424 protein-coding genes, 6 tRNA genes, 3 rRNA genes, 1 other RNA gene, 2 pseudogenes and 1 riboswitch (2 of these 437 running past the window's edge) are annotated in these 456,669 nt (G+C 66.6%); of the genes and pseudogenes, 140 read left to right on the top strand and 296 right to left on the bottom strand.

Features of this window, described 5'->3' with window-relative positions; translation table 11 throughout:
• A protein-coding gene (locus B841_RS03795; protein WP_020934162.1) for a DNA repair helicase XPB crosses the window boundary here: on the top strand, positions 1-1,110 show its 3' portion. Its footprint begins 552 nt before the window's first position; the window shows 1,110 of its 1,662 coding nt (coding positions 553-1,662); its start codon lies off the left edge, out of view; its stop codon occupies positions 1,108-1,110.
• 21 nt (positions 1,111-1,131) lie between these two features.
• A complete protein-coding gene (locus B841_RS03790; protein ID WP_020934161.1) occupies positions 1,132-1,782 on the top strand; it encodes a DUF3239 domain-containing protein in 651 nt (216 codons plus the stop codon).
• On the opposite strand, the gene B841_RS03785 is transcribed toward B841_RS03790, so the two are convergent.
• The 17 genes from B841_RS03785 to prfB form a co-directional block, all read right to left on the bottom strand.
• On the bottom strand, positions 1,779-2,123 hold the full coding sequence (locus B841_RS03785; RefSeq protein ID WP_020934160.1) for a hypothetical protein: 345 nt from the start codon (positions 2,121-2,123) through the stop codon (positions 1,779-1,781). The two genes, B841_RS03790 and B841_RS03785, sit on opposite strands and share 4 nt — an antisense overlap.
• 204 nt (positions 2,124-2,327) lie before the next feature.
• Positions 2,328-2,445 (bottom strand): 5S ribosomal RNA (rrf, locus tag B841_RS03780).
• 169 nt (positions 2,446-2,614) lie between these two features.
• Positions 2,615-5,693 (bottom strand): 23S ribosomal RNA (locus B841_RS03775).
• A gap of 408 nt (positions 5,694-6,101) precedes the next feature.
• A 16S ribosomal RNA gene (locus B841_RS03770) occupies positions 6,102-7,625 on the bottom strand.
• The 16S, 23S and 5S rRNA genes sit together here, the layout of an rRNA operon.
• Before the next feature lie 642 nt (positions 7,626-8,267).
• On the bottom strand, positions 8,268-9,218 hold the full coding sequence (locus B841_RS03765; RefSeq protein ID WP_020934159.1) for a hypothetical protein: 951 nt from the start codon (positions 9,216-9,218) through the stop codon (positions 8,268-8,270).
• Positions 9,218-9,973, bottom strand: a complete 756-nt coding sequence (locus B841_RS03760; protein ID WP_020934158.1) for an iron ABC transporter ATP-binding protein — start codon at positions 9,971-9,973, stop codon at positions 9,218-9,220. Before B841_RS03760 ends, B841_RS03765 begins: the two co-directional genes overlap by 1 nt.
• On the bottom strand, positions 9,970-11,016 hold the full coding sequence (locus B841_RS03755; protein WP_020934157.1) for an iron chelate uptake ABC transporter family permease subunit: 1,047 nt from the start codon (positions 11,014-11,016) through the stop codon (positions 9,970-9,972). Before B841_RS03755 ends, B841_RS03760 begins: the two co-directional genes overlap by 4 nt.
• 9 nt (positions 11,017-11,025) lie before the next feature.
• Positions 11,026-12,024, bottom strand: a complete 999-nt coding sequence (locus B841_RS03750) for an ABC transporter permease (protein ID WP_020934156.1) — start codon at positions 12,022-12,024, stop codon at positions 11,026-11,028.
• A 205-nt stretch (positions 12,025-12,229) separates the two neighbouring features.
• Entirely contained in the window at positions 12,230-13,225 is a 996-nt protein-coding gene (locus B841_RS03745; RefSeq protein WP_020934155.1) for a siderophore ABC transporter substrate-binding protein, read from the bottom strand.
• A 257-nt stretch (positions 13,226-13,482) separates the two neighbouring features.
• Complete coding sequence (locus tag B841_RS03740) at positions 13,483-13,911, bottom strand: hypothetical protein (RefSeq protein ID WP_020934154.1); 429 nt, start codon at positions 13,909-13,911, stop codon at positions 13,483-13,485.
• Positions 13,912-14,515: 604 nt separating this feature from the next.
• Positions 14,516-14,897: a transfer-messenger RNA gene (ssrA, locus tag B841_RS13560) on the bottom strand.
• A gap of 79 nt (positions 14,898-14,976) precedes the next feature.
• The gene (locus tag B841_RS03735; RefSeq protein ID WP_020934153.1) at positions 14,977-15,675 is read right to left on the bottom strand and encodes an SDR family oxidoreductase; all 699 of its coding nucleotides are present in this window, start codon (positions 15,673-15,675) and stop codon (positions 14,977-14,979) included.
• Positions 15,672-16,031 (bottom strand): DUF488 domain-containing protein, encoded by a 360-nt coding sequence (locus B841_RS03730; RefSeq protein WP_020934152.1) that lies wholly within the window; start codon positions 16,029-16,031, stop codon positions 15,672-15,674. Before B841_RS03730 ends, B841_RS03735 begins: the two co-directional genes overlap by 4 nt.
• A gap of 1 nt (position 16,032) precedes the next feature.
• Complete coding sequence (smpB, locus tag B841_RS03725) at positions 16,033-16,521, bottom strand: SsrA-binding protein SmpB (RefSeq protein WP_020934151.1); 489 nt, start codon at positions 16,519-16,521, stop codon at positions 16,033-16,035.
• 57 nt (positions 16,522-16,578) lie between these two features.
• Complete coding sequence (gene ftsX / locus B841_RS03720; protein ID WP_020934150.1) at positions 16,579-17,484, bottom strand: permease-like cell division protein FtsX; 906 nt, start codon at positions 17,482-17,484, stop codon at positions 16,579-16,581.
• A 14-nt stretch (positions 17,485-17,498) separates the two neighbouring features.
• Complete coding sequence (ftsE, locus tag B841_RS03715) at positions 17,499-18,191, bottom strand: cell division ATP-binding protein FtsE (RefSeq protein WP_020934149.1); 693 nt, start codon at positions 18,189-18,191, stop codon at positions 17,499-17,501.
• Positions 18,192-18,241: 50 nt separating this feature from the next.
• A complete protein-coding gene (gene prfB, locus B841_RS03710) occupies positions 18,242-19,351 on the bottom strand; it encodes a peptide chain release factor 2 (protein ID WP_020934148.1) in 1,110 nt (369 codons plus the stop codon).
• A gap of 70 nt (positions 19,352-19,421) precedes the next feature.
• Here prfB and B841_RS03705 point away from each other — a divergent pair, with 70 nt between their 5' ends.
• Both B841_RS03705 and hisN read left to right on the top strand, forming a co-directional pair.
• Positions 19,422-20,279 carry an inositol monophosphatase family protein gene (locus B841_RS03705; protein ID WP_020934147.1) on the top strand — a complete coding sequence of 286 codons (858 nt, stop codon included), beginning with the start codon at positions 19,422-19,424 and terminating at the stop codon, positions 20,277-20,279.
• 10 nt (positions 20,280-20,289) lie between these two features.
• Entirely contained in the window at positions 20,290-21,072 is a 783-nt protein-coding gene (gene hisN / locus B841_RS03700) for a histidinol-phosphatase (RefSeq protein WP_020934146.1), read from the top strand.
• Between the two features lie 8 nt (positions 21,073-21,080).
• On the opposite strand, the gene B841_RS03695 is transcribed toward hisN, so the two are convergent.
• The 3 genes from B841_RS03695 to B841_RS03685 form a co-directional block, all read right to left on the bottom strand.
• Positions 21,081-22,292: a chymotrypsin family serine protease gene (locus B841_RS03695; RefSeq protein ID WP_041632047.1), complete on the bottom strand. Its 1,212-nt coding sequence runs from the start codon at positions 22,290-22,292 to the stop codon at positions 21,081-21,083.
• Positions 22,293-22,489: 197 nt separating this feature from the next.
• A tRNA-Met gene (locus tag B841_RS03690) sits at positions 22,490-22,566 on the bottom strand.
• 143 nt (positions 22,567-22,709) lie between these two features.
• Entirely contained in the window at positions 22,710-25,727 is a 3,018-nt protein-coding gene (locus tag B841_RS03685; RefSeq protein WP_084481961.1) for a UPF0182 family protein, read from the bottom strand.
• A gap of 102 nt (positions 25,728-25,829) precedes the next feature.
• On the opposite strand from B841_RS03685, the gene B841_RS03680 reads away from it, so the two are divergent.
• Both B841_RS03680 and B841_RS03675 read left to right on the top strand, forming a co-directional pair.
• Positions 25,830-26,372, top strand: coding sequence for a PPA1309 family protein (locus B841_RS03680; RefSeq protein ID WP_041631731.1), 543 nt, complete (start codon positions 25,830-25,832; stop codon positions 26,370-26,372).
• A 47-nt stretch (positions 26,373-26,419) separates the two neighbouring features.
• Positions 26,420-27,145: a hypothetical protein gene (locus B841_RS03675; protein ID WP_020934142.1), complete on the top strand. Its 726-nt coding sequence runs from the start codon at positions 26,420-26,422 to the stop codon at positions 27,143-27,145.
• A 3-nt stretch (positions 27,146-27,148) separates the two neighbouring features.
• Here the strand turns inward: B841_RS03675 and B841_RS03670 are convergent, their stop codons facing one another.
• The gene (locus B841_RS03670) at positions 27,149-28,231 is read right to left on the bottom strand and encodes a YlbL family protein (RefSeq protein WP_020934141.1); all 1,083 of its coding nucleotides are present in this window, start codon (positions 28,229-28,231) and stop codon (positions 27,149-27,151) included.
• 81 nt (positions 28,232-28,312) lie between these two features.
• On the opposite strand from B841_RS03670, the gene B841_RS03665 reads away from it, so the two are divergent.
• Positions 28,313-29,761: a zinc-dependent metalloprotease gene (locus B841_RS03665; RefSeq protein ID WP_020934140.1), complete on the top strand. Its 1,449-nt coding sequence runs from the start codon at positions 28,313-28,315 to the stop codon at positions 29,759-29,761.
• A gap of 12 nt (positions 29,762-29,773) precedes the next feature.
• Here the strand turns inward: B841_RS03665 and B841_RS03660 are convergent, their stop codons facing one another.
• The gene (locus B841_RS03660; RefSeq protein ID WP_020934139.1) at positions 29,774-30,286 is read right to left on the bottom strand and encodes a M48 metallopeptidase family protein; all 513 of its coding nucleotides are present in this window, start codon (positions 30,284-30,286) and stop codon (positions 29,774-29,776) included.
• Between the two features lie 50 nt (positions 30,287-30,336).
• Between B841_RS03660 and B841_RS03655 the strand changes: the two genes are divergently transcribed.
• Entirely contained in the window at positions 30,337-31,215 is an 879-nt protein-coding gene (locus B841_RS03655; protein ID WP_020934138.1) for a hypothetical protein, read from the top strand.
• A gap of 1 nt (position 31,216) precedes the next feature.
• On the opposite strand, the gene B841_RS03650 is transcribed toward B841_RS03655, so the two are convergent.
• The 8 genes from B841_RS03650 to B841_RS03615 form a co-directional block, all read right to left on the bottom strand.
• A complete protein-coding gene (locus B841_RS03650) occupies positions 31,217-33,262 on the bottom strand; it encodes an ATP-dependent DNA helicase UvrD2 (protein WP_020934137.1) in 2,046 nt (681 codons plus the stop codon).
• Positions 33,263-33,264: 2 nt separating this feature from the next.
• Positions 33,265-34,011 (bottom strand): NAD(+) diphosphatase, encoded by a 747-nt coding sequence (locus B841_RS03645; protein WP_020934136.1) that lies wholly within the window; start codon positions 34,009-34,011, stop codon positions 33,265-33,267.
• Entirely contained in the window at positions 34,008-35,090 is a 1,083-nt protein-coding gene (locus tag B841_RS03640; RefSeq protein WP_020934135.1) for a potassium channel family protein, read from the bottom strand. The genes B841_RS03645 and B841_RS03640 overlap by 4 nt, the downstream gene beginning before the upstream one ends.
• Positions 35,091-35,146: 56 nt before the next feature.
• Positions 35,147-38,401, bottom strand: coding sequence for an ATP-dependent helicase (locus B841_RS03635; RefSeq protein WP_020934134.1), 3,255 nt, complete (start codon positions 38,399-38,401; stop codon positions 35,147-35,149).
• Entirely contained in the window at positions 38,394-41,474 is a 3,081-nt protein-coding gene (locus B841_RS03630) for an ATP-dependent DNA helicase (protein WP_020934133.1), read from the bottom strand. Before B841_RS03630 ends, B841_RS03635 begins: the two co-directional genes overlap by 8 nt.
• Positions 41,475-41,476: 2 nt before the next feature.
• Positions 41,477-42,250 carry a hypothetical protein gene (locus B841_RS03625; RefSeq protein ID WP_020934132.1) on the bottom strand — a complete coding sequence of 258 codons (774 nt, stop codon included), beginning with the start codon at positions 42,248-42,250 and terminating at the stop codon, positions 41,477-41,479.
• Complete coding sequence (locus B841_RS03620) at positions 42,247-43,209, bottom strand: DUF3152 domain-containing protein (RefSeq protein ID WP_020934131.1); 963 nt, start codon at positions 43,207-43,209, stop codon at positions 42,247-42,249. Before B841_RS03620 ends, B841_RS03625 begins: the two co-directional genes overlap by 4 nt.
• 126 nt (positions 43,210-43,335) lie before the next feature.
• On the bottom strand, positions 43,336-43,566 hold the full coding sequence (locus tag B841_RS03615; protein ID WP_020934130.1) for a DUF3107 domain-containing protein: 231 nt from the start codon (positions 43,564-43,566) through the stop codon (positions 43,336-43,338).
• Between the two features lie 68 nt (positions 43,567-43,634).
• Here B841_RS03615 and B841_RS03610 point away from each other — a divergent pair, with 68 nt between their 5' ends.
• Complete coding sequence (locus tag B841_RS03610; RefSeq protein WP_052337723.1) at positions 43,635-44,939, top strand: DEAD/DEAH box helicase; 1,305 nt, start codon at positions 43,635-43,637, stop codon at positions 44,937-44,939.
• Positions 44,936-46,177 (top strand): Rv3212 family protein, encoded by a 1,242-nt coding sequence (locus B841_RS03605; protein ID WP_020934128.1) that lies wholly within the window; start codon positions 44,936-44,938, stop codon positions 46,175-46,177. The genes B841_RS03610 and B841_RS03605 overlap by 4 nt, the downstream gene beginning before the upstream one ends.
• Here B841_RS03605 and B841_RS03600 read toward each other — a convergent pair.
• A complete protein-coding gene (locus B841_RS03600) occupies positions 46,174-46,647 on the bottom strand; it encodes a hypothetical protein (RefSeq protein ID WP_156844690.1) in 474 nt (157 codons plus the stop codon). The genes B841_RS03605 and B841_RS03600 overlap by 4 nt on opposite strands.
• A gap of 506 nt (positions 46,648-47,153) precedes the next feature.
• On the opposite strand from B841_RS03600, the gene B841_RS03595 reads away from it, so the two are divergent.
• Together B841_RS03595 and B841_RS14215 are read left to right on the top strand one after the other, a co-directional pair.
• Positions 47,154-47,414, top strand: coding sequence for a WhiB family transcriptional regulator (locus B841_RS03595; protein WP_020934126.1), 261 nt, complete (start codon positions 47,154-47,156; stop codon positions 47,412-47,414).
• Between the two features lie 117 nt (positions 47,415-47,531).
• Complete coding sequence (locus B841_RS14215; RefSeq protein ID WP_394284425.1) at positions 47,532-47,606, top strand: 50S ribosomal protein bL37; 75 nt, start codon at positions 47,532-47,534, stop codon at positions 47,604-47,606.
• Positions 47,607-47,706: 100 nt separating this feature from the next.
• Here the strand turns inward: B841_RS14215 and B841_RS03590 are convergent, their stop codons facing one another.
• Genes B841_RS03590 through B841_RS03580 form a run of 3 tightly spaced genes read right to left on the bottom strand, consistent with a single transcriptional unit; the run spans position 47,707 to position 49,407 of the window.
• A complete protein-coding gene (locus B841_RS03590; RefSeq protein WP_020934125.1) occupies positions 47,707-47,988 on the bottom strand; it encodes an anti-sigma factor, TIGR02949 family protein in 282 nt (93 codons plus the stop codon).
• Between the two features lie 24 nt (positions 47,989-48,012).
• Positions 48,013-48,651, bottom strand: coding sequence for a sigma-70 family RNA polymerase sigma factor (locus B841_RS03585; protein WP_020934124.1), 639 nt, complete (start codon positions 48,649-48,651; stop codon positions 48,013-48,015).
• Between the two features lie 60 nt (positions 48,652-48,711).
• Positions 48,712-49,407 (bottom strand): SOS response-associated peptidase, encoded by a 696-nt coding sequence (locus B841_RS03580; RefSeq protein WP_041631730.1) that lies wholly within the window; start codon positions 49,405-49,407, stop codon positions 48,712-48,714.
• A 10-nt stretch (positions 49,408-49,417) separates the two neighbouring features.
• On the opposite strand from B841_RS03580, the gene aroA reads away from it, so the two are divergent.
• Complete coding sequence (gene aroA, locus B841_RS03575) at positions 49,418-50,701, top strand: 3-phosphoshikimate 1-carboxyvinyltransferase (protein ID WP_020934122.1); 1,284 nt, start codon at positions 49,418-49,420, stop codon at positions 50,699-50,701.
• Complete coding sequence (gene rsgA, locus B841_RS03570) at positions 50,694-51,698, top strand: ribosome small subunit-dependent GTPase A (protein WP_020934121.1); 1,005 nt, start codon at positions 50,694-50,696, stop codon at positions 51,696-51,698. The genes aroA and rsgA overlap by 8 nt, the downstream gene beginning before the upstream one ends.
• A 74-nt stretch (positions 51,699-51,772) precedes the next feature.
• Here the strand turns inward: rsgA and B841_RS03565 are convergent, their stop codons facing one another.
• Both B841_RS03565 and B841_RS03560 read right to left on the bottom strand, forming a co-directional pair.
• A complete protein-coding gene (locus tag B841_RS03565) occupies positions 51,773-52,279 on the bottom strand; it encodes a DUF6912 family protein (protein ID WP_020934120.1) in 507 nt (168 codons plus the stop codon).
• A gap of 1 nt (position 52,280) precedes the next feature.
• On the bottom strand, positions 52,281-52,682 hold the full coding sequence (locus B841_RS03560) for a hypothetical protein (RefSeq protein ID WP_020934119.1): 402 nt from the start codon (positions 52,680-52,682) through the stop codon (positions 52,281-52,283).
• A 142-nt stretch (positions 52,683-52,824) separates the two neighbouring features.
• Between B841_RS03560 and B841_RS03555 the strand changes: the two genes are divergently transcribed.
• Positions 52,825-53,190, top strand: a complete 366-nt coding sequence (locus B841_RS03555) for a hypothetical protein (protein ID WP_020934118.1) — start codon at positions 52,825-52,827, stop codon at positions 53,188-53,190.
• Here B841_RS03555 and secA read toward each other — a convergent pair.
• Positions 53,187-55,748: a preprotein translocase subunit SecA gene (gene secA / locus B841_RS03550; protein WP_020934117.1), complete on the bottom strand. Its 2,562-nt coding sequence runs from the start codon at positions 55,746-55,748 to the stop codon at positions 53,187-53,189. The two genes, B841_RS03555 and secA, sit on opposite strands and share 4 nt — an antisense overlap.
• Positions 55,749-55,916: 168 nt before the next feature.
• Here secA and B841_RS03545 point away from each other — a divergent pair, with 168 nt between their 5' ends.
• Positions 55,917-57,584: a phosphoenolpyruvate--protein phosphotransferase gene (locus B841_RS03545; protein WP_020934116.1), complete on the top strand. Its 1,668-nt coding sequence runs from the start codon at positions 55,917-55,919 to the stop codon at positions 57,582-57,584.
• A 62-nt stretch (positions 57,585-57,646) separates the two neighbouring features.
• Here B841_RS03545 and hpf read toward each other — a convergent pair whose 3' ends face one another.
• From hpf to B841_RS03505, 8 genes are all read right to left on the bottom strand, one after another.
• Positions 57,647-58,324 (bottom strand): ribosome hibernation-promoting factor, HPF/YfiA family, encoded by a 678-nt coding sequence (gene hpf / locus B841_RS03540; protein WP_020934115.1) that lies wholly within the window; start codon positions 58,322-58,324, stop codon positions 57,647-57,649.
• Positions 58,325-58,486: 162 nt separating this feature from the next.
• A complete protein-coding gene (locus B841_RS03535; RefSeq protein WP_020934114.1) occupies positions 58,487-59,089 on the bottom strand; it encodes a ComF family protein in 603 nt (200 codons plus the stop codon).
• A gap of 11 nt (positions 59,090-59,100) precedes the next feature.
• Positions 59,101-60,804 (bottom strand): MtrAB system accessory lipoprotein LpqB, encoded by a 1,704-nt coding sequence (gene lpqB / locus B841_RS03530; protein ID WP_041631729.1) that lies wholly within the window; start codon positions 60,802-60,804, stop codon positions 59,101-59,103.
• Positions 60,801-62,336, bottom strand: a complete 1,536-nt coding sequence (gene mtrB / locus B841_RS03525) for an MtrAB system histidine kinase MtrB (protein WP_084482070.1) — start codon at positions 62,334-62,336, stop codon at positions 60,801-60,803. Before mtrB ends, lpqB begins: the two co-directional genes overlap by 4 nt.
• 115 nt (positions 62,337-62,451) lie before the next feature.
• Positions 62,452-63,144, bottom strand: a complete 693-nt coding sequence (mtrA, locus tag B841_RS03520; RefSeq protein WP_020934111.1) for an MtrAB system response regulator MtrA — start codon at positions 63,142-63,144, stop codon at positions 62,452-62,454.
• Between the two features lie 29 nt (positions 63,145-63,173).
• Positions 63,174-63,770 (bottom strand): dTMP kinase, encoded by a 597-nt coding sequence (locus B841_RS03515; protein ID WP_020934110.1) that lies wholly within the window; start codon positions 63,768-63,770, stop codon positions 63,174-63,176.
• Complete coding sequence (gene ahcY / locus B841_RS03510) at positions 63,770-65,209, bottom strand: adenosylhomocysteinase (protein WP_020934109.1); 1,440 nt, start codon at positions 65,207-65,209, stop codon at positions 63,770-63,772. Before ahcY ends, B841_RS03515 begins: the two co-directional genes overlap by 1 nt.
• Before the next feature lie 106 nt (positions 65,210-65,315).
• A complete protein-coding gene (locus tag B841_RS03505) occupies positions 65,316-65,672 on the bottom strand; it encodes a DUF4259 domain-containing protein (protein ID WP_020934108.1) in 357 nt (118 codons plus the stop codon).
• A gap of 119 nt (positions 65,673-65,791) precedes the next feature.
• Between B841_RS03505 and B841_RS03500 the strand changes: the two genes are divergently transcribed.
• Complete coding sequence (locus tag B841_RS03500) at positions 65,792-66,601, top strand: DNA-directed RNA polymerase II subunit (protein ID WP_020934107.1); 810 nt, start codon at positions 65,792-65,794, stop codon at positions 66,599-66,601.
• A gap of 9 nt (positions 66,602-66,610) precedes the next feature.
• Here B841_RS03500 and manA read toward each other — a convergent pair whose 3' ends face one another.
• The 4 genes from manA to B841_RS03480 form a co-directional block, all read right to left on the bottom strand.
• On the bottom strand, positions 66,611-67,774 hold the full coding sequence (gene manA, locus B841_RS03495) for a mannose-6-phosphate isomerase, class I (RefSeq protein WP_020934106.1): 1,164 nt from the start codon (positions 67,772-67,774) through the stop codon (positions 66,611-66,613).
• Positions 67,775-67,823: 49 nt separating this feature from the next.
• Positions 67,824-68,804 carry a MurR/RpiR family transcriptional regulator gene (locus tag B841_RS03490; protein ID WP_020934105.1) on the bottom strand — a complete coding sequence of 327 codons (981 nt, stop codon included), beginning with the start codon at positions 68,802-68,804 and terminating at the stop codon, positions 67,824-67,826.
• 18 nt (positions 68,805-68,822) lie between these two features.
• Positions 68,823-70,193, bottom strand: a complete 1,371-nt coding sequence (locus B841_RS03485) for a phosphomannomutase/phosphoglucomutase (protein ID WP_020934104.1) — start codon at positions 70,191-70,193, stop codon at positions 68,823-68,825.
• A gap of 68 nt (positions 70,194-70,261) precedes the next feature.
• Positions 70,262-70,690: a DUF3499 domain-containing protein gene (locus B841_RS03480; protein WP_156844687.1), complete on the bottom strand. Its 429-nt coding sequence runs from the start codon at positions 70,688-70,690 to the stop codon at positions 70,262-70,264.
• 100 nt (positions 70,691-70,790) lie between these two features.
• Between B841_RS03480 and B841_RS03475 the strand changes: the two genes are divergently transcribed.
• The gene (locus tag B841_RS03475; RefSeq protein WP_020934102.1) at positions 70,791-71,246 is read left to right on the top strand and encodes a metallopeptidase family protein; all 456 of its coding nucleotides are present in this window, start codon (positions 70,791-70,793) and stop codon (positions 71,244-71,246) included.
• Positions 71,247-71,331: 85 nt separating this feature from the next.
• Here the strand turns inward: B841_RS03475 and B841_RS03470 are convergent, their stop codons facing one another.
• From B841_RS03470 to B841_RS03460, 3 genes are all read right to left on the bottom strand, one after another.
• Complete coding sequence (locus tag B841_RS03470; RefSeq protein WP_020934101.1) at positions 71,332-71,625, bottom strand: WhiB family transcriptional regulator; 294 nt, start codon at positions 71,623-71,625, stop codon at positions 71,332-71,334.
• 257 nt (positions 71,626-71,882) lie between these two features.
• Positions 71,883-72,962 carry a mannose-1-phosphate guanylyltransferase gene (locus B841_RS03465; protein WP_020934100.1) on the bottom strand — a complete coding sequence of 360 codons (1,080 nt, stop codon included), beginning with the start codon at positions 72,960-72,962 and terminating at the stop codon, positions 71,883-71,885.
• A 51-nt stretch (positions 72,963-73,013) separates the two neighbouring features.
• Entirely contained in the window at positions 73,014-73,934 is a 921-nt protein-coding gene (locus B841_RS03460) for a glycosyltransferase family 2 protein (protein WP_041631728.1), read from the bottom strand.
• 168 nt (positions 73,935-74,102) lie between these two features.
• On the opposite strand from B841_RS03460, the gene B841_RS03455 reads away from it, so the two are divergent.
• From B841_RS03455 to B841_RS03445, 3 genes are all read left to right on the top strand, one after another.
• The gene (locus tag B841_RS03455) at positions 74,103-75,746 is read left to right on the top strand and encodes an LCP family protein (protein ID WP_020934098.1); all 1,644 of its coding nucleotides are present in this window, start codon (positions 74,103-74,105) and stop codon (positions 75,744-75,746) included.
• A gap of 104 nt (positions 75,747-75,850) precedes the next feature.
• On the top strand, positions 75,851-76,534 hold the full coding sequence (locus B841_RS13285) for a DUF4282 domain-containing protein (protein ID WP_020934097.1): 684 nt from the start codon (positions 75,851-75,853) through the stop codon (positions 76,532-76,534).
• A gap of 52 nt (positions 76,535-76,586) precedes the next feature.
• A complete protein-coding gene (locus tag B841_RS03445; RefSeq protein ID WP_020934096.1) occupies positions 76,587-77,240 on the top strand; it encodes a TIGR03089 family protein in 654 nt (217 codons plus the stop codon).
• A 15-nt stretch (positions 77,241-77,255) separates the two neighbouring features.
• On the opposite strand, the gene B841_RS03440 is transcribed toward B841_RS03445, so the two are convergent.
• From B841_RS03440 to B841_RS03430, 3 genes are read right to left on the bottom strand one after another with little or no spacing between them, the layout of a single operon-like run.
• Positions 77,256-77,726 (bottom strand): YdcF family protein, encoded by a 471-nt coding sequence (locus B841_RS03440; protein WP_020934095.1) that lies wholly within the window; start codon positions 77,724-77,726, stop codon positions 77,256-77,258.
• 19 nt (positions 77,727-77,745) lie between these two features.
• Positions 77,746-78,201, bottom strand: a complete 456-nt coding sequence (locus B841_RS03435; protein ID WP_156844685.1) for a hypothetical protein — start codon at positions 78,199-78,201, stop codon at positions 77,746-77,748.
• The gene (locus B841_RS03430; RefSeq protein WP_156844683.1) at positions 78,194-78,475 is read right to left on the bottom strand and encodes a hypothetical protein; all 282 of its coding nucleotides are present in this window, start codon (positions 78,473-78,475) and stop codon (positions 78,194-78,196) included. The genes B841_RS03435 and B841_RS03430 overlap by 8 nt, the downstream gene beginning before the upstream one ends.
• Positions 78,476-78,721: 246 nt before the next feature.
• Here B841_RS03430 and B841_RS03425 point away from each other — a divergent pair, with 246 nt between their 5' ends.
• The gene (locus B841_RS03425) at positions 78,722-79,018 is read left to right on the top strand and encodes a hypothetical protein (RefSeq protein ID WP_020934092.1); all 297 of its coding nucleotides are present in this window, start codon (positions 78,722-78,724) and stop codon (positions 79,016-79,018) included.
• A gap of 103 nt (positions 79,019-79,121) precedes the next feature.
• On the opposite strand, the gene purE is transcribed toward B841_RS03425, so the two are convergent.
• The 5 genes from purE to B841_RS03400 form a co-directional block, all read right to left on the bottom strand.
• Positions 79,122-79,622, bottom strand: coding sequence for a 5-(carboxyamino)imidazole ribonucleotide mutase (purE, locus tag B841_RS03420; protein WP_020934091.1), 501 nt, complete (start codon positions 79,620-79,622; stop codon positions 79,122-79,124).
• Between the two features lie 9 nt (positions 79,623-79,631).
• Positions 79,632-80,897: a 5-(carboxyamino)imidazole ribonucleotide synthase gene (locus B841_RS03415; RefSeq protein WP_156844846.1), complete on the bottom strand. Its 1,266-nt coding sequence runs from the start codon at positions 80,895-80,897 to the stop codon at positions 79,632-79,634.
• Positions 80,897-82,252 carry an MFS transporter gene (locus B841_RS03410; RefSeq protein WP_020934089.1) on the bottom strand — a complete coding sequence of 452 codons (1,356 nt, stop codon included), beginning with the start codon at positions 82,250-82,252 and terminating at the stop codon, positions 80,897-80,899. Before B841_RS03410 ends, B841_RS03415 begins: the two co-directional genes overlap by 1 nt.
• Positions 82,253-82,367: 115 nt before the next feature.
• On the bottom strand, positions 82,368-82,838 hold the full coding sequence (locus tag B841_RS03405; RefSeq protein WP_041631726.1) for a hypothetical protein: 471 nt from the start codon (positions 82,836-82,838) through the stop codon (positions 82,368-82,370).
• A gap of 24 nt (positions 82,839-82,862) precedes the next feature.
• The gene (locus B841_RS03400; protein ID WP_020934087.1) at positions 82,863-83,591 is read right to left on the bottom strand and encodes a biotin--[acetyl-CoA-carboxylase] ligase; all 729 of its coding nucleotides are present in this window, start codon (positions 83,589-83,591) and stop codon (positions 82,863-82,865) included.
• A gap of 142 nt (positions 83,592-83,733) precedes the next feature.
• On the opposite strand from B841_RS03400, the gene B841_RS03395 reads away from it, so the two are divergent.
• From B841_RS03395 to B841_RS03380, 4 genes are all read left to right on the top strand, one after another.
• Positions 83,734-85,365 (top strand): acyl-CoA carboxylase subunit beta, encoded by a 1,632-nt coding sequence (locus tag B841_RS03395; RefSeq protein ID WP_020934086.1) that lies wholly within the window; start codon positions 83,734-83,736, stop codon positions 85,363-85,365.
• A gap of 140 nt (positions 85,366-85,505) precedes the next feature.
• The gene (locus tag B841_RS03390; protein WP_020934085.1) at positions 85,506-86,927 is read left to right on the top strand and encodes an acyl-CoA carboxylase subunit beta; all 1,422 of its coding nucleotides are present in this window, start codon (positions 85,506-85,508) and stop codon (positions 86,925-86,927) included.
• A 25-nt stretch (positions 86,928-86,952) separates the two neighbouring features.
• The gene (locus B841_RS03385; RefSeq protein ID WP_020934084.1) at positions 86,953-87,162 is read left to right on the top strand and encodes an acyl-CoA carboxylase subunit epsilon; all 210 of its coding nucleotides are present in this window, start codon (positions 86,953-86,955) and stop codon (positions 87,160-87,162) included.
• Complete coding sequence (locus tag B841_RS03380) at positions 87,163-87,756, top strand: Maf family protein (RefSeq protein ID WP_020934083.1); 594 nt, start codon at positions 87,163-87,165, stop codon at positions 87,754-87,756. It abuts the gene before it with no gap.
• Here B841_RS03380 and B841_RS03375 read toward each other — a convergent pair.
• The gene (locus B841_RS03375; protein ID WP_041631724.1) at positions 87,753-89,846 is read right to left on the bottom strand and encodes an acyltransferase family protein; all 2,094 of its coding nucleotides are present in this window, start codon (positions 89,844-89,846) and stop codon (positions 87,753-87,755) included. The genes B841_RS03380 and B841_RS03375 overlap by 4 nt on opposite strands.
• Positions 89,847-89,934: 88 nt before the next feature.
• On the opposite strand from B841_RS03375, the gene B841_RS03370 reads away from it, so the two are divergent.
• A complete protein-coding gene (locus tag B841_RS03370) occupies positions 89,935-90,348 on the top strand; it encodes a DUF3151 domain-containing protein (RefSeq protein WP_020934081.1) in 414 nt (137 codons plus the stop codon).
• Positions 90,349-90,652: 304 nt separating this feature from the next.
• A complete protein-coding gene (locus B841_RS03365) occupies positions 90,653-91,378 on the top strand; it encodes a slipin family protein (RefSeq protein WP_041631723.1) in 726 nt (241 codons plus the stop codon).
• Between the two features lie 312 nt (positions 91,379-91,690).
• Here B841_RS03365 and B841_RS03360 read toward each other — a convergent pair whose 3' ends face one another.
• Together B841_RS03360 and B841_RS03355 are read right to left on the bottom strand one after the other, a co-directional pair.
• Entirely contained in the window at positions 91,691-91,960 is a 270-nt protein-coding gene (locus tag B841_RS03360) for a hypothetical protein (protein ID WP_020934079.1), read from the bottom strand.
• A gap of 6 nt (positions 91,961-91,966) precedes the next feature.
• Complete coding sequence (locus tag B841_RS03355; protein ID WP_020934078.1) at positions 91,967-93,490, bottom strand: molybdopterin-dependent oxidoreductase; 1,524 nt, start codon at positions 93,488-93,490, stop codon at positions 91,967-91,969.
• 313 nt (positions 93,491-93,803) lie between these two features.
• On the opposite strand from B841_RS03355, the gene B841_RS03350 reads away from it, so the two are divergent.
• The gene (locus B841_RS03350; RefSeq protein WP_052337794.1) at positions 93,804-94,400 is read left to right on the top strand and encodes a class I SAM-dependent DNA methyltransferase; all 597 of its coding nucleotides are present in this window, start codon (positions 93,804-93,806) and stop codon (positions 94,398-94,400) included.
• 63 nt (positions 94,401-94,463) lie between these two features.
• On the opposite strand, the gene B841_RS03345 is transcribed toward B841_RS03350, so the two are convergent.
• The 4 genes from B841_RS03345 to B841_RS03335 form a co-directional block, all read right to left on the bottom strand.
• Positions 94,464-96,704, bottom strand: a complete 2,241-nt coding sequence (locus tag B841_RS03345) for a copper-translocating P-type ATPase (RefSeq protein ID WP_084481958.1) — start codon at positions 96,702-96,704, stop codon at positions 94,464-94,466.
• Between the two features lie 49 nt (positions 96,705-96,753).
• Entirely contained in the window at positions 96,754-97,086 is a 333-nt protein-coding gene (locus B841_RS13555; protein ID WP_020934075.1) for a heavy-metal-associated domain-containing protein, read from the bottom strand.
• Positions 97,087-97,247: 161 nt separating this feature from the next.
• Positions 97,248-98,363: a sensor histidine kinase gene (locus B841_RS03340; RefSeq protein ID WP_041631722.1), complete on the bottom strand. Its 1,116-nt coding sequence runs from the start codon at positions 98,361-98,363 to the stop codon at positions 97,248-97,250.
• Positions 98,360-99,079 (bottom strand): response regulator transcription factor, encoded by a 720-nt coding sequence (locus B841_RS03335; RefSeq protein WP_020934073.1) that lies wholly within the window; start codon positions 99,077-99,079, stop codon positions 98,360-98,362. Before B841_RS03335 ends, B841_RS03340 begins: the two co-directional genes overlap by 4 nt.
• Before the next feature lie 407 nt (positions 99,080-99,486).
• Between B841_RS03335 and B841_RS03330 the strand changes: the two genes are divergently transcribed.
• The 3 genes from B841_RS03330 (at position 99,487) to B841_RS03320 (ending at position 101,328) form a co-directional block, all read left to right on the top strand.
• Positions 99,487-100,062, top strand: coding sequence for a CueP family metal-binding protein (locus B841_RS03330; RefSeq protein ID WP_041631721.1), 576 nt, complete (start codon positions 99,487-99,489; stop codon positions 100,060-100,062).
• Between the two features lie 45 nt (positions 100,063-100,107).
• Positions 100,108-100,713: a YdhK family protein gene (locus B841_RS03325; protein ID WP_041632035.1), complete on the top strand. Its 606-nt coding sequence runs from the start codon at positions 100,108-100,110 to the stop codon at positions 100,711-100,713.
• Between the two features lie 210 nt (positions 100,714-100,923).
• Entirely contained in the window at positions 100,924-101,328 is a 405-nt protein-coding gene (locus tag B841_RS03320; RefSeq protein WP_020934070.1) for a four-helix bundle copper-binding protein, read from the top strand.
• A gap of 570 nt (positions 101,329-101,898) precedes the next feature.
• Here B841_RS03320 and B841_RS03315 read toward each other — a convergent pair.
• The gene (locus tag B841_RS03315) at positions 101,899-103,812 is read right to left on the bottom strand and encodes a heavy metal translocating P-type ATPase (protein ID WP_020934069.1); all 1,914 of its coding nucleotides are present in this window, start codon (positions 103,810-103,812) and stop codon (positions 101,899-101,901) included.
• A gap of 330 nt (positions 103,813-104,142) precedes the next feature.
• On the opposite strand from B841_RS03315, the gene B841_RS03310 reads away from it, so the two are divergent.
• Complete coding sequence (locus B841_RS03310; RefSeq protein ID WP_020934068.1) at positions 104,143-104,997, top strand: cation diffusion facilitator family transporter; 855 nt, start codon at positions 104,143-104,145, stop codon at positions 104,995-104,997.
• 151 nt (positions 104,998-105,148) lie between these two features.
• Here B841_RS03310 and B841_RS03305 read toward each other — a convergent pair whose 3' ends face one another.
• Positions 105,149-105,385, bottom strand: coding sequence for a heavy-metal-associated domain-containing protein (locus B841_RS03305; protein WP_020934067.1), 237 nt, complete (start codon positions 105,383-105,385; stop codon positions 105,149-105,151).
• A 269-nt stretch (positions 105,386-105,654) separates the two neighbouring features.
• Here B841_RS03305 and B841_RS03300 point away from each other — a divergent pair, with 269 nt between their 5' ends.
• Both B841_RS03300 and B841_RS03295 read left to right on the top strand, forming a co-directional pair.
• Positions 105,655-106,575 carry an NADP-dependent oxidoreductase gene (locus B841_RS03300; RefSeq protein WP_020934066.1) on the top strand — a complete coding sequence of 307 codons (921 nt, stop codon included), beginning with the start codon at positions 105,655-105,657 and terminating at the stop codon, positions 106,573-106,575.
• A 38-nt stretch (positions 106,576-106,613) separates the two neighbouring features.
• Positions 106,614-106,949, top strand: coding sequence for a hypothetical protein (locus B841_RS03295; protein ID WP_020934065.1), 336 nt, complete (start codon positions 106,614-106,616; stop codon positions 106,947-106,949).
• Between the two features lie 279 nt (positions 106,950-107,228).
• Here the strand turns inward: B841_RS03295 and B841_RS03290 are convergent, their stop codons facing one another.
• Genes B841_RS03290 through B841_RS03270 form a run of 5 tightly spaced genes read right to left on the bottom strand, consistent with a single transcriptional unit; the run spans position 107,229 to position 111,982 of the window.
• On the bottom strand, positions 107,229-107,813 hold the full coding sequence (locus tag B841_RS03290) for an ABC transporter ATP-binding protein (protein ID WP_020934064.1): 585 nt from the start codon (positions 107,811-107,813) through the stop codon (positions 107,229-107,231).
• A gap of 1 nt (position 107,814) precedes the next feature.
• Complete coding sequence (locus tag B841_RS03285; RefSeq protein WP_020934063.1) at positions 107,815-108,522, bottom strand: ATP-binding cassette domain-containing protein; 708 nt, start codon at positions 108,520-108,522, stop codon at positions 107,815-107,817.
• 10 nt (positions 108,523-108,532) lie between these two features.
• Positions 108,533-109,360: an ABC transporter permease gene (locus tag B841_RS03280; protein ID WP_020934062.1), complete on the bottom strand. Its 828-nt coding sequence runs from the start codon at positions 109,358-109,360 to the stop codon at positions 108,533-108,535.
• Positions 109,341-110,366, bottom strand: coding sequence for an ABC transporter permease (locus B841_RS03275; RefSeq protein WP_245561057.1), 1,026 nt, complete (start codon positions 110,364-110,366; stop codon positions 109,341-109,343). The genes B841_RS03280 and B841_RS03275 overlap by 20 nt, the downstream gene beginning before the upstream one ends.
• 5 nt (positions 110,367-110,371) lie before the next feature.
• Positions 110,372-111,982 (bottom strand): ABC transporter substrate-binding protein, encoded by a 1,611-nt coding sequence (locus B841_RS03270; protein WP_020934060.1) that lies wholly within the window; start codon positions 111,980-111,982, stop codon positions 110,372-110,374.
• A gap of 226 nt (positions 111,983-112,208) precedes the next feature.
• On the opposite strand from B841_RS03270, the gene B841_RS03265 reads away from it, so the two are divergent.
• Complete coding sequence (locus B841_RS03265) at positions 112,209-113,087, top strand: sulfurtransferase (RefSeq protein WP_020934059.1); 879 nt, start codon at positions 112,209-112,211, stop codon at positions 113,085-113,087.
• Between the two features lie 110 nt (positions 113,088-113,197).
• Positions 113,198-114,970 (top strand): acetyl/propionyl/methylcrotonyl-CoA carboxylase subunit alpha, encoded by a 1,773-nt coding sequence (locus B841_RS03260; protein WP_020934058.1) that lies wholly within the window; start codon positions 113,198-113,200, stop codon positions 114,968-114,970.
• A gap of 358 nt (positions 114,971-115,328) precedes the next feature.
• On the opposite strand, the gene B841_RS03255 is transcribed toward B841_RS03260, so the two are convergent.
• The 4 genes from B841_RS03255 to prpD form a co-directional block, all read right to left on the bottom strand.
• On the bottom strand, positions 115,329-118,760 hold the full coding sequence (locus tag B841_RS03255) for a pyruvate carboxylase (RefSeq protein ID WP_020934057.1): 3,432 nt from the start codon (positions 118,758-118,760) through the stop codon (positions 115,329-115,331).
• Positions 118,761-118,917: 157 nt separating this feature from the next.
• Positions 118,918-120,066 (bottom strand): bifunctional 2-methylcitrate synthase/citrate synthase, encoded by a 1,149-nt coding sequence (locus tag B841_RS03250; RefSeq protein WP_020934056.1) that lies wholly within the window; start codon positions 120,064-120,066, stop codon positions 118,918-118,920.
• A gap of 32 nt (positions 120,067-120,098) precedes the next feature.
• On the bottom strand, positions 120,099-121,031 hold the full coding sequence (gene prpB / locus B841_RS03245) for a methylisocitrate lyase (protein WP_020934055.1): 933 nt from the start codon (positions 121,029-121,031) through the stop codon (positions 120,099-120,101).
• Positions 121,031-122,539 (bottom strand): 2-methylcitrate dehydratase PrpD, encoded by a 1,509-nt coding sequence (prpD, locus tag B841_RS03240; RefSeq protein WP_020934054.1) that lies wholly within the window; start codon positions 122,537-122,539, stop codon positions 121,031-121,033. The genes prpB and prpD overlap by 1 nt, the downstream gene beginning before the upstream one ends.
• Positions 122,540-122,767: 228 nt before the next feature.
• Positions 122,768-122,859, top strand: a riboswitch (TPP riboswitch).
• A gap of 84 nt (positions 122,860-122,943) precedes the next feature.
• On the opposite strand from prpD, the pseudogene B841_RS14260 reads away from it, so the two are divergent.
• A pseudogene (locus B841_RS14260) lies at positions 122,944-123,042 on the top strand (3-oxoacyl-ACP reductase); the annotation flags it as partial.
• A gap of 193 nt (positions 123,043-123,235) precedes the next feature.
• Entirely contained in the window at positions 123,236-124,543 is a 1,308-nt protein-coding gene (locus B841_RS03230; RefSeq protein WP_041631719.1) for a short-chain fatty acyl-CoA regulator family protein, read from the top strand.
• A gap of 210 nt (positions 124,544-124,753) precedes the next feature.
• Here B841_RS03230 and rraA read toward each other — a convergent pair whose 3' ends face one another.
• A complete protein-coding gene (gene rraA, locus B841_RS03225) occupies positions 124,754-125,242 on the bottom strand; it encodes a ribonuclease E activity regulator RraA (RefSeq protein WP_020934051.1) in 489 nt (162 codons plus the stop codon).
• Positions 125,243-125,278: 36 nt separating this feature from the next.
• Positions 125,279-126,574: an isocitrate lyase gene (gene aceA, locus B841_RS03220; protein WP_020934050.1), complete on the bottom strand. Its 1,296-nt coding sequence runs from the start codon at positions 126,572-126,574 to the stop codon at positions 125,279-125,281.
• 414 nt (positions 126,575-126,988) lie between these two features.
• Here aceA and B841_RS03215 point away from each other — a divergent pair, with 414 nt between their 5' ends.
• On the top strand, positions 126,989-129,172 hold the full coding sequence (locus B841_RS03215) for a malate synthase G (protein WP_020934049.1): 2,184 nt from the start codon (positions 126,989-126,991) through the stop codon (positions 129,170-129,172).
• 122 nt (positions 129,173-129,294) lie between these two features.
• On the opposite strand, the gene B841_RS03210 is transcribed toward B841_RS03215, so the two are convergent.
• The 4 genes from B841_RS03210 to upp form a co-directional block, all read right to left on the bottom strand.
• Entirely contained in the window at positions 129,295-130,701 is a 1,407-nt protein-coding gene (locus B841_RS03210; protein ID WP_020934048.1) for an NAD(P)H-quinone dehydrogenase, read from the bottom strand.
• A gap of 103 nt (positions 130,702-130,804) precedes the next feature.
• The gene (locus tag B841_RS03205; RefSeq protein WP_020934047.1) at positions 130,805-131,989 is read right to left on the bottom strand and encodes an amidohydrolase; all 1,185 of its coding nucleotides are present in this window, start codon (positions 131,987-131,989) and stop codon (positions 130,805-130,807) included.
• Between the two features lie 98 nt (positions 131,990-132,087).
• Entirely contained in the window at positions 132,088-132,498 is a 411-nt protein-coding gene (locus B841_RS03200; RefSeq protein WP_041631718.1) for a helix-turn-helix domain-containing protein, read from the bottom strand.
• Positions 132,499-132,618: 120 nt separating this feature from the next.
• On the bottom strand, positions 132,619-133,254 hold the full coding sequence (gene upp, locus B841_RS03195; RefSeq protein ID WP_020934045.1) for a uracil phosphoribosyltransferase: 636 nt from the start codon (positions 133,252-133,254) through the stop codon (positions 132,619-132,621).
• Positions 133,255-133,309: 55 nt separating this feature from the next.
• Here upp and B841_RS03190 point away from each other — a divergent pair, with 55 nt between their 5' ends.
• From B841_RS03190 to B841_RS03180, 3 genes are read left to right on the top strand one after another with little or no spacing between them, the layout of a single operon-like run.
• A complete protein-coding gene (locus tag B841_RS03190; RefSeq protein ID WP_020934044.1) occupies positions 133,310-133,582 on the top strand; it encodes a hypothetical protein in 273 nt (90 codons plus the stop codon).
• Positions 133,579-134,415: a C40 family peptidase gene (locus tag B841_RS03185; protein WP_020934043.1), complete on the top strand. Its 837-nt coding sequence runs from the start codon at positions 133,579-133,581 to the stop codon at positions 134,413-134,415. Before B841_RS03190 ends, B841_RS03185 begins: the two co-directional genes overlap by 4 nt.
• Positions 134,416-134,430: 15 nt before the next feature.
• Positions 134,431-135,675, top strand: coding sequence for a hypothetical protein (locus B841_RS03180; RefSeq protein ID WP_020934042.1), 1,245 nt, complete (start codon positions 134,431-134,433; stop codon positions 135,673-135,675).
• A gap of 6 nt (positions 135,676-135,681) precedes the next feature.
• Here B841_RS03180 and B841_RS03175 read toward each other — a convergent pair whose 3' ends face one another.
• Positions 135,682-136,626, bottom strand: a complete 945-nt coding sequence (locus tag B841_RS03175; RefSeq protein WP_020934041.1) for an adenosine deaminase family protein — start codon at positions 136,624-136,626, stop codon at positions 135,682-135,684.
• 35 nt (positions 136,627-136,661) lie between these two features.
• Here B841_RS03175 and B841_RS03170 point away from each other — a divergent pair, with 35 nt between their 5' ends.
• The gene (locus tag B841_RS03170; RefSeq protein ID WP_020934040.1) at positions 136,662-137,834 is read left to right on the top strand and encodes a D-alanyl-D-alanine carboxypeptidase family protein; all 1,173 of its coding nucleotides are present in this window, start codon (positions 136,662-136,664) and stop codon (positions 137,832-137,834) included.
• A 1-nt stretch (position 137,835) separates the two neighbouring features.
• Here B841_RS03170 and B841_RS03165 read toward each other — a convergent pair whose 3' ends face one another.
• A complete protein-coding gene (locus tag B841_RS03165; RefSeq protein ID WP_020934039.1) occupies positions 137,836-138,915 on the bottom strand; it encodes a YhjD/YihY/BrkB family envelope integrity protein in 1,080 nt (359 codons plus the stop codon).
• A 78-nt stretch (positions 138,916-138,993) separates the two neighbouring features.
• Complete coding sequence (trpS, locus tag B841_RS03160) at positions 138,994-140,013, bottom strand: tryptophan--tRNA ligase (RefSeq protein WP_020934038.1); 1,020 nt, start codon at positions 140,011-140,013, stop codon at positions 138,994-138,996.
• Positions 140,014-140,112: 99 nt separating this feature from the next.
• Here trpS and B841_RS14095 point away from each other — a divergent pair.
• Positions 140,113-140,361: pseudogene (locus tag B841_RS14095) on the top strand (GntR family transcriptional regulator); the annotation flags it as partial.
• Between the two features lie 81 nt (positions 140,362-140,442).
• Here the strand turns inward: B841_RS14095 and B841_RS14090 are convergent.
• The 4 genes from B841_RS14090 to B841_RS03135 all read right to left on the bottom strand — a co-directional run bounded on the left by B841_RS14090 (position 140,443) and on the right by B841_RS03135 (position 143,732).
• Positions 140,443-140,631 (bottom strand): hypothetical protein, encoded by a 189-nt coding sequence (locus B841_RS14090; protein WP_052337720.1) that lies wholly within the window; start codon positions 140,629-140,631, stop codon positions 140,443-140,445.
• A gap of 64 nt (positions 140,632-140,695) precedes the next feature.
• Entirely contained in the window at positions 140,696-141,523 is an 828-nt protein-coding gene (locus tag B841_RS03145) for a trimeric intracellular cation channel family protein (protein WP_020934036.1), read from the bottom strand.
• Between the two features lie 18 nt (positions 141,524-141,541).
• A complete protein-coding gene (locus B841_RS03140) occupies positions 141,542-142,441 on the bottom strand; it encodes an exodeoxyribonuclease III (RefSeq protein ID WP_020934035.1) in 900 nt (299 codons plus the stop codon).
• Between the two features lie 46 nt (positions 142,442-142,487).
• Positions 142,488-143,732 carry an MFS transporter gene (locus B841_RS03135; protein ID WP_020934034.1) on the bottom strand — a complete coding sequence of 415 codons (1,245 nt, stop codon included), beginning with the start codon at positions 143,730-143,732 and terminating at the stop codon, positions 142,488-142,490.
• A 180-nt stretch (positions 143,733-143,912) separates the two neighbouring features.
• On the opposite strand from B841_RS03135, the gene B841_RS03130 reads away from it, so the two are divergent.
• The 3 genes from B841_RS03130 to metX all read left to right on the top strand — a co-directional run bounded on the left by B841_RS03130 (position 143,913) and on the right by metX (position 148,851).
• Entirely contained in the window at positions 143,913-146,078 is a 2,166-nt protein-coding gene (locus B841_RS03130) for an NADP-dependent isocitrate dehydrogenase (RefSeq protein ID WP_020934033.1), read from the top strand.
• A gap of 194 nt (positions 146,079-146,272) precedes the next feature.
• Complete coding sequence (locus tag B841_RS03125; protein WP_020934032.1) at positions 146,273-147,595, top strand: O-acetylhomoserine/O-acetylserine sulfhydrylase; 1,323 nt, start codon at positions 146,273-146,275, stop codon at positions 147,593-147,595.
• Positions 147,596-147,699: 104 nt separating this feature from the next.
• Positions 147,700-148,851 (top strand): homoserine O-acetyltransferase MetX, encoded by a 1,152-nt coding sequence (gene metX / locus B841_RS03120; protein WP_020934031.1) that lies wholly within the window; start codon positions 147,700-147,702, stop codon positions 148,849-148,851.
• On the opposite strand, the gene B841_RS03115 is transcribed toward metX, so the two are convergent.
• Together B841_RS03115 and B841_RS03110 are read right to left on the bottom strand one after the other, a co-directional pair.
• A complete protein-coding gene (locus B841_RS03115) occupies positions 148,848-149,195 on the bottom strand; it encodes a DUF3017 domain-containing protein (protein WP_041631716.1) in 348 nt (115 codons plus the stop codon). The genes metX and B841_RS03115 overlap by 4 nt on opposite strands.
• Positions 149,164-150,003, bottom strand: a complete 840-nt coding sequence (locus tag B841_RS03110) for a bifunctional methylenetetrahydrofolate dehydrogenase/methenyltetrahydrofolate cyclohydrolase (RefSeq protein WP_020934029.1) — start codon at positions 150,001-150,003, stop codon at positions 149,164-149,166. Before B841_RS03110 ends, B841_RS03115 begins: the two co-directional genes overlap by 32 nt.
• Before the next feature lie 24 nt (positions 150,004-150,027).
• On the opposite strand from B841_RS03110, the gene B841_RS03105 reads away from it, so the two are divergent.
• Complete coding sequence (locus B841_RS03105; RefSeq protein ID WP_020934028.1) at positions 150,028-150,495, top strand: tRNA (cytidine(34)-2'-O)-methyltransferase; 468 nt, start codon at positions 150,028-150,030, stop codon at positions 150,493-150,495.
• Positions 150,496-150,500: 5 nt separating this feature from the next.
• Here the strand turns inward: B841_RS03105 and B841_RS03100 are convergent, their stop codons facing one another.
• The 4 genes from B841_RS03100 to B841_RS03085 are packed head-to-tail and all read right to left on the bottom strand — an operon-like array spanning position 150,501 to position 153,560.
• On the bottom strand, positions 150,501-151,148 hold the full coding sequence (locus B841_RS03100) for an MOSC domain-containing protein (protein WP_020934027.1): 648 nt from the start codon (positions 151,146-151,148) through the stop codon (positions 150,501-150,503).
• Entirely contained in the window at positions 151,145-152,458 is a 1,314-nt protein-coding gene (locus tag B841_RS03095) for a PH domain-containing protein (RefSeq protein ID WP_020934026.1), read from the bottom strand. Before B841_RS03095 ends, B841_RS03100 begins: the two co-directional genes overlap by 4 nt.
• The gene (locus tag B841_RS03090; RefSeq protein ID WP_020934025.1) at positions 152,455-152,904 is read right to left on the bottom strand and encodes a PH domain-containing protein; all 450 of its coding nucleotides are present in this window, start codon (positions 152,902-152,904) and stop codon (positions 152,455-152,457) included. Before B841_RS03090 ends, B841_RS03095 begins: the two co-directional genes overlap by 4 nt.
• Positions 152,901-153,560 (bottom strand): metal-dependent transcriptional regulator, encoded by a 660-nt coding sequence (locus B841_RS03085; protein WP_020934024.1) that lies wholly within the window; start codon positions 153,558-153,560, stop codon positions 152,901-152,903. The genes B841_RS03090 and B841_RS03085 overlap by 4 nt, the downstream gene beginning before the upstream one ends.
• A 97-nt stretch (positions 153,561-153,657) precedes the next feature.
• Between B841_RS03085 and B841_RS03080 the strand changes: the two genes are divergently transcribed.
• From B841_RS03080 to B841_RS03040, 9 genes are all read left to right on the top strand, one after another.
• Entirely contained in the window at positions 153,658-154,572 is a 915-nt protein-coding gene (locus B841_RS03080; protein WP_020934023.1) for a metal ABC transporter substrate-binding protein, read from the top strand.
• On the top strand, positions 154,569-155,297 hold the full coding sequence (locus B841_RS03075) for a metal ABC transporter ATP-binding protein (RefSeq protein ID WP_020934022.1): 729 nt from the start codon (positions 154,569-154,571) through the stop codon (positions 155,295-155,297). The genes B841_RS03080 and B841_RS03075 overlap by 4 nt, the downstream gene beginning before the upstream one ends.
• Positions 155,297-156,160 carry a metal ABC transporter permease gene (locus B841_RS03070; protein ID WP_020934021.1) on the top strand — a complete coding sequence of 288 codons (864 nt, stop codon included), beginning with the start codon at positions 155,297-155,299 and terminating at the stop codon, positions 156,158-156,160. The genes B841_RS03075 and B841_RS03070 overlap by 1 nt, the downstream gene beginning before the upstream one ends.
• Positions 156,161-157,027 carry a metal ABC transporter permease gene (locus tag B841_RS03065; RefSeq protein ID WP_020934020.1) on the top strand — a complete coding sequence of 289 codons (867 nt, stop codon included), beginning with the start codon at positions 156,161-156,163 and terminating at the stop codon, positions 157,025-157,027.
• Between the two features lie 18 nt (positions 157,028-157,045).
• Positions 157,046-157,252, top strand: coding sequence for a hypothetical protein (locus tag B841_RS03060; RefSeq protein ID WP_020934019.1), 207 nt, complete (start codon positions 157,046-157,048; stop codon positions 157,250-157,252).
• A 59-nt stretch (positions 157,253-157,311) separates the two neighbouring features.
• Positions 157,312-158,124 (top strand): glycine betaine ABC transporter substrate-binding protein, encoded by an 813-nt coding sequence (locus B841_RS03055; RefSeq protein ID WP_169466559.1) that lies wholly within the window; start codon positions 157,312-157,314, stop codon positions 158,122-158,124.
• A gap of 71 nt (positions 158,125-158,195) precedes the next feature.
• Positions 158,196-159,092 (top strand): MetQ/NlpA family ABC transporter substrate-binding protein, encoded by an 897-nt coding sequence (locus B841_RS03050; RefSeq protein ID WP_020934017.1) that lies wholly within the window; start codon positions 158,196-158,198, stop codon positions 159,090-159,092.
• On the top strand, positions 159,092-160,096 hold the full coding sequence (locus tag B841_RS03045) for a methionine ABC transporter ATP-binding protein (protein WP_020934016.1): 1,005 nt from the start codon (positions 159,092-159,094) through the stop codon (positions 160,094-160,096). The genes B841_RS03050 and B841_RS03045 overlap by 1 nt, the downstream gene beginning before the upstream one ends.
• Positions 160,093-160,761, top strand: coding sequence for a methionine ABC transporter permease (locus B841_RS03040; RefSeq protein WP_020934015.1), 669 nt, complete (start codon positions 160,093-160,095; stop codon positions 160,759-160,761). The genes B841_RS03045 and B841_RS03040 overlap by 4 nt, the downstream gene beginning before the upstream one ends.
• A 74-nt stretch (positions 160,762-160,835) precedes the next feature.
• Here B841_RS03040 and B841_RS03035 read toward each other — a convergent pair whose 3' ends face one another.
• The gene (locus B841_RS03035; protein ID WP_156844682.1) at positions 160,836-162,080 is read right to left on the bottom strand and encodes an HNH endonuclease signature motif containing protein; all 1,245 of its coding nucleotides are present in this window, start codon (positions 162,078-162,080) and stop codon (positions 160,836-160,838) included.
• Between the two features lie 208 nt (positions 162,081-162,288).
• Here B841_RS03035 and B841_RS03030 point away from each other — a divergent pair, with 208 nt between their 5' ends.
• Both B841_RS03030 and B841_RS03025 read left to right on the top strand, forming a co-directional pair.
• The gene (locus B841_RS03030) at positions 162,289-162,873 is read left to right on the top strand and encodes an AMIN-like domain-containing (lipo)protein (protein WP_041631714.1); all 585 of its coding nucleotides are present in this window, start codon (positions 162,289-162,291) and stop codon (positions 162,871-162,873) included.
• Between the two features lie 40 nt (positions 162,874-162,913).
• Entirely contained in the window at positions 162,914-163,324 is a 411-nt protein-coding gene (locus B841_RS03025) for a hypothetical protein (protein ID WP_020934012.1), read from the top strand.
• Here the strand turns inward: B841_RS03025 and B841_RS03020 are convergent.
• Positions 163,310-163,948 (bottom strand): LuxR C-terminal-related transcriptional regulator, encoded by a 639-nt coding sequence (locus B841_RS03020; protein WP_041631713.1) that lies wholly within the window; start codon positions 163,946-163,948, stop codon positions 163,310-163,312. The genes B841_RS03025 and B841_RS03020 overlap by 15 nt on opposite strands.
• Positions 163,942-165,072, bottom strand: coding sequence for an ATP-binding protein (locus B841_RS03015; protein ID WP_020934010.1), 1,131 nt, complete (start codon positions 165,070-165,072; stop codon positions 163,942-163,944). The genes B841_RS03020 and B841_RS03015 overlap by 7 nt, the downstream gene beginning before the upstream one ends.
• A gap of 112 nt (positions 165,073-165,184) precedes the next feature.
• Between B841_RS03015 and B841_RS03010 the strand changes: the two genes are divergently transcribed.
• Positions 165,185-166,231, top strand: coding sequence for a PspC domain-containing protein (locus B841_RS03010; RefSeq protein ID WP_020934009.1), 1,047 nt, complete (start codon positions 165,185-165,187; stop codon positions 166,229-166,231).
• Here B841_RS03010 and guaA read toward each other — a convergent pair.
• The 4 genes from guaA to guaB form a co-directional block, all read right to left on the bottom strand.
• A complete protein-coding gene (guaA, locus tag B841_RS03005) occupies positions 166,215-167,762 on the bottom strand; it encodes a glutamine-hydrolyzing GMP synthase (RefSeq protein WP_020934008.1) in 1,548 nt (515 codons plus the stop codon). The two genes, B841_RS03010 and guaA, sit on opposite strands and share 17 nt — an antisense overlap.
• A 33-nt stretch (positions 167,763-167,795) precedes the next feature.
• Positions 167,796-168,773: a hypothetical protein gene (locus tag B841_RS03000; RefSeq protein WP_020934007.1), complete on the bottom strand. Its 978-nt coding sequence runs from the start codon at positions 168,771-168,773 to the stop codon at positions 167,796-167,798.
• Between the two features lie 61 nt (positions 168,774-168,834).
• Positions 168,835-169,944, bottom strand: coding sequence for a GuaB3 family IMP dehydrogenase-related protein (locus tag B841_RS02995; RefSeq protein WP_020934006.1), 1,110 nt, complete (start codon positions 169,942-169,944; stop codon positions 168,835-168,837).
• A 106-nt stretch (positions 169,945-170,050) separates the two neighbouring features.
• Positions 170,051-171,571: an IMP dehydrogenase gene (guaB, locus tag B841_RS02990; RefSeq protein ID WP_020934005.1), complete on the bottom strand. Its 1,521-nt coding sequence runs from the start codon at positions 171,569-171,571 to the stop codon at positions 170,051-170,053.
• Between the two features lie 123 nt (positions 171,572-171,694).
• Between guaB and B841_RS02985 the strand changes: the two genes are divergently transcribed.
• Positions 171,695-172,066: a DUF5319 domain-containing protein gene (locus B841_RS02985; protein ID WP_020934004.1), complete on the top strand. Its 372-nt coding sequence runs from the start codon at positions 171,695-171,697 to the stop codon at positions 172,064-172,066.
• A 7-nt stretch (positions 172,067-172,073) separates the two neighbouring features.
• Here the strand turns inward: B841_RS02985 and B841_RS02980 are convergent, their stop codons facing one another.
• Together B841_RS02980 and B841_RS02975 are read right to left on the bottom strand one after the other, a co-directional pair.
• On the bottom strand, positions 172,074-172,877 hold the full coding sequence (locus B841_RS02980) for a hypothetical protein (protein ID WP_020934003.1): 804 nt from the start codon (positions 172,875-172,877) through the stop codon (positions 172,074-172,076).
• Positions 172,877-173,452, bottom strand: coding sequence for a sigma-70 family RNA polymerase sigma factor (locus B841_RS02975; protein WP_020934002.1), 576 nt, complete (start codon positions 173,450-173,452; stop codon positions 172,877-172,879). The genes B841_RS02980 and B841_RS02975 overlap by 1 nt, the downstream gene beginning before the upstream one ends.
• Before the next feature lie 324 nt (positions 173,453-173,776).
• Between B841_RS02975 and B841_RS02970 the strand changes: the two genes are divergently transcribed.
• Positions 173,777-174,076 carry a WhiB family transcriptional regulator gene (locus B841_RS02970; protein ID WP_020934001.1) on the top strand — a complete coding sequence of 100 codons (300 nt, stop codon included), beginning with the start codon at positions 173,777-173,779 and terminating at the stop codon, positions 174,074-174,076.
• A 69-nt stretch (positions 174,077-174,145) separates the two neighbouring features.
• Here the strand turns inward: B841_RS02970 and groL are convergent, their stop codons facing one another.
• From groL to B841_RS02910, 12 genes are all read right to left on the bottom strand, one after another.
• Positions 174,146-175,765 carry a chaperonin GroEL gene (gene groL, locus B841_RS02965; protein ID WP_020934000.1) on the bottom strand — a complete coding sequence of 540 codons (1,620 nt, stop codon included), beginning with the start codon at positions 175,763-175,765 and terminating at the stop codon, positions 174,146-174,148.
• Between the two features lie 14 nt (positions 175,766-175,779).
• Positions 175,780-176,079: a co-chaperone GroES gene (groES, locus tag B841_RS02960; protein ID WP_020933999.1), complete on the bottom strand. Its 300-nt coding sequence runs from the start codon at positions 176,077-176,079 to the stop codon at positions 175,780-175,782.
• A gap of 153 nt (positions 176,080-176,232) precedes the next feature.
• A complete protein-coding gene (locus B841_RS02955; RefSeq protein WP_245561056.1) occupies positions 176,233-176,583 on the bottom strand; it encodes a hypothetical protein in 351 nt (116 codons plus the stop codon).
• Positions 176,584-176,824: 241 nt separating this feature from the next.
• The gene (gene tsaD / locus B841_RS02950) at positions 176,825-177,868 is read right to left on the bottom strand and encodes a tRNA (adenosine(37)-N6)-threonylcarbamoyltransferase complex transferase subunit TsaD (protein ID WP_020933997.1); all 1,044 of its coding nucleotides are present in this window, start codon (positions 177,866-177,868) and stop codon (positions 176,825-176,827) included.
• A complete protein-coding gene (gene rimI, locus B841_RS02945; protein WP_020933996.1) occupies positions 177,865-178,326 on the bottom strand; it encodes a ribosomal protein S18-alanine N-acetyltransferase in 462 nt (153 codons plus the stop codon). Before rimI ends, tsaD begins: the two co-directional genes overlap by 4 nt.
• Complete coding sequence (gene tsaB / locus B841_RS02940) at positions 178,323-178,970, bottom strand: tRNA (adenosine(37)-N6)-threonylcarbamoyltransferase complex dimerization subunit type 1 TsaB (RefSeq protein WP_020933995.1); 648 nt, start codon at positions 178,968-178,970, stop codon at positions 178,323-178,325. Before tsaB ends, rimI begins: the two co-directional genes overlap by 4 nt.
• A gap of 10 nt (positions 178,971-178,980) precedes the next feature.
• Positions 178,981-179,451: a hypothetical protein gene (locus B841_RS02935; RefSeq protein ID WP_020933994.1), complete on the bottom strand. Its 471-nt coding sequence runs from the start codon at positions 179,449-179,451 to the stop codon at positions 178,981-178,983.
• 14 nt (positions 179,452-179,465) lie between these two features.
• A complete protein-coding gene (locus B841_RS02930) occupies positions 179,466-181,070 on the bottom strand; it encodes an aspartate:alanine exchanger family transporter (RefSeq protein WP_020933993.1) in 1,605 nt (534 codons plus the stop codon).
• A gap of 11 nt (positions 181,071-181,081) precedes the next feature.
• The gene (gene tsaE, locus B841_RS02925; RefSeq protein ID WP_020933992.1) at positions 181,082-181,561 is read right to left on the bottom strand and encodes a tRNA (adenosine(37)-N6)-threonylcarbamoyltransferase complex ATPase subunit type 1 TsaE; all 480 of its coding nucleotides are present in this window, start codon (positions 181,559-181,561) and stop codon (positions 181,082-181,084) included.
• Positions 181,562-182,647, bottom strand: a complete 1,086-nt coding sequence (gene alr, locus B841_RS02920) for an alanine racemase (RefSeq protein WP_020933991.1) — start codon at positions 182,645-182,647, stop codon at positions 181,562-181,564.
• Positions 182,648-182,816: 169 nt separating this feature from the next.
• Complete coding sequence (locus B841_RS02915) at positions 182,817-184,673, bottom strand: FAD-dependent oxidoreductase (protein ID WP_020933990.1); 1,857 nt, start codon at positions 184,671-184,673, stop codon at positions 182,817-182,819.
• Positions 184,674-184,835: 162 nt separating this feature from the next.
• Entirely contained in the window at positions 184,836-185,804 is a 969-nt protein-coding gene (locus B841_RS02910; RefSeq protein WP_052337793.1) for a helix-turn-helix domain-containing protein, read from the bottom strand.
• A 133-nt stretch (positions 185,805-185,937) separates the two neighbouring features.
• On the opposite strand from B841_RS02910, the gene B841_RS02905 reads away from it, so the two are divergent.
• A complete protein-coding gene (locus tag B841_RS02905) occupies positions 185,938-186,939 on the top strand; it encodes a cation transporter (protein ID WP_020933988.1) in 1,002 nt (333 codons plus the stop codon).
• Between the two features lie 7 nt (positions 186,940-186,946).
• Here the strand turns inward: B841_RS02905 and B841_RS02900 are convergent, their stop codons facing one another.
• Positions 186,947-188,143 carry a cytochrome P450 gene (locus B841_RS02900; RefSeq protein ID WP_020933987.1) on the bottom strand — a complete coding sequence of 399 codons (1,197 nt, stop codon included), beginning with the start codon at positions 188,141-188,143 and terminating at the stop codon, positions 186,947-186,949.
• Positions 188,144-188,239: 96 nt separating this feature from the next.
• The gene (locus B841_RS02895) at positions 188,240-189,145 is read right to left on the bottom strand and encodes a LysR family transcriptional regulator (protein WP_041632026.1); all 906 of its coding nucleotides are present in this window, start codon (positions 189,143-189,145) and stop codon (positions 188,240-188,242) included.
• A 106-nt stretch (positions 189,146-189,251) separates the two neighbouring features.
• Here B841_RS02895 and B841_RS02890 point away from each other — a divergent pair, with 106 nt between their 5' ends.
• Together B841_RS02890 and B841_RS02885 are read left to right on the top strand one after the other, a co-directional pair.
• Positions 189,252-189,443, top strand: a complete 192-nt coding sequence (locus B841_RS02890) for a ferredoxin (protein WP_020933985.1) — start codon at positions 189,252-189,254, stop codon at positions 189,441-189,443.
• A gap of 2 nt (positions 189,444-189,445) precedes the next feature.
• Positions 189,446-190,582, top strand: coding sequence for an NAD(P)/FAD-dependent oxidoreductase (locus B841_RS02885; RefSeq protein ID WP_020933984.1), 1,137 nt, complete (start codon positions 189,446-189,448; stop codon positions 190,580-190,582).
• Between the two features lie 27 nt (positions 190,583-190,609).
• Here B841_RS02885 and glmS read toward each other — a convergent pair whose 3' ends face one another.
• Complete coding sequence (gene glmS, locus B841_RS02880) at positions 190,610-192,472, bottom strand: glutamine--fructose-6-phosphate transaminase (isomerizing) (protein ID WP_020933983.1); 1,863 nt, start codon at positions 192,470-192,472, stop codon at positions 190,610-190,612.
• Positions 192,473-192,569: 97 nt separating this feature from the next.
• Here glmS and B841_RS02875 point away from each other — a divergent pair, with 97 nt between their 5' ends.
• Positions 192,570-193,457, top strand: a complete 888-nt coding sequence (locus B841_RS02875) for a poly(ethylene terephthalate) hydrolase family protein (protein ID WP_020933982.1) — start codon at positions 192,570-192,572, stop codon at positions 193,455-193,457.
• Between the two features lie 156 nt (positions 193,458-193,613).
• Here the strand turns inward: B841_RS02875 and B841_RS02870 are convergent, their stop codons facing one another.
• From B841_RS02870 to B841_RS13280, 18 genes are all read right to left on the bottom strand, one after another.
• Positions 193,614-195,086, bottom strand: coding sequence for a hypothetical protein (locus tag B841_RS02870; protein WP_020933981.1), 1,473 nt, complete (start codon positions 195,084-195,086; stop codon positions 193,614-193,616).
• On the bottom strand, positions 195,086-195,394 hold the full coding sequence (locus B841_RS02865) for a hypothetical protein (RefSeq protein WP_020933980.1): 309 nt from the start codon (positions 195,392-195,394) through the stop codon (positions 195,086-195,088). The genes B841_RS02870 and B841_RS02865 overlap by 1 nt, the downstream gene beginning before the upstream one ends.
• Positions 195,395-195,505: 111 nt before the next feature.
• Positions 195,506-196,849, bottom strand: a complete 1,344-nt coding sequence (gene glmM / locus B841_RS02860; RefSeq protein WP_020933979.1) for a phosphoglucosamine mutase — start codon at positions 196,847-196,849, stop codon at positions 195,506-195,508.
• 62 nt (positions 196,850-196,911) lie between these two features.
• Positions 196,912-199,053, bottom strand: coding sequence for a beta-glucosidase family protein (locus tag B841_RS02855; protein WP_020933978.1), 2,142 nt, complete (start codon positions 199,051-199,053; stop codon positions 196,912-196,914).
• A gap of 162 nt (positions 199,054-199,215) precedes the next feature.
• Positions 199,216-199,785, bottom strand: coding sequence for a 30S ribosomal protein S9 (rpsI, locus tag B841_RS02850; RefSeq protein WP_020933977.1), 570 nt, complete (start codon positions 199,783-199,785; stop codon positions 199,216-199,218).
• Positions 199,785-200,228: a 50S ribosomal protein L13 gene (gene rplM / locus B841_RS02845; protein WP_020933976.1), complete on the bottom strand. Its 444-nt coding sequence runs from the start codon at positions 200,226-200,228 to the stop codon at positions 199,785-199,787. The genes rpsI and rplM overlap by 1 nt, the downstream gene beginning before the upstream one ends.
• Positions 200,229-200,546: 318 nt before the next feature.
• Positions 200,547-200,834, bottom strand: a complete 288-nt coding sequence (locus B841_RS02840; protein WP_020933975.1) for a WXG100 family type VII secretion target — start codon at positions 200,832-200,834, stop codon at positions 200,547-200,549.
• A 52-nt stretch (positions 200,835-200,886) separates the two neighbouring features.
• Positions 200,887-201,204 carry a WXG100 family type VII secretion target gene (locus B841_RS02835; RefSeq protein ID WP_020933974.1) on the bottom strand — a complete coding sequence of 106 codons (318 nt, stop codon included), beginning with the start codon at positions 201,202-201,204 and terminating at the stop codon, positions 200,887-200,889.
• A 110-nt stretch (positions 201,205-201,314) separates the two neighbouring features.
• Complete coding sequence (locus tag B841_RS02830; RefSeq protein ID WP_084481956.1) at positions 201,315-202,319, bottom strand: type VII secretion-associated protein; 1,005 nt, start codon at positions 202,317-202,319, stop codon at positions 201,315-201,317.
• Positions 202,316-205,708, bottom strand: a complete 3,393-nt coding sequence (locus B841_RS02825; protein ID WP_020933972.1) for a type VII secretion protein EccC — start codon at positions 205,706-205,708, stop codon at positions 202,316-202,318. The genes B841_RS02830 and B841_RS02825 overlap by 4 nt, the downstream gene beginning before the upstream one ends.
• Before the next feature lie 137 nt (positions 205,709-205,845).
• Complete coding sequence (locus B841_RS02820; RefSeq protein ID WP_020933971.1) at positions 205,846-206,373, bottom strand: hypothetical protein; 528 nt, start codon at positions 206,371-206,373, stop codon at positions 205,846-205,848.
• An 85-nt stretch (positions 206,374-206,458) separates the two neighbouring features.
• Positions 206,459-206,590: a hypothetical protein gene (locus tag B841_RS14170; RefSeq protein ID WP_281168162.1), complete on the bottom strand. Its 132-nt coding sequence runs from the start codon at positions 206,588-206,590 to the stop codon at positions 206,459-206,461.
• A gap of 122 nt (positions 206,591-206,712) precedes the next feature.
• Positions 206,713-207,543 carry a hypothetical protein gene (locus tag B841_RS02810; RefSeq protein ID WP_020933969.1) on the bottom strand — a complete coding sequence of 277 codons (831 nt, stop codon included), beginning with the start codon at positions 207,541-207,543 and terminating at the stop codon, positions 206,713-206,715.
• A gap of 2 nt (positions 207,544-207,545) precedes the next feature.
• The gene (locus tag B841_RS02805; RefSeq protein WP_020933968.1) at positions 207,546-208,637 is read right to left on the bottom strand and encodes a hypothetical protein; all 1,092 of its coding nucleotides are present in this window, start codon (positions 208,635-208,637) and stop codon (positions 207,546-207,548) included.
• Positions 208,638-210,168: 1,531 nt separating this feature from the next.
• On the bottom strand, positions 210,169-212,580 hold the full coding sequence (locus B841_RS02800; RefSeq protein ID WP_020933967.1) for an AAA family ATPase: 2,412 nt from the start codon (positions 212,578-212,580) through the stop codon (positions 210,169-210,171).
• A gap of 312 nt (positions 212,581-212,892) precedes the next feature.
• Positions 212,893-213,063: a hypothetical protein gene (locus B841_RS13825; protein ID WP_156844678.1), complete on the bottom strand. Its 171-nt coding sequence runs from the start codon at positions 213,061-213,063 to the stop codon at positions 212,893-212,895.
• Positions 213,060-213,284, bottom strand: a complete 225-nt coding sequence (locus B841_RS02795) for a hypothetical protein (RefSeq protein ID WP_020933966.1) — start codon at positions 213,282-213,284, stop codon at positions 213,060-213,062. The genes B841_RS13825 and B841_RS02795 overlap by 4 nt, the downstream gene beginning before the upstream one ends.
• A gap of 285 nt (positions 213,285-213,569) precedes the next feature.
• A complete protein-coding gene (locus tag B841_RS13280; RefSeq protein WP_020933965.1) occupies positions 213,570-215,033 on the bottom strand; it encodes a recombinase family protein in 1,464 nt (487 codons plus the stop codon).
• 22 nt (positions 215,034-215,055) lie between these two features.
• On the opposite strand from B841_RS13280, the gene B841_RS13975 reads away from it, so the two are divergent.
• From B841_RS13975 to B841_RS02775, 3 genes are all read left to right on the top strand, one after another.
• Positions 215,056-215,271, top strand: a complete 216-nt coding sequence (locus tag B841_RS13975) for a hypothetical protein (protein ID WP_169466557.1) — start codon at positions 215,056-215,058, stop codon at positions 215,269-215,271.
• A 179-nt stretch (positions 215,272-215,450) separates the two neighbouring features.
• Positions 215,451-216,770: a type VII secretion integral membrane protein EccD gene (eccD, locus tag B841_RS02780; protein ID WP_169466554.1), complete on the top strand. Its 1,320-nt coding sequence runs from the start codon at positions 215,451-215,453 to the stop codon at positions 216,768-216,770.
• Positions 216,767-217,942 (top strand): S8 family serine peptidase, encoded by a 1,176-nt coding sequence (locus B841_RS02775; RefSeq protein ID WP_020933962.1) that lies wholly within the window; start codon positions 216,767-216,769, stop codon positions 217,940-217,942. The genes eccD and B841_RS02775 overlap by 4 nt, the downstream gene beginning before the upstream one ends.
• Here the strand turns inward: B841_RS02775 and B841_RS02770 are convergent.
• The 24 genes from B841_RS02770 to rpsH all read right to left on the bottom strand — a co-directional run bounded on the left by B841_RS02770 (position 217,939) and on the right by rpsH (position 237,396).
• Positions 217,939-218,382, bottom strand: a complete 444-nt coding sequence (locus tag B841_RS02770; protein ID WP_020933961.1) for a TIGR02611 family protein — start codon at positions 218,380-218,382, stop codon at positions 217,939-217,941. The two genes, B841_RS02775 and B841_RS02770, sit on opposite strands and share 4 nt — an antisense overlap.
• A gap of 66 nt (positions 218,383-218,448) precedes the next feature.
• Entirely contained in the window at positions 218,449-219,765 is a 1,317-nt protein-coding gene (locus B841_RS02765; protein WP_020933960.1) for a class I SAM-dependent methyltransferase, read from the bottom strand.
• A gap of 88 nt (positions 219,766-219,853) precedes the next feature.
• Complete coding sequence (locus B841_RS02760) at positions 219,854-221,380, bottom strand: FAD-binding oxidoreductase (RefSeq protein ID WP_041631710.1); 1,527 nt, start codon at positions 221,378-221,380, stop codon at positions 219,854-219,856.
• A gap of 78 nt (positions 221,381-221,458) precedes the next feature.
• Positions 221,459-222,706: a type VII secretion protein EccB gene (gene eccB, locus B841_RS02755; protein WP_020933958.1), complete on the bottom strand. Its 1,248-nt coding sequence runs from the start codon at positions 222,704-222,706 to the stop codon at positions 221,459-221,461.
• A gap of 78 nt (positions 222,707-222,784) precedes the next feature.
• Complete coding sequence (locus B841_RS02750) at positions 222,785-225,007, bottom strand: DUF6541 family protein (RefSeq protein WP_020933957.1); 2,223 nt, start codon at positions 225,005-225,007, stop codon at positions 222,785-222,787.
• 50 nt (positions 225,008-225,057) lie between these two features.
• Positions 225,058-225,912 (bottom strand): tRNA pseudouridine(38-40) synthase TruA, encoded by an 855-nt coding sequence (gene truA, locus B841_RS02745; protein WP_020933956.1) that lies wholly within the window; start codon positions 225,910-225,912, stop codon positions 225,058-225,060.
• Positions 225,913-225,936: 24 nt separating this feature from the next.
• On the bottom strand, positions 225,937-226,620 hold the full coding sequence (locus B841_RS02740; RefSeq protein ID WP_020933955.1) for a DUF998 domain-containing protein: 684 nt from the start codon (positions 226,618-226,620) through the stop codon (positions 225,937-225,939).
• An 88-nt stretch (positions 226,621-226,708) separates the two neighbouring features.
• Complete coding sequence (rplQ, locus tag B841_RS02735) at positions 226,709-227,332, bottom strand: 50S ribosomal protein L17 (protein WP_020933954.1); 624 nt, start codon at positions 227,330-227,332, stop codon at positions 226,709-226,711.
• A 43-nt stretch (positions 227,333-227,375) separates the two neighbouring features.
• Positions 227,376-228,392, bottom strand: a complete 1,017-nt coding sequence (locus B841_RS02730) for a DNA-directed RNA polymerase subunit alpha (RefSeq protein ID WP_020933953.1) — start codon at positions 228,390-228,392, stop codon at positions 227,376-227,378.
• 96 nt (positions 228,393-228,488) lie between these two features.
• The gene (gene rpsD / locus B841_RS02725; protein WP_020933952.1) at positions 228,489-229,094 is read right to left on the bottom strand and encodes a 30S ribosomal protein S4; all 606 of its coding nucleotides are present in this window, start codon (positions 229,092-229,094) and stop codon (positions 228,489-228,491) included.
• A 25-nt stretch (positions 229,095-229,119) separates the two neighbouring features.
• Complete coding sequence (gene rpsK, locus B841_RS02720; protein ID WP_020933951.1) at positions 229,120-229,515, bottom strand: 30S ribosomal protein S11; 396 nt, start codon at positions 229,513-229,515, stop codon at positions 229,120-229,122.
• 3 nt (positions 229,516-229,518) lie between these two features.
• Positions 229,519-229,887 carry a 30S ribosomal protein S13 gene (gene rpsM / locus B841_RS02715; protein ID WP_020933950.1) on the bottom strand — a complete coding sequence of 123 codons (369 nt, stop codon included), beginning with the start codon at positions 229,885-229,887 and terminating at the stop codon, positions 229,519-229,521.
• A 193-nt stretch (positions 229,888-230,080) separates the two neighbouring features.
• Positions 230,081-230,299, bottom strand: coding sequence for a translation initiation factor IF-1 (gene infA, locus B841_RS02710; protein WP_003854422.1), 219 nt, complete (start codon positions 230,297-230,299; stop codon positions 230,081-230,083).
• 195 nt (positions 230,300-230,494) lie between these two features.
• A complete protein-coding gene (locus B841_RS02705; protein WP_020933949.1) occupies positions 230,495-231,220 on the bottom strand; it encodes a L,D-transpeptidase in 726 nt (241 codons plus the stop codon).
• Positions 231,221-231,283: 63 nt separating this feature from the next.
• Positions 231,284-232,081 (bottom strand): type I methionyl aminopeptidase, encoded by a 798-nt coding sequence (map, locus tag B841_RS02700; protein WP_020933948.1) that lies wholly within the window; start codon positions 232,079-232,081, stop codon positions 231,284-231,286.
• Positions 232,082-232,085: 4 nt separating this feature from the next.
• Complete coding sequence (locus B841_RS02695; protein ID WP_041631709.1) at positions 232,086-232,547, bottom strand: hypothetical protein; 462 nt, start codon at positions 232,545-232,547, stop codon at positions 232,086-232,088.
• Between the two features lie 103 nt (positions 232,548-232,650).
• Positions 232,651-233,196, bottom strand: a complete 546-nt coding sequence (locus tag B841_RS02690; protein ID WP_020933946.1) for an adenylate kinase — start codon at positions 233,194-233,196, stop codon at positions 232,651-232,653.
• On the bottom strand, positions 233,196-234,518 hold the full coding sequence (secY, locus tag B841_RS02685; protein ID WP_020933945.1) for a preprotein translocase subunit SecY: 1,323 nt from the start codon (positions 234,516-234,518) through the stop codon (positions 233,196-233,198). The genes B841_RS02690 and secY overlap by 1 nt, the downstream gene beginning before the upstream one ends.
• A 199-nt stretch (positions 234,519-234,717) precedes the next feature.
• Entirely contained in the window at positions 234,718-235,167 is a 450-nt protein-coding gene (rplO, locus tag B841_RS02680) for a 50S ribosomal protein L15 (protein ID WP_020933944.1), read from the bottom strand.
• A gap of 5 nt (positions 235,168-235,172) precedes the next feature.
• Positions 235,173-235,358, bottom strand: a complete 186-nt coding sequence (gene rpmD, locus B841_RS02675) for a 50S ribosomal protein L30 (protein ID WP_020933943.1) — start codon at positions 235,356-235,358, stop codon at positions 235,173-235,175.
• Between the two features lie 3 nt (positions 235,359-235,361).
• Complete coding sequence (rpsE, locus tag B841_RS02670; RefSeq protein WP_020933942.1) at positions 235,362-235,997, bottom strand: 30S ribosomal protein S5; 636 nt, start codon at positions 235,995-235,997, stop codon at positions 235,362-235,364.
• 40 nt (positions 235,998-236,037) lie between these two features.
• Positions 236,038-236,442, bottom strand: a complete 405-nt coding sequence (gene rplR / locus B841_RS02665; RefSeq protein ID WP_020933941.1) for a 50S ribosomal protein L18 — start codon at positions 236,440-236,442, stop codon at positions 236,038-236,040.
• A 3-nt stretch (positions 236,443-236,445) separates the two neighbouring features.
• A complete protein-coding gene (gene rplF / locus B841_RS02660) occupies positions 236,446-236,982 on the bottom strand; it encodes a 50S ribosomal protein L6 (RefSeq protein WP_020933940.1) in 537 nt (178 codons plus the stop codon).
• A 15-nt stretch (positions 236,983-236,997) separates the two neighbouring features.
• Positions 236,998-237,396 (bottom strand): 30S ribosomal protein S8, encoded by a 399-nt coding sequence (rpsH, locus tag B841_RS02655; protein ID WP_020933939.1) that lies wholly within the window; start codon positions 237,394-237,396, stop codon positions 236,998-237,000.
• Positions 237,397-237,807: 411 nt separating this feature from the next.
• Between rpsH and B841_RS02650 the strand changes: the two genes are divergently transcribed.
• Genes B841_RS02650 through B841_RS02640 form a run of 3 tightly spaced genes read left to right on the top strand, consistent with a single transcriptional unit; the run spans position 237,808 to position 240,295 of the window.
• Positions 237,808-238,140, top strand: a complete 333-nt coding sequence (locus tag B841_RS02650) for a DUF6457 domain-containing protein (protein WP_020933938.1) — start codon at positions 237,808-237,810, stop codon at positions 238,138-238,140.
• The gene (gene fdhD, locus B841_RS02645) at positions 238,141-239,019 is read left to right on the top strand and encodes a formate dehydrogenase accessory sulfurtransferase FdhD (RefSeq protein WP_020933937.1); all 879 of its coding nucleotides are present in this window, start codon (positions 238,141-238,143) and stop codon (positions 239,017-239,019) included. It begins immediately after the preceding gene.
• A 43-nt stretch (positions 239,020-239,062) separates the two neighbouring features.
• Positions 239,063-240,295, top strand: a complete 1,233-nt coding sequence (locus B841_RS02640) for an amidohydrolase (protein WP_020933936.1) — start codon at positions 239,063-239,065, stop codon at positions 240,293-240,295.
• A gap of 91 nt (positions 240,296-240,386) precedes the next feature.
• Here the strand turns inward: B841_RS02640 and B841_RS02635 are convergent, their stop codons facing one another.
• From B841_RS02635 to rplN, 4 genes are all read right to left on the bottom strand, one after another.
• The gene (locus tag B841_RS02635; RefSeq protein ID WP_020933935.1) at positions 240,387-241,190 is read right to left on the bottom strand and encodes a formate/nitrite transporter family protein; all 804 of its coding nucleotides are present in this window, start codon (positions 241,188-241,190) and stop codon (positions 240,387-240,389) included.
• A 280-nt stretch (positions 241,191-241,470) separates the two neighbouring features.
• Positions 241,471-242,025, bottom strand: a complete 555-nt coding sequence (gene rplE / locus B841_RS02630) for a 50S ribosomal protein L5 (protein ID WP_020933934.1) — start codon at positions 242,023-242,025, stop codon at positions 241,471-241,473.
• Positions 242,026-242,027: 2 nt separating this feature from the next.
• Complete coding sequence (rplX, locus tag B841_RS02625; RefSeq protein ID WP_020933933.1) at positions 242,028-242,342, bottom strand: 50S ribosomal protein L24; 315 nt, start codon at positions 242,340-242,342, stop codon at positions 242,028-242,030.
• A 4-nt stretch (positions 242,343-242,346) separates the two neighbouring features.
• Positions 242,347-242,715 (bottom strand): 50S ribosomal protein L14, encoded by a 369-nt coding sequence (gene rplN, locus B841_RS02620; protein ID WP_020933932.1) that lies wholly within the window; start codon positions 242,713-242,715, stop codon positions 242,347-242,349.
• 243 nt (positions 242,716-242,958) lie between these two features.
• On the opposite strand from rplN, the gene B841_RS02615 reads away from it, so the two are divergent.
• On the top strand, positions 242,959-243,630 hold the full coding sequence (locus B841_RS02615; protein ID WP_156844674.1) for a hypothetical protein: 672 nt from the start codon (positions 242,959-242,961) through the stop codon (positions 243,628-243,630).
• Between the two features lie 101 nt (positions 243,631-243,731).
• Here the strand turns inward: B841_RS02615 and rpsQ are convergent, their stop codons facing one another.
• Genes rpsQ through rpsJ form a run of 11 tightly spaced genes read right to left on the bottom strand, consistent with a single transcriptional unit; the run spans position 243,732 to position 248,894 of the window.
• The gene (gene rpsQ, locus B841_RS02610; RefSeq protein ID WP_041631708.1) at positions 243,732-244,022 is read right to left on the bottom strand and encodes a 30S ribosomal protein S17; all 291 of its coding nucleotides are present in this window, start codon (positions 244,020-244,022) and stop codon (positions 243,732-243,734) included.
• Positions 244,022-244,252, bottom strand: coding sequence for a 50S ribosomal protein L29 (gene rpmC / locus B841_RS02605; RefSeq protein ID WP_020933929.1), 231 nt, complete (start codon positions 244,250-244,252; stop codon positions 244,022-244,024). Before rpmC ends, rpsQ begins: the two co-directional genes overlap by 1 nt.
• Complete coding sequence (gene rplP / locus B841_RS02600) at positions 244,252-244,668, bottom strand: 50S ribosomal protein L16 (protein ID WP_020933928.1); 417 nt, start codon at positions 244,666-244,668, stop codon at positions 244,252-244,254. Before rplP ends, rpmC begins: the two co-directional genes overlap by 1 nt.
• A 6-nt stretch (positions 244,669-244,674) precedes the next feature.
• On the bottom strand, positions 244,675-245,424 hold the full coding sequence (gene rpsC / locus B841_RS02595; RefSeq protein ID WP_020933927.1) for a 30S ribosomal protein S3: 750 nt from the start codon (positions 245,422-245,424) through the stop codon (positions 244,675-244,677).
• Entirely contained in the window at positions 245,424-245,786 is a 363-nt protein-coding gene (rplV, locus tag B841_RS02590; protein ID WP_020933926.1) for a 50S ribosomal protein L22, read from the bottom strand. The genes rpsC and rplV overlap by 1 nt, the downstream gene beginning before the upstream one ends.
• Positions 245,787-245,789: 3 nt before the next feature.
• Positions 245,790-246,065 carry a 30S ribosomal protein S19 gene (gene rpsS / locus B841_RS02585; RefSeq protein ID WP_020933925.1) on the bottom strand — a complete coding sequence of 92 codons (276 nt, stop codon included), beginning with the start codon at positions 246,063-246,065 and terminating at the stop codon, positions 245,790-245,792.
• 16 nt (positions 246,066-246,081) lie between these two features.
• Positions 246,082-246,918: a 50S ribosomal protein L2 gene (gene rplB / locus B841_RS02580; RefSeq protein WP_020933924.1), complete on the bottom strand. Its 837-nt coding sequence runs from the start codon at positions 246,916-246,918 to the stop codon at positions 246,082-246,084.
• A 23-nt stretch (positions 246,919-246,941) separates the two neighbouring features.
• On the bottom strand, positions 246,942-247,247 hold the full coding sequence (rplW, locus tag B841_RS02575) for a 50S ribosomal protein L23 (RefSeq protein ID WP_020933923.1): 306 nt from the start codon (positions 247,245-247,247) through the stop codon (positions 246,942-246,944).
• A complete protein-coding gene (rplD, locus tag B841_RS02570) occupies positions 247,247-247,897 on the bottom strand; it encodes a 50S ribosomal protein L4 (RefSeq protein ID WP_020933922.1) in 651 nt (216 codons plus the stop codon). Before rplD ends, rplW begins: the two co-directional genes overlap by 1 nt.
• Positions 247,894-248,550: a 50S ribosomal protein L3 gene (gene rplC, locus B841_RS02565; protein ID WP_020933921.1), complete on the bottom strand. Its 657-nt coding sequence runs from the start codon at positions 248,548-248,550 to the stop codon at positions 247,894-247,896. The genes rplD and rplC overlap by 4 nt, the downstream gene beginning before the upstream one ends.
• Positions 248,551-248,588: 38 nt before the next feature.
• Positions 248,589-248,894 carry a 30S ribosomal protein S10 gene (gene rpsJ, locus B841_RS02560; RefSeq protein WP_003848085.1) on the bottom strand — a complete coding sequence of 102 codons (306 nt, stop codon included), beginning with the start codon at positions 248,892-248,894 and terminating at the stop codon, positions 248,589-248,591.
• 596 nt (positions 248,895-249,490) lie between these two features.
• On the opposite strand from rpsJ, the gene B841_RS02555 reads away from it, so the two are divergent.
• The 6 genes from B841_RS02555 to B841_RS02530 are packed head-to-tail and all read left to right on the top strand — an operon-like array spanning position 249,491 to position 252,214.
• Positions 249,491-249,979 carry an Asp23/Gls24 family envelope stress response protein gene (locus B841_RS02555; protein ID WP_020933920.1) on the top strand — a complete coding sequence of 163 codons (489 nt, stop codon included), beginning with the start codon at positions 249,491-249,493 and terminating at the stop codon, positions 249,977-249,979.
• Entirely contained in the window at positions 249,979-250,329 is a 351-nt protein-coding gene (locus B841_RS02550) for a hypothetical protein (protein ID WP_020933919.1), read from the top strand. The genes B841_RS02555 and B841_RS02550 overlap by 1 nt, the downstream gene beginning before the upstream one ends.
• The gene (locus B841_RS02545) at positions 250,326-250,523 is read left to right on the top strand and encodes a hypothetical protein (protein ID WP_020933918.1); all 198 of its coding nucleotides are present in this window, start codon (positions 250,326-250,328) and stop codon (positions 250,521-250,523) included. The genes B841_RS02550 and B841_RS02545 overlap by 4 nt, the downstream gene beginning before the upstream one ends.
• Positions 250,520-251,101: an Asp23/Gls24 family envelope stress response protein gene (locus B841_RS13275; RefSeq protein WP_020933917.1), complete on the top strand. Its 582-nt coding sequence runs from the start codon at positions 250,520-250,522 to the stop codon at positions 251,099-251,101. The genes B841_RS02545 and B841_RS13275 overlap by 4 nt, the downstream gene beginning before the upstream one ends.
• The gene (locus B841_RS02535; RefSeq protein ID WP_020933916.1) at positions 251,091-251,654 is read left to right on the top strand and encodes a DUF6286 domain-containing protein; all 564 of its coding nucleotides are present in this window, start codon (positions 251,091-251,093) and stop codon (positions 251,652-251,654) included. Before B841_RS13275 ends, B841_RS02535 begins: the two co-directional genes overlap by 11 nt.
• On the top strand, positions 251,654-252,214 hold the full coding sequence (locus B841_RS02530; RefSeq protein WP_020933915.1) for a hypothetical protein: 561 nt from the start codon (positions 251,654-251,656) through the stop codon (positions 252,212-252,214). Before B841_RS02535 ends, B841_RS02530 begins: the two co-directional genes overlap by 1 nt.
• 6 nt (positions 252,215-252,220) lie before the next feature.
• Here the strand turns inward: B841_RS02530 and B841_RS02525 are convergent, their stop codons facing one another.
• From B841_RS02525 to rpsL, 5 genes are all read right to left on the bottom strand, one after another.
• Positions 252,221-252,904, bottom strand: coding sequence for a hypothetical protein (locus B841_RS02525; RefSeq protein ID WP_020933914.1), 684 nt, complete (start codon positions 252,902-252,904; stop codon positions 252,221-252,223).
• A 121-nt stretch (positions 252,905-253,025) separates the two neighbouring features.
• Positions 253,026-254,216: an elongation factor Tu gene (tuf, locus tag B841_RS02520; RefSeq protein ID WP_020933913.1), complete on the bottom strand. Its 1,191-nt coding sequence runs from the start codon at positions 254,214-254,216 to the stop codon at positions 253,026-253,028.
• Positions 254,217-254,572: 356 nt separating this feature from the next.
• Positions 254,573-256,699: an elongation factor G gene (gene fusA / locus B841_RS02515; protein WP_020933912.1), complete on the bottom strand. Its 2,127-nt coding sequence runs from the start codon at positions 256,697-256,699 to the stop codon at positions 254,573-254,575.
• Between the two features lie 276 nt (positions 256,700-256,975).
• Positions 256,976-257,443, bottom strand: coding sequence for a 30S ribosomal protein S7 (gene rpsG, locus B841_RS02510; RefSeq protein ID WP_020933911.1), 468 nt, complete (start codon positions 257,441-257,443; stop codon positions 256,976-256,978).
• Positions 257,444-257,446: 3 nt separating this feature from the next.
• Complete coding sequence (gene rpsL / locus B841_RS02505) at positions 257,447-257,821, bottom strand: 30S ribosomal protein S12 (RefSeq protein ID WP_020933910.1); 375 nt, start codon at positions 257,819-257,821, stop codon at positions 257,447-257,449.
• 323 nt (positions 257,822-258,144) lie between these two features.
• Between rpsL and B841_RS02495 the strand changes: the two genes are divergently transcribed.
• Together B841_RS02495 and B841_RS02490 are read left to right on the top strand one after the other, a co-directional pair.
• Positions 258,145-259,371: a hypothetical protein gene (locus B841_RS02495; protein ID WP_020933909.1), complete on the top strand. Its 1,227-nt coding sequence runs from the start codon at positions 258,145-258,147 to the stop codon at positions 259,369-259,371.
• Positions 259,372-259,416: 45 nt separating this feature from the next.
• A complete protein-coding gene (locus tag B841_RS02490) occupies positions 259,417-260,757 on the top strand; it encodes a hypothetical protein (RefSeq protein WP_020933908.1) in 1,341 nt (446 codons plus the stop codon).
• A gap of 38 nt (positions 260,758-260,795) precedes the next feature.
• On the opposite strand, the gene B841_RS02485 is transcribed toward B841_RS02490, so the two are convergent.
• The 10 genes from B841_RS02485 to B841_RS02440 all read right to left on the bottom strand — a co-directional run bounded on the left by B841_RS02485 (position 260,796) and on the right by B841_RS02440 (position 278,397).
• Entirely contained in the window at positions 260,796-261,275 is a 480-nt protein-coding gene (locus B841_RS02485; RefSeq protein WP_156844670.1) for a hypothetical protein, read from the bottom strand.
• Positions 261,272-262,294: a hypothetical protein gene (locus tag B841_RS02480; RefSeq protein ID WP_020933906.1), complete on the bottom strand. Its 1,023-nt coding sequence runs from the start codon at positions 262,292-262,294 to the stop codon at positions 261,272-261,274. The genes B841_RS02485 and B841_RS02480 overlap by 4 nt, the downstream gene beginning before the upstream one ends.
• A 2-nt stretch (positions 262,295-262,296) precedes the next feature.
• On the bottom strand, positions 262,297-263,292 hold the full coding sequence (locus B841_RS02475; RefSeq protein WP_020933905.1) for a hypothetical protein: 996 nt from the start codon (positions 263,290-263,292) through the stop codon (positions 262,297-262,299).
• 30 nt (positions 263,293-263,322) lie between these two features.
• Complete coding sequence (locus tag B841_RS02470) at positions 263,323-265,218, bottom strand: GAP1-N2 domain-containing protein (protein ID WP_020933904.1); 1,896 nt, start codon at positions 265,216-265,218, stop codon at positions 263,323-263,325.
• A gap of 14 nt (positions 265,219-265,232) precedes the next feature.
• The gene (locus tag B841_RS02465; RefSeq protein ID WP_020933903.1) at positions 265,233-267,446 is read right to left on the bottom strand and encodes a hypothetical protein; all 2,214 of its coding nucleotides are present in this window, start codon (positions 267,444-267,446) and stop codon (positions 265,233-265,235) included.
• Between the two features lie 66 nt (positions 267,447-267,512).
• On the bottom strand, positions 267,513-270,218 hold the full coding sequence (locus tag B841_RS02460; RefSeq protein ID WP_020933902.1) for a hypothetical protein: 2,706 nt from the start codon (positions 270,216-270,218) through the stop codon (positions 267,513-267,515).
• Positions 270,219-273,938 carry a tubulin-like doman-containing protein gene (locus B841_RS02455; protein WP_169466551.1) on the bottom strand — a complete coding sequence of 1,240 codons (3,720 nt, stop codon included), beginning with the start codon at positions 273,936-273,938 and terminating at the stop codon, positions 270,219-270,221.
• A gap of 81 nt (positions 273,939-274,019) precedes the next feature.
• Positions 274,020-276,668 carry a vWA domain-containing protein gene (locus tag B841_RS02450; RefSeq protein WP_020933900.1) on the bottom strand — a complete coding sequence of 883 codons (2,649 nt, stop codon included), beginning with the start codon at positions 276,666-276,668 and terminating at the stop codon, positions 274,020-274,022.
• Positions 276,669-276,686: 18 nt separating this feature from the next.
• Positions 276,687-277,226 carry a hypothetical protein gene (locus tag B841_RS13820; RefSeq protein WP_156844668.1) on the bottom strand — a complete coding sequence of 180 codons (540 nt, stop codon included), beginning with the start codon at positions 277,224-277,226 and terminating at the stop codon, positions 276,687-276,689.
• Positions 277,227-277,332: 106 nt separating this feature from the next.
• Positions 277,333-278,397 (bottom strand): trypsin-like serine protease, encoded by a 1,065-nt coding sequence (locus B841_RS02440; RefSeq protein WP_020933898.1) that lies wholly within the window; start codon positions 278,395-278,397, stop codon positions 277,333-277,335.
• A 214-nt stretch (positions 278,398-278,611) separates the two neighbouring features.
• On the opposite strand from B841_RS02440, the gene B841_RS02435 reads away from it, so the two are divergent.
• Entirely contained in the window at positions 278,612-279,562 is a 951-nt protein-coding gene (locus tag B841_RS02435; RefSeq protein ID WP_020933897.1) for an acetamidase/formamidase family protein, read from the top strand.
• Positions 279,563-279,583: 21 nt separating this feature from the next.
• The gene (locus tag B841_RS02430) at positions 279,584-280,192 is read left to right on the top strand and encodes a DUF1707 SHOCT-like domain-containing protein (protein WP_020933896.1); all 609 of its coding nucleotides are present in this window, start codon (positions 279,584-279,586) and stop codon (positions 280,190-280,192) included.
• A gap of 103 nt (positions 280,193-280,295) precedes the next feature.
• On the opposite strand, the gene B841_RS02425 is transcribed toward B841_RS02430, so the two are convergent.
• From B841_RS02425 to B841_RS02335, 19 genes are all read right to left on the bottom strand, one after another.
• Entirely contained in the window at positions 280,296-284,303 is a 4,008-nt protein-coding gene (locus B841_RS02425; RefSeq protein WP_020933895.1) for a DNA-directed RNA polymerase subunit beta', read from the bottom strand.
• 138 nt (positions 284,304-284,441) lie between these two features.
• The gene (gene rpoB, locus B841_RS02420) at positions 284,442-287,933 is read right to left on the bottom strand and encodes a DNA-directed RNA polymerase subunit beta (protein ID WP_020933894.1); all 3,492 of its coding nucleotides are present in this window, start codon (positions 287,931-287,933) and stop codon (positions 284,442-284,444) included.
• Positions 287,934-288,217: 284 nt separating this feature from the next.
• The gene (locus B841_RS02415; RefSeq protein WP_020933893.1) at positions 288,218-289,168 is read right to left on the bottom strand and encodes a DUF3068 domain-containing protein; all 951 of its coding nucleotides are present in this window, start codon (positions 289,166-289,168) and stop codon (positions 288,218-288,220) included.
• A gap of 113 nt (positions 289,169-289,281) precedes the next feature.
• The gene (rplL, locus tag B841_RS02410; RefSeq protein ID WP_020933892.1) at positions 289,282-289,674 is read right to left on the bottom strand and encodes a 50S ribosomal protein L7/L12; all 393 of its coding nucleotides are present in this window, start codon (positions 289,672-289,674) and stop codon (positions 289,282-289,284) included.
• Between the two features lie 88 nt (positions 289,675-289,762).
• On the bottom strand, positions 289,763-290,278 hold the full coding sequence (rplJ, locus tag B841_RS02405) for a 50S ribosomal protein L10 (RefSeq protein WP_020933890.1): 516 nt from the start codon (positions 290,276-290,278) through the stop codon (positions 289,763-289,765).
• 258 nt (positions 290,279-290,536) lie between these two features.
• Positions 290,537-291,130: a TetR/AcrR family transcriptional regulator gene (locus B841_RS02400; RefSeq protein ID WP_020933889.1), complete on the bottom strand. Its 594-nt coding sequence runs from the start codon at positions 291,128-291,130 to the stop codon at positions 290,537-290,539.
• Positions 291,131-291,141: 11 nt separating this feature from the next.
• Positions 291,142-291,819 (bottom strand): ABC transporter ATP-binding protein, encoded by a 678-nt coding sequence (locus tag B841_RS02395; protein ID WP_020933888.1) that lies wholly within the window; start codon positions 291,817-291,819, stop codon positions 291,142-291,144.
• Positions 291,816-292,961, bottom strand: coding sequence for an ABC transporter permease (locus B841_RS02390; protein WP_020933887.1), 1,146 nt, complete (start codon positions 292,959-292,961; stop codon positions 291,816-291,818). The genes B841_RS02395 and B841_RS02390 overlap by 4 nt, the downstream gene beginning before the upstream one ends.
• Positions 292,962-293,065: 104 nt before the next feature.
• A complete protein-coding gene (locus B841_RS02385; RefSeq protein ID WP_020933886.1) occupies positions 293,066-294,967 on the bottom strand; it encodes a heavy metal translocating P-type ATPase in 1,902 nt (633 codons plus the stop codon).
• Positions 294,968-295,038: 71 nt separating this feature from the next.
• Positions 295,039-296,502, bottom strand: a complete 1,464-nt coding sequence (locus tag B841_RS02380) for a phytoene desaturase family protein (RefSeq protein WP_020933885.1) — start codon at positions 296,500-296,502, stop codon at positions 295,039-295,041.
• Positions 296,503-296,640: 138 nt separating this feature from the next.
• Positions 296,641-297,354 carry a 50S ribosomal protein L1 gene (rplA, locus tag B841_RS02375; RefSeq protein ID WP_020933884.1) on the bottom strand — a complete coding sequence of 238 codons (714 nt, stop codon included), beginning with the start codon at positions 297,352-297,354 and terminating at the stop codon, positions 296,641-296,643.
• Positions 297,355-297,422: 68 nt separating this feature from the next.
• Complete coding sequence (gene rplK / locus B841_RS02370; RefSeq protein ID WP_020933883.1) at positions 297,423-297,854, bottom strand: 50S ribosomal protein L11; 432 nt, start codon at positions 297,852-297,854, stop codon at positions 297,423-297,425.
• A 219-nt stretch (positions 297,855-298,073) separates the two neighbouring features.
• On the bottom strand, positions 298,074-299,045 hold the full coding sequence (gene nusG / locus B841_RS02365) for a transcription termination/antitermination protein NusG (RefSeq protein WP_020933882.1): 972 nt from the start codon (positions 299,043-299,045) through the stop codon (positions 298,074-298,076).
• Positions 299,046-299,164: 119 nt separating this feature from the next.
• Positions 299,165-299,464: a preprotein translocase subunit SecE gene (gene secE / locus B841_RS02360; RefSeq protein WP_020933881.1), complete on the bottom strand. Its 300-nt coding sequence runs from the start codon at positions 299,462-299,464 to the stop codon at positions 299,165-299,167.
• Positions 299,465-299,487: 23 nt separating this feature from the next.
• Positions 299,488-299,563, bottom strand: a tRNA-Trp gene (locus B841_RS02355).
• 98 nt (positions 299,564-299,661) lie between these two features.
• A tRNA-Met gene (locus tag B841_RS02350) sits at positions 299,662-299,735 on the bottom strand.
• Positions 299,736-299,772: 37 nt separating this feature from the next.
• Positions 299,773-299,845: transfer RNA gene (locus B841_RS02345), tRNA-Thr, on the bottom strand.
• Between the two features lie 356 nt (positions 299,846-300,201).
• Positions 300,202-300,285, bottom strand: a tRNA-Tyr gene (locus tag B841_RS02340).
• An 89-nt stretch (positions 300,286-300,374) separates the two neighbouring features.
• On the bottom strand, positions 300,375-301,394 hold the full coding sequence (locus tag B841_RS02335) for a polyprenyl synthetase family protein (protein WP_020933880.1): 1,020 nt from the start codon (positions 301,392-301,394) through the stop codon (positions 300,375-300,377).
• A gap of 128 nt (positions 301,395-301,522) precedes the next feature.
• Here B841_RS02335 and B841_RS02330 point away from each other — a divergent pair, with 128 nt between their 5' ends.
• Entirely contained in the window at positions 301,523-302,782 is a 1,260-nt protein-coding gene (locus B841_RS02330) for a geranylgeranyl reductase family protein (protein WP_041631704.1), read from the top strand.
• Here the strand turns inward: B841_RS02330 and B841_RS02325 are convergent.
• From B841_RS02325 to B841_RS02300, 6 genes are read right to left on the bottom strand one after another with little or no spacing between them, the layout of a single operon-like run.
• Complete coding sequence (locus B841_RS02325) at positions 302,779-303,468, bottom strand: demethylmenaquinone methyltransferase (RefSeq protein ID WP_020933878.1); 690 nt, start codon at positions 303,466-303,468, stop codon at positions 302,779-302,781. The genes B841_RS02330 and B841_RS02325 overlap by 4 nt on opposite strands.
• Positions 303,469-303,481: 13 nt before the next feature.
• On the bottom strand, positions 303,482-304,681 hold the full coding sequence (locus B841_RS02320; protein WP_041632015.1) for a glycosyltransferase family 4 protein: 1,200 nt from the start codon (positions 304,679-304,681) through the stop codon (positions 303,482-303,484).
• A 24-nt stretch (positions 304,682-304,705) separates the two neighbouring features.
• Positions 304,706-305,098 carry a DUF3592 domain-containing protein gene (locus B841_RS02315; RefSeq protein WP_245561071.1) on the bottom strand — a complete coding sequence of 131 codons (393 nt, stop codon included), beginning with the start codon at positions 305,096-305,098 and terminating at the stop codon, positions 304,706-304,708.
• A gap of 44 nt (positions 305,099-305,142) precedes the next feature.
• Positions 305,143-306,864 carry a thiamine pyrophosphate-binding protein gene (locus tag B841_RS02310; RefSeq protein WP_020933875.1) on the bottom strand — a complete coding sequence of 574 codons (1,722 nt, stop codon included), beginning with the start codon at positions 306,862-306,864 and terminating at the stop codon, positions 305,143-305,145.
• Between the two features lie 18 nt (positions 306,865-306,882).
• The gene (locus tag B841_RS13270) at positions 306,883-307,305 is read right to left on the bottom strand and encodes a hypothetical protein (protein WP_020933874.1); all 423 of its coding nucleotides are present in this window, start codon (positions 307,303-307,305) and stop codon (positions 306,883-306,885) included.
• An 11-nt stretch (positions 307,306-307,316) separates the two neighbouring features.
• Entirely contained in the window at positions 307,317-309,713 is a 2,397-nt protein-coding gene (locus B841_RS02300; RefSeq protein ID WP_020933873.1) for an excinuclease ABC subunit UvrA, read from the bottom strand.
• A gap of 253 nt (positions 309,714-309,966) precedes the next feature.
• Between B841_RS02300 and B841_RS02295 the strand changes: the two genes are divergently transcribed.
• Complete coding sequence (locus tag B841_RS02295; RefSeq protein WP_020933872.1) at positions 309,967-311,478, top strand: acetyl-CoA hydrolase/transferase family protein; 1,512 nt, start codon at positions 309,967-309,969, stop codon at positions 311,476-311,478.
• Here B841_RS02295 and B841_RS02290 read toward each other — a convergent pair.
• On the bottom strand, positions 311,475-312,479 hold the full coding sequence (locus B841_RS02290; protein ID WP_041631703.1) for an o-succinylbenzoate synthase: 1,005 nt from the start codon (positions 312,477-312,479) through the stop codon (positions 311,475-311,477). The genes B841_RS02295 and B841_RS02290 overlap by 4 nt on opposite strands.
• Positions 312,480-312,556: 77 nt before the next feature.
• Between B841_RS02290 and B841_RS02285 the strand changes: the two genes are divergently transcribed.
• Genes B841_RS02285 through B841_RS02275 form a run of 3 tightly spaced genes read left to right on the top strand, consistent with a single transcriptional unit; the run spans position 312,557 to position 314,087 of the window.
• Positions 312,557-312,778, top strand: a complete 222-nt coding sequence (locus tag B841_RS02285) for a hypothetical protein (RefSeq protein ID WP_020933870.1) — start codon at positions 312,557-312,559, stop codon at positions 312,776-312,778.
• A gap of 35 nt (positions 312,779-312,813) precedes the next feature.
• A complete protein-coding gene (locus B841_RS02280) occupies positions 312,814-313,119 on the top strand; it encodes a 4a-hydroxytetrahydrobiopterin dehydratase (RefSeq protein ID WP_020933869.1) in 306 nt (101 codons plus the stop codon).
• Between the two features lie 11 nt (positions 313,120-313,130).
• A complete protein-coding gene (locus tag B841_RS02275) occupies positions 313,131-314,087 on the top strand; it encodes a 1,4-dihydroxy-2-naphthoyl-CoA synthase (RefSeq protein ID WP_020933868.1) in 957 nt (318 codons plus the stop codon).
• A gap of 36 nt (positions 314,088-314,123) precedes the next feature.
• Here the strand turns inward: B841_RS02275 and B841_RS02270 are convergent, their stop codons facing one another.
• On the bottom strand, positions 314,124-315,482 hold the full coding sequence (locus B841_RS02270) for an HNH endonuclease (protein ID WP_020933867.1): 1,359 nt from the start codon (positions 315,480-315,482) through the stop codon (positions 314,124-314,126).
• 164 nt (positions 315,483-315,646) lie between these two features.
• Between B841_RS02270 and B841_RS02265 the strand changes: the two genes are divergently transcribed.
• Positions 315,647-316,006, top strand: coding sequence for an alkylphosphonate utilization protein (locus B841_RS02265; protein ID WP_020933866.1), 360 nt, complete (start codon positions 315,647-315,649; stop codon positions 316,004-316,006).
• On the opposite strand, the gene B841_RS02260 is transcribed toward B841_RS02265, so the two are convergent.
• Positions 316,003-317,190 (bottom strand): YkvI family membrane protein, encoded by a 1,188-nt coding sequence (locus B841_RS02260; protein WP_020933865.1) that lies wholly within the window; start codon positions 317,188-317,190, stop codon positions 316,003-316,005. The genes B841_RS02265 and B841_RS02260 overlap by 4 nt on opposite strands.
• Before the next feature lie 111 nt (positions 317,191-317,301).
• Between B841_RS02260 and B841_RS13815 the strand changes: the two genes are divergently transcribed.
• On the top strand, positions 317,302-317,754 hold the full coding sequence (locus B841_RS13815) for a DoxX family protein (protein WP_020933864.1): 453 nt from the start codon (positions 317,302-317,304) through the stop codon (positions 317,752-317,754).
• A gap of 15 nt (positions 317,755-317,769) precedes the next feature.
• Entirely contained in the window at positions 317,770-318,906 is a 1,137-nt protein-coding gene (gene menE, locus B841_RS02250) for an o-succinylbenzoate--CoA ligase (protein ID WP_020933863.1), read from the top strand.
• An 18-nt stretch (positions 318,907-318,924) separates the two neighbouring features.
• On the opposite strand, the gene B841_RS02245 is transcribed toward menE, so the two are convergent.
• The gene (locus B841_RS02245; RefSeq protein ID WP_041632012.1) at positions 318,925-319,782 is read right to left on the bottom strand and encodes a hypothetical protein; all 858 of its coding nucleotides are present in this window, start codon (positions 319,780-319,782) and stop codon (positions 318,925-318,927) included.
• Between the two features lie 74 nt (positions 319,783-319,856).
• On the opposite strand from B841_RS02245, the gene B841_RS02240 reads away from it, so the two are divergent.
• Together B841_RS02240 and B841_RS02235 are read left to right on the top strand one after the other, a co-directional pair.
• Entirely contained in the window at positions 319,857-320,756 is a 900-nt protein-coding gene (locus B841_RS02240; RefSeq protein WP_020933861.1) for a 1,4-dihydroxy-2-naphthoate polyprenyltransferase, read from the top strand.
• A complete protein-coding gene (locus tag B841_RS02235; RefSeq protein ID WP_020933860.1) occupies positions 320,756-321,688 on the top strand; it encodes an AEC family transporter in 933 nt (310 codons plus the stop codon). Before B841_RS02240 ends, B841_RS02235 begins: the two co-directional genes overlap by 1 nt.
• Here B841_RS02235 and B841_RS02230 read toward each other — a convergent pair.
• Positions 321,685-322,008: a DUF4229 domain-containing protein gene (locus tag B841_RS02230; protein ID WP_041631702.1), complete on the bottom strand. Its 324-nt coding sequence runs from the start codon at positions 322,006-322,008 to the stop codon at positions 321,685-321,687. The two genes, B841_RS02235 and B841_RS02230, sit on opposite strands and share 4 nt — an antisense overlap.
• Before the next feature lie 81 nt (positions 322,009-322,089).
• Here B841_RS02230 and B841_RS02225 point away from each other — a divergent pair, with 81 nt between their 5' ends.
• Positions 322,090-322,365: a hypothetical protein gene (locus B841_RS02225; RefSeq protein ID WP_020933858.1), complete on the top strand. Its 276-nt coding sequence runs from the start codon at positions 322,090-322,092 to the stop codon at positions 322,363-322,365.
• Here B841_RS02225 and B841_RS02220 read toward each other — a convergent pair.
• Positions 322,362-322,619 carry a helix-turn-helix domain-containing protein gene (locus B841_RS02220; RefSeq protein WP_020933857.1) on the bottom strand — a complete coding sequence of 86 codons (258 nt, stop codon included), beginning with the start codon at positions 322,617-322,619 and terminating at the stop codon, positions 322,362-322,364. The genes B841_RS02225 and B841_RS02220 overlap by 4 nt on opposite strands.
• Before the next feature lie 106 nt (positions 322,620-322,725).
• On the opposite strand from B841_RS02220, the gene B841_RS02215 reads away from it, so the two are divergent.
• Entirely contained in the window at positions 322,726-325,893 is a 3,168-nt protein-coding gene (locus B841_RS02215; protein ID WP_041631701.1) for a beta-phosphoglucomutase family hydrolase, read from the top strand.
• Between the two features lie 7 nt (positions 325,894-325,900).
• On the opposite strand, the gene ccsB is transcribed toward B841_RS02215, so the two are convergent.
• From ccsB to hemL, 6 genes are all read right to left on the bottom strand, one after another.
• Positions 325,901-326,908: a c-type cytochrome biogenesis protein CcsB gene (ccsB, locus tag B841_RS02210; protein WP_020933855.1), complete on the bottom strand. Its 1,008-nt coding sequence runs from the start codon at positions 326,906-326,908 to the stop codon at positions 325,901-325,903.
• A gap of 79 nt (positions 326,909-326,987) precedes the next feature.
• Entirely contained in the window at positions 326,988-328,598 is a 1,611-nt protein-coding gene (locus tag B841_RS02205) for a cytochrome c biogenesis protein ResB (protein WP_052337790.1), read from the bottom strand.
• Between the two features lie 67 nt (positions 328,599-328,665).
• On the bottom strand, positions 328,666-329,469 hold the full coding sequence (locus tag B841_RS02200) for a cytochrome c biogenesis CcdA family protein (RefSeq protein WP_020933853.1): 804 nt from the start codon (positions 329,467-329,469) through the stop codon (positions 328,666-328,668).
• Positions 329,466-330,065: a TlpA disulfide reductase family protein gene (locus B841_RS02195; RefSeq protein ID WP_020933852.1), complete on the bottom strand. Its 600-nt coding sequence runs from the start codon at positions 330,063-330,065 to the stop codon at positions 329,466-329,468. The genes B841_RS02200 and B841_RS02195 overlap by 4 nt, the downstream gene beginning before the upstream one ends.
• Before the next feature lie 2 nt (positions 330,066-330,067).
• Positions 330,068-330,676, bottom strand: a complete 609-nt coding sequence (locus tag B841_RS02190; protein WP_020933851.1) for a histidine phosphatase family protein — start codon at positions 330,674-330,676, stop codon at positions 330,068-330,070.
• Between the two features lie 25 nt (positions 330,677-330,701).
• A complete protein-coding gene (gene hemL, locus B841_RS02185; RefSeq protein ID WP_020933850.1) occupies positions 330,702-332,024 on the bottom strand; it encodes a glutamate-1-semialdehyde 2,1-aminomutase in 1,323 nt (440 codons plus the stop codon).
• A gap of 412 nt (positions 332,025-332,436) precedes the next feature.
• Between hemL and B841_RS02180 the strand changes: the two genes are divergently transcribed.
• Entirely contained in the window at positions 332,437-333,576 is a 1,140-nt protein-coding gene (locus tag B841_RS02180) for an HNH endonuclease signature motif containing protein (RefSeq protein ID WP_020933849.1), read from the top strand.
• Here B841_RS02180 and B841_RS02175 read toward each other — a convergent pair.
• From B841_RS02175 to B841_RS02130, 10 genes are all read right to left on the bottom strand, one after another.
• On the bottom strand, positions 333,573-334,970 hold the full coding sequence (locus tag B841_RS02175; protein ID WP_020933848.1) for a protoporphyrinogen oxidase: 1,398 nt from the start codon (positions 334,968-334,970) through the stop codon (positions 333,573-333,575). The genes B841_RS02180 and B841_RS02175 overlap by 4 nt on opposite strands.
• A 6-nt stretch (positions 334,971-334,976) precedes the next feature.
• Positions 334,977-336,038, bottom strand: a complete 1,062-nt coding sequence (hemE, locus tag B841_RS02170) for a uroporphyrinogen decarboxylase (protein WP_020933847.1) — start codon at positions 336,036-336,038, stop codon at positions 334,977-334,979.
• 54 nt (positions 336,039-336,092) lie between these two features.
• Positions 336,093-336,587, bottom strand: coding sequence for a hypothetical protein (locus B841_RS02165; protein ID WP_020933846.1), 495 nt, complete (start codon positions 336,585-336,587; stop codon positions 336,093-336,095).
• Between the two features lie 9 nt (positions 336,588-336,596).
• Positions 336,597-337,169 (bottom strand): hypothetical protein, encoded by a 573-nt coding sequence (locus tag B841_RS02160; protein ID WP_156844666.1) that lies wholly within the window; start codon positions 337,167-337,169, stop codon positions 336,597-336,599.
• Positions 337,166-338,152, bottom strand: coding sequence for a porphobilinogen synthase (hemB, locus tag B841_RS02155; protein WP_020933844.1), 987 nt, complete (start codon positions 338,150-338,152; stop codon positions 337,166-337,168). The genes B841_RS02160 and hemB overlap by 4 nt, the downstream gene beginning before the upstream one ends.
• Positions 338,153-338,216: 64 nt before the next feature.
• Entirely contained in the window at positions 338,217-339,956 is a 1,740-nt protein-coding gene (locus tag B841_RS02150; RefSeq protein ID WP_020933843.1) for a bifunctional uroporphyrinogen-III C-methyltransferase/uroporphyrinogen-III synthase, read from the bottom strand.
• 216 nt (positions 339,957-340,172) lie between these two features.
• Positions 340,173-340,544, bottom strand: a complete 372-nt coding sequence (locus B841_RS02145) for a hypothetical protein (protein ID WP_020933842.1) — start codon at positions 340,542-340,544, stop codon at positions 340,173-340,175.
• A gap of 9 nt (positions 340,545-340,553) precedes the next feature.
• Positions 340,554-341,453, bottom strand: coding sequence for a hydroxymethylbilane synthase (hemC, locus tag B841_RS02140; protein WP_020933841.1), 900 nt, complete (start codon positions 341,451-341,453; stop codon positions 340,554-340,556).
• Complete coding sequence (locus B841_RS02135) at positions 341,454-342,830, bottom strand: glutamyl-tRNA reductase (protein WP_020933840.1); 1,377 nt, start codon at positions 342,828-342,830, stop codon at positions 341,454-341,456. It lies immediately after the preceding gene.
• A 76-nt stretch (positions 342,831-342,906) separates the two neighbouring features.
• Complete coding sequence (locus B841_RS02130) at positions 342,907-343,152, bottom strand: glutaredoxin family protein (RefSeq protein WP_041631700.1); 246 nt, start codon at positions 343,150-343,152, stop codon at positions 342,907-342,909.
• Positions 343,153-343,282: 130 nt separating this feature from the next.
• Between B841_RS02130 and B841_RS02125 the strand changes: the two genes are divergently transcribed.
• On the top strand, positions 343,283-344,368 hold the full coding sequence (locus tag B841_RS02125; protein WP_020933838.1) for an HAD-IB family hydrolase: 1,086 nt from the start codon (positions 343,283-343,285) through the stop codon (positions 344,366-344,368).
• Between the two features lie 55 nt (positions 344,369-344,423).
• Here B841_RS02125 and B841_RS13545 read toward each other — a convergent pair whose 3' ends face one another.
• The 5 genes from B841_RS13545 to B841_RS02105 all read right to left on the bottom strand — a co-directional run bounded on the left by B841_RS13545 (position 344,424) and on the right by B841_RS02105 (position 348,202).
• Positions 344,424-344,525 carry a 30S ribosomal protein bS22 gene (locus B841_RS13545; RefSeq protein WP_084481952.1) on the bottom strand — a complete coding sequence of 34 codons (102 nt, stop codon included), beginning with the start codon at positions 344,523-344,525 and terminating at the stop codon, positions 344,424-344,426.
• A gap of 163 nt (positions 344,526-344,688) precedes the next feature.
• On the bottom strand, positions 344,689-344,880 hold the full coding sequence (locus B841_RS02120; protein WP_020933837.1) for a helix-turn-helix domain-containing protein: 192 nt from the start codon (positions 344,878-344,880) through the stop codon (positions 344,689-344,691).
• 134 nt (positions 344,881-345,014) lie between these two features.
• Entirely contained in the window at positions 345,015-345,830 is an 816-nt protein-coding gene (gene proC / locus B841_RS02115) for a pyrroline-5-carboxylate reductase (protein WP_084481951.1), read from the bottom strand.
• A 48-nt stretch (positions 345,831-345,878) separates the two neighbouring features.
• Positions 345,879-347,252 carry a hypothetical protein gene (locus B841_RS13810; protein WP_020933835.1) on the bottom strand — a complete coding sequence of 458 codons (1,374 nt, stop codon included), beginning with the start codon at positions 347,250-347,252 and terminating at the stop codon, positions 345,879-345,881.
• 17 nt (positions 347,253-347,269) lie between these two features.
• Positions 347,270-348,202: a Ppx/GppA phosphatase family protein gene (locus B841_RS02105; RefSeq protein WP_041631699.1), complete on the bottom strand. Its 933-nt coding sequence runs from the start codon at positions 348,200-348,202 to the stop codon at positions 347,270-347,272.
• Between the two features lie 34 nt (positions 348,203-348,236).
• On the opposite strand from B841_RS02105, the gene B841_RS02100 reads away from it, so the two are divergent.
• Entirely contained in the window at positions 348,237-349,166 is a 930-nt protein-coding gene (locus B841_RS02100) for a hypothetical protein (protein WP_020933833.1), read from the top strand.
• On the opposite strand, the gene B841_RS02095 is transcribed toward B841_RS02100, so the two are convergent.
• Genes B841_RS02095 through mshA form a run of 5 tightly spaced genes read right to left on the bottom strand, consistent with a single transcriptional unit; the run spans position 349,129 to position 354,107 of the window.
• Complete coding sequence (locus B841_RS02095) at positions 349,129-350,091, bottom strand: alpha/beta fold hydrolase (RefSeq protein WP_020933832.1); 963 nt, start codon at positions 350,089-350,091, stop codon at positions 349,129-349,131. The two genes, B841_RS02100 and B841_RS02095, sit on opposite strands and share 38 nt — an antisense overlap.
• 12 nt (positions 350,092-350,103) lie before the next feature.
• A complete protein-coding gene (locus tag B841_RS02090; RefSeq protein WP_041631698.1) occupies positions 350,104-350,790 on the bottom strand; it encodes a response regulator transcription factor in 687 nt (228 codons plus the stop codon).
• Positions 350,768-352,033 (bottom strand): sensor histidine kinase, encoded by a 1,266-nt coding sequence (locus tag B841_RS02085; RefSeq protein ID WP_020933830.1) that lies wholly within the window; start codon positions 352,031-352,033, stop codon positions 350,768-350,770. Before B841_RS02085 ends, B841_RS02090 begins: the two co-directional genes overlap by 23 nt.
• A 3-nt stretch (positions 352,034-352,036) precedes the next feature.
• Entirely contained in the window at positions 352,037-352,786 is a 750-nt protein-coding gene (locus tag B841_RS02080) for a phosphoglyceromutase (RefSeq protein ID WP_020933829.1), read from the bottom strand.
• Between the two features lie 52 nt (positions 352,787-352,838).
• Complete coding sequence (gene mshA, locus B841_RS02075) at positions 352,839-354,107, bottom strand: D-inositol-3-phosphate glycosyltransferase (RefSeq protein ID WP_041632009.1); 1,269 nt, start codon at positions 354,105-354,107, stop codon at positions 352,839-352,841.
• A 119-nt stretch (positions 354,108-354,226) separates the two neighbouring features.
• Here mshA and B841_RS02070 point away from each other — a divergent pair, with 119 nt between their 5' ends.
• The 5 genes from B841_RS02070 to B841_RS13260 all read left to right on the top strand — a co-directional run bounded on the left by B841_RS02070 (position 354,227) and on the right by B841_RS13260 (position 359,031).
• Positions 354,227-355,945: a long-chain-fatty-acid--CoA ligase gene (locus B841_RS02070; RefSeq protein WP_020933827.1), complete on the top strand. Its 1,719-nt coding sequence runs from the start codon at positions 354,227-354,229 to the stop codon at positions 355,943-355,945.
• Positions 355,946-356,094: 149 nt separating this feature from the next.
• Positions 356,095-356,268, top strand: a complete 174-nt coding sequence (locus tag B841_RS13970) for a hypothetical protein (RefSeq protein WP_020933826.1) — start codon at positions 356,095-356,097, stop codon at positions 356,266-356,268.
• 23 nt (positions 356,269-356,291) lie between these two features.
• Positions 356,292-357,911 carry an FAD-dependent oxidoreductase gene (locus B841_RS02065; RefSeq protein ID WP_020933825.1) on the top strand — a complete coding sequence of 540 codons (1,620 nt, stop codon included), beginning with the start codon at positions 356,292-356,294 and terminating at the stop codon, positions 357,909-357,911.
• A 28-nt stretch (positions 357,912-357,939) separates the two neighbouring features.
• Positions 357,940-358,200, top strand: a complete 261-nt coding sequence (locus B841_RS02060) for a metal-sensitive transcriptional regulator (protein WP_020933824.1) — start codon at positions 357,940-357,942, stop codon at positions 358,198-358,200.
• Between the two features lie 105 nt (positions 358,201-358,305).
• Positions 358,306-359,031, top strand: a complete 726-nt coding sequence (locus tag B841_RS13260; protein ID WP_020933823.1) for an RDD family protein — start codon at positions 358,306-358,308, stop codon at positions 359,029-359,031.
• A 381-nt stretch (positions 359,032-359,412) separates the two neighbouring features.
• On the opposite strand, the gene B841_RS02050 is transcribed toward B841_RS13260, so the two are convergent.
• The gene (locus B841_RS02050) at positions 359,413-360,051 is read right to left on the bottom strand and encodes an HD domain-containing protein (RefSeq protein ID WP_020933822.1); all 639 of its coding nucleotides are present in this window, start codon (positions 360,049-360,051) and stop codon (positions 359,413-359,415) included.
• 258 nt (positions 360,052-360,309) lie between these two features.
• On the bottom strand, positions 360,310-360,825 hold the full coding sequence (locus B841_RS02045; RefSeq protein ID WP_052337788.1) for a DUF421 domain-containing protein: 516 nt from the start codon (positions 360,823-360,825) through the stop codon (positions 360,310-360,312).
• Between the two features lie 238 nt (positions 360,826-361,063).
• On the opposite strand from B841_RS02045, the gene B841_RS02040 reads away from it, so the two are divergent.
• The 3 genes from B841_RS02040 (at position 361,064) to B841_RS14205 (ending at position 371,223) form a co-directional block, all read left to right on the top strand.
• A complete protein-coding gene (locus B841_RS02040) occupies positions 361,064-370,105 on the top strand; it encodes a type I polyketide synthase (protein ID WP_020933820.1) in 9,042 nt (3,013 codons plus the stop codon).
• 356 nt (positions 370,106-370,461) lie between these two features.
• Entirely contained in the window at positions 370,462-370,983 is a 522-nt protein-coding gene (locus B841_RS13805) for a hypothetical protein (protein WP_156844664.1), read from the top strand.
• Positions 370,984-371,058: 75 nt separating this feature from the next.
• Positions 371,059-371,223, top strand: coding sequence for a transposase (locus tag B841_RS14205; RefSeq protein WP_084481948.1), 165 nt, complete (start codon positions 371,059-371,061; stop codon positions 371,221-371,223).
• 57 nt (positions 371,224-371,280) lie between these two features.
• On the opposite strand, the gene B841_RS02035 is transcribed toward B841_RS14205, so the two are convergent.
• Positions 371,281-372,545, bottom strand: a protein-coding gene (locus tag B841_RS02035) for an IS3 family transposase (protein ID WP_404825473.1) whose coding sequence is annotated in 2 segments (ribosomal slippage) — positions 371,281-372,191 and positions 372,191-372,545 — 1,266 coding nt in all. Because the reading frame shifts where the segments join, the coding sequence is not laid out codon by codon here.
• Positions 372,546-372,781: 236 nt separating this feature from the next.
• On the opposite strand from B841_RS02035, the gene B841_RS02025 reads away from it, so the two are divergent.
• Positions 372,782-373,318 (top strand): hypothetical protein, encoded by a 537-nt coding sequence (locus tag B841_RS02025; RefSeq protein WP_041631696.1) that lies wholly within the window; start codon positions 372,782-372,784, stop codon positions 373,316-373,318.
• Positions 373,319-373,352: 34 nt separating this feature from the next.
• Here B841_RS02025 and B841_RS13800 read toward each other — a convergent pair whose 3' ends face one another.
• From B841_RS13800 to B841_RS14085, 5 genes are all read right to left on the bottom strand, one after another.
• Positions 373,353-373,520 carry a hypothetical protein gene (locus B841_RS13800; RefSeq protein ID WP_020933816.1) on the bottom strand — a complete coding sequence of 56 codons (168 nt, stop codon included), beginning with the start codon at positions 373,518-373,520 and terminating at the stop codon, positions 373,353-373,355.
• 43 nt (positions 373,521-373,563) lie between these two features.
• The gene (locus B841_RS02020) at positions 373,564-376,416 is read right to left on the bottom strand and encodes a DNA methyltransferase (protein WP_020933815.1); all 2,853 of its coding nucleotides are present in this window, start codon (positions 376,414-376,416) and stop codon (positions 373,564-373,566) included.
• Complete coding sequence (locus B841_RS02015) at positions 376,416-379,727, bottom strand: helicase-related protein (protein ID WP_211215543.1); 3,312 nt, start codon at positions 379,725-379,727, stop codon at positions 376,416-376,418. The genes B841_RS02020 and B841_RS02015 overlap by 1 nt, the downstream gene beginning before the upstream one ends.
• Positions 379,728-379,863: 136 nt before the next feature.
• On the bottom strand, positions 379,864-380,928 hold the full coding sequence (locus B841_RS13525) for a 5-methylcytosine restriction system specificity protein McrC (protein ID WP_084481947.1): 1,065 nt from the start codon (positions 380,926-380,928) through the stop codon (positions 379,864-379,866).
• The gene (locus B841_RS14085) at positions 380,925-383,087 is read right to left on the bottom strand and encodes an AAA family ATPase (protein ID WP_245561055.1); all 2,163 of its coding nucleotides are present in this window, start codon (positions 383,085-383,087) and stop codon (positions 380,925-380,927) included. Before B841_RS14085 ends, B841_RS13525 begins: the two co-directional genes overlap by 4 nt.
• Positions 383,088-383,168: 81 nt before the next feature.
• Between B841_RS14085 and B841_RS13795 the strand changes: the two genes are divergently transcribed.
• On the top strand, positions 383,169-384,242 hold the full coding sequence (locus B841_RS13795) for a PDDEXK family nuclease (RefSeq protein WP_156844663.1): 1,074 nt from the start codon (positions 383,169-383,171) through the stop codon (positions 384,240-384,242).
• A gap of 26 nt (positions 384,243-384,268) precedes the next feature.
• Here the strand turns inward: B841_RS13795 and B841_RS02000 are convergent, their stop codons facing one another.
• Positions 384,269-385,375, bottom strand: a complete 1,107-nt coding sequence (locus B841_RS02000; RefSeq protein WP_020933811.1) for a hypothetical protein — start codon at positions 385,373-385,375, stop codon at positions 384,269-384,271.
• Positions 385,376-385,650: 275 nt separating this feature from the next.
• Here B841_RS02000 and B841_RS01995 point away from each other — a divergent pair, with 275 nt between their 5' ends.
• The 3 genes from B841_RS01995 (at position 385,651) to B841_RS01985 (ending at position 389,621) form a co-directional block, all read left to right on the top strand.
• The gene (locus B841_RS01995) at positions 385,651-386,865 is read left to right on the top strand and encodes an acetyl-CoA C-acyltransferase (protein ID WP_020933810.1); all 1,215 of its coding nucleotides are present in this window, start codon (positions 385,651-385,653) and stop codon (positions 386,863-386,865) included.
• 322 nt (positions 386,866-387,187) lie between these two features.
• Positions 387,188-389,059: an MFS transporter gene (locus B841_RS01990; RefSeq protein ID WP_020933809.1), complete on the top strand. Its 1,872-nt coding sequence runs from the start codon at positions 387,188-387,190 to the stop codon at positions 389,057-389,059.
• A gap of 142 nt (positions 389,060-389,201) precedes the next feature.
• The gene (locus B841_RS01985; RefSeq protein WP_245561054.1) at positions 389,202-389,621 is read left to right on the top strand and encodes a four-helix bundle copper-binding protein; all 420 of its coding nucleotides are present in this window, start codon (positions 389,202-389,204) and stop codon (positions 389,619-389,621) included.
• Positions 389,622-389,722: 101 nt separating this feature from the next.
• Here the strand turns inward: B841_RS01985 and B841_RS01980 are convergent, their stop codons facing one another.
• Positions 389,723-390,913: an MFS transporter gene (locus B841_RS01980; protein WP_020933807.1), complete on the bottom strand. Its 1,191-nt coding sequence runs from the start codon at positions 390,911-390,913 to the stop codon at positions 389,723-389,725.
• Between the two features lie 217 nt (positions 390,914-391,130).
• On the opposite strand from B841_RS01980, the gene B841_RS01975 reads away from it, so the two are divergent.
• On the top strand, positions 391,131-392,066 hold the full coding sequence (locus B841_RS01975) for a LysR family transcriptional regulator (RefSeq protein WP_041631695.1): 936 nt from the start codon (positions 391,131-391,133) through the stop codon (positions 392,064-392,066).
• A 34-nt stretch (positions 392,067-392,100) separates the two neighbouring features.
• Here B841_RS01975 and B841_RS01970 read toward each other — a convergent pair whose 3' ends face one another.
• Positions 392,101-393,213, bottom strand: coding sequence for a 2-keto-3-deoxygluconate permease (locus tag B841_RS01970; protein WP_084482064.1), 1,113 nt, complete (start codon positions 393,211-393,213; stop codon positions 392,101-392,103).
• 516 nt (positions 393,214-393,729) lie between these two features.
• On the opposite strand from B841_RS01970, the gene B841_RS01965 reads away from it, so the two are divergent.
• Both B841_RS01965 and B841_RS01960 read left to right on the top strand, forming a co-directional pair.
• The gene (locus B841_RS01965; protein ID WP_020933804.1) at positions 393,730-394,521 is read left to right on the top strand and encodes a ribonuclease E inhibitor RraB; all 792 of its coding nucleotides are present in this window, start codon (positions 393,730-393,732) and stop codon (positions 394,519-394,521) included.
• A gap of 140 nt (positions 394,522-394,661) precedes the next feature.
• Positions 394,662-396,497 (top strand): GmrSD restriction endonuclease domain-containing protein, encoded by a 1,836-nt coding sequence (locus tag B841_RS01960; RefSeq protein WP_020933803.1) that lies wholly within the window; start codon positions 394,662-394,664, stop codon positions 396,495-396,497.
• Positions 396,498-396,527: 30 nt separating this feature from the next.
• Here B841_RS01960 and rbsD read toward each other — a convergent pair whose 3' ends face one another.
• From rbsD to B841_RS01925, 7 genes are all read right to left on the bottom strand, one after another.
• Positions 396,528-396,908 carry a D-ribose pyranase gene (gene rbsD / locus B841_RS01955; RefSeq protein ID WP_020933802.1) on the bottom strand — a complete coding sequence of 127 codons (381 nt, stop codon included), beginning with the start codon at positions 396,906-396,908 and terminating at the stop codon, positions 396,528-396,530.
• Positions 396,908-397,822, bottom strand: coding sequence for a ribokinase (locus tag B841_RS01950; protein ID WP_020933801.1), 915 nt, complete (start codon positions 397,820-397,822; stop codon positions 396,908-396,910). The genes rbsD and B841_RS01950 overlap by 1 nt, the downstream gene beginning before the upstream one ends.
• Positions 397,819-398,730, bottom strand: a complete 912-nt coding sequence (locus tag B841_RS01945; RefSeq protein ID WP_020933800.1) for a substrate-binding domain-containing protein — start codon at positions 398,728-398,730, stop codon at positions 397,819-397,821. The genes B841_RS01950 and B841_RS01945 overlap by 4 nt, the downstream gene beginning before the upstream one ends.
• A gap of 11 nt (positions 398,731-398,741) precedes the next feature.
• Positions 398,742-399,728, bottom strand: a complete 987-nt coding sequence (locus B841_RS01940; RefSeq protein ID WP_020933799.1) for an ABC transporter permease — start codon at positions 399,726-399,728, stop codon at positions 398,742-398,744.
• 14 nt (positions 399,729-399,742) lie between these two features.
• A complete protein-coding gene (locus tag B841_RS01935; protein WP_020933798.1) occupies positions 399,743-401,281 on the bottom strand; it encodes a sugar ABC transporter ATP-binding protein in 1,539 nt (512 codons plus the stop codon).
• A complete protein-coding gene (locus tag B841_RS01930; protein ID WP_020933797.1) occupies positions 401,278-402,291 on the bottom strand; it encodes a LacI family DNA-binding transcriptional regulator in 1,014 nt (337 codons plus the stop codon). Before B841_RS01930 ends, B841_RS01935 begins: the two co-directional genes overlap by 4 nt.
• A 156-nt stretch (positions 402,292-402,447) precedes the next feature.
• Positions 402,448-403,542, bottom strand: coding sequence for a UDP-N-acetylmuramate dehydrogenase (locus B841_RS01925; protein WP_041631694.1), 1,095 nt, complete (start codon positions 403,540-403,542; stop codon positions 402,448-402,450).
• 24 nt (positions 403,543-403,566) lie between these two features.
• Between B841_RS01925 and B841_RS01920 the strand changes: the two genes are divergently transcribed.
• The 3 genes from B841_RS01920 (at position 403,567) to B841_RS01910 (ending at position 405,774) form a co-directional block, all read left to right on the top strand.
• Positions 403,567-404,058 (top strand): DUF2505 domain-containing protein, encoded by a 492-nt coding sequence (locus tag B841_RS01920; RefSeq protein ID WP_020933795.1) that lies wholly within the window; start codon positions 403,567-403,569, stop codon positions 404,056-404,058.
• Positions 404,059-404,071: 13 nt separating this feature from the next.
• Entirely contained in the window at positions 404,072-404,884 is an 813-nt protein-coding gene (locus B841_RS01915; RefSeq protein WP_020933794.1) for a methyltransferase domain-containing protein, read from the top strand.
• A gap of 62 nt (positions 404,885-404,946) precedes the next feature.
• Positions 404,947-405,774, top strand: coding sequence for an LmeA family phospholipid-binding protein (locus B841_RS01910; RefSeq protein WP_020933793.1), 828 nt, complete (start codon positions 404,947-404,949; stop codon positions 405,772-405,774).
• A 6-nt stretch (positions 405,775-405,780) separates the two neighbouring features.
• Here B841_RS01910 and B841_RS13250 read toward each other — a convergent pair whose 3' ends face one another.
• From B841_RS13250 to lpdA, 10 genes are all read right to left on the bottom strand, one after another.
• The gene (locus B841_RS13250) at positions 405,781-406,338 is read right to left on the bottom strand and encodes a deoxyribose-phosphate aldolase deoc (RefSeq protein ID WP_020933792.1); all 558 of its coding nucleotides are present in this window, start codon (positions 406,336-406,338) and stop codon (positions 405,781-405,783) included.
• Positions 406,339-406,638, bottom strand: a complete 300-nt coding sequence (locus tag B841_RS01900; protein ID WP_020933791.1) for a DUF2516 family protein — start codon at positions 406,636-406,638, stop codon at positions 406,339-406,341. It lies immediately after the preceding gene.
• Positions 406,639-406,647: 9 nt separating this feature from the next.
• Positions 406,648-407,223 (bottom strand): CGLAU_01105 family protein, encoded by a 576-nt coding sequence (locus tag B841_RS01895; RefSeq protein ID WP_020933790.1) that lies wholly within the window; start codon positions 407,221-407,223, stop codon positions 406,648-406,650.
• A gap of 37 nt (positions 407,224-407,260) precedes the next feature.
• The gene (locus B841_RS01890; RefSeq protein ID WP_052337714.1) at positions 407,261-408,556 is read right to left on the bottom strand and encodes a DUF445 domain-containing protein; all 1,296 of its coding nucleotides are present in this window, start codon (positions 408,554-408,556) and stop codon (positions 407,261-407,263) included.
• A 107-nt stretch (positions 408,557-408,663) separates the two neighbouring features.
• On the bottom strand, positions 408,664-409,038 hold the full coding sequence (locus B841_RS01885; RefSeq protein WP_020933788.1) for a hypothetical protein: 375 nt from the start codon (positions 409,036-409,038) through the stop codon (positions 408,664-408,666).
• A 99-nt stretch (positions 409,039-409,137) separates the two neighbouring features.
• A complete protein-coding gene (locus B841_RS01880) occupies positions 409,138-409,887 on the bottom strand; it encodes a succinate dehydrogenase/fumarate reductase iron-sulfur subunit (RefSeq protein WP_020933787.1) in 750 nt (249 codons plus the stop codon).
• Complete coding sequence (locus B841_RS01875; protein ID WP_020933786.1) at positions 409,887-411,902, bottom strand: fumarate reductase/succinate dehydrogenase flavoprotein subunit; 2,016 nt, start codon at positions 411,900-411,902, stop codon at positions 409,887-409,889. The genes B841_RS01880 and B841_RS01875 overlap by 1 nt, the downstream gene beginning before the upstream one ends.
• Positions 411,903-411,922: 20 nt before the next feature.
• Entirely contained in the window at positions 411,923-412,678 is a 756-nt protein-coding gene (locus B841_RS01870; RefSeq protein ID WP_020933785.1) for a succinate dehydrogenase cytochrome b subunit, read from the bottom strand.
• 336 nt (positions 412,679-413,014) lie between these two features.
• The gene (locus B841_RS01865; protein WP_020933784.1) at positions 413,015-414,124 is read right to left on the bottom strand and encodes a hypothetical protein; all 1,110 of its coding nucleotides are present in this window, start codon (positions 414,122-414,124) and stop codon (positions 413,015-413,017) included.
• Between the two features lie 115 nt (positions 414,125-414,239).
• Positions 414,240-415,652, bottom strand: coding sequence for a dihydrolipoyl dehydrogenase (gene lpdA / locus B841_RS01860; protein WP_211215542.1), 1,413 nt, complete (start codon positions 415,650-415,652; stop codon positions 414,240-414,242).
• A gap of 583 nt (positions 415,653-416,235) precedes the next feature.
• Here lpdA and B841_RS01855 point away from each other — a divergent pair.
• The 13 genes from B841_RS01855 (at position 416,236) to B841_RS01795 (ending at position 430,359) form a co-directional block, all read left to right on the top strand.
• On the top strand, positions 416,236-417,363 hold the full coding sequence (locus B841_RS01855; RefSeq protein WP_020933782.1) for an alpha/beta hydrolase: 1,128 nt from the start codon (positions 416,236-416,238) through the stop codon (positions 417,361-417,363).
• 51 nt (positions 417,364-417,414) lie between these two features.
• Positions 417,415-418,593 (top strand): alpha/beta hydrolase, encoded by a 1,179-nt coding sequence (locus B841_RS01850; protein WP_020933781.1) that lies wholly within the window; start codon positions 417,415-417,417, stop codon positions 418,591-418,593.
• A 75-nt stretch (positions 418,594-418,668) separates the two neighbouring features.
• Positions 418,669-420,642 carry a prolyl oligopeptidase family serine peptidase gene (locus B841_RS01845; RefSeq protein ID WP_020933780.1) on the top strand — a complete coding sequence of 658 codons (1,974 nt, stop codon included), beginning with the start codon at positions 418,669-418,671 and terminating at the stop codon, positions 420,640-420,642.
• A 33-nt stretch (positions 420,643-420,675) separates the two neighbouring features.
• A complete protein-coding gene (locus tag B841_RS01840) occupies positions 420,676-421,962 on the top strand; it encodes a M1 family metallopeptidase (protein ID WP_020933779.1) in 1,287 nt (428 codons plus the stop codon).
• Entirely contained in the window at positions 421,959-423,182 is a 1,224-nt protein-coding gene (locus B841_RS01835; protein ID WP_020933778.1) for a hypothetical protein, read from the top strand. Before B841_RS01840 ends, B841_RS01835 begins: the two co-directional genes overlap by 4 nt.
• A gap of 80 nt (positions 423,183-423,262) precedes the next feature.
• Positions 423,263-424,642: an HNH endonuclease signature motif containing protein gene (locus B841_RS01830; protein ID WP_020933777.1), complete on the top strand. Its 1,380-nt coding sequence runs from the start codon at positions 423,263-423,265 to the stop codon at positions 424,640-424,642.
• Positions 424,643-424,650: 8 nt separating this feature from the next.
• Positions 424,651-425,646, top strand: coding sequence for a dTDP-glucose 4,6-dehydratase (rfbB, locus tag B841_RS01825; protein WP_020933776.1), 996 nt, complete (start codon positions 424,651-424,653; stop codon positions 425,644-425,646).
• Positions 425,646-426,947 (top strand): dTDP-4-dehydrorhamnose reductase, encoded by a 1,302-nt coding sequence (gene rfbD, locus B841_RS01820; RefSeq protein WP_020933775.1) that lies wholly within the window; start codon positions 425,646-425,648, stop codon positions 426,945-426,947. The genes rfbB and rfbD overlap by 1 nt, the downstream gene beginning before the upstream one ends.
• The gene (gene rfbA / locus B841_RS01815; protein ID WP_020933774.1) at positions 426,944-427,792 is read left to right on the top strand and encodes a glucose-1-phosphate thymidylyltransferase RfbA; all 849 of its coding nucleotides are present in this window, start codon (positions 426,944-426,946) and stop codon (positions 427,790-427,792) included. The genes rfbD and rfbA overlap by 4 nt, the downstream gene beginning before the upstream one ends.
• A 19-nt stretch (positions 427,793-427,811) precedes the next feature.
• Entirely contained in the window at positions 427,812-428,624 is an 813-nt protein-coding gene (locus tag B841_RS01810) for a glycosyltransferase (RefSeq protein ID WP_020933773.1), read from the top strand.
• A 19-nt stretch (positions 428,625-428,643) separates the two neighbouring features.
• A complete protein-coding gene (locus tag B841_RS01805) occupies positions 428,644-429,333 on the top strand; it encodes a glycosyltransferase family 2 protein (RefSeq protein ID WP_020933772.1) in 690 nt (229 codons plus the stop codon).
• The gene (locus B841_RS01800) at positions 429,330-429,680 is read left to right on the top strand and encodes a DUF2304 domain-containing protein (protein ID WP_020933771.1); all 351 of its coding nucleotides are present in this window, start codon (positions 429,330-429,332) and stop codon (positions 429,678-429,680) included. Before B841_RS01805 ends, B841_RS01800 begins: the two co-directional genes overlap by 4 nt.
• Positions 429,673-430,359: a DsbA family protein gene (locus B841_RS01795; RefSeq protein WP_020933770.1), complete on the top strand. Its 687-nt coding sequence runs from the start codon at positions 429,673-429,675 to the stop codon at positions 430,357-430,359. Before B841_RS01800 ends, B841_RS01795 begins: the two co-directional genes overlap by 8 nt.
• Here B841_RS01795 and B841_RS01790 read toward each other — a convergent pair.
• Entirely contained in the window at positions 430,356-431,273 is a 918-nt protein-coding gene (locus tag B841_RS01790; RefSeq protein WP_020933769.1) for an NAD-dependent epimerase/dehydratase family protein, read from the bottom strand. The two genes, B841_RS01795 and B841_RS01790, sit on opposite strands and share 4 nt — an antisense overlap.
• A gap of 33 nt (positions 431,274-431,306) precedes the next feature.
• Between B841_RS01790 and purU the strand changes: the two genes are divergently transcribed.
• The gene (purU, locus tag B841_RS01785; protein ID WP_020933768.1) at positions 431,307-432,161 is read left to right on the top strand and encodes a formyltetrahydrofolate deformylase; all 855 of its coding nucleotides are present in this window, start codon (positions 431,307-431,309) and stop codon (positions 432,159-432,161) included.
• Here purU and B841_RS01780 read toward each other — a convergent pair.
• The 6 genes from B841_RS01780 to B841_RS01755 all read right to left on the bottom strand — a co-directional run bounded on the left by B841_RS01780 (position 432,158) and on the right by B841_RS01755 (position 437,095).
• Positions 432,158-432,760: an Ltp family lipoprotein gene (locus B841_RS01780; protein ID WP_020933767.1), complete on the bottom strand. Its 603-nt coding sequence runs from the start codon at positions 432,758-432,760 to the stop codon at positions 432,158-432,160. The two genes, purU and B841_RS01780, sit on opposite strands and share 4 nt — an antisense overlap.
• Positions 432,761-432,891: 131 nt before the next feature.
• Entirely contained in the window at positions 432,892-433,650 is a 759-nt protein-coding gene (gene phnE / locus B841_RS01775; RefSeq protein ID WP_020933766.1) for a phosphonate ABC transporter, permease protein PhnE, read from the bottom strand.
• Positions 433,643-434,362, bottom strand: coding sequence for a phosphonate ABC transporter ATP-binding protein (locus B841_RS01770; RefSeq protein ID WP_020933765.1), 720 nt, complete (start codon positions 434,360-434,362; stop codon positions 433,643-433,645). The genes phnE and B841_RS01770 overlap by 8 nt, the downstream gene beginning before the upstream one ends.
• 6 nt (positions 434,363-434,368) lie before the next feature.
• A complete protein-coding gene (gene phnD, locus B841_RS01765) occupies positions 434,369-435,253 on the bottom strand; it encodes a phosphate/phosphite/phosphonate ABC transporter substrate-binding protein (protein ID WP_020933764.1) in 885 nt (294 codons plus the stop codon).
• Between the two features lie 116 nt (positions 435,254-435,369).
• The gene (locus B841_RS01760) at positions 435,370-436,002 is read right to left on the bottom strand and encodes an MBL fold metallo-hydrolase (RefSeq protein WP_020933763.1); all 633 of its coding nucleotides are present in this window, start codon (positions 436,000-436,002) and stop codon (positions 435,370-435,372) included.
• Entirely contained in the window at positions 435,995-437,095 is a 1,101-nt protein-coding gene (locus B841_RS01755) for an S-(hydroxymethyl)mycothiol dehydrogenase (RefSeq protein ID WP_020933762.1), read from the bottom strand. Before B841_RS01755 ends, B841_RS01760 begins: the two co-directional genes overlap by 8 nt.
• A gap of 106 nt (positions 437,096-437,201) precedes the next feature.
• Here B841_RS01755 and B841_RS01750 point away from each other — a divergent pair, with 106 nt between their 5' ends.
• A complete protein-coding gene (locus B841_RS01750; protein WP_156844658.1) occupies positions 437,202-437,840 on the top strand; it encodes an 8-oxoguanine DNA glycosylase OGG fold protein in 639 nt (212 codons plus the stop codon).
• An 8-nt stretch (positions 437,841-437,848) separates the two neighbouring features.
• On the opposite strand, the gene B841_RS01745 is transcribed toward B841_RS01750, so the two are convergent.
• The 5 genes from B841_RS01745 to B841_RS01725 all read right to left on the bottom strand — a co-directional run bounded on the left by B841_RS01745 (position 437,849) and on the right by B841_RS01725 (position 443,765).
• On the bottom strand, positions 437,849-439,615 hold the full coding sequence (locus tag B841_RS01745) for a DUF2075 domain-containing protein (protein ID WP_041631692.1): 1,767 nt from the start codon (positions 439,613-439,615) through the stop codon (positions 437,849-437,851).
• The gene (locus B841_RS01740) at positions 439,602-439,922 is read right to left on the bottom strand and encodes a nucleotide pyrophosphohydrolase (protein WP_020933759.1); all 321 of its coding nucleotides are present in this window, start codon (positions 439,920-439,922) and stop codon (positions 439,602-439,604) included. Before B841_RS01740 ends, B841_RS01745 begins: the two co-directional genes overlap by 14 nt.
• 112 nt (positions 439,923-440,034) lie before the next feature.
• Positions 440,035-440,805 (bottom strand): SGNH/GDSL hydrolase family protein, encoded by a 771-nt coding sequence (locus B841_RS01735; RefSeq protein ID WP_020933758.1) that lies wholly within the window; start codon positions 440,803-440,805, stop codon positions 440,035-440,037.
• A 49-nt stretch (positions 440,806-440,854) separates the two neighbouring features.
• Positions 440,855-442,855 carry a glycoside hydrolase family 3 protein gene (locus tag B841_RS01730; RefSeq protein ID WP_020933757.1) on the bottom strand — a complete coding sequence of 667 codons (2,001 nt, stop codon included), beginning with the start codon at positions 442,853-442,855 and terminating at the stop codon, positions 440,855-440,857.
• Between the two features lie 52 nt (positions 442,856-442,907).
• The gene (locus tag B841_RS01725; RefSeq protein WP_020933756.1) at positions 442,908-443,765 is read right to left on the bottom strand and encodes a GDSL-type esterase/lipase family protein; all 858 of its coding nucleotides are present in this window, start codon (positions 443,763-443,765) and stop codon (positions 442,908-442,910) included.
• 193 nt (positions 443,766-443,958) lie between these two features.
• On the opposite strand from B841_RS01725, the gene B841_RS01720 reads away from it, so the two are divergent.
• Entirely contained in the window at positions 443,959-445,593 is a 1,635-nt protein-coding gene (locus tag B841_RS01720; protein ID WP_020933755.1) for an AMP-binding protein, read from the top strand.
• 6 nt (positions 445,594-445,599) lie between these two features.
• Here B841_RS01720 and B841_RS01715 read toward each other — a convergent pair whose 3' ends face one another.
• Positions 445,600-447,192, bottom strand: coding sequence for a hypothetical protein (locus B841_RS01715; protein ID WP_156844656.1), 1,593 nt, complete (start codon positions 447,190-447,192; stop codon positions 445,600-445,602).
• A gap of 77 nt (positions 447,193-447,269) precedes the next feature.
• Between B841_RS01715 and B841_RS01710 the strand changes: the two genes are divergently transcribed.
• On the top strand, positions 447,270-448,259 hold the full coding sequence (locus tag B841_RS01710; RefSeq protein WP_020933753.1) for an ATP-grasp domain-containing protein: 990 nt from the start codon (positions 447,270-447,272) through the stop codon (positions 448,257-448,259).
• Here B841_RS01710 and B841_RS01705 read toward each other — a convergent pair.
• Complete coding sequence (locus B841_RS01705; RefSeq protein WP_020933752.1) at positions 448,256-448,756, bottom strand: DUF421 domain-containing protein; 501 nt, start codon at positions 448,754-448,756, stop codon at positions 448,256-448,258. The genes B841_RS01710 and B841_RS01705 overlap by 4 nt on opposite strands.
• 1 nt (position 448,757) lies before the next feature.
• Complete coding sequence (locus B841_RS01700) at positions 448,758-450,296, bottom strand: SulP family inorganic anion transporter (protein ID WP_020933751.1); 1,539 nt, start codon at positions 450,294-450,296, stop codon at positions 448,758-448,760.
• A gap of 157 nt (positions 450,297-450,453) precedes the next feature.
• On the opposite strand from B841_RS01700, the gene B841_RS01695 reads away from it, so the two are divergent.
• A complete protein-coding gene (locus B841_RS01695; protein ID WP_020933750.1) occupies positions 450,454-450,831 on the top strand; it encodes a MerR family transcriptional regulator in 378 nt (125 codons plus the stop codon).
• A gap of 189 nt (positions 450,832-451,020) precedes the next feature.
• Here the strand turns inward: B841_RS01695 and B841_RS01690 are convergent.
• Positions 451,021-451,096 (bottom strand) — tRNA-Thr (locus tag B841_RS01690).
• Positions 451,097-451,149: 53 nt separating this feature from the next.
• Positions 451,150-452,346 carry a DNA polymerase III subunit delta' gene (locus B841_RS01685; protein WP_041631691.1) on the bottom strand — a complete coding sequence of 399 codons (1,197 nt, stop codon included), beginning with the start codon at positions 452,344-452,346 and terminating at the stop codon, positions 451,150-451,152.
• Positions 452,347-452,399: 53 nt separating this feature from the next.
• On the opposite strand from B841_RS01685, the gene B841_RS01680 reads away from it, so the two are divergent.
• The 3 genes from B841_RS01680 to B841_RS01670 all read left to right on the top strand — a co-directional run bounded on the left by B841_RS01680 (position 452,400) and on the right by B841_RS01670 (position 455,889).
• Complete coding sequence (locus B841_RS01680; protein ID WP_020933748.1) at positions 452,400-453,926, top strand: adenylate/guanylate cyclase domain-containing protein; 1,527 nt, start codon at positions 452,400-452,402, stop codon at positions 453,924-453,926.
• Between the two features lie 71 nt (positions 453,927-453,997).
• Positions 453,998-454,708, top strand: a complete 711-nt coding sequence (locus B841_RS01675; RefSeq protein WP_020933747.1) for a YczE/YyaS/YitT family protein — start codon at positions 453,998-454,000, stop codon at positions 454,706-454,708.
• Between the two features lie 101 nt (positions 454,709-454,809).
• Positions 454,810-455,889 carry a calcium:proton antiporter gene (locus B841_RS01670; protein WP_020933746.1) on the top strand — a complete coding sequence of 360 codons (1,080 nt, stop codon included), beginning with the start codon at positions 454,810-454,812 and terminating at the stop codon, positions 455,887-455,889.
• Here B841_RS01670 and B841_RS01665 read toward each other — a convergent pair.
• Positions 455,886-456,494: a flavodoxin family protein gene (locus B841_RS01665; RefSeq protein WP_020933745.1), complete on the bottom strand. Its 609-nt coding sequence runs from the start codon at positions 456,492-456,494 to the stop codon at positions 455,886-455,888. The genes B841_RS01670 and B841_RS01665 overlap by 4 nt on opposite strands.
• A 73-nt stretch (positions 456,495-456,567) precedes the next feature.
• On the opposite strand from B841_RS01665, the gene B841_RS01660 reads away from it, so the two are divergent.
• On the top strand, positions 456,568-456,669 hold the beginning of the coding sequence (locus B841_RS01660; RefSeq protein WP_041631690.1) for a rhodanese-like domain-containing protein. Its footprint extends 300 nt past the window's final position; only the first 102 of its 402 coding nucleotides appear in the window; its start codon is at positions 456,568-456,570; its stop codon lies off the right edge, out of view.

Here is a 456,669-nt window from a genome sequence, read left to right as displayed (position 1 = left end):
GAGCTGCGCGACTACCAGCGCTACGCCACCGAATCTTTCTGGGAGGGAGGATCAGGCGTGGTGGTCCTGCCCTGCGGGGCAGGCAAAACCATCGTCGGCGCCGCCTCCATGGCGCAGGCACGCGCCACCACCCTGATCCTGGTGACCAACACCGTCGCCGGTCGACAGTGGCGGGATGAACTGCTCAAACGCACCACCCTGACCGCAGACGAGATCGGCGAGTACTCCGGGGAGCGCAAGGAGATACGGCCGGTGACCATCGCCACCTATCAGGTGGTCACCCGCAAGACGAAGGGCGAATACCGCGCGTTGGAGCTCTTCGACTCCCGCGACTGGGGCCTGATCATCTACGACGAGGTGCACCTGCTGCCCGCCCCGGTCTTCCGCATGACCTCGGATCTGCAGTCGCGGCGCCGCCTCGGGCTGACGGCCACGCTGGTGCGCGAAGACGGCCGGGAGGGCGACGTGTTCTCGCTGATCGGGCCGAAACGCTACGACGCCCCGTGGAAGGAGCTCGAGGCCGCCGGCTACATCGCCACGGCCGAGTGCGTGGAGGTGCGTACCACCATGAGCGATGCCGAGCGCATGGTCTATGCCACCGCCGAAACCCGCGATCGATACCGGGTAGCCGCGGGATCAGACGGCAAACTGCGGGTCGTCGACGAGCTCCTGGCCAAGCACGACGGCCAACCGACCCTGATCATCGGCGCCTACATCGAACAACTCGAGGAAATCGCGCAGCGTACCGGGGCGCCGCTCATCGACGGGAAGACCTCCAATAAGCGGCGCGGGGAACTTTTCGACGCTTTCCGCTCCGGCGAACTCTCCGTCTTGGTGGTCAGTAAGGTGGCGAACTTCTCCATCGATCTGCCGGAAGCAGCCGTCGCCGTGCAGGTCTCCGGCACCTTCGGCTCCAGACAAGAGGAGGCCCAACGGCTGGGCCGGCTGCTGCGCCCCAAAGCCGACGGCGGGGAAGCCTATTTCTACACCGTCGTCGCCCGCGACTCCCTCGACGCGGAATATGCGGCGCACCGCCAACGTTTTCTTGCAGAGCAAGGTTACGCCTACCGCATCATCGATGCCGAGGACATCGACACCCTACAGATCTAGACCAGTACCCTGGGAGGCATCATGAAGGTCTTCACATTCGACGTCGACGAAGAGTTCGCACGCGCCAACAACGAATTCATCCGCAACACCCGGCAATTCCGCGTTAGCGGCATACTCCTCGGCATCCTCGCCGTACTCGGCGTCATCTACGTCTACTTCGGCCCCGGCGAACAATCCGCCTGGGCGCTGATGGTGCTCATTGTGGGCGTGCTCTTGGGCGGGGCGTTCGCGGCAGCCGGCATCGCCGCCGGAAAAAGCTCCGGCAAGGCGCAAGAGATGTACGATCGCTCCCCGCTCGTACCCGCCGTCGTCGCGGAGGTCCAAGAGAAGAACTTCCTCCTGCTCGCGCTGGTCAACACCAACGTCGACCCGGAGCTGCCGCCGCGCTGGGGTCTGGCCGCCGTCAAGGTCTCCGCCATCCCCGGCCTGCCCACCCCGCCGAAGCCGGGGACCAAGATCCCCTGCGCCGCCCTCCACGGACAGCGCACCTCCCGCGACAAAGACCACTGGCAGTCAATCACGCCCATGCCGATCGCCTGGGGGACCCCCGACGAAGACGTGGTCACCTTCGCCCGAAAGTCCATCCCCAACGACCAGTGGAACAAGCTCGACAATAACCGCAACAAGCTTGACGACGTCAAGGCCAGCGCCGACAACCTCATCGTGCTCTAGCCACTCCCCCAGCTTGTTCCAGCGCCGCCCTCACTCTGAGGGGCGGCGCTTTTCTTGTCAGGGAGGCGAGAGGACGATGCGTCAGCTAATGCCGTCATGGAGCTGAAGATGCAGCCGGACAACAGGAAACCGGCGATCTGCATGTGAGTGGCCCAGTTCCCGCCGCCGGCCATGACGATAAAGAAAGTGAATGCGACAGCGACGAGGCAATAGATGACTAGGCGACTGTGTGCCCGCAGCCGCCGCTGCCTTGACCAGATCCTCTCCACCGCCGCGTTCACCCCGACGAGCAGGAGATAGAAGGCAGTCCCGGCCAGCGCCCCAGGCACCACGTAGATCATGAGAATGCTTCCTTCATCAGTCCGGCGATCGGGGTGTTCACTCGGAGAGTAGCAGGCCTCAGGTTCTTCCTGTGCTCACCAGTATTTTCCGGATTCCAGAAGGAATGACTGAAGAAAGCACAAAAAGAGCCAGGCCCCGAACTCACTTTATGTGAGTTCGGGGCCTGGCTCTAGTACATACTGTATGTAGTTGTGTTTGTTGTTGGTCGGCGGTGTCTTACTCTCCCACACCCTCCCGAGTGCAGTACCATCAGCGCAGGTAGGCTTAGCTTCCGGGTTCGAAATGGGACCGGGCGTTTCCCTACCGCTATCAACCACCGACACACCCAATCAGAACAACACCACCGCAACCCTCCCCCACAAGGGAAGGCCGGTGTGTGTGTCCTGGGCAACCATCCCCACTGGGGGTGGTGTCGTGTCAGACACTGCATAGTAGACGCGAGTTATGTTTCTCATATCGTTGTTGTTTGTGCGGCAAAACGATCACACACGGTGTGTGTTAGTCGGTAAATTAGTACCAGTCACCTCCGCACATTACTGTGCTTCCAGATCTGGCCTATCAACCCCATCATCTTTAGGGAACCTCAACAGAAACCTCATCTCAAAATAGGCTTCCCGCTTAGATGCTTTCAGCGGTTATCCCGTCCGTACGTAGCCAACCAGCCCTGCTCCTGGCGGAACAACTGGCACACCAGAGGTACGTCCGTCCCGGTCCTCTCGTACTAGGGACAGCCTTCTTCAAGTTTCCACGCGCGCGGCGGATAGAGACCGAACTGTCTCACGACGTTCTGAACCCAGCTCGCGTGCCGCTTTAATGGGCGAACAGCCCAACCCTTGGGACCTACTCCAGCCCCAGGATGCGACGAGCCGACATCGAGGTGCCAAACCATCCCGTCGATATGAACTCTTGGGGAAGATCAGCCTGTTATCCCCGGGGTACCTTTTATCCGTTGAGCGACACCACATCCACACGTTGGTGCCGGATCACTAGTCCCGACTTTCGTCCCTGCTCGAGCTGTCACTCTCACAGTCAAGCTTCCTTGTGCACTTACACTCACCACCTGATTACCAACCAGGCTGAGGAAACCTTTGGGCGCCTCCGTTACCATTTAGGAGGCAACCGCCCCAGTTAAACTACCCACCAGGCACTGTCCCCGACCCAGATCATGGGCCAAGGTTGAGACATTCAATCCGACCAGAGTGGTATTTCAACAACGACTCCACAACCACTGGCGTGGCTGTCTCATAGTCTCCCACCTATCCTACACAAGCCGAACCGAACACCAATACCAAGCTATAGTGAAGGTCCCGGGGTCTTTTCGTCCTGCCGCGCGAAACGAGCATCTTTACTCGTACTGCAATTTCACCGGGTCTGTGGTTGAGACAGCAGGGAAGTCGTTACGCCATTCGTGCAGGTCGGAACTTACCCGACAAGGAATTTCGCTACCTTAGGATGGTTATAGTTACCACCGCCGTTTACTGGGGCTTAAATTCTCAGCTTCGAGGACTTACGTCCCCTAACTGGTCCTCTTAACCTTCCAGCACCGGGCAGGCGTCAGTCCGTATACCTCAACTTAATCGTTTTCGCACGGACCTGTGTTTTTGATAAACAGTCGCTTCCCTCTATTCTCTGCGACCCACCACAGCTCCCACCGTAAAGGTGTTCACCGTGTTGGGCCCCCCTTCTCCCGAAGTTACGGGGGCATTTTGCCGAGTTCCTTAACCACAGTTCACCCGACCGCCTTAGTATTTTCTACCTGACTACCTGTGTTGGTTTCGGGTACGGGCCATGTGCATACATCGCTAGAGGCTTTTCTCGACAGCACGGGATCACCGACATCACCCTAATAAGGGCTGCGCATCACGTCTCAGACATATGAGGTACGGATTTGCCTATACCTCGTCCTACACGCTTACACCACAATCCAATAAGTGGCACGGCTACCCCACTGCGTCACCCCATCACTTGGCTACTACCAGTTCAGGCCCCACGCACGCACCATCACCAGACCCGAAGGCCCAGACAATGGGTTGTGGGTGGTTAGTATCACTGATTCACCACTGGGCGCATACACACGGGTACGGGAATATCAACCCGTTATCCATCGACTACGCCTGTCGGCCTCGCCTTAGGCCCCGACTCACCCTGGGAAGACGAACTTGACCCAGGAACCCTTAGTCATCCGGCGGTAAGGATTCTCACCTTACTCTCGTTACTCATGCCTGCATTCTCACTCGCACACAGTCCACCACCCCTTACGGTATGGCTTCACCCCATGCACGACGCTCCCCTACCCAATATCCCCAAGGGATATTGCCGCGGCTTCGGCGGTGTACTTGAGCCCCACTACATTGTCGGCGCACAACCACTCGACCAGTGAGCTATTACGCACTCTTTCAAGGGTGGCTGCTTCTAAGCCAACCTCCTGGCTGTCTTCGCGATCACACATCCTTTTCCACTTAGTACACCCTTAGGGGCCTTAGCCGGCGATCTGGGCTGTTTCCCTCTCGACTATGAAGCTTATCCCCCACAGTCTCACTGCCGTGCTTATACCTTCACCGGCATTCGGAGTTTGGCTGACATTGCTAAGATTGTAGTCCCGCTCAACCAACCAGTAGCTCTACCTCCGGGAAGAAACACACGACGCTGCACCTAAATGCATTTCGGGGAGAACCAGCTATCACGGAGTTTGATTGGCCTTTCACCCCTACCCACAACTCATCCCCTCAGTTTTCAACCTAAGTGGGTTCGCGCCTCCACGACGTCTTACCATCGCTTCACACTGGCCATGGGTAGATCACCCCGCTTCGGGTCCAGGACATGCCACTAAACACACTCGTTAGTATTCGCTTTCGCTACGACTACCCCACACGGGTTAACCTCGCGACATGCCGCTGACTCGCAGGCTCATTCTTCCAAAGGCACGCCATCACACATAAGAAGTGCTCTGACGGCTTGTAAGCGCACGGTTTCAGGAACTATTTCACTCCCCTCCCGGGGTACTTTTCACCATTCCCTCACGGTACTATCCGCTATCGGTCATACTGAGTATTCAGGCTTACCGGGTGGTCCCGGCAGATTCACAACAGATTTCACGAGCCCGTTGCTACTCGGGCACCACAACAACACAGCACACATGGCCTTCATGTACGGGACTCTCACCCACTTCGGTAGCCCATTCCAAGGCACTTCCACTAACCACACGCGTCTATGCTCCCAGCCGGCAGACCAGGATATGTTGCGAGCCCACAACACCGCATGCACAACCCCTGCCGGGTATCACGCACACACGGTTTAGCCATCCTCCACGTTCGCTCGCCGCTACTAGCAGAATCATTGTTATTTTCTCTTCCTGCGGGTACTGAGATGTTTCACTTCCCCGCGTCACCCCCGCACACCCTATGAATTCAGATGACGGTCACCACCCATAACGGTGATGGGGTTTCCCCATTCGGACATCCTCGGATCAACGCTTTGTTGGCAACTCCCCGAGGCATAACGCAGCCTCACACGTCCTTCATCGGCTCAGTATGCCAAGGCATCCACCGTACGCCCTTAAAAAACACACACAACAACACCCAAAGGTGTTGCCTGTGGTCTTACACGTACAAAATCACAAACAATAAAGAAATCACACACACCACCTTTGATGGTGTGTACGATGCTCGCGTCCACTATACAGTTCTCACACAACACAACCCCCACCCACCACAACCCAGCCCGAACGAGCACAGATCATGACGATGTGAACGGTTTACCCAGGACCATGTTGTCCCAGACACCCAACAGTGTGCCAACCACCACCCACCATAGGGGCAGCGCTTTTGCTTCGTGACGACCATGACCCCGACGCACATTCTTGTGCGACAGGCGGTGTTCCACTCCATACTACGGTGGCAGACACACATACGGCGTCTCAACCACCAGGCGCACACCACGGCTACTGCCGCGGGTGACTGACAATAAAATCTCCTTAGAAAGGAGGTGATCCAGCCGCACCTTCCGGTACGGCTACCTTGTTACGACTTCGTCCCAATTGCCGATCCCACCTTCGACGGCTCCCCCCACAAGGGTTGGGCCACCGGCTTCGGGTGTTACCAACTTTCATGACGTGACGGGCGGTGTGTACAAGGCCCGGGAACGTATTCACCGCAGCGTTGCTGATCTACGATTACTAGCGACTCCGACTTCATGGGGTCGAGTTGCAGACCCCAATCCGAACTAAGGCCGGCTTTAAGGATTAGCTCCACCTTGCGGTATCGCGACCTGTTGTACCGACCATTGTAGCATGTGTGAAGCCCTGGACATAAGGGGCATGATGATTTGACGTCATCCCCACCTTCCTCCGAGTTAACCCCGGCAGTCTCTCATGAGTCCCCACCACAACGTGCTGGCAACATAAGACAAGGGTTGCGCTCGTTACGGGACTTAACCCAACATCTCACGACACGAGCTGACGACAACCATGCACCACCTGTACACCAGCCACAAGGGAAGGACTATCTCTAGCCCGGTCCGGTGTATGTCAAGCCCAGGTAAGGTTCTTCGCGTTGCATCGAATTAATCCACATGCTCCGCCGCTTGTGCGGGCCCCCGTCAATTCCTTTGAGTTTTAGCCTTGCGGCCGTACTCCCCAGGCGGGGCGCTTAATGCGTTAGCTACGGCGCAGGAACCGTGGAAGGTCCCCACACCTAGCGCCCACCGTTTACGGCATGGACTACCAGGGTATCTAATCCTGTTGGCTACCCATGCTTTCGCTCCTCAGTGTCAGTGACTGCCCAGAGACCTGCCTTCGCCATTGGTGTTCCTCCTGATATCTGCGCATTTCACCGCTACACCAGGAATTCCAGTCTCCCCTACAGCACTCAAGTAAGCCCGTATCGCCTGCAATCCCAGCGTTAAGCGCTGGACTTTCACAGACGACGCGACAAACCACCTACGAGCTCTTTACGCCCAGTAATTCCGGACAACGCTCGCACCCTACGTATTACCGCGGCTGCTGGCACGTAGTTAGCCGGTGCTTCTTATCCCACTACCGTCACCCCGAAGGGCTTCGTCGTGGGCGAAAGGAGTTTACAACCCGAAGGCCGTCATCCCCCACGCGGCGTCGCTGCATCAGGCTTGCGCCCATTGTGCAATATTCCCCACTGCTGCCTCCCGTAGGAGTCTGGGCCGTATCTCAGTCCCAATGTGGCCGTACACCCTCTCAGGCCGGCTACCCGTCGACGCCTTGGTAGGCCATTACCCCACCAACAAGCTGATAGGCCGCAAGCTCATCCCACACCGATAAATCTTTCCACACCCCACACAAAAGGGGCGTGAATATCCGGTATTAGACCCAGTTTCCCGGGCTTATCCCGAAGTGCGGGGTAGATCACCCACGTGTTACTCACCCGTTCGCCACTCGAGTACCCCTGCAAGCAGGGGCCTTTCCGTTCGACTTGCATGTGTTAAGCACGCCGCCAGCGTTCATCCTGAGCCAGGATCAAACTCTCCACAAAAAATCTGTCAAAGATTTCAAGCTCGTGAAAAGCCTGTACTCCCAACAAACAACATAAACAACCAGCACACCACCACACGTGGTGGCGTCACTCGTTATCCAAAACTTTTACCGACAAAATGTCAGCACAAAACTCACGCCACTTCCTTAACCCTTGACGGGGCACATCAAGGAAGTAGCTCATATGTGAGATTGTCTCTGCCGGCACCAGCAACACCCACACGATCAACGCGCAGGCCAGCTTTTAAGGATGAGGACTCCGTCACTGGGAGGAGCCCATCACCCGGCACCACCACCACACCCCAACCATCAAGGCCAGGACGTGAGGGCAGACACAATCGTCACGACCACCCACCACACCAAAAAGGCACGGCACGTGGCACTAAACAAAAGTACATTGGCACACTATTGAGTTCTCACACAACACACGCACACACGTCCTGCGGAACCGATCGTGCTGATCGTGTTCGTTAGTCTGTGTGGCTGGAAAACTTACTTTACAAGAGCCACTCTCGGAGTGTCAACTCGGTGTTTGTTTTCCGTATTTGTTTTGTTTTCACACTGTCTCCGTGTTCGTAACCTCTCGGTCACTGTGTCGCGGCGACTTGATCTACATTAGTCAGAGCATGCCCGCAGACGCAAATCACGCCCACAACCGTGTTCGTTTCCGCAGATCAGGGTACGTTTTCACCATCACCACCATCACACACAACTCCACCAATGTCTGCGCCACCACGACTACTGGGGCAATCTCGTAGCCCGCACCCAGCGCCAAGATGAACGGCAGGATAATAAGCGAGTTACGCGTAGTGACGGCGAAGGCGACGGCCACACCATCGCGGTAGGTGGAGCCCGTGAGCTTGGAGGCCCCCACTCCGACGAGGTTCATGATCACGGCGAAAAGCACGTAGATCCCCAGCACCACCGCCAACTCGGAAAGGTGTTCTGCGACCTGGCCGGCGTAAGCCGTCACAACGGTAAAGAGGGTCAACATCATCAGCGGAACCATGATTTCGTCCGCCAGCCGCACCACTCTCTGAGCCGGCGCCGAACGCCCGGCAAACAGTTGCACCACAAAGGCTCCGGTGACAGGGGCAAGCAACATCCACACCAGCGCGTGGAGGAAAGGCCCCGGAGCCAAGACCTGCGGCGCCCCCTCCCCCAGAAACATCCGGAGATAGACCGGTAAGAGAAGCATCTGTCCGAGCAGCAGAATCGGCGTCAGGCTGAGCAGCTTGTTCCGCGCTCCCCCGGCGAGCCCGGTGAAAGAAACGACGTAGTCCACGCACGGGCTGAGTAAAACGATGAGCACGGGAACGAAGAACGTCAGGTCTCCGCGCAACGGCAGGGTCAGTGCCGCGACGATCAGAGGGACCGCCAAGAAGTTCAGCCCCAGAACAAGGGCGGTGAAGCGGACGTCGATACGCAGCGTGGTCAGCGGCAACGTCAAAAATGTCGCGAACAGCAACGCCACGAGGATGGGAGTGACGAGGACGGACAGACCGTCCGCCCCCGGTATCTGTGCGGCGGCCAGGCCGAGCGCGATCGCCCCGAGATACGCGCCGACCTGGTGCTCATCCAGCCATGCGAGCATTAGTGGTAACAGGCCAACAATCCGTCTGGGCCGTCAATGACCTGAATCTTCGTGTTGAAGATGTCGGTCAAGAGGTCGTCCTTCATGATGTCTTCGACAGATCCGAAAGAGACCATCTGCCCGTCTTTGACGGCGCAGATGTAGTCCGCGTAGCGGGCCGCGAAGTTGATGTCGTGCAAAACCACGATGATCGTGCGGCCGAATTCACGGGCGGCGTCCCGCAGGTGACGCATCATCTGCACGGAGTGTTCAATGTCGAGGTTGTTCAACGGTTCATCGAGCAGGACGTAATCCGTCTCCTGACAGAGCACCATGGCCACGTAGGCGCGCTGGCGCTGACCACCGGAAAGCTGGTCCAGGTAACGGTCTTCAAGGGCGGCGAGATTGAAAAAATCGATGTACCGGGAGACGATTTCCTCGTCTTGCCTGGTCAATCGGCCACCGGAATACGGGAATCGGCCGAAGCCCACCAGCTGACGGACGGTCAGCTTGGTGATGAAGTGGTTCTCCTGCCGCAGCACCGAGATGATCTTGGCCAGGTCTTTGGACTTGGTCTTGGTGATGTCATGCTCGGCGATGGTGATGTCACCGGAGTCCATGGTCAGCAGTCGCCCGATCATGGTCAGCAGCGTGGACTTGCCGGCGCCGTTCGGCCCGATGAGCGCGGTGATGCCGCCGGCCGGGATCTCCAGGTTGACTGGGCCGATCGCGACGTCGCTGTTGTATTCCTTGCGGACGTTGGTCAGTGTGATCACAGTCGTCCCCTCCTGAGGATGACGATAAGAAAGACGGTGCCGCCCACGACCTCGATGAGGATGGACACCACGCCTTGGGCATAGAAAATGTGGTTCATCACGAAGTATGCGGTGGTCAACACCGCGAAGCCGATGACAGCCGCCATCGGGAAGATGTACCGGTGATCGTAAGTGTCGGCGAACAGGTAAGCCAGGGTGGCCACCAAGAAACCGAGGAAGGTCATCGGACCGACGAGCGCCGTCGACACCGCCATCAACAAGGAGATGAGGACCAAGGTGTACACGGCGTTGATCTTGTGGTTCACGCCGAGGCCCATGGCCGCGTCCCGTCCCAGGCTGAGGACATTGAGCTTGCGGGAGTTGAGGTAAAGCAGTGTCGCGGCGATCAGGCACAGCGGGATCGCCACCGGGTAATAGTCACTGTCCGCGTTGTTGACGGAGCCGAAGAGCCTCGCCGTGAGAACGTCGAACTCGCTCGGCGTCAGCAGTCGCTGCATGAACGTCGAGATGGAGCCCAAGCCGCCGCCGATGACGATGCCGATGAGCAGCATCGCGTGAATATTGGCGTACCTGCTGGTTAGCAGCCAGGAATAGAGCACCAGGCTCAGACTGACCATGATGATGAGCTGGAAAACGAACATGCTCAGGTTATGGGCGGCGGCCAGGCCCACGGCGCCGAACAGGAAGACCGTGGCGGTGTGGATCACCGTGTACAGGGACTCAAAGCCCATGATCGACGGCGTGATCACCCGGTTATTCGTCACGGTGTGGAACGCCACCGTCGCCGCGCCTTGGCAGAGTGCGACCACCGCGATGGCGATGACCGAGTTGGCGCGGCGCTCAGCGATGAGCCAGAACTGGTCCGTGCCGAAAGGCATCGGGTTGTTGTAGGCCAGCAACCCGAAGGCGCTCAGGCCGCCGAGAACCAGCATCGAGATCATCAGGATCCAGTACTTACGACGGCTGGTGCGGGATTTGAAAGCGCCGGTGTGGCGCGAAGTGTCCACCGTCGCGGCGGTGGACGTGGTGTCAGCGGTAGTCATTGGCTCCGGCTACCCCTTCCGCGCTTGCTTGAGGATGAGGAAAATAAAGACGACCGCGCCGACGATGCCGAGGATCACGGAGACCGGCATTTCGAAGGGGGAAATGACGGTGCGCCCGATCAAGTCACACACGGTCACCACCGCGACGCCCAGCAACGCCACCCACGGCAGGTTGGTGCGCAGGTCGTCGCCGCGGAACATGGAGACGATGTTGGGCACGATCAGCCCGAGGAACGGCAGGGAGCCGACCACCACGGTGACGACGCCCGTCGCCACGGCGACCAGTGACGTGCCGATCAGCAGCATGCGGTTGTAGTTGATGCCCACGTTGGTGGCGATGTCCTCGCCGAGGCCGGCCACGGTGAGGCGGTCGGCGTAAAAAACCACGGCGACCAACACCAGCAGCACGATCCAGAGAACCTCGTACTGGCCCGAGTACACCGAGGTGAACGAACCTGCGAACCAGATGCCGAGCTGCTGGAGCATGTCCACCTGGAGGGCGAAGAACGTGGATACCGCCCCGACGACGGCGCCCAGCATGATGCCGATGATCGGCACGATCAACGACGAACGCAGCGAGACGCGCCGGATCACCGCGAAGAAGACCATGGTTCCGACGAACGCGAATGCGACGGCGCCGACCATGCGCTCCAGCACCGTGGCCGCCGGTACGAAGTACATGACGAAGAGCAGGCCCAGGCCCGCCCATTCGGTGGTGCCGGTGGTGGTGGGTTCCACGAAGCGGTTTTGGGTGAGAAGCTGCATCACCAGTCCGCTCATGGCCATCGCCGCACCGGCGAGAACCAGGGCGATGGTGCGGGGGACGCGGGTGGTCAGGAACATTTCCCGACCGTCTTCCTGGGAAAACAGGCTGTACTCACCGACGAAGAGCGACACCATCAGCAACGCTGCGACGGCGAGGGTGGCCACCAGGAGTTGCCAGCCCTCTTTTTTCTTTCGGGCGCGGGCACGCAGCTCACGCTGCTGTGCGGTTTCGGCCATGACCATGTTCTTCTTAATACCTAAGGGAATCCGACGACAGAAATAAGATCGAACTTAGGAACACCTTAGTCCTGTCCCCGGAAAACAGACAATAGGGTTCCCCGTCGAAAAGTTTAACGGCGGAAACCGGGTTTCCCGCACAAAAACCATGGCCGCGCCGAAATTTCCGGCACGGCCATGGTCACAGATCACCTGACGTGACGAAAAGGCCCTACTGCTGGGACTCGAACAGGTCGGCCATGCCGTTGAGGATCTCGGTGTAGGTGATGATCGATTCGTTGGTGTAGGTGTCACCCGGGGCGATGTAGACGGCGTCTTCATTCAGCGCGGTCACGTTCTGCAGGGCCGGGTTCTCGTTGATGAGCGCGGCAGCGCCGGCGTACGACTCCTGATCCACGCTCTGGACGGCGGCGTCGCGGTCCATCACCAGCAGGATGTCCGGGTTCGACTGCGCGATGGCCTCGACGGAGATGTCGTCGCCCTCGTGGTTGGAGGACGAGCCTTCGACCTCGAGGGACGGGGTCATGCCGACCAGATCGAACAGCGGTCCGTACATGCGGCCGACGCCCGGGGCGATGTAGCCGATCTCGCCGCCGGAGACGTTGACGGCCATGACGGTCTTGGAGGAGTCGTAGGCTTCCTGGGCACGCTCGAGGGCGGCGTCGAAGTCGGCGATGAGCTGCTCGGCCTCATCCTCGGTCTCGAAGACCTTGCCCAGCTCGGTGACCTGGCGCTTGAGCTCCTGGTCGATCGGCTCTCCGTCACGGACGTTGAGGTCGACGTAGGCGGCGTCCGGGTTCAGCTCGGCGATGTCGTCGTAGTAGTTGGTGAAGCGCTGCCCCTGCAGGATGAAGTCCGGCTCGGCGGCGGTGATCAGCTCGAGGTCCGGCTCACGGTGGTTGCCGATGTTGAGGATGTCCTCGTTGCCGGCATAGGCCTCGATGGTGTCCGGGATGAGCGCGACCGGTGCGGCCTCCAGCTCAACGCCCCAGTCCGCCAGGACCTCGAAGGTGCGGTTATCCAGGGACACGACCGTTTCCGGGTCAACCGGAACTTCCTGGGTACCGTGGTTGTCTTCGATGGTGACGGTCTCGACGTCAGCAGCTGCGGTGCTTGCGGCGTCGTCACCTTCAGTGTTGGTGCAGGCGGTCAGGGCAAGGCCTGCGGCGGCGAAACCGGCGATGACGGAGAGACGAACTTTAGCCATGAAATCCTTCTTAGGGGTAGATGTCCAAATCCCTTACTTAGGTAAGGTTTACCTTGTCGAGAAGAGTACAACGCTCTTTTTCGCGACCGCAACTTCTACCCCTGGAAAAAGTCATAAGCAAAGGCAGGGTCACTCTTCCCCTCCCCCGTCGAGGGTTACCCACGAACCACTATAGACGCACCTGAGATGTCAGTCACAAGAATTTTAGGAAAGAAAAATCCGACCCCACAAGGGGGCCGGACCACCGAAGCGTCGAGCTAGTTCTTGCCACCCTTGCGCTTCTTATTCTTGCCGCCGAACATCAGCCCCAGGCCGATGGCCACGAGCCAGGAGTCCTTGGCCAGCGAAATCCCCTCGTCGGACGGGCGGATGCCGTCCTCCTCGGTGTAGTTGTCGTTGTTGAAGTACATGGTGAGCAGGCCAGCGCCGAAAGTGGCCAGGCCGGCGCCCGCGACGCGGTTCGGAACGGCGGGCAGCAACAATGCGGCGCCGACGGCGGTTTCCGCCCAGCCAAGCATGGAGCCAAACTTGTCCGCTGGGAGCTTCGCCAGCGCCGGAACGCCAGAAGCCGCCGCCTGCTGGATGCCGGCGGAAGCCTCGGCCGGCATGCCGATTTTCCCGATGCCGGAGTTAAGGACGAACAGTCCCGGAATGGCACGAAGTGCCGCGTTTGCAATGAAAGACATGTGAGCTCCCCTGATAGACGGTTAATTTGTTGTCGTGTCTACAACCTAGCACAGATCACCCGTCCCGCAAGGGGTTAAGCCGCAATCGCTCCTGCCAGCCCCTCACCCACCATCCTTTTGGGACGGAAAACGACCGCCAGACACGTCAGACAGCACCCCACACTGGGCGGCGCCAGATCGATTCCGCCTTCGAGGCTATAACAAATCCACTGCTCATGAGGGTTTAAAGCAACGATCCATAAGAAAACCGCCAAACGTTGGATGCCGAAGCAATAAGTTTTTCTCTAAAATTGAAGCCAGGCAACTGATCAATGAACAACTAAGGAGAACATCATGCGTGGAAGCTCACTCATCTGGACCATCGTCGGTATTCTGGTGATCATTGCTCTGGTGATTTGGATCCTGTCGGCCCTTTAACGCCTCTCGTCGAGGTCTTCGGCCCCCATTAGCCAGACACACGACCATGTTCCCCGACCCTCAAGGGTCGGGGATTTTTCATGGCCGTTCGCGGGGTGGATTCTAGGGTTTGTTGCAACGGCCCCGGAACTCACGCCCTCCCATCAAGAGAAATAGCCCCTCACCTGGTTTAACAGGTGAGGGGCTTCGGTGGAGCTGCCGGGATTTGAACCCGGGTCCTTCGGCACCGCGCCAGGGCTTCTCCGTGCGCAGTTCGCTCATGATCTCTGCTCGGCTCTCCGGCTCGGGCGAACTCGTCCCGGATGATGAGCCCAGTCAGCGGTGTGAGTCCCGTCAGGCCCCGCTGACGCGGCCTGACGGCAAGTCACCTGAGTCGACGCCAGGATCCCGGCCGGCGACGAACCGGGGCTGACGGACACGCGGTCGCTACTTAGGCAGCGAGGGCGTAGTCACGCTGAGAGTTCTTCTCGGCGCTTATCAAGTTGCTGCGACGCTTACGGTGGTCTCCAGCCTTCACCGGCACGCTTCCCCTGGCTTAGTGTCCGAAGTCGAAACCAAAAGTCAGCCCCAGACACCTGTGGCGGGATCGTGCGTGATCTCCACAGGAGAATTAACTATAACGTCCTTGGGTTTATTGCGCAAGCCCCCTCAGCCACTCAATCCGGAAGGTCGCACGCTCACTTCGTTGACGGTGGCGTCCTCCCCCAAGTCCACCACCATGCGCACCGCGGCGGCGACGGATTCAGGACGCACCCAACGCCATCCCTCGTACTCGTCGTCGGCATGGCCTTCGAGCCGCCGCAGCTGTTTTTGCATGTCCGTGTCCACCCGTCCCGGATGCACCGAGGTGACGCGAATTTTTCCCAGCTCCTCTTCCCGCAGCGCGTCGGTGAACGCGCGCAACGCGAACTTGGAGCCCGAGTAGAGCGCGTTCTGCGCCCCAGAGTGATAGCCGGATCCGGAGTTCACCGTGATGACGGTGCCCCGGGCAGCGCGTAGGGCCGGCAGCAACAACCGGGTCAGCTCCGCGACGGCGAAGAGGTTGATCTCGAAGACATCGCGCCATTCCTGCCGGCTCGTGTCGGCGACGGACTGCCTGCTCACCACGCCGGCGCTATGAAAAACGCAGTCCAGGGAATCCAGGCCCGCGGCCTCGACGGCGCGGGCGACGTCATCCGGATCTGTCAGGTCGGCGACGAAAGGACGCGCATTCGGGAGCTTGTCGACGACCCGCTGTGCGCCCTCCTGCGTCGTCGACCCCACGTAGACGAGGTGGTCGCGGCCGAGCTCCTCGGCCACGGCCAGTCCGATGCCCCGGGAGGCGCCGGTGATCAGTGCGGTCTTCATGGAGTCTCCTTCAGCCATTCTGCGAGAACGCGGGCGTGATTGTGGTCGCGGTCGGCGGCGGCGTACAGCAGGGTGACATCGCCCTCGTCGACCATGGCGACCAGTCTATCCACGTCCTCGCTCCCGCCATCGAGCTCACCGTGGTAGCGACGGGAGAATTCCTCGAACCTCTCGGGATCGTGGCCGAACCATGTCCGCAGCTCTGATGACGGGGCCGCGTCCTTGAGCCAGACGTCGTGGCCCAGGTCCTCTTTTTTGATGCCCCTGGGCCAGACGCGGTCAATCAGGACGACGGGGCCTGCGGCCTGCACGCGGTCGTCGACAAGATCGTGGACTTTGATGCAGTAGACGGTCATGTCAGGCGTTGATTCCCTTGATCTTGCGGCCCATCTCGCGCACGATCTCACGCTCTTCGGTCCGCCTCTTGATCGATTGGCGTTTGTCCCAGTCCTGCTTGCCCTGCGCCAGGCCGAGTTCGACCTTGACACGCCCATCCTTGAGATACAGGCTCAGCGGCACCAGGGTCTTGTTGCCGTCGCGGACCTTGCCCTCCAACGAGTCGATTTCGCCGCGGTGCAACAGCAGTTTGCGGTGCCGCCGCGGGGAGTGGTTGGTCCACGACCCCATGGAGTACTCGGGGATGTGCAGGTTACGCAGCCACACCTCGCCGTTGTCAATGGTGGCGAAGGCCTCCACCAGGGAGGCTTTTCCTTCGCGCAGAGACTTGATTTCGGTGCCCACGAGAACGATGCCCGCCTCGTAGGTGTCCAGGATGGTGTAATCGTGGCGGGCCTTACGATTGCTGGCAATGAGATTGCTGCCGTGCTTCTTCTTTTTCTTGCCCATAATGAGGACCTATCCTACCAACATCAGCGGGACCGGCCCCAATACATGCGATGCCGGTTATTTCCGCACATAAGCGCGCAGCGTCAGATAGGCCACCAGCCCGGCGAAGACGACCCCGCCGAGCCCCACCCACGGCAGCACCGCCCACACGTCCGCCGAGGTGATTTGAGCGATCAGCCGGGACTCGTACAGCTGTGCCAGCGCCGGATCGACGACGTAGTTTTTGCCCAGGAACACCCCGCCCACAGCGAGCACCGCACCAAGCGCCGTGGCCAGCACGACCTCGATGACGAACGGCGCCTGCGTGAACCAGCGGGAGGCGCCGACCAGGCGCATGATGGACGTTTCTTCGCGGCGGTTGAACGCGGAGATCTGGACCATGTTGACGATCAGCAACAGCGCCGCCACCGCCTGAATCACGGCGAGGATGAACGCGGCGTCGCGGATCGAGTCCAGGTTCTCGGCCGCGCCGCTGATGTCGTCGGTTTGATCGATGACGGTGTCCACCTGCGGCAGGTCGGCGACCGCGGCGAGCGGGCTCGGGTCGGTCGGGTCTTCCAGCCGCACATGCAGCGCGGCGGGCAACGCGTCCGGCGAGGTCTCCTGCACCAGCAGCGGGTCGGACTCGGAGAACAGCTCCACGAAGCGCTCATAGGACTGCTCACGGGAGCGGTAGGTCACGGAATCGACGCCGTCCTGCTCTTCCAGCGTGGTGCGCACCTCCAGGCATGCCTCGGTGGAACAGTCCTCGTCGGCGGCGGAGGTCTCCTCGTTGAGCTGGACCATCACCTCCACCCGGTCGAGGTAGATCTCCTTGGTGTCCTCGGTCATCTGACTGACCAGCGCACCGGTGCCCAACAGCGCGAGCGACACTCCGGCGGTGATGATCAGGGCCACGCTCATGGTGAGGTTGCGCCACAGGCCCGCCACGCCTTCGCGCAGCACATATGAGAAATTGTCCATCGTGATGTCTTCCTTTAGTTCGATCCGACGGTGTAGCTGCCGTGGGCGTCGTCACGCACGAGCTCGCCGTCGCGGAGCTCGAGGACGCGTTGGCGCATGGCGTTGACGGCGCGGGCGTTGTGGGTGGACATGATCACGGTCGTGCCGTCACGGTTGATGCGCGTCAACAGAGCCATGATCTCCTCGGCGGTCTCCGGGTCGAGGTTGCCGGTCGGCTCGTCCGCCAACAGGAGCAGGGGCCGGTTGACCACGGCCCGGGCCACCGCCACGCGCTGCTGCTCGCCGCCGGACAGTTCGTGGGGCAGGCGCCGGGCTTGCGCCGCCAAGCCGACCATTTCGAGGGCCTCGGGCACGAGCTTGCCCACCTGCCGTTTGTTTTTGCCGATGACCCGCAGCGCGAACGCCACGTTGTCGTACACGGTGAGTTTGGGCAGCAGCCGGAAATCCTGGAACACGTAGCCGATGCGACGGCGCATCCTCGCCACTTCTGCCCCGCGGAGCCGATTGACGTGGAAGTCGGCGAAGCGAATGTCACCGGAACTCGGCGACTCTTCGCGGATGAGCAGGTTCAAAAAAGTGGATTTGCCGGATCCGGACGGCCCGATCAGAAAGACGAACTCCCCTTTCCCGATGCTCAGCGAAAGGTCGTGGAGGGCAGGGTCGGCGGGGTCTTCGTAGATCTTGGTCACGGATTCAAAGGTGATCACCCGCTACATGCTATCTCTCGCCCCGGCGTCGGAAACAGCCCCCGCGCCGATTAATCTTCGCCGCGCTCCTCCGCCATCCGCCACCGGATGCCGGCTTCGAGGAAACCGTCGATGTCTCCGTCGAGCACCTTCGACGGGTCGCCGACCTCGTAGTTGGTACGCAGGTCCTTGACCATCTGGTACGGATGCAGGACATACGAGCGCATCTGGTTGCCCCAGGAGGCGTTGCCGCCCGCGCCGAGGGCGTCCATCTCGGCCTTTTCCTCCTGGCGCTGTCGCTCCAGCAGCTTCGCCTGCAGCACGCGCATCGCGGAGGCCTTGTTCTGGATCTGGGATTTTTCGTTCTGGCAGGTCACCACGATCCCGGTGGGCACGTGCGTGATGCGCACGGCGGAGTCGGTGGTGTTGACCGACTGCCCGCCCGGGCCGGAGGAGCGGTAGACGTCGACGCGGATATCGGCGTCGGGCACGTCGATGTGGTCGGTCGTCTCCACCACCGGCAACACCTCCACCTCGGCGAAGGAGGTCTGCCGGCGACCCTGGTTGTCGAAGGGGCTCAGGCGCACGAGGCGGTGCGCGCCCTGTTCGACGGAGAGCTGGCCGTACATGTATTCGCCGTGGACGACGAAGGTGGCGGACTTGATGCCGGCCTCCTCCGCATAGGAGGTGTCGTAGACGTCGACCTTGTGGCCGTTCTTCTCCGCCCAGCGGGTGTACATGCGCATGAGCATTTCCGCGAAGTCCGCGGCGTCGACTCCGCCGGCGCCGGCGCGGATGTTGATCACGGCCTCGCGCTCGTCGTATTCGCCCGAGAGCATGGTGGTGACCTCGAGGGAATCGACGGCCTCGGCCAAGTCGGCGATCTCCTCGTCGACGATCGAGGTGTCGCCGTCCTCCTCCTCTTCCGCCAGCTCGTACATGACGGGCACGTCGTCGAGTCGGGAGCGCAGTTCAGTGACTTTCCGCAGCTTGGCCTGCACGCTGGACAGCTCGCTGGTAACCCCCTGCGCGAGGGCGGGGTCGTCCCACAGGGACGGATCGGACGCCTGCTGCTCGAGCTCGCGGACCCGCTCCGCCATCTCGTCGAGGTTCATGACCTTCTCGATGGTCGTGAGGGTCGCGTCGATCTCTTCGAGGTGCTGGGTAATCTCCGGTCTCATGCGTCAAATGGTACTCGCCCAGGCGGCTGCGCCAGGCCTTGCCCGTCCGGAGCAGGCGCGGTGGGGCACAATGGTGGCCATGACCGACGACAAGGACACCGCTTCCCTCATCGATGATTTTGTGGCCGCCCACGCCGCCGCCGGCGACGAGGAGCTGGCCCGCGGGTTGGTGAACGAGGCCGGTCAGCTCGCCGCCCGGATGCGTTCGGCCGGGGTCGCCACCGACTTCAAGACCTCGGTCTCCGACGTCGTCACCGACGCCGACCGCGCCGCCGAGGCCTTTGTGGCGGGGGTGCTCGACGCCCTGCGCCCCGACGACGGCGTGCTCGGCGAAGAAGGCGCCGCCCGCCCCTCCCGGACGGGGCGCACGTGGGTGATCGACCCCGTCGACGGCACCTACAACTTCACGTCCGGCTCCGACTACTGGTGCTCCGCCCTCGCCCTGGTCGAAGGCTCACCCTCCGCCCCGGACCGACTGCTCTTCGGGGCCGTGCACCGCCCGGTGCCGGGCTACACCTGGTTCGGCGGGCCGGAGATCCCGACGACCGTCAACGGCCAGGCGCTGCCGCGGCTTGCCGACGCCCCCGCGGGCCAGCTGTCCATCGGTACATATCTGCACCCTTCCTGGATGAATGATCCGGCGGTGCGCAGCAGCTGGCGCAACACGGCCCGCAGCTTCGCCACCGTGCGCATGTTCGGCGCCGGTTCCGTGGACCTCGCCGGAGTGGCCGCCGGGCAACTCGGCGCCTGGACGCAGCACACCGTCGCCGACTGGGACTGGTTGCCGGGCAAGGCACTCGTCGAGGGCGTGGGCGGCGTCGCCCGCAAGGTCAAGGCCGGCGGGGTCGTCTGGTCCGTGGCCGGAAATCCGGAGGTGGTGGCGCAGACGGCAGAGCTGCTGACCGCCGGGGCCCTCGACGCGTCCTAGAATGGCGGTCATGAGCACCTACGCTGATGACCTCGCCCTCGCCCTCGAGCTGGCGGACGCCGCTGATTCCCTGACCTTCGAGCGCTTCGAGGCCGCCGACCTCAACGTCGAATCCAAGCCCGACATGACCCCGGTCTCCGACGCTGACCTCGCCACCGAGAAGGCGCTGCGGGAAAAGATCGAGTCCGCCCGCCCCTCCGACGCCATCCTCGGTGAGGAGTTCGGCGGCGAAGCCGTCCACGAGGGCCGCCAGTGGGTCATCGACCCCATCGACGGCACCAAAAACTTCGTCCGCGGCGTGCCTGTGTGGGCGACCCTGATTTCTCTGCTCGTCGACGGCCGCCCGGTCGTCGGCGTGGTCTCCGCCCCCGCCCTGGGGCGGCGCTGGTACGCCGCCGAGGACGCCGGCGCGTGGCGCACCTTCAAGTCGGGGTCGCCCAGCCGCATGAACGTCTCCGGCGTCGCCGAGCTGGCCGACGCTTCCGTGTCCTTCAGCTCCCTGTCCGGCTGGGCCGACCGCGGCATCCGCGACAATTTCATCGCGTTGACCGACGCCACCTGGCGTCTGCGCGGCTACGGCGACTTCTACTCCTACTGCCTCGTGGCGGAGGGCGCCGTCGACGTCGGCGCCGAGCCGGAGGTCTCGCTGTGGGACCTGGCGGCCCTCGACGTCATCGTGCGTGAGGCCGGCGGCGTGTTCACCTCGGTGGAAGGCGAGGCCGGCCCGCACGGCGGCAGCGCCGTGGCCACCAACGGGTTGCTCCACGACGCCGTGCTCAAGATCCTGAACTGACTTCCCGCCTAGTTCTCCGGCAGGGCCAGGCCCGCCCCGACCCCGCCGCGGGCGTTGATGTCGCCCAAGACCGGGTTGACCGCCACCGAGGCGGTCGGGGCGTGCAGCGCGCCCTGCAGCGGCGTGCGACACGAGAACAGGTGCCCGTTCGGGATCGGCAGCGCGCTGCGCGAGATGTGCCCCACGAGCCGGTCCCCTGCCAGCACCGGCGCCCCGGAGTCCCCCGCCATCGCGCACAGCTGCGTCACGTGCGCCTCCTGTCCGGTGAGCCAGGTGGTGGCGCAGTCGTGGCCCGTGGCCACGCCTTGCTTGCACAGCACGTCGCCCCGGTTCACCCCGTCACTGTCGAGGGAGTTGACCGTTACCCCGTTGTAGCTGCGGGTGACCGCGGCGTTGGAGCCGAACTCGATGACCGCGTAATCCAGGTATTCGTTGGTGGAGACCACCGTGCCCGACGGTCCCAGCTGCCAGGAATCCGCCGACGACACCTGGTCGCCGACCTCGCCGCAGTGGCTGGCGGTGACGCCGACTTGGCGGCCGTCGCCGTCGACGCCCGCCACCGTCAGCGTGCACATGGTGTCCTGGCCGACGTAAATCGGGGTGCTCGGCCCGTACAGCGATGTGCCCTGCGCGTGGGCGACGTGTGATTCCTCCGGTGCGCGTGGCGCATCGAAGCGGGAGCCGGGCGCCCGGTTGAGCACCCACTCCTCCTGCGGCTTGCCCGCCAGCACCCGGGAGGACAGGTCGTTGCGCCAGACGTAGTTGGGGTCCTGCGCCACGGCGTCCGTGTTCACCGGGTCGACCTCCGCCGGGATCGCGTCTCCTCCGCTCGACTGAGGCAACCATTGCGACGGCGAGGTCGAGGAGCCGGCAGACGGGCGCAGCGGCGCTTCTGCGGGCGTGTCCGGGGCGTCCGCAGCCTCTGGCTCGCCCGGCTCATCCTGTGCGGCGGGACGTGTGCCCGGCAGCACCGAGGAAACCGCCCGGTCTACGGCGCCGGTGAGTTCCGGGTCGACCCCGGGGACGGCCACGCCCACCGCGGCGAGGTCACCCCGCACCCGGTCGACGATCTTCGCCGAGTCAATCACGGCCATCTCGTCCTGCACCGGCGCCGCCGACGACGCCTCCTCCGCGTTCGCAGCCGACGAGGAACCCAACGCCACCGCCGTCGCCAGCACAGACGCGGACACTATTCTTCTGACATGACGGGCGAGCTGCATGATGTGCGGGAACATCCTTCTGGATAGACGGCGGGCAACGCATCGATCTTGCCACTGATCCGGTGGACCGGGCGCACGCGCCGGACAAAAGTATCCGAATCGTCACCGATCAGGGGTGGCTCACTGGCCCACGCCTCCCCGCCCCCAGAAATGCAACAACCCCCTCCACCGAAGTGGAGGGGGTTGTCGGAAGAAGTTGGTAGCGGGGGCAGGATTCGAACCTACGACCTCTGGGTTATGAGCCCAGCGAGCTACCGAGCTGCTCCACCCCGCGTCGGGTGATCTTCTTCAATTTTCACCTTGTCGCTCTGACCTGATCTTCATCATGTCCTTGCAACAATGAGTAACTATACCCAGCATGAGCATTTACGACAAATCGCCTGCTCATGCCGGGAAAGTCACCTCTTCTCACTGCCCTTATTCGTCCTCTGCGGCGACCGCGTCAGCGGAGCCCAGGTTCTGGTAGGACTCGACGGCGGAGTCCAGCTCGTCGAGGGCACGTCCGTACTCCTCGAAGGAACCGTTCTGCGCCCGCTCCAGGTCGGTCAGCGCTTCGTTGATGCGCTCGATGGCCTCACCCTCGGAACCTGCCGCGGTGGCCGGCTGGCCCGGAGACGTACTCTCCTCCGCCGGCTGCTCATCCTCAGCGAGCTCTTCGTCGTCGATCAGCGAGGGATCCGTCGGCTCGCCGGCGATCTCCTGCGCCTCACGCGGGTCGATGCCGACCTGCGCCAGCGCCTCAGAGACCGTCGGCGCGTAACCGACGCGGCCCTTGTAGGAGACCAGCACGCGCAGCAGCTTCGGGAACGCCGAATCCTGGTTGGAACGCTGCGAGTAGATCGGCTCGACGTAGAGGATCTCGCCGCCGCCGACCGGCAGGGTCAACAGGTTGCCGTTGAACAGGTCGTTGGTGCCCTCCCACAGGGTGCGGTCACGGGCGACCTGGTCGGAGGACATCATCGCGTCCTGCGCCTGGCGCGGGCCCTGCGTTTGGGTGTTCGTCGGCAGGACGCGGACCGTGATGTCGCCGTAGTTCTCCTGATCGGAGCTGACCGTCATGTGCGCGGCCAGGAACTCGCGGTTCAGGCCACGGTACGGGGTGATCAGCTGGAAGGAAGACTCCTCCGGGTCCTCCGGGTCGGTGGCCATGACGTAGTACGGCGGCTGGGCCAGGCCCCCGCCGTTCTGGTCGGCCGCGGTCGGGTCGCCCGGGACGGACCAAAACGCGTCATTGTTGAAGAAGACGTTCGGGTCGTCGACGTGGTAGCGGGCCAGCAGTTCACGCTGCACCTTAAACAGGTCCTGCGGGTAGCGCAGGTGCTCACGCAGCTCCTCCGGGATCTCGGACTCCGGGTTGACGGTCTCCGGGAAGATCTTCATCCAGGTGTCCAGAACCGGGTCCTCGGTGTCGAACTCGTAGAGCTCGACGGAGCCGTCGTAGGCGTCCACGGTGGCCTTGACCGAGTTACGGATGTACCCGACCTGATCGGAGATCAGACGCTGGGTGGTGCCGTCCGGGTTCAGGGCGTCCTGGGTCGTCTCCGACAGAGAGGTCTGCTCCGTGTAGGGCAGCTGGCGCAGCGTGGTGTAGCCGTCCACGACCCACTTGATGCGGCCGTCGACGACGGTCGGGTAGGTCGCGGAGTCGGTGGTCAGCCACGGGGCGACGGCCTCGACGCGCTCACGCGGGTCGCGGTCGTAAAGGATCTTCGACTCGGAGTTGACGCGATCCGAGAGAATCAGGTTGATCTCCTGGTACTTCAGCGCGTACGCCGCACGGTTGAACACGTTGCCGATGTCGACGCCGCCCTCACCGTCGTAGGTGAAGGTCGTGTTGTCGGTGTCGTATTCGACGTCGTTGCCGTTGTCGCTGCCGACGACCGCGTAATCGGCACCGTCGGTGGCGGAGGCGATGACCGGGCCGTAGTAGATGCGCGGCTGGTCGACCATGATGCCCAGTTCCTCGGCCTCGTCGCTCTCCGCCGCGATGGCGCTGGTCTGCAGGTCCGAGACCGTGTACACCGGGAAGCCGCCGCGCGTGGAGCCCGCCTCCTGCGGGGCCTCGTCGACGGTGTTGGCCTGGGCGGCGATGAAGCCGTTGCCGTGGGTGTAGACGGTGTGGCGGTTGATCCAGTCGCGCTGGTTGTCCTGCAGGGCGTTCGGGTCCAGTTCACGGGCGGCGACGACGAAGTCGCGGACTTCACCGTCGACCTCGTAGCGGTCCATGTTCAGGGTCTCCGGGAACCCGTAGAAGTTACGCAGCTGCTGCATCTGCGTGAACGTCGGGGACAGGATGTCCGGATCCAGCAGACGGATGTTGGAGATGGTGTTGACGTCGTCGGCGACGGTGTCGTCGTCGACCGTCTCCGCGCCCCAATTGTCGAGGTAGTTGACGTCCTCGTCCGTCAACCCATAGGCGTAGCGCGTGGACTCGATGTTGCGGCCGATGTATTCATTCTCCTTGGCCTGCCGGTTCGGCTGGACGGAGAACTGCTCGACGATCAACGGCCAGACCGTGCCGATGACCACGGCGGAGACCAACATGAGAATCGCGGCCAACGCCGGGACCCGCAGGTCCTTGTACACGATGGAGGCGAAGAACGCGGCGGCGACGACGACCGCGATCACCGTCAGGATGATCTTGGCCGGCAGGCGGGCGGTCATGTCGGTGGAGCCGCCGCCAGTGAAGATGTCGTGTTCCGTGAACAGCAGGCCGTAGCGGTCCAGCCAGTAGTTCAGCGCCATGACCAGCACCCACAGGCCGGCGGTGACCGCCAGCTGAATGCGTGCCGGAGAAGAGATCGACCCCTTGATCCCGGCCGCCTGGTTGCCCAGCCGGATGCTGCCGAGCATGTAGTGGCCCACCAGGGCCACCAGGAAAGCCACGATCAGCAACGTCGAGAGCGCATCGACGATGATCTGAATCATGGGCAGGTTGAACGCGTAGAAAGCGTAGTCGCGACCGAACTGCTGATCAGCCACACCGAAATCGGTGGAGTTGATCATCATCAACGCGTCCCGCCAGACCCCCTGGCCCAGGAAACCGGCGATCAGGCCCACGATGATCGGAAAGATGATCAACAAGCCGCGCACGGACCGCTCGATGTTCTGCCGGTACTGATACACCGGCGAATTCAGATCCATCGCGCCGAGAGCGTCACCCTCGTCCGGCCTACCCTTCCACGTGAAATAGGCGGCCGCCCAGGTCACCAGCCCGGCAACGAGGCCGAAGACCACGAAAAGGACGATGCGGGCGACGTAGGTGGTGGTGAAGACCCCGCGGAAGTCGAGTTCACCGAACCACAACCAATCGGTGTAAATGCCGATGAAAAGGGGAATCGCGAGCAACAGCACCACGACAATGCCGATTATCCAGCTCAGCAGTCGTGGCCGTCCCCGCGCGGGCGGGGCTGATGGGGAGAGACCGGTCGTCAAGACCTACTCCTTAATATTATCGATTTGGACGTAGCACTATAGTGTTCCACTTTAAAGACTTTTCGGATAGAGACCCAAGTTCGGCCACAAAGAGGATTCACCATGTCTAACGCCCATCCAACCGAATTTACTCCCCAGGCGCTAAATAAGGCGATGCTCGAAGCAGTCGACTTCGTTCACGCGGAAGGATGGGACGCCGCACCCACCCTCTTCGCCCTGGTCCCCACCCACCTGCTGATCGACCAGCTCGACGACCCGGACGACGCCGCCCCGCTGACCCTGGTCCTGCAGGACAACCTGCCGGACAACCTCGAACCCGGGTCCGAAGCCCTGGTCGACTACGTCTCCCGCGTCGCCTGGCCGCAGCAGATCGCCGGCTGCGTCCTCGCCCAGGAAATCCGTTTCCGCGACACCGCGGACGGCAAGCACGCCGCTCCCCGACCAGCGCGACTCTTCTCCGGCGTCCTGCGCCCGGAAGGCGTCGACCTGACGTTGCTGCAGCTCCGGCCGACGGAAGAAGAACTGGCGGAGGCCGGGCCCTTTGCCGAAGATGAGGTGCAGCTGCGCGGCGGCCCCGAGGTCGCGCCGGGAGTCATCGCGGCGCTGCGCTACGGCCTCGAGCAGGATCCTGATGAGCTGTTCTAAGCTGAAATGGAAATAAATTGTCCCGCCGTCGACCTCAGGGAGCCCTCGTGCCGCATAACCGTCTGACCCGCACCGCCGTCTTCGCGGCCGCCGTCGCGCTCACGGCCGGGTTGAGCGCCTGCACCGACGGCGGCGAGGTGGAGGAGACCACCGCCCCGGAAACCACGGCCGCGCAGACGTCGACGAGCCCGGACGCCGCGCCGACGACGTCGGCCACCCCCTCCACCACCCCCACGACCGAAACAGAGACCGAGACCGAGTCGGAGAGCCCGACGTCCAGCCCCCGCGGGACGCATAGCACGGGCGGGGAAGACGGGTTGTCTGAAAATGTCGCCGAAGCCGCCGAGCGCTTCGGCTCCCTGGCGCCGGCGTCGCTGTTCGAGCAATTCGACGACTGCACCCCGACCGGGTTGGAGGGCTCCTATGAGTGCTCCGGCCCGGAGGTCGGGCAAGTCCAATTCTTTGATTCGCAATCCAAGGCCGCGTCGACGACGCAGCTGCTCACGGAGCTGCGCAGCTCACGCGTCGTGGAGGACACCGGCCGTCACGTGGTCGGATGGTCGACGCTGGGCACCACTGCCGTGATCACGGTCGTCGACAACGAGTTGGGGCTGGTCATGCAGCAGCTGGTCTCCTCCGACATCGTGGAACCGGAAGAACGCATCAAGGAGCTCGGCCTGATCGAGGAGACCGAGGAAACCACCACCTCGCCGTCCCGGGACGACGCCTCCGACGCAGAGTTCAGCAACGCCGACGAGCGCCGCGAGGCCTGAAGCCTAAGGTTCACAGACGTCCACGTCGCCGCCGGCGTCGAAGGCCTCCATCTGTTCGATGGCGTGGTCGAGGGTGTCCACGGCCGCCACGACCAGGTCGCCGTGATCCCGACTGACGGCCTCGGCGCAGTTGTCCCGCGGGGCGAGGAACAGCTCCGCCCCTTCCTCCTCGGCCGCGTCGACTTTGTGGGCGATGCCGCCGATCGGGCCGACCGCGCCGTCCGGGGAGATGGTGCCGGTGCCCGCGACGTAGCGGCCGCCGTTGAGCTCTCCCGGGGACAGCTTGTCGATGACCGCCAGCGAGAACATCATTCCGGCGCTCGGTCCGCCGACGTCGTTGAGGTTGTATTCGACCTCGATGTCCTCGACCGGCTGCGACCCCATGAGAATGCCCAGCATTGCGGTCTCCGGGTCATCGGGGTTCTCTCCCAGCACCACGTCCACTTCCTCGGCGCCGCCGGCACGCTCGAGCGTGAGCGTCACCGTGTCGCCGGGGCTCTTCGCCTGCACCGCCTCCGCCACCTGGTTCGGCTGCTCCATGGACTCGCCGTCGACGGCGCGGATGACGTCATCCGCCTGCACCCGCCCTTCCGCGGCGGAGCCCTCCACCACGTCGACCACGTAGATTTCGACGTCGACGTCGAGGTAACCCATCGCCGCGACGGTGGCGGCCGCCTCCGAGGACGTGAACGCCGCCTCATTGGAGCGCTCGACCTCTTCCGGGGAGACGTCCGGCGGGAAAATCATCTCGATGGGAATGAGGTCGTCGTCGGTGAACAACCACCTGCCGAGCGCCTGCGCCAGGGTCATGTTGGTGCGCACGGACACCGTCGTCATGTCCATGTTCCCCTCGGTCTCGTCGACCTCCGGCCCGCTGACGGCCACGACGTCCTGCCCGTCCACTTCGCCGAGCGTGTTGAAGGTCGGGCCGGGACCTTGCGCCGCGTAAGGCACGGTCAAGGACACGTCAGTGCCGGGCACGCTGTCCAGGTTGATCAGTGCGCCGAGGGCAACGACGGGGATCGCCCCCCACAGCAACGTGGAGAGGCGGCGACGGGTGCGGGGGCGGGGATCGGGACTGGTCACGGAGTGTCAGCGTACCTTGTTCGCTGTCAGCGTTGCACCACACCTGGCTAGCCCGGGAGGCAGGCGGGTAGGTTAAAGAGCATGAGCAACGGATTCGGTTTCTCCTTCCCTAACGACGGCAACGACCGCGACGACCGCGACGGCGATGACAACGGCGCCGACAACCAGGGTGGCCAGAACCCGTTCGACGCCTTTGGCTTCGGCGGCATGGGCGGCGGACCCGGCGGCGCGGGGGGCCTCGGCGACATGCTGAACCAGTTCGGGCAGATGCTGTCCGGCATGGGCAGCTCCATGAACTCTCAGGAGGGGGCCGGGCCGGTCAACTTCGAGGTCGCCGAGCGCATCGCCCGCCAGCAGATCGGCCGCACGGAGGCCGTCCGCCCCTCCGACGCCACCGCCGTGGAGGAGTCCGTCCGTCTGGCGGAGCTGTGGCTCGGCGACGCCACCAGCCTGCCCGTCAGCGACGGCAAGGTGGAGGCCTGGAACCCTGAGGACTGGGTCACCGGCACCATGCCGATGTGGAAGCGACTGGTCACCCCCGTGGCCAAGCAGATGAGCCAGGCGCAGCTCGACGCCATGCCCGAGGAGATCCGGGAGGCCGTCGGCCCGATGCTGCAGATGATGGACCAGTTCTCCGGCATGAATTACGGCATGCAGCTCGGCCACGCCCTCGGCGAGCTGGCCAAGCAGTCCCTGACGGGCACCGACTTCGGCCTGCCGGTCGCCCCGGAAGGCCACACCGCCGTGCTGCCGGCCAACGCCACCGGCGCCGCCAAGGAGCTGGACATGCCGGGCCAGGAGGTGCTGGTCTACATCTCCGCGCGCGAGGCGGCCCGCCAGCGCCTGTTCCGCCACGTCCCCTGGCTCGTCGAGCGCCTGGTGTCCTCCGTCGAGGAGTACGCTGCGGGCCTGCAGATCGACACCTCCCACATCGAGGAGCACCTGCGCGGCATGAACCTGGAGTCGGGCGACCCGATGGCCATGCAGGAGGCGATGCAGAACATGCAGAACATGGATCTGAGCCCCCGCATCTCCTCGCGCAACGCCGGTGCGGTCTCCCGCCTCGAGACGCTGCTGGCTCTGGTGGAGGGCTGGACCGAGCAGGTCGTCACCGAGGCCCTCGGCGAGCGCATCCCGTCCACGGCCGCCCTGACCGAGGCGTGGCGCCGCCGCCGCGCGACCGGCGGCTCCGCGGAGCAGGCCTTCGCCAAGGTCGTCGGCATCGAGTTCAACGCCCCCAAGGTCGGCGAGGCCGCAGAGCTGTGGCGCCGCGCCACCGTCGCCGTGGGCGTCGATCGCCGCGACCAGGTGTGGGATCACCCGGATTTCCTGCCGACGGCGGAGCACCTGGACAACCCGGCGGACTTCATCGACAGCCTCCTCGACGACGCCCCGGACGACAAGTTCAACGAAGAGATGGCCAAGCTCGAGGAGATGATGCGCCGCGAGGGCGAAAACCGCGGCGACGACTCCGATGAAAAGAAGAACCGCGGCGACGACGACGGCTCCGAGGACGGCACCGAACTCTAGCCCGGGGCGGGGTCATCTCCCGCCCCACCGGCCGTAGGCCTCCAGGTATCCCCTGGCGCGCTCGGCCTGCGGGGCCTTGCCCGCCCACTCATGGAATTCTTCGGTGTGGCCGGTGACGAAGGTGTGCACCAGTTCGTGCACGATCACCGCATCCACCACATATCCCGGCACGTGCCGCAGTCGGTCGCTGAGCCGGATGTCTCCGGTGTCGGTGGTGCACGAGCCCCAACGGGTGTTCTGGTTGCTCACCCACCTGATCGACCCGATCGTCGCCCGCCCTCCCAGCACCCGCTGGTTGAGCCACCGCGCGCGACGAAGCAGATCCTCCTCCGACACGTCCTGTGAGCTGGTCTTTTTCTCCAGCTTCGTCAGGATGCCGGCCACCGCCTCCTCCTCTTCCGCCGCGGTCATCGACGCGGGGATGCGCACCACCACGTCATCGCCCTCGAAGCGGGCCTGAACTGTGCGTTTACGACGTGCCGAACGAATGACTTTGACGTGCTGGGGAACCGTGGAGCCTGTCATGGCAGTCCATAGTAGTGACCGTCCCGACCCGACAGGAGCGCTACCCAGCCATGACCGTGGCCATTTCCCCACCCGTCCACCCGACCACCCCGACTGCCCCCGCCACCGTGCAGCTCGCCCCCGGAGTGCAAGTGATCCGCCGCGGCGAGGCCGCAGTGCAATTCGGCCTCGACGCCACCCGGGCCGGCGTGCTCGAACTGCCCTCCGCCCGTGCCGTGGCCGGCGCGCTGATGCGGCTGCGCGCCCCGACTCCCCTGCCCGCCGCACACAAAACGCTCGTCGCCGCCGGTCTGCGCCCGCTGGCTGCGCAGGGGCTGCTCGATGATCTGCTCCACTACGGGGTGCTGCGCTCCTCGACCCCGGTGAGCGTCGTGCTCGTGGGGCGCACCGCCTTAGCGCGCGCCACCATGACCGTGCTGACGGATTCAGGGGTGACGGTGCGTACCCCGTTGGCCGGCGAATCCGAGCGCAATTACCTTGCGGCCGCCGACCCGCAGACGCCCGTCCTGCTCGTGGACCGCCTGCCCTACGCCAAGACCCTCTCGCCCGTCCTCGCCCGCTCCACGGCGACCTGGATCTCCGGGGCGGTGCTCGATTCCCGCGGGATGGTCGGCCCGCTGCGGTTGAACGGGGCGGGGCCGTGCCCGTTGTGCGTGGACCTGCACCGCTGCGAAGTGGACCGGCAGTGGGCGAAGATCGTCACCCGGCAGACCGCCCAGCCCACGTCCCCGGATCGTGCGGCCGTCGCCGCCACGGCCGCGGTGCTGGCCACCGTGACGCTCAAAGTCGTCGGCGCGTCGGATCCGCCCGGTGCGTTTCGCCCGGCCCCGCAGGCGGGCGCGGTGGTCGAGGTGGACCCGTACGGCGCGAGCCGTCGTTACCGGATGCGGCGGCACCGACGTTGCCCGGTGTGTTTCACCTACGGGTGAGTCACCGGAATTGGGCCACGACCTCCAAGAGTCCCTCGCCGTAGCGTTCGACCTTGCGGGGGCCGATGCCGGAGATCGACAGCAGGTCGCGTTCGTCGCCGGGCAGCGCTTCGGCCACGGCCATGAGGGTGGCGTCGTTGAAGACGATGTAGGCGGGGACCTCCTCTTCGCGTGAGACCGCGGAGCGCCAGGCGCGCAGGGCCTCGAAGACCTCCTCGTCGGCGTCGGTCGGACAGGTTTCATGGCGGCCGAGGGCTTTTTCGGTGGGCGTGGTCAGCGGGTGCCGGCAGATGTGGCAGCGGGTGGTGCGGCGGGCGCGTTCGGCGGCCGCCTCGGACTCGAGCTCGGGGACGATGCCGTCGAGAAAGCGGGTGCGTTTGCGTTTCTTCTGCCCGCCTTCCTGCCGGGCCAGCGCCCAGGAGCAGTAGAGGTGTTCGCGGGCGCGGGTGACGCCGACGTAAAACAGACGGCGTTCCTCTTCGATCTGATGCTCGCCGGCCTTGACGGCGTGAGAGATCGGCAGCATGTTCTCGAAGAGTCCGACGAGGAACACGACGTCCCACTCCAGGCCCTTGGCCGCGTGCAGGGAAGCCAAGGTGACGCCGTCCATGACGGGCGGTTGTTTGGCTTGGGCGCGGCGCTGCAGGGAGCCCAGCACGCCCGCCAAGTCGGTGCCGGGGGCGGCGCGGACGATTTCCTCGATGAGTTCGACCAGCGCATTCAGTGACTGCCAGCGCTCGCGGGCTTGTGCGCCTTCGGGTTCCTTGTCGGTCAGGCCGAGGGGCCCGAAGGCTGCTTTGGCGATGACGACGGGGTCGTCCGGCAGGTCGGTGCGGCGGGTGGCGCGCTTGAGCTGGTCGATGGCCTGGCGGATTTCCGGGCGGTCGAAGAAAGTGTCGCCGCCACGGACCTGGTAGACGACGCCAGCGTCGGCGAGCGCCTGCTCGAAGGCCTGCGACTGGGCGTTGATGCGGTAGAGCACCGCGATTTCGCGGGCGGGCACGCCCTCGTTGAGCAGCGTGAGGATTTTTCCGGCGACCTCGCGTGCCTCGGAGGGCTCGTCGTCGTAGGCGTGGAATTCCGGCTCGGGGCCGGGATCGCGCATGCCCTGCAGCTCGAGGCGGGTGCCGGCGACCCGGCCGGTGGCTTTGCCGATGACGGTGTTGGCCAGGTCGGTGACCTGCGGGGTGGAACGGTAGTCGCGCTGCAGCTTGACGACGGTGGCGTTGTCGTAGGTGCGCGAGAAGTTCAGCAGGTATTCCGGGGTGGCGCCGGTGAAGGAGTAGATCGTCTGGTTGGCGTCGCCCACGACCGTCAGGTCGTCGCGGTCGCCGAGCCAGGCCTCAAGCACGCGCTGTTGCAGCGGGGTGACGTCCTGGTACTCGTCGACGACGAAGCTGCGGTACTGGTCGCGGAATTGTTCGGCGACGGCCGGGGAGTTCTCCAGGGCGCCGGCGACGTGCAGCAGCAGGTCGTCGAAGTCCAGCAGCATGCCCTGGTCGCTGGCCTTGGAGTGTTCGTAGCGGCGGTAGACCTCGGCGACTTTGGCGGGTTCGAAGGGCGGGGTGCGTCCGAGGCCCGCGATCTTGTCGGCGTAGGCGTCCGGGGTGACCAGCGAGGCCTTCGCCCATTCGATCTCGCCGAGCAGGTCGCGGACGTTTTCGCGGGAGGATTCGACGCCGACGCCGCGGGCGGCCCGGCCGACCAGCGGGAATTTATTGTCCAGCAGCCGCCAGGGCAGGTCGCCCGCGACCTGAGGCCAGAAGTAGGCCAGCTGGCGCATGGCGGCGGAGTGGAAGGTGCGCGCCTGCACTCCCCCGACCCCCATGGAGGTCAACCGGTCGCGCATCTCCCCGGCGGCCCGGGAGGTGAACGTCACGGCGAGCACGCGTTGCGGGGCGACGAAACCGGATTCAATCAGGTGCGCGATGCGGTAGGTGATGGTGCGGGTTTTGCCGGTGCCGGCGCCGGCGAGGATGCAGACGGGCCCGCGGGGCGCGGTGGCGGCCACGAGCTGGTCGGGGTCAAGGTCAGTCAGGTCGAGCACGGTTAGTGTCTGTCTCTCCACTCGTTGATCAGTCGGTTGGCGATGGAGCCGGGCCGGGCGATCGGCAACCGGTCCAGGTCGTGGCGGTCCGCCCAGCGGATCTCGGCGAGTTCCCCGTCGGTGGCGGCCACGGCGTCGTAGTCGTCGGTGACGGCGGTGAACGCCATCATCAGCGACCCGGTGACCGGCCAGGGCTGGCTGCCCCAGTAGGCGAGGTCGCGGATTCTGCGGCCGGTTTCTTCCAGGACTTCCCGGGCGAAGGCCTCTTCGAGGTTCTCCCCGGAGTCTACGTAGCCGGCGACGAGGGAGAAATACCGGCGGCGCCGGTTGCGTCCCAGCAGGATCTTCTCCTCGCCCGCCAGAGTGACCAGGCCGATGACGGCCGGGTCGATGCGCGGGAAGAGTTTGTGGGTGGCGCCGCCGCGGGCGACGACGCCGTCCGCGTCGTAGGCCAGTTCCGCGCCGTCGGCGGGGTCGAAGCGCACCCGGTCGCGGTTGCGCAGCAGCGCCACCGCCTTGGCCACGACCCGGTCCCCGGCGAATAGGTGCCAGTCGACGACGTCGCCTCCCGCCTGCTCGGCCACGTACGCCAGCTCCCCGGCGCTGACCCGGACGGCGGTGAGGTCAACGTCGATGCGCACCGAGGTTCGCCCGGCGCCGGGGAGCCAATCAGCCGGAACGGCGGCGGGGCGCCCGTCCGGGGCGGCGATGACGTGGCCGTCGGCCGCGACGGGAAGGACCGTGGTCATGTGCGCTTGACCTCCGGCAGGTCGCCGGGTCCGCGGCCGATGTAGAGCAACCGGTCGCCCTGCTTCACGGTGCCCGCCTCCTCCGAATCGATGCGGTGCAGGCGCCCGGCGCGCACCACGCCGAGCACCAGGTCCGCCAGGTGCCGGGGCTTGGCCCCCACTTCGTCCTCCCGGACGGCGCGTTCCGCGATGGAGAAGCCTTCGTCGGGGCTGAGCAGATCTTCCATCATCTCCACGACGGTGGGGGTGACGGTGGCCAGGCCGAGCAGCCGGCCGGCGGTTTCCGAGGAGATCACCACCGAGTCCGCGCCGGATTGTTCGAGCAGGTGCTGGTTTTCGGATTCTCGCACGCTGGCGACGATCAGCGCGTCGGGCGCCAGCTCGCGGGCGGACAGGGTCACCAGCACCGCGGTGTCGTCGGTGTCGGGGGCCACCACGATGGAACGGGCGCGGCTGGCGCCGGCGATCTTGAGGACGTCGGCTTTGGTGCCGGAGCCGTGCACCGTGACCAGCCCCTGTTGCTCCGCTTTGTTCAGCGAGGTGGCGTTGTGGTCGATGACGACGATCTGGGAGGCGGGGACGTCGTCGGCCAGCAGCGCGGCCACCGCGGAGCGGCCTTTGGTGCCGTAGCCGATGATGATGGTGTGGTTGCGCACGGTTTTCCTCCATCGCTGGATCTGCAGGGTTTTACGGGAATTTTCGGTCAGGATGCTCAGGGTGGTGCCGACCAGCAGGATCAGGAACGCCAGCCGCGCGGGGGTGATCACGAGGGTGTTGACCAGCCGAGCCGTTTGCGTGACGGGGGCGATGTCGCCGTAGCCGGTGGTGGAGACCGACACCGTCGCGTAGTACAGCGCGTCGATGAAGGTCAGTTCCTCGGTGTAGCCGTCTTTGTCCACGTAGGCCAGCAGCGCCACGCCCAGCACGATCAGCAGCGCGTAGAAGAAGCGCCGCGTGATCAGCGTCCAGGGGCTGGTGGCGGCCGAGGTGGGGATGGTGATCACGCCGACGAGCGCGTGGTTGGGCAGTTCGCTCAATTCCACGTCGCTTGTGAAGCGTTCGCGGATGCGCTTGCGCATGCGGTCTCCTCGGGTCACGTGCGGCGGGGTGTCCGTCGCCTGGCGGAGCTTTGAGTTTAGTCGTGTTCGGCCTCGATCTCCGCCTCAGACGCGGTGGTGGAGGACTCGAGCAGTTCGCGCAGTTGTTCGCCGTCGGGCAGGCGCGTGGGGGCGAGGGTGAACCCGGTGGAGATGTAGTGGAAGGCGGCGTCGACGGTGGCGTCCGCGTCGTCGAGAAGCGCGCTCCAGGCTTCCCGGTAGACGGCGAGCTGGATTTCTGCGGTGCGCAGTGCCGCGCCCTGGGGCGGGCGGCCGGTTTTCCAGTCGACGATGATCCAGGTGCCGTCGGGGCGGCGGAAGACGGCGTCCATGCGCCCGCGCACGATGGCGTCGCCGATGCGCACCTCGAAGGGCTGCTCGACGTAGGTGGGGGTGCGGTCGGCCCATTCGCTGCCGAGGAACGCGTCCTTGAGTTCCTCCAGTTGTTGCGCGTCGACGGGTTCTTCGTCGAGGCCGGGCAGCTGTTCCTCGTCCAGCAGCGCCGTGGCCCCGAAGCGGTCTTCGAGCCACTGGTGGAAGGCGGTGCCGCGCTTGGCGTAGGTGTTCGGTTTGAAGGGGACGGGACGGCGTTGGCGGCGGGCGAATTGCACCGGGTCGGCTTTGAGGGAGACCAGGTCGGTGGCGGTGAGTTCACCGGGCAGCTCGACTTCGACCTCCGGGGCGGACAGGGCGCGGTGTTCCTCGATGAGCGCGTCGACTTCGCGTTCCCAGAAGTCGTGGGTCTCGCCCGAGCGCGCCGGCGGCAGCTCCCCCAGCGCCTGGTGGACCAGCTCGGCGCCGGCGGCGGTGTCCGCGTCGACGGTGAAGTCGGGGAACAGCGCGGTCGGTTGGTCGTCTTCCGGGGCGTCGGCGGCGTCTTCCGCCTCGTCGTCTTCCGGGTCGGCCTTTCCGTCGTCCCAGGCGACGACGGCGTCGGGTGCTTCGGCGGCCAGCAGGGCGAAGTGTTCGTAGGGCTCGTCGGTGGCGGTGACGATGAGCACCCGTTCGGTGCGGGTGATCGCCACGTAGAACAGGCGGGCGTTTTCCTCGGCGACGCTGCCGCGCTCGCGGAGGATGTAGGCGTCGGCGGCGGTTTCGAAGTCCCGGCGGGTCTCGACCGCTTCCTCCGCCCCTTCCAGGAGGTCCTCGTCGGGCAGGCGGTGGACGTTGGTGAGGAAGGTGTTGGCCCGCGCCCGGTAGGTTTTGTCGTCGGCGTGCAGCACGGCGACGACGTCCCACTCCAGTCCCTTGGCCTTGTGGGCGGTGAGGATCTGCACCCGGTCGGAGCGCACCGTCACTTCCCCGGGGCTGAGCCCGTCCTCGTGTTCGCGGGCCAGGGCGAAGTAGTCGAGCAGTCCGCCGAGGGTGTCGCCGTGGTAGGCGGCCACCGTGTCGGCGAGCTGATCCAGGTGCACCGTGCCCGTGGCCCCCGGACGGGCGAGCGCTTCGGTGCGCACCCCGAAGGTGTGCTCGATGTCGGCGAATAAGTCGCTGAGCGACTTGCCCAGGCTGTACTGGCGCACGTAGCGCAGGCCGGAGGACAGCCGCTCCAGACGTGCCAGGCCCTCGGCCGAGTAGCGGGAACGCTCGCCTAAGTCGGCGACGGCGTCGGCCAGGCCCACGACCTGGTCCGGCGGGTCGGCGGTGACTTCCGCCAATTGGGTTTTGAGCCGCTCGGTGGGGTCGTCGGGCAGTTCGACGCGCTCGACGCCGCCACCTAAGTTGCGGGCGCGGCGGTGCAGCGCCACCAGATCCGCCAGGCCGAGGCCGACCAGCGGGCTGGACAGGACCCGCAGGGCGGCGCGGTTGTCGCCGGGCCGGATGAGCATGGTCGCCAGGGCCACGAGATCCGCGACCTCCGGGACCTCCAGCAGCCCGCCCAGGCCGACGATCTCATGCGGGATCCCACGTTCCGCGAGCGCCTCCGCCATGGGCGCGGAGTGCTTGTTCTTGCGCACCAACACCGCCCCGCTGAACGCCTCGCCCGCTTCCTGGGCGGCGCGGAACTGTTCGGCCAGGCGGTCGGCGACGAACGCGATCTCCTCGTCCTGCTCCGCGAACAACCCGAGGGCGATCTCCCCGTCGCCGGCCCCGGCGCGCGGCTGGAGTTTCTCCACCGGCCGCTCTCCGTCGCCGAAGACTTCGTCGGAGACCGCGTTGGCCAGGGACAGGACCCCGCCCGGGTTGCGCCAGGAGGTGGTCAGCTGTTTCTTCGGCGCAGGTCCCTGGGTGACGGGGAAGTCGTTGACGAATTCCTCGAGGTTTTCCACCGTCGCCCCGCGCCACCCGTAGATGGCCTGCATGGGATCGCCGACGGCGGTGACGGTCAAGGACTCGTCGACGTCCCAGTCCGTTCCTTCGGGGCGGCCGAACAGGTGCGAGAGCAGGACGCGCTGGGCGTGCGAGGTGTCCTGGTATTCGTCGAGCATGACCACCCGGAAGCGGCTGCGCTGCGAGGCGCGCACCGCCGGTTGGTCGCGGGCGAGTTTCGCGGCGACGGACATCTGTTCGTTGAAGGTGACCACGCCGAGCCGGTTGAGTTCTTTTTTCAACGCGGTCACCAGCGGCAGGTACTCCACCCGTAGGCGTTGGGCGTCCACCCACTTCTGCACTTTCTGGCTCAGCGCGTCGCTTTGCCGCGGCGCCTTGGGCAGCGTCTCGATCAGGTCGGCGTGTCCGCGGGATTCTTCGGCGACCTGTTCGACGGTGAACAGTTCGTTGTCCATCTCCGTGACCAGTTGCAACAGGGTGTCGGTCACCGTGGACACGCCCTGTTCCGCGCTAAGCCGGCCGGGGTAGTCGACGACGACGCGGTGCGCGATGGAAAACAGCTCCGCCTGGGTGATCAGGCGGGCGTCGGGTTCGACGGGCACCAGCAGGCCGTATTCCCGGATCAGCTGGCCCGCGTAGGAGTCGTAGGTGGACACGCTCGGCGGGACGGTGGTCAGCGTCGTCGCCAACTCCCCCGACGGGTCCAGGTCGCGGATCTTCGGGCTGCCGGCCAGGGTGGCGAATTGGCTGCGGATGCGTTGGCCGAGTTGTTGGGCGGCCTTGCGGGTGAACGTCAGGCCCAGGACCTGGTCCGGGGAGACCAGGCCGTTGGCCACCATCCACACCACGCGCGAGGCCATGGTCTCGGTCTTGCCGGCGCCGGCGCCGGCGACGACCAGCAGCGGCCCGGTCTGCGCCTGGGTGATGTCCTCCTGCTGGGTCGTGGGCAGCCGGTCGGCGCCGTGCAGGACCTGGGACAGCAGCCGGGCGGAGATGTTCGGTGTCTGGGCGGGGTTAGCCACGGGTCAGGTCCTTTCCTTCGGGCTGCAGAGGGCAGATGGTGCGCACGGGGCAGGTGTCGCAATGCTGGTTGAGGCGAGCGGTCAATTGAGCGCCGCGCAGCTCGGCGGCCAACGGGCCCAGCCGGTCGGCGAAGGCGTCGTTGTCCTCGGGCGTGCGCGCGGCTTGCTCGCGCGTGGCCGCCCCCGCCTTATGGATGCTGGCCGGGTACACCAGCGCCGCGCCGCCGACCGACAGCGGCTCCTCCCCCGGTGCAGGGTCGGTGACCGCGCCGTCGCGCAGCACACCGCGCGACAAGGCCAGCTGGTAGGCCGCCAACTGGGGGTTGTCCTCCGCCTGCTGGGCGGTGACCACGCTCTTGCCGGTCTTTAAGTCGATGACGTAGACCGCGCCGTCGGAGTCCTGCTCCAGCCGGTCGATGCGCCCGCGGATGCCGACGTCCTCGGTGACGCGCACCCGCACGTCGACCTCGACGCCGACTTGTTCGAAGCGGTCGCGGCTGGAGATCAACCACTGGTGAGTGCGCTCCAGCAGCCGGGCGAAGGCGTCCTTTTCCATGCGTTCGCGCCACTCCGGCTCATCGAGGATCTCGGCGAAGGCGCCTTGGGTCAACAGCCGCGCGTACTCCGGGTCGACGCCGTTGCCCAACGCCTCCAGGTACGCGTGCGCCAGCGTGCCGCGGGTCAGGTGGATCGGGGTGTCGGCGTCTTCGTCGAATTTGCCCAACACTTCCCGCAGCGGACAGGTCATCAGGCCTTCGATGCGCGACGGGGAGAGCGTCTCCGCGCCGGGCAGCGGCTCGTCGGTGGAGACGGTGGTCGTCGTCCACCACTGCGAGGGGTGCGCGCCGGGCACGCCTTCCTCGGCGAGGCGGGCGAGCTGGCGGGCCGCCTGTCGGCGGGTGTCCTCCCGCACCTGCGGGTCTGTCACGGCGCGGCGGAGTTCGGCGATCAGCGAGGCGGGCGACAGGATGCGCACCCGCGGGGCCTCGGCGCCTTCCCCGGCGCTGGTGACGTGGGCGCCGCTTTCGACCTCGAGTCCGTGGGCGGTCGCGAATTCGCTCACGAAGCGCGACGCCTCGAGCGGTTCGCCCGCGTCCATGTCCTCGACGGCGGTGACCAGCAGCAAGCGGGTGGCGCGGGTGACGGCGACGTGGAAGAGGCGTCGTTCCTCCGCCAGGCGGTCGGCGGCGTGCGAGACGGGCACGTCGGGGTCGATGCCTTCGTCCAGCAGGTCCAGCAGGTCTTCCTGCTCGAACAGGGAGCCGGTCTCCCCGAGGCTCGGCCAGGTGTCTTCCTGTACGCCGGCGACGACGACGGTGGCAAATTGCGTGCCGACGGCGCCGTGGGCGGTCAGCAGACTCACCGCGTCCGGGGCCGCCGAGCGTCGGTCACGCACGCCCGTGGGCAGTTCCTGCTCCTCGATGTGCAGCACGAAGGAGTCGACGGAGGCGCTCGGGCGGCGTTCCGCGAAGTCGCCTGCGGCGTCGAACAGCGCCATCATCGCGTCCAGGTCGCGGTCGGCCTGGGAGCCGGTGGCGCCGCCGCGCAGCGCCGCGGCCATGAGCCGGTCGGACAGCCCGGTCGCGGCCCAGACCTCCCACAGGACCTCTTCCACCGTGGCACGGGCCTGCAGGGCGGCGCGGCCGGCGTCCAGCACGGTGCGCAGCCGCTGCAGGATCTGCGTCTCGCGTTCTGTGAGCGCGTCCCCGAAGTCGGGCAGCTCGGCGTCCGGCGCCAGCAGTTCGCCTAAGGTTTCGATGCCGCGGGTCGCCGGGTCGTGGCGGCGGAGCCCGCGCAGCAGGCGGCGCAAGGTGACCGGGTCGGCGCCGCCGACGGGTCCTAAGACCAGCTGTTCCAGCTCCGTGTTGCTGAGGCGCTCGGTCAGGGCGCGCACGCCCTGCAGGAGAGCCGCGACGATGTGTTGCTCCGCCAGCACCACGTCCGTCGGGTTCAGGTGCACCGGCACTCCGGCGGCGAGCAGCGCGCGGCGCACCGGGCCCAGTTGGCCGGTGGAACGCACAATGACCGCGATGTCGCGCCAGTCATCCCCGTCCTCCAGGTGGGCGCGGCGCACGGCGTCGGCCACCAGGTCGCGGTGGGTGGTGCTGTCGTCCACGACGGCGACGCGGCGGGCCGGGGCGCGGCGGCTGGCGCCTAAGTCCACGTCGTGTCCGGGCGCCGGGCGCAGCGACTGGAAGAACTTCGGGCTGGCGCCGCGGAAGCGGAAGACGGACTGCGCCGGGTCGCCGGCGATCACGGCCAGCCCGTCAGAGCCGGCCGGCAGAATCCGACGGATCAGTTCCCCGGACTCCGGGTCCAGGTGTTGGGCGTCGTCGACGATGACGGTGTGCCAGCGCGGCGTGACGTCGGTTGTCAGCACGGTGGCCACCAACTCGGAGGCTGAATAGCTGTGGGTGCCGGCCAGCGCGGTGGTCTGTTCGTATTCGCGCATGAACGCCCCTGCCGCCGACCACATGGGGCGGTTGTGCTGCGCTCCCAGCCGTTCCAGGTCCTCCGGCGCCAGCCCGCGTTCTGCGGCGCGCAGCAGCAGGTCGCGCAGCTGGCGGGCAAAGCCCACGAAGGTCAGCGCGGGGCGCACTTCTTCGGGCCAGCCGCCGCGCCGGTCGGCGGCCTGGCCGGCGAGCAGTTCGCGGATGACGTTGTCCTGCTCGGCGCCGGTGATCAGGCGGATGTTTTCTTCCCGCGCCTCCCGCAGCAGCGCAAACGCCAGGGAGTGCACGGAGCGCACCAGCGGGGCGTTGGCGGCGTAACCGTCGCCGTCAGAGACCAGGCCGTCGACGATCTCGCCGCGCAGGCGGCTGCCCGCCTCCTTCGAGGCGGCGATGACCAGGATGCCGTCCGGGTCCGCGCCCGAGCGGATCTTCTGCAGGACGGTGTCCACCAGGAAACTGGTCGTCCCCGCCCCGGCGTCACCGGTGATCCGCCACCGGCCGTGGGTCGGCAGATCGTCCGGCCAGGTCCGCTCGGCCGTGTGTCGGGTGCGCGGAACCAGGCGGACGCCGGGATTCGGCGGGAGCAGCGGGGCAGTCGGTTCAGAACTGGAGTGGGCCATTCCTAGATTGTCGCAGACGCCCGCGACAACAGCAGCTCCTCCACCTCCGCCACGCTCGAACGGGTGATCGACGTCGCGGCCGGGTGCAGCTCCGTGACATGGCGACGGTACATCGCAGCCCGCACCGCCAATTCCAGCAGCTGCGGCACATGCGCGAACCGGTCGAAGACGCCGACGTCCACGGCGGAGTAGACCAGCCCGTCGACAAGCACCAGCGCCGCGGAATACCCCCGCGGGCGCTGCTCCGCGAAAGGCACCAGATCCGTGATCGTCGGCACCGCCGCACCCTCGTACACGGTGCCGGCCAACAGGTCCGCATGCCCGGTCTGCGGCCGCAGCCCGTCCACGGGGCCGAACCGCTCGTCGGCCTCCGCCCACGCCGCCCGCTCCGCCCGCGCAAACACGTCGTCGCGGTCGTCGCTGACCGGCGGGACGGCCTCGTCTGCCAGCGCCTCCTCGAGCCGCAGCGCCGTCACCGCGGTCTCGTCCACCCGGCGCGACAGCACCCCCGGCGCCCACACGGTGGCCTTCCAACCCGCCACGAGGAAGCGGCCGTCGCTGGAGCGCACCGGCCGGGCCACCCGGGCCCCGTCGACGTGGAGCCGCTCGCGCACGGTCGCGGACCAGTGGGCGTGGTCGCCGGCGCGGGCGTAGACCAGTTGCCCGACTTTGATGCCGTTGTCCCAGGCGGGGCCGAGCCGTTGCGTTTCCACGACCTCTTCGTCGGAGCCGGTGCCGAACGCCGTCCTGACGTGTGCGGGGACCTCATTGCTCATCGAGCCTCCTCTGCCCCGCCGACGAGCGCGTCCACCGGCGGTGCGGCCGGCCCGCCCGCGGCGCCCGGCAGGTCGCCGAGTTCCGGGTAGGGCCAGGCGTTGTACCGGCAGGTCGCATCGTCGTCCGGGTAAATCTCTTCCGGGTTGAAGTCGTTGAGCTGACTGTTGTTCAGGCTCAACGTCTGCTGCATCATGATCGGGGCCAACGCCCCTTCTCCGCCACAGGCCACGTGGCGCTGGTAGCCGAGGGCGTGACCGACCTCGTGGTTGATCAGGTATTGGCGGTAGGAACCGAGGTCGCCCTCGAAGGTGTCGGCCCCGCGCGTCCAGCGGGAGTCGTTGAGCATCACCAGGTTTTCGCCGGTGACGGTGGTGCGGCAACTGGTTTCCATCTCCAGGTCGTTGCCGCAGAATTCGTGCGTGGTGTCCACGCTGGCCAGCCGGATCCGCAGGTTGGGGTCCGCGCCGGGGGCGACGTGCTCGAAGCGGAAGCGGGGATCGTGGATCCAGCCGCGCGGATCCGCCAGGGTGGCGTCAACCAGCGAGGCGAAGGCGTCGTCGCCGCCGTAGCTGGCGGTGTCGACGCCGTTTTCCACCTCCAACACATAGCGGATCACGACTTCCTCGCCGGCGCCGACCGCCAGGCCGGGCGCGCCGACGGTGCGGAAGCTGCCCTCCCCCGCCTGTGTGAAGGCGCCGCCGGGCGGCAACTCGGTGGGGGCGACCGCCACGCCCCCCGAACGGGACGGGTCCGGCCCCGGGCCGAACGGAGGTTCCTCCACCTCGCGGGCGGGCGCGTCCACCGCCGTGTCGGTGGCGGCGTCCCCGGCCTCGACGTCGTCCGCCGGGGACATGAGCACGTCGATCAACACCCAGACGGTGATCACCGCGAGCACCGGGATGGCGTAGGCCCGCCAGCCGTGCTCGCGGGTGAAGACGGCGACGGCGGATTCAGGCACCGACGCCTCGTTCTTCCTCTCCCCTCGCTGGGGCCCGCGATTACCCGGAACTGTGCTCGACATAGTTCCTCAGGTTACCCGGCGCCGCGCCGCACGCCGGGAGGCCGTGGGCGAGTGCCCGGACGCTTAGGCGCCCATGAAGCCGACCGGGTGCGCGGCGTCGGAGCCGACCTCCACGTAAGCGACCTCTTCGGCGTTGATCAAGTAGGTGCGCCCCTTGGCGTCGTCCAGTTCCAGGATGCCCTCGTCGGCCTTCAGCGCGTCCTTGATGCGGGTGACCGCGTCCCCGCGGGCCGCCTCCTCCAGTTTGATGATGAGCTCGCGCGGGCTTTCCGTGAAACCGATCTTGATGTCCATGTGTCTGAAATCCTTTTCTCGTGGGTATATGGAAGGTATGTGCCCCATCATAGGGATGTGGGGATAGGATGAAGAACGTGTCAGCTCCTCGTTCTCTACCGGCGAACACTGTGCCGGCGCAGCCCACCCCGTCCCCGACTTTCGCAGAACTCGGCGTCGCCGTGGAAATCTGCGAGGCGCTCGCCGAGATCGGCATCGTCCACACCTTCGCCATCCAGGAGCTCACCCTGCCGCTCGCCCTCGACGGCAAAGACCTCATCGGCCAGGCGCGCACCGGCATGGGCAAAACCTACGGCTACGGCGTACCGCTGCTGGACCGGGTCTTCGACTCCGCCGACGTGGCAGAGCTCGACGGCACCCCGCGCGGATTGGTCATCGCGCCCACCCGCGAGTTGGCGGTGCAGGTCGGCGACGACCTCGCGGCCGCGGCGACGCGGCTGCCGATCCGGGTGACCACCATTTACGGCGGACGCCCCTACGAGGAACAGATCGCGGCGCTGGAAGCAGGCGTCGACGTGGTCGTCGGCACCCCGGGTCGCCTGCTGGACCTGCACCGACAGGGTCACCTGCAGCTCGACCGGGTCGCCGTGCTCGTCCTCGACGAGGCCGACGAAATGCTGGACCTGGGCTTTTTACCGGACATCGAAGCCCTCGTCGAAGCCCTCACCCATGAGCACCAGACCCTGCTGTTCTCCGCGACGATGCCGGGGCCGATCCTCACGCTGGCCCGATCGTTCATGGACCGCCCGATCCACATCCGCGCCGAGGACCCGGGCGAATCCGCGACGCACGACAGCACCGAACAAGTCGTCTTCCAGTCCCACCGGATGGACAAGGCCGCGGTCGTGTCCAAAATCCTGCAGGCCCGCGGCCGGGGGCGCACCATCGTGTTCACCCGCACCAAACGCAGCGCCGCAGAACTCGCGGACGACCTCGCGGAACTGGGCTTTTCCGTCGGCGCCGTGCACGGCGACATGGGCCAACCCGCCCGCGAAAAATCCCTGTCCGCCTTCCGGGAGGGCACCGTGGAGATCCTCGTGGCCACGGACGTGGCCGCCCGCGGCATCGACGTCGACGACGTCACCCACGTGATCAACTACCAGACGCCCGACGACCCGATGACCTACGTCCACCGCATCGGACGCACCGGCCGCGCCGGGCACCAGGGCATCGCCGTGACCCTCGTCGGCTACGACGAGCTGCTCAAGTGGAAGGTCATCAACGACGAACTCGGGCTAGATGTGCCGGAGCCGCCGCAGTGGTTCTCCTCGTCCCCCGAACTGCATCAGGCACTCGACATCCCCGAGTCTGCGGGCAAGCGCGTCGGCCGCGCGCGGAAGGCGGTCGGCGGCGCCCGGAGCCGCCGCCGATGAGCGACGCCGCACGAGGCCCGCTGCGGCGCACCCGGGCGGATGTGATCGGGGTCGGCGCAGTCACCGCCGTCGCCGCACTCGCCTTGGGCGGGGCGTGGTTCACCGCGCCCATCCGCGACGTGGAGCACTCCCCCGCCGCCGAGGCCCAGCCCGCGGTCGAGGCCCCCACCCAGGTCCCGGACACGCTCTCACCGGTCTTCGAGCTCGCCGACGCCCCCGTCCCCGGCCACCCCGGCCCGGTGGTCGCCGACGGGGCACTGATCACCAACGACGGGCACACCGTCACTGCGCGGACGCCGGACGGCGAGGAGATCTGGTCCTACGGCCGCCCGGAGGAACTCTGTTCGCTCGGCGCCGCCTGGGATGACGTCGTCGTGGTCTACCGCACCGGCGTGGGCTGCGGCGACGCCGTCTCCCTCGACGCGACCACCGGCGAGTACGACGGCACCCGCAGCGCAATCGCCTCGGAGTCACCCCTGGCCGTCAGTTCCAACGACCGGGTCGGCGTCGTCGGCGCGGACCGGGTGGAGCTGTGGCGCTCCGACATGGTGCGCACCGTGGAATACGGGGAGGTGGAAGCGAAACAGGAGCCGGACCTGCAGCCGAACGAGGACTGCACGATCACCTCCGCGCTGACGCGCACGGACGCCCTCGCGGTCACGGAAGTGTGCCCGGACGACCCGTCCGTGAGCTGGCTGCGTTTCCAGGAGACGACGCCGGAGGACGCCCGCGCCCCGGAGATCACCCACGAACAGCGTCTTGCGGACCCGGGGGCCCGGCTGGTGGCCGTGGGCCAAGACGGGGCCGCGGTATATCTTCCCGACGCGGAAAACGGGTCCGCCCGCCTGCTCAGCGTGGCCGGGGGCGGCTCCGAGCACGGCAGCCGTGCTGTGGCCCAGGCGCCGACGCTCACCGATCCGCCGACGCCGTTCATGCCCGCCACCGCCGACCTGCCGCACCACATGAGCTGGTTCGACGGGCAGCGGCTCTACCTGCTGACGCCGGAGACGTTGCTCATCGACCACGTCTTCGAGGACGCCGTGGGCACCGGCGTGGCGGTCGCGGACCTGCTGCTCTACCCCACGGCGGAGGGGATCGCCGTCGCGGACGGGTCCACCGGGGCCGTGCAGCGGGTCATCCCCGTGGACCGCGGCGAGTACGCCGGCCCGGTCTTCCTGGGGCTGGCGGGCGACACGATCGTGGAAAAACGCGACGACACGGTCACCGGGTTACGTTAAGCACCCGGAGCTGTGCGACGCTGCCCGTAACTGGTGGCGAACCATTCCACCGACGAGCGGTGGAACATGCCGACCAGCACCAGCACCACGGAAATCGCGGTGATGACGCCGGCGAGGATCGCGCCGCCGCTGAACATGTAGAAGGCGACGAACACGAGCAGGAACTCGAGCAGGACGATCGGTCCGCGCCCCCAGTGGCGACCGCGCAACAGGCTGAGGCCGCCGACCAGGGTGGTGCCGAAGACGAAGAAGATGAACACGGCGGTGCCGGTGCCGATCCAGTCGGCGGCCGGGGCGCTCGACTCCAGGGAGGGGGAGTCCTCGCCGAGGGTTTGGAGGTCCCGGTAAATCAGCCAGAAAGCGGCGGCGAAGGCCACCAGCGACTGCAGGACGGTGGTGAAGGCGCCGATGCGGAGGATGGTGGGGGCGGGCACTCGGGCGGTAGATGAACTTGCAGATGCGTCAGACACAGGAGATGAGTCTATCGTGCCCCGGTCCCCGCAAAATCCGCCCATAGTGATTTGACCCACGAACATTCTTCACACTCACGCCCGTAGAACCATGTTTACGGTGGTAAACGCGGTTAAATGTCCCCCACAAAACACCCTTCGGGGGCTATGGAGACCTCGTTTGAATTCTCGATATTTTGTGAATCCCGCCACATTTTCGCGCTTACCTATAGCCAACCCCCGATTAACATGTCATTATTCACGGGTAGCAAAAACAAAGCGCCGACAAACTCGGCGCCAACCCTGAGACACCGCGGGGTAAACATAGCGTGAACTGAGGATGGGGCCGACGGCGCCCGCCACCGGAGCACCGGAGAGCGGGCATCCCCGATCTGCTTGTCCCACCCGTTTCGCATGTTCTTATCTTTTGCGCGGAAGATCCTCGGATCCTCCGTTCACCGGTGCGCACTTTGCCCGTACACGATCGAGACACATTCACGTCCAGAAATTAAAGGAGAACATCAATCATGGATTGGCGCAACGAAGCAGTCTGCCGCGACGAAGACCCGGAGCTGTTCTTCCCCGTCGGTAACTCCGGCCCGGCCCTGAGCCAGATCGCCAAGGCGAAGCTCGTCTGCAACCGCTGCCCCGTCACCTCCACCTGCCTGAAGTGGGCGCTGGAGACCGGCCAGGACGCCGGCGTCTGGGGCGGCATGAGCGAGGAAGAGCGCCGCGCCCTCAAGCGCGCGAACAAGCGCGGCCGCGGCCGCGCCCGCATCACCGCTTAAAGACACCGCCTAGGGCAACGGCGTCGCACCTGAAAGCGGCGATGATTTCCACGCCCACGAGCCCGCCCGCTAGGGTTGAAACGACAACCCTATCCCTCTATCCGCAAGGAGATCCACATGAGCAAGCGTGGCCGTAAGCGCAAGGACCGTCGTAAGAAGAGCGCAAACCGCGGAAAGCGTCCCTGCGCTTAACTCAACCGCCTTCACAAAGACTTCACCGCCTCCCAACGTCTGTTGGGAGGCGGTGAAGTCTTTTCCGTGGCCACGCCCGCACGCGCGCACCCAGGGGGCGTCAACCCCGGGCGGTGAAACGGATCTGCGCGGTGATGCGCTGGTACAAAGCCTGCGGGGCCGGGTCCTCGCAGCGGCACCGCTGCAACAGCTCCCGGATCAGCGCCTCCGACTGCATCCGGCCGCTGCAGGAGGGACATTCCGCGAATTCCTGCCGGATCTGTTCCGCCCGCTCCGGCGTCAGCTGCCCGTCGTCGAACAGCGCGCACAGCGCCTCATGGACGTGCCGACCGTCGCAGCCGCACCGCTCCTGCGGTTTCCCGGCCTCTCCTGCAGCGTTCATCTGACCGCTCACCCTTTCCGCGCTCTACTTCTTGTTCTTCTTCGTTGCCCCAGCCGACCCGTCGTCAGCCATGTCTGGATGATCCAGGCCGATGCCTTGTTCCCGGGCCACTTCCTTCAACAACCCGCGCAGCTGTTTTCTTCCCCGGTGCAGCCTGCTCATCACCGTGCCCAGCGGAGTTCCCATGGCTTCGGCGATTTCCCTGTAGGCCAGCCCCTCCACGTCGGCGAGATACACCACCAGGCGGTAGTCCTCCGACAACTGGTTGAGCGCGTCGACGATGTCGCTGTCGGGGAGGTTTTCCAAGGCGAGGACCTCCGCGGACTCCAGCCCCGTCGAATCGTGCGACGAGGTGGTGTAGAGCTGGTAGTCCGTGATCTCCTCCGTCAGCTGCTGCGCCGGTTGGCGCTGTTTCTTGCGGTAGGAGTTGATGTAGGTGTTCGTCATGATCCGGTACAGCCAGGCCTTGAGGTTCGTCCCCTGCTTAAAGGAGTGGAAGGCCTTGTACGCCTTGAGGTACGTCTCTTGGACGAGGTCCTCCGCGTCCGGTGGGTTGCGCGTCATCCGCAGCGCACCGCCGTACAGCTGGTTCAGCAACGGCAACGCCTCGTCTTCGAAGCGTTCCGCCAGCTCCTGGGATGCAGCGGAATCAGTGTCAGCCATGACGCCTTTCTGGTGGAGATCAGTCTGTTTCATTGTAGGTCACCGCGTTCCGGGGCCCGGTCAGAAGAGGCCGTCGGCGGCGGCGTCGAGCAACCCGGGGTGATCGTTGCGCACGTTGCCCACCGCCGTGTCCGCCGGCCGCCACCGCAGCTCCTGCAGCAACCGCTCCGGGGCGGGGTACAGCAGCTCCCCCGCCTGTTCCGGGGTGCCGGTGAGCCACTGCTCGACCTCGTCGTGGCCCAAAAATCGCGGCAACCGGTGATGCAGCCACGCGATGGGGCCCGCCGAATCCGTGGTCACCATCGTCGTCGACAACTGATTCAACCCCGTGTCCCACAGGCCCGCCGCCCAGAGCATCCGCCCCTGACCCAGGCTGACGTAATAGGGCGTCTTCTTTTTCTGCCCCTGCTCCTGATGCCACTCGTAGTAGCCGTCCACGGGGATCAGGCAGCGACGCTGGGCGAACGCCGCCCGGAAGCTGGGCTTCTGCGCCACGGTCTCGCCACGGGCGTTGAACAGCGGCGGCCCGGAATCGTCGCGCTTCCACCCGGGCAACAATCCCCACCGGGCCGGGTCCAACCGGGCCTGCGCCATGGACTCCGCCACCCGGATCACCGGGACCATCTGCGTCGGCGCCAGGTTGTAACGGGAGCCGGGGGTGCCGTCGGGGGCGTGCACCTCGCGCACCCCGGGCAGCCGCCCGACCTCCTCCAATAAATCCTCGCCGGTGGTGAACAATACGAATCGTCCGCACATAGCACCTATTATGGACCTCATGACCGATCTGTGGCCCGCTCCCTCCGTCTCCCGCCCCGTCGACTTCGATCACCGCATCCCGGGTTCGAAGTCGATCACCAACCGCGCCTACATTCTGGCCGCGCTCGCCGACGGCCCCTCGCGGCTGGAGGGCGCCCTGCGCTCCCGCGACACGGACCTGATGGCCAAGGCGCTCGAGTCCCTGGGCACGGGCGTGACCTTTATCGACGACACCACCGTCGAGATCGAGCCGAACACCTTGCGCGGCGGGCGGGTCGAGTGCGGCCTGGCCGGCACCGTCATGCGCTTTGTCCCCGCGGTCGCGGCGCTGGCCGACGGAGAAGCGGTCTTCGACGGCGACCCGCAGGCACGGGTGCGCCCCATGTCCACGATCCTGGACGCCCTGCGCAGCCTGGGCGCGGAGATCGAAGGCGAGCGCCTCCCGTTCACCGTGCGCGGCGACGGTGAGATCGCCGGCGGCGTCGTCGACGTCGACGCCTCCGGGTCATCCCAGTTCGTCTCCGGTCTGCTGCTGGCCGGCGCCCGCTTCCGCGACGGCTTGACTGTGCGCCACGCCGGCGACAAGGTGCCCAGCACCCCGCACATCGACATGACCGTCGCCATGCTCCGCGAGGCCGGGGTGACGGTCGCCGCCGGGGAGAAAAGCTGGACCGTGGCGCCCGGTCCGATCGCGGGACGCACCTGGCGCATCGAGCCGGACCTGTCCAACGCCACCCCTTTCCTCGCCGCCGCGGCCGTCACTGGCGGCCGAGTACGCATCGCCGACTGGCCGGCGGAGACCACCCAGCCGGGCGACGCCATCCGCGCGATCCTGCAGCGGATGGGCTGCACCGTCGAGCTGCTGCCCACCGATGAGGGCCACGACCTGCAGGTGACCGGCCCGGCCGGCGGCACGCTGCGTGGAATTGAGCTGGACATGTCGGACGTCGGCGAACTGACCCCCACCGTCGCCGCGTTGGCGGCGCTGGCGGACTCCGAATCCCGGCTGACGGGCGTCGCCCACCTGCGCGGGCATGAAACCGACCGGTTGGCGGCGCTCACCGCCGAAATCAACGGCCTCGGCGGCGACTGCACCGAACTCGACGACGGCCTGCTCATCCGCCCCGCCACCCTGCACGGCGGCGTCTGGCGCTCCTACGCCGACCACCGCATGGCCACCGCCGGCGCCATCGTCGGCCTACGCGCCGAGGGCGTCAAGGTCGAGGACGTGGGCACCACCGCCAAGACGCTGCCCGGATTCGAGGACATGTGGAAAGAGATGATTGATGGTTAGGCGACAGTACGACGAGTCCGACGTCCGGGTCCGGCCCGGCCGGGGTTCGCGCCCGCGGACGAAAACCCGGCCCCGCCACGACGACGCCGAATTCGGCATGGTCGTGACCAAAGACCGCGGCCGCTGGGGCGTGGTCTTGGACGGGCGCGAGGACGCGGTGGTGTGCATGCGTGCCCGGGAGCTGGGCCGCACCGCCATCGAGGTCGGCGACCGGGTGGGCGTCGTCGGCGACACCTCCGGCACGGAAGGCACGCTGGCGCGGATCGTGAAGCTCGCCGAGCGCACCAGCGTCCTGCGCCGCACGGCCGACGACACCGACCCCTATGAACGCATCGTGGTGGCCAACGCCGACCAGTTGCTCATCGTCTCCGCCGTGGCCGATCCCCCGCCGCGTTCCGGTTTCGTCGAACGCGCCCTGATCGCCGCCTTCGTCGGCGGCATCCACCCCATCCTGTGTCTGACCAAGTCGGATCTGACTGACCCCGCCCCCTTCGCCGAGGAATTCGCGGCCCTGGGCATCACCGTGGTGATCGCCGGCGTCGACGATCCCGTAGACGAGGTCCGCGACCTGATCGCCGGCAAGGTCACCGCCCTGATCGGGCATTCTGGGGTGGGCAAGTCCACCCTGGTCAACCGGCTGGTCCCCGACGCCAACCGGGAGACCGGCATCGTCTCCGGGGTGGGCAAGGGCCGCCACACCTCTACCCAGTCGGTGGCGCTGCGGCTGCCCGGCGAGGACGGCGGCTGGATCGTCGACACCCCGGGCATCCGCTCCTTCGGGCTGGCACATGTCGACGCCGACACCGTCGTGGGCGTGTTCGACGACCTCGCCGAGGCCGCCGAGGACTGCCCCCGCGGTTGTTCCCACGCCGGTCCCCCGGCGGACCCGGAGTGCGCCTGGGACCAGCTCGACCCGGACTCCGCCACCGGCCGCCGGGCCGCCGCGGTGCGTAAGCTGCTGGCCGCGTTGCGCAGCAACAACGAGTGGGAGATGTGACCGGCCGCCAGACATGACGAAGACGCGGATTCTGCAGGTGCAGAATCCGCGTCTTTTTCGCCGCCGGCGACGACCTACAGCAGGTCGATCAGAAAAGGCAGCTCGTCCGGGTGGTAGAAGGCCAGGTAATGGTCTTGAGCGTCACCGACGATCAGCTCCGCGTCCTCGTCACCGAGGTCGGAGGCGTCGATCGCCTCGATCGCCTTCGCCGTGGCCTCCTCCGACTCTTCGACGTCGACGTGCACGGCCGCGACCCGGCGCAGCTCAATCTGCGCCGGGTCCAGCTTGACCACGGATTCGCCCATGTCCGGGGTGAGCGTCGCGGCGGAGTCCTCGACGTCCGCGGAGATCACCACGCGGCGGTGCGGGAAACGTTCCTGGTCACCGACGGCGAGCAGCCGGATCGACGCCTCGGCGGCGTCGTCGAAGGCGATGGCCTCCAACTCCTCTTCCTCGCCAGAGGTGTAGAACTCGCGCAGGGACGGCGTCACGGCGAACGCCCACCCCCTGCGGGCGGTGACCACGGACTGCCCGTTCAGGTCCATGAGCATGCTGAAGGTGGCCGGGAGGTAGACGCGCAAGCTAGAACTCCCCCTCGAGATCGAAGACGCTGGCGATCTCCACGGAGGTGCGGTCGAAGACGGTGTGCAGCATGGCGACCATGCCCGCATCGACGCCCGTGCGGATGTTGTTGATGTTGTCGTCGATGAGCACGCACTCGTTCAACGGCAGCTCCATCGCCGCGGCCACGTCCTCGAAGGCCGCGGCCTCGGTGCGCTCGGGGCCGACGTCCTCGCTCATGATGACGGCGTCGACGATGCCACGATACTCCCACTCGCGGGCGGATTCGCCGCCTTCCTCACCGGACAGGACGGCGGTGGACACTCCCGTGGCCTTGACGGCGGCGAAGATGCTCCGCCAGCGCGCCTGGTCCTCCTCGGGGACGTCCAGCACCCCTGCGTAATCGACGATCAGTCCTCGCATAACCCTGCCTCTTCCCTGTTGCTTCTGTGTCGCAGACTACGCGGGGACGTTCACCCCGCGACTGCGCTTCAAACGTGACACAATACTACCTACCCGATACGCGTCTGCCCCTTTAAGAGAGCATCATCCACAAGGAGCAGCCATGTTGTCACCCGTACCAGGCCTGACGTACCTCAAGATTCTCACGCCCGCCTCTCCGCCGCCTCCCCGGCGGCAAGAACTTCCCGACGACGCCCGCGCCGAAGTGGCCCCACTGGTCACCGTGGCGCTGCAGGCGGCTTTCGGTATGCGGCCGGTCGAGCGGTTGCCGCGGCGGACTTTCTCGGACGCGGTGCGCTCCCGCATCAACGCCCGTCTGCGCTCCTCCCCGGCGCGCGGGCCGGTCGCGCTGCGTTCGTTGCGGGCGGTGGGCGGCGAGGTGTTCGGCACCTGCGAGGCGCAGGGGCGGGTCTTCGGTTTCACCGCCGTGGTGGAGGACGGGCGGGTGGAGTCCTTCCGCGTGTTCTAGGCCTGCACGTCGGCGCCGCCGGTTTCCGTGGGCTTGGTGTCCTGCGCGGCGAACTGTTTGCGCAGGGAGAACAGCTGGCGGATGGTTTCTTCCCGGACGCTGTCGTTCATGGCGTTGAACATGTCGCCGCCCTCCTTCTGGTATTCCACCAGCGGGTCGCGCTGCGCCATGGCGCGCAGGCCGATGCCTTCCTTGAGGTAGTCCATCTCGTAGAGGTGCTCGCGCCACTTCGTGTCGATGACCGGGAGGATGATCTGGCGTTCGACGTTGCGCATCTGCTTGTCGCCGCCGACTGCGGAGACCGCGGATTCGAGCTCGTCGTAGGCCCGGTGGGCGTCGGTGAGCAGGGCGTCCTTGAGCTGGGCTGCGCTGAGCTCGCCCGGGGCGCCGTAGTCGGAGCCGTCGACGAGCTCCTTCCAGCTGATCGTCGGCCCGTAGAGGGTGTCCAGGGCGTTCCACAGCTTATCCAGGTCCCAGTCCTCGACGTAGCCCTCGAAGGTGGCGCCGTCGACGTAGGCGGAGATCGTCTGGTCGATCATGGCGCGGATGTTGTGCTTGATGTCCGCCGACTTGAGGATTTCCAGGCGTTCGCCGTAGACGACCTTGCGCTGTTCGTTGAGCACCTCGTCGTACTTGAGCACGTTCTTGCGCATCTCGAAGTTCTGGTTCTCCACCTGCGCCTGCGCGCCCTTGATGGAGTTGGAGACCATCTTCGACTCGATCGGGACGTCGTCGGGGATGTCGAGGCGGTTCATCATGTTTTCCATGGACTGGCCGACGAAGCGCACCATGAGGTCGTCGCGCATGGACAGGTAGAAGCGGGTCTCGCCCGGGTCGCCCTGGCGACCGGAGCGGCCGCGGAGCTGGTTGTCGATGCGGCGGGATTCGTGGCGCTCGGTGCCCAGGACGTACAGGCCGCCGGCTTCGCGGACCTGGTCGCCGAGTCGCTGGGAACGCTCCTTGGCCTTGGGCAGCTGCTCGTCCCATGCCTCCTGGTAGCGTTCCTCGTCCTCGAAGGGGTCCAGTCCCTGCTCCTTGAGGCGGTGGTCCAGGAGGACTTCGGGGTTGCCGCCGAGCACGATGTCCGTGCCTCGGCCGGCCATGTTGGTGGCCACGGTGACGGCGCCCGGCAGGCCGGCGGAAGCGATGACGCGGCCCTCCTCCTCGTGCTGCTTGGCGTTGAGCACCTTGTGGTCGACGCCGCGGCGCTTCAGCAGCTGGGCGAGGTACTCGGAGCGCTCCACGGAGGTGGTGCCCACCAGCACCGGCTGGCCGTTGGCGACGTGCTCGGCGATGTCGTCGACCACGGCGGCGAACTTGGCCTCCTGCGTCTTGTAGATCACGTCCGAGTGGTCTTCGCGCTGGTTTGGCCGGTTCGTCGGGATCTGCACGACGTCGAGGCCGTAGATGGAGTTCAGCTCGGCCGCCTCGGTTTCGGCGGTGCCGGTCATGCCGGCGAGTTTGTCGTAGAGGCGGAAGTAGTTCTGCAGCGTGACATTCGCCAGCGTCTGGTTCTCGTTTTTGATCTCCACGCCCTCCTTCGCCTCGATCGCCTGGTGCATGCCCTCGTTGTAGCGGCGGCCGGCCAGGATGCGGCCGGTGAAGCCGTCGACGATCTGCACCTCGCCGCTGCGGACGATGTAGTCCTTGTCGCGAGTGAACAGCTCCTTGGCCTTGATGGCGTTGTTGAGGTAGCTGACCAGCTGGGAGTTTTCCGGGGCGTAGAGGTTGTCGATGCCGAGCTGGTCCTCGACGAAGGCGACGCCGGTCTCGGACACGCCGACGGTGCGCTTGCGGTGGTCCACCTCGTAGTGGATGTCTTCCTTCAGGCGCGGGGCCAGCTGGGCGAAGACGTTGTAGAATTGGGAGGATCCGTCCACCGGGCCGGAGATGATCAGCGGGGTGCGGGCCTCGTCGATGAGGATGGAGTCGACCTCGTCCACGATGGCGAAGTGGTGGCCGCGCTGCACGATGTCGTTTAACGAGCGGGTCATGTTGTCGCGCAGGTAGTCGAAGCCGAATTCGTTGTTGGTGCCGTAGGTGATGTCCGCGGCGTAGGCCTTCTTGCGTTCGGCGGGGCGCAGTTCGGAGAGGATGACGCCGACCTCCAGGCCCAGGAAGCGGTGCACGCGACCCATCATTTCGGCGTCGCGCTTGGCCAGGTAGTCGTTGACCGTGACGATGTGCACGCTCTTGCCGCCCAGGGCGTTGAGGTAGGCCGGCAGCACGGACGTCAGGGTCTTGCCTTCACCGGTCTTCATCTCGGCGACGTTGCCGAAGTGCAGGGCGGCGCCGCCCATGAGCTGCACCTTATAGTGTTTCTGCCCCAACACGCGCCAGGACGCTTCGCGGCCGACGGCGAAGGCCTCCAGGAAGATGTCGTTGAGCTCTTCCCCACCCGCCAGCCGGTCGCGGAACTCACCGGTCTTCGCCTTGAGTTCTTCGTCGCTCAGTGCGGCGTAGTCCTCCTCGAGAGCGATGACCTGGTCAGCGTATTTATCCAGGCGCTTGACGGTGCGGCCTTCGCCGACGCGGAGAAGCTTGGAGAGTCCGAACACGTGCGATCGTCCTTTGGCATGTCGGTGAATGGATGGTCGTCTGGCTATTGTACGCCCCCGCCCCATTTTTCCGGGGTCTGACCCGGGTCTACGCGGTGGCGCCGGCGGGGCGTCTGACTACGATCGAATCATGTCCATATCCCACCTTCCCGACGACGGGGGACGACGATGAACGCCCGAGACGTCCTGTCCGGCGTCGGCGTCTCCGCGGGCGTGGCGTCGGGGCCCGTCGTGAAGGTTCTGCCGGCCCCGGGAATCGACCCCGACGAACCCGCCTGCACCGATCCGGAGGGCGACGCCGCGCGGGTGCGCGCCGTGCTGGGCGAGGTGGCGGATGAGTTGCGGGCGCGGGCCGACGAGGCGGGCGATGACGCGGGCGCCATCCTGCGGGCCACCGCCCGGTTGGCGGAGGACAAGGCGTTGCTCGCCGCCGCCACGCAGCGGCTGCGGGCCGGGGCGGGCGTCACCGGCGCCGTCCATGGCGCCGCCGCGCACTACGCCGAGAAGTTGGCCCGGGCCGGGGGCTACCTCGCGGAACGGGTGACCGACCTGCACGACGTGCGCGACCGCGCCATCTGCCGGCTGCGGGGGCTGCCCGCCCCGGGTGTGCCGCGGCTGGAGCGCCCGGCCATTGTGGTCGCGGAAGACCTCGCCGCCGCGGAGCTATCCCGACTCGATCCGGCGCTGGTGGCGGGCGTCGTCACCGCCGCCGGCGGACCGACGTCCCATTCGGCGGTGTTGGCCGCGCAACGCGGGATCCCGACGGTGGTGCAGGCTCGCGGCGTCCTCGAGCTCGCCGACGGCACGGCCGCGCTCGTCGACGGCGCCGCCGGCCAGGTCATCGTCTCCCCGACCGCGGCGGACATGACGTCACTGCGGGCGCGGGCAGTCCGGCGCGCCGAGCTGACCTCTGCCCGCGGCCGCGGTGAAACCGCCGACGGGCACGAGGTGCCGCTGCTGGTCAACATCAGTTCCGTGGCCGAGGCCCGGCAGGCCGTCGATGCGGAGGGGGTCGGGCTGTTGCGCACCGAGTTCCTCTTCTTGGGCGCCCCTGTCACCCCCACGGCGGCGGAACAGTCGGCCGTCTACGCCAACGTGTTGGCGGCCTTCGGGTCGAAGCCGGTGGTGATCCGCACCCTGGACGCGGGCGCCGACACGCCGTTGGGGTTCATCGACGCGGACCCGGAGCCCAACCCCGCGCTGGGGGTGCGGGGCCTGCGGCTGAGCATGGCCCGACGCGATCTGTTGGACACCCAGCTTAAGGCGCTGGCGGCGGCGTTTGACGCGACGGGGCGGCGGGCCGACCTGCAGGTCATGGCGCCGATGGTCACCACCGTGGAAGAGGCCCGTTGGTTCGCCGCCCGGGTGCGGGCCCACGGGTTGCCGAAGGTCGGGGTGATGGTGGAGGTGCCGGCGGCCGCGGTGCGGGCAGAACGGTTGCTCGCCGAGGTCGATTTCGCCTCGGTGGGCACCAACGACCTGGCGCAGTACACGATGGCCGCCGACCGGTTGGGTGGGGAGGTCTCTGCGCTGCTCAATCCCTGGCAACCGGCGCTGCTCGATCTGGTCGCCTCCAGTTGCCGGGCTGACACGCCGGTCGGGGCGTGCGGGGAAGTCAGCGGTGACCCGTTGTTCGCGCTCGTGCTCGTCGGATTGGGGGCCGCGTCCTTGTCGATGCCCGTCGGCCGGGTGCCGCTGGTGCGTGCGGCCTTGCGGCTGCACGACCTGGCCGCGTGTCGTCGTATCGCCGCGTCCGCCCGCGCGGCCGACACCGCCGAGCAGGCCAGGGCGGCCGCCGTGGCCGCGGCGGATCCGCGGCTGAGAGAATTGCTGTAGATAGCATGACACCGCCCCCGGAAAATTTTCCGGGGGCGGCCTTCGTCACAAAAGGTGAAGAACTACTTCTCTTCGTCTCCCAGAGCGATCAGACCGTAGTCGAACGCGTGGCGGCGGTACACCACGGACGGGCGGTTGGTCTCCTCGTCGATGAAGAGGTAGAAGTCGTGGCCGACCAGCTCCATCTCGGAGAGGGCGTCATCGACGCTCATCGGGGTGGCCGGGTGCTCCTTGGTGCGCACGACTCGGCCCGGGATCACGTCGTCGACTTCGTTCTCGTACGGGTCGACGTCGAATTCCCCCTGGGCGGCTTCGGCTGCGGCCTGCTCCGCCTTGGCGTTGGCCTCCATCTCGGCGGCGATCACGCCGGCGCCCTTGGGGGCACGGTGGCCGGACTTGGCCTTCTCGCGGCGCACCTTGACCTTGCGCAGCGAGCGCTCCATCTTGCCCAGAGCGACTTCGAGGGCGGCGTAGAAGCTGTCTTCCTTGGCTTCGGCGCGGGCGAGGTGTCCCTTGCCGGTGGCGGTGATCTGGACCCGCTCGGAGCGGTCGCCGCGGGACGGGTTGTTCTCGTGCTGGAGCTCCACGTGGAAGAAGGTCAGGGTGGGGTCGAGCTTCTCAATCTTGGCGAGCTTGCTGTTGACGCGTTCCGCGAAGTGCTCCGGGACCTCGACGTTGCGGCCGGTGATGGTCACCTGGCTGTCGGGGCGAAGGACGTCGGTGTTCTGTGCAGTGGTCATCTGCTTCCTCCCTGGGTCGGTGGGACCTTGTAATTCCAGTGTACACCTGGTTATAACCAAGGTCTTTTGTGGCCCCGCCTAAATCAGGGCCGCGATAGTAATTCATACGACTAATGGCGAGCCTTATGGCGTGTGCCACCAGCCAGTGTCCATACTTACAGATCACGCCGCGGCGATGGCCACCGCCCCCGCCACCACGCATCCGGCGGCCAACAACCGTTCCACCGACGCCGCCATCGTGGAACCGGTCGTGACCACGTCGTCGACCAGCACCACCGGCGCCGTCGGCCGGCGCCCCATCTCCACTCGCCCCACCAGGTTCCGTCGCCTCCCTGCGGCGTCCAACATGCCTTGATCAGGTGTGCCCGCCCGCAACTGCAGCGTCGCGCACACCGGCAACCCGGTGGCGCGGCACACGTCCGTCACCGGATCACCGCCGCGCAGCCTCGCCGACCGGGCCCTGGTCGGGGCAGGCACCAACACCAGCCGCTCCGGCACCTCGCCCCGGGCCTGCAGGTGCCGCACGCCGGCGGCCACGACCGCCCCGACGTGTCCGCGCACCGTCTGATCGCCCCGCTCCTTCATCGCCAACACCACGCCCCGGTGCGCGCCCGCGTAGGGGCCGAGGGCGAACACCGGAACATGCGGGTCCACCCGGGTGAACACCCGCTCCGGCGGCGTGCGCAGCTCCCCCGCGCAAGCCGGGCACAACACCCGGCCGCGCTCACCGCAGCCGGCGCACCGACGCGGCAACAGCAGCTCCACGTGACCTCCCCCTAATTGGCGACGATCGCCACCGACCGCACGCCCTGCAGCCCCGGCACCTCGCGCCAGATGACGTTTTCACTGCCGCCCGTGGGCAACTGCAGCGCCGCCCGGGCGTCCGTGGCGTACATCGTGTTCGGGCTGGCCGACACCGACACCACCGGCGCCGTGATGTTCGCCGACGACAGCGCTGAGACCGACGAGCCGTCCTGCTCCACCCGCCAGACCGGGGTCTCCAGCGCGGAGGTCCCCACCAGCAGCGAACCGTCCGGCTGCCAGTCCACCGCCAACGCCGTGCCCGACAGCTCGGCGGCGATCTCCTGGACGTTGACGATCGCCCTGCTCCCGGCGGAGGGACGCGAGACGACGCCGACGTACACGCGACCGTCGATGAGCATCGCCGCATACGAGCCCGAACGTGACAGCCGCAGCATGGAGACCTCCCCCTCCAGGTCCTCCAACGACGAGGTGTCCACCGGAAGTTGGGCGACCTCATCGGTCGACTCGGAGCGCACGACACGGACCACGTCCTCGCCGTTGAGCACCACCCAGGCCGCATTCGGGTCGAACTCGAAGGAGGGGCGGCTGATCGTGTTCGCCGTGAGCACCTCCTCCACGCTGCCCTCCCCGGCGGTGATCACCAGCGTGGACGTCTCCCCGTCCTCACGCACCGCGGCCGCCGTGCCCTCCGCGGTGAGGTCCGCCGACTCCAGGTTTCCGGCCGTCCCCAGCGGGCCGTCGACCGGGGTGGCCTGGTTCGACGAGATTTCGTAGATGCGCCCGTCCGTCAACGCGTACAGCGGCGTCGCGGCGGTCATGCCCACCCGGGGATTGAGCTCGGCGAAGTCGTCGGGCACCACCTGCGGGCGGCTCTCGATCAGCGGCATGCCGCCCGCCTCGTAGGTGTAGGGAGTCGGGACATTCGCCATTGCCAGGGTCCAGGTCAACTGCGCGGCGAATTGCCCGCGACTCTGGGCGTCGGCCTCCTCCAGGCCGCTGAAGCGGTAGACGCCCTCGGATGCGCCGATGAATTCCGCCTGCGAAGGCGGCACCGTGGACACCGCCGGAGCGACGCGTTCCGACGGCCCCTGCATCAGCATGGAGATCAGCACGGTGTCCAGGCGTTTTTCCCCGGCGAAGATCCACCTGCGGTCCCCGACCAGCACCCGTTCCGTGGTGTCGAAGAAATAGAGGTTGTGCGGCTCGTAGTTGTTGCGCAGATCCGTGCGTTCCATCACCACGCCCGACGGGAGGGAGGAGACCCGCCACTCCCCGTCGACGAGCTCCATCTCGACGGTGGCCTCGTAGGCGCCGTTTTCCGGGATATAGGAGCCGCCGTCGCGCAACGTGCCGATCACGTTGCCGCGGATGTCGAAGGTGCGCTCCTGGGAGGTCGCGCCCGCCTGGGTGGTGATGTCGAGCCGGTCGACGATCAGCGTCGAGGTGCCCGAGTCCCAGCGCTCCGCCGCCGGCGGGGTCAGATACGCCCGCGCCTGGGAGTGGTTCGCGGTGGGCGACGCCGAGGCCCGGTAGAAGTCACGCAGCAACAGGTCCGGCTGCTGCCCTTCCTCCGGCCCGAGGTCTTCCTCCGCCTGGCTGCTCGCCTCAAAAGAGCGCAACGACTGCGGGTCAGTGTCCGTGGGCAGCCCGACGCAACCGCTGAGCACCATCGCGCACACCACGGTCACCGCCGTGAGCGCCCTACGCCAACTCATTGCCGTGCCTCCGGTTCATCCGGCTGCGCCCGCCCCGGCGCCGCCTCGAGAATAAGGTCATCGTCTTCGTCGCCGTCCTCCGCGCCCGGGGCCGCCAGGGGCAGGGGCGACTGAGCCACGTCGAAGGGGCCGGCGTCCTGTTCCCGCGGGAACACGAAACGGAACTGGGAACCTACCCCGAAGTTACCCGCCGCGTCGAGGCGTCCGCCGTGCAACACAGCGTCTTCCCGGGCGATCGCCAGGCCCAGGCCAGTGCCGCCGGAATGGCGTTTCCGGGAGGCGTCGGCACGCCAGAAGCGGTTGAAGATCAGCTCTTCTTGCCCCGGCTTCAGTCCGACGCCCCCGTCGGTGACCGTGATCGCCACCGCGTGCTCGTTGGCCGCCAACGTCACCTCCACCGGGTTGCCTTCACTGTGGTCGATGGCGTTGGCGATCAGGTTGCGCATGATGCGTTCGATGCGGCGCGAATCCCCGGTCGCCCACACCTGTTCGTCCGGCTGGGTGAAAATGACCTCGACGTCGAGTTCGGCGGCCAGGTGCTTCGTCGCGTCCCAGGCCGACGCCACGCACGCTTGGACGTCCAGGCGCGTGGCCGACAGATCCGCGACGCCGGCGTCGTGCCGGGAAATCTCCAGCAGCTCCGTCAACAGGGCCTCGAAGCGGTCCAGTTCACGCATCATCAACTGGGTGGCGCGCTGGGTGTGCACCTCGAAGTCGTCGGCGTCCGCGGCGATCATGTCGGCCGCCATCCGCACGGTGGTCAACGGGGTGCGCAACTCGTGCGAGACGTCCGAGGTGAACTGACGTTGCAGGTCGCCGTACTCTTCGAGCTGGGTGATCTGGTTCGACAGTTTCTCTGCCATGTCGTTGAAACTGATCGCCAACCGCGCCATCTCGTCTTCGCCCTCCACGGCCATGCGCTCACGCAGGTGGCCGGCGGCGAGGCGTTGGGCGATGCGGGAGGCCGAGCGTACCGGCGCGGTGACCTGCTGGGTGGCCAGCCAGGCGATGGCCACCAGCAGGACGACGACCACCACGCTTGCGGTGACGAGCATGCCGCGCATCATCGCCAGGGTGGTTTCCTCGGACTCCATGGAAAACACCAGGTACAGCTGCAGGCCCGGGATGTCGGTCTCGGTGGGCGTGCCGATGATCAGCGCGTTGTACGACGTACCGTCGGCACGTTCCGTCTCCGTGAACTGGTAGGCGATCTGGCCTTCCGCCGTGAAGCGGCGCAAGCTCTCCGGCACGCGGTACCCCTCGGGCGAGGTCGTGACGGAGCCGTCCGCGTTGCCCGTCACCAGCACGGGTTCGTAGACGCTCGCCTCCGCGGGGGATTGATACGACAGCTGCGTCAGCGCCGCGTGGGCGGAATTCATGCGCGACTGCAGGGAGCTCGACGAGCCGGTGGCGTCGATCTGCTGCTCCACCGCGCCACGGGCCCGGTCGATCTCTGTGTTGGCCAGGTCGATCTTGGCGTCGGTCAGACGCGACGTGACCACGGTCGCCAACGCGAAGCCCAGAATGAGCATGACCACCGCGGAAGCGATGAAGATCGAGCCGATGACGCGGACCTGGAGCGACGTGCGCCAGGCCTCCGCCACGGAATCTCGTATCCGGCGAATCTTGTCGATGGCGGAAACCTAACTAATCTCGGAAATCTTCCGGTTTGACGGTCTTATATCCCACGCCGCGCACGGTCAGCACGATCTGCGGCTCTTCCGGGTCCTGCTCGATCTTGGCGCGCAGGCGCTGGACGTGGACGTTGACCAACCGGGTGTCGGAGGCGTGCCGGTAGCCCCACACGTTTTCCAACAGCTCTTCGCGGCTGAACACCTGGCCGGGTTTGCGCGCCATCTGCACCAGCAGGTCGAACTCGAGCGGGGTGAGGCTGATTTCCTCGTCGCCGCGCTTGACGGTGTGCTCGGCCACGTCGATGCTCAGGTCGCCGACCTCGATCATCTCGCTCGGGGCGGTTTCCGTGCGGCGCAGGCGCGCCCGGATGCGGGCGACCAGCTCCTTCGGCTTGAAGGGCTTGGTCATGTAGTCGTCGGCGCCGGACTCCAGCCCCAGGACCACGTCGACGGTGTCCGTTTTCGCGGTCAGCATGACGATCGGCACCGAGGACTCCTGGCGGATGGTGCGGCAGATGTCGACGCCGTTCATCCCCGGCAGCATGAGGTCCAGCAAAATCAGGTCCGGCTGGTGCTGTTGGAACGCCGGGACGGCCTCGGTGCCCTCATTGACGGCGATCGATTCGAAGCCTTCGGCCTCCAACACGATGGTGAGCATCTCGGAGATCGCGTGGTCGTCGTCCACGACGAGAATCTTCGCTGTCATAAAAGCCGGGCCTCCCAGGTAAGAGCCAGTTAAGAAGTGATGAAACGGATAATATCCTCAGCCTCTGAGGTTATCACCCATTCACTGCCCCACCGCCGGTTTGCGAGCTGGAGATACGCCTCCCAGGTGCGCCGTTGCAGCCCGCCGTCGCGCTCGTAGGCGTCGCGTTCCCGGTCGGCGTGCTCCGCCGCGCGGTTGATCGCGCGTTCGGAGGCGATCGCCGGGGGCGTGTCCAGCAGCACCTGCAGGTCCGGGCGGGGCAGGCCGAGACGCCCGAACTCGAGCTCGGCGACCCAGTCCACCACCGCCTCGTCCCCGGTGCGCGCCAGGGAATAGGCGGCGTTGGAGGCGACGTAGCGGTCGAGCAGTATCACCCGGTCGGAGTCGACGTACTCCGCGAGCGTGTCCAGGCTGCCGTGCCTGTCCAGCGCGAACAGCGTGGCCATGGCGTAGGCGGACTCCGTTAGGTCCCCCATCTGCCCGTGCAGCGCCTGTCGGGCGAGCTGGGCGTGGATGGAGACCTCGTAGCGCGGGAAGGCCAACACGTCGACGTCGATCCGCTCACGTAAAGCGGTGACCAGCGTGTTCTTTCCGGCGCCGTCGATTCCTTCGACCGCGATGATCATCAGTAGCGGTAGTGCTCCGGCTTGTAGGGCCCGGCGACGTCGACGCCGATGTACTCCGCCTGCTCCTTGGTCAGCTCGGTGAGCGTGCCGCCGAGGGCTTCGACGTGGACGCGGGCGACCTTCTCGTCGAGGACCTTCGGCAGCCGGTAGACCTCGTTGTCGTACTGGTCGTTCTTGGTGAACAGCTCGATCTGGGCGATGGTCTGGTCCGCGAATGAGTTGGACATGACGAACGACGGGTGGCCGGTGGCGTTGCCCAGGTTCAGCAGGCGGCCCTCGGACAGCACGATGATGGAGCGGCCGTTCGGCAGGGTGAACTCGTCGACCTGCGGCTTGATGTTCACGCGGGTGACGTCGTCGCGGCGCAGCAGCGAGGCCATGTCGATCTCGTTGTCGAAGTGGCCGATGTTGCCCAACACGGCGTGGTCCTTCATCATCTGCATGTGCTCGAAGGAGATGATGTCCTTGTTGCCGGTCGCGGTGATGACCAGGTCGGCGGTGGGGATGCCGTCCTCGACGGTGACGACGTCGTAGCCGTCCATCAGCGCCTGCAGGGCGTTGATGGGGTCGACCTCGGTGACGGTGACGATGGCGCCCTGGCCGTCGAGGGCCTCTGCGACGCCCTTGCCCACGTCGCCGTAGCCGCAGACCAGGGCCTTCTTGCCGCCGATGAGCATGTCGGTGCCGCGGTTGATGCCGTCGATGACGGAGTGGCGGGTGCCGTATTTGTTGTCGAACTTGCTCTTGGTCACGGCGTCGTTGACGTTCATCGCCGGGAAGGGCAGGACGCCTTCGTTGGCGAAGTGGTAGAGGCGGTGGACGCCGGTGGTGGTCTCCTCGGTGACGCCCTGGACGGCCTCGGCGGTCTTGGTCCACTTGCCCGGCTCGGTCTCCAGGACGCTGCGCAGCATGTTGTAGAACGCGATCTCCTCGTCGGAGTCGCTGTCCTGGGACTGCGGGACGGCGCCGGCCTTTTCGAATTCGGCGCCCTTGATCACGGCCATGGTGGCGTCGCCGCCGTCGTCGAGGATCATGTTCGGCAGCTGGTCGCCCCAGGAGAAGATCTGGTTCAGGCACCACCAGTACTCGTCGAGGGTCTCGCCCTTCCAGGCGAAGACCGGGACGCCCTGCGGGTTGTCCGGGGTGCCCTCCTTGCCGACGACGACGGCCGCCGCGGCCGGGTCCTCGGTGGAGAAAATGTTGCAGGAAGCCCAACGGACCTCTGCGCCCAGCGCCGTCAGCGTCTCGATGAGCACGGCGGTCTGGGTGGTCATGTGGATGGAGCCGGCGATGCGCGCGCCCTTCAGCGGCTGCTCGTCGGCGTACTCCGTGCGCAACGCCATCAGGCCGGGCATCTCATGCTCGGCGAGACGGATCTGGTGGCGGCCGGACTCAGCCAGGGTGAGGTCTGCGACCTTGTAATCGGTTACCTGCGGCATTACGGGAAAACTCCTAAGTACGCGTCAAACAGTTGTTGATGGTTCGATCAACCACTGTAGCGCCAACCCCCGGTCGGGGGCCTCCCGGCCTGCCGCGAAACGGCGGTTAGGCGAGCGCCTCGATGAACTGGTCGAGATCCGCGTCGGTCTCCTCGGATTCGAGCAATTCGGCGGCCGCTTCGCTCAATTCCTCGCTGCCGGAGCCGATCAGTTCGCGGATGTAGGGGTAGTCCGACGCGACCTGCCCCGCGGTGAACGGCGCCCCCGCCCAAATGGCGGCGATGGTGGCCGCGGCGAGCCCGTTGCGGCGCTCGTCCTCGGAAATGCTCCCCGCCTGCCGCAGGGCCAGCAGGCAGGCGTCCTGGATCGCTTCGATGATCTCCTCGTCATCGAGTTCCACCAGCTCATCGAGGAATTCCTCGTTGACCTCCTCAGTGAAAATCTCCTGATCCCAAGCACTCATCATGTTCTCCTTACCTGAACAGGTTGTGACGCCCGGTGCATTAAGCAACGGACTATGGTTAAATTCTGATAACTTTGTTACCGAGATGTGACCGCATCGTGTTCGCCAGGAAGCAGTGGATGGGTAAGTCAGAAAAACGCAACGTGACGGTCTTCGTCGTCACCGGAGTCCTGCTCGCGGGTGGCGTCGGGCTCGGTGTGTGGCAAGTGAGCAGCCCTACTGCTCCCGCCACCACCGATATTGCCACGACTTCCACGCTCTCCACCACACGGGCCGCAGACGAGTCTTCTACCGGGGAGAATGTGGACGACGCCCCGGAAATCGGCCCCGCCGACGACGTCATCGAGGAAGCCTCACCGAGCGTGCGCGATGATCCGTTCCTCGCCCCCAACGCCGTGCTGTCGTCCGCCCCCGAGCATTCGGCGCCGACGACGACCTACCGGCCCGACAACGTCGTGCCGCTCTCGCCCAGATACGACGACGAACCCGCCGGCGGTTCCGACGCCGGAACCTTCCGCAGTGAACCGAGCGCAGAACCGGCGCCCGTGGAACCGATCCCCACCGACGTCCCCCTCGAGCCGGAAACCGCCCCTTCCCTCCCGGAGCAGCCCACCGTGCCCGACTCCGAGGCCACCCCAGAGGCGGAGACGACGCCGGAGACCGAAAGCCCGACGTCGGAGGCGACCCCGCAGCCGAGTGCCCCGGAACAGCCCGAAGACGAGGCCACGCCGTCCCTGCCCCCGCAGGAGGAGCCGGAGCCCACTGCGACCGTTCCGGAAGAAGAACCCGCCGCCCCTGCCCAGCAGCCCGCCGTGACAGCAGAGGACGCCGCACAGACGGAAGAACCCGCCCCGGCCCCAGTCGACGAGCAAGGCTCCGGGGCACGGCCGACCCCCTGGGAGCGGGCGCTGTCCTGGCTCCGCGGCTAAGCGGCGCGGTCAGGCGCGGGCGATGAACAGCTCTGCGCCGTCGGAGGAGACAAACTCCGCGGCCGGATCATTCGCCGGCACCCAAGCCGCCTGCCCCGGGGCCAACTCCACGTCCCCGCACTGCACGACGCCGGCGGTGCACAGCACGATCGCCGGCCCGTCGTGCTCGAAGATCAGGCCGTCGGCGCCCACCTCGTGGCGGGCTAGAGTGAACTCCTCGATCGGCAACGGAAACTCCCCGTCGGATTCCGGCGCCCGGGGATCCGCCAAAGATTCGAAGTCCAGCACCCGCACCAGCTCCGGCACATCGACGTACTTGGAGGTCAGGCCGCCGCGGAGCACGTTGTCCGAGTTCGCCATGACCTCCACGCCCATGCCGTAGAGGTAGGCGTGCAGTTGTCCCGCATCCAGGTGCACGGCCTCCCCGGGGGCGAGCTTGATGCAGTTGAGCAGCAGCGCGCTGAGCACGCCGATGTCGCCGGGGTGCTGCTCCTCGAGCAGGACGACGCAGCTCAACGCCTCGCCGATCCAGTCCTCCCGGTCCAGGTGCGCCCGGGCGCAGGCGACGACGGCGTCCGTCAGTTCGCGGCGTGCCTTCGACGGGATGGAGATCCAGGTGGTGAACAGCGCACGCAGATCCCCCGCCTCTTCCGCCGGGTCGTCGGAGAGCATGTCCGTGTACCGGCGCAATTCCTGGCACGCCAGGACGTCGAAAAGCTCGCGGGTGCGCGCCAACGGGCGAAACCCCGCCAGCGCCGCGAAATCCGTCAACGCGACGATGATCTCCGGCTTGTGGAAGGGGTCCTTGTAGTTGCGGTGCCCGGCGTGCAGGTCGATGCCGTCGGCGTTCTCCCGCTCGTACCCCTCCCGGGCCTGCTCCGCGGAGGGGTGCGCCTGCAGGCTCAGCGGTTCGTCGGCGGCGAGCAATTTCACCAAAAACGGCAGCTCGCCGTTGAATTTCTCGGCCACCCGCTCACCGAGCGCCGCGACGGGGTCGTCGGCGATGACCTCGATCAGGCTGCGCTCGCCCAGGTGCGACGGCGCGGCCGGGTGCGCGCCGAACCAAATTTCCGCCTCGGGCCGCCGAGAGGGCGACTCCGTGCCACGGAGGTCGGCGAGCAGGGTGCGCGAACCCCACGGGTAGTGACGGGTGGTCCCGGTCAGCTGCTCCATCTATCTCTTTCTAGTCCTGGGCCGGCAGACGCCTGACACGCACGCGCGTCTAGAGGGCGTCATCTTCGGACCCGTTGTAGGTGGTGACGGCGAATCCCCGGGTGATCAGGCGGTGCACCTGTCCCAGGCGCCCGAGGCCGGAGGCCGGGGCCGCGACGGCGGTGGCGTTCGCCAGATCAGTGGTCTCAGCTCCCCACACGATGACCTTCAACGGTAACACTGCAAAGGGCCCGTCCAGGAATGGATCGTGGAAAATGTCGGACTGCGCGGGCACGTCCCGCAGGGCGACCGGCAGCTCCTCCGGCGTGGTCCAGCCGGAAGCCAGCCCGCGGCTGGACCACAGGGCGGAGACGAGTTCCGCCACGGCCGTCCAGCCGCGGTCGACGCCGGTGTGCACCACGCGCGCCCCGTCCGCCCAGGCGTGCAGCTGACGGCCGAGGTTGACCACTTCCCCGCGCTCGGGAGACAGCTGGGCGGCTTCGTCGTCGATGTCTTCGGCGAGCTTGGTCAACCGCTCGGCGATCAGGCGGGGGTCCTCCTCCAACGCGTCGAGCAACGTGCACACCGCGGTGATGCTGCGCGCCGGGGAGGCGCCGGCGGCGGTGGGCAGGGCGGGGACGACCAGGCAGTCATCGGGCAAGTCCTCGAGGATCGGCCCACTGGGCGGGCCGACGAAGATGGTGGTGGCGCCGCGGTTGGCGGCGGTGATCAGCGCCTGCGCGGTGATCGGGTCATCGGCCCTGTCCCCCACCGCCAGCACGACGTCGAGCGGGCCGATGTAGCCGGGCATGCGGTCACAGACCACCAGCGGCATCCGCAGCGGCGCCCGGGTGGCGGCGGCGAAGCGCGCCGAGGCCAACGCGATGTGGTCCGTGGCGACGACGACGATGCTGCGGGGTTGGCGGCCCCGCAGCTCGGCCAGCCGGTCCACCACGCCGCTGACGGCCCGCACTTGGGCGCCTTCGTGCGCGACGTCGAAGAAACGGACGGTTTCGGGGTCGTAGCGGGAGCCGTCGTAGTAGTCGTTCATGGCACCAGAATAGCGTCGTCAGGCCCGGATGACGCCTAAGATCTCCGCCACCAGCCCGTCGACCTCTTCCGTCGTGGGTGCTTCGACGTTGAGACGCAGCAGCGGTTCGGTGTTGGAGGCGCGCACGTTGAACCACGCCTTCGTGCCGGTGAGCTCGACGGTGACGCCGTCGAGGCGGTCGACCGAGGCGATGCGGTCGGCGAAGGCGTCCAGCACGGCTTGGGTGGCGGCGTCCTGGTCGGCGACGGTGGAGTTGATCTCGCCCGAGGCCTCGTAGCGGTCGTATTCGCCCATGAGCGCGCTCAGCGGGCCTTCCTGGGCGCCGAGGGCCGCCAGCACGTGCAGGGCGGCGAGGATGCCGGAGTCCGCGTTGAAGAACTCGCGGAAGTAGTAGTGCGCGGAGTGTTCCCCGCCGAACACCGCCCCGGTCTCCGCCATGGTGGCCTTGATGAAGGAGTGCCCCACGCGGGTGCGCACGGCCGTGCCGCCGTGGGCCTCGACCAGCTCGGGCACGGCCTTGGAGGTGATGAGGTTGTGGATGATCGTCGCGCCCGGGTACTCGGCCAGGTGGCGCTCCGCGACCAGGGCGGTGATCGCCGACGGGGAGACCGGCTGGCCCTTCTCGTCGATGACGAAGCACCGGTCGGCGTCGCCGTCGAAGGCCAGGCCGACGTCGGCGCCCTCGTCGAGGACGAAGCGCTGCAGGTCGACGAGGTTCTTCGGGTCGAGCGGGTTGGCCTCGTGGTTGGGGAAAGTGCCGTCGAGTTCGAAGTAGAGGGGGCGCACGTCCAGCGGCAGGCCGGCGAAGACCTCGGGGACGGTGTGTCCGCCCATGCCGTTGGCGGCGTCGACGGCCACCACCAGGGGGCGGATCTGCGTCAGGTCGACCAGGCCACGCAAGTGGGCGCCGTAGTCGGCGAGCACGTCGCGGGCGGTGACGGCGCCGGGTTCGCCGTCGTAGGTGGACGCGACGCCCTCGACGAGGTCGTCGACGACGCGCGCCAGGCCGGTGTCCTGGCTGACGGGCCGGGCCCCGGAGCGGCACAGCTTGATGCCGTTGTACTGGGCCGGGTTGTGGGAGGCGGTGAACATCGCGCCGGCGCAGTCCAGCACACCGGAGGCGTAGTAGAGCTCGTCGGTGGAGGTCAGCCCGAGCAGGGTCACGTCGAGGCCTTCGGCGGTGACTCCGGCGGCGAAGGCGTCGGCCAGCTCCGGGGAGGAGGGGCGCATGTCGTAGCCGACGGCCACGGTCGTCTCCCCTTCCTGACGCAGCAGCCGCGCGAAAGAGCCGCCGACCTCGCGCACGAAGTCGGCGTCGATGTTCTCGCCCACGACGCCGCGGACGTCATAGGCCTTGATCACAGCGGATACGGATTCACGGGAACGCATGCGGGCGCCGCCTTTACTTCAATCAAAAGGAGTAACAAGTGTCCGCATGATTCTAGCGAGAGCCCCGGTCAGTCCTCGCTGTCGGCCTCCGGGTCCGGGACGACCCGCAGGTGCGCGCGGCGGCGCTGGTTGTCGGCCGCGATGCGCTTGGTGCGCAGGACCGGGTGGGCGGAGGTGCCCGGGTCGGTGGGGTCGTCGCTGTAGTCGGACTTCTCGTCGACCAGGCCGGTGGTCACGCGGCCGGCTTCGCGGACGGCCTCAGCCAAGGCCGTCAGATCCTCGTCGTCTTCGATCTCGATCTCATGGACGCGCAGCATCTCCCAGCCCAGCGGGGCGGTGATGTTGTCGGCGTGGCGGGAGCACAGGTCCCAGCTGTGGGGTTCGGCGTCGACCGCGAGCGGACCGACGACGGCGGTCGACTCTGCGTAGGCATAGGTCAACGTGGCTACTGCGGGCTTGCCGCAACCGGGGCGCGAACAACGACGAAACTTACTCACAGCGGCTAAGTCTAAACCCTTGGTTGAGATTTGCCTACCCCTGTCCCGAACCGGAGTGTCCCGACCCATCTTCTGGCCGCGCCCGCCTAGGGTGAGAGACGTGCACACCCAATCTTTCCGCAACCGCCACGGACGTGGACTGCGTGGCCCGTTGCTGCCAGTGGACACGCCGCGGCACCGCACGCGCAGCGAGTCCTTCGACATGGCGGTCCTGGAGGCCTACGCCCCGCTGCAGAACACCTACCCCGATGAGTTGGCGGGGCTCGACGTCGCGGTCGACACGATCCCGCGCATGCGCCTGCGCGCGGACATGACGGTGCTGCCGGACGACATCGTGGCGGACGGTCCGGTGCCACTGGGTCGTGTGATCAACGCGGGCGTGGATTCCGCCGGGAGGCCGACGCGGGCGCGGATCGTGTTGTTCCGCATGCCCATCGAGGCGCGGTCCGAGGATGCGCACACACGCCAGGACCTACTGGTGGCGGTGCTCACGGCACTGGTGGCGAATTACCTGAACCTGGATCCGCGGGAGATTGATCCGCGTTTCGACATGTAGGGCAAGGCCGGGATCCGAAAGGCGTAAAGACCCGTTCTCCCGCTATGGGTGAACAGGCCTGACGGGTGGGCGTCCAGCTCGGACCTCAGCCGATCTGTCGCTTGAGGCGGCGGCGCTCCCGGTCGGAGAGCCCTCCCCAAATGCCGAACCTTTCGTCGTGTTCCAGCGCATATTCCAGGCAGTCATCGCGGACGGGACACGCCTGACAGATGCGTTTCGCCTCCCGGGTGGAACCGCCCTTTTCAGGGAAGAACGCCTCTGGGTCCGTCTGGGCGCACAGCGCCTGATCCTGCCACTCTTGCTCGACGGCGCCGAACAGGTCGTCCAGCGCCGCCGCAGCCCCGCCACGGGAAGTAACGCCGTCTATCCTACCGTCCACGCCGTCCCCTTCCCCGTATTCCGCGGTTGTTTGTCACTAACTGATACCAATGTGATTAAACCGGGAAACACTAAATACCGTCAACCGAAAAAGCGGTAACACTGACAGAATTCAGGCATTTCCCAGCGCTGCTTTCACATCAGTCACATCAGTAACACCAGTAACGCGCCCACAGGTTTGGGGGTGGCCAATGGGGGTACTACATGTGGGGTTGGGAATAGCTTTTCCTACCTCCGGACAGACTGTCCGGCGTGTCATCACGCATCCGAGGAAAACCGCACTCCGTTGTCCGGGATCATCACGCCCGGCCAGATGCGCATGCCGCCCTGCAGTTCGCAGCGCGCCCCGATCTGGGCGCCCTCACCGATGACGCAGTCCACGATCCTGGCGTTCGCCCCGATGCGGCTGCCCGCCGCAATGATGGAGTCCTTGATCGTCGCCCCCGGCTCGATGGTCGCCCCGTCGAAAATGACGGAGCCGTCGATCCGGCAGCCCGGCCCGATCTCCGCTCCGCGGCCCACCGCGGTGCCGCCCAGCAGGATGACCCCGCCCGCGACGCCCGCGCTGTCATCGACGAGCGCCTCCCCCGTGCGCCCCTCCAGCAGCGGCGAATGCGCCACGCCGCGCACCAGATCCGAGGAGCCGTGGACGAAATCGTCCGGACGGCCCATGTCGCGCCAGTAGGAGACGTCCACGTGCCCGTAGACCTTCCGGCCGTCGGAGAGGAACTTCGGGAAGGATTCCCGCTCCACAGACACCACCCGGTCGGCGGGGATTTCCTCGATCAGCTCACGGCGGAAGACGTAGCAGCCGGCGTTGACCTGATCGGTCGGCGGATCCTCGGTCTTTTCCAGAAACTCCAGCACCCGCCCGTCCTTGTCCGTCGGCACGCAACCGAACGCCCGCGGATCAGACACGCGCACCAGGTGCATCGTCAGGTCCGCGTCCTTCTCCTCGTGCGTGTGCAGGATCGCGTTCAAGTCGGTGTCGCCCAGCACGTCACCGTTGAACACCATGACGTTGTCGTGGCGCAGCTTGTCGTAGACGTTGCGGATCGCCCCGCCCGTGCCCAACGCCTCCTCCTCGACCACGTACTCGATCTCCAGGCCCAGGTCCGAGCCGTCGCCGAAGTACTCCTCGAACACCTCCGCCTTGAAGGAGGTCCCCAGGACCACGTGGGTGATGCCTGCGGCCTTGATACGCGCCAGCAAATGCTGCAGGAACGGGTAATTGGCCGTCGGCAGCATCGGCTTGGGGGTATTGACGGTCAGGGGGCGCAGCCGGGTGCCGCGCCCACCGACCAGAATGACGGCGTCCGTCTCCTGGGGGTTAGCCATGGTGGTCCTCTCATGATTCTTTACGTTGTTCACGCGCACGCGCGTCCGCGGTCACACCGACCGGCGGGTCAGCGCGATGGCCGCCGCCGCACGGGCCTTCAGCCCCGCCCGCAGCGCCCAGCGCACCGGGGCCTGCCACCAGGCGGACAACCGGTCGGCCTGGAAACTGTAGGCGCTGGCGTGATGCGCCGGCAGCATCGCCTGCGAATGATTCTCCGTGGCGTGCCCCTGCGCGTGGGTGATCTCCGCCGCGGGGCAGTACACGTTGTCGTAGCCCGCCCGGGTGAAGCGGTCACCCAAGTCGACGTCCTCGAGGTACATGAAGTAGCGCTCGTCGAAACCGCCGACGGCGTCGAAAGCCTCCCACCGCACCAGCAGGCAGGAGCCGGACAACCACCCGGCGGTGCGTTCGGCGTCCATGTCCTCAGCCTGCCGATACGCGCGCGACCACGGATTACCCGGCCACACCCGGGAGAAGAGGGCGTGTCCCACCCCGTTGCCCACCGTGGGCACGGCGCGTGCCGACGGGTAGATCGACCCGTCCGGCTCCCGGATGCGTGGGCCGACGGCCGCAGCCGAGGGCAGGCGCCGCGCGCACGCGAGGAGCTCGTCGATGGCGCCGGGGCCGAATTCGACGTCCGGGTTGGAGACGAGGAAGAACTCGGGGTCGATCTCCCCGGCCTCGCGGCGGGCCCGCAGGTGGCGGGCGCCGGCGTTCATGCCGCTGCCGTAGCCCAGGTTCCCGCCAGTGGCGAGGAACTCGACGCCGCTGCGCCGCTGCGCCGCGGCTTCCGGAGCGCCGTCGGTGGACCCGTTGTCCGCCAGCACGGTGAGGGTGCCTCGGGTGGTGGCCGCGGCCAGCGAATCCAAGAATCGCGTCAGGAAGTCACCCGGCGAATATGTCACGGTGACCACGGCAAGCGGCGGTGTTTTCTTCTCAGTCACAATGCGGGTCAGCCTACCGGGCGTCATCCGGTATTCGGCTCCGGACGCGCGGGGCGGGCCGCGGTTGTCAGCCCGCTCACAGGGGATCGGGGGCGATCGGAGAATGATTCCTGCGCTGATGCGTAATACAATCTCTTTACCCCTTCATCCCCGCCTCATCTGTGCGCCCCACCTGCTCCGGAGAATTGACACCCAGTGACGACCGACCCCTCCCGCCCCACGCGCGACATCCAGGCCCCGCCCGGACCCGCCCCGTACCAGGTGACCCGCCAGCTCGGGCCGAACTGGCTCAAGGCCGCCCTGGTGTTCGTCTCCGTGCTGGTGCTGCTGGTCTCCGGGCTGGGTTATGTGTTGGTGGGCAGGCTGGGCAACGAAGTCGCCTCCGCGTCGAACCTGTCGCTCAACGACCGGGACGGCGGCTCGGAAGTCCTCGACGGCGCCACCGACATCCTGCTGGTGGGCACCGACTCGCGTACCGACGCCCAGGGCAACCCCCTGAGCGACGAGGAGCTCGCCCGCCTCAACGCCGGCGTCGACGACGGGGAGGAAAACACCGACACCATGATGGTCGTGCGCGTGCCCGAAGACGGCTCCCGCGCCACCGCCGTGTCCATCCCCCGCGACACCTACGTCAACGACGACGACTTCGGCAACATGAAGATCAACGGCGTGTTCGCCAGCCACAAGATGGAACGCCGCGACGAGCTGCTCGCCGAGGCGCAGGACGATAGCGGGGAGCTCAGCGAATCGGAGGAGCGCCGCATCGAGCAGGCCGCCACTGAAGCAGGGCGGCAGGGGCTGCTGGAGTCCGTCGGGGATCTGACCGGCGTGGACATCGACCACTACGCCGAGGTCGGCCTGCACGGCTTCGTGCTGCTGACCAACGCGATCGGCGGCGTCGAAGTGTGCCTGAACAACCCGGTGGACGACCCCCTCTCCGGCGCGCAATTCCCCGCCGGGAGGCAAACGCTCGACGGCCTCGAGTCCCTTTCCTTCGTCCGCCAGCGCTACGGTCTGCCGCGCGGCGACCTCGACCGCATCGTGCGGCAGCAGGCCTACATGGCCTCCCTGGTGCACAAGGTCCTGTCCGCGGACGTGCTGACCAACCCGTCGAAGCTCTCCAGCATGGCCAACGCGGTGGAGCGCTCGGTGGTCATCGACGAGGACTGGGACGTCATGTCGTTTGCCACCCAGCTGGCCAACCTGGCCGGCGGCAACGTCATCTTCACCACCATCCCGGTGACCTCCGTCGACGGCGTGGGCGACTACGGCGAATCCATCATCACCGTCGACGTCGCCGAAGTCCACGGATTCATGGAGTCGTTGTCCGTGTCAGAGGAAGAAGAGGCGCCGGAAGGCGAGGACGGCGCAGACGACGCAGACCAGGAGACGGGTGAGGCTCCCGCGGGTCTGGATCCGGCGCTGGCGGACGTCCAAGTCCATGTGCTCAACTCCGGCGGCGTCGCGGGCCTGGCCGGCGAGGTCGGCGCCTGGATCGACGAGCAGGGCGTCAACGTCTCCGAGACCGCCAACGCCCAGCCGGGCGTCTACTACACCAGCCAGGTCGTCGCCGCCGACCCCGACTCCCCCGCGGCGGCCGCCCTGGCGGAGAAGCTGGGCGGCCTGCCCGTCACCGCGAACGCGAGCCTGGACGACGACGTCCTCATCGTGGTCGCCGCCGACGACTATCTCGGCCCCTCCGCCGAGGTCGCGGAGGAATCAGCGGCCGTGGACACGAGCACCGAGGCCCCGGTGGGCACCCCGGGCGCCGACTTCGGCCACACGGAGGAGGCCCCGGAGCTGGACGCCGGCGGCGACGGCCCGCGCTGCGTGAACTAGCACGCCGCGCGGACCGGCCCGGCCACGTCCTTCACCGCCCATACCCGCCATCCTGACGGTAACCTGAGTCACGTGCAGTTGTTTCCCCTCCCGAAAGGTTCATCATGACTCAGCCCCCGTACGACAACGACCCAGAGAACACCGGCGACGACTCCCCCACCCCGCCGAAGCAGAATCCCCTCCGCCCGGAACCCACCGACACAGGCGGCAGTACCCCCGCCGGGGAGAACTCCGCACAGGAGGACACCTCCCCGTACGGCACGGGCTGGCAGTCCCCGGACTCCTCGGCGAAACAGCACCCCGGTTACAACAGCTACGGTTCGGGCCAGCAGGATTATCCTGGTGCCCAGCAGCCCTACGGCACCGCGCACCAGGGCTACGGCACCGGCCAGACGGGCTACGGCTCCGCCTCCGGCTACCCCTCCTACGGCGCTCCCGCCTCCGGCCCGGCGGGCAGCACCAGTGAGCAGGGCAAGGGCTTCTTCAGCGCGCTTTTTGACTTCAGCTTCGATCACTTCGTGGCCGTGAAGTTCGCCCGCGTCATCTACATCATCGCGGTGATCCTCGCCGCCGCCACCCTGATCTTCGGCTGGTTGCTGCCGGCGCTGGCCATGTTCGGCGAAAGCTTCTTCGGCGGCATCGCGCTGCTGCTCTTCGCCTGGATCCCCGTCGGCTTGATAGCCCTGGTGCAGCTGGTGTTCATCCGCGTGTTCCTGGAGTTCGTGATTTCCTCGGTCAAGACCGCGGAGAACACCTCAAAGCTGGTGGAGCAGGGCACGTCCCGCTAGTTTCCCGACCCGCCCCCGTTCCCCGCCCGCTTCGTGCCTACAGTGGGGAGCCATGAAGTTATTTGCTCATCTCCTGTCCGCCGATCCGGCGGCCCCACGGCTGACGGCGTACAACGAATCGACCGGCGCACGCATGGATTTCTCGGCCCAAACCCTGGACAACTGGGCCGCCAAGATCGCGAACATGCTCGAAGAGGAACTCGACCTGGAGGAAGGCTCCACCATCGCGATCGACCTGCCGGTGGGCTGGCAGGCGGCGGTCACGGTCTTCGGCGCCCTGGCCGCGCGCGTGAACGTGCGCATGACCTCCGAGCCCAGCGACGAGGACGCGGTGTTCACCACCCTGGAACGCCACGAGGCGTGGGCCGGCAGCGGCGCCGACGTGCTGCTGGTCTCTGAGGATCCTTTCGGCCGGGGCATTGAGGAGTCCGGCGGGGAAATGCCGCTGGGCGCCCTCGACTTCGGCCCGACGGTGCGCTTCTACGGCGACCAGTACTTCGGTGACGCCCCGGCGCTGCCGGAAATTATCGACGCCCCCACCACCGAGCGGCTGCTGTCGACCGGGTGGACGGACTTCGACGGTTTCACCGACGTCGTGCTGCGCCCGCTGGCCGGAGGCGGTTCCGCGGTGGTCGTCGCCGGCGTCGCCGACACCGACCGGCTCGACGAGATCGCGGCGAGCGAAAAGACCACCGCCCGGGCGTAGTGCGCCGGGGCCTGCCTATCCCCGAATCTTCCGCCACAGCACCCGCAGCGCCGAATGCGGGGTGGCGAAGATTTCCCGCAAATAGTTCCCGCCCCGTTGCTGCCGCGGGGTGCGCGCGGTGACCATCTTCACCGGCACCCCCAGGTGCCAGGCCCACAACCGCGTGCGCCAGGCGTGAAACTCGTTGGTCACCGTCCACCACCGCCGGGTCTCCGGCAGCAGGGCGTGGGCGTTTTCTAGGTTCTCGTTCGTGCTGGTCGCATGCGGCTCCACCAGGATGCGATCGGTGGCCAGGCCCTGGTCCTTCAACCATTCGGCCATGACCTCCGCCTCTCCCCTTCCGGAAACCACCACGCTGGGGTGTTTGCCTGCGTGGTCCAGCTCGTCGACGAGCCGCAGCGCCCGCCGCAGCCGGGAGAGCAGTACCGGCTGGGCGGCTCCGTTTTTCACGCGGGCGCCGAGCACCAGCACGTTGTCTTTGCTCACGTGACCTACTTCTCCGGGATCAAGACAGCAGGCGGTGGGAGCGCAGGCGGACGTCCTCCGCCTGGTGCAGCGCTTCGCGCAGGTTCTGCGGGGTCGGGGCGGCGTTCAGCAATTCCTTGGCAGATGACGCCTTGAGCTTCAACCGTGCGAGCTCCGCCTGGTCGGTCTGGTTCAGGTCGGTGCCGATGCCCTGGGTCATGCTCAGGAAGTCCAGCTCCAGGTGGATGTCGTTGAGGTCCCGGCGCGCGTCGTCAGCCATGTCCTGCAGGGCGTCGATGCGCTGCTGGTTTTTCTTGCGCTGCCAGACCCCGCGCCAGCCGTAGACGGCGATAAGCAGTCCGACGACGGGCCCGCCGATCAGGAGGACGACGCCGAGCACCTGCAGGGCGATGGCGATGCCCCACATGACGAGTCCGATGATGAACAGTCCTACGAGCAGCACTGCGCAGCCGGAGGATTTTGAGTTGTTATTCACTGAGCCACTCCCACATCGCAGATCCCATTTCCATCAGTCCCCAGCCGCCCAGCATCACCAGGATGGCGACGAGGACGCCGATGGCGGTCCAGGCTAAGGCGGCCGGTACTGTCCGGCCGGGTTTGTCGCTCAAGTCGTCGACCAGTCGGCCGAGTTCCTCGTCGAATTCCTGCAGGTCTGCTTCTGTATGGATCGCGCCTCGCTTGGCGCGCAGCCACTCGGGGTCGGGGATCGGGGCGGCCTCGACGTCCTGCCCCGGGGATGGGGTACTCATGTGTATGACCATAGAACATGGCGGTGACAAACCTTGTTTTCTGCTGTGAAAGACCGCACGACTAGGCGAATGAGGCAGGGGCTCGCGCTCGATGTCGTCATCGGGGACGAGCAACGTCACTGACTTATTCTGCACGTGCAGAATCCCCATCCCGAGCCAAACGCCTTCGAAACTCTCGCTGAGCGCGTAAACTGCAGGTCAACGAATACGCTATCCGCACGCTACCCAGGGAAGGACGGAATCGGCATGAAGACGCAGAAATGGTTGTGGCTCTCCGTCTGGATCGCCCTGACGGTGGGCATGATTTTCGCGGTGGTGGCGCTGAATGGCTTTTACACCACGATGCGCATGATGCAGATCGGCGAGTCAGCGGTGACTACCCCGCTGGAGCACATCGAAGCGTCCTGGGCGAACATGTGGTGGGGCCTCGGGTTCTTGGGCTACGGGGCGGTCATGGGGATTGGACTGCGAGTGATGCGCAACATGGGGATGATCTCCGCCCCGGAGGCTGATGAGGCCGGCAGGGAATTGGCTCCCCACTAGCCCGCCCCCGCACGACAAAACTGCCCCCGGTTCTGCACGTGCAGAACCGGGGGCAGTTCTTATTCGCACTAGGCGCGCCTAGTGCGCGGGCGCCAGTAGCCCCCTACTCCCCCATGAGCCGCTTGCGCAGGTTCTCGTCCTTCTGCTCGACTTCGGCGGCCATGGTGGCCTGGTAGTCGGCCATCTTCTGCAGCAGCGCCTCATCGCCGGCACCGAGGATGCGCGCGGCCAGCAGGCCCGCGTTCTTCGCCCCGCCGATGGAGACGGTGGCCACCGGCACGCCGGCGGGCATCTGCACGATCGACAGCAGCGAGTCCAAACCGTCGAGATCCTTCAGTGCGCGCGGGATGCCGATCACCGGCAGCGGGGTCGCGGCGGCGACCATGCCGGGCAGGTGTGCGGCGCCGCCGGCGCACGCGATGATCGCCTTCAGACCGCGTTCCCGGGCGGTCTTGGCGTAATCGAGCATGCGCTCCGGGGTGCGGTGCGCGCTCATCACGCCGACCTCGAAGGGGATCTGGAAATCGGCGAGCACCTGGGCGGCGGGCTCCACGGTGTCCCAGTCGGAATCGGAGCCCATGATCAGGCCAACGAGCGGTTGCATATGTCTCTCCTACTTGGTCTCGTGTGCGAGGTAACCGTCGGCCCACACGGCGTCGGTGAGAAAGTGCGCGGCCAACTGCGCTTCGCGGCGGGTGGCCGCCACGTCCCGGCCGGTGACGTTCACATGCCCCAGCTTGCGGCCCGCGCGGTAGGACTTGCCGTAGAGGTGGATCTTGACGTGCGGGAAGCGGCGCATGACGTGCTGCACGCGCTCGGCCACCGGCATCTCCGCCTCGGTGTCCGCCCCGAGAGTGTTGGCCATGACGGTGACCGGCTGCATCGCCTCCGTGGAGCCGAGCGGGTAGTCCAGCACCGCGCGCAGGTGCTGCTCGAACTGGCTGGTCACACACCCGTCCTGGGTCCAGTGGCCGGTGTTGTGCGGGCGCATGGCCAGCTCGTTGACGAAGACCCGGCCGTCGACCTCGAACAGCTCCACGGCGAGCACGCCGGTGACGCCGAGTTCAGCGGCGATGGTTCCGGCCAGCTCCTGCGCCTGGCCGGCCAGCTGCGGGGTCAGCCCCGGCGCCGGGGAGATCGCCTCGACGCAGATGCCGCCGCGTTGCACGGATTCGACGACCGGCCAGGCCTTGACCTCGCCGGAGGGGGTGCGGGCGACCATGGCGGAGAGTTCGCGGTCGAAGGCCAGCTTGCGCTCGGCCATCAGCGGGACGCCCTTGTCCAGCAGCTCGGTGACGGTCTCCCGGAGTTCTTCGATCGTGTCGGGGAACCACACGCCGTGGCCGTCGTAGCCGCCGCGGCGGGCCTTGAGGCAGACCTTGCCGTCGACGCGCTCGAAGAAGGTCTCGGCGTCGGCGACGGACTCGATGGCCGCGAAGTCCGGGACCGGGGCGCCGATCTCGGCGAGCTTGGTGCGCATGGTCAGTTTGTCCTGCGCGTGCACCAGCGCGGCGGGCTGCGGCTGGACGTTGACGCCGGCGTCGATGAGCGTCTGGAGGTGCTCGTTGGGCACGTGCTCGTGGTCGAAGGTGACGGCGTCCGCCCCGTCGACGGCGCGCCGCAGATCGGCCAGATCGGTGTAGTCGCCGATCAGGACGTCCGCGCAGACTTGGGCGGCGGAGGAGTCCTGTGCGCCGGCCAGCAGCCGAATCGATTGGCCCAGCTCGATGGCGGAAGTCTGCATCATGCGGGCCAGCTGGCCGTCGCCGATGACGGCGACGGTGGCCATGCCGGGTGCGTGGGCGGGATGGGTGCTCGGGTTACCTGCGGTGTCACTCACGGGCCTTACTATAGCCAGCCTCGCGCCCGGGCCGGGCATCATGCCCGTGCCGGTTCCTCGTCTTCTTCCGCCTGGGTCAGCGGTGCGCCGCGGGTTTCGCCGATGGACAGCACCGCGATGATCGAGATCACGGCCATCACCATGAGGTAGACGCCGACGGAGCCCAGCCAGCCGGTCTCCCCGACGAGCAGCTGCGCGATCATCGGCGAAAACGCGCCGCCGACGATGGCGCCGACGGCGTAGGCGATGGACACGCCGGACAGGCGGATATGCGCCGGGAACATCTCGGCGAACATCGCCGACTGCAGCCCGTAGGTCAGGCCGAGGGAGACGGTGTAGACCAGCACCGCACACAGGATCAGCCAGGGGTTGGCGGTGTCGATGGCCAGAAACATCGGGATCACCCACACGAACTGCAGCACGTAGCCGATCAGGTAGGTGGGTTTGCGCCCGATCCGGTCGGACAGGGAGCCGCTGAGCAGCGTCGTGAAGATCCAGGAGACGGAGGCGACGGTGATGATCAGCAGCATCATCTCCCGGTTCATGTCGAGTGTCGTGGTGGTGTAGCCGAGGATGAACCCGCCGACGATCATGTAGCCGGCGGCGTTGTTGCCGGCGAACGCCAGCGCGGCCTTGAGCACGGTGCCGAATTCTTGGCCGAAGAGCTGCCGCAGCGGGGCCTGGGCCTTGCCTTTCTTCTTCAGTTCCTCGAAGGCGGGGCTTTCGGCGACCTTGCGGCGGATGTAGAAGCCCACGAAGATCAGCACGAAGGAGACTAAGAAGGGCACGCGCCAGCCCCAGGCGGCGAATTGCTCGTCGTCGAGCAGGAGGGAGACCGTGCCGAGCACGCCCGTGGCCAGCAGCATGCCCACCGGCACGCCGATCTGCGGGTAGGCGCCGAAGACGCCGCGCTTGTGCCGCGGGGCGTGTTCGACGGCCATCATGGCCGCCCCGCCCCATTCCCCGCCCGCGGAGATGCCCTGCAGGATGCGCAGGACGACGAGGATGATCGGGGCCCAGACCCCGATGGAGGCGTAGTTGGGCAGCAGGCCGATCAGCGTGGTGACCACGCCCATCAGCCCGAGGGTGAGCATCAGCACCATCCGGCGGCCGAAGCGGTCGCCGACCCAGCCGGCCAGCACCGCGCCGAAGGGGCGGAACAGGAAGGAGATGCCGATGGAGGCGTACGACAGGATCTGGGCGAGCTGCGGGTTCTCCTCCCCCAGCGGGCCGAAGTACTGGGCGGCGAAGATGATCGCCGCCGCGTTGGCGTAGATCAGGAAGTCGTACCACTCGACGGTGGTCCCGACGAGGGTGGCGCCCAGGACGCGGCGCTGTTCCTTCCTCGACGCCGCGGTGTCCGCCGCCGGCGCGACGGTCGCGGGAGTCGCCATAGTTCACTCCTTGGTTGAGGTCTGGGGGCAACGGCACACAACCTGCGCGCGAGCGCGTCCGGTCACATGACTCACCACAGTATGGGGCAGCGGCCCCGAAGATACGTCATCAACCTCACCAGCGGGGTGGGACGGCGGGCGGCGCGGGATCGATCAGCTGCACGATCTTCTTGGCTTTGGGCACGTCCGGGAACAGCAGGGCCCGCCGGTAGCCGTGGATGGCGATGGAGATCCCGCGGCGGTGCCGGCGCACGGAGTAGACGTCGCGCAGCAGGATGGAGTCGGTGCGGGCGCGCCACCGGCCGGAACGGACGATGACGCGGTGGTTGGTGACCATGAAGCGGTGGCGGCGGGCCCGGATCAAGGGCAGAACGAAGCGCCAGACGCTCAGCGCCGTCCACAGCACGAGCACGGCGTTGCGCAGGATGGGGTCCCAGTCGACGCCGGGACGGTCCATGTAGCCGACGGCGATGGCGCAGACGCCCGTGATGAGGATGAGCTCCAGGAACGGGAAGAAGAGGGTGCGTGCGGGCGCCGTCATGTCGGCGCGCACGATCTCCCCTCTCCCCAGCCTGAATGCTTCCATGTGTGATCAGGGTAGTGCCCCGGGCTACTGACCCCGCAAACGCAGGTGGGTGACGTCGCCGGCGGCGAAGGCTTCACCGTCGATGATGATGCGGCCGTCGTCGGCGACGGCGATGACCGTGCCCTCGACGTTTCCGGTGGGCGCCTCCAGTCGGACGTCTTGGCCGATGGAGGAGCAGGTGGCGCGGTAATCGGCCATGAGCTGCGGGTCATTCGCCTGCCACTGCTCCAGGCGGGCGGCGAGCGCGGTGAGCACGTCGACTGTGAGCTGTTCGCGGGTGACGTCGACGCCTTCCAGGGCCAGGGAGGTGGCGTGCGGGACGGGCAACTGCTCGCGGGTGAGCAGGTGGTTTAAGCCGACGCCGACAACGACCGTGAACTCCCCGTCCGGCCCGGAGGCCGCTTCGGCGAGGATGCCGCAGAGCTTGCGGCCGTCGATGAGCACGTCGTTGGGCCACTTGAGGGTGGCCGGGGCGATGACGTCGGTGACGGCCAGACCCGCGGCCAGCGTCAGGGTCCCGAGCCTTTCGACGTCCGTAACGCGCAGGAGGACGGAGAAGATTAACTGGGTGTCGGCGGGTGCGCTCCACTGCCTGCCCCGGCGGCCGCGGCCGGCGCTCTGGTGGCGGGCGATGAGCACCGCGCCGTGCGGGGCGTCGCCGGCGAGCAGGTCGGCGTTGGTGGACCCGGTGGACTCGACGAGGTCGATGTGCGGGTATAAATCAGCGAGCTGGGTGGGTATCACGCGCTCCACGATAGCCTCCCGCAGGTCACGGTAGGCCCCTCAATTAACTTTCATAACCTACGGTGGCGTAACCTGCGGAAAGGTAAGTTCGTTCGCCGACACGCGAGTTTCGTAGTGGAAACTATCCCACGCGAGGTCTATGCTCCCAAACATGACCGTTTCCTCACATTTGACCGGCATCGAGGGTCTCTCCGACGTCTCGACCACCGCAGGCAAGATCGCAGAGCTGAAAAAGCGTCGCGCGGAGGCCACCCTGCCCATGGGTGACAAGGCCGTCGAGAAGGTCCACGCCCAGGACCGGCTCACCGCCCGCGAGCGCTTGGACCACATCCTCGACGAAGGCTCCTTCGTCGAGACCGACATGCTGGCCAAGCACCGCACGCACGACTACAACATGCAGGCCAAGCGCCCCACCACCGACGGCATCATCACCGGCTGGGGCACCATCGACGGCCGTGAGGTCTGCATCTTCTCCCAGGACGGCACCATCATGGGCGGCGCCCTGGGTGAGGTCTACGGCGAGAAGATGATCAAGATCATGGAGCTCGCCGTGACCACCGGCCGCCCCCTGATCGGCCTGTACGAGGGCGCCGGCGCCCGCATCCAGGACGGCGCGGTCTCCCTGGACATGATCGCGCGGACCTTCTGGCACAACATCAACGCCTCCGGCGTCGTCCCTCAGATCTCCGTGATCATGGGCGCCTCCGCCGGCGGCAACGCCTACTCCCCCGCCCTGACCGACTTCGTGGTCATGGTGGACAAGACCTCCAAGATGTTCGTCACCGGCCCCGACGTGATCAAGACCGTCACCGGCGAGGAAATCACCCAGGAAGAGCTCGGCGGCGCCATGACCCACATGGTCACCGCAGGAAACGCCCACTACGTCGCCCAGTCGGATGAGGAAGCCCTGGACTGGGTCTGCGACCTGGTGGCCTACCTGCCGTCGAACAACCGCTCCCTGGCCCCGCTCGAGGACTACGAGCCGGAGGACGGCAGCGTGGGCGACAACATCACCGCCGACGACCTCAAGCTCGACGGCATCATCCCGGACTCCCCGACCCAGCCGTACGACGTGCGCGAGGTCATCGAGTCCATCACCGACGACGGCGAGTACCTGGAGATCCAGGCCCAGCGCGCGGAGAACGTGGTCATCGCCTACGGCCACGTCGAAGGTCAGCCGGTCGGCTTCGTCGCCAACCAGCCGATGGTCTACGCCGGTTGCCTGGACATCGACTCCTCCGAGAAGGCCGCCCGCTTCATCCGCACCTGCGACGCCTTCAACATCCCCATCGTCATGCTCGTCGACGTCCCGGGCTTTTTGCCGGGCGCCAACCAGGAGTACGGCGGCATCCTGCGCCGCGGCGCGAAGCTGCTCTACGCCTACGGCGAGGCCACCGTCCCGAAGATCACCGTCACCATGCGCAAGGCCTACGGCGGCGCGTACTGCGTGATGGGCTCCAAGGGCCTGGGCTCCGACGTCAACCTGGCGTGGCCGACCGCCCAGATCGCCGTCATGGGCGCCACCGGCGCCGTCGGCTTCATCTACCGCAAGGAACTGGCCCAGGCCAAGGAGAAGGGCCTCGACGTCGATGAGCTGGCCAAGTCCTTCGAGCGCGAGTACGAGGACCACATGCTCAACCCGTACAGCGCGGCTGAGCGCGGGCTCATCGACTCGGTCATCCTGCCGAGCGAGACCCGCGGCATGATCGCCCGCAACCTGCGCCTGTACCGCGACAAGAACGTCTCGCGCCCGGCCCGCAAGCACGGCAACATCCCGCTGTAGGGCCTCGAGCCCCGTGCGCCGCCCGAGAGCAGATCCGCTCTGCCCTCCGGCGGCGTCTGCTTGTGAAACGTTTGCGCCGGCGGCGACGATATACGCCGCAGATTCCCCTTCACTTCAGCAAAGGCCTAAACTAAGCATCCATGACACAGGCGAAACCCGATCTCACCACCACGAGTGGCAAGCTCACTGACCTGCGCAACCGCCTTGCGGAAGCGCAGTCCCCGGTGGGCGACGAGGCCATCGAGGCGACGCACGCGGCCGGCGACCTGACCGCGCGCGAACGCCTGTTGGCCCTGTTGGACGAGGATTCCTTCGTCGAAACCGATGCGCTGGCGCGCCACCGCGCCACCGAGTTCAAGATGGACCGCACCCGGCCCGCCACCGACGGCGTGGTCACCGGCTACGGCCTGGTCGGCGGCCGCCGCGTCTGCGTGTTCTCCCAGGACGACACCGTCTTCGACGGCGCCCTCGGCGAGGTCTACGCGGAGAAGATCCTGAAGGTCTACGACCTCGCGACCAAGACCGGCGTGCCGGTCGTCGGGATCTACGCCGGCGTCGGCCCACGTCTGGCCGAGGGCGTGGTCACCCTGGGCATGTACGCGAAGCTGTTCAAGGCCGCCGCCGACGCCTCCGGGCTGGTCCCCCAGATCGCGGTGGTCAGCGGTTCCGTCCAGGGACTGCAGTCCGTGGGCCCGTGGTTGGCGGACCTGGTCATCGGCCTCGACCACGACACGGCGCACCTGACGGCGACCGACGACGCCGAGGCCATCGCCCGCGCCCGCACCGTGTTGTCCTACCTGCCGGTCAACAACCGCGCGGAGGCCCCGCGCCGCGACGCCCCGGAGCGGCCCGCCACGGAGTCTGCGGCGCTGGACACGGCCATCCCGGACGCCGAGGGCGAGGCCTTCGACGTGCGCGCCGTGCTGACGCAGATCGTCGACGACGCCACGCTATTGGAGGTCAAGGCCGGGGTCGCCGGCAACGTCCTCACCGCCTTCGCCCACGTCGACGGGCGCCCCGTCGGCGTGATCGCCAACCAGCCGACGGTCCAGGACGCTGTCTTGGACGCCGCCGCCGCGAACAAGGCCGCCCGGTTCATCCGCACCTGCGACGCCTTCAACCTGCCGATCGTCCAGTTCGTCGACTCCGCCGGCATCGACCCCGCAGAGGCTGACTCGCCCACCGTGCAGCAGGCCGCCGCCCAGTTGGCGTACGCCAACGCGGAGGCCAGCGTCGGCAAGATCACCGTCGTGCTGCGCCGCGCACTCGGCTCCGCCTACGTGCTCATGGGCGCGAAGGACACCGGCGCAGACCTGGTGTATGCCTGGCCGACCGCCCAGATCGCCGTCACCGGCGCCCAGGCCGCCGCCGCGGCGCTGGACGCCGACGTCGAGAAGTACGCGGCCGAACACCTCAACCCCTACCGCGCCACCGAGCTCGGTCTGGTCGACGCCGTCATCGAACCATCCACCACCCGCGCCAAGGTGGCCGACGGCCTGCTGCTTCTGGAGCGCAAGGTCGTCGTCACCCGGCCCAAGAAGCACGGCAACATCCCGCTGTAACCTACCCGCCGCGACAAGGAGACACATGTCTGACGCCACCCCCCTGTTCAAGGTGCTCAAAGGCAACCCTTCCGATACGGAGGTCGCTGCCCTGACCGCCGTTTTCACCCAACTCGCCGCCGCCGCGAAACCGGCCGACGCCAACGAGCGCAACCTCTGGGGCCGCCCGGACAACCGCCTGCAGACGCAGACGGTGTTCAACCCGCGTGCCTTCCACTCGGTGACGTTCTACTAAATGCGGATCGTCCTCGCCTCCCAGTCACCTTCCCGACTCGGCATCCTGCGCTCCGCGGGCGTGGAGCCGGTGATCCGCCCCGCCGACGTCGACGAGGACGCCCTGCTGGCGGAGCTTATCGACGCCCCGCCGGCCGAACGCGTCGCCGCCCTGGCCTCCGCGAAAGCGGCGGCCGTGGCCGACGACTTCCCCGACGACGTGGTCATCGGCTGCGACTCCATGCTGCTGCTCGACGGCGAACTGCAGGGCAAACCGCACACCGTGGACGCCACCACTGAACGGTGGCGGCGGCAGGCCGGCAAGACCGCCGAGCTGCTGACCGGGCACTGCATCATCCGCGGCTCCGAACGCGTGGTGGACACGGCCACCACGCGCGTCTTCTTCGCCGACGCCACCGACGCCGACATCCAGGCCTACGCCCGCTCCGGCGAGCCGCTGGAATGCGCCGGCGCCTTCACCCTGGAAGCCCTCGGCGGCTGGTTCATCGACCGCATCGAAGGCGACCCCTCCTCCGTCATCGGACTGTCCCTGCCGCTGCTGCGCCGGGCGCTGTACTCCTTCAGCTTGGACGTCAGCGACTTCTGGGCCCGCTAGAGGAACTCGGCGATCTCTTCCCACAGCAACGGCGCCAGCGAATGGACATACGGCACGGAGAGGTGGTTGCCGTCGCGGTAGACGAAGATATTTCCGATCACCGCCGGGCACTGCCCGTCCGCGCAGTACCAGCCTGAAGTGTCCACGGCCTTCGCGTTCGGCAGCGGGTCAAGGATCTCCGCGGCCGGATCGCTCGCCTGATAAAATTCGTCCTCCCCGACGCCGCACCCGTACAGGTCCCCGGTGTCGAGGACACACAACGGCACGGACAACTCCGAGCCGTCCTCGAAGGTCTTCCACGGGTTGTCGCGCAACCCGACGAACGGAATGTCCCGCTCCGCGAGGAACTCCCAGAACGTCAGGTAGGACTCCGGCAGCTCCTCCACACGGCCGCCGTCTTCGACGGCGGGGCGTGTGGCCGTGGACAACACCAGGTCCGGATCCGCCTCCGCGAGCCGGTCCACGACCCGCTCATTGAACTCCGCGCAATCCGGTTCGAAGACCCCGGCGCGGTCCTCCACGAACGTGGGGCAGGACTGCCGCACCAACGGGATCACCTTGAAGCCGTGCTCCTGGCCCAGCGCGTTGAGCGGGACCACCCACTGCTCCGCGTGGGAGCCACCGACCACGTAGACTTCCCGGTCGCCGTCGGCGTCGCCGAAAATGCAGTCCGCGCCTTGTTCATCGACCGGTAAGACGCGCGGGTCGTCGCCGAAGCGGGAGATGCATCCTTCGGTCCAGACCCGCGAAAAGATCGAGCCCACCAAGTCCGGTTCGGGTTTGGGGTCCACGTCCGGCGCCTCCGCGCCGAGCAGGACGCGGGCGCCGGGATACTGGGCGGGATCCAGCGCCGCCCCGTCCGCGCTACTGAGGCGCGCCTGCCACACCCCCTGCACCGTGAGCAGGCCGACGAGCACCACGGCCAGCGCCGCACCCCCGACGGCCCGGGCGCGCGCGGCGCTGGAGATGCGCAGCTGTGCCCTGGCCGCCCGGGCCCGCGCTTCACCTGCGGTCGGCCTTTTGGCGTGTTGGCGCAACGGTTTCTCCACCAGCCGGTGCGTGAGGTCCGCCAGGACCACCGACGCGGCCACCACCGCCACACCGTGCGGAATCGAGACGGCGTCCCGCTCGAGCAGGGCCAGGCTGAGGATGAGCAGCGGCCAATGCCACAGGTACAGCGGGTAGGCGATGTCACCCAGCCAGCGCATGACGGGACGGGCCAGCCACCCGGCGGTGGCCCCCTGGCCGCCGCCGAGGATCACCAGCACCGCGCCGCCGACCGGGTAGAGGGCGGCGGGGCCGGGGAATAAGGCGGCGCCGTCGAAAAGCACTCCCGTGCTCAGCACCATAGCCAGGCCCACGAAGGTGAGCAGCCCCTGCAGCCGCGGGTGCAGCGTCACCCGGTGCCCGTAGAGCGCCAGCAGCCCACCCAGCGTGAGTTGCCACATGCGGGCCCACGTGGAGTAGTAGTTCAGTGACTGATCCTGGCCGTGCAAGTACCAGGCGTACAGAAAAGAGACAACCGTGACGGCGGCCAGCAGCGGACCCACCCAGCGGCTGAGGTTGATCCCGGCCCGGCGCAGCCAGATGACGATCATGGCCAAGGCGATCGCCAACAGGTAGAACTGCCCCTGCACGGCCATCGACCACAGGTGTTGCAGGGGGCTGACGGTGTCGGAGGCGACGTTGTAATCGGCGTCTTGGGCGGCGAGCTCCCAGTTCTGCACATAAAAGAGGCTGGCCGTGAACTGGTCGATGATCTCCACTCGCCGCATCTGCGGAAGCCACGTCAGGGCGACCGCGGCGGTCGCGCCCAACACCAGCAGCAGCCCCGGCAACAACCGCCGCACGGTGCGCCAGATCGGCCACCACGGGTTCGCCGACGCGTGGTCGCGGGAAGCGTAGCGCAGCTGAGAGCCGAGGAAGAAGTACCCGGAGAGCAGCAGGAAGACGTCCACCCCACCGGAGACCCGCCCCACGAACACGTGGAAGAGCACCACGAAGGCGATCGCGATTCCCCGGAGGCCGTCCAGGTCATAGCGGTACGGAACCGTCCGCAACGCCTTCTGCTCCTGCGTGATCATCGACATGATCCGTGCTGCACCCCTCAATCTTAGGTTTGCTTAAGAGTACAACCCCGGCCGCCGTGGTCTGGCGTAGCCGCTAGGGTGGGACGGTATGAAGATCAACGACATGCTCGCCCCGCCGCCGGTGGAACTGCCCGCCGATCCCGCTGCCGGCAAAGACCAGCTCGACGCCGCCACCGCTTTCGCCCACCCGGACAGCCCGGACGTGTGGGCCACCAAGGCGGAGCGGGCGCTCGACGCCGCGGACTCCGACGAAGACAAGCTCACCGCCTACGCTTTCGCCCGCACCGGCTACCACCGCTCCCTGGACCGCCTGCGCGCCAACGGCTGGAAGGGATGGGGGCCGGTCCCCTACTCGCACGAGGCGAACCGCCCGGTGCTGCGCGCCATCGCCGTGCTCGCCCTCGCGGCGCAGGCCATCGGCGAGGACGCCGAGTACGACCGCTGCCGCCAGATGCTCTCCGACGCCGACCCGGACTCCGTGGCCACTCTCCTGGACAAGTAGCGCTCCCCCGGCGGAGAATTCCGCTAATCTGTGCCCAGCACCGCATCGTGGTTGCTGGGCGCTTCCGGTCTTCCGAGGGTGTTCCCGATTGAACTGATGCGGCCCGCTGTGGCACGGCCTGTGAGGCCAACGGGGTTCGAGTCCCCTCTCCTGTAACGGGTTGTCGTCGCCCGGGATCTTCCCTCGGCGTCGGCCAGCGGTCCGGCCCGAACCTGCGCCTCGTCGGCGTAGGGGACGCACCGGTGTCCCCGCCGTCGTCGGTTTCTCGGCCGGCGGCAACCCCCTAAACTCTGTGGGTGATCGCATGGGTGTCTTTCGTTCCCGCTCCACCGACCATGGTTGGGCAATGTATGCGCCGTTGTCGAACGGTGGAACGTGGCAGCAGTCGTCGCTGCGTTCCCCCGTGCAGCAGGCCGGGCACGCCATGTTGCGCCAGCGCGATGGGGAGATCACCCGGTTGAGCGCCCGCCAGTTCTCTCGCCCGGGCGACCGGTTCCGGCAGGTGGATCTGCGCCGCCGGCTGATCCAGCTGCACCCGCAGTCGATCCCCACCGCCGACGCCCTGACGGTGACCGTCACGCTGGCGCTGTCGGCGCGCACGGTCGACCCGGTGTCCTTCGTCTCTGCTGCGCAGGGACCGGACGAGGAAATCTACCTCGCCGCCCAGATCGCCCTGCGCGAGCTCGTGGCCGAACTGCCGTTGGAGGCGTTCGTGGGCGCCCGCATCGACCTTGCCCCGGTGTTGGCGGCCGCGCAGAAAACCGCGGCGGGCGTCGGCGTGGAGGTGGCCACGGTGCTGCTCAAAGACATCAGTCTGCCCTCTGATTACGCCAGGGCGCTGCAGGAGTCGCTGGTGAGCAAGGTCAAGGCAGAGACCGACCTGGAGCGCGCCCGCACCGAGGTGAAGACCACTCGCGCCCGCCTGGCCAGCGCCAAAGTGCTGGAGCAAAACCCCGTGTTGGCGAAGATCCGGATGCTCGAGGCCCTGCCGCCGGGATCCACCGTCGAGGTGCGCGGCGAACAGGTGTAAGGCGAGAGATTTTAGTGCCCTACGCCGTTACTTCGTTTCAAGTAGGGCCGACGGAGGCCAGAATCTTCTCGGCCGTTTTCGCCCAGATCAACGGACGGGCCCTCGTTCCACGCATTCAGCCAGTTGCGCAGGTCGCTATGTCACGTAGGCGCCGAACTCGATGACTGCTTCCCATCGGAATCGATACTCCCATGCTGGGGTGCCACTGCCCGAGGATCGCCGACCATGTTCCTTACCTGCGCGATCTCTTATGCGAGCTACAGCCGGGTGCTGCCCCGGTCGGCACCTCACCGGCCGAGTGATAAGAATGGGTTAGCCGGAGTGGTCGGAATGCAGGTGCGTGGAAATCACCCGGTAATTCCCCGCGCGGGCCAGCGCCTGGTCGATGATGGCCGGATCCGGTGTAACGGAGGCTAAGTGTTTGACGATCAGCTCGGCGTGTTCATCACCGGTGATCTCGAAGGCCGCCTGCCCGAGACCGTGATCGGCGAAGATGTCGTAGAGGGACTGCAGGGCCTTTTTGACGTCCCTGTCGGAACGCACGCCGCTGACGGTGAAGCGACAGGACACAATGTCTGACATTGCCGGTCAGATCCTTCCGTTGAATGCCTGGAGGGCGGAATCCTCACGGGTTCCACCACGACCATCACCGTAGTCGGCGTAGTCTTTGATCCAGCGTATCGAATGAATCCATTTGACCATCTTGTAACCGTGGTTGGATTCCACCCGTAGGCGGGCGGGCGCCCCGAGGTGGGTCTCCAGCGGGTGGCCGTTGCGCTCATAGGCGACGATCGTGTCATCTTCATAGGCGGTCTCCAGATCAATCACCGCGTAGAACGGCTCCCGGGGCCGGTTGTCGTACATCTTCTGCGCCAGACCGTAGGAGTCGACCAGTAGATATTGCGCATCCGCAGGCTTCGGGCCGAGCAGCTCCAGCAGGTCACGCAGCCGCACCCCGGTCCACCGCGAGGTCGCCGACCAGCCCTGCATACATGTGTGTACGGCGACATACGAGACTTGCGGCAATGCTTTGAGATCCTCGAGGGTGACGGTCTTCTCGGCGCCGGTGAGGTCATCGCCGAGGACGATGGTGTAGCCCTGCCAGTCATTGTCGCGGGCCTCCACCCAGCCGGGGGATTCGTCATCGGTGGGAGGCAGGCCGTTGGTCCAGTGAAACTCGGAGATGTCTTTGTCTGTGTAGGCTTTTTGCTTACTCATCCGCGGGCGCATCCAGTTGAGAAACAGCTTGCGCCCGATCTCACTGACGCCTGCGGTGATGCGCTGGGCCCGGGCCCGATCCGCCAGGGACCAGTAGCTGAGCACGATCCAGAACAAGACAACCACGACGATGGTGGCGATGACAATGGTGTAGGCCTGCGCGGCGCGGGTGGTGTCCATGTCGCCGAAGACCATGTGGACCATGTTGTAGTCGCCGTGCACCAAAAAGACCAAGCCCACATGCATGATCACGAAACCGGTCATTAACACCATGGCGATAAAGTGCAGGGAGCGTGCCCCCTGGTGTCCGCCGAAGAGTTTGACGTACCACGGGTAACGCGACCGGATGGCCGGGGCCATCGCGACGCCGGTGAGGATCAAAAACGGCGCCAGGATGAAAATGACGAAGGTGTAGCCGAGCATCTGTAGGGAGTCGTAGGGCGTGAAGTGCTCGATGCCCGGGGCCCGGAAGCCGAGATAGACCTTCAACGTCTCCCACGCCTCGGGGAACACGTCCCAGGAGGTGGGGATGATGCGCTGCCACAACCCGGTGGCAAACAACAGGACGACGTAGACGATGCCGTTGAGCACCCACAGCATCACCGACATCCCGTGCCAGTGCCTGCCCAGGCCGATGTTTTCTCGACCGGGTAGCCCGATCAGCGGCGACAGTGATTTCTCATCCATCAAGGAGGTGTAGACGCCTTCCTCTTTGGGCAGTTTTCGGCGGGTAAAACGCAGCCACTCGGTGCCCGGGGCGCAGTCGTTGCGCCACCACAACCGCGGCATCGACGCTAAAATTTCCCACCCGGAGCGCAACAGCATGCCGATGAGAACGAAATTGATCAGGTGCGTGGCACGCAGCCACAACGGAAAATCTGGGTTGACCTCCACAACGACCTCCTGAAGTCGTAAGCTTTCATCAATGGACAAGGAACCATCCAGGTATGATGCACCTCACACTAATGAGGGGGTCGGGGAAAAATAAGGGCAATCCCCCGTGGCGGGGGTACTTCCCGCAGGACACGGGCAGCGTGTGTCCCCGGCCACCAGTCCGATGACCGAGAGATCTTCCCTGCGCACCGTCCCCTTTCGCTCTTGGAACCCGAAGAGCCACCTCGCTATCGGCCTCGGGGGTCACCTGCGGGGTTTCTCCGCCCCGCTCTGCCCACCCCGCAGGGTGGGGAGCACGCTTAGGGTGGCGCTCATGGCAACCGATGACGTGAGCAAGGCCTACAGTTCCCCGAGTTTTGATGCAGATCGCATGCTCGGAACGACTGTCTCGCCCGATGATCCCGACCGCAGGCTCATCGAGCCCTGGGCCCGCGGTATCGACGGAGTCATCTTAGATGTCGGCGCTGGCACGGGGCGGTGGGCCGGACACTTAGCTGGTCTCGGGTACGAGGTGGAAGGCGTGGAACCGGCGACACGACTGGTGGAACTGGCTCGCCGCACCCATCCTTCGGTGACCTTCCACCACGGCGCCATCGCCGATCTCTCCGATTGCCCGAAGCGCTGGGCGGGCCTGTTGGCCTGGTACTCCCTGATCCACATGGGCCCGGACGAGCTGCCCGACGCCCTGATCGCACTGCGCACAGCGGTGAAGGACGGCGGTAGCCTGCTGATGTCTTTTTTCTCCGGGACTTCTCTGGAACCGATGTATCATCCCGTGGCCACCGCCTACCGCTGGCCGCTGGATGAACTCACCCAGGCACTGGAGACCGCGGGCTTCCAGGTGATCGACAGCCACTGGGATCCTCAGGTTCCCCATGCCTATCTCACCGCTAAGGCGAGCAGGAGATAGGCAGGGTGGTCGTACACAGGTGACCGCCACGGCGATAGTCCCAGACAGGTGCTCATGTGCTGGTCAGTGGTTGGTGGTCACCGGCTCCGTTGACCGGGCAGGATCTCGCGTGTGATCGATGCGGGCCAGGTGGGCCGGATCCAAATCGATACGGCGTAGTAGCTGGGCGTTGAGCGCGACGATGATCGTCGACAGCGACATCAAGATCGCACCCACGGCCGGAGAGAGCACGAATCCGATGGGGGCGAGCACGCCGGCGGCCAAGGGCACGGCGATGATGTTGTAGCCAGAGGCCCAGATCAGGTTCTGGATCATCTTGCGGTAGCTGGCCTGCGATAATTCGATCATCGACAGCACCGCCCGCGGGTCATCGCTGGCCAATACCACCCCGGCGGATTCCATGGCTACATCGGTGCCGGCGCCGATCGCGATGCCGACCTCGGCGCGAGCCAGGGCGGGGGCGTCGTTGACGCCGTCGCCGACCATCGCCACGCTCAAGCCCCGGGACTGCAACTCGGTGACCTGAGTGTCCTTGTCCTGGGGCAGGACTTCGGCGAAGACCTCGTCGATGCCCAGATCCTTACCCACGGCGTGGGCGACCTGGCGGGCATCCCCGGTGATCATCGCGACCTTGACGCCGCGCTCTTGCAGGGCGCGTACAGCCGCACGCGATTCGGGGCGCACTTGATCTTCCACGGCCAGGGCGCCGATGATCTGCCCGTCACGGACCACATGCAGCACACCGGCCCCGCGCTGTTGCCAGGCCTTGGTCTGCTCCTCGATCACCCCGGGGTTGGTCAGGTGGAATTCCCGCAGCATATTGGGCCCGCCGACGACGATCTCGGAGCCGTCGACGACAGCGCGCACACCCCGACCGGAGGCCGCGGTAAAGTCCGTGCCCCGCAGCCGCAGGCCTGCGGCCTCAGGGTGTGCACCCGCGGCGGTGACAATCGCGCGGGCCACGGGATGTTCACTGTCGGCTTCGGCCGCCGCGGCCAGGGCCAGTAACTGACCCTCGGTGACCTCGGGTGTCGGCGCCACGCCGGTGACCGCGTGTGCGCCTTCGGTCAGGGTGCCGGTCTTATCAAATAACACCACGTCGATGCTGCGCATGCGCTCGAGTGCCATGCGGTCTTTGATCAGTACGCCGGAACGGGCGGCGCGTTCGGTGGAGATCGCGATCACCAGCGGAATCGCCAGGCCCAGGGCGTGCGGGCAGGCGATGACTAACACCGTGACGGTACGTACCACCGCATCGGCGGGGCCGCCGACGATAGACCACACGATCGCGGTGATGATGCCGGCGATAAGGGCGAACCAGAACAACCAGGCGGCCGCCCGGTCGGCCAGTGCCTGGGCACGCGAGGAGGAGGCCTGGGCATCGGCGACCATGCGTTGGATGCCGGCTAAGGCGGTGTCTTCGCCGGTTTTTTCGATGCGCACACGCACGGTGTTGTCGGTGGCCACGGTGCCGGCGACCACGTGTTCGCCGGTCTCGCGGACAACGGGGCGAGATTCCCCGGTGATCATGGCCTCGTCGAACTCGGCCGCTCCGTCAATGATGGTGCCATCAGCCGGTACCCGGGCGCCGGCCCGGACCAGGACGACGTCGTCAATGGTCAGCTCGGAGATGGCCACGGTGCGGGTGGTCTCACCTTCCACTTTCTCTGCGTCCTCGGGCAGAAGTTCCGCCAGTGCGTCCAGGGCGGACGACGCCGAGCCTAATGCGCGCATCTCCATCCAGTGCCCCAGCAGCATGATGGTCACCAGCAGGGCCAGTTCCCACCAGAAGTCCAGGTCAAAGCCGCCGATGCCTAAGGTGGTGACCCAGGAGGCCACGAATGCCACGGTGATCGCCATCGTGATCAGTAGCATCATGCCGGGTTGGCGTGATGTCAGTTCCGTCCAGCCGCCCTTGAGGAAAGGCATCCCGCCGTAGAAGAAGATGATGGTGCCCAGGATGGGGGCGATCCAGGTGGAGCCGGGGAATTCCGGGATCTGGTAGCCGAGCATGTCGGCGAACATCGGGCTGAAGATGACGACCGGCACGGACAGGATCAGTGATAACCAGAAACGGTTTTTGAACATGGCCGTGCTGTGGCCGGCGTGCTCGCCGTGGCCGTGGACATGATGATCGTCGTGGTGGTCATGGTCACCACCGGCATGTTCTTGCCCCGTGTGGCCGGGGTGTTTCTCGGCCAGGGCTGAGTGGGGATGGTCGTGGGGCATCGCCTGACCATGGGTATCGGCATCGGCGTGGTGGTTGTGACCATGGGTATTGCCGTTAGGACGCGGGGTGGTCATGCTACTCCTTTCGCTCGCTTTTTCAGCAGAGGTGAGGTGGGGGGGCTGGTCAGGAGACCAGGACGGTGTAACCGGCGTCCTCGATGGCGTGTCGGACTACCGGTGGGGATGCAGTGCCGGTAACGGTGACGGTGGAAACACCGCCGGCGGCAAGCTCAATGTGGACGTCGTCGACCAGGGGTAGGGCACGCACGGCTGCGATGACACTGGCCGCGCAATGTCCGCAGGTCATGCCCGTGACCCGGTAGGTGGCCGCCGCCTCAGATGGTGCGACACTACGAGCCGCGGCCGGGTCGGGGGTGGGTGCAGACGGGGCAGAGGGCGCGCAGCATGCACAGCCGGGGGAGGCCAGTGGTAGCAGGCGGGGAGTCGGCGTGGTCATCGAACGTGCTCCTGTGGGTCGGTGAGATCGGGTGGGATACTCCCCTTCATGATATACCCCTAGTGGGTATATGTCATGGGGTGATTGGGATCAGTGCCCCGGTGGTCAAGCTTGTGGTGGCCCCCGGGAGAAGAAGGTGAGGTGTAGGGATCGTGGGTGCATCAGGTGGGCTCCGTGGGGACTACAGGCAGGCGGAGGGTGAACACGGAACCCGCTGTAGGCCCGGCTGAGGTGGCGGTCAAGGCTCCGCCGTGGGCTTCGACCAGGGCTCGGGAGATGGTCAATCCGATGCCGGCGCCACCGTGGTCGCGGTCGCGGGCGCTGTCTGCGCGGTAGAAGCGTTCGAAGATGTGCGCCAGGTGCTCCTTAGTCATGCCGTCGCCGGTGTCGGCGACGTCGATCATCACCGCGTCTTTCCCCTGGACTCTCGCGCGGATAGTGACGCGGCCACCGGCCGGGGTGTGGCGCAGCGCGTTGGTCAGGAGGTTGTCCATGACTTGGCCGAAGCGGTGTCGGTCAACGAGGACGCAGGCGGTGCCGGGCACGGCCTCGACCTGCAGTTCGACGCCCTTGTCGGCGTAGGTGTGCCTCGCCGCAGCGGCCGCCGCGTGAACAAGTTCAGCGAGGTCCTCTGTGGCCAGGTCGAGGTTGATCCGATTTTCCTGCGCCCGGGAAACCTCATCAATGTCTTCGACCAGACGGGTTAAGCGGGTGAGCTGCTCAGCCATGACCGTGTGCGTGGCGAGGTTCCAGTCGACCACCTCGTCTTCGAGACCGTCGAGGTAAACCGCCAGCACGGAGACCGGAGTGCGCAGCTCATGGGCCAAATCGGAGAGCATCTGCCGGCGGAGATCCTCGGTGTGCTCCAGGCGATCGGCCATGGTGTTGAAGGCGTTCGCCAGGGACGTGACTTCCGGGCCGGTGCCCCCGGCAGGGACGCGCACCCGGTAGTTGCCGTCGGCGACGGTGCTCGCCGCGCGCGTCAGGTTCTGCAGCGGGGTGCGCAACCGACGAGACAGCCAGATACTGGCGGCCACCGCGCAGAGCACGGCGGTGGGTAAAGCCACCGCCAGGGTGATCAGGTTGGCGTCTCGGTAGGCCTGCTCGGCGTGAAGCTGTTCCAGGGACGGGCCCTGCACCCCGGCCATCAGGAGATGGTCATGAAATAGCGGTGGGCCCACCAGGGAGGCGACGACCACGGCCACGGCAAGGCTGCTGGTCACCACTACCACCTGGGCGGCGAGGAAGCGGAAGGCCAAACCGGGTCCCTGACTCATGGTTGTCCCATCCGGTAGCCGACCCCGCGCACGGTCTCGATGACACCTGGTCGCTGGGCATCGGCGTCGAGTTTGCGCCGCAGGTTACCGATGTGGACGTCGACGACGCGTTCATCGCCGACCCAGGTGGTGTCCCACACCTCGGTGACCAGCTCTTGGCGGGTCAACACCTGCCCGGGTCGAAGCGCCAGGAGGCGCAGCAGCTCAAATTCGGTCCGGGTCACGGCCACGGACCTGTCGTTGATCCGGACCTCGTGGGCAGACGGGTCGATGACCAGCTCGCCGACTCTTAGCGGGGCGGCGACAGGAGTGCCGTCGCTGAGGCGGGGCCGACGTAGGACCGCCCTGACCCGGGTAACCAGCTCGCGGATGCCAAAAGGTTTGGTGATGTAGTCATCGGCCCCGGCGGTCAGCCCGGTGATGGCGTCGTCTTCGCTGCTGCGGGCGGTGAGCATGAGGATGTAGCAGTCGGAAAACGCGCGGATACGTCGGCACACCTCGAGTCCGTCGAGGCCGGGAAGCCCCAGATCCAGCACGATGACATCAGGATCCCACCGGCGGGCATGATCTATGGCCGCGGGCCCGGTATGGGCCTGGGCGGTGTCGAACCCGGCCCGGGTGAGGTAGGTATCCACCATCTGTGCCAGGGGTTGTTCATCGTCGACGACCAACACCCGTCCCCGCGGCGGGTCAGTGATCGGTATGTGCTCAGTCATAGGTCCCAGTATCGCCCCACCCTGGGATGCTGCCGCCTTAGACAGGGGTCGGGGAGGACATCTTCGTCGAATCTTTAAAAACCATCCTGCCCACCTGCGCCCTCCTTCCCCCGCCGAGACTCCCGTGCGCCCCTTCTTGCGGGGCAGACAAAGCGGTTTGAGCAGGGGTGTTATGTCCTGGCCCCGCCGTTTCGGGGCGGCAAGTAGGCCGTCGCCGCACCCGGGCAGGACCGGCCGTGGGTGTGACCTGCCCCACTGTTTTAGTGTCTTGTTCGTCCCTGTGCGGGTCGTGAGCAGGGGTTTTTATTTCCCGGACACGATGCGGGCGTGCTAGAGAAAAGGAGGGAGATATTACGTCCCCGGCCGGTGTTCTTACCCCGGTCTGATCACGGCCTAAGGAGATTGATGTGACCCGAGCAGCGATCGCCATCGCCGCCCTTGCCCTTGCCCTCACCGGGTGTGCGGCACCGGGTGCTGAGCCGGCTACCACCACGGCGGCGAGCCAGGAGCAGTTGCTGAGTGCCCATGGCTTGGCGGCGATGGATGCCCGACACATGATCGATCACCTCGACCAGCAGCAGGTCACCGACCGTCCCACCGACCTGATGGCCTCGGTGTATACCGATAAGTTGGTGTTCTCGGATGCGGAGCAGGACGTGGTCCTCGACCTGCCCCAGGATCTGACCTATGTCTCGATCGCGCCGTATGTGACCCGGACCCATGACTGCTTCTATCACAGTCTGACGACGTGTCTGGGCGAGCTCGACAACGAGGACGTTAAAGTCACGATCACTGATGAGGACACCGGCCAGGTGCTGGTGGAGGAGGAAACGGCCACCTTCGACAATGGGTTTATCGGCTTCTGGCTTCCCCGGGAGACCACCGGCACCATCGAGATCACCCACCAGGGGCGCACCGGTGCCACCGAGTTCTCCACCACCGCCGACGGGGCCACCTGCGTCACCGACCTGCAGATGACCTAGCCACCCGTAGCCCTACTGATGACTACCACCTGGAAAGGTATGAACATGAAACGCAGTCTCACGCTTGTCACCTTGACCTTGGCCTCCGCGCTGGCTTTAAGCGCCTGCGCAGACGCCGGCGAGACCACCACCGCAACGACGCAGAACACCACAGACACCGTCACGGACACCGCCACCGATACGACCACGACCGCCGCCGAGGAAGACCATGGCGGCCACGATCACCCCGCCGACGGTGGACCGCCGCCGGCCGGCATCGACGAGGCCGAGGATCCGACCTACCCCGTGGGGGCCGAGGTCATCCTCACCGCTGATCACATGCCCGGCATGGACGGCGCCGAAGCGACGATCTCCGGGGCCTTTGACACCACCGCCTATTCGGTCAGCTACACCCCCACCGACGGTGGGGAGCCGATCACCGATCACCGCTGGGTGGTCCACGAAGAACTCGTCGACCCGGGCCAGGCGCCCTTGCCCGACGGGACGGAGGTCGTCTTAGACGCCGAGCACATGACCGGCATGCAGGGCGCGGAAGCCACCATCGACTACTCCACGCAGGAGACGGTCTACATGGTCGATCTCACCGTCGACGGGATGGACATGACCAATCACAAGTGGGTTACCGAAAGCGAAATCCTGCCCGCACAATAGCTTCGTCTGCCACGGGAAGTGCCCTTCCTACCAGGTTAAACACCTGGTCTAGAAAGGGCTGGGGTGACGGCTCCGCCAGGGTGGCTCCGTCTTCGCTCATCGAGCAGGTATGAAGATCCGATGAAGATCACTGATCCCGGCGGCCGCCCTGATCGGTGATAGCTAGCCTCGGGGCCACATGCTCGATCGATGTGATCTTGAGGAGGATCCATGACCACCAAAGCGATGATCACCACCCACCCCAACCCCACCGACAATCTCGACGCCGACAAGCTCACCGCAGCCATTGACTCCGCCCTGGCCTGCGCCCAGAGCTGCACCGCGTGTGCTGATGCCTGCCTGGCTGAGGACATGGTCGCCGAGCTGCGCGACTGCATCCGTCGCAACCTGGACTGTGCCGATATCTGCGCGAGCACCGCCGCGGTGCTCAGCCGACGTACCGGCAGCAACCTCACCACTGTCAAAGCCCAGCTCGAGGCGTGTCGTATCGCGTGCGCGGCCTGCGCTGAAGAGTGCGAAAGCCACGCTGAGATGCATGAGCACTGCCGGGTCTGCGCCGAGGCGTGTCGCCGCTGCGAGCAGGCCTGTGCTGACCTACTGACAGTCATCGCCTAACCGACCAAGACCTCTCATTGTTAGCGGGCTCACCGAGACATGCGGTGCACCCGCCACAATTCGTGGCGGCCTCCCGGGACGCCGCCCCATGAGACGGTGGGGAGGCCAGGGGACAGACGACCCACCCGGAGACCATCGCCTCGCACACATGAGAGGGCGCCCGCACAGGCCACGTGCGAGCGTGACATGCGGAAATCTTGACAGGAACGGCTGTTGCAGGAGACTGTGCCGGGCGTGGGCCGCCCCAGGCCCGTCACTGAGTGCGGTAGAGGACTTTACGGTGGCTTAGGTACCAGACCAGGATGAATGCTTAATGGTTGTCCTTGGCTAAGACCTCGTTCAGCCGGAGGCGGGCGCCGTCGTTCTCACCGCGGGCCTGCCGCAGGGCCTTTAGGGATACTTCCTCGGGAGAATGTGAACACGGTGTAAGGGTGGTGACCTTTCCGGTAGCGGCGCATACAGGGGAAGGCGGCGCACCCACAGATGCACCAGATATGCCACGGCATAAGAAACCCTGTCGGGGATCAGCGTTGAAGCTGATCCCCGACAGGGGCTACACGTGACAGTTGGTTAAGGGGTGAGCGCTTCCTGGGCGGCGTCCTTGGTCGACAACTTTCCGGTCGCGTCCTTGTCTTCTTTCAGCGTCGGGCGCAGCAGCAGCATCGCAATCGCGATGACCAGCAGCACCGAGGCCTGATGCACCAGCATGCCAATGGCCATGGTCACCCCGCCGAATAACACGCCGGCCAGCAGGGCGGCGACCGTGGCCAAGGCAATGACGATGTTGACCCGCATGGTGCGCACCGTGCGCTGGGCCAGCCCCAACGCGTATGGCAGGCGCGGCAACCGGTCCGCCATCAGCGCGATGTCGGCGGTCTCGATCGCGGCCGGGGAGCCGGCCGCACCCATGGCTACGCCGATATCGGCGGTGGCCAGGGCCGGGGTGTCGTTGACGCCGTCGCCGACCATCGCCACGGTGCGGCCCTCGGCTTGTAGTTCCTTGACGATGTCGAGCTTGTCCTCCGGCATCAGCTCCGCGCGGACCTCGTCGACGCCGAGTTCGGCGGCGACGTTGACGGCCACGCGCTCGGCGTCGCCGGTGGCCATGACCACCCGGATGCCCTTGTCATGTAAGTCCTTGATCGCGGCCGGGGCGTCGTCGCGGATCGTATCGGCCACGGCGACGATGCCGATGGCGCGTCCGTCGACGCCGACGAACATCGCGGTGCGCCCCAGTTCATTCAGTTCCAGGATGCGGGCCGGGTCGACCTCGACGTCCAGCAAATCGGCGGAACCGACGGCGACGGTGTGACCGCCGACCTGTGCGCGGATGCCCTTGCCGGTGACCGGCTCGGCTTTGTCGACCATGTCGACGGCCAGGCCGCGGTGGTGTGCGCCTTGGATGATGGCCTCGGCCAGGGGGTGTTCGGAGGCGGTCTCGGCACGCGCGGCCAAGGTCAGCACCTCATCGTCGGTGTAGTCGGGGTCGAGGACCTCGACGTCGGTCAGTTCCGGGCGACCGTTGGTCAAGGTGCCGGTCTTGTCGACGACCACGGTGTCGACCTTGGCGGCGGTCTCTAAGTACTCGCCGCCCTTGATGAGCACGCCGTCCTTGGCGCTGCGGCCGATGCCGGCGACAATCGAGACCGGAATCGAGATGACCAGTGCACCGGGGCAGCCGATGACCAGCAGTGTCAGGGCCAGTTCGACGTTCATGGTGATCAGACCAGCGATGAGGGCCGCGACCATCACGCCCGGGGTGTAGTACTTGGAAAATTTCTCCATGAAGGTCTGCGTCTTGGCCTTGTCGTCCTGGGCGTCTTCGACGCGGTGGATGATCTTGGCCAGGGTGGAATCAGCGCCGATGCCCAGGGCCTCGATCCGCAGCACACCAGAGCGCAGCCAGGTGCCGGCGAAGACCTCAGAGCCTTCGGCCTTTTCGGCCGGGACGGACTCACCGGTGATCTGTGCTTCATCCACGCCGCCGTGGCCGGAGATCACGCGGCCGTCGACGGGGACCTGCTGGCCGTTTTTGACCAGCACGGTATCGCCGGGGATGAGCTCCCAGAGCTCGACGGTTTCGGTAGAGCCGTCGTCATTGAGTCTGGTGGCGGTTTCTGGGGCGGAGTCGACCAGGTCGCTGAGCGCCTTACGGGTGCGGTTGAGCGTGGCCTTTTCTAATGCTCCGCCGATGGCGAACAGGAAGGTCACCGCGGCGGCTTCCCACCAGTTGCCCAAAAACATCGCACCGATCGCGGCGACAGAGACCAGCAGGTCAATCGAGATCATCTTGATGCGCAGTGCCTGGATCGCGCTCCAGACGATCTGATAGCCCGCCACCACGGCAGCCGCGATCATCAGGACATCAGGCAGGCCGAAGGGCGCGGTGGCCGAGCCGGTGATGTCGGCGCCGGTCAATAGCGCGGCGATGATGAGGACGCCGGAGACGATGACGACGCCCCAGGTCTTCCAGAAACTTTTCATGGTCTTAAATCCTTGTGTGAGTGTGTGTGCGGGTATTTCCCTGACATCTCTCAAGCTACGGCTGTCATCAGATCAATTCCTTGACGTGGATCAAGGAGCCGGATAAGGCTGGTGTATGTCTGTATGTTTGTATGCCGCCACCTGGGCCAGCGCACAGTCGGGCGATAGCTACACTGGATAATTCCCAAGTAGGAGCTCATTTTCGCCCCCGCCGCCGTCGCCGACCGATCCCTATGGGTGACCTACTTGTCGGCGCAGAAAAAGTAAGGTGATCTCGTGTCTTCCACCCCCACATCTGCCTCTCGTCACCAGCGTCTGCTGGAACGGTTCATGTGGCTGGCGATCGCCGCGGCGGTCGTGACCATCGTCTTGAAGGTGCTCGCCGCCGCATTGACCGGGTCCGTCGGCTTTCTCTCCGACGCCCTGGAATCCGGGGTCAACCTTGTTGCCGCCGTCGTGGGGCTGGTGGCGCTGCGCGTGGCGGCCCGCCCGGCGGACGCCACCCACCACTTCGGGCACGGCAAGGCGGAATACGTCTCCGCCCTGGTCGAGGGGGCGATGATCTTTGTGGCCGCCGCGCTGATCATCTGGAGTGCTACCCAGCGCCTCTTTGATCCGCAGCCGTTGGAACAAGTCGGGCTGGGACTGGTGTTGACCACTGCGGCTGCGCTGCTCAACCTGGTGGTCGGGCTCGTGCTGATCCGGGCAGGGAAGCGGCACCGTTCGGTGACACTGCAGGCCGACGGGCAACACCTGCTGACTGATGTGTGGACCTCGATCGGCGTGTTGGTCGGCATCGCCGCCGTCGCCGTAACCGGATGGTACTGGTTGGACCCGGTCATCGCGCTGCTGGTGGGCGCGAACATCCTGTGGACCGGGTACCGGCTGCTGAAAAAATCGCTGTCGGGTCTGCTCAGCGCGGCCCTACCGGACGACGAACTGAAGACGATCGACGCGGTGCTTAGTGATTTTCAGGCGGAGCACGACGTGATCTTTGCTGCTCCCCGGACCGTGGAATCCGGCCGGGACCGCTATATCTACCTGGTCATGGGTGTGCCCGAAGCCTGGAGCGTGGCGCAGGCGCACGCTCTGGCCGACCAGCTCGAAGTCCGCGTCGCCGAGGCACTGCCCGGAGCCGGAACCTTCATCCACGTCGAACCGGACCATACGGTCGCCCGTCGATAGGCCGACAGGAGCTCAACCACACACTTTCGGCAGCGCCACGGCCCGCCGGCACCGGTAAGGTGCGGGCGGGCCGTTCGATCAGGGCGGGTATGTCTGCGCGGGGGTGCTCACACGGTTGTTCGTGCAGGTCGTGCAGACACCAGCGCGGCGGTTAGATGGCGGAGGGCTTGGCGGTGTAGCCGACCTCTGCGATCGCGTCGACCAGGTCACGGACGGGAACCTTCTGCGGGTCATGCTCGACGAGGATACGTCCGGAGGAGAATTTCACTTCCGCCGTCTCCACGCCGTCGAGACTGTGGAGTTTGTTCTCGATCTTGGCCACACAGCTCGGGCAGCTGAACTCATCGGAGCGCAGGGTGGTCTTCTTCAGCTTGGTCGGGGCGGTCATAATAATCAGATCCTTTCGTTGTCATCTCTTTGTCTGACACTTCTTACGATAGGGGCCTTGACGGGGGAACTCCTTGACCTGGATCAAACAAAGAAAACTCGTCTGAACTGCGGTTATCGACACCACCGGGCGACATCGTTGTTTGAGCAAGGTCAAGGTGTCGGCTGCACAGACCGCTTAGCGTGACACCACGAGCACGATGCTGGCTCTCGACTTGTACGAGACAACGACCCGCGCGTTTTAGCGGGTGGAAATGAGGACACGAAATCATGTCGAAGGTATACGTATTCACCGACTACGGCGGAGCAGACAATCAGCAGCTGATCGAGCGTGAACCTCCGCAGCCCGGCCCGGGTGAGATCGGGGTGAAAGTGCATGCAGCCGGGGTTAACCCCGTGGACTGGAAGCTTCGTCAAGGCCTGCTCGGCACTTCTCGACCCTTGCCGGTGGCTCTCGGTGGGGAAGTCGCCGGCGTGGTTACCGCTCTGGGCGAGGGCGTCGAGGGTTTCGCCGTCGGTGACGAGGTCTTAGGTCTGGTTGCCGACGGGGCTGGAGGCTACGCCGAGGACACGGTCCTGCCGGCAGAAAGTGCGGTGATAAAACCGAAGGAAATCTCGTTTATTGATGCCGCGGCCATTCCCATCGCCGGATCCACCGCTTATGCCGGCACCCACCAGGTCGGTTTGGAGGCCGGCCAATCCGTTCTGTTCAACGGTGCTGGGGGCGGGGTGGGACTTATGGCAGCCCAGATCGGCCGGGTCCATCAGTTCCAGGTGCTCGGGGTCGGCAGTGAGGATAAGCGTGCGCTGATCGAATCCACGGGTGCGACTTTCGTCGCCTCCGGAGAAGGGCTTGCCGAGCGGGTGCGCGAGATGGCACCTGACGGGGTGGATCTGGTATTCGACCTGGTCGGGGGCAAGGCGCTGCGTCAGGTGGTGTCCGTGGCGAAGGATCCGGCGCACGTGATCTCGGCGGCGGATGCGCAGACCGTCACCGAACTCGGTGGTCAGGTGCTGCGCCGTAACCCGGAGATGATCGCCAAGATCACCGGTGTCATCCAGTACGGCCTGGTCGATCCCACCGTGCTGGCGACCTATCCGCTCGAGCAGGCAGATCAGGCCCTGGCACACGTAGAATCCGGCCGCACGCGCGGCAAAGTCGTCCTCGAGATCATCCCCGCCGACAACTAATCACCGGCTCACACCACCACGAAGATAAGGAATACGCCATGACCAACATAACTTTTGCCAGCCTGCACGAGAAGTTGAACTTCCTGCTCGCCGACCACCAGATCCATGATTTCGACGAATCCGGACTCAACCTCGAGTCGGTGGCCTCCCTTCATGCCAAGGCCGATGCCCTGTGCGCCGCGCACGGCGGCAACCCGCAGGTCATGCCAGATGACACGCTGGCCCAGCTGCACCCCAAACTCGATCTTCTGCTCAAGGGCCACGGGGTCGATGCCGATGTTGATGCCGATACTCTCGACTCGCTGGTGTCGGTGGATGAAAAATTAGACGCGATCATCGGCGCCCATGACGACACCGAGGAGTCCCGAGACTAATACCAGGATTCTCCTGGAGTATCAGACCGGGCTTCCGGTTCACCGGACACAGACACCGTATATAAGCGCGCTGCTGCACAGTCGGAGGCAACAGCGCAACCCTGCGAAACTGATTTCTCTCCCGGCGAACGCCAAACAACGCTTACCGCGGCAACCGTTGAAACATCCTGCGACGACCTGCCCCAGGCGATTGCCAGTTTAAGCAGATGCCCGACATTTTCACATGGGCTGATGACCGCGCCGCCCAACCTGCATGGGGCAGGGAACAGCCCCTCACGCTCAGTCCCACTGCACGATGCGCCCGCAGATTCGGCGCAGCAGGTCCATGTCGTGGGAGATCACGAGCATGCCCAGGCCGCGTCGGTGTGCTTCGTCGAGCAGCGAGCGCCAGATGTCGGCCTGCAGCAGCCCGTCCATCATGGTGGTGATCTCGTCGGCGACCAGATATCTCGTGCGCGTGTCCATCGCCCGGGCGATGTTGATGCGCTGCAGCTGCCCGCCGGAGACCTCCTGGGCGCGGCGCGTCAGCCACTCCCGCTCGACGCCCAGACGCTCGAGGATCGCGGGATCGACGCCCTCGACCACCTTCGACAGGCGCCAGCGCGGGTCGATCGCGCGGTCGGGGTGTTGCTGGATCAGCTGCGCCGGGCAGTAGGCGCCGGGGCGGACAGATTCGCCGTCGATGAGCACCCGGCCAGAATCCGGGCGCAGTTGGCCGGTCAGGATGCGGGCGAGCGTCGTTTTGCCCGCCCCGCTGTAACCTTGCAGTCCGACGATCTCACCGGCCTCGATCGTGAGGTTCACGTCCGTCATCAGCTGTCGGCCGTGGAAACCGAAGGAAACGTTCTCCGCGTTCAAACTCATGTCACTCTCCCCAGAAGTCGTTGGCCGGTTGGGAACGCCACAGCGCGGCGGTGTAGTCGCTGAGCTCGCCGCTGAGATCCCCGGCGACGACGTCGACGACCGTCCCGGCGCGCATCACGGCGATGCGGTCGGCGATCTGCACGGCCGAGACCATGTCGTGGGTGATGAACAGCACCGCGGCGCCGCGTGCGCGCAGTTCGCGGAAGTAATCCAGGACTTGCGCGGTCGCCGCCGGGTCCAGGCCCGGGGTCGGTTCGTCGGCGATGAGCAGGCTGGTGTTCTCCGAGACGCTGGTGGCCAGGCTGACCCGGCGCAGCATGCCGCCGGAGAGCTCGTGGGGGAACTTCTCGAGGACGTCTTCGCCGAGGCCGAAGCGGGCGATCTTCTCTGCCGCCCCTCCCCCGTCGAGGCCGACGAAGGCCCCGATCTTCATGGTCGGGTCGAAGTGGGTGACTCCCTGCGGGATGAAGCGCGTCCCGGTCAGGTCGCCGCGCACCTCCCCGTGGACGTGGGCGTTGACGGGCATGAGTCCCAAGATGGCGTCGGCGAGCAGGGATTTTCCGGCGCCGGATTCACCCACGACGGCCAGGATTTCTCCGGCCGCCAGGTCTAAGTTCACGTCTCGCAGCGGGGTGACGTGGACACGCGAGAATGGGCCGTCGTACTGGTGGAACGACACCCCGACGTCGCGTATGGAGAGCACTGTCATGGTCTTTCTCCTATTCGTGCCGGCTCGCCGGGGAGAGCAGCTGGCGCAGGCGGTCGCCGCAGGCGTCGAGAAGCGTCGCCAGCGCGACCAGCAGGACGATCGGCCCGAGCACCAGCCACCATTGCCCGGTGGACAAAAAGCGCAGTCCTTCGCTGAGGATGATGCCCAGCGACGGGGTCGTCGGCTCGAGGCCGAAGCCGATGAAGGTCAGCGCCGACTCGTGCAGGATCGAGTGCGGGAACATCAGGACGAAGCCGACGATCAAGTGCGGGGCGATCGCCGGGCAGATGTGGTGCCACGCCACCCACCAGGCGCCACGGCCGCGGGCCCGGGACACGGCCACGTAGGGCTCTTCGCGGACTTTGAGGATCTCGGCGCGCAGCAGCCGGGCCAGGGGTGGCCACTGGGTCAGGCTGACCGCCAGGATCACCCCTGGTACTCCGCCACCGACGGCGAAGGCGATGAGCAGGGAGGCGATGATCTGGGGCAGCCCGATGGTCACGTCCACCAGCCAGCCGACCGCCCGGTCCATCCATTTCGGCCCCATGGCCGCGGCCAGGGCGAACAGCGCCGACAGCACCGTGGAGACCAGCGCCATGGCCAGGCCGAGCAGCAGGCTCAGCGCCATGCCTTTCATGGTGCGGGCGAACATGTCGCGGCCCAGCCAGTCGGTGCCCAACGGCAGTTGCCAGTTGGGCTCGACGTTGCGTTGGCCGGAGGTCGGGCGCACGGCGGAGTCGGGGTAGGCGGCGGCGCTGATCAGGATCACTGCGATGAGTGCGGCGGCGAGCGTGGCCAGGATCAGCAGCCGGACCCGGTTATTGCGGACCCGGAGCATAGGCCACCTCCCCGCGGGGCGCCGGGTGCGCGGCGTCGTCCTCTTGCGCCGCGACGCTGCGGCGCACCCGGGGTTCCAGGGCGACGGCGATGACGTCGGCGCAGAAGTTGCCCACGAACACCAGCACGGCCGCGATCAGGACGCCGCCGAGCAGCAGCGGGACGTCGCTGTCCAGGCCGGCTTGCGTGATGACGGAGCCGAGCCCGTGGTAGGAGAAGACCACCTCGGCCAGGGCGGAGCCGCTGATCAGGGTCGCCAGCGACGTGAACTGCAGCATGACCGCCGGCAGCAGCGTGTTGCGGACGCCGTGGCGGCGGACCACCGTCCAGGTGCCCATCCCGCGGGCGCGGGCGAAACGCGCCACGTCCGATTCCATGAATTCGCCCACGGCTTGCCGGGTGTGCACGGTGACGTTGGCGATGCCCACGATGGCCACCGTGATCGCCGGCAGCAGCGCGTGTTGCAGGCGGTCGCCGAAGGTGACGTCCTCGCTGAGCATGCCCAGCGGCTGCGACAGCCCAATGGGCGCCCAGCCGAGTTGGACGGCGAAGATCAGCATGAGCACCAGTCCGACGACGAAGGTCGGGGTGGAGGTCAGCACGTAGCAGACCAGCACGACCACGCGGTCGAGGACGCTGCCGCGGGTGGCGCCGGCGAGCACGCCCAGGCCGTAGCCGAGGACGGCGGAGAGCACCCACGCCATCGCCATCAGCAGCAGCGAGTTGCCCACGGCGGTGGCCAGGATGTCGGTGACCTCCGCGCGGTGGATGTGGCTGACGCCGAAGTCGCCGGTGAGCACCCCGCCCAGCCAGCCGAGGTAGCGCTCCCACCAGGGCAGGTTCTGCCCCCATAGTTCGGCGATGCGGGCGACTTGTTCGTCGCTGACCCCGCGCAGGGAGGAGACGTACTTCCCCACCGGGTCGAGCGGGGAGAACTCGACCAGGAGGAAGGCGATGAAGGTGATGCTCAGCAGCAGTCCGGCCATGCGGGCCAGCGTGAGGGTCAATCGTTTCAGGACCACTCCTCCACGTTCATGAAGATCTGCAGGCCGTGGCCGTGGCCGTGCATGATCTGGTCGCCGATGTCGACGTGGTCGGCGACGTAGTACAGGTGGTCGCGGCGCAGCAGCCACAGCATGGAGACGTCGCCGTTGTCCGGGTGCGCGGAGGCCCCGGCTTCTTGGGCGGCCTGCCAGTGCGGCAGGGAGTCCTCGAAGGAGTCGGCGCCGCGGGCGGCGTCGATGTGCTCGTCGACCTCGGGGTTGGAGTAGTTGGGCAGGTTGTTGTAGCTCACGCCGATGGAGTCGGAGGAGTAGCTGTCGTAGAGCTCCTTCGGGCTGAGTGAGCCGAGGGCGAAGACGACCGCCTTGGTCTTGCCTTCTTCGTAGACGTCGTCCCAGGTCACGCCTTCGGGCTCGAAGCGGACGCCCAGTTCCTCGGCCTGGACGGTGACGGATTCGGCCAGGTCGGCGCGGACCTGGTCGTTGGTGGTGTACATCAGCGGGATGACGGCCTCGACGCCGTCCTTGTCCACGGTGCCGTCGCCGTTGGAGTCGGTCCAGCCGGCTTCTTCCAGGATGCGCTGGGCGTCGTCGACGCGGGCGTCCTCGAAGATGACTTCCTCGGTGAACCAGGGCAGGCCGTCGGCCACCGAGTAGGCGGGTTCGCCGTATTCGGAGACCACCAGGTCGGACAGGCCCGTGCGGTCCAGGCCGACGGTGAGCGCTTCGCGGATGGCCGGGTCGGAGGTGACGTCGTTGCCGACCTCGACCTCCTGGCCCATGGTTTCGCCGGTGTCCCCGGCCGGGTCGGTGGGCAGGGTCAACGCGAGGGTGTCCACGGACTCCAGGTCGTGCAGCGTCATGCCCTCAATCTGGCGGTCGGCGTTGTTGTGGGAGACGGTGGCGATGTCGACGCGCCCCGCGCCGGCGGCGGCCAGGCCCGCCTCTTCGTCGGAGAGGACGAAGGTCAGTTCCTGATACGCCAGGTCGTGCGGGTAGTGGGGGTTGGCCTCCATGAGGACCTGCTCGCCCTGCTGGTGTTCGACGATGCGGTACGGGCCGGAGGCGACCGGGTCGGCGGAGTAGTTCTCGTCGTAGCGGTGGGCGGGCACGATGCCGATCTGCGCGGTCATCGGCCCGAAGAGCGTGTCCGGCTGGGCCAGTTCGGCGACGACGGTGTGCTCGCCTTCGGCGCGGATCTCCTCGAGGTTGCTCAGGTCGAAGTTGGTGCCGTCTTCCTTGAGCATCTCGTAGGTGAACACGACGTCCTCGGCGGTGACCGGTTCGCCGTCGGAGAAGGCGTAGTCCGGGTTCAACTCGAAGGTCCAGGTGGCGCCCTCCTGGGTGAAGGAGTCCGCGAGCTCACCGACCATCTCCATGTCCTCGTCCCAGCTCAGCAGGGAGGAATGCAAAACGGCGTGTTCGTTGTGCTGCCCCCAGCCTTTGGCGGGGTCAAACTCGCTGTCGGTGATGTCGCCGACGGCCAGGACCAGGCTGTCCTCGGGCCGGTCGGCGGCGACGGTGTCGGCGGCGCCGTTCGAGTCCGTGGCGCCGGCACAGGCGGTCAACGTCAGGGCGCAGGCGGCGGTGAGGCCGGCGAGCGTGCGGGCAGATCGGCTCATGCTGAAAATCCTTAAAGAAATGTTGTTATTAATCACCCGCCACAGTAACACTCAAACAACCGATTGACTATCGAAACGGCGGGAGCCCCTCACCCGCCCCAGCCCGCGCGCAGCCCCGCCGAGCGTAGACGCACCACACCCCTCGCGCTGGGTCCCCGTCCTTCGGAAGGACTAGAGTGATAAAGAACATCTGTCACTGTTTCCGCGTTAGAAAGCTGTGTGCGCCGTGGCCATCGACTACGACCCCAACCCCCAATACCAGGAGTACGCCCACCCGGAGCACGTTGTCTCCGCCGCCTGGCTCTCCGCCCACCTCGGCGCGCCCGGCTTAAAGGTCGTCGAATCCAACGAGGATTCCCTCCTCTACAACATCGGCCACATCCCGGGCGCCGTGCGCATCGACTGGCAAAAAGACCTCAACGACCAGGTCAGCCGCGACTTCATCGACGGCGAAGCCTTCGCCGCGCTGATGACCGACAAGGGCATCGCCCGCGACGACACCGTCGTCATCTACGGCGACAAGGCCAACTGGTGGGCCTGCTACACCCTCTGGGTCTTCGAACTCTTCGGCCACCCCGACGTCCGCCTGCTCGACGGCGGCCGCGACGCCTGGATGGGCGAGGAACGCGAAACCTCCTTCTCCGTCCCCGACTACCGGGCGAAGCCCTACCCCGTCGTCGAGCGCAACGACGTCGACTTCCGCATCTTCGTCGACGAACTGCGTGAGCTGGTCGGCGGCCCGGCCACCATCCTCGACGCCCGCGGCGAACTCGAGTACACCGGCGAATCCCTCGGCATCGAGGGCGAAGGCGCCGCCGGCGTGCTGCGCGGCGGCCACATCCCGGGCGCGCTGAGCTACCCCTGGGGACGCAGCGTCTACCCGAACGCGCGCTTCCGCCCGCGCCGGGACATCGAGAACGCTTACTCCGCCCTGGACAAGAACAACCACACCATCGCCTACTGCCAGTTGGGCGATCGTTCCGCGCACACGTGGTTCGTGCTCAAGTACCTGCTGGGCTTCGACAACATCCGCAATTATGACGGTTCCTGGGCGGAATGGGGCAACATGGTGCGCGCGCCCATCACCCAGGGTGACCGCCCGTGAGCTGGTTTTTGTAACAAAACTAGCGGGACACGCGAGACCTGATGAAAGGCTCACGTTTTTGTGTGCAAGAATAGTTTTGATTGAAACACGATCCCAGGAGGGGTACCCAAGTGGCAGTTGAGACCAAGCAGATCACCAAGGTCTTGGTGGCGAACCGCGGTGAAATCGCGATCCGCATTTTCCGCGCGGCCAAAGACGCGGGCATCGCGTCCGTGGCCGTGTACGCAGAGCCCGACGCGGACGCCCCGTTCGTCGGCATGGCCGACGAGGCGTTCGCCCTCGGCGGGCAGACCTCTGCGGAGTCGTACCTGGCGATCGACAAGATCATCGACGCCGCCGCCAAGTCCGGCGCCGACGCGGTCCACCCCGGCTACGGCTTCCTCGCCGAAAACGCCGACTTTGCGCAGGCCGTCATCGACGCCGGCCTGACCTGGATCGGACCCCCTCCGCAGGCCATCCGCGACCTCGGCGACAAGGTCACTGCCCGGCACATCGCCGAGCGTGCCGACGCCCCGATGGCCCCCGGCACCAAGGACCCCGTCTCCGACGCGGACGAGGTCGTCGCCTTTGCCGAGGAGCACGGCCTGCCCGTCGCCATTAAGGCCGCCCACGGCGGCGGCGGACGCGGCATGAAGGTCGCCTACACCAAGGAAGAGATCCCGGAGCTCTACGAGTCCGCCACCCGTGAGGCGCTGGCCGCCTTCGGCCGCGGCGAGTGCTTCGTCGAGCGCTACCTGGACAAGGCCCGCCACGTCGAGGCGCAGGTGCTGGCCGACCAGCACGGCAACGTCGTCGTCATGGGCACCCGCGACTGCTCACTGCAGCGCCGCTTCCAGAAGCTCGTGGAGGAGGCCCCCGCGCCGTTCCTCACCGACGCCCAGCGCGAGCGCATCCACTCCTCCGCCAAGGACATCTGCCGCGAGGCGGGCTACTACGGCGCCGGCACCGTCGAGTACCTCGTCGCCGCCGACGGCCTGGTCTCCTTCCTCGAGGTCAACACCCGCCTCCAGGTCGAGCACCCGATCACCGAGGAAACCACCGGCTACGACCTGGTCCGCCAGCAGTTCCTCATCGCCGAGGGCCACGAGCTGGAGATCACGGAAGACCCGACCCCACGCGGACACTCCTTCGAGTTCCGCATCAACGGCGAGGACCCGGCCACCGGCTTCATCCCGGCCCCGGGCACCGTCACCACATACGTCGAGCCGACCGGCCCCGGCGTGCGCGTCGACTCCGGCGTGCGCGAGGGTTCCGTCATCGGCGGCCAGTTCGACTCCATGCTGGCCAAGTTGATCGTCACCGGCGAGACCCGCCAGCAGGCGCTGGAGCGTTCCCGTCGTGCGCTCGACGAGTTCGTGGTCGAGGGCATGCCGACCGTGTTGCCCTTCGACCGCGCGATCGTCCGCGACCCGGCGTTCATCGGCGACGGCGAGAGCTTCGACGTGTACACCCGCTGGATCGAAGAAGAATGGAAGAACGAGCTCGAGCCTTTCGTCGACCCGGACGACGTCGCCGAGGACGACTCCGAGCCGAAGCAGAAGTTCGTGGTGGAGGTCGCCGGCCGCCGCATCGAGGTCGCGCTGCCGTCCAACCTCTCCTTCGGCGGGCTGTCGCCGAAGAAGAAGGCCAAGAAGCGCCGCTCCAAGGGCGGGTCCGGCGCAGGCGTCTCCGGTGACGCGGTGGCCGCGCCGATGCAGGGCACCGTCATCAAGGTCTCCGTCGAAGAAGGCCAGGAAGTCGCCGAGGGCGACGTCGTGGTCATCCTCGAGGCCATGAAGATGGAAAACCCTGTCAAGGCCCACAAGTCCGGCGTCGTCACCGGCCTGGCCGTCGACGAGGGCAAGCAGGTCAACAAGAACGACGTGCTCTTCGAGATCAAGTAGTTCGTTTCTCCTGCTCCCCAGCGGTCATCCGCTGGGGAGTCGTCATTTCCGGAAGCCGCGCGGCAAGGTCCGCACGGGGTGGCCCTCGATGAGGTCCACCTGTCCCCGCCCCGGGAGCCTCGTGCCTGTGGTCGTGGCATTGACACAGGACCACCGGGTTCCGCTTCCAGGCCGTGCGCCGGCATAACGTCGTCGAGAAACTCCGCCCGGTGATCGTGGTGCCGTCGCAGGATCCTGGCAGTTTCGCCGCCGGGGCGGATCCGGTGGATAAAACCGGCCGATGGCGGACGTCGCCCCCTACTCTGCGGAAAACACGCGTGCCCCTCCGGGAGATCCGGAGGGGCACGACCCGGTGCCGTTACTCGGAAGGCTTGATGACGACGATCAGGTCGCCGCCCTCGACCTTGGTCGGCTGGGACAGCGCGACCCGCTCGACGACGCCGTCGCTGGTGGCGGAGATGTTCGCCTCCATCTTCATGGCCTCGATCGTGGCGATCGGCTGACCGGCCTCGACCTTGTCGCCCGCCGCGACGATCGGGTTGACGACGCCGGCGAATGGAGCCGGGACGTGACCCTGGTTCGAGGAGTCGGCCTTCTCGACCTCGGCGACGGTGGACTCGGCGCTGTTGTCGCGGACCAGCAACGGACGAATCTGGCCGTTGACGTTGAGCACAACGCGACGCATGCCCTTCTCATCCGGCTCGCCGACGGCGTCCAGACGCACGACCATCGGCGGGTTGGTGTTGTCGTCGGTGCCGCCGGAGCGCAGAACGACTTCCTGCCCCTCGGGCAGTCCGTAGAAGAAGACGTGGTCCTCGAGCTTGGAGGTCTCACCGTAGTTGCGGTGGTGCTCAGCCAGCTCGGCGGCCTGCTTCGGGAAGAGCAGCCGGTCCAAGGCGCTACGACGGGTGGCGTGGTCGGTGGCGGCGAGGTTGTCCGCCTCCTCCGCCGGGACCTCGACCAGGCTCTGCTGGCCTTGGCCCCGGCCCTTGAGGATCTGCTCGGTGATCGGCGGCCAGCCGCCCGGAGGGGTGCCCAGCTCACCGCGCAGGAAGGAAATGACGGAGTCCGGGATGTCGTACTTGGTGGGCTCCTTCGCGAACTCCTCCGGAGTCACGTCGGCGCCGACCAGCGACAGTGCGAGGTCACCGACGACCTTGGAGGACGGGGTCACCTTGGTGGGTCGACCGAGCAGCTCGTTGACGCCGGCGTAGGCGTCCTCAATGAGTTCGAAGCGGTCGCCCAGGCCCAGGGCCACGGCCTGGGTACGCAAGTTCGACAGCTGACCGCCCGGAATCTCGTGCCGGTAGACGCGGCCGGTCGGGCCCGGGATCCCGGCCTCGAACGGGGCATAGACTTGACGCACGCCCTCCCAGTACGGCTCCAGCTCGGAGACGGCCGCCAGCGAGATGCCGGTGTCGCGCTCGGTGTTGGCGAACGCCGCGATGATCGCGGACAGGGACGGCTGGGAAGTGGTGCCGCCCAGCGGTGCGGAGGCGCCGTCGACGATGTCGGCCCCGGCCTCGGCCGCGGCGAGGTAGGTCGCCAGCTGACCGCCCGCGGAGTCATGGGTGTGGATGTGAATCGGCAAGTCGAAGTTCTTGCGCAGAGCGGTGACCAGCGTGCGGGCGGCCTCCGGCCGCAGCAGACCGGCCATGTCCTTGATGGCCAGGATATGGGCGCCGGTGCCCGCGATCTCCTCGGCCAGCTTCAGGTAGTAGTCCAGCGTGTAGAGGTCTTCCTTCGGATCCGCGAGGTTTCCGGAGTAGGCCATCGCGACCTCGGCGACCGTGGTGTTGGTCTCGAGGACGGCCTCGATGGCCGGGCGCATCTGGGAAACGTCGTTGAGGGCGTCGAAAATGCGGAAGACGTCGATGCCGGAATCCGCGGCCTCCTGGACGAAGGCGCGGGTCACGGACTCCGGGTAGGGCGTGTAGCCGACGGTGTTGCGGCCACGCAGCAGCATCTGGATGTTGACGTTCGGCAGTGCCTTGCGCAGCTGATCCAGGCGGTCCCACGGGTCCTCGAAGAGGAAGCGCATGGCGACGTCGTAAGTCGCGCCACCCCAGGCTTCGACGGAGAAGAGTTCCGGGGTCATCTGGCCGGTGGCGACGGCGGCGTGGACGAGCGTATCGGTGCGCACACGGGTGGCGAGCAGGGACTGGTGCGCGTCACGGAAGGTGGTGTCGGTGACGCCCAGGGCCTTCTGCTTCCGGATCTTCTGCGCGAAACCGGCGGGGCCGAGTTCGAGGAGATCGTTGCGGGAACCGCGCGGCGGGGTCTCGTCGAGCTGGATGTGCGTCAGTTTGCGCCACGGCTGCTGGCGGGTCGGCGCCGGGCCGTTGGGCTGGTTGACGGTCACGTTGGCGACGAAGTCCAGCAGCCGATCGTTCTGGTCCTCCGCCGGCGGCGCCTCGAGCAGGTGGATGTGGTCGGCGATGAAGCTGGTGGAAATGCGCTTGGTCTGGAAATCGGATTCGCGCAGCACCGCACGCAGGAAGCCGATGTTGGTGGAGACGCCGCCGACCTGGAACTCGTTGAGGGCGCGCATCGCGCGGGCGATGGCCTGCTCGAAGTCGGCGCCACGGCAGGTCATCTTGACCAGCAGGGAGTCGAAATTCGGGGTGATCTCGGTGCCCACCGCCACGGAGCCGTCGAGGCGGACGCCCGCTCCGCCCGGGGAGCGGTAGGAGGTGATGGTGCCGGAGTCCGGACGGAAGCCGTTGTGCGGGTCTTCGGTGGTGATGCGCGTCTGCAGCGCGGCGCCGGTGATCTTGATGTCCTCCTGGCGCAGGTCCAGCTCCTCCAGGGTGGCGCCGGCCGCGAGGTGCAGCTGCGCCTTGACGATGTCGACGCCGGTGATTTCCTCGGTGACGGTGTGCTCTACCTGGACGCGCGGGTTCATCTCGATGAAGTAGTGGTTGCCGCGTTCATCGACGAGGAATTCCACGGTGCCGGCGCCCTGATAGGCGATCTCTTCACAGAACTTCACGGCGTCCGCGCAGATTTTGTCGCGCAGCTCGGTTGAGATGTGCTGCGCCGGGGCGATCTCCACGACCTTCTGGTGGCGACGCTGCAGGGAGCAGTCGCGCTCGTAGAGGTGGATGATGTTGTTCTCGGAGTCGGCCAGGATCTGGACCTCGATGTGCTGCGGGTTGATGACCGCGGTCTCGAGGTAGACGTGGGCGTCGCCGAAGGCCGCCTCCGCCTCGCGGGAGGCCTCGGTGGCCAGCTGGGCGAGGTCCTCTGGCTTCTCGACGAAGCGCATGCCACGTCCGCCGCCGCCGGCGACGGCCTTGACGAAGATCGGGAACTGGAAGTCCTTGGCGTAGTCGACCAGGTCGTCGATGTCGGTCGACGGCTGGGAGTCGTCGAGGATCGGCAGCCCGGCGCGCTGGGCGGCCTCGACCGCGGCGGCCTTGTCGCCGGTCAGGTCCAGGGTTTCCGGGGTCGGGCCGACGAAGGTGATGCCGTTGTCCGCGCACGCCCGGGCGAATTCCGCGCGCTCAGCGAGGAAGCCGTAGCCCGGGTAGATGGCGTCGGCGCCGGTCTTCTTGGCGGCGGCGATGATGTCGTCGATGTCGAGATACGCCTTGACCGGCGCCCCCTCCTTACCGATGCGGACCGCTTCGTCCGCGAACGGGCGGTGAAAGGAATTGCGATCTTCCCTCGGATAGACGGCGACGGTCTTGGCGCCGGTCTCGAATGCTGCGCGGAAAGCGCGCACGGCGATCTCGCCACGGTTGGCGACGAGCACCTTATTGAAGGACGGCAGTGTGGAGGTGGCCACGCGAGGTTCCCCTTCCCGAGAAATAAGAAATGTGAATCAGGTAACGGAGATAGCCTAACGTATGTCCATTCGACATATCTCCATGAGTGAGAGTAGTCTCACCCCGTCGCCCCGGAGGTCAGGAACAGCGGGATGAGACTGACTGTGTGAAGCTAACCTACTTCTGGAGGTGGCGCTCCTCCGGGCCGTCGTAGGCCGACAGCGGACGAATCAGCGAGTTGCTCTCGTACTGCTCGAGAATGTGTGCGGACCAGCCGGTGATGCGAGACATCACGAACAGCGGCGTGAAGAACGGGATGTCGAAGCCCATGATGTGATATGCCGGGCCGGCCGGGAAGTCCAGGTTCGGGCGGATCTTGATCGAGGTGTTCTCGTACATGGTCTCAGCCAGGATGTCGTACATCTCGACCCACTTCTCGGAGCCTTCGTGCTCGGTGGCGAGCTTCTTGAAGGCCGCCTCCATGGTCGGCACGCGCGAGTCGCCCTTCTTGTACACGCGGTGACCGAAGCCCATGACCAGATCCTTGTTGGCCAGCTTGTCCTTGGCCCACTGCTCGGCGTTGGCCGGGTCGCCGATCTCGATCATGTTGTGCATGACCGCCTCGTTGGCGCCGCCGTGCAGCGGGCCCTTGAGCGCACCGATCGCGCCGACGATGGCGGACCACGGGTCACTCATGGTGGAGGTGATCACACGGCCGGTGAACGTGGAGGCGTTGAAGGAGTGCTCGGCGTAGAGGATCATCGACTTCTCGAAGCACTCGACGTCGCCCGGCTTGTTCAGCGGGGAATCCGGGCCGTCGCCGAAGACCATCCACAAGAAGTTCTCGGTGAAGCCGAGGTCCTTGCGCGGCTCGACGTAGCCGTCGCCGCGGCGGCGGCGGATGTCGAGTGCCACGATGGTCGGCAGCTTGGACAGCAGCTGGCGGCCGACCCAGCGGATGTGGTTGGAGCTGACAGTGAAATGGTCGGCGTCGTAGCTGCCGAGGAAGGCGACGGCGCTGCGCAGAACGTCCATCGGGTGACAGTCGGTCGGCATCGACATGATCATGTCGATCGTCTTCTGGTCCAAGGCGCGGCCGTTCCAGCACTCGCGTTTGAAGTCGTCCAGCTCTTCGGCGTTGGGCAGCTCGCCACGGAGCAGCAGGAAGGCGACCTCTTCGAAGGTGCAGTGCTCCGCCAGTTCCTGAACGGGGTAGCCACGGTAGAGCAGGGAGTTGGTCTCCGGGTTGACCTTGGAGACGGCGGTGTAGTCGGCGTAGACGCCGGCGAGGCCCTTGCGGATGTCGGGTGCGTTGTTGTCAGACATGATGGTGCTCCTTAATCAAGTGAAAGAGGGCGTTACTTCTCGAAGGTGGGCTTGTAGCTGTCGGCGGAGTAGGTGAACACCTGCTGGTCGAAGGCGTTGTAGTCCTCGTAGCGGACCAGTTCGTAGAGTCGCGATCGGTGCTGCATTTTGTCGAGCCAACCGGTCTGGGTGCCGGTGGACCCGATCTCGCGCAGGGCGTCCTCCACGGCGCCCATCGCGATACGCAGGGTGGTGACGGGGTAGATCACCGCGTTGTAGCCGATGTCCTGCAGCGTGTCGGCGCTGAGGAGTTCGGTTTTGCCGAACTCGGTCATGTTCGCCAACAGGGGCGTGTCGACGGCGGCGCGGAACTTCTCGAAGTCGGCCGGCTCGTAGAGCGCCTCGGTGAAGATGAGGTCGGCTCCGGCGTCGGCGTAGGCTTTCGCCCGCTCGATGGCCGCGTCGACGCCCTCGACGCCGGCGGCGTCGGTGCGGGCGCAGACGATGAAGTTCTCGTCGCGGCGCTCGTTGACGGCCGCGGTGATGCGTCGGACCATCAGCTCGGTGGGCACGACCTCCTTGCCGTCGAGGTGCCCGCAACGCTTGGGGTTGACCTGGTCTTCGAAGTGGCAACCGGCCAAGCCGGCGTCCTCGAATTCCGCGATGGTGCGGGCGGCGGACATCGGTTCGCCGAAGCCGGTGTCGGCGTCGACGAGCACCGGCAACGAGGTGGCCCGTGCGATCTGGCGCGAGCGGTCGGTGACCTCCGTCAGAGTGGTCAGGCCAATGTCCGGCAGAGCCAAATCGTTGGCCAGCACCGCGCCGGAGACGTACACGCCCTCAAACAGGCCGAGGTCCTCGATGAGGCGGGCGACCAGCGGGGAGAAGGCGCCGGGGATTTTCTGGATGGTGCCGGAGTTCAGCCCGTCGCGCAGTGTCTTACGGCGCTCGGCTGGGGTCACGGTCGGTGAGTACAGGCCGGCCATTACAGCAGTCCTTCCGGGGTGTCGGGGGCCTCGGCCAGGACCTCGTCGAGCACGGTGATGTTCAGCTCGGTGAGGTCGGTCAAGTTTTCCAGTCCTTCGACGGCCGCGAGGAAGCGGTCCTGCTCCTCCGGGGAGACCACGCCGTCGGCCAGCTCGCGGAACTTCTGGATGTACTGCTCGCGAGCGAAGGGGCGGGCGCCGAGCGGGTGTGCGTCGGCCAGCGCCAGCTCGTCGACGAGCTCGGTGCCGTCCTTGAGGGTGATCACCGCGCGGGCACCGAAAGCCTTCTCTGCCGGGTCGGTCGACAGGTAGCGGCGCGTCCACTCCTCGTCCTCGACCGTGGAGACCTTGTGCCACAGCTCGACGGTCTCCGGGCGGCCGGCGCGCTCCGGGGCGTAGGAGTCGACGTGGTGCCACTTCCCGTCCTCCAGGGCGACGGCGAAGATGTACATGATGGAGTGATCCAGCGTCTCGCGCGAGGAGGTCGGGTCCATCTTCTGCGGGTCGTTGGCGCCGGTGCCGATGACGTAGTGGGTGTGGTGCGAGGTGTGCAGCACGATGGAGTCGATGTCCGCGGTGGACACGTCCTTGTCTGCCAGGGTGGCCTTCATGCGGCGAGCCAGGTCGATCAGCGCCTGCGCCTGGTACTCGGCGGAGTGCTCCTTGGTGAAGGTGTCCAGGATCCCGCGCTTTTCCTCGCCCTCGGCGGGCAACGGGATGGTGTATTCGTGCTCCGGGCCGGCCAGCAGCCAGGCGATGACGCCGTCCTCGCCCTCCCAGATCGGGGCCGGGGCGCCCTCACCGCGCATGGTGCGGTCGACGGCCTCGACGGCCATCTTGCCGGCGAAGGCCGGCGCGAAAGCCTTCCAGGAAGAGATCTGTCCCTTGCGCGACTGCCGCGTGGCGGTGGTGGTGTGCAGCGCTTGGCCCACGGCCTGGTAGATCGTGTCCACGTCGAGCCCCAGCAAGGTGCCGATGCCCGCGGCCGCCGACGGGCCCAGGTGCGCCACGTGGTCGATCTTGTGGCGGTGCAGGCTCATGCCGCGCACGAGGTTGACCTGGATCTCGTAGCCGGTGGCCAGACCGCGGATGAGGTCGCGGCCGTTCTTGCCGGTGGTCTGTGCGGCGGCCAGGATCGCGGGGATGTTGTCGCCCGGGTGCGAGTACTCCTCGGCGAGGAAGGTGTCGTGGAAGTCCAGCTCACGCACGGCGGTGCCGTTGGCCCAGGTCGCCCACTCCGCAGAGTAGGTGCCGGGGATGCCGAAGATGGCGGCGCCGCGCTCAGAGGGGTGCGCCTGCGCCTGTCGGCGCGCCACCGTCACCGGACGGCGCGTCACCGACGCCGCGGAGACGGCGGCGTTGTCGATGATGCGGTTGATGATCATCTCGGTGGTTTCTTCCGGAACCTCCACCGGGTCAGCCGCGACGCGGGCGACCTTGTAGGCGAGGTGCTCCTCGTACGGGAAGTCTTCGGCCGAGCGACGGGTGTGGACGACGTGGTCGATCATGGTGGTTTCCTCCAGCAGGTGAAACGGGTTCTGGTGTGCTGCCCATCAACCTAGGGGAGATTTCGTGTCGCAGGTCACGGTGAAGGGAGTGAATTTCCGTTGAACCTTTCCCGGATTTCTGCGAATCTGGTGGAACCAGCTGGTCACGGGCGGTTCGAGGAACACCATCCGCCGTCCCGCACCCCGCGCGGGGGGATGTGCACGTACGTCCCGTTAGTCTCACCCCCCCCCAGTGACACGGGGCGCCGTAGCGGCTGAGAACACACCCGTCGAACCTGATCCAGTCAGCACTGGCGTAGGGAATGTCCGCTTGCCTTACGCCGTACCCGCGTAAGGAACGCGTGAACCAGTAGAGCACCTCCGAAGCCTTCTTGCGCGAGGGCGCCCGCGTGGCCGCCGAGGAGCTCGCCGATGCGGCGGAGACGTTCGGGGCCCCGGTGGCCACCGTCGTCAACAACGCTCTCATCGATTTCTCCTTCGACGGCGACGCCTCCAAGGCCGCACTGCTGTCGCTGACCCGCAGCCTGACCAAGAACCTCGTCGTCGACGGCGGGCCCGTGATGGACCAGCACCCCACCCCCCAGCCGGTGGCGTAGACCACTGCGGAGTGAGTAAGTTTAGGCAGATATAAACAGCGCATTCTGCAAACTTGGTGAAACCCGCTGGCACCACATGGTTCTGGGAGGCTGAACACTCGTGACGAAACACTTCGCGGGGGCACGCATTCACACGCTCCGTCGCACGGCCGGGCTGACGCAGGTAGAGATGGCGAAGCGACTCGGTATTTCCACCAGCTATCTCAATCAGCTGGAGAATGATCAGCGACCACTGACCGTCACTGTCCTGATGAGTCTGTCCCAGGCGTTCGACACCCCGGCGGGATTCTTCTCGACCGATCAGGACGCGCGCGCCATCGCCCAGCTCAAGGAGGTCTTCCCCGGCACGCCGGAGGACCAGTTGGCCGACCTCGTCGCCCGTTACCCGAAGCTGATTCCGCGGATGGTCGAGGACCAGTCCCCTTCCACCAGCCCCTTCGAAGAAGTCCGCGACTTCTACTACGCGACCAACAACTACTTCCACAAACTCGATTCCACGGGCGAGGAGCTCTCACTGGCGCTGGGGCCGATGCGCCTGCGTGTCCCCCGCCTCGTGGCGCGTCTGGAGTCCGACGCCGGAGTCACCGTCGATTTCCGGGGTCAGATCGACGGCCCTCGCCGTCACTACCTGCCCCCCGAGCGCCGGCTGGTGCTGCGCACCGGGCTTTCCGACGCCCAGCTCGCCTTCGAACTCTCCATGCAATACGCCCTGCTCGTCCACGGCGAATCCATCGAGACCATGGCCGCTCCGCTGTCCACGGAACAGGCCCGCGCGATCGCCCGCCGCGGCCTGGCGCAGTCCTTCGCCGCCGCGGTGACCATGCCCTACACCGAGTTCCTCGAACACGCCGAGGCCACCCGCTACGACATCGATCTGCTGGCCAGCCGCTTCAACACCAGTTTCGAGTCCACCGCGCACCGCATGTCGACGCTTCAGCGCCCAGGGGCCCGCGGCGTCCCTTTCTTCTTCGTCCGCACGGATCGCGCCGGCAATATCTCGAAGCGCGCGTCGGCGACGGCCTTCCACTTCGCGCGCACCGGCGGCTCCTGCCCGCTGTGGGTCATCCACCGCGCGTTCGAGACCCCGAACCGCGTGACCCGCCAGATCGCGACCATGCCGGACGGGCGCACCTACCTTTGGGTCGCCCGCCAGATCGCCGGCGCGAACAAGGGCTTCAGCACGACACGCAAGGAGTTCGCCGTCGGCGTCGGCTGCGATCTCGACCAGGCCCACAGGTTGGTCTACTCCGACGGCCTGGACCTCACCGCCGGCACCGGCACCCCGATCGGCCCGGGCTGCATCACCTGTCCCCGAGACAAGTGCCCGCAGCGCGCCTTCCCCTTCGAGGGCGGTACCGTCACCGTCGACGTCAACATCGGCGACGAAGAGCCCTACCGCACGAAATAAAAAGCCCCTCAGCAGTCGGTGTCTGATTTCTCAGTCCGGCTGCCGGGGAGCTTTCATCTGCCCGGGCCGCTGCTACGGCGAGGGCAAGAGGGCATGACCCCGATGGAGTATCGGAATCATGCCCTCTCGCCTTCCCCGCCCACCCAGGACTTGACCGGCCCAACTCCCGGGGACCAGTTCAGCGAACCAGGTGGGGTCATCCGGGGCGGATCAGTTCATCAGCGGTTCCGGCATCAGGATGATGCCGTCGCTGTCCGCGTAGAGCGTGTGTCCGGGAATGAAGGTGACGCCGCCGAAGGTGAGCGAGGCATCCACCACGCCGAGGCCGTCCTTGGCCGACTTGCGGGGGTTGGTGCCGATGGCCTTGACCGCGATGGGCAGTTCGGCGATTCCCGCCGAGTCGCGGATTGCCCCGTTGACCACGATGCCCCTCCACCCGTTGTCCGCTGCGGACTTGGCGATCTTGTCGCCGACCATGGCAGTCTGGGTGTTTCCACCGGCGTCGACGACCAGGACCTTGCCCTCACCGGGACTGTTCAGCATCTCTTTGACCAGCTGGTTGTCCTGAAAACAACGGATGGTCACGATGCGGCCCGCGAAGTCGGTCTTTCCTCCGAAGTCACGCATCTGCGTGTCACAGCTGAGGACGTCGTTGCCGTAGATGTCGGCGATGTCGGCGGTGGGGATGAAGGTGCACATGGGTTTATTCCTTACATGGTGGCGAGGCGCCTGTTCCTAGTGGAACTGGCCTTCCTCGGTGGAGCCCTTGAGGGAGGTGGTGGAGGAGTTCGGGTCGACGGTGGTGGCGATCTGGTCGAAGTAGCCGGCGCCGACCTCACGCTGGTGCTTGACGGCGGTGAAGCCACGCTCCTCCGCAGCCTTGAATTCACGGTTCTGCAGGTCGACGAAGGCGGTCATGCCCTCACGTGCGTAGCCGTGGGCCAGGTCAAACATGCCGTAGTTGAGGGAGTGGAAGCCGGCCAGGGTGATGAACTGGAAGGTGAAGCCCATGGCGCCCAGCTCCTTCTGGAACTTGGCGATCTCGTCCGCCTCCAGGTGGGCGGACCAGTTGAAGGACGGGGAGCAGTTGTAGGCCAAGAGCTGGTCCGGGAACTCCTCCTTGACGCCCTCGGCGAACTGCTTGGCGAGCTCGAGGTCCGGGGTGCCGGTCTCCATCCAGATCATGTCGGCGTACGGAGCGTAGGACTTCGCACGCGCGATGCACGGCTCGAGACCGTTCTTCACGTGGTAGTAGCCTTCGGCGGTGCGCTCTCCGGTGATGAACTGCTTATCGCGCTCATCCACGTCGGAGGTGATCAGGGTGGCGGCCTCGGCGTCGGTGCGGGCGATGATGACGCTCGGGGTGTCCATGACGTCAGAGGCGAGACGTGCGGAGGACAGGGTGCGGATGTGCTGCTGGGTCGGGATGAGGACCTTGCCACCGAGGTGGCCACACTTCTTCTCGGAAGCGAGCTGATCCTCCCAGTGGGTGCCGGCGGCGCCGGCGGTGATCATGGCCTTCTGCAGCTCATAGACGTTGAGGGCGCCGCCGAAGCCGGCCTCGCCGTCGGCGACGATCGGGACGAGCCAGTTGTCGACGGAATCGTCGCCCTCGACGCGGGAGATCTCGTCGGCGCGCAGCAGTGCGTTGTTGATGCGGCGGACGACGTTCGGGACCGAGTTCGCCGGGTACAGGGACTGGTCCGGGTAGGTGTGGCCGGAAAGGTTGGCGTCGCCGGCGACCTGCCAGCCGGAGAGGTAGACGGCATTGAGGCCGGCGCGGACCTGCTGGACCGCCTGGTTACCGGTCAGTGCGCCGAGGGAGTTGATGTAGTGGCCGTCGCCGCGGGTGATCTCCTCGAAGAGGATCTCGGAGCCGCGACGGGCGAGGGTGTTGGCCTCGAGGACGTTGCCCTGGAGCTCGGCGACCTGGTCTGCGGTGTAGTCGCGGCGGATGCCTTCCCAGCGTGGGTTGGTGTCCCAGTCCTGCTGGATGTCGGCGGCGGTACGGGGGTTTCCAGTGGTGGTCATGGCGTGGCCTCTCAATTCTGTGCGGCGGGTGGGAGTGTGAGACGCATTCGGTGGAGCGGTTGGCTCCTCGTGGCGTTGTTCACATGGTGGGCCTCGATGAGAGTCCCGTCAACGGCGATCTTTGTGAACTTTGGTGTGGGGGGTTTCCCGCAAATTTGTGAAACTTGTGTAAAAAGGCCACACCCTTTTGTGAGTACCATTTGCCCATTTCCGCATGTAGGGACACTTCCCGCCCCGGGGGCTTTGTGCAGGCCAGGCGGTTTATCCCCCGGTCCCTCCCAAAAAAACACAGATGGGAACACCTTTGCCGGGGGTGGCGAAACCTGCAAAACCACCGGGGGCGTTTCCCGAGCCACTTCGCTGCCCTAGTGTTGCGCTCACCACACCATCCACCTTTGACACCAGGAGGACCCCTTGACCGCCTCGACCACCACTTACGTCAACGTCGCCGGCCTCGACGTCGCCGACGCCCTGCATGACTACGCCACCGACGTTCTCTGCCGGCGCGCCGGGATTGCGCCGGAGCGCCTGTGGCAGGGATTGGCCGACATCGTCGCTGAGTTCACCCCGCGCAACCGTGAGCTCCTCGCCCGCCGCGACGAGCTGCAGGACCAGCTCGACGACTACCACCGCGCCAACCCGGGCCAACCGGATCCGGCCGAGCTCGAGGAGTTCCTGCGCTCCATCGGCTACCTCGTCGAGCGTCCCGCCGACGAGCCGATCCGCACCGCCAACGTCGACGAAGAGGTCGCCCGCATCGCCGGCCCGCAGCTCGTGGTCCCCGTCCTCAACAGCCGCTACGCGCTCAATGCCGCCAACGCCCGCTGGGGTTCGCTGTACGACGCCCTCTACGGATCCGACGTCATCTCCGACGCCGACGGCGGCGAGGCCGGCAAGGGATACAACCCGGTCCGCGGTGGTCGAGTCATCGCCTGGGCCCGCGCGCTTCTCGACGAGATCGCCCCACTCTCCCAGGGTTCCCACTCAGACGTCACCGACTACGTCATCACCAACGGCGGACTGTCCGCGATCATCGACGGCGACATGATCTCCCTGGCCTACCCGGAGCGGTTCCGTGGCTGGCAGGGCGAGCGCGACAACCCCTCCGCGCTCCTGCTGCGCAACAACGACCTGCACGCGATCATCGACGTCGACCGCGCGGGCCCGATCGGCCAGGACGACCCCGCCGGCGTCAACGACGTCCGTCTCGAGTCCGCGACCTCGACCATCATCGATTTCGAGGACTCCGTCGCCGCCGTCGACGCCACCGACAAGACCCTGGGCTACGCCAACTGGCACGGCCTGTGCACCGGCGATCTGACCGCCGAGATGAGCAAAGGCGGCAAGACTTTCACCCGCCGCCTCAACGAGGATCTCGAGTTCACCGGCGCCGACGGCTCCCCCGTCCGCCTGCATGGCCGCTCCCTGCTGCTGTGCCGCAACGTCGGCCACCTCATGACCAACCCCGCCATCATGGTCGACGGCGAGGAGATCTACGAGGGCATCATGGACGCCGTCTTCACCGCCCTCGGCGCGCTGCCGTCCATGGAGGCCGACAACCCGCTGCGCAACTCCCGCGCCGGTTCGATCTACATCGTCAAGCCGAAGCAGCATGGCCCGGAGGAGGTCGCCTTCACCAATGACCTCTTCGCCGCCGTCGAGGACCTGCTCGGCCTGGAGCGCTTCACCCTCAAGGTCGGGGTCATGGACGAGGAGCGCCGCACCTCCGTCAACCTCGACGCCTGCATCATGGCGGTCGCCGACCGCCTGGCGTTCATCAACACCGGATTCCTGGACCGCACCGGCGACGAGATCCACTCCTCCATGGAGGCCGGCCCGATGGAGCGCAAGGCCGCCATGCAGACCGCGGCCTGGAAACAGGCCTACGAGGACAACAACGTCGACGCCGGCATCGCGCACTCACTGCCGGGCAAGGCGCAGATCGGCAAGGGCATGTGGGCGATGACCGACCTGATGCGCGGGATGGTCGACACCAAGATCGGCCAGCTTCGGGAGGGAGCGAACACCGCCTGGGTCCCCTCCCCGACCGCCGCCACCCTGCACGCCTCCCACTACCACCTGGTTGACGTCGGCGCCGTCCAGGACGAGCTGCACAGCCGCGGCCGCCGAGACCGCGTCCACGACCTGCTGACCGTCCCGGTCAAGGCGGACGACTACTCCGCCGAAGAGAAGCGCGAGGAGATGGACAACAACTGCCAGTCCATCCTCGGCTACGTCGTCCGCTGGATCGAGCATGGCGTCGGCTGCTCCCGCGTCCCGGACATCCACGACACCCAGCTGATGGAGGACCGTGCGACCCTGCGCATCTCCTCCCAGATCCTGGCGAACTGGATCCGCCACAACCTCGTCACCGCCGAGGAGGTCGTCGATTCGCTGGAGCGCATGGCGGTTCTCGTCGACAAGCAGAACGCGGATGACCCGAACTACCTGCCGATGGCCGCCGACTTCGAGAATTCCATCGGGTTCCAAGCGGCCAAGGACCTCATCCTGCAGGGCACGACCCAGCCGTCCGGCTACACCGAACCGATCCTGCACGCTCGCCGACGCGAGTTCAAGGACCGTCACGGCCTGGCCTAAGAAGCACTGAAACCGCTCCCCGACCCACCCGGGGAGCGGTTTTCTGCTGGCCGCAACCACTGCCACTGACGCTTTTCGACGCCCGTCGCAGGCCTCAGTGGCACTGGTTGCGCCCGGATCGCCTATTCCAGGTCATCGTGCGCGACCAGGCGACGCGCGGCCTCGGTGATCGAACCGGACAGCGACGGATAGACCGCGAAGGAGTCCGCCAGGTTGTCGACGGTGAGGTTGTTGGTCACGGCCACGGCGATCGGGAGGATCAGCTCGGACGCCGTCGGCGCGACCACGACGCCGCCGATGATGATGCCGGAGTGCTGGCGGCAGAAGAGCTTGACGAAGCCGTGCTTCAGCGAACGCATCTTGGCGCGCGGGTTCGATGACAGCGGCAGGGTGATCATGCGGGCGGAGGCCTCTCCGTCGCGAATCTGCTTCTCGGTGATTCCCACCGCGGCGATCTCTGGACGGGTGAACACGGCCGTCGCGACGGTCTTCAGCCGCAGCGGGGAGACGCCCTCGCCGAGGTAGTGGTACATCGCGATGCGGCCCTGCATCGCGGCGACCGACGCCAGCGGCATGAGCGCGGAGCAGTCGCCGGCGGCGTAGATGCCCGGAACGTTGGTGCGTGAGACACGGTCCACGTTGATGTGGCCGGAAGGCTCGGTCTCCACGCTGACGCAGTCCAGGCCCAGGTCCTCGGTGTTCGGGATGGACCCGATGGACATCAGCGCATGCGAGCCCTCGATCTCTCGGCCGTCCTGGGTCCGGATGATGACCCCGGTGCCGGTGTTGATGACCTCCTCGACACGCGCGTGCTTGACCAGGTCCACCCCGCGCTCGGCAAGCACGGTCTCCAGGGTGTCGGCGGCGTCGGAGTCGTCGTGCGGAAGGATACGGTCGCGGGAGGCGACCATGGTCACCTGCACACCGAGTTCTGCGAAGGCGGAGACGAACTCGGCGCCGGTCACGCCGGAACCGACGACGACGAGGTGGTCGGGAAGCTCCTTGAGGCCGTAGATCTGGCGCCAGTCGAGGATGCGGTCCCCGTCCGGCACCGCCTTCGGCAGCACCCGCGGGGTGGCGCCGGTGCAGATGAGCACCATGTCGCATTCGATGGTCTCGGTGGCGCCGTCGACCTTGTCCACCTGCACCTTGTGCACGGTGGTCTGTGCCTGCTCCTCCGCGAAGTAACCGCGCCCCTGGATGAGCCGGACGCCGGCTTGCCGCAGCTGGTCGCGGATATCGGTGGACTGGCGGGAGGCCAGATCCAGGACACGCTCGTTGAGCGCGGTCAGCGACAGGTGGGTCTTGCCGATGCCCTCGTTGAGGCCCATGTCATCGGCGCGGCGCAGGTCAGTCTTGATGTTCGCGCCGGCGATGAAGGACTTCGAGGGAACACAGTCAAGCAGGACGGAGGAACCGCCGGGACCGTTGTCCTCGATGAGGGTGATTTCGGCGCCAAACTTGAATCCCGACAGGGCGGCTTCGTAGCCGGCGGGGCCGCCGCCGATGATGACGATTCTTGCTGTCAAGGTTTCTCCTCAAATAAACGATGCTGGCTGTACCACTCGCCTATCCTAGCGGTCTCCCAGGCTCCAGCACCTTTCATCCGGAGCGACGCGCTCGAAGTCCGGGCTAAAGTCCCTCAGCGTCCGGCGCGGCCCCGTATTCGTCGACCACGCCGGCGAACATGCGTGCGCCCACCCCGATGGCCCGCTCGTCGACGAGCAGGTCACCTTGGTGCAGGTCCTGGCGGTCGCCCTCCCCCGACCAGCACCCCAGCCGCGCCATGGAACCGGGCACTTTCTCCAGGTACCAGGAGAAGTCCTCCCCGCCGGAGGACTGCGGGGCGTCGACGACCGACTGCGGGTCAAAGGAGCGCGCGGCCTGGGCAAGCAGCGCCGTGGCGACGTCGTCGTTGAGCACCGGCGGGACTCCCCGTCGGTACAAGATGGTGTGGCTGCAGCCGGTCGGCGCGAGCACCTGGGACACCAGTTCCTCCAGCAGCGGCTGCATGCTCCGCCAGGTGGTGATGTCCGCGGTGCGCGCGGTGCCGGTCACGGAACCGGTCTCCGGGATCGCGTTCGGAGCGTAACCTGAGTTGACCTGGCCGAACACCAGCACCGTGCCGGTGCGCGGATCGACCCGACGCGACAGCAGGCCGGGCAACTGGGTGATCAGTGACCCGAGGCCGTAGATGACGTCGCTGCTCAAATGTGGGCGGGAGGTGTGGCCGCCGGGGCCAGTGACCTGGATTTCCAGGACGTCGGTGGCCGAGGTGATGGCCCCGGTGCGCACGCCGACGCGCCCGACCCGCAGTTTGGGTTCGACGTGGACGGCGAAGATGGCGGCGACGTCGGCGAGCGCGCCCCAGGAGATGACGTCGACGGCGCCGCCGTCCATGACTTCCTCGGCGGGCTGGAAGATCAGGCGCACGCCGTGGGTCAGCTGGTCCTGGATTTCGCTGAGCGCGCACCCCAGGGCCAGGACGACGGTGGTGTGGACGTCGTGGCCGCAGGCGTGGGCGACGCCGGGGACGGTGGAGCTGAATTCCAGGCCGGTGACTTCGGTGAGCGGGAGGGCGTCGATGTCGGCGCGGAAGGCAATGCGGCCGCCGTCGGGGCCGATGTCGACCATCAGGCCGGTGCCGGGAAACAGCGTCGGCTCCAGTCCGTGCTCACGCAGGATCATGGCGAGGAAGGCCGTGGTCTTGTGTTCGGCGTTGGACAGCTCGGGGTGGGCGTGGATGTGACGCCGCCACCCGATCACTTCGTCGCGGTGGGCTTTCAGCCACGCGTCGACATGGGCGGCAACCGACATGAGCGTCCTTTCACGGAGGGAAATGATGAATGGTTCCCCCGAGTGTACAACTAGACCAAGCGGTTCGGAAATGGCCCTGGACGCAGGGACGGCTCGGGCTAGCGCTCGTAGTCGGGCGTCTGCCCGCGGCGCCCGGAGATGCGGTAGTCGGCGGTGAAGGGGCGGGTGTCTTCCGGGCGGGCCGGCCATAAGAGGTCGACGCCTTCCCCCACCGCCTCCCCCGCGCAGATGCCGTTGACGGGGCGGTGCGCCGCCGGCAGCAGCACGACCGGCGGCACCCGCAGCGCCCGCGCCAGCTTGTAGACGGTCGACAGCACCGGGTCCGAGCACCTGTGCGCGCTGTTTTCGTTGCGCTCCAGGTTGGACACCACGTTGCGGGACAGCCCCGCCAGGACCGCCAGCCGCCCCTGGCTGAGACCCCGCATGATGCGCAGCGCCCGCAGGTTTTCCCCCAACTTATGCCCGTAACTGGGCCAGTGCCCCACAGGTTCGTGTGCGTTCGCGCTCACGCTGCCAGCCCCTTCAAAGTATCCCCGTGTACTTCGCCGCCGTGGGCGAGAACCACCACAAAATTTTACAGTGCGAGGCTCAATATATAGGAGAAGTCGGCGCTCGTCTCGGCGAGCGTCTTATAGATCGATGTTGCGCGGCCCGTAGAGGCGGTCGCCCGCGTCCCCGAGCCCCGGGACGATGTAAGCGTCCTCGTTGAGTTCGGGGTCGATCGCCGCGGTCACCAGCCGCACCGGCAACCCAGAATCCGCCAGGGCGTCGACGCCCGGCTGCGCGGACACCACGCAGATCGCGGTGACGTCGGTCGCTCCGCGGGCGGCCAACAACCGGATGGCGTGCAGCAGCGAACCACCGGTGGCCAGCATCGGGTCCACGACGAACACCGGCTGGTGGGTCAGATCCTCCGGCAGCGCCTCCAGGTACGGCACCGGCTCGTGGGTCTCTTCGTCACGCGCCAGCCCAATGAAACCGACCTGCGCATCCGGGATCATGGACAACGCCGGATCCACCATGCCCAGCCCGGCGCGGATGACCGGGACAATGATCGGGGGACGCTGCAGACGGGCGCCGACGGTGCGCGCCACCGGGGTGTCGACGTCGAAATGCTCGACGGGGAGGTCCCGGGACGCCTCATAGGCCAGCATCGCGCCCAGATCGGACAGGGCGGAGCGGAAGGCTGCGTTGTCGCTGCGCGCGTCACGCAGCAGGGTCATTCGCGAGGCGGCCAACGGGTGTTCTACGACATGGATCTGCATGCGTTCCAGAATACCGCGCGGGAACCTTTTCCCACGAAGCGCAGTCCAAAGAAGTGTGAACCTCGACGCTGACCACGCCCTCGTCCTCGCCCGCGACGTCCGCTCGGCCGCCGCCCAGTACCCGTCCACCCCGCCTGAGCCGCCGCCGCGGCACACCGCCACCGACCGGCTCACCGACGCCTTGGGCCGTGCCCGGGGCCGACTGCGCGACCGCGGCCGGCACCTCGCCGACCGGCTCGACCGCATCGCCCACGGCGCCGAAACCTACGTGGCCGACGCCCGCGACGCCGACGACCACACCGCCCGCGGGCTGGAGAACCTGGCATGAACGACCTGCTCAGCGCCCTGCGCCGCATTGAGGCACTGCTCCCGCCGCCTCTGCCCGCCACCCCGGCGCACGTCTTCCCCGACCTGGCGGCGCTGCCGGCGCTAGGCGACTACATGGGCGCGCCCGGCGCCGCCGCGGACCTGGCTACACTGGCCCACCGGCTCGACGACGACCAGACGCTCACCGACGAGCTCCACCACACCGCCGGCGCCCTCATAGACGCCGCCCGCGCCGACCTCCTGCACATCGCCCTGGACCTGCTGCGTACCGCCCTACCGCTGGCCCTGCAGGCGCTGCTGCCCCACCACCGCCCCGCCGCCGACGCTCAACTGGCCACCGTCACCCACGCCGGCCTCGCCCAGGCGGAGACCCGCGCCGGGGCCTTGACCGCGGAGCTCGAACCCGTGGCGGCGCAGCTCGACCACATCGAGGAAGAGACGACGGCGGAACCGGCGGCGCTGAATGCCCCCGCCCCGGCCGCGGACGCCGCCGGCCAGGCCGCCGTGGACGCGGCGTTGGGCCAGCTCGGCACCCCGTATGTCTGGGGCGGCACCCAACCCGGCGGCTTCGACTGCTCCGGGCTCGTGCAATGGGCCTACCGCCAAGCCGGGGTCGAGCTGCCACGCACCGCCGAAGAAATGACCGTCGGCGCCCAAGTCACCGCCGACCAGCTGCAACCCGGGGACCTGGCCGTGTGGGACGGGCACGTGGCCATGTACATCGGCGACGGGCAGATGATCGAAGCCGGCGACCCCGTACAGACCAACCCGGTGCGCACCTCCAACATGTCCATGGGCTTCCAGGGCTTCTGGCGCCCGACCGCGCACGGTTAGGTAAACTTTTCGCGCATGAGCACCCGCGCGATCGTCCCTGTCCAGCTTTCCCTCACCGAGGGTGATTTCTACACCCTCTGGGCCCCGACCTGGAAGGAGCACGGCTCCGAGTGGCAGGCGTTCCTCGGCGACGACGCCCACGTCCTGTTGTTCCGCTCCCCCGCCGAGCTGTTGACCTTCCTCGACTCCGGCGCCGCGCACGATTTGACCGGACACCCCGAGTGGGAGGCCTTCGCCGCCCGCCCCGCCGACCGCGTGGTCCCCGCCGACGACGACGCATACGACATCGTCGGCGCTCCCGCCCTGCTCGCCGAACGCGCCTCCTACCTCAACGTCTCCGAACTGGCCGGCGTCTTCGAGGTCACCAGCTCCCTGGCCACCGTCGCCGACGCCGAAGACGCCGTCATCTTCTTCGCCTCCCACTCCGTCCTGCGCAACGTCGAACGCGGCTCCGACCACTTCGCCGGCGACGAGGGCGCCAGCGAGTGGAACGGCGTCGGGCGGGTGGTGCTGAGCAACTGGAACAAGGTCGTCGCCTCCCTCGATAGCGCCGTGCGTGTCCTCGACGCCGCCGACTTCGACGCCGACGACGCGCAGATCACCGACGCCCAGACCCGCATCGACGCCGCCGTCGCCGCGGCACAGGAAGCCGCCGAGGAGACGCGCCGGGCCCGGGAGGCCGCGCAGCAGGCCGCCGACCCCTACGACAGCTCCCCGTGGGCGGCCGCCGGCATCGACCCGGTCAAGATCTCCATCCAGGGCAAGAGCCTCTACACGTTGCGCACCTACCTCGGTTCCCGGCCGGTGTTTCTGGGCCGCTACGGGGAGATCTTCACTTTCCCGTCGACCAAGCAGCTGCTGCGCTGGATGCTGGACAACGACGAGCACGAGCTCGCGGAGCTGGCCACCTGGCAGGACCTGGTCACCTCCGCCACCGCCGGCGAGCTGATCGTGTCCGTGCACCGCGACAACTCGTACTCGTTCACGGGCCTGACCGAGGACATCGAGAAGGGCCCGGAGTCCGTCGACACGGAGCAGATGAACCGCGCCTACGAGCTCATGGCGGACGCCGCCGACTGGGCCGCCGACGACTCCTTGAACTCCTACTTGCTGGCCAACCCGCGCTTCCAGGACTACCTGTCCTACATGCTGGGCTCGACCGAGTCCTCCGGGTATGTGCCGTCACGCCCCTACACCGACAAGGCGGAGGGATGGAAGGCGCTGGAGGACATGCTCATCAAGCGTTTCTCCAAGTTCTAGCGGCGGTTACAACCCGAATTCGACGTCCTCGTTGAAGTCGCCCGCCAGTTCCTCGTAGGCGGGCAGGATGCGCGTCGCCAGGATTTCCTCGCGGCGTTCCTTGCCGCAGAAGGCGCCGTTGACGGCCTTGACGGTGACGTCGAAAAGTTCGTCGAATCCGTAGTCGAAGGTCTCGACCAGCCGCATGAGCTCATCGGTCAGGCTGGTCACCGACCTCTCGCCCACGTTGACGGTGCAGGTAAATCCCATCTGCTGCAGCAGGGTCAGCGGGTGATCGGCGAGGTCGTCGACCACGCCCGCCCGCACCTCCTGGGTGGGGCACAGTTCCAGGACCAGGCCGCGGTCGCGCACCCACGTGGAGACCGCGCCAGTGCCGATGCCCTCGAGGGAGACCTCGAAGTCGTCGAAGATCCGCGCGCCGTGGCCCAGGCGCACCGCGCCATGATCCACGGCCTCCTTAATGCGGTCCATGCCTTCCGTCGCGCCCGCGTGCACGGTGACGGGCACGTAATTCTCACGCAGCAGCCGCAGCGCCTCGGCGTGCGGGGCGAGGGATTCTTCTTCCGGTCCGGCGAGGTCGAAACCGACGACCCGGCCGCCGAGTTTATCCACGCACACCTGCGCCCACTGCGCCACCGGGTCGGCGTCACGGTGCGCGGTGACGATGATGCGGGCGTCGACGACGATCTGCTCGTCGAAGCCCGCGGCCACCGCGTCGAGCACCTCCGCCGCGCCCATCTCGCCGGCGACGGGGCGGACCCGCAGCTCCGCGTAGACCACGTTGTCGGCGGCGAGCTCACCCGCCGCCCGGGCCGCGGCGGCGGTGACGTCCGCGGCCGTCACCGCCCCGCTCACGTCGAGGTGGTCGTGCAGCAGGGCCTTGGGCAGCTGGGCCACGGTCTCGCGGTCGACGTGCTTGTGTTCGGGACTGATCTGAGGTGCGTCATGCATGGCCCCATCGTAACGGGAATTAAGATGATCTGATCATGCACACCCTCGCCGCCCTCGGCGCCACGTTCCTGCTGGCCGTCGCACCGCTTCCCACGCCGGAACTGACCCCCACCGCCCGAGAGAGCGCCCCGGTCACCGACCACTGCCCGCATGCCCTGGCGCCCGCGGAACCGGTCAGCACCTCCGAGACGCTCGCCCCGGGGCAGCACGCTCCTGCGCCCCTGCCCATCGCGGTGGAAGGCGGATGCGGCGTCAGCGCCGCCGACGGTTACGCCGTTCCCGAAGAGCTGGCCGCCAGCGCCTGGATCGTGGCCGACGTCGACAGCGGCGAGATCATCGCGCAGAAGGACCCGCACGGCCGGTACCGCCCGGCGTCGATCATCAAGGTGCTGCTGGCCATGGTCGCCGTCCAGGAACTGCCGCTGGACAAGGTCCACGTCGTCAGTGAAGAAACCGCGGCCCAGGAGGGATCCTCCGTCGGGCTCGGCGCCGGCGGCCACTACACCGTCGAAGAACTGCTGCACGGGGTACTGCTCGGCAGCGGCAACGACGCCGCCCACGCCCTGGCCCAAGAACTGGGCGGGGACGAGGCCACGCTGAGAAAAATCAACGACTACGCCCACTCCCTGGGCACCGTCGACACCGTCGCCGCCAGCTACTCCGGCCTGGACAAGGCGGGCATGTCCACCTCCGCCCACGACCTCGGGCTGATGTACCGCGCCGCCTTCTCCGACCCGGTCTTCGCGCGGATCGCGGGCACCGACTTCATCGACTTCCCCGGCTACGGCGAGGTCGAAGGATACGAACTCTGGAACGACAACGGGCTGCTGCTCAACGACCCGGACGGCGTCGGCGGTAAAACCGGCTTCACCGACGACGCGAACCATACCTTCGTCGGCGCCATGGACAGAGACGGCCGTCGGTTGCTGGCCGTGGTGCTGGACACCACCCTCGACGCCGGACGTCCGTGGGAACAGGCGCAACGGCTGCTGCACGCCGCCTACGACCTCGCGCCGGGCGGCGGCGTCGGGCAGCTCGTCCCCGTGGCAACGCCCTCCGCCACGCCCACCCCGGACACGGGACTGGCCGCGCCCGCGGACCCGACGTCCACGGAGCGCGGCCAGGGAGTGAGCGCCGCCGCGATCGCGTTACTTGCCGCGGCGGTTCTCGCGGCGGCCGGGGCGTTGTTGCTCCTGCGGCGGCGCTGACTTATTTGCGGCGCAGCCAGGCGAACAGCCCGGCGCCCAGAGCGCCCAAGGCCGCGCCGGCGCCCAGCGCCGAGCTGCCCTTGGGGCCTTCGCGGACTTCGTGGCGCACGCGGATGATGGCCGGGTCCGGGGCCTTCGACGGGGTGACCTCGAGGGATTCTTCGGTGGTGGCGGACCAGGCGACGACGTACATCACCACGCGCCAGATCAAGTACAGGGCGATCATCAGGCCGATGACCGGCCCGAAGATCGCGCCGGCCGGGTTGTTCAGCGCCGAGGAAAAGATGACGGTGGACAGCTGCTTGATCGCCTCGAAGACGACCGCGCCTATGACCGCGGCCTGGATACCCGAGCGGCGCGGCACCTTCGTGCGCGGCAACATGAACACGATCCACAGCATGACCAGGAAGTTGGCCAGCACGCCGATGATCAAACCGGCCAGGAAGATCACGAAGCCCATGCCGGGGAAGCCGTCGACGCCCAGCCATTCCAGGACGTCGCGGGTCAGGCCCGAGCTGCCGATGGCGGTCACGCCGAAGGCGAGGATCAACGCGAGGAGCAGGCCGATGAGGGCGACGAGGTCGCGCAGCTTCTTGACCACAAAGTTGCCGCCCTCATTGGGGTCCATCTTCCACATCGCGGACACGCCCGCGCGCAGGTTGGTCATCCACCCCAGCCCCGACCACAGCGCGGTGAGGGCGCCGACGCCGAAGACGGCGCCGCGCTGGGCGATGGCCTGGTCGATGATGGTGTTGACCAAATTGCCGATCTCGCCGGGCATCCCGCCGGAGATCTGGTCCTGCACCTGGGTCAGCAGGTCCGGCCGATTGGCCAGGATCGTCGCCAGCGTGGCGAAGACCAGCATGGCGAGAGGAAACAGCGCCAGCACGGAGAAATACGTGATGCCCGCCGAGAACTGGTTGCCGCCCTCGGAGGCGAAGCGGTTCTGCATGCGCATGGCGTGGTCGACGACCGGGGCCTTGTCCCGGACTTTGTCGACGACGCCGGGGTCGTCCTCACGCGCACGTTCGATGCCGTGGTCGTCGGTCTTTTTGTCATCCGGCTGGGTTTTTGTAGCCATCAGGTCCTCTCTCCCATCGGGAACACAGCTACGCCCAAGTTAGACAATTTCGGCCCCGGGCGCAGGAAACCCCCGTGTTCAGCGCGCGCGGCGGGGCAGCAGGAAGCCCACCTTCTCGTAGACGTCCTGAAGCACGGGCTCGGCAATCTCAGCGGCCCGCTCCGCGCCCGTGGCCAGGATGTTCTCCAGCTGGGCGCGGTCGTCCATGAGCTCGTCGTAACGTGCCTTCAGCGGGGTGGTGAAGGCCTCTAGGGCGTCGGCGGTGTCGGTCTTTAAGGCGCCGTAGCCCTGGCCCTCATAGCCGGCGACGAGGTCGTCGATGTTCTTGTTCGTCAGCGCGGACTGGATGGCCAGCAGGTTGGACACGCCGGGCTTGTTCTCCCGGTCGTAGGCGATGACGCCGTCGTTGTCGGTGACGGCGGATTTGATGCGCTTGGCGGAGGTCTTCGGCGCGTCCAGCAGGTTGATCAGGCCCTTGGGGTTCTCGCCGGACTTGCTCATCTTGGCGGTCGGGTTCTGCAGGTCCTGGATCTTGGCGGCGCCCTGCGGGATGAAGCCTTCCGGGACGACGAAGGTCTCGCCGTAGCGGGAATTGAAGCGCTCGGCCAAGGTGCGGGTCAGCTCCAGGTGCTGGCGCTGATCCTCGCCGACGGGCACCAGTTGCGGGCGGTAGAGCAGGATGTCGGCGGCCATGAGGACGGGGTAGGTGAACAGGCCGACGCTGGTGCGGTCTTGACCGTGCCGGGCGGACTTGTCTTTGAACTGGGTCATGCGCCCGGCCTCGCCGAAGCCGGTCAGGCAATTCAACACCCAGGTCAACTCCGCGTGCTGTGGGACGTGCGACTGGACGAACAGGGTCGACTTCTCGGAGTCGATGCCCAGGGCGATCAGCTGCGCCACACCGGCGATGGTGCGCTCACGCAGCTCTTTCGGGTCCTGGTCCACGGTGATCGCATGCAGGTCGGGGATGAAGTAGAACGCCTCGTAGTCGTTCTGCAGGTCGATCCACTGCTTGATGGCGCCGAGATAGTTGCCCAGGTGGTAGGAATCTGCCGTCGGCTGGATGCCGGAGAGTACTCGTTGTTTCTGCTCGCTCATGAGAAGTCAGTCTAGTCAGGCGCACCGTTGACGACGCGACGACGAGGCTATGTGGTTACCCACATAGGTGGTTAACCCATAAACCTGAAGGAGCCGCCGATGCCTGACCCCAGACCCCTCTACCAACAGCTCGCCGCGGGAATCCGTGACCAGATCGGCGACGGCTCACTCGCCGAAGGCGACCGCGCCCCCTCGACCAACGAACTGTCCGCCTTCCACTCCGTCAACCCCACCACCAGCGCGAAGGCCCTCACCATGCTGTTCGACGAGGGCCTGCTGGAAAAACGCCGCGGCCTGGGCATGTTCGTCCTGCCCGGCGCTCGCGAACAAGTGCGGAGCACCCGACGCCGAACTGACCCGCCTGATCGACCCAGAAAGCACTGCCGGGCCGGGAGAAACCTCCCGGCCCGGCAGTGTGGCGTCGATAAGCTAGATCTTGGTGCTCGTCGGGCTCGTGATGTCGGTGAAGACAGCGAACGCCGTCACCAGCAGGGAGGCGCCGAGAGCGGTGACCAGGCCAGCCACGATCGCCGCGGGCGTGTGCCCGGCCGTGATGATCCAGAAGATGCCGCCGGCGGTGACGAGGGCGCCGAGGATGAAGTAGATGAGTGCACGCATGATGCTTGGTCCACCTTTTGTTGATGCTGTCCGGTAATTGAGCACAGGTTAACAGGAAGCTGAGTCAGTCGGCATCTTGCGGGGGCCATTTCTGCTCCCGATCTTCCCCGCCGTCGTCGCCCTTGTCGTCGCCTTTGTCCTTTTTCTTCTCGCTCCGGTTCAGCAGCGAGTACCGCGTCGCATCCTTCCGGAAACGGCGGGCGCGACGGCGGGCGGCCTTCATCGACCTGCGGAGGAACTGGGACGACAGCTGGATGCGCGGGTCCGGCCCGCTGTCGTCGTAGTCGAAGACCGGCAGGCCGCGCTTGGAATCCATCGTGGCCGCCCGGGTGATGAATCCCGTCAGCAGGGCGATGATGATGACCCAGTTCTCGGGTACCCCCGCCCACGACAGGACGATGTACACCGCCGCCGTGAGCACCGCGATAGAGGCGTAGAGATCCTGGGTGAACACCAGCGGGACGCGGTCGCTCATGATGTCGCGCATGACGCCGCCGGCCACGCCGGTGACCACCGCCGCCATGGCCGCGATGACCACGCCATGGCCGAGCTCCAGGGCGATCTGGGTGCCCAGCACGGAAAACGCGGCCAGGCCGATGGCGTCGCCATAGAGGAAGACCCGGTTGAAGTAACGGGCCAGCACCGACAACTGGGTGGTCACCAACGCCACGCCGATGACGATGAGCAGGTACTGCGGATTCGCCACCCAGATCAGCGGGTAGTTGTCGATCAGAATGTCGCGGATGGTGCCGCCGCCGAGCGAGGTCAGCGCGGCCATGGCGGAGACGCCGAACCAGTCGAACTTCTGCCGACCCGCCGACATGGCGGCGGTGACGGCTTCAGCGCTGATACCGACGATCCAGAGCGTCAGAAGCAGAGTTTGAGTGTCCACGACGGCTCTCCTTGGCAGTTAGATGTCGTATTCGACCAGCATCGGAGAGTGATCTGACCAGCGCTCTTCGACGGTGGCGGCACGGTCGACCCAGGTGCGGGTCGCTGCATCGAGCATAGACCTGGTGGCCGCCTGGTAATCGATGCGCCAGCCCGCGTTGTTGTTGAACGCCTGCCCGCGGTAGGTCCACCAGGTGTAGGCGGCGTCCTCCGGGTGCAGGCGACGTGCGACGTCGAACCACTTCGGGTCTTGGGCCGCGCCGCGGATCGGGCGGGGCTCGTAGTCGACGACGCCGAAGAACTCGCCGAGCCCCGGTTTCTCCTGGACTTCGGCGTCCGGGAAGGAGCCGAAGACGGAGTCCATCCAGGCACGCTCGTCGGGCAGGTGGCCGGACTTTTTACGGTTCGGCTTGGAGTTCTTCAGGTCCTGTTCGCGGTGGCAGATGTTCCAGTCGCCGCCGACGACCATCTTGTCGTGGGTGTCGGCCAGCTCGTCGAGCACGCCCGAGAACTCATCCAGGAAGACGTACTTTTCGTCGAGCTTTTCGGAGTCCACCGCCCCGGAGGGCAGGTACAGGGAGGCCACGCGGACGCCTTGGTAGGTGCCCTCGAGCCAGCGGCCGGAGTCCAGGAAGGAGCCGAAGCCGACGGTGACGTCGTCCAGCGGTGCGCGGGAGAGGATCCCCACCCCCGCGCGCCCCTTCGCCGCCGCCGGGGCGCCGACGTAGTGCCAGCCGGCGTCGAGGGCGGGCTGCAGCGCCTTGATCGACTCATCGACCGTGGCGCGGACCTCCTGCAGCAGAACCACTTCGGCGGGGGTCTGCCGCAGCCAGGCGTGCATGCCCGGGTTGTCCTCGTGGCGGATCTTGGTGGCGGCGCGGATTCCGTTGACGTTGACGCTGGCAATGGTGATACTCATGGCTGTCTATGGTAGCCGGAACGCCCGCCCACAAATACTCGCCGGATCAGGACGGGGTGCGGGCGGAACGCGCCCGCAGATACACCGTCGGAAACCAGACGAGGATCGCGGCCACCGCCAGCCCCGCGCCCGCCAACGCCGGCGCGGCGTAGCCGAAGCCCGCCGCGATGACCGCCCCGCCCAGGGCGGCGCCGCCCGCGTTCGCCAGGTTCAGCGCCGAATGGTTCAGCGACGCCGCCAAGGTCTGCGCGTCGCCGGCCACGTCCATCAGCCGGACCTGCAGGGTGGGGGTGAGCGAGGACCCGAAAAACCCGATCAGCCCGAAGTTGATCGTGCCGATCACCACATTGGTGCTGGTGAAGTAGAAACCCACCAACACCACCCCGATCATCACCAGGGAGAACAGGATGCCGATCTCCAAGTTGCGGTCGGCGATGACCCCGCCCAGCCACTGCCCGCCGACGGAGCCGACGCCATAGGCCAGCAGCACCAGCCACATCCAGGAGACGTCGAGCCCGGCGCGCTCGGTCATCGTCCAGGTGATGTAGGTGTAGACGGCGAACATCCCGCCGAAGCCGACGGCGCCCAACGCCAGGGTCAGCCACACCTGCGAGCGGCCCAGCGCGCCGAGCTCGGTGCGCACGGACGTCGGCGGCATCTCGCTCATGTGCGGCATGAGGAACCAGAGGGCCACCACCGTGGCCACCGCGATCGCGGCGACGAGCAGGTAGGCCGCCGGCCAGCCGAAGGCCTGGCCCAGGGCCTGGGCCGCGGGGACGCCGGCGACCGTGGCCACCGACAGGCCCATGCCGATGAAGGCGACGGCCTGGCCGCGTTTGCCGGGCGGGGACATCGAGGCCGCGGACAGGCCGGCCACGGAGAAGTACGCGCCATGCGGCAGGCCGGCGATGATGCGGGCGACGATCAGGGTCGGGTAACTGTCGGCGAAGACCGCCAGCAGGTGGCCAAGGAAGAAGGCGCCCATCAACAGCAGCAGCAGGCGGCGCCGGGGCATGCGTCCGGACAGGGCGGTGATGGTGGGTGCGCCCACCACCACGCCAAGGGCGTAGGCGGAGATGATCAGGCCCGCCCGGTCTTCCGTGACGCCGAAGTCCTGGGCGATCAGCGGCAGCAGCCCCATGGAGACGAATTCCGTGGTGCCGATGGCGAAGCCGCCGGCGGCCAGGGCGATCATGACGATCCAGCGGCGGCGCGGGGAGATGTCGGTCTGCCGGGGCACCGGCCGGCGGCGCGGGCGGGCGGGGCGGACAGAGGTGAGTCGTTCAAGCACGCACTGCACCCTACTCCCCGCCGGGTGCGCCGGCCGGGCGTCCCGACTCTGAGAGGTGGGCACAAAAGAGTGAGGGCGCCCTCCCCCACATAGGAACTAACCGTACGCACGTTCTGCTGGATCGGATATAACGGGTATAATGGGTGGGAGAAATTTTTACCGACTCAATTCAGGAGCATTGTGAGCAAGATCATCTGGACCCGCACCGACGAGGCACCACTGCTGGCGACGTACTCGTTCAAGCCGATCGTCGAGGCTTTCGCCTCCACCGCCGACATCGACGTCGAAACCCGCGACATCTCGCTGGCCGCCCGCATCCTGGCTCAGTTCGGCCACCACGAGGACGCCCTGACCGAGCTCGGCAAGCTCGCCAAGACCCCGGACGCCAACATCATCAAGCTGCCGAACATCTCCGCGTCCGTCGTGCAGCTGAAGGCCGCCATCAAGGAACTGCAGGCCGCCGGCTACGACCTGCCGGAGTACGAGGACGCCACCGACAAGTACGGCGTCGCCCAGGGCTCCGCCGTCAACCCGGTCCTGCGTGAGGGCAACTCCGACCGTCGTGCACCGAAGGCCGTCAAGAACTTCGCCAAGAAGAACCCGCACTCGATGGGCGAGTGGTCCGCCGACTCCAAGACCGACGTCGCCACCATGGACTCCGGCGACTTCCGCCACAACGAGAAGTCCGTCGTCATCCCGTCCGAGGACTCCCTGTCCATCGTCCTGGTCAAGTCCGACGGCTCCGAGGACGCGCTCAAGGAGGGCCTGAAGGTCCAGGCCGGCGAGGTCATCGACGGCACCTACATGTCCGCCAAGGCGCTGGACGAGTTCCTGCTCGAGCAGGTCAAGCGCGCCAAGGACGAAGGCGTGCTCTTCTCCGCGCACATGAAGGCCACCATGATGAAGGTCTCCGACCCCATCATCTTCGGCCACATCGTCCGCGCCTTCTTCGCCGACGTCTACGAGCAGTACGGCTCCGAGCTCGAGGCCGCCGGCCTCAACGGCGAAAACGGCCTGGGCGCCATCTACGAAGGCCTGAAGGACCTGCCGAACGGCGACGAGATCAAGGCCGCCTTCGACAAGGCCATGGCCGAGGGCCCGGCCCTGGCGCAGGTCAACTCCCACAAGGGCATCACCAACCTGCACGTCCCGTCCGACGTCATCATCGACGCCTCTATGCCGGCCATGATCCGTGCCGGCGGCAAGATGTGGAACAAGGACGACCAGACCCAGGACACCCTGGCCGTCATCCCGGACTCCTCCTACGCCGGCGTCTTCCAGGCCACCATCGAAGACTGCAAGGCCAACGGCGCCTTCGACCCGACCACCATGGGCACCGTCCCGAACGTCGGCCTAATGGCCCAGAAGGCCGAGGAGTACGGCTCCCACGACAAGACCTTCAAGATCGCCGCCGACGGCAAGGTCGAGGTCCGTAACTCCGCCGGCGACGTGCTCATCGAGCACGACGTCGAGGCCGGCGACATCTGGCGCGCTTGCCAGACCAAGGACGCCCCGATCCAGGACTGGGTCAAGCTGGCCGTCAACCGCGCCCGTCTCTCCGGCATGAAGACCATCTTCTGGCTGGACCCGGAGCGCGGCCACGACGCCAACCTCATCGAGCTGGTCGAGAAGTACCTCAAGGACCACGACACCGAGGGCCTGGACCTCTCCATCATGTCCCCGGTCGAGGCCACCAAGGTCACCGTCGAGCGCATGCGCGCCGGCGAGGACACCATCTCCGTGACCGGCAACGTCCTGCGTGACTACAACACCGACCTGTTCCCGATCCTGGAACTGGGCACCTCCGCCAAGATGCTCTCCGTCGTCCCGCTGATGGCCGGCGGCGGCCTCTTCGAGACGGGCGCCGGCGGCTCCGCCCCGAAGCACGTCCAGCAGGTCGAGGAAGAAAACCACCTGCGCTGGGACTCCCTGGGCGAGTTCCTGGCCCTGGCCGAGTCCTTCCGCCACGAAGCCAACAACAACGGCAACGCCAAGGCCGGCGTGCTGGCCGACGCCCTGGAGACCGCCACTGAGAAGCTGCTCGACGAGGGCAAGTCCCCGTCCCGCAAGGTCGGCGAGATCGACAACCGCGGCTCGCACTTCTTCCTGGCCGCCTACTGGGCCGAGGCACTGGCCGAGCAGACCGAAAACGCCGAGCTGGCCGAAGCCTTCAAGTCGGTCGCCGCTGACTTCGCCGAGAACGCCGAGGAGATCAACCAGGCGCTGCTCGACGTCCAGGGCTCCGCCGTGGACCTGGGCGGCTACTACTACCCGAACGACGAGAAGACCTCCGCAGCCATGCGCCCGGTCGAGAAGCTCAACGAGCTCATCGCGTCCATCAAGTAGGCCGCGCACTCGCTGCCGCCGCTCAAAACAAGGCCCCGCTTCGGCGGGGCCTTGCCCTTTTCCAGACTTCATTCCAAACCGCTCGGTCTATTTACTTTCAACCGTCTTGCAGGGCTTACTCCACCAAAAACATTTTTCCTTGGCGCAGCTCACACGGGGCTTCTACGCTGGAGGAAAACGAAAGGAACCCCTTCATGCCTCAGTACGACAACAGCAACGCCGCGGACTGGTCCTTCGAGACCCGCTCCATCCACGCTGGCCAGACCGTGGACTCGGACACCGGCTCCCGCAACCAGCCGATCCACATGACCACCTCGTACGTCTTCAACGACGCCGAGCACGCCCAGAACCGCTTTAACCTGTCGGACGCAGGTCCGATCTACACCCGCCTGACCAACCCCACCACCGAGGCGCTGGAAAACCGCATCGCCAACCTCGAGGGCGGCGTCGCGGCCGTGGCGTTCGCCTCCGGTCAGGCCGCCGAGACCGCCGCCATCGCCACCCTGGCCTCGGCCGGCGACCACATCGTCACCTCCCCGCGCCTCTACGGCGGCACGGAAACCCTCTTCCAGATCACCCTCAAGCGCCTGGGCATCGACGTCAGCTTCGTGGAGGACCCCGACGACCCGGCCTCCTGGCAGGCCGCCGTCCAGCCCAACACCCGCGCCTTCTTCGGCGAAACCTTCGGCAACCCGCAGGCCGACGTGTTGGACGTCCCGGCCATCGCCGAGGTCGCCCACGCCAACCAGGTGCCGTTGATCGTGGACAACACCATCGCCACCGCCGCCCTGGTCCGCCCGCTGGAGCTCGGCGCCGACATCGTCGTCAACTCCCTGACCAAGTTCTACACCGGCAACGGCTCCGCCATCGGCGGCATCCTCGTCGACGGCGGCACGTTCGACTGGACCGTCGAGCGCGACGGCGAGCCGGTCTTCCCTTACTTCGTCACCCCGGACCCCGCCTACCACGGCCTGAAGTACGCCGACCTGGGCGCCCCCGCCTTCGCGCTGAAGGCCCGCGCCGGCTGGCTGCGCGACACCGGCGCCGCCCTGTCGCCCTTCCACGCCTGGATCACCCTGCAGGGACTGGACACGCTGTCCCTGCGTCTGGAGCGCCACAACGAGAACGCCCAGAAGGTCGCCGAGTTCCTCGCCGGCCACGACAAGGTCGCCTCCGTCAACTACGCCGGCCTCGAGGCCTCCCCGTGGTACGCCGTGAAGGAAAAGCTCGGCCTGAAGCACACCGGCTCCGTCCTGACCTTCGACGTCCAGGGCGACCCGAAGGACAAGACCACCGCCTGGAAGTTCATCGACGCCTTGAAGCTGCACTCCAACGTGGCCAACATCGGTGACGTGCGTTCCCTGGTCGTCCACCCGGCCACCACCACGCACTCGCAGTCCGACGAGGCCGGGCACGAGCGCGCCGGCGTCACCCAGGCGACGGTGCGCCTGTCGGTGGGCATCGAAAACGTCGAGGACATCATCGCCGACCTGCAGGCCGGTTTCGACGCCATCTAAAATCATGCGGGAACGACGGCGCTCGGTGAATGGAATTGTCATTAGACCGAGCTGTCCAATTAGACTGGCCTCCTGATCCAACCGCACCCCAGGAGGACACACCAGTGGCGATTTTATCCGCCGAGGGAGCACTCGGCAGCGTTCCCATCGGCGACTTCCACACAGAGGCCGGCGGCGTCATCGACGACGTCACCATCGCCTACCGACGGTGGGGAGAGCTACAGGTCGCCGCTGACGGCGCCACCAACATCATCCTCGTCGAACACGCGCTCACCGGCGACCCCGACGCAGCCGACTGGTGGGGAGCCCTCATCGGCCCGGGCAAAGCCCTGGACACGGAACGGTGGTGCGTGATCTGCACCAACGTCATCGGCGGATGCAACGGCTCCACCGGGCCGGCCAGCCCCCACCCGGACGACGGCAAAGCCTGGGGGTCGCGCTTCCCGGCCGTCTCCATCCGCGACCAGGTGCACGCCGAACACCGCTTTCTGCGGGAACTGGGCGTCGGGCACGTCCACGCCGTCATCGGCGGCTCCATGGGCGGCGCCCGCACCCTGGAGTGGACGTTGTTGTATCCGGGTTCCCTGGACGCCGCGTGCGTCATCGCGGTCTCCGCGCGGGCCAGCGCCTGGCAGATCGGAATCCAGTCCGCCCAGATCTCCGCGATCACCCGGGACCCCGACTGGCACGGGGGCGACTACTACGACGTCTGCGAGGGACCGGTCACCGGACTGGCGGCGGCCCGCCGCATCGCGCACCTGACCTACCGCGGCGAGATGGAGCTTGACGAACGTTTCGGCACCACCCCGCAGCAGGGCGAGGACCCGCTGGGCACGCACCGTCGCCCCGACCAGCGCTTCGCCGTCGACAGCTACCTGGATTACCAGGGCCTTAAACTGGTGCAGCGTTTCGACGCCGGGGCATATGTCGCGCTCACTGAAGCGCTGAACCGGCACGACATCGGCCGCTGCCGCGGCGGGTTGAACAAGGCGTTGTATTCCTCGAAGGTGCCGACGATGGTCATCGGCGTGGACACGGACATCCTGTACCCGTACCACCAGCAGGAGCACCTGTCGCGCAACCTGGGCAACCTGCTCGGCATGCACAAGCTGGTCTCCCCCGTCGGCCACGACGCCTTCCTCACCGAGGACCGGCAGATGGACCGGTTGTTGCGGCGCTTCATCTCCCTGGCCAACGACGGCGCGGAACCGACCGACGGCTTCGGCCACGACCCTGAGGGGGAATGGATCATCTAGCTGCCGAGCGCGTCCACGGACGCCGCCAGCCAGGTCATCGCCCCGCCCGTCGCCAGGCAGAAGATCACGTCGAAACGCCGCGAGCGGACCGAAAACACGCCGAGCACCTGCGAGTCGCAGGTCTGGCGCACCAGCGCGAGCCAGAGCAGTGACGTCCCGAGGGCGAACGTCGCGCGACGCCAGTGCTCCGTCAGCGCCCATCCCCCAGAGAGCACGACCAGGGCGAGAAACACCAGCACTCCCGCCCACTGCACCCACCGGGGCAGCGGGGACGGCGGGAGATCCAGGTCATGAGGGTTGTCCAGGGACAGGTCACCGCTGTTTTTCTGCACGCTCCACCACATTGTGCACGAGGAAAGCACGGGTCAGCGGGCCGACGCCGCCCGGATTCGGGGAAACGTGCCCGGCCACGTCCCACACGTCCGGGTGCACGTCGCCGGCGAGCTTGCCGTCGACGCGCGAGACACCCACATCCAGGACCGCGGCGCCCGGCTTGACCATGTCGGCGGTGAGCATGTGCGGCTTGCCGGCGGCGGCGACGATGACGTCGGCCACGCGGGTCTCAGCGGCCAGATCCTTGGTGCCGGTGTGGCACAGCGTCACGGTGGCGTTCTCGCTGCGGCGGGTGAGGATCAAGCCGATGGGACGACCGACGGTCACGCCGCGGCCGATGACGACGACCTTCGCGCCGTTGAGTTCCACGCCGAAGCGGCGCAGCAGGTGGATCGCGCCGTTCGGGGTGCACGGCAGCGGAGCCGGCTCGTTGAGCACCAGCTTGCCCAGGTTCACCGGGTGCAGGCCATCGGCGTCCTTGTCCGGGTCGATGGCGGCCAGCACGGCGTTCTCGTCGAGGTGCTTCGGCAGCGGCAGCTGCACGATGTAGCCGGTGCAGTCCGGATCTTCGTTGAGTTCCTCGATCACGGCGATCAGTTCTTCCTGCGAGACATCCGCGGGCAGATCCTTGCGGATCGACGTGATGCCCAGCTGCTCGCAGTCGCGGTGCTTCATCTTCACGTACGACTGGGAGCCCGGGTCGTCGCCGACCAGCACGGTGGCCAGTCCCGGCTTCTTGTCCAGTTTCGCGACCCGCTCCTTCAGGTCCGCGAAAATCTCGTCTCGGTAGAGCTGTCCGTCTAGTTTCATCGCAGTCACATGACTCATCCTAGACTTGTCCCCGTGTCAGAACTTCATGTCGTCTTCGATAACCCGGTCATCCCCGCAAACACGGGCAACGCCATCCGCATGTGCGCGGGCGTCGGCGCGCATCTCCACCTGGTGGAGCCGTTGGGGTTCAACTTCGACGACAAACACGTGCGTCGCGCGGGGCTGGACTACCACGACCTGGCGGAGGTGAGCCTCCATGCGGACCTGGACGTCTGCTTCGACGCTCTACCGGGCCGGATTTTCGCCTTCACCACCCGCTCGACGACCTGGCACACCGAGATCGACTACCGCCCGGGCGACGCCTTGTTGTTCGGCACCGAGCCCACCGGCCTACCGGAAAATCACCTGGCGCACCCGCGCATCACCACGGAGGTGCGCATCCCGATGTTGCCTGCCCGCCGGTCGATGAACCTGTCGAATTCCGCGGCCGTCGCCGCCTACGAGGCCTGGCGACAGCTGGGTTTCGGCGGCGCCAGGTAAACCGTTTACTCTCCCGGCGCGAACCTCGCGACGAGGCGTCGTTGATACAGCTCGGGCAGAATGTCCGCCTCCATGATGCGGCGGGCGAGGGCGGTATCGCCCATTTTGGCGGCGAACGCCATGCCCATGGTGACGCCGTGCGGCGGGGCGTCGATAAGCTCCAGCTCGTCGCCGGCACGGATCTCCCCGGGTTCGACGACCCGGAAGTACGCGCCGCAGTCGCCGCGGGCGGTGAACTTCTTGACCCAGCCCGGCTCCCCCACCCAGTCGGCGAACGTGCGACACGGCGAGCGCGGCACCGAGACCTCGAGCAGCGTCGTGCCCAAACGCACGCGCTGGTTGATCAGCAGCTCCGCCAGGTCGACGCCACGGGTGGTGAGATTCTCCCCGAAGGCGCCGTCGGACAGCGTCCGCCCCAGCCGCTGTTGCCAGTAGTCGAGTTCCTCGCGGGCGAAGGCGTAGACGGCCTTCTGCGCGCCGCCGTGGTGCTTGTCGTCGCCGATGACGTCGCCGGCCACCCCGGAGCCATCACCGTAGTCCGGGCCCGGCGCGGCGACCGCCAGCTTCTCGGCGGGCCGTTTGTCGATCCCCGTCGTCCGGTTCCGCCACTGGCGTGGGACGGCGATGTTGGTGCTCAAGACATGTGCGTTCACACCCGTTGATGATAGCCGGGCAGGCGCCGGCCGCGGAGGAGATCGAGCAGCCTCGCACCGTCTTCGACGTCGAGGTCGTGTCCGCCCATGCGCACGGGCCCGTTGACCAGGTCGAAACGCACGGTGCACAGGTGCAGCAGCTGCTGCAGCGGCCCGTGGCGCAGGGTCAGTTCTTGGATGTGGGAGGTCGCGATCATCGCCACGGAGCGTCCGAAGCGGCCGGTGTGGCAGATGACGGTGTCCCCGTGGAGGGTGACGGATTGGCGGTTCAGGTCCACCGGGGAGACGACCCAGGCCCGGCGCGGGGAGGTGAAGTCCGGGTCGCGGTGGCCTTCGGGGGCGGCGTGTTCTTCGATCTCTGCCGGGCTCAGCTCGCTGACCAGGGCCAGCACCGCGACCGCTTGTTCGCGTGTGCCCACCGGCAGGATGCGCGAGGTGCCGGAGTCGCCGGAGTCGGCGGGTCCGTAGCCTGCGACGGTGACGGTGACCTGCCACCAGCCCAGCGGACGCCAGAGCGGCGGCTGGACGGCCTGGGCGCCGTGGATGCGGGTCAGCGGGATGGTTTGCCGGCGGCGGTCGGCCAGTCCGTAGGACAGGTTGAGCACGTGGCGCGATTGGTCGAAGGTGGCGGTGAAGCGCCAGCTGGAGTCGATCTGGCGCCACAGGCCCGGCAGGATGCCCACGACGGCGGCCAGCGCGGTGGCGGTCGGTAACGGGGAGATCGCCAGGATGACGATGGCGGCCACGCCGATGATCGACCCCAGCCGCAGTCCGGCGCCCGCCAAGGCCCGGTGGAGGGGGACCGTGAGGTCGGCGTCCTCCTGCTCCGGTTCTGGGGCGGCGCCGCCGGCGCGGTGGATCAGTTCGGCGCGCAACCGTTCCGCCTGTCTTTTGTTCAGGTAGGCGATTTCGATGACGGAGTCTTTGCCGCCGGCGGTTTCCACGCGGACGGCGGCGACGCGGAAGAGCCGGGCGATGATCGACTCGACGACGTCGACGGCCTGGATGCGGTCGTAGCGGGCGCTGCGCAGCTGTTTCTGGAGCACGCCGCGCTGCAGGGAGAGTTCCTCCTCCCCGAGTTCGAAGCCGGTGGCCCGCCACCAGAAGTAGGAGCCCAGCCACACCGCCACGCAGGCGGCGAGGAAGGCGCCGACGCCGTAGAGGATGGGCAGGAAGGAGCCGTCGCCGCGCAGGAAGGAGGCGATGGTTCCGGCCGCGGAGGCGTTCAGGTTGACCACGACGACCGCGAGCAGCGCGAGGATGCCCGTCCAGAAACGCAGCAGCGGGGTCAGGCGGTGGACGGGCCTCATAATCCGCTCATCCTCTCTCGGGCCTGGACGGTCAGTCGTTCCCGCAGGGCGTCGGCGTCGTCGGCGAGCAGCCCCGGGACGGTCGCATCCGAAGTCGCCGAGGCGGTGTGCAGTTTGAGGCGTTTGAGCCCGAAGACGCGCTCGATGGGGCCGGCGGTGACATCGACGAATTGGATGCGTCCGTAGGGCACCACGGTCAGCGTGTGCCAGAGCCGCCCCTTGGTGATCAGCAGCTCGTCGTCGGTTTCGCGCCACCCGATGCGGCGCACACGGGCCGGGATCAGCCAAAGCGCCCAGGCCAGGACGACGGCGAAGAACGCGACGCTGAGCCACCACCACGCCGACCACCACCACGCCAGCGCCGCGCACACTGCCGCGCCGATGACGTACCAGGGCAGCTCCGCGAGGTAGGTCGCCGGGGTCAGCTTCGGCGAGACCCGGCTCATCGCGAGACCTTGATGTCGCACAGGCAGGACTCCGCGAGCGCGACGATGCCCCCGCCGACTTCCACGGTGAGGATGCCGGCGGCCGCCGGGGCGGTGACAGACAATCGCGTTCCTGGCCCGACGCCGCGCTCGGCGAGGTAGCGCAGTAATTCCGGGTCGTCGTCGTTGACGCGCTCGACGGTGACGGCGCCGGAAGAGACGTCGGCGAGCGCCAGGCTGGACACCTCCTCGACGCTGCCGTCGGGGCGGGGAATGGGATCGCCGTGCGGGTCGCGGGCGGGGCGTCCCAGCCGGGCGTCGATGCGGGCGATGAAGCGGTCGCTGACGGCGTGCTCGAGCAACTCCGCCTCCTCGTGCACTTCGTCCCAGGTGTAGTCGAGTTCGGTGACCAGGAAAGTCTCCACGAGCCGGTGGCGCCGCACCATCTGGCCCGCCAACCTGCGTCCCTGGCCGGTCAACCGGACGCCCGCGTAGGGCTCGTGGCTGACCAGCCCGTCGGCGGCCAGCCGTTTGATCGCCTCGGAGGCGGTGGAGCTTTTCTGGCCGGTGCGCCGCGCGATCTCCCCGAGCGGAGCCGGCTCATCGGAGTGTTCCGCCCACCCCCAGAGAGCCTTGAGGTAATCCTGCGTCCGGTCGGAAAGGTCATCGACATGCATGCCCCCACTTTAGCTCACCGAGATTGTGAAAAATTATGTTCAATGCTTTGATTCTTTCAAGTTCAACTCATTGAAAATTACGGACAGGAAGCACGCCATGGCCAGAATCCCCCGCCCCGTCGCACTTCTCGCGCTCGCCGCCACGCTCCCGCTCGCCGGTTGCGCCGCAGCCGGGGAGACGGAAGATTCGGACACGACGACCGTGTACGCCACCACCGGCTACCTCGCCGACGCCGTCGCCAACATCGCCCCCGACGTGGACGTCACCGCCATGGTCGGCCCGGGCGGGGACCCGCACACCCATCAGCCCTCCACCCAGGACGTCCAGCGCCTGCGCTCCGCCGACCTGGTCTTCTGGAACGGCCTCGGCCTGGAAGCCCAGATGGAAGACCAGCTCGAATCGCTGGGCGACGCCCAGCTGGCCGTCGGCGACGCCCTGCCCGCCGAACTTCTGCTGCCCTGGGAAGACGGCATGCACGACCCACACGTGTGGAACTCCCCGGAGGCGTGGCGGCTGGTGATCGACGCCATCGCCGACCGGCTCGCCGCGCACGACCCCGACCACGCGGAGACCTACCGGGCCAACGCCGAGGACTACCGCGCCCAGATCGACGAAACCGCCGCGGCCGCCGCCGACGCGCTCGCCGCCATCCCCGAACCGCGCATCCTGATCACCGGCCACGACGCCTTCAACTACTTCGGCGACACCTACGACCTGGAGGTCCGCGCCACCGACTTCATCTCCACCCAGGCCGCGCTCTCGCCCACCGAAATGAGCGAACTGGCGGACTACATCGTCGACAACGAGGTCTCCGTCATCTTCCAAGACAATCAAGCCAACCCGCAGGCGATCACCGCGTTACAGGAGGCCGTGGAATCGCGCGGCTGGAGCGTGACCGTGTCCACCGAGGAACTCTTCGCCGACACGCTCGGCCCCACGCCGCCCCTCGACACCTACCTGGGCGTGCTCGAGCACAACGCCGGCGTCGTCGCCGCAGAACTGGGGGCATGACCGTGAATCCCACTTCGCCCGCCGCCGAGGTCGCCGGCCTGACCGTCGACTACCGGTCCCACCGCGCGCTTAACAACGTCTCGGCCACCGTCCCCGCCGGCCGGGTCACCGGCGTCATCGGGCCCAACGGCTCCGGGAAATCCACTTTGCTGAAGGCAATGCTCGGCCTCATCCCGGCCACCGGGGAGACCACGTTCTTCGGCCTCCCCCTGTCGCGCGCCCGCAACCGCGTCGGCTACATGCCCCAGTCCGCGTCGGTGGACTGGGACTTTCCCGCCACCGTCCGCGACGTGGTCACCATGGGCACCTACGGCTCCCTGGGCTGGTTCCGCCGCCCCGGACGCACCCAGCGCGCCACCGCCGACGCGGCCATGGCCCAGACCGGGGTCACCGACCTGGCCGACCGCCAAATCGGCGCCCTCTCCGGCGGCCAGCGACAGCGCGTCTTCCTCGCCCGCACCCTCGCCCAGCAGCCGGACCTGCTGATGATGGACGAGCCCTTCGCCGGCATCGACGCCGCGAGCGAATCCGCCATCCTCGAGGCATTGGAGCAGTTACCGGACGTCTCCATCATGATCGTGCACCACAACCTCGCCACCGTACGAGAGCTGTGCGACGACGTGATCATCCTCAAAGAAGGCCGCCTCGTCGCCGCCGGGCCCGTCGCTGACGCCCTGACCGAAGAGAACCTCCAGGCCGCCTACGACATCCGGGTGCGTGCCTGATGGAACTGCTGACCGACCACACCTACGCGATGACCCTGTACGGCGCGACGGCCATCGGCGTCGTCGCCGGCGCCCTGGGCACCTTCGCCTACCTGCGCAAGCAGTCGATGATTTCAGACGTGATCTCGCACTCCGCCCTTCCCGGGGTGCTCGTCGTTTTCCTCCTGCTCACCGCCTTGGGCCACAGCGGCCGCAATCTGCTGGGGCTGATGATCGGCGCCGTGGCGGTGGGCACGTTGGCCGTGTATGTGACCAACCTGATCCCGCGAATCTCCCGGGTCCGCCTCGACGCCGCCATGGCCGTGACGCTGTCCAGCTTTTTCGGCCTCGGCATGTTGCTGATGCAGTACATCTCCCACAACCCGATCCCCGACAAAGGCGGCGTCCAGGACTACCTCTTCGGCAACGCCTCCTCCATCACGCGGGCGGACCTGCTCGTCTCCGTCGTCGTGGGGGCGATCACGCTGGCGGTGGTGGCGCTGTTCTTCAAGGAATTCACGCTGCAGTCCTTCGACCGTCGACAGGCCCATGTCATGGGGTTCAACAACACGCTCATCGACGCGCTGATGTTCGGCTCCATCGCCGTCGCCACGGTCATCGGCCTCAAGTCCGTGGGCCTCGTGCTCATGGTCGCCTTCATCGTCACCCCGCCGGCCATCGCGCGCCAGTGGACCGCCACCGCGGCGTCGATGACGGTGCTGTCCGGCCTGGCCGGCGGGGTCGCCTCGGCGATCGGCACCTGGCTCTCGATCGCCTACGGCCCCATGCCGACGGGGCCGGTCATCGTCGTCACGCTCTTTGTGATGCTGCTGGGCTCCCTCGCCCTGTCCCCCCGACGTCGACACGCAATGGCGGAGGCATAGATGTTTATCCTGGGAACCCTGCTCCTGGCCGTGGTCACCGCCCTCGCCTGCGCCCTGCCCGGCGTCTTCGTGGTACTGCGCAAGAAGTCCATGGTCGTCGACGGCATCGGCCACGCCGTCTTTCCCGGCATCGTCGTCGGCTATTTACTCACCCGCGATCTGAACTCCCCGCTGCTGGTCCTCGGCGCCGCGCTGGCCGGCCTGCTCGTCGTCCTCGGCGCCGATTGGTTGTCCAAGACCCGCATGATCGCGGGCGACGCTCCGCTGGGGTTGATTTTCCCGGCGCTGTTCGCCGTCGGCGTCATCCTCGTCTCCAGTCGGCTGACCGACCTCCACCTGGACACCCACGTGGTCCTGGTCGGGGACCTGAACCTCGCGTCCTTCGACCGGCTGGTCGTCGGCGGCGTCGATCTCGGCCCTTCCTACCTCTACGTGATGCTCTCGGTGCTGGCCCTCAACGCAGTTTTCCTCGTCGCGTTCTACCCGCAGCTGCAGGCCTCCACTTTCGACCCGGGGTTCGCCCGCCTGCTCGGGGTGCGCACCGGCGCGCTGGACACGGCCTTCATGTTCCTCGTCTCAGTCACCGTCACCGCCGCGTTCCACGCGGCCGGGGCCTTATTGATCATCGCCCTGGTGGTCACCCCGGCAGCCACCGCGCAGATCTTCGCGGGCCGCATGGGCCAGCTGATCGCCTGGACGCTGGCGTTCGCCGGGCTCGGCGCCGTGCTCGGCTTCGGACTCGCCTACGCCCTCGACGCCTCCACCTCCGCGGGCATGGCCGTGTTCTACGGCCTGCAGTTCGCGACGGTACTCACCGTCGACCGGATGGCGGGCAGCCGCAGGCGGACTGCGGTTCCGGTGGGATGACGGCCTAGGCTGAACCCCATGACCGGCCTCGAGTACTTCCGCGAAAAACTGCCCACCGCCGCCACCGTGGCGGTGATCATCGCGTTCCTGTCCACCCTGCTCACCCGCGAGTCCCCCTTCGGGTTGGGCGACATCATATTCTTCGCCGGCGTGTGGCTCGCCGGCACGGTCTTCGCGGCCGTGATCCTCATCGTCATCGAGGTCGTCCGGGACCGGTGGCTGTAGAAACTGCTATGTTCGGCCGTGACACACCACACACCGCCGACCCCAGGGAGAACGTCGTCATGTCCGAGTCCACCGAGCCCATCATCCTCGGCCGCATCAACGAGTCCTTCCACCAGGTGGCCGCCGCCGTCGTGGAGGAGGTGCTGCTGCGGCTGGGGCACCAGGTGCAGGTGCACGAGGGACCGCATCCGGAGATGTACCCGAAGATCGCCTCCGGGGAACACCACCTCTTCGCGGACGCCTGGCTGCCGGGCGGGCACGCCGTGTACTGGGAGCAGATCAAGGACAGCGTCGTCGAAATCGCCGAGCTATACGACGGCGGCCGGTTCTTCTGGGCGGTGCCCGGTTACGTTCCCGAGGACGTCGCCACCAGTCTGGAGGATCTGGCCCGGCCCGAGGTCGCCGAGCGGTTCACCACCCGCACCGTGCAGGGCACCGGCTCCTACGCCGGCCTGACCATGATGGGCAATGACCTGCTGCAGACCTACGGTCTGGATGCCCTCGGCTGGGAGCAGCCGTCCGGGGACATCCACCAAGTCATCGACACGGTCAACCGTCGCTACGCCGCGGGCGACTGGTTCGTCACCCCGCTGTGGCAGCCGATGTTTCTCAACGAGGTCCACGACCTGCGTCCATTGGCGGATCCGCGCGGCGCTTTCCCCGCCCCGGACCGCGCGTCCCTGCTGGCGCACGGCGCGGCCTGGGAGCGGCTGCCGGAACGCACCCGAGAGGTGCTCGGCCGCATCAACTACTCGGTGGACGACGTCAACCAGATGGACCTGTTCATGAACGTCGACGGGATGGACGTGCTGCCGGCGGTGCGGGCGTGGGCGGATCGCCACCCGGAAAAGATCGACGCCTGGCTGAAGTAACGGCCGTAACTAGACTAAGCGGTATGGTGGGTGCTACTTTTCCTTTACCGCAATTCCGAAAGGACCCCGCCATGAAGCTCACCCGTATTCTCGCCGGCTCCGCCGCCGCCCTGATCGCCGCCACCGGCCTGGTCGCCTGCAACGATTCCGCAGAAGAGGACGCCGCCACCGGCGCAGACACCTCCTTCGACGGCCCCATCCGCATCGGCACCACCGACGCCAACCTGCGCGAATGGGACGTCTTCCAGGATCTGGCCGAAGAAGAGGGCATCGACGTCGAGATCGTCACCTTCGCCGACTACAACACCCCGAACGACGCCCTGGCCCAGGACCAGCTGGACGTGAACAAGTTCCAGCACCTGCAGTTCCTCTCCAACTACAACGTCGGCGCCGGCCAGGACCTGGAGGCCTTCTCGGCCACCGAGATCTACCCGCTGGCCCTGTTCTGGCAGGACCATGACTCGCTCGACGGCATCGAGGGCGAGCGCGTGGCCATCCCGAACGACGCCACCAACCAGGGCCGCGCCATCAACGTGCTGGTTCAGGCCGGCCTGGTGACCCTGCGCGAGGAGGGCCTGCTGGACCCGTCCCCCGCCGACATCGACACCGAAGCCTCCGAGGTCGAGGTCACCCCGGTCGACGCCGCCCAGGCCACGCTGGCCTACAACGAGGGCACCCCGGCCGTGATCAACAACTCCTTCCTGGAGCGCGCCGGCATCGACCCGAACAGCGCCATCTTCCAGGATGACCCGTCGACCGAGCAGGCCGAGCAGTACATCAACGTCTGGGTCACCACCCCGGAGCTGGCCGACAACGAGGAACTCCAGCAGCTCGCCGAGCTGTGGAAGGACCCAGCCGTCGAGGAAGCCGTCCTGGAGTCCTCCGGCGGCACCGCCGTGCCCGTCGACCTCACCGATGAAGAGCTCGCCGACATTCAGCAGCGTCTGGAAGAACGGGCCGCAGAGTAGTGTCCGGCACACGCATTGAGTTTCAAGGCGTGTCCAAGGTCTTTGGCACCGGGACCACCGCCGTCGACGACGTCTCCCTGACCGTCGAACCCGGCGAGGTCCTCGGTGTCATCGGCTATTCCGGCGCGGGTAAATCCACGCTGGTGCGCCTCATCAACGGCTTGGACACCGTCTCTTCCGGACGTTTGCTTCTCGACGGCACCGACGTCGTCGGTCTCTCCGAAGCGAAATGGCGCCCGTTGCGCCGCGACATCGGCATGATTTTTCAGCAGTTCAATCTGTTCTCGTCGCGCACCGCGGCCGGCAACATCGAATACCCGCTGAAGCTGGCGGGCGCCAAGGACCGGAAGAACCGGGTCGCGGAGCTGCTCGACTTCGTTGGCTTGGCGGACAAAGGCAAGAACTATCCGGAGCAGCTTTCCGGCGGGCAGAAACAGCGCGTGGGCATCGCCCGCGCGCTGGCGACCAACCCGAGGTTGCTGCTCGCCGACGAGGCCACCTCCGCGCTCGACCCCGAGACCACTCGCGAAGTCCTCGACGTGCTGCGCAAGGTGAACAAAGAACTCGGCATCACCATCGTCGTGATCACCCACGAGATGGACGTCGTGCGTTCCATCGCCGACAAAGTGGCCGTGATGGAGGCTGGCCGGGTCGTCGAGCACGGCAGCGTCTACGACGTCTTTTCCAATCCGCGCACCGCCGTCGCTCAACGCTTCGTGGCCACGTCGCTGCGCAACACCCCCGACCAGCTCGAAGCCGAAGACCTCAAAGCCCACCCGGGCCGGTTGTTCACCATCAACCTGACCGAGAATTCCGGCTTCTTCGACGCTATCTCGGACGTCAAGGACGTCGTCTCCGTCAATATCGTGCACGGCGGGGTGACGACGCTGCAGCAGCAGTCCTTCGGAAAGGTCACGGTGCGCCTGCACGGCGACGACGTCGCCATCGACGCTTTCCGCGACCGCCTGTCCAAGACCACCGACATTGAGGAGCTGACCCGATGATTCTCGCCGCAGACTGGGAACGCCTGGGGCCGACGCTGGGTGAGGCGGTCGTCGACACGCTGGTCATGGTCATCGTCACGATGCTGCTGGCCGGCATCCTCGGCCTGATCGTCGGCGTGCTGCTGTACACCACCCGCGAAGGCGGCATCCTGCGCAACCGGCCGATCTACTGGATCATGAACATCCTGGTGAACTTCATCAGGCCGATCCCGTTCATCATCATGATCGCCATGTTCGCGCCCGTGACGCTGATGGTGGTGGGCACCACCATCGGCCGCAACGCCGCCATTTTCGTGATGATCATCGCCGCGACCTTCGCGGTGGCCCGCATCGTGGAGCAAAACCTGGTGGCCATCGATCCCGGCAAGATTGAGGCCGCCCGCTCGATGGGCGCGACGCCGTGGCAGATCATCACCACGGTGATCATCCCCGAAGCGCTCGGCCCCCTGGTGCTGGGCTACACGTTCATCTTCATCGCCGTGGTCGACATGTCCGCCATGGCCGGTTACGTCGGCGCCGGCGGTCTGGGCGATTTCGCGATCGTCTACGGCTACCGCTCCTACGACTGGGAAGTCATGTACGCCGCGGTGCTCATCATCATCATCATCGTCCAGATCGCCCAGTTCCTGGGCAACTGGCTGTCGAAGAAGATCATGCGTCGTTAAGACTTCGGCACCGAGCCGTTCCCGAGACCCGCCGAGATCCCTGATCTCGGCGGGTTTTTCGTGCCCACACCCCGTCACCGCCTTCTGTCCTGTCGACCCCGGCGCTTCTGCCACAGCGTTCGCAACCACCGCCGCTGGCGCGGGGCCAGCGGCCCTTCAGCCTCGTCGACGACCCAGGTGCGGTCCTCGAAGAGCCAGTAGACGTCGCCGGTGTGCGGATCCAGCAGGTAATGGACGACGCCGTCTGTCTTGCGGTTGTGGTGGTGCTGGCACAGGCTCGCCATGTTCGCTGCCGTGGTGGGCCCGCCCGCCTCGTAGTCGACGCAGTGGTCTTTCTGGGAGCGCTCCGCCGGGCGGTTGCAGCCCGGCCAGCGGCACACCCAGTCCCGCCCCTCCAGGAAGGCGCGCAGCCCGACGCTGGGCCGGTACGCCTCCTCCACCTTTGCCCCGGCCTGATCCATGTCTCGGACCGCGGTGATCCTGCCCTCCAGGTTCGCGAGGGCCTCCGCGGAGAGCACCCCCAACGAGGAAAGGAACGTCGGCGCGCCGGCTAAATCGGTGGCGCGGTAGAGGTTCAGCGTCACCTGCACCGTGACGTTGCTCAGGATGAGTTCGGCGTGGGCCTGGGCAAGACTGATGCTATTTGCCGCTGCATGCGTGCGGACGGCCTTGTCGATGGCGGCGGCCGTCACCGCGTCGTGGCTGACCTCGGTGACCGCGTTGCCGTCGGTTTGGGGCCACTGCCGGTAATCGCCGTCGCCACGCGGCTTCTCGGGCTCCTCGTCTGGGGCGTCGCCAGCGCCGGGCATATCCGCTTCCCACACCGCGATGATGGCGCGGATCTTCCGGGCGATCGCGTCAGGCGTGGGCACGAGCTGGTTATGCTTCTTCGGCGTCAGGTAGCCCGCCAACTCCGTGTCCAGCGTGCCCCAGAATTCCGCTGAGTCGTAGAGATCCGGGTGCACGCCGATCACGGTGGCGTCTATGCGGCAGAGATGCGCCATCGACAGGTGCATCATCTCCTCGACCAGTTCGCGGAGAACCGGCAGCCGGTCAAGGGTTTCCAGCGCCTCGAGGTGCTTGGCGATGTGTCGTTCCGAACCTCCGATCGAACAGGCCAGGTCGGTGGCGTGCTCACTCCAGTCGCGGACGTTCGTCTCGATGGGGCCTGCGGATTCCTGGCAGGCCCGCCATTTGCGGTATTCACTGCGGCGGGCAATGAGGCCGGCCTGCGCCAATGGGTCGTGCCCTGCGCAGACGGAGTAATAGGGTTCTGTGGTGGGTGGTCGGTCGTGGTGTTCCAGCGGTGGTGCAGTCATGTGCACAACTCCCCCGAGATGATCGCCTGTACGTTCGATTTCCACGCTAAAACATCGACGTGACATCCACCCCATTCCGGGGGTGAATCGCCGGATCGTGGCCGCTGCAGCAGACAGCCCGACATACTTTACAACGATTCGCTTACGATCCCTCACAGACCGCCGTTTCTATTTCGCCCACATCCATGGGCCGTTATACGGTGAGCCCATGCCTGTAGACCACCAGAGAGCGCTCCGCGCCGCCGCCTTGGTGATGGTCGCCGCCGCCGGGCTCACAGCGTGCAGTCCCTCGGGCGCCTCCGTCGACCACAACGACCGGACCGTCGCCGCAAACTCGGCCGGAGCCGGCGTCACCCCCCTGGGAGACGCCGACACCACACGCAAGACTCTCCGCCCCGAAGCCCCGGCCCAACTGGTGGTCTCGAACGTCCGCGTGGGCAGCCACGCCGGCTTCGACCGGGTCATCTTCGACCTCTCCGGCTCCGGCGACCCCGGTTGGTTCATGGACTACACCGACAACCCCGTGCAGCAGGGATCCGGCAAATCGATCTCCCACCACGGCGCCGTCGCCCTGAACGTCAACATCGACGGCACCACCTACCCCTTCGAGCTGGGGATGGACGACCCCCAGATCGGCACCGTCCAGGGGTCCGGCTCCGTCACGGAGGTCATCAGCGCAGGCACCTTCGAAGGCCGCTCCCAGTTCATCATCGGCCTCGACAGCCAGCTGCCTTACTCCGTGGAAGTCCTGGAAGATCCCAGCCGAGTCGTCATCGACATTCTGCAGGCCTAGACACCGGGCAGTCGATGAGCGACTGCTAGCGTTGACCAGCATGGACGCTTATAGCAACATGCGCAGCCATCACACCCCGATCCCCACGCCGCCGCTCGTGCGCGTCGGGGCGTCGGTGCTGGTGGGCTTTTCCGTGGCCATCTTGGCCTCGCAGACCGCCATGGGGGCGGCCGTCGCGTTCGCCGTGGCCGCCGCGGCGCTGGCCATCCTGTTGACGCTGCGGCACCCCTACCGTGCCAGGATGAAGGCCTACGCAGAAATGCACGGCACGGACATGTTCCCCACGGTGCAGCAGATCATCCCGGTGTTCATCTGGTGGCTGCTGGCCATGCTCGCCCCGATCGCCAGTTTCCCCTGGTGGGGAGCACTCGCTGTCTGGTTGATCGGCTTCGGGTTCGCCTACCAACTTTTCCCGCACGTGGACGGCAGCCGTCGATTAGCCTTCGTCTAACCCGTGCGAGTGCGCCCAACGGGTCAACTGGTGGCGGTTGGACTGCTGGGTCTTCCGCAAGATGTTGGAGGCGTGCGTCTCCACCGTCTTCACGGAAATGAACAATTCCTTGCCGATTTCCCGGTACGTGTACCCGCGCGCCAGCAGGCGCAACACGTCAAGTTCTCGACGGGTGAGCGTATCGACGGCCGGGTCAGGCGCCTGTTCCTCTTCCTCCGCCACCGACCCGGCGAACGCGTCCAACACGAAACCCGCCAGCCGCGGCGAGAAATACGCGTCCCCGGAGTGCACCTGGCCGATGGCCTCCGCCAGCTCATCGCCCTCGATGTTCTTGGTGACATAGCCTCGGGCGCCTGCCCGGATGATCGCGATGACGTCTTCCGCCGCGTCCGACACGCTCAACGCCAGGTACGTTGCCTCCGGGGCGCCCTTGATCACGGCCAGGCCGCCACCGTCGGGCATGTGGACGTCGAGGAGCACCACGTCCGGATCCGTCTCCCCGATGCCGGCCACGGCCTCGGTGACGGTGCCCGCCTCGCCGACGACGTCGACTTTCGTGGACAACTCCGCCCGCACACCGGAGCGGAACACGGAATGATCATCGACGAGGAAGACTTTCACCATGTCTTCAGAATAACCTCTGTCCCCTCCCCCGGCGCACTCTTGATCTCCACGGAGCCGCCGACCTTGGTCACGCGCCCGCGGATCGAATCCCGGATCCCGTGCCGATCCTCCGGAATGCCCTCCGGATCGAAGCCGCTGCCCCGGTCGCGGACGAACACCTCGAGCCCGTCGAAAGCCTCCGCATACACGTCCACCTTGTCCACGCCCGCGTGTTTCGCCGCGTTGACCATCGCCTCCCTCGCCGCCAACACCACCGCCTGCGTCGCCTCGCCCAGCGACTGATCCGAGCCCACGGTCACGGGCGCGATCCGCACCCCGAACAGATCCTCCACCTCGCCGGCGGCCTTGTCCACGGCCCCGAAGACGGTCAATTCGACGGAATCCTGCGGCTCAAAGAGCCAGGTGCGCAACTCACGCTCCTGCCCCCGGGCCAGACGCGCCACCTCGGTGGGGTCATCGGCGCGTTTCTGGATCAGCGCCAGCGTCTGCAGCACCGAGTCGTGCAGGCGGGAGGCGATTTCCTCGCGCTCCTCCGCGGCGGCCTTCTCCGCCAACGAGTCCCGCACCTTCACCAACGCCGGCACCGCGAAGACGGCCACCCCGGCGAGCGTGAACAACACGGCGAACATCGCCCCCACAAAAGCAGTGCCCGTGTTCCACACCGCCAACCCGGACACCAGGCCGGCGAGCATCAGGGCGGCGCCGCCGAGCAACGACCCCACCACACCGGTGCCGCGGTCGTAGCCCCGCCACACCAGGAACACGCCCGCGCCCACGACCACCAGCGGGAGCAGCGCCCACCCGGGGAGGTTGGTCACCGTCGTCGCCGCCAGCGCGGCCACCGCCATGCCCACGGCCGCCAACACCCAATACGCGCCGCGGGAGAGCGAGCGCCTCTCCGGCGGGGCGGCGTCGAGCTCCGCCTGCCGGGTAAACACCCACAACCCCGCGTAGGCCAGGGCCCCCAGGCCGGACAGACCCGTGAGCACCACGAAGGCGAGGCGCACCCAGAGCACGTCGACGCGCAGATGCAGCGCGAGCCCGGCGGCCACCCCAGCGATCACGCGGTGCCGGGTGGGGCGCGTGTACGTGGGATAGGCCTCTGCCGGCGGGGAAATCGTCATAAGATTCATCTTCCCACGGCCCGGTTTTCCCCACATCAGGGCAAACCCTGAGCCCCAAAAATCAGGGCAGACCCCGATACCTTTTCCCCGCCGGCCGGGACAGACTTAAACCATGAGCCTCCAAGAGACCATCACCCGCATGTGGGAGACCCGCCCACCCAGAATCCCCTCCGACCAAGGCGGAAACGCCAAGGTCGCCGGCGTGGCCGAAGGCATCGGCGTGCGCTATCAAATCGATCCGGCCATCGTCCGCATCGCCTTCGTCGTCGCCACGCTGTCCGTCGGCGGCGGCGTCGCGGCCTACCTGCTGGCCTGGCTGTGCATGCCGCGCTACGGCATGTCCGTCGCCCCGATCCAGGCCATCGCCCGCCCGAGCGACCGGCTTGACGACGTCGAAAAGAAAGAGCGCCCCGCCGGCTGGTGGCTGTTGATTTTCTTCGTCCTCTTCTCAGGGGTGCTCACACTGGGCACCGGGGGGCTCGGCGCCACCGCCCTGCTGGGCATCGTCGCCCTGCTGGTCGCCTGGTGGGGGCTGCATCTGAAAGAGCCGCTCCCGCCCGCGGGCCTGATCACGCAGGCCCCCGACCCCATGCCGCAGCCTGTGGACCTCAGCGGCTTCACTTATCCCGAGGGCTACGACACGCCGCGCCAGACGCCGCCGGCGTGGGACCCGCTGGGCACCGCCCCCTTCGCCTGGGACCTGCCGGAGCCCCCGCCGCGGGAAACCCCGAAGAAGAAGCGTCCGAAAATATGGCTGTGGGTGTTCGGCGGCTTCGCCGTCACCCTACTGCTGGTCTCGTTGGCCGCCAGCTGGTTCCTTCCGCGAAATTACGACGTCGGCGAACAAAATCACGCCCCCACCACGACGGAGCAACTGGCCGACAACTACAACAGCGACGTCGGCGAATTGACCCTGGACCTGCGGGGGCTGGAAAGCCTCGACTCCGCCCGCACCGTCGCCGTGCACCCGGGCATCGGGGAAACCACCGTCTACCTCCCCCAAGACGTCCCCACCACCCTGGTCTGCAGCGAGAACGAAGGCCTCGGCGACCGCTCCTGCGCCTCCGGGCAGTACAACGACGACGCCGCCGGCGCAGAGCTCACGCTCCACATCGGCGGCGGTCAGGTCGGGGAACTCGAGGTTATTCCCACTCGATAGTTCCCGGCGGCTTGGAGGTCACGTCGAGCACGACGCGGTTGACCCCCTCCACCTCGTTGGTGATGCGGGTGGAGATCTTCTCCAGCACCTCATACGGGATGCGGGCCCAGTCCGCGGTCATGGCGTCCTCGCTGGTGACCGGACGCAGGACGATCGGGTGGCCGTAGGTGCGGAAATCACCCTGGACGCCGACGGAACGGACGTCGGCGAGCAGAACCACCGGGCACTGCCAGACCTGGTCGTCGAGGCCGGCGGCGGTCATCTCCTCACGCGCGATGAAATCAGCGTCACGCAGCAGGTCAAGACGTTCCTTGGTGACCTCACCGATGATGCGAATGCCCAGGCCCGGGCCCGGGAACGGCTGGCGACCGACGATGGCCTCCGGCAGCCCCAACTCGCGGCCGACCGCACGGACCTCGTCCTTGAACAGCAGACGCAGCGGCTCGACCAGCTTGAACTCCACGTCATCCGGCAAACCGCCGACGTTGTGGTGGCTCTTGATCATGGAGGTGCCGTTGCCGCCGCCAGACTCGACGACGTCCGGGTACAGGGTGCCCTGCACCAGGAACTCGACCTCCTTGCCGTCCATCGCCTGGGCGACGGCGCGTTCGAAGGCGCGGATGAACTCGTTGCCGATGGCCTTGCGCTTCGCCTCCGGTTCGGAGACGCCGGCCAGCTTGGCCAGGAAAGCCTCCGACTCGTCCATCGTGATGAGTCGGACGTCGGTGGCGGCGACGAAATCGGTCTCCACCTGCTGACGCTCATACTTGCGCAGCAATCCATGGTCCACGAACACACAGGTCAGACGGTCACCGATGGCGCGTTGCACGATGGCGGCGGCCACCGCCGAATCCACGCCGCCCGACAGTCCGCAGATGGCGTGACCGTCGCCCACCTGCTCGCGGACGTCGTCGATGAGCTGCTCGGCGATGTTCTCCGCAGTCCAGGTCGGCTCCAGGCCGGCGACCTCAGTGAGGAAGCGGGTGAGCACCTCCTGGCCGTGCGGGGAGTGCTTGACCTCCGGGTGGTACTGCACGCCGGCCATCTTCTTCTCGAGGTTCTCGAAGGCCGCGACCGGGGCGCCGTTCGTCGAGGCGGTGACGGTGAAGCCCGCAGGGGCCTCCGTCACGGCGTCGCCGTGGCTCATCCACACCATGTTGGTCTCGCCCTCGTGCAGCGCGCCGCCGTCAATCATCAGCTGGGTGCGGCCGTACTCGCGCTTGCCGGTCTCGGCGACGGTGCCGCCCAGAGCCTGAGCCATGGTCTGGAAGCCGTAGCAGATGCCGAAGACCGGGATCCCCAGCTCAAAGACCTCCGGGTCCAGCGACGGGGCGTCCTCCGAGTAGACGGACGACGGGCCACCGGAGAGCACCAGGGCGGCCGGGTTCTTCGCCTGAATATCTTCGGCGGTGGCGGTGTGCGGGATGACCTCGGAGTAGAGATTGGCCTCGCGCACACGGCGGGCAATGAGCTGAGCGTACTGCGCACCGAAATCGACGACGAGAACGGGCTGAGGGGTCTGCTGAATCACAAACCTGATCCTACTACGCTGTCCCTGGATTTCTTAGCCGAGGTGAGCGGCCACCGCCTCCACCCGATCCCGCACACCCTTTGGATTGGGGCCGGGCTCCCCTGCCACACGTTCCGCCAGCGCATCCAACTCGCTTATCGACGCCGCCGTGTTCTCCGAGGCAGAGCGGACTTCTTCGACCAGCCGGTGGACCCCCGGAGGGAAGGAAGCAAAGTCGGTGTCCTCCAGCCAGCCGGCGATGACGTCGCCCGGCACCCCCATCAGGGAAATCAGCGACCGCACCTTGGCTCCCACCCGCGCGGCCAACCGTTCCCGCTCCACTGCCCGGGCCGCGAGATCGTCGGCGTCGACGCGGAGGGCGGCGATGAGCTGCGGACTCGGCTCGACGTCGGCGGCGAGGGCGTGCAACCGCGCGAGCGCGACATGGAAACCGGCGCGGGAACCGGCCCGGCGCAGGGAGTCCACGAGTTCCGACAGTTCCGCGACATGTTCGTCGACGATGCCGTGCATCGTTACCCACGACTGCAATGGTGCGAGCAACAGGGTGCGTTCCGGCCCGGAGACCTCGAGGGCTGCCATCTCCGCGCCCACCCGAGCGGCCGCGGCGGCCTCCTCGGCAAGGCGCTCCCCCGGGTCTTCGGTGGCCGGGGCGGTGTCCCGCCACGCCGCCATGAACTTCTCCAGCTCCTCGTGGAACTCCCGGAGCAGCTCGTCTTCGAGGTGCGGCGGGCCGTGCGTGGCCACCTCGGCGGGCAGGGCCTCCCACTGCCACCGCTCATAGGAATTACGGGTATCCGGGGCGTCCCCGACGGCGTCAGCCCGGGGCGGGATCTCGACGGCGAGCCGGCCGTCGTCGGTGAGCGGGGTGACGGCCACCAGCGCGCGGTCATTGAGGTAGCCGACGGCGGGGCGACCGGCCTCGAGGATTTCCCGTGCCACCTCCGGCAGGTCCGGCTCCCCTTGCGGGAGGGACACGACGGCGGGACGGGACTGCGGCGACGGTGCGGGCACTGGGCGTCGACCCCTTTTCTGCGTTGCTGCGACGGAAATACCGCCCCAGACTACTCCTGCATCAGAAGCTCGCGGAGATGCCCACCTTTTGGAAGGACTTCAGGTCGGTGTAACCGCACTTCGCCATGGAGCGGGTCAGGCCACCTACCAGGTTCTGCAGGCCGTGCGGGTCCGCAGAGGGGCCGTGCAGGATTGTCTCCAGGGTGGCGCGCTGGTCCGTGACCTGCTCGATCACGCCGCGCGGGAACCGTGGGTGGGCTGCCGAGGACTGCCAGAAGTGTCCGGGCGCGGCGGACTCTTCCGCGGCCGCGAGCGGGGTGCCCAGCATGACGGCGTCCGCGCCGCAGGCGATCGCCTTGGCCATGTCGCCGGAGGTGCGCAGCTCGCCGTCCGCGATGATGTGGACGTAGCGGCCGCCGGTCTCGTCGAGGTACTCGCGGCGGGCCGCCGCGGCGTCGGCGATGGCCGTGGCCAGTGGGGTCTCGATGCCCAGGGCCGCGGCCGAGGTGTTGGTGCCGCCGCCGACGATGACCCCGGCCGCGCCGGTGCGCATCAGGTGCATCGCGGTCGAGTAGTCCGACACCGCGCCGGCGATGACCGGGATCTCCAAGGAGCCGATGAACTCCTTGAGGTTGATCGGGTCCCCGCCCTTGGCCACGTGCTCCGCGGAGATGATGGTGCCCTGGATGAACAGCAGCTCGGTGCCGGCGGCGATGACCTCCGGGGCGATTTCGCGGGCGTTCTGCGGGCTCACGCGCACCGCGACGGTGGCGCCGCTATCGCGGACGTCGCGGATGCGCTCGGCGAGCAGTTCATAATCGAGCGGGGCCGCGTGCAGCTCCTGCAGCACGCCAGTGGCCTCCCGCGGGCCGGACGCCGCCAGCACCCGGCCGATCGCGCCGTCCAGGTCGCGGTGGCGGCCCCACAGCCCCTCGGCGTTGATGACCGCCAGGCCGCCCTGCACGCCCATTTCCTTGGCGAACTCCGGCGACGCCAGCGCGTCGGTCGGGTGCGACACCACGGGGGTGTCGAAGGAGTAGGCGTCGATGCTCCAGGTCGTGTCCACGTCCTTGGAGGAACGGGTGCGCCGGGACGGCACCAGGGTCAAGTCATCCAGATGCCAGGTGCGGCGGGCTTCCCGGCCGATACCGATTTCGACGTATTCGCGCATGTGCTGCTCCCAATCCTCACAGATGATGTCGGAGGCTCACTTTACCGCACCGGCGCAGGAAAACACCGCCCGGCCTTGACGGCACGGGCGGTGTCAACGAGAGCGCTTAGCGGTAGTTCGGCGCCTCGACGGTCTGGGTGATGTCATGCGGGTGCGACTCACGCAGGCCGGCCTGGGTGATCTGGACGAACTGCTTGGTCTGCAGCTCCGCGATGGAGGAGGAACCGGTGTAGCCCATGGCCGCGCGCAGGCCGCCGACGATCTGGTGCGTGATGTTGCCGATCTCGCCGCGGTACGGGACCTGGCCCTCGATGCCTTCCGGGACCAGCTTGTCTTCGCTCTTGACGTCCGCCTGGAAGTAGCGGTCCTTGGAGTAGGAGCGCTTCTCCCCGGACAGGCCGCGGCCCTGCATGGCGCCCATGGACCCCATGCCGCGGTAGCGCTTGTACTGCTTGCCGTTGACCACCACGACGTCGCCCGGGGACTCGGCGGTGCCGGCCAGCATGGAGCCGAGCATGACGGTGTCGGCGCCGGCGGCGAAGGCCTTGGCCACGTCACCGGAGTACTGCATGCCGCCGTCGGCGATGATCGGCACGCCCGCGGCCTTGGCCGGGACGGAGGATTCGAGGATGGAGGTGATCTGCGGGGCGCCGACGCCGGCGACGACACGCGTGGTGCAGATGGAGCCCGGGCCGATGCCGACCTTGATGCCGTCGGCGCCGGCGTCGATCATGGCCTGCGCGGCCTCGCGGGTGGCGAGGTTGCCGCCGATGACGTCGACGTGGGCGCCGAAGTCCTTCTGCACGCGGGAGACCATCTCGAGCACCCGGTTGTTGTGGGCGTGGGCGGAATCCACGACGAGTACGTCCACGCCGGCGTCGACCAGCTGGCCGGCGCGCTCGTAGGAGTCGGCGCCGGTGCCGATGCCCGCCGCCACCAGCAGACGTCCCGTGGAGTCCTTCGACGAGTTCGGGAACTGCTCCGTCTTCACGAAGTCCTTGACGGTGATCAGGCCCGTGAGCTTGCCGGCGGAGTCGATGATCGGGAGCTTCTCGATCTTGTGCTCGCTCAGCAGCGCCAGAGCCTCATCCTTGGAGACGCCCTCCTGTGCCACGACCAGCGGCATGGGGGTCATGACCTCGGAAGTCGGGCGGTTAGTGTCACGCTCGAAGCGCATGTCGCGGTTGGTGATGATGCCCACGAGCGTGCCCTCGGAATCGACGACCGGCAGACCCGAGATCCGGAAGCGGGCGCACAGCTCATCGACCTCGCCGATGGTCATCTCCGGAGTCGCGGTGACCGGGTCGTTGACCATGCCGGACTCGGAACGCTTGACGATCTCGACCTGCCCGGCCTGCTCCTCCGAGGACAGGTTGCGGTGCAGGACGCCGATGCCGCCCTGACGGGCCATGGCCACGGCCATGCGGGCCTCGGTGACCGTGTCCATCGCCGCGGAGGCGATCGGCAGACCGAGACGGATGTTGCGGGTGAACTGGGAGGAGGTGTCCACTTCGCTCGGGACGATGTGGGACTCTGCGGGCAGCAGCAAGACATCGTCGAAAGTCAGTCCGCGGAGGGCAACCTTGTTCGGGTCGTCTCCACCGGTGTGGATGCGCTGGTCGGTCATGAGGGCACTCCTTTTAAAGGCTATGAGGACTCGTCGAGTTGCTTACACCTTAAACCCGAATCGCCCCATGAGAGAATCTACGGGGAATTGCCCCGGAACGTCCTCCACAATAGGGTGACCAGTGTGAACTACGACTCGATGATGCCACGCGACCCGTTCGCTGACGACCCCAACGATCCGGCGTCCTTCCTCGAGCCGGAAGAACCGGCCGTGCCGCTGACCCCCGAAGAGCGCGAGGCCACGTTGCACGATCTGGCGATCGTCCGTGAATGCCAAGAAATTCTGCTCCCCCGGGGGATCCTCGGCGTCTGCTTCCTCTGCGAGGACTGCGACGTGATGCACTACTACGACTGGGAGATCATGGCCGCGAACATGCAGGCCAGCCTGACCGGAGAGCTCGCCCCCGTGCATGAGCCGGGCGCCGACCCCGCCATCGACGCCTACGTCCCCTGGGACTACGCCCTGGGCTACCTCGACGGCCGCGAGGGCCGCTAGCCCCTCACTACTGCCCCGGCGGCGACTGCGGCGTTTCCGCCGGCGCCTGCGTCGGGGCCGGCGACGTCGGCTCCGCACTCTGCGTCGGCTGCGGGTTCGGCTGCACCGGCACCTGCTGAGTGACCGTGACCGTGGCAGTGGCCGTGGCAGTCTGGGTCTGCGTTTGAACCTGGGTGACCGTGGTGGGCTCCGCCGTGACGGTGGTCGTGCCCGGGGCGGGCGCCGCCGCGGTGGGCTCCGGGGCCGACTCAGCCTCGTCGGCCGGCGCGGGGCTTTCCGTGAGCGTGACGGTGCTCCTGGCGACGGAACGCTCGGTGACGGTGCCCGGGGCAGGAGCGCCGGCGGGGCGCGCGCGCTCCAGGTCGGAGACCAACCGGCGAGCCTCGTCCACCAAGACGCGGGTGGACTCCATGTCGCCGTCCGCCGCGTGGGTCTCGATTTCATCCAACTTGCCGGCCAACTCGACGACGGTCGGGTCCGAATCATCCGCGCTGACGCCTAAGTAGGTGACGCCCACACCGGCGATGAGGACGGTCGCCGCCGCCGCGCCGATCAGGCCGTGCACCCACGGGCGGGAACGACGGCGACGGCCGGCCATCGGGATGACGGCGGCCTCGTCGTCGGCGCCCTCGACCTTCGGGGCCGGCGGCATCTGCGCCTCGACGTCGTCCCGCAACGCAAGCAAAACCTGCGCCAGCTCATCGTCCTCTGCGGCCTCGCCCCGGGACAGGCCAGTGATATAAGCGTCATCCTCCACCAACGGCGCAAGCTGGCGGGTGACGTCGGTGGGTTCGTTGTCCTTGCGCTCCATCAGTCTGTGGCTCCTTGTCTCTCCAGGGTTTTCCGCAGGGACGCCAAGGCACGGTGTTGGGCGACCCGGACAGCGCCCGGTGTGCTTGAGACGATGGCTGCAGTTTCCTCTGCGGTCAGGCCGACATAGATCCGGAGGATCAGTATTTCGCGGGCCTTCTCACTCAATGAATCGAGAAGCACGCGCGCTCTGTTACTTCCGTCTTGGTCCAGAGCGTGCTGTTCGGGGGTGTCGACGTCGTTGACGGAGTCCGGCACGTCGGCGGTCGGGTTGGAGTGATCCCGGGACATGGACCGGTGGGCGTCCGCGACCTTGTTGAAGGCGATGCCGTAGACGAAAGCCATGAACGGCTTACCTTTGTCCACGTATTTTCCGATGCCCGTCGAGATCGCCAGACAGACCTCCTGCGCGACGTCCTCCGCGGTGGGTGACTTGCCCCCGCCGATCCGGGCGCGGGCATAGCGCAGTACGCGGGGATGGACCACCTGGATGATCCGCTGCAGGGCCCGACGATCCCCATCCTTCGCCAGCGGAACAAGCTCCGCCAGTTCCCGGTCGGTGTCAGTGTCGCTCACGAGGCCTCCAGAGCCGCCAGTTCTTCTTCATGCTTCTTTATGGGTCGATCCATACTACCGCGAGGCGCCCGCCCCCTCACCTGACAGGCATTTCCTAAAGTTCACCGACCTTTAACCTTCAGCAAAACCCCAGCTCAAGGCCAGCCCAGGAAGGCGAGTCACAAGGAATGAACGATAAGGCAACTATTTGGTCACATTTTGTTAACCATGATCTACCACACTCCCTGACGTGGCGCTCGCCGGCAAATGGCCGCATCACCGCGTGTCCGACCAGCCCCGACCGCTCGATTCCAGAAATCTGTAGTGGCACTAAGGAGAATAACCATGGCTCAACCGCACCTGCTTCCCGGACCAAACGCTGACTTCTGGGACTGGCAGCTGCACGGCTCTTGCCGGGGCAAAGATTCCGACGTCTTTTACCACCCCGACGGAGAGCGGGGCCGCGCACGCGCCCAGCGCGAAAACCGCGCCAAGACCATCTGCAACGACTGTCCGGTGCTCACCATGTGCCGCGAGCACGCCCTGAAGGTCGCCGAGCCCTACGGCATCTGGGGCGGGTTGTCCGAGTCCGAGCGCTCTAATCTGCTGCGCAGCCGCACCAAGCGCACCCGCGTCGCGGTCTAACCGAGGCCACCACAACGAAAAACACCCTGGGATTCCACGAGGAACGCCCAGGGTGTTTTTAAACCGCTGTTAGTGGTGGTGGTGTCCGTGGACGCCGTGGCCGGCGCCCTCCTCCTGCGGCTTGTCGACGACCGATGCTTCCGTGGTCAGAACCATGCGGGCGATCGACGCTGCGTTGACCACAGCGGTGTGGGTGACCTTGACCGGGTCCAGGACGCCCTGCTCGATGAGGTTGCCGTATTCGCCGGTAGCGGCGTTGTAGCCCTCGTCATTGGCCATCTCACCGACGCGGTTGACCACGACGGAGCCGTCGAGTCCGGCGTTTTCGGCGATCCAGTAGGCCGGCTTGGTCAGTGCGCGGGCCAGCGTCAGCACGCCGGTGCGGGCCTCGCCGGAGAACTCCTCGGCGTAGGTCTCCAGCCGCTTGGCGATCTGCACCAGCACCGAACCGCCGCCAGCGATGACGCCCTCCTGCACGGCTGCGCGAGCCGCGTTGATGGCGTCTTCGACGCGGAGCTTACGCTCGTTGACCTCGGTCTCGGTGGCTGCGCCGACCTTGATCACGGCCACGCCGCCGGACAGCTTGGCCAGTCGCTCCTCGGCCTTTTCCTTGTCCCAGGTGGAGTCGGTGGTCTCGATCTCGCGTCGGATGCTCTCGCGGCGGGACTCGAGGTCCTCCGCGGTGCCTGCGCCGTCGACGATGACGGTGTCGTCCTTGGTCACGGTGACGCGACGGGCGGAGCCGAGCACCTCGACGTCGACCTCGCTGAGGTTGACGCCGACCTCGGGGTCCACGACGGTCGCGCCGGTGACCACGGCCAGGTCATCCATGAACGCCTTGCGACGTTCCCCGAAGTACGGGGACTTCACGGCGACGGCCTTGATGGTCTGGCGGATGTTGTTGACCACGAGGGTCTGCAGCGGCTCGCCCTCGATGTCTTCGGCGATGATCAGCAGCGGGTTACCGGTGCCGACGATCTTCTCCAGCGCGGGCAGGAAGTCCGGCAGGGAGGAGATCTTGTTGCGCACGAGCAAGATCACCGGGCCGTCCAAGACGGCCTGCTGGGAATCCTGGTCGGTGACGAAGTACGGCGAGAGGTAGCCCTTGTCGAAGGAGACGCCCTCGGTGACGTCGACGGAGGAGTCGATCGTCTGGGACTCTTCGACGGAGAGCACGCCGTCCTTGCCGACCTTTTCCATGGCGTCGGCGATGACGCGGCCGACCTCGGCGTCGCGGGAAGAGACGGTCGCGATGCTCGCGATGTCCTCGGAGGAGGACACCGGAGTGGCGCGGGCCTTCAGCTCCTCGACGGTCTTCTCTGCCGCGGCCTGGATGCCGCGGTTGAGTTCGACCGGGTTGGCGCCGGCCGCGACGTTGCGCAGGCCCTCGTGGACGAGTGCCTGGGCCAGCAGCGTGGCGGTGGTGGTGCCGTCGCCGGCGATGTCGTTGGTCTTGACGGCGACGGACTTCACCAGCTGGGCGCCGAGGTTCTCGAAGGGGTCCTCGACGTCGATTTCACGGGCGATGGTCACACCGTCGTTGGTGACGGTGGGGCCGCCGAAAGCCTTGTCCAGGACCACGTTGCGGCCCTTGGGTCCGAGGGTGACCTTGACGGTGTCGGCGAGCGTGTCCACGCCCCGCTGGAGGCCTTCGCGGGCCTCCTGATCAAATGCAATGAGCTTTGCCATAAGGGGCGCCTACCTTACTTTTCGACGACTGCGAGCAGGTCGCGGGCGGACAGGAGCAGGAACTCCTCGCCGTCGTACTTCAGCTCGGTGCCGCCGTACTTGGAGAACACGACGACGTCGCCTTCCTTGACGTCGACCGGGATGCGGTTGCCGGCGTCGTCAAGCTTGCCCGGGCCCACGGCCACGACGGTGGCCTCCTGCGGCTTCTCCTGGGCGGAGTCCGGAATGACCAGTCCGGAAGCAGTGGTGGTCTCTGCTTCGACGATCTGAACCAGGACCTTGTCCTCGAGCGGGCGAATGTTGACGTTAGCCACGATATTTCCTCCGTGCAGTTGAATGAGTTGTATGTGCCGGTTGCGCTGCCAGCACAGCCGTCGTCGCGGGTGAACAACTGTGGGTAAGACAACCTGACTGGCACTCTACCCCCGCAAGTGCCAGCACTCAACCCCAACGCCTGCCAGCCGGTTTTAGACGTCCATGCGCCCCAAGTTGCGCACCGCATTGCGCCACAGCACGTACTCGTCCGGATAGTCCTCGCAGTAGTTTTCGGCGGCCCGCACGCCGTCCTTGACCTCCTCCACCTCCTCATCCGTGAGATCCCCGCCATCCCGCGCCACGATGACCGCCGGCCCACAGACCCCGGTCGTCGGGTCAGTGAAAAAGGCCGAATTTCCCGTCCGCGCCCGGTTCACCCCTAATGACACCACCGGGTTCGGATCCATCTCGTGGGCCCGGGCCTCAGGACTAAAAAGCGCGGAAAGTCTCGTGCCGCCTTCCGTGAAGATCACCTCGACCGACTCCGGACTGGTGCCGTGCAAAAACTGGGCGACGTTATCCTTCCCGAAAGAAACCCTCCGGTGGGACATGTCAGGGCCGACAAAAAATCCGTTAATCACAAGTGTCTCCGTTACTCAATCAAAGCTACGTGGAAGCTCACCTCAGATTACGCGAGGCACCCCCTTAGCGCTCATACACAGATAGCCGGGAAGTTATCAGGCAACCGTTATAGAAGTAATTGCTTGATCGTCCAAACAGGAAGCGCTGAAAGTCAGCAAGCGATTAGCTCACCAGCGGGATCTCCACCTCCAGGGAGGGGTCGGTGCCGGCGGTCAGGGAGGAGGCGTGGGCGCCTTCGTGGACCAGCTGGGCCGCCAGCGCCGCGATCATCACGCCGTTGTCGGTGCACAGATTGAAACGTGGGACGCGCAGTTCGATGCCGGCGTCATCGCACCGCTCCTGGGCCAGTCCACGTAGCCGTGAGTTGGCGGCCACTCCCCCGCCCAGCAGCAGCGTGTGTGCTCCGACGTCCTGGCAGGCGCGGATGGCCTTGGCCGTCAGCACGTCGGCGACGGCCTCTTGGAAGGAGGCGCACACGTCTTCGACGGAGATGACCTCGCCGTTGCGTTCCGCCGCTTCGACGTAGCGGGCGACGGCGGTCTTGAGCCCGGAGAAGGAAAAGTTGTGGCGGTGCTCGCCGCGGGCGTCCTCCGCACGCATCAGGGCGCGGGGGAACTTGATCGATGCCTCCCCGCGCTGGGCGAGCTTGTCGATCACCGGCCCGCCCGGATATCCCAACCCGAGCAGGCGGGCGACTTTGTCGTAGGCCTCGCCGGCGGCGTCGTCAAGCGTGGAGCCCAGCTCGCGCATGGGCTTGCCCACGGCCTCGACCTCCAGCAGCTGGGTGTGCCCGCCGGAGACCAGCAGCGCCACCGAGTGCGGCAGGGATGAGCCGTCGAGGTTGGCCACGGCGACGTGCCCGCCGAGGTGGTTGACGCCGTAGAAGGGCACGCCCCAGGCCGCGGCGTAGCCCTTCGCGGCGGACGCGCCGACCAGCAGGGCACCGGCCAACCCGGGGCCCACGGCGGCGGCGACGGCGTCGGGCTTGGCCACGCCCGCCTCTTCCAGAGCGGCCGTCATGACCTGCGGCAGCGCCTCCAGATGGGCGCGGGAGGCGATCTCCGGGACGACGCCACCGAAGCGGGCGTGCTGCGACATAGAGGAGGCGACCTTATCGGCCAGCACGGTCATCGTGCCGTCCTCGGCCAGTTCCACCACGCCCACGCCGGTCTCGTCGCACGAGGACTCGATTCCGCAGATGATCATCTCTCACTCCTGGATTTCCGGATCATGGTGTAGGCGTCCGCGCGGGACGCCGGGTAGTAGTTTTTGCGCGTGGCCAGGATGGTGAACCCGTAGGCCTCGTACATCGCGATGGCCGCGTCGTTGTCGGTGCGCACCTCGAGGAACATCTGGCCGTCGTGTTCGTCGGCGACGTGGACGAGCTGGTCCATCATCATCCGCGCCACGCCACGGCGCTGGTGGTCGGGGTCGACGCCGATGGTGTGGACCTCAAACTCGGGGTCGTCCTTCGGCCCGAGGATCGCTATCCCTCCGTAACCGATCAATTCCCCGTTTTCTTCCACCCCAACGTAAAAGTTATGCGGGGCGGAAAACTCCACGAGGAACACGTCGCGGGGCCAGGGGCCGTCGCCGGCGAAAAGCTTTTCCTCGAGCTCGGCGCAGCGGGTGGCGTCGGCGCGGGTCAGCCGTCGCAGAATCACACCTCCACCTCCGGGATCGCCGGAGATTTGGGCGTCGGCTTCGGCGGCACCGCATCCGGGCGGCGCAGGTACGCCGGCTGCAGCGGGGCCGGCTCAGCGTCCAGGCCCACGCAGGCGACCAGGCCGGCGGCCCGGGGCGTGAGGTCAACGTAATCGGCCTCGACGTCGAGCTGCTCCGCCAGCCGCTCCGGGACGGAGACCGTCTCTACCCCGTGCGGCAGGACGAGTTCAGCGGGTTTGACCACGTCGGGGCCGGCGGTACGTACGCCGTCGTCATAGGTGGCCCAGTAGATTTCCTTGCGGCGCGCGTCGGTGGCCACCAACGCCCGGCCCTTAAGCTGCCGGGCGATCGCGTCGTGGGTGCCCACCCCGTGCACGGGGATCCCGACGGCGTGGGCGATGGCGGAGGCGGTGGACATGCCCACGCGCAGGCCGGTGAACGGACCCGGACCGTGGCCCACGACCACGGCGCCCAGGTCGGCGAAGGTCACGTCGGCCTCGGCGAGCAGCCGCTGGATGGCGGGCACGAGGTTCTCGTTGTGGTTGCGCGTGGAGCTCACCAGGTCGCGGGACTGACCGGCGTCGGTGTCCACGAGCCCGGTGACGAGGTCGGAGGTGGCGGTGTCGATGGCGAGAACTAGCACGCCTTCAACTCTAAACCAGCAGCTGCCAACCGCCCTGCTCGGTCTGCGCCAACGGCACCAGCGCGTTGGCCGGGACCGGGTAGGTCTGGGCCGTGCACAGGTCGATGGAGTCGCGGGCGATGGCGTCGTACTCGGTGGTGCCGTCTTGGCGCACCAGCATGAGGTAGTTCATGTCCTGCGGGACCGCACCGTCCAGTTCCAGGGCGGAGGCGTCCACGCCGTAGAACTCGGAGATGTCCTGTTCGGTCATGCCCGGGCAGATGAAAGCGGCGAAGGCGAACTCCTCGCCGTAGACGTCGGCCGGGGCGACGGCGGTGGCGGTCAGGTTCAGGTCCTCGACCTCGGCGACGGTCCCCTCGATACCGCCGTCGGCGAAATGGCTTTCCGAAGGGTTGCCCTGCGCCAGGATGACCATGCCCGCGAGCAGTACGATCCAGATGGCGGCGATGGCCCCGACGAGGGTTTTGAGAGTGGCGTTCATGGGACACACCCTAATCACAACAACAGGACGACGAGCACCTGGGAGGCCACGATCTTGCCGATCATGGCCGTCGGATACACCGTCGCGTAGCCGCGGCCAGGCAATTCAGTGCCTGTCTGGCCGTTGAGATAGGAGATGACGGCGGGGTTAGTGGTGAAGCCGGCGGCCACACCCATCGACTCATCCCAGGTCAACGAAAGCACGCGCCGGCCGAGGACGCCGGTGATCAGGGCGGCCGCCAGCGTCAGCACCAGCCCGGCGCCGATGTAGGACAGCGAGGACGGGTCGGTCAACGCGCTGCGGAAACCCGCCCCGGCGGACGTGCCCACCCCGGCGAGGAAGAGCGCCAGCCCGAGGGTCTGCATCGTGCGGTTGGCGTGGAACGGCATCTGCCAGGTGACCGGGCCGGTGCGGTTCGCCGCCCCCAGGATCAGCCCCGCGACGATGGGCCCGCCGCCGAAGCCGAGTGTGAGCACGGTATCGCCGGGCAGCGGGATGGGGATCAGGCCGATCGCCAAACCGATGGCCAGGCCCAGGGCGAACGGCAGCAGGTCGACGTCGCCGAGTTTGCGTTCCGAGTCGCCGAGGAAAGTGCGGATCTCCTGCATCCGCCCCGGCGCGGCGATGACGCGGACGCGGTCGGAGTAGTTGAGCACGGTGCTGGGGCTCGGCACGGATTCGGAGTCGCCGGTGCGTACCCGGGCGATGAGGAAGCCGTGGTTGACGGTGTCCAGTTCGCCGACCGTGCGGCTGGCGACCTCCGGGGAGGAGACGGTGAAGCGGGAGTAGACGAGTTCGGTGTCTTCGATTTTGGCGTCGTAACCGGTGCCGAGGGCCTCGATGGCGGCGTCGACGGCTGACTCCGTGCCGTTGATCACCAGCCGCATGCCTTCGCGCAGCGGCATGGTGGGGTCGGCGAGTTCGTGGTGGTCTTCGTCGTCGGCGATGCGGGTGGCGATGATCTTTTCGTCGACGATGTTGCAGAGGTCGCCGATGCGTCCCCGGACGCCGGGGCCGATCTCCACGCCGCGCCAGACGAGTGGTTCGGTGAGCATGCCTTCGGAGGCGGCCGCGGCGCGGTGGTCGACTTTGAGGACGGCGGCGCCGACCGCGGCGACGACGATGGTGCCGATCACCGCGCCCGGATAGGCCAGCGAATAACCGACGACGGGGGCCTGCCCGTCCGCCGGGTCGACCATGGAGACGATCGCCGCCATGCCGGGCGTGGAGGACAGGGATCCGGCGAACATGCCCGCGCCCGTGAGCGGGTCCAGGCCCAGCCACCGGATGAGCAGGGCGCCCAGGCCGACCAGCGCCACGATCAGCGCCAGCGCGTAGACGGTGACTTTCCAGCCGCGGGTGGCAAATTCCCGGAAGAACGCGGGCCCGGCCTGCAGCCCGATGGCGTAGACGAAGACGGCCAGGCCCAGCTGGTACAGCAGCGGCGGGATCTGGATCTCGGGGTTGGCGGTCGCCAGGCCGAGGGCCACGAACAGCACGGCGGCGGCGCCGAGGGAGATCCCGAAGACGCGGACCTTGCCCAGCGCCAGGCCCACCGCGAGGATGAGGACGAGGGTGAAGAGGATGTTGTCTGCGAGGAAGTCGAGTACGCCGGTCACACCCGCCGACTCTAGTGGAGCTCCCAGCTGGCGAGGCGGGCCTCGGATTCCGGGTCTTCTAAGGTGGCGGTGGTGCGGTCGAGGGTGATCAGCAGGTAGGACGAGGAGATCTGTTCGACCAGGCCGCCGCCCCATTCGGCCACGACGACGGCGTCGGTCAGCGCGCTGTCCAGGTCGAGGGCGTCGAGTTCGCCGAGCGGGTCGCCGCCGCCTTCCCCGAGCAGGCGGTAGGCGTCGACGTGGATGAGGGCGGGGCCGCCGTCCAGCGAACGGTGCTCGCGCGCGATGACGAAGGTCGGGGACGTCACCCGCCCCTTGACGCCGAGGCCACGGGCGAGTCCCTGGGTGAAGGTGGTCTTGCCTGCGCCGAGCGGCCCGTCGAGGATGACCACGTCGCCGGCCTCCAGGGCGTGGCCGACTTCTTCCCCGAAGGCCTGGGTGTCGGCGGCGGTCTCCAGGCGGCGGGCGCCGGAGGCGTCGAAGTCTTTCACTTACAGGCCTCCCTCGTAGGTGCGGACGGTGCGGCCCTTCGGCAGGCAGGCCACTTCGTAGTTGATGGTGCCCAGCATATCGGCCAGTTCCGCAGCGGACATGCCGCCGGGCCCGAAGAGCACGGCCTCGTCGCCCTGCGCCACGCCGTAGGGGTTTTCGCCCAGGTCGACGATGATCTGGTCCATGCACACCCGCCCGACTTGCGGGTACAGTTTGCCGCCGATGCCGACTTCCAGCGCGCCCTGCACCCGGCGCGGCAGCCCGTCGGCGTACCCGCACGGGATGACCGCCAGATACCCGTCTTGTTCCGCGCGCCAGGTCAGGGAATAGCTGGTGCCTTCCCCCGCCTTGATCGGCTTGACGACGACCACGTCGCCCGCCCACGTCATCGCCGGTGTGAGTCCGTGGTCGCCGGGCAGCGGGTCCAGGCCGTAGAGGATCAGGCCCGGGCGGACTTGGTCGAAGTACAGGTCGGGGCGGGTCAGGGTCGCCGGGGAGTTGGTCAGGTGGTTGATCGGCAGATCCAGGCCGAGCCCCCTGCCCAGGGCGACGGCGCGGCGGAAGACTTCCGCCTGGGCGTCGGTGAAGGGGTCCTGCGGTTCGTCGGCGCAGGCCAGGTGGGAGAACACGCCGGTGACGGTGAGGTGCTCCGCGTCGCGCAGCAGGGTGAAAGCCTCTTCCCAGTGCGCTTCGTCGATGCCGGAACGGTGCATGCCGGTGTCCGCCATCACGGCCACGCGGGCGGGGATGGCGGCGTCGACGAGGGCGCGGGCGTGCGTCAGGGAGGGCACGCCCAGTTCCACGCCGCGGCTGAGCGGTTCGGCGAGGTCCTCGTCGGCGCTCCAGATCCAGGCGAGGACGGGCAGTTCCGTGTGTTCGGTCAGCGCGACGGCCTCCGCGATCGTGGCGACGCCGAAGCGGTCGGCCCCGTTGTCCGCCATCACTTTCGCGACGCGGTCTGCGCCATGGCCGTAGGCGTCGGCCTTGACCACGGCCATCAGCTCCGCCGGGGCCACGAGGTCCTTGACCAGGCGGGTGTTGTGGGCGATGGCGTCGAGATCGATGCGCGTGCGAAGCAGGTTCATGGCAGCTGATTGTGCCACTTGTGCGGGGCGTTGGGCGAGTCCGTGGGGCCGGGGAGACGCGTGTGGCCGCGAGTGTGCCTTAGGCCAGACGCAGCACCCCGAAACTGTCCGGGGTGCGTCTATATGTCTGGCCTGCGGGACGCGCGGAGCGGAAGGGTCCGTAGGGAGGTCACACGCCGGCCGGCATGGTCTGCAGCAGTCGTCGGTCCTTGTCCGTCAGCTGCGGGACGCCCCGGCTGGACAACAGCGTGCCCAGCACCGCCTTGAGCGCGAAGTACGGGTCGTCGACCATGCTGTGCGCCCGCCAGCCGATGTGCTTGTCCGGGCGGACCAGGATCACGCCGTCTTCCTCGACTTCGCGCTGGCGCAGCCAGTCGCCGTAGAGGTCCTGGTGCTGTTCTCCTTCGCCGATGACCACGGCCTTGATCTCCATGCCGGTCTCCGCGGCGAGCTTCTCCGCGGCTTCCGCCCAGGCGCGGCCGTTGATGCCGGTGAAGAGGGTGAAGCCGGTGCCGGTGGAGACGTCGTGGGTGGAGTACTTGTTCCTGGCGTCGCCGAGCCAGGCGTGCGGCAGGCGCAGTCCCGGGTAGGTGGACTTCTGGTGGTGCAGCATCGGGTCCTCGGTCACCTCGGGGCGGCCGTTGCCGTCGCAGAGTGTAGCCGTGGAGTCGTAGAACTGGCCGATCTCGGTGCCCTGGGCGTTGAACTCGTAGTCCTTGTTGTTCAGGGCGGCGCGCAGGGCCTTGCACCGGGCCGCGCCCTCGGGCGTCGGCGCCTTGCGCAGTTTGAGCTTCTCGATGAACTCTTCGTCGTTTTTCGCGTCCCGGACGCCGAGGGCGTCGAAGATCGGCGCGTACTCGCGGCCGGAGTCGTTGGCGCGGGTCACGATCTGCTTGGCGACGGGCGCGCGCTCCGCCGAGTAGGTCTCCAACAGCTCGTCGCCGGCGTGCCCCTTGAGCACCATGGCGATCTTCCAGGCGAGGTTGTAAGAGTCCTGGATCGAGGTGTTCGAGCCCAGTCCGTGGCTCGGCGGGTGGCGATGGGCGGCGTCGCCGGCGATGAACACGCGGTCTTTCTGCATGTGGGTGGCGTACTGCTCGTTGTTGCCCCACAGGGAGTAGCCGGTGATCTCCATCTCCAGATCGGGGACGCCCACGAGCTTGCGGACGATGCGTTTGGCCTCTGCCTCGTCGAGCTCCGGCTCCTCGCCGTTGATGTCGTAGCCCCAGACGACGAGCCACTCGTTCCAGGGGCGCACGCACCGGATCAGGCCGGCGCCGAGGCCGCCGATGTTGGAGCCCGGCGAGAAGACCCAGTACAGGATCGAGGGGCGGTGGGCGACCAGGTGGGACAGGTCCGCCTTGAACTGGATGTTCATGGAGCCGCCGATGTCCATCGCGCCCTCGAAGGGGGTGTCGATGTCCGCGGCGACCTTGGAGCGCGCCCCGTCGGCGCCGATGAGGTACTTCGCCCGGATGGTGTATTCGTGGCCGCTGAGGCGGTTGCGCACCACGACGCTGACGCCGTCGGCGTCCTGCTCGTGGGAGACGTACTCGGTGGAGAACTGCGTCTGGGTGCCGCGCTTGGTGGCGTTTTCCAGCAGGATCGGCTCCATCAGCGTCTGCGGCAGGTCGCACGGCATCGACGGCGAGGCCAGTTCGTAGTCGGCGCGCCGGTCGGGGGCATAGCCGAAGATCGGGCGGCGGCCGATTTCCTCGCCGGCGAGCGACTCGCAGTACACGGTGTCGCCCATCTGGTCGTGCGGGACGGCCTCGGCGAGCACCTCGTCCTCGACGCCGGCGTCGCGGAGGACTTCCATGGTGCGCTGGTTGGTGATGTGGGCGCGCGGGGTGTTCGCGGTCCAGCGGTACTTGGTGATCATGATGTTGGCGATCCCGTGGGTGGACAGGAAGAGTGCCGCCGAGGCCCCGGCGGGGCCGGACCCGACGATCAGCACGTCGGTGGTGACGACGTCGTTGCGCTCAGGGGCCATGGTCTCAGCAATACCGTCGTGGAAAGCAGGCATCGTTCGCTCCTTGGTCTCGTGTGCGGGTGAGCGCCAATCAACGCTCCGTGAACCCGTTGAGAATAAGCTAGCTCTCACTCTTCGCTAAAAGTGATCCTCGACACAAGGTTGTCCGGTGGCGACAAAACGACGTCCGCTGCCGTGAAAATCACCCTGCAGTCATCACCGGGCCCTGCGCCACTGCAGCGGCGTGGAACCCGACTCCTCCTTGAAGGCGCGGCTGAAGGCCGCCTGGGAGGAAAATCCGCAGCGGGCGCCGATCTCCGCCATGGACATGCCCTGGTAGAGGGGGTTGGCGAGGATCGACTGCGCCAAGGCCACCCGGCGCGAACGCAGATACCCGGACACGCTGCTGCCCTGCTCCGCGAACGCCCGGGCCAGCTGACGCTGGCTGATGCCGACGGCCGCCGCCACCGCGGAGACCGTCAGACCCGCGTCCGCATAAGAGCGCTCGATGACGTCTTTGGCCGTGGCCACCAACCCCACGGCGGAGGAATTCGACGAGGTCAGGGCGCGGTGCAGCAACGCCCGCAGCTGTTCTTCCGCCACGGCGACCGCCGGGCCGTCGGCCACCCCGGAGCGTAGGGTCTGCGACAACACACGGGGCAACGCCTGCTCCGTGGCGCCCGTGGCGGGCCCGAAGTCGAAGACGAAAGGCAGCCGGTCCAGCGAGACACCGAAAGCCTCGGCGAACTCCGGCTCCGGGATCGTCAGCACCATCTCACGCAGCCCGCGGGGAAATCCGCGGGTAAACGGCCGGTCCCCGTGGTAGACCACCGCCTGGCCGGGATTCAGCTGCAGCATGCCTTCGCCGTGCAGGAAAAAACCTTCGCCTTCGAGGGCAAAGAACACCGCCACCACGCCGGTCGGATTTTCCCGGATGAAGGACTCGTTGCGCTCGACGATCTGTGCGCTGCCGGTGACGTTGGCCATCCGGACGGACGGCAGGACCAGGTTGGCCTGGGTGGCGTGCATCGGGGCGTCGTCGAGCGTGCGGATGTCCAGCGGGATCAGGGCCCGGGAGTTGTGCCCTTCCCAGAGCTCCACGCGTCCGTTGACGGGCAGGGACGCCGTCGAAAAGTTCAGTACCCGCGGATCCACGCGGGCCCCTCCTGGCTCAGTGCTCATCATGGTGAGCCCGATCGTAGGACACGGGTTGCCCAGGGGGAAGGGCATTCGCGCGCCCCGGTCCCCGAGTTTGAGATTAAGCTCGATCTCACCCATGCGTGGGAGTGTATGCATCACAAGACCAAGAGGAGCACCGATGGCCTCGGAAGCCGCCCACCACGAGATCCCCAAAAACGTGCCCGACGACGTCCGGGAGACCATGCGCAAAGCGATCCGGGTCGAATGGATGTCCATCGGCTATCTCATCGTCGCCGTCGCCCTCATTTACCTGACCGCCGGGCAGTCCCAGGCCATGCGGGTGGCGTGGATCGAGGATTCCCTCGCCCTGCTGCCGCCGATCGCCTTCCTCATCGCCGTGCGCATGATCCGCATGCCTCGCACGATGAAATACCCCTACGGCTACCACCGGTCGGTGGACATCGGGCAGCTCGTGGCGGCCGTGGCGCTGCTGGCCATGGGATCCTTCCTGCTCATCGAGTCGGCCCTGGGTCTCATTGAGGGGGAACGCACCCCCATCGGGCTGACCGTGCTCTTCGGTCAGGAAATCTGGGCCGGGTGGCCGATGATCATCGTGGTCAGTGTTTTCGGCGTCCCGCCGGCGGTGCTGGCCCGCTACAAGTTGCGCTACGCGAAGATCCTGCACAACAAGGCCCTGTACGCCGACGCGGACATGAGCAAAGCGGACTGGATGACGTCCGTGGCCACCGCCGTGGGCGTCCTCGGCGTCGGCGTGGGCCTGTGGTGGGCCGACCCCGCGGCCGCCATCCTCGTGGCCCTGTCCATCGTCTCCGACGGGGTGGCCAACCTGCGCTCGACGATCAGCGGGCTGGCCGACACCCGGACCCGCACCTACGACGACAAAGAGCCGCACCCGCTCAACGAACGGACCATCCACCGCGCCCTCGAGTTTTCGTGGGTCGCGGAGGCTGCCGTGCGGATGCGCGACGAAGGACAAGTGTTCCACATCGAGCTCTTCGTGGTCCCCGAGCCCGGGGACGACCCCACCGCCGAGCAGCTGGCGGAGCTCACCGCCGCGATCAGCGACCTGGACTGGAAGGCCTACGACGTCGTCGTGGCGCTGGTGCCCGAGATCCCCACCCGCCAGGTGCCTGCCAAGGTGGGCACGCTGGGCGAATGACGACGAGTCAGCCCTGGGCCAGGACGATGTCCGTGACCTCGATGGAGGCGTAGGGGCGGGTGAAGTTGTTCAGCCGGGCGGCGACCTCGCCGATGGCGAAGGACTCGACGTGCTGGGTCATCGCCAGCAGCAACGCCTGGATTTCCAGCTTGGCCAGGCCCTGGCCGGCGCAGCCGTGGACGCCGTAGCCGAAGCCCAGGTGGTCGACGGGGTTGCGGGTGACGTCGAAGGTCTCCGGGTCGTCGAACTTGCGCGGGTCCATGTTGGCGGAGCCGTAGCACAGGGCGACCTGTGATCCGGCCGGGATGAGCGTGCCGGCGACCTCGACATCGGCCAGCGCCTTGCGGCCGAAGACCGGGGCGGGGGTGCGCAGACGGATCACCTCGGCCATGGCGGAGGACGCCAAGGTGGGGTCTTCGCGCAGCTTCGCGTACTGCTCCGGGTTCTCGCCCAACAGCACCAGGCAGTTGCCGATGGTGGTGATGGTGGTGTCCATGCCGGCGGCGAGGATCTGATGGACGATGTAGCCGAAGGACTCGTGCGAGATCTCGCCGCGCTCGGCGGCTTCCCAGATGGCTCGGCCGATGGAGCCTTCGGCCAAGTCGACGCCGCGCATCTCCTCGTGGGTCCAGGTGAACAACTCCCCGGCAGTGGGAAAGGAGTCCTGGGCACGTTGATTCATGGGGCCGAGCAGGTTGAAGGCGGCCTCGCCCCAGGGCAGGATCTTCTCGCGCAGATCGCCCTGCACGCCGATCAGGTCCAAGACGATGGAGACCGGGAAAGCCACGGCCAGGTCGGCCATCCCGTCGAAGGTCTCACGTGAGAAGAGGTCACGGACCATTTCGTCGGCCTTGTCGTTGATGACCGTCCTGAGCGGGCGTAGGGCGCGCGGCGAGAGGTTGTCGGTGAGCACGGCGCGCAGCTTGCCGTGCTCCGGCGGGTCGGCGGCCAGCGAGGTGCCTTTGAGGACCTCATTCATCTGCGGGTTGAAGGCGACGCCGGAGGAAGAGAAGACGTCGGTGTTGGCCAGAGCGTCGCGGACGTCGTCATAGCGGGTGATCGCGTAGGCGTCGTTCTTGGGCAGATAGACGACGGGGGCGAGTTCACGGAGCTGGGCGAAGACGGCGTCGTCGTTGACGCCGAGGGTCTCGTCGGAGAACAGGTCGATCTCGGAGGTGGCGGGGGCTGTCGGGGTGATCGTCATCGCGGGCCTTTCGGGTCACATGATGCGGAGTGGATGATGTGGGTCACAGTTAAGCGCGTCACGGTACATCTGGCAAATGAATATCAATGATCACCCTCATCGATCAGATGAATGCACCGCCTGGACGAGCAGATCACGCAGCCAGCCCCGGAAGTCCACGTCGTCGATCCACGGGTTCCACACCATGTCCACGCCGAGACCGAGCAACGGAAACGGAAAATCGACGTGGTGGATACCTCGCCCCGGCGCCATCTTCTCGATCACACGTCGCCGGTGCAGGCCGATGCGACGCTGTCCGGCCACCAACTGCGGGACGAGCAAATAGTCGTTGACCCGGATGGAAACGTCGACCTCGAGCCCACGGCTGCGCAGCTCCTGGTACGGCCGGGGCACGCGCGGCGAGTCGACGCCGACGTGCGGCAACTGCCACAGCAGGTCGACGACGTTGCCCTCCCGCAGCCCCTCCACCCCGGAGATGACGACCCAGTCGTCGTCGAAGAGCCGCTCGCGTTCATGCTCGGTGTCGTAGCCCTCGGCGAGCAGCAGGACGTCGGCGCGCTGGTCGGTGAACACGGCGTCGGAAATGTCATTCGTGCTCACCAGTCGCAGGCGCATGCCGGGGGCACGGCGCTGCAACAGGTCGACCAGCGGGGCCCCGATCAGATATGCGATCGAGGCCGTCGCCGCCACGGTGACGGTGCGGTCGCTGGTGGCCGGGTCGAAGGGCTCGCCGCCGATGAGCACGGAGGTGCGCGTGAGCACGGCCCGCAGCGGGGCGAGCAAGGCGCGCGCCCGTGGCGTGAGCACGTTGCGGCTGCCTTCGCGCACGAGCAGCTCGTCGCCGAAGAGCTTGCGCAGCCGACGCAACGCGTGCGACATCGCCGGCTGCGACAACCCGACACGGTCCGCCGCCAGGGTCACGGACTCCTCCTCGAGCAGCGCCTCCAGGTTGACCAGCAGGTTCAGATCGACGTTGGACAGAGAGCGACGGGTTGCATTCATTCCATAAATGTACAGCATGCTCAACATTCATTAGACACATTCACGGTGACCTGCGACACTGTTCGACACAGCCCAGACACACATCACCGGAGCATAGGAGGACGCCATGTCCCGCATTGAACTCGACCGCCCCCGCTGCGAAGGCCACGGCCTGTGTGAGGAGGCCGCCCCGCAACTGATGCACCTCGACGACGACGGCGAGCTGATCATCGACCAGCCCGAGGTCGATGACGCCGACCTGCAGGCCGCCCAGGACGCCGTCCGCGTCTGCCCCGTCGCCGCCCTGAAGTTGGTCTAACCATGAAACGCATCGTCATCGTCGGCCACGGCGTCGCGGGTTTGACCGCCGGCGACACCCTGCGCCGCTTAGGGTTTGACGGCACCATCACCGTCATCGGCGCGGAAACCCATGCGACCTACTCCCGCCCCGCGCTGTCCAAGGCTGCGCTGGCCCCCGGCGAGGAACTCGACGTCAACTTCCTGCCCGACCCCACCCACGGCGCGGTCCAGTACCTCGGCCGCACCGCGGTCGGCCTCGACGCCACGGCCCGCCGTGTGCGCCTCGACGACGGCACGACCGTCGACTACGACGGACTGGTCATCGCCACGGGAACTCACGCCCGCCGCTTCACCGACTCCCCCGGCGAATACACGCTGCGCTCGCTTGACGACGCCGTCGCGCTAAAGAGCCGCCTCGCCGAGGCCCCGAAGGTCACCGTCGTCGGCGGCGGCCCGCTCGGCATGGAGATCGCCTCCGGCGCCCTCGGTCTCGGCTGCGAGGTCACCCTCGTCCACCCCGGCACGCCCATGGACGTCCACATCGGCCCCTTCCTCGCCGAGCTGCTCACCGAGGCCGCGGTGTCTCACGGACTGACCCTGGTCGACGACTTCGTCGACGTCGTCGAGGACACCGGCTCCGGCATGCGCGTCCACACCCGCGGCGGCGTCGACCTCGACTCCGACGTCGTCGTCTCTGCCGCCGGCGACGTCCCGAACGACGACTGGCTCGCCGATTCCGGTTTACTCGTCGACGGCCGCCTGGTCACCGACGCTCGCTGCCGGGTCCTCGGCCACGACGACGTCGTGGCCGCCGGCGACGTCGCCTGGATCGGCGGGACCGGCGGGCCGAAACGCACCCCGGTCTGGACCGCCGCCATCGAACAGGCCAAGACCGCCGCGCACGCCCTCCTACACGGCGACGACGCCGCCGAACTCAGCTTCCAGAACTACTTTTGGACCGACCAGTGGGGCATGAACATCAAGCTCTCCGGCCCCATTCCGAATGACTCGGAAGCACCGGAGATCGTCAAGGGATCGCTCGCGGAGCGCTCCTTCGTCGCCCACTGGCCCGCACAAGGCGCGGCGGCGTCCTACAACATCCGGATGCCGATCCCCCGCCTGCACAAGATCGCCCGCAGCGAGACCGTCGGAGTCTGACCCGGCCTCGCGGGGCGCACCGTCCGCCTATTCCACGGTGACGGACTTGGCCAGGTTACGAGGCTTGTCGATGTCGTCGTTGCCGCACGCCCGCGCGATGTCGGCGGCCAGAAACTGCAGCGGCACCGTCGCCAGCAGCGGCTGCATGATCGACGGCGTCTGCGGCACCCGGATCAACCAGTTCGCGTACGGCTCCACCGCCGTGTCGCCCTCTTCGGCGATGACGATGGTGCGTGCGCCGCGGGCCCGGATCTCCTGAATGTTGGACACGATCTTCGAGTGCAGCAGCTTCACCCCGCGCGGGCTCGGGACGACCACCACGACCGGGAGATCCTCCTCGATCAAGGCGATCGGGCCGTGTTTGAGTTCGCCGGCCGGGAACCCCTCCGCGTGGATATAAGCCAGCTCCTTGAGCTTCAACGCGCCCTCCAGCGCCACGGGGAAACCGACGTTGCGGCCGAGAAAGAGCATCGTCTGGACCGCGCCGAGGGTGTCCGCGATGGACTGGATATCGTCCTTGGTCTCCAGCACCTGTTCGATCTGGGCGGGGATCTCCTCCAGCCGCTCCCAGATCTCCTTGATCTCATCGGGGAATTTGGTGCCCTTCGCCTGCGCCAAGGCCAGGCCGACGATGTAGTTCGCCGCCACCTGCGCCAGAAACGCCTTCGTGGACGCCACCCCGATCTCCGGGCCCGCGTGCGTGTACAACACCGCATCCGACTCGCGCGGAATCTGGGAGCCGTTGGTGTTGCACACCGCCAGCACCTTCGCGCCCTGCGTTTTCGCGTGCCGCACCGCCTCCAGCGTGTCGGCGGTCTCGCCGGACTGCGAGATCGCGAGCACCAGCGTGCGCTCGTCCAGGACCGGGTCGCGGTAGCGGAACTCGGAGGCCACCTCGATCTGCACCGGGATGCGCACCCAATGCTCGATGGCGTACTTCGCCAACAACCCCGAGTGGTACGCCGAGCCACAGGCCACCACGAAGACCTGGTCGAAGGACTTCAACTCGGTCTCGGAGATGTTGTTCTCGTCCAAGAACACCCTGCCATCGGCGAAATGCCCGGCCAACGTGTCGCGCACGGCCGCCGGCTGCTCGTGGATCTCCTTCATCATGAAGGAATCGAAGCCACCTTTCTCCGCGGCCTGCAAATCCCAGTCAATGGTGAAAGGCCGACCCTCCGCCGGACGGCCGTCGAAGTCGAGGATCTCGTAGTCGTCGGCGGTGATCACCACGACGCTGTCCTGGCCCAGCTCCACCGCCTGTTTGGTGTGCTCGATGAAAGCCGCGACGTCGGAGCCCAAAAACATCTCGCCGTCGCCGACGCCGACGATCAACGGCGTGGAACGCCGCGCCGCAATGACGGTGCCCGGGTGATCCTCATGGAGGAAAAGCACCGTGAAGGCGCCCTCCAGGCGGTTCAGGACGGTCAACGCGGAGTCCCGGAAATTCCCGGCGGTCTCCCCCTCGTTATAGGCCTTCGCCAGCAGTTGGGCGGCGACCTCGGTGTCCGTGTCGGAGACCAGCTCCACGCCGTCGCGCTCCAACTCCTCGCGCAGGGCGGCGAAGTTCTCGATGATGCCGTTGTGGACCACCGCGGCCTTGCCGTCGTAGGCGAGGTGGGGGTGGGCGTTGTCGTCCGTCGGGCGACCGTGGGTCGCCCACCGGGTGTGCCCGATCGCGGTGGTGCCCGCCAGCGACTCCTGCCCGACGTCCGCGATTTTGTCTTCCAGGTTCGCCAGCTTGCCGGCGCGCTTGACCATGTTCAGGCCATCGCTCCCGGCCACGGCGATACCGGACGAGTCGTAGCCGCGATATTCCATCCTTCGCAGCGCTTCGAGCGCCAGGTTCAGGCCCTGGCGATTGCCAACGTATCCAACGATTCCGCACATGGCAGAAAAAATACACCCCGCAGAAAACATGTGCCTGTAGCGACGCGTTTTACGGGTGTGCCCCCAGTCCCCCACGTAATTCCATTATCCTGGGAGCGTGTCTGCGAATCTGAAGAAACACCTGGCCCATCTGTCCAAACGCGGCCCGCACCGCGTTCTCGTCGGCGACCTCGGTTACGCGGGAATTCCGGGCAAAATTTACACCCCTGCGGAGGGAAACGGCGTTCCCGGCGTCGCGTTCGGCCATGACTGGACGAAGCCCGTCGCCAAGTACCACGGCACCCTGCGTCACCTGGCTAGTTGGGGCATCGCCGTCGCCGCGCCGGACACGGAACGCGGCGTCGTGCCGAACCACCGTGGTTTCTCCGCCGACTTGGAGACGACGTTGCAGATTTTAGGCGGGGTGAAACTCGGTCAGGGCAACGTCACCGTCAGCCCCGGCAAGCTGGGCGTGGTGGGCCACGGCATGGGCGGCGGCGCGGCCGTGCTCACTGCGGCGAATAACCCGAAGGTCACCGCGGTAGGCGCCGTCTACCCCGCCGAAGTCACCCCCTCCTCGTACACCGCCGCCGGCTCGGTCACCGCCCCGGGCCTGGTGATCGGATCCTCCCAGGGAGAGATTTTCGGGGCAGGCAACCCCGCCAAGCTCGCCTACAGCTGGGCTGGCCCCGTCGCCTACCGGGAGCTGCAGAACGGCAATCAGCAGGGCTTTTCCGAGGACACCTTCTTTAAGCTTTTCGTCGGCCTCGGCCTCCCGCAGTTCTCCGCCCAGGAAACCGCCCGCGGGCTGTTGACGGGTTTTCTCCTGCACCAGCTCGACGAGGAGAAGAAGTACTCCGACTTCTCGGAACGTCGGGCGGAGGCCAAAAACGTCACCAGCCTCGTCGGCGCCGACCTCGCGGAGCGGGCCGGCGTCGACTTCACCGACGTCACTGTCTCCGGAGGATCGACTGCACAGGGCGAGCTGGACGACGTCGGTCGTTGACCACCGCGCCCTCCTGCGACACCCCCGGCTGCGTGCCGGGGGTGTTTTTCGCCATTTTCTCTAGGCTCCGCTGGGCCTGATCGACGGTGGCCTCAAATTCGATGAGCCGCTGCGCCGTGCGCTCGCTGAACTGGCGCGCAAATTCTTGAAAATCCATTACCACTGCCCCACTCGTCGTGCTGATTCCTGAACTGGCGCTGTTTCCGGCGCTGATTGCGCGGCCGACGCCGTCGGCGCCGGGGAGGTGAATTCCGCGGCGATCTTCTTCGGCGGCGGTGAAGGTTCCGTCACGTCCGCCAGCTCAGGCGGAGGAGCGTACACCCCGTCGGCCGACTCCGGCTCTGGCGCCGGAGGTTCCGGCTTCGGCGCAGGTTCCGGCTCGGGCATGGGCTTCGGCTCTGGTTCTGGTGCGGGGGCCGGTTCCGGGATTGGTTCAGTCTCAGGTTCCGGTACCGGTTCTGGTTCCGGCGCCGGGGCATCCGGTTCGCAGGCGATGAGATCTTCACACGCAGCGCTGAGGAAACCCATCACCGCCAACCCCACACCGACGCCGACCGCCCCCGCAGCCCCCACAAAACACGGGTCAGGCTCCGGCAGCTTCGGCGGGACAAACTCTCCCGCCCCTCCGGCGGCAATCGACGACGAGCCGGACACAGCCTTGTCCACTGCCCCGCCCACGCACAGATCCAGTGCGTCGACCACGCAGCGGGTGCCGGTGGCGCTGAGGTCTATCTGCGCCGCCGTATCCGCAACACCCGCGGCCTTTGTTTCCACCTGCATGCCCGTCTGCGTGGCCCCGCCCGTGGCACTGCTCGCACCACTACTCGCGCTGGAGCTGCTGGAGCTACTCGAGTTATCTGCGCCCACCACACCGCCGGAGCCGCCGACACTGCCCGAACTCGAGCTACTGGAACTGCTGGAACTGCTAGAGCTACTGGAACTGCTGGAACTAGAGCTAGTGTCTCCATCCTGACACGAGGCAGGCACCTCCGGGGCCTCCTCCGGAACGCATTCAGTCGTGTAGTCCTCAATGCATGTAATCAAGCTCTCGTAGCACTTGCTCACCTGCTCATCACGGTCCTCGCAGATCTGATTGACCGAACCGAACACATTTTGAATCAACGGCCCCGCAATCCCCACGATCATCGAAATCACCCTCCCCGCCGGGTGCAGACGAACGACCATGGTCAGCAGGTCGATGATCGGCGCGGCGGCGTCGAAGATCGAGTCCATGCCCGTCTTCGCGTCAGTGACGATAGAGTCGACCGCTCCACCGCACGAGTTCGCCTGGTCATTGACCCATTCTGCGGAACCCCGCTCTTTCTCGTAATCCCGGTCGCTGCGGCCCAGCCGGTTCAGGAATTGCCCCATGAGAAATCCCCCGACTTCTCCGATCACGCCGCCGAAGAAACTCGACCCCACTCCCCTCCCGGAGCCGGAGCGCCCAAAACCGGTGGCGGCGGAGGCCTGCACAGCCAGCTGTCCTCCGTCCGCCCCATCCGTCGCCCCGATGGCGTGCACCAGCTGCTCGCCGGACATCGGCGGCCCCGGGTACAGGCCCCGCGACGCCTGCGAAAACTCGTCGACGGATCGAATAAACCGCACCGCCGACGACAACGGCGCCGCCATCACCTCCGCCCTCCGAGTTGATCGCCAAACCCGTCGTCGGCGCCACGCACAACCCCCACCTGATCGAGCCCTGCCTGAGCCACGTCGATGACGCTGTCGACATGGCGGCGCCCGGTGTCATGGGCACGGTTCAGAAGTTCCGCGATCCGTCGGCCATAAGACTCGAAGTCCCGGCCCGCGGCGGCAGGTGCGAAGGCTGGAACCTGCGCGAGGTGGGCGGTGAGCTGCTGCTGCCCCGCCTCCTGCGCCTGGCGCAGAAGTTGGCGAACGCCTTCGTGGTTGATACTGATATTTCCGCTGTCGGACATCGCTTTCCCCCTAGTCGGACGTCACGTGCTGGGGCGGCCTCGGTGGCCGGCCCGTCACTATCCTTTGACTGTCCGATGCGGGAGGAAGGTTCCCCGGCGCGAGAAATTCTTTTAGACGGCCGCGACGATAGCGGCGATCTGGCCGGCGACCTTGCGCGCATCTTCCTCAGCGGCGGCCTCGACCATGACGCGGAAGAGTTCTTCCGTGCCCGACGGGCGCAGCAGCACTCGGCCGGTGTCACCTAGGTCTCGCTCCGCCTGTTCCTTGGCCTCACGGACCTTATCGGAGGCCAGGATCGCGGATTTGTCGGAGACGGGCACATTGATCAGCACCTGCGGCAGGACGGACATCACGGACGCCAGTTCCTGAAGAGACTTGCCGGTCAGCGCCATCTGCGACATGAGCTTCAGGCCGGTGAGGGTGCCGTCGCCGGTGGTGCCGTACTTCGGCACCACGATGTGGCCGGACTGCTCGCCGCCGAGGGCGTAACCGGAGGCGTTGAGTTCTTCGAGGACGTAGCGGTCGCCGACCTGGGTCTCGACCATCTCGATGCCTTCCCGCTGCATCGCGAGTTTAAGGCCCAGGTTGCTCATCACCGTCGCCACGAGGGTGTTCAGCCGCAGAGTGCCGGCGTCGCGCATGGCCACGGCCAGGATCGCCATGATCTGGTCACCGTCCACGACGTTGCCTTCCGCATCCACAGCCAGGCAGCGGTCGGCGTCTCCGTCGTGCGCGAGGCCGAGGTGGGCTTCGTGTTTGCGGACCGCCTCTTGGATCTTGTCCATGTGGGTGGAGCCGCAGCCGTCGTTGATGTTGTAGGCGTTCGGCTGGTCGTAGATCGCGATGACCTCGGCGCCGGCGGCCGCGTAGACCTTGGGCGCGATGCGGGAGGCGGCGCCGTTGGCGGTGTCGACGACGACTTTGATGCCCGACAGGTCCATGATGTTCGCGTTCGCGAGGTGGTTGACGTACCGGTCCTGGGCGTCCGGGGCTTCTTCGATGACGCGCCCGACGCCCGTGCCGGTCGGGCCTTCCGGCTTGAGCTGGCCCATGGTGCGTTCAATTTCGTCTTCCACGGAGTCGGGGAGCTTATGCCCGCCTGCGGAGAAGAACTTGATGCCGTTGTCCGGCATGGGGTTGTGCGAGGCGGAGATCATCACGCCCATGTCGGCGCCGTAGTCGTCGGTGAGAAACGCCACGCCCGGGGTGGGAACCACACCGACCCGCAGCACATCCACGCCGCGGGAGGCCATGCCGGCGGCCATCGCCGCGGCGAGCATTTCCCCGGAGACGCGCGGGTCGCGGCCGATGATCGCGGTGGGCCGACGGTCGTCGGACGCCCGCCCCTCGGTCAGGACCTGCGCGGCGGCGGCGCCGAGGCGCATCGCCAGCGGGGCGGTCAGAGTTTGGTTCGCGAGTCCGCGAACCCCGTCGGTGCCGAAGAGTCGAGTCATACCTGTAATTATGCACAGGCTGGCCCGTCTCGCGCGGCATCGCGGCCAGGGTGTCGTGTCCGTTACCCCTCAATCTCCCCCGACGCGGTGAGCGGGGTGTTGCCGGAGGATGTGCCGACGTGCAGGGTGTAGGTGCCGGGCCGCACGACGAAGGCTTGTTCGTTGGCGTCCCACACCCCCAGCGGGTGCGAGGAGGAGCCCAGGTCCACCGTGATCCTGGCTTCCACGGTGGCCCCGGTAGACACGTGCACCTTGTCGAATCCAATGAGCCTGCGCGGGGGCTGCCCCTTGACGGGGATCTCGGCGTAGACCTGCACGACTTCCGCACCCGGCTGGTCGCCGGTGTTGGTCACGTCCACGGTGATATCCAACGTTCCGGAAGCATTGACGCCGCTGGTCAAGTCGGTGGGTTCCACCCGCAGGTCGTCGAGTTCGAAGGTGGTGTAGGACAGCCCGTAACCGAACTCGAACAGCGGGGTGATGTTCTGCGACTGGTGCCAGCGGTATCCCATCTCCAGGCCTTCGGAGTAGCGCATGACCGGGTAGCCGGCGCCTTCGTCGACGCCCGGGTAGCGGGAGGGGTTGTGCGCGTAACAGGTGTCGTCCTCGGAGGCCGGGTAGCTGATGGGCAGCTTCGCCGAAGGATTGTGGTTGCCGAGGAGCACGTCGGCGACGGCGTGGCCGTCCTCCTGCCCCTGGTTGAAGGCCTCCAGCAGGGTGTGGACCTTGTCCAACCACGGCATGAGCACGGGGTCGCCGTCCTTGAGCACGACCACGGTGCGGTCGTTGGCCTCGGCGAGGCGCTCGATCAACTGGTTCTGGTTCTTCGGCAGGTTCATGTCCTCCTGGTCGACGCTCTCGGTGGTGACCAGGCCGGCCATGATGACGACCGTGTCGGCGGCCGCGGCGGCGGCTTCCGCCTCGTCCAGGTTGCTCATGTCGTCGGCGACGGTGAACACCTCGACCTCGTTGTCCGCGCCTTGTTCCGCCAGCACGTCGCGCATGCCCTCGGCCGGCGGGACCTCGTAGGTGGGGATGACCTGGGATGATCCGCCGCCGCAGTTGCAGATGTGATTGGCGAAGTCGTCGATGCCCACGATGAGGATCGTGCCGGCGCGGGCAGGGTCCAGCGGCAGGAGGCGCCGTTCGTTTTTGAGCAGCACGATGACTTCGCGGGCGGCTTCCCGGGCGAAGATTCCCCCGGCCCGCTCGTCGAGGCCAGTGGCCGGGCGGTCTTCGTCGAACATGCCGAAGCGAAACATCTGCGTGTATCGACGTACCAGCGCCCGGTCGATGGTCTTCGTCTCCAGGATGCGCTGGTCCAGGGCGTGCTGAATGTTGTCCATGTTCATCCAGTTGTGGTCCGGCATCTCGTGGTCGAGGCCGGCGTTCAGCGACTGCGCGGTGGAGCGCACCGCCCAGAAATCGGACTGCACGTAGCCCTCGAAACCCCACTGATCGCGCAACACGTGCGTGAGCAGCCAGTAATTCTCGGAGGCGTAGGTGCCGCCCAGCCGCTGGTAGGAACTCATCAGCGCGCCCGGTTGAGCGTCCTTGACGGTCATTTCGAAGGGCAGCAGGTACAGCTCGCGCATGACGTTTTCGTCGACGTGGACGTCGTAGCGGAAGCGCTGGTGCTCCGAGTCGTTGAGCGCGAAGTGCTTGGGCTCGGCGATGACGTCTTGGGTCTGGATGCCCTTGGTCACCTCCACGCCCATCACGCCGGAGAGGTACGGGTCTTCGGAGAAGTACTCGAAGTTCCTGCCGCCGGTGGCCACCCGCGTCAGGCCCATGCCGGGGGCCTCGAGCAGGTGCTGGCCCAGCGCCTTGGTTTCTATGCCCATCCGTTCGCCGTAGCGGTAGGCCAGGTCAATGTCGAAGGACGCGGCCAGCCCCAGGGTGGCGGGCAGCGCGGTGGCCGGCGGCGACGGGGTGCCGTCGCCCATGCCGACGCCGACGGGGCCGTTGGTGATGTTCAGGCGCGGGACGCCGAGTTCCTCGACCGGGTCGGCGTGGCGCCAGACCTCCAGTTGGTTGAGGTCGGTGTCCGGGTCCGTCAGATCCATGTCATAAGGGTTGATGGTGCTCATCGCGCCACCGAGTTGATCGACCTTCTGCTCGAGGGTCATCGCCTCGACCACGAGCTCGGCGCGCTCGCGGGGCGTCTTGGTGGCGTCCATCCAGGGGCGGTCTGCGGTGGCCATGCTCAAACCCTTTCGTAGGTTTTCGTGCGGGGTCGCCCCCAGCCTAACGAGAAGTCTTACTTATCGACGGCGTTCGCGCCTAACTTCTCCCCCGCCCCGGAAACGGCGAACGCCGCCTCCCCTGGGTGGGAGAGGCGGCGTCGGGCAGCGGAAATCCGGAGATTAACGCTTGGAGTACTGCGGCGCACGACGTGCACCGTGCAGGCCTGCCTTCTTACGCTCGACGGCGCGGGCGTCACGGGTCAGGTAGCCGGCCTTCTTCAGGTCCTGGCGGTCTGCCGGGTTGTAGACGTTCAGCGCGCGGGCGATGGCCAGGCGCAGAGCGCCGGACTGGCCGGTCGGGCCGCCGCCGCTGATGTTGGCGTCGATGTCGAACTGGCCTTCGCGCTCAAGCAGGGTCAGCGGGAGCTTGATGTCCTGCTGGTGCAGCTTGTTCGGGAAGTAGTCCTCCAGGTCACGGCCGTTGACCTTGATTTCGCCGGAGCCGGCCTTGAGCACGATGCGGGCGATGGCGCGCTTACGACGGCCGACGGTCTGGATCGGACCCTCGTGGACGACCGGGGCGGCGTCTTCGACGTCGTCCTCGGACTCGGTGGTCAGCGCGTCGCCGATGGTGTAGCCGAAGTCCTCGGTGGCGGCGGCAGCGGCGGCGATGTCCTCAGCGGAAGCGACGTTGTCCTCGGCCTCGACGGAGGTGTTTTCGAGGTTCTCGTTGTTGTTCGGCTCGGTCATTACTGTGCCACCTGCTTGAACTCGTAGGGCTCGGGCTGCTGGCCGGCGTACGGGTGCTCGGAACCAGCGAAGACGTGCAGCTTCTTGACGGAAGTGCGGGTCAGCTTGTTGTGCGGCATCATGCCGGTGATAGCTTCCTCGACGACGCGCTCCGGGCGGGCGTCCAGGGCCTGACCCAGGGTCATGGTCGTCAGACCGCCCGGGTAGCCGGAGTGACGGTAGCGCATCTCGCGCTCACGCTTGTTCGAGGAGATGTGGACCTTGTCGGCGTTGATCACGATGACGTGATCGCCGGTGTCCACGTTCGGGGTGAACTGCGGCTTGTGCTTGCCACGCAGCAGGTCGGCTGCGGTGGAAGCAAGCTTGCCCAGCACCACGTCGGTGGCGTCGATGACGTACCACTTACGGGTGATGTCACCGCTCTTCGGGTGGTAAGTAGACATGCATGACTCCTTGAAGTCTGTCTGGAGGCTGCCGGCCAGAAAAATTCGCGTGTGCGTCTCCCGCCCCGGCGGCCGGTGGAGACCCGGGGGAAAACGTGCCCGCAAAGAGCGTGCACACAGATCATCAATCCTACGGGACGAAAAGGTCAGAACAAAACCGCCCGCACCAGCGAGGTCGCTGGTGCGGGCGGTGAGCGTGCGGGCGCAGTCGTCACGGCCGGCCCCGATCGCCGCCGCTGCTGCGCCCACGTCCCTCGACGGCGGTCGCGTCTGTATCCCCCGATATGTCTGTCGCCGCCGAGGGGCGGGTCGGTGCGGTTATGCCCAGGAGCCGGCGGCCTGGCGGTTGATGTCGCTCATGCGGCGGTTGCCCTGGTCGACGGTGCCGGAGATCGTCGCGAGGATGGCGTTGAGCTCCTCGGCGGCGCGGTCCCACTTGTTCTGCGCCTCTTGGTAGGCCACCGCGCTCTCGCCCTCCCAGGTCGAGACCATCGGCTGCAGCGAGCTCTTGAGCTGCTCGAGTTCGTTGCTCATGCGGGCGGCGGTGCTTTTGATGTCGGCGGCGGCGCCCTCGATGGCGCCGAACTCGTACTTGATCATGTCCATGGCTGTGGTGATGTCCTTAAGCTACGTGGTCGGTGTGGTCGTGCAGGGTGCGTCAGAGGGCGAGGCCCTGGGCGCCGACGCGGTCGAAGGACTGGGCGTTGGTGGCCTCCATGTCCTCGAAGCCGACGGCGTTGGAGCGGATGTTGTCGGCGATGGAGGCCAGCGCCTCGTGCAGGTCGCGGGCGGATTCGTTGTAGCGGATCATGAGGTTGTCGAAGCTGACCTGGGCGGTGCCCGCCCAGGAGCCGCGCACGGTGTCGACGACGTTCTGCAGGCGCTTGAGTTCGCCTTGCACGCTGGTGTTGGTGTCGTCGACGTTGCCGGCGGCGGCGCGCATGACGTCGGCTTCTGTCCTGAACATCTGGCTCATATGGGTGGTCCCCCTCAATACGTGGTTGTGTGTCCGTCGCCCCACCCGGTGTGACTGGCGGGGCGACGTCCCCCGGTGAAAAGAAGGCGTCGTGCACCTTCTCACCACCTTTAGACTTCTTCCGGAGCCCCGGGGTTCCCCGGTTCCGGAAAATCTTCCGCCGGCCCCTCCACCCGGAACGACGCCTGCGCCAGCTCGCAGATCTCGCGCTGCTCCGGGGAGGCCGCCCAGCGGGTGTGGCACCCCACGCTGAGTTGGGAGTCGCCGACGACCCAGGTCTGCCACCTCACTTCCGAACCGTCGCCGGGGCGTTCCACGTAACTCAGGCGCCCGCCTCCGTTGACCGGCTCCTGCAGGGTGGGGTCGGCGTCGATCTGGGCGCGCAGCCCCTGCAGCAGGGACTCCGCCCCGGCCTCCGGGACGGGGTCTGCGGCGGTATGGATGCGCAGGTCGGGGTCCGGCCCGGTGAACACGGTGGTCTCGGCCTGGTCGGTGATGCGGTAGCCCCGCGGGGTGTCCATGGCCAACCCGTCCTGGCGGTGCGTGACCACGGGGTCGGGAGTCGGCGTCGGGGCGGCGCTGGTGGTCGGCGCCGGTGGCGGGGTGGAGGCGGCCGCGGAGGTGGTCGGCGCAGCGGTGCTGGTGGAGGGGGAGGGCGTGGCGGCCCCGCCGGCGGAGCGGGCCGCCATCACGCCCAGCGGCAGCGCCAGCAGCACAGCCGCGCCCGCGAGCACGACGGCGGGCATTCGTCTGCGGGTGGTGCGGGTGAGCCGGTGACGCCCGCGCACCGGCGCGGCGGGCGGGGGCGCGTCCGCCTCTGCCGTGGCGGCGCCGTCGTTGTCGGCGTCGTCGTCGAGGAGGAAACCGCGGGCGCTGAGAGCCCGGCGCAGCTCCGGGTCGATGTCGTCGTCGGCCTCCAGCTCGACCCGGATCGTCTCACCGCCGGCGGCGTCGGCGGGGCCGGCCAGCTGCCGGATCTGGTCGACGGCGGCGGAAAACGCCCACCCTTCGCTGATGCCGGCGGCCGGAATGTCGTAGCGGTAGACCGTGTCGGTGCCGTCGAAGACGGTGACGGTGTCCAGCACCGTCACGGTCACGGCGTGAGCGGGGCTCATGCGCTCACCTGCGCTACCTGGACCATGCCGACGCTCGTGCCGCGGGTCGCCCAGGTGCCGCGGCCGGCGGGTTGACGGCTGGGTCTGATCCCGAAGATCTGTCCCTCGTCCTTGTCCGCGTCGAGCAGGAGCACGGCGGGTTGTTCATCGCGCAGTGCGTTGAGGAAGCCGCTGTAGAGGGCGCGGCCGATCCCGCCGGATTTCCGGGCCAGCAGGACGTGCAGGCCGATGTCGCGCGCGTGCGGCAGCAGGCCGGCGAGGTCGTGCAGGTCCGCTTCGGCGATCAGGTCGAGGTCGTCGATGACGACGTAGATGTCCGGGCCCTCCCACCAGGAGCGCTCGGCGAGTTGCGCCGGGGTGACGTCGGCGCCGGGCAGTCGGGCGGTGAGGGTGACCGTCGCCGCGGCGAGCGCTTCCTGGGTGGCGGCGGATTGGGCGGCGTAGGCGGCGACCATGTCGTCGTCGAGGGTGCCCAGGTGCGCGCGGCGTTGGTCGACGACCACGAGCCGGGCGCGTCGTCTGCCGAGGTCGCTGATCTGGGCGACGAGGGTGGCCAGCAGCGTGGATTTCCCGGAACCGGAGGAGCCCACGCACACGAGGTGTCCGTCGGTCTCCGGGTCCCAGGCGACGGTCTCCAGCCGGGGCCCGCCGACGGCGAGCGGCAGACCTGGACCGGTGGCCGGTGCGAGCTCCGCGAGAGTGACGGTCTCCGGCAGGACCTTCAGCTTGTCGACGCCGCGTTGTCCCTGCCGGTCGGCCTCGGCGGCGATGAACGCCAGGTCCTGGGTGGCGGTGTAGGCGATCAGCATCTGCCCCGCGTCAACGGTCAGGCCACGGCCGGGGGCCGACGGGAGCTTCTCCTGGGCCTTGCGGTCGATGAGCGAGTCGAGCGCTTCACTGAGTTTGAGCTCCATCCGGTGGGTGATCAGGTCACGGATGGCCGGCCGCAACACGCTCCACCGCGGGGTGCTGACGACCAGGTGGACGCCGGCGCTGGGGCCGTCGGCGGCGATGCGGGTGACGGGGTCGACGAGGTCCTCGAAGTCGGAGCCGCTGGCGGCCAGGGCGTGCCAGCCGTCGATGAGTAAGAAAGTGTGGATCGGCTGGGGCTCATCGACGACGCCGAGCACCTCGTCGACGATGCGGCGGATGCGCTCCGGTTCGGTGCGGTCGGCGACGCCCGCCGTGTGCGGCAGACGCCCCAGGTTGCCCAGTCCGCCGCCGCCGAAGTCGATGACGTAGAAACGCAGCCGCCCAGTGGTGTGGGTGGCGGCCAACGAGGCCGCGATCGTGCGCAGGGCCATGGTCTTGCCCGTCTGGGGGCCGCCGCAGACGGCCACGTGCCCGCCGCCGGAACCTAACTCGAGCACCAGCGGATCCTGCCGCTGGTGGTACGGGTCATCGATGACGCCGACCACGCACGACAACTCCCCCACCGGTTCCGCGACGGCGGCGACGTCGACGCGTTCCGGCAGCGGGTCGAGCCACATGCGGTGGGCCCGTTGCCCGCGCAGGCCCGCGGCCGCCCGGGAGGCCTCGACGACGGCGGCCAGCAGCGTGGTCGACTCGTCGAGGGTCACCGGGATCTCGTCTTCGACGTCGAATTGCTCCCAGCCGGTGTAGTGCTCCACCCGGTGAACCCCGGCCTGCGGGGAATGCTCGACGACCCGGCGCGGCAACGGGCCGGAGACGTACGCCGCCTGGAACCGGGTCAGCTCGTCGACGTCCGTGCGCAGAAAGCCCGCGCCCGGTTGGGCGGGCAGTTTGTGCGCGTCCGTCACTCCCAGGACCTGCCGGGATTCGCCCGCGGAGAAGGTCTTCAGCCCGATGCGGTAGGACAGGTGTGAATCCAGGCCCCGGAGCTTGCCTTCCTCCAGCCGCTGGCTGGCCAGCAGCAGGTGCACGTGCAGCGACCGGCCGAGCCTGCCGACGGCGACGAACAGGTCCGCGAAGTCCGGGTGTTCGGACAGCAGCTCGGAGAATTCGTCGACGATGATCAGCAGCGCCGGCAGCGGCGGCAGGTCTTCGCGCCCGTGTGACCGGGCGGCGGTGTAGTCGGAGACGTTGGCGAAGTTGCCCGCCTCGCGCAGGATTTCTTGGCGCCGGTTCATTTCCCCGCTGATGGCGTCGTACATGCGCTCCACCAGCACGGCCTCGTCCGCCAGGTTGGTGATCACCGCAGAGGTGTGCGGCAAATCTTCGCAGCCGAGGAAGGTGGCGCCGCCCTTGAAGTCGACCAGCACCAGGTTCAGCTCGTCGGGGCTGTGGGTGGCCGCCAGCGCGACCACCAGCGTTTTTAGGAGCTCGGATTTGCCGCTGCCGGTCGCGCCGATGCACAGGCCGTGCGGACCGGAGCCGCCGTGCGCGGACTCCTTCAGGTCCAGCCGCACCGCCGCCCCCTGCGGGGTCACCCCGATGGGCACCGTCAGCCGCGCCGCGGTGCCTTCCCGGCCGCGCCACATCGCCTCCGGGGTGAGCTGTTCGACGTCCGCCACCCCCAGCAGCGTCAGCAGGTCCCCGGAGCCGCCGCCTTCCCCGGGCGCCTCCGGGCGCTGGTAGCGGGTCAGCGCGCGGGCGAGCAGCACCGCCTGTTCGGGGCTCAACGCGTCCGGCACGCCGATGGTCTCCACCCCGGCCTCGGTGTGCACGTCCAACCCCGCCCCGGCGGTCACCGCCAACCCTTCCGTCTCCGCGCGCTGGGCCAGAGCGGTGGCGGGCCGGGAGCCGACGTCGACGACCACCGCCCACGCGTCGTCGTCGATGAAGTCCTCCGTGCCGGTGGTGACCTGGTCGACGACCAGCAACACCGGGTAGGCGGCCTCCTCGGGGGCGCGGGTGTGCGGCAGCCACTTGACCCATTCCCACGCCGGCGCGCCCGGGCCGATCACCTTGAGGCCCACCGTCTCCGGGCCGTGGTGAAACACCAGCTGGGCGACCAGCGCCCGGGCCAGGTCATGGGAGCCCGTGCCGGCCAGCGCCAAGAACCGGAACGCCCGCAACTGCACCGCCACCGGCACCTGTGCGACCGTGTTCACCGCCCGCACCGTCTGCCGCAGGCTGACCGCGCACACCGGGTCGAGGTCTTCCGCCGCCCCCGGGTCCGCGACCTCCACCGGCGTGCACAACGCCGCGTCGCCGAGCCCCAACCGGACCTCCAGGGCGTCCGGGTCCGCGGCGGCGCGCTCCCACAACCGGCGCGAGCCCACCCCCGCGTGCACGTCCGCCGGATCCGGGTGCCGGTGCAACTCGTGGCGCCGCTGCTGGACCGCGTTGGCCAACGCCGTCTCCCGCAACGCGGCGAGGTGGCGCAGATAGGTGCGGCGCGTCTCGTCGACGTCGCCTTCGCTGTGCGGGGGCGCGAACATCATCAGCATCGACATGCCCATCATGAGCGGGATCCAGCGGGTGTAATTATGGGTATCGTAATCCAGGGCGGCAAAATGCCCATGACCAGCATGAACGGGAAATATAAGCGCTACCCCCGTTAACGTAACGGACCCCCGGACGCTGGAGGGGCGGGACTGGGCTATTCCTGGCCCGTGGCCCGTTTCTTGGTGGAGATAGCCAGGGTGGTGACGGCCTGGTTTAAGGCTGTGACCCTATCCTCCAGCTTCATAATGGCCCGGCTGTCACCCGTGTAGGTCTGGTCATGTGCGTGGGCCTTAGCGTGAGACCACGCCTCTAGCCCGGCCCTAGTAAGTTCATGGAATTGGCCCTCAATGAAACCCAGCCGGTCCTCTACCTCCTGGTCCATAGCATGGAGTAGCGCGGACCCGGCTAGCCGCTGTCCGTGGTCCCCCAGCGTGGGGTATGTGCCCACCTTCCTGGTCTCGGGCCGGAGGTCCATAGCTGTGCGATAGTTTTGCCCATGTTCCCGCCAGGTGTCGCCCTGGATGTAGTCCCATAGGGCGATCACTTTCTCATGTTGCACCACTCTGTTGTGGTGCTCCCGCTGGACCTTGGCGGACCACCGGGTGGCCCCCATCGTGATACCCCCACCTATCAGCACACCTACCAAGCCAGCAATAGCTGTAATGAGAGTGTTTGCGTCCATGTCTCGGACCTTACCGACCCCACCGGGGCACATGAGAAAACCCCGGACGCTGGAGGGTCCAACGTCCGGGGGTCCTGGGTCCGGGCTAGCGGCGGTACATGCGGCGGCCTATGTCATCGAGACTGGCCCCGTCATCCGGAGGGCCGGGGCGGTGGGGGTCCGCCGCCATGCCGTCCACGTAGGTGTCATAGACCGCCGCGGCGCTACCGCCGTACATACGCGCGGCCCGCTCCATGAGTTCATCTCGCTCCCGCTCTACCCGGCGCGGGGTCCTGGCCCCGTAGATACGCGCTCCCACCGCGTCCAGTGTCTCATTAGGGTCCCGGTCATCGTTCTGGGTCATGCTGTTTTTCTCTCTCTGTCGCTGTGATACTTACGGCGGTGGGCGGTGCGCCGTTGCTCCGCCAGCCGGAGCCGTTCAACGCGGTGGCGCTCCGCCCGTTGTTCACGCTCTCTGGCCTGTTGTGCCCGCTGGGCGGCCTGGCGGCCCTCCCGTTGCTCCGCCCGCTGTTCACGCTGGCGCTCCCGCTCCGCCCGGCGGGCCTCACGTTCGGCGGCCAGCTGTTTACGCTCCGCGGCCAGTTGTTCCCGGCGGTGTGCCCGCTGTGCGTCCCGCTGGGCGGTCTCCGCGTAGCCACGGAGCGCCCTGGCGGAGCGGGAGACGTAGTGTCCCGGCCTCCCGTCACGCGGATGGATGTACAGGCGCTTAACGGTCCCGCCCGTGTTGGACCGGGTGCCCTCCCCGGTGGGGTCTATCGGGGCCAGCGTCTCCAGTAGCGCCGTGATCTGGTCGGCGTGGGGGAGGCCGGGGCACTCGGACAGGCGGCGGGCCAGGGCGGTGGCGCTAGCGACTTCCTTGGAGGCCAGTTCCTTGACGGCGGCGGCCTTGACCGCCTCCCTGTCCCGGTTATGCCGGGCCAGTTCCTCCCGGCGGTCATCGACGGATAGCGCCGTCCACCGCTCCAGGTCCGCTACGTCCTCACCCTCCGGGCGGTAACCCAGCGATAGGAACAACAGGGCGCGTCGCCAGGTGCCACGGGCATGGGCGGGGAACTGGGCGGGGTCCGGCTCACCCGGCTTTAACAGGTGGTGGGCGTGGGCGGGGTCGAAACGCTCCGCCCGGCCTTTCCACTCCGGAGCGTAAGCGTTATGGAAATTACCGGCGGCCACGGTTAGCTCCGCTGGCCGTGGTCTGCCAGGTACACCGCCAGCGCCTCCGCGGGGGAGGCGTACCCGGCGTGGCGGTGGAGCGGCTTAGTGGCCCTGGGCAGGGTGGCCGGGACGTTATGAGACTGGAGGGAACGGTGGACCTTATCCGCCACGTCCGGGTCCTGCATAAGTGCCCAGGACCGGACGGACTCATAGACGTTAAACCTACGGAGGTACTCGGCGTGGTCCTTACCCAGCGGGTCCGCCAGCGGCTCCAGCTTTCCCTCCCCGGCCAGGACGGTCCCGGCGATATTCTGGCCACCGACACCGAAAGCGCGGGCCACGTTGCCGCGGTAGTCCATCCAGATAGCGGACGGGAGCGGGCCTCCGGTGTTGTGGTACTGGTCCTCCGGCCATGGCTTACCGATATACCGCGCGTCCGCCCGGCTCCCGTCACGGGTCACCGGACGGGAACGGGCCATGGTCTGAAACAGGTTGTCCCAGGCCAGGAACGTGTCCTGTGACCGGTTCATGCCGGTGATCGGAGACCAGGCCGCGGCCAGCTCCCGGTACGCGTCGATATGAGGCGTAGGGGTCCACTCCGCGTTAACCAGCATGGTAATCAGGGCCGGGTCCCCGGCGCGGTCACCATGCTTTCCGCCCTGGCCGGTGAGCAGGTACTCACGGCCCGGCGCGGGGAGGTCCTCCAGGGCGGTGGTGGCCGCGTACGCCATGTTCTCCAGCTCGGACTGGACCACGGCCCGGCTACCGTCTACCAGGGCGGTGGTGGACCAGTCCTCCCGGTCCATCTCCGCTACCAGGGCGGCCTGGGCGGCCTGGCGGGCGGCTTTCAGGCGTGGGGAGTTGTCCGGGTCCGGCGCGGTGATACGGGAGGCCAGGGTGGTGGCTTTCAGGTCTCCGCGGACCCATTTACGCGCGTCCCGGCGGAGGTCATCGAGAGACGGCGCGGCCAGGGCGGTGTCCAGTTCCTGGAGGCGGTCCTGGACGGCGGTGTCCGCGGCGGTCATGTCCTCCAGGCCCGGCGGGGTGACTCCGAGGGCGGCCAGGGCGGTAGCCACCGTGGCGTGGCGGTCCTGGAACGGTGTAGCGGTCATCGTGAGGGGTCCTTACAGGTTGCTCGGCGGGAGCACAATTGACGCTAATTTCCACCCCCTCATTTGTCGATTCGCCTGGCCGGGAGTATAGGGCCGGAATGGGTACTGTCATTGCTGGTAAATGGGTACGGGTACTGTGATTGACGTGGCGCTATCAACTCCCGGCGAGGTAATTGCCTAGCCCCGTTACCCACCCCTATACAGGGGTAGTATGGCTAATGGGACGTGAGGTTAGACACGCCAGTCCGGGCGGCCCGTTTCTCCCCCTGGCCACGGCCCACGGCCACCGCCGTGGGGAGGGCCTCCGAGACCGTCTCCGGCTGGCGGGGGCGCGGTGTACGCTCCCGGCGCGGCCACGGCGCGGTCCAGGACGGCGAAACGGTCCGGCCTGTTTGTAATTTTCGGGACCGGAGGGCCGGTTAGGATTTCCGGCGACATTCACCCGGCGGGCCATGTATGAAACGGCCACTTTATGCACGGGGTCAAGGGTGGGGCGGGGACTACCGACCAGGGTTTTTGTAATCCGAGACACAAGATGGTGAATACCGGTAGGGTAGATGAAAGGTCCGGAGGGGAGGGTACCCCCACCCCGGTCCTGTGACCAGGGGGTATGACAACTGTAATTCATGCATGAATTACGCCCGCGTGCATAGACTCGCGCGGTTTCGCTGTTAACTCTACTCGCCCACAGTCGCCGTCCGCGTCCATGTCGGTGTCCGTGTCGCTGGTCTCCGTCCAGTTCCGCGGCCAGCGTCGCCGCCAACGTCCGCTCACGGCGTGGATGGACTCTTACTCCAGTCGATGGTCCCGGACGCTCTAACGGGCGTGTGGCGCGTCGATGGTCTCCCGGCTCCCGGCTCCGGCGGTGTCGCTGGCCTCCCTGCCACGGCGGTGGTCATCGTCTCCCGGCGGTAGGTCACGGCCTCCCGGCTCACCCGGCGCGGTAGGTCACGGCTCCCCCGGCCCTCCAGGGGTCTCGGATGTGGGCGTGGCTCACGGCGTACGGGGTGGAGCCGGGGCGGGCGGCCAGCTATCGGGGGGGCGGCCAGCGCTCACGGCGGGGGTCCGTTCATTCCCGCCCCGGCCCGTCAATCATCCCCTGGCGGTAGTACTGGCGCTCGATGACGGTGACCAATGAAATGGGCACCCGGCCCCTGTGCTCCCGGCCCTCTCCATTCTTCCCTTATTTACCTAACGTATATAAGGGAAGTGGCGGGGTGGCGGGGTGGCGGACATTGGTAGTGGCCGGGGACATAAGACCAGGCCAGGCGGGGTTTTATGCACGCCCGGCGGACAGTACCCTAAAAGTGTTCCGCCGGTCACAGTTTTTGACCCCTACCCGGTACTGCCTGGGGTTATAGAAAAATGTCCGCCACCTTGCCACCTAATTCCCGCCGCCACTTAGGTGGCAAGGTGGCGGACTACCCCTGAACTGGGAAAACATGGTGGCGGACATGGTGGCAAACTAGCCATTTTCGCCATGTCCGCCACCATGTCCGCCACCTCCGCCAGCGGCTACCGGCGGAGGTTCCTAGGCCCCCGCCGCGGGGTCATTGTCGAACGGGTCCGCCGGGTTAATCGGTTCCCGTCCGGAGGGGCGGAGGACCCCTGTTTTCCCGTTCCCCGTGACGGTCTCCAGGACCCCCTGGGCGGTGAGACTGTCCAGCGCCTCACGGAGCTGGTTACGTCCCACGCCACACTGTGCCGTGATCTGGGAGCGGACCGTTTCCTGTAGGTAGTTCCGAGACGGCCACGCCATGGCTGGGTCCCGGTCCGGTTTCTCCGTCATCATCTGGCGGTGTGCTTTATCCACCTGGCCCTGGACGGCGGGCCATGCCCGGTACGCCAGCTCTAGGCCGCGGTGGGAGGTCTGGAGCGGCTCCGTGGATACGTACCGGCCTCCGTCCAGTCTCACCGTGGCGGAGACCGGGTAAGCGCGGCCCGTGGTCTCCAGGTGGAAACGGTCGGTGGACGTGGGGGTGGCTTCGTTGTCGCCGTCTGGGTAGAACTTCCACACATGGTCAACTACGTCCAGTTTTCCGGAGTCACCGCGCGGCCCGTTGTCCATCCCTCCGGCCTTACTGGAGGCGTGGTCCACTACCAGGTGGGCGCGGACCCCAGCGCGGGCGCATAGCTCCCGGAGTAGCTGGAGGACCCGGCCACCGTCGCGCCATTCATCCAGCCCGGTGGAGCGGATAACGGCGGAAAGCGGGTCCACGATTAAGACCTCCACGTCCTGTGCCTTAATTTTGGCGGCCCATTCCGCTAGCGTCGCCGGGTCCGTGAGGTCGAAACTTGACGGGTTGTCCCGGAGCGTCCAGACCACCCCGTTACTCCACTCCGTGCGGTCCAGGTCCTTGAGCCGGGACTGGAGCATGGCCGGGGCCAGCTCCATGTCAATGAGACCAACGCGCCGGGTGGCCTGGAGTGCGCGGAACTTATCCAGAAACAGGCCGCCGCCGGTCAATGCCTCCAGGACGTTATGGGCTAGCCGTGACTTACCTACCTTGGCGGGAGCGTATAACAGCGTCTGGCCCTCGGCGGACCATAGGCCGTCAATGGTCCACCGCTCCGCGGGCGGGTCCTGTGCCATGAGGTCCGCCAGGGACACGGCCTCCACCGGCTTACGGTCCCCCTCCGCCTGTGAGCGCTCCAGGCGCTTGACCACGCGCTCCGCCTCCCGGCGGGCCATGAGGTCCTGGACGTGTTTAGCCACGTCCGGACGGAGACTCTCCAGGGCCTCCGTGGCCGCTTCCCTCTCCAGCTCCGAGACCGCGGGGTCTAACAGTTCCGCCAGCCGGGCCGGGTCCAGTGTCTGGCCCCCACCGGCGGAGACCTCGGCGGCCTCCAGCGCGGCGGACATGTCCCCGCCGTGTGCCAGGGCGGCGTACGCGGTGAGCTTGCTCATGGTCTTGGAGCCACTCTCTGCCACCACGGCCTCCAGCTCCGGGCCAGGGTTATCCGTCCACAGGTGCATGGGCGGGTTAAGCGGGTCCACGGTAGGGCGGGAGCACCCGTCTACGTGAGTGGTGGCGGACTTAGGACTGGAGTGAGCACCCGGCGCGGTCCAGATAGGACAACCGCAGTTATCCGCCAGGCCGGTCTCCATCCATCCGCCTGTAAGGACCTCGGACCAGGGGGTGACCTGTGACCAGGCGGCCACCTGGTCCTCCATGTCTCCGAGTTCCCCGGCCTCCGCCTTACGCTTACGGTCCTCCCGGCGCTCTACCAGCTCCGCCGCGGTAGCCTCCGCCGTCTCCAGCTCCGCCAGCAGGGGGTCCGGGGCCGTGTTATCGGACCCCACTAACAGGTAGTCCCCCTCCGGACGGCGGGACGGCGGAATAAGGACGTAAGCGTCCCCCGCGTAGATGGAAAAGCCCTCCGAGTGGTCCGGGACAGTCACGGTGACAGTGGCGGAGGCCCCGGCGTACTCCCGGCCCTCCGGGAGCTTAAACCACCAGTGACCCCCGCCCTTATGTGCTCCGTCCGCGGTACCGGGGGTGAGGACGGTGGGGCCGGGGACCTTGGACTCCCCGCCGTAGTGCTCCGCCAGGAATGACCGGAGGGCGGCGACCTCCCCCGGTGTGTCCGCGTCCGCCACCACGTACCCGGAGCCTCCGAGACGGACCGCCCAATTCAGGTGAGCGCCGGGGCCGTAGGGCGTGGGGTGTCCGGCGGGCCGGTGCTCCGCCGGGTCTTTGAGGGCGCGTTCCACGTACTTTTTCAATGTGGCGCGGTCGGTGGTGGCCAGGTGGACCCCGCCGGGACCGTCTTTCTCCCGCTCGGAACGGAGGTCCGCGGGGTATTTCGTTCCCGGCTGGACCAGTAGGGCGGGGAGTCCAGCGTCCGCCAGGGCGCGGGCGTATTTCACCCAGGCGGCGGTGTCCGCTCCAGGGCGCGGCGGTGCTCCGAGTACGGCGGTCAATTCAGTGGCTCCGAACACTTAGACCACCTCCCCGCGGGTGGTGCTGGCCTGGCCGGACGTGAGTTTATGCGATACCATGAGGGGGTATCCTTTCGATACGTTGGAGCGGGTTTCCCTCACTGGCGCGGTGGCCGGTGGGGGAATTTCTCTGTCTGGCGGCGGGAGTTGTGGTCCTCCGGGGGTGCTGGTCATCATTTCGACGGCGCTGGGGGCCGCTGGCCGGGGTGCTCCGCGGCCTTTCGTGCGAGATGGAGGCGGTCTAGTTCCTCCAGCTTTCGCCAGTGAGCGGCGGTCCGGCTACCCAGGCGGGACTCCGGAGATGTGAGGCGCTTAGCCACGGCCACCACCTCCGCGGATGACGGCCACCACGCGGTCTAAGCGCTCCGGCGAAAGTTCCGGGGCCTGGGCGACTACCTGGGCGGCGTAGGCGGAGATACGGGCGGCCAGGCGGTCCTCAGCGGGGGACGCGGGCGGGGCCGGGGTCATCGTGGCGGCGGTCATCGCGCACCACCGGCCTGGAGAATGTCCTGGAGACGGTCCAGGTCCTCCGGCTCCAGCGGCGGGGTGTCCGCCAGGACCTTACGGGCGTAGTTAGCGATACGCGCCACGGCCAGGTTCCGCTCCAGGGCGGAGGTATCGGTATCGGGGTGCCAGCGGCGGGCGGCGGCCAGCTGGCCGGAGGCCAGGCTAATGTCCAGCGTGTGGTCTACGGGTGTAGTCACAGTGATTCCTGTTCACTCTCGGAGTGCCGCGGCCAATACAGGCGGGCGACTCCGTGCGGTGCGACCACTACAGGCGGAAACAGGAACAGGCGTGAACGGGAACGGGTCCGTGGTGCGGGACCAATGTGAGCGTGTCTGACGCTCTGGTTATGAACCCTAAACCCTTAACCAGTTCTAATGCCAGACACGAAAAATGACCTGGGATAATCTCTCGATAATCCCAGGTCATCCGCAGTACCCATATTGGAACATGTGTCAATATTCACCCCTTTACGGGGCTGATAGTCACACTTTCCAGTTGAACTGGATTGACTCCGGCCCGGCGGCCCGGCCCCTGCCCACCGGGAGGATGACAACCTCCACTAACGCGTCCATGACGGCGCGGCGGCGCTCCAGGTCCGCGTCATCCCAGTAGTCCCTGGGGGAGGTCACCCCGTCCAGCTGTGCGAGGACCCCGGAGGTGTCGGCGGCCTCCAGGCGCTCATTAAGCTCCCCCAGCCGGGCCATGAGACCCGCGTTAGCGGCGGTCATCTGCGCCACGGTCATGGTCCCGGCTCCCACGGCCTCCGCCAGGTCCGCCATAGCCTGGCGTACCGTGTCCCGCTCCGCCATAAGCGCGGCGGTGTCCTTACCCTTGGACCGGGCTAGGGCCTGTTGGATGTCGCCTTTCTCCAGCCGGGCCACGATGACCTCCCGGACAGTCCGGTCCGTAAGTTCCATGGCCCGGCCCGTGTGGCTGGCCCCGGCGGGTCCGTGGCTGGAGTGCGAGTACTTGCAGATGTAGACCCCGGCGCGTCCGTGTTTCCGTCGTTGTGTCGCGGCCACCATGGTCCCGTCCACACACCCCTGGCCACCACACTTAAACAGGCCAGACCCTAAGTGTTTGGCTCCCCGGCCCTTTCGCCCGTTCGTCCTCCGCGCCGGGTTATTCAACAGGGCCACCATGGCGTGGTGCTGTGACGGGGTGATGATCGCGGGCCACTGGGCTTTCACGTCCGGGAATAGTTCGCCCTTGTAACTGACTAGGCCCGCGATAGCCGGGGATAGCAACGTGTTTCGGAGCGTGGTGGTCTGCCATAAGTTCCGGCCACCCTCCGCTCCGTCTGACTTACGTATCCGAGACGGGGTTAACAGGCCGCGTTCATTCAACATGGCGGCCTGTGAGCGGACGCTGGACCCGGACAGGACGGCCTCCACGGCCTCACGGAGCGCCGGGGCCTCCACGGGGTCTAGCTCCCGGTGGTCCTTGGAGTAACCGAACTTACGGATACCGCCGGGAGGGCGGCCAGCCGTAGCCCGTTGCCTGGCGGCGGCGGAGATACGCGCGGCCTTAATGTCGCTTTCGTAACTGGAAATGAGCGCGGTGAAACGGGCTATGAACTTACCGCCCGCGGTCTCCAGGTCCGCCTCCCCGCCCTGGACCGTGATTATCCGGACCTTGGACTTTGTGGCGGCGACCAATAGCCGTTCATTGTCCTCCGTGTTCCGGGCTAGACGGTCCACGGCCCATGCCAGCACCACGTCTATCCGGCCCATGGCCATGTCCACCATGAGGGCGGAGAAACCGGGGCGGTCCTTTCCCGTGTACGCCGAAATGTTGTTGTCTTGATGGACGGCCACCACGTCTAGGCCGCGGGCGGCGGCCAGCTCTCGGCACTCGGATATTTGCCGGGCCACGCCCGCGCCGTGCTGGCGGTCCTCTGAAATACGCGCATATATGGCGGCGCGTCCGCCGTGGTCTGTGGTCATGGTCTGAAATTACCAAAATGGCATGAGCGGAATGATCAGCATCACCGGGCTCGCCGCCCTACCGCCCATGAACATCAACGCGACCATCGCCACCATCGCGGCGACCATGATCACCGGCACCAGAATGCGGATGACCGGCACCGGCGCGGGCCGCGTGGCCGCCGGCACCGCCTCCGCGCTCAACGACCCGCGCGGCCGCGGCGGGGCAGGGTCACGTTGCCCCTGCGTGAGCGGTTGAACGATCCGGTCCTCATACAGACCCAGCATGACTCCCCCAAGTCCTTGGTTTCGTTGCCACAGCCGCCCGATCCCCCAACCAGGCCCCTAACTGTGGACACAGGCAGCATTGTAAGGGAAACTGTGCTCGTCCGGGCGACGAAGCCCGGACGAGGACACCATCATTCGGGGGATGATTCAGTGAGAAACTCAACGGCGCCGACGCATGTGCTGCGCCTGACCGTGCGCGTCCACGTGGGGGCTTTCCACCGGGAGGTGGACTTGTCCGTGCCCGCCGGCTCCACCCTGGCGGACGTGGCGCCCGAAATACTCGACCTGTGCGCCGCACCGCAGATCACCCGCCCCTGGCGGGCGACGACCGCGGCGGGACTGCCCATCGAACAATCCGTCGCGCTGCAGCACTCACCGCTGGACCACGGCTCCATCCTGGTGCTCACCCCGGCTGAACCCGTCGACGCGCCCATCGTCCGCGACTCCGCAGAAGCCCTCGTCGCCGAACTCGGCGACGGACGAGGCGCCTTCGGAGCCGCCCAACTGGCCACCGTCACCGGCGTCCTCGCCCTGGCGGCCGTCGCCTCGCTGTTTCTGCCGCTCGCCGGGGCCCTGGCGGCAGGCGCAGGCGCCGCCGGCGCCGTCGTGGTCTGGCGCCGCGACGCCCACCTCGTCGCCCTGGCCGCCATCGCCGCCGCCGGCGCGGCGGCCGCCGCTTACGTCGACCCGACCTTCTGGACCGGCTCCGGCTGGGCCGCCGTCGCGGGAACGGCCGCCGCCGCCCTGACCGCACTGCTCGGGGCGGCCCTGCGCACAGTGGGGACCCGGGCGCTGGCCGCCGTCCTGACCGCCGGGCTCCTGCTGCTGCTCGGCGCCGCCGGAGACCTGCTGCCCTGGCTGCCCGCCACCACCGCCCCAGCCGCCACCGTGCTGCTCGGCTGTCTGGCGCTGCTGTCCTTCGGCCCCGGCGCCGCCGCCAAAGCCGCCGGACTCCACGTCCCCGCCCTGCCCACCGCCGGGCAGGAACTGACCATCTCCGACGCCGCGCAACCCGACGTCCAGCACCGCGCCCGGCGCGCCGGGCGCCTGACCGACGGCATGGCCGTGGGCGCGGCCGTCATCGCCGCCCCCGCCACCGTGTTGGCCGGGTGGCAGGGCGGTCTGTGGCCCCAACTGCTCTGCCTGACGGTCGCCGGGGCGGTGCTGATGCACGCCGCCCGGCACCGCGCCCCCGTGCCGGGCTGGTCGCTGGCGGTCATCGGGCTCAGCGCGTGTGCCGGCGTCGCCTTGGCCGCGGTGCGCGGCGACCAGCACCCCGCGGCCGTCGCACTGGCCGCCGCAGTCGCCCTCGCCGCGCTCACCGCCGTGCTCTGGGCGCCGCGGGTGCGCGACCTGGAACCGACCACGATGGCCTGGTGGGAACGCGTGGAATTTCTCGCGGTGCTGGCCTGCCTGCCCATCGCGGTGCAGGTCACCGGCCTGTTCGGCATGATCCGGGGACTGGGATGACGAGGACGCCGAAAACCACGTGGGCGGCCGGCCTCCTGGTCTGCGTCCTGGGCGCGGGTGCGCCCGCCACCCCGACCGCCGCCGCCCAAGGCCCCGACGTGGCCTGCACCGTCCCCGTGGGCGTGGCCGCCCCGGAGCTGGACGACGACGCCACCGACCGCCGCACCCGCACCCACCGCATCGCCACCGGCGCCGGAGTCAAAGTCGCGGTCATCGACACCGGAGTCGCCGACCACGAACAGCTGCGCCCCGTCCACCACGGCGGCGACTTCGTGGCCCCCGACGCCCCGGACGCCGTCTTCGACTGCGACGGCCACGGCACCGCCGTCGCCGGCCTGATCGCCAGCCACCACCTCGGGGTGGCCCCGGACGCGGAAATCATCAGCGTCCGCCAGACCAGCGCGCACTACCGCACCGAGGACGACGGCGCCGGCACGCTGGCCTCCCTCGCCGAGGCCATCCACGCCGCCGTGCACCACGGCGCCGACGTCATCAACGTCTCCGTCGTCGCCTGCGTACCCGCCCACCTCACCGAGCACCTGGACACCTCGGGACTCGACGACGCGCTGGCCCGCGCGGAAGACGAAGGCGCCGTCATCGTCGCGGCCGCCGGCAACGCCTCCGAGTCCTGCCTGCCCGGCGACGCCGTCTACCCCGCGCACGCGCCCACCGTGCTCGCCGTGGGCGCCCGCGCCGACGCCCACCGCATGGCGGACTATTCGGTGCCGGCGCCGCCCGGGGTCGTGGAACTGTCCGCGCCGGGCACGGCCCCGGTGTCGTTGGCCGCGGCGGGCAGCGGGTGGGCGACGGGGACCCGGCCCGCCGGGGAGGACCCGGTGCGCGGTTCGGTCACGGCGTTCGAGGGCAGCAGCTTCGCCGCCCCGGTCGTTTCCGGGACGGTGGCGTTGCTCGCGCAGCGGTACCCGGAGGATTCCGCCGCCGTGCTGCGTGACCGGGTGATTCAGGCGGCGCGGCCGGCCGGGGGCCTCGTGCTGCCTTATGAAACGCTCACGCATGTGTCGGCGCAATACGAACGCGGCCCCCGGGAGTTACACATCAGCGCCCCACACCAAGAGCACGACGAGGCGCCGGCGCGCACCGGATGGGCGCTCATGGCGCTCGCGGCCGTGGCGGTGGCTGCGGTGTTCTGGGTGGGGCTGCGGCGTGGTTAGGGCCGGTCCCAACCCAGCCAGCCGTGGAAGACCGGGGTGAGCACGTTCAGCCCGCCGAGCGCCCACCCCGCCCAGGCCAGCGCCATGAACGTGATCCAGACGGCGACGAGCAGCACGGCGATCAGCGACCATCGCAGCGCCCTGGGTTGGCGCCGGTACCAGGCGAAGAAGTCGTCGTATGCCCGTACGCCCCAGGTGAGCAGGTTGCGGGCCCAAACGGCTTCGAGGGAGAGGATGCCCACGCCCAGGAAAGTCGTCAGCCACCCTTGCCCGGGCAACGGGATGGTGATGATCCCGATAATCAGGACCACCCATCCGATCACCAGCGTGGCTGGGGCGATCAGCCAGCCGAAACGGGCCTGCCGTTTCGCCTGGGCGCGGCGGGCGTCGAAGCGTTCGAGCCGCCCCGAGACCATCTGCCGCATAGTCAGCGTCGTCATGAGGGATTAACGTCCCCGGCTCCGTGATAGTTCCGTGACCTCCGCGTCACGCGGTGGCATGATGCGCTAGTTGTCCGCCAGGCCCCAGGGGGAGTCGTTCCACCAGCGGCGCTCCGGCACCCCGGCGCGGGACTTGTCCTCGGCGAGCCGAACGCCCAGGACCTGGTGCAGTTGGACGACGTCGTGCTCGAAGCCCCACTGGGAGCCGGCCATGTACATGCCCCACAGGCGGGCGGTGTTCTCGCCGACGAGCTCGACGGCCTCCTCCCAGTTGTCCTTGAGGTTCAGGCACCAGTCGCGCAGGGTGCGGGCGTAGTCGAAGCGCAGGTTCTCCGCGTGCAGCACCTCGAATCCGTTGTCCTGCATCTCCCGGATGACGGTGCCGGAGCCAGTCAGCTCGCCGTCGGGGAAGATGTAGCGGTCGATGAAGCCGCCCTTCTTCGTCTTGTGGTTGTCAGGGTAGGTGATGCAGTGGTTGAGCATCAGCCCGCCCGGGCGCAGCTTGCCGGAGAGGAAATCGAAGTGGGCGGCGTAGTTGTCCACCCCGATGTGCTCCAACAGGCCGATGGAGGAAATGCCGTCGAAGTCCCCTTCCTCGACGTCGCGGTAGTCCAGGAAACGTACCTCGGCGAGGTCTTCGAGGCCCTCTTCCTTGATCCTCTCCTGCGCCCAGTCGGCCTGTTCCTTCGACAGGGTCACGCCCAGGGACTTCACGCCGCGGCGAGCCGCATAGCGGACCAGGCCGCCCCAACCGCAACCGATGTCCAGGTGCGTGTCGCCTTCCTTGAGCCGGAGCTTCTCGAAGACGAGGCGGTACTTGTTCTCCTGCGCCTCGTCTAAGGTGGCGTCCTCCGTGGGGTAATAGGCGCAGGTGTAAGTGACTTCCTTGCCCAGGAAAAGTTCGTAGAAGTCGTTGCCCACGTCGTAATGGTCGGAGATGACGTCCGCGTCGCGTTCCTTGGAGTGGCGGGTCAGCCCGTCGCGCAGGGTGCGCTCCAGCCAGCCCTGGCGCTCGACCTCGGGTACCGGCTGCACCTTGAGCGCGTCCAGGGCGCCGAGCGAGCGGTAGATCCGCACCAGGGTCGCCGGGTTCGGTGCCTGGAATTGGCCGTAGAGGTCGCGCAACGAGTCGAAGATTCCGTAGGGGTGGGCCAGGTGCTCGCCCTCGACCACGAGGCCGCCGGTCATCCAGGCGCGGGCCAGCCCCAAGTCGCCCGGGGCGGTGGCGATGTAGGCCAGGCCTTCGGGGCTGGTGAGCTGGACCCGGTACTTCGCGTCCTCCGGTCCCGTGGCGGAACCGTCGAAGGCTTCCCACCGGAACGGGTTGGGCGGAACGATCAGTTCATCGATTATTTCAGCGACGGTCATCGGCGTGAAAGCCATGGTTCGGCTCATCCTTTTCTGCTGGGCTCAGCGTCATATGTGTTGTTTAATAATGTGAATATTTTATGTCCGGGTCGGCGACCCCGCTTTAGACCCCGGTCACCGTCTTGTCGTAGAGGCCCGGGAAACGCCCGTGCGGGTCGTAGACCTTCTTCAGCTCATCCGGCAGGTCGCCGCCGTAGAGCCCCTCGAACTGCTCGCGGGTGTAGAACGCCTCGGAGTACAGCGACTTGTGCCCGCCGAGCTCGTGGACCTTCGACTCGATCACCTTGTTGAAGGCCCCCGGTTCCGCGTCCTCGCTGACGTGGTCACCCGGCACGGCGGACCAGAATCCGACGTTGATCCAGGTGGTGTTCGGCGTCAACGGGTACAGCGGCCACGGCGAGGACTCCTCCCCGAGGACCTCACCGCGACCGCCGAGCGAGGCGTCGTCGTGTCGCAGGCGGATCGGGCACAGCCACATCGGCTGGATGTCGCAGGCGGAGAAGAACCACTCCAGCCACTCGGTGAGCTTGTCGGCGGTGACCTCGATGTCCTGGACCACGCGCTCGCGGTGCGGTTCACCCTTGCGTTTGGTGGTCAGGTTGTGTTCGACGTCGTATTTGCGGTCGACGCCGATCAACTTCCAGTAAAAGGACGAGCGCAGCAGGTCGCGCGGCCACAGTTTGCGGACCTCCGGGATCTGGGCGCCGAAGGCCCGGGAGCACCAGAACCAGTCGACGTCCCAGCGCCAGATGTAGTCGCGGACGGTGAGCCGGTCGTACTTGACGCCCTCCGGGTGCTGGATGGCCCGGTAATAGATGTGCTCGCGGGTGTAGTCGCTGACCGGGCCTTCTTTCTCCGATTGGGTGGCCAGGATCAGGTACAGCTCATCGGTGGAAAACGCCACGCCGTCCAGGCCGTGGACCGGCACGCCGTCGTACTCCTGCCGTTCGGCGATTTCGCTGAGCTCCTGCGCGTAGGTCTGCGGGTCGTGGTAGCGCACGTAGCGCAGCTCCATGAACGGGGCGATCTCCTCCAGCTCGATCTTCAGGCGCACCGCGTAACCGAGGGAGCCGTAGGAGTTGGGGAAACCGCGGAACAAGTCCACGTTGTGCTCCGCAGAGGCGGTGACGATCTCACCGGTGCCGGTGAGCACGTCCATCTCCAGGACGGATTCGTGGGGCAGGCCGTTACGAAAAGACGTGGATTCCACGCCCATGCCGGTGACCGCCCCGCCGAGGGTGATGGTCTTCAGCTGGGGCACCACAAACGGCGCCAGCCCGTGCGGAAGGCAAGCGTCGACGAGGTCTTCGTAGGTGCACATGCCCTGCACGTCGGCGGTCTTGTTGACCGGGTCGATCGCGATGACCCCGCCCAGCCCGGACACGTCCAGCCCCGGCACGTTCGAGTCCTGGCGGCCGCGGAACAGGTTCGACGTCTTTTTCGCCAGCCTCACCCGCTCCCCCGCGGGGACGGCGTCGAAACTGCTGCGCAGCGCCGCGACGGCCTTGTCGTGTTCAAACCACCCCACCGGTTGAACTTCCTGGTAATCGAGCCCGCGACCTGGCACGACAGAGCCCAAACCGTCTGACAATGCACCCAATGTGTTCAACGCCATATTCTTCAAACTCATGAAATACCACCTTAACTAAAACTCCGGACCCCCGCTCTCCGTGCCTGTCCCCGGGAATCACGGCGTTCCGGCGCCACCTCAATACGTCGCCTGCGCCGCCGCCTCCCTGCTCAGCGCGGATCCTTCCGGCAACAGCCGCACGACCTCCCACGGGGCGTCCGCCGGCTCCGGCGTCCCCAAGGACGTGAGCGCCTCCGGCTCCGGCACCTCGTGGCGTCGCCCCACCCCGGAGATCACCTGCAGCCCGTGCCCGGTGTCCACCGCGAAGGCGCCGCCGGGCGGCCCGTCGAAACGATCCGCCACCGCGTCTCCGGCCAGCTCCACCCCGCCCGGTTCCGCAGGGGCGGTCACCGCCGCACCGGACTCATCCGCGCACACCGCCCGCTCCGCCGGGTCCACCCACCCGGGCGCCACGCGCGGCAACGACGTCGCCTCCCCTTCATGGGTGGGGTAGTCGGCGAGCTCAGCGCGGTCGATCTCAGTTTCCGGGGCGCCCGCGTCGGCGAGGATCCCGGCCTGGACGTCGGTCAGCGGAGCGACCGCCGAGTCGATCAACGCCCAGGACCCCGCCTCTGAACCGGTATGCAGCAGGTGGGGCAACGGGTCGGGCAGGCGCCAGGCCGGCTGTTCGGCCACCGCGCTGAGCACCTCCCCGGGCACGTCGACGGCCGGCGTCGCCGCGTCGACGCCCAGGCCGCGGCGCAGCACCCTGCCCTCCGGGCTGTCCGCGGCAGGCAACTCCCGACGCCCGTCGGCGGTGAGCACCCAGTCGCGGTCCGCCGTCGGCACGAACACGGCGTCTTCCCCCAGCTGCGTGGCGCCCGCCCCGGCGCGCACGACCACCTCACCGGTCTCCGCGACCCAGCAGGCGGACCACCGCCGTGGCGCCTGGTCTGCGATCAGGCTGGGGGCGTCGGGCACCCCCACGGGGCTGCCGTGCGGGCTGGCGGCCAGGTATTCGGCCCCGATCGAGGCCGGGTCAGCGGGTTCGCCCGCGATCAGTCGCGCGGACGCCAGATTGGCCACGGGGTGGAGTCGATCGTCGACGCGCACGTAGAGGCCGCCGGCGTCGTCGGCGACGATCGCCGCCTCCCCCGGATCCGGGTTCGGGCTCGCCCAGGCCATGAGTCCCGCGCCCAGGCCGACGAGGACCGTGGCGATGAATCCGAACAGCAGCGCGCGCGAACGGGTGCCCAGCGGGTCGTGGATCATCCGGATGTCCCCGAAGACCAGGCCGTGTTCGACGCGGCGGCGCAGAAAACGGTGCCCTGAGACCTGCGCTTTCGTGGTCGGCAACAGCGTCGGTGACGTGTTCTTCTCCCGCACAGCAATCCCCCCGGATGCGTCGCAACGGTCCGCGCGCCCCAGCCTCCCCGAGTGGGCGCGCGGTGATCGACGTTCAGCTTAAGCAGGGGGCGGTGGTCCGGCAACCGCAGCGAGCTCGTCCGCCGTGGCGGGCAGCGGGTCCGGGGACTGTCCCGGCGCGGTGAGCTCCGCGAGCTCCTCCTCGGTGAAGGCGTCGTCGACCGCGAAGATCGCCACCAGCCCGTCCTTGTACACCGGCGTGATCCCGTCGCTGGCCCAGAGCCCGTGCATGAGTTCCCAGCGGGGTTTCTGGAACGCCCAGAACGGCCACGGCGACACGTAGTAGTAGTTCACGCCGAGGTCTTCCACCGCCTGGTCGATGGGGTTGGCCGCGTCTTCGCGGTAGCGGACGCCCTCGCCCAGCAGGGGGCCGTGCCAGTAGGTGCTCGCGGTGTCGGAGTCGCGGGTGACCCGCGGCCACTCATAGTGACGGTAGAGGGAGGGCAGGGAGTTGTAGGCGTACATCCACCCCATGCCTTCCGCGGCTTCACCGGCGATCAGGCCGTCGTAGGCGCCGGGTTGTTCGGCGAGCCAATCCCAGGCTCGGCGGTCGGCGGCGCTGACCATGCGCGTGGAATCGAAGGAGGCCATGAAGGCCGCCTCTGCGCCGCGGCCGGAGGTGTCGGCGACGTAGACGGCCGCGCCCCACCCGGCGGGGATCGCCAGAATCACCGAGGCGAACGCGGATCCGACCCGCCACCGCCCCGCGTGCGCCGTGGCGAAGCGTTCCATCGGGGCGAAGGTCAGCAGGCGGATCGCCGCGGCGACGCCCACGCCGGCGGCCGCGACGGTGAACAGGGCGACCGGCATGACCAGACGGTGGGCCGTCGCGTAGTGCAGTCCGCCGATCAGATCGAGGACGCCGGCGCCGGGGACGTCGAAAGGCCGCAGGGCGTGGGCCGTCAGCCACACGCTCAGCAGGTAGAAGGCCGGCGCCCACAGGTTGCGGCGCCACAGAATCAGGGCCGCCGCGCCGAAGCCGGCGACCCACAGCAGCAGGGTGGGGTCGACGTCGGAGAAGAAGTCGCCGACGTGGCGGGTGTCCATGGTGACGGCCTTGACCCACGATTCAGTGCGGGTGACGTCTTCGGTGGCGTCCCAGGCGGTGACCTCTTCCGCCTGTTCCGTGCCGGACAGCAGTTGCGGCAGCAGCAGCAGCGTGCCCGCCAAACCGGCGCCGGCCAGCAGGCCCAGGTCCCGAAGTCGGGTGGTGACGGCGCCGCGGCGGGTGGCCGCCGGGCGGGCCGGGCGGATCAGCAGTCGTAGCAGCCACCACAGGCCGAGCCCCAGCACCACGATCGTCGCGGCGGAGGGGTGCAGCTGCGTCAGCCCCGCCAAGGACAGCGCCGCGGCGGGGGCGGCCAGGGGCCGGTACGGCACCAGCATGAACAGCGCCAGAACGATGCCGGAGACGGACACCGCCGCGAGGTAGGGCCAGGCGCCGACGTACTGGCCGATCCAGTACAGCACCGGCGAACCCACCACCAGGATCGCGGCGACGCCCGCGGCGATCTGGGCGGTCAGGCCGCGGTTGCCGAGCATCTTCCACGCGATCAGCGCCACGGAAAGCGGCAGGCCGAGAGACGGCACCACGATGGTGGTGAGGTTGACCGCCTCAGTCGGGCTGACGCCGGCGAGCTCCACGAGCAGCCCCGCGGCGGAGTGGAAGGCCGCCGGGTAGTACAGCGGGTCCCCGGTCTCCAGGTTCCGAAGCTCGCCCATCCGGGTCGGGGACGCGACGCCTTCGTCGGCGATCCAGCGCACCATGTTGGCGTGCCACTGCACGTCCCAGCCCTGGAAGACGCTGTCGACGCCGTGGGGCCCCGTTTTCAGCCAGTCCAGGCTGCGGGAGATCAGCAACCAGGCGCCGGTGGCCACGCCTGCGGCGGGCAGAATCCACACCGGGTCCAGGAAGGTGCCGGTGCTCCACGCCCGCCAGGTGCGGGCGGGGCGGGCGGGCGGCGGGCCCGTGGATCCGTCGACGGGGACGGCTTGTCGACGCCCGCGCCCGAGCGTCCATGCGCCGATGCGCCAGATGGCCGCGATGATCACCGTCACCAACCAGACGACGAGCATCGAGGAAAACGTGAAGGGCACCGGCGTCTCTCCGAGCGCCCAGCCCGCCAGTCCATAGACGCTGAAGGTCAGCGGCAGCGCCGCCGCGACCGCCCAGGGGCCTTTGAGGCCGGAGACCCAGCCCAACACCGCGCCCGGAACCGTCGCCAACGCGATGGCCGTCCAGACCGCTGCGGCGACATCCATGCGTCTTTAACTCCCCGTGGTAAGTGATCTGCCGATTGAACGTCGTTAGTCTAGCGGTTCCCGCGCCGATCCCGGGTCACCGCCGCCCGGGCCGCCAACTCGTCTGCCCCGGGATAATCGACCCCCGTCAAGCTCAGCCCGCGGGCGGGCGCGACCGGGATGATCGACGAGCGGTGTTCCTGCGCCAGCAACACGTCGATGAGGCCCACGTCCCGCCGCCCCTCCCCCACCACGAGGCAGGCTCCGACCAGGGAACGGACCATCGACCAGCAGAAGGCGTCGGCCACGACGTGCGCCTCGTACAGGTTCGGCTCCTGTGGCGTGGACGCGTCCCGCCAAGAGAACTCCTGTAATTCCCGGATCGTCGTGGCGTGAGGGCGGGCCTTGCAAAACGCCGCGAAGTCGTGCAGGCCGACCAACGCGGTCGCGGCCTCCTGCATCAGTCCGAGATCCACCGGCTTGGGCCACACCGCGGTGTCGCGGACCCGGGTCGGCAGCGCTCCGGCCGGGTCCGTGGACAACCGGTAGACGTAATGGCGCCGCAGCGCGGAGAAGCGGGCGTCGAAGTCATCCGTGACTTCGGTGACCGCGCTGACCCGCACGTCCGCGGGCAGAAACCGCGCCAGCCGGCGCACCAGGCGCGACGGGTCGCCGTCGATGGAGCGCTGGTTCAGGCTCTCCCGCGGCACGTCCAGGTGCGCGACCTGCGCGGCGGCGTGGACCCCGGCGTCGGTGCGGCCGGCGACCGTCAGGCGGGCCTCGGTGCGCAGAATTTTGCTCAGCCCGTCCTCGAGCAAACCCTGCACGGTGCGCAGCTGCGGGTCTTTTTGCGCGGCCCAGCCGTGGAAGTCGGTGCCGTCGTAGGCGAGGTCCAGGCGCAGGCGAAGAATCTCGGCGTCGTTCATGATTGCTTCAGGTTACCGACGGGCTCAGCCGAGCCGCTCAGCGGCCCGGCGTACCGCGGCGTCGCGCTCCGCCCGGTCCGGATCCGCCCGGCGGGCGCGGCGGGGCTTCGTCCGGTCAGGTCGCAACTGGCCCGCGCCGAGGAAGACGACCCACACGGCGAGCACGTCGACGGCGATGCGCCCGTACAACCCGGGGGCGCCCTCGGGGTTAAACAACAGCAAGGCGGCGCCGCCCACGGACACGAGCAGCACCACGGCGGACGCCGCCGCCAGCGTCGGTCGCGTGTGCCGGAGGGTGACCGCCGCCGCGCTCACCGCCGCCCACACCGCGACGACGTAAACCACCGCGGCCGCGTCGTGCGGCCCCGGTTGCCGATCGGGAGGGAGCATCCCTACGACCGTCAGGGCGACGCCCGCCACGGACAGGGCGTAGCCCGCGAGCCGACGCAGCGCCAGACCGCCTGTGAGCAACAGTACGCCGCCGACGAGCAGCCCCAAGTTGAACCAGAGATGCCCCGGGCTGCAGACGAAGCGCGGGCCGAAGCCGTCCGCGACGGGGGCGCACACCGTGTGCCCGAGATCGCTGACGAGGTTGAACTGCAGTGAGTAGAACCACGAATCCCACAACAGCAGAGCGATGAACTGGCCGAGGAACACCACCGCGCTGGAGGCGATGAGCGTGATCCCGGCGAGGCGCTGACGTGACATGGGGTCCACGCTACCTCTGGAAAAGGGACACGCCCTGCCCCGGGGTGACCCGGGGCAGGGCGTGAGAAGGAGGCGGGAAGCCGCGGACTTACTTGTCCTGGGCGTCCTGCTCGGCCTCGGCGGCCTTCTCCTCTGCTTCGACGGTCTCGGCGGAGTCGTCGGCCGGCGCGCCGGCTTCGGCGGCGGGCTCGTCGGACTCGGTCGCGACCTCGGAGGCGTCTTCAGCAGGCTCGTTGTCCTTCTTGGAGACGTTCTCCTCGGCCGGGGCCTCGGCGTCGGTGTCGATCTCGGCGTCGGCCTCAGCCTGCTTGGAGGCTGCTGCGCGGGTGGCGCGGGCGGCCTCGGTGGAGACGGTCTCCTCCAGCACCAGCGAGATCTGGGACACCGGGGCGTTGTCGCCCGGGCGGTTCTCCAGCTTGATGATGCGGGTGTAGCCGCCTGCGCGGTTCTCGAACTTCGGTGCGAGCTCGTCGAACAGGTAGTTGACGACGTCCTTCTGCGGCAGGTGCTTCATCACCAGGCGGCGGTCGGCGACGGTGCCGGACTTGGCCTTGGTGATCAGCTTCTCCACGTACGGACGCAGGACCTTGGCCTTAGCGTCGGTGGTCTTGATCGCGCCGTGCTCCAGAAGCTGCGCAGTCATGTTGGACAGAATGCTCTTCTGGTGCTGCGGTGAGCCTCCGAGACGGGCACCCTTCTTCGGGGTAGGCATTGTGTTCTCCTCGTGTGCTGATGTGAGTTAGCTGCTTGGTGCTTTACTCGGAATCGTCTGCGTCCGGGTCAATGAACTCACCGGTCTCAGCGTCGTAGCCTTCGAGCTGCGAGGGATCGAAATCCTCCGGCGCGTCCTTCAGGGTCAGACCGTTCTGGGCGAGCTTGATCTTGACCTCGTTGATGGACTTCTGGCCGAAGTTGCGGATGTCCAGCAGGTCGGATTCGCTGCACTCGGCGAGCTCACCGACGGTGTGGATTTCCTGACGCTTCAGGCAGTTGTAGGAGCGCACCGACAGGTTCAGATCCTCGACCGGCATGCTGTATGCGGCGATGTACTCGGATTCCTGCGGGGACGGGCCGATCTCGATGCCCTCGGCGGCGGTGTTCAGCTCGCGTGCGAGGCCGAACAGTTCCACGAGGGTCTTGCCCGCCGACGCCACGGCGTCGCGGGCGGTCATCGAGTTCTTCGTCTCCACGTCGACGATCAGCTTGTCGAAGTCCGTGCGCTGTTCGACACGGGTGGCCTCGACCTTGTAGCTGACCTTCAGAACCGGGGAGTAGATCTGGTCGACCGGGATGCGGCCGATGTCGCCGGCGACGTTCGACGGTGCGGCCGGGACGTAGCCGCGGCCGCGCTCGACGACCAGCTCCATGTCCAGCTTGGCCTGCTCATTGAGGCTGGCGATGACGTGATCCGGGTTGTGGATCTCGACGCCGGCCGGCGGCTGAATGTCGCCGGCGGTGACCTGGCCCGGGCCTTCCTTGCTCACGTACATGACGACCGGCTCATCGGAGTCGGAGGACAGCACGAGGTCCTTGACGTTCAGGATGATCTCGGAGACGTCTTCCTTCACGCCGGAGATCGTGGTGAACTCGTGGAGCACACCCTCGATCTTCACGCTGGTGACGGCTGCGCCCGGAATGGACGACAGCAGGGTACGGCGCAGGGAGTTGCCGAGGGTGTAGCCGAAGCCCGGCTCGAGCGGCTCCATGATGAAGCGCGAACGGGACGAGTCGATGTATTCCTCGGTGAGCGTGGGACGCTGGGAAATGAGCATGGTTTTCTCCTTTGACGGCAACCGCTATTTGATGCCGAGTAGGAACTGCATGAATGAGTTGACGATTCCTGCCGGGAAGTGCCGGCAGAAGTGGTTTTACTTCGAGTAGAACTCGACGATGAGCTGCTCCTGCAGCGGAACGTCGATCTGAGCGCGCTCGGGCAGCTGGTGCACGAGGATGCGCAGGGTGGACGGCACGACCTGGAGCCAAGCCGGAACGACTGCGTCGAGCAGGTCGCCCTGAGCTTCCTCGAACCAGTTCATCTTCTTCGACCGGTCACGGACGTCGATGATGTCGTACTGGGAAACGCGGTGCGACGGGACGTTCGTCTTCTTGCCGTTGACGGTGAAGTGGCCGTGGGAGACCAGCTGACGCGCCTGACGGCGGGTCTTGGCCAGGCCGGCGCGGTAGACGACGTTGTCCAGGCGGGATTCCAGCAGGATCAGCAGGTTGTCGCCGGTCTTACCGGAGAGGCGGTTGGCCTCCTGGTAGTACAGACGGAACTGCTTCTCCATGATGCCGTAGGAGAAGCGGGCCTTCTGCTTCTCCTGCAGCTGGAGGAGGTACTCGGACTCCTTGATGCGAGCGCGGCCAGCCTGCCCCGGAGGGTACGGGCGACGCTCGAAGGACTGGTCGCCGCCGACGAGATCGACGCGGAGACGACGGGACTTACGGGTTGCGGGGCCGGTGTAACGAGCCATAGTGCTTTACCTTTCCTTATCCCTGTTAGACGCGACGACGCTTCGGCGGACGGCAGCCGTTGTGCGGCTGGGGCGTCACGTCCGAGATCGAGGACACCTCGAGGCCGGCGGCCTGGAGGGAGCGGATGGCGGTCTCACGGCCGGAGCCCGGACCCTTGACGTGGACGTCGACCTTCTTCATGCCGTGGTCCATGGCCTTGCGGGCGGCGTTTTCAGCGGCCATCTGCGCGGCGAACGGGGTGGACTTACGGGAGCCCTTGAACCCGACGTGGCCGGAGGAGGCCCAGGAGATCACGGCACCGGACGGGTCCGTGATGGACACGATGGTGTTGTTGAAGGTGGACTTGATGTACGCGTGGCCTTGGGCCACATTCTTCTTGACGACGCGACGGCGCGCGCCGGAACGACTCTTCGGAGGCATCTCTTACTTCTTCTTTCCTGCGATTGTCTTCTTCGGACCCTTACGCGTGCGGGCGTTGGTCTTGGTGCGCTGGCCACGGACGGGCAGGCCACGGCGGTGGCGCAGACCCTGGTAGGAGCCAATCTCAACCTTGCGGCGAATGTCGGCGGCGACCTCGCGACGGAGGTCGCCCTCGACCTTCCAGCTCGACTCGATGGCGTCGCGCAGCGCGGCAACCTGGTCGTCGGTAAGATCGTCGGTGCGCAGGTCGGCAGAAATGCCGGTCTTTTCGAGCAGCTCCGCGGAGCGTGCCGGACCGATGCCGTAAATGTACGTGAGTGCGATCTCCATGCGCTTATTGCGCGGGAGATCAACACCGGCTAGACGTGCCATGTGGCAGGTACCTTTCGGGTTGTTACGGTGGTTTTCTCCTCACCCGTCCCCGTCAACCGACGCTGTGCCCGGACCGAACCGGACGATGGGTCGTGTAAACACAGGGCTCCAGCCACCGTGGCCGGAGGTGCATGAGCCGCAGGAGCCGTCAGAGGACGGTTCCTGCGCGCTGGAGGGGGAGGAGGCGAATTGTTTACTTGTAGCGGTAGACGATGCGGCCGCGGGTCAGGTCGTAGGGAGACAGCTCCACGACGACCCGATCCTCCGGAAGGATACGGATGTAGTGCTGGCGCATCTTGCCACTGATGTGAGCGAGAACCTTGTGTCCATTGTCGAGCTCGACACGGAACATTGCATTGGGCAGGGGTTCGACGATGCGACCCTCGACCTCGATTGCGCCTTCCTTAGCCATATCCTCCGCATTCCCGACGCTGTCGGCCCCGAGCTTTCTCGAGGGTCTCCGAGCGTCAATCACTTCCACAGCTTGTGTTGATGCATGCTCTGCGCATACACCAATCCCCTACCCTACCCTCAGCCCTGCAATAGCGCAAAGAACCCGGTATCATACCGGGTTCTCGACGTGACGACGGGGCGGTGCTCTCGGGCACTAGTAGATGTGGACCGTGTCCCCGATGTGAACGTTGGCGAAGAGATGCGCCGCGTCCTGCTGGTTCAGGCGTACGCAGCCCGCCGAGGTGGTGGCCACGTTGCCCTGGTGGAAAGCGTGGCCGTTGTACGTGAAGTAAATGGCGTAGGGCATGGGCGCGTTGTTGAACTCCCAGGAGACCTCGTGGCGCACTTTCCGGTTGACCGGGAAGGAGCCGCGCGGGGTCTCCTGCCCGATGCCGCCGGAAGAAGACGGCACCGGCCCGTAACTGACCTCACCGTTTTCCTGCAACCAGGTGCGCTGGCCGTCCAGGTCGACGCAGACGTCCGCCGACCGCGGGCAGGAGCCGCGGTCGAAGACCGGGGCCGGGTCCGAGGCCCGGGCGAGGGCAGGCGTCGGACGGGCGGCCTGCGTGCGCTCGGCGACCAGGCCGGGGAACGCCATGTGGACCACGTCATCGACGATGCCGCGGACCTGCCCCGCCGCCGGGCCGGGCAACATTCCGGCCGTCTCGTGGACGGCGACGCGGGCGGCCCACGCCTGATCACGGACGTCCTGCTGGCTGACGCCCAACTGCGAGGACAGCTGCTCACCCTGCTCAGTGACGTCGGGGAGCCCCAGCTGCGAGGACAGCTGGGCGGAAGCGGACGCCGGCGCGATCAGCATCGTGGCCGCGGTGGCGAGGGAAGCGAGGACACCGGCGATCCGGCGGGAGCGGGAAACCATAGGTCGAAGTATAGGACACGCCTGCCGTTTGCCTATGGTTCCGGCGGAAAGTTTCTGTGGATTTTACTTTCTGGGGGTGAGGATCCGGGGGCCCTGCGCCGTGGCGGCGACGGTGTGCTCCCAGTGGGAGGAATAGGAGCCGTCCAGGGTGACCACGGTCCAGTCGTCGTCAAGCACCGCCGAGTCGACCTCCCCGCCGAGGGTGAGCATCGGTTCGATGGCCAGCACGCTGCCCTCCTGGATGATCGGGCCCCGGCCCGCCCGCCCTTCGTTCGCCAGGTAGGGGTCCTCGTGCATGGCGCGGCCGATGCCGTGTCCGCCGTAGCCGTCGACGATGCCCAGCGTCACGTCGAATTTCTGCTCCGCGGCACGCGTGGCCGTCTCCAGCGCATGCGAGACGTCCGTCAGCCGGGCGCCCGGAACCATCGCCTTGAGCCCTTCCAACAACACGAATTCGGTGGCCCGGTTGAACTTGTCCACGTCCTCGGAGATCTCATCGACGCCGAAAGACCAGGCAGAGTCGCCCACCCAGCCGTCGAGGATCGCGCCGCAGTCGATGGAAACCAGGTCGCCGTCCTCCAGCACCGTCTGCGCGTCCGGGATGCCGTGCACGATGACGTCGTTGACGGAAGCGCAGATGGACCCGGGGAAGCCGTGGTAGCCGAGGAAGGCGGGCGTGGCGCCGGCGTCGCGGATGACCTCCTCCGCGATGACGTCGAGGTCGAGCGTGCTCATGCCCGCGGTGGCCTGAGCCTTGATCTCCTGCAGCGTCCGGGCGACGATCTCGCCGGCGGCCTGCATCGCGTCGAGCTCGCCGGGGGTTTTCGCCGGGATCTTCTTGGTGCGCTTACGAAATGCCATAGCCTCAGATCCTACGCCCCCGGGCCGACAACACCGGCACCGCGTTCCCACGGGCGAATCCGCTGCGACTCGAAGAATTCCCACTGCTTGACCAGGTGTGCCTCCGTGTCCTTTCCCTGGGGGGCCGGTTGACCACGGACAGACCGCCCGACTCCCAGTCGGTGATCCCGAAAAGAAGCACCGGGCGGAACGGATCGCCGTGCGGCCCGACCAGCGTGCAGCCCCAGTCCCCCACCTGGTGGCGGACCAGCCCCTCGCCGTAGTACCACCCGAACTCGGTGACCGGGTCGTCCTTGGCGCTGAAGCAGTGGCGGCCCACGGCCAGGAAGTTCTCCCTTTCCCAGGCCGTTGCCGGGTCTAGCTCCAGGTCAGTCAGTAGCCGGTCGGTGGCGACGGCCGCCTGCCGCACGAATTGCAAGGTGGCCCGCTGGATGATTTCGGTGTGCATGAAGGACGTGGGACTCATACCGGCAGTATGCCCGGCCCGGGCCGATCATGCCCGGTAACGCGGACGACGGGCCGCCACCGGAAGGTGGGGCCCGTCGTGGGGGTGCGGCGGAGCGTGCGGGTTACTTACCCAGCGCGGCCATGACGCGGCCGTTGATCTCCTCGACGCCACCCTCGGCGTCGACGCTGACGATGGCGTCGCCGTAGTGGTCGATGAGCGGCTTGGTCTCGTCGTTGTAGACCTTGAGGCGGTTGCGGATGACCTCTTCGTTGTCGTCCTCGCGGCCGCGGGCTAGCATGCGCTCGACGACGACGTCGGTGGAAATCTCGAAGTTCAGGACGCCGTCCAGCGTCAATCCCTTCTCCTCGAGCAGCTCAGCCAGGATCTGGGCCTGCTCGACGGTGCGCGGGAAACCGTCCAGGAGGAAACCGGAACCGGCGTCCTCCTCCTCGAGGCGGGACTTGACCATGCGGGCGGTGACGTCGGTGGGGACGAGCTCGCCGGCGTCGATGTACTGCTTGGCTTCCACGCCGAGCGGAGTGCCTTCGCCGATGTTGGCGCGGAACAGGTCGCCGGTGGAAATGTGGGGGACGTTCAGCTTCTCCGCCAGGAGCAGGGCCTGAGTGCCCTTGCCGGCGCCGGGCGGGCCGAGGAGTACCAGTCGCATCATTTGAGCAGTCCTTCGTAGTTGCTTTGCAGGAGTTGGGATTCGATCTGCTTGACCGTGGTCAAGGCGACCGAAACCATGATCAGGATCGCGGTTCCGCCGAACGACGACAACGCCATCATGTCGCCCCCGACGCCCATGTCCAGCGCGATGTTCGGGAGAACCGCGATGACGCCGAGGTAGATCGCGCCGACGAACAGCAGGCGGTTCATCACGTACGCCAGGTACTGGGCGGTGGGACGTCCCGGACGGATGCCCGGGATGAATCCACCGTACTTCTTCATGTTCTCCGCCTGGTCGACCGGGTCGTACTGGACCGAGACGTAGAAATAGGCGAAGAAGATGATCAGCGCGAAGTAGAAGACGATGTACTGCCACGACGACGGGTCCATCAGGTTGGAGACCACGTTGCGCTGCCACCAGTTGTCCGCCGGGGTCGGGTTACCGGCGTTGACGATCTCGGTGAGCAACACCGGCACGTACATCAGCGAGGACGCGAAGATCACGGGGATCACGCCCGCCTGGTTGACCTTCAACGGCAGGTAGGTCGAGGACCCGCCGTATTGACGACGGCCGACCATGCGCTTGGCGTACTGCACCGGGATGCGACGCTGGCCCTGCTCGACGAAGACCACGCCGACGACCAGGACGATCGCGGAGGCCACGACGATGGCGAAGATCAGCCCGCCGGACTGCTGCAGGATGCTGGCGCCGTCGGTGGGGATACGCGTCGCGATGCCGGCGAAGATGAGCAGCGACATGCCGTTGCCCACGCCCTTCTCCGTGATGATCTCACCGAGCCACATGATGAAGATGGCGCCCGCGGTCATGATGGACACCATCATGATCAGGGTGCCGATGTCGTGGTCCGGGATCAACACCCGAATGCCCTGCCCCAGCAGCTGCTCGTTCGCGGCCAGCGCCACGATGCCCGAGGACTGCAGCAGCGCCAGCGCCAAAGTGAGATAGCGGGTGTACTGGGTCATCTTCGTCTGACCCGACTGCCCCTCCTTCTTCAGCTCCTCGAAGCGTGGAATGACCACCGTGAGCAATTGCACGATGATCGAGGCGGTGATGTACGGCATGATGCCGATCGCGAAGATGGACAACTGCAACAGCGCCCCGCCCGAGAACAAGTTGATCACCGAGAATACGCCGGCGCCCTCCTCGGTGAGCGTCTCCAATCGACCTGCGATTGCGGCGTAGTCCACACCCGGGGTCGGGATTTGGGCGCCGACGCGGTAGAGAATGATCAACGCGATGGTGATCAGTATCTTTTTCCGCAGGTCGACGTCCTTAAATGCCTGAATAATGGCGGACACGAAGCCTCCTGGCCTTGCTCCCCCTCCATAACGACAGGTCGGGGAGAAAGGGAATTGACACGACTGACTCGATCATCTTAGCAGCGCCGGGGGCCACCAGTGCAGTCGCCGTGGCCAAAGGCGGCCGCAAGACGAAGCGCCCCCGCACCATGACGGTGCGGGGGCGCTTCAGAGCTGGACTGCTCATCGCCTCAGGACATTATGCCCGGGTGACGGAGCCTCCGGCTGCCTCGATCTTCTCGACCGCGGACTTGGAGAACTTGGTGGCGGTGACGTTCAGCTTCGCGCTGAGCTCACCGTTGCCCAAGACCTTGACCGGCTGGTTGGCGCGGACCAGGCCAGCGGAGACGATGTCGGCGACAGCCACGTCTCCACCGTTCGGGAAAGCCTTCTCCAGGTCAGAGACGTTGACGACCTGGTAGATGACCTTGTTCGGGTTCTTGAAGCCACGCAGCTTCGGCAGACGCATCTGCAGCGGCATCTGGCCGCCCTCGAAGGTAGCCGCCACCTTGTTGCGCGCCTTGGTGCCCTTGGTGCCGCGGCCGGCGGTCTTGCCGCCCTTGCCGGCTTCACCACGGCCGACGCGGTGCTTCGGCTTGTTGGCGCCCTTGGACGGGCGCAGATCGTGGAGCTTGATGATCTCGCTCATGTTTCCTACTCCCCTGCCACTTCTTCGACCGTGATCAGGTGGCGGACAACGTGGATCTGGCCACGGGTGGCCGCGTTATCCTGCTTGATCACGGACTGGCGGATCTTCTTCAGGCCGAGGGCCCGAAGGTTTGCACGGGTCTGCGGCTTTTCGCCGATGAAACCCTTATCGAGTGTGATCTTCAGTGCCATGGGTTACGCCTCCTGACCTGCGCGGGCGCGCAGCATGTGAGCCGGCGCGACCTCTTCGACGGACTTGCCGCGACGAGCCGCGACCTCCTCCGGGCGAACCAGCTGCTTCAGGCCGTCCACGGTGGCGTGGATGACGTTGATGGCGTTGTCGGAGCCCAGGGACTTGGACAGGATGTCCTGCATGCCCGCGCACTCCAGCACCGGGCGGACTGCGCCGCCGGCGATGACGCCGGTACCCGGGGCAGCCGGACGCATCATGACGATGCCTGCGGCGGCCTCACCCTGCACCGGGTGCGGGATGGTGCCGTTGATCATCGGCACGCGGAAGAAGTTCTTGCGAGCCTCTTCTGCGCCCTTCTGGATGGCGGCAGGGACCTCGCGGGCCTTGCCGTAGCCGACGCCGACCATGCCTTCACCGTCGCCGACGACGACGAGTGCGGTGAAGGACATGTTGCGGCCGCCCTTGACGGTCTTGGCCACGCGGTTGATGGACACGACGCGCTCGATGTACTTGTCGCGCTCGTTGTCCTGACGACGGTTGTCGCGGCCGCGGCCACGGCCACCGCCGCGGTTGTCGTTCTTGTTCTTGTTCTGATCGTCGGCGGATCGTCCGCCGTCACGCCGTTCACGTCCCGGCATTACGCAATCCTTCCGTTGATGTTCACGTTGTTGTTAGCCATTAGAACTTCAGACCACCTTCACGAGCGGCGTCAGCCAGGGAGGCGACGCGGCCGTGGTACTTGTAGCCTGCGCGGTCGAAGAGGACCTGCTCGACGCCGGCGGCCTTGGCACGCTGTGCGATGAGCTCGCCCACCTTGGCGCCCTTGGCCTTCTTGTCGCCCTCGACGGAGCGCACGTCCGCCTCCATGGTGGAGGCAGAGGCCAGGGTGTGGCCGGCCAGATCGTCGATGATCTGGGCGGTCATGTGGCGGGAGCTGCGGTGGACGACGAGACGCGGGGTCTCCGGGGTGCCACGCAGGGTCTTGCGGATGCGGAAGTGACGGCGCTGACGTGCTTCGCGGCGACGCGTAGCGATGTCCTTGCCGATCGGCTGACGCTTGTTGTTTTCTGCGGTATTGCTCATTGCTTACTTACCCGTCTTTCCGACCTTGCGGCGGATCTGCTCACCCTCGTAGCGAATGCCCTTACCCTTGTAAGGATCATCCTTGCGCAGACGACGGATGTTAGCGGCGATCTGCCCGACCTGCTGCTTGTCAATACCCGTGATGGAGAACTTCGTGTTGCCGTCGACCGCGAAGGTGACGAATTCCGGAGCCTCGATCAGGATCGGGTGGGAGTAGCCCAAGGCGAACTCGAGGTTCTTGCCCTTGAGCTGAACGCGGTAGCCGACGCCGAAGATCTCCATATTGATGGTGTATCCCTCGGTCACGCCGACAACCATGTTGTTGACGAGCGAGCGGGACAGACCGTGCAGCGAGCGGTTCTTGCGGTGGTCGTCCGGGCGGGCGACGACGAGCTCGTCTTCCGCGACGGAAGCGGTGATCGGCTCCGGAAGATCGATGTTCAGGGTGCCCTTAGGCCCCTTGACCTCGATGTTCTGGCCGTTGATCTTGGTTTCGACGCCCTTCGGGAGAGCGATCGGTGCATTACCGATACGAGACATTGTTCACTTCCCCCTTTACCAGACGTAGGCGAGGACTTCTCCGCCTACACCCTTCTCGTTGGCCGTGCGGTCAGTCAGCAGACCCTGGGACGTGGAAATGATGGCGACGCCCAGGCCACCGAGGACCTGGGGAAGCTCGGTGGACTTGGCGTAGACGCGCAGGCCCGGCTTGGACACGCGGGTCAGACCTGCGATGGAGGTCTGACGGGACGGGCCGTACTTGAGCTCGAGGGAGAGAGTCTTGCCGACTCGTGCGTCCTCGACCTTGTAGTCGGCGATGTAGCCTTCCTGCTTCAGGATCTCGGCGATGTTCGCCTTGAGCTTGGAGGAGGGCATCGCGACGACATCGTGGTGCGCGTGGTTCGCATTGCGAATACGCGACAGCATGTCGGCGATCGGATCTGTCATGGTCATTGTGAGGTGACCGTTACCTTTCTTATTGCGGTTCCCTGGCCCACCGAAAACGATCTCCGGGCACTAAGGGGCTACTGCACGCGGTCGCAGGCCCAATGACCTGCGGCGCTCGCCGCCTCTGCATATCCCGGTCCGCTCAAGTGGCGGGGGGCCTACAACAAAGTTGGATGGAAAAATACGTGGACGATGATAGTCCAGCGGCCAACCTTACACGCCGAGACCTGCTGAAACAAAATTTTTGGCACGATCAACATTCATCCTCCCAGCGACCCCTCCCCCGCCCCGCCAGCGTCGGGTGGGGGTTGGATGCGGGGAATAAACGCCGTGGCCACAGCGTTGAGAGGAAAAGTACGACGAGATTAGGATGGGTGGCGACCACCTCGGACGAGTTTCCCCGCGAAAGGGCTAGCGATGAGCGACAAAAAGAACACCGACGCTGAGATCACCTCAGCCCACGCCTGGCTGGAAGCGGTGTCCGCGGAATTCGACGCCGACCCCCAGTTCATCCGCTCCCTGACCCGGGAATTGCTCGACCTGACCAAGCACGTCGCGCACGGCCCCTCCCGCCCGGCCGCCCCGCTCACCGCCTTTCTCGTCGGCGTCGCGGCCGGCAAGAAATTAAGTGGCGAGGAAAGCACGGAAGAAGCGGCGACCGCGACCCGAGAAAAGATCGACGCGGTGGAGGCGCTGCTCACCCGCTACCAGGGCGGCGCGCACCGAACCAACGAGGAGCAGAATTCTTAAATGAGCCGAATCTCCCAGAGCTACCCGGTCACCAAGGTCACCTTCGACGACGGCGTCGAGGGCGACTACACCGTGGACACCCGCGGCGACATGGTCAGCGTGGAGGAACCGTTGGAGCTGCGCGTCAACGGCACGACCATCACCACCACGATGCGCACCCCGGGCAATGACCTGGAACTGGTGCACGGCTTCCTGCACGCGGAGGGCCACATCGTCGAGGCCGGCCAGATCGACAACGCCCGCTACTGCGGCGGTGCGACCGGCCCGAACGGCGAAAACACCTACAACCTCATCGAGGCCGAACTGTCCCGCGACGTCCTGCCGCTGAGCCTGGACTCCATCCGGCTGACCACGACGACGTCCGCCTGCGGGGTCTGCGGTTCGACCTCCATCGATTCGATCATGGACAAACGCCGCCACCCCCTCACGCCGGTACGGCTCGACCCCCGCGTGATCGTCTCCCTGCCGGAGAAGCTGCGGGCGCAGCAGAAGCAGTTCCGGCGCACCGGCGGCATCCACGCCGCGGGCGCCTTCACCCTCGACGGCGAGCCCATCGTCGTGCGTGAAGACGTCGGCCGCCACAACGCCGCCGACAAGGTCATCGGCCACCTGCTGATGAACGACATGCTGCCGGCGGAGGACGTCATCCTCGTCATGAGCTCCCGCGCTTCCTTCGAGCTGGTGCAGAAAGCCGTCATGGCCGGCATCCCTGCCCTGGTGGCTGTCTCCGCCGCCTCTTCCCTGGCCGTGGACCTGGCCCGGGAAACGGGCATGAGCCTGACCGGCTTCACCCGGGAGAACCGTTTCAACCTCTACTCTGGGGAGCTGGCGGAGAAGGCTGCCGCCGAGCAAAGTAGCGAGGCGGCCTCCCGAAGCTAGCCCCACGACACCGGAAGCCCCGGAGAAGCAGAGGTACCCGATCATGTCCGACGCCCCGCTCGAGCAGATTTTCACCGAGCTCGACGCCACCCGCACCGAGCGCGAGCAGCTTTATGTGCACCTCCACCAGAACCCGGAGCTCTCCCTCCAAGAGCACGCCACCGCGACCGCGCTGCAGGACGCCCTCACCGCGGAAGGTATTGAGGTCGCCCGGATCGGGGCCACCGGGCTGGTCGCCACTCTGGTCAACGGGGAGGGCCCCACCGTGGCGATGCGCGGCGACATCGACGCGCTGCCCGTCAAAGAGGAATCCGGCAAGGAATACGCTTCCACGGCCACCCAGGTCGATGAGCACACCGGCGTGGAGGTTCCGGTCTCACACGCGTGCGGACACGACTTTCACGCCGCCTGCCTGGTCGGCGCGCTGATCGCGTTGCACCGGCGCCGCGAGCACTGGTCCGGGATCTTCGTGGGCGTCTTCCAGCCCGCCGAGGAAATCGCGGCGGGCGCCCAGGACATGCTCGACCACGGGCTCGCCGAGGCGATGCCGACGCCGGACGTCTATCTCGGCCAGCACGTGCTGTCGTCGCTGCCGGGAGGGCACGTCGGTGCCACCGCCGGCCCGGTGCTCTCGTCCGGCGCCTCCCTCAAAGTCACCGTCCACGGCAAGGGGTCGCACGGTTCGATGCCGGAGCTGGGCGTAGACCCGGTGGTGTTGGCCTCCTCCATCGTGATGCGGCTGCAGACGATCGTCGCCCGGGAAATTCCGGCCGGAGCCACCGCCGTGGTCACCGTCGGCTCCCTGCAAGCGGGCATGAAGTCCAACATCATCCCGGATTCCGCGGAGCTGCTCATCAACACCCGCGCCTACGACGAGGACGTGCACGAGCACGTGCACGCCGCCATCGAGCGCATCGTGCGCTCGGAATGCGACGGCGCCCGCAGCCCCCGCGAGCCGGAATTCGAGTACTACGACGTCTACCCGTTGACGAACAACGACGAGGCCGCGACGAAGCGGGTCCGCGGGGCCTTCGACGAGTTCTTCGGCGACGCCTCCACGGACCTGGCGCCGGTGCCGGCCTCCGAGGACTTCTCCGTCATCCCGGATGCGCTCGGCGTGCCGTACGTGTACTGGGGCGTCGGCGGTTTCGCCGATCAGGCCAACGCCCCCGGCAACCACAACCCGGCTTTCGCCCCCGACCTGCAGCCGACGCTGGACGTCGGCACGCAGGCGATCATCACGGCCGCCTCCCCGTGGCTCCTTGCGCAGGAATAACGCGACAAACCCCACGACACGAAAATGCCCCGGGCATCAGACATGATGTCCCGGGGCGTGATTTTTCTGCACGTGCAGAAAAGTGCGGGTGTTAGTCGCGGTACACGTCGTTGCCCTTGTTCAGCCAGGCGTAGACGCCGCCCATGAGCAGGCCGCCGCCGACGAAGTTGCCCAACCAGACCATCAGCCAGTTCAGAGAGACCGCGCCGAGGGTGAAGTTGTCCGGCAGCAGCGCCGGATCGAAGCCCGCGGCGAAGAAGTTGACGGTCATCAGCGAGAAGTTGGCGATGATGTGCTCGAGTCCCAGGCCGACGAAGATCGCGATGATCGGGACGATGACGAAGAACTTGGACACGAAGTCCTTGGCGTAGAGCGCACCGACGATGGCCATGTTGACCACGAAGTTCGCGGCGATGCCTTCGACGAAAGCCTGCCACGGCCCCTTGTTCAGCTTGCCTTCGCTCAGCGTGGAGATCAGGTGGGTGGTGTCGAAGCCGTTGAACTTCGCGGAGTAGCCCAGGATCGCAGCGATGGCGATCGCGCCGAGAAGGTTGAGCACCGTGCTGACAAACACGAACCAGACGCCCTTGCCCCAGCCAATCTGCTTGGTCGTGGCGCCGTAGCTGGCGAACATCATGTTGCCGGTCGCCAGCTCCGCGTTCAGGATGACGATACTGAACAGACCCAGACCGAACAGAGACGCGAAGACCAACGCCCCCAGCCCGTGGCCCGGAGCCATCGACTCCGCAGTCTGTCCGGCGACCGCCGCGAAAGCGGTGCCCAGCGTCAGATACACGCCCGCCAGGATCCCCCTGACCGCAAAACGCGCGAAATCGGTGTCCATGCTGGTGATCTTCTTGTTCACCGCGCCATGGGCTATGTCGTTGAGAGCCATGCCTTTTCCTGTCCTACTCAAAAATTGTTGATGACACTATTCCACCACACACGGATGGCTTTCCATACTTCAAAGAACACCGAGTTTTCAGCTTTTCATGCGTATTTTGCAAACCGCACATCAATTTATCCGAAAGATCGACCCCTTTCTGGCCGGCTCGGCGCACGACCCTTTCCACGCCGCCGCCGATGCTCCCCGAAAGGACGAAATCCCCTCGCCCCGCCTGTCGGCGGAAACGAGGGGATCATCGCGGAGCAAGGGCCCGGGCTACCGGGTCGCCCTACTTCTTGAAGGGGAAGCCCAGCTCCTTGAGCAGGGCGCGACCTTCATCGTTGTTGGTGGCGGACGTCACGACGGTGATGTCCATGCCGCGCGGACGGTCAACCTTGTCCACATCGATCTCGTAGAACATGGTCTGTTCGGTGAGGCCGAAGGTGTAGTTGCCGTGGCCGTCGAACTGCTGGTCCGACAGGCCGCGGAAGTCGCGGATTCGCGGCAGGGCCACGGTCAGCAGACGGTCCAGGAACTCCCACATGCGGTCGCCGCGGAGGGTGACCTTCGCGCCGATCGGCATGCCTTCGCGCAGCTTGAAGTTCGCGATGGACTGCTTGGCGCGACGCAGCTGCGGCTTCTGGCCCGTGATCAGAGACAGGTCCTCGAGTGCGCCGTTGATGGCCTTGGAGTCACGTGCGGCTTCGCCGACGCCCATGTTGACGACGATCTTCTCGACGCCCGGGATCTGCATGACGTTGTCGTAGCTGAACTCGGTGTTGAGCTTCTCGCGGATTTCTTCGCGGTAGCGGTTCTTCAGACGCGGGGTGTACTTCTCGCTCATGCTTAGATGTCCTTCCCGTTGCGCTTGGAGATACGGACCTTCTTGCCGTTCTCGTCGAAACGGTAACCGATACGGGTCGGGTTTCCGTCGGAATCCAGAACCGCCACGTTGGACACGTGGATCGGGGCTTCCTGGGTCACGATGCCACCGGAGGAGGCACCACGCTCACCTGCCGAGTCGGCGGTGTGCTTTTTGATGCGGTTGACGCCCTCGACCAGGACCTTGTCGCGTGCCGGGTAGGCCTCGATGACCTTGCCCTGTGCGCCCTTGTCCGGGCCCGAGATGACGACGACCATGTCGCCCTTATGGATCTTCATGGTGCTAGATCACCTCCGGTGCGAGAGAAACAATCTTCATGAACTTCTTGTCGCGCAGCTCGCGGGCAACGGGGCCGAAGATGCGGGTGCCGCGCGGCTCGGTGTCAGCCTTGAGGATGACGGCGGCGTTCTCGTCGAAGGAAATGTAGGAGCCGTCCGGACGACGGGTCTCCTTCTTCGCACGGACGATGACGGCCTTGACGATCTCACCGGACTTGACGTTGCCGCCCGGGGTGGCTTCCTTGACGCTGGCCACGATGGTGTCACCGATGCCAGCGAAGCGTCGGACAGAACCGCCGAGGACGCGGAGGCACATGATTTCACGTGCACCCGTGTTATCGGCGACCTTGAGACGCGATTCTTGCTGAATCACAGTAGGGTCTCCTTGACCTGGATACGTGTGCGCCAGATTTCCGGCCTGAACGCACGTGGTCTTAGCTTGCACTGCCTGGGCTTATCGACGAACACGCACAAGCATGTCGAAGGGTCTCGGCCCGTGGTTCGGAACGCACCGAGCGGGCCGACCAGCACAGACAACCCGTACATTAAACCACGTCGCCGGGGCCGTCTCCAAATTTCCCGTCGCCGTCGGTCGCCGCGCACTACCATCGCGAACATGAACCGAACCCTGGCTTGGGTGATGATCCTCGCGCAGTTGCTGGTCGCCGCATTCTTCCTCTTCACCCCGGTGCGGACGCCGCCCCTCAGCACCGGCCTTCTCATCGCCGCCGTCGTGGCCGCCGTCATCCAGGCGGCGGCCTCGTGGGCCCTGCCCGCCCGCTGGCCCCTGCTGCTCGGGGCCGTGTTGTCCACGGTGGGTTGGGGCAGCTGGGTTCTGGTGGCGCTGACCTCGGAGCCGAACGACCCGGTCATCAACATCACGGGACTGCTGGTGGCGTCCGGCCTGGTGACGTCAGCCGCCGCGATGCTCGGCCAGTGGGCCGGCGCCGCAGGCCGTCGCCCCCGGGCCTTCCTCTTCGCCGGCCTCTATCTGGCCGTCGTCGCCTTGGACTGGTTGAGCCTCGGCTTCCTGTCGTCCCTGCCGGTGGCGCTGATCAGCGGCTCGCTGCTGTCGGCGCTGCTCGGGACAGCGCTGGCGGGCTTTCACGTGGCCTACGTGCACCTTCTCCCGCGGATCGGTGCCCGGGCGGTGGCGTTGGCCGGCGGTTACCTCTCGCTGGCCGGGTACGCGCTGGTGGTTCCGGCCTCATTGGTCGCATTGCCTGGCCTCGTGCTGGTGGCCGTCGCCGCCGTGCTGTGGAGACGCCGAATCGTGTCCCCGGCTTAGTCCCCCGGATCCATCCCGACAGGAAGAAAGACCACAACCCCGGTCAACCTTGTCGGTTGACCGGGGTTGTAGTCACTCAGGCGTCGATAAGCGGGAAACGCTTACTTGGCCTTCTCCACGATCTCGACGAGACGGTGGTGCTTGTCCTTGGACAGCGGACGGGTCTCAGCGATGCGGACGCGGTCGCCGACGCCGGCGATGCCTTCCTCGTCGTGAGCCTTGACGCGGTTGTTGCGGCGCATGGTCTTGCCGTACAGCGCGTGCTGCTTGCGGCTTTCAATCTCGACGACGATGGTCTTGTCCATCTTGTCGGAGACGACCAGGCCCTGGATGACCTTGCGGGCACCGCGCTGCGGGGTTTCGTTGGTGTCAGTCACGTTTGCCTCACTCATTACTGATCAGCTCCCGGAACTGCGGACAGGCCCAGCTCGCGCTCGCGCAGCACGGTGTAAATGCGGGCGATGTCGCGCTTGACGGTGCCGATGCGGCGGTTGTTGGTCAGCTGGCCGGTGGCCAGCTGAAAACGAAGGTTGAAGAGCTCTTCCTTGGCCTCGGCCAGACGAGCGTTCAGATCCTCGTCACCGAGTTCGCGGAACTCGGCTGCGGGGGTACCGGCTGCCATTAGTACTGGTCCTCCTTCTTGATGATGCGGACCTTGCACGGCAGCTTCTGGGCTGCGCGGCGCAGAGCCTCGACGGCGGTTGCCTCGTCCGGGTAGCTCATCTCAAAGAGGATGCGGCCCGGCTTGACGTTGGCGACCCACTTCTCGACGGGGCCCTTGCCGGAACCCATACGCACGCCGAGCGGCTTCTGGGTCAGCGGACGGTCCGGGAAGATGTTGATCCACACCTTGCCACCACGCTTGACGTGGCGGTTGATGGCGATACGGGAAGCCTCGATCTGACGGTTGGTGACGTAGGCCGGCTCGAGAGCCTGGATGCCGTAGTCACCGAACATGATCTTGTTGCCGCCCTTGGAGATGCCCGAACGGGTCGGACGGTGCTGGCGACGGTACTTGACGCGCTTCGGGATAAGCATTGTTTCTTAACCCTCCTGCTTCTGCTGGGAGCGCTGACGACGCTGGCCGCCACGACGCGGGCGACGGTCACGGTCACCACGGCCACGGCCGCGCTCGGACGGTGCATTCAGTTCGGACTCGCGGACGCCGCCGACGACGTCGCCCTTGTAGATCCAGACCTTGACGCCGATGCGACCGAAGGTGGTGTGAGCCTCGGCGAGGCCGTAGTCGATCTCGGCACGCAGGGTGTGCAGCGGAACGCGACCCTCGTGGTAGCGCTCGACGCGGCCCATCTCGGCGCCGCCGAGACGACCGGAGCACACGACCTTGATGCCCTTGACCTGCGGCTGACGCATGGCCGACTGGATGGCCTTGCGCATTGCGCGGCGGAAGGCCACGCGGCCGACGAGCTGCTCGGCGATCGACTGCGCCACCAGGGTGGCGTTGGCGTCGATGTTCTTGACCTCGAGGATGTTCAGCGCGACCATCTTGCCGGTGAGCTTCTCGAGCTCGCGGCGGATGCGGTCGGCCTCCGAACCACGACGGCCGATGACGATGCCCGGGCGTGCGGTGTGGATGTCGACGCGGACACGGTCGCGGGTGCGCTCGATGACGATGTCGGCGATGCCGGCACGGTCGAAGCCCTTGGCGAAGAACTCGCGGATCTTGATGTCTTCCGCGACGTAGTCTGCGTAGTTGTTGTCGGCGTACCAGTGGGTCTTCCACTCGGAAGTGATGCCCAGACGGAGGCCGTGAGGATGAATCTTCTGGCCCATTACTTGGCCCCTTCCTGCTGGCTCTCGACGACCACGGTGATGTGGCTCGTGCGCTTGCGGATCTGGAAAGCACGACCCTGAGCGCGCGGCTGGAAGCGGCGCATGGTCGGTCCCTCGTCGACGTAAGCCTCGGAGATGACCAGGGTGCGGGCGTCCAGGCCGAAGTTGTTCTCTGCGTTGGCCGCTGCGGAGGCGACCACCTTGGCGACCGGCTCCGAAGCGCCCTGCGGGGCGTACTTCAGGATGGCCAGCGCCTCGGACACGGACTTGCCGCGGACGAGATCGACGACGCGGCGTGCCTTCATCGGAGACACGCGGACGAAGCGAGCGATCGCGCGTGCGTTGGTGATGGTTTCACTCATCGCTTATCGACGTCCCTTCTGGTCCCTGACGTGACCCTTGAAAGTCTTGGTGGGTGCGAATTCGCCCAGCTTGTGTCCGACCATGGACTCGTCGACGAACACCGGCACGTGCTTGCGACCGTCGTGGACGGCGAAGGTGTGGCCGATGAAATCGGGGAGAATGGTGGAACGGCGGGACCAGGTCTTGATGACCTGCTTGGTGTTGGCCTCGTTCTGAGCATCCACCTTGTTGAGGAGGTGCTCATCGACGAACGGGCCCTTCTTCAGGCTGCGTGGCATAGCGTCTTACCTCCTCTTAGCGCTTCTTGTTCGGGCGACGACGGCGCACGATCATGTTGTTCGAGTAACGGTTGGGGTTGCGGGTGCGGACTTCCTTCTTGCCCCACGGCGACACCGGGTGGCGGCCACCCGAGGTCTTGCCCTCGCCACCGCCGTGCGGGTGGTCGATCGGGTTCATGACCACACCACGCACGGAGGGCCTCCAGCCCTTCCAGCGCATGCGGCCGGCCTTGCCCCAACGGATGTTGATCTGGTCGGCGTTGCCGACCTCACCGACGGTCGCGCGGCAGTTGATGTCGACGCGGCGGATCTCGGAGGAGGGCATACGCAGGACTGCGTAGTTGCGCTCCTTGCCGAGCAGCTGGATCGACGCACCGGCGGAACGGGCGAGCTTGGCGCCTGCGCCCGGCTTCAGCTCCACGGCGTGGATGGTGGTACCGGTCGGGATGTTGCGCAGCGGCAGGTTGTTGCCGAGCTTGATGTCGGCGGTGGCGCCGGCCTCGAGCACCTGGCCCTGCTTCAGGCCCTTCGGGGCCACGATGTAGCGCTTCTCACCGTCGTAGTAGTGCAGCAACGCGATGTTGGCGGTGCGGTTCGGGTCGTACTCGATGTGAGCGACCTTCGCCAGGATGCCGTCCTTGTCGTTGCGACGGAAATCGATCTCGCGGTAGCGACGCTTGTGGCCGCCGCCGCGGTGACGGGTCGTGATGTGACCGTGGGTGTTACGGCCGCCGGTCTTGTGCAGCGGACGCAGCAGGCTCTTTTCCGGAGTGGAGCGGGTGATCTCCTGGAACTCGGAAACGGAGCTGGCACGGCGACCCGGAGTTGTCGGCTTGTACTTGCGAATAGCCATAATTCTTCCTTACTTTCGACCGCTTAGACGGCGGAGCCGCCGAAGATGTCGATGGAGCCGCTGCCTTCGCGGAGAGTCACGTAGGCGCGCTTGGTGTCCTTGCGCTTACCGAAACCGGTGCGGGTGCGCTTGCGCTTGCCCTCGCGGTTGGCGGTGTTCACGCTGGAGACCTTGACGCCGAAGATCTCTTCGATGGCGATCTTGATCTGGGTCTTGTTGGAATCCGGGGAGACGTAGAACGTGTAGACGTCCTGCTCCATCAGTCCGTAGGACTTCTCGGAGACGACCGGCGCGAGGATGATGTCGCGCGCGTTCGGGGTGTTAGCCATTAGTTCTCCTCCTTGTCCGCACCGGTGATGCGGTTGATGAAGGCGTGCAGAGCTGCCACCGAGAAGACGATGTCGTCAGAGTTGAGCACGTCGTAGGTGTTCAGCTGAGCCGGGTCGAGGATGTGAACGTTCTGCAGGTTGTTGGCGCTGCGGCGGGCGTTCAGGTCCTCGCGTTCGACGACGAGCAGAACCGACTTGCGGTCGGTGATGCGCTCGACGAAGGACTTGGCCGACTTGGTGGACGGAGCCTGGCCGGGGACCAGCTCGTCGATGACGTGGATGCGCTCGTTGCGGGCGCGGTCCGACAGGGCGCCGAAGAGGGCGGCCTTGATCATCTTCTTGGGGGTCCGCTGCGAGTAATCGCGCGGGACCGGGCCGTGGACGATGCCGCCGCCCGCGAACTGCGGAGCGCGGATCGAGCCCTGGCGGGCACGGCCGGTGCCCTTCTGGCGGTACGGCTTACGGCCGCCGCCGGCGACCTCCGAGCGGGTCTTCACCTTGTGGGTGCCCTGACGAGCGGCAGCCATCTGTGCGGTGACGACCTGGTGCATCAGAGAAACGGATGCCTCGCGGTCAAAGATGTCCGCAGGCAGGTCGACCGAACCGTTGGTGTTTCCATCGGCGGTCAGAACGTCAAGCTTGAGACTCATGCGTGTGCACCGCCCTTCACTGCGGTCTTGACGGTGACGACTCCACCCTTGGCGCCGGGAATGGCGCCCTTGATCAGGATGAGGTTGGAGTCGGCGTCGATCTTCTGGATCTTAAGGTTCTGGGTAGTGACCTTGTTGTTGCCCATGCGGCCGGCCATGCGGGTGCCCTTGAGGACGTGGCCCGGGGTGGCGGCCATGCCGATGGAACCGATGCGGCGGTGAGCCGCCTGGTTACCGTGGGAGGCTCCCTGACCCGCGAAGCCGTGACGCTTCATCGGGCCGGCGAAGCCGTGGCCCTTGGAGGTGCCGGTGACGTCGACGTAGGTGTCGCCGTCGAAGATGCCGGCGTTGATTTCCTGGCCGATTTCGTAGCCGGAGACGTCGTCCATGCGAATCTCGGTAACGTAACGGCGCGGGGTGACGCCGGCCTTCTTGAAGTGGCCCGCCTGCGGCTGGTTGACCTTACGCGGGTCAATCTCACCGAAGGCGATCTGGATGGCGTTGTAGCCATCGGTTTCGGTGGTGCGAATCTGGGTGACGACGCACGGCCCAGCCTCGACGACGGTGACCGGGACGACCCGGTTATCCTCGTCGAAGACCTGGGTCATGCCGAGCTTCTTGCCCAGAATGCCCTTGATCTCGTTTTCGCTCATGTGTTAATTCTCCGCTGCCAAAGTCTTTCGGTCTTCGATCACTGAATGTTCACGTCGACGCTGGCCGGAAGATCGATGCGCATCAGCGCGTCAACCGTCTTCGGCGTCGGGTCGAGGATGTCGATGAGACGCTTGTGCGTGCGCATCTCGAAGTGCTCGCGAGAATCCTTGTACTTGTGGGGAGAACGAATAACGGCGTACACGTTCTTTTCGGTGGGCAACGGCACCGGGCCGACCACACGAGCACCCGTACGGGTGACGGTCTCGACGATCTTCTTCGCAGAAGCGTCGATGGCTTCGTGGTCGTAGGCCTTCAGCCGAATGCGGATCTTTTGTCCCGCCACGCTTATCCTCTTCCTCGCTGCACCCACGTCACTGTCTGGAGCGGTGGGTTTCGCTTCATCGATTTCTCTATAACGTTGTCCGGGCTAGGGGCCGCGGGCACAACGCCAGTGTCTGAACTGACTGTCATGACTATCCGGGAGATGGCGGGCAGGAAAACAAACCGCACACATTGCTCCCTGACGGGGTACAAGACCCGTACGTCAAGACTCGGAAGGGACCATTACTCGTGATAAGAGTGGCGCCTCACGTACTGCCGCTGTTTATTTGCCATGCCCCTTCTCCGGTCCCGCTCTCGGGCTGCCATTGTCCTTGCGGTCAATGCCCTACCCCGATTCACGGAGCCTTCTGCGGCCGAAGCCGCGCAAAGGTGTCATGTTCACTCCACCATCGACATTCTGCCTGGTTGCGGATAAAATCCGCGCGCGGACATAGCGCCGTGTTGAAGCAACCTATGTATTAAACCACATCACCCCCGCCCGCACCAAATTTTTTATGCGCCCCATCTTCCTTCGCCGAGGACTCCCCCTCGGAGGCTGGGTTGCGGTTACGCTCGTTGTATCCACGTTCAGACCAACAGCGCGAAGGAGCCGCCGCCATGTCCGACCACGAGCCCGCCCCGGCGACAGAACCGGTGGACGGCGCCACCGCCGTCCAGTCCCAGCACGGACGCACCCTCATCGAGGACGTCGTCGTCGCCAAGATCGCCGGCCTGGCCACCCGGGAAGTCTCGGGCGTCTACGCCCTCGGCGGAAACACCACCCGCATGATCGGGTCGCTGCGCGAAAGCTTCGGCGGCGCGGGCAACATCCAGCAGGGCGTCACGGTCGAGGTCGGCGAAAGGCAGGCCGCGGTGGACCTGTCCATCGTCGCGGAGTACGGCGTCGCCATCCACGAGCTCGCGGACGCCATCCGGCGCAACATCATCCGGGCCATCGAGCGCATGACCGGGCTGGAGGTCACCGAAGTCAACGTCAACGTCACTGACGTGCACCTGCCCCACGACGACACGACCGTGGAGAGCCCTTCCCGCGACCTCGCCGTCGGGGAAGTCGCCGGCGCCCCCGTCACCCCGCGTGTGCAGTGATGGCGGCCGTCGACGACCCGGTCTCCCAGGACACCGCTCGCAGAGTCGAGGCCGCCGTGCTCGCGCTGCCCGGCGTCGCGGCCCTGTCGTCGGGTGAATTTTCTGAAGTCGCGCTGTTATACCCGGGCGCCCGGGTACGGGGGTTACGGCTGTCGAACTCCGAAGTGGTCCCCCGACTGGAGGTGCACGTCGTCGCCGACCTGCGGGCGGCGGGCAACCTCTACGAGTTGTCCGAACGCGTGCGGGCCACCGCCGCGGCGCACGTCCGCTTCCCCGTCGACGTCATCGTCGCCGACGCCGTCGACGGCTCCGCCTCATCAGCCGCACCATCTGCCAGGAGAGTGAAATGAAAAACATGACCGCCCTCGGCGTCGTCGTCGGGTTGGCCTTCGCCTTCGCCGTCATCTTCGGCGGGTTCGCGGGCTTCCTCTGGGCTCTGCTGTTCAGCGCGATCGGCGCCGTGGTGGGCGCGCACCTGGACGGCAGGATCAACCTGCGCGCGGTCTTCGACGGGTTGCGCTCCGGGCGAGGAGGCCGCGGGTGACCGGCCACACCCACATCTCCGAACGCGCGATCAACCGGATCGCCGCCCACTCCGCGAGCGCTGTCCCGGGGGTGGTGCACACCAGCGGTGGCATCGTCAAGCTCGGCGGCAATTACCCCAGATGCGACGCGATCGTCGACCGCACCGCCGGCCGGGTCCGCCTGGACGTGGCCATCGCGGTGAGTTGGCCGGCACCGGTCTCTGCCGTGGCGGCGCACGTCCGCGACGCCGTCCGTCACGACGTGGAGGCCGCCACCGGGTTGGCCACCGGCATCGTTAACGTCTCCGTCGACCAGGTGGTCCACTCCGCCCACCGGGTCAGCGCCGACGACCTCGCCGAGGCGCCGGCCCACGGCATGACCACGCAGATCTCAGTCACGCCCCGCACCCGGGTCACCTCCCCGAAGGTGGTCAGGCTGCCGCCCCCGCTGTCCACCCACCGCGCCCTGACTCCGGTGCGCACCACCGTCGGCGCGCCGGTCGTCCCGGTGCGCGTTCTGCCCCTGCATCCGAACAGCCCCGGGCACGTCGTCGCCCAGAGCATCGCAGCGGAAAGGAAAAGACGTGATGGACGTTAAAGAGCCGGCCGCCCCCACCCCGTTGCCCCCGGCCCACCCGCCCCGAGCACGGTACGTCGGGATCCTTTTCGGCGTCGCGTTGGTGGCCCTCGCCGTGGTCGGCGTGCGCGAAGTCGTGGTCCGGTACCTCTCCCCCGCCGGGTGGGACAGCTGGATCGTCGCCGCCCTCGAGCACGCCCGCACGATGCCCGAGCCGTGGCTGTTCTGGGGCGGGATCGGACTTTTCCTCATCGGCCTCTGGCTGGTGGCCGCCGCGCTCGTCCCACGGCTCAAGCCCTACCTGGGGTTGTCCTCCCCTGCCGCGATCTGGGTCCGCCGGGTGGATCTCGCCCGCCACGCCACCGCCACCGCCAAGACACTGCCCGGCGTCATGTCCGCGTCGACGCTGGTGACCAGAAAGAAGATCGTCGTCACGGCCGCCTCCTCCACGCTGGACGACTCCGCCCGGGAGCGGCTGCACGGTCAACTGCAGGAGGCGCTGGGACCGTTGGTCGGTGACCGCCTGACGCTACAAGTCCTGCTCCGCGAAGACGAGGACGGGGGCCGATTCTGATGAGCCACCGGCTGTCTTTCCTCAACCGGGTGATCTCGCTGCTCCTCGGTCTGACGCTCACCGTCATCGCCGTGTGGTCCGTGGCGCATGCCTCCGGCAACGACCTCGCCGTCGAGTGGGCCGCCCGCATCGACCACGACGCGATCGACGCCGCGCTGGCTTCGCAGTACTTCCCGCTGGGGCTGATCGTCGCGGTCGTCGTGGGGGTGGTGGCCGGCGGGTGGTTGATCATGTCCAACCTCCGGCGCCACGCCATCACCCGGGTGCCTTCGCCGCTCTCCGAGGACGGCGGGGAAATCCAGATCTCCGCCGCCCGGGTCGCCGCCGCCGTCGGCGAGGGGCTGAAGTCCTTCGAAGGGGTCGAGGACGTCCGGCACTCCGTGGCCTGGGACCGCGGACGGCCCACCGCCACCTGGTTGATCTCCGCCCAGCCGGGCGTGGACATGCGCGCGCTGGTCGCGGAGATCGAACAGACCGACGTGGACGTGCACGAGGCGCTCACCGGAATCGAGCTGGCCACGTCCTACAAGCTGCATCTGCGCCCGGTCGAAGGTTCCTGACCGGGCTCATTGGTCGACGGGAAACAGCAGCTCCACCTCCGCCAGCGCCACTGGCTTCCCGCCCGCCGCCGGCTGGAAGCGCAACGGCGCGCCGATCCCCACCTCGAGGAGCTTGTCGTAGCGGTGCCTGGTGTGTGCCACGTCGCGGCGGCCCGGGGTGAAGACGTCGACGCCGTGGCTGACGATCACCAGTGAGCCGTCGATAAGCCGCGCCCCGACGACCAGGTCCCCCATCGCCGTCCGGGCCCGGCCTCCCAGCCCCGTCGGCGGCCGGTAGTCGCTGACCGTCATGCCGCTGAGCACGCCCAGCCGGTGGTCGACGCCCGCGGCGTCCGTGATCACCGCCGGCATCCCCACCTCCAGGCGGCGGATCTCCCGGTAGTTCCACGTCGCCGGGCGCACATCGGCGCCCCGGACCGTCACCCGGCGTCCGACCGGGTCGACGGTGATCCGCCGTAGCGGGCGCGCGGTGTCCGCCACCACCAGCACATTTTCCGGGGAGGTGACGCGTGCCGGGTGCCGACGCGACAGGGCCTCGAGGACGGCCACGAGCTCATCGTCGCCGCTGCCCCACCCGATGCCGTGGTTTTCGACGACGCCCCACAGCGAGGCCAGGTTGAGGTCCGGCTGCCCTTCCCAGGCGCGTTGCAGCGCCGCGAGCACGTCCGGGATACGAGTGGGATCTTTCATGTCGCCCTGCAGTCTACTGGCAAGGCACAGGGGAGAAAGAAAGCACCGCCCGCATCACCTTGCGGTGACACGGGCGGTGCTTGTGTGCTGGAGTCAACCAAGACTCACGGCGAGTAAGGAATTACTCGACGATCTTGGTGACGCGGCCAGCGCCGACGGTGCGGGAGCCCTCGCGGATAGCGAAGCGCAGGCCCTCGTCCATGGCGACCGGCTGGATCAGCTCGACGGACATGTCGACGTTGTCGCCCGGCATGACCATCTCGGTGCCTTCCGGCAGGGTCACGACGCCGGTGACGTCGGTGGTGCGGAAGTAGAACTGCGGACGGTAGTTGTCGAAGAACGGGGTGTGGCGGCCGCCCTCATCCTTGGACAGGATGTAGACGGAGCCCTCGAACTTCTTGTGCGGGGTGTAAGCGCCCGGCTTGATGACGACCTGGCCACGCTCGACGTCCTCGCGCTTGAGGCCGCGGAGCAGCAGAGCGGCGTTGTCGCCGGCCTCAGCGGAGTCCAGGAACTTGTTGAACATCTCGATGGAGGTCACCGTGGTCTTGGTGGACTTGTCCTTGATGCCGACGATCTCGATCTCATCGTTGACGTTCAGGGAGCCACGCTCGACGCGGCCGGTCACGACGGTGCCGCGGCCGGAAATGGTGAAGATGTCCTCGATCGGCATCAGGAACGGCTTGTCGGTCTCGCGCTCCGGGTCCGGGATGGACTCGTCGCAGGCTTCCATGAGCTCGCCGACGGAGTTGACCCACTTCTCTTCGCCGTTCAGGGCGCCGAGAGCGGAGATCTGGACGATCGGTGCTTCCTCGTCGTAGTCCTGCTCGGCCAGCAGCTCGCGGACCTCCATCTCGACGAGCTCGATGATTTCCTCATCGTCAACCATGTCGCACTTGTTCAGGGCGACGAGGATGTACGGGACGCCGACCTGGCGGGCCAGGAGGACGTGCTCGCGGGTCTGCGGCATCGGGCCGTCGGTTGCGGCGACGACCAGGATGGCGCCGTCCATCTGAGCGGCACCGGTGATCATGTTCTTGATGTAGTCGGCGTGACCCGGGGCGTCAACGTGTGCGTAGTGACGCTTCGGGGTGTTGTACTCGACGTGGGAGATGTTGATCGTGATGCCACGCTCCTTCTCCTCCGGAGCCTTGTCGATCTGGTCGTAGTCGAAGGAAGCGTTCTCCTCCGGGTACAGGTCGGCCAGAACCTTGGTGATGGCAGCCGTGGTGGTGGTCTTGCCGTGGTCGACGTGACCGATGGTGCCGATGTTGAGGTGCGGCTTGTTACGCTCGAACTTCGCCTTTGCCACTGTATGTCCTCCTGGACTTCATGGTGGCTACGACCTTCGCAGCCACGTGGTTGACAATTGTCGCCCAGAAAGCACCCCTGAACCGGGGTCAATCTCGGTGACACTTTCACATATGTGCCAGTTACACGATCCTAGATTTATGAAGGCATTTTTTCAAACCCGGTGACGGGCAGGCGCCGACAAGAATCGCGGATCTTCTCACAGGGTAACGGCCGGCTCAACGTCCACCGTCATCGGGTGGACGCTCAGGCGGCCGCTACCGCCGTGCGGGCGGGGAGCAGATCTGTTCCAGGAGGAGGCACATGGAGGGCCTCCCGGGATCTGGCTTCCCCGACCGGGTGCGTCAGCGGTGACGCTTAGGCGCCGCCGGTGCGCTTCTCGATGATCTCCTGCGCCACGCTCGAGGGGACCTCACCGTAGGAGTCGAAGACCATGGAGTAGTTGGCGCGGCCCTGGGTGCGGGAACGCAGGTCACCGACGTAGCCGAACATCTCGGACAGCGGGACGGTGGCCTTGACCAGCTTGGCGCCGGCGCGGTCCTCCATCGAGTTGACCTGGCCACGACGGGAGTTCACGTCGCCGATGACGTCGCCCATGAACTCTTCCGGGGTGGTGATCTCGACGGCCATCAGCGGCTCGAGCAGGACCGGCTTGGCCTTGGCCACGGCCTCCTTGAAGACCTGGGAGCCGGCCAGCTTGAACGCCATCTCCGAGGAGTCGACGTCGTGGTAGGCGCCGTCCTCGAGGGTGGCCTGGACGTTGACCATCGGGTAGCCGGCCAGGTAGCCGTACTGCATGGCGTCCTGGATGCCGGCGTCGACGGACGGGATGTACTCCTTCGGGACGCGGCCGCCGGTGACGGCGTTGACGAACTTGTAGTTTGCGTCCTCGCCCTCCTCCAGCTCTTCCGCGGTCGGGGCGTACGGCTCGAGGGTCACGATGACCTTCGCGAACTGGCCGGAGCCACCCGTCTGCTTCTTGTGGGTGAAGTCGACGCTGTCGACCTTCTTACGGATGGTCTCGCGGTAGGCCACCTGCGGGTTACCGATGTTGGCCTCGACCTTGAACTCGCGCTTCATGCGGTCGACCAGGACGTCGAGGTGCAGCTCGCCCATGCCGCCGATGACGGTCTGGCCGGACTCCTCGTCGAGCTGGACGGTGAAGGTCGGGTCCTCTTCGCCGAGCTTCTGGATGGCGGTGCCCAGCTTCTCCTGGTCCGACTTGGTCTTCGGCTCGATGGCGACCTGGATGACCGGATCCGGGAAGTCCATGGACTCGAGGATGATCTGCTCCTTCGAGTCACACAGGGTGTCGCCGGTGGTGGTGTCCTTCAGGCCGATGACCGCGTAGATGTTGCCGGCGCGGGCCTCGTCGACCGGGTTCTCCTTGTTGGCGTGCATCTGGAAGAGCTTGCCGATGCGCTCCTTCTTGCCCTTCGTGGAGTTCTGCACGTTGTCGCCCGGGGTGACCTGGCCCGAGTACACACGGACGTAGGTCAGCTTGCCGAAGAACGGGTGGACGGCGATCTTGAACGCCAGCGCGGAGAACGGGTCGTCGACGGACGGCTTACGGACCAGCTCGGTCTCTTCGTTGCCGACGGCCATGCCCTTGACCTCGCCGATGTCCAGCGGGTTCGGAAGGTAGTCGATGACGGCGTCCAGCAGCGGCTGCACACCCTTGTTGCGGTATGCGGTGCCGCAGAAGACCGGGTAGAGCTCGGAGTTGACGGTCATCTTGCGGATGGCCGCCTTGATCTCGTCGTTGGTCAGCTCTTCGCCGCCGAAGTACTTCTCCATGAGCGCGTCGTCGGACTCGGCGACGGCCTCCAGGATCTTCTCGCGGTATTCTTCCGCGCGCTCCTGCAGCTCAGCCGGGATCTCCTCGACCTCGGCCTCGGCGCCCACCTCGACCTTGCCGCGCCAGTAGAGGGCCTTCATCTCAATGAGGTCGACGACGCCGTCGAAGTCATCCTCAGCGCCGATCGGCAGCTGCATGACCAGCGGACGGGCGCCGAGACGGTCGATGATGGTCTGCACGGTGAAGTAGAAGTCAGCGCCGAGCTTGTCCATCTTGTTGACGAAGCAGACGCGCGGGACGTCGTACTTCTCGGCCTGACGCCAGACCTGCTCGGACTGCGGCTCGACGCCTTCCTTGCCGTCGAAGACGGTGACGGCGCCGTCCAGGACACGCAGGGAGCGCTCGACCTCGACGGTGAAGTCGACGTGGCCCGGGGTGTCGATGATGTTGATCTGGTTGCCTTCCCAGAAACAGGTGACCGCGGCGGAGGTGATCGTGATGCCGCGCTCCTGCTCCTGGCTCATCCAGTCGGTGGTCGCTCCGCCGTCGTGGGTTTCGCCGACCTTGCGGTTGATGCCCGTGTAGTACAGGATGCGCTCGGTCGTGGTGGTCTTACCGGCGTCAATGTGGGCCATGATGCCGATGTTGCGGACCTTGTTCAGGTCCTTAAGCACTTCTTGTGCCACAGTCTTACCCCAACTCGTGTGTTGTGGACGGCGCCGAATGGTGGTCGGCCACGCGCCCGCTACGGATATTTCTCGTTCAATCTTGCCATTAGTGCGTGAGACTGGCAGCACTCAGGAATTTTACACCCGAAAACCCAGCCCGTCAGCTAACGGCGTGGTAGTGCCTGCACGGCACGGGAAAGACCCGACAGCCGTCCATCGTCCCTGGTGGCGCGCGTAGCGCACCCCGTGGGACGGAGAGGGAAGTGTCGGGTCATTCTCATCGCTGCTCGTAAATTACCAGCGGTAGTGGGCGAAGGCGCGGTTGGCCTCAGCCATCTTGTGGACGTCTTCGCGACGCTTCACGGAGGCACCGAGACCGTTGGACGCGTCCATGATCTCGTTGGCGAGGCGCTCGATCATCGAGTTCTCGCGACGCTGACGGGTGTAGGACACCATCCAGCGCAGGGCCAGGGTGTTGGAGCGTCCCGGCTTGACCTCGACGGGCACCTGGTAGGTGGCGCCGCCGACACGACGGGAGCGGACCTCGAGGTCCGGGCGCACGTTGCCCAGGGCCTTCTCGAGGGTGCCGACCGGGTCGGTGCCGGTCTTCTCGCGGCAGATCTCCATGGCGCCGTAGACGATGCGCTCGGCGGTGGACTTCTTGCCGTCCACGAGGATCTTGTTGACGAGCTGGGTGACCAGCTCAGAGCTGTAGACAGGGTCCTGGACTACCGGACGCTTCGGGGCTGCACTCTTACGCATTTATTACTTGCCCTCCTTCTTTGCGCCGTAGCGGGAACGAGCCTGCTTACGGTCCTTGACGCCCTGCGCATCGAGTGCGCCGCGGACGATCTTGAAACGAACACCGGGAAGGTCCTTCACACGACCACCGCGCACCAGCACCATGGAGTGCTCCTGCAGGTTGTGGCCCTCGCCCGGGATGTAGGCCGAAACCTCGATGCCGGTGGTCAGGCGCACGCGGGCGACCTTACGCAGAGCGGAGTTCGGCTTCTTCGGGGTGGTGGTGTACACGCGGGTGCACACGCCACGACGCTGCGGCGAGCCCTTCAGGGCGCGAGTCGCAGTCGCGGACTTCTTGGTGTGGCGGCCCTTGCGGACCAGCTGCTGGATAGTTGGCATGTAACTCTTTCGTCAGTAATCGCCGGCGCCGAATGGACGCTGGCCTGATGCGGTACTTGTTCGCACCCTCGCGATTGTCCGAATCCATCTGCGGACACGAAAAAATAGGGGCTCTTTTCCGGGGCCGCTACCGAGACAATCACAACAACTCCACCACAGGTGGGCGGGTGTCGGGTACACCAGGGCGACGAGCACACTGGTTTGTCCTTACACCGTACCGCACCGGCCCCCAACCCCCAAAAAACACTTCGTGGCCTGTGGGTATGTAGGCCATTGTCTCGCCGACGTGGAGGTTGCGACGTCAGCGGGTTACCTTGATCCCCATGACTATCCGCACTGACGTCGCCGCGGCCATGAAGACGCAGGCAGCCGAGCTCGGCATTGCGCTGCCCGAGTCCGACGACGAATTCGAGTCCGCTCAGTCGCTGTTGACACAGCTGTGCGTCGACGGCGCGCTACCGGCCGACCGAGGACGGTTGGCCCTGGTGGCCCTGGCCGCGCACGTCACTGGGCGGACACTGCTGGAGGAGACCGACCGCACCGACGACGGCCTGACGGCACTGCGTCTTTCTACCCTGGCGAACTTCCTCGCCGGGCCGGGTCTGATCAAACGACACGAAGACCATGCCGTCCTGGCAGCGACTTACCATCTGCTGGCGATGGACGACGAAGCCACCGCCGAGCTCCATGCCGCCGACACCGCCGCAAAGTCCTCCGGCGACGACGAAGAGTGGTCGGCCGTGGCCACGCTCGCCCCCGACTCCCCCGAACGTGACCACCTGCTCCGCAACCTGCCCTGGTTCGACTCGTATCTCGGGGATGTCCTGTTCCGCCCCGATCCGCCGGAAGACCGCATCGACGCACCGACGGCGGCACGCGAGGCCGCAGATAAAGTCATCACCACCGAAAGCCTCGATCTGGCCGCCTCGCTGACCGACCGGCTCACCGGTCTCCTCCCCGAGCTGGAGGACGCTTACCGAGAAGAATTGACCGTGGACACCGCTGATCTCCTCGTCGACCAGGACGGCGGCGAGTTGCTCGCCGTTCGGCTCTACGACGACCTCTTCGCCTGGCACGAGCACCGCCGCGACGTCCCCGGCCAGATCGCTGCACTCACCGGCGCCGGCGCGGCCTACCTGAAGTCGAACGTCGACGACAAGCTCGAAGAAGCGTTCGCCTACCTCGACGCCGCGACGACGCGCATCACCCCCACCACCCCGTTCATCACGGCGGCGGAGGCCGAAATCCAGCTCGGCCTGCTCTACCTCCAGGACGGCCAGCCGGAGACCGCCGTGGAAACGCTCACCAAGGTCGCCGAGTCACATTCGTATGAATCGCTGGCGGACGCCGCCGAGGTGCACATCCGGGCCCGGCTGCTCGTGGCCCTCTCCGAGGCCTGGCACGCGGCCGCGGAGGCGGGCGGTCCGCAACGGGAGCACTGCCGCGTCAAATTCGCCGAAGCCGCGGAGGAGGCCCGCCGCGGTTTCTCCGCCATCGGCGAAGGCGCCGGGTATGAGACGGCCCTGGCTGATTTCGACCTTCCCACGTGAGCGAAGACGCGCCAGGAATCGCCGTGGTGCGTTAGATTTGGTCCCATGGCAGAAGTTGATAACCCCGTCGCCGAATTAAAGGCCATCGCCGCCAGAAACCAGGTGGGCGTACCTGTCTCCACCGACCCGTTAGTCGTCGCCACCGAGCTGGTGCTCCGCCTGTATCCCGACGGTGAACTTCCTCAGTCAGTCAACGAACTGACGGTGCTGGCGCACGCCGCGAAGGTCCGCGGTCGGATTCTGCTGGAGACCACCGATTCCGTGGAAACCGGCATGAGTTCACTGCGCATCTCTGCGCTGGCGTCCTTCCTTTCTGGGGCAGAGACAGACCGCCACGAGGACCACCTGGCGTTGGGCATCATGTACCACCTGCTGGACCTGCCGCAGCAGGCGGACGATGAGTTCATCGCCGCCCACACCGCCGGCCGCCGCCTCAACCTGGATCCCACCTGGGACGAGATCACCCGACTGCCGCCCGGCTCGGAAGACCGGAACCACCGCATCAGCGCAATCGAGGGGTTCGCCCCCTATATCTTCAGCGAAGAAGTGGTACGTGCCCGTGAGGCCGCCCAAGAAGAAAAGGCCCGGCGCGACGCCGAGATCGCCCAGGCGGAGCGCGCGGAGCGGGAGGAACGCGAAGTCGCTCGCCGGGAGCAGGCGGAAAAGGAACGCATCGAGCGGGAACGGGCGGAGCGCGCGGCCGCCGACCCGGCCCACCACGCCAAGAACATGCTCGGCCTGCTGCTGTCCGAACCGGATAGTCAGCAGACGCCCGGTCTGTTGGCTCAGTTCCAGCGGCAGCTCGACGAGCTGTCGCCTCCGGACGCCTCCGATCTGGTCAAAGAAGGCGCCGAGTTCCTCGTGCAGCGCCAGGAAGCCCCCTGGCTGACTATGCGACTGCTCGAAGGAAGCGCGACGTGGTGTGAGCGGACGGCCGATTATCCCGGCCTTGTCTGGGCCCTGGTGGAGATGGCGTTGCGGCTGCGTGCCTCCGGTTCTCACGAAGACCTCTACCACGCCTACGAGCGCGCCTCCGAGGCGGCGCGTCACGCACAGGTGGTGCAGGACTTCGCTCCGCGGGCGCGCAGCGCCGGGGCGCTGGCCCTCTTGTTTTTGGACGCCCGGCAGTCGGCGCAGGCCGTCGACGCCATCGCACAGGTCACCGAAGTGTTCCCCGAGGGGTCACTCAAAGATGACGGCGAGCGCCGCCTCATGGCCCGACTACTCGTGGTCCAGGCGAAGGCGTTGGCCAGTCTGTCCCACGAGACCGGCGACGAGAGCCAGATGGAACAGTCGACCATGGCGGTCACCCGGGCGTATTCCCTCTTCGGGTTGATCGGTGAACAGGACGGATTGAACGCGACCCGAACAGAGCTGCGCATTTAACTAAGATGGGATGTCTGTCGTCGGCGACCCGGGCCCCGTCAGAACACCCAGCGCGAGCTCGCGGGCAACCACACCAGCACGGTGGCCCCGATGCCGAGCAGGGCGACGGGCCAGAGCTCTTCGTGCAATAAGCTCAACAGCCCACCCACCGCCCACAGCGTCACGCCGATTCGGCCGCTGTGATGCGTGCGCAGCGTCAACACGGTGAAGATCACGCCGAGGACCACGCCCAAGATGATGAGGCCGGTGACGACGGTGAACTCCCGCGCGGCGGGAACAGTGATCCACAGGTCCGTCAGCCAGTACGCCATGATCACGCACGCAACCATGACCAGCAATGCGGCGATGAGCAACGGCCACGGCGCCCGGAACACCGAGACCTCCACTCGTGTCGCGTCGCTCTTTTTCCCGGGCCCTATGTCGCCCGTGCGGTAATCTCGAGTGGGCGTCGAGGCGCGATCAGGGGTGTGCGCGGAACTGGGGTCGCCGAAAGGCGAGGAGGAGTTCGCCTGCGTCATCGCAGCGGCCCATCCATCACACCGGCGTCGTAGAACAGCCACAGCAGCGGGTCCAGCACGCGGAACGGAGCGATGCCGCTGCGCTGCAGGTGTGAACCATGCGGCGGTTTACCCAGCGACGACGTCGCGAAGTACCGGATGTTCAGTCCCTCCTGCTGTTCAAACCGCAGCAGGTTCAGCATGCGCTGCGCATCCAGCCGTTGCAGCAGGGAGTGCACCTCGTCGTGCAACAGCTGCGGGTCATTGCCCGAGTACGGCGGGTTCAGCTGCCGGTTGAACGTCGCGCCGTAATTGCCCATGATCGCCGACCATTCGGACTCGGGACGTTTTTCCAGGCTGCGCAGAGTATCGAACTTGGACAGCGTGACAGCCATGCGCGGACGGGCCGGGCCGATGATGCGCAACAAGTTTTCCAGGACCTCAGCCGGGTCCGCGCCCAGCGAGTCGGTGGAGACGATGCCGTGCAACAAGTTACCGATCTCGGGGACGGTGACCGGGTCGAAGAGATAGACCACTTCGTGGGCGTGCCGGAAGAATTCCAGGTCCGCCAGGTCCACCGGCGGGTTCTCCAGGTCTTCACCGGCCACGTCGCGAATGACCAGGAATATTCGACGCCGCTCTCCTCCCACCGGCCAGGTGCCGAGGTCGTAGATCAGCGGGTCGCGCTGGTACGCCTCCGACGACGCCGCAGGCGGGGTGGAGGGCAGCAGGCCCATTTCCTCGAAAAACGGCGTTTCATAATAAGTGGCGTAGCGTTCGTCGGTGGACTGGTCGGCGGCGCGCACCACGCCGCCGAGGTCTTCGGCGAACTGCTTGAGCAGTTTAATCAGCACGGCGACGTACAGGCTCTTGCCGGAGGCGCGGGCGCCGGCCAGGGCGACGCACAACGTCATGGAGTTCGCCCACCCTTCCGGCAGTTCCCGGTCGACGTGCTCTGAATGGGTGGCGGTGGGGTCCTGCAGCGGCCGGAACGTGTACGGGCACCGGGTTTCAAAGTCAGGGTTGATCGGATGCGTCATGGTTATCGTGGCCCTCCTTCAGCTGGCGCCGTGATGCAGGAATTCAAAATGTGTTCGTAGATGGCGTTCTTCGAGGCGTCGCTGCCTTCCTCCATCGTCGCCCGTAGTTCTGAGGTCACCCGGAGCACCCCCGGGGTGTCCGTTGCGCCGAGCAGCCCGTCACGCACGGTGTCACCGATCACAATGCTCAGTCCGTACGGCTGGTGCCCGTACGGTTCCTCGTCGGAAATGGAAAACGTCGGGTTCTCCGGCGAGCCGGGCTCCCGGTGCGCGCCCGCGCCGATGTGGTTGCCCTCCGACCGCACCGCGGTGACCACATGCTGGATCAGCTCTTCACGGGTGCTCATCTCCAGCGGGCGCCCCAACCGGTCGTCCCGGACGGAAAACGACGTCTCCGGTTTCAGCGCGCCGACCGCGCCGATGAACAGCTTCACCGCCAGATCCAGGTCTTCTTCGGTGGTCTGCGCCTTCATCGACACGCTGGAGTCCACCGCGATGGGGGTCGGTGCGGTCTCCAGAATGGAGGTGTCGATGTTGTGTCGGTTGATCAGCGCGCGCAACCCGGCCCGCACCGACGCTGCGACGCCTTCGAAGGGTTGGTCGGCCTGGGTGGAGCCCACCGCGGATTCTATGACCAGGGTGTCGTCTTCGTAGTGCAAGGTGCCGATGACCGTTTCGGAACGGCCGTCCAGGGTGATGCCCACGAACTCCGCGCCGGTGACCTGCGGGGTGCCCGGCCGGCCCCGGGTGACGTTGACGTGGATGGTGGTGCCGGGCCCGAACTCGTCGCCGTCCCGGGGGCTGACGATGATGCGGATCCGCCCGGTGCCCCGCACCAGGCGCGAGGCCGACGGGCTCACCGGTCGGATGGTGGCCTCGCCTTCCAATGTCAACGCCACGTGCTGGGAATAGCCCGGCGCGGGGCTCGCTTCCACATGCAGCATCCCTTCCGCGGGAATGGTGGTCGTCTGGTTCTCTCGCAGAGTGACAATAGCCATCGGCGTTCGTCCTTTCTGGGTGTCGCGCCGTTACCGGCGGGGCGGGCGGTGAGGCGGGTACTGGTAGGGGTTGTGCGGGGGCGTCTGTTGTCTGTGTCCGCCCTGCTGGCCGCTGCGCCCTGAGGATCCCGGCGCAATGTCGGCGGCGAGCTTGCGCAGGACCCTCGCGAAATCCGGGTGAGGGTTGCGGTACTGCTCGCTGAGCCGGAGGGCTTTATCCCGAAAGCCGTCCTTGGGCTGGTTTTTCACGGCGCTGATCTGGCCGATGTGTTCTACCGCGAGTTGCAGTACGGTCTGCAGCATCGCGGTGGACTCCGGGAGAAACAGCCGCCAGAAGGGCAGCACCGCTACCTCGTCCCCCGGTAACCGCGGGCTGTTGATCACGTCGACCACGGCGGCCGCGAACAGGTGAGTTTGGGCTCTTCCTATCGGGCTGTCTTCCGGAGCTGCTATGAGCAGCCGTTCCGTCATCGCGTACCAGGGCATTCGCTTGCGGCGCGCAAAGTCCCATTTAGCGGTCTCGAGCAGGTACTGGGCATCGCTCAGCTCTTTCTCCGAGACGGGGCGTGCCACCGCCGGGAGCAGCCCGGCCGGGGTTTCCGGGGCGTCTTCCGTCGGTGGCGTTTCCGCCGGCGTCTGCCCGTCGCCGGGGGCTGACGCGGCGAAAGGGTTCTCTCCGGGCTGTGGCGGGTGGGCGGGGGCAGCCGCCGGGGTCCAAGCGTCGTAGCTGTGGCGTTCCGGTTGCTCCTCCCGTTTCTTCACGTGGCGTCCCTGTGATTCGGACAGGCCGGGTTTCAGCGCGTTGATCTTCTGCGCGAGATCGCCTTCTAAAGAGCTGTTGCGCAGCGTCTCCTCCAACGGCCCGGACACGGACTCGAAGGCGGCGTCGCTGTCTTCGAGCGCCAACACGGCCAACTTCTCTGCGCGTGCGCCGCCGACGACGGGTTCCTGCAGCAACCGGTCGGCGGCCGCCGGGCTGGAGACGACGAAAGCGTAAAGCTCGGCCAGGGCGGAGACCTCGACCTCGGCGCCGTCCGAGTCCGAGTAGCGCGTCGGCTCTCCCCGCCAGCGGCCGCGGGTCATTGCTTGAGTGACGTCGAGGACCACTGCCCCACCTAAGTGCGCATCGGCGAGTTGGGCGTGGTCGCTGGCAGGAACGACGCTCACGTCATGCACGGGACCACCGTCTTTTGCCAGCGCGGCGCCGCGTTCGTAGGTGGAGAACGTGATGCCGCGGGCGGTGAGCGAGTCCGTGGCCATGGTCACAAGCACCAGCCAGTGCGGGGCATTCTTCGGGTCATCGGCGATCACCACCCGGGTTCCGGCGGCCAGCAGATCCAGCACCGTGAGCACCGTGTCCCGGATCGCGTTGAAGCCGCGCCGGGTGTTCGACATCAGGCTTTCAAAGGCGTGGCGCGGCGTCAGGTCGGCGTTGACCTCAATGCCGGGGCCGGCCACCTTCAGGTTGTTGACCTCGGCGTTGAACGGTACGAGCACGCTCGGGGAACCGAGGAACTCCACCGGGTAGGCGCTCATCCGGTTCGACTCGGCGAACACGTACATCGTGGAGAACACGTTCGACGGGCGGCCCGAGGCGTCCGTGCCGGCCGGAGTGGAATGCATGAAGACGTACGGCGTGCCGCTCTTCGGCACGGTGGCCCACACCGCCCGGCGGATGAGGTTCTTGCGTTCCTCGTCGCCGACGTAACGGGGCACGGAGGCTTCCGTGGCCAGGTGGATCGGGGTTTTTTCGATGAGCTCAGCAGCCAGTTCTTCGCTGACGCCGACCTGCTGCCCCACCCGCCAGCCGGCTTTCGGCCCGCGGGCGCCGTCCGCGCTGAATGACGCGTACGTGAGGAACCCGTCGGCGGTGGCCTGCGCCGCCGGTTCCGGGGAATGCGCGGCGTCACTAAACCGGTTGTCCATGGATGAGCTCCTCGCTACCTGCGTCGGAAGAACCCGCGGCGTCCGGTGGGCTCCTGGTTGTGGTTCTCCACCGGCGCCGGCGGTGGGATGGGCTGTCGCATGGCCTCGATGTCCTGTGCGGTGATGAATCGCTTGTTCAGGCGTTCATCGGTGATGATCTTGCGCACGCCGCCGTTGGCGACGGCGTCGTTCGGCAGCATGAACAGCCGCAGATACCCCGGCACGCTGAACTCCGACGCCGGGATGAACCAGCGGGCGGCTTCGCCCACATTGCCGGAGATCCGGCTGGTTTGCAGGATAAACCCTGTCGCCGGGTCTTCCGCCGGTTCGCCTTCGACGGCGCGGAGTTTCTCGCCGCCGTGGTGGAGGTCCTCCGCCGCCAGGGGCAGTCGCCTGTCGTTGAACAGGACGGAGAACTGCGGCGGGTTGAGGTCATCGTGCCGGTCGCACCAGACCGCGATCGCTAATCCGCCCGGGCTGCCTTGCCCGTTGGGCTGGACCTGCACGTCATAGAGGTAACGCCGCAGGCCCGGGTACTCCAGCACGGTCTCCGGGCCGTAGGTGGTCTTGCCGGCGTAGGAGTTCTGCGGGGTCAGCACGACTTCTTCACCTCCGGAGTCCAGCTGCAGGCGGATGCCGCCGTGCTTGGTGTAGTCCTCCTCGGAGAAGTCCTTCACGGTGGTGCGGTCACCGCCGCCCTGGTACTGACGTTCCACTTTGACCATGCTGGCGCCGCGCGGCCAACCGAAGGTGGCCAGCTGGAAGCCGACGTATTCGCGCAATTCCGGCTCGGTGACTTCCTGCACCCGCTGCAGGGCGTGGGTCGTGCCGACCCAGGCATATTCGCCCAGCACGGTCACCGGGGTGACGAAGACGGCGTCCCACCCGTCCGGCCAGAGGTAATCCGCGTCGAACTGTTCGTTGTGGCTGATTTCGCCGTAGTCCTGGGAAGCGACGTCGGGACCGTCGAGGCCTTCCTGTTTCAGCGCCTCCATCGGCTGCACGCTCCACGACAGGTCGTCGGAGGGTTTGCGCTGGGTGAAGTACACGCGGAAGGAACCGGCCGGCGGGCCGTAGATCGAGAACTGGACCAGGGTGCCTTCGTTGGTTTCGACGCGTTCCACCGACTCGAAGTTGGTTTGGGCGAGGTCGCCCATGATGTCGACCATCCGGGTCTCCGAGATGGGCCCAGTCATGGTGCTCACCCCGTCGCCCAGCAGGATGACGGGCTTGACGACGACCCGCATCGTCACGCCCTGCACCTGCGGGTTATGGCGGAAATCGCGCTCGCTGACGCCGCTGCCCAGTTCGTACTGGGCGCTGTCCGGGGCGCCTCCGATCTTCAGGTCGGAGACGAACACCCGCACGTGGTGATGCCCCGGCAGGGATTCCCAGGTGCCGGAGATGATGCCGTCGGAGGCCGAGACGCTGAGGTCGCGGATGGGGAAGATCACCAGTTCGCGCCCCACGAGCACCGGCTGGGCCCGGAAACAGGCGTCCGCGCTCTGCGCCGGGTACGCCCACACCTGGTACTCGCGGTATGCCTCTCCGGGGCGGATGGGGTCTTCGTAGAAGTTGCCGACGGTCAGGGCCAGCTGGTCGTTTTCTTCCGGCGTCGCCGGGCGCCCGATCATGGTGGTGGACACGACCCGGTACAACACGTCGTTGGCGTCGGTGCACGGGTCCCAGTTCAGCTCCACGTGGGCGGGTTTCTCGTCGGTGGCGGCGACCACCTTCGAGCGCACCTTCGAGGTCGCGTCTTCGGTGGCGCCCCACTCGTATTGGGCGAAGCGGTGCACTAATTCGATCGGCAGCAGGTCCGCCGGATCGAATCCCTGTGGTTCATCGTCCACCGTTGAAGTGGAGTCGTTGAGTTGAGCGAGGAAGGCCGCGGCTCCGGACGTCGGCGCGGGCGCCGGGGCCGGCGCGGCGGGCGTCGGCTCCTCCACCGGTTCGTCTTCTTCGTATTCCGTGACGCCCGGCTGGGGCTCCGGTTGGGGCTCCGGCTGGAGTTCCGGGGTGGGAGCCGCGGGCACCGGTTCCTGCTCGCTGATCTCCTCCTCCGCCGGTTCCGTCAGGAGGTCCAGCACTGCCTGAGCGAGATACTGGTACTCATCGGGCAGCGCTTCATTGACTGCCTCGAAGGTCGGATCGGGCAACCGCATGATCCGGTGAAGGATCTCCGCCGGAACGCCGGCGATCTCTTCACGTTGGGCGTCAGAGACCATGTCGTGCTTCTCCTCACATGGATGATCGAGGTGGGTAAAACTCGGTGATGCGCTGGCCGCGCGGGGTTACATCAGGCCGCTGAACGGGTTTCCGCCGCCTGGCTGCGGCGGGGGCATCTGCGGCGGCTGCGGCTGGCCGCCGAGCGTCGGCACGCTCGGCACCGACTGCTCCGACGCCCCGGCGTCCTGTTCTTCCGTGGTGTCGAAGGCACGTACGTCTGCGCTGATGCCGTACTGGACCACGGTGAAAGCCTGCGACAGCGTCTGATCGCTCTGGCTCGATTCGGCGAAGGTCAACGAATCGTCGACGTTGTTGGCGTCATAGTTGGTGCCGACCGCGCTCAGAGCCGCGCTGGAAAAGGAGGACTGCTCCTGCCCGGAGGCGATGGCGGCCATGTCGGTCGCCAACTTGCCGCGATGCATCCCCAGCGTGTCGCTCGTGCTGCGGATGCTGCGCAGACTCTCCTGCCACATCAGGTCCGCCTGGGTGCTGTCCGCGAACAATTCTCCGTCGCGGCAGGCCTCGGCGATCTCCGCCAGCTGGGTGTTCAAGCCGAACTGCCCGTACAGACGATACGTCTCCTCCTTGGTCGCCATGCGGGAGGGCACGACGTCGATGCCGCGTTCCAGGTAGCGCTCCAAGGCGTCGCTGGCCCAGCCCTTGGTGAAGACGTCGTCGCGGATGCGACGCGAGTAGTCCAGCACCTGTCGCTCATCGAGCTGGACGGAATCGACGACGGTGTTGTCCGGCAGACCGGAGTCCGGGTGGTGGTCAGCCAGCGTCGCCGCCCGGATCTCACCGAAGGGGCGGGACATCGCGCGGCTGACGATGGCCGACCACGCCAGGAACTGGTTGTAGGAGGCCAGGCACCGGCTGACTTCCTGGTTGGCGGTGATGACGTCCCGGCCCAGAATTTCTTCGTTGGTCTGCAGCACCCGGCGTCGCTCCCGTGCGTCGTAGATCCCCTTGTGCGCGCGGGCGAAGACCAACATCTGCACCACCAGAATCACCGCTGTGACCGCAATACCCACAAACAGCGTGCGCTGCCAGGTGAAGAAGGACCAGTCCACCAGCGCCCACGCCCGCTCAAAATTGTAGTGCGACAGGCACAGGTACACCAGGACCAGAATGATGACCAGCCAGGCCAGCGACCAGCCGCGCAGCGTGTTGCTCAGCGACCGCAGCTTGGCGTCGTCGTCCTGCAGACCGTCGAGCTCTTCTTTGTTGTGCTGCGCCTTCTCGCGCACCGCATGGAACTTGGCTTGCGCCTCTTCCATCTTGCCGAACAACCGCTCACCCATCTGCCAGCCGAAACTCCGCCGGACAGTGTCCCGCCAAGCGACGAAGTCGTCCTTCAGGCGGTGGACGGTGGTGTTGCGGGTGTTGCGCGAAGCCAGGTCGATGGCGCTGTAGTACACGTTGGCGTTGTACGGGTCATAGGGCTGAATCCGCGTCTCGGTGATGTGCGAGCCCACGTTGTCGCGCAGAATCTTGTTCTCCCCGTCGAAGGCATGGTCGTCGGAGGGGACCGACCAGCGCACGTCGGAGACGATCGCCGGGACGCCGTCGTGGTTCGGGCCGGTGATCTCGTCGCCGCCGCGGCCGCCGTCGACGAGCGTCATGGCGGCGTCGGTGTAGGCCTGCCAGAAGTGTGGCAGGGACGTCTCCTGGCTCATGTTCAGGTCGTCCTGCCCGCCGGCGTCGCGGTGGAGCTGCTTCGCGCCCGCCTCGACCTCGCTGAGCGGACGCAGCGTTTTCCCGGACTGGTTGCCCAGGACCACCTCGATGTTGGAGTCGGAGCCGTACAGCAGGTTCTGGACGCCGGAAGCCAGCACCTTCTGCCCCTTGTTGCGGGCCTCGGCCGCCCACTGGATGGGGTTGCCGATCACGGCGGTGAAGAAGAACTGGAAGAAACGTTTGATCGTCTCCCACGCATTCACCTTTTTGGCTCGCGACGAGGCCAGCGGCGACGTCGGCGTCACGAACTCGTGTCCGTGCCGGTCCATGATCGCGTCGGCGTAGCGGCTGACCGCGTTCTGGTCGTCGCCGACGTCCAGCACGCGGGCGTCCGCGTTCACCTTGGGGTGCGGCATGTTGCCGTCCAGGGTGAACACCTTGTTGTATAACGCGGCTTCGGCGTCGGCCGCATCGCTGTAGTTGTGGTAAACGCGCACCAGCTGGCCTTGCCCGTAGGCGCCGGAGATCCGGTTGGCCGCGGCCTCTTCGAAAAACGGCGACGACGTCGACGTGGCCCACAGCCCGGCGATGCCCGCCAGGGAGGCCGCGGTGTGCTGCGCCGCCGGGTAGGCGACCGGCGACGTGCGTTCCTTCGGCGTCGCGGCCTCCTCCGGCGAGAGAATCAGCGTCGGCAGGTCGCCGTATTGGTGCAGCGGGCCGACTCCCGGTTTCGGGACGTACAGGTGGAGGATCTCCACGTGGGTGCCCAATTGGTCGTTGAGGCGGCTGCGCCAGTCGCGGACGTTGCCGTCGTCGTGGTTCGCATCCCCGGCCATGTCCAGGATGACCAGCAGGATCGAACGACCGCTGTCATGTGCCAGGGTCTGCGAGAGTTTGTCCGTCGTGATTGACAAGCCGTCGGCGTGGGTGTGGCTGATGTCCTCCAGCACTGGGTCGGAACCCCGGCCGCCGGCGGTCGTCTCCGCCCACAGGAAGCGGGAGACCATGCCGAGGGCGGTCAGATCGACGAGTGCGCTGCGCACGCCGCGGGCGTCGGCGCCGTTGCCGAGGATCAGCGTCAGGGTCGGGTTCATTTACATCAGGCCTCCGGCCCCACCGGGCATCGTCGGCGGGGTGGCGCCGCCGAAGGACGGCGGACCGCCGGGGAAATCCATCTGCGGAACCGCACCGAACTCCGGGCGGGCGCTGTCGGCGCCGCGGTTGGGCGGCGGCGGGGCCAGCGGATCGTTCTGGTCCTGGGCGCGCCGGTAAGCGGCGTCCAGCTGAGTGAGCATCTGCGGGATCACCGCGGCGACGTCCGGCGCCAGGTCGCGGTAGAGCGGCATGTTCTTCGCCACTTCGCGGCTGGTCACGTCCGACCACGCGGTGTCGCGCTGCTGGGCGCCGGGGTTATACCCCGAGGCATTGGCGGGGATGAAGTTCTGCGCCAAGGCGGCGTGCTGCTGCAGGTAGGTCTTCAACTCCTGGTACCGCTCATCGAGGGAGTTCGTGCCGGAGGTCGGGACGCCGTCCGGCTCCAGCCCGTCGCGCAACCAGATGGCCATGTGGGTCACTGCGGAGTGCGCTTGCCCGGCCGCGTTGGTCGGCTTGGTCAGGGCGGTGTCGTAGAGCTCCCGCAGCACAATGTACGGCAGCAGCGACGAGGTCACGCCGTCCTCGCCTTTGTTGTGGCTGTCGGCGTAGGCCAGCAGGACGGACTCGATGACGGCCGGCATCCAGTCGTAGGAGGCGGCGAAGTCCGACGGCGGGGTCAGCAACTGGCGCGGGAAGCTGTACCACTTTTTGTCGTAGTCGCTGTAGACGTGCGCGGCGGCGTACGCCGACTCCGGGTTTTCCACGTTGATGCGTTTGGTCACCATGCCGAGCAGCCAACCGGCGATCATCGTCTGCCGCTCGGCGTCGGACATCGGCAGGGCGGAGGCCAGCGGCCGGGCGCGGCGCAGCTGCCAGAACGTCGAGCGGTTGGAGCCGCGGCTGGCCCAGTCCTTGGCGATCGCCGGCAGCAGCGAGCTGAACACCAGCGGCGCGTAGCCCGGGTAGGAGCCGAAGACCTCGATGCGCTTCACGCCCGACGTCTTGGTCTGGGTTTCGTTGCTGTCGAAAGACTGCGTGCTCGACCCCTGGTCCAGGCTCGTGTCGTCGACGATGACGTTGCGCAGCGATTCCTGTACGTCCGGCATCCCGGCGAACGGCAGCTCCGAGAAGCTCAAGGTGATGTTGGCGCTGCCCGGGCTGCTGGGGTAGGCGGCCTTGATGGCGTCGGTGTCGACGGCCGCCAACGGGCGGGCGTTGGCGATGGCCTGGCGGAACGCCGCCTCCAGGCTCTCCCTGCGCTTTTTCATGTCGACCTCGTTGACGTTGACGTTCATCCGGTCGTGGTCGTTGAGGTAGCTGCGCAGATCCATGTCGATGAAATCCTGGAAAGCGTAGTTCGGCCGGCGGATCCACATGCGGGCACGTTCCAGCAGGTCCTTGGGCCGCAGCTTGAAGTCGAAGCTCGCGGTGCGCGGGTTGCGTCGCTCCTCACCGGGGTTCGAAGGATCCGCCACCAGCAGGCTGGAGACCCACCCCATGCGGTTGCCGCGGGTCACGCCGTCCGCGAGCTGCGGGGCAAAGGTGTCCTTGGGGGCCTTCTCCGAGTTCTGGCTGTCCTCCCACTCGCCGAGGATGATGTCGGTGGCGGCGGCGGCGGTGGCGTCTTTCTCGCCGCGGACGTTGTCGTTCTTCTCCTGCACCACGGTGATCATGTGGTTTCCGTAGTTGCTGCGGAATTCGTCCACGCGGGAGACGACGATTTCATTGGCGGAACCCTGGAAACGGTCCGGCACCTGGCCGTCCTTCGGCCAGGCCGCCGGCTCGTCGGTCTTGACGTCGGACAGCTTGGAGCTCTCCGCCGGGGCGCGGTTGGCCTCGTCGAGCACGGTGTGGGTGCTGCGCAGTTCCTGGCTCAGCCGGGCCAGCGCGTTCTTGTCGAAGTCGGCGAGCACCGCAGCGAGCTGCCCGGCGAGCGCGCACATGAAGTACTGATCGAAGTTCGGGCGGTAATCGCCGAGGATCTGGTTGATGATCTCCTGCGAGTTCGAGACGGTGCCCCGGCCGTTGAGCGGCTGCAGTCGGCCGTTGAGATTCTCCGGGTATTTCAGCGGGTTCTCCTGTGCGCCCCAGTTGGCGGCTTCCCGCAGCTTCGGGATGAGCTTCGTGGTCAACGCCTCGCGCAGCTTGTCGACGAGCTCCTGGGCGTACGGCAGTCCGTAGCGGGACAGTTGCCCTTCCAGCTCCTCGACCACCCTGTTCGCGAAACGGTCCGCCCACTGGTGGGTGGCCCGGTAGGAGACGTTGCGGCCCGTGCTGGCCTGCTGCGGCGACGGGCTGCCGAAACCGGCGATGTCCCGCATCTGCTCGCCCAAGCTCGGATCACGCAGGGCATTTTCAATGACGACGCGCCACTCCGTCAGCTGCTGCCCGTCTCCGGAGGGAAGACGGCTGCCCAGGGCATTGATCATCTGGCCGACGGCGTCGTTGAAAGCGGAGTTGAACTCCTCCCGCAGCCACCCCTCGTAAGCGCCGGGGTTCACCTCGTCGCTGACGATGATCGTCGGCAGGCGCAAGTCCTGGACGAAGAAGCCGATGTTGTCATGGATGAGGGTCTCCAGCTGCTCGGTGCCGCTCTGCCCGATCTTGGTGTTGTCCACGTGCCCGCTCAGCAGTCGGTCGAAGGCCTCGTGCGCCAGGCGCTGGGCGGCGTACTCCGCGTACCGGTCGCGGCCGAGCGACAGCTGGGCGTAGCCGAAAGACCCCCACGGAATGGAGTCCACCTCATCCACGCCCCAGCCGAACAGGTTTTGGTTGACCTCGATGTCGCCGGGGTTGCCGATGACGAACTGCTTGAAGGTGCGCAGCGCGGACGGTGAGGTCATCAGCGCCGCGAGGCCGCGGCCGAAGCCCCGGTACACGGAATTTTGCGTGCCGTCGCCGAACTGTGTGCCCTGCTCTCCCATGCGGGCGCCGACGGGGATCATGCGGCCGACGGTCACGTCCTTGATGGACTCGTTGATGCCCATGGCCCGGAACAGCCGGGAATCGTGTTCTGCGCCGGAACCGAACTGGGCGGCCACGGCCTCGCCGAACATGGCCAAAGAGTTCGGCCACTGGCCGACCCGGGACTGCGACGGCAGGCCCTCGAAGACCTCCGGGGTGTACATGAAGGCCACGACGTTCTGCGACTGGATGCCGTTGATGGTCGTCAGCAGGCGGGCGACGTCGAGGAACATCGAGGCGCCGGCGCCGCCGGCCATCGAAGAAACCACGAAGACCAGCGGATCACTGTTGTCGCCGGGGGTGTTGTTCAGTCGCTTGACGGCCTCGTCGAGTTGTTCCCGGATCTTGCGCAGGTTCTGGATGGTCAAGATGCGGCCGATGCCGCGGTATTGGCCGGCGCCCTGGCCGATCGGGACCATCGACTTTTCCGGTTTCGTGCTCGCCCACGTCGCGATCTCGCCCAACGCCTTGTTGGTGGTGGAACCGAGCTGGCTGGACAGGCCGCGGTCGAACTCCGCGTAACTGGACCGGGAACCGGTGGCCACGTAGACCCCGCCGGATTCCTCGACGTTCGGCAGGCCGCTCGGCCCGTCCTCGGCTTCGACGGGGACGTCGATGGTGACGAACTGCCACTCCTGCGGCAACGAGGTATCGCCCTCATTTTGCTCGGAAAGATACGTCCGCAGCTGATCCAGCATGTACCCCTGCGTCGCGGCCCCAGAGCCGCCGCAGCCTACGACAAGAAACTTACCCACTAATTCTTCCCTCCATGAAAACGTTCGCGGCACTTCATTGTTATGTGACCCATACTCCGCGATCTGCGCGGTTTTGTCGCGCTATCCGAACGGCCCCGGAGTGCGCGGAGGCTGTCCGCCGCCACCGCTTCCTGTCCCGCCACCGAAGGGACCGCCGCCCTGTTGTTCCTGCGCAGCAGCCTCCACCGCCGGCTCCGGGGATGCCCCGCCACCCCCAGCCGCCGTCGTGGACTCCTTGGCCAGCGCTTCTTCGCGCTGATCGGCGAGGTCACCGATGAGGTCGGGGGCGCGCTGCAGAACGTCACGCTCCATGTTCTCCACCTTCTCGCCGTGGGCGAGTTCATCGACCATCATCACGACGGTGGCGTCCGTGTCGGAGTGCGGGTTCATCGTGACGAACCAGGTGTTCTGGATGGCCAGGGGCAGCACGGCGTCGGTGCCTTTCTGTTCCCCCTTCGAGGAGATCGACAGGCCGTCGTCGGCGACGACCTGCGCTGCCGTAAACGGCCAGGGCCCATACTTGACGTTGAGATTGACGCCGGCGACGTTGACGTTGCGCGGGCGCATGTCCACCGGGGCGCTCGACAGGAAATCGTTGTGGGAGACGGTGAACGGCTGTCCGGTCTGTGCGTTCACCAGACGGTGGCCTTCCACCCGCACCGGGATGCGCTGCGCGTAGACACGCGGGGTCCGCGGGATGGTGCCGCCGAAGTAGCGCATCGCGTACAACACGGCCAGCGGGACGCCGATGGCCACGATCACCGCCACGATGAGCGCGGCCCAGAACGTCGCCTGGTCCACCGGCACGCTCATGGCGCCGCGAACCGGCACGCTGATCTGGGACGGGTTGGAGCCGTCCGCCTCAGCGCTGTGGACGATGACCTCGCCGACCAGCGGGCCGTCAGCGAGCTCTTCCACGGTGAAGGTCAACGGCAGCACGCCGGTCTCGTCGCGTTCCAGCTGGATGGCGTTGTCCATGGAATCCGCCGGGGAGTCGACGGCCACCGTGACTCCCTCTGGCAGGGACGCGTTGCCCAGCTCTCCGGACTCCACCCAGACCCGGCCCGGGCCGGTGACGGGGGCGTCGACCTCGACGGTCTCCTGCGTCACGGAACCCAGGTCCAGCGACGCGGGCGGCGTCGGCATGTTCTCCAGGCTGACGGAGAGGCTGTGCTGGCTCATCACCGGATTCAATTCGGTGCCCGCCACCCCTTCGGCCGGGGCCGTGGTGATGTTCGCGCTGGCGATCAGCGTTCCGACGGACACCCGGTCGATGGGGTCAAGCGAGATGTCCACGGGTTGGCCCTCCCCCAGCGGCGCGCCGTCGACCAGGACGACTTCTTCGCCGTCGTTGGTCAGGAAGGACGCCGTCAACTGCGCGTCCCCGTCCAAGGTGACCGGCTGACCGTCCTGATCCAAGAGGGAGGCCGACAACGTGTCGCTGTTCATCGCCCGCAGGGAACCGGTGGAGTTGTCCGTCGGGTCGGTGATCTGCAGGTTCATGCCCGGTTTGATCGTCAGGGAGGCGCGGTAGCTGGCGTCGTCCGCGTTGACGGAGCGGTACCCTAAGCCCCAGGCTCCGGCCCAATCACCGGTGTTCTCCATCTCGACGTCCACGGCGCCCGGCGCCCAGTCATGCAAACTGACGGTGACGTCGGCCTCGCCGATCGCCTGCCGTCCGCCGGTGGTCAGCTCCACCGGTTCCCCCGTCGGCGGGATCAAGACGGGAATGAGCTCCTCGCCTTCCCCGAGCTGCTCGCTCGGCTGTGCTTCCAGAGAAACCGGGGAGACCGAGTTATCGAGGGTGAAGGTGAAGATCTCGTTGACGTTGATCCCGCTTTGGGATGTGCCGCCGGGGTTCGGCAGCGCGGAACGGAAGGCCGCCAGCAGGCCGGCGGCGTCGCTGCCTTCGAAGAACTGGCCGTTCGGCGTGACCGGGGAGCCGCAGTCCGTGTCGCCGCCCTCGGACAGGGAACGCAGGACCGACATGTCCTGTTCCCCTCCTTCGTTCAGTCCGACGGTGAAAAGCTGAATCCCGGCCAACCGCACCTGCGAGACCACGCCTTCCGGGCTGCACATCTGACTGGCCGCGGCCTCGGCGTCGTCTTCTGCCGTGGTCATTTCGCCGTCGCTGAACATCATGGCGGCCCGGCACGGGGACTCGGAGTCGCCGAAGCTGGACAGGGTGCCGCGCAGGGCGTCCGGGTACTCGGTGTACATGTCCAGGGTGCGTTCGCTGAATTTATCGAGCTCGCCGTGCACCGCCCCCACGCCGTCGGTCAGAGAGTTCCAGCCCCCGTAGGAAAGCATCTCCTGCGACATGCCCTCGTCGTAGTCGTCCGGGTTCTTGATGTTGCCGGACACGCCGTCCGGGGAGTCGTAGTAGTCGGTGCCGAAGCCCGCGGTGCGCACCCGAATGTCCGAGCCGGTCTCTTCCGAGGTGCGGGCCAATTCAGAGACGAAGTCTTTCGCCGCGCTGACACGCAGGTCGTCGGCGTCGGTGGCGCCGTATTCTTCCTCGCTGAGCGAGGCTGACTCATCCATGATGATCAGCAGGTCGGCGGTCCCTTCGCCGGCCATGCAGGCGCCGAACTGGCCGAGCGCGTCATTGTTTTCCACCGGCGGGGCTTCCTGGGCCAGGGCCTGGCCGCCCAGTCCGGCGAAACCCGCCAGGACGGCTGCGGCCGCAGTGGCGGCGGCGCGCTTGAACAGGGAGCGAGTGAACGTCATGTCGTGAGACCTTATCCCTTAGAGCTTCGACGCCCAGAGGGCGATTTCGTAGGCGGTGAGCAGGACACCGGCGGTGCCGATGCCCACGGCCAGCCAGTACAGCCTCTTCTGGGCGTCTTTGGCCACGTACACGCTGTTGGCGCGCAGGGCATTGTCCTTCATCGTGTAGACGCCGGCCAGGACGAAAGTGACGATGCCGCACAACACCCAGGCGACGCCCGCATACACGGCGTAGCTAGCCGAGGTGGCCGTCATCGGCCCGGCCACCGGGACAATCGCGATGATCAGACCGATGACCGCAGTCACCAGCGCCGCGATGAGCGGCGCCCACGGGCCGGAGGTGTAGCTGACCACGCCCCCGCTGGAGGCGGCGCTCGATGTCGCCGAAGCGGCCGCCGCGGTGCTGCCCGACGGGGAGAAGGGGCCGGAGCCGCCGGCGGGGCCTGGGCGCGAGCCAAACGGCCCGGGGGTGGCGTGTCCGCCGGAAGAGGGCTGTGGTCCGCCGCCGAACGGGGATCCGGAGGGGCCAGATGTTCCCTGATCAAATGGTCCGGTCACGTTAAGTCACCTTCTTTACATGAAGTATTGACGAAATATTCGTCATTCACACGATTATTACACGGGGAGTTATTGACGCAGTAAACAGAGAACCCCTTTTACCCCATTAAGCAGGTCCAGGAATGAGGAGCTTGAAGTCATTGGCGGCGACGAGAGGGGCCACCACCATCGCTCCGGCGCTCGTGGCGTCGGTTTCTTCTCCGAAGCTGGTGATGCCGACGGCGTACCAGGCCCCGGTCCCGGGGTCCTGGGCCCACACCGGTCCGCCGGAGTCGCCGTGGTCAGAAATATTTTCGTAGCGGATGACGTTGGTTGATTCCCGTTCGATGAAGTCGCCGCAGCTCAAGCCCGACCGGTAGCCCAGACGGCAGATGTACGGCTTCGTGTCCTCCACCCATTCGGCGCTGGCGATGCCTTCGACCTGCCCCGCCACTTCCACTGGAATGGTGGGCTCCCACCGGGCGTCGGAGTACAGCTCAATGAGTCCGTAGTCGAGATCGCCTTCCAAGTCGAAGCCGGTGGTCAGAACTGCCCGGCCCGCTGGGACGAGGGCCCCGTCCGTGTCGCGGTAGGCGATTTCTTCCCCTTCCTCGACGCAGTGCCCGGCAGTGGTCATGTAGACGGCGTCCGAAGACTCCTCCTTGACGAACCAGCCGCTGGAACAGCTCGCCCCGCTGGCCGTGATGAACATGGCGCCCGGCATCAGCGCTCCCGCATCGCCCGCCAGAAATTGGTAATCGCTCGAGTTCCGGTAAATCTCTGCGCGCTCAGCGTTGTCTTCCACCTCAGTGCCGCTGCCGGGGGCGAGTCCCTCGGCGACGTCGCTGGCGCCGTCATCGATCACCAGCGCGTCGCTGACGTCGGTGCCGGTTGTGGGCGCAGCCGAAGAACCGCTCAGGGCGTTGACCGCGGCAGCCCCGCCGCCGCCCAGCCCCACCACAAGCGCCAGGGCGGCGGCGATCCAGGCGACGGTCACGCCGTGGGACTGCCCGGCGGGCTTCACCGACGGCGGCGGCGACGCCGCGGCGCCGGAAAAGGGAGCGCCGGCGGAGGGGCCCGGCTGGTGCGCGGCACGATCGCTGTGACTGTCCAGCGGAGACGAGCCAAAGGGGCCGCCCTGTCCGTTGCCGGAGGGGGAAGACCCGAAGGGGGATCCACCGTGATAGGTCATAGTCGCTCCATGTAGTGATGAAAATACCCTGTCAGATTAGCCGGTCGCGGCATAGCCCGCTCAGCGATTCCGGGTCTGGCGCCGAACATCTGCGTCACCTCTACCCTGCCCCCATGTCCCGGGACAGCAGCGGGCGACAACGCCCCCGTATCCCTATTTGTCCAGATAGACTCAGGTATATCCGATCATTTCCTTACCCGAGAGGTGCTGTGTCGTGCCCGAAGAACATTTCCTGAGTAAAGCCGGCGGCGTCGCCGGTTTCCCCGCCGACAAGGAGCCGGTGCTGCGTGTCAGCCCCGGAGCCGGCGACCGTATCACCTTTGAGACGGACGACGAGGCCTACCGTCAGATGCACGAGCACAAGTCCATGGACGCGGTGACCGCCGTGCTCAACCCCGTGACCGGCCCGGTGCATGTCCAGGGCGCGGAGCCGGGCGACGTGCTGGCCGTCACGATCCACGACATCGCGCTGCCCCACGGCGGCTGGTCGGTGTACCTGCCCGGGGCCGGGGCGCTGGAGGGTGTGATGGGTGAGGAGATGTTCACCCGCTTCATCCCCATCGAGGACGGCCGGGCGCAGCTGAGCGACGAGGTCTCCGTGCCCGTGCGCCCGATGATCGGTTGCATCGGCGTCGCGGCGGCGGCGACCACGATGTCGACGGTCATGCCCTCCTACCCCACCGGCGGCAACATGGATCTCACGGACGCGGCCGTCGGCTCCACCGTCTACCTGCCCGTCCAGGTGGCCGGGGCACTGTTGTACATCGGCGACATTCACGCGGTGATGGCGCGCGGCGAGTCCAGTTTCGTCGCCATCGAGGCCGCGGGCGAAGCCACCGTCAGCGTCGACCTGATCAAGCGGCCGGCCGACACGGATTCACTGTCGCGGCTGCGTGCCCCGCGCGTGCACACCGGCGCAGAGCTGGTGTGCGTCGGTCTCGGCGACCCGGTGCAGGATTCCGTGGTCATGGCCTACGAGCAGCTTTTCGACGCCCTGACCACCGACCACGGTTACTCGGCGGAGGACGCCTACGTGCTCATGAGCGCGGAGGCCCACACCGAGCTGGGCGGGCCCACCGGCTCCGAGACGCCGGATCCGTTGCACCCGTTCCGCGCCGTCGGCGCCGTGACCTTGGCGCGGATCGACGCCCGGTATCTGCGCTGAGTATCGCGCTACGCTTGAGTCATGGACCACACCCCGCGCCTGCGTGCCTCCGATGACGACCGGTCGCAGACCGTCGCCTCTCTGCAGGAGGCGTTGAGCAGGGGGCAGTTGACGCTGGGGGAATTCGACGAGCGGGCGAAGCTGGCCTACGGCGCCCGGTTCCGCGATGAGCTCGAGGCGTTGCTGGCGGACCTCACCCCTGACTCTCCCGCACCTCCCGCCCGGCCAGTCCCGGCGCCTCGGCATCAGATCACCGGCGCCGGCGGCGGCACGAACTTGAGCGCGGGCATCCTCGGATCGACGTCCTACGACGGGGTGTGGCAAGTCGGCGACAACCACATGTCGATCTCGATCATGGGTTCCACCGAGCTGAACCTGACCGAGGCCCGGCTGCCGGGGCAGGAGACGGCCATCAACGCCATCGCAATCATGGGGTCGGTGGAGATCTACGTTCCCGAGGACTTCCGCGTCATCAGCGACGGCGCCGGCGTCATGGGCTCATTCAGCGTCGAAGACGGCGAGGGCGTCACCCTACGGCAGGCCGACGTCGCCGCCGACGCCCCCGTGATTCGCGTCCGCGGCGTCGGGTTGATGGGGTCGGTGGAGATTTACCGGGTGCCCCGCGACTGACTTTTCTGCCCCGACAACGGCGATCGGCCCCGCGCTCCCCTCTTGCAGGGAGCGCGGGGCCGATCGTTGTCAGCAGACCGTGCCAGCCAGAAAGCCGGTCAGCTTAGAGGTCGAAGGCCTCGTCCAGCGGCACGGAAGCGCCGGTGAATTCGCCGTAGCCTTCGTCGCCGTAGATCGATTCCCCGTACGTCGGGATCGAGTAGGCGGCGTTGCGGGCTGCCTCAGTCGGGTTGACCGTGATGTTGCGGTAGCGCGAGATGCCGGTTCCGGCCGGGATCAGCTTACCGATGATCACGTTCTCCTTGAGGCCGAGCAGCTGGTCGGAGCGCTTGTTGATCGCCGCGTCGGTCAGGACGCGGGTCGTCTCCTGGAAGGAGGCGGCCGACAGCCAGGACTCGGTGGCCAGGGAGGCCTTGGTGATGCCCATGATCTCGGAGCGCAGCTCCGCCGGCTGGCCGGACTCGGCCAGAGCGGTGGAGTTGACCTGCTTCGCCTCGGACAGGTCGACCAGGGTGCCCGGGAGCAGCGTGGTCGTGCCGGCCTCGATGACGGTGCCGCGCCGCAGCATCTGCCGGATGATGATCTCGATGTGCTTGTCGTGGATGGCCACACCCTGGGTGCGGTACACGGCCTGCACTTCGTCGATCAGGTGCTTCTCCACGCCACGGCGGCCGAGGATCTCCAGCACGTCGTGCGGGTCGGCGGCGCCGCGCAGCAGGCGGTCGCCCACCTCGACGCGGTCGCCTTCCTGCAGCGAACGCTCGATCATGGCCTGCGGGTTGGAGTCCATCGGGCGGGAGACCTGCGCCAGGCCCTGACGCTTGGACAGCTTCTCGTAGATGACGTCGTCGCCGCCGTCGTCCGGGGTGATGCGCAGGGTCCAGAAGTTGCCCTCGTCCTCCAGCGAGATCGTGCCGGCGACGGAGGCGATCGGGGCGCGGTTCTTCGGAACGCGGGCCTCGAACAGCTCCTGCACACGCGGCAGACCGCCGGTGATGTCGCCGCCGACGCCACCCTGGTGGAAGGTACGCATCGTCAGCTGGGTGCCCGGCTCACCGATCGACTGGGCTGCGACGATGCCGACGGCCTCGCCGATGTCGACCAGCTGGCCGGTGGCCATGGACTTGCCGTAGCACTTGGCGCAGACGCCCGACGGGGTCTGGCAGGTCAGAACGGAGCGGACCTTCACCTTGTCGATGCCGTGGGCGACGATGTCGTCGATGATCTGCTCGGTCAGGTCGGTGCCCGCCTCGTAGATCAGGTTGCCCTCGGCGTCCTTGAGGTCGCCGGAGAGCACGCGGCCCGACAGGGAGGTCTCCACGAGCGCGTCGCGGACGTAGGAGGCGTTGCCCTCGGCGTCGAGCAGCTGCTCGGCGACCGGGACACGCACGCCCTGACGGGAACCGCAGTCCGATTCGCGGACGATGACGTCCTGCGCCACGTCGACCAGACGACGGGTGAGGTAGCCCGAGTCGGCGGTGCGCAGAGCGGTGTCGGCCAGGCCCTTACGGGAACCGTGGGAGTTGTTGAAGTACTCCAGCACCGACAGGCCCTCACGGAAGGAGGTCTTGATCGGGCGGGTGATGTACTCGCCGCGCGAGTTCACGACCATGCCCTTCATGCCCGCCAGGGTCCAGATCTGGCGCATGTTGCCGGCGGCGCCCGACTTCACGATCATCGGAATCGGGTTGTCGTCCGGATACATCGCCTCGACGGCCTGACCCACCGTGTTGGTGGCGTCCTGCCACAGCTCGACCAGACGCTCGTAGCGCTCGCGCTCGGTCAGCTTGCCCTGCTGCCAGTACTTGCGCTCGATGACCTCGGCTTCCTTCTCGTAGGACTCGAGGATCTCGGTCTTGTTCGGCAGCACCAGCACGTCGGACATGGAGATGGTCACGCCGGAGCGGGTCGCCCAGTAGAAGCCGGCGTCGCCGAGCTTGTCCAGGGTCTGCGCCACGGTGATCATCGGGTACTTGTCCACCAGGTCGGAAATCACGTCGCCGAGCAGGATCGTGACCTTGCCCGTGCCCTTACGGGCCATGACGCCCTCGAGGTACGGGTAGTTCCACGGCAGCAGCTCGTTGAACATGATGCGGCCGAGCGTGGTGTCGGTCGTCCAGACGTCGCCCTGCTCCCAGCCCTCGGGGTAGAGCTCCGCCTCGACCTCCGCCGGCGGGCGGAGGTGGTCGATGCGGACCCGGATCGGGGCCTGCAGGCCGAGGACTCCGCGGTCGCGGGCCATGATGGCCTCCGCCGGGGAGGAGTACACGCCGCGGGCCGGGCCGTTGTCGTCGGCCGGGCGGTAGGCGCCCTCGCCGCCGATCTCGTCCTCGTTCTTGTCCATGGTCAGGAAGTACAGGCCCGTGACCATGTCCAGGCGCGGCATGGCCAGCGGCTTGCCGGACGCCGGGGACAGGATGTTGTTCGAGGACAGCATCAGCACGCGTGCCTCTGCCTGCGCCTCGGCGGACAGCGGCAGGTGGACCGCCATCTGGTCGCCGTCGAAGTCGGCGTTGAAGGCTTCACAGGCCAGCGGGTGCAGCTGGATGGCCTTGCCCTCGACGAGCTTCGGCTCGAAGGCCTGGATGCCCAGGCGGTGCAGCGTCGGTGCACGGTTGAGCAGCACCGGGTGCTCGGAAATGGCTTCCTCGAGCACGTCCCACACCTCGGGGCGCTGACGCTCGACCATGCGCTTGGCGGACTTGATGTTTTGCGCGTAGTCGTGCTCGACCAGGCGCTTCATCACGAACGGCTTGAACAGCTCGAGCGCCATCAGCTTCGGCAGACCGCACTCGTGGAGCTTGAGCTGCGGGCCGACGATGATCACGGAACGGCCGGAGTAGTCGACGCGCTTGCCCAGCAGGTTCTGACGGAAGCGGCCCTGCTTGCCCTTGAGCAGGTCGGACAGCGACTTCAGCGGACGGTTGCCCGGTCCGGTGACCGGACGGCCGCGGCGGCCGTTGTCGAACAGGGCGTCCACGGACTCCTGCAGCATGCGCTTCTCGTTGTTCACGATGATCTCGGGCGCGCCGAGGTCGATCATGCGCTTGAGGCGGTTGTTGCGGTTGATCACGCGACGGTAGAGGTCGTTCAGGTCGGAGGTGGCGAAACGGCCGCCGTCGAGCTGAACCATCGGGCGCAGCTCCGGCGGGATCACCGGGATCGCGTCCAGGACCATGCCGGCCGGGTCGTTCTTGGACCGCTGGAAAGCGGCGACGACCTTGAGGCGCTTGAGGGCGCGCATCTTCTTCTGGCCCTTGCCCTCGGCGATGATGTGGTTGAGTTCCTCGGCCTCGGCGTCGATGTCGTAGTTCTGAATCAACGTCTGGATGGCCTCGGCGCCCATGCCGCCGGTGAAGTAGTCCTCGTAGCGGTCGAGGAGCTCCTCGTAGATGAGCTCGTCGATGATCATCTGCTTCGGAGCCAGCTTGACGAAGGTCTGCCAGATCTCCTCGAGACGCTCGACCTCGCGCTCGCCGCGCTCGCGGATGTGCTGCATCTCCTTGTCGGCCGCGTTCTGCACCTTGCGGCGGGCGTCGGCCTTGGCGCCGGCTTCCTCGAGCTCGGCGAGGTCTTCTTCCAGCTTGCCGGCGCGCTCGGCGATCTCGGACTCGACGTCCTGCTCGACTTCCTTCTTCTCGAGCAGCATCTCTGCCTCGAGGGTCGACAGGTCGTTGTGGCGGGCCTCATCGTCGACGGACGTGATGATGTTCGCCGCGAAGTAGATGATGCGCTCCAGGTCCTTCGGAGCGAGGTCCAGCAGGTAGCCCAGCCGGGACGGCACGCCCTTGAAGTACCAGATGTGGGTGACGGGCGCGGCCAGCTCGATGTGGCCCATGCGCTCGCGACGCACCTTGGACTTGGTCACCTCGACGCCGCAGCGTTCACAGATGATGCCCTTGTAGCGGACGCGCTTGTACTTGCCGCAGGCGCACTCCCAGTCCCGGGTCGGGCCGAAGATGCGCTCGCAGAAGAGACCGTCCTTCTCCGGCTTGAGGGTGCGGTAGTTGATGGTTTCCGGCTTCTTGACCTCGCCCTTGGACCAACGGCGGATATCCTCGGCGCTGGCCAGGCCGATGCGGAGCTCGTCGAAGAGGTTTACGTCGAACACGTAACTCCCTTTCCCCTCCCATGACGGAGGGATTGAATGGCGTATATGAAGATTAGCGTTTATCTGTCGCCCGGTGAAGGGGGACGTCGACAAGTTTCCTGCCTGTCGACGCCCGCCCCGCACGCGGACCGGGACGCATTAAGCGATGTCGGTGTCGGCGCGCTCGTCGCGGGACAGGTTGATGCCCAGCGACGTCGTCTCGTCCTCGTCCTCATCGTCGTCGAGATCCATGGCGGTGCCGTCCGCAGTCAAGACCTCCACGTTCAGGCAGAGCGACTGCAGCTCCTTGAGCAGCACCTTGAAGGACTCGGGGATGCCCGGATCCGGGATGTTGTCGCCCTTGACGATCGCCTCGTAGACCTTCACGCGGCCGACCACGTCGTCCGACTTGATGGTGAGCAGCTCCTGCAGGGTGTAGGCGGCGCCGTACGCCTGCATGGCCCACACCTCCATCTCGCCGAAGCGCTGGCCGCCGAACTGCGCCTTACCGCCCAGCGGCTGCTGGGTGATCATGGAGTACGGGCCGGTGGAGCGGGCGTGGATCTTCTCGTCGACCAGGTGGTGCAGCTTGAGCATGTACATGTAGCCGATGGAGATCGGGTGCTTGAACGGCTCGCCGGAGCGGCCGTCGAACAGCTGCGTCTTGCCGTCGCCGTCGACCATGACGTCGCCGTCGCGGTTCGGGTTCGAGTTGGCCAGCAGGCCGGCGATCTCCTCGTTGGAGGCGCCGTCGAACACCGGGGTGGCGGTCAGCGACTCGGCCGGGACCTCGTAGAGCTCCTCCGGCAGGGTCTTGACCAGCTCGGCGTTCTCCGGGTTCGTCGGATCGACGGTCCAGCCGGTGTGCGCCAGCCAGCCCAGGTGGATCTCGAGGACCTGGCCGATGTTCATACGACGCGGGACGCCGTGGGTGTTCAGGATGATGTCGACCGGGGTGCCGTCCGCCATGAAGGGCATGTCCTCCGGCGGCAGGATCTTGCCGACGACGCCCTTGTTGCCGTGGCGGCCGGCCATCTTGTCGCCGTCCTGGATCTTGCGCTTCTGGGCGACGTAGATGCGGATCATCTCGTTGACGCCCGGGGACAGGTCGTCGTCGTCCTCGCGGGAGAAGCGGGAGACGCCGATGACCTTGCCGGTCTCGCCGTGCGGCACGCGCAGGGAGGTGTCGCGCACCTCGCGGGCCTTCTCGCCGAAGATGGCGCGCAGCAGACGCTCTTCCGGGGTCAGCTCGGTCTCGCCCTTCGGGGTGACCTTGCCGACGAGGATGTCGCCGTCGCGGACGTCGGCGCCGATGCGCACGATGCCGCGGTCGTCGAGGTCCTTGAGGACTTCCTCGGAGACGTTCGGGAGGTCGCGGGTGATTTCCTCGGCGCCCAGCTTGGTGTCGCGGGCGTCGATCTCGTGCTCCTCGATGTGGATCGAGGTCAGGGTGTCGTCTTCGACCACGGACTGGTTGAGGATGATGGCGTCCTCGTAGTTGTGGCCTTCCCACGCCATGAAGGCGACGAGCAGATTGCGCCCCAGCGCCATCTCGCCCTGGTGGGTGCCCGGGCCGTCAGCGATGATCTGACCGGCCTCGACACGCTCACCCAGGCTGACCAGCGGCTTCTGGTTGTAGCTGGTGTTCTGGTTGGTGCGCTCGAACTTGCGCAGCAGGTAGGAGTCGCGCTGACCCTCGTCGTCCATGATCGTGATCACGTCGGCGGAGACGTTCTCGACGACGCCGGCCTTCGGGGAGATGACCATGTCGCCGGCGTCGTAGGCGGCGCGCAGCTCCATGCCGGTGCCCACGAACGCGGACTGCGGACGCAGCAGCGGCACGGCCTGCTTCTGCATGTTGGCGCCCATCAGGGCACGGTTGGCGTCGTCATGCTCCAGGAACGGAATCATGGCGGTGCCCACGGAGACCATCTGGCGCGGGGACACGTCGATGTAGTCGACGCCCTGGGCGTCGGTGACGGCGATGTCGCCGTCCTTGACGCGGACCTCGATGCGCTCTTCGACGATGTTTCCGTCGGCGTCCTGGGCGACCTCGGCCTGCGCGATGGAGAAGCGATCCTCCTCATCGGCGGCCAGGTAGTCGACCTGGTCGGTGACCTTGCCGTTTTCGACCTTGCGGTACGGGGTTTCGATGAAACCGAAGGCGTTGACGCGCGCGTAGGACGACAGCGAACCGATCAGGCCGATGTTCGGGCCTTCCGGGGTCTCGATCGGGCACATGCGGCCGTAGTGCGACGGGTGGACGTCGCGCACCTCGATGCCGGCGCGCTCACGCGACAGGCCGCCCGGGCCCAGCGCCGACAGACGGCGCTTGTGGGTCAGGCCGGACAGGGAGTTGCCCTGGTCCATGAACTGCGACAGCTGGGAGGTGCCGAAGAACTCGCGGATCGCGGCGGAGACCGGACGCACGTTGATCAGCGACGTCGGGGTGATCGACTCGGCGTCCTGGGTGGTCATGCGCTCACGCACGACCCGCTCCATGCGCGACAGGCCCACGCGGACCTGGTTCTGGATCAGTTCGCCGACGGTGCGCAGACGACGGTTGCCGAAGTGGTCGATGTCGTCGGTGCCGACGGACACGACCTCTCCGATGGGCGAGGTCATCTCGCGCTCACCGGAGTGCAGACGCACCAGGTACTCGATGGTGGTGGCGATGTCCTCTTCGGTCAGGGTCGTCTCGCCCTCGTGATCGCCGCCCAGGCCGAGCTTGCGGTTGATCTTGTAGCGGCCGACCTTGGCCAGGTCATAGCGCTTCGGGCGGAAGAAGGCGTTCTCGATCAGCGACTGCGCGAGATCGCGGGTCGGCTGCTCGCCCGGACGCTGCTTGCGGTAGATCTCCAGCAGCGCCTCGTCGGTGTTGTTGATGCCGTCGGACTCCAGGGTGGACATCATGAGCTCGGAGAAGCCGAAGCGCTCCGTGATCTGCTCGTTGGTCCAGCCCAGCGCCTTCAGCAGCACGGTGACCGGCTGGCGGCGCTTACGGTCGATGCGGACGCCGACGGTGTCCTTCTTGTCGACGTCGAATTCGAGCCAGGCGCCACGCGACGGGATGACCTTGACGGCATGGAGCGGACGCTCCGTGGACTTGTCGATGGTCTGGTCGAAGTAGACGCCCGGGGAACGAACCAGCTGAGAGACGACGACACGCTCGGTGCCGTTGACGATGAAAGTTCCGCCGTCGGTCATCAGCGGGAAATCGCCGATGAAGACGGTCTGGGACTTGATCTCCTGGGTTTCGTTGTTGACGAACTCCGCGGTCACGTACAGCTGCGCGGAGTAGTTCATGTCCTTTTCCTTGCACTCGTCGACCGAGTACTTCACCGGCTCAAAGCGCGGCTCGGAAAGGGAAAGGGACATGTTGCCCGAGTAATCTTGAATCGGGCTCAGTTCATGAAGAATATCCTCGAGTCCGCTCGTGATACGGGCGTCGTCGCCGTGCTCCTCTTGCTGGCGGGCGCGCCACTCGGGCGCACCTACGAGCCATGAAAAGGAGTCGAGCTGAACGTCGAGGAGCCCCGGGACAGCAATAGGCTCCGAGATTTTAGCGAAAGAGTATCGCTTCGGAGCTCCGGGGATGTCGGCCACTGACTTGGTCTGGCGGGAGACTGCCAAGATGGGTCCTTCCAGCACCTCACGCGGGTCGGGAAAACTGCTCTGGCTTGCAGTTCCCCCGATAAACCGCTGGTATTTTAGCATTCGGTCTGCTGTGGAATTTCCGGCTTTAAATAGCAAAAAGTCACCTTGTCAAGTTGACTTTTTCAAGTCTTTTCAACAAGGTTTCTTGCACTACTCGAGCAGGATTCCAGCGCAACGATGTAGCCTATATCAAATTTCCCCCGATGTAAAGGCCGAACGCGGGTGCACCGAAACTCCCGGATTGAGTGGGGACTTTACCATCGCCTGCCCCCGCTGCCCTAACGAGACCGCCCACGGCCGCGGAACGCGCCGATCACGCCGATGAGGATCAACGCCCCGCCGACGGCGATGACGACCCACTGAATCACCCGGACGGTGGCCGGATCGAGCATGCCGTCGAGCTCCGCCATCGAGGCGCTGACCTGGGCGTCATCGCGGGATCCCTCGAACAGCAGCACCGTCTGCCGCTCCTCGACGGGAGCGTCCGCGTTGGGCGCGTAGAAGTCATCGACGGATTCCGTCACGTCCACGACCAACCCGGTGATCTGATCCACGTACAGGTCGCGGGTGACGGAATGGAACAGCGGCCACTGCTCGCCGTCGACCTCCGTGCCAGTGAAGAACCCCTCGTAGAGCTCCGCCACGTTGGTCGGCTCGATCACCTGCCGGTACTGGTAGATCGTCCGCCCGTCGATCTCCTGCTCCTCGACGAACACGGCCGGGCGGGATTCGCGCAACGTTTCGTCGAACACCGGGTAGGTGGTCTGCTCCGCGTCCGACGGCAGCTTCAGCCAGTGCCCGTCCACCGGCACGGTCTCCGGCGGGAAACCGATCGTGTGTATGAGGTCGGCGTCCGTCTCCGCTTCCCCGGTCACGCGGTTCATCACGTAGCTCCACGTCTGGGCCGTGATCAGACGATCCGCGTCCGCCTGCATGCTGTCGCGCATCGTGGTGGCGCCCACCCGGATGGAGACGTTGTCCTCTGTGGCCGGCTCCTGGACGTCCAGGTGCAGCTGCCGGCTGACGGGGGCGTCCAGGACGCGGCCGTCCGGGGAGGTCAGCAGGCGGGTCTGGGCCTGTTCGTCCTTGATCGTCCAGGTGGTGTTCTCCAGGTCGAGCGGCAGCCGCCCGTCGGCGTTGATCAGCGCAGGGGAAAGCAGGCCGCCGGCCATGAGCGCCACCCCGAGGCCGACGAGCAGGGCGGACAGGATCCGTGACTTGGGGAGCATGCGGAAAATTGTACCTGCAATCGCCGCTGGGGCTGATTCGACGGGAAAGACGACGAACCCCGTCGCCACAGGCAGTGGCGACGGGGTTCGAAAAGCTGTGAGTAGCGGTGAAACTACTTGAGGTTGGCGGTGGCGCCGGCCTCTTCGAGCTTGGCCTTGGCAGCGTCGGCGTCTTCCTTGGAAGCGCCCTCGAGGATGGCCTTCGGAGCTGCCTCGACGAGCTCCTTGGCGTCCTTCAGGCCCAGGCCCGGGACGATCTCGCGGACAGCCTTGATGACGCCGATCTTCTTGGCGCCGGCGTCCTCGAGGACGACGTCGAACTCGGACTGCTCTTCAGCCTCGGCTGCACCGGCGTCGCCGCCAGCTGCGCCTGCGGCGGCGACGGCGACCGGAGCGGCGGCCTCGACCTCGAAGACCTCTTCGAATTCCTTGACGAACTCAGAGAGCTCGATGAGGGTCATTTCCTTGAAGGCCTCGATGAGCTCGTCCTTGGAAAGCTTAGCCATGGTGGCGTCCTTTCTGTTGTGGGGCCGGAGTGTCCGGACCCCGAAGTGTGGGTGAAATTATGCGGGGTGACGCGGATGCGTCGAAAAGCTAGTCGTCCTTCTTTTCCTGCAGTGCAGCAGAAAGACGAGCCATCTTGGTGGCCGGTGCGTTGAACACGGCGGCGGCCTTTGCCAGGTTGCCCTTCATAGCGCCAGCCAGCTTCGCGAGGGTCGTCTCGCGGTTGTCCAGCTCGGCGATGGCCTTGACCTGGTCGGCAGTCAGTGCATTGCCGTCCATGAAGCCGCCCTTGACCACGAGTGCCTCGTGGTCGCCGGCGAACTTCTTGAACACCTTGGCTGCGTCGACTGCTTCGCCCTCGATGAAGGCGATGGCGGTCGGGCCGGTCAGGTGCTCGTCAAGACCCTCAATTCCCTGCTCCTTGGCAGCGATCTTGAGGAGGGTGTTCTTGGCGACGTGGTAGGTGACGTCAAACCCGAGTTCGCCGCGCAGCTGAGCCATCTGATCCACGGTCAGACCGCGGTATTCGGTCAGAAACACGGAGGAGGAAGACTCGAACTTCTCCTTGAGAGCTGCGAGCTCTGCAACGTTCTTTGCGTTTGCCATATCCTAGTACGCCTCCTTTCCCTTTTATGTCGTGATGATTATCCGCCGGGACATCGCCTTCGAAAAGGAAAATGCCCCGTGCAGAAGCACGGGGCACCCTCGCCCACCTGGGTGGGCGGTCAAGTGCGCAAGTGTCTCCTGCGTGGGCCGGTCCGGGGTTCGGACTCCTTCGCTCCCCGATGAGGGGAGAACCTACGGTCTTCGGTGAAACTTGAGCTCGGCCCTCAAAAAGGACCGTTCAAACTTCGGAGGTTGATGTTAGCGCCTGGCACCGGGATCCTCCAAATCGCCGGCCACGGCGGCGCGCGCCATCCGCTCGACCAGAGACTCGACGGTGCCCCTGTCCTCACCTTCCTCCTGCACGAGTTCCGCGCCCCGCGCGATGGCGGCGTCGACGAGCGCGAAGGCCGCGCCGTGGTCACCGATCAACTTCACGCGGGCGGGGTGGAGGGCGTCGTGGGCGTGTTGCACCCGCTCGTCGGTAAAGGCCTCGGGGAATTGCTGGGCCGCCGCCATCAGCGGGCCGTGCGAGCCGCCGAGGAAGAGATCCAGGGTGACGGACACGTACGCCGCGACGCGGTCGCCCGGGTCGTCGCCGACCCCGGTCAGCGCCCCCTGCAACGAATCGGTCCAGGCCGGGATCGCCTCCAGCAGCAGCTGGATGAGCAGGTCCTGCCGGGACGCGGCGTAGAGGTAGACGCTGGAGCGGGCCAGGCCCACCTCCGCGGCCACTTCCCCGAGGGTGGGCATCTGGCCGTCCGAGGCGGCGATGAGTTTTTCCGCCGCCGACAGCACGGCGCGGTGCTGGGCGGCGCAGTGCTCGGCGACCGTGGGCTCGGAAATTCTGGGCATGTCCGGCGAGTCTACCGTGCCGGGGTGAGCCTGCCGTCGACCATTTCCAAGACGCGGTCACAGTGCTCGATGACCTCGAGGTCGTGGGTGACCATGACGCCGGCGACGCCCTGCTCCCGGCACTCCTCCGCGAGCAGAGTGACGATCTCGTGGGAGCGCCGGCGGTCCAGCGCCGCGGTGGGCTCGTCGACGAGCAACAGATCCGGGCCGGCGACCAGGGCGCGGGCGATGCCGATGCGCTGACGTTCGCCGCCGGAGAGGGTGGCCGGCCGGTGCTTGGCCCGGTGTCCCATGCCGACGGCCTCGAGCAGTTCCTCGTTGCTGCGACGGCCGCGCTTGCCGTGGATGCGGGCGGCCAGCTCGATCTGGTCGCGGGCGCGCAGGGCGGAGGGCAGGCTGCCGGAGGACTGGAAGACGAAACCGACGTGCTCGCGGCGGATGCGTGCCAGCTCCGTGTCGTTGAAATCACCGATGTCTTCACCGGCGACGGCGACCCGTCCGGAGTCCGGCGTAGTCAACGCGCCGGCGACGGCCAGCAGGGTTGATTTGCCGGAGCCGGAGGGGCCGACGACGGCGATGAACTCGCCGGGATCGACGCTCAGGGACACGTGGTCCAAGGCGTGGACCACGGAGTCGCCGTCGCCGTAGCTGACGCGGACGTCGTCGAGAATGAGGGCGGGTGCGATCATCGGTTTTCTCCCAGTGCAGTGAGCGGGTCGGTGCGGGTGACTCGGTAGACGGCGATGAGGGCGCCGATCAGTCCGGAGAGGAAGAGCATGGCCGCGCCGCCGAGGATGGGCGCCGCCTCGGTGGCGTACGGCATGCCGGTGGTCTCCAGCCAGAGGCCCAGGCCAACGGCGATGGCCACGCCCACGGCGATGGAGGCGACGAGGATGATCACGGCCTGGCCGAGGCTGTCGCGCAGCAGGAAGCCGCGGGTGGCGCCGATGGCGCGCATGGTGGCGATGTCACCGGAGCGCTGAATGGTCCAGACGAGGAAGAACGCGCCGGCGATCAAGGCGGTGATGATGTAGAGGAACCACTCGATCAGGGCCAGGGTCATGGTTTCTGCGCTGTAGCCGGGCGAAGCCTGGAAGCTGTCTTCCAGGGTCACCACGTCCAGGCTGGTCTCGGCGTTGAGCGTGTCGAGGTCCGCGTCGGGCGCCTGCGCGACGATGACGGAGGCCTGCTCGTAGGCCGTGGGCGGGGCGGCCTCGCTGGCGCGGGCGCCGACGTGGACTTCTTGCCAGACGTCGAGCGGGGCGTAGGCCAAGTCGACGTGGCCGAAGGTGCGCTGGTCCTCGGTGAACCCGATGACGGTCAGCTCCGTCTCCAGGCGCTCCAGGGTGATCGTGTCGCCGACGGCGATGCCGGCGTCGGCGAGCGTGCCGGAGACGATGATCTCATGGCCGGTCGGGGTGGGGTCACCGTCGACGTGGTCCTCGCTGAGGGCGGGCAGGCCCTCCGGGGCGAGGAAGGAGTCCGGCTCCACCCCGATCAGCGTCAGATCCACCGGAGTGTTGTCCTGGTTGCGGCCGTTGACGATGCTCAGCCCCATGGGGGCGGCCTGTTCGACGCCGTCGACGGCGGCGAGTTCATCGGCGGCCTCGAGCTCGACCGTGGAGCGGGTGAAGGCGGAGGACGCCTCGGTGCCCTCCTCGAAGGAGACGACGTCGGCGTCCATGGCCTTGAGGCCGGAGACGCCGTCGTTGACCAGGCCGGCCGTGAGCCCGGAGATCATGACGATGAGGATGGACATGAGCGCCAGGACGAGGCCCATGAGAAGAAAGCGGGTGCGCGCGAACACCATGTCGCGCCAGGCTAGGAACATGAGAGGCTCTTCCGTAGATGGTCGGGATTCCTTGCCGATGACATGCATCGACACTGTGTCGGCATCTTACCGACACGGTGTCATCACCCTGTTGACGGCCCCCGTTAATCCTCGTCGAAATCCGACAACGGGCCGCGCGCCATCGCGACGCGGGCCGAGTTGAGGATCGCCGCGACGTCGATGACCTCCTGCGCGACGGCGCCCGCCAGCGGAGTCAGCAGCCCGAAGACCGCCAAGATCATGCCGACGACGGACAGGCCCATGCCGCCGAGCGCGGACTGCAGCGCGATGCGGCGCATCCGGGCGGAAATATGCAGCAGGTCATCAAGGCGTTCCAACGAGGAATCCAAAATGACCGCGTCAGCCGCCTCGGAAGTGACGTCGGAGTCGGAGCCCATGGCCACCCCCACCGTGGCGGTCGCCATCGCCGGGGCGTCGTTGATGCCGTCGCCGAGGAACATGGTCTTGCCGTGGGCGTTGTTCCGCCGCACGATCGCCAGCTTGCCTTCCGGGCTGACCCCGGCGTGCACCTCGTCGACGCCGACGCGGCCCGCCAAGTACCGCACCTCCGACTCCCGGTCACCGGAGATGATCATCATCTTGTCCACGCCGTGCTTCTCGGGCAGGTGGGCGATGAATTTCTCCGCTTCCGCGCGCGGTTCGTCACGGAACTGGATGACGGCGGCGTAGCGCTCGTCGATGAGCACCACCGACTCCATGCCCGCGGCACTCTTCGGCATCAGGTCGCGGCTGGCCGGGTCGAGTTCGACGGCGGTGCGCCGATTCGCGATGCGCAAAAACCGCCCGCCCACCTCGCCCGTCAACCCCTGGCCGGGTTTCTCGGAGACCGCCGCCACGTCGGGCAGTTCCAGCCCCCGGCCCGCGGCCTCTCCCCGGATCGCGTCGGCGAGCGGGTGCCTGGAATAGCGCTCGATCGACGCCGCCGCCGCCAACACCTCGTCTTCCTCGAAACCGGGCGCCACGTGAATGTCGGTGATGCTGGGACGCCCGTAGGTCAGGGTGCCGGTCTTGTCGAACATGATGGTCGTGACCTGCGCGGCGTTTTCCAACATGCCGGGATTGCGCACGATGATCCCGCGCTTGGCGGCCAGCGAGATGGCCCCGATGATCGCGACGGGCACACCGATCAACAGCGGGCACGGCGTCGCCACGACCACCACCGCCAAAAAGCGCATGGGGTCCCCCGAGATCGCCCAGCCCAGTGCGCCGAGGACCAGCGCGATCACCGTGTACCAAGCGCCGAGCCGGTCCGCGAGACGCCGCATCGGGGGCCGGTTCTCCTCCGCCTCCCGCAGCGTGCCCACGATGCGGGCGTAGCGGGAGTCCCGCGCCGGGGCGGTGGCCACGACGGTCAAGGGGGTGTCGCCGTTGACCGCCCCGGAGATCACCTGCGCGCCCTTGGATTTACTGACGACGTAAGGCTCGCCGGTCAGATAAGACTCGTCCATCGAACCATGGCCGGCGATCACTTCGCCGTCGACCGGGCACAACTCGTGGGGCAGGACGACGAGCTCGTCGCCGACCGCGACGTCCTCCACCGCCACCTCCTCCCCGCCAACCCGATGCGCGGTGGCGGGCGCCCGTCTGGCCAGCGCGTCCAGCGTGCCGGTGGCCCGTTTGGTGGCCGCCTCCTCCAGCGCCTCACCGCCGGAGAGCATGAGCACGATGATCGCGGCCACCAGCCACTCCCCCAGCGCCACGGACGTCGCGATGGAGACCGCCGCGAGGGTGTCCGCGCCGCCGCGGGTGCGGATGGCGTTGCGCAGGACGTCGACGAGCAGAGGCGCACCGCCCACCACGACGACGAGCACGAGCGGCCAGTCGCGGGCCCACCCCTCGAGCCCGACGCCGAGCCACAGCACGAGGTGGATGACGATGGCGACGAGGGTGGCGACGGTGATGACCCCGTCGCGGGAAGAGAGGAAGATCTTCCCGGGGCGAGCCGTGGCAGTCGGATGTGCGGGCAGGTGGGCGGAGGTGACCATACCTCCATCCTCACCGACGACGACCTCTTTGACCAGTAAGGATGTGCTTCCTTAGTAAGGGTGTCCGAAGGTCAGTGCAGGCGGTCGAAGTCCGCCGCGGCCGCCCGCGCCGCCCAGGCGCCGGGCATGCCGTGCACGCCGGCGCCCGGGGGCGTCGACCCGGAGGCCAGGTACACCCCGTCGGCGAGCCGGTAGGGGTTGACCGTCAGCCCCGGGCGCAGCAGCGACTGCAGCCCCGTCATCGCCCCGCCGGCGATGTCGCCGCCCACGATGTTCGGGTTCCAGTCCGCCAGGTCCTGCGGGCTCGTCTCCACCTTGCGCACCACGCGGTCCCGGAAACCGGGCGCGAAACGCTCGATCTGTGTCTCGATGAGCTTGGCGACCTGGCCGGGGCGTTCCTCCACGAAACCGTGCGGCACGTGCGCGTACGCCCAGATCACCGTCTTGCCCTGCGCAGGGCCGGTGGCGCGAGACGGATCTGCAGCCTGTTGCTGACACACCATGACGAAGGGGCGCTCCGGCAACGTTCCCTGCGCCGCTTCCTTCTCCGCCCGCTGGATCTCCTCGATGGTGCCGCCGACGTGGACGGTGCTCGCCTGCCCGACGTGTGTATCGCGCCAGGGCACCGGCCCGTCCAGCAGGTAGTCGATCTTGTAGGTGCCGGTGCCGTAGCGCCAGCGCTGCAGCCGGGCACGCGTCGCCCGCGGCAGGGCCAGCCCCTTGAGGGAGAGCACCTGCCGGGTGGTCAGGTTGAGGATCGTCGCGTCCGTGCGCGGCAACGCGCGCAGGTCATCGACGTGGACGCCGGTGTGGATCGTGCCGCCGGCCTCCCGGACCACGCTTTCCAGCGCCCGGGTGATCGCGCCGGTGCCGCCTTCCGCGACCGGCCAGCCACGCGTCATGCCCAACGCCCCGAACAGCAGGCCGAAGGCCCCGGTGAAGGGGTGTCCGGGCGGAGCCATGGCGTGGACGGAGGAGCCGGCGAACAGCGCCCGGGTAGCCTCCTCCTGGAAAGCCAGGCCGCTCAGCCGCTGCGCCGAAAGCAGCGCCGGCGGGCCGAAAGTGAGCATGCGCAGCGGGTGCCGGGGGATCCCCAGCATCGGTTTCAGCAGGTTCGCCAGGTGCTGGTCGATGTGGTTTACCAGGTCGGCGTGCAGACGTCGCCACGCCGGGCCGTCGACGCCCAGCCCGGCCGCGGTCTCCTCGAGGCCGCGGTTGAGCACCGGCGCGGGCCGGTCCTCCAGCGGATGGGCCATGGCATGGTCCGAGTGGCGCCACACCAGGCCGTGCGCCGCCAGATCCAACTCCTCGAACACCGGGCTCGCCGCCCCGAAAGGGTGCGCCGCGGCGCCTAAGTCGACGACCGTGCCCTCCCCCAGCACCGCCGCCGAGGAGGCCGCGCCACCGACGACGTCCGCGCGTTCGTACACGTCGACCTGCCATCCTTGCCGGGCCAGCACCGCCGCGGCCGTCAGCCCGTTCGGGCCGGCGCCGACCACGGCGGCGCGCGGGCGGAAGTTCAGCGTCTGCGTCATGATGGTCTCCCCTCGTCGCTGACTTCGTTACGTCGCCAGGCTACCCGCGCTTCACTGTGCGTGCCGGTACCCCGGGAATGACGAAACCCCGTCCGCCGCGCCGAAACGCGGAAAACGGGGTGTCCTGGGAGAAGAAGCTTAGGCCTCTTCGCCGGCGAAGTTCTTCTGCACCGAGGTGTCGACCGGGACGCCCGGGCCGTTGGTGGAAGACAGGGTGATCTTCTTCATGTAGATGCCCTTGGAGGAGGACGGCTTCACACGGTTCAGCTCGTCGATCAGCGCGCCGTAGTTGTCGGCCAGCTGCTTGGCGTCGAAGGACGCCTTGCCGATCATGGCGTGCAGGTTCGAGGACTTGTCCACGCGGAAGGAGATCTTGCCGCCCTTGGACTCTTCGATGGCCTTGGCGACGTCGTTGGTGACGGTGCCGGTCTTCGGGTTCGGCATGAGGCCGCGCGGGCCCAGCACGCGAGCGACGCGGCCGACCTTGGCCATCTGGTCCGGGGTCGCGATGGCGACGTCGAAGTCGATGGTGCCTTCGGTGATCTGCTCGACCAGCTCGGCGGTGCCCACGATGTCGGCGCCGGCCTCCTGGGCCTCCGTGGCCTTCTCGCCCTCAGCGAAGACGGCGACGCGGACGGTCTTGCCGGTGCCGTGCGGCAGCATGACGGTGCCGCGGACCAGCTGGTCGGCCTTACGCGGGTCGACGCCCAGGCGAACGGCGACGTCGACGGTGGCGTCGTAGTTCTTGGAGGAGGTCTCCTTGACCAGGGCGGTGGCCTCGAGCGGGTGGTATTCGCGGGTCTGGTCGACCTTGGCGGCGGCCTCCTTGAAGGCCTTCGAGTTCTTGCTCATTTATGCAATTCCTATTCGGATTGTGTGGTGATCGGGCCGAAGCGGGCCCTGCCACGGGTGGATGAAAATTAACCCTCGACGGTGATGCCCATGGAGCGGGCGGTGCCGGCGACGATCTTGGCGGCGGCCTCGACGTCGCGTGCGTTGAGGTCTTCCTTCTTGGTTTCGGCGATTTCCTTGACCTGGTCCATGGTGACCTTGCCCACCTTGTCGGTGTGCGGGACGCCGGAGCCCTTCTGCAGGCCGGCGGCCTTCAGCAGCAGCTTGGAGGCCGGCGGGGACTTCAGCTTGAAGTCGAAGGAACGGTCTTCGTAGACGGTGATCTCGACCGGCACGACGTTGCCGCGCTGGGACTCGGTCGCCGCGTTGTACGCCTTGCAGAACTCCATGATGTTCACGCCGTGAGCACCCAGAGCCGGGCCGACCGGCGGGGCCGGGTTAGCCTGGCCGGCGTCGATCTGCAGCTTGATCAGGCCAGTGACCTTTTTCTTCTTGGCCATCGAATTACCTACTCTCCTTGTTACCGGGCGCCGTCACGATGATGACCGTGCCCGTCCGGATGCCACGCTCAGCGAGCCACCGGGGATGAATGTTTTGGGGGTGCGTCTTCGCCGCACCACGAGGTGGGCACACGCGAAGGTCAAGCATACGCGCAGGCGGGCCACCCTCCCAAATCGTTGGGACGGCGGCCCGCCTGCGGGTTTACCGGGGAGCCGGCGTTAGACGATCTTCTCGATCTGGTCGGCGGTGAGCTCGACCGGGGTCTCGCGGCCGAAGAGCGAGACCAGCGCCTCGATCTTGCCGGTGACCGGGTCGATGGTGGAGATCGTCGCGGACACTGCCGCGAACGCTCCGGACAGGATCGTGACGGCGTCGCCGACCTCGAAGTCGATGGCGACCTTCGGCTTCTCCTCGGAGTCCGGCATGGCGACGACCATTTCGCCGTCCTGGGTGGTCTTCGCGGCGTCCTCGCCCTCGGCCGGGACGTCCTTCGGCATGAGGAACTTGGCCACGTCGCGGTGCTTGACCGGGGTGGCGTTGCCTTCGTTGCCCACGAAGCTGGTCACGCCCGGGGTGTCGCGGACGACGGACCAGGCGCTGTCGTTCATGTCCATGCGCACCAGCACGTAGCCCGGCAGCAGCTTGCGCTTGACCAGCTTCTTCTTGCCGTCCTTGATTTCGACGGCCTGCTCGATCGGGACGACTACGTCGTGGATGTACTCCTCGACCTCGAGCGTCTGGCTGCGCATGTCCAGGTTCGTCTTCACCTTGTTCTCGTAGCCGGAGTAGGTCTGGACGATGTACCACTGGCCCGGCTGCTTCTTCATGTCGCGGATGAACTTGCGCAGGCGTGCGCGGTAGGCGGCTTCGTTGTCGCTTTCGGTGGTGTCGCCGAGTGCGGCGGCGGCGTTGGCGACGGCGTCCCCCTCCAGGGCCTCCGCAGACTCCTCCGCGCCGGCCTCCGCCGCCGCGTCAGCGTCGTCGCCTTCCGCTTCCGCCTCTTCAGGAGAGCTCTCCGCGACGTTTTCGGCCGCCAGGCGCGCGGCGGCTTCCTCGAAGGTCTCTTCCTTGTCGACGTCCGGGGCGTCCGCCGCGGCCGGGGCCGCTTCGGCGTCCAATTCCACGTCGGCGTCGGCCTCGAGGGCCTGGTTGGGGTCGAAGTTTTCGGTGTTGGCGGCTTCGTCGCTCATGGTGAACTCCCTTGGGTATGCGTCCTGCCGCCCAGGATTGAGGGGGTCAGGGGAATAAATTATCCCGCCGGTCCTTGGAGGACTCCGGCGGGATGCAATGATTCTGTTTCCGAGTATAACTACGAAGTGAGGACCGCTTCAACTCCCATTGTCGTGAGAGTGTCCACGCCCCAGACGAGGGCGGTCATCACGATCAGGAAGATAAACACCACTGCGGTGTAAATGGCCATCTCGCGGGGAGTGGGCCATACGACCTTGCGCACCTCGGAGACTACTTCACCCGGGAATGCGGCGACGCCACCACCCGGCTTGTCGTCCTGCGGTTCCGGGGTGGTGGCGCGCTTCGCCTCATAGGAGGCGGAAGAAGTGCTGGCGGCTCCGTCGAGCTGACGCTTACCGGTCGGCTGAATGTCGCTCACAGCACTCCTCACGATAGAAACTCTGGCAGGGGCGACAGGACTCGAACCTGCAACTTACGGTTTTGGAGACCGTTGCTCTACCAATTGAACTACGCCCCTTGGTGCACCGCTCAAAAGCGGTACGAACCACACTACCAGATGATCATTCCCATCAGGGGGATGACCCTCCAGCGGAGTCGAGAACCTCGGGCTCTCGGTAGCGGTGGAGAGACTTGAACTCTCGACCTCGCGATTATGAGTCGCGCGCTCTCACCAGCTGAGCTACACCGCCTCGATGTTCATCGGGATGTAGTCCTGACAAACAACAGAGCCCCCTAGCAGAATCGAACTGCTGACCTTCTCCTTACCATGGAGACGCTCTGCCGTCTGAGCTAAGGGGGCGTCGCTTCTTTGTTGTGCCTCGGTGTTTCTCCGGGGCGCTCCGTTGAAGCCTTATAAAGATTAACCCGATGAACCGCAACAACACAAATCGCCTGCTCAACACATAAAAGCAGCACTCCATGCAGCCCCCTTAAAGCAGCTTTTAAGGCATGTTTTGCGGCCGTTGAGAGCCCGCCTCTCGGCCCGCCAGGAGTGGCCGGGAACGGCACTCGGTTTCTCGCCACAGGGCCGCCACGGCGCCATCGCGTTCGACGGGCGGCTGACCTGACAACCTGGCTCCCGACGATCCCTGGAGTCCACCCGGAGCCAGGCAACGTAAAAACCCCGACAAGGAAACCTTGTCGGGGTTGTGGTTGTGCCAGATAGAAGATTCGAACTTCTGAAGGCTTTACGCCGGCGGATTTACAGTCCGCTTCCTTTGGCCGCTCGGACAATCTGGCAAAACTGCACTTCGTGGGTGCGAGAAACTACTCTACTACGACACCCCCTGCCGATAACAAATCGGCAGGTCATCACCATGAAACCGGGGTCACCCCACGCGGCTGACGGTGTAGCGCGACAGCATCCGCAGGGCGTCGGTCGCCGCGCCGTCGGGCAGGCGGGCGAGCTGTTCATCGGCGAGGGCGAGGTAGCGCTCGATGACCTCCATGGTGCGCTGCCGCCCGGTGGAACGTGCCAACAGCTCCAGCGCCTCCGCCACGTCCTCGTCGCGTTCCAGGGGGCCGGTGAGCAGTCCACGCAGCTTCTCGCCGACCTCCCCGTCTTCTTCCAGGGCGTAGAGCACGGGGAGGGTGAACACGCCTTCCCGGAGGTCGGTGCCCGGGGTCTTTCCGGATTCGCCGGCGTCGGAGTAGATGTCGATGACGTCGTCGACGATCTGGAAGATGACGCCGATGACGCCGCCGAGCTTGTGCAGGGCGTCGATGTGCTCCTCTTCGGCCCCGCCGTGCAGGGCACCCAGATAACCGGCGGAGGCGATGAGCACGCCGGTCTTTTCCGTGATCACCCGCAGGTAATGGTCGATCGGGCCGAGGCCGTCGGTTTCGCCGACGGTCTCGCGCATCTGCCCGGTGACCAGCTCTTCGAAGGTGTCGGCGAAGTGGCGGACGGTGCGGGTGTCCAGCTCGCTCATCAGCCGGGAGGCGTGGGCGAGGAGGACGTCTCCGCCGAGGATCGCGATGGAGTTTCCCCAGCGGGCGTTGGCGGAGTCGACGCCGCGGCGGCGGGCGGCCTCGTCCATGACGTCGTCGTGGTAGAGGGTGGCCAGGTGCACGATCTCGACGATGGCGGCGGCCTTGATCACGGTGTCGCCGCCCGGTCGGTCGCCGTATTGGGCGGCCAGCAGGGTCATCAGGGGGCGAAAGCGTTTGCCGCCGGCTTTCGCGAGGTGGGTGACCTTCTCCGTGATGAAGCCCTCGCCACGGTTGAGTTCGCGGGCGAGCAGCTTTTCGACGGCGGCCATCCCCTCAGCCACGCGGGCGTTCAGGTCAGCGTCGCCCAGGTCCACGCTCCCGGTCCGGAGGGGCGATGGGGTCTGGCCGTTGGTCATGGTGTGCGATCCTCAAAAATGTTCAGGTTTTCGCGCAGACAAGACGTGCGAAAAAGGTTGATCATGGTCGTTCACAACCCTAATCCAATTCGAGGGCCGCATTCACGACGGGGTCGGGGCATGGGACAATGGCGCGTATGGCTGGAGCTGTGGAATCTTTTGAGGTCGTTGTCGTCGGTGCGGGTCCTGCGGGGGCGGCGGCCGCGATCCATGCCGTGGAGGCGGGGTATGAGGTTCTGCTCCTGGAGGCGGGGCCGCTGGGCCGCGACAAGACCTGCGGCGACGGCCTGACTCCCCGGGCGGTGCACCAGCTGGAGCGCCTTGGCCTGGCGGGCGAGGTGACGGCGCATTATGTGAATCACGGTTTGAAGCTGCACGGGTACGGCGGGGACGTCACCGCGCCGTGGCCGGACAGCGATTACGGGCGGGTGGGGTCCGCGATGCCACGCACGCGCTTCGATGAGTTGCTGGCCCGGACCGCCGCGGCCCGGGGGGCGACGTTGTGGGACAACGCCACGGCCTCGGCCCCGGAGCTTGCCGACGGCCGCCTGTCCTCCCTGACCGTCACCGTCGCGGGCGTCGAGAAGCAGATCCGTGCGCAGTGGGTCATCGTGGCCGACGGGGTGCGCTCGACCTTCGGCAAGCAGTTGGGTCGCGAGTGGCACCGGGGCGAGGTCTACGGCATCGCCGCCCGCTCCTATTGTGATTCTCCGCACGACGATGAGCCGTGGATGCACTCGCACGTGGAGTTGCGCGGGGAGGACGACGAGATTCTGCCCGGTTACGGCTGGATCTTCCCGCTCGGCGACGGCACCGTGAACCTCGGGTGTGGCGCGTTGTCCACGGACGCGCGCCCGGCGAAGCTGAACACGAAGAAGTTGCTGCACCACTACGCCGCCCAGCAGCGCGAGGAGTGGGGCCTGGGTGAGCCGGAGCGCGTGACCAGCGCCCTGCTGCCGATGGGCGGGGCGGTGTCGAATGTGGCGGGTGCGAACTGGATGATCATCGGCGACGCCGCCGGCGGCGTGAACCCGCTCAACGGCGAGGGCATCGACTACGGCCTGGAGATGGCCGAGCACGCCGTGGAGCTGATCCGGGCGGGCTACCGCGACGTCACCCACGCGTGGCCGCGGTTGCTGCGCGCCCGCTACGGGGAGGCGTTTTTGTTGGCGCGCACCGCGGCGCGGTTATTGACGTACCCGCAGTTTTTGCCGGCGGTGGGGCCGTTGGCGTTGCGCGGGCCGGTGGGCGCCAAGCTCATGCCGGCGGCCGCCCGGCTCATGGCGAATCTGATCACCGACGAGGACCGCGACCTGATGGCGCGGTTGTGGCGCACCGCCGGGCGCGGGGTCACCGCCGCCCGGGGCAATACCCCGTTGTGGAGCTAACGCGGTTTGACGGCCGAGTGCATGGCGACGATTCCGAAGGTCAGGTCCTGCCAGCCGGCGTCGGTCCAGCCGTTGCGGTTGATGTCGCGGGCGAGGTCCTCCTGGTCCGGCCAGGCGCGGATGGATTCGGCGAGGTATTCGTAGGACGCCGGGTTGGAGGAGACCACGCGGGCGACCTTGGGCAGCAACCGGGTCAGATATTCCTTGTACACGGTGCCGAAGACGGGGATGACCGGGGTAGAGAATTCGTTGACGGTCAGGCGCCCGCCGGGTTTGGTCACGCGTGCGAATTCCCGCAGCGCGGCCCGGTGGTCGTGGATGTTGCGCAGCCCGTAGGTGATGGTCACGGCGTCGAAGGTCTCGTCGGCGAAGGGCAGGTGCATGCCGTCGCCGACGACCTTGGGCACGTCGCGGCCGTGGCCGGCGGCCAGCATGCCCGGGGAGAAGTCGCAGGCCACGCACCAGGCGCCGGATTTGGCCAGCTCTTCGGTGGACACGGCGGTGCCGGCCGCGACGTCGAGGACCTTCTCCCCCGGTTTCAGGTTGAGGCGTTCGCGGGTGCGTTTGCGCCAGCGGCGGTCCTGCCCGAAAGAAATGACGGTGTTGGTCAGGTCGTATTTCTCGCCCACGTCGTCGAACATCGCCGCGACGTCGAAAGGTTTCTTGTCCAGATCTGCTTTGGCCACGCGCCCAGTCTAGCTAGCCGACGCGCGCACCCAGGGCCCGGGCAGCCCAGGCGGGCAGTTCGGGACGCTGGCCGAAGAAGGTCAACGGCACCCGGCGGGTGTCCTCCAGCACCTCGTCGTAGTAGTCGAGGAGTTGGGTGCACAGCGATTCCCAGGTTTTCTCGCGCACGGAGTCGCGGGCGTTGCGGGCCAGGCGGGGGTGGCGGGAGTCGTCGAGCAGCCAGTCGGCGGCGCCCGGCAGGTCCTGGCTGAAGGAGTCCACGTCGAGCAGTACGCCGTTGTGGCGGTTGACGATCAGGTCGACGGGGCCGCCGGCACGGGGGCCGATCGTGGGTACGCCGGAGGCCTGGGCCTCCTGGATGGTCTGGCAGAAGGTCTCGAATTCGCCGGCGTGGACGAACAGGTCCAGCGACGCGTAGGCGCGGGCGAGGTCTTCTCCGCCGAGGGCGCCGGTGAACACGGCCTGGGGCAGCGACGTCTCCAGCTCTTCCCGTAGCGGCCCAGCGCCGACGATGACCAGCTGAACGTCCTCACGCCCATGCAGGCTGGCCAGGCGGTGCACGCCCTTTTCCGCGGCGAGGCGGCCGACGAAGCCGACGATCTTCTTCTTTCCGGTGGGGTCCCAGCCACGGCGCAGGGCCGCGCTGCGTTTGGCGGGGTCGAAACGTTCGGTGTCCACGCCGCGGCCCCAGTGGCGCACGTCGTTGATGCCGTGGCCGCGCAGCTCCGCGATGGTCAGGGAGCTGGGCGCGAGCGTCATCTGGCACAGGTTGTGGATGGTGCGGGTCCAGTCCCAGGCGGCGGTGGCCAGTGCGGAGAGGTGGTATTTGGTGGCGAAGCCGGCCACGTCCGTCTGGTAGAGCGCCACGGCCGGGATCCGCAGCTGGCGGGCGGCGACGGCCCCCGACGCCCCGAGGACGAAGGGGCTGGCCAGATGCACGATGTCGGGGCGGAATTCGTGGAGGGTCTCCACCACGGTGGCGTTGGGCACCCCCACCGGCAGCGAGTTGATCAGCGGCACCCGCACGCTCGGCACCCGGATGATGGGAAAGCCCAAATAGTCCAGGGCCTCTTCCTGGTTGTCGCGGGCGGCCGGGGCGATGACCACGGCCTCGCCGCCCACGCGTTTGAGGTGTTCGAGGATGCGCAGGACCGAGTTGGTCACGCCGTTGACGTTGGGGAGAAAGGACTCTGCGACGATCGCCACACGCATGCCCGGCATCATTCCTCACGCACGTTAATTCTTGGTGTCTTCGGCACTAAGGGTAGTTGATTTTTCTTTCCGGGTCAGCCTGACCACGACCAGCGCCGCCACCGCGGCCACCGCCGTCGCCGCCGCGGCGATGGACGCCGCCGGGATGATCGACAGGGTCCAGCGCCGCCCCTCCACCGCCACCAGTTCGGGGTCCGACTTCGCGTATGTCACCCACACCTGCTGCCCTTCCCCCAGCCCGGACGGGTAGAGCAGCCCGCCGCCCGGCGAGTAGAATCGCCCCTCCTCGGTCTGGTAGTCGACGGCGGTGCGCAGCACGCCCACGCCGGTGACCGTGGCCAGGGCGCGGCCCGGGTCGGAGTGGATGGTGCTGTCGTTGATCGCCGCCCCGCCCACCAGCGCGGCGGAGCCGATCATCGCGACGAGCCAGAGGACCGCGACGATCCGCAGCGACAGCCGCCTCACAGCCCCAGGGCCGCCGTCAGCGCGGCGTCCAGGTCCCGGCGGGTCGCCCGTGTGGTGCGTGCCTCGATGACGGTGAGACCGGCCGCCTCCTCCGTGGCGTCGAGCAGGGCGTGGATCAGTTCGTGGACGCCCTCGACGCGGCGGAAATCCGCTCCGTAGCCGGCGCTGATCGCCTCGAGGTCGGCCTCGTGCGGGGTGCCGAAGGCGCGCTCGAAGCTGTCGCGCAGCGTCGGGGCGCCGATTTCGAGGCTTTCGAAGATGCCGCCGCCGTCGTCGTTGGCGACCACGATCGTGAGGTTTTCCGGCCGCGGTTCGTCAGGGCCGATGAGCAATCCGCCGGCGTCGTGCAGGAAAGTGACGTCACCCATGAGCGCGACGGTGCGCGGGGCGCGGATTTCCTCGGGGTGCAGCGACTGCACGGCCAGCGCCACCCCCACGGCCTGGGAGACGGTGCCGTCGATGCCGGCGGCGCCGCGTGGCGAGTAGATGTCCACCCCGTCGGCGGGCAGGCCCGTCAGGGACGCGTCGCGCACCGGGTTCGACGCGCCCAGCAGCAGCGTGTCGCCGGTGCCTAAGGTGTCGGTGACCGCGGCGGCGGCGTGCAGCCCGGTGAAACCGAGTTCCTCGCGCTCCAGCACGTCGCGGACGGCGTCGGCGGCGGTGCGCGAGACGGCGTCGCACAGGGTGAGCCACTGCTTACGGGGTTGGCCGGTGACCTTGACGCGGGTGCCGCGGTGGGCGGCGTTGTGGGCGGGGTCGGTGAACGCTTCGGTGCGGGAGAGCACGGTGAGCTCGACGTCCGGGTCGGCCAGCAGCGCCAGCACCGGGCGGTGCAGGGTGGGGTGGCCGACGACGATGATCTGCTCCGGCTTCGTCTTGGCCACGTATTCGGCGTAGTCGCTGTCTCCGCCGACGACGATGATCTGCTCCGGCTTCGTCTTGGCCACGTATTCGGCGTAGTCGCTGTCTCCGCCGGCGTCGATGTTCCCGCGGACGAACAACCCGGCGGCCAACGGGTGCACCGGCAAGTACGGGGTCGGGGCGGTGGGCTCCGCGATGGTGGGCACGTCCTGCAGCCCCTCGACCTCCCAGGCTTCGTCGCCGGCGATGACCAGCGTGTCGCGGCTTAAGTCCAGGGCGATTTCGCCGTGGTCGACGACGGCGTCGAACCGCCCCCGCGCCACGTCGCCGCCACTGACGCGTTCCGGCAGCCGGTCGCCCACCAGCGGCGCGTCGAGCCGGACGTTGGCGTGGACGGTGCCCTGGCCGGCGAAAGCGTCGGCGAGCCCCGCCAAATCGGCCTCGCCGGTGACCTGCGTGGTGGCGGCGTAACCGCCGAAGATGCCGTCCTGGTCAATGGTCTGCGACGCGCCGGTGCCGACGAAACGTTCCGGGCGGTCCGCGGAGATGATCGCCAACGGGGTGTGCGAGTGCGCGGACTCCACCACCGCCGGCAGGCAGTTGGCCACCGCCGTGCCGGAGGTGGTGACCACGCCGACGTGACGGCCCTGCACGCGGGCGATGCCCAGCGCCAAAAACGCGGCGGAGCGCTCGTCCAACCGGACGTGGACGCGGACGTCGTCACGCGCCAGCAGGGCTAAAGACAAGGGGGAGTTACGCGAACCCGGGCACAGGACGACGTCGCTCAGGTGGCGGGCCAGGACGTCGGCGACGGCGCCCGCGAGCGCCACGGAATTGGGTTGGGCTGTGTCAGACATGACCCCTAGTCTACGACGCTACTGAGCCGGAGCCCGCTCCCCCAGCAGATCGTTGAACCAACCCTCGACGTCGATGTCCGGCACCTCGGTGGGGATCTCCGTCGGCAACTGCGTCGGCAGCGGGTTCGACGGCCCCTGCGTCTCCGTGACCGTCTCCTGTTGCGTGGTGGTGACCGTCTGCGTCACCGGCGGCGGGGGCGGCTGATTCGCCTCGTCCACCGCCCCGCGCCACAGGAAAAACAGCACGCCCGCGGCCAGCAACGCGAGCACGAACAGCACCGACAGCACGATCACCGCCGTGCCGCCCCTTTCCCGGGCCGGCGCCGGCTCCTCCGGCTCCTGGTAGCCGTAGCCCGGGTCGTAGTCGAAGGTGGTGTGTTGGGGCCGCTCGCTGGGAAAGTACTGGCGCGGGCGCTGTTCGTCGCCTGGTCCGTGGGTCATGGACTCTGATTCTACGAGCTGCGCGCCCGCAACGCCCGTCCCGTGGCGGTGTCCGCCGCACCCAACCCGGCGGGGGTGACGTCCGCGATGATCCGCCCGCCCGCGGCGGCCGCGCCGGGGCCCATCTCCAAGACGCGGTCGGCGGCGGCGATGACGGAGAGGTCGTGCTCGACCACGACGACGGTCTCGCCGGCGTCGACCAGCCGGTTCAACTCCGTGAGCAGCAGTTTCACGTCCGCGGGATGCAGCCCGGTGGTCGGCTCGTCGAGAAGATAGACGGTGTGCCCCCGGCGCGCCCGCTGCAGTTCGGTGGCGAGTTTGATGCGTTGGGCTTCGCCGCCGGAGAGTTCGGGGGCGCCTTGACCCAGGCGCAGGTAGCCCAGCCCGATGGCCTGCAGTGCGCGCAGGGCCCGGGCGATGGGGCGTTCTTCGGCGAAGACGTCGGCGGCTTCGTCGACGGTGAGGTCGAGGACGTCGGCGACGGTCAGTCCGCGCCAGGTGATTTCGAGGGTGGCGTCGTTGTAGCGTGTGCCGGCGCAGTCCGGGCAGGGGGTGTAGGAGCCGGGCAAAAAGACCAGTTCGACTTCGATCTGGCCTTCGCCGCGGCAGGTGGGGCATTGGCCTTGGCTGACGTTGTAGGAAAACCGGCTGACGGTCCAGCCGCGCTTTTTCGCCGCGTCGGTGCCGGCGAAGAGTTTGCGGACGTTGTCGAAGAGCCCGGTGTAGGTGGCCAGGCTGCTGCGTGGGGTGCGGCCGATGGGTTTCTGGGTGATTTGCACGAGCCGGTTGACGGCGTCGGCGCCGGTCAGCTTCTCGACGCTGGCGTCGTGGCCGTCGTGGTCTTCTCCTTCCAGCACCGTCGCCTGGTCGCGCAGTGCGTCGGCGAGCACGCCCAGCAGGGTGGATTTTCCGGAGCCGGAGACGCCGGCGACGGCGGTGAATTGGCTAAGCCCGATCGTCAGGTCGAGGTCGCGGATGCTGCGGGCGGTGACGCCGTGCAGGTGGAGTTCACCGTGCGCCGGCCGGGGCGTGTCCTTGGGGGTCAGGCGGCGGTTGTCGAGCGCCCGGCGCGTCGGGGAGTCGGCGTCGTAGTCGGCGGCCGGTCCGGAGTAGAGCACGTGGCCGCCGCCTTCGCCGGCGGCGGGGCCGACGTCGACGATCCAGTCGGCGTGGGCGACCAGGTCCATGTCGTGTTCGACGAGCAGGACGGAGTTGCCGGCGTCGAGGAAGCGGCGGGCGATGTTTAAGACGGCTTCGCGTTCGACCGGGTGCAGTCCCGCGGAGGGCTCGTCGAGGACGTAGACCACGCCGAATAGTCCGCTGCGCAGTTGGGAGGCCAGGCGCAGTCGTTGGGTTTCACCGGCGGACAAGGTGCGCGCCCCGCGCCCCAGCACGAGGTGGCCGAGGCCGAGTTCGACGGTGGAGTCGAGGATGGGCGTCAATTGCTCGAGCAGGATGCGTTCGGCTTCGTCGGCCTCTGTCAGGTTTGTACGGCGGGCGGCGATGAGGTCGGTGAGTTCGTCGAGCGGACGGGCGTTGAACTCGTCGATCGGCATGTCCAGGTAGGTGACGGTCAACGCCTGTGAGTTGAGGCGGCGGCCGTCGCAGGTGGAACAGGTCGAGGCCTGCATGAAGCCGATGGTGCGGGCGCGCAGGGTGTCCGACTCGGTCTCTGCCAGCGTGGTGCGCAAGTAGGAGGCCACGGAGCGCCACATCCCCTGGTATTGCTTTTCCACCTGGTCGGCGCGGCGTTCGGGGCTGACGGTGACCACCGGGCGTTCGTCGGTGAACAGGATCCACTCGCGCTGGGCGGGGTCGATGTCCTGCCACGGGGTATCCATTGGGAAGTCGAGGGTGTCCAGGATGTCGCGGAAGTTCTTGCCCGCCCACGCGCCGGGCCACGCTTTGATGGCGCCGTCGTTGATGGTTTTGGTGGGGTCGGGCACCATCGTGGCTTCGGTGGGTTCGTAGGTGACGCCCGTGCCCTGGCATCGGGGGCACATGCCGGCGGCGGTGTTGGGGCTGAAGTTGTCGCTGTCCAGGTGTTCTTGCCCGGCGGGGTAGGTTCCGGCGCGGGAGTACAGCAGGCGGACGACATTGGACATGGTCGAGACGGTGCCGACGGTCGAGCGTGCCCCGCCGGCGGAGGTGTTTTGTTGCAGCGCCACCGAGGGCGGCAGGCCGTCGACGGATTCGACCTGGGGGTCCGTCGCTCCTCCGATGAGTCGGCGGGCGAAGGGGGCCACGGATTCCAGGTAGCGGCGTTGCGCTTCCCCGTGGATCGTGCCGAAGGCGAGGCTGGATTTGCCGGAGCCGGATACGCCGGTGACCGCGACGAGCTGGTTGCGCGGTAGGTCGACGTCGACGTCGTTGAGGTTGTGCAGGTGGGCGCCACGGACTTCGATCATGTTCATTGGGGCCAGTGTAGGTGCGCGACGAGGCCCAGGGCCTCAGTTCCGTCGGGTTCTGGGGGCCCTTCACCTGGAAGGTATGGCGCGAGTGTAACAACTCAGGAACAATGGGGGCCACAGTCGCCCGGAAAGGAGATTCGTGCCACAGGCAACTACCAGTATTGCTGATGTCACTGGTCTCGCAGCCGACGACGAGGCCACCCAGTCCGACGGCTGGCTCGACTAAACCCATCACAAGGAGAACCTTTCAATGTCCGACCGCATCGCCAATAGCCACCTGCGCTCTCTAGTCATGTCCGCGGAGGAAGCCGCCGAGCACATCAACGACGGCGACACCATCGGCATGTCCGGCTTCACCGGCGCCGCCTACCCGAAGGCCCTGCCCACCGCCATCGCCGAGAAGGCCAAGGCGTTCCACGGCCGCGGCGACGACTTCAAGGTCAACGTGCTGACCGGCGCCTCCACCGCCCCGGACGCCGACGGCGTCATGGCCGAGGCCGACGCCATCAACTTCCGCATGCCGTACCAGTCCGACCCGGTCATGCGTAAGAAGATCAACGCCGCCGAGATGAAGTACCAGGACGTCCACCTCTCCCACTCCGGCCTGCAGGTCGAGCAGGGCTTCTTCGGCAACATCGACGTCGCCATCGTCGAAGTCGCCCGCATCACCGAGGAAGGTCACCTCATCCCCTCCTCCGGCGTGGGCAACAACATCGAGTACCTGGAGGAGGCCGACAAGATCATCCTCGAGGTCAACTCCTGGCAGTCCCTCGATCTGGAAGGCATGGCCGACATCTATCGCGTGCCGCGTCTGCCGAACCGCACCCCGATCCCGATCAACAACGTCGGCGACCGCATCGGCACCCCCTACATCCAGATCGACACCGACAAGGTCGTCGCCATCGTCGAAACCGACGCCCCGGACCGCAACTCCCCCTTCAAGGAGCCGGACGAGGTGTCCAAGCAGATCGCCGGCAACTTCCTCGAGTTCCTCGAGGCCGAGGTCGCCGCGGGCCGCCTGACTTACGACCGCTTCATCATGCAGTCCGGCGTGGGCAACGTCCCCAACGCCGTGATGGCCGGCCTGCTCGACTCCAAGTTCGAGAAGATCACCGCCTACACCGAGGTCGTCCAGGACGGCATGCTGGACCTGATCGACGCGGGCAAGATGACCGTCGCCTCGGCCACGTCCTTCGCCCTGTCGCCGGAGTACGCCGACAAGATGAACCGCGAGGCCAAGAAGTACCGCGAGCACTTGGTGCTGCGCCCGCTGCAGATCTCCAACTCCCCGGAGGTCATTCGCCGCATGGGCCTGATCGCCTCCAACGGCATGATCGAGGCCGACATCTACGGCAACATCAACTCCACCCAGGTCGGCGGCTCCCGCATCATGAACGGCATCGGCGGCTCCGGCGACTTCACCCGCAACGCCTTCGCCTCCACGTTCATCTCCCCGTCGGTGGCCAAGGACGGCGCCATCTCCGCGATCGTGCCGTTCGCCTCCCACATCGACCACACCGAGCACGACGCCATGGTGATCATCACCGAGTACGGCTACGCCGACCTGCGCGGCCTGGCTCCGCGCGACCGCGTGGCCAAGATGATCTCCGTCGCGCACCCGGACTACCGTCCGCTGCTCGAGGAGTACTACGAGCGCGCGCTGAAGAACCCGCACCAGCAGACCCCGCACGACCTGCGCACCGCTTTCGATTTCCACATCAACCTCGCCGAGCGCGGGTCGATGAACTCCTTCGAAAGCTAAAGCCAGGCGTAGGACTCGCGCACCCGGTCGAACCACCAGTCCCGGCGCTCGGCCGACGCCGCGAGTTCACTCACGCGGGCCGGGTCCGGTTGGACGGGCGCCACGCTCATCCAGCCGTCGACGATCTCGCGTGGCTCGGCGACGTCTTCGGCGAATAGCCTTTGCGTGGCCAGACCCGCGGCGGCGGGGGCGACGTCGAGTCCGTCGTCGTCCTCGTACACCGGCAGCGCCGCCACCGCGGCCAGGCCGGCGTTGACGCCGACGGCCGTGTCCAGCGCGGACGCCACCGTGACGTCCATGTAGCGCGCCCGCAGGTCGGCGGTCAGGTCGACCACACGGCGCACCCCGCCGAGCGGGGCCACCTTGACCACGGCCACGTCCGCCGCCCGTTTCTCCGCCACCAGGTAGGGGTCCTCGGCGCGGCGGATCGATTCATCCGCGGCGACGCGGCAGAAAACACCGGAACGCTGTAGCTGGCCACGGACCTCGGCGAGCTCGTCGACCGTGTCCACGGGCTGCTCCATGTAGTCCAGCGGCCCCAACTCCCGCGCGGCCGTCACCGCCTGTTCGACGCTCCAGCCGCGGTTGGCGTCGACGCGGATCACCGCGCCGGGCACCAGGTCGCGGACGGCCTGGACGCGGGCGACGTCGTCGGCGAGTTCCTGTCCCGGCTCGGCGACCTTGACCTTGAACACCCGGCATCCCGGGTAACGGGCGATGATCTTCTCCACGTCGGCCGCAGGCACCGCCGGAATGGTGGCGTTGACCTCCGCATGGGTGCGGTTGGCCGGAGGAAAGCCCTCGAAGGCGGCCTCGACGCCCGAACGCAGCCAGGCGGAAGACTCCTTCGCGCCGTACTCCAGGAAGGGCGAGAATTCGCCCCACCCCGCGGGGCCGTCGATGAGCAACGCCTCGCGGGTCATCACGCCGCGGAATTTCACCGCCATCGGTAGGGCGACGACATGGGAACGCTCGAGGATCTCATCAACAGTCGGTCTCATGTCCCCCAGCGTAACGCTGCGCCCCGGTACGCTGATCAATAAGAAAGACCGCCCCCGCACGGAAGGTTCTTATTATCATGAAACGTCGTATCGCAACCGTCATCGCAGCTCTGTCGCTGTCCGTCGCCGCCATGCCCGCCGCCACCGCCCAGCCGGCCTTGAGCGCCGACGTTTCCGCCGCCGCGGAAGGCGCCGTACAGGGCTCCGCGGGCGTCGCGTTCCTCATCGCTTTCATCGGCACAAACCTCTCCAGTCTTTTCCTCCCGATCTGCTCGATGCTCAACACCACGCACTGTTAGTGGCGGGCGGCGCCCGATCTCTGGACAATGGGGGCATGAGCGATCCGAAGCAGATCCTGTCCCCCAACGATGTCCGCGACGCCGACCTCACCGGCTGGAAGCAAGTCGATCAGGCCCTGGAGGCCACGTTCGACACCGGTGACTTCGCCACCGGCCTGAAACTGGTCAACCTGCTCGGCGAATCCGCCGAGTCCGCCAACCATCACCCCGACGTCACGCTGACCTACCCGGCCGTCGCCGTGACGCTGACCAGCCACGACGTCGGCGGCGTCACCAGCCGGGACATCGATTTGGCCCGCGTCATCACCGAACACGCCGAGTCTTTGGGAGTCAGCGCCTAAGCTTGTGATCCATGAGCTACAGCACTGAACAGCCCTTCGACCCCACCCAGTGGAAGGTCGTGGAGGGATTCGAGGACTTCACCGACATCACCTACCACCGCCATGTGGGCGCCACGCGCGCCGACGGCACCGTGCGCATCGCGTTTGACCGCCCCGAGGTGCGCAACGCCTTCCGGCCGCACACGGTTGACGAGTTATACCGCGCCCTGGATCACGCCCGCATGAGCCCGGACGTGGGCGTGGTGCTGCTGACCGGCAACGGCCCCAGTGAGAAGGACGGCGGCTGGGCGTTTTGCTCGGGTGGCGACCAACGCATCCGCGGGCGTTCCGGCTACCAGTACGCCAGCGAGCACACCGCCGACGACGCGGCGGCGGATGAGTCGACCATCGACAAGAACCGGGCCAAGGCCGAGGGCGGGCGTCTGCACATCCTCGAGGTGCAGCGGCTGATCCGCACCATGCCAAAGGTGGTCGTGGCCGTGGTCAACGGTTGGGCCGCCGGCGGCGGGCATTCGCTGCACGTGGTGTGCGACCTGACGATCGCCTCGCGCCAGGAGGCGAAGTTCAAGCAGACCGACGCCGACGTCGGTTCCTTCGACGCCGGCTACGGGTCGGCGTACCTGGCGAAGATGGTCGGCCAGAAGTTCGCCCGCGAGATTTTCTTCCTGGGCCGGAGCTACGACGCGGAGACGATGCAGCGCATGGGCGCAGTCAACATCGTCGCCGACCACGCGGAGCTGGAGGCGGAGGCCATCCAGGTCGCCCGCGAGATCAACGGCAAGTCCCCCACCGCTCAGCGCATGTTGAAGTTCGCGTTCAACCTCACCGACGACGGACTCATGGGCCAGCAGGTCTTCGCCGGCGAAGCGACCCGCCTGGCCTACATGACGGACGAGGCGGTCGAGGGCAAGGACGCGTTCCTGCAGAAGCGGGACCCGGACTGGGATCAGTTCCCCTTCTACTACTAGGACGGGATTTTCTGCAGCTGCAGAAAGTCCCCGCCCCTAGAGTTTTTCTGCAGCTGCAGAATTTTCCTCCGGGTCGTCGTCGAAACTGATCATGGGTTCTTCGTCCCAGTTGAGCGTCGGCCCCACGGGACACGGCCGCTTGTGCCGGTCGAGGGTGGATTCTGTGGCGGCGTCCCGGACCGGCAACCCACGGTTTTTCGACACGTAGACGCTGCCGTCGCGGAAGGAAAAGCGCAGATCAGCGGGGCTCGCGGGGTCAAAGGCGAAGGTGACCAGGCCGTGCGTCACCAATGAGTGGCAGGCGGAACACAGCGGCACCAGGTTCTCCGGATCCGTCGCGCCGCCGCGGGAAAATTCCTGCAGGTGGTGGAATTCCAGGAACCGGGTGTGGTTGCAGCCGGGCATGGCGCACTGGAACAGCCAACGGGCGAGCAGCGCGGTTTCCTGCCCATGGGAGATGAGACGGCGGGCGCGCCCCATCTTCATGGTCACGCCTTTGGAGTCGAGCAAATGTCCGCGGAACTCCCCGTTGAGCAACGTGGAGATCAAGGCGTCGGCGGGCGCCGCCGGATTGGACGGCATGAACGCATGTCCGTCCTCGGTGAGCATCACGTGGACCTGGGCACCCGGCGCGCGGCGCGTGCTGGTGCGGGCGCACCGGGCGAGGTTGATCATTCCGAACAGCCCGGAGAGCAGATTGGAATTCAGCGGCGGTCCGAAGCGGGTGACCGCAGGCGTGTCCCCGGGCTCTTCCGCTTCTTTCGGGGCGTCTGCTTCGTCGAGGAGATCGCCCAAGGCGTCGTCGTCGGCGAGCAGGTCCTCGTCGACGTCCGCGAGGTCCCGCAGGTTGGCGAGTTCCCCGGTTTTGAGTGCCGCGGCAAAGGCCGCGCCCATCTCGGGGCTGAGGTCGCCGGTGAAGCGGTATCGCCCGGTTTTCTTGTCGATCCAGATCCGGAAGGAGTCTCGTTCCGGGTCGGCTCCACCGCCACCTTGATCACGCCCGGCGAGCGCCAGTTCGAGTTCGCTGTAGGACAGGGACAGCGCCAGGGAGAGCAGCTCCAGCTCATTGGCGACGGTGAGGTGGCGCAGCAGCCGCACCTGCGAGTACGTCAGTTCCGCGTCCCGGAAGGCGGCGGCGATGACGGGAAATTTCGCCACCCCCTTGCCGATCCGAAGGTATTCGTAGGCGGTTTTGTCCGCGAGCCGGAATGTTCGGCCCAGCCACCGCATGGTGGAGGGTGCGCCGGCGTCGCGCGCGAGCCCCCGGACGTCGAATTCCGCCAGGGAGAGGAGGAACTCGGCTTTCTGACGGGTCATTTCGTCGTGGGCGTGGGTCAGTCGGTGCAACAGGTCGTCGTTGGTCAGTTCTTGGGCGGTGGCGAGCAGGGCGGTCATGGATTTCCCCCCGAAGTCGAACGCCTTTTCGCTTACGCCACCAGCCTAACCAGACAGGCGACACATCACCACGATTTATAGAACTTATTTTCGAACACGTGCCCTCCGCCGACTACGCCCCACATTCGACACACGGGAAGGCCACCGCAGGCTATGGTGAGGCCATGTCAGATCACATTCCCCCGTGCCCAGAGTGCGACAGCGAATACACCTACGAGGACGGCTCCAGCGTCGTGTGCCCGATGTGCGGCCATGAATGGATCCCCGGCGCCGCCGATGACGCCACCGCCGCGGAGGAGGCCGCCCCTACTTTCCGCGACGCGGTGGGCAACGAGCTCATCGACGGCGACACCGTCACCACCACCGAAAACCTGCCGGTCAAGGGCGGCTCCCCGATCAAGCGCGGCACGAAGGTCGCCAAGATCAAGCTTCTCGACGTCCCGGTCAACGGCCACGACATTTCCGCGACCGTGCCGGGCGCAGGCCAGATGTACTTGAAGACCTCCGTGGTCAAGAAGGTCTAGCGCCCGTCGCGCACCGCGGTGCGAATCTGGGTCTCGTCCAAGTTGGAGGCGTCGACCTCCGCCATGAACTCGTCTTCGCGACCGGCCAGCCACAGGTCGCGCAGACGCAGACGACGGTCGGACTCGGCGGCGATGCGGCTGCGCTCCCGGACCCAGGCGACGAGCATGATCGCGATGAGCAGCAGGCCGATGTAGCCGAGGATCGGGTAGACGTAGCCGACGAGGTTGCGGAACCCGAAGAAGGACAGCAGGAAGCCGACGCCCACGGAGCCGAAGTACCAGAGGCGGAAGCGCTCGGGGCGGTTGACGGACAGCCGCTTGGCGAAGGCGTAGAACATGCCCAGCGCGGTGTTGAAGATCATGCCGTAGACCGCGATCGCCATGACCTGGCCGAGCGCCGGGTGGACGTCGTTGATCAGGGTGAGCATGGGAAGTTCGTCGTCGCCGACGGTCTCCACCGCGAGGAAGAGCGTGACCGCGGAGACGGCGATCAGCGCCGAGAGCAGCAGGCCGCCGAGCAGCCCGCCGCGGCCGGCGACCTGCGGGCTGAACATGCTGCCGCCGATGACGATCGCCATGGACACGGCCACCATGAGGTTGAAGCCGACGTAGTTGACGGCGGCCACGGACCAGTGCGGCATTGTGGAACCGACCTCCAGGGCCGCGGCGTTGAGCTCGTCGACGGGGCCGCGGTCGACGAAGAAGATCACGTACAGGCAGGCGACGGTGATGAAAACGATGATGAACGGGGTGATCGCGCCGATGACGGTGGTGACCTTGTCCACGTCGAGGAACCCGGCGGCCAGCACGAGCGCCACCATGATCAGCGCGCCGACCCACACCGGCCAGCCCCACTGCTGGTTGAGGTTGGAACCGGCGCCGGCGAACATCACGAAGCCCGTGGAGAACAGGGTGATCAAGACGCCGAGGTCCAGCAGGCGGGAGAAGGTGGGGTTGGCGATGCGGTCGAAGACCCTGCCGTGCTCGGTGGCGCGGAAGTAGCTGCCGAGCTGCAGGATGATCAGCGCCATCACGCTCATCACGACCGCGGCGATCGCCACGCCCCACATGCCGTTGAGGCCGAAGCCGACGAAGTACTGCATGATTTCTTGGCCGGAGGCGAAGCCTGCGCCGACGATGACGCCCACGAAAGCGAGGGCGACACGGAGAATTTGTCCAAGCATGGGAGAGATCATACTCCGATCGTCCACAGAGTGATCCGGAACACCCTCATCCGCGCCTCTCCAAAACTTCAATATTTGAAATTTAAACATAACCGTGTATCGTCTCGTGACATGTCAACAACAAATAATGCCCCCACCCTGCTCGCCCGCCTCGTCATCGGCGTCATCCTCATCGCGCACGGCTACGAGAAGTTCGCCATCTCCGGCATCGAAGGCATCGCCGGTTTCTTCGATTCCATCGGCGTGCCGCTCGCCTCTGTGGCCGCCCCACTGACCGCCGCCTTCGAGATCCTCGCCGGCGTCATGATCATCCTCGGTCTGTTCACCCGCGTCATCTCCGCCCTGACCGCCGTCCTCATGCTGCTCGCCGCCCTCTTCGCACACCTCAGCGCAGGCATCTTCGTTGCCGACGGCGGCTGGGAACTCGTCGGCGCGATCGGCGCGGCCGCCCTCATGTTCACCGCCGCCGGCGCCGGCGCCTACTCCCTCGACCATGCGATCAAGGGCCGCCGCTCCGCCAACCCCGTCACCGCCGCCACCCCTGCCGACTACGCCACCGTTTAGCTACGATCACAAGGTGTGACCCACACCCTGGAACTCCTGCCCGTTGACCCCCACCGCCCGGCCGCCATCCTCAGCGACCTGGAGGAGGCGATCAGCGGGCAGCGCTCGTTCCTGCCCGTGCCCGCCCACGACCGCACCCGCACCGATCAGTTGCGCACCACCTTGTCGCCGGGCACCGACATCGACGCCGGCGTCGCCCTGGTCGTCGCCACCTCCGGCTCCACGGGCCGGCCCAAAGGCGCACAGCTGACCCCGGTCAACCTCGTCGCCAGCGCGGACGCCACGCATCAATTCCTCGGCGGCCCCGGCCAATGGCTGCTGGCCATGCCCGCCCACCACATCGCCGGCCTGCAGGTGCTGGTGCGCTCCCTAGTCGCGGGCGTGGACCCGCTGACCGTCGACGTCTCCGCCGGCTTCCACGTACTCGACTTCGCCGACGCCGCCGCCGAGCTCGCCCGCACCGGCGACCGCCTCTACACCTCGCTGTCGCCCATGCAACTGGCCAAGGCGATGAACTCCCTCGCCGGCATCGAGGCGCTGCGCGTGTTCGACGCCGTCCTCGTGGGCGGCGCCGCCACCAACCCGCGGCTGTTGACCGCCGCCCGCGAACTGCGCATCCACGTCGTGACCACCTACGGCTCCTCCGAGACCGCCGGCGGCTGCGTCTACGACGGCGCGCCCCTGCCCGGCGTAAAAATCCGCGTCGACGACGGGCGCATCACCCTCGGCGGACCGATGATCGCCGCCGGCTACCGCGGCCTGCCCGGCCACGAGGCCTTCGCCGAGGAAGGCTGGTTCCGGACCTCCGACGGCGGGGAGCTTGTCGACGGCCACCTCACCGTCACCGGCCGACTCGACGCGGTCATCGACTCCGGCGGCCTGAAACTGCACCCCGAGGTACTGGAAAAAGAAATGCTCTCGCTGCCGGGCGTGGACGGCGCGTGCGTCGTCGGCATCCCCCACGAGCGCTTCGGCCAGGCCATCGTCGCCGCCTACGAAGGGTCCGCGGAACGTGCGGACGTGCTCGAGGGGCTGGATCACCTGCCACGGTGGCAGATCCCGAAGGACCTGCGCCGCGTGGAGAAACTTCCGGTGACCGGACCCGGCAAGGTGGATCGGCAAGCGGTCACACGGCTATTTTCTGGCGACTGACCGGCGCTGCACGCCCGGTCACGGGACGGCCGCCCACAATTCGTCGACGTCCGCCTGCCCGTACGTCACCGCGATCTGCCGGTCGTTGCCGCCGCCGAAGGTGTTGCGCACCGCCAGCGTGCCCACCTGCGTGGCCGGCACCACCGGAAAGTTCTGCGACGCGGAGTACACCTGCCGGACCAGGTGCCCGGAACGCAGCTCGCACAGATGCAGCCACACGTCGTCGGCGCGCGGGGACACCTGCAAGAAACGCTCCCCCTGCGCCACCACGTACTCGATGAACGCCGCCGGGTACAGCACGCCGGACACGCCCGTGGCGAAGTTCAACGGCGACGCCAACGTGTTCGTCACCTGCCCCCACTTCCGGTACGGCTGCACCGCACCCGCACGCATCATGATCCGGTGCGCCCGGTACGCCCACACCGCCTCCGGCTGCTCGTCGGCGGCCTCGCGCAACCGCTCCAGGAACCACGGAGGATAGATGACGTCGTCGTCGACCGTGACCACCCGCGTCCCCGCGCCGGCCACCTCACGAAACATCCCCCAATACTTGGTGTGCGGCCCGTAGCTGCCGTCGGAACAGCGCACCTGCAGGCCGCGGGCGGCCAGCCGCCGCAACGGCGCCGGCCACGCGGACTCGTAGTCCCCGCGGTCGAGCCACAACACGATCGGCGCCCGCACGCTGCCCCGGGCGATCGACTCGACCGCCAGATGCACGTACTTCAACCGCGCCCCGTGCGTGGTCAACGACACCACGACCTCCCCCGAGACGGGAATGTCGACACGGCACGTGCGGTTTCTGGCCGCCAACGAGGCCAGCGCCGCCGCCGTCCACACAGAGCGCAGCCCCTGGCCGAGCCCGTACCGAATCCACATCTTCACCGCGTCAACTCTAGCCTCGCCCCGACCCGTCACCACACCGCCCGTCGACATGGGCGACAATGGGAGGCATGTCCGAAGCACGTCACTACCCCGCAACGGCCCGCGACTGGTGGCAGGCCGCCCGCCCCCACACCTGGGCCAACGCCTTCTCCCCCGTCATCGCCGGCACCGGCGCCGCCGCCTTCTCCGGCGGCCACCACTGGGGCCGCGCCCTGCTCGCGTTCATCGTCGCGTGGGCGTTGATCGTCGGCGTCAACTACGCCAACGACTACTCCGACGGCGTCCGCGGCACCGACGAAGACCGCACCGGCCCGGCGCGGTTGACCGGCGGGCGCCTGGCCGATCCCGCCCACGTGAAACGGGCGGCGTTCGCGGCCTTCGGCGTCGCCGGGGCGGCCGGGATCGCGTTGAGTCTGTGGTCGGCGTGGTGGCTGATCGTCTTCGGCGCGCTGTGCATCCTCGCCGCGTGGTTCTACACCGGCGGCAAAAACCCCTACGGCTACCGCGGGTTGGGTGAGGTCGCCGTCTTCGTGTTCTTCGGCCTCGTCGCGGTGTTGGGCACGGAGTTCACCCAGTCGGGGCGTGTGACCTGGGTGGGGCTCGCCCTGGCGGTGGCGGTCGGCGCGATCTCCGCGTCGGTGAACCTGGCCAACAACATCCGCGACATTCCCTCGGATGCGGAGACCGGCAAGATCACCCTCGCCGTGACACTCGGCGACGCCCGCGCCCGCCAGCTGTTCACCACCTTGTCCACCGCGCCCTTCGTCGTCTCCGTGCTGCTGATCCCCGCCTTCTGGCCCGCCGTCATCGGCGCGCTGGCGTCCCCGTTGGTCTTTCCCGGCATCCGCCGCATGAACCAGGGTGCGACCGGCAAGGACCTCATCCCGGTGATCGGCTCCAACGGCAAGGCCATGCTCGCCTGGTCCGTGCTCACCGCCGGCGCGTTGTTCGTGGGGGGTCTCGCCTGATGCAGGGCGTCCTCACTGGTTTCGCGATTATTTTCGCGGTGATCTTCGTCGGTTGGGCACTGTCCAAGCGGGGCGTGATCGGGGCCGGCAACCAGCGGCTGATGTTCAACCGGGTGGCGTTCTACGCGGCCACCCCGGCGTTGATCTTTTCGTCGGTGGCGGTCTCCGACCCGCAGTTCTTCCTCTCGCCGGTGGTGTTGGTGGTCAGCGGGGCGACGATCCTGACGTCGGTGATTTATGTGGTTCTGTCGCGGATGTTCTTTCGCCAGGACGTGCCCACCACCACGATCGGCGCCGCCGGGGCCAGCTACTACAATTCCGTGAACATCGGCCTGCCCGTGAGCATCTACGTGCTCGGCAACGCCACGCACGTGATCCCGACGCTGCTGGTGCAGATGGCGCTGTTCACCCCGGTCATCCTCGCGTTCCTCGGGTCGGATTCCGGGGAGGGGACGCCGCTGCAGCAGACCTGGAAGTCGGTGCGCGACGCCGTCCTCTCCCCCGTCGTGCTGGCGTCGGTGGCGGGCCTGCTCGTCGCGGTCTCCGGGGTGACGATCCCGCAGCCGGTGATGGAGCCGCTGGAGATCCTCGGCGGCGCATCCATCCCGATGATCCTCATGAGCTTCGGCGCCTCGCTGACCGCGGGCGGGGTGTTGGCGTCGAAGGAGCACCGCCCCGGCGCGATCACGGCGACGGTGCTCAAGGTGGCGGGGATGCCGCTGGTCTCCTGGTTGCTCTGTCTGGCGTTCGGCGTGGGCCCGGAGTTGACGTACGCGGCGGTGATTTTGTCGGCGCTGCCGACGGCGCAGAACGTGTACAACTACGCGGCCACGTATCAGCGCGGGGAGACGATCGCGCGCGACACGGTCTTTTTGACCACGTTCTTGTCGATGCCGGCGATGGTGGTCATCGCCTTGCTGTTCGGACGTTAGCGGCGGGAGAGTTCGTCGCGGACCCACTGTTTGCGGGCCTTGCGCTGGGCGGACCAGGCGGCGACGGATTCGGTGGCTTCGACGCGCATCTTCGGGAAGATCAGCATCGACAGCGGGAAGGCCACGATCAGCGCCAGCAGGGCGGTCATGACCAGGGGGACGGGGGCGTCGATGAGCATGGCCGCCACCTGGATGATGACGGTCAGCACGATGAACAGCGCCAGCCGGGCCAGGCCGTATTTCACGGCGGCGCGGTTGGCCTTCTTGCGGACCTCGGGATCCAGCTGCGGGGCCTCGGGGGAATTCACAGGGTCAGTCACACTGCTCTACCCTAGTCGGGCTTCCGGACCGGAAACCAAGCCACGTAGAATGGGGGTTCATCTACTAGGAGGTGCCCAACCGTGGGACGACTGTTGCTGATCCTGCTGATTGTGGTCGCCGTCGTGCTCCTCTGGAAAGCTTTCGGCCCGGGCAGCCGCAAGCGGACCGGGGAAGTCGACGCCGCTGCGCCACGCCCTGCCGTCAAAGGACCGGACGACGACGAAGAGTTTTTGTGGAACCTGGAGAAGCAGCGCTTCAAACAGCGTCGTGAACAGGAAGCCCGTGATGAGGCGGCCCGCTTGGAGGAGGAACGCCGACGCCAGCGGGAACGTCGTGACGAGGAACCGGGGAACTAGCCTTCGGCCAGCTCCAGCCGCAGGCCGAGGACGTCCGCCACGGCGATGACTTTCTCCCAGCGCACGCCGCTGCCGCCGTGTTCGAGGGTGTGCAGGGTGGAGCGGGACACGCCCGCCTTATTCGCCACATCCTGCTGCAGCAGACCTAATTCGCGGCGGCGTTCCGCGAGTTGGCCGCCGAGGGCTTGGAGGACAGGGTCGTCGCTCGCCGGTTTGCCGATCTTTTTCCTCGGCACCGACTGCTGTTTGTTCATCGGTTCCACAGGAAGAAGCCTACCGAAAAATACGTCATGCAAGTGTGATCTTTTTTCTCCGTAAAATAAGTGGAACATTGTCTGGTCGAGAAAGGATCATCCCCCAGTGAACCCATCCCGAGCCCTGCCTTCTGCAGTTTTGTTCGACATGGACGGCGTCATCACCGACACCGCGGCGGTCCATGCGGTCGCGTGGAAACGACTTTTCGACGACGCCCTCCTCCGTGAAGGCATCGACGTCGAGCCTTTCGACGCGGTCGAAGACTACCGCGCCCACGTCGACGGAAAAGCCCGTGAACAAGGCGTGCGCTCCTACCTGGCGGCCCGGGGCGTGGACATCGCTGAGGGCACCCCGGAAGACGCGCCCGGGACGTTCACCGTCTACGGCTTAGCCGCCGAAAAACAGCACCATTTCGACCGGGAGCTCTCCGTGGGCGGGGTGCGCGTCTTCGACGACGCCGTCACCCTGATCCGCCAGCTCCGCGACGCCGACGTGCCCGTCGGCCTGGTCACCTCCTCGCGCAACAGCGTCACCGTGCTGAACAAGGCCGGGCTGCTCGACCTTTTCGACGTCCGCGTGGACGGCAACACGGCCATCGAACGCAACCTGCCCGGCAAACCCCGGCCGGATCTCTTCCTGCACGCCGCTGAGCAGCTCAGCGCCGATCCCGTGGCCACGGTCGTCTTCGAGGACGCCCGCTCCGGCGTGGAGGCCGCCTTCGCCGGACGTTTCGGCCTCATCGTCGGCGTCGCCCGCGACGGGGCCGACGGCCACGACCTCTGGGAGGCGGGCGCCGACCGTGTCCTGCGCACCATCGGCACCATCGACCTCACCCTCGGCTGGGACAAGAGCAAGGGCCCGCGCCCCGACCCGCATTTGCTCGCCTTCGACGACTACGACCCGGAGAACGAGCGCCACCGCGAAGCGCTCTTCGGCACCGGCAACGGCTACTGGGGCTCCCGCGCCTCCCTGCCCGGCACCGTCGACGACGGCGTCCATTACCCCGGCACCTACCTCGCCGGCGTCTACAACCGGGTGCAGACGGACCTGACGGACACCGCCGGGATCATCGCCGAAACCGAACACATCATCAACGCGCCCGACTGGACCTACCTGCGCGTGACCGACAAACAGGGGCATCGGCTGCTGCCCTCCGACGACACGCTGTTGGACTACCGCCAGGAACTGTCCATGGACACCGGGATCTCCCGGCGCATCATCCGCCGCCGCGACGCCGAGGACCGGGTCACCACCGTCGTCGTCGAGCAGCTGCAGTCCATGTCGGACGCCCACACCGCCGCCCTGCGCGTGATCGTCCACCCCGAAAACTGGTCCGGGGCCATCACCGTGGTCTCCGCCGTCAACGGCGACGTGCGCAACCGCAACGTCACCGACGACCATTCCCTGGAGACCCGGCACCTGAGCACCCCGGTCAAGCACCACCTCGACGGCCGCACCGTCTTATTGGAGACCCAAACCAAACAATCGGACGTGGACATCGCGATCGCCACCCGCACCACCGTCCGCCCCTCTTTCGGCGCCCCCGTCAACGGCACCGAAGCCGACGACGCCTGGCTGGTCGGCCAGTCCTTCACCGTCGACGCGATGGCCGGGCGAGACGTCGTCATCGAAAAGCTCGCCTCCGCCGCCACCTCCCGCGACCGGGCGCTGTCCACCCCGCTGCGCGACGCCGAGAAGCGCATCATGCGCATGCCCGACTACGAGGAGCTCGTCTCCGCCCACTCCCGCCGCTGGGAACGGCACTGGAAAGTCTTCGGCATGAAGCTGCCCACCGGCCGCACCGACGCCCTGGCCCTGTCGTTCAACGCCTTCCACGTCCTGCAGAACACCGCCCTGGTCAACCGTGACCTGGACGCCGGCACCCCCGCGCGCGGCCTCTACGGGGAGGGCTACCGCGGGCACATCTTCTGGGACGAAATCTTCGTCTACCCGATGCTCACCATGCGCCAGCCCGCCCTGACCCGCGCGCTGCTGCTGTACCGCTACCGGCGCCTGGACGAGGCCCGCCAGATGGCCGACCAGGAAGGCCTGCGCGGCGCCCGTTTCCCCTGGCAGTCCGGCTCCGACGGGCGCGAGGAAACCCCCAGCCAGCTGTACAACCCCATGAACGGGGAATGGATGGCCGACAATTCGCACCACCAATACCACGTCGGGCTGGACGCCGCCTACAGCGTCTGGCAGTACTACCAGGTCACCGGGGACCTGGCCTTCCTCACCGACGTCGGCGCCGAACTGCTCATCGAAGTCGCCCGCATGTTCGCCTCCAAGGCCACCTACGACCCGGAGACCGACCGCTACTCCATCGCCGGGGTGATGGGACCCGACGAATTCCACGACGGCTACCCCGACGCCCCCGGCGAGGGTTTGCGCGACAACGCCTACACCAACGTGCTGGCCTCCTGGGCCTTGTCCCGCGCCCGCATCGCCCTCGGCCACCTCGACCCGCACGTCGCCGCCTCCCTACGCGACCAGCTGGGCCTGACCCACGCAGAAATCGAGGAGTGGGACCACATCGCCCGCCGCCTGCGGCTGGTCTTCCACGAAGACGGGGTGCTCAGCCAATTCGACGGCTACGAGGACCTCAAGGAATTCGACTGGGAGGGCTACAAGGAAAAGTACGGCGACATCGGCCGCCTCGACCTGATCCTGGGGTCCGAGGGCGACAGCCCCAACGCCTACAAGGTGTCGAAGCAGGCCGACACGGTCATGCTCTTCTACCTCTTCTCCGCCGACGAGCTCGGCGCCCTGCTCGCGCGCATGGGCTATCGGATGTCCCGCGACGAGGTGGCCCGCACGATCAACTACTACTACGACCGCAGCTCGCACGGCTCCACGCTGAGCGAATTCGTCCACGCCTGGGCGTTTAGCCGCTGCGACCTGGACAAGTCGTGGCGCATGTACCAGGACGCGCTGTTGGCGGACCTGGAAAACAGCAAGGGCAGCTCCACCGGGGAAGGCATCCACCTCGGCGTGATGGCCGGCACCGTGGACATGCTCATCCGCGCCTACAGCGGGCTGCAGATCCGTGGCGACGACCTGGTCCTCGACCCGAACGTGCCCAGCGCGGTGCCGGAACTCGAGTTCCAGATCCATTTCCGCGGCCAGCCGGTGCAGATCATCGTGGAACAGGACGAGGTGTCCCTGGAGCTGCACCGCGGCAGCCAGCTGCCACTGAACGTGGTGGTGCGCGGCGTGCACCGCAAGCTCAACCCGGGCGAGCGCTGGGTGGCCCCGCTGCCACTACGCGAGTGACGGCGGGTTAGTTCAGGCCCGCGTAGGAGTGCAGCCCGGAGACCACCATGTTGATGAAGAAGAGGTTGAAGATCATGGTGGCCAGCGCGACGATGTTGATGATCGCCGCCTTCCAGCCCTTCCAGCTCGGGGTGGCGCGGGCGTGCAGGTACGCGGCGTAGAGCACCCACGTGATCAACGAGACGGTCTCCTTGGGGTCCCAGCCCCAGAAGCGGCCCCAGGCGCTCTCCGCCCAGATGGCGCCGAGCAGGATGCCCAAACCGAAGGTGGGCAGGGTGATGATCGCCGCGCGGTAGGCCAGGGTGTCCAGCTTCTTCGCCGTGGGCAGCGGCTTGGCCAGGGCGCCGAAGAAACCGGACTCCTGGCCCGGCGCCTGCCACAGGCGCAGCAGATACAGCAGCGCCGCCACGCCGGAGACGATGCCGACGGAGGCGCCGATGGCGACGGTGGAGACGTGGATGGGCAGCCAGTTGGACTGCAACGCCGGGACGACTGGGGCGGACTCGGCGTACAGGTCGGTGCCGCCGTAGAACATCAGGGCCAGCATCGGGGTCAGGATCCACGGCCACAGGGAGCGCCAGGACCGGCGATGCAGGGCAATGGCGGCGGCGACCATGACGCCGAGCGTGATGCCCAGCATGTATTCATACAGGTTGCTCAGGGGGAAGCGATCCACGGCGAAACCGCGCACCACCCAGGCGACGGCGTGCAGGACGATGCCCAGCCACACCAGCGACTGCGTCATCCCGGCGAGCTTGTCGGCGCCGCGTTCGCGCTTGTCCAGCTCCTCGTCCGGCATCGAGGGAAGGTCGGTCGGCGTGGAACCGCCCCCGCCGCCGACGGCCACCAGCTCCTTGTGCTCCACCTGCGCGGCGGCGCGTTCCCGGCGGGCGTCGATGACGCCCTGCATCCGGCCGTAATAGAACAGCGCCAGGAACAGGGCGACGACGTAAACGACGAACGCCGACTGGAAAGCCAGGTCCGAGAAATTTGAGAGAGTCTGATTGACAGGCATGTGGCGGGATCCCTCGATCTATGTGTAGTACCTACTGGGTGACGCTACCCCACCTTTCGGAGGGGCTCCAACCCCCGAATTAGCGAGGTGCGACGTTAATGATGTCGTCGTCGACGAGGCCGTCTTCCTCCACCTCGTCGGCGTCCGGCAGCTCGAGGATCGAGCGGCCGATGCGGTCGAACTCCGGCCCCCAGCCGGCGCGGTCGGTGCGGGCGAGCCCGCCCATCTCCACCTGCGTGCCGCCGTCGGCGCCCGGGGTCAGGCGCAGGAAGATGCGGCGACGCTTGATGGTCAGGGAGCCGACCAGGGCGACGAGCATCGTCACCGTGGAGATCAGCACCCAGACCTGGAAGGGGTCGTGGGAGACCTGGTAGTTGGCGAACTCTGCGGCGCCGTCGAAGGTGATGACGGTGCCGTCGTCGAGCGTGACGGACTCGTCCTGCTCCAGGTTGACGCGCTCAATGCGCTGCAGCTGGCCGGAGTGGATCAGCGTCGGGTCGAGCTCGAAGATCGACTGGGCGCGGCCGGTGTCCAGGCCCGCGTCGCCGCGGTAGACGTCGATGGCCACGGCCGGGTCGCGCATCTGAGGGAATCCGGAGGTCAGCAGCTCGCCGTTCTCGCCCTCCCACTGCGCGGTCGGGGCGAACAGGCCCTGGATCGCGAGCTGGTTCTGCCGCCGCTCGTACAGGTCCGGGAACACGCCGGCCGGCGGGTCGAAGCGCATCACGCCCGAGGACAGGAAGAAGGTCGGGTCGGTGGGTTCCCACTGGACCATCTGGGTGCGGGTCTCCCCGTCCGGCCAGGTCACGGTGAACTGCGGGGCGAAACCGTGGCCCTGCAGGTAGACGCGGTCGCCGGCGACGCGCAGCGGGTGGTTGACCTGCAGCTGGTAGTCCTCCCAGGTCTCCGGGTCGGTGGTGATGTCCTCGCCGACGGCGTAGGAGATGTCCGAGGTGAACATCTCGGCCTGCCCGTTGGGCAGGTAGTCGGCGTGGAAGTTGTGGCTGATGAAGCAGAAGGGGTGCAGGCCGGTGCCGTCGAAGATCGGGCCGGCGCGGAAGGAGTCGTAGTTGGCGGTCGAGGTGTTGCAGAACTCCTGCGACTGCTCCACGTCCACCGCGTACGGCGACTGGGAGTCCGTGACGACGATGGCCTGACCCTCGTAGCGCACCATCGCGCCGGCGGCCATGGTCAACATCATCGCCACCAACGCCAGGTGGAAGATGAGGTTGGCCAGCTCGCGGCCGTAGCCCTTCTCCGCGGAGATCGAATACGCGCCCGCCCGGTCCTCCTCCGGGGAGTACTCGGAGACGTGCCAGCCCTTGAGCTGTTTCAGCGCGGTGGCCTTGATGTCGTCGAAGTCGCGCTCCGTCGTCCCGACGTGGTGCAGCGGGAGGCGGCTCAGGTGCCGCGGCGCGCGGGTCGGCGGGGTGCGGTACGCCTTCCAGTGATCCAGGGAGCGCGGGACGATGCAGCCGACCAGGGAGATGATCAGCAGCACGAAAATCGCGACGAACCAGGGCGACTCGAACACGTCGAAGAAGTGCAGCCGGTCGTAGATCTCGGCGACCCGGCCGTTGCTCTCGAGGTAGTCGTTGACGTTGGATTCGTTGAGGCTGCGCTGCGGGAGCAAGGCCCCCGGGATCGAGGCCAACGCTAACAGGAACAACAGCGCCAGGGCGGTGCGCATGCTGGTCAACCAGTGCCAGGCTTTCTTCACCCAGGTCCAGACGGTATTCACAAACGGTCTCTGCTTCCTAAATTATGGTCGTGCCGAAGCCGACGGTCCACTGCCGGGCCCACCCGACGAAGTAGTTCCAGGCTCCACTGAGCAGCAGGACGCCCACGATGATCATGAGCACGCCGCCGATGATCTGGATGGTGCGCGAGTGCGTGCGCAGGAAACTTATCGACGTCATCGCCCAGTTCGCGCCGGCCGCGACCAGCAGGAACGGCAGGCCGAGCCCCAGGCAGTAGCCGATGATGAGCACAACGCCGCGCAGTGCGGTCATGCCTTCGGTGCCGGCGGAGACGGAGATGATGGCGGCCAGCGTCGGCCCCAGGCACGGGGTCCAGCCCAACGCGAACACCCCGCCCAGCAGCGGGGCGCCGAGCCACGTGGCCCACCGCTTCGGCTGCATGCGGGTGTCTTTCTGCAGGGCGGGCACCATGCCCATGAACACCACGCCCATGAGGATGGTGACGACGCCGCCGACCCGCATCAGGGTGTCGGTGTTCAACGCCAGCGCGCTGATCAGGCCGAACACGCTGACGGTGGCCAGGACGAACACCACGGTAAAGCCGAGGATGAACAACGCGGCGGCGCCGACCACCGCCCCCTGGCGTTTCTTGGTCACGACCGGGCCGTCCTTGCCCTCGTAGTCCATCTCCCCGCCGACGACGCCGGTCAGGTAGGACATGTAGCCCGGCACCAGCGGCACCACGCACGGGGAGGCGAAGGAAATCAGGCCCGCCAACGCGGCGGCGAGAACGCCGATGAGCAAGGGGCCGGTGGCGGCGACGTCCGCGAACGCCCCGCCCACGTCTTGCGCGAGGATCATGTCTCCTCCGTCAGTGGCAGCGCCACCTCGAGGATGTCGTCGGCGGTGACCTCCTGGAGGAAGACCGCGGCCGGGCGGTGTTCACGGTCGAGCACCACCGTCGTCGGGATCACCGAGGTCGGCACCCCGCCCAAGGCGATGGCCGTGCGGAACGGCGGGTCATAGATCGACGGGTAGGTCACCCCGTTGTCCAGGACGAAGTCCTGCGCGATCTCCGGCTGGTAGTCGCGCACGTTGATGCCCAGCACCGAACCGCCGAGCGGCTCCAGGGTCTCGTGCGCCTCCTGCAGGTCGTCGACCTCGGCGCGACACGGGGCGCACCACTGGCCCCAGGCGTTGATGACGACGACCTCGTCCTCGAAGTCGGCCAGGTCGATCGTCTCGTCCTGGTCCATCAACGACGTGCCGGAAAAGCCCTGCAACGGGGCGCGCTCCTCCTCGTCGTAGGTGATGACGGTGTCGCCGCCCGGGGAATGGAACTGGAAGGTTCCGCCCACGGCGACGGCGTTTTGCGCATTGTCGCCCGATTGGCCGCAGGCGACCAGAGCGACGGCGGAGGCGGCGACGACGGCGGTGAGCAGACTCCGTCGATGCATTCTTAAATCTCCCTAGCAGGTGTCGAATAGTAGATGTCGGTGATTTCTTCGCCCTGGAAGATCAGGGAGGAGACGCTGGCGAGGTCGCATTCGCGGCGCCACGGGCTGTGCGGCAGCGGCAGGCCGCGCACGGAGCGCTGCACCGTGACGATCGGCAGCTGGTGGCTGACCAGGATCGCCTCGTGGCCTTCTGCGGCGAGGCGGGCGCGCTCGACGGCGTCCATCATGCGGGCCAGGATCTCTCCGTAGGGCTCGCCCCAGCTGGGTTCCGACGGGCGCGCCATGTGCGGCCAGTGCCTGGGGTTGAGCAGCTGGGAGCGCCACCCCTTGGTGCGCAGGCCTTCGTAGGTGTTCCAGGACTCGACGAGGTCCTCGTCCGTCTCCACCTGCAGGCCGGTGACGTCGGCGAAGGGCCGGGAGGTCTCCTGTGCGCGGGTCAGCGGGCTGGCCGCCAAGTAGGCGACGTCGTGGCCGGCGAAGGAGGCCGCGGTGGCGGCCGCCTGGCTCGCTCCCCGGGAGGAGAGGTGGAAGCTCGGCAGACGCCCGTACAGAACCTGGGTGGGGTTGTGCACCTCGCCGTGTCGGACGAGGTGAACGATGGTCGTGCTCATGGATGCAGCGTGCCTTCCTGCTGGTTTAGTTGTCGGCTGTGGCTGCGGCGGCCGCCTGCGCGGCAGGGCGCAGGGCCGCCTCGATTACCTCGAAATCTTCGTCGGTCAGGGCGGTGGACACAAACCACGTCTCGAAGGCACTGGCCGGGGCGTAGACGCCGTGATCCAGCAGGGCGTGGAAGAAGGGGGCGAAGCGGAACGTGTCGGCGGCCTTCATGTCGGCGAAGTCACGGCCCTCGCCTTCGGCGAAGCGCACGGACAGCATCGAGGAGGCGCGCTGGATGTGGTGGGCCACGCCCTCGCGGTCCAGGGCCTCGGTGAGCAGGTCGGCCAGGCGATCGGCGTTGGCGGCCAGCACCGGGTAGACGTCCTCGTCGGCGGCGGTCAACGACGCCAGGCCCGCGGCCATGGCGACGGGGTTACCGGACAGGGTGCCGGCCTGGTAGACGGGGCCGTTCGGGGCGAGGCGGTCCATGACGTCGCGGCGGCCGCCGAAGGCCGCGGCGGGCAGCCCGCCGGAGACGACCTTGCCGAAGGTCGTCAGGTCGCCGGCGACCTCGTCGACGCCGTACCAGCCCCGGTAGGAGGTGCGGAAGCCGGTCATCACCTCGTCCATGATCAGCAGGGCGCCGTTGTCGTGCGCCAGCTTCTTCAGCGCCGCGTTGAAGCCCTCGCGCGGGGCGACGGTGCCCATGTTGCCGGCGGCCGCCTCCGTGATCACCGCGGCGATCTCGCCCGGGTGCTCGGCGAAGGCCGCCTGGACGGCGTCCAAGTCGTTGTAGGGCACGACGATGGTGTCGGCGGCCTGCGCGCCGGTCACGCCCGGGGAGTCCGGCAGCGCGAACGTGGCCACGCCGGAGCCGGCGGAAGCCAACAGCGCATCGACGTGGCCGTGGTAGCAGCCCTCGAACTTGATGATCTTGGCGCGGCCCGTGAACCCGCGCGCCAGACGCACCGCGCTCATCGTGGCCTCGGTGCCCGAGTTCACCAGGCGGACCTGGTCGACGGAGGTGCGCTCGACGATCGCCTCGGCGAGCTTGATCTCACCCTCGGTGGGGGCGCCGAAGGACAGGCCGTTTTTCACCGCGGCGTTGACGGCCTCGGTGATGGCCGGGTGGGCGTGGCCCATGAGCATCGGGCCCCAGGAGTTGACCAGGTCGACGTAGACGTTGCCGTCGACGTCGGTCAGGCGCGAACCCTGCGCGGAGGCGATGAAGCGGGCCTGGCCGCCCACCGAACCGAACGCGCGGACCGGCGAATTCACCCCGCCCGGGGTGGCGGCACGGGCCGCCTCAAACAATGCGGCGGAGCGGGAGGTGTTCGCGGAAGTCAGCTGCTGGTCAGTCATGCAGGCTATTGTAGGGGTTAGCGACGGGGTAAACCATATGGTTGTTTTCACGTCCTTGAAAAGTGGGTGCGCCCGCCGACGCACGCACGCGCGTGAACATCACTTTCCTGGGCGCCGGACTCGCCCTCACCGTCTAGAACCGCACCCCCGGCCGCCGCCCGGCACTGGCGGTCTGCGTGCAAGGCCTGCCCGAGGCGCTGCATCTCGGGGAGCCGGAAGGGGTGGACGTGCCCGAGTCCTGCCGCTGTTGGACTACACCGCCTGCGCCGAGCTGGGTTCCTTACAGCACGGGCAGGGCGCCGGCCGCGGCGACCATGACTTCTCGGCGATGGGTGTGCATCACCGGCAGTTATCCACAGGGCGCGCGCCGCCGGGCCCGGCGCTAGCCGCGTCGGCACCTACCGTCGGGGCCATGACCGTTCTGGACGCCCTCGCAGCCCTGCAGACCCAGGGCATCGGCCTGCTCGAGGCCGTCCGCGGCATGTCCAGAAACGAACTCGCCGCCTACGGGCTGCGCGGCGCCACCGCCGGTTCCTGGCTCCGGCTAGCCGACGTCTTCTTCGGCCCCACCCGCAGGCGCCGCGCCCAGGCCGCCGCCGTGGCCGCCGCCCGCGACGGCGAACTGTCCGTCGACGCGCTGCTGATCATCGACAAACACACCCGCAAACTTCTCGACGGCGACGAGTGGGCCCTGCGCGCCGAGCTCTGCCGGCTGCGCGGCACCGTCGACGACATCGACCGGGCGGCCGCCGCGCGGGTTCGGGAGCTGAACCGCACGGCCAAGGATTCTGACCGTAAGGCCTACGGGCGCCGGGCCCTGCGCGGCGGCAAGAACACCGACGCCCAGGGGCTGCGCACCATCACCGTCACCCTGCCGGAGCGTCTCATGGCCCAGGCGCTGGCCGCGCTGCGCACCACCGCCCGGGGCCTGCGCCGCGACAATGCGCGGCTGAGCTACGAACAGGCCATGGCCGACGCGTTCACCGCCCACATCCACGGGCGCGGCAAGGCCGCCGGGCGTGAGGCGCTGACCCCGCTCGTCGTGGTGGGGCTGCCCGACTGGGCGAGGCTGCTGCGCGGCGACGGCGGCGACTGCGTCTTCGCGCTCACTGACGGCACCACGATCACCGGCGCCGAACTCATCGCCCACTCCCTGGCCGACCACCACCTCGTCGGCCTGTACGACCCCGTCGCCGGGCCCGTCAACCTGTACCGCTCCCAACGGCAGGCCACCTTGAAACAACGCCTGCTGCTGAGCGCCGAAACCATCCTGTGCCCCTGGCCCGGCTGCACCACCGGCGCCGACGAATCCCAGGTGCACCACGTACGGGCCTGGAACCACGGCGGCGACACCAACCTCGACAACCTGTCGATGGCGTGCCCCGTCCACAACGGCCGCAACGACGACGACCCCAACGCCCCGCCGCGACACGGCCGGCTCGCGCGGGAGGGCGGACGCCTCGTCCACCACCCGCCCGACGGCGGACCCCCGCAGGTCAACACCCACCCGATCCGCGGGATGTCCGCCCGCGGGTTACTTGACGACGCCTAAACCAGGCGCCCGACCGCGGCGCGGGCGTCCGCGATCACCGCGGGCACCCCCACCCCGCCGGCCCAAGCGCCGGTGACTTCCAGACCCGCCACACCGTCGAGGTGGCCGCGCACGGCCGCGACGGTGTCCAAGTGCGTCTCGTCGTAGCGCGGCAGCCCGCCGAACCACCGCTGGGTGTAGATCTCAGCCAACCCGGCCTCCCGGCCGTCGAAACCGGTGATCTCCTGCAGATCATCCAACGCCCAGTCGACCAGATCGTCCTCGTCGGCGCGGACCGCGACGTCGTCGCCGAACCGGCCGAAGGAGGCACGCACCAGGGCGCCGCCCCGCTCCCCCAGGTGCGGCCACTTCTTCGACGAGAACGTGAAGGCCTTTGCCCGCACCCCCGGCTGGTCCGCGGCGATGAGCACACCCGAGTTGTCCGGCAGCCCCGCCCCGGAGTCGAACTTCAGGCCCACGACCACGGAGTTGGCCAACTGCACGGACTTCAACCGCTCGGAGGCCTCGGGCGCGATTTTCTTCAGCAGCAGCGCCGTCGTGGGCGCCGGGGTGGCCAGCACCACCTTGTCGTAGGGCTCGGAGGCCGGCTCCCCGCCGCCGACGACTGTATAGGTGTCACCCGAGCGCTCGACGCCCGCGATGAAGGCGTCGAGGTAGATCTCCGCGCCGGAGGCCTCCGCCAGGGCTTCGTAGGCTTCGGCGTAACCGCCACGGAAGGTGCCGAACACGGGGGCGGGTTTTTCTCCCGCCCCCGGGGCGGGGCGGGCGTCTTCGATGCGGCGCACCGCGGCGGAGAGGGTGGTCTTCTCCCCTGCCTCGGCCAGGGCGTCGAAGGCCTCGGCGAGCTGGGGGACGGTGGCGCGCATGCCGAGGTCGTCGGCGGTGCACGAGTACACCCCGCCCAGCAGGGCGGAGATGACGCGGTCGACGACTTCGTCGCCGTAGCGTTCGCGCACCAGCGCGCCGATGTTGACGTCCCCGCCGATCGCCCAGTCGATGGCCTCGGCGTCGCCTTCGGCGTCGATGCGGCGGGCGGTGTCTTCGCTGACCAGGTGCACCACGGGGGCGGAGGAGGACGGGATGCCCATCACTCCCCCGGCGGGCAGGTTCTTGGCCTGTCCTTCCGTGTAGACCAGCGAGCGCAGCCCCGAGGGGTGGACGATGGACTCGCCCAGGCCCAGTTCGGTGAAGTAGTCGACGGCGTCTTGCCGGCGCGCGAGGAAGGCTTCCGCGCCGAGGTCCGTCGGCCCGGAGGCGAAGGGGACGGTGAAGAGTTTGCCGCCGATGCGGTCGGTGGCTTCGAAGACGTGGATGGTCGCGTCGGCGTCGGCGCGGCGGATTTCGGTGGCGGCGGTCAGGCCGGCCAGGCCTGCGCCGATGACGGCGTAACGCATAGGGGGTTAGTTCTCCTCGTGGATGATGGCGACGGCTTCGGTGATGGCTTCGGCCTGGGTGGTGGGCAGGACGCCGTGGCCGAGGTTGAAGATGTGGCCGGTGGCGTCGCCGGCGTCGATGGCGCGGGCGGCTTCGGCCTTGATGCGGGCGACCTGCTGGCGCACGACGTCACCGCCGGCGAACAGCATGGCGGGGTCGAGGTTGCCTTGGATGGCCTTGGGGCCGGTGGCGGCGGCGATGCGGGAGGCGGCCTTGTCTAGCGGCACGCGCCAGTCGACGCCGACGATCTCGGAGCCGGCCTCGCTCATGGCGCCGAGGAGTTCGCCGGTGCCGACGCCGAAGTGGATGCGGGGGAGGTCGTCGTTGGCGACGGTCTCCAGGATTTCGACGGAGTAGGGCAGGACGAATTCGCGGTAGTCGGCTTCGGTGAGGAAGCCGGCCCAGGAGTCGAAGAGCTGCATCATGTCGATGCCGGCGTTGACCTGGGTGCGCAGGAAGGTGGTGATGGTGGGCACGAGGCGGCGCATGAGGGCGTGCCAGTCGTCCGGGGAGCCGTGCATCATGGCCTTGGTGCGTTCGTGGTTCTTGGACGGGCCGCCTTCGACGAGGTAGCTGGCAAGGGTGAAGGGGGCGCCGACGAAGCCGATGAGGGCTTGGTCGTCGCGCAGTTCGTCGAGGATGATCGAGATGCCGTCGGCGACTTCGTCGACTTCGTGGTCGAGGATGGGCAGGTTGTCGATGTCGGCGCGGGTGCGCACCGGCTGGTCCATGACGGGGCCGCGGCCGGGGACGATTTCGACGCCGACGCCGGCGGCTTTGAGGGGCACGACGATGTCGGAGAAGAGGATGGCGGCGTCGACGTCGTGGCGGCGGACGGGCTGGAGGGTGATTTCGGCCAGCAGCTCCGGCATGAAGCAGGAGTCGAGCATGGTGATGCCTTCGCGGGCCTTTTTGTATTCGGGCAGGGAGCGGCCTGCTTGGCGCATGAACCAGACGGGGGTTCGGGTGGGGGTGCGGCCGGCGGCGGCGTCAAGGATGGGGGCACGGTGTAACTGTCGACGTGTCATACCAATCGATTATCCACCATTAGTTCGATGAATGGCCAACTCTGGGTGGTGCGGCTACTGTTTTTCGGCCCACGTGGTGCGGATATAGAGGTTGGCGGCGGGCCGGAAGAGGAAGAGTGCGGCGACGGCGAGCAGCACGACGGCGGCGATGGAGGCCAGGCCGGCGGTTTGGATGGCGAAGGCGGCGACGTTGACGAAGATGGTCAGGGCGATGACGCCGGCGAGCCAGCGGCGGGAGATTTTGCCGCCGCCGCGGAGTTGGGCGGCGAGCAGGGCGATGAGGATCCCGGCGATGATGTTGACGGCGCCGGTGAAGCGTTGGTTGCTCATCAGTGCGTCGATGTAGTCGAGGTCGGCGTTGGGGTCGCCTTGGTAGCCGCTGAGCATGATGAAGCCGGTCAGCAGCAGGAGGACGGCGGCGGCGAGGCTGAGTCGGTGGCCGATTTTTAGGGAGGTGGGCCAGTCGCCGTCGGCGGGGAGGGTGACGTCGTGGCGGCGGTTGAGGTCGTTGGGGTCGCGGCGGTAGCCGCCGCCGTACATGCTCGACATGGGGGTGGGTCAGGTCCTGTCGTCGGGGGTGGTGAGCCAGGCGCGGGTGTCGGGGCGGGAGCCGAAGACGGCGCCGAGGACGGCGGCCACGCCGACGAGGATTTGGACGGCGCCGTCGGCGAGGAAGAGTGCGTCGGGGGCGTTGCCGCCGGCGGGGGTGATGAGGAAGACGGTGAGTCCGCGGAAGGCGAAGTAGATGGCGAAGATGGTCCACAGCCGTAGTGCGCCGGCGGCCCATTTGCCGTTTTTGTGGATGGCGACGATGGCGGCCGTGAGGATCGCGACGACGACGAGGTAGAACAGCGTGACGATGGCGACGGATCCCCAGGCGGTGGCTTCGACTAGGGGGCCGGTGTCGTCGGCGGCTTCGCGGGCGGCGCTCATCAGGGGGGCGGGGTCGACGACGGTGGTGACCACGTTGAGGATCAGGGCGATCACTTCGAGTCCGGCGGCGACCGCGAACATGGTCAGCATGAGGCGGGCGGATTCGGGTCGCCCGCCGTCACCGTCGTCTTCGGGCTTGTCGACGACCGTGACCGGCAGGTTGGGCCGCCGGCCGGGTCCTTTCATCGGTGCGCTCAACGGTTCAGCACCTTCGCTGCTTCGACGGCGAAGTAGGTGAAGATCTGGTCGGCGCCGGCGCGTTTGATGGAGGTCAGCGATTCCATCATGACGGCTTCCAGGTCGACCCAGCCGTTGCGGCCGGCTGCCTGGATCATCGCGTACTCGCCAGAGACCTGGTAGGCGGCCACCGGCACGGGTGAGCTGTCGGCCAGGGCGCTGAGTACGTCGAGGTACGGCAGGGCGGGTTTGACCATGACGAAGTCGGCGCCTTCGTCGACGTCGAGTTGGGTTTCCAGCAGCGATTCGCGCAGGTTGGCGGGGTCTTGCTGGTAGGTGCGGCGGTCGCCTTCCAGGGAGGAGCCGACGGCTTCGCGGAAGGGGCCGAAGTAGGCGGAGGCGTACTTGGCGGAGTAGGCCATGATGGCGACGTCGGCGAAGCCGGCGGCGTCGAGGGCGGCGCGGATGACGCCGACTTGGCCGTCCATCATGCCGGAGGGGCTGACGATGTGGGCTCCGGCCTCGGCCTGGGCGACGGCTTGTTTGGCGTAGAGCTCCAAGGTGGCGTCGTTGTCGATGTTGCCGGCGTCGTCGAGGACGCCGCAGTGGCCGTGGTCGGTGAATTCGTCGAGGCAGGTGTCCGCCATCAGCAGGATCTCGTCGCCGAATTCGGCGCGCAGTTCGCGCAGGGCGCGGTTGAGCACGCCGTCGGGGTTCCAGGCTTCGGAGCCGTCGGCGTCCTTGCCCTCGTCGCGGGGCACGCCGAAGAGGTCGACGCAGCGGATTCCGGCGTCGGCGGCTTCGCGGACGGCGGCCTTCAGCGAGTCGAGGGTGTGCTGGTACACCCCGGGCATGGAGCTGATTTCGCGGGGTTCGTCGATGCCGTCGGCGTAGAACATCGGCAGGATCAGGTCCGCCGGGTGCAGCCGGGTTTCGGAGACGAGCTCGCGCATGGCCGGGGTGGTGCGCAGTCGGCGGGGGCGACGGGAGGGGAAGTTCGACAAGGCGGGGTCCTTACTCTCGAAAGGCGAACGGTGTCTGTCCACCCATCTTAGGACCCCGCCCGTCTCAGGCGCTTTCCGCCGGGGCTTGGGCCGCCGCGGCCGGCTTGCGGCGGGCGCGGCGCTTCTTCTTCGGCGGCGGCAGCTGGCCGGCGGCGCGCAGGTCGGCGACGTGCTCGGCCAGGGCGTCGACCAGGTTCGGCACGTCGGCGATCTCGGGGACGACGTCGACGCGCAGGCCCATTTCGCGGGCGGTGGCTTCGGTCATGGGGCCGATGCAGGCGATGATGGTGCGCTGGTGCGGTTTGCCGGCGATGCCGACCAGGTTCTTGACCGTGGACGACGAGGTGAAGCACACCGCGTCGAAGCCGCCGGACTTGATCTGGTCGCGGACTTCGGCCGGCGGCGGGGCGGCGCGGACGGTGCGGTAGGCGACGATGTCGTCGACTTCCCAGCCGAGGTCGAGCAGCCCGTCGACGAGTACGTCGGTGGCGATGTCGGCGCGCGGCAGCAGCACGCGTCCCACCGGGTCGAGTTCTTCGACGTATTCGGGGAAGACCTTGACCAGGCCGCCGGCGTTCTGCTCGGTGGGTGCGGGCAGCAGTTCGGGGGTCATGCCGAGGTCGCGCAGGGCTTGGGCGGTCTTGGTGCCGACGGCCGCCAGGTGCACCCCGGCGAAGGAGCGGGAGTCCAGGCCGAGGGCGACGAGCTTGTCCCACACGGCGGAGACGGCGTTGACGGAGGTGAACACGACCCACTTGTAGCGGCCTTCGACGATGCCCTTGATCGCGCGGTCCATCTGCGCGGGGTTGCGCGGCGGTTCCACGGAGATCGTGGGCACGGACTGCGGGATGGCGCCGTAGCCGGAGAGCTGGGCGCTCATCGAGGCGGCCTGCTCCTTGGAGCGCGGCACGAGCACCCGCCAGCCGTAGAGGGGGCGGTTTTCCCACCAGGAGTACTTGGTGCGCTCGTCGGCGGCGGTGCCGAGGGTGACCACCAGCTGGCCGGGCAGTTCGGCGTCGAGCTTGGCCAGGGTGCCCAGGGTGGCGTCGTAGCTGCGCTGCAGGCGGGTGGTGCCGTGGGTGGTGACCGTCACCGGGGTGTGCACGCTCATCCCTTGGGCCTGCAGTTCGGTGGCGATCGTGGCCAGGTCCTCGGCGGTGGCCTGCAGCACCAGCGGTTGCGGGGCGGCGGCCAGCTGCGCCCAGTCGATGTCCTGGTCGGTGACGTCGGCCTCCGTGTAGGTGGAGCCCAGCGCGATGCCGGCGAAGGACGGCACGGTCGACGGCAGGGACATGCCCGGCACGACCTGGAATTCCAGGCCGGCTTCGGCGACGGCGGTGATCTCTGCCATGACGGAGGCGCGGGTCAGTGGGTTGCCGGAGACCAGGCGGACGACGTGGCCGTCGCCGCCTTCGCCGCGCAGGTAGGCGTCTGCGACGTCGTCTTGGGCCCGCCGCAGTTCCTTGACGACGTCCACCGGGGTCGTCTCCTCTGCGGGCAGTTCCCGGACCTCTCCCGCGGATGGCGTCGCCGGGCGGGGCGGCTTGCGCCTGGCGCCGGCCTCCTTGGCCTCGGCGCACATGCGCTCGTACTCTTGCTCGGCCTCGTCCAGCACGGACTGTGGGACCGGCAGGTTCCCGCCGACGATGTCGCGGACGTCGCTGAGCACGTCAGTGTCAGTCACGGCGATGACGTTGTCGGCGAGGACCTCGCGGGCGCGAACGGTCAACAGGTCGGGGTTACCCGGACCGGCGCCGACGAAAACGATCTTCCCCGGCTGGGGAGTCTGTGGTGCCTGGCTCATACAGTTCTTTTCTAGGGTGTGTGAGGGGGTGAACCCGCCCAGGGGCCCGGCCCGGGACGGGTGATAAGTGCTGCTAGTTGCCGGTGGCGGGACGCAGCCCGCTGCGAGCGGGGGACCAATCGCTCCGACGGCGAACTTCGTGTGATAGATACACCATAAATTAGTGAGGGCCGGAATGAAAAACGGCCCGATGCGCCACCGCCCGGTCCTGGGGTGCTACATGAGGCGCTTGCGCAGGGCGCGGGCGTAGGTCTGTGCCTTGGGGGTGGAGACGATGATCCGGTCGACGGTGGCGCCCATCAGGTCGAGGATGATCCCCGGCCCTTCCCGGTGGCAGACCAGAAACGTGGTGGTTTGTTCCGCGTCATGGGCGTAAACGCCCGTGGTGGTCATGCCCGGAATGCGGGTGGCTTGGACGCGGCGGCCCTTGGTGCGCTCGTAGGCGACGGCGGCGACGACGCTGTCGACCGGTTCCACTGCGGTGATCGTCCGCAGCGGGAGGGCGAAGTGGGAACGCCCGGAGGCGAGTTTCTCCCACCAGGTGAGAGTGACGGTCACCCGATCATCGGTGATCGACAGTTCGGCCATCGGGCTAGGTTAGCCGTCGATCAGGTCGGCGGCGCCGTCGTCAAGCAGCTTCTCGGCCAGTTCGACGCCCAGGGCCACGCCGTCGTCGCCGGCGCCTTCGGCGACCAGCTGGGCGGAGCCGTCGACGGCGAAGACGCCGGCGCGCAGGGTGATCTCGCCGGCGTCGTCGATGGTGGACCACGCGGCGACGGGGGCGGTGCAGCCGGCTTCGAGGCGGCGCAGGACGGAGCGTTCCGCGGCGGCGCAGACCCCGGCCTCGGGGTCGACGAGGGTGTCGATGGCGGCGCGGGCGCGCTCGTCGTCGACGCGGCACTCCACGGCCAGGGCGCCCTGGGAGGGCGCCGGGTAGATCACGGCCGGGTCGAAGACCTCGGTGGCGCGCTCGCCCTGGCCGACGCGGACCAGGCCGGCGTACGCCAGCACGACGGCGTCGAGTTCGCCGCTGGTGACCTTGCCCATGCGGGTGTCGATGTTGCCGCGCAGCGGCAGGATCTCCAGGTCGGGGCGGGCGGCGCGCAGCTGGGAGATCCGGCGCGGCGCGGAGGTGCCCACCTTGGCGCCCTGCGGGAGGGTCTCCAGGGTCAGGCCGTCGCGGGCGATGAGCGCCTCGCGGTTGTCCTCGCGAACGGGGACGATGAGGTGGAAGCGCTCGTCGGGGGCGGTGGGCAGGTCCTTGTGGGAATGCACGGCGATGTCGCACTCGTCGTTTTCCATGGCTTCGCGCAGGGCCTGGGTGAACACGCCGACGCCGATGCGTTCGACGGGCGCCATGTTGACGTCGCCGGGGGTGGTGATGATCGTCAGTTCGGCCTCGTAGCCGGCGGCGATGATGGCGTCGCGCATGTGGCCGGCCTGGGTGGTGGCCAGCTTGGATCCGCGGGTGCCGATCCGCAAGGGGGCGTTCGTCATTTAATTGGAGTCCTTTCCAATGGTGAAGATGGTGCCGGTGGAGTCCCGGCCGACTGCGGGCAACGCCGTGGCTTCGACGGCGACCGAGGGGGCGTCCTCCGGGGCGTCGAGGCGCAGCCCGAAGAGTTGCTCCAAGGCTATGTCGTAGGTGACGCGTTGGCTATGGGACGCGAGTTCCTTGGCGCGCACGGTCGGGGTGTGCAGCAGTTCGTTGACCACGCGTCGCAACGCCTTGGTGACTTCGTTGAACTCCTTGTCGCCCGCCTCCGGGAGGCGGCCGCGCAGGCGGTCGAGTTCGCGTTCGACGACCTCGTTGGCGCTCTTGCGGATCGCGGTGAGCGCGGGCACGACGTCGCGGATGCGCTGCTCGGACTGGAACTCGGCGAGTTCCTGGGCGATGATCTCCTGCGCCTGCCGGTGGCTCGGCGAGGTGGAGTCCCGCGAGGTGATCGACTTGTGCAGCGACTCGATGTTGACCAGGGACACGCCGTCGAGTTCGCCGACGGCGTCGTCGATGTCACGTGGCAGGGACAGGTCGATCAGCGTCAGCGGCGCGGTGCGCCCGGCCGGGACGTCGTCGGCGTCGATGGTGAAGCCGTCGGCGCCGGTGGCGGAGACCGCGATGTCCACGACGTCCAGCACGCTGGCGCGGTCCTCGTAGTCGACCACCTCGGCCGTCACCCCGGCCTCGTGGGCGTGGCCGGCGAGGCGCTCGGCGCGCTCCCGGGTGCGGTTGGCGATGATCAGCTTGTCGATCCCCAGCTTGCCCAGGTGCGTCGCCGCCAGCGACGCCATGGCCCCGGCGCCCAACACGAGCGCCGTCTTGCCGCCGAACTCCTCCCAGCCGTGCTGCTCCAGCGCCCGGTCCAGGGCGAAGGTCACCATGGAGGCGCCGGCCTCGTCGATCTCCGTTTCGGCGTGGACGCGCTTGCCCACGTGCAGGGCCGACTGGGCCAGCGAGTGCAGGCGCGGGCCGACGGTGCCCTTGTCGTGGGCCTCCTGGTAGGCGGTGCGCACCTGGCCGATGATCTGCTGTTCGCCGACGACCATGGAGTCCAGCCCGGAGGTCACCACCATCATGTGTTCGGCCGCCGCGTCGGCGTAGCGCACGTACAGGTAGCCGCGCAGGGTTTCCGCGTCGACGCCGGAGATCTCCTGCAGGACGGCGAGGACGTCGCTGACCCCGGCGTGGAAGGAGTCGGTGGTCGAGTAGACCTCGAGTCGATTACAGGTCGAGACGATCATCGCCTCCGACAGGGCGGGCTGATCGAGGAGCCGGGTGGTCGTTTCGTTGCGCACCGTGTCGTCCATGCTCAATCTCTCGAGCAGGGACACGGGCGCAGAACGATGGGACATCCCGACGACGAGCACGCTCACAAAAAGTTCCTCCAACCGTTCGGGGTGCTTTCAGGCAATATCAATCGAAAGGATACCTTCGATAGGGCCAATTGTGTCATTCGCCCCGCAACTCGGCGGCGAGTTCCGCGTCGTCGACTTCCCAGCACGCGAATTCCTCGTCGTCGATGACCACCACCGGCACCCGGTCGCCGTATTCCATCGCCAGCTCCGCGTCGTGGTCGACGTTGCGCACCCGCAGCACCGCCCCGGCCGCGGCCACGACGGGGGTGATCTGGGCGTGCACCCGCTCGCAAGATCCGCAGGTGGTCCGCACCATCAACTCGACTACTGGCTGGCTCACGACGGCGGGTCCCCTTCCATTCATTTCCGTGGCGGGTTAAGAATTACGATGGTAGTCCTTACTGTACGCCGGGCACACACGCCCGCGCGCCGCGCAGCCCCGACACCGCAGGAAGGCGGGTACTCCGACGATGAGCGCCGATCCTCCCCACCCCCTGGATCCCGTCGACCCCTTCCCCACCGACCCCCGCGACTTCGTCGCCACGTGGGCGGCCTCGAGGGGCAAGCTGCGGCGTTTCATCGAAGACTCCGTCGCTCCCCCAATCGACGACCAGTCCCAGCGGGAAGCGGGCCAAGCCGCCGCGGAGGAGGCGTTTCAGGAGACTTTCGGCCTGGGGTTCCAGGATTTCTCCACCGGGGTGAGCTCCGTGTCCGGGTCGGTGCGCGCCGCCGGCGGATGGCGGCTGACGGAACCGGACCCGGACATCCCCGTCGACGTGGGCGCGGCGGCGTTCTTCGACGTGGACAACACCCTCATCCAGGGGTCGTCGCTGATCGAGCTGGCCATCGGCATGGCCCGCAAGAAATTCTTCTCCCTCTCAGAGATCCTGCCGGTGATGTGGAAGCAGCTGAAGTTCCGGTTCACCGGCACCGAAAACGCGGGGGACGTGGCCAAGGGCCGCACCCAGGCGATGGAGTTCATCAAGGGCCGCAAACTGGCGGACCTCGTGGAGATCAGCGAGGACATCGTCGACGCCAAGATGATCGCCAAGATCTACTCCGGGACGCGCGAGCTGGCGCAGATGCACCTGGACGCCGGCCAGCAGGTGTGGCTGGTCACCGCCACCCCGGTGCAGCTGGCGCAGATCCTGGCCAAACGGCTGGGCTTCACCGGCGCACTGGGCACCGTCGCGGAGACCGAGGACGGGGTGCTCACCGGACGGCTGGTCGGCGACATCCTGCACGGGCCGGGCAAAGCGCACGCGGTGGCGGCGCTGGCCGCCCTGGAGGAACTCGACCTGTCGCGGTGCACCGCGTACTCGGACTCCATCAACGACGTGCCGATGCTGTCGATGGTGGGCACCGCGGTGGCGGTGAACCCGGACGGCAAGCTCAAGTCCGAGGCGCAGCGCCGCGGCTGGCTGGTGCGCGATTACCGCAGCACGCGCCGGGCGGTGCGCACGTGGGGCGTGCCCACGCTCATCACCGCCGGGTTTTCGCTGTGGCGGCTGCGGTTGCGGACGCGGCGGAAGCGGGCGGCGGCGAGGACCGCCTGAGAAAGCGCGACGGGCCCCACATGCGAACATGTGGGGCCCGTCGGGTCGGTCGGCTTTACTTGCCGAGCTTACGACGCTGGACGCGGGTGCGACGAAGCATCTTGCGGTGCTTCTTCTTCGACATACGCTTACGACGCTTCTTGACGACAGAACCCATAGAGGTGTCCTCATTTCCTGGTTGTAGTTCGAACTTGCAAACCCGTCGCCCTCACGCGGGGTGAAGTTCGAGGTGCACTCTCGACCCGCGGGCGGACACGAATAGGTCAATCATAGCGAGCGATAAGGCGGCGACAAAAGTGCCGCCGCCAAAAACGCCCGTCTCAGCCGACCTCGTAGTACGACGAGTCGAGGTAATCCTTCACGGCCTTCTCCGGCACGCGGAACGAACGCCCCACCCGCACGGAAGCCATCTCACCGGCGTGAATGAGCCGGTAGACCGTCATCTTCGAGACGCGCATGATGTCTGCGACCTCGGCGACGGTGAGGAACTTTCCCTGATCTTCATGAGCCATATTTTCACTACCCTTCAGCATGTGGCGCGCTGCAGGCTTCCCCTCCCGCAGGACATACACGCACGTGCCTGAACAAGCTTAGCGTTAATCTTGTGACAGGTGCGACTGACCCGCAGGGAGAAAATCGACTCCTGCTACTTGCCCAACTCGGCGGAACGCTGGGCGCACTTTTCAGCCGCCCGGAAGAACGCGCCACGCAGGCCGGACTCCTCCAGCTCCCGCAGCGCAGCCACGGTGGTACCGCCCGGGGAGGACACGTTGGTGCGCAGCGTCGTCGGATCATCCTCGCCGTGACCCAGCAGCGCGCCGGCGCCCTCGGCGGCGGTGGTGGCCAGCTTCGTGGCGACGTCACGCTTGAGGCCCAGCTGCACCCCGGCGTCGATGAGCGCCTCAGTGACCAGGAAGTAGTAGGCGGGCGAGGAACCGGCCAGCGCGGTGACCGCGTCCATGTCGGATTCGGCGACGACGGCGACTTCGCCGACGGCGCGCAGCATCTCCTCTACGGCCGCCATCTGCTCGTCACTGACGTAGCGGCCCGGCGCGGCGGCGCTCATGCCCTTGCCCACCAGCATCGGGGTGTTCGGCATGACGCGCACGACCGGGGTGCCGGCGGGCAGCGACTCCTCCATCTGCGCCAGCGTCACGCCGGCGGCCAGGGAGACCACGGTGGTGGAGTCGTTGTCGTCGACGGTGTCGGAGACCTCCTCGAGCATCGCCGTGACACCGACGGGCTTGACGCACAGCGCCACGATGTCCGCGCCCGCCACCGCCCGGTTGTTGTCGTCCGTGCCGTTTACGCCGTATTTCTCGATGAGTTCTTCCCGGCGGGAGGGGGTGCGGTTGGTGACGGTGATGGATGCGGGGTCGTGGCCGGAGGCGACGAGGCCTGAGATCAGGGCCTCGCCGATCTTGCCGCCGCCGATTACTGCGATAGAAGTCATGGCCTCGATGGTGCCAGAGAACGCGCCCCCGGCGCACCCTCAGAAAGGTGAGGGGCGTTACAGGGAGATCAGCGCGGGGCCGAAAGTGGTCACCAGCCCCACGAGTCCGGCCAGGGTCATGGTCATGCTGTCGCGGGTGGTGCGCAGGGCGCGGACCGCGAAGATCATGGCGACGGTGACCACCAGCGCCAGCGCCCCGGTCAGCCAGGGGTTGAGTGCGCCCCAGAGCATTTCGAAGACGAAGAAGACGACGGCGCCGAGCACGACGCCGACGACCGCCATGCCGATGACGGCCACGGCGTTGCCGCCGGACTCTTCGTCGGTCTTTTGCTCGACGTCGGTGCGCGGGCGTTCCGCGACTCGGACGTTGCCGCCCTCCGCGGAGTCGCCGACGGCGGGCATGACGCCGGTGTCCTCCACTTTCGGCGTCGACGACGCCACGGGGGCCTCCACCGCGGAGCGCTTCGTCTCGGCGGCCGTCTTCGGTTCCTGGGCGTCGACCTTCTTGAGCACGCCGGTCTTCGCGTCGTCTTCCGCTTCCGGAGCGGCGGGCTTCGTCGGGGTCACCGGGGGTTTCTTGGCCTCGGCGGGAGTCTTCGCCGCGGGTTCCGGCTTCTTGGTCTCCGGCTTCTTAGGGGCAGCGGACGTGGCGGCCGGAGTCTTGACCGTAGGCGTCTTAGCCGCGGACTTCTTCGCTTCCGCGGGCTTCTTGGTCTCCGCGGGCGTGGTGGCGGCAGGTTTCGCTGCCGGCTTCTTGGCGTCGGCGGGTTTCTTCGGCTGCGCCGGCTTCTTAGGGGCAGCGGGGGTGGCGGCCGGGGTCTTCGCCGCGGGGGTCTTGGGTTCCGGTTTCTTCGGCTCCGCCGACTTGGTGGCCTCGGCTGGCTTTGCGACGGGCTTCTTCGCTTCCGCAGGCTTTGTGGCCTCCACCGGTGTGGTGGCGGCAGGTTTCGCTGCCGGCTTCTTAGGCTCGGGCTTCTTAGTTTCTGCCGGCTTGGCGGCCGGGGCTTTATCTTCCGGTTTCTTGGCGTCGGCGGGTTTCTTCGGCTGCGCCGGCTTCTTAGGGGCAGCGGGGGTGGCGGCAGGGGCCTTCGCCTCCGGCTTCGTCGCTTCCGCGGGCTTCTTCGTTTCCGCGGGTGTGGTGGCGGAAGGCTTCTCTGCCGGCTTTTTCGCCTCAGCCGGCTTCTTTGCCTCCGGCTGCGGGGTCTTCGCGGGGGTCGAGGGCTTCTCTTCCCCGTCGATCGACACCGCGGTGTGCTTCGCCTGCGGCGGGGCGTCGGTGACCGCGGGGAACGAGCCGGTCAGCTCGGCGACGGAGATGCCGCCGTCTTCCAGGCTGCGTCGACGGCGTCGCTTGGGCGTGCCCGCGTCAGGGTTGTCCTTGCGCGCACGAGCCAGCAACTCTGCAACTGTCAGCTGCTTGTCTTCAGCCATGATCGTCTCCTCGTTCCTTATTCTGCCAGACCCTTGTCCAGGCGTTGCAGGATGACTCCTTCGCGCAACGCCCAGGGACAAATCTCAATTTTCTCAAGACCCAGCGCACGCATCCCGGCCTCGGCCACGAGAGCTCCGGCCACGATCTGGTGGGACCGGTCCGCGCTGATGCCCTCCAGCTCTGCCCGGTCGGCCGCGGTCATCCTGGAGATGAACGCGATCAACTGGCGCAGACCCGGCGCGGTCAACGTTCGCTGAATGTACGGTCCCGCGGAGCTCGGCGCCGCGCCGGTGAGGCGGGCGAGCGTACGGAACGTCTTCGATGTTCCCACTGCCAGGCCGTCCACGCCAACCGTTTTGAATTGGCGGGCGGCGTCGGCCAGTTCCGCGTCGATGTAGTCGCGGAGCATGTTGATCTTTTTGCGCTCGGGCGGGTCGGTGTCGAACCAGTGGTGGGTGAGGCGCCCGGCGCCCAGGTCGAAGGACAGCGCCAGGTCGGGGTCCTCGTCGGAGCCGGTGGACAGTTCGAAGGAGCCGCCGCCGATGTCGAGGTTGGTGATGCGACCGACGGACCAGCCGTACCAGCGGCGGGCGGCGAGGAAGGTCAGACGGGCTTCGTCTGCGCCGGTGAGCACGCGCAGGCGGACGCCGGTTTCTTGTTCCACGTGGTCGAGGACGTCGTCGCTGTTGGTGGCGGAGCGGACGGCGGAGGTCGCGAACGCGATCATTTCCTCACAGCCGAGTTTGACCACCAGGTCCGCGGCCTCTTCCACGGCGCTGGTCAGCTTTTTCAGCCCTTTCGCGTCGATGGCGCCGTCGTCGTCAAGCGTTTCGACGAGCCGAAGTCCGGTCTTCCAGTCGCTCATGGGGGTTGGACGGCCGCCTGCCCGGGCGTCGACCGCCACGAGATGGACCGTGTTGCTGCCCACATCCAATACACCTAATCTCACACTTTCTAGGTTAGACGGTCTAGGGTGTGCGGGTGTGAACCAACCTCGCAGCACCACGGTATTCCTCGGCTTCCCGGCGGACTCCCCCGCTGGGCGGTCCATTTCCTCCGGCCGGGAGGTCGCGCCCGATTTTCCGCGCGATTGGTTTGAATTCACCAACCCGGCGGACGAGCACCACGTCTTCTCCGTTGACTTGACGTGGGTGGAGTCGCATTGGGGGTGCGCGTTCGGCACGGACGCGTGCCCGGGCATCAACTCGGAGACCCCGGACATCGGCTGCTGCACGCACGGGGCGTACATGGCGGACGAGGTGGACCGGGATCAGCTGTATGACGCGGTGGCGGAGATGCCGGCGAAGTACTGGCAGAACCGCCCGGTGCGGCTGGACGAGTTTCTTGCGGACGACGATCCCGCCCAGCTGGATCCGTGGCTGGTGTGGGACGAGTTGGATGACGAGGACGGCAATCCGGAGCCGGCGTTGAAGACGAAGGTCATCGACGGGGCCTGTATTTTCGCCAACCGCGACGGTTGGGCGACGGGCACCGGCTGTGCGCTGCACCAGTGGGCGGTGGACACCGGCCAGGAGTTGACGGTGGCCAAGCCGGAGGTGTGCTGGCAGGTGCCGTTGCGTCGCCACGAGGAGTATGAGGAGCGTACCGACGGGCAGGAGATCCTGCGCACCACCATCGGCGAGTACGACCGTCGGGCGTGGGGCAACGGCGGGGAGGACTTCGACTGGTACTGCACCGGCGACTCCGGTTGCCACACCTCTTCGGAGCCGGTGTGGAAGAGCGAGAAGAACGAGCTTATCGCCCTGATGGGTGAGGAGTGCTACCAGATTCTGGCCGATCACTGCCAGGCGCGTGCCGACGCCGCCGACGCCGTGGGCGAGGACGCGGGCCTGTTCGCCCGGCACCCCGCCACCGTCAAGGCGAAGGCGGAAGGTGGCGTTCCACGAAGCTGACGATCTCCGCGATCACCAGGTCGCGGGTCTCGGGTTCGTTGTGGATTTCGTGGCGCACCCCCGGGTACACCCGGGTGCGCACGCTGCGGTTGCCGGCCGACCACAGCTGATTCGCCAGGTGGTAGGCGCCTTCGCCGTAGTTGCCCATGGGGTCCTGGTCGCCGGACATGATCAGCACCGGCATGGTCGTGGGCAGCCGTTTGGCGAACCAGTCGGTGCCCACCCGGATATATAGGAGCAACAGGTCGCGGGCGAATTCGCTGGTGGGGTGCACCCGGGTGCTGCCCAGCGGGTCGGCGTCGAAGTCGGCGCGCACGGCCTCGCTGCGCGCGATCCAGGCGGTGGGCGGGGCGTCGTCGCCGAAGCGGTAGTTCGTCCGGCCGGCCAACACGCCCATGAGTTCGTTCATGGCGCCTTCCTCCCGACCGCTGGGGGTCAGCGCCGCCCGCGCGCCGTAGCGCACGACCTCGAGGTCTAGGCCGACGGAGCTCAATTGCTCGACCACGCCGCTGAGGATCACGCCGGTGAGCTCCCCCGGGTGGCGGGAGACGTACTCGCGGGCGATCATCGACCCCCAGCTGTGCCCGAAGAGAAAGAGCGGGGCGTCCGGGAAGCGCTGCCGAACGTGCTCGGTGAGGGTGCGCTCGTCACGAATGTAGGTTTCGTAGCCGGTGCCGCCGGTGTCCTGCCAGTGGCCGGACTCCCGGGCGGTGACCCCGTGGCCGACGTGATCGTCGGCGGCGACCACGTAGCCGTCTGAGACCAGGGTCTCGATCATGCGGCGGTAGCGGCCGTGGTGTTCGGCGTAGCCGTGCAGCAGCTGGATCACCGCCCGCGGCTGGCCGTGGGGGCGGTAGATCCACGCGTGCACGTGGTCGCGCTTGTTGAAGGAGGGGAAGGTGAACTCCTCTGCCGTCAACGCCATGCGTTTTTCCGCCTAGGCCTCGAACTTGTAGCCCAGGCCGCGGACGGTGACCAGCTGGCGGGGGCGGGAGGGCTCTTCCTCGATCTTGGAGCGCAGGCGCTTGACGTGCACGTCGAGCGTCTTGGTGTCGCCCACGTAGTCGGCGCCCCAGATGCGGTCGATGAGCTGGCCGCGGGTGAGCACCCGGCCGGCGTTGCGCATCAGGTACTCGAGCAGGTCGAACTCCTTGAGCGGCATGGGCACCGGCTCCCCGCCGACGGTGACGGTGTGGCGCTCGACGTCCATGCGCACGCGCCCGCCCTCGAGGATCTGGTCGTCCTCGACGATCTCTTCCTCCTCGCCGCCGCGGCGCAGGACCGCGCGGATGCGGGCGATGAGCTCGCGGGAGGAGTACGGCTTGGTGACGTAGTCGTCGGCGCCGAGTTCCAGGCCGACGACCTTGTCGATCTCCGAGTCACGGGCGGTGACCATGATCACCGGCACGTTCGAGGTCTGGCGCAGCTGCTTGCACACGTCGGTGCCGGACATGCCGGGCAGCATCAAATCCAGCAACACGATGTCGACCTGGTGGCGGTCGAATTCCTCCAACGCGGTCGGCCCGTCGCCGGCGAGGAGCACCTCGAACCCCTCCTTACGCAGGAGGAACGCCAGCGGATCGGCCAACGATTCCTCGTCCTCAACGATCAGGATGGTTGTCATGCTGTAAATCCTTTCGACGCGTAGTCACTCGCGACACTGCCTTGCGTAGCGCCTGGCCGGACGTGGTCTCGTTCTCAGCGTCGGCCGTCTCCGGCTCGGGCTGAGGCTCAGGCCGGTGGATCGGCAACTCGATGGTGAAGGTGGAGCCCGTGCCGGGACGGGACCATAGCTTGATACTACCGCCATGATTCGCCACGACGTGTTTGACTATCGCCAAGCCCAGCCCGGTGCCGCCCGTGGAACGCGACCGCGCCTTGTCCACGCGGTAAAACCGCTCGAAGACGCGCTTCTGATTCTCCGGGGCGATGCCGATGCCGCGGTCCGTGACACGGATGTGGACCACGTCGTTGACCACCTTCTGCGACACCGACACCGGCGCCGACTGCGGCGAGTAGTTGATGGCGTTGGACACCAGGTTCGACACCGCGGTCACCAGCAGGGAGCGATCACCGAGCACCTGCACCCCGGAGCTGGCGCCCATGGCCAGGGTGATGCCCTCGTTTTCGGCGGTCAGCTGGTTGCGGGAAAACGCCTCGGCGATGACGTCGTCGACGGCGATGGGGTCCATCTCCGGCAGGGCCTCGGCGCCCTGGAGCTTCGACAGCGCGATCAGCTCGCTGATCATCTCGCCCATGCGGTGCGACTCTTTGAGCAGGCGGGAGCCGAAGTACTCCACGTGCTCCTGATCGCCGGTGTCCTCCAGCAACGCCTCGGCCAGCAGGCTCATGCCGCCGACCGGGGTCTTCAGCTCGTGGGAGACGTTGGCCACGAAGTCGCGGCGGGCGGACTCCATGCGCACGTTCTCGCTCTCATCCGCGCCGTAGACGATGGCGAACCGGTCGTCGACCAGCGTCAGGGGCTTGACGATGGCACGCACGTGGCTGACCCGGTTGCCGGTGCGGCGCTTGGGCACCTGCAGATCCAGGGACCGGGTCTCCTTGTCTGCGAAGACCCGCTGCGCCAGCTGCCAGACCTCGGGGTTGATGTTGCGGTCGTGCACGATCGCCATCTCGTGGGCGCGGGCGTTCGACAGGACCACTTCCCCGCCCTTGTCCAGCACCGTCACCCCGGTCAGCGATCCCTGAATCGCCAGGTGCAAGACCTGGCTGATGGTGGTGACCTGGTTGTCTTCCAGCGTGGCGGAGGAGCGCATGCGCACGTACCGGCGGCGCCCCCACAGCACCGCCGGCACGATGACCAGCGTCGCCACGACGCCGGCCAGAAACGCGAGCAACGAGTTCACGAGTTACTGCTTGGACCCCTGGCTGGCCACGGCGGCGGCGCCGGCTTCGGCGGCCTCCGGGTCGAGGTAGGTGCCGCCCGGGTTGACGACGGAGCCGTCGGCGGCGATCTCGTAGATCAGCGGCATGCCGGTCGGGATGTTCAGGCCGGCGATCTCGTCGTCGGAGATGTCGTCCAGGTACTTGACCAGGGCGCGCAGGGAGTTGCCGTGCGCGGCGAGCATGACGTTCTCGCCCTTCTGCGCCCGCGGCAGGATGTTGTCGGTGAAGTACGGCACGAAACGCTCGACGACGTCCTTGAGGCACTCGGTCCGCGGCACCTCCGGCAGGTTGAAGTAGCGCGGGTCGCCGGTCTGCGAGTACTCGTTGTCCGGGTCGATCTCCGGCGGCGGGGTGCCGTAGGAACGGCGCCAGATCATGAACTGCTCCTCGCCGAACTCCTCGCGGATCTGCGCCTTGTCCAGGCCCTGCAGCTTGCCGTAGTGACGCTCGTTGAGGCGCCAGTTGCGCACCACCGGGATCCAGTGGCGGTCGGCGGCGTTGAGCGTGATGTTCGCGGTGCGGATCGCGCGGCGCAGCAAAGAGGTGTAGACGACGTCCGGCAGGACGTCCTTTTCCTGCAGCAGCTTGCCGGCGTTGACGGCCTCCGCCACGCCCTGCTCGGTCAGGTCGACGTCGACCCAGCCGGTGAACTGGTTGGACTTGTTCCACGTGCTCTGGCCGTGACGGACCAGAATAAGCTTTCCGTTGGTCATGCCCTACACCTTGCCACGTTAGGCCCCGACCCGCCTGCTTTTGCCGCGTGTCCTACCCCTCCGCGCGGCGCTGGTGGCAATCCGGCAGATCGAGCGCAACCGCCTCGTCGAAGACCTCCGCCAGCCGCCCGGCGGACGCGGCCCAGCTGAAGGTGGCGGCGTGGGTGACGGCGCGCTCGCCCATCTCGATGCGCAAGGGGTCGTCGTCCAGCACTGTGGCCAGCGCGTCCGCCCAGGCCGTCGCCCCGTGGCCGTCGACAAGCAAACCGGTGACGCCGTCCTCGACGGCGATCGGCAGCCCACCCACCCGGGCCGCGACGACGGGGGTGCCGGTGGCTTGGGCCTCCATGGCCACCAGACCGAAGGACTCGTTGTAGCTGGGCACCGCCACGATGTCGGCCGCCTGGTACACGGCGACGAGCTCCTCCGGCGGGCGCGGGTCCAAAAACCGCACGCGGCGCTGCACCCCCAACTCCCGCGCCAGCTCCGGATACGTGTCCGGCGCCGACGACGACCCCGACGCCCCGCCGCAGATCACCACGCGCAGGTTCCGGTGCGGGTCGCGCTCGAATAACTCGGCGACCGCCCGCAACAGCACCTGCGGGCCCTTGAACTCCTGCAGCCGGCCGACGAACGCGACGACCTTGGAATGCAGCGGAATCCCCAACTGCCGGCGCGAACGCTCCGTGCTGCGCTCCGACTCCGCCCCCGGCGTGAACAACTCCGTGTCCGCGCCCGGCGGGACGATGCGGATCTTCGCCGACCCCGCGTCGTAATGGCGCACCATGTCCGCCAGCTCCTCCTCGGTGTTGACCACCAGCAGATCGGCGTTGTCCACCAGCTGCTGCTCGCAGATGCGCCGCGCCTCCGACTCCGGGGTATCGCCCGCGGACAGGTGCGCGTTCTTCACCGCCGCCAACGTGTGCGCGGTGTGCACCAGCGGAATCTCCCACAGATCACGCAGCAGCCAGCCCACCTGCCCAGACAGCCAATAGTGCGAGTGAATCGCGTCGTAGGCCAGGTAGTGGCAGCGCACGTACTCTAAGATCCCGCCGGCGAACGCGGCCAGCTGCGTCGGCAACTCCTCCTTCGCCAGCCCCTCGTACGGGCCGGCGACCACGTTGATCACCCGCAGCCGCTGCTCCACCTCCACGACCTCGCCCTGGCTGGGGCGGGTGGCCCGGGTGAACACGTCCACCGTCACACCGCGCCGGGCCAGCTGCCGGGCCATGTTCAAGACGTAGACGTTCATGCCCCCGGCATCGCCCACGCCGGGTTGTTCCAGCGGCGAAGTGTGCAGTGAAATCATGGCGACGCGCATGCCCCACATAGTAGATGGCGGCCCGGAATGGCCGCGCGCTTCGTCGCTATACTGGGCAGAAGCAGACGACCTGACCATCAACCCGGGGCGCGAGAGCCCGCACGAGCGGAGGAACAACCGTGTCAGCATTCGAGACCGAGGCATGGCTCAAGAGCTATTCGGAGTGGACGCCACACTCGCTGGACTACGGCGCAACGACCCTGCTCGACGTCTATGACAACAACGTGGCCATCAACGCCGCCAAACCCGGCACCTGGTTCTTCGGACGCACCCAGACCTGGGGCGAGGTGGACAAACTGGTCGGTCGCGCGGCCGCCGGGCTGCGCGCCTTCGGGGTACGCCCCGGCGACCGGGTCGCACTCGCCCTGCCGAACTGCCCGCAGCACGTCGTGGCGTTTTGGGCGGTGCTCAAGCTGGGCGCCACCGTCGTCGAGCACAACCCGCTGTACACGGCGCATGAACTGCAGGACCCCTTCGACAACCACGGCGCGCGCGTGGCCGTCGTGTGGGACAAGTCCGCCCCCGTCTTCGAGACGCTGCGCGAGAGCACTTCCTTGGAGACCATCGTGTCGGTCAACATGATCGAGGCGATGCCGAAGCTGCAGCAGCTGGCGCTGAAGATCCCGCTGCCGAATCTGCGGGAATCGCGCGACGCGCTGCACGCCCCCGCCCCGAACACGGTGCCGTGGGAGGCGTTGATCGGCACGGCCATCGGCGGCGACGGCGAGGACGTCGTCTCCGACCCGTCGGTGACCACGGACACCATCGGCGTGATCATGTACACCTCCGGCACCACCGGCAAGCCGAAGGGCGCGCAGCTGTCGCACGGCGCGCTGTACGCCAACATCCTGCAGGGCAAGTACTGGGTGGAGGGCTTGGGCGACGAGCAGGAGCGCATGCTCGCCGCGCTGCCGTTCTTCCACGCCTACGGCCTGACCATGGTGCTGACGCTCTCCGCGCTGATCGGCGGGGAAATGGTGATCGTGCCGTCGCCGAAGATCCCGCTGATCCTCGAGGCGTTCAAGAAGCGCTCGCCGACGTGGATGTCGGGCGTGCCCACGCTGTTTGAAAAGCTCATGGAGGCCGCCGAGGAAAAAGGCGACGCCGACGAGCTCAAGAGCGTGCGCAACACCTTCTGCGGCGCGGCGACGATGCCGCCGGAGATCGTGGCGAAGTGGGAGCGGCTGACCTCCGGGCTGTTCGTGGAGGGCTACGGACTGACCGAGACGTCCCCGATCCTCATCGGCACCCCCATGAACGACTCCCGCAAGGTCGGCTACATCGGCGTGCCCTTCCCCGACACCGAGATCCGCATCGTCAACCCCGAGGACCCCGACGAGGTCATGCCCGACGGCACGGAAGGCGAGATCCAGGCCCGCGGCCCGCAGATCTTCTCCGGCTACCTCAACAACGAGGAGGCCACCGAGGAAGCCTTCCACGACGGCTGGTTCCGCACCGGCGACGTCGGCGTGATGGACGAGGACGGCTTCGTCAAACTCGTCGCCCGCATCAAGGAAGTCATCATCACCGGCGGCTTCAACGTCTACCCCGCTGAGGTGGAGGAGGCGCTGCGCGAGCACTCCGACATCGAGAACGTCGCCGTCGTGGGCCGCCCCCGGGAGGACGGTTCCGAGGACGTCGTCGCGTGTGTCACGCTGCGCGAGGGTGCGGTCATCGACCCGGAGGGGTTGAAGGAGTTCGCCCGCGGGCGCCTGACCCGCTACAAGGTGCCGCGCACCTTCTATCACTTCGAGGAGTTGCCGGAGAACCTGATGGGCAAGATCTCCCGCCGCGAGGTGCGCGACGAGCTGGTCAAGCGCATCAGCGCCGAGGGCTGATTCTTCGTCCGCCCCAAGTCCCGCCTCTTCCGTGTGAGGGGCGGGACTTTTTGTCGTTTCGGGGCGGCGCACCCTTGCCACCTGATACCCCCTAGGGTATATTGACGGTTACCCCACACCGCAAAGGCATCCACGAGAGGACCCTCCCCATGTGCTACCCCGTCACCTGCGCCACCTGCGCCAAAACCACCTGGGACGGCTGCGGACGCCACGTCGACGCCGTCAAAGCCACAGTCCCCGCCGACCAGTGGTGCACCTGCCCCCGCGACGCCGCGCCCACCCCGGGCCTCGGCGCCAAACTCGCCGGTCTCTTCCAGCGCTAACCCCACCCAAGGAGAACATCCCCATGACCACCACTGTCATCGTCGGCGGCGTCGCCGGCGGCATGTCCACCGCCACCCGCCTGCGCCGCCGCGACGAAAAGATGGAGATCATCGTCGTCGAAGCGTCCGGCTATGTCTCTTTCGCCAACTGCGGCCTGCCGTACTACCTGGGCGACGTCATCGAAGATCGCGATGAGCTGCTCCTGCAGTCCCCGGAGTCACTGAAGGCCCGGTTCAACCTGGACGTGCGCGTCAACACCCGCGCCAGCGACATCGACCGCGCGGCCCAGACCATCGCGTTGACGAACACGCTGACCGGCGAGCGCGTCACCCAGGCCTACGACCACCTGGTGCTCTCCCCCGGCGCGGCGCCGGTGACCCCGAACATTCCCGGCATCGAAAAGGCGCACACGCTGCGCACGGTCGAGGACGTCGACCGGATCACCGCGGCGTTGGCGGGCATGGAGACGGCGGCGCTGATCGGCGGCGGGTTCATCGGCCTGGAGCTGGCGGAGAACCTGGCGCACCGCGGGATCGACGTCACGGTGCTGGAGTTCTCGGAACAGATCATGGCGCCGCTGGATCCGGAGATGGCGATCTACGTGCAAAGGCACCTGGAGAACAACGGCGTCACCGTGCTCACCGGCGCGGACACGGTGAACATCACGGACAAGCAGGTCGAGCTTCGCGACGGCCGCGTCATCCCCGCCGACCTGGTGGTCGCGGCGATCGGCGTGCGGCCGGCCTCGGAGTTGGCCGCAGAGGCCGGCCTGGAGGTCGGTGAGCGCGGCGGCATCGTCGTCGACGATGCGCAGCGCACGAGCGACCCGGCGATTTTCGCGCTCGGTGACGCCGCGGAGAAGCGCGACGCGGTCTCGGGCGACGCCACGCTGGTGCCGCTGGCGCAGACCGCGAACCGGCACGGACGTCTGATCGCGGACGTCATCACCGGTCGCAAGACGACCTCGCAGAAGACCCTTGGCACCGCCATCGTGGGGGTCTTCGGGCTGCAGGCCGCCTCGGTGGGCTGGAGCGAGAAGCGGGCGCGTGCCGCCGAGCGCGATATCCGCGTGATCCACCTGCACCCGCAGGATCACGCGGGTTACTACCCCGGCTCCTCGCAGATCCACCTGAAGCTGGTCGTCGACGCCGCCGACGACGCGATCCTGGGCGCGCAGGTAGTGGGCGAGGCCGGCGCGGACAAGCGCATCGACGTCATCGCCACCGCCATGCGCGGCGGGCTGACCGCCTCCGACCTGGCGGACCTGGAGCTGGCGTACGCGCCGCAGTTCGGCTCGGCGAAAGACCCGGTGAACATGGCCGGGTTCATCGCCGACAACCTGGCCAACGGCGAGAAGACCGCCCAGTACCACGAGGTCGAGCAGGCCGTCGCCGACGGTTGGACGCTGGTGGACGTGCGCTCCGAGGGCGAATTCGCCCGAGGCACGATCCCGGGCGCGGTCAACATCCCGGTCGACGACCTGCACGGGCGTATGGATGAGCTGGCGGATCAGAAGGTCCTGGCGTTTTGCCGGGTCGGGCAGCGCGGGCATGTGGCCGTGAGCCTGCTGGAGAACTCAGGCGTCGAGGCCGCGAACCTCGACGGCGGTTACCTCACCTGGTCGGCTGTTAACATTCATTAATCACCGTTCATAGATTAGGAGCGCAGCCATGCAACTCGACCCCGCTGAGATCAAACCGGCGGCCACCCGCCTGAAGCGGGCCCGTGGCCAGCTCGACGCCGTCATCCGCATGATGGAGGAAGGCGAGGAGTGCGAGGACATCGTCACGCAGCTCTCAGCCGTGTCCACCGCCGTCAACCGCGCCGCCTACCTGGTGGTCTCGACGGGGATGCGCAAGTGCATCACGGAACAGGGCCCGGACTCGCTGGACGAAAAGCGCCTGGAGAAGATCTTCTTGTCCCTCGCCTGATTCTCCCCGGCGCCGGGGGCGAAGAAGATTTACGGCGGCGGATCGTTTACCGTTTGACGTAGCAGTGAAATCTTCGGATTTTCTCCCCTTAGAAAGGCCTCGAACATGTCCCACCCCCAGAACCCGGGCGGTAACCCGTTCGACGAGAATGACTCCCGGCCCGGCCCGCCCGACTACAACCGCGGCAACAATTACGACCCGTACTCCCACCCGGAGAACTCCCCGTATTCGCCCTACGGGCACGATCCCTTCGGCGCCCCGGGCTACGGCGGCAACCAGCCGGGGTACCCGACCAACAATTACGGCGGGCCGAACTACGGCACCCCGATGGCGAATCCGACGTACATGAACCCCGGCGCCCCGAACGCCGCCGGACCGTGGCGTCGTCTGCTCGCGTATATCCTCGACTCCATCGTGGTCGGCATCCTCGGTTCGATCCTCGCCAGCATCTTCTTCACGATCCCGACCCCGCCGCAGGCGGACACGGAGGCGGAGATCAACCGTTTCCTCACGGACCTGACGTCCTTCAGCGCTTCGATGACGGTGTTCTCGGCGGTGCTGTTCTTCTTCTACGCCACGTTCTGCCAGACCACGAACTTCCAGACACTGGGCAAGCGCGCGGTCGGGATCCGGGCGGTCGACGCCGACGGCCAGAGGTTGCCGGTGCTCAAGTCCGCGCTGCGTAACGTGTGGTTGTTGATCCCGGCCATCCCGTTCTTGGGATGGGCCTCGAACCTGGTCGGCATCCTGATCTTCATCTTCGCCTTCATGGGCGACAAGACCCAGGGGCTCAACGACAAGTGGGCCAAGACCCGGGTGCTCACGCGTTAACCTGACATCCGTCACGCTTGTCGACGCCGGCCTCCCTGCCAGGCAGGGAGGCCGGCGCTTTGTGTTGACCGGGTGGCGCGCCGGGCAGTGCAATTATCTGCACTCCGATTCGTCTACAGCGCCCACCATCCCTACTCGGGGCAATGAAATGTGCACGCCTGAGTCACCGGCAGCTTGGGAGCCGAACAAAGGATAGCGGTGCACCGCAGGGCTCGGCCGGGACAGCCAAGAGGGCGACTCCGCGCAATTATGCGCCACAAGCCGAAAATCTTCCCACCCTTAGGCGCCCCTGCGCCCCACTGTGGGCACGATCTCGTCACTCTGCGGGCTGCGAACACTACCCCGCAGATCTTTTTCCACAGCTGGCCCGCAAACGGTGACCTACTCCGGCCAGTCGCTGTTTTTGACGACCTCGACGAAGTCACCGCGTTCGAAGCCGGGGAGGAAGTGGGCGAGCACGTCAGCCTTCACGTTGCCGAAGGTCGTCTCCGGACGGTGCTTGAGCCCCTCGGTGAAGGCGGCGAGGATGCCGTTTTTGAAGTCTGGGCGCGGGTGCGCGGCCACGACCTCGGCGCGGGTGGCGTCGCTGACGGTGTCGAAGTCGACGCCCATGACGTCATATTCCACGCCGCGGGTGACCAGGGCGATCTCCGGTCCCATGTGCAGCGGGATCTCCGGGGTGGTGTGCAGCGCGATCGCCGTCCACACGGTGTCAGCTTTCTCGTCCGACAGGCCGTTGTCCAAGAGGAACTTCCGGGCCTCGTTGGCGGCGTCGATCTCGAAGCGCTGGTCGTTACTCCGGTATTTCTCCGTCAGTCCCAGGTCGTGGAGCATGGCCCCCACGTACAGCAGTTCGGGGTCGTAGTCGACGCCGTCGCGTTCGCCTCGCAAAGCGCCGAAGAAGAAGGTGCGGCGGGAGTGGTTGTAGATCAAGTCATTGGTGGCGTCGCGGACCAAGGCGGTGGCGTCTTTGGCCAGCGTTGAGTCGGGGACGGTGATGCCGGCAATCGTTTCACCCATGGGAAGTGCTCCTAAACAAGTGTCGGGTTCACGTTCCTTCCCCATTGTGGCCACGCGATCGTAGGAAAACATGTCATTTCAGCCAACCAGCACAGGAAATCCGGCGCGCGGCCAGCTCAGTGAGGGGTTCCGAGACTGCCGGCGATTCTGCACGTGCAGAAAGTTAATGCCTCGCCGACAGGCAGACGTGTCGCCCCCGCCACTTCACCGACCGACTCACGTGAGCCCCATTTTCTGCAGCTGCAGAAAACACCGGCCTCACTTCAGCAGTTCCGCGCCCACCACGTCCTGCAGCGCCGCCTGGTCGAGGGGTTGGCCGACGCGGAAGACGGAGATGTCCCCGGTGGGTTCGGCGATCACGGCCTGGGCCTCCGACAGAGAGCCCACTCCGGCGCGGCGCAGCAGGGAGTGCACGTCGCGGGAGGTCAGGCGGGTGCGCCGTAGTGCGGCGGTGACGATCTCCCCCTGGGCGACGATGAGCACGGGGCTGCCCTGGAGCAGAGCGCGGAAGCCGCGGGTGGAGCGCAGTCCGCCGAAGATGGCCTCCATGACCATCAGGGTGGCCAGGCCGATGACGCCGGCGGCCAGCGACGGCGGGTGGCCGATGACCACGCGGCCGGCGACGGCGCCGAACATGACCAGCACGACGGCGTCGAAGATGGTCACCTGCGCCAGCACCCGCGGCGTGAACACGCGGACGAGGAGGAGGAAGGCCAGGTAGATGCCGACGGCGGAGAGGATGACCACGGGGATGCGGTGCGCCTCGATGCCCATTTCGCCGGCGGCGTAGTTCAGCCAGTGCTTGAGTTCTGTCACGGGTGTGGACTCTAGGTCATCTCCCCCAAAAAGTGGGTGGTCGGGAGGTACTGGCTCGGCGGCAAAACGCCCACCACCGTTATACATTCGTAATTCTCACCACATTGGCAGGAAGGTTTTAAACTATCTACGCGCCCGTAGGTTACGGTGGCGTAGTCGAAAGCTATTGTTCAGCAAAGTAAGGACCTCGTCCCCCATGTCTTTGACCCCCCTGCTCGCCATGGATCGCCCCGCCCTGCTGTTTGCGGGCCAGGGTTCCCCGTGGCAATCAGTGCTCACCAACGCCGCCGCCAGCCACCATTCGGTCGGTCGACTGGCTGAGGCCCTCGCAGAGGCCCGCGCCACCACCGGCCCGGTGGCCCGCACCATCGCTTCCACCGTCCCGGGCGCCCTCGAGCGCCTGGAATCCCTGCTCGAGGCGGACGCCGACGCGACCGCCCTCGACATGGACGCCCACCCCGCGGTCAGCGTCCCGGGCATCGTCTTGGGCCAGATCGCCGCGGTCGACCACCTGCGCGACCTCGGCCTGGACCTAGCCGAGGCCGAGCTCGTCGGCCATTCCCAGGGCTCCCTGGGCGTGGTCGCCGCGCGTCAGCCGAAGCAGGCCCTGGCCTTCGCCGTGCTCATGGGCACCGCCGCCAGCCACGTCGCCGGCGCCACCGACCCGCGCGCCCGCATGCTCAGTGTGCGCGGCCTGCCCCGCGCCGTCGTCGCCGAGCTGATCGCGGAGATCGACGGCGTCGAGATCGCCGTGACCAACGGCCCGACCCACGTCGTGCTCTCCGGCGCCCCGGAGCAGCTGGCCGCCGCCGAAGAGGCCATCACCGCCGACTCGGAACTGTTCAACGCCCAGCTGGAGGACGCCCTGTTCGGCGGCTCCCCGCGCGAGCCGCTCTTCGACGCGCTCCCGGTCGCCTACCCCTTCCACCACTCCGGCAACCAGGCCGCGGCCGATCTCGCCGCGCAGTGGGCTGAGCAGTGCGGGATCACCTTCGATGGTGTGACCCCAGCCGAATTGGCCAACGCCATTTTGGTCGAGTCCCATGATTGGCCCGCCCAGGTCAAGGACCTGCGCGAAGCCGGCGTCACCCACGCCCTGGCGCTGGACGGCGGCCTCGGCCGCATGACCGAGAAGCTGCTGGGCGGCACCGGCGTGGCCGTCGTGCCCGCCGCCACCGCCGCCGAGCGCGACCACCTGGCCACCCCGGGCGCCGAGCTGCCGGAGGCCACCGACTACGCGGACTACGCCCCGCGCCTGGTGACCCTGCCGGACGGCAAGACCTACACCCAGACCCGCTTCTCCACCGCGACGGGCCTGTCCCCGATCGTGCTGGGCGGCATGACCCCGTCCACCGCCGACGCCGGCATCGTCGCAGCGGCGGCCAACGCCGGTTACTGGACCGAGCTGGCCGGCGGCGGCATGTACTCCGACGAGGTGTTCACCAAGCACAAGGACGACCTCGTCGAGCTGCTGGAACCGGGCCGCACCGCCCAGTTCAACACCATGTTCTTCGACCGTTTCCTGTGGAACCTGCAGTTCGGTCAGGCCCGCATCGTGCCGAAGGCCCGCGCCGCCGGCGCGCCGTTCAACGGCGTGACCATCTCCGCGGGCATCCCGGAGGTCGAGGAAGCCACCGAGCTGCTCACGCAGCTGCAGGACGACGGCTTCCCGTACATCGCCTTCAAGCCGGGCACCACCAAGCAGATCCGCGACACCCTGAAGATCGCGGCAGCCAACCCGGACACCTACGTCTTCATGCAGGTCGAGGACGGCCACGCCGGTGGCCACCACTCCTGGACCGATCTGGACGACATGCTCATCCAGACCTACGCGGAGACCCGCAAGCACCCGAACGTCTTGCTGATGGTCGGCGGCGGCATCTACTCCCCGGAGCGCGCCGCCACCTACGTCACCGGTACCTGGGCCGAGCAGTACGACCTGCCGGCGATGCCGGTCGACGCCGTGTTCATCGGCACCGTCGCCATGGCCGCCAAGGAGGCCACCGCCACGGATTCCGTCAAGGAACTGCTGGTCAACACCAAGGGCGTCAGCCCGGACGACAACAACGGCTGGGTCGCCCGCGGCACCGGCGCCGCAGGCGCCGCGTCCTCGCAGTCGCACCTGCTGGCCGACATCCACGAGCTGGACAACTCGTTCGCCGCCGCGTCGCGCTTCATCACCTCGCTGGACTTGGAGGACTACGACGCCCGCCGCGACGAGATCATCGAGATGCTGGCCAAGACCTCCAAGCCGTACTTCGGCGACGTGGAGAAGATGACCTACGCCGAGTGGGTCAACCACTTCGTGGAGCTGGCCCACCCCTTCGTCGACCCGACCTGGGACGACCGTTTCCTCGACCTGCTGCACCGCGTGGAGGCGCGTCTCAACGAGGCCGACCACGGCCAGATCGAGACCCTGTTCCCCGGCGTCGAGGACGTCGCCGACGCCCCGGCCGCCGCGAAGAAGCTGCTGGACGCCTACCCGCAGGCCGCGGAGTTCATCGTCTCCCCGCGCGACGCCGCATGGTGGATCCAGCTCAACCGCAAGCACGTCAAGCCCATGCCGTGGGTGCCGGCCATCGACGGCGACCTGCCGGTCTGGTTCGGCAAGGACACCCTGTGGCAGGCCCAGGACGAGCGCTACACCGCCGATCAGGTCCGCATCATCCCGGGCCCGATGGCGGTCGCCGGCATCACCCAGAAGAACGAGCCGGTCGCCGACCTGCTCGCCCGCTACGAGTCCGGCTCCACCGAGGCCCTGACCGCCGCCGGCGCACAGCCGGAGAAGCAGTACTCCCGCCTGGCGGACGCCGCGGACGCCGCGGAGTTCATCAAGGCCGCCCCGACCATCGTCTGGCACGGCCACCTCATGGCCAACCCGGCCTACGAGATGGACGAAGACGCCTACGACCTGATCCAGGACGAGGACGGCCTGTGGTCCATCCGCATCACCGCGGACTCCTACTGGGACAACCTGCCCGAGGAGCAGCGCCCGTTCTACGTGCGCGAGGTCACCGTGCCGCTGGATCTGCCCGATTCCGTGGCCACCGGCGCCTCCCCGGTCGTCTCTGACGAGCGCCTCCCGGACTCCGTCTTCGCCCTGCTCGAGGGCCTGGCCGGCGTCGGCTCGATCTCCGAGAACGGCGACCACATCGAAGAGATGCCGCAGATCATCGAGGGCTCCGAGTCCGCGGACGCGCCCTTCGGGATCGCCAAGTACTCCTTCACCTTCGCCCCGGAGCTGCTGACCGCGCACACCGCCGTCACCGGCGCCGCCCTGGGCACCGTCGATCCGGGCACCCCGGACGTGCTGGTCGGCCCCTGCTGGCCGGCCATCTACACCGCGCTGGGCTCCGGCCAGCTCGAAGACGGCTACCCCGTCATCGAGGGCCTGCTCAACGCCGTGCACCTCAACCACGTCGTCGACGTGCGCCGCCCGCTCGAAGAACTTGCCGACGGCCGCACCATCGACGTCACCTCCAAGTGCACCGCCATCGCCGAGTCCTCCTCGGGCCGCATCGTCACCGTGGAACTCGAGCTCTTCGACCGCGAATCCGGCGAGCTGGTGGCCACCCAGATGCAGCGCTTCGCCATCCGCGGCCGCGCCCACGGCACCGACACCCCGGTGCCGGCGCCGGAGTGGGGCGGCGGCAAGTCCGCCGACAAGGTCGAGGCCACCCCGCGTTCGTTCATCGACCGCGCCGTGGTCACCGCACCGAGCGACATGACCCCGTTCGCGCTGGTCTCGGGCGACTACAACCCGATCCACTCCTCGTACAACTCCGCGCAGCTGGTCAACCTGGACGCCCCGCTGGTGCACGGCATGTGGCTCTCTGCCACCGCCCAGCACCTGGCGGGCAAGCACGGCACCGTCGTCGGCTGGACCTACTCCATGTACGGCATGGTCCAGCTCAACGACGAGGTGGAGATCACCGTCGAGCGCGCCGGCCGCAAGGGCATCCACAACGCCTTCGAGGTCACCTGCCGCATCGACGGCGAGGTCGTCTCCGTCGGCCAGGCGCTCATGGCGCAGCCGAAGACCGCGTACGTCTACCCGGGCCAGGGCATTCAGGCCGAAGGCATGGGCGAAGGCGACCGCAACGCGTCTGCCGCAGCACGCGAGATCTGGAACCGCGCCGACCGCCACACCCGCGACGCACTCGGCTTCTCCATCCGCCAGATCGTGGACGAGAACCCGACCGAGCTGAACGTGCGTGGCACCACCTTCAAACACCCCGAAGGCGTGCTGCACCTGACGCAGTTCACCCAGGTCGCGCTCGCCGTCGTCGCCTACGCCCAGACCGAGCGTCTGCGCGAGGCCGACGCCCTGGCGTCGAACTCCATGTACGCCGGCCACTCCCTCGGCGAGTACACCGCCCTGGCCTCGCTGGCGAACATCTTCGACCTCGAAGCCGTCATCGACGTGGTCTACTCCCGCGGCTCCGCCATGGGCACCCTCGTCGACCGCGACGAGCACGGCCGCTCGAACTACGGCATGGGCGCGCTGCGTCCGAACATGATCGGCGTCGCCGCCGACGAGGTGGAGGACTACCTCGCCCAGGTGTCGGAAGAGACCGGCGAGTTCCTGCAGATCGTCAACTACAACATCAAGGGCCAGCAGTACTCCATCGCCGGCACCAAGGCCGGCCTGGCCGCACTGAAAGCCAAGGCCAACGCCGTCCGCGACCGTGCATTCGTCACCGTCCCGGGCATCGACGTGCCCTTCCACTCCTCCGTGCTCAAGCCAGGCGTGCCGGCCTTCGCCGACAAGCTCGACGAGCTGCTGCCGGAGGAGCTGGATCTTAACGCCCTGGTCGGTCGCTACGTGCCGAACCTGGTCGCCCGCCCGTTCGAGCTGACCGACGACTTCATCGACGCCATCGGCGAATCCATCGCCCCGGCCGTCCCGTCCGAGCGCCTCAACGGCAAGAAGGTCGCCGACTTCGCCGACGACAACGCCCTGGCTCGCGTGCTGATCATCGAGCTGCTCAGCTGGCAGTTCGCCTCCCCGGTGCAGTGGATCGACACCCAGTCGCTGCTGTTCGGCGAGGTCGAGCAGATCATCGAGGTCGGCCTGGCCGCCTCCCCGACGCTGACCAACCTGGCGAAGCGTTCCATGGCCGTCGAGGGCGTGGACCTGCCGGTGCTCAACGTCGAGCGCGACCAGGACCGCGTCATGCTCGCCGACGTCCAGGAAGCCCCGGTCGTCGAAGACGACGTCGACGAGGCGCCGGAAGCCCCGGCCGCCGCCGCGGACACTTCTGCGACCGTCACCGAGGCCGCCCCGGCCGCCACCCCGGAGCCCGCTGCCCCGGCAGCCCCGGCCACCGGCGGCGGCTCCGGCGCCGACGCCCCGGACCTGGGCTTCAGCGCCGCAGACGCCATCATGGTGCTCTTCGCCTTCCAGAACAAGATCCGCCTGGACCAGATCAACGACTCGGACACCGTCGAGGAGCTGACCAACGGCGTGTCCTCGCGCCGCAACCAGCTGCTGATGGACATGTCCGCCGAAATCGGCGTGCCCGCCATCGACGGCGCGGCCGAGGCCGACGTGGCCACTCTGCGCGAGCGCGTCAAGACCGCCGCCCCGGGCTACTCCCCCTTCGGCTCTGTCCTGGGCGAGGCCGTCACCGCGCGCCTGCGCCAGCTCTTCGGCGCCTCCGGCCACAAGCCGGCGCACGTCGGCGAGCGCGTCACCGGCGCCTGGTCGCTGCCCGCCTCCTGGGTCGGCCACGTCGAAGCCGAGATCCTCATCGGCTCCCGCGACGAGGATTCCGTCCGCGGCGGCTCCCTGGCCACCGTGCCCACGACCGCCTCCTCCAAGGCGGACGTGGACGGGCTCATCGACGCCGCCGTCCAGGCCGTCGCGGCCCGCAACGGCGTCAGCGTCTCGCTGACCTCGGGCGGATCCGGCGGTGGCGGCGGAGTCGTCGACTCCGCGGCGCTCAACGAGTACGCCGAGTCCGTCACCGGCGCCGACGGCGTGCTGGCCACCGCGGCCCGCACCGTCCTCGACCAGCTGGGACTGACCCCGAAGACCGAGTCCAGCGAACCGCTGGACACCACCGTCATCGAGGCCGTCGAAGCCGAACTCGGCTCCAACTGGGTCGACCTGGTCACCCCCTCCTTCGACGCCAACAAGGCCGTGCTCTTCGACGACCGCTGGGCGATCGCCCGCGAGGATCTCGCGCGCGTCTCCCTCGGCCAGAAGGACCTGCCGGCCTCCCGCTTCACCGGCACCGGCGAGACCGTCGCCGCGCAGGCAAAGTGGTACGCCGACAACGGCGCCAAGGACCCGGCGCTGATGGAAGACATCGCGAAGGCCGCCCTGGAGGACTTCGAGGGCGAGTACGCCGGTGACGTCGCACTCGTCACGGGTGCTGCGCCGGGTTCCATCGCCACCGCCCTGGTCGAGCGCCTGCTGGAAGGCGGCGCGACGGTCATCATGACCGCCTCGCGCGTCTCCCAGTCGCGCAAGGAGTTCGCCCGCAAGATCTACGCCGAGCACGGCGCCATGGGCTCCGCCCTCTGGCTGGTCCCGGCGAACCTGTCCTCCTACCGCGACATCGATTCCCTGATCGACTGGATCGGCAACGAGCAGAAGGAGTCCGTGGGTAACGAGGTCAAGGTCACCAAACCGGCCCTGACCCCGACCCTGGCGTTCCCGTTCGCCGCACCGAGCGTCTCCGGTTCGCTGGCTGACGCCGGCCCGGCCGCGGAAAACCAGACGCGTCTGCTGCTGTGGTCCGTCGAGCGCACCATCGCCGGGCTGTCTGAGCTGGCGCAGCAGGCCGTGGACACCCGTGCCCACATCGTCCTGCCGGGCTCGCCCAACCGTGGCATGTTCGGCGGCGACGGCGCCTACGGCGAGGTCAAGTCCGCCCTGGACGCCATCCTGGCCAAGTGGTCCGCCGAGGCCGGCTGGCCGGCCGGGGTGACCCTGGCCCAGGCCAAGATCGGCTGGGTTTCCGGCACCAACCTGATGGGCGGCAACGACGCCATCATCCCGGCCGCCGAAAAGGCCGGCATCCACGTCTGGACCCCGGAGGAGATCTCCTCCGAGCTCATGACGCTGGCGTCCGCGGAGACCCGCGCGAAGGCCTCCGAGGCGCCGGTCGAGGCCGACCTGACCGGCGGACTGGGCTCCACCCCGGTGTCCATCACCGAGCTGGCCGCCCAGGCCCGCGAGGACGCGGCCGACGATCCGGCCGAAGGCCCGGACTTCGAGGTCGAGCCGGTCACCATCCCGGCCCTGCCGAACGTCGACAACCCGACCCAGGTCACCGGCGTCGAGGTCGGCGAAGTCACCGCCGACCTGGACGACATGGTCGTCATCGCCGGCGTCGGCGAGGTCTCCGCGTGGGGATCCGGCCGCACCCGCTTCCAGGCCGAGTACGGCATCCAGCGCGACGGCAGCGTCGAGCTGACCGCCGCCGGCGTGCTTGAGCTGGCCTGGATGATGGGCCTGGTCGAATGGAACGAGGACCCGAAGCCGGGCTGGTATGACGCCGACGGCTCCGAGATCGCCGAAGAGGACATCTACGACCGCTTCCGCGATGAAGTCGTCGCCCGCTCCGGCGTGCGCACCCTGACCGACAAGTACCACCTCGTCGACCAGGGCTCCATCGACCTGACCCAGGTCTTCCTCGACCGCGACATCACCTTCACCGTCGCCGACGAGGCCGAGGCCCGCGACATCGAGGAAGCCGATCCGGACTTCACCGAGGTCGTCGAGGTCGACGGCGAGTGGACCGTCACGCGCAAGCAGGGCGCCACCGCGCACGTGCCGCGCAAGGCCACCCTGTCGCGCACCGTCGCCGGCCAGATGCCGGACGACTTCGACGCCACCAAGTGGGGCATCCCGGACCACATGGTCGACTCGCTCGACCGCATGGCCCTGTGGAACCTGGTCACCGCCGTCGACGCCTTCATCAACGCAGGCTTCTCCCCCGCCGAGCTCCTGCAGACCGTCCACCCGCTGGACGTCGCCACCACCCAAGGCACCGGCATCGGCGGCATGGAGTCCCTGCACAAGGTCTTCGTCACCCGCTTCCTGGGTGAGGAGCGCCCGGGCGACATCCTGCAGGAAGCCCTGCCGAACGTCGTCGCCGCGCACACCATGCAGGCCCTGCTGGGCGGCTACGGCTCCATGATCCACCCGATCGGCGCCTGCGCCACGGCCGCGGTCTCCATCGAGGAGGGCGTGGACAAGATCAAGCTGGACAAGGCCGACTTCGTCATCGCCGGCGGCATCGACGACGTCCAGGTCGAGTCCCTGGTCGGCTTCGGCGACATGAACGCCACCGCGGAGACGAAAGCGATGACCGACAAGGGCATCGACAACCGCTTCATCTCGCGTGCGAACGATCGTCGCCGCGGCGGCTTCCTCGAGGCCGAGGGCGGCGGCACCGTGCTGCTGGTCCGCGGCTCCGTGGCCGCGGAGATGGGCCTGCCGGTCCACGCCGTGGTGGCGCACGCCGCCTCCTACGGCGACGGCGCGCACACCTCCATCCCGGCCCCCGGCCTGGGCGCTTTGGGCGCGGGCCGCGGCGGCACGCGCTCCAAGCTGGCGAAGTCGCTGAAGTCCCTGGGCCTGACCCCGGACGACGTGTCCGTACTGAGCAAGCACGACACCTCGACCAACGCCAACGACCCGAACGAATCCGAGCTGCACTCCATCCTGTGGCCGGCCATCGGGCGCAACCCGGACAAGCCGCTGTACGTGATTTCCCAGAAGTCGCTCACCGGCCACTCCAAGGCAGGCGCCGCGCTGTTCCAGACCGGCGGACTGATGGACGTGCTGCGCACCGGCACGCTCCCGCAGAACGCTTCCCTGGACACGGTGGATCCGCTGATCGAGGAGAAGTCCAAGAACCTGGTGTGGCTGCGTGCCCCGCTGGCACTGGGTGAGGGCGCCGTGAAGGCGGCCGCCCTGACCTCCCTGGGCTTCGGCCACGTCGGCGCCCTGGTGGTCTACGCCCACCCGTCGACCTTCGAGGCCGCGGTCGCCAACACCGGCCTGGACGTCGACGCGTGGCGGAAGAAGGCCACCGAGCGTCTGCGTGCCGGCTCCGCCCGCATGCAGGCCGGCATGATCGGCCGCGCCCCGCTGTTCCAGCAGATCGACGGCCGCCGCTTCCCGGAGGAAGGCGCCCACGAAGCAGAGATTCACCTCCTGCTCAACGAGGACGTCCGACTCGGCGAAGACGGCGTGTACCCGGCGGCACCGGAGGCTTAAGGGCCTGCAGCGTTGAGCTGGGTCCGCTGCCGGTGAGCGGGTTCAGCCACGAGTACGTGGCTGGGCCGCTCGCTGAGTGAGTCGCTTCCCCGGTACTGCGAGAGAAGCCTGAACCGCCTCCCGGCCCCTGTAAGGGGTTGGCAGGCGGTTTGGTGTTTTGAAAAGGGTTGTGAGACGGGTGCGGGCTGGTATAGAAACCCTGGCTGTAATGGTGGCGGCCTGCGCCCAGTTCACTTCTATTAAATTAATCGAAAACGTGGGTGTGTGGGCTTGCCCGCTCTTGAGAAGGTCAATCAGCCACAAAACAGGGTGAGGAAATCCGCGTAATCTGCAGGTGATGTGTATATTCTCCTGCCATGGAGAAATTGTGGGATCACCTGGCCTCCGAGCCAGCTGCTCTTATCGGCGGTGGTTTTGCGCTCCTCGTTGCCGTAGTCAACATCTTGTATGATATCTGGCGCCGTCGAGAGGATCGTAAAGCGCATTGGGGTGAGTTGGAACGGCTAGATTTAAGACAGGACAGGGGGCAAGCGAATTTAGTCTCAGTTGCTGTTGATGATATGGGGTTTGAAAATTCACGATCACATTACATCGTGGTTGTGAATGAGGGGGAAGAACCGGTTACTGAGGTCAGAATTAAATCCGCTAACCCTAATGTGAAGATTCAGCCCTTAAAGCTAGACGATAAGAACATTTTCTGGGAGGACAGCGAGGAAGAACTTGTCCTAGGCATGCTCCGGCCAAATAGTTTAGGAAACGCACGGGTTGAGGGTGCTGCATCAAATGCAGGAGTGTGCCCTGTCGTGAGATTTCGGCTTCCATCAGGACGGCTCTTTGAACATCGGAATGGTTACGCCCAACCACTTAAAGAGGATTAGGGACTGTCCTATAAGTCCGGGCTGCGTCGGTGTGTCAGGAAGCTGTCCGGTGTAAGCAAGAGTTGACTAAAGAACATGGTTGGCTGTGGTGAACTCACCGATAAAGCCTGGGGACGCATCGCCTCGCTGCTGCCGGACAAACCCGGCGGCAGACGTTGGAGCGATCACCGCCAGATGATCAACGCGATCGTATGGAAACTGGCTCTTCCGGTTCCGGAGTGCGTAGTCGGCGCTGAGTGATGTTCCGGGGTGACACGACATGGGGGTGTCCCCCGATTAGTGAACACGCGGGATTGATCAAGCAGCAGGTGCCACGGTAACAACCGCAGCCGTGTCTTCGAAAGCCCTCGGTGACAGGTAACTGATCCCGGAGCGCCGACGACGCGTGTTATACCTCGTGATCCACCGGAACACCTCCCGCCGACACTGCACCGACGACACCCAGCCACCAGAACCTTGCAGCGTCTCTCGCTTCAGCGAGGCGTTGAACGACTCGGCCATCGCATTATCCGCACTTGAGCCGATCCGGCCCATCGACTGGCGGATCCCCAGCTGTATGCAGGTGTCCTGGAACGCTGATGAGGCGTAGACGCTGCTGTGGTCGCTGTGAAATATTGCTCCGTCCATCGCGCCCCGTGTCCGGGCCGCGTCCTTAATCGCGTCCTGAACGAGGCTGGTGCGCATGTGGTCCGCAAGCGAGTAACCGACCAAGCGTCGGGAGTGCACGTCGATGACCGTGGCCAGGTACATGAAATCTCCTTTTCCGCAGGGCAAGTAGGTAATATCGCCGATATAGAGCTGGTTACAGTCCTCGGCGGTCAAGTCTCGGCCGACGAGGTCGTCAAAGACCTTCGCGTCTTGGTCCGGGATGGTGGTGCGCTTGCGTTTGCGCAGGTTCACCCCGACGATCTGATGCTGGCGCATGAGCCGCTCAATGCGTTTGTGATTGACCGGCGTGGGCACATGCTCGTTGATCTCAGCGTGCATGCGGCGCACCCCGATCGTGGCGTCGAACTCGTCGTGGTAGTCCCGCATCTGTACCACCAACACCTCATCGGCGTGCTGGCGTTGCCTGCGGGCAGACTTGCCGTCCCGCCACTTATAAAAGCTTGAGCGGTTCAGATTCAGGACATGGCACAGCCGCTTCACCGAGTAGGTGGTGGCGTAGTCATCAACGAACTGGAAGCGGCTCACCAGCTCGTCTCTCCCGCGAAATACTTCGCGGCCTTGCGTAAGATGTCGCGCTCGGTGGAGAGCTTCTGGGTCTCCGAGCGCAGGTGCTGGACTTCTGTGCGCAGGCGCAGCAGCTCGTCGGTGGGGTCTTCGGCGGTGCGACTCGACTGGATGCCGCGGGCCTTGCGGGCGGCGTAGACCCAGTTCTTCAACGTGGCCCGGCTGATCCCCAGATCTGCTGAGATTGAGCTGAAGGAAGCCCCTTCTGTGGTCTCGTAGAGCCGGACGGCGTCCGTCTTGAACTCATCGGTGTAGGTGTTTTTCGCCCATGGTGGTTTCTCGCATTCTCCGGCCCATTCTGGGCCGGGGTCAGCGTGTCCACCAAACAGGGGACAACCTCGTCAGGGCGTGTGGTTGGGTGGGGTCGTAGTTGATGATCATCGCCCGGGTACGCGGCGGAAGAGAGTTGGTCATTCCTCCTACGGTGGCAGAGCCCGACTGGCGTCGGTGTGCACGAAGTGGTGAGACATGATGTTCACGATGTCATGAGATCGTGTGTCCATGATGTCGTGAGACAGGGCATACGAAGCCTTAAGACTCAGTGTCTGTGATGTGATGAGATCCAGTGTCCACGATGTACCGAGGTTCCACACCGGATAGACCCGTCGGCGCTACCGAATACCTCGTCGTAACACGGTGGGCCTATGACCAGTTCGGCCAGGACGTCTACCACGTCACCGACTACACCCACCCGTGGGACACCTACGAGGGACAGTCCGTGATCGTCCTCGACGAATTTTATGGTGACCTGAAATGGGGCCAGTTCTTGCCTGTCCTCGATGGGCATCTGTTGTTGTTGCCTGCTCGCTATTCTGATCGCCCAGCTCTGCACACTCGGGTGGTCGTCATGTCGAATAAGCCGCTGTGGGAGCAGTACACGAAGATTCCGGCTGACATGTGGGGCGCGATGACGCGCCGCTTTCATCATGTGTGGAAGATGACCGGCGAACCTTCCCGCCCGATTCTTGAGGCATCCCGCGCCGATATCGATTCGTGGATTGAACATCGTCCGCAGACGATTACCCTCCCGCCTGATGATGACGTCGGCCGGGAAAACCTCAACGGTGCTCGCGTGGTCGACCTTGACGGTCGACCATTGTGATCGTCTTCGCCCGGTTCATACCGGCGGCGTCGGTTCAGTCTTCGACGAGCATCACATCAAGTGGGGTGACACCTAAACATGCGGTTGCGAGATCTGACAGGTCGACGGTCTCCGGGTCCAGGTGCTCGAGCAGGGCGTCGACGAGTTCGGCGCGAGTGTGGGCGATGAAGCAGTGCGTGTCGGTGTCCAGGAAGATGGTCATGTGACTTATTAGACCCTGCCGGGACCCGGCACGCAGTGCATCTTTATCCGTCGCTGCCGGAGGTCATCCTGAAATAGTTGGCGAACAGCAGCTCCTGGCGCTGGCGCTCAGTGGTGAGCTTGCGGGCGGCGCCGAAGGCCTTGTCGACCTCACGGTCGAGAACATCGTGGGCCTTGACCAACGCCGGGTCCATGGCAAGCGGGTTGTAGTGCTCGGCCAAGGAGCGTTTGGGGTGCAGGTCGCGGGCGGCTTCGATCTTTTTTCCTGCGGCAATGATGGCCCGGCGGGCTTCCTCATTCAGTTCGGGGACGGGGAAGGTGTACCACGTCAGCGTCGACCCGAAACGGAGTCGGGACTCCAAGCGCCCCCCGATGGTCTTCTGCCATGTGATGAACATGGACGAGGAAATTAAACCGAACTGGAGACCTGTCTCATCTGGCACTTGAAAGGCGAGATTGCTCGTGATCACATCTGCAGGCAAGCGAGCGGCCGTGAAATAACGCCGTGTTTCGCTGACGACACTTGGAATGCACAAATAATCTGTTTCCATCTTGGCCCTTTGGCGAAACAGGTGAGGGAACTGAGCAAATTCGCGAGTGGATTCTGCCTTAGAAGCAAACCGGAATTCCCGTACCCCCTCGATCCTCTTTTTAAGCAAGGGAGAGCGGTTAATGTCGGCTGGTTCCATGTCCTCCAACCACAAACACCATCGGTCAAGGTTATGTAGCAGTTCCCGGGCTCCAACGTACTGGTGAACGTATTTGGCGGCGACGGGGTCGGCCATGAAGTCGTCGTATTCGTCGGGTTCGATGATGAGATGGCCGCCGTCGGTGGGCTTTGATCCGTACATGGTTTTGCTGACCATCGAGGAAATGGGCTTTGAAGCCTTTGTCACCAGGACGTTGGGACCGTCGACAAGGTAAGCGTTAATGGCCCTGTCCACAGAGACAGGCACTGGTTCTCCCTTGAGATCGGGGTAATCCCAGAGGCGGGGGCGGGGTTCGGATTGGCGGTCGAAGCCGACGATGACGCAGTGCACGGCGGCCTTGCCGGGGGCTTCGGAGTCCCAGGAGAAGGTGCGGTGGGCAAACCGGATACGCCAGCCAGCCTCAAAAATGGGGCCAAACAGGCGGGCAGTTTGGTCTCCTTGGACGATGGAGTTGGTGGTGACGTAAGCGAAGGCACCCTGCCGGCCGCTGGCGAACAGACGAAGCGTTAGGGCGTGCCAGCCGGTGACGTAATCCATGCGCGAGATCTGCTTATCTTCACCCCAGGCATATCGCAGGTCGGCCAGCTGCTCCTTCTCACGGCCATCACCTAAAAATGGAGGGTTACCGAAAATATAAGTGACGTTTCCGTTGTCTGGGATGACATCTTCCCAGTCGACACGAAGAGCATTAGCGTGCACGATCTGAGGGGTGTCTTCAATAGGAAGACGAACCACGTTTTCCCCCCAGGCTTGGTTCGCTAAATGATCGACCAGCAGCATACTGGTGGCAGCGACTTTCGCAGGCCACGCGTTGATTTCGATGCCATAGAACTGGCGCATGCTCAACTTAGATTTACGCAAGACCTGCTCATCAAACTGCAGTGAGGCGCCGGCTTGGATGTCATCGCGGCGCGCAATCAGTGCCTTCTTATTCTTGCTCATGCGCTGATGTTCCATCCCAGCCAGCTGTGCCTGGATCTCCTCGAGCTCCAATTCCTCGGCCCGCTGGATGAGTTCATACTCCAGGCCGCGGAGATGTTTATAGGCCTGGATGAGGAAGTTTCCTGACCCGCAGGCCGGGTCCATGAACTGTAGGCCTGCCAGTTCGTCCTGGAGGGCCAGAAGTTTCTTGCGGTCATCATAGGCGTCTTGGAAACGCTGGCGGTACTCATCAAGGAAGAGCGGCTCGATGACCTTCTGGATGTTGTCTTCAGAGGTGTAGTGCTCGCCGTGCTTGCGTAACTCGGCGGGGTCGACGAGTTGTTGGAACATCGCACCGAAGATATCCGGGTTGATCTTGCCCCAGTCGAATTCCCCGGCGGTGAGCACCTGTTGGCGGAAATCCTCCGATAGCGGGGGAAGTGCGATGTGTTCCTGGTACATCCCGTCAATGCGTCGGAAGTGCTGGTACTCAGTGCCGGCGTATTTTCCTCCGGCTTTACCCATCCCGCCAGCAGTTTGGGCTTTGTCGAGCTCCTCGTCGCATAAGACCTCAAATAGCTCAGTCAGCTTGGCATGGAGATTATCCGCGGTGGTGTGGTTGAGCACCCATTTCTGAAAAGTATCCTCCGGCCACATCTGAGTGTCATCGCCGAAGAAGAGAAATAACAGCCTGACCAAAAGCGACGAAGCAGTGTCTGTGGAACATCCGGCATCCAGCAGGATCTGGTTCATCCGCTCCATGTGGCGTGATGCCTCGGTGGAACGCTTCACGGCCTCGTCGTTGAACGCCTGCGCCATCCGGTCCTGGATTTCGGCAATGCCGATACGCTCATCGATAGGTAGCTCGATCTTCGCCAGTCGGCGGGCAAGGTCTTCACGTTGCTCCAGATTGCCTACGGTGTAGGCGTGATGCAGCAGTTTGGCGTTCGTCGCTGCAGTCGCACCTCGCCTGGGCCAGCGCCAGGACTGACGAGTCCCGTCGGTGAAAATCAACAGGCGGACTTGGGAGTGCTTGGATACCGCTGTATCCACGGCTCGCTGCGAAGACGCATCCGGCAATGTGTCAGCGGTACACACCCAGACGCGCAGACCAGATTGATCTGCCACCGGTTGGACGGTGAACGTTCCGGTATCCGTCTCGACGTCGAGGGGATGCACACTGCTGGGGGGTAAATCCCAGCCGAGTTCTTGAAACAGGTCCACAAACTCGCCGTTGTCGACATAGTTCATCACATCAGTAGTCATTAGTTCACTCCCATGGACGCCACAATATGGATAGATTCGGTCGACCGGTCGGTCGAGGTGACAAGCTGGCCCGAGGCGTGTAGATCCGCAATGAGGTCAATGAGATCGTCCTCGGAGACATGACGCCTACGGGCACGCCGCAAACGCTGGGTGGCCAAAGTAGTCAGCGGATGGTTATACAGAGCATCCAGTGCCTCGTTGTGCTCCGGATTGGAATAGCGGTTACCGCCCAATCGGTTCCAGATTGTTTTACGTTCTCCCCTCAACCGCCCCGAGGTATTGAAATTCATGGTCAGCGGGCCGGTAACAAGGTGGTGGACGAGTTCATCGTGATCGGAACGCAAGGCCAACGCGGGAGTCTGCGGGGTGGCTTCAAACTTCGCCAGTGCCTCATGCCCGGTCAACAAACGGTGCGCACCCTCCGGGGTGGACCACGCGTAGCCTTCCAGACCTGAGTTGCTCGCGGTAAAACACAACACGCCGGGAGATTCCGTAAGTCGCTGCGGCCGGGTCGCATCAATAAGGTCAGGGAGTTTTTTAATCCGTTTGGCCAATTCCGGGTCATCCTTGGTGGCTTTATTCCAGATCTCATAGGCCAACGAGCCGGCGTCGACGTCCTCGGAGGTATCGATATCAGACAGCTGGCCTTCATAAAGCTCGGTAATAATCTTGGTTTCTTCCTCCGTACCGAAAAACTGCTCATCGGACCCGAAAGTCTGAGCATTAGTCACCAACCGCTCATGGATGCGTCGACGCAGGTCAAGCACGTCTTCCACGGCTCCGTGGGCGATGGAGTAGATGTAGACGGTGTCGGACTGCTGGCCGATACGATCCACACGGCCGGCCCGCTGGATGAGCTTGATAATCGCCCACGGCAAATCGAAGTTGATGATGACGTGGCTGTCCTGGAGGTTTTGTCCCTCACTGAGCACATCCGTGGCCACCAGCACGCGGATCTCGTCCTGCGGCTGAGCACTAGGGGTGCTGTCGTCATCGTTGAGACGGACGTTAGATTTCGGGGAAAATCTACGTGCCAAGGACGTCGGGTCCTTCGTGTCGCCGGTGGCCGCCTCCACCTGGGAGATCCCGAGGTAGGCTAGCCCGTTGGCCAGGTATTTCGCGGTGTCTTTGTACTCGGTGAAAATCAACACCTTGTCGTTGCTATGAGTGGTGGTCAGCACCTGAGCTAAGGCCTGGAGTTTGGAATCTTTCTCATAGGACCACTCGCCGTACCAGGACAACAATTGGGTCATCGCCGCGGAGTCTTCTTTCAGCGCCTCGAGAAGCTCAGCGGTAAAAAGCTTCGGGTTCACCCAGCGCAGACCCCGCGGATCGTACTGCTGCAAGGCCTCATAGTCGTCGGCGGCGTCGAATAGCTGGCCCTCGGTGCCGTCTTCGGAGTCCTGCGGCAAGGCGTCGAGATCTGTTTCATCGTCGCTCAAGGCCGCGGGATCGAGTGTGCCGGCCGGAAGTGGCACACCGTGGGTCAAGGCATAGATAAACAAGTCGTTGCGGCGCAGATGCCGCACCAGTGATAAGCGAAACGAGTGGCCACAGGAGGACAGGCGTTTATAGAAGTTGGTGCGCACGAAACCGGCGACCTGGCCGCGGGAGCGTTCGAAATCCTCCAGCACTTGTTTATCCTCCGGGCTGGCCTTGTGCTTGGCATCTGGGTGGACATAGGACGCCAAGTCATACCGGGGAAGACGCAAACTCGCGAGGGTTTCTAGGGTGCGCTCGCTGGTCATCTTGGCGGCCGGGTCGTCCTCGCCGAAGGAGTGATCAATGGGGATGGCCTTGCGCTTGGGGAAGGTAAAACGCTGTCCTGGGGTGCCGTCCTCGTTGTTGTACTGCAGGTAGCGGTTGCCGTGTTCGTCGGTGTGGGCGTAGGTGTTGACCACAAACGAGCGGGTGCGCCGGATGAGGTGCTCGCCCATCAGGCGTTTCCAGTCTTCCGGCTCCTCGGATTTTTTAAACGCCGCCAGCGTAGTGGGTGCAAACTCGAGGTTGTCGCGCAGACGAGGATTGCGATCGAAGGCATAGACCGGAGCGATCCCGAGGTCTTCGTCCTCGTTGAGGAAAAGAGCAAGCTGGTTGGCCACATCCGTATAACGCAGGTTGTACGGCGTCGCAGTCAGTAGCAAGACATGAGAGTCATTGTCGTGGAGGTATTCGTGCACCGCATTGTAGGTGCGGGTGTCGTTGTTGCGCAGGGTGTGGGATTCATCGATGATGACGAACCGGTAGCGCGGCAAATCGGGCAGGGTCTGATGCACCATGGAGTAAGAGACGACTCGGCCGGCGAGGTCGTATTTCTTTAAGTGCTCTTCCCACATCTCGACCAGGTTTTTCGGGCAAATCACCAACGGCTGGAAGCCGTACTCATCCCGCAGCATCAACGCCACCGCGATCGCGGTCAAGGTTTTGCCTAAGCCGACGACATCACCGAGCATGGTGCCACCGCGGTGCATGATGCGCTTGGCCAGGGTTTTCACAGCGGTGGCCTGGTAGTCGAGCAGGGTGTTTTTGATCAACGGGTTGAGATCAAACTGAGCGATACCGGCCCGAATGTCCTGGGACATGATGTAGCAGACCTTGAGGTAGACCTCGTACGGGCTGCGCGGAATCGGGGTAGCCCAGGAATCCTCGATGATCTCCAACAGCTGCTCGTCAATGCGCAGGGTCCACCGGTCGTCCCAGAGGTCGGTAAACCACTGCTCGAGTTTGGCAGTGCTATCAGCATCCGAGACATCCACATTGAGCTCCAGATTGGAGGTCAGGCCTGCTCGGGTGAAGTTGGAGGAGCCGACAAACGCATGCCGCGGGGTGCTCGGGTCATCGCGGTGAAGGATATAAGTTTTGCCGTGGAGCGGCTGGCGGGTATAGACCCGCAGTTCGACATGCCCGTCTTTGATCAGGGAACGCAGCGAGTGCAGTGTCCTACGCTGGGCGGCGGTGGGAATACCGCGGGAAAGTTGTTTGGCTAAATGGGCGACAAGGTCATCGCGGATACGTGTTGCCCGGGTCCGGGCACCTTCTCCCCCATCATCTTGACTCAGGGGTTGTGCGATCTGACGCATCAAAGTGTCGTGATCACCGGGAAGGACCATGCCGATTAACACCCGAGCTACTGCGCGGTCACCGTCGTGTCTCTCGGCGGCTTTAGCAGTGACCAGCTCGTCGAGTTCGGCCCACCCGCGGAGATCGAAATACCCGGTGGCGACATCAATAGAGTTAAAGCTATGTAGAAACTCATTGAGGCCGGCCCCCAGCTTGGTCTCATCGGAGAGGTTGTCATAGATCCGCGGCACGATTGTCCTTTCTGTGGAACCTTGGTCCCAGAATAGTTCCTCCCCGGAAAATTAGTACAACAAGCGCTCAGTTCCCTGTGACAGAGGAGGTGAGCACCTGTGTATGGGTCTTTCTCTCAAGGGCTTGGTTCTAGCGTCACCTATGTGGGCCGTCTGGAACGTCCACCGCAGCCCTTAACTGCGCGACGATCGCTGAATATTTTCCGGCGAGATCGACGGTAGCGACGCCGAAGGCATGCATACCGATAAAGGTCCATTCCCTGACATCATCGTCGACCACGGGATGCAAGAGAAGTCCGGCAGTAGCTGGACCAAACTCTGAGTTACCTTCTTGACTCCGCACATACGCATACATCTGGTACAGATATTCGCTTTTGAGTCTCTCCTGAGTGTACTGATTCGCACGGATCACTCGGGTGAACTTGGTATCCACGATGATGGGCGGTCTACTCGGGGGGCGAAGAATGATATCCGTTTGCATCTTTGGCAAAATCGCACTCATCCTCGGTGTGGATTCCGCTTCATTCCAGCTCAGCCATTTTCCGGTTTGGACGGTCCACCCACGCGGCTGGAAAAATTTGGTATAAAACCCACCCACCGCCTTCTCAAATAACGTACGGAGATACCCATCCTCATCCTTCGGCGCAACCACTGGGTCAGCGCCAGCACCGGGCTCTGGAATGGATAAATCGAGCATCAATTCAGCGGCGGTGATCATACGCCGATCGTGTGACAGCTGCCGCTGGTTTTTCAATTCCCTTCGTTCTTGGCGGGTGGGTTCCTGCTCGCTTACTCCAGCGCGCGCCAGTTCATCAGCCAACCTTGCACATCGTGGATCAGTGGATGGGAATCTGCTTGCTCGCCGAAGTGCTGCCAAGACCAATCGATTGCTTAGAATGTCATGATCGATCTGGTCGAAGTGACAATAAATCTTTCCTCTATCCAAAAGCTGGAATCTAGCCGTGGCGAGGAGATCAATCTTTCCGCGGACGCGGTTCACCGTTCGAGAGGTTCGGTTGAATCCGGTGGTTAATCCAGTGTTGAGCCGCGAAGACACCTCGTCTGCCAAGATCATTGACACAAATACCGGAATATCGTCCGGAACATGCTCAGATCCACTATCAACATAACTGCGGCGCGGCTGAAAATCCGAAGCAAATAATTGCAGCAACCAGAGATTACGAACTGGGATAGTGATCACAGAACTTCTTTCAGCTTAGTAATCTCATCCTCGGCTCGCTGAGGCTGATCGAACCAGTATTCGTCCACGAGCGGACGGATCTCCGTTTCAATCACGTTGCGCAACCATGCTTTTGTATACCCCGTTGGATTGTCACCGCCACGGCTCGATGGCACGAAATAACTGTGTCCGATTCGAAACTGTCGACCGAGATTTGGATCATTCTCAATTTCCTCGTTGAGTGCTGTGACCGCAGTGCGAATGCGCTCCATCATGTCACGGTCGTACTCTTTACCGGTTACGAAATCGAGCCAGGCGTCATTGAGCTGCGGCTCCAACTCGATGAAAGCGAACCGTCGCCTCAGAGCCATATCGACAAAGGCCAGCGACCTATCGGCGACATTCATAGTGCCGATGACAAATACATTGGGAGGGATGAAAAATCGCTCGTCGGGGGACTGAGTGTAGGCCAGCCGCATAGCGGAATGTACATTTCGTTTGGTCTTTTCCAGCAGCGTCAGGAGCTCCCCAAATATCTGGGATGGGTTCCCACGGTTGATCTCCTCGATTACCATCACGTAGTTGTTTTCAGGATCCTGACGTGCCTTTTCACAGAACTGGAGAAATGGACCGTCAAGCAGCTCCAGCCGGCCATCTTTGCCGGGACGCATGCCACGAACGAAGTCCTCGTAAGACATCGACGGGTGGAACTGCATGACAGTGACGTATTCGTCGGATCGCTCACCCGCCAGCACCCACCCGAGTCGTTTCGCTAGCCAGGTTTTACCGGTCCCTGGCGGCCCCTGCAAGATCAGGTTCTTTTTGTTCTTGAGGATCTCCACGTAGCGATCTAATTCAGTTTGATCGATAAATGAACCGGCCTCAATGATCGACTCGGTGGTGTAAGAATCATGATCCAAGATCGGATCTTCGCCGTCTTCTTGCCCTGAAGGCCGAGCTGCGCTCGCCGAAAACAACCACGCTTCCCGCGACAGCTCATAAGGCGTCGTGGGTGATTCTTCGCGACCGGAAAATTCGGCGGTGACTCGTTCCGTGTTGGCAATGAACTCCTCTCCGGTGATTTTGGACTTCAAAACCAAATCATCTGCTAGATCTGGCATTCCTTTTTGGAGATAACCCACATTCAGGCTGTCATAGGCTAGAAAGACACGCGGACGGATCCAATATAGCCCCATGGTGAGCATGCGGGTCTGGCCGAATGGAGCCCGATCAAAAGCATCGGCCAGCTGTACAGAAGTTTCCAAGTTTTGATCGGCGGCATAAGCAACAGCTGTCTCAACCAGATCCCACATATCTTCCACTTCATTCCCTGAGCGTTTATAGGTGTAGGGAATGAACCATGACATTAAGTTATTAACGATCGGGATCCCTTGGAAATCTCGCGGGGCATCAGCCTCTAGTTCGAACTCCTCTTTGTAACCGCCGGCGATGTCTAAGCGAGCTTGCTCTGAGATACCACGATTGAACGGGGCAATCGCAGTCAATGGGTCGATGTCAGTAATCGGAACCCGGTTTCCCTTTTCGTTGCTTTCGAAAGCGAGATATTTGAATCGATTGACGTTTCCTGTTCGCTTCCCGACAGCAAGCACCTTGCGGATTAGCTCAGCACGGTCATCGCGGTACGTGAGAATCTTATCGATTAACTCTTCGTAAAACGGGACCCATGTGAATCGGACATTTCCCAGAGTCGCACTCGGCTGCGATAAAAGATGGTCGATCTCATCGTTGGGAATAGTGAGCTCAAAAAGTGTCTGTGCGCTACTGAGTTGATCCTGTGAGGGAAGGGAGAGCTCATCACGGGTCACACTCGGAATAAGCCATTCCACGGGGCGAAAATGCGGGTACCCCTGGGATGTCTCTCGGTACTCGTATGGGCCAGATATACGCCCAATCCGTAGTGTTCTGTCTCGTGGCCGCGGGCTAACCACGATGTCCCCGACCTTCATCTCCCATGTGAAACGGAAGAGTACCCCTGTATGCGAGCGAAGTGCCCCCTCAGATGCGTCCGGTTGATGTTTGCGGACTTCTTCTTCGATGGCCTGTCGGGTGCGGGGTAGATCTCGAAGATCTCGGGCAACATCAAAATCGATGCGCACTCCCCCGTCATCCACAGGTTCGATGGACTTATTACCGTTGTGAATTCCCCAATAGGTGACCATGGGGCCATGGTAAAAGAAATCAGAGGGTGCCCCAGTTCGGCGTAACCCCCTGGGAGAGCCGTAATTCCCTATCCTGGGCATATGAGCAAGCTACTCCGCGTGAACCAAGCAGACTCCCAACCATTTTCTGAGACCACAATGACCAAAGCAGATCTGACTGAAACTGACCACCTCGAAGCCTGGATTGTCTCTAACCCTCAGGTCCTTGACCCTGGACTCAAGGTGATAACGACCCAGTTCGGCCGCTGGGCCTCTGCAGAAGCCGCAGCAAAAGAACGAATCGATATACTCTGCCTCTCGCAAGGGGGTGAGCTTGTAGTCATCGAGCTGAAACGAGACAGCGATAAGTCAGTCCACCTTCAAGCGCTCACTTACGCGGCGCTCTCCTCGGGTTTTACCTATGACCTTCTCGCGGATGCCCACGTCGATTGGATCAACTCCCGAAACCCGGGTACCGAGCCCATCACTAAAGAAGATGCACTGAGGTCTTTTAAAGAACACATCGACGTGATAGACGAAGATTTCTCGGTCCACGACACATTTCCCACTCCCCGTATCATCCTCGTGGCAGCGTCATTCCCTTCCCAAGTAATGACAACGGTCCAGTGGCTAAGCACCGAGGCACCGAATATTTCAATCGAATGTCACGAATTCGATCTCTACCAGTCAACCCTGCAGGATGAGGATGACACCTCAAATTACATCGTTTCGTTCAACCGCCTGTTTCCTGTTCAAGATTTAGACCGCACCCGTCTCCTCCCGCAGGCGCGGTCTTCCCTGAACAGCGAAACGCCTGCGTCCACCAATCGGAAATCACGTGCAGTTTTTCGGTTGCGCGACGCCAATGCGATTCCTAATGGGGACCCCATCACTTATGACCCCTCCGCGATTATCGACCTAGAAGACCACTCAACTCTTGATGAATGGAGAGAAGCCAACCCTGAATTCCACCACATCACCTGGGACACGGAGTCAGAGCGATCTTCACCTTTGACCGTTGAAGGAGCAGAGCAGCGGAACTGGACACCCCAAGGATTGAGCGATCACATGTTGGATCAAGCTGGCATCAATCATCCTAAGAAATATGCAGCCCCGCGCCTGTTCTTCTATCAGGGAGAAGGCTTAGGAGACCTCGCCGATAGGGTGGGAAGCTAACTCCCACCCAAGGATGCCGGTGCAGCCTACTGCTGCGTAAACGCAGAACAGTTCGGCTCCCCGGCCGGCAGCGATGTGTCCGACGGGAACCAGCAGCTGCTCGGATTAAACGACAGGGTCAGACTTTGTCCGTCCAGCTCGAACCCGGAGCCATCAGAGCTGTAGGGAGTCTGCTGCCCGAGGCGAACCATGGATGCCTGCCGCTCCTCCGGCGCCCCGGCGTTGCCGGAAGACTGTGCACTGAAAGTCGTGGAGGCATCGAACACGAAGACGGCGTAACGGTACGAGGAATCTTCCCCGTTCGGCGTTCGATCCAACCCCTGCAGATTCGCGAGTTCCGGCGCGGTCAGCACACGGACGGTGCCGGATGCAGTGTTGCCTCCAGCGGGAGCGGGCGCTGCTTCGCCCGGGGCGTTGCCACCGGCCGCGGCGCCGCCGGTGGTGGGTTCCATGGCTTCCAGCGGCCCACGGTCGTTGATGGGGTGAAACTCAATCCTCACCAGATCCGCCGAGGGCGTCTGCATGTCATAGGTCCACGTCTCACCGGTGGAGACCAGGTTGTTTTCCCGCAGTTCAAAAGCCTCGACCTCAACTTCGGGTGCGATGGAGCGCCACTGTTCCTGATAGATCCGGTCGCCCGCCGGGGAGGTGCTCAGCGCGGTGCGGGAGCCGCCGGCGGAGGCGGCGCCGTCGATAAGCACGTCCTCCGGTGAGGTCAGCTCTCCGTCGGCGTCGGCGCTGAACACGCGCACCGGGTTCAGGTTGTGCTGGGTGACCGCCTCGAGCAGCAGTTCGGGGACGCCGTCGCCGGTGATGTCCGCCAGGGCGTAGAGGTACTCGCCGGTGAAGTCCCGCTCCCCCGGCGCGGAGAACGAGTACTGCCCCGGGTCGTTCAGGATGCCCGCGTACGCCTCTTTGGCCGCATCGGTGTGAGAGAGCCCGGTCTCGGTGGCCGGCTCCGAAGCGTCGCCATTGCCTTCCTGCTGGTCCGGGTCTTCGGCGCTGCCGCGGGTGATGGTTTCGGTGACATACGAGGTCACGGCCGTGTCCGCACCGGAGTCGGCGCACCCGACGAGGGTAACGGCGGTGGCCACGGACGTGGCGAGGACAAGCAGCGGGCGAAGCGGGCGCATAGGGCGGTCAGGCTTTCTGTGATTCTCAGCGACTATGTCTTGAACACTATCCCAAGAATTCGGGCGCCACGCAGGGTTTATGGGTTCTTCCAGGAGTTGAACCGGCGTCGCAGGGATTCGTGTCATTCAGCTGTAGGCGACCACCGCAGTGAGAGCCCGTGCAGGCTCCTCGGCTGCTTAGTAAAAGCCTTGACAGGTTCTTTCTGACGTGAATCAATGGCCGGGCGATATAACCTGCCTCACCCTCAGTGCCCCACCACCCGAAAGAGTTCCACATGTCCGACTACCTCGACGATGACGTCGTCCTCGTCTCCTATGCGCGCACTCCCATCGGACGCGCGTTCAAGGGAACCCTCGCCTCCGCCCGGCCAGAGGATCTGCTCGTCACCGCGCTGCAGGAGGCGTTGCACCGCAGCGACGGTGTCACCACCTCGGACGTGGAGGACCTGCTGGTCGGCTGCGCTTTCCCGCATGGCCCGCAGGGATCGAACATCGCCCGACGCGCCGCGGTCATGCTCGGCGACGACGCGTTGCCCGGCGCCACGGTCAACCGGTTCTGCGCGTCTAGCGTGCAGACCACGCGGATGGCTTTTCATGCGATCCGCGCCGGCGAGGGGGATGCGTATCTCATCGGCGGGGTGGAGCACCTGTCCAGCCTGACCAAAGATGGTGCCACACCTCACCGGGATTTCCTCGCCCCGGCAGAGCGCGTGCAGGCCCAGTTGGCGGGTGACGGGTGGATCGATCCGCGGGAGGACGGGGAGCTGCCGGACTATCACATTGCGATGGGACACACCGCGGAGTTCGTGGCGCGTGCCACCGGCACTGATCGTGCAGCGCAGGATGCGTGGGCGGCGCGGTCGCAGCAGCGGGCGGCGGCCGCGCAGGAGGCGGGTTTCTTCGCCGAGGAGATCGCCCCGGTGACGCTGACTGAGGGCACGGTGGTGGACACCGATGATTCCCCGCGTCCGTCGACCACGGCGGAGGGGTTGGCGGGGTTGAAGCCCGCGTTCATCCCGGAGGGCGCCGTCACCGCCGGCAACGCGTGCCCGCTCAACGACGGCGCCTCTGCCCTGGTGGTGACCTCTGGGGCGTTCGCGAAGCGCCGGGGTCTGTCCCCGTTGGCGCGCATCCGGTCGACGGCCGTGACGGGGCTGTCGCCGGAGATCATGGGGCTGGGTCCCGTCGAATCCTCCCGGCGCGCCCTGGATCGGGCCGGTATCGCGGTGGCCGATCTGGATGCGGTGGAGTTGAACGAAGCGTTCGCTGCGCAGGTGGTGCCGACCGTCGACAAGCTGGGGCTGGATCCAGCGGTGGTCAATCCCAACGGTGGCGCGATCGCTCTGGGGCATCCTTTCGGTTCGACGGGCGCCCGGTTGATCGGCACGTTGGCGCATCAGCTGCAGCACGGCGACGGACAGTTGGGGCTGGCCACCTTGTGCGTGGGCGGTGGCCAGGGCATGGCGCTGGTGCTGGAACGGGTGAGCTGACGGGACTCACGGGGGACAGGTCACTGTGGGACAGAGCGAATGAGGAAGGCTCAGATCACCTTAAATTCATCTCATTTCCGCACTTCAGCGGGATCATTGCCCATAGGCAGAGTCATAGCATCTTTCGCGCTTCGGAGCTTCGAACTGTTATACTATTGCGCGGCCATTTAGCCCTTATGGCTCATCGATGTCACGACACGCGAGGTTTTCCCACACTTCTGATACGGCACGGTCGATCAGCCCTTCCCCTTGCCGAATATCAGGAGAACCCATGTCTTCATCTCAACCATCTACTATGCATGCCCCAGGGCGTGCGGGGTGGATGATCGCAGTGGCTGCCGCCGCTGCCTTCCTCGCCACCTTCAACGAGACTTTCCTCAACGTCGCCTTCAACCCGATCATGAGCGACTTCGACGTCGACGTGAACACCGTCCAGTGGTTGACCACCGGCTACCTGCTGGTCGCGGCCGTGTTCGTGCCGGTCTCGAATGTCTTGTACCACCGCTTCCCCACTCGGCCGTTGTTCGTCGCCGTGGTCGCGCTCATGGTGGCAGGTTCCGTGGTCGGCGCCCTCGCCCCGTCCTTCTGGGTGCTCCTGATCGCCCGCCTGGTCCAAGCCATCGGCACCGGCCTGCTCACCCCCATCGGCATGAACGTCACCCTGGCCGTCTCCCCGCGAGAGAAGCTGGGGCTGAACATGGGCATCATGGCCGCGATGACCACGCTCGGCCCGTCGCTGGCGATTGTCCTGTCCGGTGCTCTGCTGACCATCGCCCCGTGGACCACCCTGATGTGGGTCTTCGGCGGCCTCGCTTTGCTGGTGCTGTTGGCCGGTGCCGTCTTCCTGCGCAACGTCGCGGAACTCGGCCGCCCGGTCCTCGACGTCCCGTCGTTCCTGCTCGTGGCCGTGGGCCTGGTCGGCGTGCTCTACGGTGTCTCCGCGGCGTTCGGCGGCTCCCTGCTCTGGGCCGGCGTCTCGCTGGTCGTCGGACTGATCGCACTGTGGCTGTTCGTCGGCCGCCAGCGCCGCATCGAGCACCCGCTGATCGACCTGCGCCCGTTCGCCAGCACCCCGTTCGTCCTCGGCGTGCTGATGACCATGCTGGGCCTGGCATTCGTCTTCGCGATGAACGTCACCATCCCGCTGTTCCTGCAGTCGGCGCATGACATGTCGCCGCTGGGCGCCTCTCTCACGCTCGCGCCGGGCATTCTGCTCACCGTCGTGATGGGCCCGATCGCCGGCCGGCTCTTCGACCGCCACGGCGGCCGCTGGTCCATCCCGCTCGGGTTCCTCGTCATGGCCATCTTCGTCACCCTGGTGGGCGTGGCCGCCGGGCACTCCTCCGTCCTGCTCTTCGGCGTGCTCTACATCCCGGCCGTCCTGGCCACGGCGTTCGTCATCGGCCCGTCGCAGACCTTCGCGCTGTCGAGCCTGGACCGCGAGACCAGCCCGCACGGCGTGACCGTGGTGTCCACGAGCTTCCAGGTCGCCGGCAGCATCGGCACCTCCCTGGCCGCCGGCATCTACGGCATCCTGATCACTACGAACATGGAAGCCGGACGCAGCGAATTCGATTCCCTCGTCTCCGGTTTCCGCGGCGCCGTCGCCCTGGTCGTGGTCACCTCGGTCATCGGCGTTGTGCTGGCGATCGCCGCGTACCGTTCGAAGCGCTCGCAGACTGCCGAGGAGACCGTCGAGACCACGGACACCACCGTCGAAGCCATCATGAAGAACGACGTCTACGCCCTGTCCTCGGATCAGACCGTGCTCAGCGCGCTGCAGACTTTCGCCGAGCGCGGCATCTCCGGCGCACCGATCCTGCATCCGGACGGCTCGCTGGCGGGCTTCCTCTCCGACGGCGACGTCATGCGCTACCTGTCTGCCACGCACCCGTCCTCGGTGTCGATCTACTCCTACGCCATCGGCGCCGACGATGACCTGGAACAGGCCATGACCGATCTAGGTGGCCTGAACGTGATGAAGCTGGCCACCCATGACGTGCTGACCGTCGACGCCGGCTCCTCGATCCCTGATACCGTCGCCGCGCTGTCGGACGCGAACATCAAGAAGGTGCCGGTGATCAGCGGTGAAAACGGCCATGTCGTGGGCGTGGTGAGCCGCTCGGCGATCAACCGCCTGGCCATAGCCAGCTACCTGCGCTCGCGTGGCGACACCGCGCTGGTGGCGGGCTGATCGGGGCGCAATAGGGATCCACTGTGCCGGTCTAAGAGGCGAGGGCCCCCTACGGCCGCTGCGCAACAGAGCGTAGCGCACCTGATGCCGAACCCGCCCCACACGTCCCCTTGCCGTGGCTACGCTCGGGAGCAGATCCACGATGAAGGAGGACTGTATGACCGTCAACGACATGCTCAAGACCCACCCCAACCCTTCCGATGCCCTGAACCCCGAACTCCTCGCCGAGGCCATCGACGCCGCTTTGGCCTGTTCCCAGACCTGCACCGCATGCGCCGACGCCTGCCTGGCCGAGGAGATGGTCGCCAACCTGCGCGACTGCATCCGCACCGACCTCGACTGCGCGGACATCTGCGCCACCACCGCCTCTGTGCTGAGCCGTCAGACCGGCAGCAACCTGACCGTGGTCAAGGAGCTGCTCAAGGCCTGCCGCACCGCGTGCCAGGTCTGCGCCGAGGACTGCGAGGAGCACGCCGACATGCACGAGCACTGCCGCCTCTGCGCGGAAGCGTGCCGACGCTGCGAGAAGGCCTGCGCCGACCTGCTCGAATCCATCGGTTAGTTTTTCGGCGCTACCCCACACCCTGTTCGGCCCTGACGAAGACATCGTCTGGCCGGGCAGGGTGTGGTGCTTTCGCGTCTGTGTTTCGCCTTCCCGGTTGTTCAAGAACGCCGCAGAAGATCCGTCCTGGTCAATTGCACGCCGCGCACCACGGTGCACACGGCCGCGACCGCGGCGACCACCAGCAGCGGAAGCCCGGCTCCCACCGACGCCGGCAGAGCCTCCAGCGTCACGGGCAGAGCGAAGCCCAGGTAGGTGAACACGTAGAACACACCAACCACCGCGCCGTGCGACTCACGGGGCGCCAGGCGCTCGACGTCCAACAGCCCCTGCTGCAGACACAGGCCATAAGCCAGCCCCAGTAGCAGGCAGCCCACGACAAAGAGCCACAGCGGCGGGGCCTGGCCACCCACTCCTGCCAGGGCGAAACCCACGGTGGCCAACCCTGCTCCGACGACACCGGCGCCCGGTCCCCAACCTCGATTGCGGCTGAGCATCTGGACTCCGAGCCCGGCACTGAACACCAGGAAGGCCGCGAGGCCGGGCAACAGTACGCCGTTGTCGAAGCGGTCGGCCACGCGTCCGGCCAGGATCACCATGCCGGTGGTGACGCAACTGAACACCCACAAAGCGATGGGCAATGAGGCGGCGAGCGCCCGGCCGACGCTGCGGTTCTCCGGCGGCCGTATGGCGGGTGCGTTCGCCTTCCTGCCTCCCTGCTCTTTTTCCTCAGCGCCATCCCCGATGAGCAGGGCTAGCCCGACAGCGGCAAAAGACAGCAACGAGCTCACCGCGAAAGGCACCGGCAGAGCCCACTCCGGTGGCAGCACGTAGGCCAACAGCCCGGAGACGATGGGGCCGCTGGCGAAACCGGACGTCAAAAAGATCCCCGCCAGGGTGACGCCGCTCGCGCCGCGGAGCCTGCCCGCCCACGCGGTGCCGGCGCTGACGACGAGCCCCACGCCCAGCCCCACGATGAACCGCCCCAGCAGCAGTCCCCCGCCGCCGTGCCAGAACAGGAGGCTGAGGTTGCCGACGGCGGCGATGATCCCGCCGCTGAGCACCACCCGACGCGCCCCGACCCGGTCCGCGAGTGCACCGCCACCGAGCAAGGAGGGCAGCAGGCCCAGCGCATAGATGCCGAAGGCGCCGTTGACCAGCACCCCGGAGAGGTTTTCCTGCTCGCGGAGCACTCCCAGTAGAGAGGTGAAGTGGTTGGCGGCCCATCCGGCACTCAGCAGCAGGAGCGCTACCGCCGTAAAGACGTAGCGTTGCGTGCCCTGTCGTGTCATATCCGCTCCGCCCATTCTCAGGACCTATGAATACTTCGCACTCTAGCGACCGGAACTGTTCCGGACGCGGTTTCGGACGCGTACCTTCGCAGGACTTGATCGATCCGCCCCTTTTGTTTGGATGAACTTCGCCAGACAGAGCATTCCTTTTGTTGGTGCTACCGTCAGAAGAAATCCCTTTGATGATGACGGTTCTGTCTGTAGAGAGGAGTGCGTCGTGATTGAGACGCGCCACCTTCATTACTTCCTGGCTGTATCACGGAGCAGGAATTTCAGTCGCGCCGCAGAAGAATTGGGAATTTCCCAACCTCCGTTGTCCAGACAGATAAAAACACTCGAAGCACGGTTAGGGACGCGTCTTTTTGAACGCTCCAGCCAAGGGGTCTTACTCACCTCAGCCGGAGAATTTCTCGCCGAGAGGGCCCCAGCACTACTCAATGAACTGGGCATTCTCGAAAGGGATGTCCGAGCGGTGGGTGAAGGGTCGATGGGGGCGCTCCGCCTGGGGTTTGTGGGCACCGCGACTTTCCAGCTGATGCCGAATCTTCTGAAGCGGATCAAGGAGCAACTCCCCGACGTCGATGTCCACGTGAGCGGGGAGAAACTCACCCCGCAAATTGAGCGGATGCTCTTGAATCGTGATCTTGACGCGGCTGTGCTCAGACCCCCAGTGTCCTCCCCGGAGATGGAGCTTGAGAGTTTCGGAGAGGACGACTTCACGCTCGCAGTCGGGCCTGACCATCCCCTACTCGAGCATGATGAACCCATCCCCTTTGCAGCCCTCGCCGACTATCCTGTCGTCACGTTCCAACAGGGCTCCGCCGCGGAGCAGGTGGTCGCGACGGCTGCCAAAGAAGCCGGCTTCAAGCTTCACGTTGCGCAGCATGCCCCGGAGACGTCGACAGTGTTAGCCCTGGCCGCAGCAGGCATCGGCATGGCTCTGGTGCCTCGTGGTTCGATCCCTCACCCCATGGGCAAGCTGCGGATGTTGGAGATTTCCGGAGGGCCGACCATCGGCTTGGCCATGGCTTGGGTGAAAGGCAACCAGTCCCCTATTTTGCATCGGATCAAGCCTCTCCTGGCCAACGTCGCCGAGCATTCGCGCGGCATGAAAGAGCAGAACGCGAAGACCGCCGCCAGCCCGGAAGGCTGACGGCGGCAGTGCTGCGCTGGAACCGCTGTGGACGCTAGCGAGAATCCGCTGCACTCACGGTGCTCAAGTCGCTTTCCGCCGGGGCGCCGACGTCCATGTCTGTCGTAGCGGGGGCAGCGTCCACTGGCGTCTGCCCTTTCTCTTGACCATCGAAGTAGGCATCTTCGGCTGCCGCCGTGATGCCCTTCTTTGCTTGCCAGCGAGACACGAAGGCGACGAGGAAGGGCGCGATAAAGGCAGTGACCACCACCGCTGTCGCGATCTGTGCAGTGGCCTCAGCCTGCATCGACGCAAAGGAGGGGTCCACGGCTGCGACTGCGGCGGGAGTGGCGATGGCATTGCCGGCGACGGCGCTTTCCGCCACACCGGAGACAACGTTGCGGGCCGGGCGCGGAGTCTTACGGGCCTTGTGCCAGAGGTAGACGCCTAGGATAGCGGCGCCGCCGGAGATGAAGACCGTCATCACACCGAGCAGGACGCCGGCCAGGCCGGAGGTCAACAGCACGCTGAAGTCGATGCCCGCGCCGATGGCGAAGGCCGCGAACGGGATGATCAGTGCCTGGCCGGGCGCCAGGAAGTTACGCGCGAGTGTCGATGTGTTGCCGAGGATGAAGCCCAGGATCATCGGCAGGACCGCCGCGAGCAGGGCCATCAGGGGGAAATCTGCCACGCCCGCCGCACCGAGGGCGATCATGGTCAGGAAGGGGCCGTCGTTAATGGACAGAACCGAGATGGCGCCCTTGTCGGTCTTCGAACCGAACTGCTGCATCAAGGCACTGTAGAGCGAGCCATTGGAATTCGACATGGCAGCGATGATCGCCACGGGCAGAAGTCCCCACATCATGCCGTCCGGGGTGAAGAACGCGACGGACAAGCCGATCGCGGCTGCGACACCGAACTTGGCGAACAGCAGGACGCCGCCCTTTTGCATGGCTGGACCAGCCGTTTTCAGGCTGATCTGTGAGCCCACGGCCAAGAAGAACAAACCAATGAGAACAGCGGTGCCGTCCCGGAAAAGTGCCGTGGTGAAGCTACCGATATCGAGGATGCCCGGTGCGAAAGTGTTCACGAGGGCGCCCAGGAAAAGCGGAACCACCATGATCGCGCCTGGAATCCGGCCGATGGCGCGGAAAACTGAATCCAACATTGTCTGTTCCTCTCTGAGAGTGCCGAGCCACTCGATCCCCTTCAGGAAATATGACTCACATTGCAAAATTTCTAGCGTTGTGACTTGAGGCATATCTTGCCTCCGTCACGAGGTGAGCGGAAATACCTGATCGGCATAGCGCGAAAACATCTGGGCATGCATGCTGCCCACTGGAGGTATCGCCCGGGGGTAATTGGGGGTGAAATCACCCCACCGATAGACCGAAATGAATCCCTGCACTGGAGAGAACGTGCTAATGAAGGCGACACAGGAGGGATGGATTGATGAAAGCACTTTGGCAAACGTCCCATGGCCTCTCAGTGGACGACCCCTCGCCTATACACCGGGCGCCACTTCGAAATACCCCAGTTCAGCGCACCGATCTTCGTCTTTTGCCTACGGTTTTCCTAAGGCTTAATCCGCATCCACTCTGCAGAGAAAAATCCTCTGCAGTTACTGCAATTTTCTTCTATGTCTGACACCATCGTGTATATCCCCTGAATAAGGAGAGAACCGATGAGCGCATTCAACGACGATGCCCTTCACGCCGACGACGCTGCGACTCTCCAACAGCTGGCGGCGTCCTCGGATCTGGACCGCCCGCGCGAACAGTTGCATTTCTTCCTTTTCGCCACGGAGGAATGCGCCCGTGACGCGCTGGCCCGCGCCGCCGAGGACGGCTGGGAGCCCCACGGGAAGATCCACGAGCTCACCGGCGTGCCCGACGGCGCCCAGCCGCCCACGCACCCCTGGGCCGCGGCGGTGGGCCGGGGCGACATGGCCGTCAACGCGGAAACGCTCCCCCGGATCCGCACCTTCTTCGAGGACTTGTGCACCATGTTCGACGGGCTTTATGACGGCTGGGAGGCCGCCACCGACGAGCAGCTCGACGACTCCATCACCATGGAGGAGCTCAACGACGAGGAACTCGAGTTCCTGGTCAAGCTGCGGCAGCTGGCGAAAAAGATCGAGATCGCCGACGACCTGCCCGCCATTCAGCGCTGCTTCGCCCGGTACCGCACCGAGTGGCACGCCACCAAGCCGAAGAAGCGTTTCGACCCCGACGCCATCATCCACACCCTCGGCGTGGCCTGCGGCGACCTCATCGCCCACGAACTGGATCTGCGGTGGGTGCGCCTGGCCGACCAGCACGGCACCGACTTCGCCCTGATCAGCGAATTCGACGACGCCAGCGGCATCAACGTCTTCCCCATCAACGCCGTCTCTACCCGGTGGGATGACCCCACCAAGCCGGGACTCGACGAGTACGTGGAAGACGTCCTGGAGTGGGCGGAGGACATCGACTAGGGACGCGGAAGGACCATTGGTGCCCCGTCGAACCGGCCCGCTGACGCTCAACCCCAAGAACAACGCTTAAAGCCCCCTCCCAGCGAACGGATACTCTGGTTTTAAATGAACCTGTAGAAACCGCTCGCTAAAGGAGATCCATGGGATTCCAGACCCCGATGTACATGCTGACCGACTATCTGGATCAAACCCGTAAAGGTATTATCCAGCTCCCAGATTTCCAGCGAGGTTATAAATGGGAAGATGAGCGCATCCGCCAACTGCTCATCACAGTTCTTCGGGGCCATCCCATGGGAGTGGTCATGCTCTTGGAGACGGGTAACGCCCTGGTGCGTTTCAAGCCTCGCGCCGTAGAGGGCACAGACGTTCCGGCGGGAACGGAACCAAAGAAGTTGCTTCTCGACGGGCAGCAGCGATTGACCTCCTTGACGCAAGCTCTGTCAGGCGATGGGATCGTGGGTACGAAGGATGACCGCGGCAAGCTTCTAGATCGCCGGTACTTCGTGAACATCGCTGAGGCTATCGAAGATCCCAATCGCATGGACGAAGCAGTGATCTCTGTGCCTGCGGACGGCATGATCAAGAAGAATTTTGATCGGGACATCGTTCTAGATCTCAGTACAACCGAAAAGCAACAGGAGCAAGGGTTCTTCCCCTTGAATGAGCTTCTCAACCCCATGCCTTGGCTCATGCCTTATAGCTTCAAGAATCAAGAGTTGAGCATGACGTTCCATGATCAAATCATTCAGCCTGCGGCCAACTACCAAATCCCCGCCATCGAGCTAGATTCAGATACCGATAAATCTGCTGTGGCCACGGTGTTCGAGAAAGTTAATATCGGAGGCCTGCCACTGAATGTCTTTGAGCTTCTGACTTCCGTGTTCGCAGGTGATGCTGCCTACTATGAACGTACCGGGGAGGATTTTCGGCTCAACGATGACCTGCAGGAAATTCGTCAGCACTGGAAGCCGTACCCGGTTCTCGACTCCATTGAAAACACCGACTTCCTGCAGGCTTTGACGATGCTTTCGACCCTGGAAAAGCACAACGCCAGTACGTCGAGTCGCCCACCGGCAGTCTCTGCCAAGCGTGAAGATGTGTTGAAACTAGAACTGGAAGATTACCTCAAGTGGCGCGATCCACTCCGGGATGCCTTTGTGTGGGTCGCTGGTTTCCTCGCTGACCGTCATGTGTTTCGTAAACGCGATGTCCCCTATCCGAAGCAGTTGGTGCCTCTCGCCGCGATCAAAGTTGCCCTCGGCAAAGACGCAGAATTGCACTCAGTGAGTCAGCGTCTGGAAAGTTGGTACTGGGCGGGTGTGATCGGTGAACTTTACGGATCCGCCAGCGAAACACGCTTCGTACGCGATATTGAGCAGGTGCCAGCCTGGGCTGCGGATCCAGACCAGCCCACCCCACGGACAATCAATGACGCAAACTTTGTGGAATCTCGCCTGCATTCCATGCGCACCCGAAATTCAGCGGCATACAAAGGTCTCGCAGCATTGATCATGGCCAACGACGCTCGCGATTGGATGGAGGACAAGACTTTTGGGGCCGTCCAGCATAAGGACATGGCGGTCGATATCCATCATATTTTCCCGCAACGCTGGTGCAACGAGAACGGCATTGATGACGAGCACCGAGAGAGCATCGTGAATAAGACGATGCTCAGCGCACACACCAACAGGGTCATCGGAGGCGTGGCGCCCTCTAAGTACCTGGAGAAAATTGAGGCGAAGGCAGGCATCGATTCGGGTTATCTGGATAACCTTCTCACTGGCCATTTTGTTTCCCCGGAAGCGGTTCGGACAGATGATTTCGAGAGCTTCTTCACCCAGCGCCGTGAAGCGCTGTGTCAGTTGATCGAAGCTGTGCTGCAGAAGCCCGTGCAGCGCGATGTCAGCCAGGGCATCGCCGCTGAGGATTCTTCACACTTTGAAACCGAGGACGAGCCCGAAGCAGAGTTCGAATAATCGCTGCCGCACCCACCACTCCTATTCCTCCTAAAACGGCACCCCGCAGTGCAGGATGGCGTTCGCGTACGGGGTGGTCTCCCCGGTGCGGACGACGAAAGCGGCGCCCGCGACCATATCTTTGAGATCCTCGTGGTCGACTTCGGTGATGATCTCGACGTCCTCGGGGATGAGGTCGTGGACCGCCTGCGGGGCCTGGTCGGCGACGGTGACGCCTTCGACCTCGAGTTCGGCGAGCAGGGCTGCGAGCACGTCGCTGAAACGCGGGACGCCGAAAACCAGCGCCAGGTCCGCCACCGGCACGTGTGCCGGCACGGGCAGGCCGCAGTCGGCGACGACCACGGCGTCGGTGTGGCCCAGCCGCGCCAGCAAACCAGCAAGCTGGGCGTTGAGGATGCCGTGTTTGCGCATCAGCCCTCCACCTCCGGCAGCGCGTCATCGGCGCTCGGGTACGAATCCTGGGCGCCGTGGCCGGTGGCGGCGAAGGCGCCCACGCGCGCGGCGTAACGGGCGGCGTCGTCCAGCCTCGCGCCCTCGGCGAGGCGGGCCACGAACGCCCCGGCGAACGCGTCGCCGCAGCCGGTGGTGTCCACGGCCTCCACCCGCGGGGTGGGGATGTCGGTCAACCCGGTGGCGTCGGCGACCAACGCGCCGTCCGCCCCCAGCGTCAGCACCACAGAAGTAAAGCCCTGCTCCAGCAGCGCATGGGCCAGCGTCCGCGGGTCCGTGCTGTCGGTGGGCGCGCCGAGCTGCCCTAGCACCAGCGCCGCCTCGTGCTCGTTGGCCAGCAACGGATCCGCACGCAGCAGTTGTTCGCGGCCGACGGGCACGACGGGGGCCAGGTTGACCACCACCCGGCCCGTCGCCAGGTCCGCCGCGCGGTTGAAGCCGCTGGCGGGGATCTCACCCTGCATGAGCAGGATCTCCGCGCCGGCGATGAGCTCGGCGTGCTCGTCGACGTAGCTGTGGGTGACGTCAGCGTTCGCGCCGGGGACCACGACGATGGTGTTCTCGCCGGCGTCGTCGACGGTGATCACGGCCAGACCGGTGGTCTCTGCTGTGGCGGCCACGCCCTGCATATCGACCCCGGCGCGGCGCATCGGGGCCAGCGCGGCCTCGGCCTGGGGGTCGGTGCCGACGGCACCGATCATGGCGACGTCCGCGCCGAGCAGACCGGCGGCGACGGCCTGGTTGGCGCCCTTGCCGCCGGCGCTGAAGAAGCCGCCGTCGCCCAGGAGCGTTTCGCCGGGCTTGGGGTGGCGGGGCACCCGGGTGGTCAGGTCGGCGTTGATGGAGCCGACGACGACGATCTTGGTGGCACTCACAGGTACTCCCCCACATTCTCTTCGGTGACGGTGATGACGGAGACGGGCACGACGCCGGCGACGTCTTTGTCTTCCAGCAGCAGGGCGGCTTGCTCGACGGCTTGGGCGCCGAGTTCGCGGGGCTGCTGGGCGATGGTGGCGTTCATCGTGCCGGCCTCCACGGCGGCGAGCCCTTCGAGGGTGCCGTCGAACCCGACGATAGCGACCTCCTCGCCGGCGCGGGCCCCGACGGCTTCGATGGCGCCGAGGGCCATCTCGTCGTTTTCGGCGAAGATGCCGACGACGTCCGGGTTGGCCTGCAGCAGGTTGGTCGCCACGTCGAGGCCTTCGGTGCGGTCGAAGCCGGCGGTTTGTTCGGCGACGACCTCGATGCCGGGGTAGGTGGCGATCTGTTCGCGGAAGCCTTGCCCGCGGTCGCGGGAAGACGAGGATCCGACGATGCCTTGGAGCATGATGACTTTGCCTTCGCCGCCGATGGCCGCGGCCAGAGCGTCGGCGGCCTGCTTGCCGCCGGAGATGTTGTCGGAGGCGACGAAGCTGGTCAGCTCGCCGGCGTTGGCGGTGCGGTCGACGGCGATGACGGGGATGTCGGCCTGGTTGAGGGCTTCGACGGAGTTGCCCACGGCGTCGGAGTCGACGGGGTTGACGATGACTGCGCCGGCGTCCATGGCGATGGAGTTGATCAGCTGGTTGGCCTGTTGCAGGGCGTCGTCGCCGGCGTCCTGGACGTTTAAGTTCACGCCGAGTTCTTCCGCCCGGTCACGCGCCCCGTCGCGGACCTGGACGAAAAACGGGTTGGTCTGGGTGGACAGCGCCAGGGTGACTTCCTGGCCCTGCTCGCCTTGACCGCAGGCAGTCAGGCTGAAGGCGGTGGCGGCGGCGACCACGGCCGCGGTTGTCTTGCGCATGATCGCTCCTTCTACTGGGAGATGGTCTTGTTGCGGATGACGTCGAAGCCCACGGCCGCGGCGATGACGACGCCGATGACGATCTGCTGCCAGAACGACGAGACATTCAGCAGGTTCAGGCCGTTGCGGATCACCGCCAGCAGGATCGCGCCGACGAAGGTGCCCCACGCCCCGCCGCGCCCGCCGGCGAGCGAAGCGCCGCCGATGACGACGGCGGCGATGGCGTCAAGTTCGTAGCCGACGCCGGCCTGCGGCTGCGCGGACGACAACCGGGCGGTCATCACCAGCCCGGCCCAGGCGGCGAAGAGCCCGGAGAGCGCGTAGACGGAGATGAGGATCCGGCGCACCGGCAGGCCTGAGAGTCGTGCGGCCTCCATGTTGCCGCCGATGGCGTACATCGAGCGGCCCAGCACCGTGCGCGAGAGAATGAACCAGCAGATCAGCCCGGCCATGACCATCATGACGATCGGCATCGGCAGAAAACCGACGTCGCGGCCCATCCAGTTGACGGCGTCCGCGCTGGGCACCGGGGACCCCTCGGAGACGACCAGCGTGAGCCCGCGGGCGATCGACATCATCGCCAGGGTGGCGATGAAGGCGGGCAGCTTGCCGTAGGCGATGGACAGCCCGGCGATCGCGCCGGCGAGCAGGCCCGTGGCCAAGCCCAACAACAGGGTCAGCCAGCCGGGCAGGCCCATCTCCGCCCAGGAATAAGCGGCCACCATGCCGCCCAAGGCGGCGACGGCGCCGACCGACAGGTCGATGCCGCCGGTGACGATGACAAACGTCATGCCGAAGGCGATGATCGCCACGGTGGCCGCCTGCACGCCGACGTTGACCAGGTTGCCGGCGGTCAAAAAGTGCGGCGTGGCCAACGCCAGGGCGATGATCAAGACGATGAGGCCGACGAGCGCGCCGTTGTTCATCATCCAATTGCCGACGCTACGGGCCGGCGAGACGCGCGCAGGGCGCGCCGGGTTCTTGGTCGCGGTGGTCATGGCGTGAGTGCTCCTTATTCTGCGGCGGCGCCGTCGGCGACGGTGACGGAATCGTTGATCTGGGACACGGCGAGGGTCATGACCTCGTCCTGGGTGGCGGTGGGCGCAAGCTCCCCGGCCAGGCGCCCGCCCGACATGACCAGTACGCGGTCGGACATGCCGAGCACCTCCGGCAGGTCGGAGGAGACCATGAGCACCGCTCCCCCGGCGCGGGTGACGTCGTTGATGAGGTGATAGATCTCGACTTTGGCGCCGACGTCGACGCCGCGGGTCGGCTCATCCAGCAACAGCACCTTCGAGCCGGCCAGCACCCAGCGGCCGAAGACCGCCTTCTGCTGGTTGCCGCCGGAGAGGTTGCGGATGTCCTGGTCGATGCCGGCCATGCGGATGCGCAGCTTCTCGGCGACGTCTGCGGAGCGGCGGCGCTGCCCGCGGCGATCGGCCAGGCCGGCCCGGGCGGAAGATCGCACCGTGGCCAAGCCGATGTTCTCGCCGACGCTGGCGTCCAGGATCAGGCCCTGGTGCTTGCGGTCTTCGGGCACGTGGCCCACCCCGCGGGCGATGGCGGCGGCGACGTTGCCGGCGGGCAGCTCTCGGCCGTCGATGAGCACCCGGCCGGCGTCGCGGCCGTCGGCGCCGGCGATCGCCCGGACGACTTCGGTGCGTCCGGCCCCGACCAGACCGGCCAGGCCGACGACCTCGCCGGCGTGGACGGTAAAGGAAATGTCATGGAACTTGTCCGCGCTGCTGAGACCCTCGACCTGCAGCACCGGCGCGCCGGGGGTGATCTGCTCGCGCGGGTATTGGTCGTCGATGTCGCGGCCGACCATGAGGCGGACGAACTCGGGCTCCGGGGTGTCGGCGGGGACTTCGGCGACGAACTCGCCGTCGCGCAGCACGCTGACCGAATCGGCGATGCGCGCGATCTCATCCAGGTGATGCGAGATGAAGACCATGCCCACCCCGCGGGCCTTGAGGTCGTCGACGACGCGGAAGAGTTGGTCGACCTCGTTGCCCGTCAGAGAAGCGGTGGGTTCGTCGAGGATGAGCACGCGCGCGTCCATGGACAGCGCCTTGGCGATCTCCACGAGCTGCTGCCGGGCGACGCCGAGCTCACCGACCGGGGTGTCCAGGTCGACGACCAGCCCGATATAGTCCAGCGCCTCCTGGGCCTGGGCGCGCAGCGCGCGGTAGTTGACCAGGCCGGCCCGGCGCGGGGTGCGCCCGAGCAGGATGTTCTCGGCCACGGACATCGTGGGCACGAGGTTGAGTTCCTGGTAGATGGTGGCGATGCCGCGGGCCTCGGCGGCGCGGGTGTCGGGGAATTCGACGCGCTGGCCGTCGACGTGGATCTCGCCGCCGTCGGGTTTGTGGACGCCGGCCATCATCTTGATGATCGTGGACTTGCCGGCGCCGTTTTCGCCGAGCAGGGCCTGCACCTTGCCGGGGTGGACGGAGACGGTGACGTCTTTGATCACGGTGACGGGGCCGAAGGATTTGCGCACGTTGCGCAGCTCCAGCAGCGGCCGCGGTGGCGTGGGGTCGTGGTTCATCGGAGGGCTCCTGGGGTGGACTGGCGTGTGATCAGCGTGGTCGGGGTGTGCATGCGGGTGCTCGTCGTCGGCTGGCCGTCGATGCCTGCCAGCAGGGTCTGCAACGCGAGCGCCGCCATGGCGTCGACGTCCTGGTCGATGACCGTGATGGGCCGGGGTTGCAGCTCGAAGACGGGGTGGCGGTCGAAGCCGATGACCGCGACGTCCTCGCCGATGAGCAGGCCGCGGCGGTGGCATTCTTCGATGACGCCGATGGTCATCATGGAATCCCCGGCGAACAACGCTGTGACCCCGCGGTCCAGGAGGTCTGCGGCACCAGCGCGGCCGCGCTCCTGCTCGTAGCCGCCCAGGTAGACGGGCTGTTCCGGCAGGCCGGCGGCAGTACACGCGGTACGGAAGGTCTCCAGGCGCTGACGCCCGGTGGAGGTGGTCGTCGGCCCGGAAAGATACCCGATGGGCAGGGCGCGGGTCTCCGCGAGCAGGCGCACCGCGTCGTGCATGCCCCGTTCCGGGTCGGAGACCACCGTGGGCACCTGGCCGGAGGGGATCTCCCGGTCGATGAGCACGATCGGCAGGCCGGCGTCGTGCAGGGCGAGGATCTGGTCGGCGCAGTCTTCGTGCGGCACGCAGATCACGCCGTCGACCCGCTGGTCGGCCAGCACCTGCAGGCTGGCGGCCAGGGAGTCGGCGTCCTCGCGGGTGTTGGCGATGACCGTGGTCAGCCCCGCCGCCGCGGCGCCTTCCTGGATGCCGGTGACCAGGGTGGCGAAGTAGTGGTTGACCAGGCTGGGCACGATCACACCGATGGTGTTGGTGCGCGCCCGCCGCAGGGCCCGGGCCTGCTCGTTGGGGCGGTAGCCCATCCCGGCGGCGATGTCGTGGATGCGGGCGCGGGTGCGGGCGGCGACGGCGGGGTTGTCGGCCAGCGCGCGCGAGGCGGTGGAGACGGCCACGCCGGCTGCTTCGGCGACGTCTTTGAGCGTCGGGCGACGAGCGGGTTCGATGTCCATGCGGGGTGCCTCCTCTCCTGGGGTTTCGTGGCTGCAATCGTTTGCTGCAAACGTTTGCAGTATCCGTTGAGAAAAAATTTAGCCCCTCGACCCGCAGCGGGTCAAGGGGCTCAGTTCACACCAGATAAAAACGTGAGAGAAGCGTCACCGACGGCGTCAGATCTCCACGCCCACCCACACCGGCTCGGGCACCAGCTGCACGCCGAAGGCCGACTGCACGCCGTCGCGGACCTCCCGGGCCAAGGACACCAGGTCCTCGGTGACGGCCTGACCGCGGTTGGTCAGCGCCAGGGTGTGCTTGGTGGACAGCCGCACCGGGGCGTCCTCACCCGGGTAACCGCGCGGGAAACCGGCGCGTTCGATGAGCCAGGCCGCCGAGAGCTTCTCCCCGCCCTCCGCCGCCCAGCGCGGCATGCGATCGGCGTCGGCGTCGCCGCGCTCAGAACGCACCGCCGCCTGCACCTGATCAGCGATCTCGGAAGCCACAATCGGGTTGGTGAAAAATGACCCGGCGGACCAGGTGTCGTAGTCGCCTTCGTCGAGCACCATGCCCTTGCCGCGGCGCAGCCCCAGCACCTCGTCGCGCACCTCGGCGACCGGGCGCCGCTCCCCTGCTTCGCCCGCCAGGGCACCGAAGCGCAGCGGGGCACTCAACCCGTCGGTGCTCAGCTGGAATTCCACCTCGAGCACCACCGCGCGCTGGGTGAACTTCAGGTTCGAATAGCGATACGCCAGCTCCAACTCGGAGGCGTCCGACCAGAACACTTTCCCCGTGGCGCGCTCGTAGAGCTTCACGCGCGTGAGCACATCCGCGATCTCGGTGCCGTAGGCGCCCACGTTCTGCACCGGGGTCGCGCCCGTGGATCCCGGGATGCCGGAGAGGCACTCGATGCCACCCAGGCCGCGCTCCACGCTGGCGGCGACCACGTCGTCCCACACCGCACCCGCACCGGCGGTGACCAGGCCGTCGTCGCCGAAGGAGACGTCGTCGTTTTCCAGGCGCACTGCGATCAGGTCCAGCTCGCCGTCGGCGATGACCAGGTTGGATCCGCCGGCCAGGATGAGCAAGTCGTGCTCGGAGGCGTCGATAAGTTTGACCGCCTCGACGACGGCCTCGGCCGTGGAGCACCGCACCACCGCGTGCGGCCTCCCGCCCAGGCGCAGGGTGGTCAGGTCGGCGAAGGACGTGCCGGTGTCGACGACGACTCCGTCGAGGTCAGTCAGCCGCTGGGTCAACGATGAATTAATCACACCCTTCACGGTAGTCTGTTGGGCATGTCAACCCGTAGCGAAAACACCGTAACCATCGACCAGCCGCTCGAGAAGGTCCTCGAGGCGTACAACAACCGCGACTACTGGACCTACATCGCCGAGACCCTCTCCCCTGAGCCTGGCGAGGTCAATGAATTCGCCGACGGCCAGGTCACCCTCTTCGAGCTGCTTCCGCTCGACGTGCTGCCGGAGGCCGTGCAGTCCATGGTGTCCCAGGCACTGAAGCTCAAGCGCGTCATCACCATCGGCGAGCTGGTCGACGGCGCCGCCACCCTGTCCTACACCGCCGACGTCAAGGGCACCCCCGTCGACTTCTCCGGCGAGATGAAGGCCACCGGCGAAGGCGACAAGACCACCATCGCCTACGACAACGAGGTCTCCGTCAACATCCCGTTCATGGGCCCGGCCATCGAGCCGAAGGTCGGCGACGCCTTGGAAAACCTCTTCCAGCAGGAGGGCGACCTGACCTCGAAGTGGATCGCCGAGAACCTCTAAACCAGCACCACCGATGGCCGACCACGCGCATAACCTCCGGGCTGAACTGACCGACGGTCGGCCTTTCGGCGTCGTCACCCGCGGCACCACCGGCTACAACCGGTTGCGCCGCTCCGACCGGTGGACGGTGCACCACCCCCGCCTCCGCGCGCTGCTCAGCGGCGTCGCCAAGCCGCTGGCCGTGGACGTCGGCTACGGCGCCAGCCACACCACCACCGTCGAATGGGCCACCCGCCTGCGCACCGTGCGCCCGGACATCCGCGTCATCGGATTGGAGATCGACCCGGAGCGGGTACTTCCGCCCCGCGACGGCGTGCGCTTCGAACTCGGCGGCTTCGAACTCGCCGGCCACCGTCCCCATCTGGTGCGCGCCTTCAACGTGCTGCGCCAATACGACGTGGCCCAAGTCGAGGACGCCTGGCGCAGCGTCACCGAACGCCTGGCCCCCGGCGGCCTGTTCATCGAAGGCACCTGCGACGAACTCGGCCGCCGCGCCGCCTGGGTGCTGCTGGACGCTGACGGGCCGGTCTCCCTGACGCTGGCGTGGGACCCCTTCGACGTGGATCGCCCCTCCGACCTCGCGGAGCGACTGCCGAAGGTGCTGATCCACCGCAACACCGAGGGCGAGAAGATCCACACGCTGCTGTCTGCCGCCGACGCCGCGTGGGACCACGCCGCCGGCTGGGCGCCCTACGGCCCACGGGTGCGCTGGCGCGAAGCCCGAAAATTGCTGGTCGACCAAGGCGTGCCCCTGACCCCGATCCGGCGGCGCGTGCGCGACAGCTTGCTGACGGTTCCCTGGGAGTACGTCGCCCCGCCTCTGTGATTGTGCTTTTCCCTCGTGGTCGGTGGTCGCGCGAGCACCGAAAATCAGGGACACTTTAAGGCATGGCAAGAAACTCCTCCGCCGGCTCCCGTGTCTGGAAAGTCGTGCTCACCGTCCTCGTGGCGATCCTCGTCCTGCTCATCATCGCCGAGCTCGGCCTGCGCTGGTTCATCTCCTCGCAGGTCCGCGACAGCTTCAACCAACAAGCCCAGGAGCAGGGCGTGGCCGTGCAAGAAGACCCCGAGGTCACCTTCGGCGCCACCCCGCTCGTCTTCGGGCTCGTGCAGGGCCAGCTGCCGCAGATGACGCTGAACACCCCGTCGACCCTGCAGGTCACCGGCCAGGACGTGCAGGGCACCCCCGCCGCGAACATCCGCATCGAGGACATGACCCTGTCGCAGGACAACCCCGTCGCCGGGTTCCTGTCCACCACGACAGAGCTGCCCGACGACTACCTGCTCGCCGTCGTCCAGCAGCAGATCAGCCAGCAGAGCTTCGACGGCATCAGCGACTTCCTCGGCGCCAACGCGATCACCGACGTCACCTCCCGCGCCGAATCCGGCTCCGTCGAGACCGAGTTCGGCGGCGGCCTCGGCTCCATGACCTTCGTGCCTGAGCTGATCGACGGGCAGATGACTTTCCGGGTGACCAACACCGAGATCTTCGGCTTCGGCCTGCCCGACGACGTCTCCCGCGGCATCACCCAGGCGCTGCAGGACGGCGTCCAGCAGGGCGTCTCCGACGAGGTCGCCTCAGACGGGACGCTGCACATCGACGACTTCACCGTCATCGACGGCGGCGTGCGGGTAAGTGTCTCTGGAAACGACGTCCCGCTGCGGGAGATCTCCGCGGGCAACGTCGACGGCGTCGCGGAGAACACCCCCGCGTAGGCGGTTTCAGCGCAGCGCGGCCAAAAACCCGTGCGGATCCGGCAGCGCCAACCGCGCGGCCCCCGCGGCCAGCAGGTCGACGCCCTCCTCGGGGCTGAAATCCCCGCGAGCGATCACCTGCATGCCCAGCTTCCCCGGCCAGGCGTCGACGACGACGCCGTCGGCCCCGGCCGTCGCCGCCGCCCTGATCGTGTCTGTATCCGTGGCGAGCACGTGCAGCAGCACCGGCGGCGGCACCGCCTGGCGCACCGCCACGACGTCCGCGAGACGGGCGTTATGATCCGTGCCCGCCTCGTCGACGGCGAGCCAAATCTCGGTGGCGCCGAACTCCACCGCCAACCGCGCCTCCGACGCCTTGATCAGGCTGTGGTGCCGGCCGGTGGGATAACCCACGGCGGCGATCGTGCCCAGCCCCTCGGGCACCCACGGCACGTGCGGGGGCATCACCACCGCGCCGTGCAGGCCGGTGGATTCAGCAAGCGCTGCGCGCACCTGCTCGCCGGTTAAGCCGGGGGCGGTCAGATCGACGTCGATACGCCCCGCCAGCCAGGTGACGTCGTCCATCTACCAGCCGTAGTTGCCGGACAAGATGTTGCGCAGCTGCGGGCGCACGTCGAACCAGTACACGCCGATGGCGACCATGCCCGCCCACGACAGGAACGGGAAGCGGGTCATGACGACGAAGGCGGAGGCCGCCATAATCGCGACCCACACCCACTTGCCCTGGCGGTCGCCGGCGGTGAAGGCGTCCTCCCGGACGGTGGCGGCCATGATCGCGCCGACCACGCCTGCGATGGCCACGGCGGCGAACAACAGCCCTTCCAGGAAGTTGTAGCCGACTATCAATTGCAATGCGGGATCCATGGGACCTCTTTACTTTTCCTTGTCGCTGGGGGTTTCCGTGGTCTCAGACGAGATGACTTCCCCTTCGATGATATTGCCCGCGCCCTCATCCGCCATATCGTCGTCCTGCCCGTCCTTGGTGCGGTCCAGTCGGCCCCGGGCCGAGGAGACCGCCCCGTCCATGCGCCCGCGCACGGACGACCACGCCCCGGAGACGGCGCTGGCGGCCTCGCCGGCGACCTCCGACTCCCGGGTGGCGTCGGCCGCGCGGGTCGCGCTGCTGGCCACGTCGCGGACGATGCCGCCGGCGCGGCCCGCCAGCGCACCGGCCGCGTCGCGCACCGCCCCGAAACCGGAGCCTTGCGCGTACTTCTGGCGGGCCTCGGCGCCCGCGGCACGCAGCTGCTCCGCGACGGTGCCCTCCTCCTCGTCCGGGTCGTCTAGGGCGTGCTCGCCGCCCTGGTCGTGCACGGCCTCCCGATCGGCGCGGTAGTTGCCCGTGAACTCGGAGACCACGCCGCCGAGCGCGCCGCCGGCCTGCTTGAGGTTCTCCAGCAGCGACGGGTCGTCGTCGCGGGAATCCTTCGGGGGTTGATGCTCAGCCATGGATCGGGCCCTTCTCGTCGCGGGGATGGGGTCAGGCTCAGAAGAGCGCTTGAGACACAGTGTAAATCGCCAGCCCCGCCAACGCACCGACCAGCGTGCCGTTGACGCGGATGTACTGCAGATCCTTGCCCACCATCAGCTCGATCTTGTCGCTGGCCTCCTCGGCGTCCCAGCGTTCCACCGTCTCCGAGATGATCGCGGTGACCTCCCCGGAGTAGTTGTCCGCCAGGAAGGAGACGACGCCGGTCAGGCGGCGGTTCAACTCGTCGCGCAGCGTCGGGTCCTCCTGGACGCGGGTGCCCCAGGTGACACACAGCTCCGCGGCCTTGACCCGCAGCACGGAGTTCTCGTCGGTGGCGGCGGCGATGAGGTTGCGGGAAAACGCCGCCCAGACGTCCGCCGCCGCGCCTTGGACCGCATCCGAGCCCATGACGTCCGCCTTCAGCGACTCCACCCGCTCGATCATGACCTCGTCGTGCTGGAGGTCCTCGGCCAGCTGGGAGATGAACCGGCGCAGGGCGTGCCGGGCCTCGTGGTCCGGGTCGCGGTCGACGTCCTCGATGAACTCGACGACCTCCTTGTACACGCGCTCGCCGACGAGGCTTTTGGCGAACTTCGGCGCCCAGCCCGGCATGCGGTCGTCGATGAGCGTGACCACGGTCTCCTCCATGCCGTAAACCTTCGTCCGGGCCCAGCCGATCACCGCCTCCACCGCGGGTTCGGTCTTGCCGTCGGCGATCAGTTGCTCCAGCATCCGCCCGGCCGGCGGGCCCCACAACGGCTCCGCCGCCTTGTCGATGATCTGCGTCTTGATCAACGCTTCCGCGTCCGCGGGGTCGATCGCGCGCACCGCGTTCGCCGTCAGCTTGCCCGCCTCCCGGGACACCAGCGCAGCGTTGTCCGGCTCGGCCAGCCACTGGCCCACCCGCTGCGGGATATTGGCGCCGGCCACCTTCTCCGTGATCAGCTGCGCGTTGAGGAAGTTCTCGCCGACGAACCCGCTCAGCGCGGTGCCCAGCTGGTCCTTCTTCTTCGGCAGCAGCGCGGTGTGCGGGATGGGGATGCCCAGCGGGTGCCGAAACAGCGCGGTCACGGCGAACCAGTCCGCGATGCCGCCGATCATGCCCGCCTCCGCGGCGGCCCGCACGTACCCCACCCAGCCGGGGGCCTCGCCCTGGGACTGCCAGGCGGAGCAGGCGATGAAGATGACGGCCGCGAGCACCAGCAGCCCGGAGGCGAACGCCCGGTGCTGCCGCAGCGCCCGCCGACGCTCGACTTCGTCCTGCGGGGCGGGCATCGCGCCCGCCAATGTGTCGGCCCTGTGTTTTGCCATACCCACCATTATGGCGGTGAAGCGGACGCGCGGCCGCATGGGCGTGGGAAAAGAAACGCCCGAACACCGCAGAAGCGGTGTTCGGGCGGGCGTGAGCGCTGGCCGGTTTAGTTGACCCTGCCGGTGCGCTCCTTGTATTCGCGGTAGTAGCGGCGTCCGTAGCGGATCAGGCCGGCGGCGATGGCGACGCCGCCGATGCCGACGACCAGGCCGATGATGATGAGCACCATGGGGTCACGGTCGACGGAACCGGAACCCCAGACCTGCTGGGCGGCGCCGAAAATGGCGAGGCCGAAGCCGGCCAGCACGGCGATCATCGCGCCCATGCCGACCCAGGTGGAAGTGCGGTTCAGCGAAGAGTGCGGGGCGCCCAAGGAGACGGGGTCGTAGCCGTCGATGTAGGCGTCCTCGAGCCGGGACTCGTAGTTGGGGTACGTCTCCGAAGCGAAGTCGGATACGGCCAGGTTGTTGTTAGCGCTCATGTCCTTCGTTTCTCTCTTTCTTGACCGGTGCCCGACGGGCAGGTGAGCGTCATCGGGGTGGATGACACTCATTCTACCCGCCGAATCAGGGTCCGTGAATTAGTCGTCCTTGCCGCGGAGGGCGGCGCGGGCGCGCTCACGGGTGACGGCGGACACGGCGGTCAGCGGAATGCCGGCCGGGCAGACGTCGGCGCACTCGCCGTAGAGGGAGCAGTGGCCGAAGCTCTGCTCGAGCTCGTCGACCATCTGGCGGGCGCGCTTGCCGCGCTCTTCCTGGCCCAGCGGGGTCAGCGAGAGATGCACCAGGTTGGCGCCGGTGAACAGGTGCGCCGCACCGTTCGGGCAGGCCGCCACGCAGGCGCCGCAACCGATGCAGGCCGCGTGGTCGAGCGCCAGCTCGGCGCTCTGCTGGTTGGTGTGCAGGGTGTCGGCGTCCGGCGCGGTGCCGGCGTCGATGGAGATGTAGCCGCCCTGCTCCTTCACCCGGCCCAGCGCGGAACGGTCGATGACCATGTCCTTGATGACCGGGAAGGCGGCGGAGCGCATCGGTTCGATCTTGATGACGTCGCCGTCGTTGAACAGGCCGAGGCGCTGCTGGCAGGCCGGGGTGTTCTGGCCCGGGCCGTGCGGGCGGCCGTTGATGTCCAGGCCACAGGTGCCGCAGATGCCTTCGCGGCAGTCGGAGGCGAAGGCGAAGGGCTCTTCGTTGCGCTCCACCAGGCCGGCGTTGACGTGGTCGAGCAGCTCCAGGATGGACATCTGGGGGTCGGCGTCGGGGACTTCGACGGTCTCGAAGGCGCCCGAGTGGGTCGGTCCGGCCTGACGCCAGATCTCAAGTGTCAGCTTCATTACTTGTAGTTCCTTGTCTGCAGCGGGATCGATTCGAAGTACAGCGGCTCTGCGTGGCGGATGAAGCCGCCGTCGCCGGCCGGCTCCCACGCGGAGACGAAGCACCAGTTCTCGTCGTCTCGCTCAGCTTCGCCGTCTTCACTGAGGTGATCCTCGCGAAAGTGGGCGCCACAGGACTCGTCGCGGTCCAAGGCGTCGACGCAGATGAGCTCGCCCAGGTCGATGTAGTCGGCCACGCGGGCGGCGTACTCCAGCTGCTGGTTCATGGTGTTCTGATCGCCCGGGATCTGCACGTTCGCCCAGAAGTCCTCGCGTAGGGCGCGGATCTCGGCGATGGCGGTGGTCAGATCCTCGACGTTACGGGCCACTCCGGCGCCACGGTACAGGATGTCACCGAGCTGGCGGTGGAAGTACTCCGCGCCGTGCGGGTTCGGGCCGCGCACGTTCATCAGGCGATCGATGCGGTTCTGGGCGCGGTTGACGGCCTCGACGGCCTCCGGGGAGTCCGGGGCCAGGACGTCCTCGCCGAGGTGGTTGGCCAGGTAGTTCGGGATGGTGAACGGCAGGGTGAACCAGCCGTCCACGGACGCCGACAGCAGCGAGTTCGCGCCGAGGCGGTTCGCGCCGTGGTAGGTCCAGGACGCCTCGCCGGCGGCGAAGAGCCCGTCGACGGAGGTCATCTCGTTGAAGTCCGTCCACAGGCCGCCCATGGTGAAGTGGACGGTCGGGGCGATGCGCATCGGGCCGTCGTGCGGGTCTTCGCCGATGGCCTCCTCGTACATGGTGAACAGGTTCGAGTAGCGCGAGTCGATGGTCTGGCGGCCCACGCGCTCGAAGGCGTCGCGGAAGTCCAGGTAGACGGAGTTCTTCAGCGGGCCGATGCCGTAGCCGGCGTTGATCTGCTGCGAAATCGCGCGGGAGGCGACGTCACGCGGGACCAGGTTGCCGAAGGCCGGGTAGCGGCGCTCCAGGAAGTAGTCGCGCTCCTCCTCCGGGATGGAGTTCGGGTCGCGGTCGTCGCCCTTTTCCTTCGGCGCCCAGATGCGGCCGTCGTTACGCAGGGACTCGGACATCAGGATCGTCTTCGACTGCCACTCCGCGTTGATCGGCAGGCCGGTCGGGTGGAACTGGATGAACGAGGGGGACGCGAAGTAGGCGCCCTGCTCGTAGGCGCGCATGATGGCGCCGGCATTCGAGTTCTTCGCCAGGGTCGACATCTCGTAGACGTTGCCGTAGCCGCCGGTGGCCAACAGAACCGCATGGCCGGTGTGGGCCTCGAGCTCGCCGGTGAGCAGGTTACGGGTGACGATGCCCTTGCAGCGGCGGCCGTTGGCGTCGTCGGAGACGATCAGGTCCACCATGTCGCTGTGGGTGAAGACCTCGACGTTGCCCAGGTGGATCTGGCGGGTCAGCGCGGACGCGGTCGACAGCTGCAGCTGCTGACCCGTCTGGCCGCGGGTGTAGTAGGTGCGGGAGACCTGCACGCCACCGAAGGAACGGGTGGCCAGGGCGCCGCCGTATTCGCGGGCGAAGGGGGCGCCGATGGCGTTCATGTGGTCGATGACGCGGCCGGACTCGATGGCCAGACGCCAGCAGTCGGACTCGCGGCCACGGTAGTCGCCGCCCTTGACGGTGTCCTTGACGTGGCGGTAGGCGGAGTCGTTGTCCACGCGCTTGCCGCGGGCGGAGTTGACGCCGCCCTGGGCCGCGATGGAGTGCGCGCGGCGCGGGGCGTCGTGGTAGGTGTAGACCTTCACGTTGTAGCCCAGCTCGCCGAGGGCGGCCGCGGCGGCGCCGCCGGAGAGGCCGGTGCCGACGACGATGACCTCGAACTTGCGGCGGTTCAGCGGCGAGACCAGCTCCATGTGGTCCTTCTGGTGCTGCCACATGTCCTTGGACGGGACGCCCTTGGGCTCCGCGTTGTCCAGAATGGTGCCTACCTGGACGCCGGCGACGCTCGACTGCGGGGCGGTGAATTCAGCGCGGTCCGCGATCACGGAATCAGTGTTGCTCATAGGTAATTCTCCGGTTCTGCCTAGCTGACGAAGCCGAGGTTGATGGACAGGGGCATGACGATGTTGCCGAGGACGACAACGATCGGGACGACCGCGGCCAGGAAGGCGAACACGGCGCGCCACCTGCGGCCGGTGATGCCCAGGTCGGAGGCGGCCAGACGAATGCCCTGGTACAGGTGCAGGAACAGGGCCAGCATCGCGATGATGTACCAGATGGTGACCGGCCAGCGGTTGAACGTGGCGATCATGTTGTTGTGCACGGCGCCCGGCTCAAAGGAATCCGGCGCCGCCGGCTGCACGCCCATCGTCAGATCCAGCAGGTGGAAGATGATGAAGGCCAGCAAAATGATGCCGGTGATCAGCATCGAACGGGTGGCGGTGCTGTCCATCCCGCCCATGAGCTTGGTGCGCTTGAACTTGCCGCGGGACTTGCCGCTGCGGCTGTTCAGGGTGATCGCGCCGTGGATGTGGGCGATCACCGCGACCAGCAGCACGATGCGGAGGATCCACAGGATGGACTCCTCCGGGAAAATCGGTGCGCCGACGGTGCGCAGGAATGAACCGTATTCATCCATGGCCGCGACGCCGTTTTCCGCTGGCATGAAGATTTTCAGGTTGCCCACCATGTGGACGACCACGAAAAGGGCAAAAAGCAGGCCAGTAATGGCCATGACGAGCTTGATAGCCCAGGACGGGTACGCAGGCCGCGGGCGCAGCGGCTGCTCATTGATTTTACCGTGACGGATTGACTCACGGTCTGCATTCGTAACAGTCATGACACCTCCAGTGTTGCTCATACTTTACGGGGTGAAAGCAGTCTCCGACCACCGGTTGAGGGGTGAGGCCAAGCGATCAGGCTTAACTCTCCCACATTCCGGGACGCGGGTTTATAAGGCATGCCTAAGAAAACTGACCGCTTTCAGGGGGTTTTAGAGGCGTAGCCCACATTTCGGACACTCTTCGACGAAAGCCACCTGCCCTTTCGCCCCAATGTGACGTTGCCCATAGCCTTCCGGTTGCCCCACTTGCCCCACCCTAAAGGGTGTCATTCTAAAGGTGTATCACACCCTAAAGGGGTAGATATCCGGACTTAAACGGCCAGACGCGCGTTGTTATTGCACGTCATCCAACCGCTCGTCCTCCATGGCCAACTCCCGCAGGCTGTCCTCTTCCCACGCCTCGTCGATCTTGTCCCCCACCTTGCGGCGCCGCTCGTACTCGCGGAGGTTGTACGTCGCGCTACGGATCTCCACGGATTTGTCGAAATTCGAGCCGATCGCACCGGCGAAAGTGCCCAGCGAGGCAGACAGCCACCCGACACGCAGATAGCTCTGCCAGGTCACGGCCTCCTCGATCTGCTCCCGGAAGAAGTCCGCCGGCACCACCGCCACCGACAACAACGTCATGCCGACGGCGGCGAGCAGGAAGATGATGAGCACCGTGGAAACTACGGTGCCCGCCGTGGCGATGTTGTCGATGCGCTCGCGCCACCGGGTATCCTGCGTGTTGCTCCTGATCCAGAGCCGGTTGCTGATGATCAACCACGCCGAGAACACGATCACCCCCAGCGCCGCGACCAGCAGCATCCGCCAGACCTGCATCGATTCGGACAGGTTCCAGATCGAACCGTAGAACACACCGAAACCGCCGGTGGCGGCGATGGCTGCCAGGGCGCCGGAGAGCACGCCCAAGAGTTTGCCCGGTTCATTCGAGCGGATCATGCCCAAGATCAGCCGCAGGGCACGCCCCGGATGATCCAGGACACGGACGGTGGTGATCTCCCGCTCGGAGTCGACCTCCTCGGAGTCCATCGTGCGCTGCTTCCCCGTTGTGGCGCCCTCACCCGCCAGCACCGACTCCAGGTCCGTGGCCAGCGACCGCCTGGCCCGGAACATCCCGTAGGCGGGCTGACTGAGCAGCACGGCATTCCCGTCGGCGGTGGACTGGCTGACCACCGGGCGTTCCATGGCGGTGAGCGGCAGGTCGGTGATGTAGACGAACTTGTCCCACCCGTTCGCGGTCAGCAGCGGTTCCGCGTACTTGCCCAGCTCGATCTCGCCGTCGGTGGTCATGGGGATGGTGCCGGTGGCAACCTCCACGCGGTCGCCGTTGGGAAGGCAGCGGTCCTCATCCAGGACCTCCTGCTTCACCAGCCGTTGCAGGGCGTGCTTCGCGTCCGCGATCGGCTTTCCCTCGTCGGCGAACACTCCTATGACGCCCATTGCTCCGCTCCCCTCGGGTCGGTTTCATATAATCCGTTGTTTGTCTTTCCGAAGGTAGCGGAAAACAGCGACGGGCCTCCCCGGGATGGGGAGGCCCGTCGGGGCAAGCAGCGCCTTAGAAGTTGATCATGTGTCCTGCGATGCCGTGGGCGGCTTCCTTCATCGCCTCCGACATGGTCGGGTGGATATGGACGTTGCGTGCGATCTCACCGGCGGTGAGGTCGTACTTCTGCGCCAGGGTCAGCTGCGGGGTCATGTCGGAGACGCCGTCGCCGACCAGGTGGGCGCCGAGCAGCTCGCCGTATTCGGCGTCGGCCACGATCTTGACGAAACCCTCGGTGGCGTTCGCGCCGACGGCCTTGCCGTTGGCGGAGAACGGGAAGGAGGCGACCTTGATCTCCTTGTCCGGCCACTTCTCCTTGGCACCTTCCTCGGTGTAGCCGAAGGAGGCGACCTGCGGGTTGGAGAAGGTCGCGCGCGGCATCATCTGATAATCGCCCAGGGTCTGGGTCTCGGCGCCGGCCAGCGTCTCGGCGGCGACGACGCCCTGCGCCTCAGCGACGTGGGCCAGCTGCAGCTTGGCGGTGACGTCGCCGATGGCGTAGATGCCGTCGACGTTGGTGCGCATGTGGTCGTCGATGTCGATGGCGCCACGCTCGGTGAGCTTCACGCCGGTGTTCTCCAGGCCGAAGCCCTCCGTGCGCGGGCGGAAGCCCACGGAGACGAGCACGCGGTCGACGGTCAGCGTCTCGGTCTTGTCGGAGCCCTTCTTCTGGTAGTCGACCTCGACGGAGTCGCCGTTGTCGCGCACCGCGGTGGTGGCGTGGCCGGCGAGGACCTTGACGCCGAGCTTCTTGTAGACCTTGGCGATGGTCTTAGAGATCTCCGGATCCTCGTTCGGCAGAACGCGGTCCATGAACTCGATGACGGTGACGTCCACGCCGTAGGCGTTGAGGACGTAGGCGAACTCCATGCCGATGGCGCCGCCGCCGACGATGACCATCTTCTCTGGGGCCTCCGGGTTGAGGATCTGCTCCTCGTAGGAGACGACGTTGTCGGAGAATTCGACGCCGCGCAGGGTGTTGACCACGGAGCCGGTGGCGATGATGCAGTCGTCGAAGGTGACGGTCTTGCCCTCGTCGTCGCCCTCGGTGATCTCGATGGACTTCTCGTCGACGAAGGAACCCAGACCGTGGATCTCGGTGATCTTGTTCTTCTTCATCAGGTAGTGGATGCCGCCGACGATCCGGTCGGAGACCTTGCGGGAACGCTTGTGCGCGTCCTCGTAGTCGAAGGTGACATCGCCCTTGATGCCGAAGGTCTTGGCCTCGTGCGTGAAAGTATTGGCGACCTCAGCGTTTTTGATCAGCGACTTGGACGGGATGCAGCCCACGTTCAGGCACACCCCGCCCCAGTACTGCTTCTCGATGACGGCAACTTTCTTGCCGAGCTGAGCTGCACGGATGGCGGCCACGTAGCCGCCGGGGCCCGCGCCGAGTACTACAACGTCATAATGTTCTTTAGTCACGCCTATAAGACTACGGAATAGCGGCACTCATGTCGCCTACCCCCGCGGACGCCGCGCCCCCCGCACCCCTTAATCAGGGGCATTTTTTGGGCCCGGAAAGCGCAAAAGGCCACCCCAAGCGGGTGGCCGTGCTACCTCCGGGCGTGAAACCTAGAACAGGCCCAGCGCCGACGAGGTCTGCGAAATGGCGGAAGATCCGTTGTGGATGAGACCGCCCAGGATGTTGTTGATGAAGAGCTGGATCTGTTCGATGACGGACATGCGTGACTGCTTTCTGTTAAAAGACGGGGAGCTTTTGACGGTGGGCGTTACGCCCGGGCACAACAAAGATCGTATACAGGCTCGCAGCGTTACATAACCGTTACGCAGCCGCAACTTGAGGACCTGCGATTATGACACGCCTGCCACTTGCCCACCACCTGCCCCACGGCTACTTTGGGGCGTGTCCCCTCGGGCTCGGCCCGTAACGCCGTCCATGGCGGAGGCGATAACAGTGAGGTAACGTACCTCTCTGATAAAACGCCGTGATTTCACTGGCGGCGGGATGCTCTGCCGTCTCCATAACCAGGAAAGCTGCCTGACAATGAAATTCCTCCGTGCCCTGGCCGTTCCGGCCGCAGCCCTCGCCCTGACCTTCGGCGCCGTGACCCCGGTCGCCGGCGCCGACACCCCGTCTGACGTCGTCGAGGACGCCACCACGGGCACGGCGACCCCGGCCGACCCGACCGAGATGGCCAACGGTCAGGCTTGGGGCAAGATCGCCGCCGCCGATGACCGCGTCGACACCTACGAGGTGTACTCGACGTCCATGGAGCGTCAGATCCCGGTCGCCGTCATCCCGGCCACCGATGAGGCCGACGAACCCGTCCCCGGCGCCCCGACGATCTACCTGCTCAACGGCGCCGGCGGCGCGGAGCAGGACAACGACTGGTTGACCCTCAACAAGAGCACGGACGGCCACGAAGGCACCATCGAGTTCTATTCCGGCAAGGGCGTCAACGTGGTCATCCCCATGGCCGGCGCGTTCTCCTATTACCTGGACTGGGTTGATACCCCCAAGGGCAACTACCTGAACGGCCCGCAGATGTGGGAGACCTTCCTGACCAAGGAGCTGCCGGGCCCGATCGAGGCTGAACTGAAGGCCAGCAACGACCGCGGCATCATCGGCTTCTCCATGTCCGCATCTTCCGCGCTACTCATGGCCGAGAACAACCCGGGCTACTACGACGCCGTCGGCGCCTTCTCCGGTTGCTACGCCATGGCTGACCCGGTCGCCCACATGGCCCACGGCCTGACCGTCGAGCGCGGCGGCGGCACCATGGACCAGATGGTCGGCCCGGCCGGCTCCCCGGCTTCGATCAAGAACGACGCCCTGCTCAACGCCGGCAAGCTCGCCGACACGGGCACCGAGATCTACGTCTCCAACTCTTCCGGCCTCGCCGGGGAGACCGACATGGCCGGTTACTACACCGAACGGGGCGCAGACCTCGCCACCGCCCTGGCGAACTCCGCCGTGCTGCAGGTCGAAGGCGGCGTCATCGAGGCCTTCACCAACAAATGCACCCACGACCTGAAGGCCAAGCTGGACGCCCACGGCGTCCCGGCGAACTTCAACTTCCGCAACGTGGGCACCCACTCGTGGCCGACCTGGCGCGACGACATCTCCGCGTCCTGGCCGACCTTCGAGAACGCCTTCTTCAGCGCGGAGTAAACTCCCCCGCCAGCATCCATATTTCATCGATTCACGTGAAAGACTGATTTTTTGACTTCCCACCGTTTGCCCCGCGTCCTCGCCGCCGTCGCCGCCAGCTCCGCGCTGGTCTTCGGCCTCGCCTCCCCGGCCCTGGCCGCAGAGCGCACCACCGCCGAGGTCGCCGCCGGCGTCGCCCCGGCCTCCCTCGAGCATTACACCGACGCGCCCATCGACGTCACCCAGCTGAACCCCGACTGGTCCTGGAACCCCAACCCGGACTGGATCTCCCAGACCGCCGACGACCCGCGCGTCGAGCAGTACGTGGCGTACTCCCCGTCGATGAAGGTCGATATCCCGGTCGCCACGATCCCGGCCACCAATGAGGCCGGCGAGCGCCTCGATAAGGCCCCGACGATTTACCTGCTCAACGGCGCCGGAGGCGCGGAGCAGGACAATGACTGGATCGTGCTCGCCGAGACGGTGGACTTCTACTCCGGCAAGGGCGTCAACGTGGTCATTCCGATGGCCGGCGCCTTCAGCTACTACATGGACTGGGCCAACCAGAGCCCGACCGGCAACTACTACCTGAGCGGCCCGCAGATGTGGGAGACCTTCGTCACGCAGGAACTGCCCGGCCCGATCGAAAAAGAACTGAACGCCAACAACGACCGCGGCGTCATCGGCTTCTCCATGTCGGCGACCTCTTCGCTGTTGATGGCCGAGCACAATCCGGGCTTCTACGACGCCGTCGGTTCCTTCTCCGGCTGCGCGGCGACCTCCACTCCGATCTCTCACCTGGGCCAGAACCTGGCCGCCGAGCGCGGCGGCGTCACCTTCACCGACATCGCCGGCCCGGTGGGCAGCGACCACGCCCGCTACAACGACGCCCTCGTTCAGGCCGAGCACCTGCGCGGCACGGAGATCTACGTCTCCAACGCCACCGGCCTGGCCGGACGCGAGGACCAGCAGAGCTTCCTGCACCAGACCGCCGTCGAGGAATTCGGGCTGGATTACGCAGAAGCGCTCACCGTGTCCGCGCTGAACACTGCCATCCTGCAGGGTGAGGGCGGCGTCATCGAGGCATTCACCAACAAGTGCACCCACGACCTGAAGGCCAAGCTCGATTCCGAGGGCATTCCGGCGCACTTCGAGTTCCGCAACCAGGGCACCCACTCCTGGCCGTATTGGCGCGCGGACCTGGAGGACTCCTGGTTCGTGACCTTCGCCCCAGCCTTCGGCCTAGCATAGTAACCCGCTCCCCCACCCGCCCCGCGTTCACCACTGAACGCGGGGCGTCGTGCTGTCTCTAGACTTAGACGGCATATGAGCTACCACGACATTGACCCCACAGAACTAGAGCCCATCGACTCGCCCGCCGCGTTGGCTTGGGCGGAGAACTGGTCCGACGCCACCGAGGCCGCCCACCCGCGCGAGGAACTGCGGGCTCGGCTGCGCGAGGTGCTGGACACCGACGACCGCATCCCGTACGTCACCCGGCGCGGCGAGCACCTGTACAACTTCTGGCGCGACGGCGAGCACCCGCGGGGCCTGTGGCGTCGCACGACGCTGGAGTCGTATCTGACGCCGTCCCCGGAGTGGGAGGTGCTCGTGGACGTCGACAAGCTCGCCGCCGAGGAGGACGAGGACTGGGTGTGGAAGGGCGCGTCGGTGCGTGCCCCGGAGTATGACCTGGCGTTGGTGCGGCTCTCGCGCGGCGGGGCGGATGCGGTGGTCATCCGGGAGTTCGACATGCAGGCGGCGACGTTCGTCGAGGAGCGGCCGTTTACCTTGCCGGAGGCGAAGTCGAACGTGTCCTGGTTGGATGCGGACACGTTGTTGGTGGGCACGGACACCGGCGAGGGGTCGTTGACCAGTTCGGGCTATCCGCTGCAGGCGCGGTTGTGGCGCCGCGGAGAGGATGTCGCCGAGGCGGAGGTGCTGGCCACCGGTGAGCACGAGGACGTGCTGCTGGCCGCGGGCTATGAGCCGGTCGGCGGGCACACGGTGATGACCCGAGCCCTGGATTTCTATCACGCGCGCGTGTCCGTGGACGTCGGCGGGAAGCTGCAGCCGCTGGAGATCCCCGAGGACTGCGAGTCCATGATTCACGGCGACTGGCTGCTGCTGAACCCGCGCACGGAGTTCGCCGGGGTGCCGGCGGGCGGGCTGGGCAAGATCGCGCTGGCGGAGTTCGTGGCCGGTTCCCGCGACGTGGAGGTCGTGTTCTCCCCGACGCCGCGCACCTCGCTGCAGGCGTTGTCGGTCACGGAGAACTATCTGGTGGTCACGGTGCTTGACGACGTCGCCACCTCCATCGCCCTGCACCCGTTTGCCGGCGGCGAGGCGATCCGGCTGGAGCTGCCGGAGCTGGTGACCGCCTCGGTGGTGGCCACCAACGCTTTTTACGGCGACGAGGTGTGGGTCTCCGCGTCGTCGTTCACCGAACCGGCGACGCTGTACCGCTGGGACGGCTTCGTCCTGACCGCCGTGAAGAAGGCGCCCGCACAGTTCGACGCCACCGGCCTGGAGACACGCCAGCACTGGGTGACCTCGGCCGACGGCACGCAGCTGCCGTACTTCATCACCGGCGACTTCTCCCGCGGCACGCGCCCGACGCTGGTGGGCGGCTACGGCGGTTTCGAGGTCTCGCTGACGCCCGGGTATTCCGCCGTGCGCGGCCTGGCGTGGCTGGAGCGCGGCAACTTCTTCGTCCAGCCGAACCTGCGCGGCGGCGGGGAGTTCGGGCCGGAGTGGCACTCGCAGGTGGTCAAGACGAACCGGCACAAGGTGTGGCAGGACCACGAGGCGGTGCTGGCGGACGTCGTCGAGCGCGGGTACGCCGAGCCCCAGCAGATCGGGATCCGGGGCGGGTCCAACGGCGGGCTGCTGACGTCGGGGGCGTTGACGCAGTACCCGCAGCGCCTGGGTGCGGCGGTGATTCAGGTGCCGTTGACGGACATGCTGCGCTATCACACCTGGTCGGCCGGAGCGTCGTGGATGGCGGAGTACGGCAACCCGGACGATCCGGCCGAACGCGCCGCCATCGAGTCTTGGTCACCGCTGCACAACGTGTCCCCGGAGACGGAGTACCCGCCGGCGTTGGTGACCACCTCCACCCGCGACGACCGCGTCCACCCCGCGCACGCCCGCCTCTTCGCGCATGCACTGAGCGCGGCCGGTCAACCGGTGGACTACTTCGAGAACACCGCCGGCGGGCACGCCGGGGCCGCCGACAACGACCAGGTCGCCCGCGTGGAGTCGTTGATCTATTCCTGGCTGACCGACCGGCTGGGATAGCAGCGCGCGGCGCCCGAGTAACATAGGCGCATCATGACGAACCACACGCCCTCCGAGACCCGCGACGCGTATACCGGCGTCGACTTCAACTTGGGATTCCACGTCCGGCACTACGGGCTGGACCTGACCTACCGGGTCCGGCCGAACCGGCTGGAGGGCACCGCGACGTTGCACGTCGTCGCCGAGGACGACCTGTCGGCGATAACACTGGATCTGACGGGCCGGCTCAGCGTGCGCAGGGTGAAGGCGTCGGCACGTGTGGCGCGTTTCAAGCACTCGGGCCACAAGCTGCGCCTCACCTTCGCCGAGACCGTCCCCGCCGGCACGGAGTTCACCCTCGAGGTCCGCTACGGCGGCAACCCTGGCCCGCGACGGACCGCCTGGGGCGAGATCGGCTGGGAGGAACTCACCGACGGCTCGCTGGTGGCCTCCCAGCCCAACGGCGCGGCCACGTGGTTCCCCTGCGACGACACCCCTTCCCGCAAGTCCACCTACGACGTGCGCGTCACCGCCGACGACCCGTATTACGTGGTGGTCAACGGCGAATTGCTGGGGCGCGTGGCCCGCGGCTCAGCGACGACCTGGCACTACCAGGCCGAATTGCCGGTGGCCAGCTACCTCATGACCGTGCAGACGGGCGACTACCAGCGCTTTGAGCTCGGCGCGCGCACCCACGCCTGGGCCCCGCCGGAGCTGGAAGCGGAGGTGCGCCGGGCGTTTGCCCGGCAAGAGGAGATGCTCGATCTCTTCGAGACCACCTTCGGCGACTACCCCTACAAGTCCTACGGCGTCGTCATCACCGAAGACGAGCTCGAGATCCCGCTCGAGGCCCACGGCTTATCGACGTTCGGGGTCAACCACCTCGACCCCGAATGGGAACGCCTGCTCGCCCACGAAGTCGCCCACCAATGGTTCGGAAACTCCTTAGGACTCAAGCGCTGGAGCGACATCTGGCTCAACGAGGGTTTCGCCTGCTACTGCGAGTGGCTGTGGGCCGAACACGCCCACGGGATCCCCGTCGCTGACAGTGTGCGCGAGCATTACGAGGGTTTGGTGAAGAAGCCGCAGGACATCGTCATCGGCGATCCCGGCCCGAAGGACATGTTCGACGACCGCGTGTACAAGCGCGGGGCCATCACCCTGCACGCGCTACGGGTCTCCCTCGGCGACGACGCCTTCTTCGCCGCGGTGCGCCGCTACGTCACCGCCGGGCGCCACAGCCTCGTCGAACCGGCCGACCTGCGCGCCGAGCTCGGCGACGTCGACGCCGTGTGGGACGCCTGGCTGCACCAGCCCGCGCTGCCGGAGTGCCCCCAGTGAGAGCACTGAGCCTGGCGACGGTCTTCGCCGCCCTCTCCGGCTTCGTCGTCCTCTTCGTCGCGTCGTGGGCCTTGGGCGAGTCGCGCTACGACCAATTCCAGGCCTACTGGGGGTTGTTCTTCGCCCTGGCCGGGCTCATCGACGGCCTGACGCATGAGACCACCCGCGCCAGTTCCGCCGCCCGGGAGCGTTCTGTCACCGAGACGTCGGTGGCGCCCGGGTCCGCACGCCCCTGGCGGCTGGCGGCCATCGTCGGCGGCGCCGTGTTTCTACTGATCGCGGTGAGCGCCTGGGCGTGGATGCCCCTGCTGGTCTCCGAAGGCTCCGGGGCTACCGCCCTCATGGCGATCGGGCTGCTGTCCTACGCCTTCCAGGCGGTGCTCTCCGGACTGCTGTCGGGGCTGAAGCTCTGGCCGCAATACGCGTGGCTCATGGCCATCGACTCCGGAATACGACTCGTGCTTTCTGCCGGGGCCTGGGCGTTGGGCTGGGGGCTGACCGGGTTTTACGTGGTCACGGTCATCGGCTCGGTGACATGGCTGGTCATCCTGGGGTCTTCGACTGCCGCGCGCCGGGCGGTGCGGGCGCCGCTGGATGTGTCCATGGCCGTCTACGTCCGCCGGGTCGGCTCCGCGATGCTGGCCTCCGGCGCCTCCGCGACGTTGATCACCGGATTCCCAGTCCTGCTGCAGGCCACCTCCCAGAACCCGACGACGCTCACGGGAGTGAGTGTGTCCGCGCTGATGTTCGCGATCATGCTCACCCGCGCCCCCATCCTGGTGCCCCTGCAGCGTTTTCAGTCGGCGCTGATCGTGCGTTTTGTCAGCGACTCGGCCCTGAAATCACTGGGGGCGCCCTTGGCGTTGGTCCTCGGCGTCGGGCTGGTCGGGGCCGCCGCGGCCTGGCTCATCGGCCCCTGGTTTATGGTCACCTTCCTGCCCGAAGGTTTCGAAGTCACCGGCTGGGTCCTGGCGGCGCTGACGTTCGCCTCCGCGTGGACTGGTTCACTGATGATCACCGGGGCAGCGGCACTCGCCCGGGAGCGCCACGCCTTCTACGTCGCCGGCTGGGTGACCGCCACGCTGGTCGCCTTCGGGGTGCTGCTGACTCCCCTGCCGCTGGAAATCGGGGTCGGCGCGGCGCTGATCGTGGGACCTGCGGCCGGGGGCCTAGTGCATGTGGCGGCGCTGCGGCGATCGAAAGTCCCGGCCACAGCGTAAATTGTGGATGACTCAGGTTATCCACAAGCAGCGGTGCGTTCGTCCGTGTGCCGTTGCGCTGGCCTTTTAATCTCGGGCCCATGATCGAAGAGAAATTCGCCGCCGCCGTGAGCCAGGTCAACACCGCCATGGCGGAATTGGCCGGGCTCATGACCGATCCCGACGCCCTGCCCTTTCCTGTCATTCGCCCGCATCTGGAACGCCTGGAAGACAGCTCCGCGGACAAAGCCGCCGTGGACGCCGCGTTCAGCTGGTGCGCCGAACTGCACGAGGCCGGACGCATCGTCGGCTCCTCGCGCACCGAGGACTACCTGGTGGGCAAGCTCGACCTATCCCGCACGGAAGCACGTTCCCGGCTGCGGCAGGCCCGGGCACTTTATGCTCCGCCACCTCCCCCGCCCCCGCCAGACGACACCGATCCTGACGCCGATCGCGCCGCCCAGGCCCGGCGCGCCGAGCGGGAAGCCGCCGCCCAGCGAGACGCACGCCAGCAAAAGGCGTCCGCCGCAAAGCGTGCGGTCATCGATCAGGAGCTGGAGAAGATTTCGCCCCATGCCCAACCCGGGCGCACGGAAATCTTGGCCCAGGCTCTGGCGGAGGCTGCGTCCCGCAGCGTGGAGGATCTGCGCGCCTGGGTGCGTGAGCAGGTTCGCCGCGCCAATGCGGCCGCACGGTTGCCGAACGGGAAGAAAGACCACCTCGCCCCGTACCGGAAGCGTTCGGTGAGCTTCTCTGCGCCGGACCCCGACGGCGGGGTGCGGTTTCACGGGTATCTGCCCGCCGAGCAGGCCGCGGTGGTCAAGGCGGCGTTGGATCCGATGCTCAACCGCGTGGAAGAAAAAGATGGCGTCCATCTCCGCCAGCGGCGGGCGGATCTGCTGGTCCAGCGGTGCGCCGCCGGCGGGGACAAGGGCCGCTACGGCTCCGGTTCTGTGGTCGTGTCCATGACGGTGGACGACATCAAGAACATGACTCCGCACTCGCTGTTTCCCACCAACACCGGCGACCTGCTGGACCCCTTCGCTTTGGTGCGCCTGGGCGCCGCGCAATTCGACTTCTTTGCCGTCCATGACGAGCAGGGGCGGGTCATCGATGTGGGCAGGGGCAGTCGCACCGCGAACTTTTATCAGCGCATCGCGTTGTTCGCCCAAGAGCTGGTGTGCACGCACCCGGGCTGCGACCGGCCGTTGAACGATTGTCAGGTGCACCACCTCACGCCCTGGGGTCAGGACGGCGCAACGGATCTGGATAATCTGGCGCTGCTGTGTTGGGGACATCATCGGGACAATTGTGATTCCCGCGACGGGCGCGGTGGTTTCGGGCACGCCGCGCGGGACCCGGAATCCGGGCGGTCCGGATTCCAGGCGGCGGGTTGCCCGGACATCGAGTTCAACGACACCATGGCCCAACAGCGCTCCGCCGGGGCGAAGATCCGGGGACGGCGGTCCCGGGACGTATAGTTGCAGCCATGAATCATGTGCTGGTCACCGGCGGGGCCGGTTTCATCGGCGCCAATTTCGTGCGCCTGGTATCTGCTCAGCGACCCGACTGGACGGTCACCGTCTTGGACAAGCTGACCTACGCCGGGCGCCGCGACAACCTCGCCGGCCTCGACGCCCGGCTGGTCGTCGGCGATATCTGCGACGCCGAACTCGTCGACGAGCTCGTGCGCGAGGCCGACGCCGTGGTGCATTTCGCCGCCGAGTCCCACAACGACAACTCCCTGCGCGATCCCTCGCCTTTTCTGCAAACCAACGTCCTGGGCACCTTCACCCTGCTGGAGGCAGTGCGCCGGCACGACAAGAGGCTGCACCACATCTCCACCGACGAGGTCTACGGGGATCTATCGCTCGATGATCCGGCGCGCTTTACGGAGACCACTGCCTATAACCCGTCGAGCCCGTATTCGGCGACCAAGGCCGGCTCCGATCACCTGGTGCGCGCATGGGCGCGTTCCTTCGGGGTGCGCGCGACGATCTCGACGTGCTCGAACAATTACGGCCCGTACCAGCACGTCGAAAAGTTCATTCCGCGGCAGATCACCAACGTCCTGGCAGGGTTAACGCCGAAGCTCTACGGCACCGGCGAGCAGGTGCGCGACTGGATCCACGTCGACGACCACAACGAGGCGGTGCTGTTGATCCTGGAGCAGGGGCGCATCGGCGAGACGTATGTCATCGGCGCGGACAACGACCACGTCAACAACAAGCGGGTCATCGAGTTGATCTGCGAGCTGATGGGCGCGGGCGATTACGAGCACGTGGCCGACCGTCCGGGCCATGATCAGCGTTACGCGATGGACTCGACGAAGCTGCGTGAAGAACTGGGCTGGGTGCCGAAGTACACCGATACCGACATGCGCGCCGGCCTGGAGCAGACCATCGCTTGGTACCGGGACAATGAAGCGTGGTGGCGGCCGGTCAAGGACGCCACGGAGCGAGCCTATGCCGAAAGGGGCCAGTAATGATCGACGGACTGCAGGTCATCGACTTGAAGGTGCACGAGGATGCGCGCGGCTGGTTCAAGGAGAACTGGAACAACGCCGCGTTTTCGTTTCGCCCCGTGCAGCAGAACGTGTCCATGAACACCGAGCGCGGCACCACCCGCGGGTTGCATGCGGAGCCGTGGGACAAGATCGTCTCCGTGGCTTCTGGTCGCGTCTTTGGCGCGTGGTGCGACCTGCGGGAGGGTTCGGCCACGTTCGGTGAGACCTTCACCCAGGAGATCGGCCCCGGCACCGCGGTATTCGTACCGCGCGGGGTGGCCAACGGTTTCCAGGCGTTGGAGGACGACACCGCGTACGTCTACCTGGTCAACGACCACTGGTCACCGGAGGCACAGTACGCGAACGTGACCTACCGGATGATCGACTGGCCGCTGGAGCCGGTCAACCTCTCCGAGAAGGACCTGGCCCACCCCGAACTGGCGGAGGTCACGCCCGTCCAGCCGCGCAAGGTCCTGGTCACCGGGGCGAACGGCCAGCTGGGGCGTGCCTTGCGGAAGGTGCTGCCGGACGCGGAGTTCTGCGCGCGCGAAGACTTCGATATCACGGATCCGCCGCAGCGTAAGTGGCGGCAGTACTCGGCGATCATCAACGCGGCGGCCTACAACGCCGTCGATAAGGCGGAGACCGACCGGGCCGCTGCCTGGGCCGTCAACGCCGAGGGCCCGGCGAAGCTCGCGCGCATCGCCGCCGAGCACGACCTGACGCTGGTGCACGTGTCCACCGACTACGTCTTCGACGGGGCGAAGGAGACCTACACCGAGGACGATCCCGTGGCCCCGCTGTCGCTGTACGGGGCGTCGAAGGCCGCCGGCGACACGGCCGCGGCGACCGCCCCCAAGCACTACGTCGTGCGCACCGCCTGGGTGGTCGGCGACGGCAGCAACTTCATTTCCACGATGCGCTCGCTGGCCGAGCGCGACATCGAGCCGAAGGTCGTGCACGACCAAGTCGGGCGCATCACCATGGCCGACGACCTGGCTGGGGCCATCGCGCACCTGCTGTCCACCAAAGCCGACTACGGGATCTACAACGTCACCGGCACCGGCGACGCCGTCGGCCGCGACGAGATCGCCATGTCCACCTTCATCGGCTTAGGCCACGACCCCGCGGAGGTTCACCCGGTCAGCACCGTCGAGTACCACGGCGACGAACCCCATGCGGTGCGCCCGCGACGCAGCGTGCTGGACACCGCCAAGATCGAGGCCACCGGGTTCACCCCCATGAACTGGCGCGTCGGCCTGGCGCTGTATTTGGCATGAGGGGCATTATTTTAGCCGGCGGCTCTGGCACCCGGCTGTACCCGATCACCATGGCGATCTCGAAGCAGCTGATGCCGATCTACGACAAGCCGATGATCTACTACCCGCTGACCACACTCATCCGGGCGGGTATCCGGGAAATCCTCATTATCACCACCCCGGAGGATCAGGACGCGTTCAAGCGCCTGCTCGGCGACGGCTCCCAGCTCGGGCTGATGATCGACTACGCCGTGCAGCCGCGCCCAGAGGGCCTGGCGCAGTCTTTCCTCATCGGCGAGGACTTCATCGACGACGACGACGTGGCACTGGTGCTCGGCGACAACATCTTCGACGGCCACGGGTTCACCACTGCCCTGGGCACCTGTCGCGACCCGCAGGGCGGGATCGTGTTCGCCTACGAGGTCTCCGACCCGGAGCGCTACGGCGTCGTGGAGTTCGACGGCGACAAGGCGATCTCCATCGAGGAAAAACCCGCCGCGCCGAAGTCGGATTACGCGGTGGTGGGCCTGTACTTCTACGACAACCGGGTCGTCGACATCGCCAAGTCCATCAGCCCCAGCGCCCGCGGGGAACTGGAGATCACCAGCGTCAACGAGGCCTACCTGCAGATGGGTGAGCTCAGCGTGCGCCGCCTGCACCGCGGCGACGTGTGGCTGGACACCGGCACCGTCGACTCTATGAGCGAGGCCTCCTCCTACGTGGAGGTGCTGCAAAAACGCACCGGGCAGGTCATCGGTTCCCCGGAGGTCGCCGCCTACGAGGCGGGGTTCATCGACGCCTCGCAACTCGAAAGACTCGCCGAACCGCTCCTGAAATCCGGGTACGGCCGTTACCTGCTGGGGTGAGGGCCTAAACTACACAGCTATGCCGAGCCTGTCTGCCCTGATGACCGTCTACCATCGCATCGATCCCGCCGAACTCGCCGCGGCGCTGCAATCCCTGACCGCGCAAACCCGCCCCGCGGACGAGGTCGTCATCGTGGAGGACGGCCCGATCGGCGACCCGCTGCGCGAGATCATCGACGCCTTCGTCGCGGCGACGGACGACGCCCGCGTGGTGCGGCTGCCCGAGAACCTCGGCTCCGGGCCCGCCTCCCAGGCAGGGTTGGAGACGATTCTCTCGGACTTCACCGCCCGCCTCGACGCGGACGACGTCGCCCACCCGGAGCGCTTCGCCACGCAGCTGGCCTATGTCGAAGCCCATCCCGAGACCGACGTGCTGGGCACCGCCGTGGCGGAATTCGAGCACTCCCCCGGCGACGGGCAGAAGGTGCGCGCGCTGCCGGAAACCCACGAGGAGATCGCGACGTACGCGCTGATCAACTCCCCGATCAACAACCCCTCGGTGATGCTGCGCACCGAGCGGGCGGACCGAGTCGGCGGCTACAGAGACGTCCCCCACATGGAGGACTATGATCTGTACGCCCGCCTGCTCGCCGACGGCGCGCGGTTCCACAACCTGCCGGAGCCGCTGACGTATTTCCGGACGTCGACAAGCCAGTTTGAGCGCCGCACCAAAGGCATGTTCGCCGCCGAGCGCCAGATGCAGCGCAACCTGGTCTCCTACGGGCTCATCAGCCGGCCACGAGCGGTGTTTAACCTGGTGGCACGCACGGCGTACCGTCTCCTGCCCACCGGGCTGCTGACCCGTGTGTATGGCGCACTGTTCCATAAGTAAAGGGGCTAGGATCCATACCATGCACTTTCAGGACACATGGCTCGTCGTACCGTGCTACAACGAGGCGACCGTCATCCGGGACGTCCTGGCCAACGCGCGACAGACCTTCCCCAACATCGTCGCCGTCAACGACGGCTCCGCCGACGACTCGGCCGCCGAAATCCACGCCGCCGGAGCGCACCTGGTCGATCACCCGGTGAACCTCGGCCAAGGCGCGTCTTTGCAGACCGGCGTCGAATACGCCCGCGCCCAGCCCGGCGCGCAGTACTTCGTCACCTTCGACGCCGACGGCCAGCACCAGGTCAAGGACGTCGTGGCCATGGTGCAGCGGCTGCGCACGGAGCCGGTGGACATCATCGTGGGCACCCGCTTCGGGGAGAAACGCGAGAATTCGCAGGTGCCGTGGATCAAGCGGGTGGTGCTGCAGACCGTCGTCAAGCTGTCCCCGACCAGCCGCAAGCTGGGGCTGACGGACGCGCACAACGGGTTGCGGGCCTTCAACAAGAAGGTCGCCGACGAGATGGACATCCGCATGAACGGCATGAGCCACGCCTCGGAGATCGTGAACAAGATCGCGGAGAACGACTGGCGCGTGTCCGAGCAGCCGGTCGACATCCTGTACACCGAATACTCGATGAGCAAGGGGCAGTCGCTGATCAACGGCGTCAACATCCTTGCCGACGGCATCGTGGCGAGGAGACTCAAGTGACCACCGTTTTCCAGATCATTCTGCTCGTCGCCGCCCTGGTGTTGGTGGCGTATTTCCTGACGAACCGGCGCAAGGCGCAGGCCAAAGCCGGCGTGAAGATCGGGTTCGTGGTTCTGGCGTTCGCCGCGGTCTGGGCGATCCTGCGACCCGACGACTTAACCGTGGTCGCCAACTGGCTGGGCGTGGACCGTGGCACCGACCTCATGCTCTACGGCCTGGTCGTGGCCTTCGTGTTCACCACCTTGTCCACGTGGGTGCGGTTCCGCGAGCAGGAGCTGCGGTACGCGCGCCTGGCACGCGCGGTGGCGTTGCAGAACGCGGTGAAACCGGAGGAGTCTCTTGGTTAAGATTCCCGGCGTCGTGTGGGTCATGATGGCGGTCGTGGCCGTCCTGAGCTTTCTCATCGGTGTTCTGGTGGGCGGGCAGACGGCGGGTGAGCCGAGCGCTGCGCCGCGCACCGCGCCTGCTGTATCCACTGCTCCGGCCGCACCCGCCGCGCCGAGTTCCGTGCACCGCCGGGAGGAAGGCGACGCGATGGCCCTCGGCGAGGTCGACGCGCCCGTGGTCATCGCCGCGTTCAGTGATCTGGGTTGCCCGTATTGTGCGCAGTGGGCCACTGAGACGCTGCCACAGCTGGTGGATTACGTGGAAGACGGGACCGTGCGCATCGAGTGGCACGACTTCCCCGTCACCGGGCCGAGCGCCGTCGAGGCGGCCAAAGCGGGACGTGCGGCCGCGGAGCAGGACAGGTTCTTCGAGTTCGTCGACGCGCTGTATGCCTCCGGCGAAGAGTTGAGCGCCGAGAACTTCCTGGCCTGGGCCGAGCAAGCCGGCGTGCCGGATCTGACCCAGTTCGAGGCCGACAGCGCCGGGTACGACGCCGAGATCACCCAGGCCCGCGAACTCGGTGCAGCCCTCGAGATCACCGGCACCCCAGCGTTTGTCGTCGGCGAGGAGTCCCTCAGCGGGGCGCAGCCCGTCGAGGCCTTCGAGGCCCTGATCGAGCAGCAGGCAGCGCGAGTTTAACCCCGGAAGTAGTCCACGGTGCGGGCCACGCCCTCGGCGATCGGCACCTGCGGCTCCCAGCCCAGAACCTCCCGGGCCCGGTCATACGACAGCGCACTGCGCGGCAGATCCCCCAACCGGGCAGGCGCGTACTCCGGGGCGTCAACGGCACCGGCGGCCTGGGCCACCAAGGTGTGCAGCTCACGGTCGGTGGTCTCCACCGACGTGCCCACGTTGAACCGCAGTCCACCGCCCAGCTGGCCGGCCGCCAGATAAAACGCGCGCACCACGTCGCCGACGTAGACGTAGTCGCGGGTGTTCTCGCCTTCGCCGAAGACCTTGGTCGGCTTACCGTCGAGGAGGTTCTGCGCGAAGATCGCCACCACCCCGGCCTCCCCGTGCGGATCCTGGCGCGGACCGTAGACGTTCGCCGGGGCGATGTGCGAGCACTCCAACCCGTACAAGTGGCGGAAAGTGTTCAGATACACCTCGCCGGCGTACTTGCTGGCCGCATACGGCGAATACGGATCCACGGGCACGGACTCGTCGACGGGCAAGTTCTCCGGCTCACCGTAGATCGCCCCGCCGGAGGTGGTGTGCACGATCTTGCGCACCCCGGTCTTCCGCGCGGCGTCCGCGATGCGGATCACCGATAAGATGTTGGTCTGCGCGTCATGCAGCGGATCCTCGACAGACGCTCGCACGTCGATCTGCGCGGCGAGGTTGAACACCACCTCGGGCTCATGCTCGGCGAAGACCTCCTCGAAGTCCACCTCCAGCACGTCCGCCTCGAGGAAAGTGTGCTCGGCGGTAAGGTTGCTGCGCTTGCCGTGGGAAAGGTTGTCCAGCACCGTGACCTGGTGGCCTTCCGCGACGAGGAGATCGACCAGATGGGATCCGATGAACCCGGCGCCGCCGGTGACGAGAGTACGCATGCCCGGATTCTAACAACCGCTAGTATCTATCGAATGACCCAGCGCCATTACGTACTCACTGTCATTTGCCCCGACCGCACCGGCATCGTGGCCGAACTCTCCGGTTTCTTCGCGGACCGGGGCGGTTGGGTCGACGAGGCGGACTTCTTCACCGACGACGCCTCCGGAAAATTCTTCGCCCGCCTGTCCATCCGCGCCGGCGACCTGGACTTCGAGCAGATCCGCGCGGAGTTCGCGGAGTTCGCCCCCGACACCGCCGACTGGAAACTCTGGGACACCGCCCACCGCCGCAAGGCCGTGATCCTGGTGACCAAGGAAGGCCACTGCCTCCACGACCTGCTGGGCCGGGTCGGCCAGCGCGACTACCCGATGGACGTGGCGTGCGTGATCGGCAACCACGAGGACCTGCGCCCCATGGCGGAAGCCCACGGACTGGCGTACCACTACGTGCCGTTCCCGAAGGACGCCGTCGGCAAGCGTAAGGCCTTCGACGAGGTGGCGGAGATCGTCGACGACCACGACCCGGACGCGATCGTGCTGGCGAAATTCATGCAGATCCTGCCGCCCGACCTGTGCGAGAAGTGGGCCGGCAAGGCCATCAACATCCACCACAGCTTCCTGCCGTCGTTCATGGGAGCGCGCCCCTACAACCAGGCCTACACGCGCGGCGTGAAGCTGATCGGCGCGACCTGCCACTTCGCCACGACCGACCTTGACGACGGCCCCATCATCGAGCAGGACGTCATCCGCGTGACCCACAAGGACTCACCGGAGGACCTCAAGCGCATCGGCCGCGACGCGGAGACGACCGTGCTGGCGCGCGGCCTGCGGTGGCATCTGGAGGACAGGGTGCTGGTCTACGGCAACCGCACGGTCATCTTCAACTAGTAGGCGTTGTCGACGCCGTACTGCGCCTGCTCCGGGGTAAAGCCCTCGTAGACCAGCTGATCGTACAAGCCGGACGGGGAGAAGGACGTGAAGTCGAGGTAGTTCTCCGCAGACTTCACGGCCTGCTCATTCCAGTCCGCGCCGACGTTGTCGACTGCATACTGGGCGGCTTCGGGCGAGTACTCCTCAAACAGCAGCTGATCGTAGAGCCCGGTCTGGGAAAACGCGGTGAAGCTGAGGTAGTTGTCCGCGGAGCGCAGCGCGTTCTGGTGCTCCCGCGGCACATCCTGCTCAGCGGGTGCCTCTTCCTCGGCCGGCTGCTCCTCGGGGCTTTCTTCGGCGGTCGTCTCTTCCACAGTCGTCTCTTCGACGATCGCTTCTTCCGTGGTGGTCTCTTCCACGGTAGTTTCCTCGGTGGTCGCCGACGTGGTGGTGGCGTCGGTGCCGTCGCTCTCTCCGCACGCCGTGAGCGTGAGAGCAGCGGCAGCGACGGAGGCAGTGATGATCTTTTTCAGGTGCATGGCGGTTTTCTTTCGTAGGTCAGTGTCGGGGAAATCAGTGCTGATGCTGAGAGAAGCGAACGCGTCGATCGTGCGCATGCTCCTTGCCTACTCAGAAACAGGACATGCCCCCATTGTCAGCGAAGTGAGAGGAAACGGCTAGGTTTACTTCAGCTGGGGGTAATCTGGCGAACAAAATTGTCACAGTAAGGACAGCGGTACATGGCCCCTCAACTGACCCGCCGCCGGATGACCGCGCTGACCTGATCGATGAGGGTTACCAGCACGATGATGCAGATGATCATCGCGCTCAGGTGGCCGTATTCATAGCGGTTCATGGCCGTGGTCAGTTCCAGGCCGATGCCGCCGGCGCCGACCAGCCCCAGGATCGTGGCGCCGCGGACGTTGCTCTCGAAGATCAGCAGGGTGTAGCCGATGAGCATGGGCGACGCCTGCGGGAGGATCGCGTACTGGATGATCTGCCGCTTTGAGGCGCCCACCGCCGTCAGCGCGGTGATCGGGCCGTCGTCCACGGCTTCCATGGCTTCGGCGAAGATCTTGCCGACGGAGCCGATCGAGCCCACCGCCATGGCCAGCACCCCGGCGAACGGGCCCAGCCCCACCGCGGAGACGAACATCAGCGCAAGCAGCAGGTCTGGCACGGAGCACAGGATGTTCATGATCCATCGGCAGGGGTAGTACACCCACCGCGGGGCGATGTTGGCGGCGGCGCCGAAGGCGATGAGCAGCGCGAGCAGGGCGCCGAGCGCGGTGCCGACGATCGCCATCTGCAGGGTCTCCACGAGCAGCTGCATGATCAGGGGGAATTGCGAGAAATCCGGCGGGAACAGCCGGCCGAGGAACTCGCCGATGTTGGCGGCGCCCGCACCGAGCTGCGCGAAGTTGAACTCCGCGCCGTCGGCGGCCCAAAGAAAGACGACGGCCAGGATGACGCTGCCCGCGAGCCGGGCGCGAAAAACGTCAGTCATCGCCGCCCCACATGGACGCCAGCAGGGTGGTGTGGAGGTTTACGGCGTCGTCGTCAAGCACGATCTTCCCGTCGCGCAGCCCGATGACCCTGTCCTGCTCCAGCGCCAGGGCCGGATCGTGCAGGCTGATCAGCACCGGGACGTCCTCGATGCCGCGGAGCAAGTCGATGACGGCCCGGCTCGTGGCCGGATCCAAGGAGGCCGTCGGCTCATCGGCGAGGATGACCTCCGGGTCCTGCATCAGCGCCCGGGCGATCGCCACGCGCTGCTGCTGGCCGCCGGATAAGGTGCGGGCCTGGGCATGGGCCTTGTCCGCGACGCCCACCCGCTCGAGAAGTTCCTGGGCGCGTTTACGGTCCGCGGGGCGGAACCCGCCCACCAGATTCACCGGCCCCGCGCGATGCGCAGCCCCCAGCAACACGTTGGTCAGCACCGGCAGCCGCCCGATCAGGTGAAACTGCTGGAAGACGTGGCCCACCCGGGAACGCAGCTCCCGCAGCTGGCGGGCCGTGGCCTCACCGACGTCGACCCCGCCCACGTGCACCGTGCCGAAGGTGATCGGCGAGAAACCCGTCAGGGTCTTTAGCAGGGTGGACTTGCCGGCGCCGGAGGGACCCAGCAGGGCGGTGGTCCCCGAACGCAGGTCGAGGTTCACGCCGTCGAGGATCAGCGCGTCGTCGTAGCGGACGGACAAGTCTCGGACGGTGATCATCAGCGTTTACTTCAGGTCGGAGATGTCGACGCCCGCGACCTCGGCGACGTCGACCAGCGTCTGGAAATGCTCCCGCCCGGGTTCGATGAGCGGATCGACGCCCGCGGGAATGGAGCTGCCGGTGCTGCCCAGCTGGTCGTGGTTGTCGTCGGCGAAGACCTCCGGCAGTGCCGCCAGCAGGGTCTCGCGCTTCTGCTGGCTCATGTGCTGGCTGCCGATCACGGCGACGGACACCGGCTGCGCGGGGCTCTCCCCGATCACGCGGGTCTCGCCTTTGTCGAAGGGAAAGTAGAACGAGCCCTCGCCGGCCTTGTCGACGAACTCGGCGGCCGTGCAGGAGACGTCCGCGTCCCCGCTCTTCAAGGCGAGCTGGCTGCGGTCATGCCCGCCGGAGAACAAGACCTGGTAGTCCTCGCCCTGGGTCAACCCCGCCTGATCCAGCGCGTAGACGGGCATGAAGTAACCGGAGCTCGACGCCGGGTCCGCGAAAGCGACGGTGTGCTCAGGCGTGATGTCTTCCAGGGATCGCAACGGGGAATCCTGCAGCACGATGCACCGCGACGCCGGTCCTTCGCGCCCCGGCCAGGAGAGCAGGGCGTCGACTTCACCGGTGTTGACGGCCATGGCGGAAGGAAAACCGCTCATCACCGCGAAGTCCTCGTGCCCGGCCCGCACGGATTCGATGACCGCGGAGTAGGTCGGGGCGTCGATGACGGAGACCTCCTGGCCGGTCTCATCGGCCAGCAGCTCGGCGATGGCCTGGCCCGGGGCTTCCTCGGCGGGGTCGTCGGTGACGGGCAAGGTGGCGAAACGGATGGTCTCGTCGTCGGCGGCGGAGCACCCGGTGAGAAGGAGAGCGGCCCCTACCGCAGCGATCGTGCGTAGCTGCACAGAAACCTCTTTCTGACGGAAATACTTCCCTGATTCTAAGTGGTGGGGCGCATAATCGCCGTATGAACGACAAAACGCCCCGGCCACTGTGGCCGGGGCGCTCGGTCAGAGCGGGGTCAGTAACCGCGCTTGATCCACTCCTCCAGGTGCGGGGCTTCCGCACCGACGGTGGTGTGGTCGCCGTGGCCGGTGCGCACGACGGTCTCCGCCGGCAGCTCCAGCACCGACGTCTTCAGCGACTCGATGATCGTGTCGAAGGACGCGAACGAGCGGTCGCCGGTAGCCCCCGGGCCGCCCTGGAACAGGGTGTCGCCGGAGAAGAGCTCGTTGGCCTCGGGCACGTAGAAGCACACCGAGCCGGGCGAGTGGCCCGGGGTGTTCAGCACGCGCATCTCGGCGCCGGCGATCTCGAGGACCTGCTGGTCCTTGAGCTCCTCCGGAGCGCCGGAGTGGGTCATCTCCCACAGCATCTGGTCGCCCGGGTGCATGTGAATCGGGGCGTCGAACTTCTCCGACAGCTCCGGGGCCACGGTCACGTGGTCGTTGTGGCCGTGGGTGAGCAGGATGCCCTTGACCTTGCGGTCGCCGACAGCCTCGATGATCGGGGCCGAATCGTGGGCCGCGTCAATGACGTAGACCTCGGAGTCGTCGCCGACGACCCAGATGTTGTTGTCCACGTCCCACTCCCCGCCGTCGAGGGCGAAGGTTCCGGACGTGACGATGTGATCGATACGAAGATTGTTACTCATCAAAAATCACCACCGAACGCAGCACGTCGCCGCGCTTCATAGTTTCGAAGGCCTCTTCGACGTCCTCCAAGCCGATGCGCTCGGAGACGAACTTGTCCAGCGGGAACTGGCCGTTTTCGAAGAGCTGGGTATACGCCGGGAAGTCGCGCTCCGGCAGGCAGTCGCCGTACCAGGCCGGCTTCAGGGAGCCGCCGCGCGAGTAGAAGTCGATCGTCGGGATCTCGATCTGGTCGGTCTGGTTCGGCACGCCGACCATGACCATGCGACCGGCGTGGTCGCGGGAGTAGAAGGCCTGGCGCCAGGTCGGCATGATGCCGACGGCGTCGATGGTCACGTCCGGGCCGAAGCCGTCGGTCAGCTCGCGGACCTTGTCGATGACCTGCTGCTCGTCCATCCCCTTGGAGGTGATGGTGTGGGTCGCGCCGAATTCCTTGGCGTGCTCGGTCTTGCGCTCGTCCAGGTCGACGGCGATGATCTTCGCCGCGCCCGCCAGCTTCGCGCCGGAGATCGCGGACATGCCGACCCCGCCCAGGCCGAAGACGGCGACGGATTCGCCGATCTGGATGTCGCCGGTGTTCACGGCGGCGCCCAGGCCAGCCATGATGCCGCAGCCCAGCAGTCCGACGGCGGCCGGGTCGGCCTCCGGGTTGACCTTGGTGCACTGGCCTTCGTGGACCAGCGTCTTCTCGGCGAAGGAGCCGATGCCCAGCGCGGCGGTCAGCTCGGTGCCGTCGGCAAGCGTCATCGGCTTGGACGCGTTGTGGGTGTCAAAGCAGTTTTTGGTGTCACCCTTGCGGCAGGCGCGGCACTCGCCGCACACGGCACGCCAGTTCAACACGACGAAGTCGCCGACCTCGACGTGGGTGACGTCCTCGCCGATCTGCTCGACGACGCCCGCGGACTCGTGGCCCAGCAGGAAGGGGTATTCGTCGTTGATGTCGCCGTCACGATACGACAGGTCAGTGTGGCAGACGCCGGTGGACTGAATCTTGACGACGACGTCATTCGCACCCGGATCCGGGATGACGATGTCGGTCAGCTCTACCTCTGCGCCCTTGGTGCGGGCGATGACGCCCTTAACCGTAGTGCTCAAATGATCCTCCTTTGAATCAATACGTACTCATAATCAATTCTACCGATTTTTCACAAACGTGCTTGCGGCTGTGCGTCGCCGACGGCTTTGCCCCACAATCGAGGGCATGAATGATGATCTGACATTGCCCGAGTCCCTGTCCGACTGGCTTGCCGACGCCGACGAGTCCACCGTCGTCGACCACACCGCCTCCGTCGACGTCGCCGGAATGGAGAAGCTGCTGAAGACTCGTGGCCTGCGCGCCGACTTCCTCGGTGAGGAGGTGTCCCGGGGGCAGCTTTTCGCACTCGCCGCCGAGGCGCCGTTTTCCGCCGACGCCGCCCTGAACCTGCTGTGGAACACGCTGGCCTGGCAGTCCGACCCGGCGGAGCTGAAAGACGCCGTCAACGCCATCGACCCGGGCCAGCACTCCTCCGCCCTGATGGAAGCGGCGACACTCGCCGGGATCGATCCGACCGGAGCCTTCCGGGCACTCAACTCCGGCAAGCGGGCGCTCCCGGGCCTGCGTCCGGAGGCGTTCACCGCCTACCTCTACTTCGCCGGCGGCGGGAATCCCGAGCACCCCTCGCTGATCTTCACCGACGCGATCGCGGCCCAGCTGGAGCGGTTCGACTGGGAGTTTGAGTCCGATCGCGCAGGTGACTACGCCCGGTACTGCGGCCTGGTCCGCGTTTGGGCGGAGGAGGCCGGCGTCGAGCGCCGCGACCTCGTCGAACTGGGGCTGGCCAGTCTTTCTGGGTCGTAACCTCCCACTCACCCCAACACTGGGAAGAACTGTCGCATGTACTTCCGGAGCTCGGGGTTCACGACGTGGATGAACGTGCCCCGGATTCCCCGCGTCATGAGCACGACATAGATGTTGGTGATGTACTCCAACAACATCTCGTCGGTGGTGGGACGGTTGCGCATCTTGTTGTTCTGTTTGCCGGGCTGGTCGAAGTAATTTGCCCGGTCAATGCAGAGCCTTTGCGCGACGGGGTCGTACTTGAGATCCTCACCGATGATGACCCCGGCGTAGTTGAGGTCGTAGCCTTGGATCGTATGAATGGACCCCGCTTCATTGATGGATTCTTTCGATCCGACCCAATCGAGCAGCTTGGTGTTCCACTGAAGACGCACACCTTCCCCCAGATCGATGTCGTAGGCGGACGCATCTTTTTTACTCGCCCACCTCCAGGCATAGCCGGCGACGATACGAGACAGGCCATGTTCCTCTTCCCGCTCTCGGATCAGCCGTACGAGAGTGTCGGGGGAATTCACTAACCCGACCTCATACTCTCCGAATTCCTGTTGGTGAGCAGGCGGAGACGGCGACAAGACGTCATGAACGTATTGGATATAGTCGTTGCCTCCCAGGCTCCGCATCTGGGTGTAGAGGCGGTACTTCCTCGGCTCTTTCCCTCCCCCGCCCATCAATAGCTCCTGATATTCCTCGGCAGGAAGATCAGCGGGACGCACCGTTTGCTTCCGATCCAGCATGAGAATCACCTGCCGGGACTTCGCGCGCAACCAATCGAGCTGCGACGCATCGGGCTTTTCCCCGCCGAAAAGCTTTTCGTTGATCTCATGGAATTTACTGTTGCGCACTCCCGAAGCCTGCGATGCAAGCTGATTTAACCGGTGAGCTTCATCGACGATGATGAGGTCGAAAGTGTCAGGGTCGTCTGCGACGTCCCATTGGTCGATCACCATGTTTTTGCTCAGGCCAGGAGTCTTGTCGAAGACGTTCTGGATGGATTTCCGTAGCGACTGCTGGGGGACGACGAGCGCGATTTTCAACCCTTGGAAGACCTCCCGGCTGCCCGGCAAAAAGAACTCGGAGAACACCGTGTCCATGTCTACTTCACCGTCTGCTTCACCGACGTCGCGGCCGTCGCCGATGTCGGTGATCAGTTTCATGAGGTAAATGGCCACGACGGTTTTCCCGGTGCCAGGGTCTCCCTCCACAAACACGAGGTTCCCTAGCTCTGTGTCCTCGGCGAGGTCTTCGACCAAGCCATCCATGATGTCGACTGCCGCGGCGGCTTGATCCTCGTTGAGGGATTTGAACGGGGAAAGCTTGAAGAGGGCCGAATTAGTGATCTGCGGGATGGTTCGCTGAAAAACACCGGCCTCGCGCAACTCTTCGAAGATGTCGTCGAAGGTCTTCCGGTATTTGGCACGGTTGTAATATTCCGGATCTGCTACCCCGATATTTCGGTTTAAAACGTTGTTGGACCCGTCCCCCGCCGCGTACTTGATCAACTGTGATTCCAAGTCGAGGCACACGGACTTGTTGAAAGTCTCGTCCAGAACCACGCGCACCGTCTTCAGCTTTTCCCGCTTTTCGTCATTCTGGATATGTTGACGCATGCGGGAGGAAAAACTGTGGGTTTCGCCGAGATAGATGTTTCCCCGACCCTTTTCCCCCGGACCGTTGAGAACGTAGACCACCGGCCAGTTATTCAGCATCGGCTGGTCCCGCGATTCGGGAAGGCGGTCCGAGGCAAAGTCAAATTCTTCGAGCTTAAAGCTTGTCATATTTTTCCGATCTTCCGAAGGCCTTGTCAACGGGGTATTTGTCACCGGTGACGGTGAGCTTTTCCAAGATGATTTCCTCTGGGTCGACGCCTATCCGGTCAGCGAGAAAATAGCAGTACGTCAACACGTCTGCCAGCTCGAGCTTTACGTTCTCTTGATCTGGGACATTGTCCCATTGGAAACACTCGAGCAACTCCCCTGCCTCAATGCTGATGCTCTTCGCAAGATTGCCTGGGCTATGAAATTGCCCCCAGTCTCTGTCTCGCGCGAACTCACGTAACTGCCGCATAACGTCGTCACTGGACATAGGAGCCAATTTTATGGGGCAAGCTTTAAAATAAGAATCTCTTCCCTGCATCAGGGGTGAGTTACGATGCTGCGGCCCAGCCTGTGCAAAAGACCTCGGAAACCGACCCGTCTCAGCTGCGCGCGATGACCTCGGCGACGTGCCGGTGCCCGTGGGCGTTGAGGTGGAAAGGCAGGTTCGTCGGGCCGTCGTCGATGATGGCGGACCAGTGGCGCAGCTCGTCGGGGGCGCACATGTGCCGGCCCCGGGTCGATTCCTTGAGGTCAACGAACTCCACGCCGGTCGCTGCCGCCAGCTCCGCCTGCATGTGCTGTGCCTGGCGCTCCCAGTGCGCGACGGCCGGGGCATGCACCCGCACCACCCGGTCGGTGTTGACCACGCAGATGTCGTCGCCGTCGGTGATGGTGGGATACCCCACGATCTGGACACGAGCGTTGGGGGCGGCGTCGTGGATGCGCTCGATCTGCGGGATCATCGCGGCCACGAAGTTGTCGGGCGTCCCGCCTTGGTAAAGGTCGTTGAATCCGACGGTGATGAGCACGCGGGCGGTGTCCCCGTCCAGCGCTGCGGAGGTCAGGGCGCGGTCGACCTGTTGGGAGAAGTCCCGGTTAGCCAGCAGGGACACCACGCTCGGAGAGGTGGCGCCGGAGCAGGAGAAATCCTGCGCCTGTAGGCCCAGCCCCTCAGCTGTGCGCACCCCGTAGTTGTCCCCGGAGGTGGGGCAGTCGGTGTGGCCGGAGGAGCCGAGCTCGCTGGCCACATAGTCGCGCAGGGGTGGGTCGGCGGGCACGGAATCGCCGAAGAGAACCAGCGTCCTGGCGTGCGCGGGCGCAGGGATAGCGAGAAGAAGCGCCGCCAACACCACGGCGAGAAGACGAGTCATAAGATCTCATCTTCGCCGGGGCCAGGCAGCCCGCGCCAATCGGGCGTCGCTAGTAGCGCAACCCGTGTCCGTAGGAGTAGGCCACCCCGTCGCGGTCAAGGTAGACGTAGTCCTCGCCGCAGAACTTGCCGGGCACGTCGCGTGGGGAATCCGCGATGGCCTGCGCGGAGCGTGGCACGGTCAGCGGCAGCGTGCCCTGCGGGCCGCCGTCCTCGCCCGCCAGGGAGCGCAGAAGGTTCTCCGGGGTGATCTCGAAGGTGGCGACCACCGCCGCGGCGCCTGGTTCGATCTCGGCGAGCAGCCACGGGTTGGTCATGTTGACGGCCAGCAGGGTGGGTACGGTCTTCTCGATCTCGACGACGCGCTCGACGTCGACGCCGTTGTCGCCCGGGTCGACGGACAGGGCCACGCCCTCGCGGTCGTCTTCGAACAGCGCGATCTCCGGGCGCGCCCAGACGATCGCCAGGTCGGCTTCCTCTGGGGCGTCCACCAGCGTGGCGCCGAACTTCTCGACGGCCGCCGCCAGCTTTTCCTGCACCGAGTCGATCTGGGTGCGGCCGGTGGCATAGGCGTAGATCTTCGTGTTCGGGCGCAGCGGCAGGATCTCGCCGGTGCGCAGCAGGGTGACGGACTGTCGCTGGGCCTTGGCGCCCAGCGCGGAGATCTCCTCGGCGCCGATGATCTCGGCGGCGGCGTCTTCGTCGACGTAGGGGTTATCGAAGAGCCCCAGCTCGAAAAGTTCGGTCAGCAGGCGGGTGCAGGCGCGGTCGAGGTCGGCGTCGGCGAGCAGGCCTTGTTCGTAGGCCTTGTTCAGCTCGGTGGGATCGGCCATGTCGGAGAAAATGTCCGTGCCCGCCTTGACGGCCGCGGCGAAGCGCTCGGGTTTGCTCAGCTCCTCCACGCCCCAGGGCATGGCGTCGATGATGCCGGAGTCGGAGTTGACGTAACCGGCATGCCCCATCTGCTCGCGCAGGATGGTGGCCAAGAAGATGGGGTCGTAGGCGAAGGCGACCTCGGCGAACTGCCGGCCCGGCCCGGCCCACTGCTCGGCGGGCAGCTGGGTGGCGGAGCTGTTCACCGGCTTGGCGTAGTACGGCATGATCGAGGAGGCGCCGGCGTCGACGGCCGCCTGGAAGGGCGGCAGGTGATACGTCGCCAGGGCATCCTCGGTGGGGTATTCGTTGGTCTGGCCCCACTCGAAGTGCGGGTCGTGGCCGTCGAGGCGCACGCCGCCGCCCGGGAAGTGCTTGATGGTGGTGGCCACGGAGGCGTCGGAAAGCTTCTCTCCCTGCATGCCGCGGACCACGGCCGCCGTGTAGTCGCTGGCCAGCCCAGGGTCTTCGCCGAAGGTGCCGTTGAAGCGCGACCAGCGCGGTTCGGAGGCGACGTCGGCCATGTAGCCGTAGAGCTTGTGGATGCCGCCGGCGCGCCATTCCTTCGCGATCTCCGCGCCGAAGGTCTCCATCAGCTCGGCGTCGTCGAGTGCGGCCAGGCCGAGTTCGTTCGGCCATTCGGAGAACACGCCGGCGGATTCATTGACGCCGAACTGGGCGACCAACGCCACGTGGTTGCGCGGGTTGGAGGCGAAGCTGACGGGGATGCCCAGCCGGGAGTTCTCGGCGACCTCCTGCACCGCGTTGGTCCAGACCGCCAGCTCCTTCGGGGCCAGGTTGTCACGGCAGATGAGGAAGCGCTGGTGGCGCAGGTTGATGGCGTTGTCCGTGGACGAGGTCACCAGCACCGGCTCCGGGTAGGGCTGGGAGGTGATCGGGTTGGCGTCGCGCCAGACGTCCTCGGGGTTGAGCAGCTCGTCGCTCGGGTTCGGCAGGAAGCCGGAGTAGCCGGGGTGGTGCGAGCCGATGACCATGAGCCCCGCCTTTTCCTGCGGGGTCATGCGTCCCACGAGGTCGGCGGCGCGCTCGCCCGCCGGCAGGCGCCAGTCCTCGTAGGGGGTCAGCTTCCCGTCGCCGTCGAGGTCGCGGAACTGCAGTCCGTCGTGGTCGATGATGCGTTTGCTGCGGGATCCCAGTGTCGGTTGCCGGGTGGTCATGATCGCCCCTTAAGAGTGTGGTTTTCCCCAGCTTAACCGCGGCGCCCGGCTTTTAGCTGTGTGCGATCACGTGCGCGACGTGGGCGTGGCCGCGGTCGTTGACGTGGAAGGGCAGGTTGCCCGGTCCGCCGTAGAAGTCCACGAGTCCGGCCCACATGCGCTTGTCGTCGGGGGCGCACATGTGGTTGTCGGAGGTGGAGGGTTTCAGGTCCAGGAACTCGACGTTGGTGGCGTTTGCCAGAGCGATCTGCATGTCCTGGGCCTGCCACTGCCACTGGTTGACCTGGGGCACGTAGGTGCGGTCGGAGACGTTCGGGCCGACGCGGAAGAGGCAGATGTGGTCGCCGGCGGTGATCGACGGGTAGCCGACGATCTGGATGCGGGCGTTGGGGGCGGCCTGCTTGATGCGCTCGACCTGCGGGGCCATCGCGCCGACGAAGGACTGGATGATCTGACCGTTAGACATCTGGACGTTGTTGTAGGTGTCGTTGAAGCCGGTGGAGATGACCACGCGCTGGGTGGCGTCGGTCAGGCCGCCGGTGCGGATGGCGGTGTCGACCTGGGTGGAGAACTGCGGGCCCGGGGACATGGAGACGGCCCCGGAGCAGGAGTAGTCCCAGGCGGGCATGCCGAGCCGCTCGGCGGCGCCGCGGCCCCAGTTGTGTCCTTGCGGGCAGCCTTCGGCGGGGTTGCCGGAGGAGCCGCGGGAGGACTGGCCGTTGGCGATGTTGCTGGACAGTCCCCCGGCCAGATACTCGGGGACGGTGGGGTTGGCGATGACGGAGTCGCCGAAGACCACCAGGTTGCGCTCTTGCGCCTCGGCGACGCCGGTGGGCAGCGCCAGGGCGGCGGCAGCGGTCACCACGGCGGCGACGAGGACGAGGAGGCGGCGTGACACTGCCTGGATCATGAATTCTCCTGAGGAATATGTTGTGGCGGGGCTGACAACCAGACTAGCCCCACTAGCCACACCTGTAACATCTTTCCCTGACAATACGACTTATCGTAGGCAGAAACAAAGAAAGCGCGGCCCGGCCACTAGGGTGACCACTGCCCCTATATCTCCGCCGAGCGCTTCCCCGTTACCACCCAAGGAGAACTCCATGTCCGTGCGCACTGTCCTGAACGACATCGCCTTCAACGCGAAAGCCCTCGGGAAGTTCGTGCCCGCCGTCCTAGAATCCGGCATCGTCGACCCGGCCACCGGCGTGGGACCCGTGGTCAAGCTGCCCGCCGTCCTCGGCCGCTACTGGTTCACCCTGGCCCGCGAGGTCGAACAGGCCGCGATCACCTGCCCGGACCGCCTGGCGCTGATCGACGACGACGGCGCCCTGACCTACCGGCAGTTCCAAAACGACTCGAAGCTCATCGCCCGCCACCTGCTGTCCCTGGGTCTCGACGAGATCCGTCTCGGCGTCATGGCGCGCAACGGCCGCGGCATCCTGCTGCCCATGGCCGCCAAAGGCTACGCCGGCGCCACGATCTTCCTGCTCAACGTCGGCTCCTCCCCCGAGCAGCTCGCCGGGGTGATCGAGGAAAACGACATCAACGTGCTCGTCATCGACGACGAGTTCATCGACCGCGCCCCCGAGGGCCCGCACACCATCATCGCCCACCAGTCGCGCCCGACCGAGCGGCTGACCCTGACCGACGTCGTCTCCCGCCCGGAAAAGCTCGCCGGGGTCCGCCTGCCCGTCTTTCCCAAGCACGGCGCCATCGTGCTCATGAGCTCCGGCACCACCGGCATCCCCAAGGGCGTGGTGCGCCCCGAGCCGAAGCTGCCCTTCGTGCTGGCCGGCGTGCTGGACAAGATCCCCCTCAAGGCCGACATGCGCGTGCAGATGACCGCCTCCATGTTCCACACCTGGGGTTGGTCGCTGACCAACATCTGTTTCGCCGCCCGCCACACCGTGGTCACCCAGCGCGTCTTCGACCCGGAGAACTGCTTCGTCCAGATCGAGAAGTACCGCCTGCACGCCATGATCTCCTCGCCGATCTTCCTCAAGCAGATGCTGCAGATCGAAGACAACGAGAAGTACGACACCTCCTCGCTGGAGATCATCGCCTCCTCCGGCAATGCCCTGACCCCCGCGATGGTCGAGGCCGTCACCGAGCGCTTCGGCCCCATCATGGGCAACATCTACGGCTCCACCGAGCTGACCCTGGCGGCCAGCGCCTCCGCGGAGCAGATCAGCGCCGAACCGACCCTCGCCGGCGACGTCTCGGTGGGCACGCGGCTGAAGATCCTGGACAAAAACGGAGACGAGGTGCCCACCGGCGCCGTCGGGCGCATCTACCTGAAAAACTCCACCTCCCTGACCGGCTACACCAACCCGGACATCCCGGTGAAGCGCGTCGGCGAGCTCGTGGAGATGGGCGACCTCGGCTACCTGGACGAGCACCACCGGTTGCACGTGCTGGGGCGCATCGACGACATGATCATCGTCGGCGGCGAAAACGTCTACCCCGGCAGCGTGATGGACGTGCTCGAGCCGATGCCCGGCGTGGCCGACCTCCACGCCGCCGGCGTCGACGACCCGGAGACCTTCGAGCGCATCGCCGTGTGGATCGTGCGCAGCGACGACGCCGACGGCCGCGCGCTGACGGAAGACGCCGTGCGCGAGTGGGTGCTGGAGAAACTCGCCGACCACTCCGTCCCGCGCGACGTGCACTTCGTCGACGAGCTGCCGCGTAACGTCACGGGCAAGGTCGTGCCGCGCCTGCTGCCGGGCGTCTAACCCCAGCTAGCGCGCCGGGGCGAGCACGCCCACTTCGCTGCGGCCCAGGCACACCTCGCCGTCGACGCGCAGCTCCTGCCCGCCGCCGGTCAGCGCGACGTGGACCTGGTGCAGCCCGGCCTCCACCGGCACGGTGACCGCCTCGCCGTCGAGGGCCACCGCGATCTCGCCGTCGTCCTCGGCGAAGTAGTTCAGGCGCAGCACCCAGTCGCGCTCCATGAGCGGCCCATCCAGCGCGAACGCCCCCGGCCCACACTCGGCCCCGGTGGCCCGCATCGGGTACAGCTCCGCGTCGACGAGAGTGCCGAAACCGTCGACCAGCGCCGGGGCGGTCGTCGAGTCACTGATCTGCGGCGGTCCGAGCAGCGTCGACAACCGGTTATAAGGATGCGCCACCGGCAGCAGTACCTCCAGCGGCACCGCCTGATCCAGGATCGGCTCCTCCCGTCCCTCTAACCCGGCGCGCAGGGCGGTGAAATACTCGCGGGCGGGCTGCTCGGCCCAGGACTGCGCGTAGGTCGCCGTGCTGAACAGGCTGGAAGCGGCCAGCACCACCCCGAGCACCGGCGTCCAGCGCGGCGGGCGCGGGTTCTGTGCGGCCAGGACCCCGGCCGTCAACGCCATGAGGACGGCGACTTCCGCGAAGTGCCGCAAGGTTTGGGTGATCTCGGGGGCGGTGTCCGGCCCGGAGCGCGCCACCGCCAGCGCCAGGAAAGGCAGCAGCGGGTAGGCGAGCACGAGCAGGGGCGCGGCGTGGCGGCGCCAGATCGACCAGCCGAGCAGCACCACCGCGGCGAGCACCCCGAGCACGATCGCCGCGCCGGGAGGGGTGGCGAACGGCGGCCCGGGGTGCCAGCGTTCCCAGTCCCAGGGGCCGCCGACCAGGGTCGGCAGGAAGGCCTGCAGGTAACCGTGGACGAGCAGTCCCCCGCCCCCTGAGACCCACGGGTCACCCACGGCCATCAGGTAGGCGATCGCCCACCCCGCGGCCGGAACCACCAGCGCGACGGTCAGCCGCAGCCAGCGGGTCGCCGGCCCCCAGGCCAGCAGCAGGAGGAGAGTAAACGGCGCCAGGAAGATCACGCGCTCGCTGAAGAACCCGGCGGCCAGCACGGCGACGGCGGCGATGACGGCGTCCCGCACCCGCCCGTGGCGCAGGTAGAGCCACCCGTGGGCCAGCCACACCGCGCACGCCGCGTGCAGCGGCAGCGAGTTCACCGCGGCCGCCAGCCAGGTGGTCACCGGTAGCGTCACCGGCACCAGGACATAGATTCCGGTGACCCACCAGGCCTGGCGCGGGCAGATCCGCCACGCCGCGTACGCCACCGCGCCCGCGGCCAGCAGCTGACCGGTAGCCAAGGCCGTGAGCGCGGCGGGCCAGTTCAGGCCGTCGACAAGCGTGGCGAACAGCCAGATCAGCAGCCAGGACCCCGGCATCAGGTGCCCGTCGTGCGGGCGCCACACCAACTCCGCCAGCGGGGTGTCCCGCGCCTGCGCCAGCAGGATCAGATCGTCCCAATAGAACCAGCCCTGCGCCGCGACGACGACGCGCACCGCCAGGAGGGCGACCACGATGGCCGGTTGCCACATCTGTCTCATGGCGACCAAGTCTAGGGCGCTGCGGCCGCGCACTTTCCTATAACGTGGCGCTAATGCCTCAGACAAGGAGTGAGACCATGCGCAGCCGCCTCGACGACCCGCTCGACCCCGACCGCCCCCTGATCATGTTCCTGGGCGACGACATCGACGACGAAGACCATGACATTCTCTTCCCCGCCCTCCGCGACCACGGCGTGTCCGTGATTCGCGTCCACCCCTTCGACCTGGTCATCCGGCTCGACCGCGACCAGATCACCTTCTCCGTCGACGGCCGTGAGATCCGTCCCGACCTGGTCGTCGGCTGGGTGCTCGACGAGCTGCTGCGCCCCGGCATGGCGCACCTGGACGTCCTGGAGCGCGCCGGGATTCCCGTCATCAACGACGCGCTGACGTTGCTGCGCGCGCAGAACAAGTACACCAATTCCGCGATGCTCGCCGCCGGCGGGGCGTTGCGCTTCCCGGTCATCGTCGGCCGCGACGACGAGGCGCTGCTCGACTGGTTCGGGGAACTGGACGGGCCCGCGGTGACCAAGCCCACCGTCGGGTTCGGCGGCCGTGGGCTGGGCAAGCTGGAGAGCCTTGACGACGCCCACAGCTACCTGGCCGAACTACCGGAAAACGAGCAGTACTACGCCGTGCCGTGGATCGACAACCCCGGCCGCGACATCCGCGTCTACCTGGTCAACCACCACCCCGTCTTCGCCATGTACCGCTACGCCCCCGACGGCGCGTGGATCACCAACGTGCGCGCCGGCGGGCACATCGCGATGTGCCCGCTGACCGACGAGATCGCCGAGCTCGCGCGCACCGCCTCGCAGGCCGCGGGAACGCTCATCGGCGGCGTGGACGTCGCGGAAAACCAGGCCACCGGCGAGCTCGTGGTCTATGAGGCCAATTCGTGCCCCACCTGCGAGCCGCCGGTGCTCAAGGAGCTGGCGGGCTTCCTGGCCGCCGCGGCCCGCGACTTGGACTCCGCGCTGGCCAACTGGCGCCCGTCGCGGGTCTACCAGGAGCTGGACCCCGACCCGGAGCTGTTCCACGCCAGCAAACGGGGATTGCTGCGCTAAATATCGCGCAGCGCGCTGCCGTCCCCGAAGTTGGCGTCGGTGATCACGCTGAGGGTGCCGTCGGTTTCCAGCACCACCGCGCGCACCTCGGCCACGTCGCCGGTGCCGTTGGCCCGGATGGCCTGCAGGATTTCGCTCTCCACCAGGCGGTTGTCGGCGATCTCATCGTGCAACAACTCGCCGTCGCGCACCAGCACCGTGGGATTAGCGGTGATGACCGTGCGTGCCGACGGCTTCTTCGACGAGACCCAGGCGACGAGGTACTGCATGCCCGCAAGCACGGCAAAACCGACGAGACCGTCGACGAGCGTGAGGTCTGTGGAGGTGATCGTGGTGGCCAACACCGACCCCATCGACACCGAGACGATGAGGTCGAAGGCGTTGAGCTGGCTCAAGGTGCGCTTGCCGCTGACACGCACGATCGCCACCATGATGAGATACGCCAGCGCCCCGACGATGAGGATTCTGGCGATGCTGTTCCAGGAGTCGAAGAACACGTCAGTCGAGCTGCCCGGACAGCCGCTCCAGGCGGCGCAGGCTGGCGCCGTCCAGGCCGGTGATTTCGCAGGTCTTGCCCCGGCCCTGGAACTTGTGCGTGATCGAATCCAGCGTGGCCACGGTCGAGGCGTCCCACACCTCGGCCGCGGACATGTCAATGATGATGTGGCCGGCCTCGTCGTTGTAGTCGAACTGATAGACCAGATCGTTGGACGAGGCGAAGAACAGCTGGCCGTGCACCCGGTAGGTGCGCACCTCGACTTCGCCGTCCTTCGTGAGCTCCTCGACCTTCTCGATGCGCACCAGGTGGGCGACGCGGCGGGAGAACATGATCATGGCGGTGATCACGCCCAGCACGACGCCGATGGCCAGGTTGCCGGTGCCCAGGGTGGCCACGATCGTCACGACCATCACGGCCGTTTCGCTGCGTGGCATCAGCTTGACGGTGCGCGGGCGCAGGGAGTGCAGGTCCAAGGTCTCGAAGCCGACCATGATCATGATCGCCACCAGCGCGGCCATCGGGATCATGCCCACGATGTCGCTGAGCAACATGATGAAGCCGAGGAGGAACCCCCCGGCCAGCAGCGTCGACAAGCGGGTGCGGGCGCCGGCCGTGCGGACGTTGATCATCGTCTGGCCGATCATCGCGCAACCGCCCATGCCGCCGAACAGGCCGGAGGCGATGTTGGCCACGCCCTGGCCCCAGGACTCGCGGGTCTTGTCGGAGTGGGTGTCGGTGATGTCGTCGACGAGCTTCGCCGTCATCAGCGACTCCATCAGCCCGACGATCGCCATGCCCAGCGCGTACGGGAAGATGATCTGGAGGGTCTCCAGGTTCAGCGGCACGTCCGGGATGAACAGCGACGGCAGAGACGTCGGCATCTCCCCCATGTCGGACACCGTCGGCACATCGATATTGACGAGCACCACCAGCGCGGTCAGCGCCACGACCGTGATCAACGGGGCCGGGACCAGATCCGTGACCCTCGGCCAGAAGATCATGAGCAGCAGGCCGACGCCCGCCAGCGGGTACACCGCCCAGGGCACGTCGACGAGGTGCTCAAACTGGGAGACGATGAGCAGGATGCCCAGCGCGTTGACGAAGCCCAGCATCACCGAGCGCGGGATGAAGCGCTGCAGCTTGGCCACGCCCAGCAACGCCATCGCGATCTGGAGCCCGCCGGCCAGCCACACCGTGGCGATGAAGTACTCGAGGCCGTAGTCGCGGGCCACCGGGGCGATGACCAGAGCGACGGCGCCGGTGGCCGCGGTGATCATCGCCGGGCGCCCGCCGGTGAAGGAAATGACGATCGCCATGATCACGGCGGAAAACAGCCCGACCGCCGGGTCGACGCCCGCGATGATGGAAAACGCGAGCGCCTCCGGGATCAGGGCGAGCCCGACCGTCAGGCCGCCGAGCACCTCCATGCGGAAGCGGGCCGGGGAGGAAAAGGCATAACGAAAGGACGCGACGACACCGGTGGGTGCGCCGGCGCCGTCCGGGGCGGGGCGCGGAGCCGCCGTGCTAGTTTCAGACATGGATATCCCATCTCGATGGCAGGTGGGGCGAACGCCCTAAGGCAACCCTCCAGTAACTTGAGGGTTGAGACGGTCGCCACTTTAATGGGAGGTCACCCGACCGTCAACGCGGCCACGGCGGCCGCGACCGGCGCCATAAGGAGCACGAAGACACACGATGGACGACACTGGGCTGAAAATCGGCGAGGTCACCGAAAGGACCGGCCTGTCGATCCCCACGCTGCGCCATTACGACAGCGTCGGCCTGGTGACCCCCTCCGGCCGCAGCCCCGGCGGCTTCCGCCTCTACGCCGAGGAAGACGTCCGCCGCATCCTGCTGGTGCGACGCATGAAGCCGCTTGGTTTCACCCTGGAGCAGATGCGCGACTTCCTCGACGCCGCCGACGTCTTGCGCGACGGCCGCGCCGATGACGCCGGCGCCCGCGAGACCCTCGCCGAGATCAGGGCCGAGGCCCGCACCCGCTACGAGAAGCTGCTCAAGCGACTCGCCTACGCCGAGGAGTTCCTCGAACTCGTCGACGGCCTGGAGGCGTAAGATTCGCGGCCGTTGAGAGATGAGACGACCGATCGTATTTTCCTACAGACCCATCTGCATAACGCCTGTTCACGCTCTGCGACAGGCGGCGACGACGTTAGATAATACGACGCGTCGGAAAATGTGACAGACCCGCCCAAGCTCCGGCTGAAAGCACGACACCCCTCGAGGACCGAGGGGTGTTTTCAGTGGAGCCGCCTAGGAGAATCGAACTCCTGACCTTCTCATTACGAGTGAGACGCTCTACCGACTGAGCTAAGGCGGCGTGGTGCGAGGCACCGAAACAAGATAATACAGCACCGCTTCCGGGGCGGAAAATCAGGTGGCGTTCAGCGCCAGCCGGATGCGGCCGATCATCCCGTCGAAGGCGATCTGCGGGGCGACGTTCTGGCCCAGGTGCTCGCGGCACCGGGCGATGGCGTCCTGGCAGGCGACCAGCCCGTCGATCTCGGAGCGCTCCGCGATCTCCCTGGCCAACGGCTCAAAGTCGGGATGCGTCAGCGGCACCCGGGCGCCGGTTTTCAGCATGAGCGCGTCGCGGTAGACCCCGGCGAAGTCGACGAGCGCCAAATCGAGGATGTCGCGCTTGCGGCGGGTCTGGCGGGTCTTCTGCTTCTTCTCCAGGTCCTTGACCGCGCCGGCGGTACCGTGGGCGGCCCGCGCCGTGCCCTTGCCCCGGCCGCCGCGGCCCAGAGAGAGCTCGAGTTTTTCCCGCTCGGCGGCGTCCTCCTCGGCGAAACCTTCCTTGGCCTCCTTGTCCACCGCCTTGACCAGCGCGCTCACGGCTTGAAACGCCTGGTCGCCGCGGTGGACGGATTCCGCGATGTTGAGCACGCTCGCGCGGCGCTGCTGCATGGCGCTGCTGCGCACCAGCCGGCGGGCGCGGCCGACGTGGCGCAACGAGGCGCTGGCGGCCAGCCGGGCGTCCGCTTCGGAGGCGCCTTCCTCCGTGGTCAAGATCCGGACGATCTCTTCCGTCGAGGGGCTCGGCACGTACAGGTGCCGGCAGCGGGAGCGCAGCGTCTGGGAGAAGTCCTGCGGGTCGGTCGACGGGGCGAGCATGAGGATGACGGTGCGCTCCGGCGGCTCCTCCACCGTTTTGAGGAAGGCGTCGGCGGCGATGCGGCTGAGCCGGTCGGCGTCTTCGATGATGACGATGCGCCAGGGGGCGACCGTCGGCAAGCTGGCGGCCTGGACGATGATCTGGCGGACCAGGTCGACGCTGATGGACAACGCCTCGGGCACGACGTGGACGACGTCGGTGTGCGCGCCGGCCCACACGTCCCGGCAGCTTTCGCACACGCCGCAGCCGAGCCCTTGCGTGCACACCAGCGCCGAGGCGAAGGCCTGCGCCACGATGGAGCGGCCCGAACCCGGCGCGCCGGTCAGCAGCCAGGCGTGCGTCATGGCGCGGGGGTCGCCCTGGCCTCGGGCGGCGGCCGCGGCGGCGAGGACGGTGTCCCGCACGGTGGGGGTGTCGGCCAGTCGGTCGGCCACGCTCACGGGATCATTCACAGACTCCAGCTTACAAACCCGCGGCGCCGGGGAGGTAAGTAGAGTTGTTGAACATGGACAGACTGTTGCGCGGCTTGAAGTGGCTGTGGGGTACGTCGTGGCCGTTGTACGCCGCCCTGGTGTTGGGCGCCAACGTCGTCGGCGCCGCCGCGGTCATGTTGTTTCTGCGGTATTTGGTGCCCACCGAGGATCTCAACGCGGTGCAGGTGGACAATAGTTCGATCAACGCCATCGGGCTGATTTACGCGGCGTTTGCGGTGCTGGTGGGCGTGATCGTGACGTTCCAGCTGTTTCGGCCGGTGTTGGATTGGCAGCGCGACCCGGACAGCCATGACGCGAACATGGTGCGCAACCTGGTGATGCGGTTGCCGATTTATCAGGCCGGGGTGGCGGCGGTGATCTGGCTGATCGGTATCGCGATCGCGGTGGCGGTGGCCGCGACCGCGGCGGCGCGACTGGCGCTGGTCACGGGCGTGACGTTGGCGTTGGCGGCGATGGTCGTGGTGCTGCTGACGTATCTGCAGGCGGAGCGGCTGGTGCGCCCGATCGCGGCGGAGGCGTTGGCGCGCCGTTTCGAGGACTCGACGATGGAGCCGCCGATTCGCACGCGTCTGTTGATGACGTGGGGCATGACCACGGGCATCCCGGTGGCCGGCATCGGGTTGATGGTGCTGGGGCATTGGGCCGGGTATTTCACGGACACGGCGGTGGACATTCTTCCCGCGACGGTGGCGTTGGCGGCCACGGCGCTGATCACGGGGTATTTCGGCACGCGGCTGGCGACGGCGTCGGTGACGGACCCGATCCTGGAGCTGCAGGAGGCGATCAACCGGGTGCGCCGGGGCGACACGGACGCGCAGGTCGACATTTACGACGGCTCCGAGATCGGGGTGCTGCAGGCCGGGTTCAACGAGATGATGCGCGGGTTGAAGGACCGACAGCGGGTGCGCGATCTGTTCGGCAGCTACGTGGGCACCGAGGTCGCGGAGCGCGCACTGGAGGAGCAGCCGGAGCTCGGCGGCGAGGACCGGCGGGTGGCGGTCATTTTCGTGGACGTGATCGGCTCGACGACGTTCGCGGTCAACCACACCCCGGAGGAGGTCGTCAGCGAGCTGAACAACTTCTTCGACGTCGTCGTGGAGGTGGTCCACCGCAACCGGGGCGTGATCAACAAGTTCCAGGGCGACGCCGCACTCGCGATCTTCGGCGCCCCGTTGAACTTGAACGACGCGACCAGCCATGCGCTGACCGCCGCCCGGGAGTTGCGCACCGAGTTGCGCGGCCTGCGCCTGGAGGCGGGCATCGGGGTGGCCTCCGGGCATGTGGTCGCCGGGCACATCGGCGGCCACGACCGGTTCGAGTACACGGTCATCGGCGACGCCGTGAACCAGGCGGCCCGGTTGACGGATCTGGCGAAGGACACCCCGGGCCGGATTCTGACGAACATGTCGACGTTGCGCGGCGCCAACGAGGCAGAGCGCGCCCGGTGGACGGCGATGAAGTCGATCGAGTTGCGCGGGCGCCACCAGATGACGCAGTTGGCGCGGCCGATCCGTTCCACACTGGCGGACCGCTCCTAGCAAAAAGACGCGCCTTATACTTGAGAATCGGCCACTTATGGCCGATTCTTATTTTTGAGGTGCATATTATTATGAATTTTTCTGGCCTCCGGGACGTCACCCGGCGGTATCTCTTGCTGTTCTTCGGCCTGGCGCTGATGTCGCTGGGCATCGCCTTGTCCATCCACAGCGACCTGGGCACCACCCCGATCTCCAGCGTCCCGGCCACCTTAAACCTGATCACCGGGTGGTCGGTGGGCACGTGGCTGATCCTGATCAACCTGGTGTTCGTCGGCCTGCAGATTCTGTTGCTGCGGCGGCGCTTCCCGCCGATCCAGCTGTTGCAGGTCCCCGTGGTGCTGGTCTTCGGGCTGTTCAACGACGCCGCCCTGTGGCTGGTGCGCGACGTGGAGCCCGGAAACTATCTGCAGCAGTGGGGGCTGGTGGCCGCCGGCATCCTGGTGGTCGGCGTCGGCGTGGCCTACCAGGTCAAGGCAAAGGCCACTCCCCTGGCGGGCGAGGGGCTGATCCTGACCATCAGCAACGAACTGATCCGGGCGTTCGGGCCAAAGAAACCCTTCCTCTTCGGCAACGTGAAAGTCACGTTCGACACCACGCTGGTGGTGATCGCCGCGGTGCTGGGGCTGATCTTCCTGGGCAACTTGGGCGGGGTCCGCGAGGGCACCGTCGCCGCGGCCCTGTTGGTGGGCGTGGTCGCGCAGGCGACGCTGCGGCTGATTTCGCCGAAGAAAACCCCGGACAACGCGGAAACGCAGGTCAGGGACGAGAAGGATCCGGAGTAGGGCGTTGCCGGGCGTCGACAAGCTCAGTAGGCTGGCCCTGGTCAGGACGACCTGACCCACAGGCAGGCTCTGCGGGGACGGCCCCGCGCAAGGGTTTGATCATGTCTTTCAGCGTCATCGCGCGTCTCATCTCCGGGTGGGGCGCTTTTGTCATTCTCCAGTTCCTCCCCGGCGGGTTGCCGGTGTGGCCGCTGCTCATCGCGATCATCGCCGTGATCGTGGTGTGCGCCTTCGGGGTGATGGAACAGGCCGAGCACCTGGCGCGCCGCCTCGGCGACCCCTACGGCACCCTCGTGCTGACCATCTCCATCGTGGCGATCGAGGTCATCCTCATCTCCGCGGTGATGCTCGGCCCCGGCGAGCACACCACCATCGCGCGCGACTCGATCATGGCGGTGTCCATGATCATCCTCAACCTGGTGCTCGGCGCGGCCCTGCTCGTCGGCGGGCTGCGCCATAAGGAGATGACTCCGAACCACAACGGCGTCTCGGCGTATCTGGCGATGCTCATGGCCCTGGGAACCGTGGCTTTCGCCCTGCCCGCGGTCATCGGCGTCGACGGCTCCTACACCACCGTCCAGGCCGTGCCCGTCATCGTGCTGACCATCGGTTCCTACGTCTTCTTCCTGTGGCGGCAGATGGGTGCGCAAGCCGCCGACTTCCAGGAACCCGGCGTCGTCGACGCCACGGCCGGCCGACCCCCGGTCGGCGAGGTCATCGCCGAACACCGCGCCGAACTGCTGGGCCGCACCGGGCTGCTGCTGCTCATGGCGATTCCCATCGTCCTGCTCAGCCACACGATGGCGGAGCTTCTCGACGTCGGGCTCTCCCAACTCGGCGCGCCCGTCGCCCTGACCGGCATCATCATCGCCGCGATCGTCTTCCTCCCGGAGACGATCACCACGCTGCGGGCCTCCTGGATGGGTGAAATCCAGCGCGTGAGCAATCTGACCCAAGGCGCGCTGGTCTCCTCGGTGGGGCTGACGGTGCCCACCGTGCTGCTCATCGGGCTGGTGACCGGGCAGACGGTCGTCTTCGCGGAATCCCCCGCCAACCTCATGCTGCTGGCCGTCACCGCGCTGCTGTCAGTGTCGGTGGCCGCGGGCCGCCGGGTGGGCGCGGTCCACGGAATCGCACACCTCATGGTCTTCGCCATGTACGTGCTCAGCGTGTTCGTCTAGGGAGCCGGGTACTCCACCTCGCGCAGCGTGCGCGCCAGGTGCGCCGCGTTGCGTGCGGCGTTCGCCGTGGTCGTGGCGACGATCTCCGGAATCCCCTCCAGGTCCTGGTAGTCGACCTTCTGCATCGCCTCGCCCACCCAGTACGTGCCGCCCTGGGCCGGCAGGGTGAAGCCGACGTCGTTGAGCCCCTGCATGACGTCGGCCGTGACCTTGTGCGCCCCGTCCTCGTTGCCGACCACCGCGACCAGCCCGACCTTGCCGTAGAGGATCGGCCGGCCCTGGTCGTCGGTCTCCGAGGATTCGGCGTTGAGCCGCTCCAGCACGCGCTGGGTGACGCTGGCGGGATGCCCCAACCAGATCGGGCTGGCGATCACCACGACGTCGGCGGCCAGCACCTGCCGGCGCAGCTCGGGCCACTGGTCGCCGCCGCCCATGTCCGTGGCGACGCCGGGCGCCACGTCGTAGTCGACGACCCGCACCGAGGAGGTGCGCACGTCGTGTTTTTCCAGCTCGGCGAGCACATGCCGGGCCATGGTCTCGCTGCTGGACGGGGTCGGCGAGGGGCTTAAGGTGCACACGAGCGCGAGGGCGGACAACTGGGCCATGAGATTCTCCTTATCGACGTTCATCCCAGTGTGCCGATCCCCGCCGGATCGCGCAGGCTTATAATGCACGGTCATGGACACAGGAGCGATGGCGTACCTGCGCCGGGCACGGTCCGGACTCGACCGGCTCACCCCCGAGCAGGCCCACCGGGAGCAGCAGGACGGGGCGATGATT

Source organism: Corynebacterium maris DSM 45190 (assembly GCF_000442645.1).
Lineage (GTDB): Bacteria > Actinomycetota > Actinomycetes > Mycobacteriales > Mycobacteriaceae > Corynebacterium > Corynebacterium maris.
The sequence above is the reverse complement of the archived record's forward strand: the minus strand, read 5'-3'. Positions and strand labels throughout refer to the sequence as shown.

Excerpts from the sequence above, each read along its gene's own strand:
- B841_RS03790 (WP_020934161.1), top strand. The coding sequence starts at position 1,132 with ATGAAGGTCTTCACATTCGACGTCGACGAAGAGTTCGCACGCGCCAAC.
- B841_RS03785 (WP_020934160.1), bottom strand. The coding sequence starts at position 2,123 with ATGATCTACGTGGTGCCTGGGGCGCTGGCCGGGACTGCCTTCTATCTC.
- B841_RS03765 (WP_020934159.1), bottom strand. The coding sequence starts at position 9,218 with ATGCTCGCATGGCTGGATGAGCACCAGGTCGGCGCGTATCTCGGGGCG.
- B841_RS03755 (WP_020934157.1), bottom strand. The coding sequence starts at position 11,016 with ATGACTACCGCTGACACCACGTCCACCGCCGCGACGGTGGACACTTCG.
- B841_RS03750 (WP_020934156.1), bottom strand. The coding sequence starts at position 12,024 with ATGGTCATGGCCGAAACCGCACAGCAGCGTGAGCTGCGTGCCCGCGCC.
- B841_RS03745 (WP_020934155.1), bottom strand. The coding sequence starts at position 13,225 with ATGGCTAAAGTTCGTCTCTCCGTCATCGCCGGTTTCGCCGCCGCAGGC.
- B841_RS03740 (WP_020934154.1), bottom strand. The coding sequence starts at position 13,911 with ATGTCTTTCATTGCAAACGCGGCACTTCGTGCCATTCCGGGACTGTTC.
- B841_RS03735 (WP_020934153.1), bottom strand. The coding sequence starts at position 15,675 with ATGAAGACCGCACTGATCACCGGCGCCTCCCGGGGCATCGGACTGGCC.
- B841_RS03730 (WP_020934152.1), bottom strand. The coding sequence starts at position 16,031 with ATGACCGTCTACTGCATCAAAGTCCACGATCTTGTCGACGACCGCGTG.
- smpB (WP_020934151.1), bottom strand. The coding sequence starts at position 16,521 with ATGGGCAAGAAAAAGAAGAAGCACGGCAGCAATCTCATTGCCAGCAAT.
- ftsX (WP_020934150.1), bottom strand. The coding sequence starts at position 17,484 with ATGGACAATTTCTCATATGTGCTGCGCGAAGGCGTGGCGGGCCTGTGG.
- prfB (WP_020934148.1), bottom strand. The coding sequence starts at position 19,351 with ATGAGACCGGAGATTACCCAGCACCTCGAAGAGATCGACGCGACCCTC.
- B841_RS03705 (WP_020934147.1), top strand. The coding sequence starts at position 19,422 with ATGGTGGCCATGACCGACGACAAGGACACCGCTTCCCTCATCGATGAT.
- hisN (WP_020934146.1), top strand. The coding sequence starts at position 20,290 with ATGAGCACCTACGCTGATGACCTCGCCCTCGCCCTCGAGCTGGCGGAC.
- B841_RS03695 (WP_041632047.1), bottom strand. The coding sequence starts at position 22,292 with ATGCAGCTCGCCCGTCATGTCAGAAGAATAGTGTCCGCGTCTGTGCTG.
- B841_RS03680 (WP_041631731.1), top strand. The coding sequence starts at position 25,830 with ATGTCTAACGCCCATCCAACCGAATTTACTCCCCAGGCGCTAAATAAG.
- B841_RS03665 (WP_020934140.1), top strand. The coding sequence starts at position 28,313 with ATGAGCAACGGATTCGGTTTCTCCTTCCCTAACGACGGCAACGACCGC.
- B841_RS03660 (WP_020934139.1), bottom strand. The coding sequence starts at position 30,286 with ATGACAGGCTCCACGGTTCCCCAGCACGTCAAAGTCATTCGTTCGGCA.
- B841_RS03655 (WP_020934138.1), top strand. The coding sequence starts at position 30,337 with ATGACCGTGGCCATTTCCCCACCCGTCCACCCGACCACCCCGACTGCC.
- B841_RS03645 (WP_020934136.1), bottom strand. The coding sequence starts at position 34,011 with ATGACCACGGTCCTTCCCGTCGCGGCCGACGGCCACGTCATCGCCGCC.
- B841_RS03640 (WP_020934135.1), bottom strand. The coding sequence starts at position 35,090 with ATGCGCAAGCGCATCCGCGAACGCTTCACAAGCGACGTGGAATTGAGC.
- B841_RS03630 (WP_020934133.1), bottom strand. The coding sequence starts at position 41,474 with ATGGCCCACTCCAGTTCTGAACCGACTGCCCCGCTGCTCCCGCCGAAT.
- B841_RS03625 (WP_020934132.1), bottom strand. The coding sequence starts at position 42,250 with ATGAGCAATGAGGTCCCCGCACACGTCAGGACGGCGTTCGGCACCGGC.
- B841_RS03615 (WP_020934130.1), bottom strand. The coding sequence starts at position 43,566 with ATGGACATCAAGATCGGTTTCACGGAAAGCCCGCGCGAGCTCATCATC.
- B841_RS03610 (WP_052337723.1), top strand. The coding sequence starts at position 43,635 with ATGAAGAACGTGTCAGCTCCTCGTTCTCTACCGGCGAACACTGTGCCG.
- B841_RS03605 (WP_020934128.1), top strand. The coding sequence starts at position 44,936 with ATGAGCGACGCCGCACGAGGCCCGCTGCGGCGCACCCGGGCGGATGTG.
- B841_RS03595 (WP_020934126.1), top strand. The coding sequence starts at position 47,154 with ATGGATTGGCGCAACGAAGCAGTCTGCCGCGACGAAGACCCGGAGCTG.
- B841_RS03590 (WP_020934125.1), bottom strand. The coding sequence starts at position 47,988 with ATGAACGCTGCAGGAGAGGCCGGGAAACCGCAGGAGCGGTGCGGCTGC.
- B841_RS03585 (WP_020934124.1), bottom strand. The coding sequence starts at position 48,651 with ATGGCTGACACTGATTCCGCTGCATCCCAGGAGCTGGCGGAACGCTTC.
- B841_RS03580 (WP_041631730.1), bottom strand. The coding sequence starts at position 49,407 with ATGTGCGGACGATTCGTATTGTTCACCACCGGCGAGGATTTATTGGAG.
- aroA (WP_020934122.1), top strand. The coding sequence starts at position 49,418 with ATGGACCTCATGACCGATCTGTGGCCCGCTCCCTCCGTCTCCCGCCCC.
- rsgA (WP_020934121.1), top strand. The coding sequence starts at position 50,694 with ATGGTTAGGCGACAGTACGACGAGTCCGACGTCCGGGTCCGGCCCGGC.
- B841_RS03560 (WP_020934119.1), bottom strand. The coding sequence starts at position 52,682 with ATGCGAGGACTGATCGTCGATTACGCAGGGGTGCTGGACGTCCCCGAG.
- B841_RS03555 (WP_020934118.1), top strand. The coding sequence starts at position 52,825 with ATGTTGTCACCCGTACCAGGCCTGACGTACCTCAAGATTCTCACGCCC.
- B841_RS03545 (WP_020934116.1), top strand. The coding sequence starts at position 55,917 with ATGAACGCCCGAGACGTCCTGTCCGGCGTCGGCGTCTCCGCGGGCGTG.
- hpf (WP_020934115.1), bottom strand. The coding sequence starts at position 58,324 with ATGACCACTGCACAGAACACCGACGTCCTTCGCCCCGACAGCCAGGTG.
- lpqB (WP_041631729.1), bottom strand. The coding sequence starts at position 60,804 with ATGAGTTGGCGTAGGGCGCTCACGGCGGTGACCGTGGTGTGCGCGATG.
- mtrB (WP_084482070.1), bottom strand. The coding sequence starts at position 62,336 with ATGCTCATTCTGGGCTTCGCGTTGGCGACCGTGGTCACGTCGCGTCTG.
- mtrA (WP_020934111.1), bottom strand. The coding sequence starts at position 63,144 with ATGACAGCGAAGATTCTCGTCGTGGACGACGACCACGCGATCTCCGAG.
- B841_RS03515 (WP_020934110.1), bottom strand. The coding sequence starts at position 63,770 with ATGATCATCGCGGTCGAAGGAATCGACGGCGCCGGAAAGAACACGCTG.
- ahcY (WP_020934109.1), bottom strand. The coding sequence starts at position 65,209 with ATGCCGCAGGTAACCGATTACAAGGTCGCAGACCTCACCCTGGCTGAG.
- B841_RS03505 (WP_020934108.1), bottom strand. The coding sequence starts at position 65,672 with ATGAGTGCTTGGGATCAGGAGATTTTCACTGAGGAGGTCAACGAGGAA.
- B841_RS03500 (WP_020934107.1), top strand. The coding sequence starts at position 65,792 with ATGGGTAAGTCAGAAAAACGCAACGTGACGGTCTTCGTCGTCACCGGA.
- manA (WP_020934106.1), bottom strand. The coding sequence starts at position 67,774 with ATGGAGCAGCTGACCGGGACCACCCGTCACTACCCGTGGGGTTCGCGC.
- B841_RS03490 (WP_020934105.1), bottom strand. The coding sequence starts at position 68,804 with ATGAACGACTACTACGACGGCTCCCGCTACGACCCCGAAACCGTCCGT.
- B841_RS03485 (WP_020934104.1), bottom strand. The coding sequence starts at position 70,193 with ATGCGTTCCCGTGAATCCGTATCCGCTGTGATCAAGGCCTATGACGTC.
- B841_RS03465 (WP_020934100.1), bottom strand. The coding sequence starts at position 72,962 with ATGGCTAACCCCCAGGAGACGGACGCCGTCATTCTGGTCGGTGGGCGC.
- B841_RS03460 (WP_041631728.1), bottom strand. The coding sequence starts at position 73,934 with ATGACGCCCGGTAGGCTGACCCGCATTGTGACTGAGAAGAAAACACCG.
- B841_RS13285 (WP_020934097.1), top strand. The coding sequence starts at position 75,851 with ATGACTCAGCCCCCGTACGACAACGACCCAGAGAACACCGGCGACGAC.
- B841_RS03445 (WP_020934096.1), top strand. The coding sequence starts at position 76,587 with ATGAAGTTATTTGCTCATCTCCTGTCCGCCGATCCGGCGGCCCCACGG.
- B841_RS03430 (WP_156844683.1), bottom strand. The coding sequence starts at position 78,475 with ATGAGTACCCCATCCCCGGGGCAGGACGTCGAGGCCGCCCCGATCCCC.
- B841_RS03425 (WP_020934092.1), top strand. The coding sequence starts at position 78,722 with ATGAAGACGCAGAAATGGTTGTGGCTCTCCGTCTGGATCGCCCTGACG.
- purE (WP_020934091.1), bottom strand. The coding sequence starts at position 79,622 with ATGCAACCGCTCGTTGGCCTGATCATGGGCTCCGATTCCGACTGGGAC.
- B841_RS03415 (WP_156844846.1), bottom strand. The coding sequence starts at position 80,897 with ATGCCCGGCCCGGGCGCGAGGCTGGCTATAGTAAGGCCCGTGAGTGAC.
- B841_RS03410 (WP_020934089.1), bottom strand. The coding sequence starts at position 82,252 with ATGGCGACTCCCGCGACCGTCGCGCCGGCGGCGGACACCGCGGCGTCG.
- B841_RS03405 (WP_041631726.1), bottom strand. The coding sequence starts at position 82,838 with ATGGAAGCATTCAGGCTGGGGAGAGGGGAGATCGTGCGCGCCGACATG.
- B841_RS03395 (WP_020934086.1), top strand. The coding sequence starts at position 83,734 with ATGACCGTTTCCTCACATTTGACCGGCATCGAGGGTCTCTCCGACGTC.
- B841_RS03390 (WP_020934085.1), top strand. The coding sequence starts at position 85,506 with ATGACACAGGCGAAACCCGATCTCACCACCACGAGTGGCAAGCTCACT.
- B841_RS03385 (WP_020934084.1), top strand. The coding sequence starts at position 86,953 with ATGTCTGACGCCACCCCCCTGTTCAAGGTGCTCAAAGGCAACCCTTCC.
- B841_RS03380 (WP_020934083.1), top strand. The coding sequence starts at position 87,163 with ATGCGGATCGTCCTCGCCTCCCAGTCACCTTCCCGACTCGGCATCCTG.
- B841_RS03375 (WP_041631724.1), bottom strand. The coding sequence starts at position 89,846 with ATGTCGATGATCACGCAGGAGCAGAAGGCGTTGCGGACGGTTCCGTAC.
- B841_RS03370 (WP_020934081.1), top strand. The coding sequence starts at position 89,935 with ATGAAGATCAACGACATGCTCGCCCCGCCGCCGGTGGAACTGCCCGCC.
- B841_RS03365 (WP_041631723.1), top strand. The coding sequence starts at position 90,653 with ATGGGTGTCTTTCGTTCCCGCTCCACCGACCATGGTTGGGCAATGTAT.
- B841_RS03360 (WP_020934079.1), bottom strand. The coding sequence starts at position 91,960 with ATGTCAGACATTGTGTCCTGTCGCTTCACCGTCAGCGGCGTGCGTTCC.
- B841_RS03350 (WP_052337794.1), top strand. The coding sequence starts at position 93,804 with ATGGCAACCGATGACGTGAGCAAGGCCTACAGTTCCCCGAGTTTTGAT.
- B841_RS03345 (WP_084481958.1), bottom strand. The coding sequence starts at position 96,704 with ATGACCACCCCGCGTCCTAACGGCAATACCCATGGTCACAACCACCAC.
- B841_RS13555 (WP_020934075.1), bottom strand. The coding sequence starts at position 97,086 with ATGACCACGCCGACTCCCCGCCTGCTACCACTGGCCTCCCCCGGCTGT.
- B841_RS03340 (WP_041631722.1), bottom strand. The coding sequence starts at position 98,363 with ATGAGTCAGGGACCCGGTTTGGCCTTCCGCTTCCTCGCCGCCCAGGTG.
- B841_RS03335 (WP_020934073.1), bottom strand. The coding sequence starts at position 99,079 with ATGACTGAGCACATACCGATCACTGACCCGCCGCGGGGACGGGTGTTG.
- B841_RS03325 (WP_041632035.1), top strand. The coding sequence starts at position 100,108 with ATGAAACGCAGTCTCACGCTTGTCACCTTGACCTTGGCCTCCGCGCTG.
- B841_RS03320 (WP_020934070.1), top strand. The coding sequence starts at position 100,924 with ATGACCACCAAAGCGATGATCACCACCCACCCCAACCCCACCGACAAT.
- B841_RS03315 (WP_020934069.1), bottom strand. The coding sequence starts at position 103,812 with ATGAAAAGTTTCTGGAAGACCTGGGGCGTCGTCATCGTCTCCGGCGTC.
- B841_RS03310 (WP_020934068.1), top strand. The coding sequence starts at position 104,143 with ATGTGGCTGGCGATCGCCGCGGCGGTCGTGACCATCGTCTTGAAGGTG.
- B841_RS03305 (WP_020934067.1), bottom strand. The coding sequence starts at position 105,385 with ATGACCGCCCCGACCAAGCTGAAGAAGACCACCCTGCGCTCCGATGAG.
- B841_RS03300 (WP_020934066.1), top strand. The coding sequence starts at position 105,655 with ATGTCGAAGGTATACGTATTCACCGACTACGGCGGAGCAGACAATCAG.
- B841_RS03295 (WP_020934065.1), top strand. The coding sequence starts at position 106,614 with ATGACCAACATAACTTTTGCCAGCCTGCACGAGAAGTTGAACTTCCTG.
- B841_RS03290 (WP_020934064.1), bottom strand. The coding sequence starts at position 107,813 with ATGAGTTTGAACGCGGAGAACGTTTCCTTCGGTTTCCACGGCCGACAG.
- B841_RS03285 (WP_020934063.1), bottom strand. The coding sequence starts at position 108,522 with ATGACAGTGCTCTCCATACGCGACGTCGGGGTGTCGTTCCACCAGTAC.
- B841_RS03280 (WP_020934062.1), bottom strand. The coding sequence starts at position 109,360 with ATGCTCCGGGTCCGCAATAACCGGGTCCGGCTGCTGATCCTGGCCACG.
- B841_RS03270 (WP_020934060.1), bottom strand. The coding sequence starts at position 111,982 with ATGAGCCGATCTGCCCGCACGCTCGCCGGCCTCACCGCCGCCTGCGCC.
- B841_RS03250 (WP_020934056.1), bottom strand. The coding sequence starts at position 120,066 with ATGTCTGACAACAACGCACCCGACATCCGCAAGGGCCTCGCCGGCGTC.
- prpB (WP_020934055.1), bottom strand. The coding sequence starts at position 121,031 with ATGGCCGGCCTGTACTCACCGACCGTGACCCCAGCCGAGCGCCGTAAG.
- prpD (WP_020934054.1), bottom strand. The coding sequence starts at position 122,539 with ATGATCGACCACGTCGTCCACACCCGTCGCTCGGCCGAAGACTTCCCG.
- rraA (WP_020934051.1), bottom strand. The coding sequence starts at position 125,242 with ATGTGCACCTTCATCCCCACCGCCGACATCGCCGACATCTACGGCAAC.
- aceA (WP_020934050.1), bottom strand. The coding sequence starts at position 126,574 with ATGACCACCACTGGAAACCCCCGTACCGCCGCCGACATCCAGCAGGAC.
- B841_RS03205 (WP_020934047.1), bottom strand. The coding sequence starts at position 131,989 with ATGTCGGTTGCCGCCCATGTCGACGCGTGGCTGAAAGCCCACCGCGAC.
- upp (WP_020934045.1), bottom strand. The coding sequence starts at position 133,254 with ATGCAGATCCATGTCGTAGAACACCCGTTGGCCGCCTCGCGAATGACC.
- B841_RS03185 (WP_020934043.1), top strand. The coding sequence starts at position 133,579 with ATGAACGACCTGCTCAGCGCCCTGCGCCGCATTGAGGCACTGCTCCCG.
- B841_RS03180 (WP_020934042.1), top strand. The coding sequence starts at position 134,431 with ATGAGCACCCGCGCGATCGTCCCTGTCCAGCTTTCCCTCACCGAGGGT.
- B841_RS03175 (WP_020934041.1), bottom strand. The coding sequence starts at position 136,626 with ATGCATGACGCACCTCAGATCAGTCCCGAACACAAGCACGTCGACCGC.
- B841_RS03170 (WP_020934040.1), top strand. The coding sequence starts at position 136,662 with ATGCACACCCTCGCCGCCCTCGGCGCCACGTTCCTGCTGGCCGTCGCA.
- B841_RS03165 (WP_020934039.1), bottom strand. The coding sequence starts at position 138,915 with ATGGCTACAAAAACCCAGCCGGATGACAAAAAGACCGACGACCACGGC.
- trpS (WP_020934038.1), bottom strand. The coding sequence starts at position 140,013 with ATGAGCGAGCAGAAACAACGAGTACTCTCCGGCATCCAGCCGACGGCA.
- B841_RS14090 (WP_052337720.1), bottom strand. The coding sequence starts at position 140,631 with ATGCGTGCACTCATCTACTTCATCCTCGGCGCCCTCGTCACCGCCGGC.
- B841_RS03140 (WP_020934035.1), bottom strand. The coding sequence starts at position 142,441 with ATGAGTATCACCATTGCCAGCGTCAACGTCAACGGAATCCGCGCCGCC.
- B841_RS03125 (WP_020934032.1), top strand. The coding sequence starts at position 146,273 with ATGCCTCAGTACGACAACAGCAACGCCGCGGACTGGTCCTTCGAGACC.
- B841_RS03115 (WP_041631716.1), bottom strand. The coding sequence starts at position 149,195 with ATGTGGTGGAGCGTGCAGAAAAACAGCGGTGACCTGTCCCTGGACAAC.
- B841_RS03095 (WP_020934026.1), bottom strand. The coding sequence starts at position 152,458 with ATGAGGCCCGTCCACCGCCTGACCCCGCTGCTGCGTTTCTGGACGGGC.
- B841_RS03090 (WP_020934025.1), bottom strand. The coding sequence starts at position 152,904 with ATGAGCCGGGTCTCGCCGAAGCTGACCCCGGCGACCTACCTCGCGGAG.
- B841_RS03085 (WP_020934024.1), bottom strand. The coding sequence starts at position 153,560 with ATGCATGTCGATGACCTTTCCGACCGGACGCAGGATTACCTCAAGGCT.
- B841_RS03080 (WP_020934023.1), top strand. The coding sequence starts at position 153,658 with ATGGCCAGAATCCCCCGCCCCGTCGCACTTCTCGCGCTCGCCGCCACG.
- B841_RS03075 (WP_020934022.1), top strand. The coding sequence starts at position 154,569 with ATGACCGTGAATCCCACTTCGCCCGCCGCCGAGGTCGCCGGCCTGACC.
- B841_RS03070 (WP_020934021.1), top strand. The coding sequence starts at position 155,297 with ATGGAACTGCTGACCGACCACACCTACGCGATGACCCTGTACGGCGCG.
- B841_RS03065 (WP_020934020.1), top strand. The coding sequence starts at position 156,161 with ATGTTTATCCTGGGAACCCTGCTCCTGGCCGTGGTCACCGCCCTCGCC.
- B841_RS03060 (WP_020934019.1), top strand. The coding sequence starts at position 157,046 with ATGACCGGCCTCGAGTACTTCCGCGAAAAACTGCCCACCGCCGCCACC.
- B841_RS03055 (WP_169466559.1), top strand. The coding sequence starts at position 157,312 with ATGTCCGAGTCCACCGAGCCCATCATCCTCGGCCGCATCAACGAGTCC.
- B841_RS03050 (WP_020934017.1), top strand. The coding sequence starts at position 158,196 with ATGAAGCTCACCCGTATTCTCGCCGGCTCCGCCGCCGCCCTGATCGCC.
- B841_RS03040 (WP_020934015.1), top strand. The coding sequence starts at position 160,093 with ATGATTCTCGCCGCAGACTGGGAACGCCTGGGGCCGACGCTGGGTGAG.
- B841_RS03035 (WP_156844682.1), bottom strand. The coding sequence starts at position 162,080 with ATGACTGCACCACCGCTGGAACACCACGACCGACCACCCACCACAGAA.
- B841_RS03030 (WP_041631714.1), top strand. The coding sequence starts at position 162,289 with ATGCCTGTAGACCACCAGAGAGCGCTCCGCGCCGCCGCCTTGGTGATG.
- B841_RS03025 (WP_020934012.1), top strand. The coding sequence starts at position 162,914 with ATGGACGCTTATAGCAACATGCGCAGCCATCACACCCCGATCCCCACG.
- B841_RS03020 (WP_041631713.1), bottom strand. The coding sequence starts at position 163,948 with ATGGTGAAAGTCTTCCTCGTCGATGATCATTCCGTGTTCCGCTCCGGT.
- B841_RS03015 (WP_020934010.1), bottom strand. The coding sequence starts at position 165,072 with ATGACGATTTCCCCGCCGGCAGAGGCCTATCCCACGTACACGCGCCCC.
- B841_RS03010 (WP_020934009.1), top strand. The coding sequence starts at position 165,185 with ATGAGCCTCCAAGAGACCATCACCCGCATGTGGGAGACCCGCCCACCC.
- B841_RS02995 (WP_020934006.1), bottom strand. The coding sequence starts at position 169,944 with ATGCGCGAATACGTCGAAATCGGTATCGGCCGGGAAGCCCGCCGCACC.
- guaB (WP_020934005.1), bottom strand. The coding sequence starts at position 171,571 with ATGACCGACCAGCGCATCCACACCGGTGGAGACGACCCGAACAAGGTT.
- B841_RS02980 (WP_020934003.1), bottom strand. The coding sequence starts at position 172,877 with ATGGAGCGCAAGGACAACGAACCCACCGACGTCACCCGCCAGCTTGCG.
- B841_RS02970 (WP_020934001.1), top strand. The coding sequence starts at position 173,777 with ATGGCTCAACCGCACCTGCTTCCCGGACCAAACGCTGACTTCTGGGAC.
- groL (WP_020934000.1), bottom strand. The coding sequence starts at position 175,765 with ATGGCAAAGCTCATTGCATTTGATCAGGAGGCCCGCGAAGGCCTCCAG.
- tsaD (WP_020933997.1), bottom strand. The coding sequence starts at position 177,868 with ATGATCATCTGCGGAATCGAGTCCTCGTGCGACGAGACCGGCGTGGGC.
- B841_RS02935 (WP_020933994.1), bottom strand. The coding sequence starts at position 179,451 with ATGAACGCCACTCTCAAAACCCTCGTCGGGGCCATCGCCGCCATCTGG.
- alr (WP_020933991.1), bottom strand. The coding sequence starts at position 182,647 with ATGAACCTGCTTCGCACGCGCATCGATCTCGACGCCATCGCCCACAAC.
- B841_RS02915 (WP_020933990.1), bottom strand. The coding sequence starts at position 184,673 with ATGCCTGCTTTCCACGACGGTATTGCTGAGACCATGGCCCCTGAGCGC.
- B841_RS02910 (WP_052337793.1), bottom strand. The coding sequence starts at position 185,804 with ATGATGAGCACTGAGCCAGGAGGGGCCCGCGTGGATCCGCGGGTACTG.
- B841_RS02905 (WP_020933988.1), top strand. The coding sequence starts at position 185,938 with ATGGCCTCGGAAGCCGCCCACCACGAGATCCCCAAAAACGTGCCCGAC.
- B841_RS02900 (WP_020933987.1), bottom strand. The coding sequence starts at position 188,143 with ATGACGATCACCCCGACAGCCCCCGCCACCTCCGAGATCGACCTGTTC.
- B841_RS02895 (WP_041632026.1), bottom strand. The coding sequence starts at position 189,145 with ATGAATGCAACCCGTCGCTCTCTGTCCAACGTCGATCTGAACCTGCTG.
- B841_RS02890 (WP_020933985.1), top strand. The coding sequence starts at position 189,252 with ATGTCCCGCATTGAACTCGACCGCCCCCGCTGCGAAGGCCACGGCCTG.
- B841_RS02885 (WP_020933984.1), top strand. The coding sequence starts at position 189,446 with ATGAAACGCATCGTCATCGTCGGCCACGGCGTCGCGGGTTTGACCGCC.
- glmS (WP_020933983.1), bottom strand. The coding sequence starts at position 192,472 with ATGTGCGGAATCGTTGGATACGTTGGCAATCGCCAGGGCCTGAACCTG.
- B841_RS02870 (WP_020933981.1), bottom strand. The coding sequence starts at position 195,086 with ATGGCGGCGCCGTTGTCGTCGGCGGTGCGGTTTATTCGATCCGTCGAC.
- B841_RS02865 (WP_020933980.1), bottom strand. The coding sequence starts at position 195,394 with ATGTCCGACAGCGGAAATATCAGTATCAACCACGAAGGCGTTCGCCAA.
- glmM (WP_020933979.1), bottom strand. The coding sequence starts at position 196,849 with ATGACTCGACTCTTCGGCACCGACGGGGTTCGCGGACTCGCGAACCAA.
- B841_RS02855 (WP_020933978.1), bottom strand. The coding sequence starts at position 199,053 with ATGGCCACCGCAGACCGCCCCTGGATGGACGCCACCAAGACGCCCCGC.
- rpsI (WP_020933977.1), bottom strand. The coding sequence starts at position 199,785 with ATGACCGAGCCGAACAACAACGAGAACCTCGAAAACACCTCCGTCGAG.
- rplM (WP_020933976.1), bottom strand. The coding sequence starts at position 200,228 with ATGTCTACTTACCACCCGAAGAGCGGTGACATCACCCGTAAGTGGTAC.
- B841_RS02840 (WP_020933975.1), bottom strand. The coding sequence starts at position 200,834 with ATGGACATGATCAAGTACGAGTTCGGCGCCATCGAGGGCGCCGCCGCC.
- B841_RS02835 (WP_020933974.1), bottom strand. The coding sequence starts at position 201,204 with ATGAGCCAGATGTTCAGGACAGAAGCCGACGTCATGCGCGCCGCCGCC.
- B841_RS02830 (WP_084481956.1), bottom strand. The coding sequence starts at position 202,319 with ATGAGCCCCGCTCACGCCGTGACCGTGACGGTGCTGGACACCGTCACC.
- B841_RS02825 (WP_020933972.1), bottom strand. The coding sequence starts at position 205,708 with ATGATGGGCATGTCGATGCTGATGATGTTCGCGCCCCCGCACAGCGAA.
- B841_RS02820 (WP_020933971.1), bottom strand. The coding sequence starts at position 206,373 with ATGGACGCAAACACTCTCATTACAGCTATTGCTGGCTTGGTAGGTGTG.
- B841_RS14170 (WP_281168162.1), bottom strand. The coding sequence starts at position 206,590 with ATGTACGGCGGTAGCGCCGCGGCGGTCTATGACACCTACGTGGACGGC.
- B841_RS02805 (WP_020933968.1), bottom strand. The coding sequence starts at position 208,637 with ATGACCGCTACACCGTTCCAGGACCGCCACGCCACGGTGGCTACCGCC.
- B841_RS13825 (WP_156844678.1), bottom strand. The coding sequence starts at position 213,063 with ATGACCGCCGCCACGATGACCCCGGCCCCGCCCGCGTCCCCCGCTGAG.
- B841_RS13280 (WP_020933965.1), bottom strand. The coding sequence starts at position 215,033 with ATGACCACAGACCACGGCGGACGCGCCGCCATATATGCGCGTATTTCA.
- B841_RS13975 (WP_169466557.1), top strand. The coding sequence starts at position 215,056 with ATGAGCGGAATGATCAGCATCACCGGGCTCGCCGCCCTACCGCCCATG.
- B841_RS02775 (WP_020933962.1), top strand. The coding sequence starts at position 216,767 with ATGACGAGGACGCCGAAAACCACGTGGGCGGCCGGCCTCCTGGTCTGC.
- B841_RS02770 (WP_020933961.1), bottom strand. The coding sequence starts at position 218,382 with ATGACGACGCTGACTATGCGGCAGATGGTCTCGGGGCGGCTCGAACGC.
- B841_RS02765 (WP_020933960.1), bottom strand. The coding sequence starts at position 219,765 with ATGGCTTTCACGCCGATGACCGTCGCTGAAATAATCGATGAACTGATC.
- B841_RS02760 (WP_041631710.1), bottom strand. The coding sequence starts at position 221,380 with ATGAGTTTGAAGAATATGGCGTTGAACACATTGGGTGCATTGTCAGAC.
- B841_RS02750 (WP_020933957.1), bottom strand. The coding sequence starts at position 225,007 with ATGGATGTCGCCGCAGCGGTCTGGACGGCCATCGCGTTGGCGACGGTT.
- truA (WP_020933956.1), bottom strand. The coding sequence starts at position 225,912 with ATGAACGACGCCGAGATTCTTCGCCTGCGCCTGGACCTCGCCTACGAC.
- B841_RS02740 (WP_020933955.1), bottom strand. The coding sequence starts at position 226,620 with ATGTCACGTCAGCGCCTCGCCGGGATCACGCTCATCGCCTCCAGCGCG.
- rplQ (WP_020933954.1), bottom strand. The coding sequence starts at position 227,332 with ATGCCTACCCCGAAGAAGGGTGCCCGTCTCGGAGGCTCACCGCAGCAC.
- B841_RS02730 (WP_020933953.1), bottom strand. The coding sequence starts at position 228,392 with ATGCTCATTTCCCAGCGTCCCACGCTCACCGAGGAATACATCGACTCG.
- rpsD (WP_020933952.1), bottom strand. The coding sequence starts at position 229,094 with ATGGCTCGTTACACCGGCCCCGCAACCCGTAAGTCCCGTCGTCTCCGC.
- rpsK (WP_020933951.1), bottom strand. The coding sequence starts at position 229,515 with ATGCCTCCGAAGAGTCGTTCCGGCGCGCGCCGTCGCGTCGTCAAGAAG.
- rpsM (WP_020933950.1), bottom strand. The coding sequence starts at position 229,887 with ATGGCACGTCTAGCCGGTGTTGATCTCCCGCGCAATAAGCGCATGGAG.
- infA (WP_003854422.1), bottom strand. The coding sequence starts at position 230,299 with ATGGCTAAGGAAGGCGCAATCGAGGTCGAGGGTCGCATCGTCGAACCC.
- B841_RS02705 (WP_020933949.1), bottom strand. The coding sequence starts at position 231,220 with ATGGTTTCCCGCTCCCGCCGGATCGCCGGTGTCCTCGCTTCCCTCGCC.
- map (WP_020933948.1), bottom strand. The coding sequence starts at position 232,081 with ATGGCATTTCGTAAGCGCACCAAGAAGATCCCGGCGAAAACCCCCGGC.
- B841_RS02695 (WP_041631709.1), bottom strand. The coding sequence starts at position 232,547 with ATGAGTCCCACGTCCTTCATGCACACCGAAATCATCCAGCGGGCCACC.
- B841_RS02690 (WP_020933946.1), bottom strand. The coding sequence starts at position 233,196 with ATGCGACTGGTACTCCTCGGCCCGCCCGGCGCCGGCAAGGGCACTCAG.
- rplO (WP_020933944.1), bottom strand. The coding sequence starts at position 235,167 with ATGAGCGAGATCATCAAGCTCCACGATCTGCGCCCGTCCAAGGGCGCC.
- rpmD (WP_020933943.1), bottom strand. The coding sequence starts at position 235,358 with ATGGCACTGAAGATCACACTCGATAAGGGTTTCATCGGCGAAAAGCCG.
- rpsE (WP_020933942.1), bottom strand. The coding sequence starts at position 235,997 with ATGCCGGGACGTGAACGGCGTGACGGCGGACGATCCGCCGACGATCAG.
- rplR (WP_020933941.1), bottom strand. The coding sequence starts at position 236,442 with ATGAGCAATACCGCAGAAAACAACAAGCGTCAGCCGATCGGCAAGGAC.
- rplF (WP_020933940.1), bottom strand. The coding sequence starts at position 236,982 with ATGTCTCGTATCGGTAATGCACCGATCGCTCTCCCGAAGGGCGTCGAA.
- rpsH (WP_020933939.1), bottom strand. The coding sequence starts at position 237,396 with ATGACCATGACAGATCCGATCGCCGACATGCTGTCGCGTATTCGCAAT.
- B841_RS02650 (WP_020933938.1), top strand. The coding sequence starts at position 237,808 with ATGAGCGACAAAAAGAACACCGACGCTGAGATCACCTCAGCCCACGCC.
- fdhD (WP_020933937.1), top strand. The coding sequence starts at position 238,141 with ATGAGCCGAATCTCCCAGAGCTACCCGGTCACCAAGGTCACCTTCGAC.
- B841_RS02640 (WP_020933936.1), top strand. The coding sequence starts at position 239,063 with ATGTCCGACGCCCCGCTCGAGCAGATTTTCACCGAGCTCGACGCCACC.
- B841_RS02635 (WP_020933935.1), bottom strand. The coding sequence starts at position 241,190 with ATGGCTCTCAACGACATAGCCCATGGCGCGGTGAACAAGAAGATCACC.
- rplE (WP_020933934.1), bottom strand. The coding sequence starts at position 242,025 with ATGAGCGAGAAGTACACCCCGCGTCTGAAGAACCGCTACCGCGAAGAA.
- rplX (WP_020933933.1), bottom strand. The coding sequence starts at position 242,342 with ATGAAGATCCATAAGGGCGACATGGTCGTCGTCATCTCGGGCCCGGAC.
- B841_RS02615 (WP_156844674.1), top strand. The coding sequence starts at position 242,959 with ATGAACCGAACCCTGGCTTGGGTGATGATCCTCGCGCAGTTGCTGGTC.
- rpsQ (WP_041631708.1), bottom strand. The coding sequence starts at position 244,022 with ATGAGTGAGGCAAACGTGACTGACACCAACGAAACCCCGCAGCGCGGT.
- rpmC (WP_020933929.1), bottom strand. The coding sequence starts at position 244,252 with ATGGCAGCCGGTACCCCCGCAGCCGAGTTCCGCGAACTCGGTGACGAG.
- rplP (WP_020933928.1), bottom strand. The coding sequence starts at position 244,668 with ATGCTTATCCCGAAGCGCGTCAAGTACCGTCGCCAGCACCGTCCGACC.
- rpsC (WP_020933927.1), bottom strand. The coding sequence starts at position 245,424 with ATGGGCCAGAAGATTCATCCTCACGGCCTCCGTCTGGGCATCACTTCC.
- rplV (WP_020933926.1), bottom strand. The coding sequence starts at position 245,786 with ATGAGTGAAACCATCACCAACGCACGCGCGATCGCTCGCTTCGTCCGC.
- rpsS (WP_020933925.1), bottom strand. The coding sequence starts at position 246,065 with ATGCCACGCAGCCTGAAGAAGGGCCCGTTCGTCGATGAGCACCTCCTC.
- rplB (WP_020933924.1), bottom strand. The coding sequence starts at position 246,918 with ATGGCTATTCGCAAGTACAAGCCGACAACTCCGGGTCGCCGTGCCAGC.
- rplW (WP_020933923.1), bottom strand. The coding sequence starts at position 247,247 with ATGGCTAACACCCCGAACGCGCGCGACATCATCCTCGCGCCGGTCGTC.
- rplD (WP_020933922.1), bottom strand. The coding sequence starts at position 247,897 with ATGAGTCTCAAGCTTGACGTTCTGACCGCCGATGGAAACACCAACGGT.
- rplC (WP_020933921.1), bottom strand. The coding sequence starts at position 248,550 with ATGAGCGAAAACGAGATCAAGGGCATTCTGGGCAAGAAGCTCGGCATG.
- B841_RS02555 (WP_020933920.1), top strand. The coding sequence starts at position 249,491 with ATGTCCGACCACGAGCCCGCCCCGGCGACAGAACCGGTGGACGGCGCC.
- B841_RS02550 (WP_020933919.1), top strand. The coding sequence starts at position 249,979 with ATGGCGGCCGTCGACGACCCGGTCTCCCAGGACACCGCTCGCAGAGTC.
- B841_RS02545 (WP_020933918.1), top strand. The coding sequence starts at position 250,326 with ATGAAAAACATGACCGCCCTCGGCGTCGTCGTCGGGTTGGCCTTCGCC.
- B841_RS02535 (WP_020933916.1), top strand. The coding sequence starts at position 251,091 with ATGGACGTTAAAGAGCCGGCCGCCCCCACCCCGTTGCCCCCGGCCCAC.
- B841_RS02530 (WP_020933915.1), top strand. The coding sequence starts at position 251,654 with ATGAGCCACCGGCTGTCTTTCCTCAACCGGGTGATCTCGCTGCTCCTC.
- B841_RS02525 (WP_020933914.1), bottom strand. The coding sequence starts at position 252,904 with ATGAAAGATCCCACTCGTATCCCGGACGTGCTCGCGGCGCTGCAACGC.
- rpsG (WP_020933911.1), bottom strand. The coding sequence starts at position 257,443 with ATGCGTAAGAGTGCAGCCCCGAAGCGTCCGGTAGTCCAGGACCCTGTC.
- rpsL (WP_020933910.1), bottom strand. The coding sequence starts at position 257,821 with ATGCCAACTATCCAGCAGCTGGTCCGCAAGGGCCGCCACACCAAGAAG.
- B841_RS02495 (WP_020933909.1), top strand. The coding sequence starts at position 258,145 with ATGACTATCCGCACTGACGTCGCCGCGGCCATGAAGACGCAGGCAGCC.
- B841_RS02490 (WP_020933908.1), top strand. The coding sequence starts at position 259,417 with ATGGCAGAAGTTGATAACCCCGTCGCCGAATTAAAGGCCATCGCCGCC.
- B841_RS02485 (WP_156844670.1), bottom strand. The coding sequence starts at position 261,275 with ATGACGCAGGCGAACTCCTCCTCGCCTTTCGGCGACCCCAGTTCCGCG.
- B841_RS02480 (WP_020933906.1), bottom strand. The coding sequence starts at position 262,294 with ATGACGCATCCGATCAACCCTGACTTTGAAACCCGGTGCCCGTACACG.
- B841_RS02475 (WP_020933905.1), bottom strand. The coding sequence starts at position 263,292 with ATGGCTATTGTCACTCTGCGAGAGAACCAGACGACCACCATTCCCGCG.
- B841_RS02470 (WP_020933904.1), bottom strand. The coding sequence starts at position 265,218 with ATGGACAACCGGTTTAGTGACGCCGCGCATTCCCCGGAACCGGCGGCG.
- B841_RS02465 (WP_020933903.1), bottom strand. The coding sequence starts at position 267,446 with ATGGTCTCTGACGCCCAACGTGAAGAGATCGCCGGCGTTCCGGCGGAG.
- B841_RS02460 (WP_020933902.1), bottom strand. The coding sequence starts at position 270,218 with ATGAACCCGACCCTGACGCTGATCCTCGGCAACGGCGCCGACGCCCGC.
- B841_RS02450 (WP_020933900.1), bottom strand. The coding sequence starts at position 276,668 with ATGACGTTCACTCGCTCCCTGTTCAAGCGCGCCGCCGCCACTGCGGCC.
- B841_RS02440 (WP_020933898.1), bottom strand. The coding sequence starts at position 278,397 with ATGACCTATCACGGTGGATCCCCCTTCGGGTCTTCCCCCTCCGGCAAC.
- B841_RS02430 (WP_020933896.1), top strand. The coding sequence starts at position 279,584 with ATGGACCACACCCCGCGCCTGCGTGCCTCCGATGACGACCGGTCGCAG.
- B841_RS02415 (WP_020933893.1), bottom strand. The coding sequence starts at position 289,168 with ATGCTCCCCAAGTCACGGATCCTGTCCGCCCTGCTCGTCGGCCTCGGG.
- rplL (WP_020933892.1), bottom strand. The coding sequence starts at position 289,674 with ATGGCTAAGCTTTCCAAGGACGAGCTCATCGAGGCCTTCAAGGAAATG.
- rplJ (WP_020933890.1), bottom strand. The coding sequence starts at position 290,278 with ATGGCAAACGCAAAGAACGTTGCAGAGCTCGCAGCTCTCAAGGAGAAG.
- B841_RS02400 (WP_020933889.1), bottom strand. The coding sequence starts at position 291,130 with ATGCCCAGAATTTCCGAGCCCACGGTCGCCGAGCACTGCGCCGCCCAG.
- B841_RS02395 (WP_020933888.1), bottom strand. The coding sequence starts at position 291,819 with ATGATCGCACCCGCCCTCATTCTCGACGACGTCCGCGTCAGCTACGGC.
- B841_RS02390 (WP_020933887.1), bottom strand. The coding sequence starts at position 292,961 with ATGTTCCTAGCCTGGCGCGACATGGTGTTCGCGCGCACCCGCTTTCTT.
- B841_RS02385 (WP_020933886.1), bottom strand. The coding sequence starts at position 294,967 with ATGGTCACCTCCGCCCACCTGCCCGCACATCCGACTGCCACGGCTCGC.
- B841_RS02380 (WP_020933885.1), bottom strand. The coding sequence starts at position 296,502 with ATGACGCAGACGCTGAACTTCCGCCCGCGCGCCGCCGTGGTCGGCGCC.
- rplA (WP_020933884.1), bottom strand. The coding sequence starts at position 297,354 with ATGAGCAAGAACTCGAAGGCCTTCAAGGAGGCCGCCGCCAAGGTCGAC.
- rplK (WP_020933883.1), bottom strand. The coding sequence starts at position 297,854 with ATGGCCAAGAAGAAAAAGGTCACTGGCCTGATCAAGCTGCAGATCGAC.
- nusG (WP_020933882.1), bottom strand. The coding sequence starts at position 299,045 with ATGAGCGACGAAGCCGCCAACACCGAAAACTTCGACCCCAACCAGGCC.
- B841_RS02335 (WP_020933880.1), bottom strand. The coding sequence starts at position 301,394 with ATGACCAACGGCCAGACCCCATCGCCCCTCCGGACCGGGAGCGTGGAC.
- B841_RS02330 (WP_041631704.1), top strand. The coding sequence starts at position 301,523 with ATGGCGCGTATGGCTGGAGCTGTGGAATCTTTTGAGGTCGTTGTCGTC.
- B841_RS02320 (WP_041632015.1), bottom strand. The coding sequence starts at position 304,681 with ATGCGTGTGGCGATCGTCGCAGAGTCCTTTCTCCCCAACGTCAACGGC.
- B841_RS02315 (WP_245561071.1), bottom strand. The coding sequence starts at position 305,098 with ATGATCGGCTCCGCCGCGCTGGTGGGCGGGGCGGCGATCAACGACAGC.
- B841_RS02310 (WP_020933875.1), bottom strand. The coding sequence starts at position 306,864 with ATGTCTGACACAGCCCAACCCAATTCCGTGGCGCTCGCGGGCGCCGTC.
- B841_RS13270 (WP_020933874.1), bottom strand. The coding sequence starts at position 307,305 with ATGACCCACGGACCAGGCGACGAACAGCGCCCGCGCCAGTACTTTCCC.
- B841_RS02300 (WP_020933873.1), bottom strand. The coding sequence starts at position 309,713 with ATGATCGAAGTCCGTGGCGCCCACCTGCACAACCTCAACGACGTCGAC.
- B841_RS02295 (WP_020933872.1), top strand. The coding sequence starts at position 309,967 with ATGTCCGACCGCATCGCCAATAGCCACCTGCGCTCTCTAGTCATGTCC.
- B841_RS02290 (WP_041631703.1), bottom strand. The coding sequence starts at position 312,479 with ATGAGACCGACTGTTGATGAGATCCTCGAGCGTTCCCATGTCGTCGCC.
- B841_RS02285 (WP_020933870.1), top strand. The coding sequence starts at position 312,557 with ATGAAACGTCGTATCGCAACCGTCATCGCAGCTCTGTCGCTGTCCGTC.
- B841_RS02280 (WP_020933869.1), top strand. The coding sequence starts at position 312,814 with ATGAGCGATCCGAAGCAGATCCTGTCCCCCAACGATGTCCGCGACGCC.
- B841_RS02275 (WP_020933868.1), top strand. The coding sequence starts at position 313,131 with ATGAGCTACAGCACTGAACAGCCCTTCGACCCCACCCAGTGGAAGGTC.
- B841_RS02270 (WP_020933867.1), bottom strand. The coding sequence starts at position 315,482 with ATGACCGCCCTGCTCGCCACCGCCCAAGAACTGACCAACGACGACCTG.
- B841_RS02265 (WP_020933866.1), top strand. The coding sequence starts at position 315,647 with ATGTCAGATCACATTCCCCCGTGCCCAGAGTGCGACAGCGAATACACC.
- B841_RS02260 (WP_020933865.1), bottom strand. The coding sequence starts at position 317,190 with ATGCTTGGACAAATTCTCCGTGTCGCCCTCGCTTTCGTGGGCGTCATC.
- B841_RS13815 (WP_020933864.1), top strand. The coding sequence starts at position 317,302 with ATGTCAACAACAAATAATGCCCCCACCCTGCTCGCCCGCCTCGTCATC.
- B841_RS02245 (WP_041632012.1), bottom strand. The coding sequence starts at position 319,782 with ATGTGGATTCGGTACGGGCTCGGCCAGGGGCTGCGCTCTGTGTGGACG.
- B841_RS02240 (WP_020933861.1), top strand. The coding sequence starts at position 319,857 with ATGTCCGAAGCACGTCACTACCCCGCAACGGCCCGCGACTGGTGGCAG.
- B841_RS02235 (WP_020933860.1), top strand. The coding sequence starts at position 320,756 with ATGCAGGGCGTCCTCACTGGTTTCGCGATTATTTTCGCGGTGATCTTC.
- B841_RS02220 (WP_020933857.1), bottom strand. The coding sequence starts at position 322,619 with ATGAACAAACAGCAGTCGGTGCCGAGGAAAAAGATCGGCAAACCGGCG.
- ccsB (WP_020933855.1), bottom strand. The coding sequence starts at position 326,908 with ATGCCTGTCAATCAGACTCTCTCAAATTTCTCGGACCTGGCTTTCCAG.
- B841_RS02205 (WP_052337790.1), bottom strand. The coding sequence starts at position 328,598 with ATGCGCACCGCCCTGGCGCTGTTGTTCCTGTTAGCGTTGGCCTCGATC.
- B841_RS02200 (WP_020933853.1), bottom strand. The coding sequence starts at position 329,469 with ATGATCCTCGCGCAAGACGTGGGCGGGGCGTTCGCGGACGTCGCCGCC.
- B841_RS02195 (WP_020933852.1), bottom strand. The coding sequence starts at position 330,065 with ATGCATCGACGGAGTCTGCTCACCGCCGTCGTCGCCGCCTCCGCCGTC.
- B841_RS02190 (WP_020933851.1), bottom strand. The coding sequence starts at position 330,676 with ATGAGCACGACCATCGTTCACCTCGTCCGACACGGCGAGGTGCACAAC.
- hemL (WP_020933850.1), bottom strand. The coding sequence starts at position 332,024 with ATGACTGACCAGCAGCTGACTTCCGCGAACACCTCCCGCTCCGCCGCA.
- B841_RS02180 (WP_020933849.1), top strand. The coding sequence starts at position 332,437 with ATGACCGTTCTGGACGCCCTCGCAGCCCTGCAGACCCAGGGCATCGGC.
- B841_RS02175 (WP_020933848.1), bottom strand. The coding sequence starts at position 334,970 with ATGCGTTACGCCGTCATCGGCGCAGGCCTGGCCGGCCTGACCGCCGCC.
- hemE (WP_020933847.1), bottom strand. The coding sequence starts at position 336,038 with ATGACACGTCGACAGTTACACCGTGCCCCCATCCTTGACGCCGCCGCC.
- B841_RS02165 (WP_020933846.1), bottom strand. The coding sequence starts at position 336,587 with ATGTCGAGCATGTACGGCGGCGGCTACCGCCGCGACCCCAACGACCTC.
- B841_RS02150 (WP_020933843.1), bottom strand. The coding sequence starts at position 339,956 with ATGAGCCAGGCACCACAGACTCCCCAGCCGGGGAAGATCGTTTTCGTC.
- B841_RS02145 (WP_020933842.1), bottom strand. The coding sequence starts at position 340,544 with ATGGCCGAACTGTCGATCACCGATGATCGGGTGACCGTCACTCTCACC.
- hemC (WP_020933841.1), bottom strand. The coding sequence starts at position 341,453 with ATGACGAACGCCCCCTTGCGGATCGGCACCCGCGGATCCAAGCTGGCC.
- B841_RS02125 (WP_020933838.1), top strand. The coding sequence starts at position 343,283 with ATGAGCGCCGATCCTCCCCACCCCCTGGATCCCGTCGACCCCTTCCCC.
- B841_RS13545 (WP_084481952.1), bottom strand. The coding sequence starts at position 344,525 with ATGGGTTCTGTCGTCAAGAAGCGTCGTAAGCGTATGTCGAAGAAGAAG.
- B841_RS02120 (WP_020933837.1), bottom strand. The coding sequence starts at position 344,880 with ATGGCTCATGAAGATCAGGGAAAGTTCCTCACCGTCGCCGAGGTCGCA.
- B841_RS13810 (WP_020933835.1), bottom strand. The coding sequence starts at position 347,252 with ATGGCTGAAGACAAGCAGCTGACAGTTGCAGAGTTGCTGGCTCGTGCG.
- B841_RS02095 (WP_020933832.1), bottom strand. The coding sequence starts at position 350,091 with ATGGCGTTGACGGCAGAGGAGTTCACCTTCCCCTCCTTCAACAAGCGC.
- B841_RS02090 (WP_041631698.1), bottom strand. The coding sequence starts at position 350,790 with ATGACAACCATCCTGATCGTTGAGGACGAGGAATCGTTGGCCGATCCG.
- B841_RS02080 (WP_020933829.1), bottom strand. The coding sequence starts at position 352,786 with ATGACCAACGGAAAGCTTATTCTGGTCCGTCACGGCCAGAGCACGTGG.
- mshA (WP_041632009.1), bottom strand. The coding sequence starts at position 354,107 with ATGCGCGTCGCCATGATTTCACTGCACACTTCGCCGCTGGAACAACCC.
- B841_RS13970 (WP_020933826.1), top strand. The coding sequence starts at position 356,095 with ATGTGCTACCCCGTCACCTGCGCCACCTGCGCCAAAACCACCTGGGAC.
- B841_RS02065 (WP_020933825.1), top strand. The coding sequence starts at position 356,292 with ATGACCACCACTGTCATCGTCGGCGGCGTCGCCGGCGGCATGTCCACC.
- B841_RS02060 (WP_020933824.1), top strand. The coding sequence starts at position 357,940 with ATGCAACTCGACCCCGCTGAGATCAAACCGGCGGCCACCCGCCTGAAG.
- B841_RS13260 (WP_020933823.1), top strand. The coding sequence starts at position 358,306 with ATGTCCCACCCCCAGAACCCGGGCGGTAACCCGTTCGACGAGAATGAC.
- B841_RS02050 (WP_020933822.1), bottom strand. The coding sequence starts at position 360,051 with ATGGGTGAAACGATTGCCGGCATCACCGTCCCCGACTCAACGCTGGCC.
- B841_RS02045 (WP_052337788.1), bottom strand. The coding sequence starts at position 360,825 with ATGGGCATCGAGGCGCACCGCATCCCCGTGGTCATCCTCTCCGCCGTC.
- B841_RS02040 (WP_020933820.1), top strand. The coding sequence starts at position 361,064 with ATGTCTTTGACCCCCCTGCTCGCCATGGATCGCCCCGCCCTGCTGTTT.
- B841_RS13805 (WP_156844664.1), top strand. The coding sequence starts at position 370,462 with ATGGAGAAATTGTGGGATCACCTGGCCTCCGAGCCAGCTGCTCTTATC.
- B841_RS14205 (WP_084481948.1), top strand. The coding sequence starts at position 371,059 with ATGGTTGGCTGTGGTGAACTCACCGATAAAGCCTGGGGACGCATCGCC.
- B841_RS13800 (WP_020933816.1), bottom strand. The coding sequence starts at position 373,520 with ATGACCATCTTCCTGGACACCGACACGCACTGCTTCATCGCCCACACT.
- B841_RS02020 (WP_020933815.1), bottom strand. The coding sequence starts at position 376,416 with ATGACTACTGATGTGATGAACTATGTCGACAACGGCGAGTTTGTGGAC.
- B841_RS14085 (WP_245561055.1), bottom strand. The coding sequence starts at position 383,087 with ATGGTCACCTATTGGGGAATTCACAACGGTAATAAGTCCATCGAACCT.
- B841_RS13795 (WP_156844663.1), top strand. The coding sequence starts at position 383,169 with ATGAGCAAGCTACTCCGCGTGAACCAAGCAGACTCCCAACCATTTTCT.
- B841_RS02000 (WP_020933811.1), bottom strand. The coding sequence starts at position 385,375 with ATGCGCCCGCTTCGCCCGCTGCTTGTCCTCGCCACGTCCGTGGCCACC.
- B841_RS01995 (WP_020933810.1), top strand. The coding sequence starts at position 385,651 with ATGTCCGACTACCTCGACGATGACGTCGTCCTCGTCTCCTATGCGCGC.
- B841_RS01990 (WP_020933809.1), top strand. The coding sequence starts at position 387,188 with ATGATCGCAGTGGCTGCCGCCGCTGCCTTCCTCGCCACCTTCAACGAG.
- B841_RS01985 (WP_245561054.1), top strand. The coding sequence starts at position 389,202 with ATGAAGGAGGACTGTATGACCGTCAACGACATGCTCAAGACCCACCCC.
- B841_RS01980 (WP_020933807.1), bottom strand. The coding sequence starts at position 390,913 with ATGACACGACAGGGCACGCAACGCTACGTCTTTACGGCGGTAGCGCTC.
- B841_RS01970 (WP_084482064.1), bottom strand. The coding sequence starts at position 393,213 with ATGTTGGATTCAGTTTTCCGCGCCATCGGCCGGATTCCAGGCGCGATC.
- B841_RS01965 (WP_020933804.1), top strand. The coding sequence starts at position 393,730 with ATGAGCGCATTCAACGACGATGCCCTTCACGCCGACGACGCTGCGACT.
- B841_RS01960 (WP_020933803.1), top strand. The coding sequence starts at position 394,662 with ATGGGATTCCAGACCCCGATGTACATGCTGACCGACTATCTGGATCAA.
- rbsD (WP_020933802.1), bottom strand. The coding sequence starts at position 396,908 with ATGCGCAAACACGGCATCCTCAACGCCCAGCTTGCTGGTTTGCTGGCG.
- B841_RS01945 (WP_020933800.1), bottom strand. The coding sequence starts at position 398,730 with ATGCGCAAGACAACCGCGGCCGTGGTCGCCGCCGCCACCGCCTTCAGC.
- B841_RS01940 (WP_020933799.1), bottom strand. The coding sequence starts at position 399,728 with ATGACCACCGCGACCAAGAACCCGGCGCGCCCTGCGCGCGTCTCGCCG.
- B841_RS01935 (WP_020933798.1), bottom strand. The coding sequence starts at position 401,281 with ATGAACCACGACCCCACGCCACCGCGGCCGCTGCTGGAGCTGCGCAAC.
- B841_RS01930 (WP_020933797.1), bottom strand. The coding sequence starts at position 402,291 with ATGGACATCGAACCCGCTCGTCGCCCGACGCTCAAAGACGTCGCCGAA.
- B841_RS01920 (WP_020933795.1), top strand. The coding sequence starts at position 403,567 with ATGTCAACCCGTAGCGAAAACACCGTAACCATCGACCAGCCGCTCGAG.
- B841_RS01915 (WP_020933794.1), top strand. The coding sequence starts at position 404,072 with ATGGCCGACCACGCGCATAACCTCCGGGCTGAACTGACCGACGGTCGG.
- B841_RS01910 (WP_020933793.1), top strand. The coding sequence starts at position 404,947 with ATGGCAAGAAACTCCTCCGCCGGCTCCCGTGTCTGGAAAGTCGTGCTC.
- B841_RS13250 (WP_020933792.1), bottom strand. The coding sequence starts at position 406,338 with ATGGACGACGTCACCTGGCTGGCGGGGCGTATCGACGTCGATCTGACC.
- B841_RS01900 (WP_020933791.1), bottom strand. The coding sequence starts at position 406,638 with ATGGATCCCGCATTGCAATTGATAGTCGGCTACAACTTCCTGGAAGGG.
- B841_RS01895 (WP_020933790.1), bottom strand. The coding sequence starts at position 407,223 with ATGGCTGAGCATCAACCCCCGAAGGATTCCCGCGACGACGACCCGTCG.
- B841_RS01890 (WP_052337714.1), bottom strand. The coding sequence starts at position 408,556 with ATGGCAAAACACAGGGCCGACACATTGGCGGGCGCGATGCCCGCCCCG.
- B841_RS01885 (WP_020933788.1), bottom strand. The coding sequence starts at position 409,038 with ATGAGCGCTAACAACAACCTGGCCGTATCCGACTTCGCTTCGGAGACG.
- B841_RS01880 (WP_020933787.1), bottom strand. The coding sequence starts at position 409,887 with ATGAAGCTGACACTTGAGATCTGGCGTCAGGCCGGACCGACCCACTCG.
- B841_RS01875 (WP_020933786.1), bottom strand. The coding sequence starts at position 411,902 with ATGAGCAACACTGATTCCGTGATCGCGGACCGCGCTGAATTCACCGCC.
- B841_RS01870 (WP_020933785.1), bottom strand. The coding sequence starts at position 412,678 with ATGACTGTTACGAATGCAGACCGTGAGTCAATCCGTCACGGTAAAATC.
- B841_RS01865 (WP_020933784.1), bottom strand. The coding sequence starts at position 414,124 with ATGGGCGTCATAGGAGTGTTCGCCGACGAGGGAAAGCCGATCGCGGAC.
- B841_RS01855 (WP_020933782.1), top strand. The coding sequence starts at position 416,236 with ATGAAATTCCTCCGTGCCCTGGCCGTTCCGGCCGCAGCCCTCGCCCTG.
- B841_RS01845 (WP_020933780.1), top strand. The coding sequence starts at position 418,669 with ATGAGCTACCACGACATTGACCCCACAGAACTAGAGCCCATCGACTCG.
- B841_RS01840 (WP_020933779.1), top strand. The coding sequence starts at position 420,676 with ATGACGAACCACACGCCCTCCGAGACCCGCGACGCGTATACCGGCGTC.
- B841_RS01830 (WP_020933777.1), top strand. The coding sequence starts at position 423,263 with ATGATCGAAGAGAAATTCGCCGCCGCCGTGAGCCAGGTCAACACCGCC.
- rfbB (WP_020933776.1), top strand. The coding sequence starts at position 424,651 with ATGAATCATGTGCTGGTCACCGGCGGGGCCGGTTTCATCGGCGCCAAT.
- rfbD (WP_020933775.1), top strand. The coding sequence starts at position 425,646 with ATGATCGACGGACTGCAGGTCATCGACTTGAAGGTGCACGAGGATGCG.
- rfbA (WP_020933774.1), top strand. The coding sequence starts at position 426,944 with ATGAGGGGCATTATTTTAGCCGGCGGCTCTGGCACCCGGCTGTACCCG.
- B841_RS01810 (WP_020933773.1), top strand. The coding sequence starts at position 427,812 with ATGCCGAGCCTGTCTGCCCTGATGACCGTCTACCATCGCATCGATCCC.
- B841_RS01805 (WP_020933772.1), top strand. The coding sequence starts at position 428,644 with ATGCACTTTCAGGACACATGGCTCGTCGTACCGTGCTACAACGAGGCG.
- B841_RS01790 (WP_020933769.1), bottom strand. The coding sequence starts at position 431,273 with ATGCGTACTCTCGTCACCGGCGGCGCCGGGTTCATCGGATCCCATCTG.
- purU (WP_020933768.1), top strand. The coding sequence starts at position 431,307 with ATGACCCAGCGCCATTACGTACTCACTGTCATTTGCCCCGACCGCACC.
- B841_RS01780 (WP_020933767.1), bottom strand. The coding sequence starts at position 432,760 with ATGCGCACGATCGACGCGTTCGCTTCTCTCAGCATCAGCACTGATTTC.
- phnE (WP_020933766.1), bottom strand. The coding sequence starts at position 433,650 with ATGACTGACGTTTTTCGCGCCCGGCTCGCGGGCAGCGTCATCCTGGCC.
- B841_RS01770 (WP_020933765.1), bottom strand. The coding sequence starts at position 434,362 with ATGATCACCGTCCGAGACTTGTCCGTCCGCTACGACGACGCGCTGATC.
- B841_RS01760 (WP_020933763.1), bottom strand. The coding sequence starts at position 436,002 with ATGAGTAACAATCTTCGTATCGATCACATCGTCACGTCCGGAACCTTC.
- B841_RS01750 (WP_156844658.1), top strand. The coding sequence starts at position 437,202 with ATGAATGATGATCTGACATTGCCCGAGTCCCTGTCCGACTGGCTTGCC.
- B841_RS01745 (WP_041631692.1), bottom strand. The coding sequence starts at position 439,615 with ATGACAAGCTTTAAGCTCGAAGAATTTGACTTTGCCTCGGACCGCCTT.
- B841_RS01740 (WP_020933759.1), bottom strand. The coding sequence starts at position 439,922 with ATGTCCAGTGACGACGTTATGCGGCAGTTACGTGAGTTCGCGCGAGAC.
- B841_RS01735 (WP_020933758.1), bottom strand. The coding sequence starts at position 440,805 with ATGACTCGTCTTCTCGCCGTGGTGTTGGCGGCGCTTCTTCTCGCTATC.
- B841_RS01730 (WP_020933757.1), bottom strand. The coding sequence starts at position 442,855 with ATGACCACCCGGCAACCGACACTGGGATCCCGCAGCAAACGCATCATC.
- B841_RS01725 (WP_020933756.1), bottom strand. The coding sequence starts at position 443,765 with ATGATCCAGGCAGTGTCACGCCGCCTCCTCGTCCTCGTCGCCGCCGTG.
- B841_RS01720 (WP_020933755.1), top strand. The coding sequence starts at position 443,959 with ATGTCCGTGCGCACTGTCCTGAACGACATCGCCTTCAACGCGAAAGCC.
- B841_RS01715 (WP_156844656.1), bottom strand. The coding sequence starts at position 447,192 with ATGAGACAGATGTGGCAACCGGCCATCGTGGTCGCCCTCCTGGCGGTG.
- B841_RS01710 (WP_020933753.1), top strand. The coding sequence starts at position 447,270 with ATGCGCAGCCGCCTCGACGACCCGCTCGACCCCGACCGCCCCCTGATC.
- B841_RS01700 (WP_020933751.1), bottom strand. The coding sequence starts at position 450,296 with ATGTCTGAAACTAGCACGGCGGCTCCGCGCCCCGCCCCGGACGGCGCC.
- B841_RS01695 (WP_020933750.1), top strand. The coding sequence starts at position 450,454 with ATGGACGACACTGGGCTGAAAATCGGCGAGGTCACCGAAAGGACCGGC.
- B841_RS01680 (WP_020933748.1), top strand. The coding sequence starts at position 452,400 with ATGGACAGACTGTTGCGCGGCTTGAAGTGGCTGTGGGGTACGTCGTGG.
- B841_RS01675 (WP_020933747.1), top strand. The coding sequence starts at position 453,998 with ATGAATTTTTCTGGCCTCCGGGACGTCACCCGGCGGTATCTCTTGCTG.
- B841_RS01670 (WP_020933746.1), top strand. The coding sequence starts at position 454,810 with ATGTCTTTCAGCGTCATCGCGCGTCTCATCTCCGGGTGGGGCGCTTTT.
- B841_RS01665 (WP_020933745.1), bottom strand. The coding sequence starts at position 456,494 with ATGGCCCAGTTGTCCGCCCTCGCGCTCGTGTGCACCTTAAGCCCCTCG.